Origin of the sequence: Actinoplanes sp. DH11 (assembly GCF_020873875.1) — a bacterium.
Classification (GTDB): domain Bacteria; phylum Actinomycetota; class Actinomycetes; order Mycobacteriales; family Micromonosporaceae; genus Actinoplanes.
In genome coordinates this window covers 1-327,993 of the sequence record NZ_JAHWGU010000007.1, presented here as the reverse complement: position 1 = coordinate 327,993, position 327,993 = coordinate 1, and the positions used below count along the sequence as shown (strand labels likewise).

Below are 327,993 nucleotides of genomic sequence, written 5' to 3'. Positions count from 1 at the left end.
GTGGTGGGACGGATGCGTTCTGGGAGGTGCTGGAGCGTGGTGATCTGAGTGCGTTCGGGTTGGGTGGTGAGGAGCGGGTTGATCAGGCGTTGCCGGTGCTGGCGCAGTGGCGTCGCCGGCAACGGACCGAAGCTCTGATCGACTCCTGGCGCTACCGGATCGCCTGGAAACCGGTACCCGACAACCCGGCGCCCGCCCTCACCGGCACCTGGCTGCTCGTGGTCCCCGCCGGTCACCCGGACCGGGACATCTTCGCCGCAGCCACGCTGGTCCTCCAGCAGTACGGCGCCACCGTGCTGACCCTCGCGGTCGACTCCGGCCGCGAGGAGACGCTGGACATCGCCGATCGGATCCAGGACGGTCTCGCCGGCCTGCCTCCGGCGGCCGGGGTGCTCTCCTTCCTCTCCCTCGACGAACAGCCGCACCCGATGCACGTGCAGCTGCCCAACGGGCTGTTCGGCACGCTGAACCTCATCCAGGCGGCCGTCGAGACGGAACTCGTCGCGCCCATCTGGCACGTCACCCGGACCGCGATGGCTGTCCGTGACGGCGAGACACCGCAGCGGCCGCAGCAGGCGCAGACCTGGGGCATGGCGCGAGTCGCCTCCCTGGAACTGCCCGAGCAGTGGGGCGGCCTGATCGATCTGCCCGCCGATGTCGACGACACGGTGCTCCACCGGCTCGCCGGCGCACTCGCCCGCGACGACGACGAGGACCAGCTGGCCCTGCGTGACACCGGCGTGCTGGCCAGCCGGCTGCTGCCGGCACCGCGGGACACGACGGCACCCGACCGGTCCTGGCGGCCCGAGGGGACAGTCGTGGTCACCGGTGGCACCGGCGCTTTGGGCAGCCACGTCGCCCGCTGGCTCGCCGGCCTCGGTGCCGAGCACCTGGTTCTGGTCAGCCGCAGTGGTGACCAGGCGCCGGGCGCCGCCGAGCTGGTCGCCGAACTGAGTGGGATGGGCAGCCGGGTCACCGTCGCCGCCTGCGAGGTCGCCGACCGGACGGCCGTCGCCGCGCTGGTCCGGCAACTTGCCGAGGCCGGCGACCCGATCCGCGCCGTGATGCACACCGCGGGCATCGGCGGGCTCGCCCCGGTGGCCGGCACCAACGTCCCCGAGTTCGGTTACATCGCCACTGGCAAGGTCGCCGGCGCGCGCCACTTCCTCGATCTGATCGAGCCCGAGCAGCTCGACATCATGGTCTTCTTCTCCTCCATCGCGGGCGTCTGGGGAGTCGGCGACCACGGTTCCTACGCGGCCGCCAACGCCTACCTCGACGCACTCGCCCAGGCCGACCACAACCACCGGATCCTCTCCGTGGCCTGGGGGCCGTGGGCGGCCGGTGGCATGGTCAAGGAAGGCACCGAGGAGAAGCTGCGCCGGCAGGGCGTGCCGCTGCTGGAACCGGAGACGGCGCTCGCCGCCCTGCAACGCGCGCTCGACAACGGGGACACCTTCGTCGCTGTCGCGGACGTGGACTGGGAGCGCTTCGGCCCGGTCTTCACCTCCGCCCGCAACCGGCCGCTCATCGGCGACCTGCCGCAGACGGCGCGGGCCGCGGCACACGAGGACGAGCAGCCGGACGCGGAGCCGTCCACGCTGCGCGCCGAACTCGCCTTGCTCAGCGCCGCCGAACGCGACCAGGCCGTGCTGGACCTGGTGCTGGCCCACTCGGCGGCGGTGCTCGGACACCGGTCTGCGGACGGGGTGGAAGCCGGCCGCGCGTTCCGCGAGGTCGGGCTCGACTCGGTCACCGCGGTCGAGCTGCGTAACCGGCTGAACAAGGCGACCGGACTCAAACTCCCGGCCACCCTCGTCTTCGACCACCCCAGCCCGATCGAGCTGGCCGCTTTCCTCACCGGCGAGATCCTGCCCAGCGCGGCCGAGATCCCGCTGCCGGAGTTGAGCGAGCTGGAACAGATCGAAGCGGCGCTCAGCGCCCGGGCCCACGACGACATTGAGCGGGTCCGCACCGTCATGCGGCTGGAAGCGATCCTCTCCAAGCTCGGCCGCACCCACGAACAGGCCGGCAACGGCGCCTCCCTCGACATCGGGTCCGCGACCAACGAGGAACTGTTCGACCTGATCGACAAGGACCTCGGACTCTCATGACCCGGCACCTGAACCCGGCCCCCGGACTGGAGCGGCATCGCGATGGCGGATGAACAGAAACTTCGTGACTACCTGACCCGCGTCGTCGCTGAGCTGCAGCAGACCCGTCAGCGCCTGCGCAGCGCGGAGTCAGCGGCCGCCGAACCGATCGCGATTGTCGGGATGAGTTGCCGATTCCCCGGCGGCGTGCGGTCACCCGAGGACCTCTGGCGACTGGTTGCCGACGGTGTCGACGCCGTCGGCGCCTTCCCGGCGGACCGTGGCTGGCCGGTCGACGACATGTACGACCCGGAACCCGGCAGGCCCGGCAAGTCGTACGCCCGGGAGGGCGCATTCCTCTACGACGCGCCGGACTTCGACGCCGGTTTCTTCAGCGTCAGCCCCCGCGAGGCCGTTGCGATGGACCCGCAGCAGCGGTTGCTCCTCGAGACGGCCTGGGAGGTCTTCGAGCGCGCCGGCATACCGCAGGAGAAGGTTCGTGGCTCCGCCACCGGCGTCTTCGTGGGCTCGTCCTCGCAGGGCTACGGGATACCGGAGGGCGCCGAGGGATCCGACGGGTCGCAGGGGCACGTCCTCACCGGAGGGCTCACCTCGGTGCTGTCCGGCCGGATCTCGTACACCTTCGGCCTGGAAGGTCCCGCCGTCACGCTGGACACCGCGTGCTCGTCGTCGCTTGTCGCCCTGCACCTCGCCTGCCAAGCATTGCGTGGCCGGGAGTGCGACCTGGCGCTGGCCGCCGGCGTCACCGTGATGGCCGGGCCCGGCGGCGTCCTGGAGTTCTCGATGCAGCGGGCGCTCGCCGCGGACGGGCGCTGCAAGGCGTACGCGGACTCCGCCGACGGCATGGGGATGGGCGAGGGCATCGGCATGCTGCTCGTCGAACGGCTCTCCGACGCCCAGGCGAACGGCCATCAGATCCTTGCGGTGGTACGCGGCAGCGCGGTCAACCAGGACGGGGCCTCGAACGGCCTCACCGCGCCGAACGGACCCTCCCAGGAACGTGTCATCCGGCACGCGCTGGTCAACGCCGGGCTCTCCGCCGACGACGTCGAGGTGCTCGAGGGACACGGCACCGGAACATCCCTCGGTGACCCGATCGAGGTGCAGTCGCTGCTCGCCACCTACGGCCGGGGCCGCCCGGCCGAACGGCCGCTGCTGCTCGGCTCGGTGAAGTCGAACATCGGGCACACCCAGGCCGCGGCGGGCGCGGCCGGTGTGATCAAGATGGTGCAGGCCATGCGGCACGGCACGGTGCCCAAGACCCTGCACGTCGATCAGCCCACCACCCATGTCGACTGGTCGTCCGGCGCCCTGTCGCTGGTCACCGAGCCGGTCACGTGGCCCGGCTCGGACGGGCCGCGGCGGGCGGCCGTCTCCTCCTTCGGAATCAGCGGCACCAACGCGCACGTGATCTTGGAACAGGCGCCGCAGGTCGCTGAGGCGCCGCCGGCTGAACGGACGGTCCCGCCGGTGGTGCCGTGGATCCTGTCGGCCCGCTCGGCCGACGCGCTCGCGGGCCAGGTCGACATGCTGCGGGCCGTGTCCGGTGAGACGGACCCGGTGGATCTCGCGTACTCGCTGGCCACCACACGGTCCCGGTTGCCGTACCGGACCGTGGTCCTCGGGCCCGAGCAACTGGCTCCTGGCCGATACCCGGTGATCCACGCGGCCGGCGGCAAGCTCGGACTGCTGCTGCCCGGCCAGGGTGCGCAGTTCGCCGGTATGGGTCGCGGGCTGTACCGGACCTACCCGATCTATCGCGACGCGTACGACGAGATTCTCGCCGGCTTCGGATTCCCGGTCGACGACGACCGGCTCGACGAGACGCAGCACACCCAGGCGGCGCTGTTCGCCGTGGAGGTGGCCACGTACCGGCTGCTGGAGTCGTGGGGTGTCCGGCCCGACCTGCTGCTCGGCCACTCCATCGGCGAGCTGGCCGCCGCCCACCTCGCCGGCCTGTGGTCCCTCGCCGACGCCACCCGCATCGTGGCCGCTCGAGGCAGCCTCATGCAGGCGCTGTCGGCGGGCGGCGCAATGATCGCGATCCAGGCGGCCGAGGAGGAGGTGCTCGCGCAGCTCATTCCCGGCGTCGAGATCGCCGCCGTCAACGGGCCGCACGCGGTGGTCGTCTCGGGTGACGAGGACGCGGTCACCGCCCTGGCCGCCCGCTTCGCGAAGACCCGGCGGCTGCGGGTGAGTCACGCCTTCCACTCGGCGCGGATGGAGCCGATGCTCGCCGAGTTCGAGGCGGTCCTCGCTGAGGCCACCTTCCACACCCCACACCTCGCCTGGATCTCCAACGTCACCGGCCGGGTCGCCGGGGACGAGGCGCAGGAGCCCGCCTACTGGCTGCGGCAGGTCCGCCAGCCGGTGCGGTTCGCCGACGGGCTCGTCACGATGCGCAACGCCGGTGTCCGTACCCTCGTCGAGGTCGGCCCCTCGGGAACGCTGAGCGCACTCGCCGCCGATGCGGAGGCCACCGTCCTGCCGACGTTGCGCAAGGACCGCGACGAGCCCGAGTCGGTGGCGACGGTGCTGGCCGTCACCGGCGCCGACTGGGACACCTACTTTCCCGGCGCCCGCGCCGTCGACCTGCCCACGTACGCGTTCCAGCGGCAGCGGTACTGGCCGGTCGTCCTCGCACCCGCCACCCCGGAGCCGGGCGCCGCCGAACTGTCGCCCGACGACGCCCGGTTCTGGGGTGCGGTGGACAGCCTGGACCTGTCCGGCCTCGCCGAGGAACTGCGGCTCGAGGCGGATCAGCCACTCAGCGCCGCCCTGCCGCTGCTCTCGTCCTGGCGCCGCCGCAACCGGATCCGTTCCACCGTCGACCGCTGGCGTTACTCGGTCACCTGGCGGCCGGTGACGGAGAGCGCCGGCTCCCCGGACATGCCCGGCGCCTGGATTGTCGTGGCGACCGAAGACCGGCTCGAGCACCCGGTCCTGACCGCACTCACCGAGCGCGGCGCCGAGCTGATCCACCTGCCCGTCGGCCCGGCCGGGCTGAGCCGTACCGAGTTCGCCGCCGAGTTGCGGCGGCTGCACGCCGAGCACCCCCACGCCACCGGACTGCTCTCCCTGCTCGGCCTCGCCGAGGAACCCCTACCCGGGGTTCCCGCCGTCACCGGTGGACTCGCCGCCACCCTGGCGCTCACCCAGGCGATGCACGAGGCCGACCTGCCGCTGCGCCTGTGGTGCCTGACCCGTGGTGCGGTCTCGATCGGCCGCTCCGATCCATTGGACAGCCCGGTTCAGGCACAGATCTGGGGTATCGGCCGGGTGGTCGGCCTCGACGACCCCGCTCACTGGGGCGGCCTGCTCGACCTGCCGGAAACCGTGGACGAACGCGCCCTGGACCGGGTCATCGCCGTACTGGCCGGCACCGGCGGCGAGGACCAGGTGGCCGTGCGGGCGTCCGGCACCTACCTGCGTCGCGTTGTCGAGTCCCCACCCGGCGTCACCGGCCGCCGCCTGCAACTGCGCGGCACCGTCCTGATCACCGGCGGCACCGGCGCCCTCGGCGGACACGTCGCCCGGTGGGCCGCCGCGCACGGAGCGGAGACCGTGGTGCTCACCAGTCGCCGCGGCGCGGAGGCACCGGGGGCGGCGGAGCTCTGCGCCGAGATCGAGGCCGGTGGCACCACCTGCCGGGCGGTGCGCTGCGACGTCACCGACCGCGACGCCCTGCGACAGCTGATCGACGAGCTTGCCGCCGACGGGCAGCCGGTGCGCTCGGTCGTGCACACCGCCGGTGTCGGCCAGCTCACCCGGTTGCCCGAGATCGAGGATCGCGAGCTGGTCGGCGTCATGCACGCCAAGGTGCTCGGGGCGGCCAACCTGGACGCCCTGTTCCGTGAGCGGAATCTGGACGCCTTCATCCTCTTCTCCTCGATCTCCAGTATCTGGGGCAGCGGCGCCCAGGCGATCTACGGCGCGGCCAACGCCTACCTCGACGCCCTGGCCGAGCAGCGTCGCGCCGCGGGGCTGCCGGCTACCGCCGTGGCCTGGGGCCCGTGGGCCGACGGTGGCATGGCCGAGGGGGCCGCCGGCGAGCACCTGCTGCGTCACGGCCTGCCCGCCATGCCGGTCGACCTGGCGATCGCGGGCATGCACCAGGCGGTTCTCGACGAGGTCGCCGTGGTGGCCGTCGCCGATGTCGACTGGGAACGCTTCGCCCCCGGGTTCACCGCGGCACGCCGCCGGCCGCTGTTCGACGACCTGGCGCCCGCCCAGCGCGCGCTGCGCGCCGTGGCGGGCCAGGAGGACGCCGACGACCGGAACGTGGCAGTGCTGCGCGGGCAACTCGCCCCGCTCAGCGCGGAGGAACGCGAACAGCACCTGCTCGACCTGGTGCGCGCCGAGGCCTCGGCCGTCCTCGGTCATGCCGGCACCGACGCCGTCGAACCCGCCAAGGCCTTCCGCGAACTGGGATTCGACTCGCTCACCGCGGTCGAGCTGCGCGGCCGCCTCGGCAGCGCCACCGGGCTCGCCCTGCCGGCCACCCTGGTCTTCGACTATCCGACACCACTCGTCCTGGCCCGGCACCTGCGGTCGCTCATCTTCGGCGCCGACGACGCCCGGCCGATCGCACCGGTCGGCGCGGCCACCGACGAGCCAATCGCGATCGTCGGCATGAGCTGCCGTTACCCGGGCGGCGTTGCCGGGCCGGACGACCTGTGGCAACTGGTGCTCGACGGGCGCGACGCGGTCGGCGAGTTCCCCGCCGACCGCGGCTGGGACGTGGAACGGCTCTACCACGACGATCCGGATCAGCCGGGCACGTCGTACGCCCGGGAGGGGGGTTTCCTGGCCGGGGCCGCCGAGTTCGACGCCGGCTTCTTCGGCATCAGCCCGCGCGAGGCGCTGGCCATGGACCCGCAGCAGCGGCTCCTGCTGGAGAGCGCCTGGGAGCTCTTCGAACAGGCCGGCATCGACCCGGACACCCTGCACGGCAGCCCCACTGGCGTCTTCATCGGCACCAACGGTCAGGACTACCCGAACCTGCTCGCGATGGCGGCCGACGGCCTGGAGGGGTACCTGGGCACCGGCAACGCGGCGAGCGTCGTCTCCGGCCGGGTCTCGTACACCTTCGGGCTGGAAGGTCCCGCGGTCACGGTGGACACCGCGTGCTCCTCGTCACTCGTCGCGTTGCACCTGGCGGCGCGGGCCTTGCGTGCGGGGGAATGCGGCATGGCGCTGGTCGGCGGCGTCACCGTAATGGCCACGCCATCGACCTTCATCGACTTCAGCCGCCAGCGCGGGCTCGCCGCCGACGGCAGGTGCAAGTCGTTCGCCGCCGCTGCCGACGGCACCGGCTGGTCCGAAGGTGTCGGCATGCTGCTCGTCGAGCGGCTCTCCGACGCGCAGGCCAACGGCCACCGCGTCCTCGCCGTGGTCCGTGGCTCGGCGATCAACCAGGACGGCGCGTCCAACGGACTGACCGCGCCGAACGGGCCGTCGCAGCAGCGAGTCATCCGGCAGGCGCTGGCCGACGCCGGCATCCCGGCCGACGGCGTGGACGTGGTCGAGGCACACGGCACTGGCACCACCCTCGGCGACCCGATCGAGGCGCAGGCGGTTCTCGCCACCTACGGCCAGGACCGGCAGACGCCGCTGTACCTCGGTTCGCTCAAGTCCAACATCGGGCACGCGCAGGCCGCCTCCGGTGTAGGCGGCGTCATCAAGATGGTGCAGGCGATGCGGCACGGCATCCTGCCGCAGACCCTGCACGTGGACGAGCCCACCCCACACGTCGACTGGACCGCCGGCGCTGTCGAACTGCTCACCACCGCGCAGCCGTGGCCCGCCCGGGAACGGCCGCGCCGGGCCGCGGTGTCCTCGTTCGGGGTGAGCGGGACGAACGCGCACGTCATCCTCGAACAGCCGCCGGCCGGCGCCGACGAGCCCGCCGAGCGGCGTACCCCCGCCGTCGTGCCGTGGGTGTTCTCCGCCCGATCGCCGGAGGCGCTGCATGATCTGGCCGCCCGCGTCGCCGCTGTCGACGGCGACCCGCTGGACCTGGCCTTCTCCCTGGCCACCGGCCGGGCCATGCTGCCCTACCGGGCGGTCGTGACGGACCGCGCCGCGCTCACCGACGGCATCGCCGACATCGTGGCGCCCGGCGGCAAACTCGGCTTCCTACTGCCGGGGCAGGGCGCTCAGTTCGAGGGCATGGGCAGCGGGTTGTATGCGGCCTACCCCGCCTACGCGGACGCCTACGACGCGGTCTGCGCCGAACTGGACCGTCACCTGCCACGGCCGATGCGCGAGATCGCCGGCGCCGACCTGGATCAGACCCGGTACACGCAGGCGGCGCTCTTCGCCGTCGAGGTCGCGACGTACCGGTTGCTGGAGTCCTGGGGCGTGCGCCCCGCTCTTCTGCTCGGCCACTCGATCGGCGAACTGGCGGCGGCCCACCTGGCCGGTCTGTGGAGCCTGGCGGACGCCGCCCACGTCGTCGCGGCCCGCGGCGCCCTGATGCAGGAACTACCGCCCGGCGGTGCGATGGTGGCGATCCCGGCGTCCGAGTCGGAGGTCGCGCCGCTGCTGACCGACGGGGTGTCGATCGCGGCGGTCAACGGCCCGGAAGCGGTCGTGGTCAGCGGCGACGAGGACGCGGTGCTCGCCCTGGCCGGCCGTTTCGACCGGGCCAAGCGGCTGCCGGTCAGTCATGCCTTTCACTCGGCGCGGATGGAGCCGATGCTGGCCCGGTTCGCCGAGGCGCTGGCGAGCGTGCGGTTCGAGACGCCGCGTCTGAGCTGGATCTCCAACGTGACCGGCGAACCGGCCGGCGCCGAGGTGATGGAACCGGCGTACTGGGTCCGGCAGGTCCGTGGCACGGTGCGCTTCGCCGAGGGCCTGGCCGCCCTGCGCCGGGCAGGCGTGACCGACCTGCTCGAGGTCGGCCCGTCCGGCGGCCTCGCCGTGCATGCCGGCGACCGGTGCCGGCCCACCCTGCGCAAGGACCGCGACGAGGCCCGGACCGTGGTCGCTGCGCTCGTCGCGGCTCCCCGGGTGGACTGGGCGGCGCTTTTCGCCGGCACCGGAGCCCGCCGTGTCGACCTGCCGACCTACCCGTTCCGCCCGGAACGCTTCTGGCCGGCCGGCGCCGGTACGTGGACCGGTGACGCCTCCGCCTTCGGTCTGCGCCCCGCCGGACATCCGCTGCTCGGCGCCGCGATCACGGTAGCCGGGCAGGACTCGCTGATGCTCTCCGGGCGGCTCTCCGTGCCGAGCCGGCCGTGGCTCGCCGACCATGCCGTGATGGGCGGCGTGGTGCTGCCCGGAACCGCCTATGTGGATCTGCTGCTGCACGCCGGTGACCAGCTCGGCTGCGCCACCCTGGACGAGCTCACGCTCCAGTCGCCGCTCACCTTGCCGGCCACCGGCGGCGTTGCGGTCCAGATCAATGTCGGCCCGGCCGACGCCGACGGCCGGCGCCCGATCACGATGCACTCCGCTGCCGGTGACGGGGACGAGGACTGGCAGCCGCACGCCGTCGGCACCCTCGCGCCCGCGCCCACCACCCCGGTGGCGGGTCCGCTCGATGTCTGGCCGCCGGCCGGCGCCGAACGCCTGGACATCGACGGCTTCTACGAGAGCTCGGCCGCCGCCGGGTACGGCTACGGACCGGCCTTTCGGGGCCTGACCGCGGTCTGGCGGCGCGGCGCCGAGGTCTACGCCGAGGTCGCCCTCCCCGAGGACGTCGACGTCGACGGGTACGGGGTTCATCCCGCGTTGCTCGACGCCGCCCTGCACGCGATCGCCCCGGCCGGCGTGTCCGGCGTGGACGGCCCGGCACTACCGTTCGCCTGGTCCGGTGTGTCGATCACCGCCGTCGGCGCGCGGGCCGCCCGGGTCCGTATCGCCCCGTCCGGCGCGTCCGGCTCGGCGCTGTCGGTGCTTCTCGCCGACGCGACAGGCGCGCCGGTCGCCACGGTCGGTGCACTCACCCTGCGACCGCTGCGGGCCCCCGCGCCCGTACCGGCGGAGGACGACGCGATGTTCCACGTCGGGTGGCAACCCGCGCCCACTGCCGAGACCGGTGACGTTGCGCCGCCCACGCTTGCCGACATCGAGGCCGACCCCGGCGCCGCAGTGCCGTCCCGGGTGCTTCATCCGGTTCCCACCGGCGACGTCCACGAGATCACACGTGCCGTCCTCGGGACTGTGCAGAACTGGCTGGCCGCGGAACGGTACGCCGGGTCCGCCCTCGTGGTGACGACCCGGGGCGCCGTCGCGGCCGGGGACGCCGAGCGGGTCACCGACCTCTCCGGCGCCGCCGTGTGGGGCCTGGTGCGGTCCGCGCAGTCGGAGAACCCCGGACGCCTGATCCTGCTGGACACCGACGACGACCCGCGCTCGGCCGCCGCCGTGCCGTCCGCCCTGGCCTGCGGTGAGCCACAGCTCGCCCTGCGCGGCGGCGCCACCTCGGCTCCCCGGCTGGTGCGGGGCCGGACCGCCGCCGGGCTAGCGGTTCCCAGCGGCGAGACCGCCTGGCGGCTCGACGTCACGGTCCGGGGCACCCTGGAGAACCTCGCGCTGCTCCCGTGCCCGGAGGTCACCGCGCCGCTCGCCGAGGGTCAGGTGCGCGTCGGCGTGCGCGCGAGTGGCCTGAATTTCCGGGACGTGCTGATCGGGCTCGGCATGTACCCCGGCGATGCCGGCATGGGTGTCGAAGGCGCCGGCGTGGTCCTGGAGACCGGCCCGGGTGTCACCGGCCTGGCCGCCGGTGACCGGGTCGCGGGCCTGCTCACCGGGTCGTTCGGCCCGATCGCGCTGACCGACTACCGGATGCTCGCCCGGATACCCGGCGGCTGGACCTTCCCGGAGGCGGCCGCCGTCCCGGTGGCCTGGATGACCGCCTACTACGCCTTGGTCGACCTGGCCGGCGTGCGCCCCGGTCAGAAGGTTCTCGTGCACGCCGCCGCCGGCGGTGTCGGCCAGGCCGCGGTGCGCCTGGCCCGGCACCTCGGCGCCGAGGTGTACGGCACCGCCAGCCCGTGGAAGTGGCCGGCGGTCCAGGCACTGGGCGTGCCGGCCGACCACCTGGCTTCGTCGCGGACCCTGGAGTTCGCGGAGACGTTCGGCGGCGAATTCGACGTGGTGCTCAACTCCCTCACCGGCGACTTCGTCGACGCCACCGCCGGCCTGCTCAAGCCCGGCGGGCACTTCATCGAGCTCGGCAAGACCGACGTTCGTGACCCGGCCGGACTGCCCGGGATCGACTACCGGTCGATCGACCTGCTCGACGCGGGGCCGCAGCGTGTCGGCGAGCTGATGACCGAGGTCTTCGCGCTGCTCGACGGTGCCGACATGCGACCGGGTCGGCCGCGGGTCTGGGACGTGCGGCGGGCGGGCGAGGCGTTGCGCTTGCTCTCCCAGGCGCGCAACGTGGGCAAGATCGTGCTCACCGTCCCGGAGCCCGCGCCGCGACACGGCACCGTGCTGGTCACCGGAGCCACCGGCGCGCTCGGCGGTCTGGTCGCCCGCCACCTGGTCACCACCCACGGCGTACGCCGGCTGGTGCTGGCCAGCCGGCGCGGCCCCGCCGCACCCGGCGCCGCCGACCTGCGCGACGAGCTCACCGCGATCGGGGCCACCGTCGACGTCGTCGCCTGCGACATCGCGGACCGGGCCGCCGTGGCCGCGCTGATCGACGGCCTGCCCGGCCTGACCGGCGTCGTGCACGCGGCAGGCGTCCTGGACGACGGCGTCGTGTCGGCTCTCACCCCGGAGCGGCTCGCGGCCGTGCTGCGGCCGAAGGTGGACGCTGCCGGTCACCTGCACGAGCTGACCCGACACCTCGACCTGTCGATGTTCGTGCTCTTCTCCTCGGTAGCCGCCACGCTCGGCGCGCCCGGACAGGCCAACTACGCGGCCGCGAACGCCTACCTGGACGCTCTGGCCCAGCAGCGTGCCGCCGACGGGCTGGTCGCCACCGCACTGGGCTGGGGCCCGTGGGACGCGGCCGCCGGCGGCATGCTCGCCACCATGACCGGCGGTGACGCCGGCCGCGTCTCCCGTTCGGGAGTCCGTTCCCTCGATCCTCAACGTGGCCTCGCGCTGTTCGACGCGGCGATCGCGGGCAGCCGCGCCGCGGTCGTGCCGATCGGACTCGACCTGACCACCCTCCGCGGGATCGCCGCGGCTGGTGGGATCCAACCCGTGCTGCGCGGCCTGGTCCGCGGGCAGAGCCGCAGGCAGGCCGACGCGGGGACCGAGGGGTCGCTGGTGCGGCAGCTCGCCGGCCTGCCGGCCGAGGACCGTGCCCGTGTCGTCGTCGAAGTGGTCCGCAGCCAGGTCGCCGTCGTGCTCGGGCACGCCGCCGCCGAGGCGATCGACGTCACCCGTCCTTTCCAGGACCTCGGCTTCGACTCGCTGACCGCGGTCGAGCTGCGCAACCGGCTGGCCGCCGTCACCGCGCTGCGGCTGCCCGCCACCCTGATCTTCGATTACCCGACCCCGGACGAGCTGGCCACGTTCGTTCTCGGCGAGCTGCTCGGTGAGCAGGCCGAGGCCGGATCCGTGGCGCCGGCCGTCGCCGGCACCGACGAGCCGATCGCGATCATCGGGATGGCCTGCCGGTTCCCCGGCGGGGTGGGGTCACCGGACGAGCTCTGGGAGCTGGTCGCCGAGGGCCGGGACGCCATCGCCGCGTTCCCCACCGACCGTGGCTGGAATCTGCGGCTGCCCGACGACATCGACCCGGACACGGTGCCCGGCGGTGGCTTCGTGGGCGGTGCCGCCGACTTCGACGCCAGCTTCTTCGGCATCTCGCCGCGCGAGGCGCTGGCGATGGATCCCCAGCAGCGTCTGATCCTGGAGACGGCCTGGGAGGCGTTCGAACACGCCCGGGTCGACCCGCACAGCGCCCGTGGGAGCCGCACCGGCGTCTTCATCGGCGCCGCGTTCTCGTCCTACGGCACCGGCCCCGGCACCGCCGAGGAGTTCCAGGGCCACCTGCTCACAGGCACCGCCACCAGCGTCGCCTCCGGCCGAGTCTCGTACACGTTCGGATTCGACGGCCCGGCCGTCTCGGTCGACACCGCCTGCTCGTCGTCGCTCGTCGCACTGCACCTCGCCGGGCAGGCGCTGCGCTCCGGCGAGTGCACCATGGCCCTGGCCGGCGGCGTCACCGTCATGGTGAGCCCGGCGATCTTCGGGGAGTTCAGCAAGCAGCAGGGGCTGGCCTTCGACGGGCGGTGCAAGTCGTTCGACTCATCCGCGGACGGTACCGGCTGGTCCGAGGGCGTCGGGATGCTGCTTGTGGAGCGTCTCTCCGACGCCCGGGCCAACAACCACCGTGTCCTCGCGGTGGTCCGGGGCAGCGCGGTCAACTCGGACGGCGCGTCCAACGGCCTCACCGCACCCAACGGACCCTCGCAACAGCGGGTGATCCGGCAGGCACTGGCCAACGCGGGTGTGCCGGCGGCCGGGGTGGACGTCGTGGAGGCGCACGGCACCGGCACGGCGCTGGGCGACCCGATCGAGGCGCAGGCGCTGCTCGCCGCGTACGGGCAGGACCGGGAGACGCCGCTGTACCTGGGCTCGATCAAGTCGAACATCGGGCACGCCCAGGCGGCCGCGGGGGTCGCCGGGATCATCAAGATGGTGCAGGCGCTGCGGCACGACACCCTGCCGCAGACCCTGCACGTGACCGAGCCGACGACCGAGGTGGACTGGAGCAGCGGGGCGGTTCAGCTGCTCACGGCGCCGGTCGAGTGGCCGCGCGTGAACCGGCCGCGGCGGGCGGCGGTCTCGTCCTTCGGTATCAGCGGCACCAATGCGCACGTGATCCTGGAACAGGCAGCCGACGACACGCCGGCGCTTACCCCAGCCACAACCCCTGCTTCCGGCCCATACCCGTGGCTGATTTCCGGCCGCTCGCCGGAGGCGGTCGTCGCCCAGGCGGCCCGGCTGACGGCTCTGGACGCCGGCCCGGCGGACATCGGTCTCTCGCTCGGGACCACGCGGGCGTTGCTGCCGTACCGCGCCGTGCTCACCGATCCGGCGCGCCCGCTGGAGGTGCTGCATGTGCCCGGCGGCAAGCTGGGCCTGCTCTTTCCCGGACAGGGCGCGCAGTTCGCCGGCATGGGTGACGGGCTGTACGAGACCTATCCTGTGTTCCGGGACGCCTACGACGCCGTGGTCGCCGAACTTGGCCACCCGCTCGATGACGACCGGCTCGACGAGACCCAGTACACCCAGGCGGCGCTCTTCGCGGTGGAGGTCGCCACCTACCGGCTGCTGGAGAACTGGGGTGTACGACCGGATCTCCTCTTGGGACATTCGGTCGGTGAGCTGGCCGCCGCGCACGTCGCCGGACTGTGGTCCCTACCGGACGCAGCCCGGGTGGTCGCCGCGCGGGGACGGCTCATGCAGCAGCTCCCGTCCGGTGGCGCGATGGTGGCGATCCAGGCCGGTGAGGACGAGGTGAGCCCCCTACTCACGGCAGGGGTCTCGCTCGCCGCCGTCAACGGGCCGCAAGCCGTGGTGATCTCCGGCGACGAGGAGGCCGTGCTGGCCGTCGCGGCCCGCTTCGAGCGGAGCCGGCGGCTGCGGGTCAGTCACGCCTTCCACTCGGCCCGGATGGACCCGATGCTGCCGGCCTTCGCCGAGGTGCTGGCGGACGTCCAGTTCCGCACTCCCGAGCTGGGCTGGATCTCGAACCTCACCGGGGAGCCGGCCGACGTCGAGGTGATGGAGGCCGGCTACTGGGTGCGGCAGGTCCGCGGCACGGTGCGCTTCGCCGACGGGATTGCCGCGATGCGCCGCGCCGGCGTCGGCCGCTTCGCCGAGGTCGGGCCGTCGGGGTCACTGGCCACGCACGTGGGCGACGAGTGCCGGCCCACGCTCCGCCGCGGCCACGACGAGCCGGCCACGGTGACCGGTGCCCTCGCCGTCACCGGCGCCGACTGGACCCGCGTGCACCCCGGCGCACACGTCGTTGACCTGCCCACCTACGCCTTCCAGCACGAGAGGTACTGGCCCACCGGCACCACCGCCGGCCCCGTCGACGTCACCGCGGCCGGGCTCGGCACCGGCGGGCACCCGCTGCTCGGTGCGGCAGTGCCCCTCGCCGGCGGCGACGGCTTCCTCTGGACCGGTCGGCTCTCCGCGGACACCCATTCCTGGCTCGCCGACCACCTGGTCCTCGGCACCGTGACCGTGCCCGCCACCCTCCTCGCCGACCTGGTGCTGCACGTCGCCGACCAGCTCGGGCACCCGACGGTCCGCGAACTCACCGTCACCGCACCGATGGTGCTGCCGGATCGTGGCGCGCTCACCCTGCAGGTCGCGGTCGACGGCGACCGGACGGTCACGGTCTATTCCCGGCCGGCCGGGACCGACCTCCCCTGGCGCACCCATGCCCGGGCCAGGCTCGCCCCGGGGGGACCGGTTGCCGGGGACGCCGCCGAGGCCTGGCCCCCGGCCGGCGCCGAACCGGTCGACCTGCGTGACGCCTACCCGGAGTTCGAGGAGGCGGGCCTGACCTACGGGCCGGCGTTCCGCGGCCTGACCGCGGCTTGGCGGCGGGACGGCACAATCTTCGCGGCGGTCACCCTGCCGGAGGACCTGCGGACCGACGGGTACGGGCTGCATCCGGCCCTGTTCGACGCCGCCCTGCAGGCCGCGCGGCTCGGCGGCGCCGGCATGCCGCACACCTGGACGGATCTGTCGCTGGCCGCGACCGGAGCGCGGAGTCTGCGTGCCTGCCTGTCCCCCGCAGACGGCGGCCTCGAGGTCCGGCTCTCCGACGCGGACGGCGCACCGGTCGCGACCGTCGGCCGGCTCACCGTGCGCGAGATCGCCGCCGAGGAGCTGCGCGACGCCGAGGACGTCGACGCCGCGCTGTTCGGCGTGGCCTGGACCCATCGTGAGGCCTCGGGGCCCGCGACCGCCGGCAACTGCGTCGTCCTCGGTGACGACGCGCCGCGGATCCCCGGAGTCCGGCACGCCGACGACCTGGTCGCGCTGATGACAACCGTCACCGACGAGGACGTTCCCGACCTCGTGGTCGCCGCCGTCGCGACGGTCCACGACGCGCTGGGCCTGTTGCAGGGCTGGGTCCTGGACGAGCGGTTCATCGGGAGCCGCCTGGTGGTGGCCACCCGCGGCGCCGTACCCGCGACTCCGGGCCAGGACGTCGACCCGGCCGCCGCTGCTGTCTGGGGGCTGGTTCGCTCGGCCCAGTCCGAGCATCCCGGCCGGTTCGTCCTCGCCGATTTGGACGGCGACGACTTGCCGCCGGCCGCGATGGGTAGCGGCGAACCGCAGTTCGCGATCCGTGCCAGCGAGATGCTGGTGCCGCGTCTGCGGCGGACGGACGAGGCGCCCGAGGCCGCGGCCTGGGACCCGGACGGCACGATCCTGATCACCGGTGCCACCGGCGCCATCGGCTCGGCCGTGGCCCGGCACCTGGCCCGGCGTGGGGCCCGGCACCTGCTGCTGGTCAGCCGCCGTGGCGAGGCCGCACCGGGCGCCGCCGACCTGGTCGCTGACCTGGCCGAGCACGGCACGACGGCCACCGTGGCAGCGTGCGACGTGGCCGACCGTGCCGCTCTCGCCGCGCTGCTGGACGGTGTGCCGGAGACCGCGCCACTGACCGGCGTGGTGCACGCCGCCGGTGTGGTCGACGACGGTGTGCTGGCCTCGCTCACGACGGAACGGCTGGACACGGTGCTGCGGCCCAAGGCGGAGGCAGCTACCCACCTGCACGAGCTCACCGCCCACCTCGACCTGCCGATGTTCGTGCTGTTCTCTTCGGCGTCCGGTCTGCTCGGCGCGCTCGGCCAGGGGAACTACGCGGCCGCCAACGCCTACCTGGACGCGCTGGCCCAGCATCGGCGGGCCGGCGGTCTGGCCGCTCAGTCACTGGCGTGGGGCCCGTGGGCACCGACCGGCAGCGCGCAGGGCGGCATGGCCGCGGCACTGGGCGAGGCGGACGGCCGCCGGATGGCCCGGGCCGGTCTTCCCCCGCTCGCGGTCGAGCCCGCCCTGGCGCTGTTCGACGCGGCCGGCACCCGCGACGTGGCGTTGCTGGCCCCGATGCGGCTCGACCTTCCGGTACTGCGGCAGCGCGCCCGTACCGAAACCCTGTCGCCGCTCCTCGGCGACCTGGTGCGGGTCTCCGCGCGCCGGATCGCCGGCGCCGGCGACACCTCCTCCTTCGCCCGCCGGATCGCCGCGTTGTCACCGCAGGACCGGACCCGCACGCTCGTCGAGCTGATCCGCGGCCAGGTCGCCGCGGTGCTCGGCCACGAGACACCGGAAGGCGTGCCGGTCGGTGCGCCCTTCACCGACCTGGGGCTGGACTCGCTGGCGGCGATCGAGCTGCGCAACCGGCTCAGTGCCGTCACCGGGTTGCGGATCCCGGCCACGCTGGTGTTCGACCACCCCACCACGACCGCGGTCGCCGATCACGTCCTCGGCGGGTTGCTCGGCTCGCAACCGGTGCTCGCCGACGTGACGCCCGAGGTGACCGGGCTGCACGAGCCGATCGCCGTCGTCGCGATGAGCTGCCGCTTCCCCGGCGGGGTGCAGACCCCCGAGCAGCTCTGGGACCTCGTCGCCGACGGCGTCGACGCGATCGGCGACTTCCCGGCCGATCGGGGCTGGGACCCCGACGGGACGCCGATCCGGGGCGGCGGCTTCCTCTACGACGCCGGTGACTTCGACGCCGGGTTCTTCGGCATCTCCCCGCGCGAGGCGCTGTCCATGGACCCGCAGCAACGCCTGCTGCTGGAGACCAGCTGGGAGGCGGTGGAACGGGCCGGCATCGACCCGCGGACGTTGCGCGGCTCGCGCACCGGCGTGTTCGTCGGCACCAACGGCCAGGACTATGTCGGGCTGCTGATGGGCTCCGAGGAGAACGCCGAGGGCCGGCTCGCCACCGGCAACAACGCCTCGGTCGTCTCCGGCCGCGTCGCCTATGCCCTCGGGCTCGAGGGGCCGGCGGTGTCCGTGGACACCGCCTGCTCGTCGTCCTTGGTGACGCTGCACCTCGCCGCGCAGGCCCTGCGATCCGGTGAGTGTTCGCTCGCGCTCGCCGCCGGGGTCACCGTGATGTCCACGCCGGGCGCCTTCCTCGAACTCGGCGCACAGGGCGCGCTCGCGCCGGACGGCCGGTCGAAGGCGTTCGGCGAGGGCGCCGACGGAGCCGGCTGGGCCGAGGGCGTCGGTGTCCTGCTGGTCGAGAAACTGTCCGACGCCCGTCGGCACGGCCACCCGGTGCTCGCGCTTCTCCGCGGCTCGGCGGTCAACCAGGACGGCGCCTCCAATGGTCTCACCGCCCCGAACGGGCCGGCCCAGCAGCGGGTCATCCGGCAGGCTCTGTCCAACGCCGGCGTGGCCGCCACCGAGGTTCAGGCCGTGGAGGCGCACGGCACCGGGACCGCCCTGGGCGATCCGATCGAGGCGCAGGCGCTGCTCGCCACGTACGGGCAGGGCCGCACCGGTGAACCGGTCTGGCTCGGTTCCGTCAAGTCCAACATCGGGCACACGCAGGCCGCGGCCGGCGCGGCCGGAGTGATCAAGATGGTGCTCGCCCTGCGCCACGGCCACCTGCCCCGAACCCTGCACGCCGACCGGCCCACATCCCACGTGGACTGGGAGTCCGGCGCGGTGGCCCCGCTCACCGAGGCGCGACCGTGGCCGCAGGTCAGCGGCCCGCGCCGGGCGGCGGTATCGGCCTTCGGCATCAGCGGCACCAACGCGCACGCCATCCTCGAGCAGGCGCCCGCGGAGGAGCCGGCGGCCGTGTCGCGGGCCACGCCGGTCATCGACGGGGACACGGCGCCGCTGCTGCTCTCCGGCCGCAGCCCGGAGGCCGTCGGGGCGCAGGCCGCCCGCCTCGGCGAGCACCTGGCCGATCACCCGGACCTGCCGAGAACCGGTGTCGCCTGGTCGCTCGCGACCGCGCGGACCGCCTTCGAACACCGCGCCGTGGTGCTCGGTGACGGACTCGCCGCCCTGGCCGCCGGGCGCGCCGCCGGCGATGTCGTGACGGGCGTCGCCGAGTCCGTCCAGCGACCCGTCTTCGTCTTCCCCGGCCAGGGCGGTCAGTGGGCGGACATGGGCGCCACCCTGCTGGAGACCTCACTGGTGTTCCGCGACGAGGTGCGGGCCTGCTCCGAGGCGCTCGCCGCCCACCTCGACTTCTCCGTGCTCGACGTGCTGGCCGGCGGTGACATGGACACCGGGCGGGTCGACGTGGTGCAGCCGGTCCTGTTCGCTGTGATGGCCGGCCTGACCCGGCTGTGGCAGGCGCACGGGGTGACCCCGGCTGCCGTCATCGGCCACTCACAGGGCGAGATCGCTGCGGCGTACGTCTCCGGTGCGCTCACGCTGCCCGATGCGGCCCGGGTCGTCGCGTTGCGCAGCCGGGCGCTGCGGGTCCTCTCCGGACGCGGCGGGATGGTCTCGGTCGGCGCCAGCGCCGAGCTGGTCCGGAAGCGGATCGACGCGTACGGCGACCGGGTGGCGCTGGCCGCCGTCAACGGGCCGCACTCGGTGGTCGTCTCCGGTGACCCGGACGCGTTGGACGAGATCTTCGCGGGTTGCGTGGCGGACGGCGTACGGGCCAAGCGGGTCGCCGTCGACTACGCCTCGCACTCCGCGCACGTCGACCTGATCGAGGACGAGCTCGGCGAGTTGCTGGCCGCTGTCGACCCGCGGCCGGGAACGGTGCCGCTCTACTCGACGCTGAGCGGCGGCCGCGTCGACCAGACCGGCCTTGACGCCGGCTACTGGTTCCGTAACCTGCGTTCCACCGTGCTTCTCACCGACGCCGTGCGAGCCGCCCTGGCCGACGGGCACCGGGTGTTCATCGAGGTGAGCCCGCACCCCATGCTCACCCTCGGTCTCCAGGAGACTTTCCAGGCCGGACAGCCGGAGGCGGTTGCTCTCGGGACGCTGCACCGCGACCAGGGTGACCGCCGGCGGTTCCTCGCCGCGCTCGCCGCGGCCTGGGTCAACGGGGTCGACGTCGACTGGACCGCTGCGTTCGCCGGCGCCGACCGGCGCCGGACCGACCTGCCGACGTACGCCTTCCAGCGCCGCCGTTACTGGCCGACCCGGGCGGCGGGCGCCTCGATCGCCGGCGCCGACCCCGCCGACCGTGCCTTCTGGGACGCTGTCGAGCGGGCTGACCTGGACAGCGTCGCCGGGGTCCTGCGCCCGCACGACGCGGACGCCCGGGCATCCCTGGACGCGGTCCTGCCACTCTTCTCCGACTGGCACCGGCGCCGCCGGGAACGGTCCGCCGCCGACGGCTGGCGCTACACCACCGGGTGGGTGCCGGTCACCGTGCCCGGCGGCGCCGGTCCGGGCGGACGCTGGCTCGTGGTGCTCCCCGCCACCCGGACCGACGACGAACCGGCCCGAGCCGCCACCGACGGGTTGCGGGCCCGTGGCGCCGACGTCCTCGAGATCGTCCTCAACGGCGACGGCCTGGAGCGGGCCCAGCTGGCCGAGCGGCTGCGGGCGGCCGGTGCGGACACTGCCGCCGGTGTCGTCTCGCTGCTGGCACTGGACACCGACCCGGCTCCGTGTGACCCGGGCACCACGGTCGGCCTGGCCGCCACCATGACCCTGATCCAGGCCCTCGGCGACGCCGGCGCGACCGGGCGTCTGTGGGCGCTGACCCGCGGCGCTGTCGCCGACGTGCCGGACCCGGCCCAGGCGATGGTGTGGGGGCTCGGCCGGACCGCCGCGCTGGAACATCCGGAACGCTGGGGCGGGCTGATCGACCTGCCGGCCGGGATCGACCCGGTCGCCGTGGACCGGCTCTGCGCGGTGCTGACCGGCCGGCACGGTGAGGACCAACTGGCCGTACGCCCGTCCGGTGTCCTCGCCCGGCGCCTGCGCCGAGTGCCGGCGGGCGCCGACGACGGCCGCCGCTGGATCCCGTCCGGGACTGTCCTGGTGACCGGTGGCACCGGCCGGCTCGGTGCGCACCTGGCACGGTGGCTGGTCTCGGCCGGCGCCCAGCGGGTCGTTCTGACCAGCCGGTCCGGTGATGCGCGGCCGGAATTGCCCGAGGTCGTCGTCGAGGCGTGCGATGTCACCGACCGGGAGGCCACCGGAGCGCTCGTCGCGCGGCTCGCCGCCGGCGAAATCCCGCTGCGAGCCGTGGTGCATGCGGCCGGCGCACCGGCGAACGGCGTCCTCGACACACTCGACCCGGACGGACTTGCCGACGCGCTGCGGGCCAAGGTGATCGGCGCCCGCAACCTGGAGATCGCCACGGACGGGATCGACCTCGACGCTTTCGTGCTCTTCTCGGCGTCCGCCGGGACGATCGGCGGCACCGGGCAGGGCGCCAACGCCGCGGCTGCCGCCTACCTGGACGGCCTTGCCGTCCGCCGCCGGGCCACGGGTCGTCCAGCCACCGCAGTCGCCTGGGGCCCCTGGGCCGACGGGGTCACCGACCCCGAGTTCCTCGTGCGGCGCGGCCTCACTCCGTTGCCGTCCGCGGCGGCGTTCGACGCGCTGGCCCGGATCGTGGCTCAGGACGGCCCGGCGCTGATGGTGGCCGACATCGATTGGTCGGCGTTCGCTCCCGCGTTCACGGCGGCCCGGCCCAGCCCGCTGGTGGCCGAGGTGCCGGAGGCACGGACGGCGATCGAGGCGGCCGGCGGCAGCGGCGGCGGTGACGCCGACATCACGGCGGCGTTCCGCGGCTCCCTCGCTGACCTGTCCTCGGTCGACAGGGATCGCGCCCTTCTGGACCTGGTCCGCTCGGAGGCGGCCGCAGTGCTCGGGCACGAGACCCCCGACGAGGTGGGGAGCGGCCGGCCGTTCCGCGACCTCGGGTTCGAGTCGCTGTCGGCGGTGGAGCTGCGCAACCGGCTCAGCGCCCGCACCGGGCTCCCGCTCTCCGTGACCGTGGTCTTCGATCAGCCCACTCCGGTGGCGCTCGCCGCCCACCTGCACGAGCAGGTGTTCGCCGCGGATACGGCCGCACCGGTCTCGGTGCTCGACGAACTGGATCGCCTCGAGGCCGGGCTCGCCGTGTTCGCCGAGGACAAGACGGCCCGGCAGCACATCACCGCCCGGCTACGCGGGATCTTGACGGCGTGGGACGGCGAACGAGCCGAGGACGGCGAGCTCGCCGGCCGGCTCGAGACAGCGACGGCCGACGAAGTGCTGGCCTTCATCGACAACGAGCTCGGAGGGTCCTGATGGCGGACGAGCAGAAGTTGCTGGACTATCTCAAGCGCGTCACCGCCGACCTCCATCAGACCCGCCAGCGACTGCGCGACGCCGAGTCGGGCGAGCACGAGCCGATCGCGATCGTATCGATGAGCTGCCGGTTCCCTGGCGGAGTCGAGTCGCCGGAGGCGCTGTGGGAGCTGCTCGCCGACGGTGGTGACGCAATCGCCCCGATCCCGGACGACCGGGGCTGGGACATGGAACGGTTCTTCGGCGCGGACACCGGGCAGTCCGGCACCTCGTACGCCCGGCTTGGCGGCTTCGTCGACGCCGCAGGTGATTTCGACGCGGCGCTGTTCGGCATCAGTCCTCGCGAGGCGGTGTCGATGGACCCGCAGCAGCGGCTGCTGCTGCAGACCTCGTGGGAGGCGTTCGAACGAGCCGGCGTCGACCCGACGTCGCTGCGTGGCCAGCGGGTCGGCGTCTTCGCCGGGTGCAGCGGCCAGGACTACTCGATGCTGCTCCAGCAGGCACAGGAGGACATCGAGGGGTACACCGTCACCGGTACCTCGGCCAGTGTGATCTCCGGGCGGGTGGCGTATGCCTTCGGCCTGGAGGGCCCAGCGGTGACCATCGACACCGCCTGTTCCTCGGCGCTCGTCGCGGTACACCTCGCCGCGCACGCCCTCCGTCAGCGCGAGTGCACTCTGGCGCTGGCCGGCGGGGTCACCGTGATGGCGACACCCACCATCTTCATCGATTTCAGCAAGCAGAAGGGCCTCTCCTTCGACGGGCGCTGCAAGTCGTTCGCCGCGGCCGCGGACGGCACCGGATGGTCCGAGGGCGTCGGTGTGCTGCTGCTCGAACGGCTCTCCGACGCGGTACGCAACGGACACGAGGTGCTTGCCGTGCTGCGCGGCTCGGCGGTCAACTCCGACGGCGCCTCCAACGGACTGACCGCTCCGAACGGCGGCTCCCAGCAGCAGGTCATCCGTCAGGCCCTCGCCAACGGCGGTCTGACCGGGGCGCAGGTGGACGCCGTCGAGGCACACGGCACCGGAACCACGCTGGGTGATCCGATCGAGGCTCAGGCGCTGCTCGCCACGTACGGCCAGGACCGCGAGCGTCCCCTCTACCTCGGCTCGGTGAAGTCGAACGTCGGACACACCCAGGCCGCGGCCGGAGTTGCCGGGATCATCAAGATGGTCCAGGCCATGCGGCACGGGGTGCTCCCGCGGACCTTGCACGTCGACCGGCCGACGCCGCACGTGGACTGGTCGGCGGGCGCGGTGTCGCTGCTGACCGAGCCCGTGGCGTGGCCGGAGACCGGGCAGCCGCGCCGGGCGGGCATCTCGTCCTTCGGTGTCAGCGGCACCAACGCCCACCTCGTGATCGAGCAAGCGCCGGCACCGGCCGACGAGGTCGTGCCAGTCGTGCCGGCGAGCCTCCCGGTGGTGCCGTGGGCGCTGTCCGGCAGGAGCACCGATGCGCTCGCCGCGCAGGCCCGCCGTCTCCTGGAGCACCTCGATGATGACGCCGACCCGGTCGACGTGGGTTCGTCGCTGGTACGCACCAGGGCCGCGCTGGACCGGCGCGCGGTGGTCGTCGGCCGGGACGTCGCCGAGTTGCGCGCGGGTCTGAGCGCCGTGGCTGCCGGCGCCGACGCCCCAGGCGTGTTGCGGGGTGTCGCTCGCGACGGCGGCCGGCTCGCCGTTCTGCTGCCCGGCCAGGGCGCACAGTTCGCCGGTATGGGACGCGGCCTGCACGCCGCCTTCCCGGTGTTCGCGGAGGCCTTCGACGCGGTCTGTGCCGCGCTCGACGAACACCTGCCCCGGCCGCTCGGTGAGGTGGTGTTCGGGGGCGAGGCGCTGGACGAGACGCTCTGGACGCAGACCGGCCTGTTCGCCGTCGAGGTCGCCACCTACCGGCTGCTGGAGAGCTGGGGGGTACGCCCGGACCTTCTTCTCGGGCACTCCATCGGTGAATTGGCCGCCGCGCACCTGGCTGGCCTGTGGTCGCTGCCCGACGCGGCAGCCGTGGTGGCCGCCCGCGCCGATCTCATGCAGGCGCTGCCCGCCGGCGGCGCGATGGTGGCCGTGCAGGCCACCGAGGCGGAGGTGGCCCCGCTGCTCACCGCAGGGGTCGCCATCGCGGCGGTCAACGGGCCGGACGCGGTCGTGGTCTCCGGCGACGAGGAGGCGGTGGCCGCACTGGTGGACCACTTCGACGGCCGCAAGACCCGGCGGCTGCGGGTCAGCCACGCCTTCCACTCGGCGCGGATGGAACCGATGCTTGCCGCGTACGCGGAGGTCCTGGCCTCTGTCCGGTACGAGACGCCGGTGCTGGGATGGATCTCCAACGTCACCGGCCGCCCGGTCGGGGTCGAGGTGATGGAGCCGGCCTACTGGGCCAGTCAGGTGCGCGAGCCGGTCCGTTTCGCGGACGCGGTGTCCGCGCTGCGCGACGCCGGTGCCACCACGTTCATCGAGGCCGGGCCGTCCGGAACCTTGACCGCCCTCGCACAACAGAGCGCACCCGATGCCACCTTCCTGCCCACCCTCCGCAAAGACCGGGACGAGGCAGCCGCGCTGATCACCACACTGGCCGGCGCACACGTCACCGGGGTGACGGTGAACTGGGCGGCGGTGTTCGGCCCGGCCCGGCGGATCGCGCTGCCCACCTACGCCTTCCAGACCGAGCGTTACTGGCCGACCGGCGCGGCTGACTGGACCGGCGACGTCACCGCGGCCGGGCTGCGCCCCGCCGAGCACCCCCTGCTCGGCGCCGCGGTCACGCTGGCCGACACCGACGGGCTGCTGCTCACCGGGCGGCTGTCCCGGCAGACCCACCCCTGGCTGGTCGATCACGCCGTCATGGGCCAGGTGCTGGTGCCCGGTACCGCCTTCGTGGAGCTGGCGGTCTCGGCGGGCGACCGGATCGGCTGCCCGGCCCTCACCGAGCTGGTCCTGGAGACCCCGCTGATCCTGCCCGAGCGGGGTGGCGTGGACCTGCAACTCACCGTCGGCGCCGCCGACGAGGCCGGCAACCGGACGCTGAATCTGCACTCGCGCACCGACGGGCCGGACGAGGCCTGGACCCGCAACGCCAGCGGCACCCTGACCCCGGTCGCGCCCGCCGCACCCGACTTCACCGACTTCACCGCCTGGCCGCCCCCGGGCGCGACACCGGTGCCCACCGACGGGCTCTACGCCGACCTGGCCCGATTCCAGTACGGCTACGGCCCTGCCTTCCAGGGTCTGCGTGCCGCGTGGCGCCGCGGTGACGAGGTGTTCGCCGAGGTGACCCTGCCCGAGGCGATGCACGCGGACGCAGCCGCCTTCGGCCTGCACCCGGCACTGTTCGACGCCGCCATGCACGCCAACGCGGTGCGCGACTTCGACACCGAACGAGACTTCGCCGGCGCGCCGCTGCCGTTCAGCTGGAACGACGTCACGCTCTACGCCTCGGGGGCGGTACAGCTGCGGGTCCGGATCTCGCCCGCGGCGGGTGACGGCGTCCGCGTTGCGCTCGCCGACGGCACCGGCGCCCCGGTCGCCGCGGTCGGCACCCTGGTCCGCCGCGCGGTCACGGCCGGTCAGTTCACCACCCGCCACGCCGACGACCTCTACCGCATCGGCTGGCCGTCGGCGCCCCTGCCCGACGCGGTAGCGGCGGATACCTGGGTCCAGCTCGGCGACAGTTCGCTCGGACTGCCGGTGACCGGCGTACACCCCGATCCGGCGGCCCTGTCGGCGAGCCTGCCCGAGGACGCCCCGGCGCCGGGCGTCCTGATCGCCGACCTCACCCGGCCCGCCGCCCTCGACCTGGCCGCGGCCGTGCACGACAGCACCGCGGTCGCGCTGCGGCTGGTACAGGCCTTCCTGGCCGAGGACCGGCTCGCGTCGTCGCGGCTCGTCGTGCTCACCCGGGGCGTGCATGTCACCGACGACGGTGACGAGCCCGGCGACCCGGCCCGCGCCGCCGTCTGGGGCCTTCTCCGCTCGGCGCAGTCGGAGAGCCCGGACCGCTTGCTCCTGGCCGACCTGGACGACGACCCCGCCTCGCTCGCCGCGCTGCCGGCCGCGGTGGCGGCCGGCGAGCCGCAGTTCGCCCTGCGCCGCGGCGGCCTGCGGGTGCCCCGGCTGGACCGGGTCGCCGTTGATCCGGGCTCACCCGGGCTGGACCTCGGCGGCGGTACCGTCCTGATGACCGGCGGCACCGGCGCGCTCGGCCGGATCTTCGCCCGGCATCTGGTGCTCCGGCACGGCGTACGGCAGCTGGCCTTGGTCAGCCGCGGTGGACCGGCCGCCGAGGGCGCCGCCGAGCTGCGTGCCGAACTCGCCGGGCTGGGCGCCACCGTGGCGATCCACGCGTGCGACGCCGCTGACCGTGACCAGCTCGCCTCGGTACTCGCCACCATCCAGGCCGAACACCCGCTCACCGCGGTGGTGCACGCCGCCAGCGTCTCCGACGACGGCGTGCTCGAGGCTCTCACCGCGGAACGGCTGGACCGGGTGCTGCGGCCCAAGGTGGATGCCGCGGTGGCGCTGCACGAGCTGACCCGGGACCTGAGGCTCAGCGCGTTCGTGCTGTTCTCCTCGGTCGCCGGCGTGTTCGGCGGTCCCGGCCAGGGCAACTACGCCGCAGCCAACCTCTTCCTCGACGCGCTCGCCGAGCACCGCCGCGCGGCCGGGCTTCCCGCGCTCTCCCTCGCCTGGGGCATGTGGGCGGAGCGCAGTGGCATGGCCGGTCAGTTGCACGACCATCACGTCGGCCGGATCGGTCGCGGTGGCCTGGCCGCGATGACGGCGGACGAGGGGCTGACCCTGTTCGACACCGCCCTGGCCGCGGGCGGCACGCTGTTGATGCCGGCCCGCCTCGACATGGCGGCGCTGCGCCAGACCGCCGCCACCGCAGGTGTCACGCCGGTCCTGCGCGGGCTGGTGCGGGCACCGGCGCGCCGGACGGCCGGCGTGGCGTCGCTCGCCGATCAGCTGGCCGGTCTCAGCCCGGCCGACCAAGGCGTTGTCATGCTGGAGCTGGTCCGGGGCCAGACCGCGCTGGTGCTCGGCCACCCGTCCGCCGACCGGGTGGAGTCACAGCAAGCCTTCAGCGACCTCGGTTTCGACTCGCTCACCGCGATCGAGCTGCGCAACCGGATGCAGGGCGCGACCGGGCTGCGGCTCTCCGCCACCCTGATCTTCGACTATCCGACCCCGGGGGCGCTCGCCGAACATCTGCACGCGCAGGTGCTCGGCCGCCGTGCCGCCGCCCCTACGGTAGTCACCGCGGCCTCCGACGAACCGATCGCCATCGTCGGCATGAGCTGCCGGCTGCCCGGCGGCGTCCGGTCCCCGGAGGACCTGTGGCAGCTCGTCATGGAGGGGCACGACGCGATCAGCGCGGCCCCGGCCGACCGCGGCTGGGGCATCGACGGCCTGTACGGCGGCTTCGTCGACGACCCCGGCGACTTCGACCCCGGCTTCTTCGGCATCTCTCCACGGGAGGCCACCGCGATGGACCCGCAGCAGCGGCTGCTGCTGGAGACCAGCTGGGAGGCGGTGGAGCGGGCCGGGATCGACCCCACCACGTTGCGCGGCACCCGTACCGGCGTGTTCGCGGGCTCCAGCGGCCTCGACTACGCCGGCCTGCTGCAACAGGGCGAGGGCACCGAGGGCTACTACCTGACCGGCGCGACCGGCAGCGTCATCTCGGGCCGGGTGTCCTACACCCTCGGCCTGGAAGGCCCGGCGCTGACCGTGGACACCGCCTGCTCCTCGTCGCTCGTTGCGCTGCACCTGGCCGTACAGGCGCTGCGTAGGGGCGAGTGCTCCATGGCGCTCGCCGGCGGCGTGCTGGTGATGGCCACGCCCACGGGCTTCGCCGGTCTGTCCGGGCAGGGCGGCTTCGCGGCGGACGGCCGGTGCAAGTCGTTCTCGGCCGCGGCCGACGGCACCGGGTGGTCCGAGGGGGTCGGGATGCTGCTGGTGGAGCGGCTCTCCGACGCGGAGCGCAACGGCCACCGGGTGCTGGCCCTCGTTCGCGGGACCGCTGTCAACCAGGATGGCGCGTCCAACGGGCTGACCGCGCCCAACGGGCCGTCCCAGCAGCGGGTGATCCGGTCGGCACTGGCCGACGCCGGGCTGCGTGCCGATCAGGTCGACGCGGTCGAGGCACACGGCACCGGCACCGTGCTGGGTGACCCGATCGAGGCACAGGCGCTGCTGGCCACGTATGGACAGGACCGGCCCGGCGACCGCCCGCTCTACCTCGGCTCGATCAAGTCGAACATCGGTCACGCTCAGGCCGCGGCGGGTGTGGCCGGCGTGATCAAGACAGTGCTCGCCCTCCAGCACGGAACCCTGCCGCGCAGCCTGCACCTGGACGAGCCGACCGGCGAGGTCGACTGGGGCTCGGGCGCCGTGACGCTGCTCGACGCGGATCGTGCGTGGCCGGAGACAGGCGAGCCCCGCCGGGCCGCGGTCTCGTCCTTCGGCATCAGCGGCACGAATGCCCACGCCGTCCTGGAGCAGGCGCCGCCGGCTGCCGCGGCGCCACCGCGGCCCACCGAGGACCGGCCGGTACCGCTGGTGTTGTCCGGCCGCAGCCCGCAGGCGCTGCGGGACCAGGCGCTGCGCCTGCACGCCCACCTGAGCGAGCACCCCGGCCTGCGCCCGGCGGACGTCGGTCACTCGCTCGCCACCACCCGGGCCACCTTCGAGCACCGCGGCGTCGTGGTCGGCGCGGACCGGCAGCAGCTGCTGGACGGGCTCACCGAGCTGTCCCGGGAACCGGACGGCCCTCCGGTCAAGCCGGTCCGCCCGGTCTTCGTCTTCCCGGGCCAGGGTTCCCAGTGGGCCGGGATGGCACTGGCCCTGCTGGATGCCGATCCGGTCTTCCGGGAGCAAGCCCAGGCGTGCTCGGACGCGTTCGGCGAACACCTCGATCACTGCTTGATGGACGTGCTGCGCTGTGCCGACGGCGCACCGCCGCTGGAGCGCATCGACGTCGTGCAACCGGCCCTGTTCACGGTGATGGTGTCGCTGGCGGCGATGTGGCGCGCCCACGGGGTGGAGCCGGCCGCGGTGGTCGGCACCAGCCAGGGCGAGATCGCCGCGGCGTATTTCGCCGGTGCGCTCACTCTGGACCAGGCCGTCCGGGTGGTCGCCGTCCGCAGCCGCCTGGTCGCCGACCGGCTGGCGCACCGGGGCGCGCTCGCCTCACTGTCGATGCCTCGGGACCAGGCCGACCAGCTGCTCGCCGACATCGGCGGGGACCTGGTGATCTGCGGTTTCAACGGTCCGGGGCTGATGACCGTCGCCGGCGGCCACGAGTCGCTGCGTGAGCTGGTGCGCCGCGCCGAAGAGCGCGGCGACCGGGCCAAGCTGCTGCCGGCCACCGGACCTACCCACAGCGCCGCGGTCGGCGAGCTCCAGGAGGAGATGTTCGGTCTGCTCGGCTCGGTCGACCCGGCTCCGGCGGCGGTACCGCTGCTCTCCACGGTCACCGGCGAGCCGATCGACGGCACCGAACTGGACGGCCGGTACTGGTACGACAACCTCCGTGCGCCGGTGCTCTTCGAGCAGGCCACCCGGCGTCTGCTCGACCAGGGGCACACCGTCTTCCTGGAGATCAGCCCGCATCCGGTCCTCACCATCGCGGTCGAGCAGATCATCGGTGATGGTGCGGGGGCGGTCACCGCGACCCTGCGGCGCGGGTCCGGCGGCCGGGACCGCTTCCTCACCGCGCTCGGCGCGGCCTGGACGAACGGCGTGCCAGTCGACTGGACCGCCGCGTTCACCGGCCTCGACGCCCGGCCCGCCGCGCTGCCGACCTATGCGTTCCAGCGCCGGCGGTACTGGATCGAGCGGCCCCGGCAACTCGGCGACCTGGCCTCGGCCGGGGTGGACGGCACCGAGCATCCGATGCTGGCCGCCGGCGTGGAACTGGCCGGCGAGGCGGGTCACGTGTTCACCGGGCAGCTGTCCGCACGTAGCCATCCGTGGATCGCCGAGCACGGCGTCTCGGGCACGATCGTGGTGCCCGGTACGGCGTACGTCGAGATGGCCGCCCGCGCCGGCCGCGAGGTCGGCTGTGACGTGCTGGAGGAACTGACGCTGGAGGCGCCCCTGACGCTGCCGCAGCAGGGCGAGATCCAGATCCAGCTCACCGTCGGCGCACCGGACGCGACCGGCCGCCGCGAACTGGCCCTGCATTCGCGACCCGCCGACGGCAACGGCAGCCGGGTCTGGACCCGGCACGCCGGGGGAGTGGTGCGTGTCGCCGAGATCGTGGAATCGGCTGGGGATGCGGGCCTGACGGCGTGGCCGCCACCCGGTGCCACCCGGATCGACCTCTCCGGCGCCTACGACAACGCGCAGAAGCTCGGGTACGACTACGGGCCCCGGTTCCGTGGCCTGCACGCCGTCTGGCAGCGCGGCGACGAGTATTTCGCCGAGGTGAAGCTACCCGCCGAGGCGGACTCCGAGGCCGCGGAGTTCGGACTCCACCCAGCCTTGTTCGACAGCGCCCTGCAGATCACCGGCCTGCGGGCACGCCCGGAGGGCGACGACGCCGGCCGTCCGCACATGCCGTTCGCCTGGCGCGGCGTCCGGATTCACGCCACCGGGGCCACCAGCCTGCGGGTGCGGCTGGCACCGTCCGGTCCCAGCGGCGTCTCACTGCACCTGGCCGACGCCTCCGGTGGGGTGGTGGCCACCGTGGACTCCCTGGTGCTGCGCCCGATCGACCCGGAACAGCTGCGCGCGGCAGGCAAGGCGCAGAACGACGCACTGTTCCACGTCGCCTGGACGCCGGTCGCCCTCTCCACCGAAGGGTTGTCCGGCCGGCGCTGGGTAGTGCTCGGCGCCGACCCGGACGTCCTGGCCGGTGGCGGCGCCAACGTGGCTGGCATGCATGTCAGCGGCTACCCCGACCTGGCCGCGCTGGGCGCCGCGATCGACGCCGGCGTGCCGGCGCCGGATGTGGTCCTCGCCGCCTTCGGCGGCTCGGGCGTCGACGTGGCGGAGACCGCCCATCGGCTCACCCGGGACGCGCTCACCCTGCTCCAGCAGTGGACGACTGATGACCGTCCGGGTGACGCCCGGCTCGTGGTGCTGACCAGCGGTGCTCTCGCCACCCGCCCGTTCGAGGACACCCCGGACCTGGCTGCGGCGGCGCTCTGGGGCCTGGTCCGCACGGCGCAGTCCGAGGACCCCGGCCGGATAGTGCTCGTCGACGTGGACGACACCGAGGCGTCCTGGGCACTGCTCCCGGCCGCGGCCGGCGGGTTCGAGCCCCAGGTGGCGCTCCGCTCCGGCATGTCGCTGGCCCCGCGGCTGGTCGGGGCTCCTGCGCCGGCGGGCGACCCGGACCGTGCGGGTCTGGACCCGGCCGGCACCGTGCTGATCACCGGCGGAACGGGCATGCTCGGCGCTCTGTTCGCCCGTTACCTGGCGGAGCGGCACGGCGTGCGGCATCTGCTGCTCGTCGGACGGCAGGGCCTGGCGGCGCCCGGCGCCGCCGAGCTGGTGGCCGACCTGGCCGGACACGGCTGCCAGGCCGAGGTCGTGGCCTGTGACGTCGCGGACCGTGACGCGCTGGCGGCCGTCCTGGCGGCGATCCCGGTCGAGCGGCCGCTCACCGCGGTGCTGCACATGGCCGGCGTGCTGGACGACGGGCTGATCGGTTCGCTCACCGCGGAACGCGCCGACGCCGTGCTTCGGCCCAAGGTGGACGCCGCGCTGCACCTGCATGAACTTACCAAGGAGGCCAACCTCGCTGCCTTCGTGCTCTTCTCCTCGGCAGCCGGCACGTTCGGCAGTTCCGGGCAGGCCGCCTACGCCGCGGCGAACACGGTGCTGGACGCGCTGGCGCAGCACCGCGCGGCGAACAACCTGCCCGCCACGTCGCTCGCCTGGGGCATGTGGGAGCAGCTCAGCGCGATGACCGGCCATCTCGGCGAGGACGACCTCCGCCGGATGCGCGGCACCGGGGTCGCGGGGCTCACCCCGGAACAGGGTCTCGCCCTGTTCGATCTGGCCGGCGCCGTCGCCGAGCCCGTGCTGCTGCCGGTCCGGCTGGACTTCGCCACGTTGCGCGAGCAGGCGGCTGCCGGGCAGATCGCGCCCCTGATGCGCAAGCTGGTCCGGGTTGCGGTGCCCCGTGCGGTGGGTGACGCGACAGCCGGCGACGGCAACGCCCTCGCCCAGCGGCTCGGTGGCCTTTCCGAGGCGGAACGGGAACGGGTGCTGCTCGACCTGGTGCGGACGCTGGCGGCCTCCGTGCTCGGACACGCCACCCCTGAGGCGGTACGCCCGGACGAGTCCTTCAAGACCCTCGGGTTCGACTCGCTGCTCGCCGTCGACCTGCGTAACCGGCTCAACGGCGCGACCGGCCTGCGGCTCGCCCCCACCACGGTCTTCGACTATCCCAGCCCCACCGAACTGGCCCGCCACCTGCTCGGCGAGATCGTGCCGCAGGAGCCGGCGGCGAACGCGGCGCCGGTGTTCGCGGGCATCGACCGGCTGGAGACCCTGCTCGCCTCCATCGGTTCGGACGAGACGCAACGGATCCGGATCACCATGCGCCTGCACGACGTGCTCTCCCGATGGGGGGACCGGAACACCCTGGATCCCGGCGAGGAGACCGGCATCAGCCCGGATCTCGACGCTGCGAGCGACGACGAGATGTTCGATCTGATCGGCAAGGAGTTCGGTATCTCATGACCGACGAAGAGAAACTCCGTTACTTCCTCAAGCGGGTGACCGCCGACCTCCAGGAGACCAAGGGTCGACTGCGGGCGGCCGGCGCGCGGGACCGGGAGCCGATCGCGATCACCGCCGTGGCCTGCCGTTTCCCAGGCGGGGTGAGCACTCCCGAGCAGCTCTGGGATCTGGTGCTGAACGGCACCGACGCGCTGTCGCCGTTCCCCACCGACCGTGGCTGGAGCCTCGACGGGGTGTTCGCCCGCGACCCGAAGGACGAGGCTCGCGGCAACACCCTCGAGGGCGGGTTCATCTACGACATCCCGCAGTTCGACCCCGAGTTCTTCGGCATCAGCCCACGCGAGGCGCTGGCGATGGACCCGCAGCAGCGGCTGCTGCTGGAGGGCGCCTGGGAGGCGGTGGAGCGCGCCGGCATCGACATGGCCACGCTGCGTGGCACCCGTACCGGAGTGTTCGTCGGCATCGCCGGGCAGGGGTACGGCGGCAACATGTACCCGCCGGAAGGTACCGAGATCTACATCGGCACGGGTACGACCCCGAGTGTCGCGTCGGGCCGGATCGCCTACACGTTCGGGCTGAACGGACCGGCCGTCACCATCGACACCGCCTGTTCCTCCTCGCTTGTCGCATTGCACCTGGCCTGCCAGTCGCTGCGCTGGGAGGAATGCTCGATGGCGCTGGTCGGCGCCGCCACCCTGATGGCCGCGCCGAACACCTTCACCGAGTTCAGCCGGCAGGGCGGGCTCTCCTCGAGCGGCCGGTGCAAGGCCTTCTCCGCCGATGCCGACGGCACCGGCTGGGGCGAAGGACTCGGCGTGCTGCTGGTCGAGCGGCTCTCCGACGCCCGGCGCAACGGCCGGCCGATCCTCGCGGTGGTGCGCGGGTCGGCGATGAACCAGGACGGCGCCTCGAACGGGCTGACCGCTCCGAGCGGCCGCGCCCAGCGGGACGTGATCCGGCACGCCCTGATCAACGCCCAGCTGTCCCCGGCGCAGATCGACGCGGTCGAGGCGCACGGAACGGGCACCGTGCTCGGCGACCCGATCGAGGCACAGGCGCTGGTGGCCGAGTACGGCGGGGATCGCCCGGACGGGCGGCCCCTGTGGCTGGGATCGGTCAAGTCGAACATCGGTCACACCCAGTCCGCGGCGGGCATGGCCGGCCTGGTCAAAATGATCATGGCGTTGGGGCACGGCACCCTGCCGGCCACCCTGCACGTCGAGAACCCCTCCGAGTACGTCGACTGGAACGCCGGCTCGCTGGCACTGCTGCACCGTCCTCAGCCGTGGCCGCAGACCGGTCAGCCGCGCCGGGCCGGTGTCTCCTCGTTCGGGGTCAGCGGAACCAACGCGCACGTCATCCTGGAGCAGGCCCCGGAGAGCGAGCCGGTCGAGGCCGAGTGGGCCGAGCCCACGCCGCTGACCGGGCCGACAGTGCCCGTGCCGGTCTCTGGAGCGTCCGCGGAGGCCCTGCGGGCGCAGGCGGCCCGGCTGCGCGGCCACCTGGCCGAGCATCCCGACATCAGCCCGGCCGACCTGGCCTTCAGCCTGGCCACGACGCGGGCCGCGCTGAGCCACCGCGCGGTGGTCCTGGCCACCGACCGGGAGTCGCTCATCGATGGGATCGGCGCGCTGGCGCAGGGCGCCGAGCGGTCACACCTGCGGACCGGCGTCACGGACCGCAGGACCCGGCCGGTCTTCGTCTTCCCCGGCCAGGGCGCGCAGTGGGCCGGCATGGCCAAAGGACTGTGGGCGTCGTCGGAGGTCTTCGCCGCCGCCATGGAGCAGTGCGCCGAGGCGCTCGCCGGGCACGTCGACTGGTCGCTGCGGGACGTGGTGGACCGTGGCGACTACGACCGGGTGGACGTCGTGCAGCCTGTGTCCTGGGCGGTGATGGTGTCTCTCGCCCGGCTCTGGGAGTCGTGCGGCGTACGCCCCGCCGCCGTGATCGGGCACTCGCAGGGCGAGATAGCAGCGGCAGTCGTGGCGGGCGCTCTCGGCCTCGCCGACGGCGCCCGGGTCGTCGCGCTGCGCAGCCGGGCCATCCGGAGGCTCGCCGGCGACGGCGGCATGGTCTCGGTGTCCGCGCCGGTGGACGACATCGAACTCGGCGACGGACTGTCGGTCGCCGCCGTCAACGGACCCCGGTCGGTGATCGTCTCGGGTAGGCCCGCGGCCCTGGAAGCGCTGCTCGCAGCGTGCGAGGCGCGGGGCGTGCGGGCAAAACGGATCGCCGTGGACTATGCCTCACACTCGCCGCAGGTGGACCGCATCCGTGACGACATCGGCACCGCTCTGGCCGGGCTGAGCCCGCGCACCGGCGACGTGCCGTTCTTCTCCACCCTGACCGGCGATGAACTCGACACCGCGGGCCTGGACGCCGGGTACTGGTTCCGCAACCTCCGCTCCACGGTCGCCTTCGAAACCGCCGTGCGGGCTGCCCTGCGCGCCGGCCATCGAGTGTTCATCGAGGTCAGTTCGCACCCGGTGCTCGGCATCGGGCTGCAGGAGACGGTCGAGGCAGCGGTCGGTGACGCCGTCCTGGTGAGCACCCTGCGCCGTGACGAGGACGAGGCGGCGCGCTTCGCCGCTGCGCTGGCCGACGCGCACCTTGGCGGTGTCCGGCTGGACTGGCCCGCCGTGCTGGCCTCGCACCGGCCGCGCCGGGTCCGGCTGCCCACCTACGCCTTCCAGCGCCGCCGCTTCTGGATCCACGACGACGCGCCCCTGCCGCCGCCGCTGCCCGCCGCCGGTACGGCGGTGCCGGACGACCCGTTCTGGGCCGCCGTGGACAATGACGATCTGGACGCCCTGACCGGACTGGTGCAGGCCACCGACGACCCCGGAGCCCGGGCCGTCCTCGGTGACGTGCTGCCGTTGCTGTCCGGATGGCGCCGGCGGATCCGCGAGCAGGGCACCTCCGACGACTGGCGCTACGAGGTGACCTGGCGCCCGTCGCGGGCGTCGGCCCCGATGCCACGGGGCACCTGGCTAGTGGTCGTCCCGGAGAGCCATGCCGGAGACGGCACGGCGGGTCACTGCGCCGAGGCGCTGGCCGCCTGCGGCGCCGAGGCGATCTCCCTGGTCGTCGCGGCCGGCGAACTGGACCGGGCCGAACTGACCGCACGGCTTCGCGGGACGCCCGCCGTCGCCGGGGTGCTGTCGCTGCTGGCCCTGGACGACCGGCCCCACCCGGACGAGCCCGCCGTGCCGCGTAGCCTGGCCGGCACTGTCGCGCTGGTGCAGGCACTCGGCGCGGCAGGGATCGACGCGCCGCTGTGGTGCCTGACCCGCGGTGCCGTCTCGACCGGCCCCAACGACCCCCTGACCGCGCCGGCGCAGGCAACCGTCTGGGGACTGGGCCGGGTCGCCGCGCTCGAGCACCCGGACCGGTGGGGTGGGCTGATCGACCTGCCGGCCATACTCGACAGCCGCGCCGCGGCCCTGGTCGTGGAGGCGCTCAGTGGCGCCGGCGGCGAGGATCAGCTGGCGGTGCGGCCGGGCGGTGTCTTCGTGCGCCGGCTGGACCGCCGCCCGCTCGGCGGACGTCCGCCCGCGCGTTCCTGGAAACCGCGTGGAACCGTCCTGGTCACCGGCGGCACCGGTGCGCTGGGCGGGCAGGTGGCCCGCTGGCTGGCGTACGGCGGCGCCGAGCACCTCCTGCTGGTCAGCCGCAGCGGCGAGCGGGCGCCGAACGCCGATGCCCTGCGGGCCGAGCTGACGGCGCTCGGCCCGGCGGTCACCATCGCCGCCTGTGACGTCGGCGACCGGGAGGCCTTGCGGGCCGTGCTCGACGCCGTGCCGGCCGATCTACCGCTGACCGCTCTGGTGCACACTGCCGCAGCGCTCGACGACAGTCTCATCGACGGCCTGGACGTGCCCCGGCTCGGCCGGGCGCTGCACGCCAAGGCAGCCGCCGCCTGGAACCTGCACGAGCTCACGGCGGACCGGGAACTGGACGCCTTCGTCCTGTTCTCCTCGTTCGGCGGCATCGTCGGCACGCCCGGCCAGGGCAACTACGCTCCGGGCAACGCCTACCTCGACGCGCTGGCGCTGCACCGCCGAGCGCTCGGCTTGACCGCGACCTCGGTGGCCTGGGGTGCCTGGGGTGGCGGCGGCATGGCCGAGGGCGACTTCGGCGCGACGCTGAACCGGCACGGCCTGCGGGAGATGGACCCGGCGCCGGCCACAGCCGCGCTGCACCGGGCGATCGAGCAGGACGAGGCCTGTGTGCTTATTGCCGACATCATCTGGGAGCGGTTCGCGGTGGCGTTCACCGCCACCCGGCCGAGCCCACTGCTCGCCGACCTGCCGGACGTGCGGGAGCTGGCCGGGGCGGACGGGGCGGCCGGGCCACCCGGTGCCGAACCGAGCCGGCTGCTCCAGGAACTGGCCGGTCGTACGGAGGCCGAGCAGCGCGGTGTGCTGCTCGAGATGGTTCGCGGGCAGGCGGCCCAGGTGCTCGGCTTCGGCGGACCCGAGGCGGTCAGCGCGAAACGGGCTTTCCAGGAGCTGGGCCTCGACTCGGTCACCGCTGTCGAGCTGCGCAACCGGCTGAGCGCGAAGACCGGGCTGCGGCTGCCGGTCACCCTTGCCTTCGACTACCCGGCTCCGGAGCGGCTCGCCGCCTTCCTGCGCGAGCAACTTGTCCAGGACGGCGAGACGGCGGTGGTGACCGCGCTCGCCGAACTCGACCGGGTCGGGACGGTGCTGGGTGGTGTGACATTCGACGACACCGGCCGGGAGCGGCTCGCGCAGCGGCTCACTCAGATGATCACTGAGCTGAGGGGCGACGGCGACGAGGCCCCGGCGGTCGGCGCGACCATCGAGGGTGCCTCGGACGAGGAGATGTTCGAACTTCTCGGCAAGCGCTTCGGCATTTCCTGATCGACCGACCGAGGGAACCGGGATGACCAACGAAGAGAAGCTCCGCTACTTCCTGAAGCGCGTCAGCACCGACCTCGACGCCGCCCAGGCGAAGCTGCGGCAGCTCGAGGCGCAGGCCACCGAGCCCATCGCCATCGTGGGGATGAGCTGCCGGTTCCCGGGAGGCGTCCGATCGGCCGACGACCTGTGGCACCTGGTCGACTCGGGTACCGACGCGGTCGCGGCCTTCCCGGGCGACCGGGGCTGGCCGGACCTGGTGTTCGGTGCCGCCACGTCGTACCGGCCGGAGGGCGGGTTCCTCTACGACGCCGGTGACTTCGACGCGGACTTCTTCGGCATCTCACCCCGCGAGGCGCTCGCCACCGATCCGCAGCAGCGCATCCTGCTGGAGGTGGCGTGGGAGTCGATCGAGCACGCCGGCATCGACCCCGAGTCGCTGTGGGGCACCCGGACGGGTGTGTTCACCGGTACCAACGGGCAGGACTACGCCGCGCTCCTGATCGGCACGGAAGGACTGGAGGGCTACTTCGGCATCGGCAGCGCCGCGGCGGTGATCTCCGGCCGGGTCGCGTACTCGTTCGGCCTGGAGGGCCCGGCCATCACGGTCGACACCGCGTGCTCCTCCTCGCTCGTCGCGCTGCACCTCGCCGGACAGGCGCTGCGCCAGGGCGAGTGCACGCTGGCCCTGGTCGGCGGCGTGACGGTGATGGGCACCCCGAGCATGTTCGCCGGCATGGGGGCGCAGAACGGTGTGCTGGCCGCCGACGGCCGGTGCAAGTCCTTCGCCGACGAGGCCGACGGCGCCGGGTTCGCCGAAGGCGCCGGCATGCTGGTCGTCGAGCGACTCACCGACGCGCGGCGGCACGGGCACCGCGTGCTGGCCGTGGTCAGCGGCTCCGCGGTGAACCAGGACGGCGCCTCCAACGGGCTGACCGCGCCGAACGGACCCGCACAGCGCCGCGTCATCCGAGCCGCGCTGGACGCCGCCGGGCTCACCCCGGCGCAGGTCGACGTGGTCGAGGCGCACGGTACCGGCACCACGCTCGGCGACCCGATCGAGGCGCAGGCGCTGCTGTCCACGTACGGCCAGGACCGGGACCGGCCGCTATACCTCGGCTCGGTGAAGTCGAACATCGGGCACACCCAGGCCGCCGCCGGCGTCGCCGGGATCATCAAGATGGTGCAGGCCATGCGGCACGACACGTTGCCCGCCACCCTGCACGCCGACCGGCCGTCGTCCCGGGTGGACTGGTCGTCCGGAGCGGTCGAGGTGCTCGCCACCAGGCGGGACTGGCCGGCCTCGGGCGTGCCGCGCCGGGCCGGCGTCTCGTCGTTCGGCATCAGCGGCACCAACGCCCACATCATCCTCGAGGAGGCGCCGGCCACCGAACCGGCCGTCGAGCGGCCCCCGCCGCCGGTCGTGCCGTGGCTGCTGTCGGCGAAGTCGCCGGCTGCTCTGACCGCGCAGGCCCGTCGACTGCGGGAGTACGTGGATGACACCGCGCCGGACCGGCGGGATGTCGGCGCCACCTTGGCGTCGCGGTCCGCGATGGAACACCGCGCGGTCGTCGTCGACGACGACGGGTTGTCCCGGCTCGCCGCCGGCGAGCCCGGCCTCACGCTGGTGCGCGGGACCGCCCGCGCGGACCTGAGGCCGGTGTTCGTCTTCCCCGGGCAGGGCTCCCACTGGCCGGGAATGGCGGCTGGGCTGCTTGACACGTCAGCGGTCTTCACGGCGGCGCTGGCCGAATGCTCGGACGCGCTGGAGCCGTACCTGGACTGGTCCGTGGCCGACGTGCTGCGGCAGGCGCCGGGCGCGCCCACCCTGGACCGGGCGGACGTGGTGCAGCCTGCCCTGTGGGCGGTAATGGTCTCGCTGGCCGGCCTCTGGCGTTCGTACGGCGTCGAGCCGGCTGCGGTGGTGGGCCACTCCCAGGGCGAGGTCGCCGCCGCGTGCGTCGCCGGTGTGCTGTCGCTGGCGGACGGCGCCGCGGTGGTAGCCCTGCGCAGCCGGGCGCTGCGGGCGATAGCCGGGCTCGGCGGCATGCTGTCGGTGGTGGACACCGAGCCGGGCGTCCGGGAACGGCTGGCGGGGTACGGCCGGCGGCTCGCGGTCGCCGCGGTGAACGGCCCGCGCTCCGTCGTCGTCTCGGGGGACGTGGACGCGCTGGCGGAGTTCGAGCGTGAGCTGTCCCGAGCACGGGTGATGCGGTGGCGGGTGCCCGGCACCGACTTCGCCGCGCACTCCCCGCACATCGAACGGCTCGAGGACGAACTCGCCGTGACACTGGCCGGGATCACCCCGCGTCCGCCGCGGATCCCCATCTACTCGACCGTCGAGGGGCAGCCGGCGTTCGACGGCGACTACTGGTTCCGCAACCTGCGCTCGACAGTGCTGTTCCAGGAGGCCATCCAGGCGACGATCGCGGACGGCCATACCGTCTTCGTCGAGGTCAGCGCCCAGCCGGTGCTGACCTCCAGCGTCCAGGACACACTGGCGGAGCAGGACGTGACCGGGCATGCCTTCGGGACGCTGCGGCGCGACGAGGACGACACCGGCCGCTTCACCGCCGCCCTCGGCACCGCCTGGGCGCACGGCGCCGCGGTGGACTGGTCGTCGACGTTCGCCGGCGGCCGGACGGTGGACGTGCCCACGTACGCCTTCCAGCGTCGCCGGTACTGGCCCGAGCCCGGCGGCATGATGGCGCCCCGGCCGGCCACCTTCGACGAGGCGTTCTGGAACGCTGTCGACAGCCAGGACCTGGACGTCTTCGGTCTCGCAGGCGACGTACCGGTGAGTGACGCGCTGCCCGTGCTGGCCGCCTGGCGGCGGCAGCGGGAGGAACGGTCGGTCCTCGACTCCTGGTTCTACCGGCTCGACTGGCGCCCGGTCGCGGTGCCCGAGGCCCCGGCGCGCTCCGGGACCTGGTTGGTGGTCGTTCCGGCCACCCGCGTCGACCACCCGCTGGTCGGCGCGGTCGCGGCGGCTCTGGGCGACGCCCGGCTGCTCACTGTGAACGGCGACGGCCTGGACCGTGATGAACTGCTGAGCAGGGTCTCCGCCGCCATCGCCGAGATACCCGCCCTCGGTGGCGTGCTGTCCCTGCTGGCCCTGGACACCGACCCGGTTCCGGACTCGCCGTCGGTCCCGATCGGGCTGGCCGCCACCGTGACCCTGGTGCGGGCGCTGGGCGACGCCGGCGTCGCCGCGCCGCTCTGGCTGGCAACCCGAGGTGCCGTGGCGGTCCGCGCCACGGAACAGGTCGCCAGCCCGGCGCAGGCGGCCGGCTGGGGGCTCGGCCAGGTGGTCGCCCGCGAGCGGCCGGACCGCTGGGGCGGCCTCATCGACCTCCCTGCGGAACTCGACGACCGCGCTGCCGCGCGCCTGCGGGCGCTGCTCGGCGGCGGCACCGGGGAGGACCAGTTGGCCCTGCGCCCGGGCGGCGCCTTCGCCCGGCGGCTGATCAGGACGGCGGCGCCGGCGGCGGACCGCTGGGAGCCGCGTGGCACGGTGCTGGTCACCGGCGGCACCGGTGCACTCGGCGGCCACGTGGCGCGCCGGCTGGCCGCCCGCGGCGCGGAGCACCTGTTGTTGGTGAGCCGCAGCGGGCCGGCCGCGCCGGGCGCGGACACGCTGGCGGACGAACTTCGCCGGACAGGTGTCCGGGTCACCGTCGCGGCCTGCGACGTGGCGGACGCCGGCGCCCTCGCCGAGTTGCTCGCCACGGTGCCGGAGGACCTCCCGCTGACTGCCGTGGTGCACACCGCCGGTGTCCTCGACGACGGTGTCCTCGACGCGATGGACGCCACTCGTCTGGACCGGGTCTGGCGGCCCAAGGTGCAGGCCACGATGAACCTGCACGAACAGACCCGTGACCTGGACGCGTTCGTGCTCTTCTCCTCGCTCGCCGGCACCATCGGCAACGCGGGCCAGGCCAACTACGCTGCCGCGAGCGCCTGGCTGGATGCCTTCGCCCAGCGCCGCCGGGCCGACGGCCTGCCCGCGACCTCGATCGCCTGGGGACTCTGGGGCGGCGCCGGACTCGCCGCCGACCCGGTCGTCGCGGCCCGGATGCGACGCGGTGGCACACCTCCGATGGAGCCGGAGCGCGCCGCCGAGGCCCTCGGTGCCGCGGTCGACCGGCCCGGCGCCGGTGGCTCTGACGCCCATCTCGTGGTGGCCGCCCTGGACTGGGATCTCTTCGCCCCCGGAATGCTGGCTGGCGGGCTCGGGTCGCTGATCGCCGATCTGCCCGAGGTACGTGCCCTCGGTGAACGCGCCGGCCGGCCGGCGGTGACCGACCCGGAACCGGACTCGGCGCGGGACCGGCTCGCCGGACTGCCGGCTGCCGACCGGCGGCGGGAACTGCTGCGGCTCGTCCAGGAGCGTGCCGCGCTGGTCCTGGGACACGAGTCGGCCGACGCGCTGCCGTCAGATCAGCCCTTCCGTGACCTCGGCTTCGATTCCCTCACGGCAGTGGAGCTGCGTAACCTGCTCGCCGCCGACACCGGGCTGATGTTGGCCACCACCGTGGCGTTCGACCGGCCCACCCCCGAGGACCTGGCGGCACACCTGTGCGACGAGCTCTTCGGTGCCGACGCCCAGGACGACGGGCTACCGCCGGTGACCGCGGGCGACGCCACCGAGCCGATCGCGATCATCGGGATGAGTTGCCGCTTCCCCGGCGGCGTCCGGACGCCCGAGGAGTTCTGGGAGCTGCTGTCCGCCGGAACCGACGCGATCACTCCGCTCCCCGCCGACCGTGGCTGGGCCGACCTGGGCATGCCGGTGCAGGCGCCCCCCGGCTCGCCCACTCCGGCCGGCGGCTTCCTCGCCGGCGTGGATCTGTTCGACGCCGGCTTCTTCGCCATCTCACCCCGCGAGGCGCTGGCGATGGACCCGCAGCAACGGCTGCTGCTGGAAACTTCCTGGGAGGCGTTCGAGCGGGCCGGCATCGATCCCGAGACGGTGCGCGGCGAGCGGGTGGGCGTGTTCGCCGGAACCAACGGCCAGGACTACGTCGGCCTGATGATGCGGGCCGAGGAGAACGTCCAGGGTTACGTCGCCACCGGCAGCGGCGCCAGCGTGGTGTCGGGCCGCATCGCCTACACCTTCGGGCTGGAGGGCCCGACGGTCACGGTGGACACCTCCTGCTCGTCGTCCCTGGTGGCGCTGCACCTGGCGGCGCAGGCACTGCGACAGGACGAGTGCACCATGGCGCTTGCCGGGGGTGTCACGGTGATGTCCACCCCCGGTGTCTTCCTGGAGTTCGGCCAGAAGGGCGTGCAGTCGGCGGACGGGCGCTGCAAGGCGTTCTCCGACGAGGCGGACGGTACCGGCTGGGCCGAGGGCGTGGGGATGCTGCTCGTGGAGCGGTTGTCCGACGCGCGCCGGCTCGGGCACCCGGTGCTCGCCGTGGTACGCGGTTCCGCGGTCAACTCCGACGGTGCCAGCAACGGCCTCACCGCACCGAACGGCCGTGCGCAGCAACGGGTCATCCGGCGCGCGCTTGCCGTCGCCGGGCTCACCGGTGCCGACGTGGACGCCGTGGAGGCGCACGGTACCGGCACCCGGCTGGGCGACCCGATCGAGGCGCAGGCATTGCTCGCCACGTATGGCCAGGACCGCGACCGGCCGCTGCACCTGGGGTCGGTGAAGTCGAACATCGGGCATACCCAGGCCGCGGCCGGGGTGGCCGGTGTGATGAAGATGGTGCTCGCCCTGCGGCACCGTGAGCTGCCGCCGACGCTGCACGCGGAAACACCGTCGACGCACGTGGACTGGTCGGCGGGGTCGGTCCGGCTGACCAACCGGCGCATGCCGTGGCCGGATTCCGGACGGCCGCGCCGGGCCGGTGTCTCGTCGTTCGGCATCAGCGGCACCAACGCCCACGTCGTCATCGAGGAGGCGCCGGCACCGGATCGGGCCCAGCCGGCTCCGGCCGGCGCCCTCCCGATGGTGCCGTTGATGCTGTCGGCCCGGTCGGGGCCCGCGCTCGCCGCTCAGGCCGGTCGCCTGCGCGATCATCTGCGTGAGCATCCGTCGCTGAGGATCGCGGACGTCGGGATGTCGCTGGCGGTGTCCCGGGCAGCCCTGCCGCACCGGGCCGCGGTGCTCGGCACCGGCACCCCGGAGTTGCTCGCCGGGCTGGACGCCCTGGCCGGCGGCCGGTCCGCGCCCGGCGTGCTGCTCGGCACAGCGGACTCGGGCCGTACCGCCGTGCTCTTTTCCGGCCAGGGTTCGCAGCGCGCCGGCGCGGGCACCGGGCTGTATGACGCCTACCCCGTGTTCGCCGACGCCTTCGATCTGATCTGCGCCGAGTTCGACAGGCACCTGGACGTGTCCGTCCGCGACGTCGCCCGTACCGACCAGGACGCGTTGGACCAGACCCGGTACGCCCAGGCCGGGCTCTTCACCCTCGAAGTAGCGATCTTCCGGCTCCTGCAGTCGTGGGGTGTGCGGCCCGACTACCTGCTCGGCCACTCCATCGGTGAGCTGGCCGCGGCACACGTCGCCGGAGTGCTCGACCTGCCGGACGCCGTACGCCTGGTCGCTGCCCGCGGCGAGCTGATGCAGGCGCTCGCGCCGGGCGGTGCGATGGTGGCGGTGGAGGCGGCCGAGGATGAAGTGGTCCCGCTGCTGACCGACCGGGTGTCGATCGCGGCGGTCAACGGCCCACGCGCCGTGGTGGTCTCCGGTGACGAGGACGCGGTGGCCGCGCTCGTCACGCAGCTCGGCGACCGGCGGACGAAGCGGCTGCGGGTCAGTCATGCGTTCCACTCGCCGCGGATGGACCCGATGCTTGACGCCTTCCGCGCGGTCGCCGCCGAGCTCACCTTCCGGCCGGCGGCGATACCGGTCGTCTCGGGTGTGACCGGCCGGCCGGTTCCGGCCGAGGAGTACGCCGACCCTGGCTACTGGGTGCGGCAGGTGCGGCAGGCGGTGCGGTTCGCCGACGGTGTCCGCTGGCTGGACGGGCAGGGCGTCACCGCGTACGTCGAGGTGGGACCGGAGGGACTGCTGGCCGCGATGGCACGGGAGTGCCTGACCGGGATCGGCGCGACCACCCCGCCCGCCGTCCTGCCCACGCTGCGCCGCAACGCCGCCGAACCGTGGACGGCCGGTGCGGCGCTCGGCGAGCTGTCCGCCCGGGGCCGGCCGGTGGACTGGCCCGCCTTCTACCGACACTCGGGCGCCTCGACCGTGGACCTGCCCACCTACGCGTTCCAACGGGAGTCGTTCTGGCCGAACCTCAGAGGCGCGGCGCCGGTCGCGCCCGGACCCGGCGACGGCGACGACCTGTTCTGGTCGGCGGTCGAGCGCGGCGACCTCGCCGGTCTCGGCGAGGACCTCGACCTCGACCTGGACCAGCCGCTCGGCACGGCGTTGAGCACGCTGTCCGGCTGGCGCCGCGGCAACCGTGACCAGGCCCGCATCGACTCCTGGCGGTACGGCGTCACCTGGCGGCCGGTCCGGGTACCCGAGGCGGAACTCGACGGCACCTGGCTCGTCGTCACGCCGCCCGGCCACGATCCGCTGCCCGGTCTGGACGACGCGCTGGCCCGGGCGGGGGCGACAGCGGTGCGGGTGCGCGCCGGTGACGATCTCGGCCGTCTACCGGCGCCCCGGGGGGTGATCTCGTTGCTCGCACTCGCCGCACCCGGCGCCGACCCGGTCGTTCCGCCCGGTCTGGCGGCCACGCCGGCGCTGCTGCGCGCCCTGACCGCTCTGCCCGCGGCCGCGCCGCTCTGGCTGCTCACCTCCGCGGCGGTGAGCACGGGCCCTGGCGACCCGCCGGTGGACCCGGCCGCCGCGCAGCAGTGGGCCGCCGGTATGGCGATCGCACTGGAGCACCCGGATCTCTGGGGCGGCCTGGCTGACCTGCCGGCCGATCCCACGGACACCGACCACGACCGGCTCTGCCGCCTGCTGTCCGGAGGGACCGGCGAGGACCAGGTCGCGATCCGCTCCGCAGGCGTGCTGGCCCGGCGGCTGAGCCGGCGCCCGGCTGGCCGGCCGCAGCGAACCTGGCGACCGACCGGCGCCGCCCTGGTGACCGGAGGCACCGGCGCGCTCGGCGCACACGTGGCACGCTGGCTGGCCGACAACGGCGCCGAGCACCTGATCCTCACCAGCCGGCGCGGCGCGGCCGCCGCCGGCGCGCCGGAGCTCGCCGACGACCTTCAGGCCCGTGGCGCACGGGTGACCATCGCGGCCTGCGACGTCGCCGATCACGCCGCGCTGGACGCGCTCGTCCGGGAGGTGCGTGCCACCGGCGAGCACATCACCACGGTGGTACACACGGCCGGCGTGCCCGGCCACGACCCGCTGATCACTTCCGAGCCCGAGGATCTGGCCGCCGTGATGACGGCCAAGGTGGCGGGCGCGGCGAACCTGGACCGTGTCCTCGGCTCCACCGACCTGGACGCGTTCATTCTGTTCTCCTCGGCGGCAGGGGTCTGGGGCGGTGCCGGGCAGTCGGCGTATGGCGCGGCCAACGCCTACCTGGACGGGCTCGCAGAGCGCCGCCGCGCCGCCGGTCAGCCGGCCACCTCCGTCGCCTGGGGCGGCTGGGCCGGCGACGGCATGGGCGCCGGGGCCGCCGTCGAGGTGCTGAACCGCCGCGGCCTGCCGCCGATGGATCCGCGGCTGGCCGTCGAGGCGCTGGTGCAAGCGGTCGGGCACGGCGAGACCACGGTGGTGGTCGCCGACGTGGACTGGGACCGGTTCGCGCCGGCGTTTGCCTTCGCCGGCCCGAGGCCGCTGATCGGCGACATTCCGGAGGCGACGGCCGCGCTCTCCGCCGCCGCGCCCGCCACGGGCGGCACCTCGGCGCTGCGGGACCGGCTGGCGTCGTCGTCCGAGGCGGAACGTCGGCGAGTGATTCTCGACATCGTCCGCACCGAGGCCGCGACAGTGCTGGGGCATCCGTCGGCGGCCACCGTCGAGGCCGACCGTGCCTTCCGCGAACTGGGTTTCGACTCGGTGATGGCGATCGAGTTCCGTAATCGGCTGACGGAGGAGACGGGGCTGACGCTTGAAGCCACGATCATCTTCGACGAGCCGTCCCCTGCCGAACTGGCGGCCCGTCTGCTCCGGGAACTCTTCCCGGACGTCGCGGACGACCCGGGCGGCGGCGAGGAGGAACGAATCCGTGCCCTCCTGAGCACGGTGCCGATCGGCCGCTTGCGGCAGGCCGGTCTGCTGGACGCGCTGCTGGAGCTCGACGGCGCCGGCCTGGTGCGGGATGGCGCGGAACCCGCCGGCCAGGCCGACGACATCCGCGCGATGGACGTGCAGGACCTGGTACGCATGGCGATGAACAGGGGGACGACCGGTGAGTGAGGCGCGGGTGCACGAGGTCGTCGAGGCGCTGCGGAGTTCTTTGCTGGAGAACGACCGGCTGCGCCGGCAGAACCAGCGGCTCGTCGACGCCGCCACCGAGGCGGTCGCCGTGGTCGGCATGAGCTGCCGGTTCCCGGGCGGCGTCGAATCGCCCGAGGACCTGTGGCGGCTGGTAGCCGACGGCGCCGACGCGATCGGCGGCTTCCCCGAGGACCGCGGCTGGTCTTCCTGGTTGCCGCCGGGCAGCGCCGCCGTGGCGGGTCCGGTGCCGCAGGGCGGGTTCGTGCACGACGCGGTCGCCTTCGATCCGGCGGTCTTCGGCATTTCGCCGCGCGAGGCGCTGGCGATGGACCCACAGCAGCGGCTGCTGCTGGAGGCCACCTGGGAAGTCCTGGAACGAGCCGGTCTCGACCCGTACGGCCTGCGCGGCAGCGCGACCGGGGTGTTCGTGGGCGCGTCGCCGTCCGGCTACGACTCCGGGATGTTCGGCGACGACCCGGGTGGCGCGGACAGCTTCCGGATGACCGGCACCGCCACCAGCGTGCTCTCCGGCCGGCTGTCCTATGTGTTCGGATTCGAGGGGCCGAGTGTGGTGATCGACACGGCGTGTTCCTCGTCCCTGGTCGCACTGCATCTGGCCGCCCAGGCGCTGCGCCGCGGTGAGTGCTCGCTGGCCCTGGCCGGTGGAGTCACGGTGATGGCCAGCCCGGCCGCCTTCGTCGAGTTCGGCAAGCAGGGCGGCGTCGCCGGTGACGGCCGGTGCAAGTCGTTCGCCGACGCGGCCGACGGCACCGGCTGGTCGGAAGGCGTCGGGATGCTGCTGGTGGAGCGACTGGCCGACGCCCGTCGCCACGGGCACCGGGTACTCGCTCTGGTCAAGGGCTCGGCGGTCAACTCCGACGGCGCCTCGAACGGCCTGACCGCGCCGAACGGCCCGTCACAGCGGCGCGTCATCCGGGCGGCCCTGGCCGACGCGGGACTGACGGCGGGTGAGGTGGACGCGGTCGAGGCACACGGCACGGGTACGCCTCTCGGCGACCCGATCGAGGCGCAGGCGCTGCTCGCCACGTACGGCCAGGACCGTGACCGGCCGCTGTATCTGGGTTCGGTCAAGTCAAACCTCGGGCACGCGCAGGCCGCCGCCGGCGTCGCCGGGATTATCAAGATGGCCATGGCGATCCGGCACGGCATGCTCCCGCGCACCCTGCACGCCGACCCGCCGTCCTCCCACGTCGACTGGTCCTCGGGCCGGGTGTCCCTGCTCACCGAGCCGATCGGCTGGCCGGTCGCCGACCGTCCGCGGCGCGCCGCGGTCTCCTCCTTCGGAATGAGCGGCACCAACGCGCACGTGATCTTGGAGGAGGCGCCGCCCGTTCCGGAGCCGCCGGCGGGCGTTCCGGCCCTGACCGGCGCAGGGATCCCTTGGCCGCTGTCCGGGCGCACCCCGCAGGCCCTGCGCGCGCAGGCCCGGCGACTGCGCGACCATCTGGCGGCGAACCCGGCGGACGCCCGCGACGTCGGGTTTTCGCTCGCCACCCGGCGCGCCGCGCTCGAACACCGGGCGGTCGTGCTCGGCGAGGGCCTGTCCGAGCTGGCCGGCGACGAGCCGGCGGCCACCGTGTTGCGGGGTACAGCGGCCGCCGCGCGTCAGCCGGTGTTCGTCTTCCCCGGCCAGGGCGCGCAGTGGGCCGGGATGGCACAGCGGCTGTCGTCGGCGTCCCCAGTTTTCGCCGCCGCGATGGCGGAGTGCGAGAAAGCGCTGTCGCCCTACGTGGACTGGTCGTTGCAGGAGATGGTCGACGAGCCTGACTTCGAGCGGGTCGATGTCGTACAACCGGTCTCCTGGGCCGTCATGGTCTCCCTCGCGCGGCTGTGGCAGGCCTTCGGCGTCGAACCGGCCGCTGTCATCGGACACTCGCAGGGTGAGATCGCGGCGGCCTGCGTGGCGGGCGTGCTCACGCTGGACGACGCCGCCCGGGTCGTCGCGGTACGCAGCCGGGCCTTGACCGCGCTGGCCGGGCACGGGGGCATGCTCTCGGTCGCCGCGCCTGAGGACGAGGTACGGGCATGGCTGCCCGTCGACCTCTCGATGGCGGCCGTCAACGGGCCGTACGCCGTCGTCGTCTCCGGCCCGGCGACGTCGCTCGCGGCGCTGGAGTCGGACTGCGCGCGCCGTGCGGTGCGGACCCGGCGGGTGCCGGTGGACTACGCCTCGCACTCCGAGCACGTCGAGTCGCTGCGGGCGGAGCTCGCGGCCGGTCTCGCCGGCCTGCCGGCGATGCCGGGTGAGGTGCCGGTCTATTCGACGGTCGAGGCGGACCCCTCGTTCGACGGCGAGTACTGGTATCGCAATCTGCGGTCCACGGTGCGGTTCCACGACGCCACCCGGGCGGCGATCGCCGACGGGCACACCGTCTTCCTCGAAGTCAGCGCGCATCCCGTGCTGTCGGCCGGCGTCCAGGACACCCTTGACGCTGCGGGTGTAGCCGGGCACGCGTCCGGGACGCTGCGCCGGGACGAGGACGACGCCGTACGCTTCGTCACCGCGCTGTCCACCGCCTGGGTGCACGGCGTAGCGGTGAACTGGGCGCCGCTGTTCGCCGGGGCGCGGCCGGTCGAGCTGCCCACCTACGCCTTCCAGCGAAGCCGTTTCTGGCCGGACGCGCCGGCGGCGCCAGGGCCGGTGGCCGCCGGCGACCCGTTCTGGGCGGCGGTCGGTTCCGGTTCGGCAGAAGCCGTCGCGCGGACTCTGCGACTGCCGCCAACGGACGAGCCCGCTCTGCATCAGTTGTTGCCCAGCCTGCTGAACTTCGCCCGGGAGACCCGGGTCCGCACCGACGTCGAGCCTTGGCGCCACCGCGTCGAGTGGCACCCGCTGGACCTTCCCGCGGCGGACACCGCCCCGGACGGAACCTGGTGGGTGGTCCGGCCGGCGGACGGTGACGACGTGCTCGGGGACGCGGCCGAGATGCCCGCGACGATGGTGCCGGTGCGCTGGGGGAGTGCGCTGCCGGACACTCCGCCGTCCGGGGTGCTGTCGCTGCTCGCCTCGGTGTCCGAGACGGTGGCGCTGCTGACGGCGCTGGGCGAACGCGGTGTCGGGGCGCCCCTGTGGTGCGTGACCCGCGGTGCCGTCCAGGCCGGGCCGCACGACGCCGCGCCTGATCCGGACGCCGCCGCCCTCTGGGGGCTCGGCCTGGTCGCGGCACTGGAACATCCCGACCGCTGGGGTGGTCTGCTGGACTTGGCCGGTTCCCCGGACTGGCACCGCATCGCCGCTGTCCTCTCTGCCGGTGACGGCGAGGACCAGATCGCACTCCGCCCGGCGGGGACTTTCGCTCGCCGGCTGGTGCCGGCCCCGGACCGGGCCGACGAGCCAGGCACGTGGCGCCCGACCGGCACGGTGGTGCTCAGCGGCGCCATGGTGAGCCGCTGGGCGCCGATGGTGCGGTGGCTCACTGATGGCGGTGCCGAACATGTGGTGGTGATGGCGGCCGACGACCACGCCGTCGAACTGCCGGCCGATCTGCGGGCACCGGCGGCCCCCGTCACCGTCGTGGCAGGCGAGACCCCGCCGGCGCTCGCCGCCCGGCTCGCCGGGGAGGGGCACCGGATCACCACGGTCATCCACGACTCCGCCGCACCCAGCGCGGCCGCCGCACTCTCCGGTGCCGACCCGGCCGGTCTTGCCGAGGCCGTCCGGGCCGAGGTCGCGCCGGTCGCCGAGTGGGACCGGGTGTTCGCCGACGCCCCGGTCTCGTTGGTCGTGCTCACCTCGACCGCCACCACCTGGGGCAGCGGCGGCTTCGCGGCCCGGGCCGCCGCGGGTGCGGCGGCCGAGGCGCTGGTGCGGCGGCGCCGGGAACGCGGCCGTCCGGCTGCGGTGATCGCCTGGCTGCCGTGGGCCGGGGACACCGCCGCCGACGAGGCGCTCCGGCGGCGCGGGCTGCGCCCGCCGACCGCCGAACCGGCCCTGGCCGCCCTGGAGTGGGCGCTGCACAACGACGACGTGGCCGTGACGATCGCCGATGTGGACTGGGAACGGTTCGCGGCGACCTTCACGGTTGCCCGTCCCAGCGCCCTGCTCTCCGCGCTGCCGGCGGTCCGTGCGGCCGGCGACGCGGCGGCCGGTCCTGGCGCCGGGGACACCGAGCTGCGGCAACGCATTCTGGCCGCGGCGCCGGCGGAGCGGCGCGCCCTGCTCACCGACACCGTGTGTACCCATGTCGCAGCGGTCCTCGGACATCCGTCGGCCGACGCGGTGTCCGCGGAGGCGCCGTTCCTGGCGCAAGGTCTGGACTCGGTCACCGCCGTGGAACTGCGCAACGCGTTGCGGGAGGCACTCGGCCTCGCCCTGTCGCCGACGCTGATGTTCGACCACCCCACGCCGGAGGCGCTCGCCCGGCACGTCGGCGAGCTGCTGACCGGTGCGGCGGACGGCGAGGGCGGCGCCATGGCCCCACCCGGGGGCGGCGGCATTCTGGGCGAACTCTTCCAGTCGACGATGAACGCGGGCCTGCCTGCGGAGTACTCCCAGCAGTTGCTCGCCCTGGCCGCGTTCCGGCCCGCCTTCGACGAGCCGGAGAAGCGGACCGGCGCACCCGGCATCATGCGGCTCGCGGCGGGTGGCGACGCACCTGCGCTGATCTGCTGCTGCACGGTCGCGATGGGCTCGGGTTTCCACGAGTACGCCCGCCTCGCCGCCGGATTCCGCGGCATCCGGGACGTCTACGCCCTGACTCACCCCGGGTTTGCGCCGGGTGAACTCATGCCGGCGAGCCTGGACGTGCTGATCCGCTCGCACGTACGCACCGTCCTGGACGTCGTCGGGGACGGCCCGATCGTGGTCAGCGGGCACTCGGCGGGGGCCATGTTCGCCAACTCGCTGGCCGCCGGGCTCGCGCGAGCCGGCCGTCCGCCGGTCGCTCAGGTGTTGCTGGACAGCTATCCGGTCGGCAGCGAGGTCCTGGCACGGTGGTTGCCGGAGATGTTCAAGGGGATGTCCGAGCCGGACGGCCAGTACACCCCGATGGACGATCACCGGATCACCGCCTGGGCCGGCTACGTGCCCCTGCTCGACACCTGGCAGGCCGCCGACGTGCCGGTTCCCACCCTGCTCGCCCGCGCCGACACGCCGCTGGGGGAGTGGCCGGACGAGCACGGGTGGCGCTCGCTGTGGCCGTACGCCCACGAGGAGGTCGACGTGCCCGGTGATCACTTCACGATGCTTGGCGACGGCGCTCCCGAGGTCGCGCGCAAGGTCCAGGAGTGGCTCTCCGAACGGGGCTGCTGAGTCACGCTCGATCCCCTATCGTGGCGTGCGCCGAGATCAACAACTTTCGTTGCCGACCGGTGCCGATCTAGTGAGGAGTCCGCAGTGCGACAGGCGAATGCCGCGGAGGACGTCCGTCATCGAGGGGACGGGGGCCCGCCGGCCTTGGAGATCGTCGGCCTGCGTAAACGGTTCGGCGAGAAGGTGGCTGTGGACGACGTCGCGCTCACCGTGCCGGCGGGGAGTTTCTTCGGGGTGGTGGGGCCGAACGGGGCCGGCAAGACCACCAGCCTGATGATGGCGGTCGGACTGCTGCGGCCGGACGCGGGAACCGTGCGCGTCTTCGGCGTGGACGTGTGGGCGGATCCGGTACGGGCCAAGACGATGCTCGGGGTGCTGCCCGATTCGCTGGCGCTCCCGGAACGGCTCACCGGTCCGGAGCTGCTGCGGTTCGCCGGTCGGATCCGGGGGATGGACCACGCCACGATCGAGTCGCGGGCGACCGAGTTGCTCGCCGTTCTGGAACTCGACGACGCCGGTGGCACGCTGGTGATCGATTATTCGACCGGCATGCGCAAGAAGATCGGTCTGGCCGCCGCGCTGCTGCACCGGCCGCAGCTGCTGGTTCTGGACGAGCCGCTGGAAGCGGTCGACCCGATCTCGGCCGCGACCATCAAGACGATCCTGCGCCGGTTCGTCGAGGCCGGCGGCTCGGTCGTCTTCTCCAGTCATGTGATGCCGGTGGTGGAGCAGACCTGCGACCATGTCGCCGTGGTCTCCGGCGGGCGGGTGCTGGCCTCCGGGCCGACCGCCGAGGTGACTGGCGGGGAGACGCTCGAGGAACGGTTCGTCGGCCTGGTCGGTGGCGGCGGCTCCGGCGGCCGGGAGGGCCTGTCGTGGTTGGCGAACTGATCCGGCTGAAGCTGACCCTGCTCCGGCGTTCGATGTCGGGCCAGTGGGCGGTGCAACTCTTCCTGGGCGGCGTCATCGGGCTGCTTGCCGCCGCCGGCACGGTTTACCTGGCCACCCTCGACTTCGGCGTCCCCGAGGTGCGCGGCGACCTGCTGGCGATGGCCATGCTGGTCTGGCTCGCCGGCTGGGCGCTGGGCCCGATCCTGTTCGGTGCCGGGCAGAACGACCTGCGCGCCGACCAGCTGGTGCTGTTCCCGATCGGGGCGCGCACGCTGACGCTCGGCCTGCTGGCCGCTGCCGGGCTCGGCGTGGGACCGGCGGTGACGCTTGTCGCGCTGACCGGGCTGCTGGTCTACGCGGCACCGTTCGGGCTTCTCGCCACGCTTGCCGGGCTGATTGCGCTTCCGCTCACGCTGGCCCTGTTCGTGCTGCTGTCCAAGGTGATCACGGCGGTCCGCGGGCAGGTGGTGCGCAGCCAGCCGGGTGCGGCGCTGTCCGGGCTGTTCACCGCGGCCCTGCTGGCGGCGGCGAACTCCGTCTGGGCGCTCGCGCCGGCCCTCGGCGTGGCGCTGGCGACCGGCTTCCCGGACACGTTGTCGGCCACGATGCGCGCGCTGCCGTCCGGCTGGGCACTGACATCGATCGATGCCGTGGGTCGGCGCGATTGGCTGCTCGCCATCGGTGCACTCGGCGGCCTGCTGGTCCTTGACCTGCTGCTGGCGGGCGTCTGGGCGACTGTGCTGCGGCGGCAGCTGACCGCGGGCCGCGGCAACGGGCGGCGTCCGCGTGCGGTCCGGCTGGCCGGGGTGGACGACGGTGTCACGGGCAAGGAGTTGCGTACCTGGCTACGCGATGTGACCCGTACCCATTTCGTGTTCTTCGCCGTCTTCTACGGCCTGTTGCAGGCCGTGATCCCGTTGGTGAACGGTGCCACGATCTTCCTGCCCTGGACCGGCCTGATGGTGGTGGTGTGGACGGCCGCGGTGACCGCGAACCTGTACGGCACGGACGGCACCGCTCTGTGGCTGACTCTCGTCACGCCGGGCGGGGAGCGTGCCGACGTACGAGGCCGGCAATATGCCTGGCTGCTCGTGGTGGCGCCGATCGCGATAGTGCTGACTGTCGTCTTCGCCGCCGTGGCCGGGCTCGGGTGGGCGTGGCCGTGGGCGATCGCCTTGACCGCGGCGGCGCTGGGCGCGGGCTCCGGCGCCGTCGTGCTGGTCGCGGTGCACGCCATGGTGCCGCTGACCGACCCGCGCAACCGGGGCAGCGGCGCTTGGGAGAACCGGATCGACGTGGTCCAGGTGATCGGTGTTCTGGCCGTCGTGGTCCCCTCCCTGGCACCCACGTTCGGCGTGCTGTGGCTCAGCGGCACCCTGGACGTCCCCGCGCTGGCCTGGGTGGCCGTCGTGCTGGGTGTTGCCAGCGGCGTCGCGTACGCCTGGGGGTTCGGTCTGCTCGCGGCCCGCCGTCTCGCCGCGCAGGGGCCCGAGCTGTTGTCCCGGATGCGTTCGGGTCCGGCGCCTGTCGCCGTCGGACGGCCGCCCGCTCTCGCCGGGGGTACGGGGCAGGCGCCGCCCTGGGCCGTCGCCGTGGTGCTCAGCTGTTTCGTCGCGTGCTGGGTTCCGCTTGTCGCTCAGGGCCTGGTCCCGATGATCCTGAAGCTCGCCGGCTCCGGCATCACCTCCTGGTTCCTGGCGCTGCACATGCCGCAGGCGTACCAGTGGTGGGTCATCGGCGGCATGATGCTGCTCGGTCTGGTGCTGATCGGAATCGGTCTGGCCGTGGCCCGCAACTTCGACATCCGGCCCGGTGCCGGGTTCGGCGGTGTGCCGGCGCGCAGTTCCGCGATGGATTCGCCGGAGCCGGAGCGCCGCGACATCGCCGACGAGGTGCGCAAGGCGATCAGCGGCCGCCGGACTGACTGACCCCTACCGATCCCCTGTTCCGCCGGCGACGCGCGGGCGCGGCCCGCTCGTGCGTCTAGCGTCAGTGCCGTGGCCAGTCAGATCGAAGTGACCCCAGAGCTTTCCGACTACCTGCGTGCGGTCTCCTTGCGGGAGGACCCGATCCTGCGTGAGCTTCGTGTGGAGACCGCCGCGTACCCGGCCGGCACGGCGATGCAGGTGCAGGCCGAGGAGGGTCAGCTGCTGGCCTTCCTGATCACCCTGTGCGGCGCCCGGAACGTGCTGGAGATCGGCACCTTCACCGGGTACAGCACCCTCTGCATGGCCCGCGCGGCAGGTCCGGACGGACGCGTCGTCACGTGCGACGTCACCGACAAGTGGGCGGGCGTCGGAGCGCCGTTCTGGAAGCGGGCCGAGGTGGCCGACCGCATCGAGCTGCGGGTCGGCCGGGCCGTCGAGACATTGCCCGCGTTGCGCGCCGAGCGCGGCGCGGACAGCTTCGACTTCGCGTTCATCGACGCGGACAAGGTCAACTATCCGCGTTATTACCAGGAGGCGCTGTGGCTGGTCCGGCCTGGCGGCCTGATCGTCGTCGACAACACCCTGCTCGGCGGCCAGGTCACCGATGAGACGCGGCACGACCCGGACACCGTCGCGATCCGGGAGCTGAACGAGATGGTGCGCGACGACGACCGGGTCGACCTGTCGATGTTGATGATCGCGGACGGAGTCACCCTCGTCCGTAAGCGTCCGCGCTGACCGGCCCCGCGCCGGCGAGCCCGGGCGCGGTCAGCGCGACCAGCTCCGGCGCCGGCCGGGGCGTGGGCACCAGGTGCAGGCGTTCGACAGCAGGTTCGGCGGCGGCCGGCGGCAGGGTGGCGCGACACGCGCAGTCCTGCTCGTCGAAGCCGGCGAAGCGGTAGGCGATGTCCATCATGCGGTTCCGCGCGGTGCGCCGGAAGTCGGCGATCAGGTGTACGCCGGCCCGCGCGGCCTCGTCGGTCAGCCAGTTCAGGATGACCGTGCCGGCGCCGAAGGAGACGACCCGGCACGATGTGGCCAGCAGCTTCAGGTGCCACACCCGCTCGGACTTCGCCAGCAGCGTCACACCGACCGCACCGTGCGATCCAAATCGGTCACCCATGCTTGTTACCAGCACCTCGTGACGCGGGTCGTCGAGCAGGGCGCGCAGCTCCGCGTCGGCGTAGGGGACACCCGTCGCGTTCATCTGGCTGGTGCGCAGGGTCAGTTCGTGCACCCGGGAGAGGTCGTCGCCGCTCGCCCGCTGGATCCGCATCCACAGCTCCAGGGAGCGCAGGAATTCCTCGGTGGGCCCGGTGAACGCAGCCTGTTCCGCCTCCCGCCGGAACCGTGCCTGGTACATCTCCCGGCGTCCGCGGGCATCGGAGGTGACCGTGCCCGGATCGAACTCGGGACGGTCCACCAGCGAGATCACCTCCTCCGCGGTGTAGCAGCGGACCTCCGGCAGGTGGAAGGTGACCTCGGCCCGTTCGGCGGGCTGGTCGTCGACGAAGGCGATGGCGCCGAGGGCGAAGTCGAGCGTCTTGGCAACCGTGCGCACCGAATCGGACTTGGGTCCCCAGCCGATCGCCGGGCACACGAAGTACTCGGCGACGCCGAGCTCCTCGAGCCGCGCCCAGGCATGGTCGTGATCATTCTTGCTGGCGATCGAGTTGAGGATGCCGCGGCTGTCCAGGGTTGCCAGGGTGGCACGGACGGCGTCCGGCAGCCGGATCTCACCGTCCTCCAACAGGGTGCCTTGCCACAGCGTGTTGTCGAGGTCCCAGACAAGGCACTTCACCAGCGCCGGCCCGTCCGTCATGTTGCCTCCAGGATCAGACCGAGCTCGCCACGGCGTGCTCGGCGATGAGCAGCTGGCAGATCTCCGAGCTGCCTTCGATGATTTCCATGAGCTTCGCGTCCCGGTAGGCCCGGGCGACCACGTGCGAGTTGCCGGCGCCCGCCGACGCGAGTACCTGAACGGCGCTCGCCGCGCTGCTGGCCGCGAGGCCGGAGGCGACATATTTGGCCATCACGGTGGCCGTGGTGACCTCCGGTGACCGCGCGTCCCAGCATGCGCTGGCGTGCGCGCAGGAGCTGGTGCTGACGGACTCGGCGACCTTCAGATCGGCCAGATGGCGGGCGACCAGCTGGTGCCCGGCGAGCGGACCGCCGCCCTGCACCCGGTCTCTGGCGTGTCCGACCGCGGCACGCAGGCAGCTCCGGATGATCCCGGTGCTGCCCCAGGCCACCGACATCCGGCCGTACGCGAGAGCGGTCGTCACCACGAGCGGCAGCGGCTGCCCGCCACCGCCGAGCACCGCGGAGGCCGGCAGCCGGACGTCGTCGAAGCGGACGTTGGCGTGCCCGGCGGCACGGCACCCGAGTGGGTCCGGGACGCGTTCCACGACGACACCGGGCGTGTCGGCGGGCACCGCCACCGCGGCCGCGCAGTCGCCGTCACGGGCCACGACGATCAACAGGTCGGCGTAGCAGGCCGCCGTCATCCAGACCTTTCGCCCGTTCAGCACCACCTGGTCACCGTCGCGCCGCAGCCGGGTCGCGATGGCGTTCAGGTCACTGCCGGCGTCCGGCTCGCTGAAGCCGACCGCGGCGAGCCGGCCGGCCGCGAGCCCGGTGAGCAGCTCGCGGTGCTGCGGCCGGTCGCCGAGCCGCTGCACGGTCCAGGCGGCCATCCCCACCGACGTCATGATGCTGCGCAGCGAGCTGTCGAGGCTGCCGACGTGCGCGGTCAGCTCGCCGTTCTGTGCGCTTGTCAGGCCCAGGCCGCCGTACGCCGCCGGCACCTGCGCGCAGAGCAGACCGCGCTCGCCCATCTCGCGCAGGACGCCCCCGGGAATCTCACCGGCGGCGTCCCACCGGGCCGCGTTGTCGCCGACGAGCTCCTCGACGAGCGTGGCCGCCGTGCTGACCCGCTCAGGCATCGCCGGCGCGCAGCCGGAGGACCAGCTCGGTCATCCGGCGGACCGAGCGGAAGTTGTCCTGCTTGAGGTCTGAGCCGACGATGGAGACGTCGTAGGTGCTTTCCAGATGCACGACGAGTTCCATCGCGAACAGCGAGGAGACCACGCCGGTGGCGAAGAGGTCCTGCTCGGGCGCCACCACGGTCCGGGTCCGCTCCTCCAGGTGCGCCAGCAGCTGGGACTCCACGGAGTCCGCGGACGGTACGGCGCCGGTGACGGGTTGTGTCGTCACGACAATGCTCCTCTGTAGTCGTAGAAGCCACGGCCGCTCTTGCGGCCCAGGTGGCCGGCCCGGACGAGGTCGACGAGTTGCGGACACGGGCGGCAGCTGTCGTCCCCGGTGCGCGCGTGCAGCACCTCCAGGGAGTCGACGAGGTTGTCCAGGCCGATCAGGTCGGCGGTGCGCAGCGGGCCGGTGGGATGGCCCAGGCAGCCACGCATCAGCGTGTCGACCGCCTCGGCGTCGGCCACGCCGTCGCCGACCAGGCGCGCCGCCGTGTTGATCATCGGATGGAGCAGCCGGCTGGTCACGAAGCCGGGGGAGTCCCGCACGACGATCGCGGTCCGGTCCATGGCCGTCAGCATGTCCCGGGCGGCCGCCATGGCGGCCTCGCCGGTGCGTGGCCCGCGAACCACCTCGACCATGCGAATCAGGTAGGCCGGGTTCATGAAATGAGTGCCCAGCAGGTCCTCCGGGCGCTGCACCGAACCGGCCAGCTCGTCGATCGGGATGCCGGAGGTGTTCGAGATCATCGGGGTGCCGGGGCGGATCGTCGCGGAAGCCGTGCCCAGCACCTTGGCCTTGAGGTCCGGCTCCTCGGTGATCGCCTCGATCACCGCGGTGCTGCCGGCGACGTCCCGGACCGAGTCGCTCAGCGTCAGCTCGCCATGATCCCGCCCGTCCGGCAACGAGCCCAGCAGACCCGCGTGTCGGATTTTCCCCGCGATCTCCGCCCGGGCGCGGTCGAGCTTGTCGCCGTCGATGTCTATCAGCGACACCGCGACGCCGTGCCCGACCGCCATGGCGGCGATGCCCGTGCCCATCACGCCGGCGCCGAGCACCGCGACGTGATGCGAATAGTGGTCAGTCGACACCGGACCTCCACACACACACAGAACCGGCATCGCGTTTCGCGTGCCGGGGATCCAGGATATTAATTGTCGGAAACAAATTGCGTTAATCGAAGGATTGTCTTTGTCGGGACGTTAGGCGTTGCGCCGGGAAAGGGTCAACCCCTACCGCGGCGGGGCCGGTGCCTCAGAAAGGACAGGGGTTTTGCGCATGCCCACCGACGGTAGCCTCCTTCTATGCGCGAAGCTGTGACGGTGGAAAAGCTGGTCAAGAAGTACCACCCCAATATGCCGGCCGCTCTCAGTGAGCTGGACTTCTCGGTTCGAAGCGGCGAAGTCTTCGGCCTGCTCGGCCCGAACGGTGCGGGAAAGACCACCGCGATCGGCGTTCTCACCACGCGCATTGTGGCCACCTCCGGCAGGGCCACGGTGGCCGGAGTGGACGTGACCCAGGATGCGAAGACGGCCAGGCGCGTCCTGGCCGTGGTGCCGCAGCGCAACAACCTGGACCGGGCGCTGAACGTCCGGCAGAACCTGCTTTACCACGCCGCCTATCACGGTGTCGGCCGTGCCGAACGTGGCCGGCGCGCCGACGCGATGCTCGAGCGCACCGGCCTGTCGGACAAGGCCGCGGCGAACGTGGACACGCTCTCCGGTGGACAGGCCCAGCGCGTGATGATCGCACGCGCCCTAATGCACAAACCCGCCGTGCTCTTCCTCGACGAGCCCACGGTCGGTCTGGACCCGCAGGCGCGGATCTTCGTGCACGACAGTGTGTGGGCGTTGCGGGACGAGGGCGTCACGGTCGTGCTCACCACGCATGACATGGAGGAGGCGGCCAAGCTGTGCGACCGGGTCGGCATCGTCGATCACGGGAAGTTGCTGCAACTGGACTCCCCGGCCGCGATGACCGGTCTGCTGCCGGGAAGCACCACGCTCACCGTCACGGTCCAGGCGGACGACGACCGGGCGGACGCCATCCAGGCGGCGCTCGAGGACCTGGAGAAGGTGGAGCGGGTGGAGCGTACCGGCGGCGGCGCGCCCGCGTTGCCGCCCGGGATGCCACCGCCGCCGCCGTGGATGCCGGCGCCGCCCGCCGCCGATGAGGACGGTCTCCAGTTCCGGCTCTACACCAGCGCCGAGTCTTCCGCGGTGGTCCCGCCGATGCTGCGCGCGCTCACCGATATCGACGCACAGGTCTCCGGGCTGAACGTCGGCAAGCCGAGCCTGGAGGACGTGTTCCTTCACCTGACCGGACGGGAGCTCCGATGACCGCGACCACTGAGGCGCCGACCGAGGCGACAGCCGGGCATCCACTGACGCCTCCATCGGGCGGGATCGGCTTCGGCGCCACGATGCGAGTCTTCGGCGCGCTGCTCAGCCGCGACATCGTGGTGACCGGCAGGGAAGTGCCGTCCTTCCTGGTGAAGACGTTGGTCCAGCCATTCCTGATGCTGTTCATCTTCGGCAAGGTGCTGCCCGATCTCGGCTTCATCGACGGCAACTTCGCTCAGCTGCTCTTCCCCGGCGTCATCGCGCTCAACGCCTTCCTCGGCGGGCTTCAGGCCACCGCGATGCCGATGATCCTGGACTTCTCGTTCACCCGGGAGATCGAGGACCGGCTGCTGGCGCCGGTGTCGATGGCGGTCGTCGCCGCCGAGAAGGTGATCTTCGGAGCGCTGCGCGGCCTGCTCTCCGGCGTCGTGATGATCCCGATCGGCTTCCTCATCCTCGAGGGCGTGCACTGGCAGACCTCCGGCCTGCTGCCCGCGTTCGGCCTGCTGGTGCTCTGCTCTCTCGCGGCGGCGGCGATGGGCATGGTGATGGGTACATTCGTGCCGCCGAACCGGATCGACCTCGTCTTCACCGCCGTCCTGACGCCGCTCATGTTCACCGGCGCCACTCAGTTCCCGTGGTCCGGTCTGAGCAACCTGCCGTGGTTCCAGGTCGTCTGCGCGCTGAACCCGCTGACGTATGCCAGTGAGGGCCTGCGCAACGTGCTGCTGGGTTCGGAGGTGCCGTCGATGGACCTGTGGATCACCCTCGTGGCGCTAACCGGCATGACCGTCGCCATGCTGGTGGCAGGCGTGATCGGATTCAAACGCCGCGCCGTCGACTGACCGGTGCGCCAGCTGGGCCGGCCGGCGCGAGAGCCCCGCCGGCCCACTCGCGGTGACTCAGCCGCCCAAGCCCCTGCGCGCCGTCTCGCACACCTCCGGCCCGTCGCGCTGTGTGGCCTGTCGTCGCACCTGCCGTCCGCCGGCTGATCATCGTCCGCGTTGCCGTCCGGCCGTCTTGCCTTTCGCTGCCCGCCCGCCGCCGATCGAGGCATGCCGTGAGGTTCCCGGACCCGGCTGCTGCCGACTCTGGGCCCCGCCGCTCCAGGCCCCCGCCGCTCCAGGCCCCCGCCGTTCCGGGCCCCGCCGCTCCAGACCCCCGCCGTTCCGGACCCCGCCACTTCCTGAGGGGCGCCCCCGGAGCCCCGACGCCGTTTGGCCTCCGCCTCCACCCCGCGTCTGCTCGTGGTGCCGATACCACCTCCGCCGGTGCGCGAACATCGGGTGAATGGTCGGCGACACCCAGGTGGTGTCGGACGCGCTGGAAGAGCCGTACGACCACGGCTGCCCCCCGAGATTCGCGCCGGGGACCCGTCGCCCGGTACCACGCGGCCGATACGCGCCGTACAGCCGACCCATGACGTCCGCCCTGTCAAGAGACTTTTATGCGATCTTTGTCGCCTTCGGCGCGAGTTGCGCAACGATAGAACTATTCACCCTTCCTCCTTTTGTGCACTCATCGGCGATTTCTGGCGGCACGGGGAGTCCGATGATCGGACGAGGGAGGAAATCCGGCTACACACCGTGAGAATGCGCGCCGCTATTTGGTACGCATCTCATGGAAAATCCGGTACGGCCGATGAGCCGTTCTCCGCCGGTTAAGGCAGGAACCATGCGGTTCGGTCTCTTCCACCCGATATTGCGGTGCAGTCATTGTTACCGTCCAGTACTGCGGGAACCGGTCCGCTGTCGCCGGCGGCGCCGATAGGGGAAGCGCCGCCGGATCCACCCTCGAAGAGTGTTCCGCGTTGAACCTCGACCGCGCGGGGTTCGACGCCGGGCATGCGAGTTTCGATGCGGGGGTGCGTGGCCGGCCGGGCTGCCGATCTGTCAACTAGGGGTTGTCAGTCGCCGCGAACCCATGCTATTGATCTGTAATCTCGGTCGAGCCGATATGCGACAGTCCAGTTCGGATAGTTATCACGTTGTGTGAGGCGCCGACTAATGATCATGGTGGGCGGGGTCTTGTGCTTGATCCCTTGGCGGCGGCTAGGATGGCGTATCGAGGACGGTCATTAATCCGAGGGTTCTCGGGAGAATTGCTGAGAGATTCCTGTGTGGTCGGGGCCTTCCTTACTCACGATTAGTGCTTTGGGGCGTTGACCAAGGATCACGTTGAGGCATTCATTCGGAGACTCGAAATCGGAACCGAATCAGGCCGATCGCTATGGTTCGAAAGTCCTACTCGGGGGAGGGACGTTGCTGGTCCGGCGTATCGCTGAATCCGCAGTCGTTGAAGAAGCATTGACAAATTGTTTCCAGGGAAGAGGAGGCATCGTCGCGGTCCGGGGACCGGTCGGTTCCGGAAAGACGGATCTGCTCCGAGCGGCAGCGGCCGCGACCACGGAACCCGGCGCCCGCTTCGAGGGCGTCGACGCCTTGCAGGCCGATCGGCAGGCCCCGCTGAGCGCGTTCAACCGGTTGCTCAGCTCCGCACGCCTCACCGCCGACCAGGCTCTGCTCGCCACCCGGCTGCTCGATGACGTGCTGCTCGGTGTCGCCGTGCATCAGGACGAGTCCATCGCGGAGCGCGCCATCTCCCCGCTCCTGCACCGGCTGACCTCGATCCTGCTGGAGATCGCCCATGAGGCGCCTCTGGTGTTGAGCATCGACGACGCCCATCTGCTGGACCAGACTTCGATGCTGGCCCTGCTGCACCTGGCCCGCAGGATCCGTACCGAACCGGTGCTTGTGCTGCTGACCGAGTGCAGCAGCGTTCAGCGCACGCATTCCAAGCTCTGGGCGGAACTGCTCAGTCAACCGCACTGCCGTTTCCTGCGCCTCAATCTGCTGTCGAACAACGACGTCGCCGAGATGCTCGTCGACGCTCCCGAGCTCGCCGGGTTGTGCACTGCCGCCGTCTGCCACGAGCTCAGCGGTGGCAATCCCCGGCTGTTGAACGCGCTGTTCGACGATTACCGGCTGGATCGGGTTCCCGGAAAGGTGGCCGCGGCCGCCACCTCGTACGGACAGAGCGTCGTCACCTCGATGCTGCGCGGCGATGCCGTGATGATGCCGATGGCCCGGGCCCTGGCGGTGCTGGGCTGCTCCGCCACGCCGGCGCAGCTGGCCGAGATGCTGGACACCGACGTCGCCTCGATGACGTGGGCCATGGAGGCGGCCGCGGAGGCGGGTCTGCTGAACGGCGGCCTGTTCACCCACGAGTGTGCCCGTCAGGCCGTCTTCGAGCTGACCAGCCCGCAGGAGCGGATGGAACTTCACCGCCGTGCGGCCACCCTGCTCTACCAGGGAGGGGCGCCGGCCGGCACCGTGGCTCGGCACAAGATCGCCGCACACTTCGCGGACGCCGAGTGGTCGGTGCCGGTGCTGCGCGAGGCGTCCGAACAGGCGCTGGAGGAGGGCGACACCTGCGTGGCGCTCAGCTGCCTGCAACTGGCGGAGCGCGGCGCGCGGAAGGCCGACCGGCCGGAGATACGGGCGGCGATCGTGCGGGCCAAGTGGCGGGTGGAGCCGGCCGCGGCCGAGCGCGACGTCCACGAGCTGCTGAACGCCGAGCGGGCCGGGCAGCTCGGGGGGCACGACACCATGACGCTGGTCCGGCATCTCTCCTGGAGCGGCCGGCCGAAGGAGGCCGCCGAACTGCTGGACCGGGCGCGAGCCTCGGACACGGGCCGGGACGCCGACGTCGCGGTCTCGCTGGATGTCGCGGCCACCTGCCTGGCGTACGCCTACCCCGAGCACTTCGACGGTCCGGCGGCGGAGGGATCCGTGTCGTCGTCGCCGCCGATCGTCACGACCATGACCGGCAAGCTGCGGCAACGCGCTGCCGGCGTCCGGGAGACGGTGATGCGGGAGGGCTTCAACCGCAACAGCGTGGAGGACGCCCAGGTCGTGCTGCAGCAGTCACGGCTGGACGAGGCCATGTACGACCACATCCTCGCCTCGCTCGACACCCTGGCGCAGGCCGACTGCCTGGACAAGGCCGCCTACTGGTGCGACGCGCTGCTGGCCGAGGCCGAGCAGCGCAACTTCCCCACCTGGACGGCTCACCTGCTGGCGATGCGCGCATTGATCAGCTTCCGGCAGGGCAACCTGAGTGATGCCGAGCGGCACGGTCGTACCGCCCTGGGCATGATCTCGCCGCGTGGCTTCGGGGTCTTCATCGGCCTGCCGCTGTCCGTCCTGATGCTTGTCGACAGCCGGTCCGGTCAGTACGAGGCCGCGCAGAACCACCTCAACGTCCGCGTCCCCGACGCCATGTTCCAGACTCCGGTGGGCCTGCATTACCTGCGTGCCCGTGGCCGCTACTACCTGGCCCGGGGATATCACCGCTCGGCCATCGAGGACTTCAAGGCGTGCGGCGAACTGATGGTGAAGTGGAGCCTCGACCTGCCCGGCATCGTGCCCTGGCGCACCGACCTGGCCGAGGCCTACCTGAGCCTGGGGCAGCCTGCCCAGCACCTCGCCCTCGACCAGCTCGCCAAGCTCGGTTCCTACAACCGGCGCACTCGCGGGATCTCGCTGCGTGTGCTGGCCGCCGCGACCGAGCTGCGACGGCGGGTGCCGATCCTGCGCGAGGCGGTGGAGATGCTGCAGCACAGCGGTGACCGGCTGGAGCTCTGTGACGCCCTGACCGATCTCAGCCGAGCCCAGTACGCCCTCGGTGAGTACACGAAGGCACGGCTCACCATACAGCGGGTTCAGCAACTCCAGATCCACCGCCCGGTCGCCGCCGTGAAGCCGCACCCGGCACCGGTCGTCGCCGGACCGGTCGCGGCGCCCCGGCAACCGAGCACGTTCAGCGACGACCCGGATGTCGTCAAGCTCAGCGACGCGGAGCGCCGGGTGGCGCTGCTGGCCGCGCAGGGACAGACCAACCGGCAGATCGCCAGCACACTGTTCATCACCGTCAGCACCGTCGAGCAGCACTTGACGCGGGTGTACCGCAAGCTCGAGGTGAAGCGCCGCGCCGATCTGCCCTACGGGTTGCTCGGCGAAGCCGTCGCGATCTGAGCGGGTACGTCGCGATCCACGGGGCGTACTGGGGTGGGCTACGGGTTACCGCCGTGCCGCCGTCCTGCCAACGTTCATTGCGGGCCTGTCCGATCCATCGTTTCCCCGTTGCGGAGGCACCATGACGATCAGCTTGACGCCCGCGCCGGTCGACGAGCCGGAGATCGATCGGCGTGCGCCGGTGGTCCGGCTCGGGCAGTTGTTCGATCCCGGGTCGTACACGCTGCTGCACGCCTCCGACCAGAGCGGAGTACAGGCCGCCGCAGGGCGGATCGGCTCCCTGGAAGTGATCGCGTACTGCACCGACGCCACCCGGATGGGTGGCGCGCTCGGCGCCGAGGGCGCCGACCACATCATCGACGCCATCGAGATCGCGATGGCCAAGGGCCGCCCGGTCGTCGGCATCTGGCACTCCGGCGGCGCCAAACTCGCCGACGGCGTGGAGTCGATGGACGGCGTCGGCCGGATGTTCCTCGCGATGACCCGCGCCTCCGGTTTGATCCCGCAGGTGTCCGTCGTTCTGGGCCCCGCCGCAGGCGCCGCCTCCTACGGGCCGGCGCTGACCGACGTAGTGATCATGTCCGGGGCCGCCCGGATGTTCGTCACCGGCCCGGACATCGTCCGGTCGGTCACCGGCGAGGTCATCGACATGGAGTCCCTCGGCGGGCCGGTCGCGCACGCCAAGTCCGGTGTCGCGCACCTGACCGCGACCACCGAGGAGGAGGCGTTCGAGACCGCCCGGCGCATCACCGACCTGCTGAGCCGTCCCGGTCACAACACCGACCGGGCCGCCGGGGCGGAGGATCTGAGCGCTCTGCTGCCCGCGGGCGCACGCCGGGCGTACGATGTCCGCCCGCTGATCCGCCGCACCCTGGACCCGGCTGCGGACGGCGCCGGCTTCGACGAGTTCCAGCCGAAGTGGGCCCCGAACATGGTGATCGGCCTCGGTCGTCTCGCCGGCCGGGCGATCGGCGTCGTCGCCAACAACCCGATCCGCAAGGGCGGCTGCCTCGACTCGCTCTCGGCGGAGAAGGCGTCCCGGTTCGTCCGGATGTGCGATTCGCTCGGGGTGCCGCTGCTCGTGATCGTGGACGTGCCCGGTTATCTGCCGGGCGTCGGCCAGGAATGGGGCGGCGTGATCCGGCGCGGCGCCAAACTGCTGCACGCGTTCGCCGAGGCGGTGGTTCCCCGAGTCACCCTGGTCACCCGCAAGTCGTACGGCGGCGCCTACATCGCGATGAACTCCCGATCCCTGGGCGCCACCGCGGTGTTCGCCTGGCCGCAGGCCGAGGTCGCCGTGATGGGTGCCGAGTCGGCGGTCGGGGTGCTGCACCGCAGGCGGCTCGCGGCTGCGCACGAGGACGACCGCGAGGCGCTGAAAGCCCAGCTGATCGAGCAACACCACCGGGAATCCGGCGGCGTCGGCCGGGCACTGGCGTTGGGCGTGGTGGACGAGCTGATCGATCCGGTCGACACCCGGCGCCGGATCGCCGAGGTCATCGCCCGGGAACCCCTGCGACGCGGCCGGCACGGCAACGTGCCGTTGTGACGCCGCCGATGACCGCCCAGCAGGTGGTGGCGCCGGTCGCCGTCGAACGCCCCGCGGCGTCCGACCGGGCGTCCGGCGCACGCGGTGCACTGGGCACGGCTCTGCCCCTGGTCACCCACGGCGAGATCGACCGCCTGCGGCAGCGGCTCCGGGACGTCTCCCGTGGGCGGGCGGCCCTGGTCCAGGTGACCGGGTGCGGCAGCGGCGAGGCGGAGCTGCGGTCCCGCGTCCGGGTCCTGACCGCGCTGGCCGTCGCGATCGAGTTCTTCGGCGGTCGCGCGGTGGTCGCGGTGTCCGGAAGCGCACCGGCGGACCGGCGGTCCGCCGGCCTGGATTCCGTGGGGCTGCTGGGCACATACGCGTCGGCGGCGGCGGCGATGAACGTGATCCGCACGCTGCCGGGCGGTGAACCGGATCTCCGGGACGAACTGGCCGACCTGATCTCGTACGGCGCGTCCGGTGACCGGTTCGCGGGGCTGGTGCGGGATCTGGGACGAGGGCTGGCCTTCGGGATTTCCTCCTCCGGTCCGGGCGCCCGGCCGGCGATCTACTCGAGCCGGGAAAGCTGGAGCACGGCTTTCGACGGTGGGCTGCTGCGCCACTACCAGGCGGGTGACGGACCCCGGGCGTACGCGTGCTCGACGCATCTGGTGTGGACGCCGTTGCCCGGTCGCGTACCGGAGGCTGTCACCGCCGGCATCCTCGAGCAGGTCGTGAACCCGGTCGGCCTGCGCGTCGGTGCTTTCGCGGCAGTCGACGCCGTGGTCCGGCACGTCGAGAGGCTCGACGGCGAGCGGGAGCCCGGGAAGGTGGTGGTCCGGCTCGGCGCCGGCCACGAGCGGGTCGCCGATCTGCTGCCTGCCCTGATCGAGGCGGTACACCGCAACGGCCACCAGGTCGTCTGGCAGTGCGACCCCGCGGTGTCGAACGTCGGTGTCGGTGCCGCGGTCGTCGAGGTTGCCGGATTCCTGCGGGTGCACCGTGAGCTGGGCACGGTCGCCGGCGGCGTGCACCTCGATCTCACCCGGTTCGCCCACGGCGGCGTGCCGGAGATCTGCCTCGGGATCGCCGAGGCGTTCCGTGGCTGACACCCGTACCGGCCCGCGCATCACCGGTGCCACCGGCCTCTACGTGCTGATCGGCGACCCGATCGCGCAGGTGCGCGCGCCTGCCCTGGTGAATCCGCTGCTCGCCGCCCGAGGTGTTGACGCTGTTCTGGTACCGGCCCGGGTGTCCCAGGGCGACCTGACCGTCGTGGCGGGCGCCCTCCAGCGCGTACCCACCGTGCGCGGCCTCCTCGTCACGGTGCCGCACAAACGGGACGTCCTGAGCCTCGCCGACACGGTCAGCCCGCGCGCCGTCCTGTCCGGAAGCGCGAACGCGCTGCGCCGGGACCCGGACGGCCGCTGGCACGCCGACAACTTCGACGGCACCGGCTTCACCGCGGGCCTCGGCCGAGCCGGCTGCCACCTCCGCGGCCGTCGCGTCTGCCTGGTCGGCGCGGGCGGTGCCGGCAGTGCCATCGCCGTGGCGTTGCTGGAGGCGGGCGTCGCGCGCCTGCGGATCGCCGACCCCGGCACGGACCGTCTGGGCGCGTTGCGCGGCCGGCTCACCGAGCGCTTCCCCGGCCGTACCGAATGGTCCGCGCGGCCCCGGCTCGACGACGTGGAGCTGGCCGTCAACGCCACCCCGCTGGGCCTGCGTCCCGGCGATCCGCTGCCCTTCGACCCGGCCGGGCTGCCGGCCGGTGGCACGGTCGCCGACATCGTGATGGATCCCGCGGAGACCGCGCTGCTGGCCGCGGCTCGCCGTGCCGGCCACCGGGTCCACGCCGGCCGGCACACGCTGGAAAGTCAGCTCGACTCGTATGCGACCTTCTTCGGGTGGTGAGTCATGATCACTGTGACAGTGGAGTTGGGTGAGCGGGCCTATCCGGTGCACATCGGCGCCGGCGCCCGCCATCTGCTCGCCGGTGTGCTGCGCGACATCGGCGCCCGGCGGGTAGCGGTCGTCTCCGCTCGTCCCCGCGACGCCGTGCCGGATCCCGGCCTGCCCGCGCTGCACCTGGCCGCCGAGGACGGCGAGGACAACAAGCGACTCGCCACCGTCGAGCGGATGTGTGAGCGCTTTGCGGAGTTCGGGCTCTCCCGGCACGATGCGGTGGTGTCCTGTGGCGGCGGCACCACCACTGACACCGTCGGCCTGGCCGCCGCGCTGTACCACCGAGGTGTCGCCGTCGTTCACCTGCCCACCTCGCTGCTCGCCCAGGTGGACGCCAGCGTGGGCGGCAAGACAGCGGTGAACCTCTCGCTCGGCAAGAACCTGGTCGGCGCGTTCTGGCAGCCGCGCGCGGTGCTCTGCGACACCGGTTTCCTGGATACGCTCCCCAGGCGTCAATGGCTGTCCGGCTACGGCGAGATCGCACGCTGCCATTTCATCGGGGCCGGCGACCTGCGCGGGCTGCCGGTCGAGGAGCAGATCGCGGCAAGCGTCCGCCTCAAGGCGCGGATCGTCGCCCGGGACGAACGCGACGGCGGTCTGCGTCATCTGCTCAACTACGGGCACACGCTGGGGCACGCGCTGGAGATCGCCTCCGGCGCGGCGGTGCAGCACGGTGAGGGAGTCGCGATCGGCACCGTCTTCGCCGGCCGGCTGGCGTACGCCCTGGGCCGGATCGGTGCCGCACGCGCCGAGGAACACCACGAGATCGTCGCCTCCTACGGGCTGCGGACCGGGATGCCCGCCGGGATGTCCGCCGACGAGCTCGTCACGCTCATGCGCCGGGACAAGAAGGCCGGTGCCGGTCTCACCTTCGTTCTGGATGGACCCCGCGGGCCGGAGCTGGTGCGGAGTCCGGAGGAGACGGTCCGGGAGGTCCTCGCGGCGATGCCCGCCGAGCGTTAGGGGGCGGCAGCGGCGAGTAAGGGTTCTCGGCCGAAGTGTGACGTAGAAGACTCGATGGCAGATCCGGAACTGACCATTCGACAGGACGGACGGACAGCGCCATGAGTTTCCTCGCAAACACCTCCCCGCCTGCTGCCGGCGACGAGCCGGCCGGAATCATCGAGATCACTCTGCACGGCGGTCCGGCCGACATGCCGGTCGAACTGCGCACCCATTCCGTCACGCCGGACCAGGAGAAGGTGAAGGTGTCGTACTACGGCGGCTACGAGCACTTCGAGCGCCGGATCACCGTCGTGGAGGGCACGGACCCGGTGACGTCGTACCACTGGATCGGACGTACCCGGGTAGCCGAATGAGGATGTGCTCTGCGGGTCAGCGACCGGCCCGGAGACGGTCGATCCAGCGGCGACCGCCGAGGACGAGCGCGGCGATCGCTGTCATCGAGGCCGCGCCCCCGATCAGCAGTGCGCCGTCCACGTCGTCCTCGAACCACACCGGGTAGGCGACGACCGTGACGGCAGTGACCACCAGGACACCGGGCAGCGCGGCCACGGCCTGCCGCCGGCGGGCCGGGCGCATCAGACTGGCGGTCACGTCGGCGAACACCAGCAGCGCGACGACCACGCACATTCCGAAGGTGAACGCCCGGACGTCAGGGTCGACGTCGTCGCGGCCGAGCCGAAACACGACGACCAGTAGCGCGGCGCCGAGCACGAGCGCGAGCACGGCGGCGGACGCGACCTCCCATCGCTGCGGCAGCGGCCGGTCGCGGTCCTGCCTGTTGCGCGGGATGTAATCCCAGGCGCGGTCGCTGAGCCACCGGCCGGCCAGGGCGCCGGTCACGACGAGGACCACCAGGACGACGGCCGGGACGACGAAGTTACGGCCGGCATAACCGATCAGGGCGGCCGTCAGGAGCGCGGCGGGTGGACTTGTGAGCGCGGCGACCACCCGGCTCCAGCGGAAGAGGCGGCGGGCCTCGGGCAGGTCGAGCGGGTGCACCAGGGGCTGCACCGCCGGGTCGGGCAGAACGACGGTCTCTTGCATCGGGTTCACGGGAGCCTCCCGGGCGCGCGTCGGATGAACTCACCGGTGGAGTGGGCGCGAGCGATCTCGTACACCTTCTGCCGCGAGACGCCGAGCCGGCCCGCCACGGCGACGGCGCTGTAGTCGCCGAGCAAGGTGTCCACGGCCAGGCCGCGCACCCGCGAACTCCGCGACGTCAGGTGTGCGGTGAGCGCGCCGACCTCGGCGGCCAGCAGGGCCACGGCGAGCGGTCCACCGTAGGGCGCCGCCCAGTCGGCGGCGCCGCTGAGGGCCGCGCCGTAGAGCTCGTCGCCGCTGTCGGCCAGGGCGGCCCCGACCTGCTCGGCGGTCACACCGGCCGACTCGAACCGCTCCCGGACGGCCTGCCGCGTCTCGGCGGGCCGGTGTTCGAGCACGGTTTCCCAGCTCGTGCCGGCCCGGGAGTCGCTTCTCACCGGCACAGCATCTGTCACCCCAGGGATGACTGTCAACCACCGCGTGGCCGGTGAGGCGGGGCCGCGAGGGCGGCCTCCAACCGCGCCACGTCCTCAGCGTCCTTCGGTCGCCTCGGCAACCCGGCCCAGGCCGGCATCATGCGCTTGATCTCGATCTGGGCGTACGGGCTGACGATCGCGCACCGCAACTCCCCGATCCGGCCCGCCGGCCAGTCCAGCATCCCCGCCGGCCAGGCACTGCCCGCCCATGGCCCGCCCGCGACCACGACCGTACCGTCGTCGCCGGCCGTGGTGACCAGCGCGAGACTGAGGTCCACGCCGTCCCGCACGAAGTCCAGCTGCCGGTCGTGCGGCGGTTCGGGCAGCAGTTGCCAGCCCCGCCCGGTGAGTGCGGCGGTGATCCCCGGCGCGTCGGTGGCCCAGGCGAACCAGTCCACGTCCCGATGCGCGCGCGTCACCTCGCCGAGGAAGAAGTCCATCGCCCAGCCGCCGCGCAGCCACACCGGGATCCCGATCGCGGCGACCTCCGCGATCGCGGCGAGCTGGCGCTGGGTGGTGCCATCGATCCGGTCCGTGTTCATTCAACAATCCTTACCGGGCCGCCACGCGAATGTGCTCGGCGTCACTGACCGCGCGTTCGTGCTGCCTGCCCGGTCCTGCGGAGGTCCTACTGCAGCGCGATGGTCCTTTCCGGACATGTGCGTACGTCAAGATACGGCGCTGCGGCGGTGGGCCGCGCAGACGGGAACGACACGGGGTGAGACAAGAGTGAACGGCATCGGCGACGCACCGAACGGTGGCGCGGCGGGCGGCGGCGCGGCGGGCGGCGGTGGCGGCGTGTCCGGTGGCGGCGTGTCCGGCGGCGGCGCGGCGAGGGAGGGGCGGTCGTCCCGGGCGGAAAGGTTGCGGCTCACCCGCATGCCGGCCCGACCGCCGGTGCGGACCGGCGGCGTGCTGCCCGCGCCCGTGCCGGCGCAACCGGCCGCCGGTCGGCCACTGCAGCCGGGCCACGAGCGACCGGCCGCCGCCCGGCCACTGCGGCCCGGACACGAGCAACCGGCCGCGGAACGGTCACTGCGGCCGGACACAGGCCGATCGTCTGCGGACCGGTCGTCGCCGCCCGGCCGGGAGCAAGCGGCAGTGCCGGTCGAGGAACGGGCAGTGGGCGGTCGTTCCCGGAAGTGGGGGCGACCGGCCGTGGCGGCCGTCGCGGTGGTGGCTGTGGTGGCGGGGTGTGCTGTTTGGGCGTACACCTCGGGGTGGGCCGGAACGGGCAATGAGCCCGCGCCGTCGCCGCCTGCCTCGCCGGGCGCGGGACCGGCGCTCGAACCGGACGGCTCCGCGTCCGGCTGGACCCGTGCGGCCGCACCCGCCGGTGAAGCCTCCGTCGACCCGGTCCACGCGTCCGCCGGTGTGATCAACCCGTCCGCCGGCGCCGCCGGCGTCTCTGCCGGCGTCTCCGCCGGCCCGAACCACGGACCATCCGGGCCCGGCTCCGCGTCGCCCGGCCCGTCCGCACCCGGTCCTGGTGGCGCCTCGAAGACGGCCGCCTCGAAGACTGCTGCCGCCAAGGGCAACCCGGGCGGCGCCAACCTCGCGCTCGCCGGCGTGGCCACCGCGTCGGAAAGTGAGGGCGACGCGTGGGCGCCCAGGCACGCGATCGACGGCGACCCGTCGACGCGCTGGTCGAGCGGTTTCGCCGACCGGCAGTGGCTGCGGGTCGACCTGAAACAGCTGTGGCAGATCTCGGAGGTGGCGCTGGTGTGGGAGGCGGCGTACGGCGTCGGCTACCGCGTCGAAAGCTCGGCCGACGGCAAGAAGTGGACGACACTGTACGAGACGTCGGCCGGCAAGGGTGGCACCGTGCGGGTGGACGTGGGCGGCCAGGTCGCCCGGCACATCCGGATGAACGGCACGAAGCGCAGCGGGTCCTACGGCTACTCCCTGCTGGAGGTCGAGATCCGCTGACGTCTCGCTCCGGCCCCGCACGAACCGGGCGCTAGCCGTACGTGACGCCGTCATCGCGGCCGGTCGATGCGAAAGACCCACGTCACATCCGGTGCGCCCCGTCGTGCCCGGGACGAGGCGAATCCGTACCCTTGCCCGTCATGCGAGGAACCAGCGCAGTGATCGCCACAAGCGCGCTGCTGGCTCTGGCCCTATCCGGCTGTGCCAGCAACGACGAACCCACCACCGCACCCGGCGCCGCCACCGTGGCGTCCGCGGTGGACCTGACCGGCCTGGACGAGGGCTCCGCGACCGCCTGCACGCTGGCGGAGAACGCGGTCCTCGGCAAGGCGGGCCACGACCTGGACCTGGAGTCCGCCAACGAGATCATCACCGCGGGCAAGACGTCGAAGAGTTCGGTGATCACCATCGCGTCGAGCGTGCTGGAGTTCAGCGTCCGCAAGGCCGAGGCCGCCGCCGGCAACCCGGACGAGCAGACGCTCACCGCCGCGGTGAGCACCGAGATCCTCAAGTTCCGCACGGTCTGCCAGGACCCCAAGACCGTGAAGGCGGGCATCGCGTCGCCGTCGACCGGCGGTTCGGGCGCCAGCTCGAACCCGGACGAGCCGGTGGACCGCAGCGTAAACTGACCGATTCCGAACGGCGGCAACGACGCAATCTAGAGTTGCCGCCGTGAAACCCTTCCAGTTCCGGCACGGCACCCAGGCCTGGCCCGCCGGGGAGACGCTGCTGCACGTCTACGCCATCCCCGACCTCGACCGCGACCAGGAACTGGCCGAACTGGCCGCCGGTTGCCGCTCGGCGCTGGCCGGTCACCCGCTGACCTTCGTCCAGGACCGCTGGCTGCACATCACCATCATGCAGATCGCCGACCGGTACGGCGCCCAGGTCCCACCCGCCGAACGCGCCCACCTGGCCGCCGCACTCACCCGCCGGCTCGCCACCGTGCCACCGTTCACCCTCACCGTCGGCAGCTGCCTGGCGCAGACGTCGGTAGTGATGTTCGACGTGCACCCCGACGACGAGATCGGGCGGCTCGGCGCGGCGGTGCACGAGGCGGTCGGCGCGGTGCGCGGCCCGGAGGCGCTGCGGTACCACGCCGGCATCCCGCACATGACCATCGGGTACGCGAACGGCGAGGCCGACAACGCCGACATCCAGCGCGATCTGCGCCGGGTACGCCCCAGCCACGCCCCGATGACGATCGACCGGGTGCACCTGGTCGACGTCGCGGTCGACGCCACCGCGAAGACGGTGACCTGGTCACCGATCGCCGAGATCCCGCTGGGCGGTTAGCCGGCCGCGCGTTGGCGGCGGGGCGGTCTGCGGGCTGATCGGTCAGTGGGCTGGGCGGTCTGCGGGCTGGTCGGTCTGCGGGCTGGTCGGTCTGCGGGCGGGGCGGTCAGCGGCGGGGCGGTCAGCGGCGGGGCGGTCAGTGGCTGCGCGGTTGGCCGGCCGCGTGGTCAGCCGGGTGGGCGGCCACGCAGAAGCGGTTGCCCTCGGTGTCGGCCAGCACCACGTACGGCAGCTCCGCCGGGTGCCGCTCCCCGGGCTTCGGATAGTGCGGCCAGTCCACCCGGCCGGCACCCAGCTTGACCAGCCGGTCCACCTCGGCGTCCAGCCCCGCCTCACCGGCGAGCAGATCCAGGTGGATCCGGGGCTCGTCCTCCACCCGGCTCGTACTGACGTCCAGCGCGATCGCCACCCCGCTGTCACCCGGCGGCGGCACGATCACCACCCAGTCGTCGCCCTGCCATCGGGGTGCCTGCCGGACATAGCCCAGTGTTTGTGCCCAGAAGTTTCCGGCCCGCTCCGCGTCCGCAACTCCCAGCGAGATCTGCGCGATCACAGCCATCGCCTGATGCTAACCGCAGCGCCCCCGCCGCCGGCGCTCAAGGGCTCCGCTCCGGCACTCGGGGGTGCTGTTGCTCGCTCCCGGCTCTGTTGCGGTCCCCCGGAACAGGTGGCCGCGGTCGACCGCGTTGGGGTCCGCCCGGCCCGTTGGGTCCGCCCGGCCCGTTGGGTCCGCGCGGCCCGTTGGGGTTCGCGCGGCGTGTCGGGGTTCGCGCGGCGCGTTGGGGTCCGTCCGGCGGTGTTGATCTGCTAGCGATGCGAAATCGCGGTTTTGACCCCTTGATCACAGCGATTTCGTAGCGCTAGCAGATCAACATCTCGCCAGGGAAGCGCCAGCGGGGGTCAGGCGCGGGCGGCATGGGCCGGACGGTGATCAGGGTGGCGCGGGCATGGGCCGGACGGTGATCAGGGTGGCGCGGGCATGGGCCGGACGGTGATCAGGGTGGCGCGGGCATGGGCCGGACGGTGATCAGGGTGGCGCGGGCATGGGCCGGACGGTGATCAGCGCGGCGCGGGTGGTGTGGGCCGGACGGGGATCAGGGGTATGGCGACCGAAGGGAGCCGGGGCGCAAAGCTGGGCGGGCGGCGCACGTCGCACAGGAAGCGCACAGATCGCTCACGGGTCAGAGCCAAGAGCGCGACGGACAGTGATCGTCATGACCGACATGGCGATCCGCTTCCCGCTCACCCAGTCCACTTCTGCCGCCCCGGCAGCCGAGGCCCGGCTGCGCCGGCGTCTGCGTGGCGCCGCGACGGTCGCGGCGCTGGTCGTCGGCGCCGCCGGCAGCACGGCCGCCACCCGCCAGGCCGACCACGGCGCCGCCGTGACACCGTTCGCCGGCCGCATCATCCCGGCGGCTTTCCCGGGTGCCACCCTGGCGCTCGCAAGCACTGTCACCGCGCCGACCGTTGCGCGCGCCGGCTTGGTGACGGCCACCGCGTCCACCGGCACCACCCGGTTCGCAGCGGCCGAAGGCACCGCGCAGGCCGCCGCGTCCACCGGCACCACCCGGGTCCCCGCGTCCGAAGGTACCGCGCAGGCTGCAGCGTCCGCCGGCACCGCGCAGGCTGCAGCGTCCGCCGGCACCGCGCAGGCCGCCGCGTCCGAGGTCATCGCGCAAGGCGCCGTACTCGAGGGCAGCGCGCCCGCCGCCGCGTCCGAAGGCACCGCGCAGGTCGCCGCGTCCCGGAGGTGTTCGGCGACGAGCACCGCGGTGATTCCGGCGGGACTCGCGACCGGTGGGACCGGCGCGGGCGCGGTGGTGATCCGGTGGGTGGGATGACCGATAAGGGTCAGCTGGTCAGGGGTGGGCGGGTGTGCCAGGCGGCGAGGCCGGCGGTCGCGAAGCCCAGCGATTCGTACAGGGGTTGCCCGGCCTCCGTCGCCACCAGGGTGAAGTGCCGGTCCGGCCGGGCGGCGAGTGCCGTGGTCAGCAGGGTGCGGCCGGCGCCGCGTGATCGGTGCCGGGGCAGCGTGGCGAGCCAGTAGACGCCCACCGCCGTGCCGTCGTCGTAGGTGCAGCCCGCCGCGGCCGGTTCGCCGTCGCACGAGGCCAGCCACACCCGCCAGCCGGGTTCCGTGAGCAGGGCCGGCGGCAGGGCCTGCCCCGCTGACCAGGGTTGATAGGCGGGCAGCGGGAAACCGTCGACCATCACCCGCTCCGCCACGGCGAGTTGTGCGGGGTCGGTCACCGCGGTGACGCGTACGCCCTGGGCCGGAACCGCAGGCATCCGCCCGGGCTGCCGGATCATCACCGGCATGTGCAGCGTCCCGGCGTGCGGGTCGATGACGCCGTAGGCGTCCTCCACCACCAGCGTGCGTCGCGGCGCGAGAGCGAGCACGTGCTCCGGCCGCGCCCCGGCGGTCAGCAGGACGACGCGTGCCCCGGCGGGGTGCTCGGCGAGCAGGTAGTCGCCGGAGCGTTCGGCGCCGGGCGCCCGGGAGGCCCACATGGCTGCGGCGTTGGCGAGATGCATCGCGATCACGGCCGCATCGTAGACACGGCGCACCGGCCCGGTGTCAGGCCGGGCCGGTGGGTGTCCGCGTCGGTCTCCGCGTCAGGAGGACGGCTCGGGCATCGGCGGCGGCGTGCCGGGGTCGTTGTCGTCCTGGTCGCCGGTCACGCCGTCGGGGCGCTGCTGTTCCCGCTTCTGCTTCTGGTCGCGGAAGTCGTTGAGGTCGATCGGGCGCTCGAGGTCGGGCTGCCCGGTCGGTTCGGCCACGGTCATGGAGACTCCTCCTACGGAACGAACCCGGGATGGTCCGCGCAAGGAGTACCCACCGGGGACCGGCTATCACTTCTTCTGGTTGATGCGGACCATGTTGCCGGCCGGGTCGCGGAACGCGCAGTCGCGGACGCCGTAGGGCTGGTCGATGGGTTCCTGCAGGACCTCGCCGCCGGCGGCCCGGATTTTCTCGAACGTGCCGTCGACGTCGTCGGTGGTGAAGATGACGCTGCGCAGCAGGCCCTTGGCCAGCAGTTCGGCCATCGTGTCGCGGTCGGCGGGGGAGGCGTTGGGATCGGTCAGCGGCGGTTCGAGGACGATGTCGACGTCTGGCTGGTCGGGGGAGCCGAGGGTGATCCAGCGCATTCCCTCGAAGCCCACGTCGTTGCGGACCTGGAGGCCGAGGGCGTCGCGGTAGAAGGCGAGGGCCTTGTCGTGGTCGTCGGTGGCGATGAATGTCTGTGCGACCTTGAATGTCATGGCGACCACGCTACGGACGCGGGGCGTGGCGCGCTTCTCCGTTCCTGACCGGTCTGGTGTAGATCTTGGCGTAGCAGGCCGGGATGGCGGCGCCGGCCTGGTGGTCGCGGTCCCGGTACGCGCTCGGGCTCACCCCCACCAGCTCGGTGAAGCGGGTGCTGAAGGAGCCGAGCGAGGTACAGCCGACGGCGAAGCAAACCTCGGTCACCGACAGGTCGCCGCGCCGCAGCAACGCCTTGGCGCGTTCGATGCGGCGGGTCATCAGATAGCTGTACGGCGTCTCGCCGAACGCGGCCCGGAAGCTGCGCGAGAAGTGCCCGGCCGACATGCACGCCTGCCGGGCCAGTGCCGGCACGTCGAGCGGCTCCGCGTAGTCACGGTCCATCCGGTCCCGGGCGCGGCGCAACCGGACCAGGTCGTCGAGCGTCACCGGACCACCATGCCACAGGCCCGCGGGACGCGGCTTCGCCCGTACCGCCGGAATCAGCCCGCCCGGTCGAAAGCCTCCGGCCGCACCGCCGCCAGGCCTGGCGTGTAGCTGCGCCAGCAGCCTTTGCCGGCGCGTTTCGCGGCGTACATCGCCACGTCCGCGTCCCGCAGCAGCGACTCGATGTCGGTGCCGGGGCCTGCGGTGGCGGTGCCGATGCTCGCGTTGGCGGTGGTCCGCACGTCGCCGCCGACCGGCAGCGGCGTCTCCAGGGCGCGCAGGATGCGCCGGGCGGTGTGCTCGGCGGAGTTCTCGTCGCAGTCGCGCAGCAGGACCGCGAACTCGTCGCCGCCGAGCCGGGCGACCAGGTCGCCGGCGCGCACCGACTCGGTGAGCTTGCGGGCCACGCCGATCAGCAGGGCGTCGCCGGCGGGGTGGCCGAGCGTGTCGTTGACCGCCTTGAACCCGTCCAGGTCGATCAGCAGCAGCGAGATCGTGCCGGGCTCGGCGCCGGCCAGGGCCTCGGCCATCTCGTCGTTGAGGTGGGTACGGTTCGCCAGCCCGGTGAGTCCGTCGGTGTTCGCCTGGTGCCGCAACCGGATCTCGTGCTCGCGCAGTTCGGCGAGGGTGTGGTCGAGTTCGGTGATCAGCCGGGTGTTGTCGTGGAAGGCGACCAGCTGACGCCCGGCGACCAGCGCGATGATCACACCGAGGCCGGCGATCACGCCCCAGAGCTGGTTCTCGTCGCTGCCGTCGAAGGTGCTGCTGCGCGCGACGATGAAGACGAGCGCCCCGAAGACGACAGCGATCGAGCCGTAGGGCAGCAGGCTGTACGGCTTGCGGCGCTTGGAGCCGAACGCGCTCTGGTCGAAGCGGGCGATGATGTCCTGGACGCGCGGGCCGGTGGCGATCAGCAGCGACGGCACGAACCGGACCGCGAGGACGTAGGCGGGCAGCGCCGCCGCGCCGTCGGGGGCGAGGAAGAATCCGACGCTGTTCACTCCGGCCGAGAGGATCATCGGGAAGACCGCGGCCTTGTGCATCGGCGCGTTGCCGCTGAGGCTCATCTTGACCGCGGCGAAGGCGGAGGTCAGCACGACCGCGCCGGCGACGAGGGTGGCGATCAGGTCGCCGGTGGAGCCTTCGGTGTTCGCGGCGAAGCACCAGGTGACGACGGCGCCGCCGACGAGCACGGTGGCCGAGTCGAGCCAGAACGCGAGCCGTTCCCGGCCGGAGCGGTGCGGGTGCGGATGGGCCAGCATGGCCAGGATCAGCATGCCCAGGCCGACCGCGAAGCAGGTGCTCTGCACGGTGCCGCCGCTGGTCAGGCCACTGGTGTCGCCGAGGAGCACGGTGACGGTCTGTGTCGTGTCACCGATGACGAACAGGATGCCGCAGGCGGTCAGCACCCGCCAGAACCGGCGGATGGGACCTGTCGCGACGCGGGAGACGCGCCACGAGGAGTACGCGAGGAGCAGGTCCAGCGGCACCTGGAAGGCCCAGTAGATCCGGATCTGCGCGTCGACGTGCCCGGCCAGCAGGAAGAACAGGAGCACCGCGAGGATGGTCCACCAGCCGGCCGCGGTCAGCAGCGGGTCGTGGCGGATCGCGGGCGCGATGATCTCCTGCCGCGGTTCGGCCGACTTCGACGAGCTGTGCACTTATGCGTTATCGGCCGCGAGCCCGGCCCCATGAGGAAAGCGCGGATGTGTACAGGCGTACATAGCGTATGTACGATCGTACGCATGTCCACCGCCCTCCGCAGCGCGCCCACCCGGGAAGCTCGCCTGGCCCGCCTCGCCGTCGCCCTGGTGTTCCTCACCAACGGCGCACTCTACGCCAACGTCGTACCTCGATTTCCCCAGCTCAAAGCGGACCTGGGACTGACCAACGCGGCACTCGGGTCGGCGATCGCGGCGATGCCCGCGGGCGCGCTGATCGCCGGGCTGTTCGCCGCCGCCCTGATCCGCCGGTTCCGGTCCGCCCGGGTCGCCTCCCTCGGCATCGTGCTGCTGGCCGTCCTCGTCCTGGCCGTCGCGTTCGCGCCGAACGTCTGGTTCCTCGCGGCCGTCTTCTTCGCCGCCGGTGCCCTCGACGCCGTGATCGACGTGGCGCAGAACGCGCACGGGTTGCGGGTGCAGCGCCTCTACGGCCGGTCGATCCTGAACTCGCTGCACGGCCTGTGGAGTGTCGGCGCCGTCGTCGGCGGCCTGATGGGCTCGGCCGCGGCCGGCCTGTCGCTCGCGCTCCCCATGCACCTGACGATCTCCGCCGTGCTGTTCAGCCTGGTCGCGCTCGTGGCGCTCCGGTTCATGCTGCCCGGACCGGACGGCGCGGCGGCCCCGGCCCCGGCGGCCTCGCCTGCCCCCGGCTCGCCGTCGCCCGCGCCTGCCCCCGGCTCGCCGTCGCCCGCGCCTGCCGCACCGCGCCGGGCCGCCTGGTCGGCGCACGCCGTCCGGATGCTCGCCGTGCTCGGTCTGCTGGCCGCCTGCGGCGCGCTGGTGGAGGACGCCGGCGCCTCGTGGGGTGCCATCTACCTGCGCAACGAGCTGTTCACCAGCGCCGCCGTGGCCGGTCTGGCGTTCGTCGCGCTCCAGGTCGCGATGACCGTCGGCCGGCTGACCGGCGACCGGGTCGTCGACCGGTTCGGCCAGCGGGCGGTGGTGCGTGCCGGCGGTGCGATCGCCGCCCTCGGGATGGGGCTGGCCCTGGCCGTACCGTCGGTGGTCACCACGCTCCTCGGGTTCGCGCTCGCCGGGCTCGGCACGGCCACCCTGGTCCCGGCGGCCATGCACAGCGCCGACGAACTGCCGGGGCTGCCGGACGGGGTCGGGCTCACCGTGTCGAGCTGGCTGCTGCGGGTCGGTTTCCTGCTGTCGGCGCCGCTCGTCGGGTTCATCGCCGACCTGTCGAGCCTGCGGATCGGCCTGCTCACCGTCGTCGCCGCCGGCCTGCTCACCGTCGTCTGCTCGCGGGTCCTGGTGAACCGGGTCGAGCACGCCCACTAAGACCTTCGATTGACGGCGGCCCGAGACCGGCCTAACTTACGAGTCAGTCTCGGAAGTTTCGACGACCGTCCATGCCGCTTCCCGATCGAAGGAGCCGCCTTGAGAAAGGCATTGCGCGCCGCCGTGGCCGTCCTCGCCACGGCGGCCCTCGTCGCCACCGCAGCACCCCCCGCCAGCGCGGGCGGCAAGTCGCTCCGCGACGCCGCACCCCGATACCTGAAGATCGGCACCGCGGTCGCCGGGGGCGGGCACCACGTCGACCAGCCCTACCCGGACCCGTTCCCCAACGACCGGAAGTACCGGCAGGTGCTGGCCCGCGAATTCTCCTCCGCCTCGCCGGAGAACCAGATGAAGTGGGAGTTCATCCACCCCGAACGCCACCGCTACAACTTCGGCCCGGCCGACGCGATCGTCGCGTTCGCCCGCCGGCACGGCCAGGTCGTGCGCGGGCACACCCTGCTCTGGCACAGCCAGAACCCGGCCTGGCTCGAAGAGGGCACCTTCACCAAGGCCGAGCTGCGCCGCATCCTCAAGGAACACATCTTCACCGTGGTCGGCCGCTACCGCGGCAAGATCCAGCAGTGGGACGTCGCCAACGAGATCTTCAACGAGAACGGGGAGTACCGGCAGGAGAACATCTTCATCCGCGAACTCGGCCCCGGCATCGTGGCCGACGCGTTCCGCTGGGCACACCAGGCCGACCCGCGGGCCCAGCTGTTCCTCAACGACTACGGCGTGGAATGGCCCGGCGTGAAGGTCGACGCCTACCACGCCCTCGCCTCGGAACTCCTCGCCGCACGGGTGCCACTGCACGGCTTCGCCTCGCAGGCACATCTGAGCATGCGGTACGGGGCCCCCGACCAGCTCGCCGCGGTGCTTCAGCGCTTCGACGACCTCGGGCTGCACACGGCGATCACCGAGCTCGACGTCCGGATGGACCTGCCGGTCACCGACGAGAAGCTGGCGACGCAGGCCGTCTACTACCGGACGGCGCTGGACGCGTGCCTGGCCGTCGACGGGTGCAACTCGTTCACGATCTGGGGCTTCACCGACAAGTACTCCTGGGTCCCGGTCTTCTTCCCGGCCGAGGGCGCGGCCACGGTCATGTGGGACGACTTCAGCCGCAAACCCGCGTACCACACGCTGCGCGACACCCTGGCCGCCGCGCCGCGCCGGCACCACTGACCGACCTCGGCCGGCCCGCGTCGCGTCACCCCACCGTCCGGGGCCGCGACCGGGCCGGCCGGCTCTCTCCTCACCGTCCGGGCCGGCTCTCTCCGCACCGTCCGGGCCGGGACCGGGCCGGCTCTCTCCCGGGGCTGCCGGGATGTCCGCCCGGCTCGGTCGCTAACCAGGCGTCGGCTCCTGGCCGGCGTGCAGTGCTGCGACGACCGTGAGCAGGTGGCGGATGCCGGCGGGCACGGCGAGCCGGTCGGACGGGGCGAAGCGCGGTGAGTGGTTGGTCGCCACCTCCGCCGGCAGCGCGCCCCGCAGCACGCCGGCCAAGGCGTCCGGGCTGAACGCCGCCGGGTCGGCGCCGCCGAAGTGGAAGAAGACCGACGAGCAGCCCGCGGCCGTGCCGAAGGCGCCGAAGTCCTCGCTGGCGGCGAGCGGTGCGGGCAGCGGCTGCGCGTTCAGGGCGGCGGCCACCCGGGCGGTCGCGGCCGGCGTGTTGACGGTCAGCGGGAACGAGTCGTAGACCTCGAGGCCCGGCTCCCGCGTCGCCCCCTGGGCCTGCGCCTCGGCCCGGACGATCCGGCGGATCTCGGCGAGCGCCTTCTCCCGCGCGCCGGTGTCGAAGGTGCGCAGGCTGGCGAGCAGTTCGGCGGTGTGCGGGATGACGTTCGGGACGGTGCCCGCATGGATCGCGCCGACGGTCAGGACGGTGGCCGGGCTGACCGGTGCCTGCCGGGCCGAGAACGTCTGCAACCGCAGCACCAGCGCGGCCGCCGCGACGATCGGGTCGACCGCGAACTGCGGGGTGGAGGCGTGCGCGCCGGCGCCGTACAGCGTGATCCGCAGGCTGTCGGCCGCCGCCATCAGCGGACCGGGCCGGGTCGCGGTCAGGCCGGCCGGGAACGGGCCGACGTGCTGGCCGAGCACCAGGTCCGGCCGGGGGAACCGCTCCAGGACACCGTCGGCGAGCATGGCCCGGGCGCCCTGGCCGATCTCCTCGGCCGGTTGGAAGATCGCGACGAGCGTGCCCGCCCAGGCGCCCGGGTGCGCGGCGAACTGCCGGCACGCGCCGAGCAGCGCGCTCACGTGCACGTCGTGGCCGCAGGCGTGCATCCGGCCGGGCTCCGCGGACGCGTACGCCAAGCCGGTCTCCTCGGTGACCGGCAGCGCGTCCATGTCGGCGCGCAGCCAGGTCGTCGGACCGGGGCCGTTGCGGAGCACGGCCACCACCCCGGTGCCGCCGACCCGTCCGGTGACCTCCCAGCCGCCCGTCGCGGTGAGCTCCCGGACGATCGTGGCGGCGGTACGGTGTTCGGCGAAGCCCAGTTCGGGATGGGCGTGCAGGTCGCGGTAGACGTCCGTCCAGTGCGGCAGGTGATCGGTCAGGTCCGCGGCGAGGTCGGTCATCCCCCCACTGTGTACTCACTCCTCGACGCGCAACAGGTCCGAGCACTCGGTGAAGGCGATGCCGTCCCGGGTCAGCGCCGGTTCCGAGCACGTCTCCCGGCTGATGGTCTGCTCGCCGAAGTTGTCCGCGCGGGAATCGGTCGTCACATCGACCCGGCCGTCCGGGCGGGCCGCGTAGGTGACCGGGATCGGGTCGCCCTCCACGGTCGGGCTGGTCACCTTCAGGGTGGTCACGCGGCCCGCCTTCGCCGCGTCGATCAGGCAGGTCGCGGCGTCGGCGGGCACCTTCTCGCCCTGCCCCAGCAGGAACGTGCCGCAGTCCGGGACCGGGGAGGCGGCGGGTTCGGTGCGCCGGTCGGGCGCCGGCTGCCCGCAGGCGGCCAGAGTGGCTCCGGCCAGCATCATCGTCACGATCCGCTTCATTGCGCCTCCCGTTGTCCGCCGGTAGGGGTTCGACGCGCCCGGCGGGCCGGGGGTTCCTACCGCACGCCCGGCGCCAGGTTCGCGGGTGCGGTGAGGACGCCGTCGCCGGCCGGTGGCGTACCCGACACGACGAAGTCGGCGCGCTCCCAGGGCCGGTCCGCGCTGAGGAACGGGATCTCCTCGGCCATCCATTCGTCCCACTCGCGCCGCGCGCTCGCCGGATCGAGGCCGTGGTCGGTGATGTCCCGCGCCAGGCCCCGGCGCTCGGCCTCGGCGAAGTCGGACTGCACCCAGACACACACGTCCAGCAGGTGGGTCACCTCGCGGCGGGACGCACCGACGCCCTCCACGAAGACGGCCGGGCAGCCCGCCGGCACCTCGATGCGGCCGTCCCGGCCCCGGCGCTCCCACGCGGGCGGCCGGAAACTGACGGCCTCCCCGGCGTGCAGCGGGGCCAGCACACCGGACTCCATCAGATCGGCCCAGCCGAACCGGGAGTGCCACCAGGCCACGTCGTCGGTGTGCACGACCGCCGAACCGGGGACGACGCGGGCCAGGTTCGCCGCCAGGGTCGACTTGCCGCCACCACCCCGGCCGTCGATCGCGATCAGGCGCGGTCGGCCGGCCGGTTCACCGGCGGCGGCCAGGATCGCGGCGGCGACATCCGGCCAGCTCCGCCGCTGCCACGGGCCCGCGGGGGGTTCGTCCGGTCCGAGCGTCATTCCGGCACGGTAACCCGGTCGGTCGTCGCGCGCCGGTTACGGGGCCGCAGGGGAGGCGGAAGGGCTCTAGGGTCGGTGCATGACGGAGACGCGCACGCTCGCACTGCCCGGCGTAGATCTCGTGTACGACGTCCGGGGCCCGCTGCCACCGGCCGACGGACGGCCGGTGCTGCTGATGATCGGTCAGCCGATGTCCGCGGAGGGGTTCACCGCGCTCGCCGAGCACTTCCCGGACCGGACCGTCGTCACCTATGACCCGCGCGGACTGGGGCGCAGTGTCCGCTCCGACGGGCGGGACGACTTCACCCCGCAGGACCAGGCCGACGACCTGCACCAGCTGATCGGTGCGCTCGGCGCCGGGCCGGTCGAGGTGTTCGGCAGCAGCGGTGGCGCGGTGACCGGCCTGGAACTCGTGACCCGCTACCCGGCGGACGTCGTCACGCTCGTCGCGCACGAACCGCCGATCAGCGCGGTGCTGCCGGACTCGGCCGGCGCCGACCGGGCACGGGCGGGATTCCACGAGGCGTACCAGCAGCGGGGCCCCGGCGCCGGGATGGCCGCGTTCGTGGTGATGACGTCGTGGCAGGGCGAGTTCACCGACGAGTACTTCGCCCAGCCGGCACCCGACCCGGCAGCCTTCGGGATGTCGGCCGACGACGACGGCACCCGCGACGACCCGCTGCTGTCGAAACGGTCGTGGGCGGTCAGCGACTACCGGCCGGACGTGGCCGCGCTGACCTCCGCGCCCGGCCGTGTGATCGTCGCGGTGGGGGAGGAGTCGGCGGGGACGTACACCGCACGCACCGCGGTCGGCCTGGCCGCGCTGCTCGGCCAGGAACCTGCCGTCTTCCCCAGCCACCACGGCGGGTTCCTCGGCGGCGAGTTCGGGTACGCGGGGAAGCCGCCGGAGTTCGCAGCCCGGCTGCGCGAGGTCCTGGCCACCTGATCCGGGCGCCTGCTTCCGGGCGCCTGCTTCCGGGCACGGCGATGCCCCAGCCGCAGGGGGATCGGCTGGGGCATCGCTGGTCTGTGTCAGTAACCGAAGTCCTGGGTGTAGTACGGGGCGCCGCTGGCGCTGAAGACGACGCCGACGCCGACGGTCTTGGACTTGCAGTTGAGGATGTTGGTGCGGTGGCCCGGGCTGTTCATCCAGCCGTTGACGACCTGCGCGGCGCTGCGGTAGCCCCAGGCGATGTTCTCCGCGGACGGCTTGGTGTAGCCGGCGGCCTTGGACCGGGCCACGAAGTTGGAGTTCGAGCGGCCGGTGTGGGAGAACTTCCCGGTCTGGGCCATCCACGCGGAGTGGCCGCGGGCGGCGGCGGTGAGTGCGGCGTTGACCTTCAGTGCCGAGCAGCCGTGCTGGGTGCGTTCGGTGTTGATGAGCTGGTTGATCTGGTTCTGCAGGGCGGTCTCGCTGGCCTTCGCGGGGGCGGCCTGGGCGGGGGTCGTGGTCAGCAGGGCGGCGCTGATGGCGGCCGGGGTGAGGACGACGGCCAGGGCGAAGCGGCGAAGAGCGTTGCGCAAGAGCGGTCCCTTTCGTAGGTGTTTCGCGGTTGCACTGTTCTCTTCGGCGCCGCACCGGGCGGTTGGATCACCGGCACGGTGCGCCTGCGTCGCCGTACGGTTGCCGGGAATCTCAGGCCGCCCGCGCCCCGGCGCCCTCGTCCATCGACTCCTGCCAGACCGCCCAGCGGGTCGCCGGACCCTGCCCTTTGGCCTTGTACATCGCCTGGTCCGCCCGGTGCGCCAGCACGTCGTGGCGGAGTTCGCCCGGCCCGGACACGGCCACGCCGACGCTGGCGGCCAGCGTTACCAGGCGGCCGTCGACGGCGACCGGACCGAGGGCGGCGGCGATCCGCCCGGCCACGTCGTACGCCTGCCGCGGTGAATCCAGATCCGTCAGCACCACCGCGAACTCGTCACCACCGAGCCGGGCCGGCAGGCCCGGCGCCGTCACGCAGTGGCGCAGCACCTCGGCGAACTCGACAAGCACCAGGTCACCGGCCTGGTGGCCGAGGGTGTCGTTGATGCCCTTGAAGCCGTTCATGTCGATCAGCAGGATCGCGGTGTGCCGCCCGGTCCGGGCGCCCCGGGCCAGACCCCGCAACGACGTCTCCCGGAACCGTGTCCGGTTCGCCAGCCCGGTCAGGCCGTCGGTGAGTGCCTGCTCGTCCGACTCCCGCTGCACCAGCGTCTGCCGGGACAGCACCAGCGCACTGAGCAGCGCACCGCCGAGCGCGAGCCCGCCCCACGGCGCGAAGTTCCCGGACTTCACGGCGGCGTCGAGCATCAGCGCGTGCGCCACCACGATCGCAAGGAACGGCAGGCCCTGCCCCGGCCGCAACCGCCGGCGGGCCGTGGCACCGGCCGGCGCCTGCGGGCGGGACTGCACCACCGCGGCCGCCGCCAGCAGCGCGTCCGTGGTGAGCCAGCAGAAGTACTGCCAGGACACGTGCGAGCCCGGGTGGTGCGCGTGCAGGTAACCGGTCACGGCGTCACCGAGGAACAACACCAGGGCGGCGGCGGTGAGCAGCCGCAGCGGGCGCCGGGCCGACGCGTCGGCGCCCCGCAACAGCGCCAGGGAGGCACTGAACAGCAGGGCCAGGCCGCAGACCGGGTAGAGCACCGCGCTGACCCGCACATCGGCGGTTAGGTGGCTGCTCTGCGCCAGCGGGTCGAACGGGGTGTACCAGAGCACCATCGAACCGCCGACCAGCACGGTCAGCGCGTCCAAGGCGGTCTTGCAGCGGTCCCGGCGGTTCATCGGCGCGAGCGGGAACCGTTGCAGCGCGATCAGCAGCGCCACCACGAACAGGACGTGGGTGACGTCGTCGGCGGTGTCGCCGCCGACGCCGCGGTCCAGCAGCAGCACGGCGGGCACGCTGACGACCAGGACGGCGAAACAGGCGGCGACCGCGCCCCACGCCTGACGCAGCCGCGGCGGCAGATGCGGCAGCCGGGACGCGCGGATCGCGGCCAGCAGGCCGAGCAGCCCGAACCCGAACCGGGCACCCTCGGCGAGCAGGGCGCCCGCGTCGCTCGCCAGCCCGACCATCGCGACGGCGTAGAGCACGCCGAGAGCGACGAAGACGGCCGTCGTCCAGCGAGGTGGTGGCACCCGAGGGGTCCAGGTGTGCAAAGCTCCTCCTTCACCGGTTCCGACCCGCTGCTGATCGGTACCGGTCACCGGGCACATGAGCAGGCGCCCGGGGGCAGGTCGGTTGCCGCATAGGATCGGCGGATGTTCACCCACGACGATGCGGTCGCCGCCGCACACCGCCTCGCGGCCGTCCTCGAACCCGGCGCGATCCGGCGCGACCGCGACGGCGCCACAGTGGTCCCGCACGACGCCCTGGCCGCGCTCGACGCCTCCGGCCTGCTCGGGATCACGATCCCGGCCGCGGACGGCGGTCCGGGCCTCGGGCCGCGTACCCTCGCCGAGGTGGTCCGGGTCCTCGCCGCCGCCGACCCGGCGATCGCCCAGGTGCCGCAGGGCCACTACCTCATGATCGACATCCTGGCCGTGCACGCCGGACCGGACGCCCGCAAACGGCTCTTCGGCGACGTCCTGGCCGGCCGGCGGCTCGGCAACGCCCTGGCCGAACGCGGCGGCAAACACGCGCAGGACCTGCGCACCCGGATCGCTGACGGCCGGCTGAACGGCACCAAGTACTACACGACCGGCGCCCTGACCAGCGCCTGGATCGCGGTGAGCGCCCTCGACGCGGACGGCCGGCTGGTGCTCGCGTTCGTGCCCCGCGACGCCGGCGGGGTGCGGGTGGACACCGACTGGGACGTGATCGGGCAACGCGCCACGATCAGCGGGACGGCTACTTTCAGTGATGTACCGGTGGCGCTGTCGATCGATTACGCGTCGGCCTACGAGGTGCCGCAGCAGCTGGGCGCCCGGGCGCAACTCGTGCACACGGCCATCGAAGCGGGCATCGCGGGCGCGGCGCTGCGGGACGCGCGAGCCTATCTGCGCTCCACCGCGCGACCGTCGAGCGAGGCCATCCGCGCCGGTCACGGCTCTGCCACCGAGGACCCGCACGTGCGGCACCGCTACGGGCGCCTGGCCAGCCGGGTCCGGGCCGCCGAGGCGCTCCTGGAGTCCGCCGCCCGTACCCTCGAAGAGATCGGCCTGGTACCCACCTCCGCCGACTCGGCCGCGCGGGGGTCACTCACCGTGGCCGCCGCGAAGGCTTTCGCCAGCGAGGTCGCCGTCGACGCCGGCTCCGAACTGTTCGCCATGTGCGGCACCAGCGCGGCCGCCGCGAAATGGGACCTGGACCGGCACTGGCGCAACGCGCGCACGCACAGCATCCACGATCCGCTCGACTGGAAATATGCGCACATCGGCGCTTACGAGCTGTCCGACGTGCTCCCGCCCAACCACGGACAGCTCTGAAGGGGTACGCGGCCGGCCGTCCCGCCACACTCCCTCATGTCCCGCACACCCCGAACACCTGACGGTCCACACCCCGGCGCTTCCCGCCCGCCAGCTCCGGCGGTTCTCGCTGCCCGCTCCGGCGGTTCTCGCTGCCGGTCCTGCGGCGGCGGCCTGTGGGCACGCCTCTCCGGCGGCAGCGTTATCTCGCGGTCGCGGCGGCCCGATCGACCCGCCGGCGCGCGCCGACGTCCGATACCCACCGCTCCGACCCGCCCACGCGCGATCTTGGCGGGTTTCGCGGGCGTTCGACCTCGGGCGTTGGACCTCGGGCGTTCGACTTGGGACGCCGGGTCGGACCCGGCTGTCAGTGAGGGCTGTTGGAGAGCGGTTTCAGCGACCGTCAGTGACAGCCGGTCTGCTCGTGCTTGTGCCGGCTGTCAGTGAGGGCTGTTGGAGAGCGGTTTCAGCGACCGTCAGTGACAGCCGGTCTGCTCGTGCTTGTGCCGGCTGTCACTGAGGGCTGTTGAAGGGCGGTTTCAGCGACCACCAGTGACAGCCCGTTCGGTTTGCTTGTGGTCGTGTCAGTAGCAAGACGCTCATTCGTGGCTAAAGGGACATTCGGGCCGCCGCCGAGGCCCGGTCGGCGCTCATAGCCGCAACGAAGTGCTTCCGGCGGCCGTGAGTGCGAGCTGGGCGCGGGGGAGGGGGAGTGCGGTCTTCGTCAGCCGTCGAACGTCAGGCGAGCCGGCTGTCACTGGTGGCTGTTGGAGAGCGGTTTCAGCAACCACCGGTGACAGCTGGTTCGGTCTGTTCGTGCTCGTGGCGGTGGCACGCCGTCCGATCGTGAACGTAGGGACAATTCGGGCCTGTTGCTGGGTCGCGGACCGCGCTTGTGACCGCGGCAGAGTGCTCTCGATGGCCGTGAGCCCGGGCTGGGCGCGGGGCTTGACGGCTGATTGCGGGGCCCTTCTCGGCAGCCGCGAACGTAATCCGAGCCGGCTGTCACGGGCGGCTGTCCGAGAGCGATTTCAGCAACCGTGAGCGTCAGCCGGCCCGGCCCGGGCCCCGGCCCCGGCCCCGGCCCCGGCCCGGGCCCCCAGCCGCGGTCGTGGAGGCGGCGCAACCCCGGCCAGGCGTGAGTTCGCCCAGCTCCGGCGTCACGAGGCGGAATTGTCGTAGGGCGGCGGCAAGATGCCGGGCATGGCGTTGCGGATGGATCTGACGTTCGACTGTGCGGATGCGGAGCGGCTGGCGGAGTTCTGGAAACAGGCGCTCGGCTATGCGGATGAGCCACCCCCGGCGCCGTTCGCGACACGGGACGAGTGGGTGGCGTCGTTCGGGCCGCCGGAGGAGGACGAGGGCGGCGGCGCGTGGCTGCACGACCCGGCCGGTGGTGGGCCGCGGCTTTCGTTCCTGGAGGTGCCGGAGCGGAAAACCGCGAAGAACCGGCTGCACATCGACGTGCGCGTGGGCAGGTCGGAGGACGCGTGGGCCCGCGTCCTGACGAAAGCCGAGGAGTTGGAGGCGGCGGGCGGCCGCATCGACACGATCGTCGACGGGCATCACGTGGTGATGGCCGACCCGGAGGGCAACGAGTTCTGTGTCGCCCCCTGACCGGGTCACGGCTCGCGGAGGGAGGTGAGGGCCACGCTGCCGGGGTTCACGGCCTGGGCTGGGAAGTAAGGGCCGCGCTGCCGGCGGGCTTCGGCCTGGGTCGGGAGGTGAGGGCCGGGCTGCGCTGCCGGGCGGCTCCGGCTTGCGGAGGGAGTGAGGGCCGGGCTGCGCTGCCGGGCGGCTCCGGCTCGCGGAAGGAGTGAGGGCCGGGCTGCGCTGCCGGGCGGCTACGGCTTGCGGAAGGACGTGAAGACGACCTCGCCGCTGTGTTCGAAGCCGAGCCGTTCGTAAAGGCGGATCGCGTTTTCGTTGTCCTGCAGTACGTGCAGGAACGGCAGTTCGCCGCGCGCGAGGATGCCGGCGGCCACGGCCAGGGTGAGCCGGGCGCCGAGGCCTTGGCCACGGAACTCGGGGTCGGTGCAGACGGCGCTCACCTCGGTCCAGCCGGGCATCCGGAAGCGTTCGCCGGCCATCGCGACGAGGCGGCCGTTGTTGTCGCGGATGCCCAGGTGGCGGCCCATGTCGACGGTGCGCTTGCGGAACGGGCCGGGCTGGGCGCGGGCGACCAGGTCGAGCATCTCGGGGACGTCGGCCTCGGTGAGGGCCACCGCGTCGGGGTCCTCGACGCCGGTCATGCTCTGGCCGATCATCTGGACGCCGGGCAGCACCTGTTCGGTCTGCCAGCCGGCTTGCGGGGCGATGGCGCGGCCGACGAGCACCGCGACGTCGGTGATCGTGGCCAGGTCGCGCCAGGCGGCCGGGTCGGCGTTGTCGCGCAGCGCGCCGAACGGCGCGATGTCGGGGTGGTATCGGGCGGCGTCTCCGGCGGCCTCGGCGAAACAGGCCTGTGGCCCGTCGAGGGCGGCCCATACGGGATTGTTCAGCACAACTGCGACCTTGCCCTTCACCGGTCCTCCGCGCCAGTGCATATCCGGGTCACCACCCGCGCGGGAACGCTCGATTGTCTGCCGGAAGTGTCAACGATCCGGCTGACAAACGGGCTACGGCCCCACTCGGAGCAGCGAAGGCCGGCGATGGGCGGCAGCGGGCTTCAGCTCAGGGCGGCCAGGCTTCTGGAGGCCTCGGTCAGGGGCGGGATGTCCGCCGGCCACTGCGGTTTGGCGAACAGGTAGCCCTGGCCGTACCGGCAACCCATGCTGTCCAGGGCCGCGTGCTGCCCGGCCTCCTCGATGCCTTCGGCCACGACGGCGAGGTCCAGGTTGCCGGCGAGCGTCACGATCGCCTCGACCAGGGCGTGCTGCTGCCGACTGTGCAAAACGTCGTCAATGAACGACTTGTCCAGCTTCAGCACATCTACCGGCATCTGCCGCAAGTAACTCAGCGACGAGTACCCGGTACCGAAGTCGTCGATCGCCACCCGTACCCCGATGGCGCGCAGAGCCTTCAGGTCGGCGACCACCTTGTCGGCGTCCCGCAGCACCAGGCTTTCGGTGATCTCCAGGAGCAACCATTCGGGCCGGGCGCCCGCGTCGGCCACGGCGGTGCGGACCACGTCGACGAAGTCGGCGGTCCGGAACTGGCGGGCCGACACGTTGACGCTGACGTAGCGCAGCGTGCTCGACGGGTTGTCGGCCCGCCACGCGGCGAACTGACGCAGCGCCTCCCGCAGCACCCAGGTGCCGATGCCGACGATCGCGCCGCTCTCCTCGGCGGCCTCGACGAAGTGGTACGGCCCGAGCAGCCCGCGCGCCGGGTGCTGCCAGCGGACCAGCGCCTCGACGCCGGTGATCCGCTGGTCGGCCAGTTCGACGATCGGCTGGTACTGGAGCACGAACTGCTCGCCCTCGATCGCCTCGAGCAGCTGGGTGCGCATCTCCAGGCGCTGCACCATCGCGGTGTGCAGGTCGCTCTGGTACCGCTGCCAGCCGCCCTTGCCCAGACCTTTGGCCAGGTAGAGCGCAAGGTCGGCGTGGCGCAGCATCTCGGTGGCGTTTTCGGCGTCCTGGTTGGTGGCGACGCCGACGCTCGCGGCGCCGCTGACCAGGTGGGTGCCGCCTTCGCCGTCGGCCAGTTCGATCGGCGCGGCCAGCGCGGCGACCAGGCGTGCGGCGACGTCCTCGGGGTTCTCGGTGGGGGAGACAAGCACGGCGAACTCGTCGCCGCCCATCCGGGCCGCGGTCCCGGACCCGATGGTCGCCGAGATCCGCTGCGCCACGGTGATCAGCAGCTGGTCGCCGACGGCGTGCCCGAGGGTGTCGTTGACCTCCTTGAAGTCGTCGAGGTCGACGAAGAGCACGCCGAGGGAGGCGCCGCCGCGCTCGGCGACGCCGAACGCCTGCTCGAGGCGGTTGCGGAACAGCACGCGGTTGGCGAGGCCGGTCAGCGAGTCGTGGTACGCCTGGTGGGTGAGGTCGTCCTCGAGTCGCCGGCGCTCGGTCACGTCCCGCATGGTGAGGACGAGTCCCCGTACGGTGGGATCCGCTCGAAGATCGCGCACGTCGCACTCGATCTCCACCCGCCGGTCGCCGCGGTGGGCGGCGAGCGCCAGCCCGTCCAGCTCGCCGGCGCCGCGGTCCATCCGGTCCCGCATGTCGGCAAGTGCCGGCTGCGCGTCCGCGGCGATGAGCTCGGCGAACGTGCCGCCGGTCGGGTCGCCGCAGCCGAACAGGGCGTCGGCGGACGGGCTGGCGTAGCGGATGCTGCCGTCCCCGTCGAGAATCAGGATGACGTCGGCGGTGCTCTGGATGAGGGTACGGAAGTACGCCTCACCCTCCCGGCGGCTCACCTCGGCGGTCAGCCCGATGCGTTCCAGCACCACCGCGATCTGCGCGATCAGGGCTTCCAGCGACGGGCGGACGGCGCGCAGCACGGTGTCCGGGGCGCCGAGGATGAACATGCCGTGCCGCTCGCCGGCCATCGGGATCGTCGCGAACAGCACGTTCGGGAAGCGGCCGCTGGTGAACGGGTCGGGCAGGTCGGCCGCCGGCATCCAGCGCAGGTCCACCTCGGCGGCGCCCGAGCGGGGCGGGATGACCTGCAGGTGGTACGGCTCCCCGGCCGGCATCAGGCGCAGTACGGCCCGGCGCAGCCCGCCCGCGACCTCGGACTCGGTGGTGGCGGCGAAGAGTTCGGTGCCGGCCTCGCGCAGCACCCGTTCCCGGTTGCCGGCCTGGCGCTGGGCCTGGGCCAGGTCGCCGACGCGGGCCAGGACCAGCAGGAACATGACGGCCGCAGCCGCCGCGATGATCGGCGCGTCGACGACCCCGTCGCGGGCGATCTCCACCTCGCGGCCCTGCGCGTACTCGAAGGCGAGCACGGCCGGCGCGATGAGCGCGGCGGCGCTGAGCCAGAACAGCCGGTGGCGGCCCATGCCGACCTCGGCGGTGGACGGCTGCACCTGCTGGGTGAGTGTGGCCATCGACGGCGACAGGGCGGCGAAGCCCATCAGCGAGTAGAAGACGATCCAGCCGAAGTCGACCGGCCCGCCCAGTTCCCAGGCGCTGTTGAGCTGCGACTGGCCGTAGAACACGTCAGAGACGAGCAGGCCGATCATGGCGACGCCGATCGTGCTGACCGCGGCCGGGCGCTTGCCGGCGGCGGTGAGCATCCGCAGGATCATCGCGAGGACCAGCACGTCGCCGAGCGGGTAGCCGATGGAGACGACCTTCTCCAGCAGTGTCAGCTCGGCCGAGCGGGTGAACGGCGCGATCCAGTAGACCCAGGCGAGCAGGCCGAGCCCGACGGTCGGCACCAGCGCGTCCAGCAGCGCCGCCTTGTCACCGCCACCGGACCGGGCCCGCACGAAGATCAGCAGACCGGCCGTCAGGAGCGGGTAGACAAGCACGAAGAACAGGTCGGCCAGACCGGGGAAGCCCGGCGTCCGGCCGAGCGCGAGGACCAGGTTGTACCAGCTGTCACCGGTGGTGAAGGACACCAGGGCGACGCTGATCAGATACCACGGCAGGCGGCGGGACGGCCGGTGCAGCCGGACGCCGACCAGCACCATGGCGGCGCAGGAGTAGCCCAGCGCCGCCCAGGTGTAGAGGTGCGCGTCCGGAAGTGCGTAGTACAGCCCGGTGAGCGCCACGATCCACGCGGCGAAGCACGCGCGAACAGCCCGCGTCGACAATGCGTACTCCGATCCGATGACGGGGTGACCGTCAGGCGTATCGGAGGATTGGCCCGCTGACTTAAGGAAATCAGCCCGCCAGTGCGTCGACCAGCCGCCGCGCCGAACCGGCCAGATTCCACCGCTCGGCGAGCGTGAGCAGGGCTTCCTCGTCGCGGGGCGCCTTCGGCAGGACCGGGTCGAAGGCGGGCAGCGGTACGTCCAGGGCGACCTTGCAGACCGGCAGCGCCCGCGCCAGGTAGTCGCGGGCGGCGTCCAGCTTGAGCCGGACACCGGGGGCGAAACCGGACGCCGGGTCGTCGAGCGCCGCCAGGATCTGCTCGACACCGCCGTAGCGCTCGATCAGCCGGGCCGCCGTCTTCTCGCCCACCCCGGCCACCCCGGGCAGGCCGTCGCTCGGGTCGCCGCGCATGGCCGCGAAGTCCGCGTACCAGCGGGCCTCCACGCCGTACTTCGCCAGGACGAGGGCCTCGTCGGCGTCCTCCAGCTTGGCCACGCCGCGGCCGCAGTAGAGCAGCCGGGTGCCGCGGGCGTCGTCGACGAGCTGGAACAGGTCACGGTCACCGGAGACCACCTCGACCGGGGCCGGCTGTGTCGCGGCGAGGGTGCCGAGCACGTCGTCGGCCTCGTAACCGGGTACGCCGTACGCCGGGATGCCGACCGCGGCGAGCACCTCCAGCAGCACCGGGACCTGCCGTTCCAGCGAGGCCGGCACCTCTTCGACCGCGCCGTGCGCGACCCGGTGCTTCTTGTACGACGGGACCAGCTCCACGCGCCAGGCCGGTCGCCAGTCCGCGTCGAGTGCGCAGACGAGGCGATCCGGCCGGCGGGTGCGGATCAGCTGGGCGAGCATGTCGAGGAAGCCGCGGATCGCGTTGACCGGCTCACCGGCCGGCGTCTGTGCCGCCTTCTCGGGGATGCCGTGGAAGGCCCGGAAATACAGGCTGGGGGCGTCGACGGCCAGCAGTGGTCGAGTCACGCCGACCACCCTATTCGTTGTGCAACACCTGCGCGATCGTGAGGCGGGCGGCGCGGCGGGCCGGCAGCAGTGCGCCGACGACCGCGATCGCCACCCCGCTGAACACCAGCAGGACCAGCGTCGCCGGGTCCCAGACCTGCATCACGTACTCCGGCAGGCGGATCTTCGCGGCGTCCGCGGAGAGCGGCAGGACCAGCCGGTGCGCGCCCAGGCCGAGCGGGATGCCGATCGCCGCCGCGGCCAGGCCGAGCGCCGCCATCGAGGTGATCATCATGGTCACCACCTGCCGCGGCGTCATCCCGATCGACTTGAGCATGCCCAGGTCGCGGCGGCGGTCGCTGACGTCGAGCGCGACCGTGTTGAGCACGCCCAGGGCGGCGACCGTGGCGAGCAGCAGCGCGAGCAGGGCGGAGAACGCGGCCACCATGGTGCCGAACGCGTCGCCGCCGGTGTTGTCCCAGGCGTCCAGCCCCGGGTCGGCGGCGCGCACCGCGGCCACGTACCCGGCCAGGTCGGTGCCCTCGGCGGTCTGCACCTGGTAGAAGTAGGCCTGCGGGCCGAGCTGCGGGAAGTCGCGCCAGGTGGCGAACGCGCCCTCCGGGCCGGGCAGGCCGCGGATCGTCTCGCCGACGACGGTGAACGTGGTCCACCGGCCGTCCAGCGACGCGGTCACCCGGTCGCCGATCCGCAGGCCCCGCTCGTTGAGCAGCTGGGTGGGCAGGACCAGCTGGTCGTCGGAGGTCATCCAGTGGCCCTCGTACAGCTGGTCCTCGTACCCCATCTCCGGGATGTCGCCCCGCACGAAGTTGATCTGCATGGGTTCGCTCTGCCCGGCGACGGACAGTTCGCGCGCCACCCCGACGCCGACCCGCGCGGCGCCGGGCAGGTCACGCAGCATCCGCTCGATCTCGGTGTCGGAACGCCCGGTGACCGGATGCTGGTCGCCCTGGTAGGGGCGGACGCCGATCTCGCCGGACGAGCGGGAGCCGACCTCGTCGATCCGGGTGACCGAGTCGGACAACCCCAGCGCGAACGTCACCGTGACGACGCCGAGCAGCAGCGACGCCATGGTCAGGGCGGTCCGGGCCGGCCGGGCGAACGGGATGCCCAGACCGAGACTGACGGCGCGTGGCAGCCGGGACCCGCTCAGCGCCCGCTGCACCCGCAGCGCCCGGCCCCGCCGCGGCGCACTTCCGGCGCTTATCGCCTGCGCGGCGGGCAGGCGGTGGGCACGCCGGGCGGGCAGCAGCGCCGCGATCAGGACCAGGGCGGGTACGCCCACCAGCACGCTCACGATCACCCAGGCGCGGACACCGGACTGCTCCCCGAAGCCCAGCCCGCGGAAGGTGTCGCTGAGCACCGGCCGCACCGCCAGCAGGCCGAGCCCGGTGCCGAGGACCGTACCGGCGACCGCGGGCACCGACACCATGGTCAGGTAGACGGCGACCACCTGACGCGGGGTGAAGCCGAGCGCCTTGAGCACCCCGATGTGCCGGTACCCGGAGATCACCGCGCCGCCCACCACGTTGCCCACGATGATCACGGTGACCAGCAGGCCGAGCAGCCCGAAGGTGCCGAGGAACGGCAGGTAGACGCCGGGCGTCGCGGCCGCCTTCTCCTTCATCACCAGGTACGGCTGGGCGGCGAGCAGCGCGTCGCCGGGGAGCCCCGTGGTCACCCCGGCAAGGCGGGCGTCGAGCGCCGCGCGGGTGGAGACGTCCCCGGTGAACCGGTAGAGCATCTGGGTGCCGGTCGGCTTCAGGGCCGCCACCTGCTCCGGCGTCACCCAGCCGTCCGCCGAGCCGCTGACCGTGAACGCGTGCCCGACCACCCGCAGCGCGCCGTCCGGGGTGACCAGTTCGGTGGCCCGGCCGAGCGGACCCAGCCGGAACTCCGCCGCGGGCTGCGGCGGCACGTTGAGCACGATCTCGCCACGGGTCTGCGGCCAGCGGCCGCTCCACAGGTCCACCCGGTCCACCGGTCCGCCCGGGTCCGCGCGGCCGACCACTGTCATCGGCCGGCTGAAGAACGGGCCGGTGCCCTTCTCCGGCTCCACGATCACCTGGCCGAACGGCCCGGCCGCCGCCTGCACGCCAGAGCCGGCCGCGACCAGTTGCGCGCCGGTGACCCGGGCCGGGTCGTAGGTGACGACGGCGTGCGCCCCGCGCTGGCCCTCGAACGCCCGCTGGAACGGTGACCGCGAGGCGTCCAGCAGGGCCAGCGAGAGCAGGGCGGTGACCGTGCAGACCAGCACGACCAGGAAGATCACGAAGGTCTGCAGCCGGCGGCGCCGCACCGCGTTGCGGGAGGCCGTCCAGACGGCGCTCACAGCCGCTCCAGGGCGGACTCGCGGGCGATCCGGCCGTCGGCCAGTTCGATCAGCCGGCTCGCGCATCGGTGGGCCAGCCGCTCGTCGTGGGTGACGATCAGCAGCGTCTGCCCGATCTGGTTGAGGTCGAGCAGCAGGTCCATCACCTGCTCACCGGCCCGGCTGTCCAGCGCGCCGGTCGGCTCGTCGGCGAGCAGCAGCGCCGGCCGGTTCATCAGCGCCCGGGCCACTGCGACCCGCTGCCGCTCGCCGCCGCTGAGCGCGGCCGGGTGGGCGTCGCGCCGATCGGTGATGCCCAGTTCGCCGAAGAGTTCCAGCGCGCGGCGCCGGGCAGTGCCCGCCGAGCTGCCGGTGAGCTGCGCGGCAAGCGCCACGTTGTCCAGCGCCGACAGGTCGTCGAGCAGGTTGAAGAACTGGAAGATCATGCCGAGGTGGTGCCGGCGGAACAGCGCCAGCCGGGTCTCGTTCATGGTGTCCAGCCGCTGGCCGTGCACGGTGATCTCCCCGGCGGTCGGCCGGTCCAGCCCGGCGATCATGTTGAGCAGGGTCGACTTGCCGCAGCCGGACGGGCCCATCACGGCCACCGCCTCGCCGGCCCGGATCTCCAGCGTGACGTCGTCGAGCGCCACCGTGTCGCCGTACTCCTTGCGGACGCCGTCGAGGCGCACCACCGTCGATTTCTCGGTCATGCCGGGAACGGTAGTTACGCCGTACCCGGCAGGCATCCGCCGGTGGATGCAACCTGGCGGCGGCGTACGCCCCGGGATGTAGGCGCCGGGGATGATGTGCCGCTGGCGCCGTTCTGACAGGGTGGCGGCATGGGGACGGCGGTGGCGGTGGCGATCACTGCGGTGGTGGCGGCGCTCGCTGTCGCGGTGCCGTTCGGTGTCGCGCTGCGCCGGGCCCGGCGCCGGCACGAGCGGGCGATGGGGGAGCGGGGCTGGCTGCTGGAGCGCGAGCGGGAGAGCGCCGCCCGCGCCGCCGTGGAGGCCGAGCGCGCCCGGATCGCCCGCGAGCTGCACGACATCGTCAGTCACAACGTCAGCGTCATGATCGTGCAGACGTCGGCGGCGCGCGAGGTGCTGCGCACCCTGCCGGACGAGGCGCTCACCGCGCTGGCCGCCGTGGAGAAGGCCGGTCGCGACACGATGACCGAGCTGCGCCATCTGCTCGGCGTGCTCAACCCCGACGGGGACGACGAGCTGGTGCCGCAGCCCGCCCTCGACGCGCTCGGGCCGCTCGTCGACCGGGTCGCGTTCGCCGGGCTGCCGGTCGAGGTGCGGGTCTCCGGGGAGGCGCGGCCGTTGCCGGCGGGCATCAGCACGACCGCCTACCGGATCGTGCAGGAAGCCCTGACCAACGCGCTCAAGCACGGCAGCGGGGGCAAGGCCGAGGTCACCATCCGCTACGCGCCCCGGGCCCTGCGCGTCGAGGTGCTGACCACCGGCCCGAGCGTGCTGACCGGTTCCGCGCCGGCCGCCGGCGGCGACGGCGCCGGCCGTGGCCTGCTGGGCCTGCGCGAGCGGGTCGCGGTCTACGGCGGCGACCTGGACGCCCGGCGCCGGCTCGGCGGTGGTTACCGGGTGCGGGCGAGGATTCCGCATGAGTGAGCCGCGCGTGCTGATCGTCGACGACCAGGAGCTGATCCGCACCGGGTTCCGGCTGATCCTGACCGCGCGCGGCGTGACGGTGGCGGGGGAGGCCGCGGACGGCGTCGAGGCCGTCGAGGCGGTGCGGCGCCTGCGGCCCGACGTGGTGCTGATGGACATCCGGATGCCCGGCATGGACGGCCTCGAGGCGACCCGGCAGATCCTGGCCCGCGACCCGGGCTGCCGGGTGCTGATGCTCACCACCTTCGACCTCGACAAGTACGTCTACACGGCGCTGGCGATCGGGGCCAGCGGCTTCCTGCTCAAGGACGTGACGGCCGACCACCTGGCCGGGGCGGTGCGCCTGGTCGGCACCGGTGACGCGCTGCTCGCGCCGTCGATCACCCGCCGGCTCGTGCAGCGGTTCGCCGGCAGCGGCGACCCGCCGGTGGTGCACCGCGACCTCACCGCCCTGACGCCCCGCGAGCGCGAGGTGCTGACCCTGCTGGGGCGTGGCCTGTCGAACACCGAGCTCGCCGCGGAACTCGTGCTGAGCGAAGCGACGGTCAAGACCCACGTCGCCCGGATCTTCGCCAAACTGGACCTGCGGGACCGGGCGCAGGCCGTCGTCCTGGCGTACGAGACCGGCCTGGTGACTCCCGGCGACCGCTGAACGTTCGTTAAGCTCAGCGCATGACCGTGGATCGACTGCTTCCCACCCCCGAGGCCCACGACCTTCTCGACCTCACCCACGAGCTCGTCACCCGCGAACTCGCCGGCAAGGTCGACGACTTCGAGGCACGCGGCGAGTTCCCCCGCGAGGTCCTGCGCACGCTCGGCCGGTCCGGGCTGCTCGGGCTGCCCTATCCGGAGGCCGACGGTGGCGCGGGTCAGCCGTACGAGGTCTATGTGCAGGTCCTCGAAGTTCTCGCGAGCACCTGGCTGGGCATCGCCGAAGCGGTGAGCGTGCACACCCTGTCCTGCCTGCCGGTCGCCCACTTCGGCACCGACGAGCAGCGCAAAACGCTGCCCGACATGCTCGGCGGTGAACTGCTGGGCGCGTTCGCCCTCTCCGAGCCGCAGGGCGGTTCCGACGCGGCCGCGCTCACCACCCGCGCCACCGCCGACGGCGACGCCTGGGTCGTCACCGGCACCAAGGCTTGGATCACCCACGGCGGCCAGGCCGATTTCTACAACCTTTTCTGCCGTACGGGTGGGCCCGGCCCCAAAGGCATTTCCTGCCTGCTCGCCGACGCCACCACCCCCGGCCTGCTGCCGCAGCAGCCGGAACGCCTGATGGGTCTGCGCTCGTCGGCGCCCGCGCAGATCGTGCTCGACGGCGCCCGGGTCCCCCGCGAACGACTCGTCGGTGCGGACGGCGGCGGCTTCGCCATCGCCATGCAGGCCCTCGACGCCGGGCGCCTGGGCATCGCGGCCTGCGCGGTCGGGCTCGCGCAGGGAGCCTTGGACTACGCCACCGGGTACGCCCGGGAACGCACCCAGTTCGGCCAGCCCATCGGCCGTTTCCAAGGCCTCGGCTTCATGCTCGCCGACATGGCCACGCAGATCTCCGCCGCCCGCGCGCTGCTGCTCGCCGCCGCCCGGCTCAAGGACGCCGGCCGTCCCTTCTCGATGGAGGCGGCCAAGGCGAAACTGTTCGCCACCGACATGGCCATGCGGGTCACCACCGACGCCGTCCAGGTCCTCGGCGGCGCCGGATACGTCAGCGACCACCCGGCCGAGCGCTGGTTCCGGGAAGCCAAAGTGCTCCAGATCGTCGAAGGCACCAACCAGATCCAGCGCATGGTGATCGCCCGCTCTCTTCTGGGGTGACGACCCTCCCGTAGGGTTGTCACCGTGGAAGAGATCGACCAGGCGATCGTGTCGGCGCTCACCGTGGACGGCCGGCTGTCGTACACCGACCTGGCCGAACGGGTGGGCCTCAGCGTCTCCGCCGTGCACCAGCGGGTCCGGCGCCTCGAACAGCGCGGCGTCATCGCCGGTTACACCGCGCGAGTCTCCTACGAGGCGCTCGACCTGCCACTGACCGCCTTCGTCGCGATCCGCCCCTTCGACCCCTCCCAGCCCGACGACGCCCCGGACCGGCTCGCCCACCTCGCCGAGATCGACTCCTGCTACTCGGTGGCCGGCGAGGACTTCTACATGCTCCTGGTCCGCGTCAAGAGCCCTGCCGACCTGGAACGCCTGCTGCAGGACATCCGGACAGCGGCCAACGTGACGACGCGGACGACGGTGGTCCTCTCCACGCCGTACGAGAACCGCCCACCCCGGATCGCCCCGCCGCCGCCCCCGCCGCAGGCTTCGTAGCGCGGCGGCGGCTTCGTCGCCGGCGGGGCTTTCGCCGGCCTGTCCATCGGCGCGCGCCGCAGGCTTGCGTTCTTCACTGCGCGCCGTGCACGAGCTGGCTTGCGTTCTTCACTGCGCGCCGTGCATGAGCCAGCATGCGTTCATAGCTGCGCGTCGTGTACGGGCTGGCTTGGGTCCATCGCTGCGCCTCGTGTGCAGGCCGGCATGCCTCCATCGCTGCCGGGCCGCGCGCTGTCGGCCGCGCGCGGCCCGGTCTGCCCGCCCGGCGACGTCGCTGCGGCTCCTCGGCCAGGCCCGCCGATGCCATGACCCCAACCTAGCCTCCTAGGATGCCGAAAGGCGGTGTGCTGGGCGGCGCTCGACTGGCAGGCTGACGGGTATGGATGCGGACTACGTCGAACAAGCCGTCGCCGAGCTGCAACGGACCCTGGTGCCGCACCAAGCTGCCGACTGGGAGGTACCCGCCGGTGGCCTCGACTGGAGCTGCCGGGAAACGGCCGGACACATCGGGCACGACCTCATCGCGTACGCCACGCAGCTCGCCGCCCGCGCCCCCGACTCCTACCTGCCGCTCGACCTGGTGATCCGCCCCGAAGCCACGCCGGAGGACACTCTCCGGATCGTCGGAGCGTGTGCCGCCCTCCTCACCGTGACGCTGCGCGCGGCCGCCCCCGACGCGCGCGCCTGGCATTGGGGGCCGACCGACCCGTCCGGTTTCGCGGCGCTCGGGGTGAACGAGATTCTCGTGCACACCTACGACATCGCGTCGGGCTTGGGCCTCGACTGGCGCCCACCGGCCGATCTGAGTGCCGCCGTCCTGCGCCGGCTCTTCCCTGGCACCCCGTCCGGCGACCCTGGCGAGGTCCTTTTGTGGGCGACCGGCCGGACAGCCCTCCCCGGCTACCCGCGCCGCACGTCCTGGTCCCTCCGCGCCGCCGTCGGCTGACGCATTCGCTGCACCCGACGCCTGGCCGCGCCCTTACCGCGAGGCCGCCCACCCGCGCCGCACGTCCTGCGGTCTCCCCGGCAGGCGGTCTTTGCAACAGCGAGCGTGAGCTTTTCTACCTGTTTGTGCTGGTAGGGCATGGGGCCTTGGGCAGGATGCCGATGCGGCGGCGGCGCGGCAAAGGAGTGCGGCGTGGTGTTTCTCGCCTTCGGCTCACTCGCGGTCGCCGCGGTCCGCTGCGTTCGGTCCGCGTGACGGTGTTGATCTGCTAGCGATGCGAAATCGCTGTGATCATGGGGCTATGACCGCGATTTTGCATCGCTAGCAGATCAACATCTCGCCATGGACGGCCGCGGCCGATGCCATCGGGGCCATCAAGGGCCCGGGGTGGTGCGCGGGCGGTGTCGGCTGGGCGGCGGCCGGAGGGGACCTGCCGGCCAGGTTGATGGGGGACCGGTCGGGTCAGGGTGAACGGGGGATGACCTGCTGGGCCAGGGTGACCAGGGTGGGGACGGCGGGGTGGCTGGGTGGGTCGGTCCAGGCCAGGTGGACGGTGACGGCGGGCGCGTCGGGCATGGGGATGTACGTGATGGCGGGGTGGGCGTACATCAGCGGGGTGGCGGTGGAGGTGACGCCTACGGCGCGGCCGGCGATGACGGCGGCCTGCCAGTCGTCGGTGTTGGTGACTTCTACCGTGCCGGCCGGTGCCGCGCCCGGGGGCCACAGGGAGAGGTCGGTGATGCCGGCGACGGTGTTCACGGCGATCAGCTCGCCGAGCAGGTCGGCGAGGGTGAGGCGGGTGCGGGTGGCGAGTGGGCTGTCCGACGGCACGGCGGCGATCCGGGCTTCAGTGGTCAGAGCCAGGGTCCGGACACGGCCGGCGGCACCGGAAGCGACGGCACCAGAAGGGACGGCACCGGAAGCGACGGCATCAGAAGCGGCGGCGCCGGGAGCTGCGGCACCGGAAACGGCGGCGTGCAGGGCTGCGGTGGAGGCTGGGCCTCGGATGATGGCCACGTCGACGGCGCCGCGGGTCAGGCCGGCGTCGCGTTCGTCGATGCGGAGCAGGTCGAGCGGGGTGTGCGGGTGGTCCTGTTTCCAGCGGCGCAGCAGGGTGGTGGTGTGTTCGCCGAGCGCGCACCAGGCGTGGCCCAGCCGCAGTGGCCAGGTGCCGGCGCGGGACGGGTCGAGGGCCTCGTCGACGGCGGCGACGGCGGCTGCGGCGCGCGGGCGGTAGGCCTGGCCGGCGGCGGTGAGTCGCAGGTGGTGGGTGGAGCGGTCGATCAGGCGTACGCCCAGATGGTTCTCCAGTTGGCGCAGCGTGCGGGAGAGGGCCGGCTGGGTGACGTGCAGTGTCGCGGCGGCACGGGTGATGCCGCCGGTGGTGGCGATGGCGAGGAAGGCGCGCAGGTGCCGTACGTCCACCGTCATAACCTGGGAGCATAACCGCGGCCGAAGCGGCATTTCCGTGCCGGCCGCAGGGGCGCGACGGTGGAGTCGTGCAGACGATGATGGTTCTCGGTGCCGTGCTGTCCCTGCAGTTCGGCGGTGCGGTCGCGGCCCGGCTGTTCCCGGTGGCCGGCGTGCCGGGGGTGGTCGCGTTGCGGCTGGCGATCGCGGCGCTGGTGCTGCTGGCGGTGAGCCGGCCGCGGCTGCGCCGGTACGACCGGGGTGACTGGTTGTCGATCGGCGCGTTCGGGCTGGCGCTGGCCGGGCTGAACTCGCTGTTCTACCTGGCGATCGACCGGATTCCGATGGGTACGGCGGTGACACTGGAAGTCCTCGGCCCGCTCACGTTGTCGGTGCTGACGGCACGCCGGCGCAGCAGCTGGTTCTGGGCCGGTCTGGCGCTGGCCGGGGTGGTGTTGCTGGGTCGTGCCGGGCTGGGCCGCCTCGATCCGGCCGGTGTCGCGTTCGCACTGGGGGCGGCGGTGATGTGGGCGGCGTACATCGTGCTCAGTGCCCGGGTCGGGCACCGCTTCCACAAGACCGACGGCCTGGCGTTGTCCCTGGTCGCCGCCGCGGTGATCACGCTGCCGTCCGGGGTGGCGGGCGCGGGCAGGGTGCTGCTGGAGCCGCGTGTGCTGGCGATGGGCGCGGTGGTGGCGGTGCTGGCGTCGGTCCTGCCGTACACCCTGGAGATGCTGGCGTTGCGCCGGATGCCGACGACCACGTTCGCGGTGCTGATGAGCCTGGGTCCGGCGGTGGCGGCGCTCGCCGGTTTCCTGCTGCTCGATCAGCCGCTGACCGCGCTGGAGGGTTTGGCGATCGCGCTGGTCATCACGGCCGGCATCGGCGCGGTGAGAACAGCGCCGCCGAAGCGGGCGACGAGAGGGCTGGTAACGACAGGGCCGGCCACGACAGAGCGGGCGCGGCAGAAGACCGGGGCGGAAGGGCTCAGAGCGACGGCAGCAGCGACGCCTGCGCGCACTGCGTCAGGTACGGCAACTCGTAGGACGACCGTCCCACCAGCGCCGGGTGTGTAGCGGTCAGCTGCCGGACCTGCGCGAGCACCGCGGCGCGTTCGTCGGCCGGCATCAGGATGATCCGGCTGCGGGACGCGACGAGGTCGCGCAGTTCGCCGGCCTTGATGCGATGGGTCCAGCCGAACGTCGCGGTCGCGACCGGGCCGAACGGTGCCTCGATCCGGGGCGACCGGTCCATTTCCGCGTTGCCGATGATCGCGCCGAGCCGGCGTACCCATGCGGTTCGCTCGTCGCGGACGTTCCAGATCAGGCCGAGGCGGCCGCCGGGCGCGAGCACCCGGGCGATCTCGGGCAGCGCCCGCGTGGTGTCCACCCAGTGCCAGGCCTGCGCGCACAGCACGACGTCGACGGACTGGTCGGGCAGCGGGATGTCCTCGGCGCTGCCCCGGTGTGCGGGCACGCCGGGCAGGGCGCGTCCGAGTTCGGCCAGCATGCCGTCGGACGGGTCGACGGCGACGACGTCGAGCCCGCGGTCGCGGAGGTGGCGGGTGAGTTTGCCGGTGCCGGCGCCGAGGTCCAGGACCCGCGGCTTGCCGCCGGGCAGGAGCCAGTCCAGCGCCTCCTGAGGGTACGGGGGACGACCGCGCTCGTAGGCGGCCGCGGCCGCCCCGAACGATCCGGCGTGGGAGTTCGTCACGTCGATGGATCTTAGCTACCTGCCGGTGCGGCGAGGGCGTACCGCGAGTGCGTTCCGTTTCAAATCGGGCGTGATCGGGCACTGGATCGGGTTGACGGCACGACCGAGGAGGGTTCTGATGAGCTTCACCGACAAGGTCAAGAACAAGGCCGAGGAACTGACCGGTAAGGCCAAGCAGGGCGCCGGCGAGGTGACGGGCAACCAGCGCCTCTACGCCGAGGGCGAGGCGCAGGCGGGCCGGGCGCATGCGAAGCAGGCCGGTGAGCACGTCAAGGACGCCGGTCGCGACGTCCGGGACGCCTTCAGCTGAGCGGCGTGGAACAGGGCCCCACAGCGGGGCCCTGTTCTCAGGCGCCGGCCTGTTTGCGCCACCAGTCCTGCCCGGAGCGCGGCAGGGTGTCGATCGGGTCGTAGTAGGCGTACTGCTTGGACAGGGCCTCGTCGTCCTGTGCCTCGATCGAGGTGCGGTAGTTCTTGGTCCAGTACGAGATGCCGTGCTCCCGGTCGTAGTCGGCGACCATGTGCACCCAGCGTTTGCCGACGAACGGCACGTCGCAGACGATCCGCGGGGTCGCGTACCCGGGGAGGTAGCCCATCAGGTCGTGCTGGAGTTGCTGGGCGTGCCAGACCGGCACCCGCCAGTGCTCCGCGTTCGGGATCATGTCGCACATGTAGAAGTAGTACGGCAGGATGCCGGCCTCGCCCTGCATCGCGAAACAGAGGTCGAGCAGGTCGCCGGTGGTGGCGTTGACGCCGCGCATGAGCACGCCCTGGTTGCGCACGTCGCGGACGCCGACCTCGAGCAGGGTGCGCACCGCTCGCGCGACGAGCGGCGTCAGCGAGTTCACGTGGTTGACGTGGGTGTGCACGGCCAGGTTGACGCCGCGCCGTTCGGCGGTGACGGCGACCCGGTGCATGCCCTCGACCACGTCGTCCTGCAGCCAGTGCTGCGGCAGGCCCATCAGCGCCTTGGTGGCGAGCCGGATGTCGCGCACGGTCGGCACGGACAGCAGCCCCATCAGGTAGGCCTCGAGTTGTTTCCACGGCACGTTCGCCACGTCGCCGCCGGAGACCACGACGTCGCGGACGCCGGGGTGCGCCTTGAGGTAGTCGAGGTGGGCGGCGTACCTGTCGACGGGCTTCTCCAGCAGCCGCAGTTTCGACACCGTCGGGGTGCTGTTGCCGACCAGGTCCATCCGGGTGCAGTGCCCGCAGTACTGCGGGCAGGTGCTGAGCAGTTCGGCGAGGACCTTGGTGGGGTAGCGGTGGGTGAGTCCCTCGGCGACCCACATGTCGTGCTCGTGCAGGGAGTCGCGGCTGGCGTGCGGGTGTGACGGCCAGTCGAGCTGGCGGTCGGTGGCGACCGGCAGCATGTAGCGGCGCACCGGGTCGGCGTAGAAGCCGGCGGTGTCGGGTGCGCGGTCCGGGACCATCGTGTTGAGCATCTGCGGCGGCAGCAGCATCGACATGGTGGCGAGGCGCTGCTGGTCGGTGTCGAGGTCGGCGTAGAACGTCTCGTCGAGCAGGTCACCCATGACGGCGCGCAGCTGCTTGGCGTTCTTCACGCAGTTGACCCGCTGCCACTGCGCGGACCGCCACTGTTCGGCGGTGACGTCCTTCCACCCCGGGAACCGGGTCCAGTCCGGCTCGACGAGTTCTCGGCGCCGGTACTCGTACGGCTGTCCCACAGAAAGCACGGCTCCTCCAGGCTTCGTCGGCTGGCCACCCACGCTAACGGATATTCTGCGGTCTAGTCACCATGTTGACGGAGGATTTACGGTAAGACTGCGGTCCGGGACGATTGTTTTACGTGAGGAGGGGGTCGCATGACGGATTCCACAGGGCTGAGCCGGGTGCTGGAACCGGCCGGCGTGCTGCCGCAGGCGGCCTGGCGCCTCGACGCCTCACCCGAGATCGGGCCGGACGAGGTGCGGATCCGGGTGCGGCGGCTCAACCTGGACGCGGCGAGTTACCGGCAGCTGTCGCAGAAACACGGCGGGGACGGCGCGGCGATCCGGGCCGAGGTGCTCGGCATCGTCGCGACCCGCGGCAAGATGCACAACCCGGTCACCGGGTCCGGCGGCATGCTGATCGGCGTGGTCGACGAGGTCGGTCCCCGGTCGCCGCTGCCGGTCGAACCGGGCGACGCGGTCGCCACCCTGGTCTCGCTGACGCTGACCCCGTTGCGGATCACCGACGGGCTGGCCGGCTGGGACGGGCTGAGCGAGCAGGTGCCGGCCGAGGGCACCGCGATCCTGTTCGGCCGCTCGATCGTCGGGGTGCTGCCCGACGACCTGGCGCCGGAACTGGCCCTGGCCGTCTACGACGTGTGCGGCGCTCCGGCGCTGGTGGACCGCGTGGTGCGGGGCTACCGGTCGCCGACCGTGGCGGTGTTCGGCGGCGCCGGCAAGAGCGGGTCGCTGTCCCTGGCGGCGGCGCGACGGGCCGGTGCCCGTACGCTCGCCGTGGTCGTCTCCGACGCCGAGCGTGACGCGCTGGCGGCGACCGGGCTGGCCGACCGGATCGCGGTCGCCGACGCCCGGGACGCGGTCGCCGTGGCCGCGGCGCTGGGTGAGGCCGCCGACGTGACGGTGGTCTGCGTGGACGTGCCCGGCTGCGAGCACGGCGCGATCCTGTCGACCGCGCCCGGCGGCACGGTGATCTTCTTCTCGATGGCGACCAGTTTCGCCGCGGCCGCGCTCGGTGCCGAAGGCCTCGCCGCCGACGTGACGATGCTGGTCGGCAACGGTTACGTGCCCGGGCACGCCGAGTTCGCGGTCGGGCTGCTGCGCGAGACACCCGCGGTGCGTGCCCTCTTCGAGGCCCGTCTGGCGGCAGACTGACGCCATGACGGAACTTCCCTCGGTTCGCTACCTCAACGGACGCTTCTACTCCGCCGCCGACCCGCGCGCCACCGCGATGCTGGTCCGCGACGGCCGGATCGCGTGGCTCGGCCAGAGCGCCGACGCGCCCGCCGCCGACCGCACCGTCGACCTGGACGGCGCCCTCGTCACGCCGGCCTTCGTCGACGCGCACCTGCACGCCACCGACACCGGCCTGGCCTTCGACGGCCTCGACCTGTCCGGGGTGCGCTCGGCGGGTGAACTGCTCGACGCGGTCGCCGCGTTCGCGGCCACCCGCCCGGCCGACGGCGTGGTGCACGGGCACGGCTGGGACGAGTCGACCTGGGCCGAGCAGACGCCGCCGGTCGCGGCCGAGCTGGACCGGGCCGCCGGTGGCCGGCGCGTCTACCTGTCGCAGGCGTCGGTGCACTCGGCGCTGGCCTCGTCGGCGCTGCTGCCGGCCGCGGCCGGGGTGGCCGGGTACGACGCGTCGGGCTGGGTGCGCGAGCAGGCGCACCACGCCGTCCGGGCGGTCGCGCTCGGCTCGCTGACGGCCGCGCAGCGCACGGCGGCGCAGACGACGGCGCTGCGCCGGGCTGCCGCGGCGGGCATCGCCGCGGTGCACGAGTGCGGCGGGCCGGGCACCTCCAGCGAGGCCGACTTCGCGTCGGTGCTGGCGCTGTCCGGGCAGGGCCTGCCGCAGGTGTTCGGCTACTGGGGGGAGCTCGGTGGCGCCGAGCGGGCCCGGGACCTGCACGCGCACGGCGCGGCCGGCGACCTCTACGCCGACGGGGCTCTCGGGTCGCGTACGGCGTCGGTGCGGCAGCCCTACCTCGACGGCGACCACGGCTGCGGCGAGGCGTTCCTCACCGCCGAGCAGGTCGGCGAGCACCTGCTGGACTGCGTGCGGATCGGGTTCCAGGGCGGCTTCCACGCGATCGGCGACGCCGCCATCGAGACCGTGCTGGAGGGCTTCGCGATCGCGGCGAAGCAGGTCGGCGTGGACCGGTTGCGCGACGGCAGCCACCGCATCGAGCACGTCGAGCTGATCGACAAGGCGATGATCGCGCGGATGGTCGAATTCGGGGTGATCGCCTCGGTGCAGCCGGTCTTCGACGCGCTGTGGGGCGGCACCGACCGGATGTACGCGCAGCGCCTCGGCGTCGAGCGGGCCCTGGCCACCAACCCGATCGGGGCGATGCACGCGACAGGGGTGGCCCTGGCGTTCGGCTCGGACTCGCCGGTCACCGCGCTGGACCCGTGGGCGGTGGTGCTGGCCGCGGCGGCGCCGCGCAACCCGGTCTACCGGATGAGCGTGCGGGCGGCGTTCGCGGCGAGCAGCCGGGGCGGCTGGCGGGCCGCGGCGGTCGGTGACGCGGGGGTGCTGGCGCCGGGCGCGCAGGCCACGTTCGCGACCTGGGACACCCCGGGCGGGGTGCAGGACGGTCTGCCGGCGCTGCTGCCGGACGTCGACGGCGCGGTGCCGCAGCGGCCGGTCTGCCGGCGCACCGTGCTGCGCGGCGAGACGATTTTCGAGGAGTAGGGAGCAGGGACTGTGGCCGGGAAGCTGGATCTGGATCCGCGCGTCGTGGCGCGGGCACGGGCGCTCGCCGCGCGAGCCGGGCAGCCCGTCGTCGACCTGGCGCGGTCGCACACGACCGTGTCGGTGGAGCGGGCGGTGCTGCGGCTGGCCGGGGTGACGGGCGCCGACCCGGACGGCATCCCGTGGGTGAACCGCCTGGTCGACGCGGTGCGCGCCGATGTCGGCCTGGAGCACGGGGTGGCGATCCCGGCCTTCCACGCCCTCACCGAGGCCGGCGTGGAGGATCTGACCACCCTGGCGCAGAAGGCGGCCGCCGGTTCGGTGCGGTTCACCCTTCCCGAGCGCCGGGCGCCCCTGGCGGCGGCCCGGCGCGCGGCGACGCGGGCGGCGCGTGCGGGCCTGAAGGCCGTCGATCGGCGGCGGGCCGAGCGAGATCGGATGATCAAGAGGTACGGGGATCCGAAGCAGCGCCCGTGGATCTACCTGATCGTCGCGACCGGGGACATCTACGAGGACATCCCGCAGGCGCAGGCCGCGGCCCGGGCCGGGGCGGACATCATCGCGGTGATCCGCTCCACCGGGCAGTCGCTGCTGGACTACGTGCCCGAGGGCGCCACCCGCGAGGGGTTCGCCGGCACCTACGCCACGCAGGAGAACTTCCGGCTGATGCGGGCCGCCCTCGACGAGACGTCCAAGGAGCTGGGCCGCTACATCCGGCTGACCAACTACGCCTCCGGGCTGTGCATGCCGGAGATGGCGGCGATGGCCGGGCTGGAACGGCTCGACATGATGCTCAACGACTCGATGTACGGCATCCTGTTCCGCGACATCAACCCGATCCGCACCTTCGTCGACCAGCGGTTCTCCCGGCAGGTGCACGCCCGCGCCGGGATCATCATCAACACCGGCGAGGACAACTACCTGACCACCGCCGACGCCGTCGAGGCCGCGCACACCGTCACGGTGTCGCAGCTGCTCAACGAGTTCTTCGCCCACGAGGCCGGCCTGCGCGACTGGCAGCTCGGGCTCGGGCACGCCTTCGAGATCAACCCGGATCTGCCGGACTCGTTCCGGCTGGAGCTCGCGCACGCGCTGCTGGCCCGGGAGTTGTTCCCGGACGCGCCGCTGAAATGGATGCCGCCGACCAAGCACATGACCGGTGACGTGTTCCGCGGCAACCTGCTCGACGGGTTCTTCAACCTGGCCGGCGCGCTGACCGGCCAGGGCATCCTGCTGGTCGGCATGATGACCGAGGCCGTGGTCACGCCGTGGCTGTCCGACCGGGACATCGCCCTGCAGAACGTGCGGTACGTGCTCGGCGGCGCCGGCAACCTGCACGAGGACTTCCAGCCCGGCCCGTTCATCCGCGAGCGCGCCGCCCGGGTTCTCGGCGAGGCCGTCGGCCTGCTGGAACGCATCGTCGACGAAACCCTGCTCGACGCCATCGCCGACGGCACGTTCGGCATCATGAAACGCCCCGCCGACCGCGGCAAAGGCCTCGACGGCGTCGCCCGGCACGCCGACGGCTACTTCAACCCGGTCACCGAGCTGCTGGAGGCGGAAGCATGAGCGAGCTTGCGAGCGAATCGGTCAGCTCAGTGGTGGACTCATGTCGGCGCCGGAGCGCAGCGGAGGTGACGGCATGAGCGAGCTTGCGAGCGAATCGGTCAGCTCAGTGGTGGACTCATGTCGGCGCCGGAGCGCAGCGGAGGTGACGGCATGAGCGTTGTGCGCCCTTATGGGGACACCACGGGTGACGGCATGGTGCAGCTGTCGTTCACGCTGCCGCTGCCGCACGACAAACGCGCCGAGGGTGCCGCGCTGCAACTGGCCGGCAAGATGGGCATGGACCCGGCGATGCTGGTGCACGCCAAGCAGATGGGCGACGGGTACACGTTCTTCGTCGTCTACGGCAAGGTCACGCATCTCGTCGACACCGGCACGGTGCAGGTCGTCGAACGCGACTATCCGCTGCTGAGCGCCAAGGAGATCAACGCGGCGATCAAGCGGGGGCTGCGGCGGCGGCTCACCGTGGTCGGCGCCTGCATCGGCACCGACGCGCACACCGTGGGCATCGACGCCATCCTCAACCTCAAGGGCATCGCCGGTGAGAAGGGCCTGGAGTACTACTCCGAGCTGTCGGTCACCAACATGGGCGCCCAGGTGTCGGTGCCCGACCTGGTCGAGACCGCCCGGGAACGCCGCGCCGACGCCGTGCTGGTGTCCCAGGTCGTCACCCAGCGCGACGCGCACCTGCAGAACACCCGGGCCATGTCGGCCGCGTTCCGGGAGGCGCTGCCCGCCGACCGGCGGCCGCTGCTGATCGTCGGCGGCCCGCGGTTCGACGAACTGATGACCGCCGAACTCGGCGTCGACCGCATCTTCGGCCGCGGCACCACCCCGCGCGAGGTGGCGTCCTACCTCGTGCACGCCCTCGTCGGGAGCCCTTCATGATCACTGTCACGCACCGGCGGTACGTGCCGTACGCGCACGCCCACTACGCCGGGAACCTGGTCGACGGGGCGTACTCGCTCGGCCTGTTCGGCGACGTCGCCACGGAGGTGTGCATCCGGCTCGACGGCGACGAAGGCCTGTTCGCGTCCTACTCCGACGTGCAGTTCAAGGCGCCCGTGCAAGCCGGCGACGTGCTCGAGGTGACCGCCACGGTGGTGCACATGGGCACCCGGTCGCGGCGCATCGAGTTCACGTCCACAGTCGTCTGCCGGGGCACCGGCGGGTCGTCGGCGCGGGTCCTGGACGAGCCGATCGTGGCGGTCACGGCGGTCGGCACGGTGGTCGTCCCGGCCGGGCCGGTCGGCCCGGCCGGGCAGTGACGTGCCGTCCGTGGTCTGTGTGGACGTCGGGTCCACGTACACCAAAGCCGCCAAGATCGACCTGGCCGGCGCGCGCCTGATCCGCCGGGCCGAGGTCCGCACCACCGCGGCCAGTGACGTGCTTGCCGGCCTGGACGCCGCCGTCGACGCCGTGGGCGGCGGCGACGACCTGCTCGTGTGCTCCTCGGCCGGTGGCGGGCTGCGGCTGGCGGTCATCGGGTACGAGCAACTGGTCACCGCCGAGGCCGGCCACCGCGTCGGGTTGTCCGCCGGCGCCCAGGTCGTGCACGTCGCCGCGGGCCGGCTCGACGGCGCCGCGGTGGCAGCGGTCCGCGCCGCCCGCCCCGACGTGCTGCTGCTGGTCGGCGGCACCGACGGCGGCGACGGCGACACCCTGCTGCACAACGCCCAGCGCCTGGCCGCCGCCCGCCTGCGCGTCCCCGTCGTCGTGGCCGGCAACGCCGACGCCCGCCCCGACGCCGTCGCCGCCCTCACCGCCCGCGGCGTCCCGGTCACCGCCACCGGCAACGTGCTGCCCCGCATCGGCGTCCTCGACCCGCTGCCCGCCCGCGCCGCGATCCGCGAAGTGTTCCTGCGTCACGTGATCGGCGGCAAGCGGCTGTCGCGGGGTCCCCGGTTCGGTTGCCTGGTGCGGGCCGCCACCCCGGACGCGGTCCTGGCCGGCGTGGAGGCACTCGCCGACCTGACCGGCTACGGCGTGCTGGTCGTGGACGTGGGCGGGGCCACCACCGACGTGTACTCGGCGCTCGTCCCCGATGCGGAAGCCTCCGCCGGGCCGCGGCGTGACGTGGCGGGGACGTTGTGGCGCTCCCGCACGGTGGAGGGCGATCTGGGGGTGGCGGTGGGCGCGGCCGGAACGCGGGCGGCGGCGGCCGCCGAGAAGCTGGACGCCCTGCTGCCGCCGCCGGCTTCCGGGCCGGCTGCAGGGCCGGCTTCCGTGCCGGATGATCGTGGGCTGGCGGCCGCGGCGGCGGTGATCGCGTTGCGGCGGCACGCGCGGGGTCATGCGGCCGGTCCCGGGCAGCCGCGCACCGGGGGGCGCGACCTGCGCGACGTACGCCTGGTGATCGGTTCCGGCGGTGTGCTGCGGCACGGCGGCGGCCACCACGTGCTGAGCGCAGTGCTCGGCGACCTGGCCGGCGGGTGGAAGCTGCCCGAGCGGGCCCGGACGGTGGTGGACGAGGAGTACGTCCTGGCGGCAGCCGGCCTGCTGGCCGCCGATCATCCGGAGGCGGCGGCGGGGTTGCTCGCGGGTCTGCTGTAGATCCGGGCCGAGCACAGCGACGCCCGGGTGAGGGATCGACCGGGATGCTTGCCGGAGCCTGCGACCCGGCGGAGGGACAACAGCCCGCTCTCCGCCGTAACTAACATATAACACAGTAGGGGCCTTGCCGCAAGACCCCATATCTGGCGCAAAATGGCTGCTCAAGCCATGTTGCCGCAGGTGTGGGGGTCATCGCTGATGCCGTTGTCGACCGACCGAATCATGGGGAACGGCGCCGAAGCCGGCCACCGGGGGAGTGGGAGCCTGTTCGCCCTGCCGGCGAAGCTGGCGGCCAAGGCGGACCCCGCGCTGATCGCCGGGGACGAGAAGCACTTCACCGCGATCGCGGAGAGCCTGGACCGGTCGGCCGCGGACCTCACCGGGCGCCTCGAGGCGGTGCGCCGGGCGCCCGCCGGCAAGGGGCGCCAGGCGGTGGACCGCGACGACGAGGTGCGCCGGCTGACCGGGCGGCTGCGGATGCTGGAGCGGTTCGGGGTGGACCTGTGCCTGGGGCAGGTGGTGCTCGCCGACGAGCCGGAGCCGGTCTTCATCGGCCGGCGTGGGCTCACCGACGGTGACGGGCGCCGGTTGCTGCTGGACTGGCGGTCACCGGCGGCGGAACCGTTCTTCGGCGCCACCCACGCCAACCCGATGGGGGTGGTGTTCCGGCGGCGCTACCGGTGGACGGGTGGCCGGGTCACCGACTACTGGGACGAGGTGTTCGACGCGGACAACTTCGCCGGGCACGCGGCGGCGCTGGACGACCAGTCGGCGTTCGTCGCCAGCCTCGGTGGGGTCCGGTCGGGGCGGATGCGTGACGTGCTCGGCACCATCCAGGCCGACCAGGACGCGATCATCCGGGCCGGGTCCCGGGGCACGCTTGTCGTGGACGGCGGGCCGGGCACCGGTAAGACGGTGGTGGCGCTGCACCGTACGGCGTACCTGCTCTACTCCGATCCGCGGCTGGGCGCACGGCGCGGTGGCGTGCTGTTCGTCGGGCCGCACGAGCCCTACCTGGCGTACGTGCAGGATGTCCTGCCCAGCCTCGGCGAGGACGACGTGCAGACGTGCACGCTGCGGGATCTCGTACCCGAAGGTGCTCGTGCCCTGGAGGAGCCCGACCCGGCCGTGGCCGCGCTGAAGTCGTCGGCGGCGATGGCCGGGGCCGTCGAGGCGGCGGTCCGGTTCCACGAGGAGCCGCCGCAGCCGATGACGGTGGCCGGGGTGCGCGTCGGTGCCGCCGACTGGGCCGAGGCCTTCGACGCGGCGTCCGGCATCCCGCACAACGAGGCCCGGGAGCCGATCTTCGAAGAGCTGGTGGCGATCCTGGCCGAGAAGCACGGCACCGACCTGAGCCGCAGCCGCGAGTTGCGGGCGGCGCTGAACCGGGCGTGGCCGATGCTGTCCGCCGCCGACGTGGTCGGTGACCTGTGGTCGGTGCCGGCCTATCTGCGGCGGTGCGCGCCCTGGCTGTCCGCCGACGAGGTCGGGCTGTTGCGCCGCGCCGATGCCCAGGCGTGGACGGTGGCGGACCTGCCGCTGCTGGACGCCGCCCGGCACCGGCTCGGCGACGCCGGGGCGGAGCAGCGTGACCGGCAGCGCGGTGCCGCCGTGGCGGCGCAGCGGGCGCGGATGGAGACGGTCATCGACGACCTGCTCGAGTCGCGGGTGCACGACGACGGTGAGGGGCTGATGGCGATGCTGGTGCAGAACGACCTGCGTGACGTACTGGTCGACGACGCGGGTCTGCCGGCGGCCGACCCGGACGCGCTGGCCGGTCCGTTCGCGCACGTCGTCGTCGACGAGGCGCAGGAACTCACCGACGCGCAGTGGCAGATGCTGCTGCGGCGCTGCCCGTCGCGCAGTTTCACCGTTGTGGGGGACCGGGCGCAGGCCCGGCACGGGTTCACCGAGTCGTGGGAGCAGCGGCTGGGCCGGGCCGGGCTGGACCGGATCGAGCTGGCGTCGCTGACCGTCAACTACCGCACGCCGCGGGAGGTGATGGCGGAGGCGGAACCGGTGATCCGGGCGGTGCTGCCGGACGCGAACGTGCCCACCTCGATCCGGGCCGGTGGGGTGCCGGTGCGGCACGGCCGGGCCGGCGATCTGGAGGCGGTGCTGGCGAGTTTCGGCGACGGCGTCGCCTGCGTCATCGGGGATCCGGGCTTCGCGGAGCGGCCAGGCGTACGGTCGCTGACGCCTGCCCTCGCCAAGGGGCTGGAGTTCGATCTCGTGATTTTGATCAACCCGCAGCGGTTCGGTGACGGTATCGAAGGGGCGGTCGACCGGTACGTCGCGATGACCCGCGCGACCCGCGAGCTGGTGGTCCTGACCAGCTGATTCAGGCGAACGGAAGATGACACGCCGAGGAACGCGACACGCCGGGACGCGGGCGACCCGGTTGACACGCCACGGGTGTCCGGACGTACCGTCTTCAGGTCTTTGTTCACGGCGAGCGGTCATGATTCGTTTCGTTCTCTCCACCCACTGGCCGCAGTCCTCGCTGGGGTCGCGCGTTCAGCCAGGTCCAGGGGGTGGAGGTGCGCGGGACGGGGCGGGCCCGATCGCGTTCAGGTGGCCACTCCGGCGGCTGAGCGATGGCCAGTAGACAACGGCACGACGCGGGCATCCGGCTCGTGGCGCGTCGGTCCGAAGGTCACCGCACGCCCACCGGAACCACCGGCCGGGAACAGCGACACCAGATGTATCGCGCGAGGGGCGCAGCCGTAGCCGGGCTGCGCCCCTCCGTCGTCGCAGGTGACGGCCGTCTGCGGGTAACCTGCCCAGCGTGGAAATGACTCTGCCGCCGCCCGCCCTCGCCGTGCCGGACCGCTCCGGGCCCGGTGCGCCGCGCCCGCTGCGCCTGCCGGTCGCCGCGGCCCTGGCGGTGGCCGCGGGTGTCGCGCTGCTGCTGGCGCTGCCGCCGTACGACGTGTGGTGGCTCGCGCCGGTCGGAGTGGCGCTGCTGGCCGCCGCGGTGCACCGGCGGCGGCTGCGGGCCGGTTTCGGTCTCGGTGTGCTCGCCGGGGCGGCACTGTTCTATCCGCTGCTGTGGTGGACCAGTTTCCAGGCGGGCTGGCTGCCGTGGGTGTTCCTGTCCACCGCGCAGGCCGTCGTGCTGGGTCTGGTCGCCGGGACCGCCGGTGCCTGGCTGTCGCCGCTGGTGGACCGCTGGCGGTGGACGTGGCCGCTGCTGACCGGCCTGATCTGGACCGGTCAGGAGGCGCTGCGCGACCGGGCGCCGTTCGGCGGCTTCCCCTGGGGACGGCTCGCGTTCAGTCAGGGTGACGCACCCACGTTGCGGCTGGCCGCGTACGGCGGGGCGCCACTTGTCACCCTCGTGGTCGCCGCCGCCGGTGGGGCCCTCGTCGCGCTGGCCTGGCGGCGCCGGCCCCGCGCCGCGTCGTCCTGGGTGGGTGCGGCCGGGTTCGCCGCCACCGCCGCGGTGCTACTGGCCGGACCGGCCGCCCTGCCGCTCACCCAGCCCGGCGGCCCGATGACCACGGTCGCGATCGTGCAGGGCAACGTGCCGCGGCTCGGCCTCGACTTCAACGCCCAGCGCCGCGCCGTGCTCGACAACCACGTCAACGGCACCCGGCAACTCGCCGCCGACGTCGCCGCCGGCCGGCAGAAACAGCCCGCCCTGGTGGTGTGGCCGGAGAACTCCAGCGACATCGACCCACTGCGCAACGACGACGCCGCCGACGCGATCTCCGCGGCCGCCGACCTGATCAAGGCGCCGATCCTGGTCGGCACGCTGCAGCGCACCGACGACCCGGAGGACATCTACAACGTCGGCATCCTGTGGCTGCCCGGCACCGGGCCCGACCTGTCCCAGCAGTACGAGAAACGCCACCCGGTGCCGTTCGCCGAGTACATGCCGCTGCGCCCGATCGCCCGGCTGGTCACCGAGAAGGTCGACCTGGTGCGCAACATGCTGCCCGGCGACGCGCCCGGCGTGATCGACACCGGAGCCGTGGTGGTGGGCGACGTGATCTGCTTCGAGGTGGCGTACGACGACATCGTCCGCGACACCGTCACCGGCGGCGCGCAACTGCTCGCCGTGCAGACCAACAACGCCACCTTCAACGAGGCGGAGGCGTTGCAGCAGATGGCCATGGTGCGGCTCCGGGCCGTCGAGCACGGCCGTGAGGCGTTGATGGTCTCCACGGTCGGGGTGTCCGGATTCGTCGACGGCGCGGGGGGCGTACACGGCGCCACCGGCTTCAACACGGCCGCCGTGGTGGTGCGTGACATAGCCACCGAGGGACCGCGTACGCTGGCGACTCGTTCGGGCAACTGGCCCGAGGTGGTGGCCGTCGCTCTGATGGTCGCCGCCCTCGCCGGCGTGCTGCCCTTGCGCCGACGGCGTGCGAACATCGGCAATGACGGCGACAAGGACTCGGAGGAACGGTGAGCGAGGCGGAAGGCTACCCCGGCATCGGGCGTACCCTCGTGATCATCCCAACGTACAACGAGGCGGACAACGTACGGGTGATTACCGAAAGGGTACGGAAAGCTGTACCCGAGGTGGACATCCTGGTCGCCGACGACAACTCACCGGACGGCACCGGGGCCATCGCCGACGAGCTCGCTCTCGCCGACGACCACATCTTCGTCCTGCACCGCGCCGGCAAGGAAGGCCTCGGCGCGGCGTACAAGGCCGGTTTCGCCTGGGCCAAGAACAAGGGGTACGACGCCGTCGTCGAGATGGACGCGGACGGCTCGCACGCCCCCGAGGAGCTGCACAAGCTGCTCGACGCGCTCGGAGATCACGATGTCGTGCTGGGCACCCGCTACATCCCCGGTGGCAGCGTGCACAACTGGCCGATGCACCGGCTGCTGCTGTCGCGCGGCGGCAACATCTACATCCGGATGGCCCTCGGCATGCCGTTCAAGGACGCGACCGGCGGCTACCGCGCCTACCGGATCGGCGTCCTCGACAAGATCGACGTCGAGACCATCGCCTCCACCGGGTACTCGTTCCAGGTGGAGATGGCGTGGCGCTCGTACCGCCAGGGCTACCGCATGATCGAAGTGCCGATCACGTTCACCGAGCGCGAGCACGGCGTCAGCAAGATGAGCGGCAACATCTTCAAGGAGCAGCTGCTCCGCGTCACCATCTGGGGCGCGCAGGCGCGAACTGAGAGTTTGCGTAAAGTCCTCAATCGCAAGCCGCGACAGGGCTCTACCTGGCCGTGAGGTGTCATGCTTGACCCGGGCCCGCACACCCCACACGGGCCCGGTGACACCGGAGGTCTGAAAATGCGCCGCAACAGGCTGGCTTACGTTCCACTGGCGATGCCGCTCTGGGCGCTGGCCGAGTTCTTCGTGTTCCTGGCGGTCTCCCAAGCCATCGGAGCCGGCTGGGCCATCCTGCTGCTGGCCGCCTCCACCCTCGCCGGCATCGCCCTGCTGCGCCGCGAAGGCATCAAGGGCTGGCGCGCCTTCCAGCACGCCGCCCAGGAGAACCGCCCACCCGGCGCCGAGGTCACCAGCTCCCTGGTCGGCCTGGGCGGCGCCCTGCTGCTCACCCTGCCCGGCTTCATCACCGGCGTGCTCGGCCTGCTCCTGCTGCTGCCGCCGGGCCGAGGCCTCGCCCGCCGCGGCATCGAACGCTTCGCCGAACGCAGCCTGGGCGGCGCCGCCACCGGCAACCTGTTCGGCCCCCGCAAGGTCCGCGTCCACTCCGGCGCCCCGGTCACCGTCGTCGTCGACGACACCCCGCCGGCGGGCGCCCACACCCAGCCCTCACCCGCCATCGAGGGCGAAATCGTCCGCTGACCCTCCCCACCCGGCAGACCTCACCCGCTTCTGCGCCGCGCGGTCAGTCCGCCGCCTGAGCTGTCATCGGGGGCGCGGTCAGTCCGCCGCCTGAGCTGTCACCGGGGGCGCGGCCAGCCCGCCGCCTGAGCTGTCATCAGGGGCGCGGCCAGCTCGCGGCCTGACTGTCATCGGGGCGGGGCCATCGTGCTTCCGGCCGGTCTGAGTCGTCGCACCTGGTGTGGCCCCGCTTCTGGTCGGCCTGGGGGCGGCTACCGGGCTCCTTGTCAGCCTGAGCCGTCACTGTTGGTGTGGCGGCCGCGCTTGCCGTCGACCTGAGCCGTCGTCGGCGACGCGGTGGTCACCCCGTTTCCGCCGGTTCCTGACCTGTTCCCGGGGCGCCGCCATTCCGCTCCCGTCGACTCGCGGTGGCCCCGTGCGTGCGGCGTCTCCCCAACGCGCGGTCGTCGACTGTCGCTGGCTCCCCTAGCTCCGCTGCCTCCCAAGGTCCGCGCGACCATCAATGTGCGTCGGCCTGTACGGCGCGGCCATCTGGTGCGCAGCCGGTTGCGCCCTCTGGGTTTGCGATTCCGCCATGGTCGCGGTCGGGTGGCGAATATCGCCCGTCCCTGTCCCGTCGCTGTCCCGTTGTCGCCGCTGTCCCGTCGCGTGTGAGGCGGCGGGATTGCCCTATTTATTGCGTTATGGGGATAGTGACCGCGTGACGTGAAGGGTTGGAAGCCATGCGACCGGGCCTCCACGAGTCTTCCGATCAACGCCTCGGGCATCGGGTCGGCAGGTAGTCGGGTGCAACCTCGTCCATGTCGTGGGCCAACGTGCGGAGCGCCCAGCTTGCGCTCGCGGTCACGGTCGTGGTCGTGGTCGCGGTCGCGGTCGCTGGACAGCATCTCGCGTGATCATGGCCAGGAGCCGACGTCGCGGTCGGCGCTCACGCTGGTTGGGGCTGCGCGCGCGACCATGAGCACGGGCCGATCGGGTCCGGCTGACGCCCAGGGTCGTTGTGCAGCGCTTCAGGCGACCGTGACTGACAGCTGGCGGGTCGGCTGTCACTCGGGGTCGTTGGGGAGCGCTTCGGGCAGCCCTCACTGACAGCCGGCTAGGTCGGCTGTCACTCAGGGTCGTTGGGGAGCGCTTCGGGCAACCCTCACTGACAGCTGGCGGGTCGGCTGTCAGCCAGGGCTGTCTTGGAGTGCTGTGGGCGGCCGTGTCTGTCAGTCCGCGGTCGGCTGTCACCCAGGGTTGTTGGGGAGCGCTTCGGGCAGCCGTGACTGACAGCTGGCTGGGTCGGCTGTCAGCCAGGGTTGTTGGGGAGCGCGTTGGGCAGCCGTGGCTGACAGCTGGCTGGGTCGGCTGTCAGCCAGGGTTGTTGGGGAGCGCGTTGGGCAGCCGTGGCTGACAGCTGGCGGGTCGGCTGTCACCCAGGGTTGTTGGGGAGCCTCTTGGGCGACCGTGGCTGACAGCCGGATGGCGTGGCTGTCGCTCAGGGCTGTTGGCGAGCGTTGTGGACGACCGTGACTGACAGCGGGCTGGGGTGGCTGTCGCTCCGGGTTGTTGGGGAGCTACTTGGGCTATCGTCACTGACGGCCGGCTGGGGCGCTGGTGCCTACTGTTGCCGAGGGCTTCGGCCGCGACCACGAGCTGACCGGACTGGCTCACTTCGCTGGTCGGTGATGACGTTCCCGGACCGCAGGGGGCGCGAGCCGGCGCTGACCGCCCGCTCCGGTGGCGAAGGTCGAGCCGGCGGAAGCGAGCGAAACTGCTGGGTCCGCTCATTCGGATCGGGCAGCGAAAAGGCCACCCCGGTGGTGGCCGGGGTGGCCTTTTCGGCGTTCGTTCGGCTGCGGGTCAGCGGCCGCGGCGGGTGCGGACTTCCTGGAGCCGCTCGTTGAGGATGTCCTCGAGCTCGGCGATGGAGCGCCGCTCGAGCAGCATGTCCCAGTGGGTGCGCGGCGGCTTCGCCTTCTTCTGCTCCGGCTCGTTGCCGTCGACCAGGCGGGCCACGCTGCCGTCGAACTTGCACTCCCAGGTGGTGGGCACCTCGGCGTCGACGGCGAACGGGACCTCGAACTGGTGACCCTTGACGCACAGGTACTCACGGGTCTGTCGGGGCGCCAGCTCGGTGTTACGGTCGGACTCGTAGCTGACTGCGCCAAGACGGCTGCCGCGCAGCATGCGTTCGCCCATGATCGGCTATCCCCTCGCTCGTGGTGCTGCTCTCGTTCGTGTAACGAAAGCGACGGCCCCGGGATTCCTCCATGCGGGCATGAAGGAACATCGGCTGCCGCCGACCACCGCCTGTATCGGCGGTGTTAACGCTATGAGCGTAACCGCCCACAGGCCTTACCCGGCAAATCGAACCTGCGTTCCAGTGGACCTTGGTCCACTTTGTGGGACTTTGCTACTTGTGCGGGTGGTGCGATGTCGGTCACTTCATGCGGTTCACCAGCAATTTACTCACGCGTCGGTCACTGCTGGGTGCCACCACGGTAGCGGCGTGGTAGCAGTTTCCGTCCGATTTCCACCGCTGCCTACCGGTTGGTAGCCGCTTGATCGTGAGAAATATCGCTCAGCTCTTCTGCGGCGGAACGACAGGCGGAGCGGCTGGCGCAACGGCCGGCGCAGCGACTGGCGAAACGCCTGGCGGAAGGGCCGGCGCGGCGACCGTCGGAACGGCTGCGGGCACCGCCGCCGGACGTGCCGCCCCGAGCGCCGCCAGCGCCGACGCCAAGTCACTGACCTGCGACGTCAGCTGCGCCACCCGCTCCTGTGCGGCGTCCGCGTCGGCCCGGGCGGACGCCAGGCGGCGCTCCAGCTCGGCGCGTTCCCGCGACGCGCGCTCCGCGGTGCGTTCCAGGTCTTCGGTGGTACGCGCGAGACGGTCCCGTTCGGCCACCACTCCCGCAAGCTCGGCCTGCACGGCCGTCGCGCGTGCAACGGCATCGCGGGAAGCCGCCTGCGCGTCGTCCCGGGACCGTTCCGCGGCCACCGCCCGCGCGACCGCCTGCTCGGCGTCGGCGCGGGCCGCGACGGCCTGTTCCTGGGCCTGCGCCGCCGAGGACCGGGCCGCGGTCAGTTCCTCCTCCGTGCGGTGTTGCGCCGCTTCGGCCGTACGACGGAAATCCGACGCGTCCTTGAGCGCCGCGGCCAGATCCCGCTCCGCCGTGTCGCGGTGGCTCTTGACCTCCGCGAGTTCCCGCACAGCGGTGTCGCGCTCGGCCTCGGCCCGCTCGCGCAGCGCGGCGGCCCCGGTCGCCGCGCGCACCGCCTCGTCCCGCGCCGTGGCCGCTTCCTCGGCGCGCCGCCCCGCCTCCTCGGCGGAGCGTTGCGCCTCGGCGGCCCGGTGCCGCGCCTCGTCGCGTTCGGCGGTCGCCGCCGCCGCGATCTGCTGGGCCGCCGCCGTCGCGTCGGCGGCCTGTTCCGCGTCGCGCCGCGCGTCGTCGCGTTCCGCGTGGGCCGCCGCCACCTGCCGGGACGTCTCCGCGCGGACTTCGGCGACCTGCCGTTCCACGCCGGCCGGCGACATCTCCGAGTGCAACGCCTCGGTCAGGGTGCCGACCAGCGTGTCCAGGCGGTCCACCACCTCCCAGGTGCGCGCCACCGACCCGGCCAGGCCGGGGGAGGAGCGGTGCCGCATCCGCACGTTGCGCGAGGCCCGCTGGCACTCGCCGTCGTTGTCGCGGCAGTAGCGGAACGGGCGCCCGGCGGAGGCGCGTTGCGGCACGGGTCGTCCGCAGTGGGCGCAGGGGCGGGTCTCGGATTCGGTGTCAGGCGCAGTCATAGCGCCCATAACCCTAGAAGGGCCCGGGCGTACGCCCCGCTAGCCGCGCCGACGCGGTGATCTCGCCAGGTAGCCGTGCGGGTACGGCGGCGGCGTGTCACCGGCCGCGGTGAGCCGTGCGGCGCTCTTGTCGTCCAGGGTCCAGCCGGCCGCACCCAGGTTGTCGTCGAGCTGCGCGAGCGAGCGCGCCCCGATGATCGGCGCGGTCACGCCGGGCCGCTGCGACAGCCACCGCAGCGCCACCTGGGCGGGGGAGTGCCCGACCTCGTCGGCGACCGAGAGCAGCGTGTCCGTGACCGACCAGGTGCGTTCGTCGACACTGTTCTCCCAGTCACCGAGCCACGGCTGCTGGTCGCCGTCCCAGCGCGTGTCGGCCGGGGCCTGCGTCATGCCACGGCGGTACTTGCCGGTCAGCCAGCCACCCCGCAGCGGCGACCACGGGATGATGCCGACGCCCTCGTTGCGGCAGACCGGCACCAGTTCGAGCTCGACCTCCCGGTCGATCAGGTTGTAGAGCGGCTGCGCCGCCACGAACGGCTCCCAGCCCCGGAACCGCGCCACGTCGATCGACTTCTGCAGCTGCCAGGCCGCGTAGTTGCTGACGCCCAGGTGCCGGATCGTGCCGGCCCGGACCAGGCCGTCGAGCGTCGACAGCGTCTCCTCGATCGGGGTGGACTCGTCGAAGCAGTGCAGCTGGTAGAGGTCGAGGTAGTCGGTACCGAGCCGGCGCAGACTGGCCCGGACCGCCGCGAGCAGGTGCTTACGGCCCGCACCGTGATCGTTCGACGCGTCGCCGGTCGCCCAGAAACCCTTCGTGGCGATCACCAGGTCGTCGCGGTCACGCCCGGCCAGCCACCGTCCGATGATCTCCTCGGAGGCGCCGCCGCCGTACACGTCCGCGGTGTCGACGAAGTTGCCGCCCGCCTCGACGTAGCGGTCGAGCAGCCGGTGCGAGGTCTGCTCGTCGGCCTCCTTGCCGAACGTCATCGTGCCGAGGCAGAGTTCGCTCACCAGCAGGCCGCTGTTGCCGAGATACCTGAGATCCATGACGGTGATTCTGGCAACTCCGGCCTGCTCGTGCCGCCCCGTGCCGGGTCAGACGTTCTGCGTCTCGGTCGTCGCCGGGTGCAGCTCCGCGGTCGTGTCCGTCACGAACCGGCCGGTCTTCGCGCTGCGGTTCACCTCGCGGTCACCGTGCTCCTTGCCGCCCACGTGCTCGGTCGTGGTGGTCGCCGGGGACCGCTCGGCGGTGCTCTCCTTGACGAACCGGCCGGTCTTGGTGCTGCGGTTGACGTCGTGCTCGTTGCCTGCCATGGGGGATCTCCTTGTTCGTGGTGCGTGGAGGGATGTGGTGTTTCTGCCCGGCGACCCGATCCGCAAAACCCGTGCCATCCCGTCGTGGCCGGCCGCCTGTGACCGCCGACACCAAACGGCCCTGGCCGGAAGAACCTGGGCGGGGCGCAACTTGTCGCAGTCGTGAGTGAGACACGTACCCTGACCCCACCCGACGACGACCTCTCTCCCGGTGAGAGGCTCCCGCTCGGGCGCCGCTTCCGGATCGTGCTCGTGCTCGGCCTGCTCACCGCACTCGGGCCGCTCACCATCGACATGTACCTGCCGGCCCTGCCGACGATCACCGACAACCTGCAGACCACCGCCGCCGCCGTGCAGCTCACGCTGACCGGCACGCTCGTCGGCCTGGCGTTCGGGCAGTTGCTGGTCGGGCCGCTGTCGGACGCGTACGGCCGGCGCATCCCGCTCCTCGCCGGCATCGCCGTGCACGTGCTCGCCTCGGTGCTGTGCGTGGTCGCGCCCAACGTGGCCGTACTCGGTGGTCTCCGGGTTCTGCAGGGCCTGGGCGCCGCGGCAGCCGCCGTGGTGGCGATGGCGATGGTGCGTGACCTCTTCTCCGACCTGGCCGCGGCCCGGCTCTTCTCCCGGCTGATGCTGGTCGTCGGGGTGGCCCCGATCCTGGCGCCGACCATCGGCGGCGTGGTGCTGAACTGGACGTCGTGGCGCGGCGTGTTCGTGGCGCTCACCGTCATCGGCGTGACCATCATGGGCGTGTCCGCGCTGGTGCTGCCGGAGACGTTGCCGGTCACCCGGCGCCGCAACGGTGGCGTGCTGGGCTCGGTGCGCGACTACGGCAGGCTGCTCACCGACCGGGTGTACGTGGGCCTGATCCTGGTCGCCGGTCTGGCCATGGCGGCGTTGTTCGCCTACGTGAGCGGATCCTCCTACGTCTTCCAGGACGGGTACGGGATGAGCGAGCAGCAGTTCGCCCTCGTCTTCGCCGGTGGTGCGGTCGGTCTGATCGGCGCCACCCAGTTCAACGTGCGCCTGCTCCGCCGCTGGTCGCCGCAGCAGATCCTCGGCGGTTCCCTGCTCGCCGGCCTCGGCTTCGGCCTGATCTTCCTGGTCCTGGCGATCACCGAGGTCGGCGGCCTGGCCGGCATCCTGATCCCGCTCTGGCTGGTCCTCGCCATGGTCGGCCTGGCCATGCCGAACGCGCCCGCGCTGGCTCTCTCCCGCCACGGCGAGGCGGCCGGCACCGCGGCGGCCCTGCTCGGTGCCGTCCAGTTCGGCGTCGGCGCGCTTGCCGCACCCCTGGTCGGCGTCCTCGGCGTCGGCGCGGTAGCGATGGCGATCGTCGTCTTCGGCGGGATGCTGGCCGCCACACTGGTCTGCTTCCTGGTGGTTCGCCCGCACCGCCTGCCGGCCCACCAGCCGGGTCCGGCCGTGGTCGCTGTCCACTAGGCGGCCGATAGTGTCGGGCCCATGTCCGCACCCGGAGATGTGCCCGCGGAAATTCTCGACCGGCTGCGGTCGATCTGTGGCCGGCTCCCCGAGACGTACGAGGAGCCGGCCTGGATCGGCGTCCGCTGGCGGATCCGTACGCGGACCGTCGCGCACGTCTACACCCCGGACCCGGTCCGCAACCCGATGTATGCCCGGTACGTGACCGCGGGCGTCGCGCCGGTCGTGCTGACGTTCCGCGTCCCCGCCGACGACCTGCTCGGTCTCACCGCCGCCGGCTACCCGTTCTTCCGCGCCGGATGGGGCGGGAACGTCGCCGCGGCCGTGTTCGGCGACGACACCGACTGGGTGGAGATCGCGGAGTTGCTGACGGACAGCTACTGCCTGATGGCTCCGAAGTTTCTCGCCGCCCGGGTGGGGCTGCCCGCGGGGTAGGCCCAGACGTGGGTGGGCGGCATACGTGACGCGGTACGCGATGATCGTGTCATGCGCCTTCGGATGGAGCTGTTCGTCGATGACCTGGACGTCAGCATCGCGTTCTACACCGGTCTGCTGGGCTTCCGGGTCGTTCGGCGTTCGGCGGACTATGCCGTGCTCGTACGGGGGCATGTCGTGCTCGGTCTGGGGCTGATGGCGAACCTGTCGGCGGGACCAGGGGCCGCCTGGCAGCCGGCCGGCGGTGCCCGGGGTGCCGGCGGTGCTCGGGGTGACGGCGGGTCCTGGGGTGCCGGGGCGAGCGGTGCCGGGGCTCGGGGTGCCGGCGTGGAGATCGTGCTGGAGCTCGACGACGTGGACGAGGTGTCCGCCCTGTACGAGCACTGCGCCGCCCGTGTCGCCGCGGTCGAACCGCTCCGGCTGCGGCCGTGGGGCCTGCACGATTTCCGGCTCACCGACCCCGACGGGTACTACCTGCGCGTGACGCACGGCAACGCCGAGGCGTCGGAGGCCGCCGCGGTGTGACCGTTTGCGGCCGGACGCTCGCCGGCAGCCGCCGGGGCGCCCGCTTCCGGGAAGTTGATCTGCTAGCGATGCGAAATCGCGGTGATGACCCCATGATCACAGCGATTTCGTAGCGCCAGCAGATCAACACCGCTGTGTGGGTCGACGCCGCGCGCGGGATCGCCGTGCGGGCACTGCCGCGCGGGCAGGAGACGATGGCGCGGGCGGAGGGCACTGCCGCACGGGCGGAAGCGATGGAGGGCGGGGAGGTCATGGTGGCGGTGGGGGAGCGGCCGATGGAGATCACTGCCGAGCTGGTGCGTGGGCTGCTGCGGGACCAGCACCCCGATCTCGCTGAACTGCCGGTGCGGCTGGGGGCGCGAGGCTGGGACAACCAGTTGTGGCGGCTCGGGGAGGACCTGGCGGTACGGCTTCCGTGGGCCACCGGTGATGCGGACGAGTTGTTGCGCAAGGAGTACGCGTGGATGCCTGCGCTCGGGCCTCGTCTGCCGCTGCCGGTGCCGGTCCCGCAGCGGTGGGGGTACGCCGTCGGAGCGGTTCCCGCGGCCGTGGGTGGTGACGACGTGGGTGCCGGGTACGCCCGCCGATCAGGCGCCCGTCACCTGTGGGGCGGCCGCCTTGGCCCGGTTCCTGACCGCGCTTCACCGGCCCGCGCCGAGTGGTGCGCCGGCGGGCCGGGGACGGGGTGGGCCGCTGGCCGAGCGGGCCGGCCAGTTCGCTGAGGGGCTTGCCGCGGTCGCCGGGCGAGGGCTGATCCGGGACCCGGACGCGGTGCGTGCCGTCTGGGACGACGCGGTCGCTGCGCCGGTGTGGACGGGTCCGGCCGTGTGGCTGCACGCCGACCTGCACCCGGCCAACGTTCTCACCGCGGACGGCAGGCTCTGCGGGGTGATCGACTTCGGTGACCTGTGCGCGGGCGACCCGGCCTACGACCTGTCCGCGGCCTGGCTGCTGCTGGACGGGAGCGGGGCGCGCGGCGAGGGGACGTGGGGGAGCGGGGCGGGCAGCGAAAGGCCGGGCGGGAGCGGAGCGCCGGGCGGGAGCGGGGCGCCGGGCGGGAGTGGGGCGCCGTGTGGGAGCGGGGCGCGCGGTGAGGGGCCGGGTGCTGGTGGCCGGGACGGGACTGTTGAGGAGGTCTGGGCCGGCTATGGGCCTGGCGTGGACGCGGCCATGATGCGGCGGGCTCGGGGCTGGGCGATGGCTCGTGCGCTCAGCGGCATCCTCATCGGGGACGCCGGGGTGCACGGGCGTCCGGGTGGCAAGCCGACGTGGGGGCCGCCGGCGCTGGCGGCGCTGGAACGGCTGACGGCGACGGCCACCTGACACGGTCGTCGGTGTTGGTTGCGGTGCCGATGGGGGCGGGACTGCCGGGGAAACCGGTGGGTGTGGGGGTGGTGGCCGGTGGGTGCGCGTGGCCGTACTCCTGTGGGGGTGTGATCGGGATCAGGGAAATCGCGGCTGCCGGGGATGTTGACAGGAGGTGTCGTAGGTTTGACGACGGTATGCGTAGACACCGATCGAATCTGGGCACCCTGCTGCAGCATGTGCACGTGAGCGGGCCGCTGTCGCGCGCCGCGCTGGCGGAGCGGATGGGTGTCAACCGCAGCACGATTCTTGCGCTCACCGCGGAGCTTGCGGGTGCGGGGCTGGTGCGCGAGGAGGCCCCGACGGGTACGACCGGAGCGGGCCGCCCGTCCTTCGTGGTGCGACCGGAGTCGGAGCGGTTCTTCGTGCTCGCGTTCGACGTGGCGGTGGATCGGCTGGTCGCGGCCCGGGTGGGGCTGGGCGGGCCGATCCTGGACCGGCGTTCGGTGGCGCGGTCGCGGGTCGGCGCCGACCTGGACACCGTGGTGCGGGAGCTGGCGGCGATGGGTCGTGAGCTGCTCGACGCGGCGCCGCCGGGGGCGGTCGTGGCGGGGGTGGGCGCGTCCTACTGCGGGATGATCCGGCCGGGTGACGGGATGGTGCGCTACGGGCCGGAGATGGGCTGGGTGGATCAGGCGTTCGGCACCGAGCTGGAGCGGGCGCTGGGGATCGGCCTGCCGGTCGCGGTCGGTAACGAGGCGCATCTGGGTGCGCTCGCCGAGTTCGCCCGGGGTGCCGGGGTCGGGCATCCGGATCTGATCTACCTGCACGGTGACGTCGGGGTGGGCGGCGGCATCCTGGTGGGCGGGAAGCTGCTCGGCGGCGAGGGCGGGTACGGCTGCGAGGTCGGCCACATGCTGGTGAACCCGGTCGGCGGGCGGCCGTGCCTGTGCGGTTCGGCGGGGTGCCTGGAGGCGGAGACCGGGGAGCACGCGATCCTGGCGGCGGCCGGCCGGCCGGAGTTGTTCGGCCGGGACGCGGTCCGTCAGGTGGTGTGTGACGCGGAGGCCGGGCAGTTGCGGGCGGCCGGGGCGATGGCCGAGATCGGTGACTGGCTGGGCATCGGCGTCGCCAACCTGATCAACCTGTTCAACCCCGGTGTGGTGATCTTCGGCGGGATGCTCCGCGAGGTGTACGCGGTGGCCGCGCCGGAGGTGGCCGCGCGGATCGCCCAGCACGCCATGCCGGTGTCCCGGGAGCGTACGGAGTTGCGGCTTTCCGGGCTGCGTGACGACGCCACGTTGCTGGGCGCGGCGGATCGGGGCTTCGGCGCCCTGCTGGCCGATCCACTGGTCAGCCTGAAATAGTTCGAAAAGGTGTAAAAGCGGTCGAGTGAGCCGTTACCGTCCCGGCATATCCCACGGGACAGGAGACATCGATGAGACGCCTCGCCGGATCAGCCGTCCTGATACTGGCCCTGACCACCGGCTGCGGCGACGCCGACGACGAGGACACCACGACCGGGGCGACACCGAACGCCGCCGTCGTCTCCGCCGCCGCTTCCGCCGCCGCGGGCAATGTCACCGGCGGGACCCGGGACGTCATGAACGCGGCGAACGCCTTCCTCGCGTCGCTCGGCGACACCGAGCGGGCCGGCGTCCTGGGTGAGCGGACCACCGCCAACCTGTCCCAGTGGTCCAACCTGCCCGACCAGCTCTTCAAACGTGCCGGCCTGCGGATGGACGCGCTCTCCGCCGAGCAGCAGGGCGCGGTGCGCAAGATCCTCCAGGCGGCGCTGAGCTCCGACGGGTACGCGCAGCTCACCGGCATCACCACCGGCGACGGGGTGCTCAAGGACTCCGGCGGGATGGACCTCGGGTTCGGTGCCGACCACTACTGGATCCGGATCCTCGGCACACCGTCCGAATCGGAGATCTGGACCATCCAGTACGGCGGGCACCACCTCGCCGTCAACCTCACGATCAAGGGTGACGTGATGACGATGGCGCCGACGCTGTGGGGGGCGCAGCCGGCCTCGTACACCACCGGCGGCACCACCGTCGCACCCCTGCGGGGGGAGACGGACGCCGCGTTCGCCGTGATGGACGCGCTCGACGACAAGCAGCGGGACGCCGCCGTGCTGGACACCGCGATCACCGAGATCGTGCTCGGCGCGCAGCAGGACGGCAAGACGCTCGCCGACGAGGGCGTGCCGGTCTCGACGTTCACCGAGAAGCAGAAAGAGCTGCTGATGGCGCTGATCACCGAATGGATCAGCCCGCTCACCCCGACCCAGGCACAGTCCCGGATCGAACTCGCCGAGGACAACCTGGACAAGACCTGGTTCGCCTGGTCCGGCGATACGACCGAGGGGCGGCCCGTCTACTACCGGGTGCAGGGCCCGTCGCTGATCATCGAGTTCGCCCACCAGCAGGGGCAGGGCGCGAATGCCGGCGGCGTCACCCACATCCATTCCATCTACCGCGAGCCGGGCAACGACTACGGGGCCGAACTCAGTTGATCAAGCAACTTGGCGTTGTCGCCCTCTCGGCGGCACTCTGCGTGCTGTCCGCTCCGGCCCAGTCACCGGCGTCGGCGCACCCGCTCGACGAGGTCCTGCAGCAGGTCTACCTCACCCCGGCCGCGACGACCCTGGACGTGCAGGTCGACGTGGTGGCGGGCGCGATGGTCGCGCCCGGCTTCGCCCGGTCGCTGGACACCGACGGTGACCGCCGGCTGAGTGCTGCCGAGACCACGGCCCACGACGCACGCGTACGGGCTGCGCTCGCCGTCGCCACCGACGGTGCACCCGCGGAACTGGTCGTGACCGGGTCGGTGTACCCGCCCTACGACCTGCTCGCGGCCGGCGGCGGCGTGATCACCGTCCGGGCCGGCGCGCCGCTGTCCGCCTCCGCAGGAGCGTTCGCGGTCACCGACGGTTACGTCGCCGACCAGAAGACCCGGATCCAGATGAGCGTGCTCGTCGCCGCGGACGCCGGCCGGTCCGCGAGCTCCGTCCGGCGCGGACACGAAGGCCGCGCGATTGCCGTCGGGCTCGCCCGCGACGCGGCACCCGCCGCAGCCGGCACCGAGGCCACACCCGGCGAGGGTACGGGCACCGCGATGCTCGAAGCCCTGCGCGAACCCCTCGGCTCGCCCTGGGCCCTGGTCGCGCTGATCGGCGTGTGTGCGCTGCTCGGCGCCCTGCACGCGCTGACGCCGGGGCACGGCAAGGCGATGCTGGCCGCCTACCTGGTGGGTTCGCGGGGCACGCCGCGGCAGGCCGTCGCGCTGGGCGCGGTGGTGACCGTGACCCACACCGGGTCGGTGCTGCTGCTCGGGGCGGCGGTGCTGGCGGCCGGGCACTACGTAATGCCGAGCGTGCTGGTGCCGGGACTGAAAGTGGTCACCGGGGTGGTGGTGCTCGTCCTCGGGGTGCGGATCCTGCGGCGGCGGCTGGCGGGGGCGGGGCGGCGGTCCTACGGAGACGGCCGGGGGCACGCGCACGAGCGGTTCGACGCCGACGAGCGCTTCGGCGTCGACGAGGCCGGTGTGGACGATCGGCGGTCGCGCGGGGAGATCCCGTCGCGGCCGGACGAACTCGTCGTGGCGCACCGGGCGGGTGGCCCGTACCTGCTCCAGGAGCGCACCCGGCCCGCCCCCGTCCCCGCCGGCGGCGGGCGGCGGGAGCTCGCGGCGATGGGCGCCGCCGGCGGGCTGATCCCGTGCCCGGAGGCGCTGGGCGTGCTGATCCTCGCGGCCGGGCTGAACCGGACCGCCCTCGGGCTGGCGATGATTGTCGCGTTCAGTGCCGGGCTCGGTGCGGTGCTCATCGGTCTGGGGCTGATTCTGGTCACCGCCCGCGACAGGTTCACCGACGTCCGGCCGGGCCCGCTGCTGTGGCGTCTGCCGATCTTCTCGGCCGCGCTCGTCGTCGTGCTCGGCGTCGTCATGACGGTGAGCGGCGCCCTCGGCATGACCGGCGCCTGACCATCACCCCGCGGTCCGGCCGTAGTGGACCGCCCGACACTCAGTAGGGTCCTGGCATGAAGCTGCATGAGGAAGAGTTCCGTGTCCCGGCGCCCGGCGGCCAGATCCGCACGGCGGTGATCACGCCGGTCGGTGACGGGCCGTGGCCTGGGCTGTTGCTGTACACCGACATCTTCCAGCTGACCGAGTCGACGCTGCGGACCGCGCGGCGGCTGGCGGCGGCCGGGTTCGTGGTGTGCGTTCCGGAGATCTACCCGCACGGTCCGCTCGCCGGGGTGGCCCTGGAGTTCGACGACGCCGGCAAGAAGGCCGGGCTGGACGCGGCGGCCGCGACGACCACGGCGAGCTTCGATGCCGACCGGGTGGCGCTGCTCGACTGGATGGCCGGGCGGACGGACATCTCGGACCTGTTCGCGACCGGCTTCTGTCTCGGCGGACACCTCGCGTTCCGGGCCGCTTTCGATCAGCGGGTGGCGGCTACCGTCTGCTTCTACCCGACGGGGCTGCAGAACGGCTCCCTCGGCGCCGACGTGGCCGACTCGCTCGGCCGGGCCGCGGACATCCGGGGCCGGTTGCTGATCGTCTTCGGGTCACAGGACCCGCATGTGCCGGCGGACGCACGGCTGCGGATCGTGTCCGAGCTGTACGGTGCCGGGCTCGACGACGTGGAACTGCACGTGTACCGGGGCGGGGAGCACGCGTTCATGCGCGACGTGGGTGCCCGGCACGACCCCGAGCTGACCGATCTGGCCCTCGCCTCGGCGGTGTCCTTCTTCCGCGGCCGGTCCTGAACCGCACCCCACCCGGCGCCGGACCGAGCCGCGCCGACCGCGCCCGCGTCGACCGAGCCGCGCCGCGCCGACCGAGCCGCGCCCGGCAGCGCGGGACCGAGCCGCGCCGGACCGAGCCGCGCCGGACCGAGCCGCGCCCGGCCGCGCCGCCGCGCGGTGCCCGGCTCAGCTTCCGGCTTTGCTCTCGCCGGGACCGGGGATCTCGCAGATGCGGCGCAGCATCGTGTCCAGGGCCGCCCGGTCGTCCTCGTCCACCGGTAGCGGCGTCGCCAGGGCCTCGCCGTCGCCGAGCGCCACGTGCACCGGGAACTCGAACGGCTTCTTCACCTCGGCGAACGCGTGCGCGTCGCAGCGCAGCGGGGTGACCACGAGCGGGGCCTGCGCGCGCGGGTTCGCCGCCGTCACCTCGCGCCGGATGCCGTCCGGGAAGGCCAGCCGGTAGAGCACGTTGCCGTCCAACTCGGTCACCGTGACCGGGCCGGTGGCCGCCGCGGTGCGTTCGACGACAAGGCTGCCGCGGACGCCGCCGGCCCCGAGGTCCTGCCACGGGCCGAAGCTGAGCGTGACGCTCTGTTCGATCCGTTCGGTGGCGCAGTCGAGGGCGAGCAGCTTGTCGAGCAGCGGGGCGGGGTGCGGCAGGTCGAGGGCGACGCGTTGCCAATCCGCCGCGCCCTCCGGCCGGGCGGTGACGATCACCTGCGAGGGTGCGGCCCGGGTGGGGGTGCAGCCGCCGGTGCCGAAGAGTACGGGCACGTCCACCCGCAGCCCGCCCACCGGCAGCACGGCGTCGGTGTCGGCCGGGGTCTCGCCGTCGAAGGAGGGCAGGACCGGTTCGACGCGGGACACCCGCACCGGGGTGTCGCCGTCGTTGTGCAGCGCGATCGCGAGCTGGCGGTTGACCTCGTGGACGCGCCACTGCTCGGCGGTGGCCCGGATCGCGATCGGCTGCCCGGCGTCGTCGTCCGGGGTGTCGCTGCACGCGGCGAGCAGGACCAGGGCGACCGCCGCGACGAGTGCCCGGCGCATCACCGGCATCTCGTGCGGTGCCACCCGCAGGAGTCAGACCGGAATCTCATGCGGGACCGGTAGTCGCCGGGCCGGGATCTCATGCGGGACCGGCGGGCGGCGTGCCCGCGTCGAGGCGCAGTTCGAACAGGGCACCCAGGTCGGCGTCCTCGACCGGCCGCAGCGTCACCTCGGTCACCAGCACCCCCACGTGGTCGGGACGATCGCCCGAACATACCAGCGGCGTCCGGCCACGACTGTCCCGCGGAAATGCGGCCCGGCCGGTGATAACCCGGCGTCAACGGCGAGCACCGGCCGGATCAGCGGGGGTCCGCGCCAGGACGCCCGGTCGGCCCGCCCGCACCTCCGGCCGACCCGCCGCCGACCGGGTCGGGTGGTGGTGGCTCGGGCGCCCGGCGCAGGCCCCGGACGGCCGGGATGGCCAGCAGGGTCACGCAGCCGAGCACGCCCACCACGACCGAGGTCCCCAGGACCCGTTCGGCGCCGACCACGCCGGCGACCGGACCGGCCAGGGCCTGACCGATCGGCAGGCTGCCGTTGGAGCCGAGGACCTCGTACGACGTCATCCGGTTGAGCATGTCCGGCGGCACCAGGGTCTGCACGCTTGTCTGCCACTGGATGGACCAGAACGCCCAGGCCGCGCCGTTCACCGCGGCCGCGCCCATCAGCGGGCCGAGGTCGGCGTGCAGCGCGATCGCCAGGGGCAGCAGCATGAAGCCGAACAGCGCCACCGCGCCGGCGGCGAGCGGGCGCGCCGGCCGGTAGCGCAGGCAGAGCAGACCGCCGGCGATGGTTCCCACGCCGATCGCCGACTGCATCCAGCCGTACGCCGGTGCGCCGAGGTCGCCGCCGACCAGAACCGCGCCGAGCGGGATGAGCGGACCGAACAGGAAGATGCCGTAGACGATCCAGACCAGGATGACGCTCCAGATCCAGGTACGAGCGCGGAACTCCTGCCAGCCGTCGCGCAGGTCACGTAGGGTGTTGCCGGACCGGCTGACCTTGGCGACGCGCAGCCGGGCCAGGCACAGGGCGCTGATGGCGAACGTGGCGGCGTCGACGGCGTACACCGGGCCGGCGCCGAAGAAGCTGAAGATCACGCCGGCGGCGGCCGGGCCGAGCAGTTCGGCCAGGGCGCTCGCCATCCGGATGGTGGCGTTCGCGCGGTGCGGGTCGCTGGCGACCTGCGGCACGATGCCGTTGACGCCGGGCTGGAACATCGCCGCCGCGACGCCGCTCACCGCGGAACAGCTGATCAGCAGCCAGAGCGACGGTGTGCCGGTGAAGAACGCGACGGCGACGACGCCCTGCGCGATGACGCGGACGAGGTCGGCGCCGAGCATCAGCGGGCGGGCGCCCATCCGGTCGGCGAAGACTCCGCCGAACAGGATGAACCCGAGGAACGGGACCATCCACGCGGCGAGCACCACGCCGACCCCGGTTGCGCCGTAGAGCTGTCCGACGGCGAGGGCGGCCGCCACGGTCAGCATCGCGTCGCCGAACACCGAGACCGCGCGGGAGACGAAGTACCGGGTGAAGTCGGCCGTCCACAACATGACTCGATCTTTGCTTATCGGAAGGTCTCTTTACCATTCGTTTGGGGCGCGCGTCCGGCGTACCGCTAGGGTCTCGCAGTGATCATTTTGGCGAACGTGCTGGTGGCGCTGGTTGCGCTGATCCATGTCTACATCCTGGTGCTGGAGATGTTCCTCTGGACCAAGCCGCGAGGGCGCAAGGCGTTCGGGCTCAGTCCGGAGTTCGCGCAGCAGACCAAGACGCTCGGGGCGAACCAGGGCCTCTACAACGGGTTCCTCGCGGCGGGCCTGGTGTGTGGGCTGGTCGCGGGCGGCGAGACCGGGTACGCGGCGAAACTGTTCTTCCTGATCTGCGTCGCGGTGGCCGGACTGTACGGTGCCGCGACCGCCAGCCGCCGCATCCTTTTCGTCCAGACCGTCCCGGCCGCGCTGGCCTTGATCGCGGTGGTCGTCGCGGGCTGAAATGTCCCGCCCCGAACGGGCCTACGACGCGAGTCGGGAATGCCCGTCTTTTCCGTTCGCTAGCAAGATCAAATCGGGCAAATACTGAGAAGAACGTCACTATAGAGGGGTCTGAGCTTGGCCCTTGCCGCTGGGCCGTGGTTACCGTCGGCCGGTCCCGCGACAGCGGGCACCGCGGGCGGTCCGCCGAATCCTGCCGCCGGCCGCGGACACGAACCCACGGCAGGAGCGGGGGACCCAGGTAACACGGCGCGCGGTGACAGAGCGCGCCTCGGGGTGAAGCCGTACGACACGGCCGGGCACCTCAGCCCGAACCCGACAGCTCACCTCGTAGGCGTGGAGGATCTCCATGTCTCAGATCGGACGACGAACGCGCCTTGCCCTGGTCCTGGTGACCGCGGGTGTCACCGGAGCCGGCGTGCTGCTCGCCCCGGCGAGCCCGGCGGAGGCGGCACGACAGGTGAACTGGGATGTGCTCGCGAAGTGCGAGTCCGGCGGCCGGTGGCACATCAACACCGGCAACGGCTACTACGGCGGCCTGCAGTTCAGCCGCAGCACGTGGAAGGCGAACGGCGGGGCGAAGTACGCCCGTACCGCCGACAAGGCCACCAAGGGTGAGCAGATCCGCATCGCGGAGAAGCTCTACAAGAAGCGCGGGCTGAAGCCCTGGCCGGTGTGCGGCAAGAAGGCCGGCATCTACAAGGCGACCAAGAAGGCGGCGAAGAAGAAGTCGTCGAAGACGGTCACGGTCAAGGGTTCCTACGTCGTGCGCTCCGGCGACACGCTCGCCGCGATCGCGAAGAAGTACAAGGTCAAGGGCGGGTGGCGTACGCTCTACCGCCTGAACGACGACCGTCTGTCCAGCCCCGGCAAGATCTTCGTGGGGCAGCGCCTGCGCCTGCGCTGAGTGGCTCGGCGTCGATGTCGATGCCGATCGGCGTACGCTGACGTGCCGTGAACGCCGACCACGCCGCGCTGCTCCTGGCCGGCGGGGTCGGCGCCGGCCTGACCGGTTCGATGGGCGGGCTGGCGTCGCTTGTCAGCTATCCCGCGCTGCTGGCCGTCGGCCTGCCGCCGGTGGCCGCCAACGTCACCAACACGGTGGCGTTGCTGTCCACCGCGGCCGGTGCGGCGGCCGGGTCGCGGACCGAACTGCGCGGGCAGGGCCGCCGGATCGCCCGGCACGGTGTGGCCGGCGTGCTCGGTGGCACCGCGGGCGCGGTGCTGCTGCTGAACACCCCGGCGTCGGCGTTCGAGCGGGTCGTGCCCGCCCTGATCGCTCTCGGCGGGTTCGCGCTGCTGTTCCGGGACCCGGTGCGGGCCTGGTACGCCCGTCCCGGACGCCGTCCGCCGCCGTCGGTCGCGGTGTTGCTGATCGCGGTCTACAGCGGTTACTTCGGCGCCGGTGCCGGTGTGCTGCTGCTGGCCGCGTTGTCGTTGACCACCGTCGAACCGCTGGCGATCACCAACGCGGTCAAGACGGTCGTGCTCGGCTTCTCCACCGTGGCCGCCGCCCTGATCTACGCGGTCCTCGCCCCGGTGCACTGGACCGCCGCCGTGGTGCTGGCGGCCGGGTGCCTGGTCGGCAGCTGGATCGGCCCGGCACTGGTGCGGCGCACGCCGGAACGGCCGCTACGGGTGGTGATCGCGATCGCCGCGCTGGCGCTGGCCGTCTTTCTGTGGCACGGCGGGAGCAGCACCGCCACGGCGACGTAAGGTCTGGCGCATGCGTGAACTGATCGTCGCCCCGATGGCCGGTGGACCGTCCACCCCGGCCCTGGTCGATGCCGCTGCCCGGGCCGGTGCGCTCGGTTTCCTCGCGGCCGGGTACAAGGCGCCCGGCGAGGTCGAGGCGGAACTGCGCGAGGTCGGCTCGATCGCGCACGGACTCAACATCTTCGTCCCGGTGCCGCCGCCGGCCGACCCCGGGCCGCTGGAGGAGTACCGGCGGGCACTCGCGCCGGAGGCCGCACGCTACGAGGTCGAGCTGCCGGCGCTGCGGCTCGGCGACGACGACCATTTCGCGGCGAAGGTGGAGCTGGCGGTGGCGTACCGGGTGCCGGTGGTGAGCTTCACCTTCGGCGTGCCGGACCCGGCGGTGATCCGGGCGCTGCACGACGCCGGGTCCACCGTCCTGATCACGGTGACCTCCGCGTCGGAGGCGCAGGCGGCCGTCGCCGCGGGCCCGGACGCGCTGATCGCCCAGGCCGGTGCGGCCGGGGGGCACGCCGCCACCACGTCACCCGCGGGGTACACGGGACAGACCGACGCCGTGCAGATCCTCGGGCAGGTCCGGGCGGTGACCGATCTGCCGGTCGTCGCGGCGGGCGGGGCCACCACCGCCGAGCAGGTGCGCGCGGTGCTGGCGGCCGGTGCGGCCGCGGTGCAGTGCGGCACCGCGTTCCTGCTCGCCGACGAGGCCGGCACCCGGCCGGCGCAGCGGGCCGCGATACTCTCCGGCGAGTTCACCGAGACCGTGGTGACCCGGGCGTTCACCGGGCAACCGGCGCGCGGCCTGCGCAACCGGTTCATCGACGCGTACTCGGCGATCGCCCCGATCGGCTACCCGGCGGTGCACCACCTGACCGCGCCGATCCGGGCCGCCGCGGCGCGGCGGGGTGACGCCGGTGCGCTGAACCTGTGGGCCGGCACCGGGTTCCGCGACGTGACGGCCGGGCCGGCCGCGGAACTGATCGGCCGCCTGACCGGCTGAACGGGCCGGGCCGATTGGCGTGGCGGGCGCGGTTCGGCGGGGGAGGGGTTAACTTCGGTACCCATGACCGCGACCGGGACTGTTCTTGGCTATGCGATGAAGGTGCTCGGCACGCTGCCCCGGCCGGTACGGCGGGCGGTGCTGGCGCGGGCGGCCGGCGGGGATCTACCGGCGGTGCCCGACTACGTGCGGATGCTGGAGGTCGCCGGGGACCTGCCGGAGACCGGGCCCACCGACGAGGAGCTGTTCCAGCGGTTCCCGCAGCTGGCCGGCGTGCGGGTGAGCGACGTACCGGCCGGGGTGCCGGCGCGGCTCTACCGCGGGCCCGGCGAGCCGGTGGCCGGGCTGGTCTGGGTGCACGGCGGCGCGTTCGTCAGCGGGTCGCTGCGGATGGCCGAGGCGCACTTCGTGGGGCTGGCGCTGGCCGCCCGGGGAATCTCGGTGCTGTCCCTGGACTACCGCAAGGCGCTGCACGGGGTGCGGTACCCGGCCGGTTCCGACGACGTGCTCACCGGCTGGACCTGGGCGGTGGCCACCGCCGACCGGCTCGGCGTGCCGGTCGAGCGGCTGCACCTGGGCGGGGCCAGCGCGGGCGCCAACCTGGCGGCGGGCGTGGCGAAACGGCTGCGCGACGGCGCCGGTCAGCCGCCGGCGTCGCTGCTGCTGATCTATCCGTGTGTGCACGCCGAGCTGCCGCCGTGGACGCCGGAGCAGCTGGCCGCGGTGCGAGGCAACCGGTCGGCGGTATACTTCGCGCCGGACTGGGTGGCCGCGATGAGCCGGCACTACGCGGGCGGCGCCGGGCTCGACGACCCGTGTGCGTTCCCGGCCAACGGTGACCTGACCCGGCTGCCGCGCACGCTGGTGCTCAACTGCGAGTACGACACCCTGCGCAGCTCCGGTGAGGCGTTCACGGTGGCGTTGCGCGACGCCGGCGTGGACGTCACCGAGCACCTGCAACCGGGCGCGGTGCACGGCTGCCTCGGCGAGCCGTTCACGGTGGCGGCCGCCGACGTGCTGGACCGGATGGACGGCTGGCTGCGCACCTGACCTGAGGCGCCGCGCGGGTCTCAGCGGCAGCGCGGTCGCAGCGCCGCCAGGTCTCAGCGGCAGCGCGGTCGCAGCGCCGCCAGGTCTCAGCAGCAGCGCGGTCGCAGCGGCAACGCGGTCTCAGCGGCGCGGGTCGACCAGGAACTTGGGGCCCGTGCCGGCGCCCGGTGGGCGGTTGCCGGCGAGGACGCCTGCCACGTCGGCCAGCGCGGTCACCGCGGCGACGAGCGGCCGCGGGTCCACGAGCCCGTCGGCGTACGCCCGGACGACCGGCGCCAGCCCCGCGGAGGCGCCCAGGATGCCGACCGCGGTGACGTCCTTGAGTACGATGTCCCGGCTGTCCACGGTGCTGGGGGTGCCGGACAGGCCGATGTAGACGACGCGGCGGCCCGGCTCGACGAGCCGGACGGCGAGGTCCGGGACGGCCGGGCCGTTGGTGGCGTCGATGACGGCGTCCCACGGCAGTTCCGGCAGGGTGCCGAGCGGGTGGGCGTCGGCGAAACCGAGCGACCGGGCGAACTCCAGGTGCTCGCCGAGCAGATGCACCTCGATGCTGCGGGACCGGGCGATCATCGCGGCCAGCAGCCCGATCGTGCCGGTGCCGGCGATCAGGAGCCGCTCGCCGGGGCGCAGACCGGCGGCGTCCACGGCGCGCTGGGCGTTGCCGCCGGGTTCGACCAGGGCGCCGAGGGTGGCGTCCACCGGGTCGGGCAGCGCGTGCAGGTAGGCGGCCGGGAACGCCAGCTGCTCGGCGAGCGCGCCGGGCCGGCCGTCGGCGATGCCGAGTTCGCGCATCCCGGCGCAGACGTGGTGCCGCCCGCCCCGGCAGCGCCGGCAGTCACCGCAGGCGATCATCGTGTCGCCGGTCACGCGGCGGCCCAGCCAGGACTCGTCCACGCCGCGGCCGGTCGCGGTGACGATGCCGGACCACTCGTGCCCGGGGCGCAGCGGGTAGGTCGACCGGCCGCTGTGCAGGTAGCTCATCTCCCCGGTGAACAGCTCGACGTCGGTGCCGCAAACCCCGGCCAGCTCGACGTCCACGACGACCTCGCCGGCACCGGCCACCGGCGCGGGCACCTCCCGCACCTCGGCCCGGCCGGGCCCGGTGAACACCAGCGCACGCATGATCATCAGTCAAGTAGAGCACGCGGCACGGCTCGGTCCGCGGTCTCCGGGCGGACCGGGAACGGGGTCTCGCGATCGGCGGGCGTCACTTAGGATCTTGCGATGCTCCGGTTCTATCGCTTCATGGTCCACGCGCTGTTCCGCGGCCCGATCCCGGATTTCCCGGAGTTCACCGAGGATCCCGCGGTGCACGACGAGGACGGCCGGCGGGCGCGCACCGCGGCCGCGCAAGGCAACTGGCACGCCGCCGCGGAGCTGCTGGCGCGGACCGGCGGCGACTGGGAGCAGCGGGGCAACCGGGTGGAGATCCTGGCCGACGCGGCGGCGACCGGCGGGATCTGGTTGCAGACGTGGCTGGAGTCGCGGCCGGACGACCCGGACGCGGTGCTCGTCGAGTCGGCGATGCTGCACCACCGGGCCTTCCGGGCGCGCGGCAGCGCGTCGGCGTCGAAGACGTCGGGGGAGCAGTTCCGCGGCTTCCATCAGCTTTCCGCGCGGGCGGCGGCGGCCGCCGACCGGGCGATGGCACTGGCCGGGCCGTACGACCCGGTGCCGTGGGTCCGCAAGATGGACACGATGTTCGGCAATCATCGTTCGCGCGCGTCGTTCGACGAGGTCTACGCCGAGGGCCGGCGCCGGGACCCGCACCACTTCGCCCTGCACCTGGTCGCGGTCATGCTGTCCACGCAGAAGTGGGGCGGCTCGCACGAGCAGATGTTCGCCACCGCGCGGCAGGCGTCCGCCGCGGCGCCGCCGGGGTCGGGCACCGTACTGCTGCCGTTGTTCGCGCACTACGAGTACGTACTGCGCGAATTCACCTGGGGCGACAACAGGGACAAGGGCCGGCGTGCCGCCAAGGCCTACATCCGCGGGCCCGAGGTCCGGCAGGAGGTGGACGCCCTGCTCGTGAAGTGGCGTGCGGGGGCGCCGGCCGGTGCCCGCAACGACCTGTGCCGGCAGTGGGCGGCGCTCTACCACTGCCAGCTCAAGCAGCGGGCCGAGGCGAAGGCCGAGTTCGACGCGATCGGGCCGGCGGTGTCGGCGGCCTCGCCGTGGGCCTGGTTCTACGGCGGCAGCGAATGGGGCTATCTGCAGGGCTGGCTCTGGGCGAACCATCTCTGATCCACGGGCTGTGGCCGGGCGTACCCCTGGAAAAGGTTTCAAAGGTGCGCATCGCGGTGACCGTGAGCGAGCAGCGGGGGGTCCCCGCCGGCGGCGGTGCGAGTCCTCCTATCGTGCGTGCGTCGGCGCATGTCCCGTCGGCTACTTTGATTTCCGGTGGCGCGATGCGGGGAGAACGTGGGCAGATGAGCGGTACGGCAGCGGCGGACGTCTTCGCCGCAGGTGGCGACGTCGGCCGGGACCTGTCCGTCGTGGAGTGGCAGGGCACCCCGCTCGGACCGCCCGATCAGTGGCCGCAGAGTCTGCGCACCGCGGTGAGCATCCTGCTCGCGTCCCGGTTCCCGATGTGGATGGCCTGGGGCCCGGAGCTCACCTTCTTCTGCAACGCCGCCTACCGGCGCGACACGCTGGGCAGCAAGTACCCGTGGGCGCTGGGCCGCTCGGCCAGCGAGGTGTGGAAGGAGATCTGGGGCGACATCGGGCCCCGGATCGAGAACGTGCTGAGCACCGGCGACGCCACCTGGGACGAGGGGCTGCTGCTGTTCCTGGAGCGGTCCGGCTACTCCGAGGAGACCTACCACACGTTCTCCTACAGTCCGCTTCGCGACGACGAGGGTGCCCTGGTCGGGATGCTCTGCGTGGTCAGCGAGGACACCGAACGGGTGATCGGTGAGCGGCGGATGTCCACGCTGCGTGACCTCGGTTCGGACCCGAGCGTGGTGCGCACCGAGCAGGAGATGCTGACCTTCGCCGCTCAGCAGTTGAGCCGGAACCCGAAGGATCTGCCGTTCACCCTGACATATCTGTACGAACCGGACGGCCGGCTGCGGCTCGCGGCGTCGACCGGCATCGACACCGGGCACCCGATCTGCGACCCGCGGCGGTGGCCGGAGTCCGGGCTGGTGGCGTTGACCGAGGAGGGGCTGCCGACCGGCGGCTGGCCGGAGCCGCCCACCCAGGCGCTGGTGCTGCCGATGCCGCAGCACGGTTTCGTGGTGGCCGGCCTGAACCGCTACCGGGCGCTCGACGACAACTACCGCGGCTTCCTGGAACTCACCGCCGGGCACGTGACCGCCGGGCTGAGCAGCGCCCGCAGCTACCAGGCGCAGCAGCGGCGGGCCGAGGAGCTGGCCGAGCTGGACCGGGCCAAGACCACGTTCTTCTCCAACATCAGCCACGAGTTCCGTACCCCGCTGACGTTGATCATGGGTCCGCTGGAGGAGCTCCGGACCCGCCTCGCCGACGCCGACGACAGTGTCCGCGCGGAGCTGGAGGTGATGCGGCGCAACGGGTTGCGTCTGGGCAAACTGGTCAACGCCCTGCTCGACTTCTCCCGCCTCGAAGCCGGCCGGATGCAGGCCCGTTACGAACCGGTCGACCTGGCCGCCACCACCGCCGAACTGGCAAGCGTCTTCCGATCCGCGGTGGAGCGCGCCGGGCTGACCTTCGAGGTGGACTGCCCGACGCTGCCGCGAGACGTCTACGTCGATCGGAGCATGTGGGAGAAGGTCGTCCTCAACCTGCTCAGCAACGCACTCAAGTTCACCTTCCACGGCAGCGTCCGGGTCACCGTGCGCGCCGAGGACGACACGGCCGTGGTCACCGTCGCCGACACCGGCGTCGGAGTGCCCGACGACGAGATGCCGCGGCTCTTCGAGCGCTTCCACCGCATCGAGAACGCCCGGTCCCGGTCGAACGAGGGCAGCGGCATCGGCCTGGCCCTGGTCAAGGAGCTGGTGGCGCTGCACGGCGGCACCGTCGACGCGCACAGCGAGTTCGGCAAGGGCACCACGTTCACGGTCCGGCTGCCGTTCGGCCCGGCCCACCTGCCGGCGGAGGCGGTGGCGCCGGTGGCCGGCACGGCGACGGTCTCGGCCACCGCCGACCCGTTCGTGCAGGAGGCCCTGCGCTGGCTGCCGTCCGCGCCGGAGTTCTCGATCGACGCGGCCGCGCCGGTGCCCGGACTGGCGGCGCAGGTGCTGGTCGCCGACGACAACACCGACATGCGCGACTACCTGACCCGGCTGCTGCGCTCGGCCGGGCACCAGGTCACCGCGGTCGGCGACGGGCGCCAGGCGCTGGAAGCGGCCCGCGCGGACGTGCCGGACCTGGTGGTCAGTGACGTGATGATGCCCGAGCTGGACGGGTTGCAGCTGGTCGCGGCGCTGCGGGCGGAACCGCGGACGGCCGGGGTGCCGGTGCTGCTGCTCTCCGCGCGCGCCGGGCAGGAGGCCTCGATCGAGGGCCTGGAGGCGGGCGCCGACGACTACCTGGTGAAGCCGTTCTCGGCGGCCGAGCTGCTGGCCCGGGTGCGGGCCAACGTCGAACTGGCCCGGCTGCGCAACCACCACGCGCGCTGGCGGACCGCGCTCGTCGAGTCCCTGCAGGAGGCCTTCTTCGTCTGCGACGAACAAGGCGCGGTCATCGAGATCAACGCGGCCTTCACCCAGATTCTGGGGTACGGGCCCGAGCAGCTGCCCTACCCGCCGGTGCACCCGTGGTGGCCGGACCCGGTGGCGGACGCGGACGCCTACGCGCAGGTGTCCGCCGCGTTCGACATGCTGATGGGCGTCCAGCACGGCACCTACACCATCCCGGTCACCCACGCCGACGGGCACCGGCTCTGGGTCGCGGCCGCGTTCGCCCAGGTCCGTGACCCGGAGAGCGGCCGCAACGTGGTCGTCGGCACGTTCCGCGACGTCACCGCCGACCACTACGCGATCCAGCGGGAGAGTGCGGTGGCCGCGCTGACCCTGCGGCTGTCACAGGCGGACGACCTGACCGGCGCGCTGGACGGCGCACTCGACGAGTTGCGCGGGTTCTGGCAAGCGTCGTACGCGCTGTCGGCCGTCTTCGACGGCTCGCCCGTTCCGCAGATCCGCGCCACCGATCCGGAGCTGACCTGGGAGGGCCTGCCGGACGAGCGGCGCGCCACGATCACCGCCCTGCGGGACGCCGCGCCACTGACCCCGGTCACCGAACTCACCGCCGGCGCCGGCATCCCGCTCGGCCACCCGGACGGCACCATGGTCGTCTGGCTGGAACTCGGCGACCGGCGCCCGTTCACCGAGCAGGACCAGACACTGCTCGCGCTGCTCGCCGGCCACCTCGGTCAAGGGCTGCGCCGGGTGCACCAGATCGACCAGCAGCGGGAGACCGCGCTGGCCCTGCAGCGGGCCATCCTCGGCCCGGCGCAGCTGCCGCTCGGGTTCGCCGTCCGTTACGAGCCGGCGACCCGGCCGCTGAAGGTGGGCGGCGACTGGTACGACACGGTCACCCTGCCGGACGGCCGGATCGGCATCGTCGTCGGTGACTGCGTCGGCCACGGGCTGCCGGCGGCGACCGTGATGGGTCAGCTCCGCAGCGCCTGCCGCGCGCTGCTGCTCCAGGACTCCGGCCCGGCGCGCACCCTGATGGCCCTGGACCGGTTCGCGGCCCTGCTGCCCGGTGCCGCGTGCGCCACCGTGTTCTGCGGCGTGCTCGACCCGGCCACCGGTCTGCTGCGCTACTCCAGCGCCGGGCATCCGCCGCCGATCGCCGCGCACGCCGACGGCACCATCGAGCTGCTCGACCAGGGCCGGTCCCGCCCGCTGGCAATCCGGCCGTCGCTGGACCGGGTGGAGGCGGAGTACCGGATGCCGGCCCGGGCCACCCTGATGCTCTACACCGACGGCCTGGTGGAACGGCGGCGGCAGCCGCTCACCACCGGCATCGCCGCGGCCACCGACGCGGTCCGGCTGGGCCGCAGCACCCCGATCGACGAGCTGGCCAGCGAGGTGATGGACCGGCTCGCGCCGGACGGCGGATACGACGACGACGTCGCGTTGCTGCTCTACCGCCAGCCCGGCCCCCTGGAACTGGAGTTCCCGGCCGAGGCGTCCCGGCTGGCCACCGTGCGCACGGCGCTGCGCGGCTGGCTGGAGCGCTGCGGCATAGACCCGGTGACCACACAGAACGTCCTGGTCGCGGCGGGTGAGGCGTGTGCCAACGCGATCGAGCACGGCCACCGGGACCGGGGTGGTCAGATCCGGCTGCGGGCCACCGCGACGGCCGAGGATCTGCGGCTCACGGTCGTGGACAACGGGGAATGGCGGGCACCGCGGCCGGCGGAGAACCCGTACCGTGGTCGGGGCCTGATGCTGATGAAGGCGTTCATGCATCATGTCACCGTCACCTCCGGCCTCACCGGCACCACCATCGACATGCAGGCGAGGATCACCCCATGACGACCGCGCTCACGCTGACCAGCGGGCACCGGCCCGACGGCGCCCGCGTCCTGGCCGCCGCCGGTGAGATCGACATGAGCAACGCCGAGGCGTTCGCGGCCGCGCTGGCCGACGCGGTGGGTTCCGCCGGGCAGTTGCTGGTGGACCTGACCGCCGTCGAGTACCTGGACAGCGCCGGCCTGTCCACGCTGTTCCGGCACGCCGAACACATCGAGGTGGTCACCGGCCCGATCCTGGCGCCGCTGCTGGAGATCTCCGGGCTCTCCGAGCTGACCACCGTCCGGGGCCTCTGAGTCGTCGCCGGCGCTGGCCGTGCTGGAGCAGGTCGCGAGCTGACTCAGGTTTGCCGGTCCGGTGCCGAACGGACCGTCGATGAGTGGCGTGTCTGTTCACCCGGGCCCGGTGCAGGGGGCGGTGGCCGACCCTGTGCGCCTGGCGGCTGTCACGGCGACCGGTCTGATCGAGCGCCCCGAGTCGCCGGTGCTCGACCGAATCACCGCGCTGGCCGCCCGCCTGATCGGCGCCCGCACGCTCGTCACGCTGGTCCAAGAGGAGCGGCAGTGCTTCGTGAGCCGGGGCGGCCCGGGCGCGGCGCCGGCGTTCCGGGAGACACCGCTGTCGCACTCCTACTGCCAGTACGTGGTGGAGAGCGGCGAACCGATGGTGGTGCCGGATGCCCGGCTGCACCCGCTGCTGCACGACAACCCGGCGATCAGCGAGCACCGCGCGATCGGGTACCTGGGTGTGCCGTTGCGTTCGCCGGACGGGCACGTGCTGGGCACGTTGTGCGCGGTCGACCGGGAACCGCGGGACTGGACCGGCGACGACGTCAGGATGATGGAGGACCTGGCCTGCGCGGCGACCGCGGAGATCGCCGCGCGGATGGCCCACCACGAGGCGGCCCAGGCCACCGAGCGGACCCAGCGCATCCTCGGCAGCACCCTCGACGCGTTCGTCGCGACCGACCCGGCCGGCCGGATCACCGGCTGGAACCACGCGGCCGAGCGAATGTTCGGCTGGGACGAGCCGGAGGTGCTCGGCCGCACCATGAACGAGCTGATCATCGCGCCGGCGGACCGGCGCGAGCACAGCGCGTGGATGATGGCCGCCTCGTTCGAGACCGAGGTGGAGGGCCGCCGGGTCGAGCTGCAGGGCGTGCAGCGGGGCGGCCGGCAGTTCCCGATCGAGTTGTCGCTGACCGCGGTGGACCGGCCGGGCGGCATGGCGGCGTACATGTTCGTCCGCGACCTCACCGCGCTGCGGCGCGGCGAGCTGTTGCGCAACCTGGAGTACTCGGTGGCCGGCGCGCTGGCCGCGGCGGAGGGCGTCGAGCAGGCCACCGACGCGGTGGTGGCGCGGGTCGCGGAGAGCTTGGGCTGGCCCTACATCGAGTACTGGCACCTGGATTCCGACGAGACCCGGATGATTCGGCTGGCCGTCGCGGCCCGGGACCGCGCGGTGACCGCCCCGATGGAGGAGTACACCTCGTTCGCCCGGGGCGTCGGGGTGGTCGGCGAGGTGTGGGCGGCGGCGTCCGCACGCTGGATCCGCGACCTGCCCGCCCTGGACATGCCGCGGGCCGCGGCCGCCGCGCGGGCCGGGCTGACCACGGCGGTCGCGGTGCCGGTCCGCAACGGCACCCACGTGGTCGGGGTGCTCGCCGCCTTCGAGCGCCGCCGCACCGAGCCCGACGCGGAGCTGATGGCGGCCCTGGACACGATCGCCACGCACATCGGCCAGTACGTGCACCGCCGCCGCGCCGAGGAGCTGGAACTCGAGCTGAGCCGGGCGCGCAGCGAGTTCGACCGGGTCGTGTCGAACCTGAGCGACTTCCTCTGGACGGTCCGGATCGACGGCCCCGGCGACGTCGAGATGATCTACGCCAGCCACGACCGGACCAGCATCTTCGGCGGGATGGTGCCCAGCAACGACACCCTGTCCGAGGTCACCACCTCGATGGTGCACCCGGAGGACCAGGGGCTGTTCGAGGCCTTCGGCGCGGAGATGATGACCGGGCGTCCCGCCCAGATCACCTGCCGGGTGATCGGCGCGGACGGGGTGACGCGCTGGATCTGGGGCCGGGCGATCCCGCGGTTCGAGGGTGAGGTGCTCTACGTCGACGGCGTGTGCAGCGACGTCACCGAACGCCAGCACGACCAGGAACAGCTGCGCCAGCAGGCCGAACTGCTGGATCTGGCGCCGATCGCGGTGATCGTCAAGGACCTGGAGGACCGGGTCACCTACTGGAACAAGGGCGCCGAGTCCACGTACGGCTGGGACGCCGACGCCGCCCTCGGCTGTCCCACGCACCGGCTGCTCGACACCCGGTTCCCGGTCCTGCACACCCTCGTCGACAGCGAGCTGGCCCGCACCGGCGAGTGGCACGGCGAACTCGACCACCTGCGCAGCGACGGCACCCGGATCACCGTGCTGTCGCACATGGCGATGCAGTACGACGACGCCGGTCACCCGGTCGCGATTCTCGAGGTCAACATCGACGTCACCGCCCGCAAGCTCGCCGAGCGGCGGATGGCGGACAGCGAGAAGCGGCTGCGCACCCAGTTCTCGCTGGCCACCGTCGGTCAGGCCACGATCGCCCTGAACGGCTCGTTCCAGCAGGTCAACCCGGCCCTGGCGGCGATGCTGGGCCGGTCGGTGCCGGTGGTGGAGTCGATGACCCTCGACGACATCACCCATCCGGACGAGCGCGCCGACAACCACCGGGCGGCGGCCCGGCTGTTCACCCAGGACCTGCCGCTCGACCGGCACCTGCGGATGCTGCACGCCGACGGGCACATCGTCGACGCGGCGATGGGCATGTCCCTGGTCCGGGACAGCGACGGGCAGCCGGTCAGCTTCATCGCCGTGCTGCAGGACGTGACGGCCCGGCTGGCGGCCGAACGGGACCGGGACGCCGCCGCGGCGCAGCTGGCCGAGCGCAACGGCGAGCTGCAGGACAGCAACACCCAGCTCGCCGCGGCGAACGCCCTGAAACTGGACCTGATGGGGATGCTGTCGCACGAGATCGGCACGCCGCTGAACACCATCAGCGCGTACGCCGAACTGCTGCTGGGCAACCTCGACGACATCAAGCCGGCGCATCGCAAGGCGGTCGAGGTGATCGCCCGGTCGGCGCGCCGCCTGGAGGTCCTGCGCGCCGAGGTCCTGACCATGTGCACGCTCGACGCGGGCGAGATCAACGCCACCCCGGAGCCGGTGCGGCTGGGCCCGGCGCTCGGCGACGTCCTCGCCGGCCTGGAGGTGAGCCCGCCGGTCAGCTGCGAGGGTGACCTCACCGTGCTGGTGCACCCCAGCCATCTGCAGCAGATCGTGACGAACTACTGCACGAACGCGGCCAAGTACGGCGGCGGTGTCAGCGCGATCGTCGTGGAGCGGCGCGGGGGCAACGCGGTGATCGCGGTGGAGGACCGGGGCGAGGGGATCCCGGAGGACCTGCGGCCGCACCTGTTCGACCGCTACACCCGCGCGGCCGGGCTGAGCTCGTCGATCAAGGGGCACGGGCTGGGCCTGTACATCGTGAAGGGCCTGGCCGAGGCGAACCACGGTGCCGCCGGCTACGAACCGAACCCGGAGGGCGGCAGCCGGTTCACGCTCACCCTGCCGATCGCTCAGCCGGCGATCCGGTAGGAGCCCTTGCCGCTGGTCTTCGCCTGGTACATGGCCTGGTCGGCGAGGTTGAGCAGGTCCTCGGCGCGGCCGCCGGTGGCGAGCCCGACACTGGCCGGGGTGACCACCCAGTCCTGCGGGGTGACCTGGCACGGCTCGGTCAGGGCTCGCACGATCCGGTCCGCCACGGCCGGGTAGCCGCCCGGCGGCTCGCCCTCGAGCAGCACCGCGAACTCGTCGCCGCCGAGCCGGGCCACCAGGTCGGTGTCGCGGACGGCGGCCCGCAGCCGGCGGGCCGTCTCGACCAGCACGGCATCACCGGCGGCGTGCCCGAATCGGTCGTTGACCGGCTTGAAGTCGTCGAGATCGACGAGCAGGACCGCCGGCCCGGCGCCGGCCGTCGCGAGCCGGTCCAGGAACGAGGCCCGGTTGGCCAGGCCGGTCAGGCTGTCGGTGAACGCCATGGCGTGCAGCCGCTCGGTCAGCGCGTCGCGTTCGGCCAGCAGCCGGGTGTTGTCGATGAACGCGGTCAGCTGCCGGGCCACCACGATGCCGCCGCACGCCAGCGCTCCCAGCAGGGCGACCCAGGCCCGCAGGTCCAGGCCGTTGACCGCCAGGGTGGTGACCAGCAGGGCGTAGACGGCGGCGAGGGCGCCGTAGGGCAGCAGGCTGTACGGCCGGCGCCGGGCCCGGGCCTCGACCGCACGTGGCTGCCGGTACTGCAACCAGGCGGCGATCATGAGCAGCGCGTGCGACAGGACGCTCATCGCGAAGATCGGGCCGGGCCGGCTCTCCCGGGCCAGTTCCGGGCCCAGCGCCCGGGCCAGCCCTTCGGCGACCGCCGCGACCGGCCCCAGCACCCCGACGTACCAGCGGAACGGTGAGACACCGCTGAGGTAGAGCCGGCCGGTGGCGAACGCGGCGAGCATCGCGACCACCGGCCCGGCGGCGGCACCGAGCACGTCGCGGGTGAAGTAGAGGCCGTAGGCGCCGGCCGCGGTCAGCACGGTGGCCAGGTCCAGCTGGTAGCAGAGGCGGTCGTGCGGCGAACGGTGCGGCAGCGGATAGGTGAACAGCACGATCACGATGGCCAGGCCGCCGCAGCCGAGCGCGACGGTCCGGGCCAGGCCGGTGCCGGTCATCGCCACCATCGACGTGGGTGCGGCGACGGTCTGTGCCAGCTGCGCGGCCTCGCCGAGGCTGAAGACCACGCCGGAGCCGCCGAAGACGAGCCAGAACCGGCGCTGCGGGTCACCGCGGGGCAGCGGCCGGGCGGCCTGGAACGCGAACCAGGTCATCGCCGAGGCGAACACCGCCACGACCAGCCAGCAGGTGATCGCCTGGGTGCCCAGGTCGCCGATCCGCAGCAGGTAGAGGGCGGAGAGGCACGCGGCCAGCACGAGGGCGCCGATCGGCACCGCCCGTCCCCGCATCGCCCACACCCCTTCACCTCAGCCTCCTTCAGATCGGCAGGAGTCGCAGGTCGGTGAGCACTTGACGTGATCATCATGGCCGGATAACTTGCAGCCACAACTGAACAAGCCGCATCATCCGCAGCGGGAGAGTTCCGGGTTCGCCGGGCGCCGAAGGAGCAACTTCTCCCTCAGAATCTCTCAGGCCCACGTACCGCTGCGGTCAGGCGACTCTGGAAAGCCGGGACGCACCACGATCCCGCGCCCACGGTGCAAACCGCCCCCACCGGCGGTGAAGCTCTCAGGCACCATGACAGAGCGAGGGAGGCCCACCCGAAACCTAGGAGCCTCCTCTGCGACGCACCGCGCTCTTCGACGTCCACGCGCGCCTCGGCGCGAACCTCACCACTTTCGCCGGCTGGACCATGCCGCTGCGGTACGGCAGCGACATCGCCGAGCACCACGCCGTGCGCACCGGCGCCGGCCTGTTCGACCTCAGCCACATGGGCCGGATCGAGGTGACCGGCCCGAACGCCGCCGAGTTCCTCGACTACGCCCTGGTCGGCCGGCCCTCGCGGATCGTGCCCGGCCGGGCCCGCTACACCATGCTCTGCCACACCACCGGCGGCGTCCTGGACGACCTGGTCGTCTACCGGCTCACCGAGCAGCGATTCCTGGTGGTCGCGAACGCCGCGAACGCGATGGTGGTCCGCGCCATGCTGGGCGAGCACAGCAACGGGTACGCCGTGACGATCACCGACGCCGGCGGATCACTTATCGCCGTGCAGGGTCCGCGCGCGGCGGCGATCCTCGGCGACGGTGACGACCTGCCCTACTACGGCATCCGGGCGGCCCGGGTGGCCGGCGCCGACGTGCTGCTGGCCCGCACCGGGTACACCGGCGAGGACGGCTTCGAGATCTACAGCGCCGACGCCGACGCCGCCACGATCTGGTCGGCGCTCGCCGGGGCCGGTGCCACCCCCGCCGGGCTGGCCTGCCGGGACACGCTGCGGCTGGAGGCGGGGATGCCGCTGTACGGCCAGGAGCTCACCGTGCGCACCACCCCGTTCCACGCCGGCCTGGGCCGGGTCGTCGCCCTGGACAAGGCCGACTTCGTGGGCGCGGACGCGCTGCGCCGGGTCGCCGCCGAGGGCACCGCGACCGTGCTGACCGGCCTGATCACCAACGGCCGCCGGGCACCGCGGCGCGGGCACCCGGTGCTCGACCCGGTCAGCGGCGAGCGCCTCGGCGAGGTCACCAGCGGCGCGCCGTCGCCGACGCTGGGCCACCCGATCGCGATGGCCTACGTACCGCCGGTCTTCGCCAAACCCGGCACCCGGCTGGTTGTCGACGTCCGCGGCACGCACGAGGACGCCGAGGTCGTCGCGCTGCCCTTCTACCGCAGGAGCCCCCAGTGATCCCCCTGAACCTTCGCTACAGCCGCGACCACGAGTGGCTCACCGACGACGAGGTCGCGACGGTCGGCATCACCGCGTTCGCCGCCGACGCGCTCGGCGACGTGGTCTTCGTCGACCTGCCGGAACCCGGCACGATCACCACGGCCGGAGCCGTGTGCGGCGAGATCGAGTCGACGAAATCGGTCAGCGAGGTGTATGCGCCGGCCGATGGAGAGATCGTGGAGATCAATCAGGCGCTGACCGACGACCCGGGACTGATCAACTCGGATCCGTACGGGGCCGGCTGGCTCTACCGGGTGCGGGTCACCCGTACCCCCGAGGTTCTCGACGCCGCGGCCTATGCCGCGCTGATCTCACCGGAGTCGTGACCGTGGCCGTCTCCGTGTTCGACCTCTTCTCGATCGGCATCGGCCCGTCCAGCTCGCACACCGTCGGCCCGATGCGCGCGGCCGCCCGCTTCGCGCACCTGCTGGCCGAAACCGATCAGGTGGCCTCGGTGCGCGCGGAACTGTTCGGCTCACTGGGCGCGACCGGCCACGGCCACGGCACCCCCAAGGCGGTGCTCCTGGGGCTGGAGGGTTCGGACCCGGAGACGGTCGACGTGCGCACCGCCGACGAGCGGGCCGCGCGGATCAACGATGCCGGTCGGCTGCGGCTGCCCACCGGCCGGCCGGCCGGGGTCGACGTGGTGCTGCACCGCCGGCGGACGCTGCCCGGTCACCCCAACGGGATGACCTTCACGGCGCTGCGCACCGACGGCACGGAGGTGCTGCGGCGGTCCTACTACTCGGTCGGCGGCGGCTTCGTCGTGGACGCGGAGAACACCGGGGTACGGGCCACCCAGCCGACCGTCGAGCACCCGTTCTCGACCGGCGCCGAACTGCTGTCCCTGGCGAACACGACCGGCCTGTCGATCCCGGCGCTGATGCTGGCCAACGAGTCCGCGTCCCGGCCGGCCGGCGACGTCCGCTCCGGTCTGCTGCACATCTGGTCGGTGATGTCCTCCTGCATCGACGCCGGGCTGTCCGCCGAGGGCATCCTGCCGGGCGGGCTGAAGGTCCGGCGTCGTGCGGCCTCCTTCGCGCGGCAGCTGCGGGCGGCCGGCGATCCCGCGCCGCACGCGATGGAATGGCTCACCGCGTACGCCATGGCGGTCAACGAGGAGAACGCCGCCGGCGGTCGCGTGGTGACCGCGCCCACCAACGGCGCCGCCGGGATCCTGCCCGCGGTGCTGCGCTACTACACCGAGTTCGTGCCCGGCGCCGGACCCGACGGCGTGGTCCGGTTCCTGCTGACCGCCGGCGCGATCGGGCTGCTGTTCAAGGAGAACGCCTCCATCTCCGGCGCCGAGGTGGGCTGCCAGGGCGAGGTCGGCTCGGCGTGCGCGATGGCCGCGGCCGGGCTGGCCGAGGTGCTCGGTGGCACGCCGGAACAGGTGGAGAACGCCGCCGAGATCGGCATGGAGCACAATCTCGGCCTCACCTGCGACCCGGTCGGCGGGCTGGTGCAGATCCCGTGCATCGAACGCAACGGGATGGCCGCGGTCAAGGCCGTCACGGCGGCGAAGATGGCGTTGCGCGGCGACGGCCGGCATCACGTCTCCCTCGACAAGGTCATCAAGACCATGAAGGAGACGGGCGCCGACATGAAGGTCAAGTACAAGGAGACGGCCCGCGGGGGACTGGCGGTCAACGTCATCGAGTGCTGAGCGGTTGACTCTCCTGTCAGGGGAGCGTCCAGCATCGGCAGGGAAGGGAGGAACCGCATGTCCAACCTGATCCCGATCGGCCGTTTCGCACGGATGGCCCGGCTCTCGATCAAGGCGCTGCGCTTCTACGACGAGCAGGGCCTGCTGCCGCCGGCGTGGGTGGACCCGTCGTCGGGTTATCGGTACTACACGATCGCGCAGGCCGCCCGCGCCGAGACGATCCGGGTGCTGCGAGCCTTGGAGATGCCGATCAGTCAGATCCGCGAACTGCTGGACCTGTCCGATCCTGATCTGATCACCAAGGGCCTGTCGGATCATCGGGAGCGGCTGCGTGAACGCGTCGCCGAGCAGGAGCGGATGCTGCGGTTCCTCGAACGACTCATCGAACGAGGAGCAGTCATGCCGTACGAGGTGACCGTCAAGACCGTACCGCCGCAGTTCGTCGCCGCCCTGACCGTGCCGACCAGCCTGAGCCGGATCGGCAGTGATCTCGGCCAGGGCTTCGGAACCCTGGTCTCGGCGATCGGGGTGGCCGGTGCCCAGCCGGCCGGGGCGCCGTTCGTCGTCTACCACGACATCATCGACGAGAAGACCGACGGCCGGATCGAGATCTGCATCCCGGTGCCGCCGGGCCTGTCGCTGCCGCCCGGCCCGTCCGTGACCAGGGAGGTTCCCGGCGGTCTGGTCGCCTACGTGGTGCACCGCGGACCGTACTCGGAGATCTCACCCGCCTACCACGTGGTGACCGGCTGGATGGAGCAGCAGGGCCGGTCCGGCGCCGGTGCGCCCCGCGAGGTCTACCTCAACGATCCGCAGACCGCCGCACCGGACGAGCTGCTGACCGAGGTGCAGTTCCCACTGGCCGCGTGATTCGGGCGTGGCTCCCTGCGCCCTGATCCGGACGCGGCTCCGGGCCGCCTGACCCGGGCGCGGGCTCATTGCGTCGTGATCCGGGCGCGGCTCCTTGCGTCCCGATCCGGGCGTAGCTCCGGGTTGTCTGATCGCGGGCACGGCGATGCCCCAGCCGCAGGGGGATCGGCTGGGGCATCGCTTGCTCGGGTGTTCCGATGGTGTGGTCAAGCGGCGGGCGTGACCTGGCTGCGGTGGGTCCGCGTGGCGTTGTTGATCTGCTAGCGATGCGAAATCGCGGTTTCAGGTCCATGATCACAGCGTTTTCGTAGCGCTAGCAGATCAACATCCCGGCATGGGCGGTGTGTCCGGCGCCGCCGGGGCTAGTAAGGGGCTCGCGATGGCTGGTGGCCGGTTCAGATCGGCCGCCGGTTCGAGCGACCGTGACGGCAGCGCACCGATCGAGGGCGGGCCGGTCAGAGAGGTGGCGGGCTCAGTAGCCGAAGTCCTGGGTGTAGTACGGGGCGCCGTTGGCGCTGAAGACGACGCCGACGCCGACGGTCTTGGACTTGCAGTTGAGGATGTTGGTGCGGTGGCCGGGGCTGTTCATCCAGCCGTTGACGACCTGCGTGGCGCTGCGGTAGCCCCAGGCGATGTTCTCCGCGGACGGCTTGGTGTAGCCGGCGGCCTTGGACCGGGCCACGAAGTTGGAGTTCGAGCGGCCGGTGTGGGAGAACTTCCCGGTCTGGGCCATCCACGCGGAGTGGCCGCGGGCGGCGGCGGTGAGCGCCGCGTTGACCTTCAGCGCCGAGCAGCCGCGCTGGGTGCGTTCGGTGTTGATGAGCTGGTTGATCTGGTTCTGCAGGGCGGTCTCGCTGGCCTTCGCGGGGGCGGCCTGGGCGGGCGTCGCGATCATGGTGGCCACACCGACGGCGGCCGGGGTGAGGACGACGGCCAGGGCGAAGCGGCGAAGAACGTTGCGCAAGAGCGGTCCCTTTCGTAGGTGTTTCGCGGTTGCACTGTTCTCTTCGGCGCCGCTCCGGGCGGTTGGATCACCGGCACGGTGCGCCTGCGTCACCGTCCGGTTGCCGGGATTCCGGCACGGCGAGGATCCGCCCGGTCGGCGGGATTCCGGCACGGCGACATCTCGGCCGGCCGCCGCGCCGCCAGAATCGGGGCATGAAGGAACCGACGGTCTGGTCCGAGGCGAAGCGGTGGCGAACCTTCCTCGACGAGCGCAACGGCACCTCCGATCTGGAGATGACCCTGCGCATCCTGAAACTCACCGAGGAGTCCGGTGAGGCGGCGCAGGCCTGGATCGGGCGGCTGGGGCAGAACCCGCGCAAAGGCGTGACACACACCCACGAGCAGGTGGTCGGCGAGCTGGCTGACGTGGTGTTCACCGCGCTGGTGGCCCTGGAGAGCATCGGCGCGGACGCGCACGAGGCGGTGCGGGCGTGCGCGGCGAAGGCGTCCGGGTACCTGCCGCCGGCGTGACGGCCGTGCTTCACTGAGCCGTGTGGACTGGGTGACGGGCTTCTATTCGCGGACCGGCCGGTGGTGGGGTCCGGGGGCGCGCGTCGACGACCGGGACCGGGAACGGGTGGCGCTGCTGCACGAACACGCCGGCGCCGGCCCCGGGTCGGTGCTGGAGCTGGGCTCCGGGTACGGCACCACGGCCGTCGCCACGGCCCTTGCCGGGCACACCGTGACAGCCGTGGAGATCAGCGACCGGGTCGCCTTCGGCGCGGAACTCGCCGCCGGGCTGCCGCCGGGCAGGCTCACGGTCCACAACGAGAGCTTCTACACGGTGCGGCTCGGGGAGCAGTACGACGCGGTGACGTACTGGAACGGGTTCGGGGTCGGCTCGGACGCCGACCAGCGCCGGCTGCTCACCCTGGTGGCGGGCTGGCTGCGGCCGGGCGCGACGGCGCTCATCGACGTGTTCAACCCCCTGGTGTGGGCGTCCTGGCACGGGCAGCACGACCAGCGGCTGCCCGATCCGGCGCGGGGCTACCACTTCGAGGTGCGGCAGCTGACCGTCTTCGACCCGGTGACGAGCACGGCCACCGACACGTGGTGGCAGGCCGACCGGCCGGACGAGCGGATCAGCCAGGTGCTGCGCTGCTACAGCCCCGCCGACCTGGAACTGCTGCTGGAAGGCACCGGCCTGCGGCTGGCGGCGATCGACGACCGGGGCCGGGACATGCGCACCCAGGCGTACGAGTACCTGGCCGTCCTACGCCACACGCCCGGCTGAGGCGCGGTCAGCGGAAGCGGGCCCGCAGTTCGCCGCCCGGGAGGTCCCAGACCCGTACCGTGCCGTCCTCGGAGGCGCTGACCAGCAGCGACCCGGCGACGGCGACCGCGCTGATCCGCCCGGCGTGCCCGGTCAGCGGCTCGCCGATGGCCTCGCCGGCCATCACGTCCCAGACCCGCAGCGTGCCGTCCTCGCCGCCGGTGACCACGATCGGCCGTTCGTCGCCGGTGGTGGCGGCCACCGCGGTCAGCTGGCCGTCGTGCCCGGCGAGCGGTTCGGTGAGCGGCGTGCCGGCGGTCAGGTCCCAGGCCCGCAGCCGGCCGTCGGCGCCGGCCCCGGACACCACGATCGGACGCTCACCGGACTCGACCACCGTCACCGGCGGCCACGTCACGGTGCCACCGACACCGCCACCGGGCATCGGCGTGCCGATGGCGTTGCCCTCCGCCAGGTCCCACGCCCGCAACGCGATCTCGCTGCGGTCGTAGTCACCGGACTCCTCGTCGTACGGGTGGTCCTCGGTCACCGCGTAGATCACCCCACCGGCCTGCGCGAACGCCCGGGCCCCCGACCACTCGTCAAGCGGACCGGCGGCAAGCTCACCGGTGGCGAGATCCCAGGCACGGGTACGCCCGTCGCCGTGCAGCGCCACCGCGATCGTCAAGCCGTTCCACGACGCGGTGGTCAGCACGGTGGCCGGGTACCGCGTGTCGATCGGCTCGCCGACCGGCGCGCCGGTGGCCAGGTCCCACACCCGGATCGTGCGGTCGGCGGCGGTCACGGCCACGGTCCGCCCGTGGAGTTCGGCGGTCGCGACGGCACGCACCCAGGAGGCGTGCGCCTCGATCCGGTCGCCGAGCGGGGTGAGGGTGCTCAGGTCGAACCGGCGCAGCGCACCGTCACCGTCGCCGCTGATCGCTGTCGGTCGCCCGTCGACGGACCCGACCGCCACCGCGGTGATCGAGACGGTCTCGTCGGCCCACGGTGGCCCGGCCGGTTCGCCGCCGGGCAGGAACCAGGTGCGCACCGACTCGTCGAGGCCGGACGTGACGAGAACCGGCCGCCCGTCGAGGACGGCCGTGGCGACCGCGTCGACGTCGGTGAGCGCGGGTTCCGGCACGGTGGAGCCGTCACCGGTGATGATCGACAGCTTGCCGTCGACCTCGGCGGCGGCGAGGGTGACGACCGAACCGGCGGGCCGGACGACCGGGTCGCCGGCCTCCTCACCGGAGGCGAGGTCGGACAGGTAGATCACGCCGGTGCTGTCCGCGCTGATCACGACCGGGCGGCCGGCGTGGGTGGTGAGCGCGAGGGCGCGTACATCCGCGCGGTGAACCGCGAGGGGACCGCCCACCTCGGCGCCCGTGGCCAGGTCCCAGCGCCGCAGCTCGTTGCCTGTCGCGCCGATCAGAACCGGATGCCCGGCGAGCACCCCGGCAGTGATGATCTCCGGTGCCGGCCCGGCGAACAGGATGTCCAGGCGTACACCGGAGGCCAGGTCGAAAGCGTGCAGCCGGCCGCTCGCCACGCAGAACCCGACCGGGCGCCCGTCGAAGTCGGCGGCCGCGACCGCCTCGATGGTGGCCAGCCCGGTCGGTACGGTGCCTGCCGAGAGGCCGGAGGTCAGGTCGATGATTTCCAGCGCCGGACCGCGCACGATGATCGCATGCGGCCCGCCGGCCTCAAGAACGGTCAGGCAAGCCATGGCCGCCACTCTAGGTTGCGCCTGCCGGTCGGGACGAGAGCGGATCGTTGACCATGGCCGGGTCTCCTCGGTCACTGGGGGAGGACGGCCAGGCCGGCCCGGGCGACGATCTCCTGCAGGGCGGCCACGTGTCCGGTGAACGCCGTGTGGCCCTGCGGCGTCAGGCGGGCCGAGGTGCGCGGCCGCTTGCCGACGAAACTCTTGCGGATCTCCACGTAGCCCGCCTCCTCGAGGGTGGTGAGCTGCTTGGAGAGCGCGGAGTCGGAGAGTCCGACGCTGTCGCGCAGGAACTTGAAGTCGGCCCAGTCGGTGGCGGCGAGCAGGCTGACCAGGGACAGCCGGGTCGGTGCGTGGATGAGGTCGTCGAAGCGGCTCACCGGGCGCCGGCCAGTGGCCGGGCCAGCATGATGCGGCGCAGGCGGGCCATCAGCCTGGGGCCGCCGAGGGCGAGGCCGAGGCAGACCGGCACGCAGCCGAGCGTGGCCGGGAACGGCGCGCCGGCGGCCTCGAGGGCGAAGCCGAGGCCGATCCCGGCGGCGACCAGGACCAGGGTGAACCCGGCGATGGCGAGGGCGCCGCGCAGGCCGATCAGCTCGGGGCGCACCTGCACCCGGGCGTGCCGGACCATGGCGAGGATCAGGGCGGACAGGCCGAGGGCGTAGACGACCGAGCCGGTGGCGAGGACCCAGGCGGCGCCGGTCTCCACCGCGGCGACGAACAGCAGCATGAGTGCGGCGATGGAGACCCAGAACCAGCGGGGTACGAGGTTGGTGTCGACGACCTGCTGACGGCGGGCGTGGATCTCGGCCAGGGCGAGTTCCGCGTCGACGGGCGGGATGCTCATGACTTCCTCCTCGGGAACGTACTTTCCTACTAGGAAAGTAGCAGTCATCCTCCACCGGGGACAGCGCCGATTTCGCGGCATGCGCGGAAACCTGATTGAAACCAACTGATGACCTGCCGGTCGTGTTGTCATCCCTTCCTCGCTGCGAAGCGGCAGCAGCCTCGGGGGAGGGAAAAGGCCGGTGCCTGTTCGGCGCATTGTGTCCACATTGGTCGTCACCCTGCTGGTCGCCACACTTCTGGGCGTGGTCGGCGGTGCTCCGGCGCAGGCGGCGGTGCTGCCCGCCGGCTTCCGCGAGCAGACCGTCCTGTCCGGCCTGGACCAGCCGATGAACATCGAGTTCGCCCCGGACGGGCGGATCTTCGTGGCCGAGAAAGCCGGCCGGATCAAGGTGTTCGACTCGATCGCCGACACCACCGCGACCCTCTTCGCCGACCTGACCGCCAACGTGCACAACCAGAACGACCGCGGCCTGCTCGGCCTCGCCCTGCACCCGTCGTTCCCCACCGTGCCGTACGTCTATGTGCTCTACACCTACGACGCGCCGCCCGGGCAGACCGCACCGGTCTGGAACGACAACTGCGGCGCCGTCGGCGGCACCAACGGCGGCCGTTGCATCGTCACCGGCCGCCTCTCCCGGCTCCAGGCCGAAGGCAGCGTCGCCACCGGCGGCGAGACCGTCCTGCTGCACGACTGGTGCCAGCAGTTCTCCTCGCACTCCATCGGGGACCTGCACTTCGGCGCCGACCGCATGCTCTACGTCAGCTCCGGTGACGGCGCCAGCTTCAACACCGTCGACTACGGGCAGCTCGGCAGCCCGGTCAACCCGTGCGCCGACCCGCCGGGTGGCACCATGACGCCGCCGGGCGCGCAGGGCGGCGCGCTGCGCTCCCAGGACGTGCGCACCACCGGCGACCCGGCCGGCCTGGACGGCACCATCCTGCGCCTCGACCCGCTCACCGGCGCCGCCGCGTCCGGCAACCCCGGCATCGCCTCACCCGACGCCAACACCCAGCGGATCATCGCGTACGGGCTGCGCAACCCCTACCGGTTCGCGATGCGCCCGGGCACCAGCGAGATCTGGGTCGGTGACGTCGGCTGGAACAACTGGGAGGAGATCAACCGGGTGCCGGACGCGTCGGCGGTCCGCAACCTGGGCTGGCCGTGTTTCGAGGGCACCGGGCGCCAGGGCGGCTACGACGGCGCGAACCTCGACATGTGCGAGAGCCAGTACACCTCGGGCGGGCAGACGGCGCCGCACTACACGTACGCGCACACCGGTCAGGTCGTGTCCGGCGAACCCTGCCCGACCGGCGGATCCAGCACCTCGGGCGTGGCGTTCTCCCCGCCCACCGGGGGCGACTACCCGGCGCAGTACGCGGGCGCCCTGTTCTTCGCCGACTACACGCGCGACTGCATCTGGGCGATGCTGCCACCGGCCGCGGGTGGCGTGCCGGCGGCCGGCAACCGGCTCACCTTCGTCTCCGGTGCGGCGAACCCGGTGGACCTGGCGATCGGGCCCGGCGGGGAGCTGTACTACGCGGACGCGGGCGGCACGGTCCGCCGCATCCGGTACTTCGCCGGCAACCAGCCGCCGAACGCGGTGCTCGAGGCCGCGCCCACCACGGGTGAGGCGCCGCTGACTGTCACCTTCGACGCCCGGCAGTCCAACGACCCGGACCCGGCCGACGCCGGGCTGCTGCGCTACGAATGGGACTTCACCAACGACGGTACGGTGGACGCGCGCACCGCCACCGCCACGCACACCTACGACACCGACGGCGGCCCGTTCACGGCGCGGCTGCGGGTCCTCGACTCGCTGGACGCGGCGGACGAGCAGACCGTGCAGATCCAGTCCGGCAACAGCCCGCCCGCCGCGACCATCAGCACCCCGGCCGCCGGCACCACCTTCGCGGTCGGGCAGAACCTGAGTTTCAGCGGCGGTGCCACCGACCCGAACGAGGGCACGCTGCCGGCGTCGGCGCTGCGCTGGCGACTGCTGCAATACCACTGCTACACCCCGGACAACTGCCACACCCACACCGTGCAGGAGTGGACCGGGGTGGCGTCGGCGTCGTTCCCGGCACCCGACCACGAATACCCGTCCTACCTGGAACTCGTGCTGACGGCCACCGACGCGGGCGGGCTGTCGACCACGACGACGCGGCGCCTCGATCCGCGTACCGTTGATCTGACCTTCGTCGGCAACCCGCCCGGCGCCCAGGTCGCCATCGGTGGCGCCGCCCTCGCCACCCCGTTCACCAAACGGGTCGTGCAGGGCTCGGCGAACACGGTCAGCGGTGTCACCCCGCAGGTCCTCGGCGGCGTACCCCAGGTCTTCGCCGCCTGGTCCGACGGCGGCTCGCAGACGCACACCCTCACCGCGCCCACCACGAACACCACCTACACGGCCACGTTCGTGCCGCAGCGCCGCCCGCAGTCGGCGATGGTCGTGCGCCGGGTCGACTCGCAGGAGTCCGGCTCGCCCGGCACCAACGTCCTCGACGGCAACCCGAACACGTTCTGGCACACCCAGTGGTCGGCCGCCGACCCGCCGCACCCGCACGAGATCCAGCTCGACCTGGGCGGCATCTACGACGTGAACGGCCTGTTCTATCAGGGCCGGCCGGGCAGCGCGAACGGGCGCATCGGCCGCTACGAGGTCCACGTGTCCGTCGACGGCACCAACTGGGGTACAGCCTCGGCCACCGGCACCTTCGCCAACAACGCCACCGAGCAGGCGGTCAGCTTCGCCCCGAAGAGTGCCCGCTACGTCCGGTTGCGCGCACTCTCCGAGGTCAACGCCCAGCCGTGGACGTCGATCGCCGAGCTGAACGTGTCGCTCTACGCCCGGCTGCCGCGGATCGCCTACACGGTCCGTTCCGTGGACAGCCAGGAGACCGCCGCGCAGGACGGCCGCGGCGTCAACGTGCTGGACAACGACCTCGCCACGTTCTGGCACACCGAATGGTCCGCCGCCGACCCGCCGCACCCGCACGAGATCCAGCTCGACCTGGGCCGCACCATGTCGGTGAGCTGCGTCTACCAGCGGCCCCGGCAGAACTCGGCGAACGGCCGGATCGGCCGCTACGAGGTCTACACCTCGACGGACGGCACGACGTGGGGGACACCCGCGGCCACCGGCACCTGGCCGGACGTGATCGACGAGCAGAACGTCTGCTTCCCGGCGCGCAGCGCACGCTACGTCCGGCTGGTGGCATTGTCGGAGACCACCGGCAAGCCCTGGACCACCGTCTCCGAGATGCGCCTGGCGGCGCGCTGACGACCCGACCAGCGGCGCGCCGACGGCTTCGTCCCGCGGTGCGCCGCGGAGCCGAGCAGCGGATGCGCGGCAAATCATCGGCGAAGATCGATACTGTCACGGCATGACAACGGGATCCCGTCTTGCGGTGGTGTCAGGTGGCGGAACCGGCATCGGTAAACAGATAGCTCGTATGTTCGCCGGCCAGGGCGACCGGGTGGTCATCATCGGCCGGCGGAAAGAGCTGCTGGCTCAGGCCCGGACCGAGATCCACGAGGCCACCGGGGCGGATCGCGTGATTCCGGTCAGTGCGGACCTGACGGATCCGACGCAGGTTCGTCGTGCCGCGGCACTCATCGGCCGGCTGGGCCCCGTTGACGTACTGGTCAACAACGCGGGCGCCATCATCACACCTCCGGCGGACGAAAGCCTCGAAGCGCTCGCCATTTCCTGGCAGCGTGACCTCAACACCAATCTGCTGACCGCGGTGCTGCTGACCCACGCGCTCCGGCAGCAGCTGAGCCGGCCCGGCGGACGTCTCATCATGGTCAGTTCCGCTGCCGCACAACGGGGAGGCGCCGGGCAGCATTCAGCCGGCTCCTATGCCGCGGCGAAGGCGGCCATGCACGGATGGGCCTTGGGCCTGGCCCGCGAGCTGGGCACGGACGGCATCACCGTCAACGTGCTCGCGCCCGGCTATGTGCGGGACACCGACATCTTCCACGGTCAGGACACCGCGGACTTCGTGGCCACGAAGGTGGCCGACACTCTCGTCGGACGGGCCGGAACACCCGCCGATGTCGCAGCGGCCATCCGGTACATCGCCTCACCCGACGCCGGTTACCTGACCGGCCAGATCATCGGTCTCAACGGCGGTGCCGTACTCGGCCGCTGACAGCAACGGACCGGTACCGAACCGCCTATATCCGGAACGCGCCTCCCGACGGCAGCGTTGTCACTGGTCAGGTGTGGGGAGCAGCGGGCACGTAGTGGGCCAGGTAGGTCAGCGCCTCCGGGGTCAGTTCCGTGGCCGGCCGCCGGTCCCGGATCGCCTGGATGAGCGTTCCTTCGATCAGGAACCGGTAGGCGAAGCTCTCCACGCCCGGCGCGCACCAGTACAGCTCGTCGACAGGCTCAGCGATCTCGCCGTCCTGCCGGTACCTGAGCCCCCACTCGGTGGTGTAGTCCCGGCCCGAGCAGACGACCGCATAGTGTCCGTCGCGGTGCAGGTAGAGGTACCAGACGAGGCAACTCTGCTGGTCACGGAAGAACAGCACCATGCGGTCGTCCGGGTGAGCCGGGCTGGGCACCGGGCCGGCCACGTCGGTCCAGGAGCAGTCGCCGGCCCGGTCCAGGCAGCGGTGCAGGTGCGCCCGGGTGATCAGCGCGACGAAGTCGGCAGGCAGGGTGAGCCCGTCCTCGGCCAGTTTCGCGGCGATCGGGTCGGTCACCGCGGTGCGGTGGTCGAGCGGTTCCCCGATGTCGCCGAACCAGGCGAAGTCACCGGTGAACGATGCGTCGTCCAGCGCCGGGACGCTTTCCAGCGGGTAGGCCTGGAACCAGGCGAAATGCCGTTCCCGTTGGTCGAACGGCCGGTACTGCCCGAGGCCTCCGCCGGCCCAGAACGCCGGTAGGCGCACCGCGTCGGGGCCGTCGCCGATCGTCCGGAAGCCGGTTTCCGGATGCGCCGGGGCGGGCTCGGGAAGCAGCCGGCCGGCCGGCCCCACCGGCAGGTCCGGCAGCAGCACGTCCGCCCGGCCCAGTTCGTCGGCGGGCCGGACGGAGCCGGTTTCCGCCGGGCGGGACGCGGCGGGCACGCAGACCCGGAACCCGCCGGCGCGCCGGTCCTCGGGCCACCGGGCGTCGATCGCCTGTGCCGCAGCCGTGCAGTCGGGGCAGTCGTCGTCGCGGCCGCCCCACATGCCGAACTGAGAGCCCTCCATGTCGGATTTCTCGATGCCGCACAGCGTGGCGTTGCGCAGGCCGTACGCATGCCGGCTCGCGTCGGCCAGCATGTCCGACCAGGCCGCCTCCCAGCGCAGGTTCCACCGCTCGTACGGAAACCGCAGCACCTCGTAGTCGCCGGCGCCGACCTGGGTCACCGCGTGGCACCACGTGCAGGTCCAGATCTCCCGGCACCACGGGGACGGTGGCAGATCCCATCGGTCCATCGGCGACTCGCAGACGTCACAACGCATGCCGGGAGCCTGCCACGGGGGTGTGACACGCCGGGACCGCCTGGCGGCGGCCCCGGCAGCTGTCGGTGTCGGTCAGGGGCTGATCCGGCCGGCGCCCGCGCCGGCGGTGACGAGAGACTTCACGTCGGCCGCGTTGTCCGGCTGGTACGCGTAGGGGATGGGGGCGACGTCCCCGGCGCTCTCCGGGGCGCCGGAGTTGACGAAGACGTTGTTGCGCTGGACCAGGTCGCCCGGATCCGACTCGGCGTAGCCGACCGCGGTCGGCCGGGTGACGTTCTCGAAGTAGTTGCCCTCGACCAGCACGCCGGCCCCCATGGTGGAGGCGACGCCGTAGTCACTGCCGTTGTAGTAGTTGTTGTAGACGTGCACCGGGTCACCGAACCGGACCCGCGGGTGCCGTTCGCCGGTGTTGTCGAACCAGTTGTGGTGGTACGTCACGCGCAGGTGCCCGACGTCCTGGCTCGCGTTGCCGTCGTCGTGGCCCAGCAGCATGGTCTTGACGTGGTTGCTGGCCCGGTTCCAGGAGACCGTCACGAAGTCCGATCCCCGTTTGATGTCCAGGGCGCCGTCGTAGCCGGGCCCGTCGAACGTGTTGTGGTCGAGCCAGACGTTGCGGGACTGCTGCACGTTTATCGCGTCGTCGTCCCAGCCGCGGAAGGTGAGGTTGCGGATGATGACGTTCGTCGCGCTGCTCACGTTGAGGCCGTTGTCGAGCACGGCCGTCGAGCCGACCCCGAGAACGGTCTTGTTGGACCGGACGTCGTTCATCTTGTCCGGCATGGTGACCGAACCCTGCACCCGGATGATCAGCGGGCTCGACGACTCCAGGGCGTCGGCGAGCGCCTGCCCGTCGGTCACGGTGACGGTCTGGCCGCCGGCGCCGCCGGTGGTGCCGCCGTTCTGGGTGGCCCAGCCGATCAGACCCGGGTCGCCGACCGGCGGGGTGCTGGTGGACGGTGTCGGGCTGGCACTGCTCGGGCTGGGGCTGGCCGAGGTGGACGTGCTCGGTGACGGGTTGCCGGTGGGACCGCCGGGCAGACCGACCTTGCCGGTTCCGGCGGCCGCGGTGACCGCGGCCTTCACCTGGGCGCAGGGCAGCAAGGTGTACGCGTACGGCACGGCCGGGACGCTCCCGCCGGCCTGACCGGCACCGGAGTTGACGAAGCAGTTGTCCCGGGCCACGAGCCGGCCCGGCCCCGATGACGCCTCGCCCAGGTGGTACGGGTCGTCGACGTTCTCGAAGCTGTTGCCCTCGACGATCACGCCGGCGTCCTCGGCGGAGGCGATGCCGTAGTCGCCGGTGTCGTTGTAGTGGTTGTTGTAGACGTGCACCTGGTCGCCGAAGCGGACCCGCGGGTTGCGCTGGCGGGTGGCGTCGAACCAGTTGTGGTGGTAGCTGACCTTGAGCCGGCCGACGTCCTGGGCGGCGTTGTTGTCATCGTGGCCGAGCAGCATGTTCTTGTCGGTGCCGTCGGCGTGGTTGTACGAGATGGTGACGTACGAGGAGCCGCGTTTGACGTCGACGCCGCCGTCGGACCCGGTGGTCCAGGTGTTGTGGTCGATCCAGATGTGGTGCGAGAACATCTGCACGTTTATCGCGTCGTCGGCCCAGTTCCGGAAGTTCAGATTCCGTACGATGATGTTGTTGATCGCGTTGGCGGGCGGCGCGGTGATCGCGTTGTCGATCGGCAGGCCGATGTTGAGGCCGCCGCCGGTGAACCCGGAGCCGGCGCCGATCCCGACGATGGTCTTGTCGGAGGTGACGTCGTGCATCGGCCCGGGCAGCGCGATCAGGCCCTGCACCTGGATGATGCGCGGTCCGGCGGCCGCGGCCTCGGCGATGAACTCGGCCGCGGTGTCGACCGTGACGGTCGGTCCGCCCGCGCCACCGGTGGTGCCGTTCTGACCCCATGCGTTGACGCCGGCCCAGCCGTCGGCGACGTTCGAGCCCGGGTCGGTCGGCTCACTGCTGCTGGGGGAGGGTGACACCGAGGACGGCGTCGGTGACGACGGGTCGCCGCCGCCGATCGTGTCGGCCCGCACGTCGTCGAAGTTGGCACTGGCGTTGAAGGTGGCCACGCCGATGCGGCCGGAGCTGAACTGGCTGTCGGTCGCGTCGACCAGGGCGGCGCCGTTGACGTACCCGCGCAGCGAGGTTCCGCTCACGTCCAGCCGCAGCGTGTACGCGGTGCCCACGCTGACGCCGACGGAAGCGGTGTCCAGGGTGGTCGACGAGCCGCCGACCAGCTTCTTGAGTTCCACCGTGTTGTTGCTGCGCAGCGCCAGGTAGTAGTAGCTGGTGTTGCTCTGCGCCCGGGCCAGCAGGGCCACGAAGCGGTTGGTGCCGTTGAACGCGGTCGGTTTGACGACGGCCTGAGCCGAGTAGTTTGTCCAGGCGGCGTTGCCGGCCAGGGAGCGGGCGTCGGAGCTGGTGCCGGACTGGCGGTAGACGCGGTCGCCGTCGGTGGCGACCGCCCAGCTGCCGCCGGAGCCGGTCCAGCCGGTGGCGTTGCCGTCCTCGAAGTCGTCGGTGAACAGGGTGTCGGCGTAGGCGATCGAGCCCATGCCGAGGATGAGCACGACGACGCCGAGGACGGCGCCGAAGGCGGCGAGCAGGCCCCGGCGGGGGACGCGCCGAGCGGTTGTGGGATGCACTGATCCTCCTGATCAGTAGGGAACGGGTGCGCACGGATCGGTTCCCGGCCGCAGGCGCCCGGTGACGGCGCGGCAGACGGGAATGCTGGCGCAGATCATTTCCGGGCACGCCGGATCGCTGGCTCTATGTCCAGGTGTTTGCGGAAATCTTTGGCGTGCGTGCGGATATCGCAGAAAACACGCGAGGAATCGGGCCGAAAAGGGCCGATCGAAGTGTGCCGGTGGAGCAACTCGCGAGGTCAGACGAGGTGACTGCCATGGGCCGGTGGTGGGGCGCGGGCCGGGTTCCGGGTTTGCATACGCGCTCCTCGATCAATCGAGATCCAATTCAGCAAACGTTTGCATCAAATTGAATCTAGATAGGGATCATGAAATGCGTCAATGCTTTTGGTTTGCAGGTAAGTTGCAGGAATAATTCCGCGAACAGGTGATCCGGGTGTCCGGCCTGGGCCCGGTCCGGCAGCTCGTCGCCTGCCTTGCGGCGCTCCGGCGGATCAGCGGCGCAGGCCCAGGGCGCCGAGCATGTCGCGGGTCGCCTGCGCCGCCGGGCGCAGGACCTGCGTGTGCAGCCAGCGCACGGCGGGGGTCACGGTCATCCGCCAGGCGTACGCGAGACCGCGGAACAGCGCCCCGAAGGTGTACCGCCACAGCCAGGCCAGCGCGACCCCGATCGGCCGCAGCACGTAGCGGTAGAACCGGACACCGAGCCACGTCGTGCCGTCCCATCCGGTGCGCACGAACCAGATGATCGCCCGGCCCACCGGCGCCAGGAGCCACACCCAGAGGAACTCGGCGACCGGCACGACCACCCAGCGCATCACCGCGTGCAGGGCCGGGAGGATCGCGGCGCCCCACAGCCACACGAACGGCCAGGCCAGCCACCGGCCCAGCGTGACGATCCCGCGCCACAGCCAGCGCGCCGGGACGACGATCAGATACCGCCACAGCCACGATGCCGGGATGACCACCAGGTGCCGCCAGAGCCACGCCAGCGGGATGACGACGGCGTGTTCCCAGAGCCAGGCCAGCGGCCGCAGGACGTACCGCAGAAGGAACCGCCCGCTGATCCGCAGGCCTTCCCAGAGCAGGCGGAACGGGAGCACCACGACGAACGCGAGCGCCTTGACCGGCCACACGATCCAGGCGGGCACGGCGTCGGATCGGTCGTCGACGTACGGGTTCGGCACGGCTGCCCACGGTAGCCGACCCGCGCATGCCCGCTCCGCGGCCGTACCCGCCCGCCCGCGCATCGAACGACCCGTGCCCGGCCGCGCATCGGGCGGTCAGACCTCGACCGGGCTCAGATCGGGAAGGACTTCCGGCTTCGGTGCCACGACGCGGCGGGTGACCGGGGCCAGCAGCGACACCAGGAAGGCGGCGGCGCTGGCGCCGGCCAGCAGCAGGAAAGCCTGGGTGTACCCGGCTTCGGCGGGCAGGCCGTCGGCGCCGACGTGACCGGTCACGACCGTACTCACGATGGCCGTGCCGAGGGACGCGCCGATGGTGCGGATGTTGGTGTTCATGCCGCTCGCGGCGCCGGTCTGGTGCGGCGGGACGGCCTGCACGATCAGGTTGATCATTGAGGAATAGACCAGGCCGAGGCCGATACCGAACACGCCGGCGGCCACCGCGACGGTCCACTTCTCGGTGTGTGCCAGGGCCAGCGAGACGCAGGCGGCCGTACCCATCGCTGATCCCCACAGCAACTGGGCCTTGTTGCTCACCCACCGCGTCAGGGGGCCGCTGAGGGAACCGAAGACGGCCATGGCGACCAGCAGCGGCAGCATCAGCAGGCCGGCGCCGGTGACGCTGGCGCCGAACCCGTACCCGGTGGATGCCGGCACCTGCAGCAGTTGCGGCAGGAAGGCGAAGACGCCGAACATCGCGGCGCCGAACAGCATGGCGGCCAGGTTGGTGGTCCAGACGGCGGGCAGGCGCATCATCCGCATGTCGATGAGCGGCTCGGCGGCGCGCAACTCGGCGATCAGCCAGCCGGCGGCGAGGAGCGCGGCGAGGGCGAAGAGCACGAGAGTACGGGTGGACGACCATCCCCACGACCGCCCCATGCTCAGTGGCAGCAGCAGGGCGACCAGCCAGCCGGCGAGCAGCGTGGCGGACAGCCAGTTGATCCGGCCCGGGGTGCGCACCGGCGAGGCCGGGACGACACGGTGGGCGACCAGGCCGACCGCCGCCACGATGATCATCGGGATCCAGAACAGCCAGCGCCAGTCGAGCACGCCGACGATCGGACCGGCCAGGACGATGCCGACGCCGCTGCCGGTCGCGATGACCGCGGAGAGCACGCCGAGCGCGGAGGCGAGCCGGTCCGGCGGGAACTCGTCGCGCAGGATGCCGAACGAGATCGGGAAAACCGCGCCACCGAGCCCCTGGACGACGCGGGCGGCGATCAGCACGCCGATGTTCGGTGCGACCGCGGCGAGCAGGCAGCCGGCGGCGATGGCGGCGAGCGCGATCAGCAGGGCGCGTTCCTTGCCGATGCCGTCCGCGATGCGGCCCATCAGCGGGGTGGCGATGGACGCGGCGAGCAGCCAGGCGGTGAGCACCCAGGTGACCGTGCCGGTGGTGGTGTGCAGGTCCTGCTGGATGGTCGGCAGCACCGGGGTGACCAGTGACTGCATGAGGGAGAACGCGGCGGCCGCCGCGGCGAGCACCGCGAAGGTGGCGCGGGGCGAGCCCTGGTAAAGTCGAGGCATGCCTCCACCTTAGCGGAGGCGAGCCTCCGGTTCGCAACCGGTTTCCACCACGGCGGATGTGAGGAGCCTCTCCATGGCCGACGGCCCGATCGCGGTACGCCGCCCGCAGCGCGCGGACGCCCGGCGCAACTTCGACGCGCTGCTCGCCGCCGCCCGCGACACCTTCGCCGAGAAGGGCGCCGACGCGTCCCTCGAGGAGATCGCGAAACGGGCCGGTGTCGGCATCGGCACGCTGTACCGCAACTTCCCGACCCGGCAGGACCTCTTCGAGGCGGTCTACGTCGAGGAGATCAACCAGCTGAGCGCGGCAGCCGAGGCAGCCGCGAGCCTCCCGCCATGGGAGGCCTTGCAGGCCTGGTTGCGGCGCTTCGTGGCGTACGCGGTGACCAAGCGCGCCATCATCGACGTCCTCAACCGGGACTCCGAGATGTTCCGCTCCTGCCGCGCCACGATGATCGCCGCCGGTGAACCGCTGATGACCCGGGCCCAGCAGGCCGGCGACGTACGCGCCGAGGCCAGCTTCGACGACGTCCTGCGCCTGGTCTCCGGCCTGACCTCGGCCGCGTTCGTCGACGACGAACAGCGCGACCGCGTCCTGCGCTTCGCCCTGGACGGCATCCGCGCCCGCCCCTGACCGCCGCCGCGCGTGCTGGCCGCCGCCCGCGTCATGGCCGGCCCCGCTTGAGCGCCAACCGCGTGAGCCGACGTTGTCCCCGCAATCGCCCGCCGCGCCGGGCTGTGCTTGCGCCGGGTGGGCTTGCGCCGCGCCGGGTTGGGCTTGCGTCGCGCCGGGCTGTGCTTGCGCCGGGTGGGCTTGTGCTGCGCCGGGTTGGGCTTGCGTCGCGCCGGGTTGGGCTGTGCTTGCGCCGGTGGGCTTGCACCGCGCCGGGTTGGGCTTGCGCCGCGCCGGGTGGGCTTGCGCCGCGCCCGGCCGGGTGGAACAGCGGGAAGGGGCCCTACTGGCCTGCGGTCTGTTGATCCGTGGCTTGCTGCTGCCGCCCGCTGTCAGCGATCTGCCGATCGATCTCCGCCTGGTCGCGGTCGGTGCGCAGGGCGTCGTCCGCAGCGCGGCCTCGGTGCGGTCCAGCCGGACCCGTGTGCGGTTCAGCGCCGGCCGCGTCCGGTTTATCGCGTGCAGGCTCGTGTCCAGTTGGTCGCCGAACTGCGCGCGCAACTGCCGGGCCCGCTCGCCGAGCGCCGTCTGCCGGGCGTCGAGGTGCCCCTCACGTTCGTCGCTGGACAACTCCCGACTCTGCAATCAACCCGTGCTGAGCCGCCACCGGCCGCCGGGCCATGGCGGGCGCCCCCAGGTCTTCACCGCCCCCGGCCGCGGCACCTCGGATCGTCGCCCGGCCGATACCGCCGGTCGGTCCATCGCCGCGTACAGCCCCGGTGGTGCCGAACGCGCCCTCCACGTCGAGATGTTGATCTGCTGGCGCTACGAAATCGCTGTGATCATGGGGTCGAACCCGCGATTTCGCATCGCTAGCAGATCAACAACGCCACGGGGGCGCACCACGGGGATCGCGGACTGATCGCAGGATCGCACTCATGCGCGCGGGTCGGCACCCGACTCATCGAACCCGCGCCACGCGCCTGACCAGCATGAACCGGCATAAGGCTCGCACTCGCTCCCTGACCGAAACAAGGGGCAGTCCTGGTGCCGAGGCCCCGCGGGCCCGCAGCCGGGGAACGGCGCGGAAACCGGCCGCCGGGCGCACCGGCAGGGATGAGGTCGCCGGACGCCCGCAGTCGCCGGACGTCCGCGGCCGCCGGATGGAACCTCGACCAGAAACGGCCGTCGGGTGCAGCGGCCGGCGCCGAGCTCGCGGGCAGGCCGGCCCACGCCCTTCTGATCAGCTGCGGTCGACGGCCGGGCCTGGTGCGGGGGAGCGGCCGGCGAACGCGGCGAGCAGCAAGGCGGCCAGCCAGAGGAACAAGCCGGCGCCGGTGCAGCCGTAGCCGTAGGTGGCGGAGAAGCCCCAGAACGGCTGGAACGGGGTCTGCTCGACGGCGGACAGGTAGGTGAAGGCGAACACCCCGTACAGGCTCAGGGGTAGCAGCATGGCCAGCGCCACCGTGACCGCGCCGCTGGCCAGCACCCGGACCGTGGAGCCGGCGGCCTCGGTGCGCCGGCACGCCCAGCCGAACACCAGCCAGCCCAGCAGGGCGCCGGCGAACCAGCCGGCCAGGCCGGCCGTGGTGACGAACCACGGTGGCAGCCGTTTCACCTCGGCGATCACGTCGAAGCTGCCGGGCGGGGTGCCCACCACCGTCGTCTCAGTCTCCAGTTCCAGGGTCAGGCCCTCCCGCGAGGCCCACAGCGAGCGGCCGGACTCCTCCAGCGCGCCGGTGGCGATGTCGGTGGCGCCGATCGGTACGATCTCGCGCACCTGCCAGCCGGCCGCGGACAGCCGGCCCGCTGCGGCGCTCGTCCATTCCCGGTAGTCGCCTTTGACGAAGCCACCGTCCGGGCTGAACCCGTACCCCGCGAATTCGAAATCCTCGTCGTGCCCGCCCAGCCCGCCCCGGTCCATGACGTCGTGGAACAGGCCGTCGCCGTAACGCTCACCGGCCACCGGCAGGCCCGGGAAGACCGTGCCGGTGATCTCGTCCAGTTCCGCGCCGGTCGGCAGCTCGGGCACCGCCTCCCAGGCGAGCCGGTCCGCGCCGGCGGCGGCGAAATAGCCGCTGGTCAGCGCGACGAGCAGCGCCGCCACCACGACCGCTGTGCCGCCGGGGCGGCCCAGCCGGGCGCGCAGGCCGTGCCGCAGCAGGTTGGGCACCTCACGCCAGGACGGCACGGTGCGGCCGGTGGCGGTCACCGTGTCGAGCAGTTCGTCGCGGCGGTCGCCGGCCGGGTACGCCAGGAGCAGCACCCGGTATCCCCACGGCCCGGTCACGCCGGACTCCCGCCGGGCTCGAAGGTGGGGGCGCTCCGCCCGTACAGCTGCTGTCTCGCCGTCTGTGCATTGCGCTGCAAGCGCTCGCTCTCGCTCGCCAACGCGGCAGTGCCGCAGACGCTGAGCCGGTAGTAGCGCCGGGTGCGCCCGTCGACGACCTCCTCCCGGTCGACCTCGACCAGGCCCTCGGCGTGCAGGCGGTCCAGTGCGGTGTAGAGCGTGCCCGCGAGCAGCGTGACCTGGCCGCCGGAGAGGCGGCTGACCTCGCGCATCACGCCGTAGCCGTGCTGGGGGCCACCGGCCAGGGCGGTGAGCGTCCAGAACGTCGGCTCGCGCATCGGTTTCGGCATGCGGCCAATATAAAGATGATCTGAATATAGGTCAACGGTCGTGCCGAGACCGGCCGAAACGCTGAGTCGTGTCGATGTGACGCGGTGCCGTGCTCCGGAAGCATGCAGGCAATCACCGAGCCACGAGGAGACAGCACTTCATGCGCAGACTGTTCGGAACCGTCGCCGCGATCGCCGTCGCCGTCGGCGGTACCCTCGCCGCCGCCAGCCCCGCCCAGGCCGCACCGGCGCTGCGGTTCCACACCGCCCAGTACGACTCGCCGGGCAAGGACAACCGCAGCAACAAGTCCCGCAACGCCGAATGGATCTCGCTGGTCAACACCGGTAAGAAGGCCGTGAACCTGAAGGGCTGGTCGGTCAAGGAGAAGGGCGGCCGGGTCTACACCTTCGGCAGCGTGAGCATCCCCGGCAAGGGCGGCAAGATCTACCTGCACACCGGCAACGGCAAGAACGCCAAGGCCCACATCTACTGGAACAGCGGCAACTACATCTGGAACAACACCGGCGACAAGGCGACCCTGCGCAAGCCCAGCAAGAAGACCCACGACACCTGTTCGTGGAACAACAAGAAGGGCCGCACCAAGATCGCCTGCTGAACCTTTCTCCCACCGTGCGGTGTACACCCGGACAACCGCACGGTGGGAGGAATGATCATGGCCGATCGACTGACTGTCGACCTGGTACTTCTCGAGTCGATCTCGGATCGGCTCCGGCGCTCCGGCGAGGCGCTGCGAGCCACCGGCACACGAACGCCACGCACCCCGGACGCCGGCGAAGCAACACCGATCTTCGCCGAACTCCTCGCCCAGCTCTCCGAGAGTTCCGCCGGCCTCGCCGCCGGCTTACGGGACGCCGGCACGCGGGTCAGCGAGGCCGGGCAGGCGTACGCCACCGAGGACACCGCCTCCGGGCAAAGGATCAGCGGGGTGTTGTGATGCCACTCGACACCCGCCTCGACGGCGACCCCGGCCAGATCTTCGGCACCGCCGGCTGGCTGCGCTCCGAACTGGCCTTCGACGTCGAATCCGGCGCCGCCACCCTGCGTGCCACCGGCGCCGACGCCACGGCAGGCTGGCTCGGGTCGGCCGGGACCGCCTTCAGCAACCGGATGACCTCCGCCGGCAGCCTCGCCACCGCGCTGCACACCGAGATCACGTCCACGGCGTCCACGTTCGACGACTACGGCAGCCGGCTGGCGTCGGCGCAGAGCCGGATGGCGGCGGCGCGCGAGGTGGCGGCCGCGAACGGGGTACCGGTCTCCGGCACGACAATTCTCGAACCCGCGGACCCGGCTTCGCCGGACTATCCGCGGCAGATGGCGGCCTATCAGACGGCGGCGGCGGAGGTGGCGGGTGCGCGGGCGGAGATGACGGCGGCGGTGCAGGGCGTACGGGCACGCGCGGCATCCGTGGCCGGGCGTCCCCTGATCCGGGCTGGCGATGTGGCGAAAGGTGCCGCTGTCGGGGGTGCTGCGGGCGGGCTGGCGGCGGGGATCGGTGGTGCTGGCGATGGGAGTGCTGGGCTGGGGGCTGCCTCCGGTGGGGTTGCTGCCGGGGTGGCGGGTGCCGCTTCTGCTGCCGGATCCGGGGATGGCGCTGGCGCTGCTGGTGCTGGTGCTGGCTCGGGTGTCGGGGCTGGTGCGGGGGCTGCTGCCGGCGGGTTGGCTGGTGGGCTCGGCGGTGCGGAGGCTCGCGCGGAGTTGCGTGAGGGGAACGGCGAGGCTCGCGGCGAGTTGCGTGACGCGAACGGGGAGGCTCGCGCGGAGTTGCGTGATGCGAACGGTGAGGCGCGCGGCGAATTGCGTGAGGAGAATACGGGGGCTCGCGGCGAGCTGCGTGAGGGGAACGGTGAAGCTGGCGGCGAGTTGCGTGACGCGAACGCCTCCTTGGGGGACGGACCGGACGAGTCGGCGGATGCCGCGAAGCCTGCGGAGAGTGATTCTGCCGGTGACCGGTCGGATGCTCCCGAGCAGGCGACCGAACCGGCGGAGGGCAGTGCTGCGGGTGCGGCGAATGGTTCGCTCAGTGACGGGTCGGATGCTGCTGCGGAGGCCACCAAGCCTGCCGAAGGCGATGCCACGGGTGCGGCCAACGGGTCGATCAGCGACCGGTCGGTGGCGCCGGGGAATGCTGACAAGCCTGCTGAGAATGGGTCCGGCGGCGAGGCGGATGGCGCTGAACGGGATGCGGCTGCGAACCGGAACGAAGCGGGTGAGGGTGCACCTGGCGGTGACTCGAACGGTGCGATCAAGGACGGTACGGGCGCCGGCGCGGAGAAGCCGGCGGAGGATTCGAAGGCCACGCTCGGCGAGCGGTGAAGCGGTGGCGCGAGGGTCGACGGCGGTCAGTGAGTGAGTAGCCGCGACCCGCTGCGGTGGGTCCGCGTGGCGTTGTTGATCTGCTAGCGATGCGAAATTGCGGTTTCAGGTCCATGATCACCGCGATTGCGTAGCGCTAGCAGATCAACATCTCTGCGTGGGCTGCGTGGGCTGCGTGGGCTGCGTGGGCTGCGTGGGCTGCTTGGGCCGCAGAGACGGCCAGGTGTCGGGTGTCCCGGACCGGGCGGCAGCGCATCGGGCGGCGGGGGCGGTTGGGGCGGTTGGGGCCGCGGGGACGGCGGTTTCGTTGATCACGGCGGGCCTATGATCGAGCGATGCTGCAGCGGTACGACGAGCGCAACGCGGACATCCGGTACTGGGTTGACGGCACGCTGCGGCACCGCAGCGAGCCCGGTCTGTCACCGTTCGACTCGGTGGTGCAGGGCGGGGACGCCGTCTGGGAGGGGCTGCGGCTCTACCAGGGCGCGATCTTCGGGCTGTACGAGCATCTGGACCGGCTGCGACGTTCGGCGCGGGCTCTGGGGTTCGCGGAGGTCCCGGACGACGCGGCGATCGTCGCGGCGGTGACGGAGACGCTGCGGGCCAACGAGATGTACGACGGCGTCCACGTGCGCCTGACCCTGACCCGGGGCGTCAAGGTGACGAGTGGCATGGACGTGCGGCTCAACCAGTCGGGTCCGACCCTGATCGTGCTCGCCGAGTTCAAGGCGCCGGTCTACGACACCGGGGGCCTGCGACTGGCCACGTCGAGCATCCGGCGACCGGGTCCGGACGTGCTGGACCCGAAGATTCATCACGCGAACCTGCTGAACTCGATCCTCGCCAAGATCGAGGCGACGGCCGCGGGTGCCGACGACGCGCTGATGCTCGACGGTCGGGGCTTCGTGGCGGAGACCAACGCCACCCATCTGTTCGCGGTCACCGGTGGGTCGCTTGTCACCCCGACGACTGCCGCGTGCCCGGAAGGGATCACTCGGCAGACGGTGCTGGCCCTGGCTGCGGCGCACGACATCCCGGCGGTGGTGCGGGACGTGTCGCTGACCGAGATGTACACGGCCGACGAGGTGTTCTGCACCGGCACGATGGGGGAGATCGCCGGCGTCACGGTGATCGACGGCCGGCCGATCGGCGCCGGCGCGGTGGGGCCGGTGACCACCCGGATCGCCCGGCTCTACCGGGAGCACGCCACCGCGAACGGCGTACGCCTGCTCGACTGATCCCCGCTCAGATCCGGTGGGCCGCCATCTCGTCGTAGTAGGGCCGGGCCGCCGAGACCAGCGGCCGCAGCCGGTCCGGGACCTGGGCCGGCGACGGATCCCAGGGCGCGAAGCCGGTGGACCGTTCGACGGCCGCGTACCAGTGCGGCGCCCACACGCCGTCCGCCTCGCGCGGCCCGGGCGGCCAGGACAGCATCGCCTCGTCGAAGCCGATGCCCAGCGCCGCGCACAGCCGGGACAGGGTCCGGCGCGGGTCACGCAGCACGTCGGCGGCGTCGACCACCGGGCCGCCGAAGGCCCGGAAGATTTCCAGCTGCTGCGGGTAGCCGAGGTCGTCGAGGGTGGGTTCGCCGCGCACCTTCGCGTAGGAGGCGATCACGTGCGCCGGATCCCGGATCAGGTACGCGTGGGTCAGCGCGCCCAGCCACTCCCGGCCGATCCCGGGCAGCAGGTGATGGGTCATGTGCTTCTGGTAGAACACCGCCGGGTCGCCGGGGAGCGGGCCGGTGAGCTGGGCGGCCACGTCCGGCCAGCGCTGCGGCTGGGCGGCCAGGATCGCCTCCCGGCCGGGATGGTCGATACCGGTCACGGCGAGGTAGTGGGCGTACAGCGGCTCGTCCACGACGACGGTGTCCGGCCGGGAGCCGAAGCTGCGCATCATGGCGGTCGAGATGTTCCGGGGCCCGGACCACATGGCTACACGCGTCGTCATCGGGTGATCGTCACACGCGTACGCCGTCGTTGGCGATCAGCCGATGCGCTCCCAGGCCGACCATTCCCGGGGCTCTGACCGGTAGACGTGCTGCCAGAGCACGCCGTTCTCGTCCACGGCCGTCACATGCAGCCGCCCCTGGCTGGTCGAGGCGGCCGCGATGTCGACCGCCTTCTCCGGCGGGGAGTCGACGTGCCAGGGGTCGGCCCAGCCGGTTGCCTGCCAGTGCCAGCGGTGGGCGACGTCGCCCTCGGTCCCCGCTACGAAGAGTTCCTGATGTTCCCGCTGGAAGCCGGTCGCGGCGATGGAGCGGGCGGGCGACCCGTCCGCGGGCCGGCCGAGCGACTCCCAGTCCGACCAGTTCTGCTCCACGTACCACCGGTGCCAGATCTCGCCGTCGCGGTTGACCACGAAGGATTCGAGCGTGTGCGGCACCGGTGAGGTGATCGCGACGTCCCGCGCACCCTGGTGGTGGCCCGGATGCCACGCGGACCACGGCTTGTCGTCAGCCGCCCAGCGGTGGGCGACCTGACCGCTGGAGCCGACGGCGTAGAGCTCCCGCCAGCCCGGGGAGCCGGAGATCGCGGCCACCGCCACGACGTCGCCGAACCAGCTCGACGAGCTCAGTTTCTCCCAGCGTGACCAGGAGCCGTCGTGGTCGAGGCGCCGGGTCCGCACGGAACCGTCGCGGCACACGACGTAGAGCTCGAGGGCGTCGCGCGTCCCGGCCATGGCGGCGACGTCGCGGGCCTTGACGCCGGGCAGCGACTCGGTCGTCCACGCCGACCAGGTCCGGCCCTCCCGGTACTGGCGGCTCAGCAGGTCGCCCTCCGCGGTCACCCCGAACAGGTAGAGCTTGCCGCTGCCGGGGGAGCAGGCGGCGATGCGGGCGACGTTCCGGGCCCGGCGCCAGAAGCGGAGACCGAGGACCGGGAGGAAGGCCAGGAGCAGCAGCAGTACGGTGAGCAGCCACCACCACCGCTTGGCCCACTCCGCGTCCACGGTGGAGGCCACCACGTTGCCGAGAACGGCGACGCCGAGCCCGATCGCGGTGCCGTACACCCTGGGGTTACCGAGAAAACGCACAGGCGTTCAACCTTCCGGCGGGGACGCGGATGGAACAGGCGATCACCGTATCCATCGTCGGCGATGCCCGGAAGGGACCGACCGGACATGTCGCACCGCACGCCCGGGGCATGACATCTGTCATCGCAAGTCATGATGCGGCGCACTGCCGCGGCCGGCCCGGCGCGCCGAGACTCAATGGCATGACGACAACGACATCGGCCGCCGTCGAGGTCAGCGGGGTGCGGCGGCGCTATCAGGAGTTCGAGGCGGTGCGCGGCGTCTCCTTCGAGGTGCGGCGCGGGGAGCTGTTCGCGCTGCTCGGGACGAACGGCGCCGGCAAGACCACCACGATGGATCTGGTCGCCGGGTTCGGCCGGCCCGATGCCGGGAGCGTGCGGGTGCTGGGCCTGGACCCGTACTCCGATCGCCGCAAGGTCCGCGCCCACCTGGGCATCATGTTGCAGGAGGGCGGCCTGCCGCCCGATCTGACCGTGGCCGAGTCGGCCGCGATGTGGGCCGGCACGCTCACCGATCCGCGGCCGGTCGGCGAAGCCCTCGAACTGGTCGATCTCGGTCACCGGGCGCAGGTCCGGGTGCGTCAGCTCTCCGGCGGGGAGCGGCGCCGGCTCGACCTGGCGCTGGCGATCATGGGGCGGCCGTCGGTCCTGCTGCTCGACGAGCCGACGACGGGCCTCGACCCGGAGAGCCGGCGCAACGCCTGGCGGATGGTGCGGTCGCTGCTCGCCGACGGCGTGACGGTGCTGCTGACCACGCACTACCTCAACGAGGCGCAGGAGCTGGCCGACCGGCTGGCGATCATGCACCGGGGCGAGGTGGTGACGGCCGGGTCGACCGCCGAGGTGGTCGCCGAGCACCCGGCGCGAATCACGTTCCGCCTGCCCGCCGGGATGGTCGAGGGCCAGCTGCCGGCGCTGCCGGGCACCCGGGACGAGCCTGCGGGGGTACGGGCGGAGCCGCACGAGCCGATCACCCTGCGCACCGACACGTTGCAGGACACCCTCACCGAGTTGCTGGCCTGGGCCCGCACCCACCGGATCGACCTGGCCGGGCTCGAAGCCCGGCCGGCCTCCCTGGAGGAGGCGTTCATGGCCGTCGCGCAGAACGAGGAGACTTACGCATGAACACCCGGGTCCGTGCCGTCGGCGTCGCCGAACTGAGACTGTTCGGCCGCAACCGCAGCGCCATGTTCAGCGCGTTCGCGATGCCCCTGCTCATCGCGGCCGCGGTGGCCTCGTCCGGCATCACCGACGAGAGCGGGACCACGGCCACGGCGCTGCTGCTGACGTCGCTGCTGGGGTACGTGCTGCTCGCCGCCGTCTACTACAACCTGGTCACCACGTACGTGTCGCGCCGCGAGGAACTGGTGCTGAAACGGCTGCGTGCCGGTGAGCTGAGCGACGGTGCGATCCTGACCGGCATCGCCGCACCGATGGTCGTGGTCGCGGCGGCACAGATGGTGGTCTTCACAGCGGCCGGCGCGATCCTGCTCGGGGTCCCGGTGCCGGTGAACGCACCCCTGATGCTGGCCGGCGTCGCCGGTGGTGCGGTGCTGTTCGTGCTGCTCGCCGCGGCTTCCACCCCCTTCACCCGGACCGCGGAGTCGGCGCAGGTCACCACGCTGCCGGTGCTGCTGGGCTGCCTGCTCGGCTCGATGCTCTATCCGGTGCTCGACGACGCGCCGGCCGTGGTCAGCGGGATGCTGCGGGCGCTGCCGCTGAGCCCGGTCGTCGACCTGATGCGGCTCGGCTGGCTCGGCACCACCGGCGACGCGCCACCGGCCGGGTTCGTCGAGGTGCTCGGTGACGCGCTGCTGCCCGCCGGGATCATGGCCGCCTGGATCGTCGCGGGACTGCTGGTGGTCCGGCGTTCGTTCCGCTGGGAACCGCGTCGATAGGTTGTCAGCCATGTCGCAGACGTCCCGTGCCGCTCGAGTCGCCCTGACCCTGCGAGGTTCGCAGTATGTGCTCTACGCCGCCGTGCCGATGGCCGTCGTCGGTGCGGTCGACGCGTCGGCCACCGTGCTCGCGCCCCTGGCGGCCGGGCTGTCCGCGGTGCAGGCCCTGGCCGCCGCGATCCTGCTGCACCGGACCATCGACTACCGCCTCGGCCGGGCCACCCGGCCGGGGCCGGTGGCCGTCTCGCCGGTGGTGGCGCTGACCGTGGCGTCGATCGTGGCGTTCTGGCCGGTCACCGACCCCGGCGACGGCTCGTTCGCGTTCGCCGTCACGGCCGTGCTCACCGCGCTGGTCACCGCGCTCGAACCGATGCTGTCCGCGCCGGCCACGCTCGCGATCGTGCTGGGCGGCTGGCTCGTCGCGGCGGGCCCGGCGATCCACGCCGACGGCAGCCGGTTCGGGCCGCACCTGGGGCTGCTCGTGATCCCGGTGGTGGCGATCCTGACGGAGCGCTGCACGGTGTGGATGGTGGACGTGCTGCGGCAGCTGGAGGACGCCCAGCACGTGCGGGCCGAACTGGCCGTCGCCGAGGAACGCCTGCGGTTCGCCCGCGACCTGCACGACGTCGCCGGGCGTACCCTCTCGGTCGTCGCCCTCAAGGCCGAACTCGCCGCCCAGCTCGGCAAACGCGGACGCCCCGAAGCCGTCACCGAGATGCTCGAGGTCCGGCGCATCGCGCAGGACTCGCTCGCCGAGCTGCGCGCCGTGGTCACCGGCCTGCGCACCGCCCGGCTCGACGAGGAACTCGCCGGCGCCCGGTCGTTGCTCGACGCCGCCGGCATCGCCTGCCGGGTGATCGGGGACGGCGGCGGGCTCGGACCGCGCACCCGCACCACGCTGGGCTGGGCGATCCGCGAGGCCACCACCAACGTGCTGCGGCACAGCCGGGCCGGTGAATGCCTGATCGAGCTGGACCGGGCCGCCGACGGCACGGTCACCCTGACCATGACCAACGACGGCGCCGCGGAAGCCCGGGCCGCGCACGGCAACGGATTGACCGGGCTGACCGAGCGGGTCACTGAGGCCGGGGGTACGGTCGACGCCGGCCCCGTGCCGCCCGATCGGTTCCGGGTCGTGGTGTGCCTGCCCGCGACGGCCGACACGAAGGAGCCCGCGTGATCCGGATCCTGCTCGCCGACGACGAGCACCTGATCCGTGGTGCCCTAGCCGCGCTGCTGGCCCTCGAGGACGACCTGGTCGTGGTCGGTCAGGCCGCCACCGGCGCCGAGGCGATCGCGGCGGCCCGGGCCCTGCAACCGGACGTGGCAGTCGTCGACCTGCAGATGCCCGACCTCGACGGCGTCGCCGTGGCGGACCGGCTGCGCACCGAGGTGCCGACCTGCCGGACGATGATCGTGACCAGCCACGGGCGCCCCGGGCACCTGAAGCAGGCGCTGGCCGCCGGGGTGCGCGGCTTCCTGCCGAAAACGGTGTCCGCGGAGAACCTGGCCATGGTGGTACGAACCGTCCACGGCGGCGGCCGCTACGTGGACCCGCAACTGGCGGCCGAGGCGATCAGCGCCGGCGACAGCCCGCTCACCGCCCGGGAGGCCGACGTCCTCCAGCTGGCGGCGACCGGGGCGCCGGTGGAGGAGATCGCCCGGCGGGCGTCGCTGTCACCGGGCACGGTCCGCAACTACCTGTCCGCGGCGGCCGGCAAGCTCGGCGCGGCGAATCGGCACGAGGCCGCCCGCACGGCCCGCAAGAACGGCTGGATCTGATCAGCGGCGGCCGTTGCGGCGCCGGAGCAGGACGACGGTGCCGGCGACCACCAGCAGCAGGGAGGCCGAGCACGGCCAGCCATTGGTTGCCGGACCGCGAGGTGGTGTCGAGCAGTCGTTGCAGCATGCCGAGTTCCACGGCGGCTCAGGTCAGGGTCCGCCGGGTGGAGGTTGCCGACCGAACGGTTGTTGAGCCGGTGAACGGCGAGTGGTGATGTGGGTCGATGGGATGCGCGCGCGGTCACGGGCTCGAACAGGCACGCCAGATCCTGCCGGGGTATTTCGTCTGCGACGGGCCGGTGATGCGGTACGTTCCCGGGCCGGCGGGCATGCATCCGGAGCCGACGCCGTGCGGGGAGCGGTTCCACGACGGCTCGGCCGGGCCGGTCGCGATGTGCGCCTGCGGTGAGCCGGCGGTCGACGCGTGCCCGATGTGCCGGTCCTGGGTGGGGCAGCACTGCCTGGCCGTGGGGATCGGGCGGCGGTGCGCGATCTGCACCGGGCGGGAACGGGAGCGGTTGCGGGAGTCGGCGGCGTACGCGGCCGGGGTGCACGATCGGCGTCTCACCGAGCTGAGCGGGGTCACCGACCCGGTGGAGCGGCTGCTGCGGGCGGCGGCGTACCTGCACGGGCCGCCGGTGCACGGTGCCGCCGCGGACCGGGTGGCGGAGCTGCGGCGGGTCTGCCCGTTCCTGGACGTCCGGGCCGGCGCCGACCTCGACGGTACGGGGCCGTTCCCGTGGGACTCGGCCGAGGTGGGGCGGTGGTTCGTCAGGTGGGCGGGGCGCCACGGGGTACGCCCCGATCAGGAACTGCTGCAGGGTCGGTGGCTGCGGCGGCGTACGCCTGCCTGGGTGATCGGGGTGGGCGCGACGCGGACCTGTCTCGTGCCCAGCGGCGAGGTGGTGCGGGTGACCCGGGAGCGCACCGTGCACCGGGTGGTTCGCGGTGATCCGCGGATGTACCGGGTGGCGCTGCGGGTGGAGAGGGCCGAGCTCCCGATGGCCGGGCTGGCACGTCTGGGGTTGCTGGTGGAGCGGCGGTGAGGCCGGTTCATCCCTGCGGGAGGACGCCCGCCGGGCCGGGGATGCTGAACCTGACGGCATGAGCGCAAGCGAGAACGCCGAGCAGAGGCGCCTTCGGGACGCCGACACCGCCGCCGTGGACTGGCGGCGCTGGGGGCCGTACCTCAGTGAACGGCAGTGGGGGACGGTCCGGGAGGACTACAGCGAAGGCGGGGACGCCTGGGATTATCTGACCCACGACCAGGCGCGGTCCCGGGCGTACCGGTGGGGTGAGGACGGCATCGCCGGGTTCAGCGACGACCGCCAGCGGCTGTGCCTGGCGGTGGCGATGTGGAACGGGCGGGACCCGATCCTCAAGGAACGGTTCTTCGGGCTGACCAACTCCGAGGGCAACCACGGTGAGGACGTCAAGGAGTACTGGTTCTACGTCGACGGGACACCGACCCACTCGTACATGCGGATGGTCTACAAGTATCCGCAGCGGGAGTTCCCGTACTACGACCTGGTCGCCACCAACCGGGAACGGGGGTACGGCGAGTTCGAGTACGAGCTGGTGGACACCGGGATTTTCGCGGAGGACCGGTATTTCGACGTCGAGGTCGAATACGCGAAGGCCGGCCCGGAGGACGTGCTGACCCGGATCACGGTGCACAACCGCGGCCCCGAGGAAGCCACCGTGCACCTGCTGCCCACGGTCTGGTTCCGCGCCACCGGCGAGCCGGCCCGGCTGCGGGCCACCGGCACCACCACGGTCCAGGCCGAGCACGACGGGCTCGGCACGCGCTGGTGGAGGTGTCTCGGTGAGCACCAGCTGTTGTTCACCGAGAACGCGGACGGGCGCAAGGACGCGTTCGGCCGCTACCTGATCGAGGGGGAGAAGGAGGCCGTCAACGCCGACGCGACCGGGACCAAGGCCGCCGCGGTGGTCACCCTGACGTTGCCGGCGGGCGGGTCCTCTGTCGTACGCGTCAAGCTCGGTGACCGGCCGCCCACCGAGGCCGACCAGGACGTGCGGGCCTTCGACGAGATCGTCGAGGCGCGCCGCGCCGAGGCGGACGAGTTCTACGGCGCCCTGTTCGCCCCGGCGCTGAGCGGGGCGGAACGGCAGGTGGCCCGGCAGGCCCTGGCCGGGATGCTGTGGAGCAAGCAGTACTTCGGCTACGACGTCCAGCGCTGGCTGCGCGAACACGGCCGCAACCCGCTGGACGCGCAAGGGATCCGCAACGGCGAATGGTTCCACCTGGACGCGCACGACATCATCTCGATGCCGGACACCTGGGAGTACCCCTGGTTCGCGGCCTGGGACCTGGCGTACCACGCCGTCGCCTTCAGCGTCGTCGACGTGGCGTTCGCCAAGTCGCAGCTGGAGCTGCTGCTCACCCGGCGGTACCTGCACCCCAACGGGCAGATCCCGGCGTACGAGTGGAACTTCAGCGACGTCAACCCGCCCGTGCACGCCTGGGCCGCCTACCTGGTCTACGAACTCGACAAGGCCCGGACCGGCAAGGGTGACCAGGCGTTCCTGGAGCGCGTGTTCCACAAGCTGTCGAAGAACTTCACCTGGTGGGTGAACCGCAAGGACGTGGACGGGCGCAACATCTTCCAGGGCGGCTTCCTGGGGCTGGACAACATCGGCGTGTTCGACCGCAGTGCGCCGCTGCCCACCGGCGGGCACCTGGACCAGGCCGACGGGACCGCGTGGATGGCGCTGTACTGCCAGAACATGCTGCAGATCGCCCTGGAACTGGGCGACCGGGATCCGGTCTACCTGGAGGAGGCGCAGACCTACCTGGAACACTTCGCCTGGATCGCGGCCGCGGTGAACGACACCGGTGGTGGCGCGACGATGTGGGACGAGCAGGACGGCTTCTTCTACGATCTGCTGCGCGCCCCCGACGGGTCGGCGCAGCCGCTGCGGGTCCGTTCCATGGTCGGCCTGCTGCCACTGGCCGCCGCCACCGTCTACGACAAGACCCTGATCGAGAAGTATCCGCAGGTCATCACGGAGGCGAAAGCGTTCCTGGACCGGCACGAGGACATCGACATGGGCGGCCGGCAGGGTCGTCTGCTCGCGCTCTTCGACGAGCGGCGGCTGCGGCGGATCCTGAGCCGGATGCTGGACGAGGACGAGTTCCTCAGCCCGTACGGCATCCGGGCCCTTTCCCGCCACCACGCCGACCACCCGTTCGAGTTCACCGTCGGCGACCAGGTGCACAGCGTCTCCTACCAGCCCGCCGAGTCGGCGAGCGGCATGTTCGGCGGCAACTCCAACTGGCGCGGCCCCATCTGGTTCCCGGTCAACGCCCTGATGATCCGGGCCCTGCTCAACCTGTACGTGGGGTACGGCGACGACTTCACCGTGGAGTGCCCGACCGGCTCCGGTCAGCAGATGACGCTGTTCGAGGTGGCCCGGGAGATCTCCGGCCGGCTCACCGGCATCTTCGTGCCCGACGAGTACGGGCACCGGCCGTGCTACGGGGGCAACCAGACCTTCGCCGGCGAGCACTGGCGGGACCTGATGCTGTTCTCCGAGTACTTCCACGGCGACAACGGCGCCGGGATCGGGGCCGCCCACCAGACCGGCTGGACGGGGTTGGTCGCGGTCTTCCCCAACCTGTTCGCCGGGCTGACCGGCCAGGACCTGATCGACAACGGGATGTCCGGGGTCTTCCACAAGGCATCGGTGCGCAAGCCCGAACAGTGACCGGCCGGCCGGCGGTGGAGGCCTGAGCTCCACCGCCGGCCGCCACGGCTGTATGCGGTGCTGTCTACGGCACCCGCACCAGTTGCCATTGCTGGTCGAGTGCTCCGGTGTCGGCCCACTGGACGGCTTGTCCACCGTCGGCCGTGGTTCCGCCGAGAACGCCCAGTACCTTCCCGCTGCGCCGGTTCACGATCTTGTAATAGGCCCCCACCTGGGCAAGCTGCCACTGCTGGTCGGGGTTGTTGTTCTCCACCCACTGCACCGCGGTTGCGCCGTCGGCGGTACTGCCTTCCAGCACCCCCAGAGCTCGGCCGCTGTTGCGGTTGAAGAAGGTGCGGTATCCACCGCCGATGTCGGTCACGTGCCAGTGCTGGTTCGCCCCGCCGTTGTCGGCCCACTGCACGACGTCGCCCCCGTCCCGCAGGTTTGCCTGACTGACGTCGAGGACTTTGCCGCTGTGCCTGTTGACGAGCTTGTAGTAGGCGCCGGCGGAATGGCCGAGGTCGACGTCGCCGTAGTGCACGGGGTTGGGCCGGTTGGTCCAGAAACCGTCCGCGGCCAGGATAAGCATTCGTCCGGTGCCCCGCACGTACTGCAGTTGCCGGCTGTATCCCCACGGCACCAGCGTCTTCACCGGTGTCCACGGCCCGGCGCCGTTGCCGGTGTTGATCCGGATGTCCGTCGAATCACCGGAGTTGTAGGCGAGCCGCCCGTTCGGCATCGTGGTGATGTAGGGGCTGCCGCCGTGATCGATCGTGGTGCCGGGGTCGGCGGGATTCCAGGACTCGGGGTCGGACGAGACCTTGAAGTTGTTCGGAGTGCCGGCCTGCCCGACCATCTCGTACACCATGATGTATTGACCGTTCGCCATCCTCGTGACCACCGGCATGCCGGGGCGCAGGTTGCGGTCCGCGAGCGCGACGTCCTCAACGACCGGGCCCCAGTTGACGCCGTTCGTTGACGTCTGGTGGACAAGTTTCTGGTCGTGGCGGGATTTGTCGCGCTCGTCGGAGTAGTAGACGATCAGTTTGTTGTTGGCGACGAGCAGGTACGGCTCCCACACCGGGGTCGGGTTGGCGCTTCCCCACTGGCCGCCACCGAGGGTGATCTCGCTGACCCAGCTCCAGGTGGCGCCTTCGTCGTTGCTGCGGAAGAGCTGAATGGCGATCTGGGAACGGTCGGGTGGCGAGTTGAGGCCGGCCATCAACAGAGTCCCGGCCGGCATGTCACCGATCTGCTGCGGCAGGACGTACAGGAACGGATTACCCCAGTTTCCCCAGCGGCGCGGGGACGTGTCCGGCACCGACGACGTCCTTGACCATGACGCGCCGTTGTTGGTGCTGGTCCAGATCGGGAACCGCATGTTGTTGTCCAGCGGCTGATTGTTGTCCTCGTAGCTGGCAACGATTGTGCCGCTCGGCAGCTGAGCCGACTTGACGTAGGTGATGCAGTACGGACGGCTGCAGTAGCCCGAAGGCGTGACCATCGTCGACGGGCCGTACGCAGCGGCGGGGGCGGGGAGAGTCGCGCCGACCATCGCCAGGGCTGCGGCCAGCACCCAGGAGGTGCGTCTGTTCAACTTCGTCATCGTGGCTTTTCTCCTCGTTCGCTGAGGTACTGAGGGGATTCCGACACTTCGGTACGTCCGATCGACCGGTCTGACTGCGCAGTCATAGTGATCCGGCGAAGTTATGTTCGTCAAGAGTCAGAAATCATTAAGAAACATCGAGGCGCGCGCCGCCGAGCCTGTGAGCGCGGAGACGGTCCAGTCGTCGAGGGCGTTGCGGATGCCTTACTGCCTCTTGACGAAGTCATATGACTGCGCAAACATGACTGCGCAGTCAGGCGCCGGCGGCATGGTCGTCGGCCAGGCCCGGCTTTCGTTCACGAAGAGGGACAACCATGACTTCTCGCATGCCCGCCGATGTCGCGCTGCGGGTGCCCGGCATCGTCTACGGCGCCGACTACAACCCTGAGCAATGGCCGGAAGGCGTCTGGGCGGAGGACATGCGCCTGATGCGGGTGGCCGGAGTCAACATGCTCAGTGTCGGCGTCTTCTCATGGGCACTGCTCGAGCCGGCGGAAGGTCGCTACGACTTCTCCCGGATGGACCGGATCCTCGACATGCTCCACGGCAATGGCATCGCCGCGAATCTCGCCACACCCACGGCGGCGCCGCCCGCATGGTTCTTCCGTGCCTACCCCGATGCGCTCCCCGTCGACCGCGACGGCCGAACGCTGTCCTTCGGCAGCCGGCAGACGTTCTGTCCCAGCAGTCCCGCCTACCGACAGGCCGCACTGCGCATCGTCGAAACAGTGGCCGACCGGTACGCCACGCACCCCGCTCTGGTCATGTGGCACGTGCACAACGAATACGGTTGTCACAACGCCGCCTGTTACTGCGACACCAGTGCTGCCGCCTTCCGTACCTGGCTACGCGTGCGTTACGACAATGACCTGGATCGCTTCAACGAGGCCTGGGGCACCAGCGTCTGGAGTCAGCGGTACTACTCCTGGGACGAGATCCTCCCGCCGCGCGCAACCGGCGCCGATCCCAACCCGATGCACCGGCTCGACTGGAAACGGTTCTGCTCCGACGAACTGCTCTCGCTCTACACCGCCGAACGCGAGGTGCTGCGCCGCGTCGCCCCGGACATCCCGGCTACGACGAACTTCATGGTCATGCGAACGATCGACGCCCTGGACTACTGGCGGTGGGCTCCGCACGTGGACATCGTCTCCAACGACCACTACGTCCTGGCCGACGACCCCGAAGCCGAGGTCGACATCGCACTGTCCGGGGACCTGGTGCGCTCGCTGGGCGGCGGCCGTCCCTGGTTGTTGATGGAACACTCAACCGGCGCCGTCAACTGGCAGCACGTCAACCGGGCCAAACGGCCGGGAGAGATGTACCGCAACGCACTGGCGCACGTCGCGCACGGCGCCGACGGCATCGCCTTCTTTCAATGGCGGGCGGCCGGTATCGGTGCCGAGCAGTGGCACTCGGCGATGCTGCCGCATGCCGGCACCGACAGCCAGATCTGGCACGACGTGGTCCGCCTGGGCACAGACCTGAGGGCACTGGCCGAGATACGCGGCAGCACCGGTGCCGCCCGGGTGGCCGTCGTCTGGGACTGGGACGCCCGCTGGGCCCTCGAGCTGCCCTCTCAGCCGAGTGGGAAGTTGCGATACCAGGACCTCGTGCGCGACTGGTACGCCCCGCTCTGGCGCGCCGGCATCGCCGTCGACTTCATCCGTGCGGACGACGACCTCAACGACTACCGACTCGTCCTGGTTCCGAGCCTCTACCTGGTCGACGACACGGCGGCGGCAAACCTCACCACGTACGCCGAAGGCGGTGGCACCCTGGCCGTCGGCTTCCACAGCGGCGCCGTCGATGAGAACTGCCACGTCCGTCTCGGCGGCTATCCCGGTGCGTTCCGTGAGGTGCTCGGTGTCCGCACCGACGAGTTGTTCCCGTTGCTTCCCGGCCGGACTGTCGCCCTCGCCGGTGACGTGCCGCAGGGCGCTACGGCGTCGCTGTGGTCCGAGCGGGTGCGGTTGATCCAGGCCGAGGCCGTCGTCACCTTCGCCGACGGAGACCTGGCCGGTGTCCCCGCCGTCACTCGTCGCGGCCATGGCGAGGGGGCGGCGTGGTACCTGGCGACCCGCCCGGAGCCGGCGGCTCTGCGTCATCTTCTCGACCGCATCTGCCGGGAAGCAGGTGTCCACCCGGAACAGCCCGCCGCAGCCGGGATCGAGATGGTCCGGCGACGCGGTGCTGACGCGGATTACCTGTTCCTCATCGACCACGCCGGCGGGGGTGGCGAGGTCGCCGCGAACGGCGTCGAACTGCTGACCGGCAAGCCGATCGAAGGTTTCGTGGTCGTCCCTCCCGGCGGTGCCGCGGTGGTCCGCGAACCACGCTGATGCCCGGCTGATCCGACCGATCCATCATCACCCTCCGAAGGACTGATTTCCTGTGCCGATTTTTCCTGCCCACCTGAGTCGTCGTCGCCTGCTGACCGCGATGGCGGCCGCCACCGTCGCGGCCGCCGGCCTCACCGGCTGCTCGGGCTCCTCCGAACCCGGGTCCGGCCCGGTGAAGGCCGTCAGCCAGGCCGACATCGACAAGGCCATGACGACCCCCACCACCGTGACGTTCTGGACATGGGCGCCGAACATCGAGCAAGAAGTCGCGGTCTTCGAGAAGAAGTACCCGGCCATCAAGGTCGACGTCGTCAACGCGGGCCAGGGCTTGGACGCCTACACCAAGCTGCGGACGGCTCTGAAAGCCGGCACCGGTGCACCCGACCTCGCCCAGATCGAATACCAGTACATCCCCACATTCTCGATCACGAAGAGTCTCGTGGACCTGCGTCCTTACGGCGCTGCCGCCAACCAGGCGAAGTTCGTCGACTGGACGTGGGGGCAGGTCACCGGGCCGGACGGGGAGATCCTGGCCTACCCACAGGACACCGGTCCGATGGGGATGCTGTACCGGGCGGACCTGTTCGAGAAGTACGGCATCGAAGTGCCGGCGACCTGGGACGAGTTCACGGCTGCGGCTCGCAAGCTGCGAGCCGCAGACCCCGACGTCTACCTCACCAACATGGCGGCCAATGAGGCGGCCGGCTGGCACGGCCTGATGTGGCAGGCCGGCTCGAAGGCGTACACCGTCACCGGCAGCACGCTCGGGCTGGCGGTCAACGACGCGGCTTCCAAGAAGGTCGCCGACTACTGGGCCGGATTGGCAAAGGAAGATCTCGTCTCAACGGATCCCGACTTCACCGACACCTGGTACCAGGGCTTCAACAGCGGCAAGTACGCCACCTGGCTGACCGCTGCCTGGGGCCCGTCCTTCCTCAGCGGCAGCGCGAAGCCGACGGCGGGCAAGTGGCGTGCGGCACCACTGCCGCAATGGGATGCCACCAAGCCGGTGGCCGGCAACTGGGGTGGGTCCACGACCGCCGTCATGGCCGGTACTCAGAACCCGATCGCGGCGGCCAAGTTCGCCGAGTTCCTGAACACCGACCCCGAGACCACCAAGATGTTCAACACCGTTCAGAACTTCTTCCCGGCGACCAAGGCGCTGCTGACGGACCCGTCGTTCACCGGCCAGAAGTCGGCCTTCTTCGGCGGCCAGCAGGTCAACGAGGTCTTCGCCGGCATCAGCGGCACCGTCGACGTCGGCTGGCAGTGGCCGCCGTTCCTGGACCAGGCGGTCAAGGACTGGACCGAGACCACCGGCAAGGCCCTGGCGGACAAGGCGGACACCGCCGCGGCCACCGACCAGTGGCAGGAGCGGCTCACGGCGTACGCAAAGGATCAAGGTTTCACCGTCAACGCCGGTTGAGCCGGACGGGCCTGCCGTGCCGATCGCGGCAGGCCCGTCCCTGACGAGTCCATCGTCCGGCCGTGAAAGCGAGCATGTTCATGACCACGAGTACCGCGACCGCGCGGGCCGCTGCCCCGGCGTCGCCACGCCGAGCCGGGCGGTCCACGACCACCGGCCACCACGCCTACCTCTTCGTCGCCCCGTTCCTCGTCTGCTTCGTACTGCTGTTCCTGTTGCCGCTTGCCTATGCCGCCTACCTGAGCCTGTTCAAGGACCAACTGGTCGGCGGAACGGTCTTCGTCGGCCTGGACAACTACACCCGTGCCCTGCAGGACTCCCTACTGCTGCACGGTGTCCTGCGGGTCGGCTTGTTCTTCCTCATCCAGGTCCCGGTCATGATGCTGATCGCACTCGTCGCGGCCCTCGCCATCGACAGCGGACTGCTGCGGGCGAGCAGGGTGTTCCGGCTGGGCCTGTTCGTCCCGTACGCGGTACCGAGTGTCGTCGCCGCGCTGATGTGGGGCTACCTGTACGGACCCGACTTCGGGCCACTCGCCCAGCTCGGTGATCGGCTCGGGTTCACCGCACCGAATCTGCTCGGAGACACCTGGATGCTGGCGTCGCTGGGAAACATCGTCACCTGGGAGTTCGCCGGCTACAACATGATCATTCTGTACGCCGCTCTCCGGTCGGTGCCCGCCGAGCGCTATGAGGCTGCCGCCGTCGACGGCGCCGGCGCCTGGCGGATCGCCTGGCATCTGAAACTTCCCGCCCTGCGGCCGGCGCTGCTGCTCTGCCTCATCTTCTCCGTCATCGGCAGCTTCCAGCTGTTCGCCGAACCCAACCTGGTGCAACGACTGGCGCCGACCGTCGTCAATTCCTCGTACACCCCCAACGTGTACGCCTACAGCCTCGCCTTCACATCCCAGCAGGTGAACTACGCGGCCGCGGTCTCGTTCCTGCTCGGTTTCGTCATCCTGGTCGTCTCCTACGTCATGCTGTTTCTCACGAGCCGGGGTAGCCGTCGATGACCACTATCAGCCGTGGTCCAGCCGCATCCGGGCGGACCGTCTCGCACAGCACCGCCTCCGCACACCAGCCGGTTCGTCGCCGGCCGCGCCGGCCGACGAAGAGCAACCTGCTGACCCTGGCCATGTGTGCGCTGCTGGTGTACTTCCTGTTTCCGCTGTTCTGGCTGACGATCGCCGCCACCAAGAACACCGGCGATCTGTTCTCCACCTTCGGGTTGTGGTTCGGCAACGACTTCTCGTTGTTCACCAATATCGGACAGACCTTCACCCACAACGGGGGCGAGTACACCCGGTGGATGGCCAACACTCTGGTGTACGCGGCAGTAAGTGCTGTCGGGGCCTCGGCTTTGGCCACCTTCGCCGGATACGGGTTCGCGCGCTACACGTTCCGGGGGAGAGGCCCACTGCTGGGTCTGGTGCTGGGCACCATCATGGTTCCCACCACGGCGCTGGCGATCCCCACCTACCTGTTGTTCAGCCAGGCCGGTTTGGTGAACACGCCGTGGGCGATCATCCTGCCGTCGCTGGTGAGCCCGTTCGGGCTGTTCCTGATGTGGGTCTACGCCCGTGACGCCGTCTCCGACAGCGTGCTGGAGGCCGCGCGCATCGACGGCGCCGGAGAACTGGCGATCTTCTTCCGCGTGGTTCTCCGCAGTCTTGCTCCGGGTTTTGTGACAGTGCTGCTGTTCACTCTCGTGGCGACCTGGAACAACTACTTCCTTCCACTGATCATGCTGAACGATCCGAGCTACTACCCGATCACCGTAGGGCTCAGCTCCTGGTCGGCGCAGGCGGTCGGCGGCAACGGCTCGAACGCCGACCTGCTGGCCCTGGTGGTCACCGGATCGCTGTTGTCGGTCCTCCCGCTGATCGCCGCCTTCCTCATGCTGCAGCGGTACTGGCAGTCCGGTCTGTCCGCCGGTGCGGTCAAGGAATGAGAGCGGAGTCACGACGCATGCCCCAGCTACCGAACCATGTCCTCCTCGGGACGGCCTACTACTTCGAGTACCAGCCCACCGATCGCCTGGACACCGACCTGGACCTGATGGCCGACGCCGGCTTCACGGTCATCCGCGTCGGTGAGTCGGTGTGGTCGACCTGGGAACCCGAGGACGGCCGGTTCGACCTCGACTGGTTGCAACCGGTCCTCGACGGCGCCCACCGGCGTGGCATCGGGGTCATCCTCGGCACCCCGACCTACGCGGTCCCGCCGTGGCTGGCCCGCCTGTACCCGGAGATCGCCGGCGAACGCAGCACCGGCAGGCCGATCGGCTGGGGCGCGAGGCAGGAAGTCGACTTCACCCATCCGGCGTTCCGGTTCCATGCGGAACGCATCATCCGCCAGGTCGTCGGCCGCTACGCCCGCCACCCGGCGGTCATCGGCTTCCAGGTCGACAACGAACCCGGTCTGGAACTGTTGCACAACCACGGCATCTTCCAGCGATTCGTCGATCATCTGCGCCATGAGTACGGCACCGTCGACAACCTCAACGAGCAGTGGGGCCTGGTCTACTGGTCACACCGGCTGTCGACATGGGCGGATCTGTGGCGGCCCGACGGCAACGCCCAACCCCAGTACGAACTGGCGTGGCGCAGGTTCCAGGCCCGGCAGACAGCGGAGTTCATCGCCTGGCAGGCCGGCATCGTCCGCGAATACGCCGGCACCGGCCAGTTCGTCACCACGTGCATCGCCTACGACCGGCCGGCTTTCGACGACGCCGCACTGGGCGACTCCCTCGACATCACCGCCGCCAACGCCTACTACGTCATGCAGGACGGCCTCGCCCTGCCCGACCGGCGTACACCCACCCAGACGTGGACAACCGACGGCACCTGGGCGCTGTACTTGAGCGCCGACCGGATGTACTCCGCCAAGCAGGCCCCGTTCCTGATCACCGAGACCAACGCGTCGCACATCGGGTTCTCCTGGGACAGCCGCCCCGCTTACGACGGCCAGTGGCGTCAGGCCGCGTGGGCACTGGTGGCCCGGGGCGCGCGCATGATCGGCTATTGGCACTGGCACACCTTGCACTTCGGCACCGAGACGTACTGGGGCGGCATCCTGCCGCACAGCGGCGAACCGGGCCGCACGTACACCGAACTGGCCCGTCTGGGCGACGAGTTCAAGCAGGCCGGTGACCTGGTCGCCGATCTCACCCCGGACGCCGACGTCGCCCTGCTCTTCGACATGCCGACCCGATGGATCATGCAGAAGTACCCGGCCCTGTCCCATCCCGACGGCACTCCCGACGAACGCGCCTACCAGGGGCTGATCGAGCCGTTCTACCGCGGTGCGTTCGATGCCGGGCTCCAGGTCCGCATCCTCCACGCCACCCGGCTCCCCGCTGTCGACGACGCCGTCCGCCAGTTCCCGGTGCTGATCGCCGCCGGCCTCTACCTCACTGACGACGACACCCTTGATTGGCTGCACGACTACGCCGCGGCCGGCGGTCACCTGATCGTCGGGCCGCGTACCGGCTACGCCGACCAGGAGGCTCGCGCCCGCACCGACCGCATGCCGGCGCGCCTGGCCGAACGCGCCGGTGTCCGGTACGACGAGTTCAGCACCATCCACGCGCCCATTGCCGTGGACGCCGCCGAGCCCGCGACCCTGCCGATTCCGGGCGGGGCCGTGGCCACCCGCTGGGTGGACGGCCTCATCGCCGACGGAGCCACCGTCCTCGCCCACTACAGGCACCCGCACTTCGGTCGCTGGCCTGCGATGACCACCCGCGCCGCCGGCCGAGGCCGGATCACTTACGTCGGCACGGTCCCGAACCTGGATCTGGCCGAGGCTCTGATGCGCTGGGCGGGAACCGCCAGCCGGTCCGCCTGGCGTGACCTACCGACGTCGGTGACCTGCACCGGAGCCGCCGCAGCCGACGGCAGCCGCCTGCGGTTCGTGCACAACTGGTCGTGGGACGCAGTAACCGTCACCGTGCCGGTCGACTCGCGTGACGTGCTCACCGGCAAGCCGTTGCCCGCCGGTCAGAACATCGAACTGGGCGCCTGGGACACCCGGGTTCTGGTCGAGAACCTTGGTGACACCATTGAGCGCTGAGTGAGTCACGGCACCTTGACGGGCATCTCTGACTGCGCAAACATAACATCGCGGCGGACTCGTCTACACCCGCAATTCCGAACACCGGAGAAATCCTTGAGTTCTTTGGAAAGACACGCCGGCAATTCCGCTGCTCCCCGTGGTGCGGATGTGGCCCGCCTGGCCGGCGTCTCGCAGAAGACCGTCTCCCGAGTGTTCAACGACGAGCAGTACGTGTCCGAAGAAGTGCGTCGTCGCGTGCTCGACGCCGCCGGAAAACTCGGCTACCGGCTCAACAACGCGGCCCGGGCCCTCGCATCCGGTCGCAGCCGGACCATCGGCGTCGTCACCATAGGCACCGCGGGGTACGGCCCGGCATCGCTGCTCGTCGGCATTGAGCGAGCCGTCAGAGATGCCGGGTACACCTTACGAATCGTCAGCACGGTGGAAGGCGATCCCGCCGGCATCGCCGGCGCGGTCCATTCGCTGCTCGACCAAGGGGTGGACGGGATCGTGATCTCCGAGCCCGTCGACGAGGGGCAGGCACGCGTCCGCGTCGACGTCCCTGTTCTCTTCCTCGGCGCCCCGCCGGCCTTCCCGGCCACCCGGACGCTCACCGCCGGCGTCGGCTCCAGGCAGCTGGCCTATGCCGCCACCGAACACCTTCTCGACCTCGGGCATGCCACCGTCCATCACGTCGCCGGCCCGCAACGGTGGTATGCGGCCCGGGATCGTCTCGATGGGTGGCGTGCGGCTCTGAACGCGCACAGCAGACTCGCACCACCCGTAATCGAGGGGGACTGGTCGGCCGCGTCCGGCTATGCCGCCGGCCGGCAGATCGCCCGCATCGAGGGGGTGACCGCCGTCTTCGTCGCGGGCGACGAGATGGCCATCGGATTCATCCGCGCGCTGACCGAAGCGGGTTTGCGCGTGCCGGACGACATCAGCGTCGTCGGGTTCGACGACATGCCGGTCGCCGCCTACGTGAGCCCTCCGTTGACCACCGTCCGTCAGCCGTTCGACGCCGCGGCACGAGAAGGACTGCAACTTCTCATGCTCGCCATCGAAAAGCCTGGCGTCGATCTTCCCCCGGCGGTCGACCCGCCGATCGAGATCGTGGTCCGCGAATCCACCGCGCCGCCGAGAGCCCTTTCCCGGCCGTCGTGACTCCGGGGGCGGCGCCTACCAGGCGTGCAACCCTTCCTGTCACCTCACCGTGCGTCGATCAGGCGGATCGCGCGGTTACGCGAGATCCGGGAACAGCCGACAGTTCCGAGTGCACCACTGACGTACCGCTGTTCGGGGGTGACAACCACCCGATGGTGGCTCGAACGAGGGACAAGTGTGCATGAGCGGCGCCCATCGTGGGCACCGGACCGGTCGCTACCGGCACCGCAATCGCACCTACCAGCGCACCGACGAAGGACTGATGATGACCGCCACCGCGCACGAGGTCGCCGAAAAACTCAACCGCGCCTTCGACGAACCGTCCATGACGATGGCGATCCTGCTGGCTGACGTCATTCCCGCGCTCGCGGAGTTCGATCAGGAGGCGACCACCGCCGCGGACCCGGACAGCTTCCGCGACCGGATCGTTCTGCATGACGGCAGCATCATTCTCTACGACAGCCGCACCGAGCGCTGGGCCGTCAGCAGCGCCGAAGAGGTTGCCGCATCCGACCAGCGGCGTATGAGCTCACTCTGAGCCCAGTCCGCCGATCAGACCTGGTACGCACGGGTCCAAAAAATCTGCGTCGAAGGGACTAGACTTTCTCGGCGTACCCGGTTAATGTTTCTGTCGTTGACAGCAAAGATCGTTGAAGACGCAGACGTAGCAGGCCGAGCATCAAAAGCAGGGCCCGGATCGTTCGTGGCTCGCTCGGCACCGCGAAGGTGTGCATGACCGCACGCCAGCAAGACACATGCGGTTGCAGGACAAGACCTTGACGTAATTCCAGGTCAGGGCACATGCAGGTGGGGTCGATGCGGTTTCGGGGCTCTGCCTGGTGCGAGAGACATCTGCCGCACGTGCGCGGGGCCATGAAGTTCGCGTGGGGCTCCGACACCGGCAGACGGAACGACAGCAGTTCAGGTAAGGGAAGCAGAGGAAAGGGAGGGTTCAGCACCGTTGGATCGCCCGCCGTCAGGACGCAGTTCCGGTTCTGGGGTGGACACCGCAGTCTCCATCGAACGTGAGGTGGTCTCCGGTCACGCTTATGCGATCCTCGCACCGCAAGCCGCTGACGTCCGCGGCCGGTGTGGACACGGCAAGCCGACGAACCTGTCGGTAAATGGTGGTAAACCCAAAACCCTGGGCCCCGGCGCTTCGGCGCCGGGGCCCTCGTCATGGAGGTACCTGTATGGCCCAACCGGATGACGTGCTCGATGACGAGCATTTCCCCGCCTACACGATGGGTCGTGCCGCGGAGATCACCGGCGCCTCGCCGGACTTCCTGCGCCGACTCGACGAGGCGAAACTGATCACGCCGTTCCGGTCCGCCGGCGGGCATCGTCGTTACTCCCGCCACCAGTTGCGTCTGGCGGTGCGCGCTCGGGAGATGGTCGACCGTGGCACCGCCCTGGAAGCAGCCTGCCGGATCATCATCCTCGAAGACCAGCTCGAGGACGCTCTCCAGCACCATCAGAGCTACCAGCGTCAACGACACACGAACGCTGCCTGACGTCATCGCCCCACGGTCCTTCTCGTACACGAGAGGGACCGTTGCTTTTCTGATGACTCAGGCGTCGTGGGCGAGGGACGACGACAGTTCCCGGTGGGCGCCGGCCTGCTCGAGCAGCGTCCTCGCCTTCTGCTCCAAGGCTTCGACGGCGTCGGCGCCCGCCACCCACCGCACCGGCGGCTCCTCGGTGCCGGTGAGCTGCACCAGCGCGGCGGCGAGCTTGGCCGGGTCGCCGCCCTGCAGGCCGTTCATGCCGTTCCACGCGTCCACGGTGTGCTTGGTGCGTTCGGCGTAGTCGGCGATACTCGGCTCGGCGTAGCGTACGACCACCCTGTGGTTCACCGGCGAGAACTTCCGGCGCAATCTTGCCATCGTCGACGAGGTTCGCCGCCATCGGCGCCGAGATCGGGGCCACCCCGGCGCAACGCGCACGCCTCGACCCGCCGCGCCCGGCGGCCGGGGCACGCCACGACGACGCGAACATGGCCTCGATCGACCAGTAGGCCTGCGCCAGGCCGGCTGCGTTGCGTCTGCGCGGCGTTGTTGATCTGCTAGCGCTACGAAATTGCGGTTTTGACCCCATGATCACAGCGATTTCGTAGCGCTGGCAGATCAACATCTCGACGGGCCGACGGTTTTCGGTCAGAAGACGGTCAGCCAGTCGTTGCGGATGCTGACGACCGTCCAGTTCTGGCTTTCGGCCTCCTTCAGCGCCTGCTCGGAGCCGGCGACGTAGTCGAACTCGCGCATGGCGTCGTCGTGCTTGACCAGCAGGCGCAGGTACGGTTTGCCGGCGTGCTGGGTGAAGTTGAGCATGTCGATGTCGCCGTTGGAGTTGCCGGCGGCGAGCAGCGGCCGGCGCCCGGTCCGGTTCCAGATCCGGATCGGCTTCTGCGGTCCGTCGTCGAGGTAGTCGAGTTCGGCCCGGTGCACGATGGTGCCGCCCCGGCCGTCGCCACGGTATTCCAGAGCTGCCGCGCTGCCGATCACCCGGGCGCGGGGGATGCCGTACACCTCGTTGCTGATCGGTCGCATGAAGTCGCGGCCGCCGCCGGAGGCGATGTAGTTGGTGAAGCCGTGGGTGGTGAGCAGTTCGAGCAGATCGATCATGGGGGCATACGTGCAGCGCAGGTACGGGCGGCCCAGCGTCGGGTGCTCGACCTGACGCAGGAACCGGTCGGCCTGCGCCTCGAAGTCCTCCACGGTGATCCCGTCGTAGGCGGCGAGGATGCCGGCGGCCAGCACCCGCACGTTGCGGTCGTCGCCGGCGTAGTGCTCGTCGAGGACTGCGGAAAGCCAGGCGTAGTCCTTCTCGTGGGCCGCCCGCCACGGCTGGCGTTCCCGCAGCTGCGGATCGGCCTCGGCCATCGCGGCGAGCCGGCGCAGGATGAAGTCGAGCTGGATCGGCATCGGCTTCTCGCACCACAGCGTCCCGTCGTTGTCGAAGACGGCCACCCGTTCCTCGACCGCAACCTCCGCCGCGACACGCCGGACGAAGTCCAGCACCGCTCGTTTCGCGTTGCCGTCCCGCCAACTCGTCAGCGCCGTCTCCCGCGTAGTCGTCATCCCGCCACGGTGACCGAACCGGCGCGGCGGCGGCTCATCCGTGGCGGGTGAAGCGGCCGTGCCGGATTTGCGGGGAGTATGCCCTCGATTGATGAACCTCGGGCTCTTCTTGGAGGCAACGACATGGCTGAGACACGGCAGCAGGACACGGGGACGTACAGCACCGCGGGAGCGACGCCCCGGGCCACCGGCTGGGTCGGGATGGTGGTCTTCGCCGGGGTGATGCTGATGATGATGGGTGGCTTCCAGGTCATCGAGGGGATCGTCGCGGTGTTCCGCGACGACTACTACGTGGCCACCAGCTCCGGGCTCGTGCTGACCTGGGACTACACCGCCTGGGGTTGGACGCACATGCTGCTCGGCACGGTCGCCGTGCTCACCGGCATCGGCGTCCTGCTCGGGCAGACGTGGGCCCGGGTGGTCGGCATCATCGTGGCGGTGCTGAGCGCGCTGGCGAACCTGTTGTTCCTGCCCGCGTACCCCATCTGGGCGACCATCGTGATCGCCCTCGACGTCCTGGTGATCTACGCGCTGTCCATGCACGGCAAGGAGGTCCGCTATCAGTGATCCGTTGCTTCTGCGGCGAGGAGGAATCCGCGCACGGCGTGATGGCGGTGCGTCCGGGGCCGGGTCCAGAATGGTCTGATGACGTCACCGGCGCGCAGAGCTCTGCTGGTCGGTGTCGGCACGTTCTCGGCCGGGCCCGATCCGGGCGGTGAGGGCCCGGGCGGGTGGCATCCGCTGGAGTACGCGGCACCTCGGGTCCGTGAGGTGGCCGACACCTTGATCGACGTGGGTTATCGGCACGACGACGTCGCCGTCCTGGTCGACCCGCTCTTCCGGGAGTTGCGGGACACCGCAGAATCGCTGACCTACCTGCGTCCCGAGGCGGAACCGGTGCCGGCCGCCGTGCTGATCCACCTGCTCAGCCACGGCTTCCGTGGTGCGGAGGCGGGCGGGCTCTACGTCGCCGCCGCGGACAGTCAGGGTGCCCGGCCCGGTGGCGCCCTCGACGTCGACGCGCTGGTGCGGGCCATCCAGAACGATCCCGACGGCCCGAAGGCCCTGATCGTGCTGGACGTCTGCGACGCCGGGACCGCGGTGCAGGGCCAGTTGCTGGAATGGGGCACCGCCGGCGTACCGGGTGAGCAGCGGGTCTGGGTGATCGGCGCCTGTGCCCCCGGCGAGAAGGCCTTCCAAGGGCGTCTCAGCGTCGCCGTCGCGATGGTGATGCGCCGGCTGCACGACAGGCGGATCGCGGTGGACCCGGCGGTGGAGTACCTGCCGGTGCACGTGCTCAGCAGGGAGGTGCGCCGGGAACTGAACCGGCTCTGCGCGGATCAGGGTGGCTTCCCGCAGGCGCTGCTGACCACCCCGATCCCGGCCGGGAGCCAGGACGTCGTGCTGCCACTGCTGCCCAATCCCCGGTACGAGCCGGGCGCGGCCACCCGCTACCGGCTGGCGGGCGGGCCGCTGCTGGCGTTCCTGGACGACGTCGACCAGCGGCATCCGGCGTTCGACCCGATCCACTACGTGGGCCGCGCCACCGGTCGCGACCTGGTCGCGGAGCCGGGCCGGCAGTCGTACTTCACCGGCCGGGCGCGGGTGCTGGCCGAGCACACGGCCTGGCTCGACGGCGACGACGGCGGGATCCTGCGGGTGGTCACCGGGCGACCCGGTGCGGGCAAGTCCGCGCTGCTCGGGGTGCTTGTCTGCGCCCTGCATCCGGACCTCGCGGAGATCCGTCCCGAGTACACCGGGACGACCGGCCGGCACCTGCCCGCCGAGCGCAGCATGGTCGCGGCCGTGCACGCCCGTGGGCGTACCCTCAGCGAAGTCGTCGCCGCGATCTCCGCGCAGCTGAACCTGCCCGGCCGGCCGGGGAACGCGGCAGATCTGATCGCCGCGCTCGGCGCGCCGGGGGCCCGACCCGCCGGCCCAGCCCCGGTCGTCGTGCTGGACGCGCTCGACGAGGCGCTGAAGCCGGCGGACCTGGTGGACCTGTTGCTGGTCCAGTTGGCCCGGCTCACCGGCGCCGGCGGCCGGCCACGGTGCCGGATCCTGGTCGGCACCCGCCCGTGGGCCGAGTTCGCCACCCTGCTGGACGCCGCCGCGGAGCAGGGCGGCCTGTGCGACCTGGATGCCGAGCCGATCACGCAGGTCACCGAGGACGTGACCCACTACCTCCGGCTGCGCATCGGTGACCTGCCCGGTTGCGGGCCGGACCGGATCCGGACGATGGCCGGGTCCATCGTCGGGGCCGGGGACGGCGCACCCGCCGGTGTCGGGCCGTTCCTGGTCGCCTCGTTGTTCGCCGGTCACCTGCGCGCTCATCCGAACCCCGCCGACGTGCTCGCCCAGGTGCCACGGGACCTGAGCGAGGTGCTCGAACTGGACCTTGCCCAGCGCCGTACCGACTCGTGGCTGCGCCCGGTCCTGGCCGCGCTCGCCCATGCCCGCGAACCCGGTTTGCCGCCCCGGCTCGTCGGCGCGATCGCCCCGCGCTTCCGCCAATGGCGCGACCGGGAGGAGCCGATGGAACTGGAGGACTGGCGCGTCGAGAACGTGCTGGACAAGGTTCGGTTCTACCTGCGGTCCACGCCCGGTTCCGACGGCATCACCCACTACCGGCTCTTCCACCAGGCTCTCGTCGATCACTTGCGCAGCCATCCGTACGATCCGGCGGGGAGGACGCGATGAGTGCGCCCGACGATGTCTGGTTCGCCGGCGAGGTGTTGTCCGGCCTGCTCGACTCGATCACCCCGGCGCCGGGTGCCGGACGCCGGTGGGACGCCGCCGAGCCGTACCTGCTGCGCCGCGCGATCGAGCATGCCCGGGACGCCGGCCGGATCGACGAGTTGCTGCTGGATCCGGAGTTCCTGGTGCACGCGGACCCGGCGACGCTGATTCCGGCTCTCGGCGACGCCGGTTCCCCGGAGGCCCGGCGGCTTGCCGCCATCTACCGCGCTTCGGCGCGGTTCCACCGCGTCGCGGATCCGATGGCGCGGCGTCAGCTGCTGGGTCTTGATTCCTTGCGGTACGGGCTGACCGACGTCGCCACCCGGCTGGCCAACCCGCAACGGATCGCCATGTCGCCCCTGCAGCCGGTGTGGTCCAGTGCCGCACAGGCCGACCCGGCGCTGCTGACCACCGTGCAGCTGGACGGCTGGATCTATGCGCTCGCGGTCGCCGGCGCCGAGGACCGCCCGCTGATCGTCGCGGCCGGCGCCGACCGTGCGGTGCGCTGCTTCGACCTGGCGACAGGGGAGCAGTTCGGGCTGCCGTTGACCGGGCACACCGACGTCGTCCGGGCGGCGGCGGCCGGCACCCTGCGCGGCCGCGCCGTGGTCGCCACCGCGGGGGACGACGGCACCCTGCGGATCTGGGACGTGGCGGCCGGGCAGCCGGTGGCCGTGCTGACCGGCTCGGACCGGGCACTGAACGCCGTCGCGCTCACCGGCGACGTGGCGGTGGCCGCCGGCGAGGACCACGTGATCCGTGCCTGGAACCTCCTCGACGGCGAACTGTTATGGACCGTCGCATGGCACACGAAATCGGTGCAGGCGCTGCTCAGCACGGTGTTCGAGGGGCGGGGGGCGGTGGTCAGTGCCGGCCGGGACGGCCGGGTCGGCGTCTGGTCGGTGGGGGACGGCCGGCCCTGGGGGGAGTTGGAGCACGACGACGATCGGTGGATCCAGGCGCTGGCTGCCACTGACGACATCATCATTCTCGGTGGCACGGTGGAGATCGGCGGCTGGGCTGCGCGGCGCGGCACCTTCGGGCTCGCGGCGACCTCGGCCGGCGCCGTCGCGGTGACCACTGTCGACGGGCGGCGGCTGATCGCTTCCACCGCACATGACGGTGGTGTGCGGTTGTGGCCGTTGATCGAGCCGGAGTTCCGGCCGGGTGCGGGTCCGGCGCCGGAACCGGTCCTGCTGCGGGGACACACCGGGCCGGTGAGCGCGATAGCCGTCGCGGGCTCGGTCGAGCGCCCACTCCTGGTGACGGCGGGAGGCGATGCCACGATCCGGGTGTGGGACGTGTCCGCCGCGGTCGGCACCCAACCCGGCGGTGAGCGGCAGAGCGTGCACCTGGCCGACGTCAACGCGGTAGCAGTCGCCGACGGCACCGTGGTCAGCGGCGCCGACGACGGCAACGTGCTGGTCTGGGACGCGGAGACGGGTGCGTCGGGGCTCGTCGAATCCGGCCCGGACGCCGTGTTCGCGGTGCGGGCCGGGCTCCGGCCCGCACCGTGGACCGCGGTCGCCACGGACACCGGTCTTCTCCGGCTGTCGACCGGCGCCGACGCCCTCTGGGAGGCGGAACCCGGTCCGGTGAACGCGCTGGCCGACGACGGCGAACTCGTCGCGGCCGGTGGTGACGACGGCGTTCTGCGGGTCTGGCGGATCGAGTCGGGCGCCGTGGTCGCCGAACTTGACGGCCACACCGACGCGATAAACGCGGTGGACCTGGCACGCGTGGACCACCAGCCGTTCGCGGCAAGCGGTGCCGACGACGGCACGGTCCGGCTCTGGAGCCTGTGGGACGCGGCGCAGCGCGGCCCGGCCCTGGGCGACGGCACGGATCCGATGAACGCGGTCCGGCTCATCGGCGTCGACGAACAGTTGCTGGTCGCCGCAGCCGGCGACGACACCCGGATCCGGATCTGGGACGCGGCCGACGGCGAGCTGGTGCACACCCTGACCGCTCACGATCAGCCGGTGCTGGCGCTGGCGCGGTGCTCGGCCGGGTCGATTCCGCTCCTGGTCAGCGGCGGGGCCGACGCCGTGCTGCGAGTGTGGAACCCGGCGACCGGCGTGCTGCTCGCCGCGCATCATATGCCGGAGGCCGTGCGGACGCTCGAGGCGGCCGGCGAGGGCCGGGTGGCTGTCGGGTACGGCTGGGAGGTCGCGGTCTTCGACCTGAGCCGCTGCGCCGACCGGGCTGTGCCGGCCCCGCCCCCCGCCTACCACCTGGAGATCGATTACCTGCGCACCCGGCTCGACCAGGCCACGGCAGCCTCGGAGATCACGGCGTTCGCGGTCAAACTGGCCGACCATCTGCGCGATCATGACCGGGACGAGGCGGCCCGGCAGGTGCTGGACGGCACGATCGCGCGGCTGGACATCACCGACCCCGAGCACCAGAGAGCGATCGGCGACCTGCACGCGGCGGCCGGTCGGCCGGACCAGGCGACAGCGTGGTTCGCGCAGGCTGCCGGTGCGGGCGTGCCGGAAGCGTTCGACGCGTGCCTTGACGTGTGGTGGAACCGGAAGCTCCCGCTACCCGCGATCACGGCCCGGGAGGTTCTGCGGCAGCTGCCGTCGCCGCAGCGGGACCTGGTGGCGGCAACGACGTTCATCGGACTGGAGCTGCCGCTGGCCGCGACCCGGCTGGGGATGAGCGCCACCGCCGCGGCCGACGAAGAGATGGACGGACTTCAGACACTGAACACGAACATCGGTGGATACGTCTACAGCGGGAGGTTCGACCCGAACTTCGAGGATCCGTCGAACATGCCGGGCGAGGTGATCGGTGGAACGCTCACCGACGATGAGCGCGCGATGATCCAACTGATGGATGCGAAGGATCGGGCGCGGTACCTCCTCCAGAAACGGATCCAGGAGAAGGCCGAGATGGCGGAGCTGCTGTCGCAGCTCCAGACGATTCGCCACCAGACCGCGATGTCGGTCATCAACAACATTCGCTAGGTACCCCGGTCTGCCAGGTCATAGGCGGGCGAGCCAGCGGTGTCCGGGGTGGACGCGGGCCAGCAGCCCGGTCAGGGTCGCGCGCTGGTCCGGGCTCAGGTGCGGGACGGCCTCGTCGAAGTCCGCCTGGTCCTTCGGGCGCGTGTGCTTGGCCTTGAACAGCAGGACCAGTTCGGGTGCGAGGTAGGGGACGGCGTCGCCGGTGTGGTGGACGATGTCGTCGTACGGGAACCGGATCGTCGCGTCGCGCCGGCAGATCCAGGTGTCGCCGTCGTGCGGTTCCCGGAACACGTCGAGCAGGTAGTTGCCGGTGGCCGGTTCGCGCAGCCAGGTCTGGTGGGTGGCCGCGAGTTCGTCCGGTGTGGCGTCACGCCAGATCCGGCCGTCGCCCACGGCGTCGAAGGCGTACTCGGGGAAGCGGTCGCGGATCCCGGCGAAGTCCGCAGCGGGGATCCCGATCTCGATGTCCCCGTGCGCACGTGTCTGCCGGCCCAGGAAGAGGTCCAACGCCCAGCCCGCGGCCACGTACCACCGGGTTGCCGTGCCGGACAGGCGCTGGGCGACCTGGCTCGGTGTCCAGCAGGACGACCATCTGGCGCCCAAGGCGTCGATCTCGGCCGGGGACAGCCGGTGGCCGCCGGCGGGCAGATGCTCGGTCACCGCAGGAATCTAACAGCGCGGCCGCCCGTCCGATTCGGATGGGTTCGCCGGGCTCCTCGCCGGCTGTCTTATTGGCGGCTCAAACGCGATCTCAGCCACTCGAAATGGCGATGGTCGTGATGAATGGGCTCCATATCGGCGGGTAGCAAACAGGGCGTAGCCGTTGACCCCCCAAGCGAAAGGAGCCCTGCTGTGATCACGCAGGACAAGATTCACTCGCTGTACGGCCTCGACGTCCACGACAACGATGGCGACAAGATCGGCTCGATCGGTGCGGTGTGGAGTGACGCCGCCGGGCAGCCGACCTGGGCCAGCGTCCGCACCGGCCTGTTCGGTCTCAAGGAGTCGCTGTTCCCGCTGCAGAACGCCGACCTCGCCGGCGACCACGTGGTGGTGCCGTTCGACAAGGCGACCGTCAAGGACGCCCCCAACGTCGACGCCGACCACGACGAGCCGCTGACCCAGGACGAGGTGGACCGGCTCTACCAGCACTACGGCGTGAACTGGGACGAGACCTACCACGCCTACCAGTCCGGTGCGAGCGCGGCGAACGCGTCGTACGCCGCCACGGAGAGCACGGAGAGCGTCCGCACCGGGAGCACCGGCACCGGCGCGGGGACGAACGTGGCGACCGGCCACGGCCGCGAGGGCGCGAACCTCAGCGGCGACGACGCGATGACGCGGTCGGAGGAGCGGCTCAACGTCGGCACCGAGCGTGAGCAGGCCGGCAAGGCCCGGCTGCGCAAGTACGTCGTGACCGAGCAGCAGCAGGTGTCGGTCCCGGTCAGCCGCGAAGAGGTGCGCCTGGAGCGCGAGCCGATCACCGACACCAACCGCGACTCGGCGTACGCCGGCCCCGCGCTGACCGAGTCGGAGCACGAGGTCACCCTGCACGCCGAGCGCCCGGTGGTCGACACCGAGGCGGTTCCGGTCGAGCGCGTACGCCTGGGCACCGAGACCGTCACCGAGCAGCAGACCGTCGGTGGCGAGGTCCGCAAGGAGCGCATCGAGGCCGACCTGCCCGACGAGGACGGCCGGCGCACCTTCAGCTGACCGACCCCGCACGTTCCGGCGCCCCGCTGCCTCGACCAGGCAGCGGGGCGCCGGCCTGTCACCGGTCAGCCCATGTGCGGGTACGCGTGCTCGACCGCCGGCACGAACGTCCGTCCGGCGAACACACCCGCCACCACAGCTGAGATCTCGAAACAGGTGGCTACGCCTCCGCACGCAACCTGCCGACGCCGGGATCACCGCAGGCGGCCCGGCGCGGCCGGCGCTACCGGAATGCGGCAAGTGCTCCGGCCTTCAGGCGGGGGTACCTCGGCGCCCACGGCGGCGCCGCCTTCGCAGTCACGGGACCTATCGATCCGAACTTGTGAAGTTGATCTTGGATCTAATACTGTTCCCCGCACCGATCCGGCGTCTGTTGGTCACGCCGGGACACCAAACTCAACAACGGGGGAAGCTTGTCCCGCAAGCTCTACGGCCTGGCTCGACGCTGCGCCGTCATCATGCTCTCTACTCTTACCATCGTGACGGCCGCTCCGGCGGTGGCGCACGCGGCCGATCCCGCCGAGCTGGTCCTGAACGGCACCGTGGACAAGGCCGACGGAACGCCGCTGACCGATGTCGTGGTCACCGTCGGGATTGAGACCGGCGCGGAACCCACCGGTGAGATCATTCCGGTCACCGAGGTCGGTTGGGGCTGGACCTGGGCTGACGGGTCGTTTCAGACCTGGATCGGCAACCCGGACGTCGTGCGGGCCAGCCGGGATGCGAACGGGTTCGTGCCGCTGGTGATCAGCGTGCCCGGCGCGGACGGCAAGCCCGCCTACGTGTATGCCGGCCCGGCACTGATGGGCAGCGACAATGTGCTGCGCCCGTCGGACACCGGCTCGAACGCCGGTGACCTGTTCGAGCTCGCCGTCAGCGCCACCGCGGAGCCGAGCGACGTGATTACCGACGCCGGCGTGACCCCGGTGACCGGCAGGACAGTCACCAGCGAGGCAGACGAGTTCCTGGACTCCGATGCCGTGCAGCAGTCGGGCGGCTACAACGTCATGGCGATGGCGGCAAAGGGCGGCGGTGCGCTCAAGCAGGTCATCGACAACCCGCACCTGTCCACGTGGAACAAGAACAACCCGCCGACCGTTTCGTCGCACGGCTGCTGGAAGAAGGCTGGTGGCGGTGCCACGTGGGCGGTCGTGACGGCTTGGCTGCAGGTCAAGCGCAACGGTAAGTGGGTTCAGCTCGACAAGGACAACAAGACCATCAGGCAGGGTTGTGGAAGCAAGGCCCGGGTGCCGGTCAACGAGCTTTGCAAGGGAATCGTCGCCTGGAGCGATTACCGTGGCATCGTCGATGTGGACATCGTCGGGTACCTCGACCCACCGATCAAGAGCTACTCGCCGACCACCCGCGTGTGGTGCAAGAACTGATCAGGTAAAGGACACCGGTATGCAGGCCGACCAGGACGGCACCATGATGCTCGGCTTGCACGGCACTCTTCGGTTCGCACCCTGGCTCCACGGGATCGAGCTCGAGGACGACGCCTTCAGTCTCGTGGAGAAGCGGTCCGGCGCCTACGGCTTGCTGTCCGCGCCGGGCCAGCGGTGGCACCACCACGAGGCTGGCGGCGACTGGACACCGGACGGCGAGGTGCGGGAACGGTGCTGGCTGCAGGTCGGCGTGCCGGGGGACCGCGGCAAACAGCGCCTGCCCGTCCTGCCGGGGGTCCGGGTGCTCACCGACGTGGTCACCCGGCTCGGTGCCTTCGGCTTCACCGGTCTGCATGCCGTGTTGCCGATGCACCTGACCGAGGACATCGGGATCGACTTGGCCGACGCCGCCGACTGGTTCGCCTTGGCGAACCGGTCGGCGGTCGCGGATCTGGTCGTGTCGGTGTCAGCGGACATGAGTCTTGACCTGCCAGGTCGGGCCGCCGCGCTGGCGGCGGCCGCAGAGGAACGCGGAAACGGGCTGCTCAAGGTGCGACCTACCGGACCGGGCCAGGCGCGGCCCGGCCTTGCCGCGGAGTGCACCGGCGAGGGGTTCCTGCCGGCGGACTGGAACCGCGAGCAGGAGTTCTGGTGTCAGGCCAGCGAGTGGTCGCCCGACCTCGCCGCCTGGGTGATCGAGGTTTTCCTGGACGCCTTGCGGGAGACGGCACCCACCGAGGGGATGGCGCTGCTGACGGTCTCCGCACGCGCCTGAAGCGCAGTGGCGGAGCCGCTCGGCCTTGGGACCGCCGGCAATTCGATCGATGTTCGTGGGAGGCATTCTGATGGTTGCCGGTCTGGCGGTGCCGGCAACGCCGTCGGCGCCGCCCCTTTTTCTGCGGGAGTGGCGGTACGACGACGTGGCGATGCTGACCGGGATGGGCCCCGACGACGGGTTACGTCGGTGGACCAGTCTTCCCGCCGGGGACGCCGAGGAGATGCGGCAATGGGTCGCGACGCAACATGACGGCCGCGAGACCGGGGACCGGATCAGTTACGCCGTACAGGAGGGCGATCCGCGCGAGGCCGGCGAGCCGGTTGCTCATGTCGTCCTCAAGCTTCATCGCGGTGGCGCGGAGCCGGTGGGCGAGGTCGGCTACTGGACGGCGCCCCACGCCCGTGGCCGCAACATCGCCGCCCGGGCGCTCGGCGCGCTGTGCGACTGGGCGTTCGACGAGTACGCCGAGGCTGGTCTCACCCGCCTGGAGTTGATCCACCAGGTCGACAACCACGCCTCCTGCCGGGTCGCCGCGAAAGCCCAGTTTCCCCTGTCCCAGGTCCTCCCGCCGCGGCCGCCATGGCCGATGGAAGGGCATCTGCACGTCCGCTGTCGCAATATTTCAGAGGACCGTTCAACTATTGCGGCCCTGTGACCGCAGCTGTCACGATGACCGTCGATCCCTCATCCCCGTCCCTGATCGGCTGGAGTCCCCATGACAGTCACCCGTCGTACGCTGCTGTCCTCACTCGCCCTCGGCCCGCCGGCCGCTCTGCTCGCGGGCACCGCACCGGCCCGGGCCGCGTCGCCGGTCGGCGACGTGGTCGGCAAGGTCAGCGTCGGTTATCAGGGCTGGTTCTCCTGCCCCGGGGACGGCGCGCCGATCGGCGGATGGTGGCACTGGAGCCGCGACCGCTTCCAGCCGCCGTCACCGGGCAACACCACCATCGTGTCCTGGCCCGACCTGCGCGACTTCACGCGCACGTACCCGACCGCGTACCCGAATCTCGGCAACGGCCGGCCTGCCGCACTGTTCTCGTCCTACGACCAGCAGACGGTGGACACGCATTTCGACTGGATGCGGACCTACGGCATAGACACCGCCGCGTTGCAGCGGTTCAACCCGACAGGCGACGAGGGGCCGACCCGCGACGTGATGGCCCAGAAGGTGCGGGGCGCGGCCGAGCGGACCGGGCGCAAGTTCTACATCATGTACGACGTGACCGGCTGGACCGGCATGCAGACGCAGATCAAGGCCGACTGGACGGCGAAGATGTCGGCGCACACCGCGTCCGGCGCGTACGCCCGGCAGAACGGCAAACCGGTCGTCTGCATCTGGGGGTTCGGCTTCAACGACGACGGACGCCCGTTCACTCCGGCCCAGTGCCTCGACGTGATCACCTGGTTCAGGGCGCAGGGCTGCTACGTGATCGGCGGCGTGCCCACCTACTGGCGGGAGGGAAAGAACGACAGCCGCCCCGGGTTCCTCGGCGTCTACCACGCCTTCGACATGCTGTCGCCGTGGATGGTGGGCCGCACCGGCGACCTCGCCGGGCTCGACTGGTTCGCCGCCAACGTCAACGCCGCCGACCAGGCCGACTGCAACGCGCGCGGCGTCGACTACCAGCCGTGCGTGCTCCCCGGCGACCTGTCGTCCGGCCACCGCCGGCACGGCGACTTCTACTGGCGCAGCGTCTACAACATGGTCCGGCTCGGCGCGCATGGCCTCTACGTGTCCATGTTCGACGAGTTCAACGAAGGCAACCAGATCGCCAAGACCGCCGAGACTGCCGCGTCCGTGCCGGCGGGCAGCGGGATCCGCGCGCTCGACGAGGACGGCACCTTCTGCTCCGCCGACTACTACCTGCGGATCACCACGGACGCCGGACGAATGCTCAAGGGCCAGATCGCGCTGACTGCCGTACGCCCGACGCAGCCGACCACCGCAACCACACCGCCGCAACCCACCGGGGATCTCGCGGCCGGCAAGGCGGCGAGCGCGAGCAGCGTGAACGGGCCGTACGCGGCGGCGAACGCCGTGGACGCGAACACCGGCACCTACTGGGAGTCCAGCGGCGCGCTCCCGCAGTGGTTCCAGGTGGACCTGGGTGCCGCGTACGCCGTGAAAAGCCTTGTCATGCGCCTTCCCGCAGGCTGGGGGAGACGCGCACAGACCGTCACCGTGCAGGGCAGCAGCGACGGCGCCGGCTTCAGCACCCTCGCCGGCTCCGCCGATCACGTCTTCGATCCCGGCTCCGGCAACGCGGTGACGGTCACCCTCTCCGGCGCCACCACCCGCTACGTCCGGCTCGCCTTCGCGGCCAACACCGGCTGGCCGGCGGCTCAGCTCAGCCAGATCCAGGTGTACGGGGACGCGCCCGCCACCCCACCGGCCGGCACCGACCTGGCACGCGGCAGAGCGGCCACCGCGAGCAGCCAGGTCCAGGTGTACGGGCCCGGCACCGTGACCGACGGCGACGCGGGCACCTACTGGGAGAGCGCGAACAACGCCTTCCCGCAGTGGGTCCAGGTGGACCTGGGCGCGGCCGTCACGGTCGGCCGCGCGGTCTTGAAGCTGCCGCCGTCGTGGAGCGCGCGGACGCAGACGCTGGCGATCGCGGGCAGCACGGACGGGTCCGCCTTCACCACGCTGTCCGGGGCCGCCGGCCGGGCGTTCACGCCGGGCTCCGGCAACACGGTGACTGTCGGCCTCGCGGCCACCTCCCTCCGATATCTGCGGGTCACGGCCACCGCGAACACGGAATGGCCGGCCGGGCAGCTGTCGGCGATCGAGGCGTACCCGAGCTGACCGCGCCCGGAAAGCGCCGTCCGATCACCGCCAGACAACCGAACCGACATGGCACAGGCTCGGGGTCATGAACAACGCACTCGATGGCAAGGTGGCCCTGGTCACCGGTGGGGGTCGCGGTATCGGCGCTGCGGTGGCTCTGCGACTGGCCGAGCACGGCGCCGACGTGGCGCTCACCTACCAGCAGAACCGGCAGCGCGCCGACGACGTGGTAAAACAGATCGAGGCCGCCGGCCGGCGCGCGATCGCCGTGCAGGCGGACAGCGCCGACCCGGCCGCGGTGGTCGGCGCGGTCGAACGAGCTGCCGGTGAACTCGGCCGGCTGGACATCCTGGTCAACAACGCCGGTGCTTTCCTGCTCGGCCCGATCGAGCAACTGAGCCTGGCGGAGTTCGAGCAGACCGTCGCGGTGAACGTCCGGGCACCGTTCGTCGCCTCGCAGACCGCGGTGCGCCACATGTCCGCAGGCGGGCGGATCATCAACATCGGAAGCAACATGGCGGAGCGAGTGGTCTTCCCGGGCTTCTCGCTGTACGCGATGAGCAAGACCGCCTTGACCGGTCTGACCAAGGCGCTGGGGCGCGAACTCGGAGGCCGAGGGATCACCGTGAACCTGGTGAACCCGGGGCCCACGGATACCGAACTGAACCCGGCGGCCGGTCCGAACGCTGACACGATCAACGGGTTCACCGCCGTCGGTCACTACGCGGAACCGGCCGACATTGCCGCCGCGGTCGCGTTCCTCGCCGGCCCGGACAGCCGGTACATCACCGGGGCCACGGTCAACGTCGACGGTGGCTTCACCATCTGATCATCGGCCCTGACTGCTTCCGGGTTGCGATCCCCGGTCAGCGGCTTCGATGGCGACGGACGGCGTCCCGGTTCGCGCATCGGGTGGAGCAGTACCGCTGCCTCCCGGTGCGCGACGTGTCAGCGAAGATCAGGATGCAGCCGTCCACCGCGCATCGCCGCAGCCGGTGCATGCCCCGGCCCGCCAGATGCAGGGCGGTGCCGACCGCGACGAGCGACGTGAGCACCGCACCCAGCGGCTGCCCGGCGTCGCGGTAGTGCAGATGCCACCCGCCGGCGTGATCAGTGAGCCGGGGATAGGCGGCCGCGGCGGCCAGCATCGCGTTCAGCAGCCGGGCCCGTGCCGGCTCGTCGTCGGCGTCGACGACCCGCTCCCAGGCGTCGAGCGTGGCGTTCAACTGATCGACATCGGACGCCTCGACAGGTGCTTCGAGGAGCAGGCCAGCGTCCCGGCATCGGTCGGCCAGCTCGTCCGCCGACGTCGGCCGCCGGTTCGCGAGGTCTGCCGCCAGCTCCACGGCATCCGCGCCGTAAGGGTTGAGATGCATAAGACCATTACATCAGGGTGCAGAGATGAGCGTCGTCGCCGCACCGCCGTACCGCTGGGTGATCCTTGCCGTGGCCACATTCACGCAGGCAGCGTCCGCCTTCTTCGTGCAAGGACTCAGCGCGCTCGGCGTACACCTGCAGCACGACCTCGGCGTCGGCGCCGCGCAGCTGGGCCTGCTGGCGTCGGCCGCGCAGGTGGCGCCGATCGCCGGACTGCTCGTGGCGGGGGCGTTGCTGGACCGGTTCGACGAGCGCCGGGTCGTCAGCGCCGGTGCGGCCCTTGTCGGAGTCGCCCTGGTGGCCGGCACGTTCGCGCCCGGCTACCCCGCTCTGCTCGTCGTGCTCCTCGTGGTCGGCGCCGGATACAGCACGGTGCAGCCGGGCGGCAGCAGATCGGTGGCATCGTGGTTCGACGCGTCGCAGCGCGGCCTGGCCATGGGCGTGCGGCAGGCCGGTGTGCCGCTCGGCGCGGTGGTCGCGTCGGCCGTGTTACCTCTGCTCGCCGCCGCTGCCGGGTGGCGGGCCGCGATCCTGGCCGGCGGGGTGGTCGCGCTGCTGGGCGCGGCGGCGTTCGCGCTGCTCCACCGGCGTCCCGCCGTACCCCCGCCTGATCTGTCGTCGGCCGGGCGCCGCACCGACCGGCCTGCTCTGCGCCGCGCGATGATCACCGGGACGTGCCTGGTGTCGGTGCACAGCGGGGTGGGACTCCTGACCGTGCTGCATCTGCACGAGGTGACCGCGCTGAGCCCGGGCGTGGCGGCCGCGACCCTGGTCGTGGTGCAACTGGCCGGTGCGGCGGGTCGTGTCCTGCTCGCGGCGTGGAGTGATCGGTTGCGGTCGCGGGAGAGCGCCGTGACGACAAGTCTGGTGGCCGTGCTGATCGCACTGCTGGCGCTCGTCACGCCGGCCGGCGCGGTACCGGTGATCGCGTGCGTGCTGTTCGGGTGGCTGGGATTCTTCGGCATCGGCTGGTACGGCCCGTGGATCGCCGCGGTGGCCGAGGCGGCGCGGAGCGGCTTCGCGCTCGGTGCGGTCCTGACAGTCAGTCAGGTCGCCGTGGTGCTGTCGCCGCCGGTGCTGGGGTGGCTGCGGGATGTGACCGGCGGGTTCACGGCGTCGTGGCTGCTTCTGGCAGGAGTGACAGCGGTGGCGCTGGCCGCCCGTTGCGCGCCGTCGCGTTCGAGCCTCTCCCGCCACCGATGAGTTTGCGGAGGTTGTTCCGTCTGCCTCGGGAAACCCACCGGGGCCGACCACTGGGTGCCGAGGACGCCGAGCAGTTTCAACGCCTCCGCGGTCGGGCTGCCGGGTGCCGCGCTGTAGACGACGAGACGCTGACCGTGGCCGGCGAGGTCCAGTACCTCGCACTCCAGCGTGAGATCCCCGACCGTCGGATGGTGGATGTGTTTGATTGTCGTCCCGCGCCGGACGCACACCCTCAGTTGCTCCCACTGCTGGACGAAGTCCGGGCTGACCGCGGAAAGCTCGGCGATCAGCTGGCGGATGCCCGGGTCCTGCGGGTATCGGGCGGCGGCGGCGCGCAGTTCGGCGACACATTCGGCGGCGAACGCGGCCGAGTGCGGATCGGCCAGTGCGGCGGGGGAGTGTTCGCCGGTGAACAGGTTCCAGATGATGTTGCGGCGTTTCGCTGGCCACGGTGACGGGTCGCCCATCAGGGCGGCCGCCATCCGGTTCCAGGCCAGGATCTGGTACTTCACGTCGATGACGTACGCCGGGGTGTCGTCGAGCCGGTCGAGCAGATGCAGGACACCGGCGGGCACGTCCGGGCTGGGGCCGTCCGGGGCGGCGGGCACCTCGCCGGCCAGGTGGTACAGGTGCGCGCGTTCGGCGTCGTACAGCCGCAGCGCGCGGGCCAGGGCCGACAACACCTGCCGCGACGGCTGCGGGCCGCGCGCCTGTTCCAGCCGGGCGTAGTAGTCCACCGAGATGCCGGCGAGCCCGGCCACCTCCTCGCGCCGCAGGCCCGGGGTGCGCCGGCGGGTGCCACCGGCAAGGCCCACGTCGCCCGGGCGCACCCGGGATCGGCGGCTGCGCAGGAACTCGGCGAATTGGCGGCGATCCATGCGGCAATCCTGCACCGGCGCACACCCCGGTATCCAGGGACCGCCAGTCCGCGGTTCGGCCGGTCTCTGCACATGGCGGCGGATCGGTTGCAGGCTCAGTGCCATGACTGAGCCGAAGATCGCCCTTGTCACCGGGGCCAACAAAGGGATCGGGTACGAGATCGCGCGGGGTCTCGGTGCCACCGGCGCGACGGTGCTGCTGGGTGTCCGGGACATGGCACGAGGAGCCGGTGCCGCCGAGAAGCTCGCCGCCGAAGGGATCACCGCGGTGCCCGTGGAACTCGACGTGCTGGACCAGGTCTCGGTGTCGGCCGCGGCCGCGCGCGTCGACCGCGAGTACGGCCGGCTCGACATCCTGGTCAACAACGCCGGCGTCCTGCTGGAACGCGGGCAGGCCCCCAGCCACATGCCGGTGGCGCTGCTGGAACGCACCTATGCCACCAACGTGTACGCCGTGGTGACGGTGACCAACACTCTGCTGCCGCTGATCCGCCGATCGGCGGCCGGGCGCATCGTGAACATGTCCAGCGGACTGGGCTCCCTCGGGATCACCAGCGACCCGCGGAGCCCGTACGCGCAGTTCCCGCTGCTGGCGTACAACTCGTCGAAGAGCGCGCTCAACGCGGTGACCGTCTCCTACGCCAACGAGCTGCGCAACACGCCGATCAGGGTGAACGCGGCCGACCCCGGATACTGCGCCACCGACATGAACGGGCACGCCGGACCGCGTACCCCGGAGCAGGGCGCGATCGCCGCGATCCGGCTGGCGACGCTGCTCGCCGACGGCCCGACCGCGGGGTTCTTCAGCGAGGACGGCCCCGAACCCTGGTAAGTGGCCGCGTCCGGCCATCGGGCTCCGTGCCGTGGGCCGGACGCGGTGTGGTTGTCACGGTTCGGGACGGATGCGGCCCAAGCGGTCGGGTAGGCCATGCCCATCCCTCCGCCACCAAGCCGATCCGGGATCGGAAGCGGCGGCGAGCCCGAGGGGCCAACCAAGGAAACGCCCGCCTCGATCGTGGTGCGGAAGAGTGACCTTCGGTGGGTCCTGGTGGCGTATGACCGATTCCGGTGTCATGCTGCGACGGTGCCGGTCGAGACTCATGCCTCTGGCGACGTGGAGCAGTCGCGAGCGTTCCTGAGCCGGTACTACTACTCGAACTTCGTCGATGTGCTCAACTGGAAGCACCGCTGGCGGTCCCGGTTCGATGTCAGTCCGGCGGCTGCTGTCACCGTCGGCGACCTGCAGTTCGGCACCGATGTGAGGATCCGTTTCGGTGAGCTCGGCGCCTATCACGTCAATCTGCCGGTGACGGGTTCGCTGACGTGGCGGCAGGGGCGCGGCGCGCCCCGGCAGGCCACGGCGAGGACCGCGGCGGTCTTCCGGCCGGTCGGCGAGACCAGCCTGGAACGGTGGGGCGGTGACTGCCGGCTACTGGCCGTGAAGATCGAACGCGCGGCGCTGGAGGACCAGCTCACCCGCCTGATCGACACTCCGGTCCGCGCCCCGATCGAGCTGGCACCGACCATCGACCTCACCCGTGCACCGGGCACCAGCTGGCTGCGACTCGTCCGGCTGATGGCCGCGGACGCCGCCCAGCCGCAAGGGCTGCTCCACAACCCGGTGGTCGGGGCTCAGCTGCAGGAAGCGTTGATCGCGGGGTTGTTGAGCGCCGCGGACCACCCGTACCGGGAGCGGCTGGAGCGCCCGAGCCCGGTCACGGCGGCGCCGGGCGCGATCCGGCGGGTCGTCGACGCCATGCGGGCCCAGCCGGGCCGGCCGTTCACCGCCGCCGACCTCGCCCTTGTCGCCGGCGTCAGCGTCCGCAGCCTGCAGGAGAGTTTCCGGCGATACATCGGGATGTCGCCGATGGCCTACCTGCGACAGGTGCGCCTGGCTCGCGTCCACGAGGATCTCCGGCAAGCCGATCCGGTACTGCACACCGTGACCGGGATCGCCTACCGCTACGGTTTCCTTCATATGGGCCGGTTCGCGGCCGAGTACCGCGCCCAGTACGGAGTTCCGCCCAGCGACACTTTGCGACGCTAGGCTGCTCGTCGCGGGTCGGTGGTCACGCCGAGATCTTTAAGGTCGGCGGCCCGGCTGCCGAAGTGCTCTGCTGTGCGGTACAGGCTGTTGCTCGGGTGGATCGTCGCGGGAACGGCAGCGACGGTCGGCTACTACCTGCTGCCGCGCGACGGTGTCGCCGCAAGCATGCTCTACAACGCGATCGGCTTCTGTTCGGCGCTGATGATCGTGGCGGGCGTGCGCCGTTACCGGCCCCGACGCCCTGCCATGTGGTATCTGTTCGCGGCCGGGCAGATGTCGGCGGTTATCGGTGACCTGATATGGAGCTACTACGTCTTCGTACTGCATCAGGAGCCGTACCCGTCGTTCGCCGACGTCTGGTATCTCGCCGCCTATCCGCCACTGGTCCTCGGGCTTCTCCAGTTCGTCCGCAGCCGCACCCGCAGTGACATGGAAACCCTCGTCGACGCGGGCATGGTCGCGGCCGGCCTCGGACTTGTCTTCTGGATCTTCGTGCTGCAGCCGACCGCCACCACCGCGTCGGCCTCGGTGCTGGAAAAGGTCATCAGCATCGCCTATCCCGCGGCCGACGCCGTACTCCTGGCCCTGCTGACCCGGCTGTTCATCGGCGCCGGCGCCCGCACGCCGAGCGCACGGCTGCTCGGTGCCGGTGCGTTGTTGCTGTTCGCGGCGGACGCCACGTTCTCGGTGCTGTCGCTGCATTCGGGCAGCGACGGTTACGAGTTGTCGGCCGGATGGCTGTTGTCCTACGTCTTCTGGGGCGCCGCGGCGCTGCACCCGAGCATGGCGGCAGAAGGCCCGCCGGCGCCGGCCGCCGATGCCGCTGTCAGCAGGGGCTCGGTCGTTCTGACGGCGGTTTGTTCCCTGCTGGCACCGGCCATGCTGTTCGTGCCGCAGGCCGGTGCGAGCCTGACCGGCCGGTTCGCCATCGCCACCGTGGGCATCGTCCTGTGCGTGCTCGCCTTCGTGCGCACCCACGGCCTGATCCGCAAGGTGCAGCGCAAGACGCATCAGCTGGAACACCTGGCCACGCACGACGACCTGACAGGTACGGCCAATCGGCGGCACTTCGAGAACACGTTGCGCCGGATACCGCTCCACGACTCTCCTCAGGTGGTGTTCCTCGGCCTCACCGGCTTCAAGAGCGTCAATGACGAGCTGGGCCGCCACGTCGGCGACGAGGTCCTCGGCCAGCTGGCCGCCCGGATCCGCGGAGCCGCACCCACCCCCGCGTCGGTGGCTCGGATGGGCGGCGACGAATTCGCCGTGCTGCTGCCCGGCCACACCGACGGTGCCGCCGACCAGGTCGCGGCGCGGCTCGCCGAGGTCATGCGGGAGCCGGTGCTCGCCGGCAGCAACGAACTGCTCGTGGGAGCGGCCATCGGCATCGGGGACAGTGACGGCGCGACCGGTCCGGCAGAGGTTCTGCGCCGGGCCGAGGCGGCCATGTACGCCGCCAAGGACACCGGCGAACCGTACCGCCGATGGTCCCCGGCACTCGACGACCGGGCCGGTGAGCAGGCCCGCCTCGGCGCCGAGATCCGCGCTGCCCTGGACGGCGGCCAGTTCCGGGTGGTCTATCAGCCGATCGTCGCCGCGCCGGACGGCCGGATGGCGGCGGCGGAGGCGCTGGTGCGCTGGGAACATCCCGAGCGCGGCCCGATCAGCCCGGCGTATTTCATCCCGGTCGCCGAGCGCAACGGGCTCATCGTCGAACTCGGCGCCTGGGTGCTACGGACCGCCTGCGAGCAGATGGTCAGCTGGCGTAACGACACGGCGGCAGCGGCACCCGGGTACCTGAGCGTGAACGTGTCGGCGCGCCAGCTCGCCCGGCCCGGGTTCCCGCAGACCGTCGCGGACATCCTCACCGCGACCGGTCTGCCACCCGGCTGCCTCGCCGTCGAAGTCACCGAGACGGCCGTGTTCGGCGGCGGCCAGGCGGTGCAGGCCTTACATCAACTGCGAGCCCTGGGCGTACGCATCGCGCTTGACGACTTCGGCACCGGCCACTCCTCGCTGGGGCTGCTGCGGACAGTTCCGGTCGACATCCTCAAGGTCGACAAGTCGTTCGTCGACGACATCGCCGGCGCCGGCGAACACCGGGTGATCGCCGAGGCCCTGATCCACGTCTGCGAAGGCCTGGGCCTGACCGCGGTGGCCGAGGGCGTGGAGACCGCGGAACAAGCCGACGTCCTGTACGGCCTCGGGTACCGCCTGCTGCAGGGCTACCACTTCGGCCGGCCTGTCGCCGCCGCCGACCTCGACCGGCTGCGGCCGGCCGAATCCGCCGTCACCGCATAGCGGCCGGAGCGCCGGCCCGCATTCCGGTAGCGTGCCGCCATGGATTTGATCGACAGCGACGCCCGAGATCGCGCTCGCACGGTTCCGGTCGTGGCGGGACGCCTCGTGCTGCTTCTCCTGGCCGCCGCTGCCGCCGTGCTGTGGGCTGTCGGCGTCACCGAACTTCAGCCGCTGAGTGAGCCGGCCGGGCCGGACGCGTTCGGGGAGAACAACACCTACTGGGCGCGGGAACTGCGCTGGGGTGCCCTGCTCGCGCTGGTGGTCACGCTGATCGTTCTCGGTCGCGGTGGCCGGTGGGCTTCGCTGGGGGCACTGATCGCGGGCGGCGCCTGGCTGGCCACCGACATCTGGCTGGACCGTGCCGGCTTCACCTCCGGCACCACGGCCTTCTTCATCGGTGCCGCTGTCGTCGCGCTGATCTGCGGCGGCGCCGTGATTCCCATCCCTGCTCGGGCCGCCACCCCGGCCGAACCGAGCAACGACCACCCCGGCCGACCGGCGTCACCTGTTCCCGGGCCGGGCGTCACCTTCGCCGCGGCACTGGTGGCCGCCGTCGCCGCGGGCGTGGTCACCGCCACCGAATCGCCGACCGATGTGGAGACCGGGCTCAACCTGGGCAGCGCCGCCGCCGGCTCGCTGCTGGCACTCGTCGCGGTCGCCGGTGCCGCCGCGACCGGGCGGCCGCGCGCGCGTGCGGCCCTGGTGACGGCGGTGCTCGCCGGCGCCGTGCCGTGGCTTGTGCGACTCGTCCAGCCGATGCCCAGCGGCGGCCGCTGGCTCGGCATCCTCGCGTTCACCGTGCTGCTCGTGGTCGCCGTCGTCGCGCTCGCCGGCGCCCGCCACGACATCGCGTCGCACGCGGCCCGCTACGGCGGTGTGGCGATCCTGGCCGCCACGCTGATGCCGGTGACGTTCATGATCCTCACCGTGGCAGGGACCGTCACGCAGGCCGGTGCGCCGTGGACCGCGCTCGCGGGCAACCCCGCGATCCACGACGCCGACTCCGACATCGTGCTGGTCGCCGGAGCAATCCCGATCGGACTCCTGCTGGCCCTCGTCACGTGGGGAGTCCGCCACGACCCGGACCGCTGACGAAAGCCGTCACCCGGACGGTGGGTAAGCAGCAGTGTCCGCACCCGTCACCAACGGCCCGTGCGTGGACGCGTTCCACCAGCGCGAGCCGGTGATCAGCACCGATCTGTGCGGCGCCGCGGAACGCTGGCCGCAGTTCGCACCCCACGCCAGGGCTGCCGGGTTCCGTTCCATGCACGCTCTCCCTCTGCGGCTGCGCCGCCTGGCCCAGCAGCTGCAGTCGGCGCTGACCAGCCGGATCCTGATCGAACAGGCCAAAGGAGCGATCGCCCACGCCCACGACATCAGCGTCGACGAGGCCTTCACCCTGCTGCGCGCCTACGCACGGCACACCAACCAGCGCCCTGCACCACGTCGCCGGCCAAGCCGTCACCGACCCGAACTCCCTGCCCGGACTCCCGTCCCGCGGCGACCCCGCGTAGCGGCGGCTCCACGGCCGCGTACGCCCATGTGTCTTTCGGCAGTGTCCGGCGGTGGCCCGAAGCCCGTAGCGTCGCCCCGGTGAAGCGCGTGATCGTTGACCCGGCAGGTCTTCTGCCGGGTGCCATGGTGATTTTTGCCGGCCTGAGCATGGTGAGCGTGTGGTGGGTGCTGCCGACCGTGGTCGCCGCGTTCCTGGCCGGTCGGCGCCCGGGCCGGACAGGCTCGGCAGTGCTCGCGCTGGTGGCGGTGCTCGCGGCCGGTGTGGTGGTGTTCTCGCTGGTGCCGGGTTGGCTGCCGCTGGCCGACCGGTTCCTGCTCGTGTTCGTCGGCGCCACGATGGTGCCGTGGTTCGCGGGACGGTTCTGGCGCCAGTACCAGGATCTCGCCCGGGCCGGCTGGGAACGGGCCGAGCAGGCGCAGCGGGAACAGCGGCTGGTCGCCGAGCAGGCGCGGCTGCGCGAACGGGCGCGGATCGCCCAGGACATGCACGACCTGCTCGGCCACGACCTCAGCCTGATCGCGCTGTCCGCGGGCGCGTTGAAGCTCGCGCCGGGCCTGGACGAGCATCATCGCGAGGCGGCCGCGGATCTCCGGGCCCGGGCCGGGGCCGCGGTGGAGCGCCTCGGCGAGGTGATCGGTGTGCTGCGCGAGCAGACCGACAGCGCCCCGATGGACGTACACGGTCCCGATCTCGAGGCGCTGACGGCCGCGGCGTCCGCGTCGGGGCTGACCGTCGAGTTGCGCATCGACGGCGCGGCCGAGCTGCCGCCGATGGCCGAGCTGGCCGTGCACCGGGTCGCGCAGGAAGCCCTGACCAACGTGGCCAGACACGCGCCCGGAGCGGCGGCGAGCATTGCTGTGACGCATACGGCGGCCGCGACGACGATCGTGGTGGAGAACGGCCCGCCAGCGTCGGCCGGCGTGCCGGCCCGGTCTCCCGGCGGCGGGCATGGCCTGGTCGGTCTCACCGAACGGGTACGGCTGGCCGGCGGCACCTTCGAGTACGGCCCGCGCCACGGAGGATTCGCCGTCACCGCACGGATCCCGCACACCCCCGCGCCATCGCCGGCGGCGCCCCGGACCCACCGGGCGCTGCCGCACGAACATCGACGTGCCCGGCGGCGCCTGGGCCGGTCCCTGGTCATCGCGGTGATGGTGCCGCTGGTCACCGGTGCGCTGCTGAGCGGGGCCCTGGCGGTCCGGGAGACGCTGTCCGCATCGCAGGCGGTCCTGGATCCGGGTGACTACGCCCGCCTGCGCATCGGGCAGGATCGTTCCGAGGTGGAGCGTGTGCTGCCGCGCCGGCAGACGAACCACCGGCCACTGACCGCCGAGCCGACCGCAGAGGGGTTGACGTGCGAGTACTACGCGATGACGGCCGACCGCTTCGACGACCGTTCCGGAGACGTCTACCGGCTCTGCTTCCGCGGCGACGTGCTGGTGTCCCGGGACACCGTCACCCCGTGAGCCGCCGATGATCCGCGTCCTGATCGCCGACGACGAGCCGATGATCCGCGCCGGGCTGCGCGCGATTCTCGCCACCGCCGCGGACATCGACGTCATCGGCGAGGCCGGCGACGGACACGACGCCGTCGAGCTGGCGCGCCGGCACCGGCCCGAGGTGGCCGTCCTCGACATCCGGATGCCCGGTCTGAACGGCATCGACGCGATGGCGGAGCTTCGCCGGACCGTGCCGGCCACCCGCGTGCTCATCCTGACGACGTTCGGGGAGGACGACTACATCCTGCGGGCGCTCGGCGGCGGCGCCGCCGGCTTCCTGATCAAGTCCGGCGAACCCGAAGAACTGATCATGGGGGTACGCGCGGTGGCCGACGGCGCCGCCTACCTGTCACCGAAAGTCGCGGCCCGCGTCGTGGCGCACCTCGCCGCGACCGGCGCGGACACCGTGGCCGCGCGGCGTACCAGCGCCCGTGACCGGGTCGACGCCCTCAGCCCCCGGGAACGCGACGTGCTGGCCTTCCTCGGCAGCGGACTGTCCAACGCGCAGATCGCCCGGCGGCTGACCGTGGTCGAAGGAACGGTCAAGGCGCACGTGAGCTCCATCCTGGCCAGGCTGGGCGTGGACAACCGGGCCGCGGCCGCGGTGGTCGCCCATGAAGCGGGGCTGACCGGTCCACCACCGGCGCAGCAGTGACGACACCACCCGCCCGGCCGGCGGCAGGAACGCCAGCAGGACAGCGGCCACCACCGCGGCGCCGAGCATCGCCCCGGCCAGGACGTCGTGCGGATAGTGAACGCCCACCAGCACCCGCAGCACCGCGGCAGCCCCGGCGAGGGACAACGTGAGCACGGCAAGGCGCGGCCACAGCACCGCCAGCCCGACGGCCAGTCCGGCGGCCAAAGTGGCGTGGTTGCTCGGGAAGGACCAGTCACCGGTTTCCGGGCAGTCGGCGATCACCTCGAGCCCCGTGCGCAGCGCGCGGCACGGCCGTTCCTCGTCCACCACCAGCTTGAGTGCCTCACTGACCGCGTACGCCACCACGGTGCCGCAACCGATCAGCACGGTCCCGGCGATTCCTCGTACGTCCCGGCGACGCATCGCCGTCCACCACATCCCGGCCAGCAGCACGCCCAGGAGCACCAGGGTGCCCTCGGTGGCCACCTCCAGCACCGGACCGAGCCACGACGGCGCGCCGGCCGCCGTCCCGGTGACCGCTCGGTACCCGGACACCGAAACGCCATCGGTGACCCGCACCGCCCCGGCCCGGCCCAACCCGCCCGGAGCAAGCCAGGCGACCGCCGCCGCCGTCGACACCAGGACTGCGGCGGCAGCCAGCAGACGGCCGGCCCCGCTCGTTGCTCGTGTTCCTCGTTTCATGGTGACCGACCGTAGAAGCGAGAACAGCCGGAAACCCGAGCCGAACGGCAACCCCGCACCCCCGACGATCGTCAGGGTTGACCACTGCGTGGCGAGCCCGCCGGCGGTTCGGAAAGTCCTGAATTCGTCGTCCTGAGCTCAGCCGCCGGCGAGGTGGATGCCGAGGTCGGTGCGGCCGGGCAGTACATCCTCGGCCAGGGCCCGCGACGTGCGGTAGTCGCCGTCGCGCAGACGCCGGAACGGCCGCGTCGGTTCGGTGCCGACGGTGCGCAGCCTCTCCCGAAGGCGTGCGGCCTCGCGCTCGACCCCGGCGGCGTCCAGGGCGTCGGCGTCGTGGACGACGTGCAGGTCGAGGACGTCGATGCCGACGTACCACAGCACGCCGTGGGTGATCGGGAACAGCAGCGAGTCGACGTCGCCGCTGATGCCGCGCGGGCCGATCGAGCCGGCGTCCTCGCCGGCGGTCACCACGATCAGGGCCCGGCGCCCGGCGAGGCCGCCGTCGCCGTACCGCCGGGGGACGCCGAGCTCCTCGTCGATGTCACCGTAGGCGAACCCGCTGGTGAGCACCCGGTCGAACCAGCCCTTGAGGATCGCCGGTGGCCCGTACCACCAGAGCGGAAACTGAAGGACGAGCAACTCCGCGGCGGCCAGCTTCGCCTGTTCGTCGCGCACATCGGCGGGCAACTCGCCCCGGGTGTACGCCTCCCCGCCCAGCACGCCGATGTTCCCGGGCTTGGCGGCCAGGTCACCGAGGTCGCGGTCACCGAGCACCGGGTCGAAGCCCTGCCCGTACAGGTCGGAGGTCGTCGTCCGGTAGTGCTCGGACAACGCCTCGGTGCCGTCCCGGAAGAGACGGTCGTTGAAGGATTCGCGGCGGGGGTGCGCGTACACCCAGAGGGCGGTGCCCGGCTGCGGGGTGTGTGTGATGGTCATGAGGTCTCCTCGCGCGTGGTGTGGCGCTTCTCGGTGGCGACGGCGGTGATCACGCGGGTGAGCACGTCACGGGCGCGGGTGGCGCTGATCCGGTCGTCCAGGGCGCTGCGGGCCAGCGCGTCACCGGCACCGACGATCGCCCGCAGACCGGCCGTGTCGATCGGGCCGGCGAGGGGCGCCAGCGCCTCGCGGCACATGGTGAGGTAGGCGTCCTCGGCCTCCTGGCGCAGCCGGTTGAGGGTGGCCGAGCCGGTCAGCGCGGCGACGACATCGGCCAGTTCGCGGCCCTCGGCAAGGCAGCAGTCGATGTACGCGCCCGCGACGAGACCCGCCACCGTCGGCAGGTCGGGTTCCGTCTCGTCGAGGGCCGCCCGGAGCGTGTCCCGCTGACGGGACTCGAACTCCCGGTACAGCTCGGCGAGGACACCGGCACGGTCGCCGAAGTGGTCGTACACCAGGGGTTTGGTCACTCCGGCGCGCTCGGCGAGCCGGGCCAGGGTGAACTCGCCGGTGCCCGAGTCGCGGATCAGTTCGCGGGCGACCCGGAGCAGCTGGGTGTGACGTTCCTGCTTGGACAGCCGCCGCCGGGTGCCCGGGGTGGGGCGGTCGCTCACGCCGGCTCCTTCCGTTTCCGGTGAAGGGCAGAACAACTTACTTTCAGTAAGTTACCACAAGTAAGTTGTCGGCCGTCGCGCGTGCCTCGGCCACGGCCACCCGGTGTTGTCGCCGACACCTCAACGATCCGCGCCGGGAACGGGGAGCCCGGCCCGGAGAAGTGAGCGCCACGGTGCGGTGGTCCGGTGAGCGTCAGGTCGAGGAAGATCAGTGAGCCTTGCACACCACCACAGTGGTCGCGCTGCGTGGCCGCTCACAGCGGCAAGGCATGCCTGTCCGAGCACCGGACAGGCATGCCGGGCCGAGCACCGTACGCTCGGCGAGCCGGGTCATGACGGTCCCGGAGGAGGACGCCCTCGGCGCGCAGGATCCGCAGATCCGGGCATGTCCCGACGAAGACGTGGCAGCCGGTTTCCCGGAGACGAGCGACCGCGTCACCGAGTTCCCGGGCGGACTGGTCCAGAGGTGCGAACCGGGTGACGTCGTTGCCCCCGATGTAGATGACAGCGACCTCCGGGGCGTACCGCAGGGCGCCGTCCACCTGGTGTGCCAGATGCGAGGACATGGCGCCGACGACTGCCGCCCGATGCAGGTGCACCTGACGCCGGGCGTGCCGGGACAGGGCGGTGGCCAGCAGGACGCCGAGGGTCTCGCGGGGTTTCGTCGCGCCGTACCCGGCCGCGAACGAGTCACCGAGCACCGTCAGGCGCAAGGGACGGCCGGGGAACCGCGGGCCGAGCAGCCCTTCACCGCGCGGCGGCTGCACGACCAGAGGCACGGTGCGGTGGACGGTACGGATCTGGGCCACGAACACCCCGAACACCGCCACTGGTACGGCCACGATCATGGCGAGAAGGAAGCCGAAGAGGCCGATCATGCGGGCACGTTATGGCCGCGCGGACACCGGCCGACAGGTCGGCAACCGCTCAGGTGGTGTCCACATCATCATTCAGCCCGCCCGGCATAGGCATGCATTGCCGATGTGCCGTATCGCCGAACGCCGGACAATGGGCGGTCCCGCTACGGTCAGTCCGCCACCACTACCCTCTGGAGGACCGCTTTTTCGAGCGGTGCATCAGCCTGGCCTGGTGTGCCGACTGCCGCGAGTACTCGGGGAACCAGGTTCACGTCCCCGCGCGCCGGGAGCTACCGGATCCGCTGGACACGCTGCCGAAGTTGGAGCGTGCGGAGTTGCGACGCAGTGAGGTGCGGCTTATCGAATGGCTCGACCGGCGCTGGTGACGTCGACAACGCGGTCGATCGCCGGGGCCACTGCCGGAGGTAGCGGCCAGCGAGCTGACTTTCGACTTTGTCCGCGCGGATAAGGTCGACGTGTGAAGATCGGCTTCCGTAACTACTCGCAGGGCATGGGCCGCTGGTTGGCGGTCGCCGGAGGCCTGGTCGTCGTGGCCTTGCTCGCGGCTCCGCTCCAGGCTCCGGAGCCGGGCGGCGACCACCCGAAGGACATGGACTGCGGCAACGTGTTCTGGTTGACCCCGCCAGCACCGGACTCCGCCGACCCGGACTACGAGTTCTACCGTAAGAAAATGGACCGAGGGTGCCGGGAGGCTCGTGTCACCAGAGGCGTCACAGCGGCCATGGCTTCCGGGATCACGGTATTCGGCGTGGTCCTACTCGCTCGCCGCCAGAAGAGGTTTTTGCCATAGAGCCAGTGCGTTGACGTGAGCGCACTCGTCAGCCGTGGTGTACGACGCCGGCCGCGTTTTGCGCTACGACCCAAGCAGCCAGGAGGACCGCCACAGCGGTCTCGGCAAAGCGAGCCCTTACGACTTCGACGACAAGTGGAGCGACTTCAAGATCACGAAAGCCGAGTTCGAGAGCGTGTGGGCGCGCACGCTGTCCAGCAGTGTCTTGGACTGCGGCATATGAGTGCACCGAACCTTTATTTTACGGCTGTACGGTCGCGGCGATGTCGGCCGCGCCGACAAGCCTCCCAGTGCAGTCGTAGCCGACTCCTCAGACGGGAGCCGGCGGTCATCGAGGCCACACGGTGACCGAGGAAGCCGTGGCCTGCACACGGACACGGTCTTTGAGCGAACCGCAGCCGGCCGCCGCAACGACGTGAAGGCGCGTGGCCTTGGCACTCGGTCGGTTCGGCCAGCCAGGCGAGCTTTGAGTCGTCGGGCAACCGACCCGATTCGTCAGGCCGGGTTTGGGGGCGTGCGCCGTGTCAGCCTGCCAAACGCACCGCTTACTGAGCGTCGCGCAGACTGCGCGGGCGCCTCAACGGCAGGCGTTGGGCCATCGTCTTCGATCGCGGCGTCATCCGCCTTCTCCCGCTCCTCCTGAATGTCGTGAATGTGCTTCTGAAGCTTCTGAATAATCGCAGGCAGGGAGTCGTCAGGCTTGTCCGACAAGAACTTTGCCTCCTCGGACCCGCCCGCCGGAGCTTCTTCCGGCGTGTCGCTCGTGCGCGCACTGCGCTCGAGGCTAGCGACAGCCAGTTGCCAAGCAGCGCGTAATCGCACCTCGTGGTCGAAGATCGAGTCACTCAGTGGAGCGTAGGGGGACACGAAGTCGGTCGGCTCGACGACCCACATCGCGTCATCATTGCTGGCCGATGTTCTTCTTCCCGCCATCACCCCTCCATCCTTAAGCGATCTTCATAGTTGATCCATGACCTTGCTTCCGACGCATAAGATCACGGTAATGGATCAATTTGAGAACGAACCTGTAGTAAATATATACGAAGTTGACAAGTGACAAGAGGGATAACGCGATCCACGCCTTATGGGTGACGCCAAGTAGGCTGACCTGCGGAGGTGGCGGGGAACTCCCGGCCTCCGTAGGCGCAGTCATCAGGTATGTCACGATCGAGGCGATCGACAGCACGCCGCTCACTATGAGGGAGAGCCTGGCCAACAGGGAACCCCCTACCAAGGCATTTCTCTCGGAAGCGATGCCAAACCACGACGCAACCACTGCCGGTAGCGCCAGGATTACGGCGGGATAGTCACTCTCAGGGGCGACTCGATGATTGGACACCATGTAACCCACCACGATCACCAGGACAGTCGTGGCGAAAGCTGTAACTGCGGCCTGCAGTCTTGACCCGGGTGGAACCTCCTTGAAGCGGGCGACCACCTGGAGGTCATGCATTTTCGGTTTGGCAGCGCCGAAACCTCGCATGTACAGATGTACGAAGTTCTGACCGTGGCGCCGCTGCAACCTAAAGTAATGGCGATCGTCGAAGCGATGCGCTGACGGTTCAACGCCAGCCTTGTGAGTACATTTGGCAGTACCCACAGGTCCCCTCTTGACTCCAGGGCGAGATCCGACCCACGAAGGAGTCACTAGTTGGTCGCAATGGCTACAGGTCAGGTGCTGCTCGAAAACATACTTACTCTCCGGAGCATTAAGCCGCAAATGGTAAGACGACGCAGTAAGAGCGAGGCTGATTGGTACGGCGACTTGAGCCGGACGAAGCCCCATCCCAATCCTCATAAGCCCTCGCCAGCGCTTAACACCAAACTTGGCACGCCTACTCCGTGCTGGAGGCCCCTCGCTCGAACCTGCCGCGGCAGTAACTGAGGCCGGCATGAGCGTGCGCTCGTACTTGATCAAGACACGTCCGCCGGCGACGATCTGGGGATCCACGACTGCAACTATCGGGTATGCGCCGCATAGTTCAAGGACGTACCTGCGTAAGTAGCCCTTCGTGAGATCGTCCACCTCGAACGTCTCGAGAATCTCATTGATGGTGCGCTGCATGGGCTCGATGTCGACCGGCCCTCGCATCGCCAGCAGCGTCAGCAAATCTTTTTCCTTGGCCACCATCGCGGCGTCCGGCCACTCCGTCGAGGCCTCGGCAGCGACAGGTGGCACAACCGATTCTGACTCTGCTGCAATTACCGCCTTGTCTCCGAAAGCCATAAGGAGACGCAAGCCGGCGGCAGCTAAACGTGTAGTTTCCTCGTAAGTAAGGTCAGTCAATGAGCTGTCTTGAGCATCTCTCAGGTGGAAATTATCAACGAGCTCACCCTTGACCGGGTGAAGAACCGGGAGATAGAGAAATTTGGCCTGTTCCCATCCCCGCGGAAGGTCAAATTCAACGATTACTCGCTGAACCATCATGTGACCCTCGACATCAACAGTCTCGGCGACTCGTACACGGTGTTTAGACACGTTCATGATCAACTCGGTGAAAATCGCTATTGGCCGTAAGTAGTCACTTTCACCAGTACCCTTAGAATCTACCGGTTTCTTACCGTTACTCGCGTTGTCTTCCACCGACTCGGATGTAATTCGTCGAGCGCCTTCTGTCCATAGCGAGTCGAGAAACTTGGGAAACGGATATGCCGCTTGAGTGGGAGCAGCTTCCTCCCTTGCAAGTTTCCCGCGCCGCTTCAAAAAGAGATATGCGGCAAGTACTAAAGCCAACAGGCCAAATAGAATCCTGGCCGAGAGTTCCCACCACTCCCAATTCGGCAACCGGCGAAGGTAGCCACTAGATAAAGAAGCGATAAAAAAGGAGAGCCCCAGAAGGGCGACGAAAAACTTCCAGAGCCGCGTCCACCATCGTTCAGGGTCGAGCCGGGGCTCTTGCGCCGACATGCACCATGCCTTCCTGCCGGTCGTTCACTAAGCGATTACCTCGGCTCCGACACCCTTCTACGGTCCAACTCGACGGCGGGGCTCGCCCCGAGCCTAGCCTGAAGTTGATCGTTATGAATGTCAATACTTCAGCATGAATCGATCGACGATCGCTCGGCGGCCTCGGCCGAAAGTCGTGTAGCTGTCGGCCGTTTCGGCAAGATGCCTTGGACTGATCATGCTTCTTACCCCTGAGGTAGGTGCCCTCGGGCAAGTGCTCTGAAGCTGACGTCGGCCAGACCTGGGATCCAATTTAGGGCGCCCTGCGTGTAGACCCGGCCCAGCTGACCGACTCCGGATTTCAGTTTTTGAGGCCGAACGTGTTAAACGTAGTTTGCCGGGCCGTGCAGCAGGCCATATGCTGCGCACCTCGTGGGCTAGCGATCAAATTTGCTGATCTGGCAGCCGATGAGAGCTACCTCGCCGGTCACCTCGACCAGCCCAGCCGGGCTGCGGTCGTACCACCAGTGAGCTATCGGGTGAACCGCTGGGCAGGGGTGCCCCAACCGAGGACCTTGCGCGGACGTTGTCGAGTTCGGCGGCCACCGCGGCCAGGTCCTCGGCGGTGTAAACGCCGAGATCACTGCTCCTCGGGAAGTACTGACGGAGCAGACCATGTGTGTCTCCTTGGCGCCGCGCTGCCACGGGCTGGCCGGGTTGCAGAAGTAGGTCGGCGACCTGCGCGACAGTTGAAAGCGGTGGCCTTCCCGTAGGGCCTAGCAGGCGGCGGCCTGACGCGCCCGACCGCGCTTGGGCGCCGGCCGCCGGCCGCCCGGTCGCGGCCCGGCGGCCCTGCGGTCGTCGGGTCAGTTCGTCGCTGTGATGACGGTGACGGCGACCGTGGCGGTGGAGGCGGCGATCGCCGCGGCGGTGCGGGCCACGGCCGTGTTCACCGCGGACGCTCCCCAGTTGCCCTGCTCCAGCTCCTTGGCCCGCTTGATCACCGGGGTCGACCAGGCCAGTTGCGGACGTAGGGACGGCAGGGCACCGCTCGCGGAGAGCAACGCGATCAGCGCCGCGGTGCGGGTGTCGGGTTCCGCGCCGTCGACCAGCACGGCTCGGATTCGGTCGCGTATCTCCTGCTCACGCTGGCCGTCGCCGGCCGGCAGCCGGGTCATGTTGAAAAGGCCGAGCACCTTGCGGCTCTCGCGGCGCACCAGGCCCCGCTCGACCAGCCGGTCGACGACCTCGTTCCACAGGTTGCCACCGATCTGCAGCAGCAGCGTCTGCACGCCGCGCGGTTTCTCGGCGACCTTTTCCCACGCCTGCTGTAGCAGCGGGTCCGCCGGCGGCTCTCCGTCGACGGCGACCACCTTCTCGCCGCTGAGTCCGCCCGATCCGGTGGTGTCCACGCGCCCCAGCAGGGCCAGGTCGACGAGCACGGCGCCGCCCAGCGCGTAGGGCAGGGTGCCGGCGCTGGCCGGCGTGCCGGTCTCGTCGTCCATCAGCAGAAGCAGCAGGTCTTCGACGAGCAGCATGGTCGTGTTCATGCCACCAGTATTCGAGGGCGCCGCCCGACCGGACAGTGACACCACGTCACATGTCGTTGTGACATCGCGGCACTGACAAAGCGGAGGGATCGCTGGTGTCATCGAGTCATGACGACACCAGCCCGCTGTTGCGGCGCACGGAACATCCAGGCTCACCGGCAGGTTCGTTGTGCCAGGGGAGGTCCGGCGCTGATTCGCCTCGACCACCGAGGAGATCAGGGCGACAGCCAGGACCGTACGGTCAGCACCGCGTCGGCGAAGGGTACGGGTGCTTCCTGCGGCAGGTTGTGGCCGGCGTCGACCACTCGGTGCTCGTGCCGTGCGTGGAAGAAGCTTGCCTGGTGCGCCGTGCCGCCGGGCTTGAGGGGATCGGCGGCGCCGTCCAACGTCACGGCCGGCACGGTGATCGGGGGCTTCGCGGCGAGACGCTTCTCGTCGTCGCGAAAGAACGGATCGCCCGCTTCCTGGCCGAGCCCGTGGCGGTAATGATGCAGGACCACGTCGACGAAGTCCGGGTTGTCGAACGCCACGGCCGTGCGTTCGAAGGTCGCGTCGTCGAAAGGCCACCCCGGCGACCACTGACGCCACAGCAGGCGGCAGAGCTCCCGGCGCCGGAGGTCGAGGCATTCGCGGCCACGTTCGGACTGGAACAGATGCTGGTACCAGACGGCGGCTTCCAGCGCCGGATCGAAGGCGTGTCGTTGCCGCTCAAGGTCGATGATGTCGTAGCCGGCCATCGACACGAGGCCGCCGACACGCTCAGGCCGGAGCGCGGTGGCGACACAGGAGGCCAGGCCGCCCCAGTCGTACCCGGCCAGGATCGGAGCTTGCAGATCGAGAGCGTCCAGAAGCGCGACCAGGTCGGCACCGAGGGCCGTTTGCTGACCGCTGCGAGGCGTCTCGTCCGAGCGGAACCGGGTCGGACCGAAGCCGCGTTGATAGGGGCGGATCACTCGCGCGCCGTGCGCCGTCAGCAGCGGAACGACGTCGTCGAACGCATGCACGTCGTAGGGGAACCCGTGTGACAGCACGACCGGCCACCCGTCGCCGGGACCGTCCTGAAGACAGCCGACCTTGAGGAGGCTCGTTTCGACTGTGCCGACGTCCATCTCAGAACCGGACCAGTGGCTTCGGCGGCAGGTCGAGCTGGGCCTCCGGCAGCTCGGGCGTGGTGCACTCCCGCCGATCCAGATGCTGCTCACCGACGAACTCCAACGCTCGCACAAGTCCTCCTGCTGTCGAAACGCCCGGTGGGTGGATCCGCCGGGCCGCTTGGTAACGGCGCCCGGGTGGTGCCACGGGCACGGAGCCGGTGGGCGCGCTGTGACTGCCGCCGCGGACTGCGCGGTTGATGAGCCGGCGGCCGGCAACGAACCTGGGTGCCCGTTCGATCGTGCCAGGCCGTTCTCCGGTTCGCCGGGCAAGGTCAGCGTTGTGTGCCGCCGGGAGTCGACGGAGGCGTCCGCGCCTGAGCACACCAGTTCGCTCTGTCGCGGCGTACGGAACACGGCTGATGTGCCGGCAGACCGGATCAGGGGTGCGGTTCGCCGACATCGTGCGTTCCGACCACGGCTACGGCATGGCTTGCGGCTATGGCACAGCTTTCGACGGCCGGTTGCCTGCCAGCACGCGGATGAGTGTTACCAGGGCGACGGCCTGCACGAGCGCCACGGCGACGACCAGGCTCGTCACCGACCGTTCGTAGAGCAGGCCCGCCGCGGCGCCGCCGGCGATCGCGCCGATGCCCTGCACCGCGGCGAAAATGCCGTACGCGGTGGCTCGGCTGTTCCGGGGCACCAAGTCGGCGACCAGGGCCTTGACGGTCGAGTCCTGGACCCCGACGGCGGCGCCCCACACCAGGATTCCGGCTACTGCGGCGGGCAGGCCGCCGGTGAAGACCAGCGCGGGGACGGCGGCGATCATCGCGGGTAGAACTATCAGAACCCATGGACCGGCCCGGTCGTACGACAGGCCGGTCACCAACGCCGCGAGCGCTCCGGCGGCCATCGCGGCCGCGTAGGTCAGCGGCACCGCGGCGGTGGCGACCACTCCTGCGCGTACGAGGTGGAAGCCGATCAGCCCGAAGGTCACCAGGCCCGCGGTGCACAACGCCATCGCTGCCGCGAACCAGTGGAAGCGGGCAGGCAGCGACTTCAGCCCGGTCGCCGACGTCACCCGCGCGGCGAGAGTGCCGGGGACTGCGGGAGTGCGGGGGACTGAGGGAGTGCGGGGGACTGAGGGAGTGCCGGCCGCGGCCGGAGTACTGGTGGCCGGAGCGCTGGCGGCGGCGGGAATGCTCGCGGCCGGGGTGCTGGCGGTGGTGGGAGTGTTGGCGGCCGGGATGCTGGTGGCTGCGGGGCTGCCGGTGGTGCGGATGCCGGCGGCTGTGGGGGACGGCTGTGCTCGGTTTCGGAGGGTGAACAGCAGCAGCATCGCTACTGCTGCCGGCACGGCGAGCGCGGCCAGTGCGGGCCACAGCAGCCCGGCCGCTGTCGCGATGATCGCGGCGACGATCAGTGGCCCCGCGAAGGCGCCGATCTGGTCGAGGGCCTTGTGCACGCCGAGGCCGCGGCCCATGCCGACCCTGCTTGCGGCGTCGGCGAGCAGGGCTGACTTGGCCGGGCTGCGGACGGCCTTGCCCAGCCGTTCCAGAAGGATCAGTGCGGCGGCGACCGCCAGGCCGGCGCCGCCCAGCGCCGGTGTCACGGCGAGTAGCGGCACGCACACCGCGGTCAGTCCGTAGCCGACGATCGTCAAGGTCCAGTACCGGCGGGTGCGGTCCGCCAGCGGCCCGGACACCAGTCGAAGCAGCAGGGCCGCCGCCTCACCGGCACCCGTGATCAGACCGACGACGACCGCGGAGGCACCCAGCGAGGCCAGCAGCGGTCCGTACACCGATCGGGCGCCCTCGTAAACCATGTCCGCGGCCAGGCTGACCACGCCGAAACCGACGACCACGCGCCAGGCTTGCCTGCTGCCGCCGGCGGCACTCACGGTGCTGGCGGTGGCAGTTGCGCTGCCGGTGGGTGGCGACGGCGGGCCGGCCGGGGCATCGGCTGGTCGTCCGGTCTCGGCAGCGTCGTCAACACGTTCCACACCGGCAGGCATGCGGAAAATTATCGTGGCCGGCTCCGGGCCGCCGGTCATCGCCCCCGCAGGGTCCGGTATCCGGTCAGCACCGGTAGCGAGGCAGCTTCCCAGCAGCCGGAACTGGGACAAGCGCGTATCAGATTGATTGATCTCGGACGATGGCGGGAACGGTGGCCGTCATGGGAACGGGGAAGAAGCCACCACCGGCGTGGCTGATGCTGATCATGTCCGTGGCGGTGTCCGGACTTTTTGGGTACGCGACCGTCACCTTGTGGAACAACGACCGGGCCCTGCGCGATCGCGGTGTCGAGACGACCGCTCAGGTCACGAAGATCGGCGGCAAGGGCCGGATCACCGTCGCCTACACCACCGCCGACGGCCGGCGCGCCGAGGCACTGATCGGCCAGAAGGACTCGGCCGACGGCACCAAGGTCGGGGACACCGTGCCCATCGTGTACGACCCGGAGCACCCGGCCGACGACGTCCGCGACACGCGGGTCCCGGACAACAACATCGTCACGTACTTGACGCTTACCGCCGCCGTGGCGTCCGCGGTTGGCGTACCCCTGGCGATGGTGCGGATGAGACGCGCCAAGCAGCACCAGAACGCCTGATGATCAGCCGTGGGCGGCGGGCCGCAGCCCGCGACGGCAGCGGTCCGTCGATCACACCACCTTGCCGGGATTGAGAATCTGGTACGGGTCGAAGAGCGCTCTGAGTTGTCGATGAAGGTTCAGCGAGCCGGGGCCAACCCGGACCGGTCGAGGCGCGGGCCCGGGTCGGCGGTCCGCGTGGCGCCGGTGGTGAACAGTTGGTGCGTCACGGCTGGTCGCCGGTCGCGACCGGCCGGTCCGGGTCGGCGGACCACGCGGACCACGATCCGGGGTAGAGGGCCGCGTCGATCCCGGCGACGGCCAGCGCCGCGATCTCGTGCGCCGCGGTGACGCCGGATCCGCAGTAGACGCCGACCGGCCCGGTGAGCCCGGCGAACCGTTCGCGCAACTGTTCCGCGGTCCGGAACAGCGGCACGCCGTCCTGCAGGTTCGCCGCGGTGGGGGCGCTGACCGCGCCGGGGATGTGCCCGGCGCGCGGGTCGACCGGCTCGACGTCGCCGCGGTAGCGCTCGGCGGCCCGCGCGTCCAGCAGGGTGCCGGTCCTGGACAGGGCCGCGGCCTCGTCGGCGGTCAGGGTCGGCAGGTGTCCGCCGGTGAGCACCACGTCACCGGCCGGTCGGGGCCGGGCGTCGCCTGTCGCCTGGGCGTATCCGGCCGCCTGCCAGGCGGCCAGGCCGCCGTCGAGGATGCGGACGTCAGTCACGCCCGCCCAGCGCAGGAGCCACCAGGCCCGGGCGGCGGCCAGGCCGCCGGTGTTGTCGTAGACCACGACCGCGCGCTGCCGGGTGAGACCCCAGCGCCGGGCCGCGGCCTGCAGCCGGTCGACCGGGGGGAGCGGGTGACGCCCGGCCCCGGGCTCGTGCGGCCCGGACAGCTCGGTGTCGAGGTCGACGTAGACCGCGCTGGGCAGGTGGCCGGCCCGGTAGTGCTCCTCGCCGTGCGGGTCGCCGAGCGCCCAGCGCACGTCCAGCAGCAACGGCGGTTCGGGTCGCGCCACCCGGTCGTAGAGCTCCTCGGCGCTGATCAGCACCGGCCAGCGGCCGCCGGTCAGGCCGGGCACGGTCGCGGCGAGGTCGGCGTCGTCGAGCGAGGCGGCCGCGGTGCCCTCGCGGAGCGCCCGGTGGATGCGCGCCTGGACCGCCGCCACGGCCGGCGTCGGCACCCCGTGCAGGCGGCCCAGCAGCACGATCTCGCCGTCGAGGTAGTCGGTCTCGGGGACGGTCGCGCGGACCAGGCTCTGGCGCGTCGAGTTGCCGGCCCGCGACCGGCCGGGTACGTCGGCGACCCGGAAGCCGTTCGGGGACGGCGTGGCGGGCACGATCCCGGCTGCCGCGTAGACCGCCCGGGCCTCGTCCTTGAGCCGGGCCAGGGCGGCGTCGCGCAACCGGCTCGGCGGGTAGAGGGCGTCAAGGGTGTTGACCAGGTTGCCGAGCAGCTTGTGTGCCTTGTGGCCGACGATGTCCGTGACCACGTGCACGGCGAACCCGCCGCGGCGCAGATCCGCGGCGATCGGCTCGATGGCGGGGTCGTCCCCGCCGGGGTAACGCCCGAGCCACAGCACGGCCGGCACCGGGTCGGCGTGGTTGACCACCTCGCCGGGCACCACGAAGGTCGCGGGGATCCACACCACCCCGCCGATCACCCGGGCGAACGAGCGCAGCGCGATCCGTTCGTTGGCGAGCCCGTTCTGCAGGGTGACGACGGGCAGGTCGGTGGCGGCGAGGCCGGTGCCGCCGTCGGAGCGTTTGACCGGCTGCCAGGCCCACTGGCGTACGGCACTCTCGGTGTCGGTGCTCTTGGTCGCGAACACCAGGACGTCGCCGGACGTGAGGCCGACCTCGTCGGGGCCAGCGGCGACCGGGATGCGCAGCCGATGTTCGCCGTCCGGCCGCAGGTAGGTCAGGCCGTGCTCGCGCAGCGCCGTGAGCTGCGCGCCCCGGGCGATCAGCAGTGTCTCCACTCCGGCCCGGTGCAGCTCGGCCGCGATCGACGCGCCGACCGCTCCGGCGCCGACCACCACGTAGCGGCTCATCACAGTGCCTCTTTACCTATGTAGCGAATAGGAGATCCCTTGATCAGCATGGCGGGTGACGGGTGCGATGTCCAACGCCGGATGCCGATCGTCATCGAACACAACTTCTTGTCAGTCGGTTGTCAGTGGTCCGCGGCAGCGGACCGATCCTCGACATTCTCGCGCTTCGCCGCCTCGTGGCGGTGGGCGGCTATGGCTCCGGGACGTGTGCGGCGGCGATGGGTGACCGCACGCCCCAGCCGAGCGACCGGTACAGGTCGCGGCCTTCCGTGGTGGCGACCAGCACGCCGGTGTGCACGCCGTGGCGGGCGGCGCGGGTGGCGAGAGCTGTCATGACGGTGCTGCCGAGGCCGCGCCGACGGTACGCGGGTGCGGTCTCGACCTGGTCGACGATGCCGTAGCCGTTCCAGGCGGCCAGGCGTCCCGTCGCGGCCGTGGTCCCGGCGGGGTCGAGGACGGCGGCCACGGTTACCCCGGCCGAGGCGGTGACCCGCAGGGTGTACGGCTCGGCCGCGCGGTTGACGGGGGCGTCCGCCAGCGAGGTGGTCATCAGGAAACCGGTGTCGGCCATGGTCCACGCCGGCCCGAGCGTGGCGCGCAGCCGCGCCGGCTCGGTGGCGGCTTTGATCCACGTGCCGGGTTTCGCCCGGTGCCGCCCGAGTTCGGTGAGCAGGCCTTCGTCGTGGCCGTACGCCACGTAGCGGACCCGGTGGCCCGGCAGGCCGACTTCGAGGCGTGCCGCGCCGGCCATGGCTTGCGGCGGGGGCACACCGCGGGAGAGGGCCCAGCCGTACGTCCACGCCGTAACGACGCCGGCCAGATCAACGTGGGTGTCGTCCGGCATCGTGGCCTGGTCGGTCATCTCTCCTCCGCAACAGCAGCCGTCGGCGGCGGCTCAACCCGGACCATACTTTCGTAGTTGCACATCTGTTGCAATAGTGCGTCAAGGGGCGTCGAGCAGAGCTGCCTGATTCGTGAGCGCAGTGAGGCGCTGGCCCGCGCCGAATGCGACGTACTCGGGTATCGAAGCCGCACTGTGACGGGGATGTGGCCGTAATCTTGGTTCGCGGCTGCCGCTATGGGTTATCGGTAAGGCAGGGAATGCGGGTTGCTGATCTGTGCAGGCGTTTCGGTTCTCGGAGGCGGTTGTGGATCTGCAGTTGTCGGCTCGGGTCGGCAGGGCTTGCGCTGTGGTGAGGGTTGGCGGTCAGCTGGACATGGACACCGCTGCTGAACTCGACGGCTTTCTTCAGCAGGTCGCTGACGGTGGCGCGCTGCGGGTGGTCCTGGATTTCGCCGACGTGTCGTTCCTGGATTCCAGTGGCCTCGGCGTGCTGATGGTGTGGTTCAAGGAGCTGCGCGCCAGGGACGGCCGGTTGTGCGTCGCTGCGGTACAGAAGATGGTCGCGTACGTGCTGCAGGTGTCAGCGGTGGACCGGGTGCTCGACGTGTACGACACGGTGGAGGCGGCCGAGGCGGGCATGCCGCCGGTCGCCTGACTGCCGTAACACAGGTCAGCGGCCGTCGGCTGAGGTGGCGGCGGAGATGTCGGCGCCCGCGTTGGCGCGGCGTGGCCGGTCGTGGAAGCCGTGCCAGTCGATGATCAGGAGCGTGGCGTCGTCCTGCAGGGCGGGGCCGGCCACGGCGAGGACCCCGTCGGCCAGGGCGCGGGCGGCCTCGCGGGGGTGCAGGGCGGTGAGCGAACGGAGCCGGGCCGGGAGGTCGAGGGCAGCGGCTCGGCGTTCCCGCATGCCGTCGGTGACGATCACCAGACGATCGCGCGGGCGCAGCGTGACCTGACCGGCGTTGAACGGTGTTTCAGGGAACATGCCCAGTGCGAAGTTGCGCGGCAGCCGCAGTTCCTGCGGGTCGCCGTCACGGATCAGGATCGGCGGCACGTGTCCGGCATTGATCAGATCGCACGTCCCGCTGCCCAGGTCCAGGCGTCCGAGGATCGCGGTGATGAAGGCGCCGCGGGCGGGGGCGTGCTGAGCGATCGCGGCACCGGCCCGGTCGGCCTGCTCGGTCAGGCTGTGCCCGGCCCGGCGGGAGTTGCGCAGACTTCCCACGCCGAGGGTGGCGATCAGTGCGCTCGTCACGCCGTGACCCATGGCGTCGGTGATGCTGAAGTGCAGGGTGTCCCGGGCCAGGCTGTAGTCGAAGGTGTCCCCGCCGATGTCCGCCGCCGGCTCCAGCCAGCCGGACACGGTGAACGAGCCGCCCTCGCAGGTGAAGGCCGCGGGCAGTAACCGGCGCTGGATCTCCGCGGAAAGGCTGAACGGCGTGGTCCGCTGACCCCACTCGAACAGGTCGGTGTGCCGGCGGTTGGCGATCACCACGAACGCCAGCGCATGCGCGGTCCGGGCGATCTCCGCGATCGACTGCGGGGCCGGCTCGGTGTCGAGGCCGATCTCCAGCAGGCCGATCGCCTCACCGCGTTCGGTGACCGGCGCCAGGACCGTCCATCCCGTGTCGTCGCGCACCACCTGCACCGCCTGGGTCCGTAACGCCTCTTCGTGAGGACCGCCGTCGAAGGGCAGCAGGGTCGCGACATCCGTGCCGGCGCGGCGGCCGTCCACCGCCGTTGCGAGGGGGGCGTGCGTCAGCCGTACCAGGTCCCGGCCGCTGAGGTCGGCGATCAGGAAGGAGACTGTGCGGGCGTGCAGTGCCGTCCCGAGCTCCCGGGTGACGGCCTCGACGGCTTGCACCGGAGTGGCGTCCTCCGCAGCCGCAAGCATCCCGGACAGCGCCGCCTCGACCGACGGATCCATGACCGCAGCATACTCACCGCGCACCGCACACCCGGTCACCGTGCCGAGGCAGGCCGCAAACCCCTCGGAGGAGGCGCCCGACGCCGGTGGTGCCGGCCGGGAATGAGGCAGCGGAATTGGGGGATTCACGTGACCGGAACCGGGTCGCCGATGGACGCGGCCGCATCATCAGGGCGCCCGGTGGAGGAGTCGACGCCCGTGTCCCCATCGATGACGTGCCGGGTCGAATCGCGGGACGGCCTGACCGTCGTCACGGTGAACGGTACGGTCGACGCACGCTCCGGTCCCGCCCTGCATCGCACCCTCAGCCAGTGTCTGACACGGGACCCCGGCGCCGTAGTGGTCGACCTGTCCGGGGCCATCGTGACGGACCCGCAGGCAGCCGGAACACTCGCCACGATCCTCGACGAGGCACAATTCTGGCTCGGCACACCGGTACTGCTCTGCACGCCGGAGGCGGCCACCGCCGACGTGATCGTGGCGGTAGCCGCAGAGCCGCCACCGCTGTATCCCACCGTCGCTGATGCGCTGTCCGCGCTGACCCAGTACGGCGGCCCTGTCAGCGAACTCCTGCTCCCGATCTCGGGTGCCGCCCGCCGGGCTCGGGACGTCGTCACCGAGGCATGCGTGCGATGGAACATCCCGCATCTGATCGCCCCCGCCACCCTCGTCGCGAGCGAACTGGTCTCCAACGCGGTGATGCACGCCCGCACCATGATGACGTTGCAGGTGACGTTGCGCCCCCGGTACCTGTGTGTGGCCGTGAACGACGGCTCCTGCGCCGAACCAATCCCCCGCGGCGAACACCACGCGGACGCCACGGGGGGACGAGGCCTGCACCTGGTCGACATGGCCGCCGACCGATGGGGTTGTCAGCAGCACCAGGACGGCAAGGTGGTCTGGGCCCGCATCGCGCGCTCGCCCACGGATCCCACCTGAGCGATCCACCAGCCACTGCCGCGCGCCGCGCCGGGGGCGGACCGCGCGACTAGGCGGCCTCGATCAGCCGCTCGGCTCGTACCTGTTCCAGGACTGACACCGCCATCCGCCGGCCCCAGCCGCCGCTCACATGATCGCGCAGAACCGCCTGCGGGTGAGTCCGGAGCCGGTCGGCGATGGCGTCGATGCGCTCGCCGATCTCCTCTTCCACGGCTTGCCGATCGATCATCACGCCGTGGTGGGACATCGTCGCGACGAACTCCTCCACCAGGTGAGCGAGTGTGGTTCCAGCTGGCACCGATGTCTCCTCGGTCTCGTCGTCAACCGCCCGGGTCCGTCCTGCGGGGGCGGCCGTCCGACTAACTCACCGCGGGCCGAAAAGTCACGCTTGCGTGTTTCGTCAGCGAGCCACGGATTCGCGGACTTCGTCGGCGTCGCGGCCGACCGCGGCGGCACCGTTGGCGAGGTCGGGATCGGTGGCGGGTTGCGGTACGCACAACAGCAGCGACTGGGGCCGGACGGTGACGATCAGATCCTTGCCGGGGTCGATCAGGTCGCCGTCGAGTTGGCGGGGCTGGGCGCGTCGGCTGTGGATGTGCACGCGCGTGGCGGTGTAGGTCTCCATGCGCGGCACCTGGTGTTTACGGCGCAGCACCGCCCAGCCGAGGGCGGCCCAGTGGCGCAGAGTCCGAGGGCTGAGGATGGCGACGTCGAGCAGTCCGTCGTCGGGCTGGGCGTCGGTGAGCAGCCGCATGCCGCCCTGCAGCCGGCCGACGTTGCCGACGATGACGGTGCGCGGCCGGCGGGTGAAGGACGGCTTGTCGTCGAGGGTGATGCGCAGGTGCATCGGGCGATCACGCAGGTGCTGGACGGCGCCGGCGGCGTACGCGAGCCAGCCGATGTGCTTCTTGGCGGTGTCGTTTGTGGCATCCAGCATGTGGGCGTCGAAGCCCATGCCGGCCATCACCGCGAAGTTCTGCTCACCGACCGCGCCGACGTCGATGCGCCGGCGTCCGCCTTGCAGAACCACTTCGAGCCCGGTGGCGAGGTCGCCGGAGAGCCCGAGGTTGGCGGCCAGCAGGTTGCCGGTGCCGGCGGGCAGCACGGCCAGGGCGACGTCGGTGCCGGCCAGGGCGGTCACGCAGGCCATCACGGTGCCGTCACCGCCGCAGGCGAAGACCAGTTCGGCGCCGTCACGCACGGCTTGGCCGGCTTGACCAGCGCCGGGGTCGTCCACGGTGGTTTCCAGCCACATCGGCTCCGGCCAGCCCTCAGCGGTCAGGGCGTCGGTGACGGTGCGACGCAGTTCGTCGAGGTCGGGCACCTTCACCGGATTGACGACGACGGCTGATCGCAGGGGGCCTGGGGTGGTCGTGACGTCCACGGGAGTCCTTCGCAGTGGGGGGAAGCGACCAGGCGCCACCGGCGCTGTTGACCACCAGGCAACGATTCGTTGCCGTCAATGAGAAGATGCCCGCGAAGAAATTTCTCAAACAGGACGTATGTCACTCGGCCCGGTCGCCGGCGGAGTGGCTCCAGCGGCGACCGGGCGAGCGCGGGTAACGACTCGTCACCTTGGTGGAAGCCGGTCCCAGAAGGCGGCCAAGGTGGCCGCGCCGGAGAGCAGCACGTCGATCGAGACCCGTTCGTTGCTGTCGTGCCAGTGGTCTTCGGGCAGGCCGGTGCCGAAGTACACCACCGGCGCGCCGACCCTCTCGGTGAGCCACACCGCCGGGCCGCCACCGGCGTTGCCCATCCGGCCGGCGGGACGCCCGAAACCCTCCTGCATGGCCTCCGCCAGCGCGGCGACGGCGGGCAGGTCCTCCGGTGTCCGGTACGGATCCTGCGCCGTCTCCGGGGACACGCTGACCTGGTGCTCGAACCGGTCGCTGACGTTGTCGGCGACCCACTGCCGCAGCTGCTCGGCGATCTCGGCGCCGGTCTGGTCGCAGACGTACCGGATGCTCAGATCGGCGGTGGCGACCGACGGCACCGCTGCCCGCGACGGCCCGATCGGGTCACCGGCGATGACGCTTGTCACCTCGATGGCCGGGCGCGTCCACAGGCGTTCCAGCACCGTGTACCCGGCCTCGCCGCCCACGCTGCGGGTCTTGGACCGTTCCAGCCAGTCGGCGTCGCTGTACGGCAGCGCCGCCAACTCCTCGCGGAACCGCTGCGACGGCTCCACCACACTGTCGTAGAAACCGGGCATGGTGATCCGCCCCTTGTCGTCGTGCAGCTGCGCGAGCAGCCGGCTCAGCTCCAGGACCGGGTTGGGTGCCGGCCCGGACACCGCTCCGCTGTGCACGTCCTGCAGCGGCCCGAGGATCTCGAGCTTCGCCAGCATGGTGCCGCGCATGCTCACGCACACCGCCGGATGGTCCGCACGCCACAGCAGCGTGTCGGAGAAGACGATCAGATCGGCGCCGACCTGGTCGCGGTTGTCCTCCAGCAGCTGCCGCAGATGCGCCGACCCGGTCTCCTCCTCGCCCTCCACCAGCACCTTCAGATTCACCGCGGGGTGCTTGCGGCCGGTGGCGGCCAGGTGGGCCCGGACAGCCCACACGTGGGCCAGAGCCTGCCCTTTGGCGTCGGACGCGCCACGGCCGTAGAGGTACCCGTCACGGACCTTCGGCTCGAACGGCGCGGTCTCGTCCCACTCCTCGTCCTTCGCTGCCCGGACGTCGTGATGGCTGTAGATGAAAACCGTGGGAGCGTCCGGTTCCGCGCACCATTCGGCGTACACCGCCGGACCGTCCTCGGTCTCCCACAGCTCCACCGACGGGAAGCCGGTCTCCCGCAACGCCCCCGCCAGCCAGTTCGCCGACCGCCGCAGATCGACCAGATGCTCCGGCACTCCGCCGATCGACGGGATGCCCACCCACTCCGCCAGCTCGGCGACCATGGCATCCCGATGCTTGTCCAGATAATCCCGCACACTCGTGTTCACTGGTGAACCCCTTGTCCGCCCCGCCGGGGCCACTGCGCCTGCAGGCCGACGATCGCCTGCCGTCCGGAGCCGGGCTACCCGCGAACAGGGTCGCTATTCCTGTCCGGATCCGGCCAGTGCCGCGACTGCGCGGTGCTAGCGGCCTGCTCTCCAGGCCTGAACAGCCGGTGCTTTGGGCGGCACGGCGGCATCGCGTACCCCTAAGTTGCGGTATTAAACCGAAATGTCCCTTGCTGATCCCCGCTGAATGGCAGCGTGACCTGAGGGGAGGTGCTCACCCCCCTCCACAGCTGGTCGGTGAGGCGGAAACATGACGATGGCACCGGCGGCTGATGTGCACGGGCCGGTCCGGCGGACCGTGGCTTTCGTTGCTGCGACAGCCTTGCTGCTCGGATCCGCGCGCTCCGGGGCGACCGCGGTCACCGTTTGGGTGGTGTTCGCGGTCTTCATCAGCGTGGCGACGATCTGGATCCGCGGGCAGTACGCCGACAGCCTCGACGGCTGCCAATGGGTGGTCCCCCTCCGGGCGGGCGTGGCGGTCGCCCTGCTGACGTTCCTCCTCGTCGTGCTCCTGGTGGTGCTTCCCACCAAGGCCTGGTTCGGCGACAGCTTCCTCGGCGTCAGCGGCGCGGTTCTGCTGTACCTGCTGATCGGTTCCCTGCTCACCTATGTCCGGCAGTGCGAGTGCGTCTCGGTGGGTCGGTGGCGGATGCGGTTGCCGACGGGCCGCCTCGGTGTCTGGCTGACCGGCGGCGGTGTCCTGGTGGTGGTCGCGGGCGCCTGGCTGCTCGGCTCCGACGTCCCGGTCCTGCTCGGCACGGTGACTCTCGCGTTCGGTGGGCTTCTACTGCTGCCGGTCGGGTTGGCCCTCTCCGCCGAAGGTGCGCTTCGCGCGCTGTGCAAGCGCGACAAAGCCGGCGCTGTGCTGTGGAAACTCGGTGCGGGCGGCCTCGTGCTCTTCGCCGGTGCCACCTACTGTGCCGTCGACGTGAGCGCGTCGCGGTGGCTGACGGTCGTCCTCGTGGTGCTCGGGTTGCTCGTCTTCGCGCTGGTGTCGACGACGCAGGCGGACGTCGTCGCGGCGCTCGCGGTCGTCGCGTTGATGGGCGTGACCCCGTCGCAGGAGTCGAAGGAGAACACTCCCGATCCGACCGGCGGTAAGCGGGTGCTTGTCGCTCTCGGCGACTCGTACATGTCGGGGGAGGGGGCGTCGGTCTACTACGACGGCACGGACAACGGCGGTGTCAACGAGTGCCGCCGGGCGCCGACGGCGTGGGCGGTCATGGCGGCTCGTACCATTCCGGCCTTCGACGGGATCCAATTCCTGGCCTGTTCCGGCGCCCGTACCAGGCACGTCATGATGGAGAAGCCTCCATCAAGCACCGCTCTGGTGGAGAAGGTCCGGATCGGGATGAGCGAGAAACCGGGCAGACAGTATGTGTCCGAGGAACACACGCAGCTCGACGCCTACCGCACCGCCAAAGGCTTCAAGCCGGCGATGGTGGTCCTGAGCATCGGCGGCAACGACGCGGGCTTCTCCTCGATCGGGCAGATGTGCCTTGCACCCGGGGAATGCCAGACCAGGAAGAAGCTCTGGAACGACACAGTTCCCCAATTGCGCAATCAGCTGCGGGCGACCTATTTCGAGATCAGTACGATGTTCCCTGACACTCCCGTCGTGGTGATCCCGTACCCCGACCCCATCCGGCCGAGGGGAAAGGACTGCACCAACGTCGGGCTCTCCGCCGGCGAGCAGACATTCATCCGCGAGTACGTCACCCGCACGTTGAACGCGGTGATCCGGGACACCGCCCGCGAATACGCCTTCCACTACCTCGATGACATGCAGGATGCGCTCGCCAATTCCCGGCTGCAACTCTGTGACGAGATCAACGGCAGCCGGCCCGGCATCAACTTCATCGGCCTGCGATCGGTGCACGGCTTCGCCCACCACCGCTTCAACCCGGCCAAGTGGGTGCACGGCAGTCTGCACCCGAACGAACGCGGTCATGCCGCGATGCTGAAGGTCTTCCAATCCTGGCTCGCGGACCAGCCGCACCCGATCAGCCCTCGGACGTCGGCCGAGGTGCGGGTACGGTCGCACACCGTACGGGAACTGGCCGAACTCGCGCAGTTCAGCGAGGCCGAAGCCAAATTGAAGGCCAAAGCGGAAAGCCCGCCGTGCGACCTCCTCGCCGCCACCGAGCACAGCTGCCGCCGGCAGGCGCAGACGTGGGCCTACCGGCAGATCGGCGACCGGCTGGTGAAAGACGGTCTCTGCCTGTGGATCGCGGCCGCCGCCGGCGGCGCCTGGTGTGCCGGAGTCGCGTTCTTCGGCTGGCGCCGCCGGGCCTGGGCCAGTGAGTGCGGTTGATCGCGGCAGGACGCCGGCGGGTCGGCGGCGTCGCCTCTGGCAGACTTGCCGAAGCCGAGGCAGGGGAGAGGCGTACGGTGACCGAGCCGGACACACCCGAGAGGCGCAAGAAATCCGCGGCCGTGCCGCTCGAGGCCGGTCCCGGTCCTGCTCGTGGTGCCCTGGACCAGCAGCGCATCATCGAGGCGGCGGTGCGCTACATCGATGAGCACGGCCTGCGCATGCTCACCATGCAACGGCTCGGCGCCTACCTCGGAGTGGAGGGCATGGCCCTCTACCGGCACGTGCCCGGCCGGGAGGCCCTGCTCGACGGGGTGGTCGAGGCGGTCGTCGACGAGTTGTTCGCCGACCCGGACGTGCACCTGCAGGCGCACGCCGGCTGGGTGGACTACCTGCAGCGCCTCGCGCACGGGTTGCGTCGCATCGCGCTAGCCCATCCGGAAGTCTTTCCGCTGGTGGCGACACGTCCACCCGCGGCGCCGTGGGTCAGGCCCCCGCTGCGGAGTCTGCGGTGGATCGAGTCGCTGCTCGAAGTGATGATCGAGGCCGGCTTCTCGGACGAGAACGCCGCCGCTGTCTACCGGGCGTTCAGCAGCTTCCTGCTCGGCTATCTGCTCCTGGAGGTCTCCGCGCACGGCGTGGAGACGGGGCCGGTCGAGGAACCCGACGTCGCGCCGCTGGAAGATCTCTCCGCCTACCCGCTCCTGCAACGCCTGGAGCCGCACCTGTCGGTCGACGTGGCGGCACAGGACTTCGAGGAGGCCCTGGAGGCCCTGCTCGACCGGGTCGCGCTGCTGCTGCCCCGCCGGCGACGCCCGCCACGGCTGACCCAGGAGAAGTGACGCGAATCAGCGGCGAGGGGAAAACCTTCCGCGCGCTGTTTATCGCGTAAACACCGGGGCACGTTCCGAGGGTCGGAGCACGGTGCCGCTGACGATCGAGCGATTTCCCCGCTCGTTTTCGCGGCGGGCGCCGTCTCCTTTGTGGACGAAAAGAATCTCCCCTCGGAAAGGATCCATCGTGCTCACACAAAACGATCTCAACCGGCTCAACGGCGCCGATGTGTACGGTTCCGACGGTGACAAGATCGGCTCTGTCGGTCAGGTCTACCTCGACACCGACACCGGCAACCCCGAGTGGGTGGCGGTCAAGACCGGCCTGTTCGGCACCAAGGAGACGTTCATCCCGCTGCAGCGGGCCAGCGTCTCGGACGACCGGATCACGGTCGCCTACGACAAGGCGACGGTCAAGGACGCTCCGCGGATCGAACCGGACGGCGACCTGAGCTACACCGAGGAGAACGAGCTCTACACCTACTACCAGGTGACCTCTCCCGGCGCCGAGTCGGGCAGCGCCGTGTCGGGCGGCACGAGCCACGGCACCACCGACGCCGGCCGCGGCACCGCCGACACCGGCCGCACCCGGCAGGACGGCCAGCACCGCGCCGGGACAACCGCCGGCGACGACGCCATGACGCGGTCGGAGGAGCGCCTGGTCGCCGACACCCGTAACGAGCAGACCGGCAAGGCCCGGCTGCGCAAGTACGTCGTCACCGAGCAGCAGCAGGTCCGGGTGCCGGTGGAGCGCGAAGAGGTGCGCCTGGAGCGCGAGCCGATCACCGACGCGAACCGCGGCGACGCCTTCGCCGGTCCCGCCATCACCGAGTCCGAGCACGAGGTGACCCTGCACGCCGATCGGCCCGTGGTCGAGACCGAGGCGGTGCCGGTCGAGCGTGTCCGGCTGGGCAAGGAGACCGTCCGCGACGAGGAGACGGTCAGCGGCGAGGTCCGCAAGGAGCAGATCGAGTTCGACGGTCCCGAGGGCCGGCGCTGACCTGCCGCTTCATCCACCCGGTGCCGCGCCGTCGTGCGGTGCGGCACCGGTATCGGCTTCGCCGAACACGCCGGTATCGGCTTCGCCGGACACATCGGTATCGGCTTCGTCGAACATCCTGAATCGGCTTCGCCGAACAGCAGACCTGTGGAGGCGACATGAACCCGACAGAGCCCCACGTGCCCCACACGGCGACCGGCGGCGACGACGCGATGACCCGGTCCGAGCAGCGCCTGGTCGCCGGCACCGAAGTGTACGAGGTCGGCCGGGCACGGCTGCGCAAACACGTGGTGACCGAGAACGTGCAGATCACCGTGCAGGTCCGCCGCGAGGAGCTGCGACTGGAGCGCGAGCCGATCGCCGAGGGCGAGCGAGCGCCGGTGGCTGATCCCGATGTCTTCGGCTCCGCCGAGGAGTTCGGTGGTCCCGACGGTGGCGTGATCTTCGAGGTCGTCCTGCACGAGGAACGTCCCGTCGTCACCAGCGAGATCGTGCCGGTGGAGCGGGTCCGGCTGAGCAAGCAGGTGCAGACCGAGCAGCACCTCCTCACCGGCGACGTGCTCAAGGAGCGCATCGAGGTCGACGTGCCCGGCCGGCCGCCGACCACGATCGGCTGACCAGCCATACCCGAAGGCCGCGGCGATGCGTCGCCGCGGCCTTTCTGCGATCCCGTACGGAACGATTTTTCAGTGTTCGCGCTCCGGCAGGCCGGGGGCTATGTCGCCTTGCGGGCGTACTTGGCGCGGAACTTCTCGACCCGCCCGGCGGTGTCGAGCAGACGCTGCTTGCCGGTCCAGAACGGGTGGCTGGCCGAGGAGATCTCGACGTCGAGCACCGGGTAGGTGTTGCCGTCCTCCCATGCGACGGTTTTGTCGCTGGTGGCGGTGGAGCGGGTGAGGAAGGCGAAGCCGGCGCTGCGGTCGCGGTAGACGACGGCCCGGTACTCGGGGTGGATTCCTGGTTTCACGGTTGGTTCTCCTCGGTGGTGATCTCGTCGGTCAGGGGGAAGCATCCGGCGAACGGGTCGGGCAGGGTGCGCCAGCCGGCGGGGCCGTCGGCCAGTTCGGCGTCGGTGAGAAGGCAGGAGCGCAACAGTCCGGTGACAGCGGTGGGATCCAGGTGCAGGCCGATCAGGGCGAGCACGGTGCGCCGGTCGCCGTAGTAGGGGTCCCAGTCCAGATCGGCGGCGAGGCGTCGCTCGTCGCTGGTCTCCATCCAGCGTTCGACCGGCAGGGCGGCCAGCCAATAGCCGAGGCTGCCCAGCTCCAGGGTGCCGCCGGCGAACTCGAACGCGAGCGCGGTGTCCGGCTGGCTGGCGATCCAGAGTTGGCCGCGTCCGCGCAGCGCCTCGCCGGTCAGTTCCTCGAGGGCGTCGTGCAGCCGTTCGGGGTGGAACGGCCGCCGGGTCTCGAACAGGACGGAGCTGACGCCGGCGGTGTCCGGGTCGTGCACGGCGATCGGGCGGCCTTCCAGCGCCAGGCCGAGCATGCCGGGCCGGTGCGGGTCGTGGCGGCCGGTGCGCAGCACGAGCGCGGCGAGTTCGGTGCCGTCGATGGCGTCGGTCGTGCGCGCGCCGCGCCCGGTCGTGGCTGCCGGCAAGCTGCCGAGCGGGACGGGGAAAGCCCAGGGCGCGAGGCGGTGGACGAGGATGCCGGCCCGGTCGAGCTCGTGGCTGTCGGTGCCGGGCCGGCTCCACAGGACGACGGTGTCGCTGAACTCGATCTGGTGCACGACCACCCCGGCGACCGTGCGGTGATCGTCGTCGGCGGCGTGCAGATCCCGGTCCCGCAGGTCGTCATCGCCGGCCAGGTCGTCGAGGAGGGTGCCGGTGTCGACCACGGTGACGTACGAGTCGAACCGGACGCTGTCGGTGACCGGCGCCCCGTCGACCAGGCAGTGCGAGCAGGCGGCCGCGACCGCCTCGGGCTCCACCGCGGGCGGCAGGACGAGCAGCAGGTCGCACTCCGGGCGGGTGCGGGCGAGGCGGACCAGGGTGGGCAGGACGTCCTCGCGCAGGGTGCACGACACGCAGCCGTGGACGAGCTCGACGACGCGTTGCTCGACCACTTCGGAGGCGGAACGCACGGTGCGCCCGACGAGGCCGTCGCGGATGCCGGTGAGGTCGTGGCTGACTGCCAGCAGCCTCTCGTCGGCGATCAGCAGGGCCCGGCTGACCTCGTCGACGGCACTGCGGGAGAAGCCGGACAGCACGGTGACAGCCGATCGCCGGTCGACCGGGAGGGGCAGGGCGGAGGTGGTCGTGTCGGTGCTCACCCCCTGAATCTAGATGGAAACGGTTTTCATTGTAAAGTGACGGCCATGTCCAACGTCTGTGACGTGACCGGCGCCAAGCCGAGCTTCGGCAACGCCGTGTCACACTCCCACCGCCGCACCCGCCGCCGCTGGAATCCCAACGTCCAGCGGCGTCGCTTCCGCCTCGCCGACGGCACCACGGTGCGACTGAACGTCAGCACCACCGGCATCAAGATCATCGACCGGGACGGCATCGACTCCGTCGTGCTCCGCCTGCGCGCCAAGGGGGTCAAGATCTGATGGCCAGGAGCACCGACGTCCGCCCGGTCATCAAGCTGCGCAGCACCGCCGGCACCGGCTACACCTATGTCACCCGCAAGAACCGCCGCACCAACCCCGACCGGCTGGTCCTGCGCAAGTACGACCCGGTGGTGCGCCACCACGTCGACTTCCGGGAGGACCGCTGATGGCGCGCCGCAGCCTCACCGAGCGCGAGAAGCGCCGTGCCGAGCTCTCCGCACGCCATTTCGACCGTCGCACCGAGTTGAAGAAGCAGGTGCTCGACCCGGACACGCGGGCCGACGCGCTGCGCGCCTTGGCCAGGCTCCCGCGCGACTCCAGCCCGTCGCGCCGCCGCAGCCGGGACATGATCGACGGCCGGCCGCGCGGCGTCCTCAGCCACTTCGGGCTGTCCCGCGTGCGGTTCCGGGAGATGGCCCGGCGCGGTGAGCTGCCGGGAATCCGCAAGGCCTCCTGGTGACCGCCCCGCTCCACCTGCTGGTTACCGCCCGCTCGACCTGCTGGTTACCGCCCCGCTCGACCTGCTGGTGACGGCCCGCTTGACCTGACCCGCCCCGCGCCGGCTCGCGGCAGCCTCCGAAGCGAGCGAGCCGGCGTCCGGGGCCTGCGGCGAACACCGATCGTCACAGCCGTGACCGCGGCCGCCGGCCGGATCTCCCGCGCTGGTGGGGAACGGGCCGAGGAACACCGTGAGTCCGGAAAGGGGCGCGGCGAGCCGTCAGCCGGCGGCGGTCAGATATTCCAGCACGAGGTCACCGATCATGGTCCGGTAGTGGTCCCGGCGGGCGGGGTCGAGCATGTCCCGCTGGAAGATGGCGTTGAAGGTGTACCGGTTGGCGGTCCGGAAGACGCAGAACGCGCTGATCATCATGTGGACGTCGATCGGGTCGACGTCGTCGCGGAACCGGCCGGCCGCACGACCGCGTACGAGGATCCGGGTCAGCGCGTCCAGCGCCGGGTTGGCCAGGCCGGCCAGGATCTCGGACCGCACGAGATGCCGGGCACGGTGGATGTTCTCGATGCTGACCAGCCGGATGAACTCCGGATGCGACTCGTGGTGGTCGAACGTGAGAGCGGTGAGCTGCCGGATCGCCTCGGCCGGGTCGAGGTGTTCGACGTCGACCTGTTGTTCGAGGGCGCGGATCCCGGTGTAGGCCTGCTCGAGCGCCGAGACGTACAGGCGCTCCTTGCCGCCGAAGTAGTAATAGATCATCCGCTTGGTGGTGCGGGTCTTCGCCGCGATCTCGTCCACCCGGGCGCCGGCGAAGCCCTTGTCGGCGAACTCGCGGGTCGCGACGGCGAGGATCTCTGCCCGGGTCCGCTCGGCGTCGCGCGCGGCGGGTGCCGCTGCCGGCGAGTCCGGGGTCTGCGTGGCCACGTGGCCTCCTTCGATCGAAGATTCGCCTGGGTCGAGGGTTCGCGGCCCTTCCTCCTCCGGCGCTCGGCGCGTATAACTAACTAACTAGTACATACATTGCCGCCGATGGCAACGCCTGTGGTGCGGGGCCGTCGGCGGCGTACACCTTCCGTCGTCCCGTCGGCGCATCGCTGAGCCCGGCCTCGCAGCCGGGCGCAGCCATCGAGGAAGGCAGTGCACCATGCTCATCGCTGATCATGATGCTGCTCGACGGCGGGCCGTCACACCGTCCGCCGCACCACACCTGACGATCGCCACCGCCTGCCTGTCCGGAACGCTGGAGGACAAGCTCGCGGCCGCCGCGGCAGCCGGCTTCCACGGGGTCGAGATCTTCGAGAGTGACCTCATCGCGTCGGCGTGGTCACCGGCGCGGGTCGGCCAGGAATGCGTACGCCGTGGCCTGAGCATCGACCTCTACCAGCCGTTCCGCGACTTCGAGGCGGTCGCCCCGGACACGTTCCGGGCGAACCTGCGCCGCGCGGACCACAAACTCGGCATCCTGGAACAACTCGGTGCCGCCACGATGCTCGTCGCGTCGTCGGAGTCGGCCGAGGCAGTCGACGACGACGAACTCGCCGCCGAGCAGTTGCGGGAGCTGGCCGAGCGGGCCGCCGCCCGCGGGCTGCGCATCGCGTACGAGCCACTGGTCTGGGGCCGTTTCGTGAACACGTACGCCCACGCGTGGCGGATCGTGCGCCGCGCCGACCACCCCGCCCTCGGCCTGTGCCTGGACAGTTTCCACGTGCTGTCCCGGGGCGACGACCCGGCCGGGATCCGGGTGGTGCCCGGCGCGAAGGTGTTCCACCTGCAACTGGCCGACGCACCCCGGTTGAAGATGGACACCGTGGAGTGGAGCCGGCACCACCGGCTCTTTCCCGGCCTGGGTTCGTTCGACCTGACCGGCTTCGTGAGTCACGTACTGGCCACCGGCTATGCCGGCCCGCTCTCGCTCGAGGTGTTCAACGACGTCTACCGCCAGGCCGACCCCCGGCACGCCGCCATCGACGGGATGCGTTCGCTGCTCGCCCTGCAGGAGTCGGTGAGCGCCGGCGGCCCACCCGTCGCGCGGCGGCGGCTGCGGGCACCGGGTCTGCCCCCGGCACCGCGTCTCGGCGGTCACATGTTCACCGAGCTGGCGGTCGACGAGGTGTCCGGCCCGGTCGTCGCCGGGACCCTGACCGCGCTCGGCTTCACCCGCACCGGGCAGCACCGCTCCAAGCCGGTGCAGTTGTGGCAGCAGGGCGACGCCCGGATCCTGCTCAACTTCGCGTCGCAGCGGACGGTGCCGCCGGGCACGGCGGCGATCTGCGCGCTCGGGCTGGAGAGCAGCGATCCCGCGAGCTCGGCCGAACGTGCCGACCGGCTGCTCGCCCCGGTCCTGCCCCGGGTGCGTCAACCGGAGGAGGCCGAGCTCAGTTCGGTTGCCGCCCCGGACGGGACGGCGGTCTTCTTCTGCCGCGCCGGCGCCGGCGGCAACGGCTGGCTGGCCGACTTCGAGACCACCGGCGGGGAGACACGCACCGAGGGTCTGGTGACCGGAACCGATCACATCGCGCTCACCGAGCCGGTGGACGACTTCGACCAGGTAGCGCTCTTCTACCGCACGGTGCTGGGCCTGCACGCCGGCCCGACCACGGAACTCGCCGCACCCTTCGGCCTGCTCCGCAGCCGGTCCGCCGTCGACACCTGGCGCACCGTGCGGATCACTCTCAACACGGCACCGCTGCGCCGCGGCTCCTGGGCGCCGGCGGTGCCGAGCCCGCAGCACATCGCGTTCGCCAGCGGTGACGTGATCGCCGCCGCCAAGGCCATGCGCGAGCTCGGCGCACCGGTGCTGCGCATCCCGCAGAACTATTACGACGACCTCGACGCCCGGCTCGCCCCGGAGCCGGAGCTGCTGGCGACGCTGCGCGAGCACTCCATCCTCTACGACTGCGACGAGGGCGGGGAGTACCTGCACTTCTACACCGAGATGCTGGGCTCGCGGCTCTTCTTCGAGGTGGTGCAGCGCATCGGCGACTACGCCGGCTACGGCGCGGCGAGCAGCGCACCGGTGCGGATGGCCGCGCACCGGCAACGCCGCCTGCGGCGACTCAGGGACACCCCCGAGCGGGCGTACGGTCGTGAGCACGACTACTCACTCGCGCACCTGACGGCGTTGAGCCTGTCCCCACCGGAACTGGTCGAGGCCGCCGCCGACGCCGGTTACCGGTACGTGGGCCTGCGTCTGACCCGGGTGACGCCGGTCGAGCCGCACTATCCGCTGGCCACCGATCCCGCGCTGATGCGCACGACGAAGGTGCGCCTGGCGGCCACCGGGGTCGAGGTGCTGGACATCGAACTGGCCAGGATCGGCCCCGACCAGGACCCGCGCGACTTCGAGCGTTTCCTGGAGGCGGGCGCGGAGCTCGGCGCGCGCCACGTCATCGTCCAGCTGCCCGACCCGGACCGCAACCGCAAGATCGACCGGTACGCGCAACTGTGCCAGCTGGCCCGTCCGCTCGGCCTCACCATGGATCTGGAGTTCCCCTCGTGGACCGAGACACCGGATCTCACCGAGGCGACCCGGGTTCTGCGGTCGGCGGATCAGCCCAACGCCGGCATCCTGATCGACCTGCTGCACTTCGCCCGCTCCGGCTCCAGCGTGGCCGATCTGCGGGAGCTGCCGGCCGAGTGGTTCCACTTCGCCCACGTCTGTGACGCGCCGCCGGGTGTGCCGCCCACCAGGGAGGAGCTCATCCACACGGCGCGGTTCGAGCGGCTCTACCCGGGCGACGGCGGCATCGACGTCGACGGGATCCTGGCCGCTCTGCCGCCCGGTGTCCCGTACGCCTTGGAGATCCCCCGGGCGCAGCTGGTGGCGCAGATCGGGGCGAAGGAGCATGCCCGGCTGGCGGTCGCGGCGGCGCGCCGCCGCCTCGACGGCGTGCCGGCGAGCGGCGAACCGGCCGATGCGGCGTGACCGGGCAAGCGGCGTCGCGCCATGACCGGGCCGGCCGTGATGCGCCGTGACGGGGCCGGCCGTGATGCGCCGTGACGGGGCCGGCCGCGATGCGCTGTGACTGGGCCGGCCGCGATGCGCCGGGTGCGTGGGCCGGGTCAGGCGCCGTCGGTGAAGGTGGGCAGGATGGACGGCGGCATCGGGCCCTTGTTGCGGCGGCCCTGCCCGGTCTCCTCCCAGGCGTGGGCGAGGATGCCGACGCTGCGGCTCAGGACGAACAGCCCCCGGGCCAGTGGCGGCGGGAAGCCCAGCTCGGCGTAGACGACGGCGGTGCAGCCGTCGATGTTGATCGGCACGGGCCGGGTGCGGCCGGCCGCGAGAACCTGCTCGACGGCGTGGGCGGCGCGCAGGTAGGAGCCGTCGACGACGCCGTCGGCGACGGCCTGCCGCACCTGGGCGAGCAGCGGGTCGCGGCGGGGGTCCACGGTGTGGAACCGGTGCCCGAAGCCGGGCAGGTATTTCGAGCGGGCCCGCCAGGAGTCCACGGTCGCCGCCGCGGCCGCGGGGAGGTCGGTGCCGTCCTGGTGCAGGCGTCGTACGTCGTCCAGCAGTGCCATGCACTGTTCGCCGGCGCCGCCGTGCACGTCACCGAGCAGGTTGACGCCCGTCGCCACGGCGTTGTTGAGGCCGATGCCGCAGGTCGCGGCCATCCGGGCCACCGCGATGGACGGCGCGTGCGGGCCGTGGTCCACGGAGGAGACGAGGGCCGCTTCGAGCAGCCGCTCCTGGCCCGGTGTGGCGGTCTCGCCGCGCAGCATGAGCCAGATGATCCCGGGGAAGCTGATCGAGCCGATCAGGTCCTGGACCGGGTGCCCGCGCAGTTCGATGCGGTTGGGTTCGATGCGGGAGACGCTCGTCGCCCACCAGTCGGACACGTCCCGGACGGTCGGTTCGGGCCGGTCCTGGCTCATGGCGCCGTCACCTCGTCCGCAGTGGTCTTGAACTCGTCGTTGTGCTGGCCGAGCAGTGGTGGCGGTGTCCGGGGGCGCAGGGCCTCGCCGTTGACCAGCACCCCGTTGCCGGTCACCCGCAACGTCCGGTCCGGGTCGCCGGGAAACTCCAGGTCGGTGAGGAAGCCGCGGGCTTTCAGCTGGTCGAGTTCCATCGCCTGCGGGACGGTGAGTATGCGGGCCGCCGGCACGCCGGCTGCCGACAGGGTGCGTTCCCACTCGACGGCGCGCCGGCCGCGCAGCGCTGTGTTGATCTCGTCGTTGAGTGCCGCGCGGTGCTGTTTGCGCGCCTCCCGGTCGGCGAATCGCCTGTCGCCGATCAGGTCAGGGCGCTCGATGAGCCGGCAGAGAGTCTCGAACTGTTCCTGCCGGTTGGCGGCGATGTTGAGCGGTCCGTCGGCGGCGTGGAAGGTGCCCGAGGGCGCGGCGGTGGCGTTCTGGTCGCCCATCGGCTCCGGCGGGACGCCGCTGACCAGGAAGTTCGATGCGGCCCATCCCATCGCGGACAGCGAGGTCTCCAGCATGGAGACGTCCAGGCACACGCCGGTGCCGGTCCTCGACCGCCCGGCCAGTGCCGCCGCGATCGTCATGGCGGCGACCAGACCGCCGATGGTGTCGGAGACCGGGAATCCGACCCGCAGGGGGGCGGTCTCCGGTGTGCCGGTGACGCTCATCATCCCGGACAGGCCTTGAATGATCTGGTCGTACGCGGGCGCCTCGCGCATCGGCCCGGTCTGCCCGAAACCGGAGATGGCGCAGTACACCAGGCGCGGGTTGATCCGGTGCAGCACTTCCCAGCCGTATCCGATCCGGCTCAGGACACCGGCCCGGAAGTTCTCCAGCAGGACATCGGCGTCGTCGAGCAGCGTCTCGAAGGTCGCGCGGTCGGCGGTGTCCTTGAGGTCGAGTTCGACGGACTTCTTCCCCGCGTTCTGGGCGAGGAAGGAGGCGCCGACGGCCGCCCGGTTCAGCCCTGGCTCCGGACCCAGCCTGCGGGCCAGATCGCCGTCACCGGGCCTTTCGATCTTGACGACCTCCGCGCCGAGAAGCATCAGGTGATAGCTGCAGTACGGGCCGGCCAGGACATTTGTCAGGTCCAGCACCCGGACGCCGTGCAACGGTCGGTCGTCATCCATGAGACGTGCCCCTCGGTCGTCATCGGGCGAGCAGCCCGGCATGGCGGTCAGGCGGCGGATCAGTGCGTTTTTCACTTCCCCGAAACAACCGCGGAGCCAGCCATTGCCAGGGGTCTCCGCGGCCCGTACGTTACACCTAGTCCACAGAGTGGTCCATATGAACTACCAGGCGGATTGACCACCATGCTCGGAGGGGTGCCGATGACTGACAGTCCTGGCCGTGCCGTCCCGGAGGACGCGTCGACAGCGGTCGGATGCCTGATCGCCGGCGAGTGGGTGAGCGACGGGCGGCAGGCGGACCGCGTCGGCCCGTGGACCCGGTCCGTCGTCAGCACCGCCCGGCAGGCCGACGAGCGCGACGTCGAGACCGCGCTGGGCTATGCGCGCCGAGGCGCCAAGGCGGTCGCCCGGATGTCGCCCGCGGCCCGCGCCGGCGTGCTGGAACGTGCCGCCGCCGAGGCGCTGGCCCGCCGCGACGAGCTGGCCCGGCTGCTCGCGCTGGAACTGGGCAAGCCGGTCAAGGACGGCCGCGGTGAGATCGACCGGGTCGCCGACACCTTCGCGGTCTCCGCCGCCGAGGCCCGCCGTGTCGGCGGGGAGGTCCTGCCGGTCGCGGGCTGGGCCCGCGGCGTCGGCAACACCGCCCTCACCTACCGCGCCCCGGTCGGTGTCGCTCTCGCGATCACCCCGTTCAACGCGCCGGCCAACCTGCTCGCCCACAAACTCGCCGCGTCGTTCGCGGCCGGCAACACGACGATCGTGAAACCGCCGCCGCAGGCTCCGGCGTCGTCCGCGGCGGTGGTGCGGCTGCTGCTCGACGCCGGGATGCCGCCGGAGGCAGTCCAGGTCCTGCACGGTGGCGGCCCGGTCGGCGCGGCGCTGAGCGCCGCACCCGAGGTCGGCGTCATCAGCTTCACCGGCAGCCCCGGGACCGGTGCGGCGGTGGCCCGCGCGGCCGGAGCCAAACGCCTGGTGCTGGAGCTCGGCGGCAACGCCGCCACCATCGTCTGCGAGGACGCCGACATCGCCGCCGCCGCCCGCATCTGCGCCGCCACCGGTTACAGCAACTCCGGGCAGAGCTGCATCTCGGTGCAGCGCGTCTACGTGCACCGCAGCCGCTACCAGGAGTTCCTCGACGCGTTCACCCTCGCGGTCGAGAAACTGAACGTCGGCGACCCCCTCGACGCGGCCACCGACGTCGGCTCGATGGTCGACGACGACGCGGCCGAACGTGTCGTCTCGTGGGCGCACGAGGCGGCGGACGCCGGCGCGACCATCACCACCGGCGGCCGCCGCGACGGCGCCACCGTCATCCCGACGGTCGTCGCCTCCCCGCCGCCGGACGCCCGTCTCGTCCGCGAGGAGGTGTTCGGCGCCGCCGTCGCGGTCCGGCCCTTCGACGACTTCGACGACGTGCTGACCACGTGCAACGACAGCCGCTACGGCTTGCAGGCCGGGCTGTTCACGCACGACATGCGCCGCATCGTCACCGCCTGGCGCGAGCTCGAGGTGGGCGGGCTGATCGTGAACGGGTCCTCGAACTACCGGCTCGACCACGTCCCGTTCGGCGGGGTCAAGGACTCCGGATTCGGCCGCGAAGCCCCGCGCTGGATGATCGACGATTACACCGTCGTCAAGACCTTGATGCTGCGCGGCATCTCCCTCTTCGGCGACCAGGAGGACGCCCGATGACCGTCGGATCGGACGAGAAGACCGTGACCGCCGCCGAGGCGATGGTCAGCCAGCTCGAGTCGTACGGTGTCGAGTACATCTTCGGCACCTGTGGGCACACCAACATCGCGCTGCTCGACGCGATCCGGCGCAGCAGCATCCGGTTCGTCATCGCCCGCCACGAGCAGGCCGCCGCGCACGCCGCCGACGGGTACGCCCGGGCCAGCGGCCGCACCGGCGTGGTGCTCATGCATGTCGGTCCGGGCCTGACCAACGGGGTCACCGGGGTACTCACCGCGGCCCTCGACTCGGTGCCGCTGGTGGCCATCGCCGGCGACATCCCGTCCTACTACCACGGCCGGCACCCGCATCAGGAGGTGAACCTGCACGCCGACGCCGACCAGACCGCCATCTACCGGCCGTTCGTCAAGCGCGCCTGGCAGGTGCACCGGGCCGCCGACCTGGCCCGGTTCACCGAACGCGCCTTCTGGACCGCGGCGTCCGGGCGGCCGGGGGCGGTGCTGCTCAGCGTGCCGATGGACCACTTCTCCCGTCCCGTGCCCGCCGAGACCGGCAGCGCGTACCCGCTGGCCGTACCGCAACGCCCCGGTCTGCCCGCCGACGTCGCGGACCGCATCGCCGAGACGCTGCTCGCCGCCCGCAAACCCCTCGTCTACCTCGGCGGCGGACTGCGCCGCGGCACCGGCCTGGACGCGTTGCGGTCGTTGGTCGAGCACCTCGACATCCCGGTGGTCCACTCGCTGATGGCCAAGGGCACCCTGCCGGACAGTCACCCCCTGCTGCTCGGCATGCCGGGTTTCTGGGGTCTGGAGCTGACGAACGCGTACACCCGCGAGGCCGACGTGGTCCTCGCCCTGGCCACCCGCTTCGCCGAGACCGACGCCAGCTCCTGGGACTCGCGCTACACCTGGCAGTTCCCGCCCGGCAAGCTGATCCAGATCGACATCGACCCCGCCGAGATCGGCCGCAACTACCCGGTCGACCTCGGCGCGGTCGCCGACATCACCCACGCCGTCCAGGCGATCGACACCGCCGTGCGCGCCCGGCACCCGCAGCCCCGGCATTCCCCGGAGCTGCGCGAGACCATCACCGCCACCCGTCGCACCCTGTTCACCGACAGCCGCGAACGGGGCACCAGTGACAATTTCCCGCTGCGCCCGGAACGCATCCTCACCGACCTGCGGGCGATCCTGCCCACCGACGCGGTCCTGGTCACCGACGTGGGCTGGAACAAGAACGGTGTCGCGCAGTGCTACGAACTGCCGGACGAGGGGCGGTTCATCACGCCGGGTGGCGCCTCGACGATGGGCTTCGGCCCGGCGGCGGCCGTCGGTGTCCAGATCGCCCAGCCCGACCGTACCGTGGTCGCCCTGATCGGCGACGGCGGCATGAGCGCCCAGCTCCCGGCCCTGCCGATGGCCGTCGAGCAGGGTGCCCCGGTCATCTTCGTGGTGATGAACAACGGGTCCCACGGCACCATCAGCGACCTGCAGGCCGCCAACTTCGGGCAGAGCTACGGCTGCGACTTCACCGGTCCGGACGGCGAACCGTACAGCCCGGACTTCGCCGCACTGGGCCGGGCCTGCGGCGCCGACGGCTATGCCCTGTCCAGCGCCGGCGACTTCGGCGACGCCCTGCGTGCCGCCCTCGCCGCGCGCCGACCGGCGGTCATCGACGTGCCGATGGTCAACGAACCGGTGCCGACGCCGGGGCACTGGAACATCAAGGACATCTACCAGGGCATCTTCGAGTGACCCCCGAGGCGCCGGCTCCCGTCGCCGGCGCCGGAAGGCGAGGCCGTCCGTGGCGGAGCGGTTGTTCATCCTCAACGGTCCCAATCTCAACATGCTCGGCCGGCGCGAACCGCAGCTGTACGGCCGGGTGACGCTGCCCGCCATCGAGAAGCGATGCCGGGTGCTCGCCGAGGAACTCGGCTTCGACCTGTTCTTCGCCCAGTCCAACGCCGAAGGCCAGCTCGTCGACTGGGTTCACCGGGCCTACGACGAAGGGGCCGCGGTCGTCGTCAACCCGGCCGGCCTGTCCACCCGCTCCGTCGCCCTCTACGACGCGTTGCGGATGCTCGACAGGCCGGTCGTCGAGGTGCACCTCACCAACGTGTTCGCCCGGGAACCGCTCTACCGTGACCTGCTGACCGCGGCCGCCGCGTGGGGTTTCCTGGCGGGCTTCGGCGCGGAGGTCTACGAGATCGCGATGCGCGGGCTCGCCACCCACCTCGCCGCGGGTGGCCGGCCGTGCGGATAGGGATCGCCGGCTGCGGCCGGATCGCGCGGAACCACGTGACCGCCCTGCGCGGTGTCGAGGGCGTCCAGGTGGCCGCGGTGGCCGACGTCGACATCGGACGGGCCCGGGCGTTCGCGGCCGAACACGGCGTCGACCGGTTCTTCGGTGACCTGGACCGGATGCTCGCGAGCGGCCTCGACGCGGTCACGATCTGCACCCCGCACGCCGAACACGAGGCCGGGGTGCTCGCCGCGGCCCGGCACGGCACCCACGTGCTCTGCGAGAAACCGATAGCGCTGCGGGTCGAGCAGGGCGAGCGGATGATCGCCGCCACCGCTGCCGCCGGGGTGCGGTTCGGGGTCCTGTTCCAGCGCCGGTTCTGGCCGGCGGCGGCGCGCATCCGGGCGGCGATCGACGACGGGCGACTCGGCCCGCCGATCTGCGGTGGCGTCGTGGCCCGCCTCAACCGGGGAACTGACTACTACCGGGCCGAGCCGTGGCGCGGTCGCCGGGCGACGGAGGGTGGCGGGGTCCTGATGACCCAGGTGATCCACCACATCGACCTGCTCCAGTGGTTCATGGGCCCGGCGAGGCGGGTGACCGGCCGGTGCGCCACCCTCGCCCGGCAGGACGTCATCGAGGTGGAGGACACCGCTGCCGCGATCGTCGAGTTCGCCTCCGGTGCGGTCGCCACGGTCCAGGCCGGCACCACGTTCCAGCCCGGCCTCGGCGCGCAGGTGTGGGTGAGCGACGCCCGCGGCCGGACGGCGAGCGTGATGGAGTTCCCCGAGGGGGTCGGCTTCACCGACCTGTGGACCCTGCCCGGTGAGGAGACGTTCAGCGAGGCGTACGCCGCCGGCGGGACCTTCGACATCGGGCTGGCGGAGATCCACGACCACCTCGCGCCGTACCACGCCCAGCAGATCGCCGACTTCGTCGCGGCGCTGCGCGAGGACCGGGAACCGGCGGTGACCGGTCGCGACGCGCTGCGATCGCTGGCGATCGTGGAGGCGGTCTACGCGTCGTCGCGCACCGGTGCGGCCGTGGAGCTGGCATCGTGACGGGGGACGGGTCAGCCGCCGCTGCCGAAGGGGCTGTCGAACCCCCGGTCGGCCATCTGCGAGGCCATCTGCCGCAGGTCGGCGGCGAACGCGGCGACCTGGTCGGGGGTGAAGCGGACGGTGGGCCCGCTCAGCGCCAGCGCGGCCACGACACTGCCGGACCGGCCAAGAATGGGAACGGCCACGGCGGACAGCCCGGCCTCGCGCTCACCGTGGCTCTCGCCGTACCCCTTGGTGGCCGTCTCGTCGATCCACTCGCGCATCGTCGCCGCGTGCTCCGGGCCGTGCGGCGACTGCTTGGCGATGCGCTCCAGAAGCCCATCGGCGGCGTCGCGCAACAGGACCTTCGAGGAGGCGCCCGCCCACATCGGCAGCTCGTCGCCGACCTGGACGACGTGCCGCAGCGGCTGCGGACTCTCCTGCTGGGCGACGCAGACCCGGTAGATGTCGCGGACCACGTACATGTTCACGGTCTCGCGCCGGCGCGCGGCCAGCTCACGCATCTCGCGCTGCGTCTCGGGCGGCAGCTCCCAGCTGCGCCGGGCCAGATGCGCCCACCGCCAGAGGCCCGGTCCCGCCATGTACCCGTTGCCGGTGGCCCAGAGCAGGCCGCTCTGCTCCAGGGTCGACACCAGCCGCAGCACCGTGGTCTTGGCCAGGCCGGTCTCCTCCACGATGGTGCGGACGGAGACGGTGGGCCGGTCATCGGTCAGCAGGCCGAGGATGCCCAGCGCCCGCTGGACGCTTCGCACCCCCTGCTGATCGACGGCCTCCGCCGCGGACGGCTTGGCCGCGGAATTGCGGGTGGGGGGCGCGTCCACGGTTGTGCACTCTCCTCGGGTCCCGGGAATGGTCCGCCGACCATCCTTCCTGCCTCGCCACCATTCTCGCTCGCGGGGCTCGCCTTTCACCTGTGCGTAACGGTCCGGGCTCGATCCCTTGCCAGGAGCGGGGGCCGCCCGTACTTTACAGCTAGTCCGCACAGTGGTCTATCAGGTCCGGCTGGCGGATAGTCGTAGAGCGTCGAGATCGCACATCCCGTGGCACCTCGTGTCGCGACAGACATCCACCTGAGAGCGAGGGCGCATTGTTGACCACCCGTCCCGAGCCGGATCGGCAGTGGCGTGAGCCGAGAGTCCTGCGCGTCTGGGCGGCGGGCGAGCTGTGGATCGCCTGCCTCGCGCTGACGACGATCTTCGTCAGCGTGCTCTGGCAAGTGATCAGCCGGTACGTGCCGGCGCTCAACTGGCCCGGCGTCAGTGAGCTCGCCAACTATTCGCTGATCGTGCTGACCTTCATCATGGTGGGCTACCTGATCGGCAACAACGGCCACATCACCATCCAGGTCATCGACTACCTGGTCAAAGGGCGGGCCTTCGTCGTGGTCAAAGCCGTGTCCGCCGCGGTGACCGGCCTGATCTGCGCGGTGCTCGTCTGGGAGGCCTGGAAGCTGATCCAGGCCTACCCCACGCGGACGACCGCCGCACTGGGCATCCCGATCTGGACGCTCTACGCAATCCCGATGCTCGGCTTCGCCTCCGGCACCGTGCGGGCCTTCGTGCGGGTCTTCACCGCCAACCGTGACGACGTGCCTTTCGACGCGGCGGAGGCGAGATGATCCTCGAACTGTGGATGGTCGGCGCGATCATCGCTCTGCTGCTGTTCATCCGGGTGCCGGTCGGCCTCGCCTTCATCGGCCCCAGCCTGTGGTACGCGCTCGCCGACGGCCGCTCCGCAGGTTTCGCCCTGAAGACCACCTTCGACGGTCTCAACAGCTTCCCGCTGCTGGCCGTCCCCCTGTTCATCCTGGTCGGCGTGCTGGCGAACCGGCTCGGCATCGCCGACCGGCTCTACGAGTTCTGCCTCGCCGCTCTCGGTCGGCTGCGCGGCAACCTGGCGTACGTCAACGTCGGTTCCGCGGTCGGTTTCTCCTGGATGAGCGGCTCCGCGCTCGCCGACGTGGCCGGCCTGGGCAAGATGCAGATCCCGGCGATGGTCAAAGCCGGCTATCCCGCCGGATTCGCTGCCGGGCTCACCGCCTCGTCGTCGCTCATCAGCCCGGTGATGCCGCCGAGCATCCCCGCGGTCATCTACGCCGCGACCGCGACCGTGTCCACCGGTGCCCTGTTCGCCGCGTCCGTCCTTCCGGCGTTCGCCATGGCTGCCGGCCTGTGCGTCTACATCCTGCTCTGGACGATGCGACGGCCGCAGTTCGGCTCGGTGCCGTTCGACCGCGGCCGGTTCACCCGTGCCGCAGTGGGCGCCGTCGGCCCGTTGCTGACGCCGGTGATCCTGCTGGGTGGCATCCTGTCCGGCACCTTCACACCCACCGAGGCGGCCGCCGTCGCGGTTCTCTACATGCTCGTGCTCGGCCTGATCTATCGTTCCGCGACACCGCGGCTGCTGCTGCAGGCACTGCGTGAGACCGCGGTCATCACCGCCGGCATCACCCTGATCCTCGGTGCGGCCGCGCTGCTGGGCCTGATCCTCACCCGGGCCCACGTCTCCCGGAACATCGCCGAGTACCTCACGGCCGTCACGGAGAGCCCGTGGGTCTTCATGATCCTGGTCAACATCATCCTGCTGATCCTCGGCGCACTGATCGACGCCACCGCGATCATCCTAGTGACGGTGCCGGTCTTGCTGCCGATCGCCCTCGACCTCGGCGTCGATCCCATCTACTTCGGCGTCGTCATGATCATCAATCTGATGATCGGCCTGCTGACCCCACCCGTGGGAAGCGTCCTGTACATCACCAGCTCCGTCATCGGCAAACCGGTCGACGTCGTGTTCCGCGGCGTCGCCCCGTTCCTCATACCCCTGGTCGCCGTGCTGATCCTGGTCACCGCGCTGCCCGGCCTCGTGCTCTGGCTACCCGGCCTCCTCGGCTTCTGACCCACCGGCCCGCCATCCCACACCGGGAGGAGAAACGCCATGCACCAACGTCCCGCAGGGTGGCGCCGCATCACCGCGGCGCTCACCCTTCCGATAGCACTCGTTCTCGCCGCAGGGTGCTCCACCTCGAGCAACACCCCCGCCGCCGAAGGCGAGAACCCCACCCTGACCATCAAGATCGGCAGCTCTCAGCCGGAGAGCCAGCCGAACTACTACTGCGGCATGAAACTGCTCAAGGAACGGGTCGAGGCGCAGAACCTCGGCCTCACCATCGACATGTTCCCGAACAGCCAGCTCGGCCCGGACGCCGAACGCTACGCCGGCGTGCAGAGCGGCGACATCGACATCGACCTGCAGGGCGGCTCGGCGATGTCCACCGCCTTCCCGCAGATCGGCGTGCTCGACGCGGCCTACGCGTTCAACGACGTCGACCACTTCTTCAAGTGGGTCGACCAGAACGGCAAGGACTTCTTCACCGAGTTCAACACCGCGACCGGCACCACCATCGTCGACGCCTGGTACTTCGGGATGCGGACGTTCACCGCCACCGAGCCGATCCGCAAACCGGCGGATCTCGCCGGCAAGAAGATCCGCTTCCCGAACACGCCGCAGTTCCTCGCCAACGCCAAGGCGCTCGGTGCCGACGCCGTCGCGATCGCCGTCGAGGAGCTCTACCTGGCACTGCAGCAGGGCGTGGCCCAGGGCCAGGAGAACCCGGTCGTGGCCACCCACGCGCAGAAGTTCGACGAGATCCTCAAGGTCGCCAGCCTCACCAACCACCAGGTCGGCACCCACTACGTCGTGATGTCCGACAAGACCCTCGAGAAGATGAGCCAGCCGCAGAAGGACGCGCTCTTCAAGGCCGTCCACGACATCCGCGCCGAGAACCGCAAGTGCGTCGACGACGAGACCGAGAAGGTCCTCGACGGCTGGCGTGGCGACTCCACCCGCACCGTGGTGGAGATCGACCAGGTTGATCGGGAGGCGTTCATCAGCAAGGCGGAAGCGTACTTCAACACCCACTTCACCGGCGAGAACCTGGAGCTCTACAAGAGCATCCGCGCCTCGGCCTGACCGCGCGGAAAGGGGCCGGCGGACCGCCGGCCCCACCACCGCGGCGGATCAGAGCCGCTTGCGGTCCCGGGGGTTCCGGAACGCGGAGCGGCTGTAGTACCGGACGACGGTGCCGTCACGGTCGGCCTCACTGCTGTAGTGCTTGAGGAAGTCCCACAACAGCGGTGACTCCTCGGGCATGGTGTTGTGCGAGCGGTACAGGTTCTTGGACAACTTCAGGACCGGGGCCGCGGTGTCGCCGTCGCGCCACGTCCAGGTCTGGAAGCGGTCGTGCCAGCCGTGACGCCGGCCCGCGACGGTGTCCACGCCGGCGAGTGTCAGCCCGTTGGTACGCAGGTGGTACTGCGCCCAGCTGTCGAGCGAGTTCTGCGTGTCGTCCCAGAGGTCACCGGCGAGGAAGCCGAGGTCGCCGTACCCGTAGATCTGGTAGTTGGGGATCGGCCGGCCGCTGGCCGGGACCTGGACGCCGTCGATGGTCACTGTGCCGGCGGCGTCCGGTGCGGTGGTGAACGACGTCGAGGCCACCGCGGCGAAGTACTCCGGATAGGCGATCGCGAAGTTCTGGGTCACCGCGCTGCCGGCGGACTGCCCGGTGGAGTAGAACCTCGTCGGGTCGACCGCGAACTCGTCGGTGATCACCTCGCGCAGCTGCCGGTAGAAGGTGTGCGAGTCGCGGTGGCTGACCGACACGGAGGTGGCGCTGTACTGCTCACCGATGACCACGAGGACGCAGCCCTCGCGTTCCGCGACCGTCCACCACTGGGCGGCGTCGAAGAACACCTTGGCGGTCTGGCTGTTGCCGGGCCAGACGAACACGACCGGCGCCCGGTCGCCCCACAGGCGGCGGGCGGCGCGGGGGACGTGGACGAGGTACTCACGGACGAAGCCCGCCACCATCATGGTGCGCACCTGGACGCCCAGTCGCGCGTAGTCGGCACGCTGAAAGAGCTGGTTGCCGTAGGCGAAGAAGTTCTCGTACCGGGTGTACCGGGTCAGGAAGTCGACGATGCGACGGGTGTCCGTGGGGTGCTGCCGCACCGCCACCTGGGAGATCGGCCCGGCGTGGGAGGTCATCCACCGACGGGAGTCGCGGCGCTGGCGGTACACGGTGCCGAGAGTCGGGTCCTGCCGGGCGCGGCCTCCGGTGTCGTTGGCCCGCTTCCAGTAGGACAGGCTGGCGCCGATCGTGTGCCGGTCGGGGCGGATGTACCAGGTGGGCAGGACCGTCTCGTCGTACCTGATCAGGTCGAAGCCGTCGGGGAAGTCGACCGGGGTGTAGCTGCCCTCGGTCTCGCCGCCGAACTCTCGACCGGCGTAGGAGGCCAGATGGTCCGCACTCAGGCCCGGCGAGTCGACGTACACCTGGCTGATGACGCGCAAGGGGTGCGCGACCGCCCAGGCCTCCAGAGCCGCGGCGCCGGAGCCGTAGCCGGCGAGGTAGTGCAGGCCGAAGATGGAGAAGTACCTGTTGTTCTGGAAGAAGGCCATCGCGGCTTCGAGGTAGGCGAGCTCCTCCGTGGCGCCGCCCCAGCCGTCCGGGCCGGGTTCCAGGACGAACAGGCCCTCCGCGCGCCGGTCGGCGACGCCGGCCCAGTCGGCGCGCCGGAGGAACTCGCTCGTCGCGACGCCGTCGGGAACGGCGATCACCGTGTAGTAGGAGCGGATGGGTGTCTCGGCCGAGATGTACACCTTCGCCGTCCGGGTCGTCCCCGCGACGTCGAAGGACTTCGTCCAGTAACCGGTCATCTCGCGCGGCAGCTTGCTGGCACGGGACCAGTCGTAGGCAGGGAACGGACGCCCGTCCAGCGATTGCGGTTCGCCGAGCGGGCTCGCGGTCGTCCCGCCCGGGCGCGCACCGGCCGCCGGCCGGGTGGTGGCCTGGCCCGTCAGGGTCGCGGCCGCCGCGAGGGCGGCCGTTCCCCGGAGCAGGCGGCGTCGATCGATCGTACTCATGACGATGGTCCTTTCGCCGGTGCCGTGTGCTACTTGCGGACCCGCACCGTCGCCGTCGAGGTGAGCTGCTTCTGGCCCCCGTCGTGCCGGAAGTTGGCCACCAGCGTCAACGGCACCGCGTCACCCTGCGGGACGTTGTTGTCCAGGTCCGCCTTGTCGAACGTCACGATCAGCGTGCGGCCGATCGCCGTCGCCCGGGTGGCCTTGACGGGGGAGCGCGACAGTGGCGTCCGCAGCTCGACGTCACCGTCGAGCCGGTGTCCGGCCGGAAGGCTCAGGGTCGCCGTCACCACGCCGCGGACCCCGGTGAAGATCCCGGTCCGCGAGCCGAGGTCGAGGGTGGCGGGCACGAACCGCAACGCACCCGGCAGGTCCTGCGGCGCCGGATACACCTCGATCTTGCCGGTCGGCCGCGGGTCCGTGCAGTCGTTGAAGTAGTACTCACCGGCCCGGTCGAAGGTGAACTCGGAGCGCTCGCCCGGGTCGAGCCGGGGGTTGAAGAGCCCTTCGAAGAACTGGGTCGCGCAGTGCGGCAGCTGGTTCGGGAAGTTCGGGAAGGTCTCCGCTCCCGGGTTCAGGAACGTCACGGTGGTCCCGACCGACACCCGCAGGTGAGTCGGGTTCATGCCGGCCTGTGAGGTGCTGTCCCGCGCCGCGGCGGTGTCGGTCGTGCGGTCCGACCGGCCCAGATAGACGGTGTTGTTCACCGTCGCTCCGTCGACCGGGCCGCCCTGGACGGGACGGCGGATCGTCAGCGGAGCGGTGTCCGGCCCCTCCTGGCTGCCCGACCCGGTCGTGTAGGCGCCGCCGAGCTTGAACGCCCACAGCGAGTCGCCCTGTGTCACCGAGCCGCCGTACGGGTTCGTGGACCCGGCGGCGAGGACGGCGACGTACTGTTCGCCGTCGACCAGGTAGGTGATCGGAGCGCCGGCGATGCCGGACCCGGTCTGGAACTCCCACAGGACGTCACCGTCGCGGGCGTCCATCGCCAGGAGGCGGCCGTCGATCTGACCGGCGAACAGCAGATCGCTCGCGGTCGTCAACGGCCCCTGACCGTGCGACATGTCGGTGCCGAGGTGGTTGCGCCACCGGACGGCGCCGGTCGAGGCGTCGTAGGCGAGGAGGCCACCGGTCTGGTACTGGCCGATGGCGCGCTGGCCGTTGGCCGCGGCGCCGTTCCAGTGCGCCACCGGGTTGGTGCCGTACGGGAAATAGACCATGTTCGTGCGGTGACTGTAGGAGTTGTTCGACCAGTCGCCACCGCCGTTCTGGCTGGTGGTCGACAGGATCGGCAGGTTCCACTGCGGGTCGTACATGCAGCCGCGCCGGTGCGTCGCGGTGGAGCCCTGCGGGTACGTCAGGAACGGCTCGTCCGCCTTGACGTAGCTGTCCGGGTTGAAGACCAGGTTGCCGTCGGCGTCCGCCTGGTAGCCGTTGTAGTTGGGCACGGCCCGCCACGGGTCACCCGGGACGGTACGCGGGTCCAGTTTCTGCCAGACGACGCATTCGGGCAGCAGTCGTTTCGCCGGGAAGGGCTGGGTCGCGGCGTTGTGCTGCCGGGAGTCCACGATCATCGGTTTGTCGACGACCGGGAGCACGGGCTTGCCGGTTGTCCGGTCGAGCACGAACTGGTGTCCCGACTTGCTGCCGTAGAACACCACCTTGCGCTTCTGGCCCTTGACGGTGATGTCGGCCAGGGTCGGCGGGTGGACGTTGTCCATGTCCCACACGTCGTGCCGGATCGACTGGTAGTGCCACTTGTAGGCGCCGGTCTTCATGTCGACCGCGACCATGGTGGTGGAGAACAGGTTGTCACCCGGGCGCTGGGAGCCGTCCTGCGAGCTGCGGCAGCTGCGCGGGTTGCCGAAGGTCATGTAGTAGAAGCCGAGGGCGGGGTCGATCGCGCCGTGCATCCACGGCGTCGCGCCGCCCTCGAGGTTGCACTCGGTGCCGTCGGGAAGCACCGGTCCCCAGGTCGCACCGGCGTCGACGGAATTGCCGTTGACGTCGGTGTAGACGGTCCCGCGGTCCGGCCCGCCGAAGACGTGCCACAGGTAACCGCCGTCGCTGGCCCGGACCGCGACGACGGCCGCGCGGTTGCCGTTGGCGGCGTGGGCGTAGACAACGCCGTCGTGGTACACCGTCGCGACCCGGTCGAGGTTGCCCAGGTCGACGCCCGCCTGGACGGCCGGTTGCACGACCCAAACCTGCTCACCGGTGTTCTGGTCGAGGGCCACGATGCGGTCGCCGTCGGCGAGGGTGTAGACCTTGCCCTGACCGACGGAGACGCCGCGTCGCGTGTCAGCCGTCGCGAAGCCCTCCGGTGCCCACTTCCACTTGGGCGCACCGGTCCGGCCGTCGACGGCGATCACCTCACCGCGGGGTGTGTCGAGGTAGATGACCCCGTCGGCGACGATGGGCGTGGTCTGCTGGCCGACGTCGTCGCTGGCCGGCGCGACAGCCGAGACATGGGTGCGCCAGGCCGGGCCGAGTTTGTCGAGGTTGCGCCGGGAGATCTGCGTCAGGCCCGAGTAGTGCTGGTTCGCGAGGTTACCGCCGACGGTCGGCATGTCCGCCCCGGTCGGTTCCAGACCCGGCGGTTCCGCCCACTCGACGCCCTCCCGGGGGCCGTGCGCGACGGCCGCCGACGGCCCGACGACGGCCGACGGTCCGACAGCGACAACGGCGGCGAACAGGATCGGTGCGAGAGTTCCTGGTTTCATGAGTCGCCTCCCGTGACTACTTGCGCCGGGCCGGCGCGCAGAACGGCTCGAGGCCCATGGCGGACTTGATGCCGTGCTTCAGGTGTGCCTGGAACTCGGCCGCGCCGGGGAAGGCGGAGTTCGCCTGGAAGGCGGCCGCCTCGTGCCCGAGGGTGGTGACCCAGGACCGGCCGCCGTCGTAGTACTGGCACCAGGTGACCGGATGGAAGTCGCGGTGCCCGGGGTGCGAGCCTTCCCCGCCCGCGCCGTCGGCGAGCGTCCGCTCGTCCACGGTGGCGAGGAAGTTCACATCGGTCGGGAACGGGACGAGGTTGTACCACTCGTCGGAGAACGCCCAGCGGCGCGGCAGATCCTTGGTCGACACGTCCCGGTTGTTGACGACGACGACGTCACCGGGCTGGCTGCGGCCGTGGTTGTAGTAGTTGGCGTTGCCGAGCAGCCCCTCGTACCACTGCCAGCCGTACTCCGTGCCGAAGGCGTTGTGGACGCCGACGAAGCCGCCACCGCCCTGGATGTACTTGCGCAGCGACTCCCGGGCCCAGTCGAGGCGGGTGCCGCCGGTCGCTCCACGCGCGTGGTTCCACAGCGTGTCGCGGGTGGGACTCATGAAGATCACGGCCCGGTAGGAGGCGTTCAACCGCTCCATGGCCTGCACGTCCTCGGTGACGTGCACCTCGATGCCGTCGGCCTCCAGCATCCTGACCAGCCCGGCCTGCGCCACGTTGGAGCTGTCCAGGGGGCGCGGCCAGGCCGCCGGGTCGCTGTGGTCGTGCGTGATCACATACGGACGGGGGAGCCCCAGACCCTGGACACCCGCGTTGTCGGGGTCGAGGACCCGCCCGAGGTTGCCGTGCCGCGGGCCCGCGGTACGCGAGTACACCAGCACCTTGTTGTCGCGTTCGGTGCCCCAGTCGCTGTAGCACGCCGGATCCACGCCGCGGCACACGCCGTACACCGGGTCGATGCCGGACGGCTTGCCCGGCTGCCCTTTCGACGCGCTCGTGATCGCGAAAGCCGAGGCCGGCGCGAGGATCGCGAGCACCGCGAGGGGTACCACCGTCTTGAGCCAATGACTGTTCACGCTGGCACTCCCGGTCCGCGTAGTGGACTAATGGATCCGCTTGACAGACCATAGTGCGCGGTTAGTCTTCTCACAAGAGATCGAAGGGCGTCGCTGGTGGGGGCGTTCCTATGGCGCCATGTGGGGGACGTTGGCCGCCGTGGCCTGTCACACCGGCCGCCATCCGTCAGTCGACTGACGGATGGCAGAGCCGTGGCGCGGTCGCAGGCTGGGCCCATGCGAGAAACCACCCACGCCGGCGCCTGGGCACCGCTGCGCCGGCCGGTGTTCCGGACGATCTGGCTTGCCGCCTTCGTCGCGAACGTCGGTACCTGGATGCAGACGGTCGCCGGCCAGTGGCTGCTCGTCGAGCACCACAGCTCCAGCCTGCTGATCTCCCTGGTGCAGAGCGCGTCGAGCGTTCCCGTCCTGCTGCTGGTCATCCCGGCCGGCGTGGTCGCCGACTTCCTCGACCGCCGGCGGCTGCTGCTGGCGGTGCAGGGGGTGCAGACGGTCCTCGCCGGCCTGCTCGCGCTGCTGACCGCGGCCGGTCAGACCACTCCGCAGGTCCTGCTGCTGTTCACCTTCCTGCTCGGGTGCGGGGCGGCGGCGCAGCTTCCCGCGTACCAGGCGATGGTCTCCGACCTGCTGCCCCGCGCCGAGTTGCGGCAGGGCGCCGCGCTCAGCTCCCTGGGGGTCAATCTGGCCCGGGCGGTGGGCCCGGCGATCGCCGGGCTCCTTCTCGCACACCTCGGCATCGCCTGGCTCTTCGCGCTGAACGCGATCTCCTTCGCGCTGTTCGGTCTCGCGCTGCTGGCGGCTCCGGCGACCCGGCACACGGCGGGATCGGCGGTACGGCCGGCGTCGTGGTCCAGTCTGGAGGCCGGCGGCCGTTACGTCCGGCACGCTCCCGCGGTCCGCCGGATCCTGCTACGGCTGGTGCTGTTCGCCGTGCCCGCGAACGTCCTGTGGGCGCTGCTGGCGCCCCTGGCGGAACGCCGCCTCGGTCTCGGCGCCACCGGGTACGGGGTCCTGCTCGGCGCGGCGGGTGCCGGCGCGGTCGCCGGTGCCATCCTGCTGCCGATGCTGACCGGCCGGCTCTCCGCGTCGCGTCAGCTGACCATCGCGAGCCTCGGGTACGGGCTGGGCCTCATCGCCCTGGCGTTCACCCGCAACGCCGCCGTGGCCGTGGCGGTGCTGATTCCGGTGGGCGTGGCGTGGATCGCCGTGATCGCCGGCTTGAACGCGACCACCCAGGCCTTCCTGCCCGATTGGGTACGGGCCCGGGCGCTCGCGATCTACCAGATGGTGCTGTTCGGTGTCTTCGCCGGCAGCGCCGCCGCCTGGGGAGCGGTGGCGAGCTGGCTCGGCATCGACCGGGCCTTCGCCGTCGCCGGCCTGCTGCTGCTGGCGACGGCGGTGGCCGGCATGTGGCTGCCGCTGCGCCGCACCGACCTCGGTGACCGGACCGCGGTTCCCGTCGGTGTCCTGCCCGAAGCCACGTTCATCGGCCGGCCCGAGGACCCGATGGAGATCATCGTCCGGTACGACGTCCCGGCCGATCGCCGGGACGCCTTCCTCGACGCGATGACCGACCTGCGGACGAGCCGCCTGCGTACGGGCGCGACGCACTGGGCCCTGCTGCGCGACGCCGCCGACCCGAGCCGGATGATCGAGCAGTACCGGGTGCCGTCCCGGGCCGACTACCTGGACCAGAACGAGCACCGGCAGACCCCGTACGACCACGAGGTGCGGCACCGCGTCGAGGCACTGGCCGACGCCGTCTCGACAGAACCCCTGGTGGCGGTTCAGCAGTAGTAGACCCGGTAGTTGCCCCGGCCCTTGGTCCACTTCCAGCCGTCCGTCTCGCCGGGGTCCACCCAGATGCAGTCCGAGGTCTCGGCGGAGATTTTCGACCAGCTGTAGATCTGGAATCCGTAGGTGCCCGAATCACACTCATTCTTCCCGTAGTGGGTCTGCGTCCTGATCCCGACGGTGTGCCAGAACACGAGGCAGTCCTCGGCATCGCCGGCAGCCCGCGCGGGCGTCGGGAATCCCAGGACACCGAGCACGAGTGCACCGGCCGTGGCCACCGCGGCGGCCGCAACAGTCCGGCGCCGCATGGAAGAACTGGTCCGCATGGCTTCACATCCCCTCGTCGCTGAGTCCGGCTCGGTCGCCGGCCTCGCCCTCCATCACCCCGGCAGGGACCGGCAGGTTCACGGTCGGCGCCGGGTTCCCACCTGCGGGTGACCGAAAAGGTTCAGAGCGACGGCGGATCATCTGACCGTTGCGCTTCTCCGGCGAACCGCTGATCGGGGCCGGTCCCGACAACTACGCTCGGGACTGCGAACGCCTGGCCGAGATGAGGTTGCCGGCTGTCGCCCTTTCTTCACGGCGAGCGCGCCGAACCCTGTGCGGCGCGTTCTCCTTCGGCGCCCACGGACCGTCCGATCCGGTCCGCCGCCATTCCACCCGTATCCGAGCCGAGCGCTCGGCAGGAAGGACGTGGTTGTCATGCAGACGACCCGGGCAGTGCGGAGGAACCGAAAAGTAAGACTCGGTGCGACCGTGACGAGCATGGCACTGGCGACGCTTGCCGCGGTGGTCCTGGACATCTCACCGGCGGCCGCGGCCGCCACCACCGAGCTGGTCAGCATCAGCAGCGGCGGCGCCCAGAGCGACGACCTCAGCACGATGGACGTGCCCAACGGAGTGTCCACCGACAATGGCCGCTTCGTCGTCTTCGATTCCTACGCGACGAATCTGGTCGCCGGCGACACCAACGGCGAGCGGGACATATTCGTCCGCGATCGGCAGGCCGGCACCACCGAACGGGTAAGTGTCTCGTCCGGTGGCGTCCAGGGTGACGGCTCCTCGTTCCTCTCCGCGATCAGCGACAACGGGCGATATGTTGCCTTCGGTTCGGTGGCCGGCAATCTCGTGCCCGGTGACACCAACGGCGTTCAGGACGTGTTCGTGCGTGACCGGCAGGCCGGCACCACCGAGCGGGTGAGTCTCACCGCCGCCGGGGCGCAGCCCAACGAGGAGTCGGCTGTCCCCGCGATGTCCGATGACGGCAACCGGGTGGCGTTCCTGTCGGTGGCCACCGACATGGTGCCCGGCGACACCAACAGCTTCCTCGACGTGTTCGTGCGCGATCGGCAGGCCGGCACGACCGTACGGGTCAGCGTCTCCTCCGCGGCAGCGCAAGGCAACGGGGAGCCGTCGCTTCCGCACATCAGTGGCGCCGGCAACCACGTGTCGTTCGCCTCCACCGCCGACAACCTCGTGCCGGGCGACACCAACGGCGAGGCCGACCTCTTCGTCCATGACCTGCAGACCGCGACGACGCAGCGGGTCAGCGTCGCCACCGGCGGCGGCGAGGCCGACAGCGCCTCGAACAGCAGGTCCTCGATGAGCGACGACGGCCGCTTCGTCGGCTTCGAGTCGCAGGCCGCCAACCTCGTCGCCGCCGACACCAACGGCACCACCGACGCGTTCGTCCACGACCGTCAGAACGCGACGACCGAGCGGGTCAGCGTCTCCACCGGCGGCGTGCAGGGCGACGCCGAAACGGCTGCCCCGACGCTCAGCGACGACGGCCGCCTGGTCGCTTTCCCCTCGGTGGCCACCAACCTGGTCGTCTCGGACACCAACGGCTTCGGTGACATCTTCGTGCGGGACCGGCAGGCGGCCACCACCGAACGCGTGAGCCTCTCCGACGGTGGCGCCCAAGGCAACAGTTACTCCGATCTCGCGTTCGTCAGCGGCGACGGCCGGCATGTGGCGTTCACGTCGGACGCGAGCAACCTGGTGGCGTCGGACACCAACGGCACCGGTGACGTCTTCGTGCGTGACCTGGACGCCGGCGAGGGGTGCACGATCACCGGCACCGGCGGCGACGACAGTCTCACCGGCACTGCGGGTGCTGATGTCATCTGTGGCCTGGGTGGCAACGACACCATCGACGGGGGTGGTGGTGACGACACCGTCAAGGGTGGGCCGGGGAGCGACACCCTCAGTGGTGGCGGTGGTGCCGACGCGGTCGACGGTGGTGGCGGTGCTGATCGTGTCGACGGTGGTGGCGGGGATGACGTCATCGCTGGTGGCGGTGGTGACGACATCATCGACGGCGGTGGTGGTCATGACTCGGTCGGTGGTGGTGACGGGGCGGATCGGGTGGACGGTGGTGGTGGGCACGACACGCTGGGTGGTGGGTCGGGCAACGACAGTCTGGACGGTCAGGGCGGTCACGACACGGTGACCGATCATGACGGTGCTGACACCGCGTTCGGGGACACCGGTAACGATCACCTCGATGTGCGCGACGGTGTCGGCGGGGACACCGCGAACGGCGGGTCGGGTACCGACAACTGCGCCACCGACAGCGGCGACATCGTCAGCAGCTGCTGAGCACCCACCGGCATCCGACTGTCACCGAAGCCGGGTGGTGCGCCCGGCAGGAAGGACGTGGTTGTCATGCAGACGACCCGGGCAAGCAGAGAAGTACGGCTGGGAGCGGCCTTCGCGACGATCACGCTGGCGACCCTGGCCGTGGTGGCCGCGCACGGATCGCCGGCGGCCGCGGCGGTGGGCACCGAGCGGGTCAGTGTCAGCAGCGGCGGCACGCAGGGCGACGCCGACAGCGGGCTCGAGGTCCCCGGTGGTGCCACGAGCGACGACGGCCGGTACGTCGTGTTCGACTCCTACGCCACGAACCTGGTCGCCGGGGACACCAACGACGACCTGGACGTGTTCGTGCGCGATCGGCAGGCCGGCACCACCGAGCGGATGAGCGTCTCGTCCGGCGGCGCCCAGGGCAACGACACGTCGGGCCAGGGGGCGATCAGCGGCAACGGACGCCATGTGGTCTTCACATCCATCGCCGACAACCTCGTCCCCGGTGACACCAACGGCGTCGCCGACATCTTCCTGCGCGACCGGCAGGCCGGCACCACCGAACGGGTGAGCCTGCCCGCCACCGGGACACAGGCCACCGACATCTCGATCCAGGCGTCCGTGTCCGACGACGGTACCCGCGTCGCGTTCGTCTCGATCGCCACCGACATGGTGCCCGGCGACACCAACGAGACATCGGACATCTTCCTGCGTGACCGGCAGGCCGGCACCACCGTACGCGTCAGTGTCTCCTCCGCCGGGACGCAGTCCAACGAGTACTCCTCGCAACCCACCATCAGCGGTGCGGGCGGCCACGTGTCGTTCACTGGCGGCGCCGACAACCTCGTGCCGGGTGACACCAACGAGCTGCCGGACCTCTTCGTCCGGACCCTTCAGACGGGTACGACCGAACGGGTGAACGTCGCCACCGGCGGCGGCCAGGGCACCGGCCAGTCGACCGGCCGCGGCGCGATGAGTGACGACGGCCGCTTCGTCGGCTTCCGGTCGGACGCGCCGGACCTCGTCCCCGGCGACACCAACGGCGTCGCCGACGTGTTCGTGCGCGACCGCCAGGCCGCCACGACCGAGCGCGTGAGCCTGACCAGCGGCGGCGGGGAGAGCAACGCGAACTCGTCCGGCCCGACAATCAGCGACGACGGCAACCGTGTCGCCTTCCGGTCCGAGGCCACCAACCTGGTCGCCCCGGACACCAACGGCTTCGTCGACGTGTTCCTGCGCGACCGGCAGGCGGGCACCACCGAACGGGTCAGCCTGACCAGCGGCGGCGGCGAGGGCAACGGCGACTCCGACGCCGGGGACCTCAGCGGCGACGGCCGGCATGTGGCGTTCCGCTCGCAGGCGACGAACCTGGTGGCGTCCGACACCAACGGCGCCCAGGACGTGTTCGTGCGCGACCTGGCCGTCCCCGACGACGACTGCACCATCACCGGCACCGGCGGCGACGACAACCTCACCGGTACCGCGGCCGATGATGTCATCTGTGGCCTGGGCGGCGACGACACCATCGACGGTGGTAGCGGCGACGACATCGTCAGAGGTGGTCCGGGCGGCGACACCCTGGTCGGTGGCGGTGGTGCGGACACGGTCGACGGTGGTGGCGGTGCTGATCGTGCCGACGGTGGTGGCGGGGATGACGTCATCGCTGGTGGCGGTGGTGACGACATCATCGACGGCGGTGGTGGTCATGACACGGTCGGTGGTGGTGACGGGGCGGACCGGGTGGACGGTGGTGGTGGGCACGACACGCTGGGTGGTGGGTCGGGCAACGACAGTCTGGACGGTCAGGGCGGTCACGACACGGTGACCGATCATGACGGTGCTGATACCGCGTTCGGGGACAGCGGCAACGATCACCTGGATGTGCGGGACGGTGTCGGCGGGGACACCGCGGACGGCGGGTCGGGTACCGACAACTGCGCCACCGACAGCGGCGACATCGTCAGCAGCTGCTGACCACCCCGTACACCTGCTGATCCCCGCCCCGGCTGGGCCTACACCGTCGGCCTCACCCACGCGTACGGGCTCGCCGAACGCGCCATGTTCGGCCTGGATGTCGACGACCTCCAGCACTGGGTCAGCACGCTGGGCTCGTGATCACGCCCGGCCGGGTCACCTTCGCGGAAGGGCCGAACGACCGGGCGTTCTTGGGTCTGCCGGTGCGGCTACGGCAGATGGACCCATCCTGGGCGGAAGCGTTGTTCGGGATGGCGTACCACTTCCACAGGGCCGCATTTCCCGGTGCTGCAGGTCGTGTGGGGTGACCGCGCCGGTCGGTTCCCCTGGGACGACGACGTCGTCGAGCAGTCGCGGGTGGGCCAGCCTCCCGGCTGGCTTCCGGCCGACCGGGCGGGACCCCGGTTGGCGGACCTGCTGGCCGAGTGACCCGCCGGGTCCGCCGAGTGGTCCGTCGGATTCGGTGGTGAGCGCTCGAACGGCGCCTTCGATGTGCCGGACGGAACGGTATGTCCGGCGCAGTGGTTCTGACGGCTGCGGATGGCCTCACTGCGCCGGCGGAGTGGCTCCACCGCGACGGAGCGGATGGTGACGGTGACGGCCTGACTTGGCCCCACCGTCATGATCGGAACCCATAATCAGCGCGACGCGCTGTAGTCGGATGGCATACGCGCCACCATGATCGCGTATCCGCTTCTGCCGAGGAGAGTGCGTTTCCAGATGACGAAGCAGTGTGCCCGACACGCCGTCTGTCCGTGTAGTCGAGTGTTCGCCTATGGTCGGTTCACCGCAAGATCCGCACGGACGAGAGGCAGTGTGAATGGTGTCGCGGCGGGTTTACTTCGTCCTCGCAGCCCTCGGAGCGATCGTGCCTTATACGGCCCTGGCCGTGTTCATCAGCCGGCATGGCCTGGACCTGGCTCAATTAGCGCAACAGGCGTTCGGCTCGCCAGGCGCTGTTTTCTTCGCGCTGGATGTGGTTCTCTGCGGTGTCGCGGTGCTGATCAGCGTGCTGCGTGATCTGCGTGACCCCGGCGCCAAATGGGCTGTGACAGCCGCGACCTTGGTGATTGGACCAAGCTGCGGCCTGCCGCTGTGGCTGGCGCTTCGGCAGGCCGCCGACAAGGCCGAACGCTGAACGGGTCGTTCTGGAACAGCATCCTGATCTGCCGCAGACAAAGCACGGTCGTGGGCTTGTCGCGACCCGCACCGGCTCGATCGCCGGCACTCCCCGTAGTCGCCCTGGATGACGCAGCAGACTGGTCCGCGGGGATCGTCAGGTTGGAGCCGGACGTTAAACGGCAAGCTCAGGCCAGGACGCGGGAAGTGTTCACGCATTCGGCGACGTCCAGCACAAGCAGCAGCCTGCCGTCGGTCTTGTACGCACCGGTGACGAGCGCACGTGACGGGCCGGTCAGTGTTGCCGGCGGCTCCTCGAACAGCTGGGCGTCCATATAGGCGACCTGTCCGATGCGGTCCACCAGGAGGCTCACCGGCTCGCCGGCGTACCGCACGATCACATTCATCACGAGGCCGGACATGTCGCGGCGCGGCAACCCGAACTGAACACGCAGGTCCACCGCGGCGATCACCTGTCCGCGCAGATTGAACAAGCCGCCGACAGCGTTCGGCGCCATCGGCACCGGCGTGTACTCGCTGTACGACAACACCTCCTGCACGGCGTCCACGTCCACGCCGAAAAACTGGTCGGCGACCTCGAAGGTGACGAACTGGCGACTCGACATGCTCAACTCCCGGGATGATCTCCGCTGGAGGCATGCCGCAACGGATCACCAGGAATATCGGACGATCGAGTACCCAAGCCAAGGAATCCGGCGGACCGATCCGCTGGCTGGCACCCGGGGCGCCAGGGGCAGGTTGCGACAGACGCCGGCGATCTCGTGGCCGGAAGAGGTGGCTACCAAGGCAGATCGGACGCACTCATTTGCCGCATTGCGAGCGCCGGCCGTAGATCCGTCCGCACGCTTCGTCGTCGGTGTGGAGGCGTACCTCTTACGGGCTTGGCTGGGGTGCCAACGTGCGGAGCACGCAGAACTCGTTGCCCTCGGGGTCCGCAAGGACCACCCAGCTCACATCGCCCTGGCCGACATCCACGCGACGGGCTCCGAGCGCGATCAGCCGTTCCACCTCCTCGTCACGACTTACATCGATCGGGCTAACGTCGAGGTGCAGGCGATTCTTGACGACCTTGCCCTCCGATTTCTTGGCAAAGATCATGGTTGGCGGTTGGGGAGCCGCTCGTACCGCCTCAGCCGTCGGCTCCCAAGCGGCAATCTCAACCAGATCGGGTCGTTCGTCGATGATCTGGTAGCCCAACACCGCGGACCAGAATCTCGCCAATCCTCGCGGATCATGACAGTCGATCGACAGCTCCGTGAACCTGCTCGCCATACTCGCCCTTCCGTCAGCGGTCACCGGATCATCGTCCGAGCTGCGGCCTTCCGCCAACGATTTCCGGACCTGCCGCAGACAACGCGCGGTCGTGGCTTGCCGCGACCGCACCGGCTCGATCGCCGGCACCCTCCGTAGTCGCCCTGGATGACGCAGCGGGCTGGCCCGCGGGGACGCAGCTTGGAGCCGGAGGTTAAACGGCAAGCTAAACCGCTGGACTTGCTGTTCCACGGCCTGGATCTTCTATACCTCTGCCTTGACCTGCGGGTCGTCCCAGTCGGGATGGACCATGCGGACCCGGGTGTCGATGGAGACGGCCTGGGCGGCGTAGAGCAGCGAGCCCGACCTCGACCGGGGACCACCAAAGCGGCCGTCGGAGGACCGGGTGCGCCGGCTCCGCGAGCTCGCTGCGTGGCATGACGAGTGGGTCGCGAAGTAGGCCGACCGTGCGGGCTTCCATCCGGCGGAGCATCCGAAGCCGGACAGCGATTACAACCTGCATCACGTTGACCTGGACGCCCCGCCGGATGCGCAAGAGGAGTTCTACCGCCGCGCCCGCGAGATCATGGGCCACTAGCTCACCCCGCCCGGGTATGTCGCGTTAAGACTTTTCGCTGGCCGCCATGGCGATGGACACCATACCCTCCCGGGCCTTCTCGCTGGTCTTCTCCTGCTCGCTGTTCCAGGTGAGCACGAACCGGCCGGCCTGGGTCGCCTCGCCCGCCTCACCCATTGTGGTGGCCCACTCCTTGGCGTCGCCCTCGTTCGCGAGCTCGATTACGGTGACAGCGTCGGTGGTGATGCGGGAAACGCAGCCTGTACCTGTGTCGCCCTCCTTCGCGGCGCACCCGGAAGTCGTGTCTCGCGGGTTCGGCGCTGACCACTTCGCGTCGATCGCATCGACGACGGCTTGAGCTTGGCCTACCGCCTTGGCGGCTGCCATTGTCGCGTTGGCCGGAGCCTCAGCCGCCTCGTCGCTGTCACCGGCGCCACCGCTGCCGCATGCGATCACCATGCCCGCCACCGCCACAGCGGCGGCCGTTCCCCATATCTGACGTGCCCGCACGACTCTCCCTCAGCTCGGAGTGATCCGGCGAGCACGGTACGGCCTCCCGGCAAGGCCCGGGACGGAAAACCCCCATCGAGTGGCCAAGGGCCGCACGACACACCAGGAGCGATCCGCACGTACCGCACCAAGCGCCGCAGCATCCTGTCCGGCATCGCTCTTCGGCACCGTTCCACTTCCATAGCTGTGGAACGGCCCGGGAGGGCGCGGCCGGCGCGGACAGCAGGGCGCGAGCGGATGGCTTGGGTCTGAGGGAGCCGGCGCTGCGGGTGGTGTTGCTTCACCCCGTCCGTACGGAGCCGGTGTTCACTCGGCCGCTGTGACGCGCCGTCACCGGCGCCCAACGTCCGGATCTGCCGATGAGAGGGCATCGCAAAAACACCACGTCAGTGGACCGGCGAAATGCAAGATCAAGCAAGCGGGTTCTTTTCCAGTGATTCGTATGACGATCTGAAGCCCGAGATCGCACGGAACGGCATCCCCTCGGGGTAGCCGCCTTCGCCTTGCCGTTTCGTCTTTACGAGCGAATAAAATATCTTGCTCACGTATGGCAACATGAGATGCATCACCCATCTCGGGAAGGCGGCGAGAGATGAAAGGCTTGATCGCGAACCATTCAACCGCGGAACTCGATTTCGCGCAGCAGCGAACAGTTCGTCGCTCGCCCCTTTTTACTCGACTTCCGATCGTTATCATATTCTTGCTCGCCTTGAATGCGATCTGGGAGGTTTACCGCCTGAACGCAACCACGATTCAGTTCTCCGTCATGGAACGATCCACATCGTTTACTCTGATCGGCGTTGGTGCTGGCCTACTGTTGACCCGCCTCCAGTGGGCGAGAGCGATGCGTCCCGCTCTAGGCATCGCTATCGATCCTGAAGACGGTCACACTCGCGAAAGCACAAGCAAGTGGATACTCCGCGCGGTCAACGCAGGACCAGGAGTGCCGGTGATCGAAAAATTCGACTACCATATCTCCTTCGAGGATGCCGATCGACTGCCCACGGATAGCGACTTCGTTGACTTCGTGCGATTGGCTCAGATCTTACGAAAGCGGGGAATGAAAAGCGAAGTCGACTATTATGTCAAGTACTTGACACGCGGAGGTCCTCTCCCGGTCAGCAATTACGCAGCTGGCACGGAAGTCTGCTGGTTCAGTCAGAGCGTCCTTCATGTCATCAAGCGTCTCGACATCCGCGTAAGGGTTGTAGACATCGCCGGCGATACGCATGAAAGAATTTTCCCTTGCAAGTACTTCCTTGAAGGCGTGCTGGCTGATCCAGGCAAGCCGAAGGAAGGGAGAATTTTCAAAAGACGCCGCCCAAGTTAATTCTTATGCCGCGAATCGGGCACTTGCGCCGACTCCTTGGCTGCGGGTCAAGGGGTCGCAGGTTCAAATCCTGTCAGCCCGACTTAACAAAAGGCCAGTTTAGCTGGCCTTTTGCATTCGTCGACATTGATGATTTCGTGGCGACGCGACACGTGTTTTTGCACGTACGTGCGTACGGTTTAGCCCGGCGACTCAGGCCGATCTTCGTGGCCTGCTCGTGCTCGTAGGTCCTTGAACCTTCCGCCTGAATCGGCCTCGCTTTCACCACCCCCGGTTGAGCAGGGCGTTCATGGCCTGAGCAATCCGATCTCGACGTGACAGGCCTCTTCGTCGGCGATGCCGAACGTCGATGCGCAGCTTCCTCCAACATGGACGATCGCGACACCTCGATGACACGAACGCCCGTACGGTGATCTTCGCCTGGTTCGGCGGTCCTGTCCCGGCGGGTAAGTCCATGATCGTGGGTGGTGGCTGGGTGCGGAAGTTGGCTGCGGTTGTCCCGAGTCGTTCGTGGTAGTCCCGGTGGAGCGCGCCGCCGGTGCAGAGGAACTGCTGTCCGTGATGGGCGACGAGCAGGCTCAGGCCTGCGCGTTCTACCTGCTGGCCGAGCTGGCGTGGATCTCGGTCCGCTGGCGGACCGGGCAAGGCATGGACGATCTGGTCCAGGGCGCGGTAGGCCAGGGCGTGCTGGTAGCTGGTGTCCACGAGGGCGCCGTCGGCGATCGCGGTGTCTGCCGTGTCCGCTGACGGCCCCGTCCCGAGGTTTCATGCGGCGGGAGGTGTTCACCCGGTGTGCCGGGTAGGCATGAAGTCGAGGCGATTTCGTATGCGCGGTTCGCGCGTTGACCGCCTACTTTGAGGGAGCACCGCTACCGATGACCGCTGGAGAACCGGATTTCACTCGTCACCAAACGAAACGTCGTGGCGTCGCCGTCACGGTGGATCGGCCACCATTGGCAACGCGCGCGATTTGACGCGTCGGCCATAACCTTCGGGCCGGTGGAGCTGAAACCTCGGGTGCATCCTCAGCAACGGCGGCTGGATCCCATCGCGATTCTGCTCGCCATCTCGCGTGCGCAGCACCGAGCCGTGGGCCTACTCGACCGCGCCATACAGGACCAGCAGGCAGACGAGCATGCTCTGACCCACAGCACTGCCCTGTTGAATGTATGTCGCCAGCGAGAACGCCTCGACCGTGGCGCCCTCAAGGTGCACGGTAGAGCCATGAGCGAGCACGCTCCGGCCGCTGACGTGCAGGCCGAGATCGACGCCGAGATGGCGGGGTCGGCGCGGCTGTCGCGTTGTGAGCGGGAGTCTGACCGCAGCGGCGTGCAGCCGGCGCCGGCCACCGCGACGTCGTAGGTGTGGTGGGTGCTGTTTCGGTGGGATGCCGGCTCTCGTGGTGCCGGCGTCAGAATTAGTGCTGTTGCCCCGGGGCAGGTTCAGAGGTTGCGGTCATGGTGGCCGATCGGTGTGTGCACGTGCGGGCCCGGCCGTGGTCGTGATGGATAGTGATGGCCGGTGGCCTCGGGTGGCTCGGCTGGTGGCCGCACATGGTCCGGACGTGGACGAGTTGTGCCGGGCGTGTGTGGCGCATTCCCAGACCTGCAGGGTGTGGGCGTGGCGGTGATGGCCGGCACGGCGCAGCAGGTGCGCTATGCCAGTGACGCCCCTCAGCCAGGGGGCGGAGCAGTTGCAGCTGCTGCTGGGCGAGGGCCTGTGCCGGGATGCCTTAGGCATAGGTGGCCCGGTTCTGGCCGATGATCTTGAGACTGCGGTGTGGCGGGAGCGGTGGCCGGCGTTCGCTGGGGCGGCGCTGCAGGCCGGGGCGCGGGGCGGTGTTCGCGCTGCCGCTGGGCCCTTCACCTTTCGCCTGGTGTGCTCTGCTGCCTTTCCCATCGGCAGCGGCTTGACGGGGGTGAGCTGCAGGCGCCGGTGCCGGGTGACGTATGTCCTCCGGTTCGGCATGACAGGCCCGCGTGCGACACACTGCCTCTGGCGTCACAGTCAGGAGGGGTGCAGTGAGTGGGATCGAAGCCCTGGGCCGGTTGCTGCGGCAGTCGCACCATGCACGGCCGGACGACCTTCCGCAGATGGCGATGCGGGCGGCCCCGCTCGTCGGCGCTACCGCCATGATCATCTATTTGGTGGATCATCAGCAGCGCGAGCTTCTGCCTTTGGTGGCCGGGGATGCTCCGGCCCGTGACCGGTTCATGATCGACGGCACTTTCGCGGGCCGCGCGTTCACCACGGTCGCCGCGTGCGTGAGCGACGCCGAACCCGACGGCGTCAGGCTGTGGGTGCCGCTGACCAACGGTGCCGAACGCCTCGGCATCCTCGAGGTCGTCCTGGCCGGCCCGGCCGACGAGCCGACCGTGGAGGACTGCGCGACGGTGGCGGCCCTGCTGGCCGAGCTGGTGGTGACCCGTGACCTATACAGCGACACTATCGAACGGCTACGTCGCCGCGAGCCGATGGGCCTGGCCGCGGAGATGCTGCGCGCCCAGTTGCCGCCGCTGACGTTCTCCACCGGCCATCTGATGATCAGTGGAGTGCTGGAGCCGTGCTACGACGTCGGCGGTGACGCGTTCGACTACGCCATCAACGGCGACATCGCCCACCTGGCGCTGTTCGACGCCGTCGGTCACGGCTCCGCGGGCGGCATGCGGGCGGTCATGCTGGCCTCGCTCGCACTGGCGGCCTACCGCAACGCCCGCCGCTCCGGCCTCGACCTGATCGGTACCTACCACCACATCGACCGGGCCGTCCAGGACCATGACCGGTGGGGCCTGATCACCGCGGTGCTCGCCGAACTCGACCAGCGCACCGGAGTCCTGCGCGTCATCTCGGCCGGCCATCCCAGCGGTGTGGTCATCCGCCGGGGCAAAGCGGTCAAGATACTGCCCACGCCGACGGCCCTGCCGGTCTCGCTCGGTCACCACCGGCCGCCGGTCGTCGTCGAGGAGGCCCTGGAACGGGGCGATCACGTGCTGCTCTACACCGACGGCATCATCGAGGCCCGGTCCAGTGACGGCGAGCCGTTCGGTATCGACCGGCTCGTCGACTTCACGGTCAAGGCCATCGCCGACCAGTTGCCGCTGCCGGAGACCAGCCGCCGGCTGGTCCACGCTATCCTCGACCATCAGGACGACTGCCTGCAGGACGACGCCACCGTGCTGCTCGCCCGGTGGATCAGCCCGGCACCGGACAACTCCGACACCGAACTGCCGGAGTCCGACAACCGGGCCCCCCTCAACGCCGTCAGCTGACACGGATCCAGCGGACGGCATGCCACAAGCCGGCGATAGGTCGCCGCCACGAGCCAGAGGGGTACGACCACGCGTGGCGCTGTGAGCCGTTCCGCGGCTCGGGCGCTCCCGTCGAGCAGTGCGACGGTCGATGTCATACGCCCTCCGAGTTACCCGCGCAGCAGTGGTCGGGGTGGTGAGGCGACCGATTCGGTGGGTAAGGCTGGCTCATGGCTTCCGAACCAGTGATCGATTCTCGCAGAACCGCGCAGACGATGCATGACACGGCCGAGGCGCTGGAACGCGCCGAGCAGACTTTGCATCGCAGCGCCGATGCGTCGCCGGATGACGCCACCGCCGAACGGCTGGACCGTCTCGGTGACGCCGTCACCACCGAAGCCAGAGATATCGCCCGGCGCGCCGACAACCTGTCACCACGGCCGAGACAATCCCCCGGTGGACGGTAGGCCTACGTGGGTTCGGGACGTCCGGGCGCCTCCTACTTCGGGTCGCGTCATGCCCATCGGGACACGCTTGCGCCCGACCGGTTATCAATGCCGTTCGGCTGGGTAACGCCGGTGACGTGAGTAGGGACCGTGCCTGGCGAGCGCGGGCAGGCGACCGTCCGGCAGCCGGCCTCGATGCGAGTCTGACTCGACTCGAAGATCGAGTCGAACAGGGGCTTGACCACCTCGGTGGCCTGGTCAAACCCCGGCTTCGCGGGTGGCTGCATGCCGGCACTTTTCCGGTGGCCGTCGCTGCCGGCGCCCTGTTGACCGTGCTGTCGCCGGACGACAGATCCCGGGTGGCCTTAGCGGTGTTCACACTGTCGGCGGCGCTGCTGTTCGGCGTGAGCGCGCTGTATCACCGCGGCCACTGGACCGGGCGAGTGGCGAACGTGCTGCGGCGCTTCGACCACGCCAACATCTTCCTCATCATCGCGGGCACCTACACGCCGTTCTGTGTGCTCGTGCTGCCGCCCGGACAGGCGCGGACGTTGTTGTGGATCGTGTGGTGCGGTGCGCTGGCCGGTGTTGCCTTCCGGGTGCTGTGGGTCGGCGCCCCGCGCTGGCTGTACGTGCCGGTGTACATAGCCCTGGGCTGGGTGGCGGTGATCTACCTGCCCGGGTTCTGGCGTTCCGGCGGTGCGCCGGTCGTCACGTTCCTGTTTCTCGGTGGGGTGCTCTACACCCTCGGTGCTGTGGTCTACGGCCTCAAACGGCCTGACCCGAGCCCGCGCTGGTTCGGGTTCCACGAGGTCTTCCACGCCTTCACGGTCGCGGCGTTCGCCGCCCATTGCATCGGCATCGGCATCGCCTTGCGTGCCGCCGCGGCGTGAGGCTCGGCCGGCCGATCGGTCAGCGAGGCGTAGGAACCGGAGTAGCGGGTGGTGCGGCGTCCATGCTGAAAGCCGCCACGTCGTCTCTGCGCGGCGCCGGCCCGACACCGGCGTTCAGGATGTGATCGATCAGGGCGTGCGGGTCGCCGGCCGGCGCCGACCGCACCGCCGCGCACAGGTCGGCGATCCCCTGATCGATGGTGTACTGCCGGTCCTCGACCAGGCCGTCGGTGTAGAGCACGAGGGCGCTGTGAGGCGGCAGCACCAGAGGGATGTCGTCCAATGCGACGACGCGGGAAACCAGCCGATCCCGGCCACGGCCGGCTACCACCGCCCTCATCCGCTCGCGGCGGTCACCGGTGGCCGTGGTCTGTGGCTGGCCCGTCAACTCGCCGACATGGCCGCGATGTCCTGGGCGCCCGGCCGGACCTCGGTCCGGCTGTACTTTCCGCGACAGCTCATGCAGCCCCAGCCGTAACCAGACAGCACCGTGCCGGCGAGCGACGGACGCGGCCGGCGTCAATCCTGCTCGCGGAGCGCCTCGATCAGCTCGTTCTTGTTCATGTGTGACCGGCCAGGGATGTCGGCCTTCTGCGCCTTGCGGTAGAGCTCGTCGCGGGTCGATTCAGCCAGGTCGTCGGTGCCGGGCGGGATGGATCCGGCTGCCTGGTCGTACCCACTGGCGTTCAGCTCTTCGAGGCGGATCAGCTCGAAGGCCGCGCCGAGTCGTTCGAGGTCCTTCTTGCCGACGCCCTTCTCGATGGCCGGAAGCAGTTCGGACTCCTCCTCTTGCACGTGGTGGGCGACGGCGGCGACGAACTCGTCGAGCGCCTGGCCGAAGTGGGGGGAGCCGATCAGGTTGCGGACTTTGCGCAGCTTGTGTTCGGCTTCGCGGTGTTCGTGGGTGCCGTGCTCTGCTTCGTCCTCTTCCCCGGCTGCCTTGGCGAGGACCGGGTACACCTCGGTCTCCTCGGCGCGGGAGTGCGCGCTGAGCCGGGCGTGGATCTCCTCCACCAGCGCACGGCGGTCCCCGTCACCGGCGGCCTTGAGCTCAGCGAACAGCTTCTCCATCCGGCGGTGGTCGTTCTTGATCAGCGATACGGCATCAGTGGCCATGGCTCACTCCCTCGTCCGAGGTGGTCTCTACCCGGGGAATGAATGGGGAAACCGGGGTTCGGGCGAGTCGCGCGGGGTAGGCAGGGAACGGCCGTTCGGTTCGATCGAGGGAGTGTCGATGTTCAATCCGCTTGATCATAAAGGGATCCCACTGGATCAGCAGATCCGGAACTGGCGCGAATTGAACGTCGAGCCGATCGATCCGGAAGCGGTCGACCCGTACACGCGGTGCCGGATCATCACGATGAACGGTATCGAGGCCGAGGCGATCATGTTCTCGCACCAGTTCGCCCGGGTCTGCCCCGACCCCGACGTCAAGCGGCAGTTGGCCTACACCCGGTTCGTGGAGAGCCAGCAGCAGCGGGTGGTCAACTGGCTGCTGCCTGGGCTGGCGAGCGTGCTCGAGACGACGCTGGGCTACGAGCAGGTGGCGGTCGACCTGACGGCGTGGGTGGCCCGGCACGAACCCGACCCGTACCTGAAGCAGGCGTACGAATTCGGTGTCCTGGAGGACTTCGACCACCTGTACCGTTACGCCAATCTGTACGAGATGGTCGAACGCCGTAAGGCGGAGAAGATCGTCGCCGGGGTCACCGAGGTGATGCCGGGCCGCCCGACGGTCGCCGAGTTCCGGCACCCGTACGACAACGTCAACGACCCGTACGACAAAGATGCCGTCGACCCACGCTCGAAGCTGCACGCGCTGACGATCCTGTCCGCCGAACAGCAGGTGATGCTCTATTACATGAACACCGGCCCGCAGTACATGGAGCCGATCGCCCGCCAGCTGTACCAGGAGATCAGCCTCATCGAGCAGGAGCACGTGACCCATTACGAGTCCCTGGTCGACCCGGGGGAGACGTGGTGGGAGCGGCTGGTCACCCACGAGTACAACGAGTGCTGGCTGTACTGGTCGTTCATGGAGCAGGAGAGCGATCCGCGCATCAAGGCCGTCTGGGAGCTGCACCTGCAGATGGAACTCGCCCACCTGCAGCAGGCCGCCGACCTGCTGCGCCGTCACGACGGCCGGGAGCCCGAGCAGATCGTCGGCGACACCGGCCTGCCGGAGCCGTTGATGTTCGAGCCGAACAAGGAGTACCTGCGCCACCTGCTCGCCACCCAGATCGATCTGACCAAACTCGGCGCCGGCTACGTGCGGGAAGCGCACGAGCGCTTCGAGCAGATGCAGGAGGCCATCCACGGCGCCCAGAAGCCACCGAGTGAGGTCGTCATCGACGCCCATCGCCAGATGTTCGGTGACGAGTACCGGCTGGAAACCGAGGGCCCGCACCCCGTCGAGTCGCTGCGCGCGCAGGAAGGCTCTCGCCGTGCCTGACCCGCGGACTGCCGACACCGCACTGCCCGAAGGCGCCGACGTCGACGTGGTCGACCTGCTACTGACCCAGCACGCCCGTATCGAGGAACAGTTCCTGCTCGTCATCGGCGCCTCGGGCAAGGAAAGACAACAGGCGTTCGACGATCTGGTACGGCTGCTCGCGGTGCACGAGACGGCCGAGGAGGAAGTCGTACACCCGCTGAGCCGGACCCTCGGTGACAGCGACGGCATCGTCGATGACCGGCTCGAAGAGGAACGCCAGGCCAAGGAGATGCTCAGAACGCTGCTCGAGGCCGGCGCCGGCAGTGACGGTTTCGAGGCCTCGCTGCTTCTGCTGCGCAACGCCGTGCTCACCCACGCGCGGTACGAGGAGCGCTACGAGTTCCCGCAGCTGCGCGCGAAAGTGCCGGCGGACCAGTTACGCCGACTCGCTGGAGTGGTACGAGCCGCGGAAGCCGCCGCACCGACACGACCCCACCCGGGGATCGAATCGGCGACAGCGAACATCGTCGCCGGCCCTGAACTCGCTGTCGCGGACCGGGCCCGTGACCTGATTCGGGATGCCGCCCGCCGTGCCGAGGCGAAGTAAGCAAGCCGTGACCACTCCGATGCCTGACGAATGCTGACGGCCGCCGCCGACCCCGGACTGGGCTGGCGGCGGCGGTTTTCTGCACGGAAAGGGACTCTCCCGTGGATGTCATGACCGTTACCGGTCCCTACGATCAGCCGTTGTCGTGAACTCGGTGAAAGTGCCCGACCTCGGCGTGCTGCGCCGTACCGTCACCGATGCCCTCACCGCCAAGGGCTGGCCGGAGCCGATGTGGCTCGAGACGACCGGCGACGCCCCCGGCGCCGGCCAGGCCCGCCAGGCGGTCCGCGACGGCGCCGAACTCGTCCTCGCCTGCGGTGGCGACGGCACCGTGATGGCTGCGTGACCGCCCTCGCTGGCTCCGACGTGGCGCTGGCCAGCTGCCCGCCGGTACCGGCGGGCAGCTGGCCGCCAACCTCGGGCTCTCCGGTGACCTCCCCACCGGCCTCGAGGTCGTCCTGCAGGGCGGGCGCCGCCGCATCGTTTGAAGGTCTTTCCCGTACCCGCCATCACCGTGTCCCTTTCGCCATCGATGCGCTTCCTTGAGCGTGACGGCGTGAGGCCGGGGTTGGGGTTCGCCCGTTCGAGGGACACGGCGAGGTATTAGTGCAGTTGGTGGTGTCGGCGAAGAGCGCTCCGGTGGCACGGATCATCCATCGCGGGCCGGAACGCCCTTCGGTGTCGACGCCCGCACATGCCCTGGTAGGCCGACCGTGTCGAGGGACCGGCCGGTCTACCAGGACCGTTCAAGGCTTCGGGAGATCAGTGGGTGCGGGGGTCGTGGTCGTTGCTGCGGCTGCCGGCCTTGGCCAGGCCCCGGCTGATCATGTAGCCGATGGTGAGCAGGGTGATGTACCACCAGGCCTTGTCGGCGGCGAAGTAGTCGGTGCCGTTGTTGGCGGCGCCGTCGCCGACCATGTTGGAGGCGATCAGCACGCCGATGACGGCGAGCACGTAGACGATGAGCTCGGTGGTCTTGAACGAGGGCTTGGTCTCCTCGCCCCGCGACCGAGTGCGCGCCGCGTGGGCGGTGTCATGGTTCTCGCGGGTGGACGTAGCCATCTGGTCAGCTCCTGAAAGGTCATCGTTGCGGTGGGATGTCGTGGACGTCCCCGTTGACGCCGCGCATGGACTACCCCCTGCCTGTGACCTCACACCTGCGTCGATCTCTGTGCCTGGCGGTCTATGCCAGCCGGTCCGGCCGGGGGCGAGGTTGTGACGGGTGGCCAACGAACCTGCATGCCCGCCAGCCGAGATGGCTCACCGGAATCGGGTGACGGCGGGACGTAGCAGCACTGCCAGTATCAACGCCCCGAGATCGTCGCTGTCGGCCAGGACATCCGACATGCCGGTGCGCTGCAGCACGTGACGTACCCGGCCGTGAGCGCCGACGACGCGATACGACGTACCGTGCTCGACGGCGGCACCGTAGCCCGCCATCAACGCGCTCACCGCTGCCACGTCGAAACCCGACACCGCGTGCAAGCCCACCACCAGCTCATCAAGCAGGCCCGTGCCCACGACCTGGACGAGGATCGACCCCAGTGCGGGCGCCGCCGGGCTGCGCACGTCACCGATCAGATCCACTCGTACGACTCGGTCGCCGGTTTGCATCTTGATCGCTGACCAGCTCATCGCAACCCCCTGAACGCCGTGGCGACACCAGACATGGACTGGCATGTCGACGATGTGCGGGCGGGGTCTGGACCTGTAATCGCACCGACCAATCTATCCCCGCACGAGCCCCGAAGCACTCAGCACCGCAGAGACGCCGGTTGCGCTGCAACATTGGTCGCGGGCCGATAGGTCGTTGCCTCCACGGACATCCTGCGACACCGGATCGGTTGTGGGGCTGAGGACAGCACACAGCTGTTCCAGCCGGTTCGCCGCGGCCAAGCAGCCGAACAACGCGAAGTCCAAGGCGTTGGACTGGGCTTGAGCCTCGTCAAGTCGGTCATCGACGCCCATGACGGAAATGTCACCGTTTGCAGCAGCGCGGGAGCCGGCACCCTTGTGACAATCACCCTCCCTCTGCGGCCAGCCGACAGCATCACGCCGGCCTCCTGAGGGGGCCGGTCCTCAGGCAGCGCCGCCGATGACGGTTGTCGACACCCGGCTGAGTTGCGACTGACCCGCTGAGCCCAAGACTCTCGCGCTGCGTGCTGAGCTGATCGCCACGCCTGGTCGTGCGGGCTCAGCCGGCTTTTCCGGCGCGGCCGGTGCCGACCAGTGCCAGCAGGTCGCTGGAGAGGGCGGCGAGGTGGGCTGCGGTCTGTCTGGTCTGGGTGGCGCTCGTTTCGCCTTCGCGGGATACGCGGGCGGTGTCGGCGGCGGCGACGTTGACCTGTTCGACGGCGGTGGTCTGCTGTTTGGTGGACAGTTCGATCTCGCGGGTGGCGTCGTTGGTGGTGCTGACGAGCTGAGCGATGGTGCGGAAGGCGGTGGTGGCTTCGTCGAAGTTGCGGGTGCCGGCGTCGACTGCCTGTGCGCCGGCTTCGGTGGACACGACGGTGGTGTTGACCGCTGCGCGGATCTCGTCGATGAGGACACGGATCTGTTTGGCGGAGGCGGCGGTGCGGTCGGCGAGTTTGCGGATCTCTTCGGCGACGACGGCGAAGCGGCGGCCTTGTTCGCCGGCGCCGGTGGCCTCGATAGTGGCGTTGATGGCCAGGATGTTGGTCTGCTCGGCGAGTTCGGCGACCAGTTGCACCACCGATCCGATCTGCTGGGACTTCTCGCCGAGAGCGAGCATGTGTTGCACGATCTCGTCGACCTGGGTGCGGATGGCGGCGATGGACGCGCGGGTCTGGCTGATGGTGGCGTCGCCGTGGCGGGCCGCGGTCTCGGTGTCCTCGGCGGTCTTGGAGACGCGGTGGGCGCCGTCGGCGATCTGGCGTGAGGTGATCAGCAACTCGCTGATCGTCGTGGTGATCTCGGCCAGGGCGGCGGCCTGATCACGGCCGCCGGTGGCCTGCTGGGCGGCTGCCGTCTCCAGTTGCGCCGACGAGCTCTGAATGTGCCCGACCGCGGTGCCGACCTGACGGCGCAGGGCCCGGTTGAGGCGCCGGGCGATGACCGCGCCGCTCGCGAGCGCGAGCGCACCGAGGACGGTGACGGCGATGATCGCCTGGTCGGCTTGGGTGGCGGCGTGATCGCGGTCGAGTTCGACCTCGGCGCGTATCCGGTCGACGAGGGTGGCGTTGGCGTCCTGGACGGCCTGGCGGGCGGCGACCAGTTCGGTGGTGAGCAGTTGGTTGACCTGTGTCAGGTCATGCATCGACTGCCGCTTCTCCAGCAGGGGTGCCAGCACCGTGGTGTATCGGGTTTCGGCTGCGGTGACGTCGTTGAGCAGTCGTTCGGCCGAGTGGTCGTCGAGGCTGTCGCGTAGTCGTGCTGCTTGGTCGAGGAAGGTGTCGCGGTCCTGCTGGGCGTGTTGCAGGTCGGTCGGCTTGCCGGTGATCAGGAATCCCCGGGCGCTGGATCCTCGGCCTTCCATCGCGGTGCTCAGCCGTTGTGCCTCGAGCAGGTCGTCGGTCGCCGCGGTGACCGCCGTGTTGTTGCCGCGGACGACCAGGGTGAGCGCGGCGACCGAGGTGACGGCCATGATCGAAGTGAGGGCGAGGGTCAGTGCGAAGCCGCCGGCCAGTTTGTTGCCGAAGGTGAGCCGGCTCATGTCTGGTCTCCTGAGCGGTGCGGATCGAGTGGCAGGGGCGTTGGCTGCTCCGGCGGCCCGTACGACGATCAGCGCTGACAGCAGGGCATGACCGAAAGTCGCATATCCAATTTTATCGGTCAGATGTCGCTTGGGTGGTCTCCTGAACGAGGTGACAACCGCGCAGAAGCGCGAGGTGAGGTGCAGGCCGTGCCGGATGTCAGCTGAGTCATGGTTGTGGGTTCTCGGTGTCGGTGGCGGGTATCAGCGGCGTCGGAGGCCGGTGGCGGCCAGAACTGGGGTCTCGGTGGCAGATGTGCAGAACAGGGTGCCGGACGCCGGTGTGTGGCTGCGTGTCGAAGCGGCTGCCAGCGCGGCTGCCGTACGTCGTACCGCGGAACGCCTCGCCGAACAGGTGGCGCTTCCTGCGACGCGGATCGCTCATCTGGCGATCGTGGCCAGCGAGATCACCAGCAATCTGGTCAAACACGCCGAGCAGGGCATCGTGCTGGTCCGGCCGGTGCGCAACGAGCACTACGCGGGTGTCGAGTTGATCGCTGCGGACCACGGTCCCGGCATGGCTGACGTGCAGCGGTCTTTCGGCGACGGGCATTCCACCGCCGGCACGCTGGGTATCGGGTTGGGTTCGATCGCCCGGCAGTCCGGCTGGTACGACGTGTACTCACTGCCAGGCCGAGGGACGGTGCTGGCCGTTCAGGTGTGGCCGGCCTCGGCCCCTGAACTGTCCTGGGCCTGCGGAGTGGTCCGTCCGATCTCCGGCGGTACCGTCAGCGGTGACGCCTGGGCGGCTCGATGCGTCGACGGCCGTCGGCAGGTGTTGCTGTGCGACGGCCTGGGCCACGGACCACTCGCCGCCGCTGCCGCCCAGCGCGCTGTCGGTGTCTTCCACCAGGCACCCGCCGAGGCACCCGATGACCTGGTACGCCGCCTGCACCGTGAGCTGGAGCAGACCCGCGGGGCAGCGCTGGCCGTTGCCGAACTCGACGCGGCCGCGGCCCTGGTGCGGTATGCCGGGCTGGGCGACATCGCCGGCGTCGTCGTCGGGCCCGACGGCACGCGCCGGAGCATGGTCTCGTTACCCGGCACGGCCGGTGACAACGCACCCCTCATCCGCCAGTACGACTACCCCCTGGCCTGCGGTGCAGCGGTGGTGTTGCATTCCGACGGCGTCACCAGCCGCTGGAGCCCCGCCGACTATCCCGGCCTGTTCGACCACGCCCCGCAGGTCATCGCCGCCACGCTGCTGCGTGACGCCGGCACCCGCCGCGACGACGCCGGCGTCGCCGTCGCGCATACCGCTTGAAGCGTGGCACCCCGGCCGTTCGTCCCGTTCGCGCCTCGAGCCGGGAACGCGATGAACGAGCGGTCGGCGCAGCGGTGTAGTCGCGAGCCGTTAGGGTACCGATGCCGAGTGTCTCTTGGTCGCGCTGTTGCGGTGAGACGCGCCGGAGCCGGAGGCGGCGCACACTTGATCAGGTTGTAGATGTCTGGAGAGGTGCCGACTGATGACTGATGGCGCCGAGAACGCGGTGGCTGCGGCGGTGCCGCGATGACCGTGGACCAGGCGACCGATCCACGCGCGGCGCAGTTCGCCCATACGGCGCTGATCGTCGGAACTGACAGTGACCTGAGCCTGCTGGTGTCGGAACTGCACCGTTCGGTGAAGGTCTACGACGAGATGCTGGTGGTCGTCGGGGACCGTACCCGGGCACTGCTGGACAGCAAGATCGGTGCCCTTCCCGCGGCGGTGAGCTGGGGCGAGCCGGGCGCGTTCTATCAGCGGCTCGGGTTCGCTTACGAGGGGTTCCGGCGCTATCTGGCCGACAAGCACCGGGCAGGCCGCCGGGTGCATGTGATCGCCGAGCCCGATCTGGTCAGCGGCGTGGATGACGGCATGCGCGCTGATCGGGCCGCCGCCTACCTGGCGTACGAGTCGATCTGCAACCACACGTACGCGCTGGGCGGTTCAGCGGTCACCTGCGTCTGGGACAGCAGGCACCATACGGACGCAGTCATGGCCGGGGCCCGCGCGACACACGCCTACGAGCTCACCGCGGCCGGACGCATCCCCTCGAAGTCCTACCTCGCCCCGGAGCGTTACCTGCGTGACCACCAGGACGTGCCGATGCGGCCGCCGCCAGCAGACGTCGATCACGACGTCACCGTCGTTGCGGTCGACGCGCTCAGCCAACTGCGGTCGACCGTGGGTGGCTGGGCGGCCAGCCACCGGTTCGCCGGGGAAGCGCTGGAAGATCTTGTAGTGGCCGTGGTCGAGGTGGCCACCAACGGGCTGCGTTACGGCGGCCCGCCGGTCCGGGTCCGGGCCTGGCATGAGCGCGGCACGCTCATCGTGCAGTGCGACGATGCCGGCGCCGAGACCATTCCCGCGTCGGCGGGCTTTCGTCGCCCCGATCCGCTGGCTCCGGTCGCGGGTGGGCGCGGGTTGTGGCTGGCCCGGCAGTTGGCCGACGTGGTCACGGTCTTCTCCGTACCGGGCCGGTCCTCGGTCCGGCTGCACTTCCCGCATCAGATCATGCTGGCCCCGGCGCCGTAGCGACGGCGACTACTGGGGCCGGGCCGTCTCGGAGTTGCCTGACGCGACCGCGCACGTGACGCCGGCCGGCCGGGTTACCGGTGATACGGCGATCAAAGCAGACGCCCTTCGCGGAGGTCAGGCTAGCGGGTTGGCGGTCGGGGCCGCGGTGGGCCGCCATTCGACCAGTACGGCGGTCGCGTCGTCCTGCAGTTGTTCGTGTTGGTGTTCGAGGATGGCGTGTACGAGCCGGCGCATGGTCTCCGGCGCGGGTAGCCGGTCGGCCAGGGCGCGGGTGAGGAACTCGACGAGCCGGGTGACGCTGAAGAAGTCGCCGTCGGCGGTGCGTGCCTCGATGACGCCGTCGCTGTAGAGCAGGATCTGGTCTCCGGGTTGCAGCGACTCCTGCACCACGGTGGGCTCGCGCCGATATCTGCGGGCCAGTCCCAGCGGGAGTGCGGTGGGGGCGGAAAGTTCCTTGACCAGCTTGCCGTCGCGCAGCAGCAGCTCTGCGGGGTGTCCGGCGGAGATACGCCGTAGTGTGCCGGTGGACGCGTCGAGTTCCAGCAAGGCGGCGGTGACGAACGTGTGCGGGTGCTTGAGCGCGATCCAGTTGTCGATGCTGCGGTAGGTGTCGGCCAGGTCCTGCCCGCAGCGGCGGGCGTTACGGTAGGCGTTGATGGCCAGCGAGGTCACGGTGCTGGCGTCGATGCCGTGACCGGCGGCGTCGAAGATCGCCACATGCAGGACGTCGCCGTTGACGGCGTAGTCGAAGGCGTCTCCGCCGACGTCGTAGCAGGGTTCCAGCACCGCCGCGATGGCGACGTCGCGGCCGATGAAGGTCAGTGGTGGAAGCAGGTTCCACAGCACTTCCGCGGCCAGTTGCATGGGCATGCGGCGGCGGGTCAGCTCGATCGCGTCGCCGTAGGCGCGCCGCGTCATGATCAGCTCGGCCAGCAGGCTCGCCACCGTCGACAGGTGCTGGCGGTACTGCTCGGAACCGGCGTCGGTGACGACTTCCAGCAGGCCGAGACGCTCGGTGCCGTCGAGCAGCGGCACCCACAGCCGGCGCTGAGCGTCGCTGGTCTCATAGGTGTGGGTCAGCGCGAACGCGCGCCCGGGCAGGGTGCCATCGATGGCGATCGGGTCGCGAGCCGGAGCACCGTGGCCGCGCAGCGGCAGCAGCTGCCGCTGGTCGTAGTCGACCAGGTAGACAACCATCTCGCGGGCATCGATCAACGGCGCCAGCTGCATGACCAAGGCCGGCACGTCTTCGGGGCGGGCCTGATGAGCGACGGCCAACAGCCGGCTGAGCAGCCGCAGCAGGTCGGCCACTCTCACCTCCGCCCCAGGGTCGCTGTCGGCCGCAGACGAGCCCGACCGAGCATAACCGGTACGGCCGCCGGCCGAGAGCGGCCGTGCATCGGTCACGGTGGTATTTGCCGATAGGAATACATTCGATAGCAAGCGTCGTGGTTCTCCTGGCCTGTCACGTTCACCAGCCGAAACGCGTTGTCAACCACTCGACGGGGTGGGAGCGATCGTGAATGGGGCGGACGGCGAGGGGTAGCGAGAGGGGCGTAGTCGTTGCCCCCTTCAGAGGAAGTGAGATCCCCCGTGATCGCGCAGGAGAAGATCAATTCGCTGTACGGCCTCGACGTCATCGACAATGACGGTGACAAGATCGGCACCGTGGGTGCGGTGTGGACCGACGCCACCGGCCGCCCGGCGTGGGCGAGTGTCCGGACCGGGCTGTTCGGCATGAACGAGTCGCTGTTCCCCTTGCAGAGCACCGACCTGCGCGGCGATCACCTGGTGGTGCCGTTCGACAAGGCGACGGTCAAGGACGCCCCCAACGTCGACGCCGACCACGACGAGCCGCTGAGCCAGGACGAGGTCGACCGGCTTTACCGGCACTACGACGTCAGCTGGGACGACACCTACCGGACGTACCAGAGCGGCACCGCCATGGCCGACACCTCCTACACCGGCGCCGCCACGACGACGGCCGGTGGGCGGGAGACCACGGGTCTCAGCGACGACGCGATGACCCGTTCGGAGGAGCAGCTCAACGTCGGCACCGAGCGTGAGCAGACCGGCCGGGCCCGGCTGCGTAAGTACGTGGTCACCGAGCAGCAGCAGGTGTCGGTCCCGGTCACCCGCGAAGAGGTACGCCTCGAGCGTGAGCCGATCACCGGCGCCAACCGGGACGCCGCGTACACCGGCCCGGATCTGACCGAGTCGGAGCACGAGGTGACCCTGCACGCCGAGCGGCCGGTGGTCAACACCGAGACCGTCCCGGTGGAGCGGGTCAAGCTCGGCAAGGAGACCGTCACCGAGCAGCAGACCGTCGGCGGGGAGGTCCGCAAGGAGCGCATCGAGGCCGACCTGCCGGACGAGAACGGTCGTCGCACCATCAGCTGACCGCGAGCATCACCTGACACGCCGGTGCCCCGTCCTCTTGCAGGGCGGGGCACCGGCGTATCACCTCGGCCAGACCAGTATCGCCGCGAGGCGACGTCGGCGTCCGAAGTGATCGCCGATCTCGCCACAGCTCGGGCCTCAATGGGCTGCGCACGCGATGAAGGCCCTCGCCGAGGGCTCGGGCCTTCATCGTTCTCGACCGGGCACGGGGATGGCTGCCACGGCGAACCCGGTCGGTGCCGCAAGCGCAGAGATTCGTGTGTCGGCGCTACACCGCGGGATCGGCTGTGGAAAGCGTCGCCGCAGGGCGAGGCGCCGACTTGCGCCGCGCCGGGCCGGGCTTGGGCGAGGTCGTCACCGCCGGTGCTGTGGCCTGCTCGGCTGCTGCGGTGTCGAGCCGGGTGTTCACGGTGTCGACGCTCGTACTGATCAGCGCCTTCGCCTTCTCCTGGGCTTGAACAGCCGTGGGGTGAGCGGCGACCTTACGGGCCGTCACGGCGATCTGTTCGTACTTCTCCTGGCCCGCGCGCGTCCCGAGGACATAGCCAACGGCGAGGCCGGCTGCCAGCTTCATCAATGCCATAACAGTGGTTCCACCTGTCTACAGAGAGGTCCGGCGCCTGCGTGCAGGCGCAGCGGGGGAGTGTCAGCGGCGGCGGCCCAGCCAGGACGCGGGCCGCAACCGGGCGCGGCGCGCAGCCGCCCGCCGCCGGCGGGTCACCACGATCACCGTGCCGAGCACCGCCGCGACGGCGGCGGCGATCGCGGTAGGCGGCGCCGCCCGGCGTACCCGAGGATCCTGACTCGCCCCAGCGACCCGCACCTTCGCCCTCACCTCGTAAGAACCATGCGAAGGCTGTGCCCGCCACGTCACCAGGCGAAACTGCCAACTCCTGAGTACCCGACCCGCAGGGGCAGCCGACACACCGTGCCGGCGGCGAGATGATTGGTGAAGGTCGGCCTTTCAAAGGATGGACAGCACGAACGACAGGGTGAATCCGGCAGTGGTGCTCATCGCCACGGTCGGGCCACCCTTCTCGTACGCCTCCGGCATCAACGTGTCGGCCAGCGACGCCAGTACCGCTCCGGCGGCGAACGCCAACGGTAGCGAGATGGTCTCCGGGGAGGCGTTCGCCAGCGGGCCGGCGCCCAGCACCACCGCGAGGGTGAGCACGGCGGCGCAGGCCAGCCAACAACCGATGATGTAGCGCTGGGACCGTCCCTGTGCGCGCATGGAAGCGCTGCCGACCAGGGCTTCCGGGGAGTTCGACACGAAGATCGCCGCCAGCAGCGCCAGCCCGCCGGAGTCACCGCCGAGGGAGACACCCAGGGCCACGTTCTCCGGCACACCGTCGAGGGTGACCGCGGCGAGCAGGGCCAGCCCGGCGGCTCCGGACGTGGATGCCGCCGACGGGCGCCGCTGCTCAGCGGCGGCGTCCGTGTCGAGTTTCTCGCTGCCGTGCGACTACTCGCGCGGGCCTTGGGCGGCCCGGTCCAGCCAGGCGCTGAGGGCGGTGAAGACACCGGCGCCGACGATCAATCCGACACCGGCCCGCCAGATCCCGCCGTGCTCGTAGGCGTCCTCGAACAACTCGAACGCCAGTGCGGTGATCAACGCGCCCGCCGCGAACGCCAGCATCGCCGCGAGCACGGCCTTCGGTAGCTGGATCCGCGCGCCGACCAGCGCGCCGATGACCAGCGCGCTCGACGCGATCACTCCGAAGATCAGGGCATCCACGGCGTGCTGCTACCCCCACTGCGACGGCGAGCTGCCGGACGGGTCACCAGAGCTCAGGCGGTGGCGTCGATCTGCCGGCGCAGCTTGACCAAGGCCCGGGCGAGCAGCCGGGAGACGTGCATCTGCGAGACGCCGATCTGCTCGGCGATCTCGGTCTGGGTGAGGTTGCCGTAGAACCGCAGACTGATGATCTTCTGCTCACGGTCGTCGAGGCCGGCCAGCGCCGAGCCGAGCGACACCCTCAGCTCGGCGAGCTCGAAGCCGGTGTCCTGCTCACCGAGGGTGTCGGCGAGCGTGGTGCTGCTGCCGGCGTCGCTGCTGGTCGGCGTGGAGAGGCTGGTCGCGTTGTACGCCCGCGCCCCTTCCAAGCCTTCGAGGACCTCTTCCTCGGTGACACCGAGGTGGGTGGCGATGTCCGCGACGGTCGGGGAGCGACCCAGCGTGTGCGCCAGATCGTTGTTGGCGCCGGTGATCGCCAGCCGCAGCTCCTGCAGCCGGCGGGGAACCCGGATCGACCAGGTGCGGTCGCGGAAGTGCCGCTTCAACTCACCGACGATGGTCGGGATCGCGAACCCGGCGAACTCCACACCGCGGTCGGCGTCGAACCGGTCGACCGCCTTGATCAGCCCCATGACGGCGACCTGCTGCAGGTCGTCGAACGGCTCACCACGGCCGGCGTACCGCTGCGCCAGATGCCGCGCCAGCGGCATCCACGCCTCGATCGCCCGATCCCGCAATCCAGGCCGGGACGGATGACCGGCCGGCAGCGCCGCCATCGCCGTGATCAGCTCACCCGCCACGTCAGTGGTGCCAGTCGTGCCGGAGGCGAGCGTAGTGCTGTGAGCAGGCGCGGCGACCACGGTCATGAGACTCCTTGCAGGCGTTCGCTACTGGTCAGCCGCCACTCGGACGGCTACGACACCTTGACTTGCCCCTCCTGCACCAATCGCTAACTCATCCGATCAGGTGGCAAAGACGACGCGAACGAAGGATGCGATGTCTGCCGATTTCTGGGTCAGACGAGGCCGATCATGGCGGGATACCGAGATTGAGGCACCATGTCCGTAGCCCTTTCAAAGCTTGCGGAGGTACGGGTGGAGCAGTCGCCTATCTGGCGTCATCGGCTGACCTATGACGCCGGCGTCTGCACGATCGCGCTCGCCGGCGAGCTGGACCTCGCGTGCGCGGCGACGTTGCAAGGGCTGTTGTTCGAGCAGGCACAGGCCGCCGGGGTCACCGAGGTGCGGGTGAACCTGGCCGACGTCGGTTTCCTGGACTCCACCGCACTGGGCGTGCTCGTCGGTGGCCTGCACTACGCCCAGGAGCAAGGCCGCGGCTTCGCCGTCGTCGAGCCGAGCTCGACGGCCCGGCGCATCCTGGCGATCACCGGCCTGGAAGCGGTGCTGATCCGGACCTGAGCAATGCGCGCCACACCGGCCGCATGTTGCGGTGCACGCGTCAACTCTTGTCGGACACCGGCCCATCGGCAGGCCACCGCAGATAGAGCACGGCGGTGTCGTCGTTGTGGCGGCCGGCGTCGGCGTGCTGGATCTCGGCGAGCAGGGCGTCGACGTACTCATCTGGGTCTTCGATGCTGCTCAGGCGGGCGGCGAGGGTGAGGAAACGGTCCTCGCCGAGACGGGTGCCGTCGTCGCAGAAGCTTTCGATGACGCCGTCGGTGTACAGCAGCAGCCCCGCACCGGCCGGCACAGTGATACGCGATTCACGCCACCGTGCTCGTCCCGGTGCCATCCCCAAACCGGGGCCGTAGGTGGTGGGGGCCGGGTAGGCGCCGCCGCTGGTGATGATCAGCGGTGCGGGGTGCCCGGCGCTGAGCATGATGACCTCGGACGTGGCGAGGTTGATGCCGGCGGTGCAGACGGTGGCGAACATGCCGTCATGCGGTCGTTCGGCGACCAGGACCTGTTCGAGCAGCCGCATCCGGTCGGCCTTGCGTAGCCCGGCCAGGGTCAGGGTGCGCCAGCCGAACCGCAGACCGACGCCGAGGGCGGCTTCGTCGGGTCCGTTGCCGCAGACGTCACCGATGAGCGCGTGCACGACCCCGTCGTCGGTTTGCACGACGTCGTAGAAGTCGCCGCCGAGCAGCGAGCGTTGCTGGCCGGGTAGATACCGGCTGACCACCTGCACGGTCGTGTCGTTCAGCAACGGTGTGGGCAGCAGGCCGCGCTGCAGGCGGGTGTTCTCGTCGGTCTGCAGCTGCCCGTCACGCAGCCGGCGTTCGGCGGTCTGCACGCGTTTACGCTGTACCGCGTAGCGGATGGTGCGATCCAGGACCGCCGCGTCGACCTGGTCCTTGACGAGATAGTCCTGGGCTCCGGCCGCGACCGCGGCCGAGCCGGTCGCCGCGTCGTTGAGGCCGGTGAGCACCACCACGGCGACGTGCGGCCACCGTCGCAACACCCGGCGCAGGGCATCGAGGCCGGAGCCGTCGGGCAGGTGCAGGTCCAGCAGGACGCACTCCGGCTCGTGGCCGCCGTCTATGGCGTGGGTGAGGGTGCTGACGTGGTGCAGGCGGGCGTCGAGGTCGCTGTCGGACAGGTATTCCTGGACCAGGACCGCGTCGCCGAGGTCGTCCTCGATCAGCAGGATCACGATGCCGGCGACGGACGCGTCGGCCTGCGAGCCGCCGTGAGCGACACTGTTGCCAGGCAGCGACGTGACGGTTCTGCGTCCGTCAGCGACCACGCTTTACCTCTTCTTCGCTGGTTACCGGCCGGCGCCAGCCGTGGACGGCAACCGGTCGCCGTCAGTATGACCGAGCGACTTCACATTCGGGATAACGGCGCTTGGCAGGCATCATGACTCGCCCCGCGGACGCTTCGCCGTAGCCGGAACGCGGGTAGGGCGGCGGCCTCATGCTGCCGTGATGAGCGCTCAGTCTCTGCGAATGAAGACGAGCGCGCCCGATATGGTTCAAACCCGCCGGGAAGGGTCGTACACGAGGTGAAAGTCCCATGATCGGGTGATTCCGCTATCGGCTGCTGGTACCGGCAGGGGGAGTAGCGTGTCCCGAGTAGGCCACAGCTCCTTTGACCGGAAGCATCCTTACGCTCGCGGCAGGATCGGTATGGACCCCACGGCGGCACACCAGAGCGGCAGTGACCCTACTGCTGACGGCGGGAGCGGCAGCGACTGGCTACGCGTCGACGTCATCACGTCGACCGCAACGGGGATGGTCCGCCTGATCCTCACTGGAGAACTTGACCGCACGACAGCCGAGCATCTCCACCACCAGGTCGTCCTGGCCTTGCGTGGCGCGGCTCCCGCGACACTCGACATCGATGCCGGCGGCCTGAGCTTTCTCGACTCGTCCGGCATCCGATCGCTGCTGCTCTGCCGCAACGACGCCGAAGCGGCCGGCAGCCGGCTCGTGGTGACCAACCCGGCCCGCATCCCTTATCAGGTCTTGGAGATCAGCGGACTGCTCGAGCTGTTCGCGTCACCCCGAACCCCGCCCTGGCCATCACCACCGGGCGGCGGCGCACCCCCGGACGGCAGGCGCCGAACCCGCCGCCAACCCCGCAACAAGTGGTCGAACAGGCACAACAGCTGCGCCAGACCGCCCGGGAAACATGCGAGCGAGCCCGAGCGATCTCCAGCAGCTACCCGTGGCGCCCGCCGACACCCAGCGCGAGGCCGCACCGATGAGCGTGATGTCCGCCGAAACCTAGCTGTCGGCCTCGGCCTCGGCCTCACGCCGAGCGCGCACCGCCTCGGCGTGATGCCGCCGCGCCTGATGCCGATGTTCGCCGGCGTGGGCCGGTTCGTGTGTGGCGGCGCGGTCGTGCGCCCGCTCGGCGAGTTCGTGACCGCGCGCGGCGTCCAGGTGCGCGCCGGCGGGCCGTTCCCGGCTCTCGGCGGCAAGGTCAGCGGCTCGTTCCGCGGTCTGCGGGGTCGACACGGCCACCGCATCACCGGTGCGGGCGAAGGCGCGTAGTCCGTCGTCGATCTCGGCCGCCCGCTCGCGTGCTTCACGAGCGCGGCGGGCTGCCCGCTCACCACGCTGGCGCGCTTCGGCTGCCAGGTCGTTCCATGTCCGGTTGTCCGATTCCACCCGCCCGCTCCTCCCCGCGTCTCACCACATCTACTCCTGGTTACCCCGAAGGATCGGAAAGCAGCTGTACCGAACTTGCACCGGTGGGCGGGTTCACGCCGCCTGAGCCCCGATGTTCAGTGCCGACCACATCGTCTTTCCGCCGGTGATCCGGCGACAGCCCCATCGGTCCGCTGTCGCGTCGACGAGGATCAGTCCGATGGCGCGATCAGGGTCAAGGCGCGCCGTGGTCGCCGCTCGCGATGGTGGGGCCGGGACGGCGGTACTGCCGTCGCTGACCAGGATGAGCAACTGACCGTCGTTGTTGATGATCTGCAGGTCGATGAGGGTGTCCGCGTGCCTGACGGCGTTGGTGACCAGCTCGGTCACGATCAGGCTGGCCGGCTCGACCAAGTGCGGTAGTTCCCACTGCATGCACGCGCCGGTGATGAGATCGCGCGCGTGACGCGCTGACCCGGCGGTGGGCAGCAGCAGGTCGGATACCGGCGACAGGTGCTGATCTGGTTGGTCGTTCATACTCGTGCCCCTTGCCTCTCGTGAGGGGCTGCGCCGGATACCGGTCGCCGGCAATCTCCGGGATGAGCGGGCGAGCGGGAGGTACGGCGCCGCTTCGCGAGTCGGTGCTGTGATGACCGACCGCGGATACCCGCCGCAGAGCCGGACATTCGAAATGCTCCGACAGTTGCCGCAGCGTAACGCACATCGACCCCGATCTTGCCCATGCCGGTAGGCCGCCGTCCGACAAGATCACGGCAGCCCGGCGAAGCTTGTCGAGGACCCGCGCCGGGCGCGACAGCCGGCGGACGGTGTTCGCCGCGAAGCCCCTCGGGGCGAGAATGGGCGAGTGGTGGCGCGATATGGAGTGGACAGCCCGGACGACCGAGACCGCGCCGGGCAAGCGCGCGATGATGCCGCTGAGGTCCGGGACACGACGGCGCACGATCGTGACCACGACGCCCGAGCCCGTGACCGGGCGGCGACCACCCGCGACCAGGCCGGGCAGGACACGCAGCAGGTGGTACGGCATTGCCTGCGAGCGGCCGAGCTTCGCGACCGGCAGGCGGCCGAGCGAGCGCAAGCGGCCCACCTACGTGAGCAGTCGGCAGCCGAACACCCGGCCGACCAGGAACAACTCCTTATCGTGTGGGAGCAGGCCGCGTCCGACCGCGACGCCGCAGCCGCCGATCGAGAGCAGGCGGCCGTCGACCGGGTCGCCTTCCGCGACTACCTGGATCACGTTCGAGGAGAACGATGGGCTGCGGCCGGCGATCGGGTCGCCGCCGATCGTGACCGGGTGGCAGCCGGTGCTGACCGCGACTCCGCAGCAATCGACCGCGCCGCCAACGACGCCGCGCGTCAGCAAGGCGCTCTTGAACGCGCCATCGACGTGAACACCGGTCCACTGGATGACCGTTAGTCCGCGAGATCCGGGTCGTGGGTCTTCGGCCATCCACACTTGCCGTCAGCAAGCGACTTCTTGAGGGCGTGCCGGTGGTTACGGTGAGGCGGGTGATCGACGTGACCGGGCTGCGGTCCGATGATCTGGAGCCGGTGCAGGGCACGCGGACGGTGCGCCGGCAGCTCGTGGTGGAAGATCCGGGCAGCCGTATCCGGGTGAAGCCGCCCAAGTCGCATAACGGCAAGCGCTTCATGAGGTCGCCGAACGCCGCGGCCGTCGACGATCACCGCCGACACCGGACCGGCAACACACGCCCACAGAGTGGCACACCTGACGGCCGAGTGCCGGCATCGCCGCACTCGGCGCGTACGGCTTCGTCGCCACCCTGCAAGCGGAAGCGAACTCCGGTCGCATCCTCGCCGCGTACGGCTGGATCTTCGTTGCCGGATCGCTGGCCTGGGCGATGGTCGCCGACAACTTCCACCCCGAACGCTACGACCTTACCGGCGCCGCCATCTGCCTGATCGGCGTCGCTGTCACTATGTACGCCCCGCGCTCCTGAGCCCGGTGGCGTACCCGCCCGAGAGGCCACAACCTACCGGCCTGTCGATCTTGGCGGAGCGGCCTGGTCAGGTGGCGTACCACCACGAAGAGAGTTGTCAGCAGCCCGGGACCAGGTGTGGTCCGAAGCTCAGCGCAGCTCGCGGGGCCTGACCGTGTCCTCAGTCTTGTAGAGGAAGTAGTACGGCTGCTTCTCGATGTCGCGCATCGCCTTGCGCCGTTCCTGGATCGCCTTCACCGCTGGTGCCGCCGCGGCAGCGCCGATCACGGCGGCAGCGCCCATCCAGGTATCAACTCCGGCGGCGAAACTCAGGCTGCCAAGTCCAGCGGCTGGTAACGCGGACTTGAGCGGGTCAACGACGCCGGCGGTGAACTTTCCGGTGAGCGCACGTAAGGACGCATCCTGCTGGATGCGCTCTTCGATTTCGTCGAGTGCGGGTTGCACTTCTTGAATCCAGCGGGCATTCAATACGGCGCTGAACTCGGCGTCTTCGGGAGAGACGTCGACCCCTAAGGACAGACCGGACACTGCCTTTCGGAATCTACCCAGCGGTGCACGCAACTCCTGCCGGATATCCAGAACCTCGGACACGTCCGCAAACGGGAAGCTGGGGAGCCGGTCGATGAAACCGGTTCCAGCCGCGGCGTTCTTGCTGCGGGCCAATGTGGCTTCCGACCTCGTGAAATATCCTGCATCGATGCCCAGGCGTGCGAGGTCTCCGGTGCTGGCGTCGAACAACGGGTACTTGTGCCCGCCCGCCAGCGACCGGCGGACAATGTCGACGTATCTACCGAGTAGGACGTCCGTGGGAAGGTCGTCGAATTCCTCCTCGGTGTGGACCAGAGGTTCGAGTGTCAGAACGCCCTCCTGGATCGCGAGGATCAGTTCATCGCCACCGAGCTCTGAAATGCTTCTGCGAGCTGTCCTACGGAGGCCGTCAAGGTCTTGGTCGAACCGCCGCAGAAGCGATGCCTTCTCGCGTCGCTGGGCAGGGATCAGCTCATGGCGGCTGGGGAAGGCGTCGAGGGCTTCACCGAGTTGGCGTGTGGATTCTGCGGCCTCCCGCATCGCGTCACCGCCGTCGCGAAGGGCGCGGTTCATCACTTCGTGAAATGTCTGCGGCGTCACCGAAACGATGCCCATCGCCGCCACCAGTGCGAACAGCCGCGGGCTCGCCAGAGTCACATGGTCCGCGTACAGCAACGCCGATCGGCAGATGGCCAGTTCCTGATCGAGCTGGGCACCGCCGTGCCCGACGCCGAGTACGGCGACGATCTCCAGCTGGGGCGTCTTTGCCGCCGACGAGATCGGCCTACGATTGGCGCGTTTACCCACCCGCGTTGCCCTCCACCCGGCGGCCCGGTAAGCCCACCGCCTTAGGTTCCGACATCCGCGGCGATCGTATCGGGTGCATGCTCTCGTAGTTGTGCGCTGTTCCCACGGCGCCCATGTCCTAGGCTGACCGGGCATTCCGATCCCGCTCATCGACGGATTCACCGGGTTGAGCGGTTCTTCCTTCTTCGTAACGGTGGTGAACCTGTGGCAACGGTGGAGCGTCCCGATGCGCCGCGGCTGACGGTGGTAGGCGCGGGCGAGCAGCCTGCCGGGGCGCAAGGGCTTTGGTCCATGGCGACCGACGGGTCAGCCGCCATCGCCATTGGGGGCTTGTTCGCTGGGACCTTCTTGACAGAGATGGGCAAGTCGGTGATGACCGGCGAGAAACCCGGTCGTTTCTGGTTTGTAGTGGCCGTCGTGGGTGGTCTGGCTGTCATGGGGCTCGGCTTTTGGTTGCGGCATCGGGCCCGGATGGGGCTACGAGTGGGGATCATCGTTAATGCCGTAGATGCCCACCGTGGGTACGCGCGCGCTGAACAGCGAAATCAGCATGCGGAGCGGTTCAGCCATGGTTCGGCGGCGGTGACGCTGAAGGCGCAGATCGAGCTTTCGACAGACCCCACACGTAATCGTGAGCTGGTTGACCTACTTGCGGAGGAGACGCTTCGCGCAACGATGATCGCCGAACGGCTCGCCCCCGAAGCGGCGCATGTCAACCTCATCCCCACCATGCCTCTGCACGTGGCGTTCTGGCTAGGCGCTCGGCTCGGACACACACACGCCCAGCATGTCGCCGTGCACGAGCTTCGCCAGGACACCGGATCGCCGGCGTTCTTCGCCGCGACATTGCTTCGGACGCTGGATGGGACTGCCGCTCCGCTCACGGTGAAACGCCCGGAGGTGTTCGATGACGGTGACGCGACGAAGGTCGCGATCGCCTTGGACCTGCAGAACCGTGGCGACCAGTTCCGCGACGCGGTCGTGAAAGCCTGCCGAGAACACGGCATCGGCTGGCTGCTGTTGCTCCGTAACGAGAATCGGCTGCTCAAGCAGGATTTGAAGACCTTCAACGGAGTGGTGTCCCAAACATGCAACGTGTGGGACACTGCGGCGTTGCCCGCGGCGGCGAGGACCGGTCAGCATGCAATCTTCCTGAGCGGGCCGGTGGCGATTGCGGTGGCCCTCGGTGCCCGGCTCGCGGCGCCGGCTCCAGGGCAGTGGACGGCTTACACCTTCAATCCCATTGCGAGCGTGTACGAGGCGTTTCCAGTTCACCCGAACGGCTGACTCGGCATTCCACCGGTGCGTCCGAGGTCAACGACTCGCCCTACCGACGCGGCAAAGTTGTCGTACCCCTGCCGTACCGTCTCACCGGCGCTCGACGACAACGGATCGAGACCACCTACAGCGTCGTAGGAACTGGCCGTGACCACCCCTCGGCGGCCGTACCAGGCGCACTCGCCCGCCCATGAAAACGGAGAACACATGGCCACGTTGGCCACCCACTTCAAGACGGCACTGAGCAACATCGAGCCGAGCGATGACGCCGAGAACGCCCAGGCAGCGCACGCCGAGGTCACCAAGGTGTTGGAAGCTGACGATCTGCTTGTGAAGCTCGGGGTCGATCCTATTTTGATCGGCTCCTACGGTCGCCAGGTGTCGATCCGCCGAGTCAAGGACGTCGACGTCTTCGTCCGGCTGAGCAAGGCCGGCAAAGACCTCCGTCCCGGGAGAATCCTCGACCACGTCGCAGCTGTCCTTGAAGAATCCTTCCCCGGCCGCGTCACACGACAGCACCGGTCCGTGATGATCGACTTCCCCGACGACGACCTGTCCGTCGATGTCGTCATCGCCCGGCCCTGCGGGGATCACTGGGAAATCCCGCAGAAGATCGAGGATGACGGGAACGCTCGGTGGGTCGAGACGAACCCCACCAAGATGGCCGAGCTGACGACTCAGGCCAACAAGGACTACCTGCTCTACGACGGTGATCCCGGTAGCGGGGTCTATGTGCCCATGGTCAAGCTGATCCGCCAGATCCGCCGAACCTGGGTGGACGACCAGCCCGGCGGCTACTTCTTCGAGGTCCTCGCCTACCACGCTTTCAGCAACCTGGAGCCGAACGAGACGTCGTACGCCAAGTACCTGACCGTCGTCCTCCGTGAGATCGCCGACCTGCTCATCGACGTCGCAGATGAGGGTCTCGACGACCCGACGCTTGATGGGAAGACAATCAAGACCAAAGCCACCCCGGAGCAGTTGGCCGCCGCCGCGGCCCGCATTGACGAGGCAGCGACGTTGGCCGAGGCGGCCCTGGGAGCCAACGACTGCCTGGCAGCGGTGAAATGGCGTGAGCTGCTCGGCACCACCAAGAACACCACGACCGAGGAGCAGGTGTTTCCGCTCCCGGAGTACTGCAATGCCGACGGCACCAAGAAGAAGACGACCGCGGTGACGCAAGGGGCTTCCACCGTGCCGGCGGGGAGCGGCCGCTACGCATGACCAGCTCCTGGCAGAGTGACTTCGTCGCTGAAGCCGACTCCTGGCGTGCCCGCCTCGGCGAACTCGGTTTCAGCGACGACGGTGATCGGCTTCGTGGCGATCTGCCGTGGCGACACCCCGTACGCGGCCTCGTCCATGCCCGCATCGAGGTGGAGCTAACCGCGAGATTCCCCTTCACCGCACCAGACGTGCGGGTCCTCGATTCCGGCACATCGATGCAGCTGACGTTTCACATCGACCGGCCCGCCTCACTCGGCGTGGACGGCAACCTGTGCCTCTGGGATGCCGCCACACAGCCAGTGGAATTCGCACCGTGGCGTGAGCCGCAGGCCTTCCTGGACCGGGTGCGGGGCTGGCTCGAACAGACGGCCGTGCGATGGCCGGACGACGATGTCTGCGACCTCGAGCGGTACCTGCTCAGGGACGTCAATACTCTCGTGCTGTACGACGCTGATCGGCTCGCCGGAAAGGCGGGGCTGTTCAAGACGGCACCTGGCCCTACACCACGAACGATCGAAGTGACCGAGAAACGCCGACCGGGCGTCATCGCGCCACGAGGGCCTCAGCAGCTACATTCCAAAGATCGCGGACTGGCGTGGGTCGACGATCTCGGTGAGGTCCAGTCGCCGCCGCGGGAATGGGCCGACGTTGAGCATGCCCTGAAGCGAACCGGTGAGGTGGCTCGCCTGATTGCGCTCGGTGCCGTCGGCTATCTGCTGCTGCGGTACTCCCGCAACGGCCATGCCGCGGTCCTGGCCGTAGCCGTGCAGCGAGGAGTGCCGACCCCGACGATCAGAGCCTGCGAAAGCGCCGACACGAGCATGGCCACCCGCTCTATGCGCGCAGGCGAGACCGCCGCGGAACTGGCCGATGTCCGGATCGCCGTCGTCGGTGTCGGCGCGCTGGGGTCTTTCGCTGCCGACATCCTGTTCCGCTCTGGGGTTCGTCGCTTGACACTGATTGACGGCGAGCGGCTGCGTCCTGGCAACGTGGTGCGCCATCTCGCCGGCAGTGACGATGTCGGGAATTACAAGGTCATGGCGGTCATGAGCCGTCTCGCAGCGACAGGATTCGACGTCGGGAAAGTGAAACTGCAGAATCAGGACCTCGCCGATCTCGGAGAGGCCGTCGAACTCGTCAAGACGAACAACGTCGTTCTCGACGCCACCGCCCACGCCCGGGCCAGCAGCCTGCTGGCAACCGCCGCCAACATCACCGGGGCAGGCACCGGGCACACGGTCATCTCAGCCTGCGTACAACGCGAAGGCGACATCATCAGAGCCGACCGCTTCCCGCTGCGCCACGGCGAACAGCACCTACCGGCGCTCATCAGCGATCCCATTGGCGCCGGAATGCGGGAGGCCGGGTGCGGCGAACCCGTCTCGCGGACCCCGCCAGCAGCGGTCATCGCCGCAGCCGACCTAGCCTGCCGGATGGTCATCGACCAGGCGACCCGCCAGTGCACATTGCCGGCAAGCATGGCCGACATCCGCCAGCCCCAGACTGAACCGCCTTTCGACCAGCTCGGCCTTCTGACACCAACTCCGGTCGCCTATCGGACGGATCGGTGAGAGCCCCGAACCCTGATGTTGTCCGAGTGCTGATCCACTCCGATGCGCGGCAGACGATCAAGACCGCAGCCGCACGTGCCTTCCCCTTGGAAGCGGGCGGGTTACTCCTCGGCTGGTGGGACAACGACATGGTCGTGGTACGCGCCGCCATCGAGGTCGTAGATCCGGCTGCCACCGGCACATCATGGATACGGCATGAAGGCCTCGCCCAGCGGGCTCTCGATCAGGCCGTAGCCAAGTTCGGCCACCCCTGGCTGGGTTACATCGGAGACTGGCACAGCCATCCAGCGGCGTGTGACGCAAGCCAGCAGGACCGCCAGTCCATACGCATCGCCTCACTGGCCTATGCACAACCGCTGGTGCTCATCGTGCACCGCCGCGACGGCATCATCGACATTCATGCGGCTCGTCACGGACGGCCCCAAACTGTTTCCGCCGAGTCCATCTGAGGCTCGAGCGAGGTCGAAGGGACTTCGATGATTCATTGGGCGTCCGCAACACAGGACCCTACTTAGCCACGCCGAGTGAGTTTCCGGAGGCGTGGAGGTCCCATCCCAGGGTGAGGCGTAGCGCGGCGGCGGTCGCGAAGTCTCCTCCGGATTCGAGGGCGGCACACTGGCAGGTCCGAAGGAGCATCGCGTGCCGGGCGAACGGCGAGGCTTCGAGCTTGGAGGCGACCTCGCCGAACAAGGCGGCCGCCTCGAGGGGAGACTCAGCCAGTCGCTCTTCCGCCTGCTGGAGCCGTTCGGTCTCGCCCAAGTGGGCAATCGGGCCTCGAAGCACAGCATCCGGGGCGACCGGCGGAATGCCGTTGAGCCGCCGCTCGATCGCCGCGAGCTCCGTCGTCGGCATATGCCGGGTCGTGGCGCGGCCCCTCGGACGACTCGGACCGGATGTGCGCGATTTGCACCGCCGGGGTCAGCAGGCCTCGGTCCTCGAAGAGGATCGGGCTCGCACACCCGGGATGCGCGCAGTGAGCCGCCGTGCCAAAGAGGAGCTTCAGCGTTCGCTGGGTGTAACTGGGTGAAACCGGCCGATTCTAGCGGGTAAACGCACCGTTCGCGCAGTTGGAGTGGAGCGCCCTTCGGTGGGAGTGCCGTGTGTCAACCGGCGGGTTGGTGTTGGGTGCATAGGGCCTGTCCCGCTGTGAGGAGTGCGTCCACGTGTCGATGACTGCGGCGGTGACCTCTACCGAAGTTTGCGCCCGCTCGTGGGGCTTTAATCGACCAGTGGTCGACAGTCGAGGGCTCCCGATCTGCGGCGCTGGCGGTGGATCAGTGCTGCTGTTGACGATGATCGACCTAGGTCATGTACGGGTGATACGTACAGTTTGTCTTGTTCGCTGGATCATCCGAGGTTTTCATGACTACGTAGAGGAACTAGTCGATTACTGATTAGCCTGTCCGGCATGGTTCTGGCGCGAATGGCTCTGACCAACTATCGGGGCTTCGCCAGCAGGCAGTCCATCGAACTGCGGCCGATCACCGTGGTCCTCGGTCGCAACAACGCAGGCAAGAGCGCCCTCGTGCGTGCTCCCGTCATCCTTGCCGGGGGTATCAGCACGGATTCGCAGGAACCGGTGGACATCGACATGATCAATGAGGATCTGCTCGAGTCTTTCGCAGATCTGATCCACGGTGGGCCGGTCGGTGATCCTCATATCGGCGTTGATGTCGCGGTTCAGGCGAATGGACTGGTTCGGCTGGTGGCTACCGTCCGCCACCTACCGCAGCAGCATCGCGAGGTCGTCGAGTCGCTGGAGCTGTTCGATGCCGGGACGTCCCGGGGCCGGCTGGAACGGATCTCCGGCATTCCGGAGACCGGCCGCTTCCCGGTTTACCAGGTACAACTCGACGAGCAGATTCTGCAGTCGGCCGTGGAGTTCCACGGACTGCTTCCGCACCTCCTCATCAACGCGCCGGATGCGGGTAAAGCCCTGATGGATGTGGGTCGGCGTCTCCGTGGGAATTACCCGGTCATTCGCTATCTAGGCCCCTTCCGTGACCGTCCGCACCGCCGTTATCGCCTTCCGGGCCGGACTCGGACCGAGGTCGGCGCCACCGGCGAGTACGCCGCCTCAATCTTGGCCGGTGACCGGGCCTGGGACAGTGGACGACTGATCCGTCAGGTGAACGAAGCACTGGCCGGACACCTGCCGGGATGGCGGGTCGACGCCGTGGACCGGCTCGGTACGTGGGCAATCGTGCTCACCTCCACGACCGACCCGTCGGTTCGGGTCAACCTGGCCGACACTGGCACCGGCGTCGCCCAGATGTTGCCAATCTTCGTGCAGCGCGCGATCGACCGGGTGCGACCGGGGCAGCGTCCGGTGCTGGAGATCGTCGAACAGCCCGAGCTCCACCTGCATCCCGCCGCGCACGCAATGCTCGCCGACATGTACATGGCGGCCGTCCGGGACACCTCGACCCGGTTTCTGATCGAGACGCACAGCGAAACCTTCCTCCTGCGGCTGCGCCGACGGATCGCTGAGGGCAGATTCGGTGCGGATCCGACGACCGTGGCGGTCTACTTCGTTGATCGCGCGGACGGTAGCTCGGTCGTCCGGCAGATCCACGTCGATGCTGACGGCAACGTCGACTACTGGCCCGAAGGCGTGTTCACCGAGGACTACGACGAGACGCGAGCCCTTGTGCGGGCGCAGCGGGAAAGGAGGGCAGACGATGCGGGTAGAGATTGATCCTGAAGTCTTCCGCGCGCACGACATCCGTAAGCCGGAGGTTCAGGCGGTATTTCGGCTGCTCGAGACTTTCGACGTCGGCCGCCACGACTGGGTCATCGATCCTTTTGACGTCGATGACTTCGCTGCCTTCTTGCCATCGCATTTCCCCTCCCTGGCGGAGAGCTATGCGGCGATGGCGCGGCTGGCTTCGAAGCGTGAGGCGGCGTGGACCGGTAACGACCAGCATGTGTCGATCGTGGTGGACACCGACAACCTGGTGGATCTCGCCGCCGATCTGAGCCAGTCGGCCGTCGTGGTCGTAGAGGACCTGCCCTCCGATGGCGATCGTTTCCTCGGGACCCTGATCGAGGTCTTCGGTCCGGAGCGGCTGCGTCAGGCGTACCGCGAGGGATGGTTTGAAGTAGTGCACAGCGGCGGTACGGGCCGCATGCCGGATGTCGCGGCTGCGGCGGTTAGGCGTTTCCTAAGACTGATTCGGGTCGTGGCGTTTCTGGACAGCGACCGGCTGACGATGGACGCCCCCGGCAACGCCGACAAGGTGGAGAAGCTCGCCGGGTATGGCGCGCATGTGCACCTGTTGGCTTGGCGGGAGGCAGAGAACTACGTCCCCGATGCGGTGCTGCGTAAATGTGTCAGTCGTGCGGCTGCCGCACGGACGCTGCATGCTCTCCACCAGCTCCGCCCCCATCAGCGCGCCGTCTACGACATGAAGCACGGTTTTCGCGAGGGCGTGCCACCAGCTCAGCGCGACGTGTTTGCAGACCTGGACGAGGCGGTGTTGGAAGTCCTGCGTGACGGGTTCGGCCGCAACGTCCTCGTCAGGCTCTCGGATCTGCGCAGCGAGCTGGCGGCGGCGGACTTCGAGGCGGTTGACAGGGGCGCCGCTGCCGACCTGCGGGCTCTCCTGGAAGCCATCGACCGACTCGTCTGACCCATCCTCGGAAGGGACTTCGTCATGCCGAACAAGCCGCTGTCCGCCCGCGCACGCCGCGCGCTGGTCGCCCTTGTGCTTCACCCCGATGCCACCACCAACCGCCTTGTGCACGACCAGTTCGGTTTCAAGATCGAGTCGGCGGAGCGCGGCGAGCTGGAGAATCGGGAACTGATCACGTGCAGTCGCGGGGCTCATAACGCCTTCGTCCACCAACTGACCGATGCTGGTCTGCGGCAGTGCCGTTCGGAGCTGACAGCGGCGCCACCCGAAGGCACCAAACCGGCCGACCGCCTGTTATTCGTCACGTGGCAGCTTCTCGCCCCGACATTACCTGACTCACTACCCCGGCTCCGGTCCTTCTTGGGCATCGCGCCGCCTCCCCTGTCGGAACGGATCCTCGCCGTGTATGAGCAGTTGGTGAACCGGCCGGGTGGGCCTGTCGGACTCGAGAAGCTCCGCGAACACCTCGATGCCGACCGCGAGGAGGTCGATTCCACACTCCTCGAGATGGACGGGCGCAGGGAGATCCACCTCGAGCCCGATCCCGACCGCGGCGGATTGACGGCCGCGGCGCGGCATGCAGCGGTTGACCTGGCCGGCCGACCGATGCACCTGCTGCGGGTGCACGTCCGATGAGGGCTGACGAGCGGCACGCGCTGGAAGCGGTCTCCTTCAACTGGGCCCCGACGCCAGCCCGCGTGTGGCAACCACCCGAGGCGCATGTCCACGGACTCAACGAGCACGTGTACCGGCTCATCAGCGGCGCTTTCCGCGAGGCTGGCAAGGTGAACGAGGAGAACCCTCTGGGCATAGTCGTCGAGGGGGAACCCGGCTCCGGAAAGACCCATCTATTGTCCTGGACCCGCCAGCATGTCCAAGAGCAGGGCGGATACTTTTTGCTCGCCGGCCTGACGCGTGACCGGGAGTTCTGGCCGGACATCGTGCACACGTTCATCCAGGACCTGACTCGCAGCAACGAGCCCGGATCTGCCACCCAGCTGCGTCTGATGCTGGACCGCCTGGCCGACCTGGCCGGCATCGACGTGGAGACCCGCAACCGGGCGACCGGCCGAATCCCGCTCACCCCACTGGCGGTAAACAAGTTCGAGCAGGCCGTCCGGAGACTGCTGCCCGGATCAGGCCGAGCCCTCGCGACCGTTCTGCGGGCAATGACGATGTTGGCATCCGACGACGCCGACCTGCGCGACATCGGTGAGGGATACCTGCGGTCTCGCCTCGACGACGCCACCGAGGATTGGAAGACCTGGCGACTACCGGTCCGAACCGTGGAACCGCGCGAGACCGCGGAACTGATGTCTCAGGTTCTCGCGCTAACCGGTCCGGCAGTCCTCGCTTTCGATCAGATTGACACAATTTTTGCGCAGTCCCGCCTGTCCGCCGGCGACGACACCGTGCTGACGTCGCTGGCCGACTCGCTGGGCTCCGGGCTGATGGATGTCCGGCAGGTGTTGCGACGTACCGTCCTGCTTGTCGCTTGCCTGGGCCGCTCTTGGGATCTAATTCAAGAGAATGCCGTGGGCTCGGTGCCCGATAGATTCCGGCGTGAAATCCAACTCGACAGGCTGCCCACCGCCGACGTCGCCCGACGTCTGGTCGCACGCCGTCTCGAGGCGGTCTACACGCGCACTGGCTTCAGCCCCGACCATGCCACCTGGCCGGTGCCAAAGACGGCCTTCGTCGGCGCGCCGGATCTCACCCCACGGATGCTGTTGCAAAGGGTCGACTGGTACATCCGGGCCTGTCTGCGAGCCGGTGCCATCCTTCCCGTGGCCGACCTGCGGGACGTCACCGAGGATGCTCGGACCGTGGCGGCTCCGATATCTAATTCCGAGATGAGTGCTTTCGACGAGCGCTTGGCGGTGTTAGTCAGTGAGTTGTCGGTTGAGTCCGCACTTTCTCCCGACACCGAAGACGTCGAGATGCCGCCCCTGCTAACAGCGGGTCTGCAGGCCTGGGTGTTCGAAACGGGCACCCAGAACGAATACGTAGTCCAGTCCGGTGCTGGCAACACCCCCGTCTTCCACGCGATGCTGCGGCACTTCCTCGACGCCGATACCGACGACCAGGAACACTGGTCTATCCGGAGCATCGCGAAGGAGCACCACCGTGCGGTGATCGCCCGGATTGAACGCCTGAAGCAGGCCGCCGCTCTAGACCCTCGGGTGGCGAAGCGGTCCGCTGTCATCCTCCGCCCGGCTAACAGGCGCTGGTCGACCGGCCCAGTCACGACACAGGCTTGGCAGGGATTCGAGGCTGCGGGTGGCCGGATCATCACGCCGTCTCGCGAAGAGCTCACCATATTCGCGGCCTTACGGGTCATGCTCGAGACTCCCAGCAGCGCACTGACGGCTTGGCTCATGGCGCGGCGCCCGGTCGGCGGCACGACGCTTATGGGCCAGATCCTGGGCGAGGCGCCGGTCGATCGCGGCGGCCCACGGCCACAGGATGGCCCAGACCCGCCCGGCGACGAGCCGACCCTCGAAGGCAGCGCCGTACCTCTGGGCATCGCGGAAGACGGATCACCGGTAAGCGTGAGTCTGGAGTCGCTGCGCAAGCACGTTGCGATCTTCGCCGGTTCGGGATCGGGCAAGACGGTGCTGCTTCGGCGGCTGATCGAGCAGTGTGCCCTACGGGGCGTATCGAGCATTGTTCTTGATCCGAACAACGACCTCGCCCGGCTTGGCGACCCGTGGCCGCAGCCGCCCGTGGGGTGGGGGCCAGGTGACGCCAAGCTTGCCTCGGCGTATCTGAATCACACCGAAGTCGTCGTGTGGACACCGCGCCGCCAGGCGGGTCGGCCACTCGTCCTGCAGCCACTGCCCGACCTAACCACGGTCCTCGACGATCCGGACGACTTCGCCATCGGCCTCGACATAGCAGTCGCCGCCCTGGCGCCCAGAGCGCGACTCACCGGTAACACCCCCCGCACTGACCGCGGACGGGCCATTCTGCGCGAGGCGCTATCGTATTTCGCACACTGCGGCGGTGGCTCGCTGGCCGAATTCATCGACATGCTGGCTGATCTGCCCGACGACGTGGCCTCGCTGGACCGTTCGGTCGACATCGCCGGCGACATGGCGCAGACGCTCACTGCCGCTCGAATCAACGATCCGCTCTTCGGCGGGGCGGGCACACCGCTCGACCCGGGCGTGCTTCTGACCGCGTCACCCGGCCGCCGTGCCCGGATTTCGGTTATCAGTCTGATTGGCCTAAGCACCGAGGAACAACGGCAGAGTTTCGTGAATCAGCTTCAGATGGGATTATTGACCTGGATCAAGGCTCATCCGGCGAACGGCCGTCCACTCAGCGGGCTGCTGGTGATGGATGAGGCACAAACGATCGCGCCCTCCGGAGCCACCACGGCGGCCACCGAGAGCACCCTCGCGCTTGCTAGTCAGGCGCGCAAGTACGGCCTTGGGCTGGTCTTCGCCACCCAAGCGCCACGGGGAATTCACAACCGGATCGTCGGCAACGCGGCAACCCAGTTCTACGGTCTGATCAAGGCAACGGCGCAAATCGCCGCGGTGCGACAGCTCGCCCCAAGGCCGTTCCAGTGAGCCGATTGACGTGTCCGGCCTGGCGCCCGGAGCCTTCTACCTGTCCGATGAGAACGCCGCATTCCGCAGGATCTCCGTACCGATGAGTCTCAGTCACCATCCGCCGAGCGCGCTGAGCGCAGAGGAGGTGCTTGCCCGCGCCCGTCGCTGATCAGTCCTGCGGCTCCGAGACTTTCTCGGCTCGCCGAGATCCGAGATCACACCTCCCTGGCCTACGAATTATGCAGGGAATACCGGCGTCGCTGCTCCTGGCGGCCGCGCGCTAAGTAAGTGTTGTAAGGCTGCTGGTAGGGCGTCGAGGATAGCGACCTGGTCGCAGGCGATGTTGGCGCGCGTGCCGCGTATGGAGATCGCCTCGATCGATGTGCCGGCGTCGAGGAGTTTCGTGAGCGTGCGGGCTTTCTGCTCGTTGACGTATGCGGCGAGGTGAGGTTCGGTCGCGTCGTACACCGCTACCGCTTTGGGGTCGTGCGTGTTGTCCGGCTCCCGGATGAGGCGTACCGGCTCACCGGGGTGGAAGTTGCCTGCGCGGCAGGCTTCTTGGTGGTATGCCTCGCCCCGGAGCTGTGAAATGTAGATGCCTGCCCGTGGGAGTCGACGGTCTGATGGGCCGACGAGCAGCCCCGTGGCGTTCTTGCACAGCCGCATAACGTACTCGCTCCCGGTGTCCCGGTATCGGATAAGCCGCAGCGGTGGCAGGCTGTCGGGGCTGACGAACCGGTCGGCGTCACCGTCGCGCGGTACGTACCAGCCTTCTGTCGATACATCGCCGTCAGCTGCCGGAGCCGCGATGGCTTCGGGAATGGGGCGCACCGTCTTCGTGGTGGTCGCGGTACCGGTTTAGGGAGCGCCTCGTCCGAGGAGCCTGTCGATGAGACCCATCGGCACAGACTGCCAGTGATGAGGGTCGGGCTCCAGGGGAAGACCCCTACTCTGCTGTCCAACCCGATCGAGTGATATCGACGCTCGTCGGTTGCCGTGCGTTGATCGTCTCGTTGTGCAAGGTGAAGGCTTCTCTGATCTGGAGGGCCCTTACCGAGAGCCGAGGTGCGGATCATGTCCGATACCGATGCGATCGTTCAAGACCAGGTGACGGGGCTGTACGGGTTCCGGCTGGAGATGGGCCGGGGTCGTGACGGGACCCGGATGCAGGTCCGCAGGAACGGGTTCGCTACCGAGAAGTTGGCGTTGACCGAGTATCGCCGGTTGTGCCGGCAGCGGGACGCCCGCCATCCGGTGCCGCGACTGACCGACACGGTGCAAAGTATCTGTGACGGTTGGGTGCTGGCCCGGGAGCAGGAGCTCGAGCCCAATACCGTCTACAACTACCGGTGGCTGCTGGGCCTGATCTACCCGCACGTCGGTGGTGTGCGGGCCTCGCGGCTGAGTGCCCGGATGGTCGAGCGTGCCTACCGTGACCTGGAGACTGCCGGCTACTCTCGGACCACCTTGCGGACGCTGAACCCGGTGCTGGTGAAGGCGTTCGTCGAGCAGACCGGCCGCAACCTCAACGTGCGCAAGCCCCGCGAAAGCGACGAGGAGCGGCGGGTGTGGACGCTCGCCGAAGCGCGCCGGTTCTCCGCCTACGTCAGCGAGGACCGGTTGTACCCGATGTGGCGGCTGCTGCTCGTGACCGGCCTACGCCGCGGCGAACTCTGCGGGTTGCGGTGTGGTGATCTCGAGCTGGAGCGCGGGACGCTGACCGTGCGCAGGCAGATCGTGGTCGAGGATCCGGGCAGCCGGCTGCGGGTGAAGCCACCGAAATCGCACAACGGCCTGCGTGCGTTGAGGCTGGACCCGGTCACCAGCGAGCGGCTCGCCGAATGGGCGGCGGGGCCGACGTCGCGGTACCTGTTCACCGGCCGGACCCGTGAGCCGATGCGGCCGGACAACCTCACCGACCGGTTCAACGACCTCGCCGTCGCCGCCGGCGTCCGCCCACTCGGGCCGCACCAGGTCCGGCATCTGATCGCGTCGAACCTGCTCGACGCCGGGTACGGCATCCACGAGGTCGCCGAACGACTCGGCCACGACGCCGCGACCCTCATGCGCTACTACACCCGCGTCAACGCGACCCGACGCGTGCAAGCCGCCCATGAGATCGCCGATCTGGTGGCACCACCGCCCCCACTCCTCGCCGCCTGAACGAATGCGACACGGTGCCATCGGTTTTCGTATGGCGAGATATTCACGGCGTGTACGGAAATCGAGGGTGCGGCCCGGAAGCAACTCTTTGATAAGTAGGATCGTTGCCCGCCGGTGCATTCCGAGTCGAGAGAGGGAGGGGATCTGCCGTGGAAGGGCGAGGCCGAGTAAAGGGGTCTAGTGGTCAACTATTTAGCACGCCGCTCGGCGGCCCGAACCAGATGACAGCAGGGCATCGGGGCGCACCGTAAATCCGTAAGAAATCGCCGCTCAGTGAAGCTTCTCTGCATAACCGCAGGTAGGCTAGCTGGTGTGGAGCCCAGTAGGGGCTTCTGGTGGCGACACCTTAACTCGCCCTGGTATGCTTATCGGCGACCTGGGAAAACGTTATCGAGCACGTCGCTGGGCCTTTCCTGGGGGTCAAGGGGTCGCAGGTTCAAATCCTGTCAGCCCGACCGATCTGACCAGGGGATATGCCGATAGTGGCATATCCCCTGCGATCATTCGAGGGCAATGTTGTCGCCTCGCTGTCGCAGACCTGCACGGATCTTACACCGGCTCAGGCCGCGCGGGCGTCGGCGGCGTCCAGGGCCGCGCAGGTGGCATTCACTCCGTCGTCGGCGGCGTCCCGGGTGAGATGGCCGTACAGATCCACCGTGGTGGCCACGTTCTTGTGCCGCAGGTCGTGCACCCGGACGGCCGGCAGCCCGGCGTCGGCGGTGAGCCGGCGCAGATGGTCGAGCACGTACTGCGGGCGTAGGGGTTGCCCGTCGGGCCGGGCGAACACCAGGTCGAGGTCGTCGTAGTCGCGGGCAGCGAGTTGCTGGCGGCGCTGGCGGCGGCGTTGCCGTTGCAGTGCCGCGAAGGCCCGGTCGGACAACGCGACCCAGGCCTGACTGCCCTTGGTCTTGGGCGCGTTGAACATGCTGCGGCTGTTGTCGACGCTGACCAGCGTCCATCGCACGAACAGCGCCCGCGCCTCCAGGTCCACATCGGCCCAGTGCAGGCCGAGGGTCTCGCCTTTGCGCATCCCGGTGCAGATCATCAGCTCGAACAGATCCGCCAGCGGGTCGTCGACGGTGCGGCACTGCCGCAGGAACGCACTGGCCTGGTTGGTGCTCCAGCAGGTGAGCTCGGGCCGCGGCGGTCGGGGGATCTTGGCGAAGCGGGCGGCGTTGTGGGGGAGCCGGTGGTTGCGGCGGGCGTCGTTGAGCGCGCTCGACAGGGCCGTGATGCAGCGGCGCAGGGTGACCGGGCCGCGGCCGGCGGTGAGTTCGCGGGCGATGAATTGGGCGACGTGTTCGTGGGTGAGCCGTTCCAGGGCTATGGCGCCGAACGCGGGGATGAGGTCGTTGTGGAGGTAGGCGGTGTAGCGGTTGATGGTGTTCGGTTTGAGGGTCGGGGACTTGGTCTCGAGCCAGCGGGTGAGGTAGTCGGCCACTGTTTCGCTGTCGTCGAGGCTTACGCCGGCGCGTTCGCACTCGAGCACGTGGGCGCGGGCTTGCGAGGCTGCTGCCTTGGTGGCGAAGCCGGTACGGCGCATGGTGCGGCGTTTGTCCAGGCTGGGCAGGTCGACGGCGAAACCCCAGCCGCCGTGCCGGGCCTTGGAAAGCTTCGGGCAGCGGGGGCCGAACAGCTTGTCGGAACTGTCGCGGCAGGCGCAGCAGCGGTAGACCCGGCCCCGGTTCGGATTCTGTCGCATGACGTCCTCCTGAAGTAGAGGTGAGCTTCTGTCACCTCTACCGGTGCCCGTTCGGTTGCGACAACATCGCGACAGCCCTGTATGTCATCCCAGCGTGTGACGCTGATACTTGTCGCTCCATCAAGGGAGGTGGACCTCCAATGCCATATCACCTCGGCAGGTGGGCCGCGCGAATGCTCGTAACGGCGCGGCTGCGTGGTCGACCGATGCCTGCTGAGCATGCGGTTTGTCGCCTACGCCGTTGATTGGAAGGGTGCGACGTGAAGTCGAGCCGACAAGTGATCATCGGGCTCCCTGGCCGATCGCCGTGTTCCAGGATCGGCGCCCCCACCATCGTCCTGCAGATTGTTGGCTGACATGGCCGGTAGACGCCAACAATTGGCCTGTCTGTTCAGCGCCGGAATGGCCAAATCGAACGTGTGCGGTTCCTGCCCAACACCTGTCGAACAAGTGCTTTGGGGATGTCGTGGCGGTTACGACCATAATGGATCTCGGCGTATACCTCTTCTGGCGTGTACCTCGGGAACTCGGCGGCAACTTGACGGATGTATCGGACTTTAGGGTCTTCGTCATTGCCAGGATCCGGTTGCGGGCGGCGCCGCACTGATCGTCGAATACGTCGTCCGGATCTGTCGGAGTAGACCACGCGAGACCTCCTGGCTCCGTCGATGGTTCGACGCTAGAAAACTCAGAGTCGCGGGTCCATGACTGATAGTGCGCATTCGTGACCGTCGAATGGCAGGTTCATGCCTCGCCCTACGCTATCGGCTGCCGTCTGATCGTCTGCGGTGCAACTCCAAGGGAGGTGCGGGGTAACAGTGACCGTTCATGTCGCGGTCCTGGACCCCCTGCCGGCGTACCGGCACGGGGTTGCGGCGATACTGTCGGGCATCGGCCTGATGGTTGAGCAGCCGACTGACGCGATCGAATGGGTGAACATCCGTCCGGACGGGATGATTCTGCTCACGCTGCATTCGGCTGAAGATTTAGATCTTCTTACCTTGCTTTGCCGGATAAGGCCGCGGCCGCTTGTAATCGCACTGCCATCCGAGGAATTACCCTCGACGGGAGTGCAAGCGGTACGCGCTGGCGCGCGTTCGGTGGTGGCGCGTGCCGCGACAGTGCCGGTTCTGCAACGCGCAGTGTCCGCGACTCTCAACGGCGAGGCGATCATGCCGGCCGTCGTGGCCGATCTGTTAGTGGGCGGCCGAGGCGACCGGCCACCGCGCCGCTCCGCCCCTTCGGACCGACAGATTTCCTGGCTACGCCGACTCTCCGCCGGTTGGACTGTAGTCCGTCTAGCCTCCGAGGCCGGATACTCCGAGCGGGCGATGTACCGGTTGCTTCAAACGCTGTACCAGCAGCTCGGAGTCCGTACCCGCCTGGAGGCAATCATGGTCGCGCAGGAGGAGGGCTGGTTCGAGGGCACATCTAGCGGACACGATCCAGTCAGCGCGATCTAGTACGGCAGCCGCCGTTCGTGAGGTGACCTCGGATCCCGCGGGAACGAGGACGGCCACCGCATGATCGTCTGTGCGTTGTGGACACAACATCAGACCTTGCGGTGGCCGAGAGCCACAGCGTAG

Annotated in this window: 252 protein-coding genes, 8 pseudogenes and 2 riboswitches; of the genes and pseudogenes, 159 read left to right on the top strand and 101 right to left on the bottom strand. The window is 71.0% G+C overall.

Going from position 1 to position 327,993, the window contains the following annotated elements; translation table 11 throughout:
* The 9 genes from LPA41_RS13205 to LPA41_RS13165 all read left to right on the top strand — a co-directional run.
* On the top strand, positions 1-2,114 hold a 2,114-nt coding region (locus tag LPA41_RS13205; protein WP_229070447.1), incomplete at its 5' end, for an SDR family NAD(P)-dependent oxidoreductase.
* A 42-nt stretch (positions 2,115-2,156) separates the two neighbouring features.
* Complete coding sequence (locus LPA41_RS13200) at positions 2,157-22,301, top strand: type I polyketide synthase (protein WP_229070446.1); 20,145 nt, start codon at positions 2,157-2,159, stop codon at positions 22,299-22,301.
* On the top strand, positions 22,301-32,998 hold the full coding sequence (locus tag LPA41_RS13195; protein ID WP_229070445.1) for a type I polyketide synthase: 10,698 nt from the start codon (positions 22,301-22,303) through the stop codon (positions 32,996-32,998). Before LPA41_RS13200 ends, LPA41_RS13195 begins: the two co-directional genes overlap by 1 nt.
* Positions 32,995-37,884, top strand: a complete 4,890-nt coding sequence (locus LPA41_RS13190) for a type I polyketide synthase (RefSeq protein ID WP_229070443.1) — start codon at positions 32,995-32,997, stop codon at positions 37,882-37,884. Before LPA41_RS13195 ends, LPA41_RS13190 begins: the two co-directional genes overlap by 4 nt.
* Positions 37,829-47,230: a type I polyketide synthase gene (locus LPA41_RS13185; protein ID WP_374238155.1), complete on the top strand. Its 9,402-nt coding sequence runs from the start codon at positions 37,829-37,831 to the stop codon at positions 47,228-47,230. The genes LPA41_RS13190 and LPA41_RS13185 overlap by 56 nt, the downstream gene beginning before the upstream one ends.
* Positions 47,223-52,523 carry a type I polyketide synthase gene (locus LPA41_RS13180; RefSeq protein ID WP_229070440.1) on the top strand — a complete coding sequence of 1,767 codons (5,301 nt, stop codon included), beginning with the start codon at positions 47,223-47,225 and terminating at the stop codon, positions 52,521-52,523. Before LPA41_RS13185 ends, LPA41_RS13180 begins: the two co-directional genes overlap by 8 nt.
* Positions 52,524-52,607: 84 nt before the next feature.
* Positions 52,608-53,414 (top strand): ABC transporter ATP-binding protein, encoded by an 807-nt coding sequence (locus tag LPA41_RS13175; RefSeq protein ID WP_229070439.1) that lies wholly within the window; start codon positions 52,608-52,610, stop codon positions 53,412-53,414.
* Positions 53,399-55,342: a hypothetical protein gene (locus LPA41_RS13170; protein WP_229070438.1), complete on the top strand. Its 1,944-nt coding sequence runs from the start codon at positions 53,399-53,401 to the stop codon at positions 55,340-55,342. The genes LPA41_RS13175 and LPA41_RS13170 overlap by 16 nt, the downstream gene beginning before the upstream one ends.
* A gap of 69 nt (positions 55,343-55,411) precedes the next feature.
* The gene (locus tag LPA41_RS13165; protein WP_229070436.1) at positions 55,412-56,080 is read left to right on the top strand and encodes a class I SAM-dependent methyltransferase; all 669 of its coding nucleotides are present in this window, start codon (positions 55,412-55,414) and stop codon (positions 56,078-56,080) included.
* On the opposite strand, the gene LPA41_RS13160 is transcribed toward LPA41_RS13165, so the two are convergent.
* From LPA41_RS13160 to LPA41_RS13145, 4 genes are read right to left on the bottom strand one after another with little or no spacing between them, the layout of a single operon-like run.
* Positions 56,052-57,164 (bottom strand): HAD family hydrolase, encoded by a 1,113-nt coding sequence (locus tag LPA41_RS13160; protein WP_229070434.1) that lies wholly within the window; start codon positions 57,162-57,164, stop codon positions 56,052-56,054. The genes LPA41_RS13165 and LPA41_RS13160 overlap by 29 nt on opposite strands.
* 13 nt (positions 57,165-57,177) lie before the next feature.
* Positions 57,178-58,287: an acyl-CoA dehydrogenase family protein gene (locus LPA41_RS13155; protein ID WP_229070433.1), complete on the bottom strand. Its 1,110-nt coding sequence runs from the start codon at positions 58,285-58,287 to the stop codon at positions 57,178-57,180.
* Entirely contained in the window at positions 58,280-58,558 is a 279-nt protein-coding gene (locus LPA41_RS13150) for an acyl carrier protein (RefSeq protein WP_229070431.1), read from the bottom strand. Before LPA41_RS13150 ends, LPA41_RS13155 begins: the two co-directional genes overlap by 8 nt.
* The gene (locus LPA41_RS13145; RefSeq protein WP_229070429.1) at positions 58,555-59,421 is read right to left on the bottom strand and encodes a 3-hydroxyacyl-CoA dehydrogenase family protein; all 867 of its coding nucleotides are present in this window, start codon (positions 59,419-59,421) and stop codon (positions 58,555-58,557) included. Before LPA41_RS13145 ends, LPA41_RS13150 begins: the two co-directional genes overlap by 4 nt.
* A 213-nt stretch (positions 59,422-59,634) precedes the next feature.
* On the opposite strand from LPA41_RS13145, the gene LPA41_RS13140 reads away from it, so the two are divergent.
* From LPA41_RS13140 to LPA41_RS13105, 8 genes are all read left to right on the top strand, one after another.
* Entirely contained in the window at positions 59,635-60,669 is a 1,035-nt protein-coding gene (locus LPA41_RS13140) for an ABC transporter ATP-binding protein (protein ID WP_229070427.1), read from the top strand.
* On the top strand, positions 60,666-61,517 hold the full coding sequence (locus tag LPA41_RS13135) for an ABC transporter permease (RefSeq protein ID WP_229070425.1): 852 nt from the start codon (positions 60,666-60,668) through the stop codon (positions 61,515-61,517). The genes LPA41_RS13140 and LPA41_RS13135 overlap by 4 nt, the downstream gene beginning before the upstream one ends.
* 1,332 nt (positions 61,518-62,849) lie before the next feature.
* Entirely contained in the window at positions 62,850-65,708 is a 2,859-nt protein-coding gene (locus LPA41_RS13130) for a LuxR family transcriptional regulator (protein WP_306469504.1), read from the top strand.
* Positions 65,709-65,829: 121 nt separating this feature from the next.
* Complete coding sequence (locus LPA41_RS13125) at positions 65,830-67,257, top strand: acyl-CoA carboxylase subunit beta (RefSeq protein WP_229070423.1); 1,428 nt, start codon at positions 65,830-65,832, stop codon at positions 67,255-67,257.
* Entirely contained in the window at positions 67,254-68,345 is a 1,092-nt protein-coding gene (locus LPA41_RS13120; protein ID WP_229070421.1) for a 3-deoxy-7-phosphoheptulonate synthase, read from the top strand. The genes LPA41_RS13125 and LPA41_RS13120 overlap by 4 nt, the downstream gene beginning before the upstream one ends.
* Positions 68,338-69,147: a shikimate dehydrogenase gene (locus LPA41_RS13115; protein ID WP_229070419.1), complete on the top strand. Its 810-nt coding sequence runs from the start codon at positions 68,338-68,340 to the stop codon at positions 69,145-69,147. The genes LPA41_RS13120 and LPA41_RS13115 overlap by 8 nt, the downstream gene beginning before the upstream one ends.
* Positions 69,148-69,150: 3 nt before the next feature.
* The gene (locus LPA41_RS13110) at positions 69,151-70,161 is read left to right on the top strand and encodes a 3-dehydroquinate synthase (RefSeq protein ID WP_229070418.1); all 1,011 of its coding nucleotides are present in this window, start codon (positions 69,151-69,153) and stop codon (positions 70,159-70,161) included.
* 101 nt (positions 70,162-70,262) lie between these two features.
* Positions 70,263-70,517 carry a DUF5988 family protein gene (locus LPA41_RS13105; protein ID WP_229070417.1) on the top strand — a complete coding sequence of 85 codons (255 nt, stop codon included), beginning with the start codon at positions 70,263-70,265 and terminating at the stop codon, positions 70,515-70,517.
* A gap of 16 nt (positions 70,518-70,533) precedes the next feature.
* Here LPA41_RS13105 and LPA41_RS13100 read toward each other — a convergent pair whose 3' ends face one another.
* Genes LPA41_RS13100 through LPA41_RS13090 form a run of 3 tightly spaced genes read right to left on the bottom strand, consistent with a single transcriptional unit; the run spans position 70,534 to position 72,223 of the window.
* Positions 70,534-71,217, bottom strand: a complete 684-nt coding sequence (locus LPA41_RS13100; RefSeq protein WP_229070416.1) for a hypothetical protein — start codon at positions 71,215-71,217, stop codon at positions 70,534-70,536.
* Entirely contained in the window at positions 71,214-71,642 is a 429-nt protein-coding gene (locus tag LPA41_RS13095) for a hypothetical protein (RefSeq protein WP_229070415.1), read from the bottom strand. Before LPA41_RS13095 ends, LPA41_RS13100 begins: the two co-directional genes overlap by 4 nt.
* 32 nt (positions 71,643-71,674) lie before the next feature.
* On the bottom strand, positions 71,675-72,223 hold the full coding sequence (locus LPA41_RS13090) for a nucleotidyltransferase domain-containing protein (protein ID WP_229070413.1): 549 nt from the start codon (positions 72,221-72,223) through the stop codon (positions 71,675-71,677).
* Between the two features lie 187 nt (positions 72,224-72,410).
* On the opposite strand from LPA41_RS13090, the gene LPA41_RS13085 reads away from it, so the two are divergent.
* From LPA41_RS13085 to LPA41_RS13075, 3 genes are all read left to right on the top strand, one after another.
* On the top strand, positions 72,411-73,610 hold the full coding sequence (locus LPA41_RS13085) for a discoidin domain-containing protein (RefSeq protein ID WP_229070411.1): 1,200 nt from the start codon (positions 72,411-72,413) through the stop codon (positions 73,608-73,610).
* A gap of 140 nt (positions 73,611-73,750) precedes the next feature.
* Entirely contained in the window at positions 73,751-74,239 is a 489-nt protein-coding gene (locus LPA41_RS13080; RefSeq protein ID WP_229070409.1) for a hypothetical protein, read from the top strand.
* Positions 74,240-74,282: 43 nt separating this feature from the next.
* Positions 74,283-74,906: a 2'-5' RNA ligase family protein gene (locus LPA41_RS13075; RefSeq protein WP_229070408.1), complete on the top strand. Its 624-nt coding sequence runs from the start codon at positions 74,283-74,285 to the stop codon at positions 74,904-74,906.
* 136 nt (positions 74,907-75,042) lie between these two features.
* Here LPA41_RS13075 and LPA41_RS13070 read toward each other — a convergent pair whose 3' ends face one another.
* Complete coding sequence (locus tag LPA41_RS13070) at positions 75,043-75,465, bottom strand: VOC family protein (protein ID WP_229070407.1); 423 nt, start codon at positions 75,463-75,465, stop codon at positions 75,043-75,045.
* Between the two features lie 655 nt (positions 75,466-76,120).
* Between LPA41_RS13070 and LPA41_RS13065 the strand changes: the two genes are divergently transcribed.
* Positions 76,121-76,747: a hypothetical protein gene (locus tag LPA41_RS13065; protein WP_229070406.1), complete on the top strand. Its 627-nt coding sequence runs from the start codon at positions 76,121-76,123 to the stop codon at positions 76,745-76,747.
* A gap of 10 nt (positions 76,748-76,757) precedes the next feature.
* On the opposite strand, the gene LPA41_RS13060 is transcribed toward LPA41_RS13065, so the two are convergent.
* The 5 genes from LPA41_RS13060 to LPA41_RS13040 form a co-directional block, all read right to left on the bottom strand.
* Positions 76,758-77,441 carry a GNAT family N-acetyltransferase gene (locus tag LPA41_RS13060; RefSeq protein WP_229070470.1) on the bottom strand — a complete coding sequence of 228 codons (684 nt, stop codon included), beginning with the start codon at positions 77,439-77,441 and terminating at the stop codon, positions 76,758-76,760.
* 81 nt (positions 77,442-77,522) lie between these two features.
* A complete protein-coding gene (locus tag LPA41_RS13055; RefSeq protein ID WP_229070405.1) occupies positions 77,523-77,693 on the bottom strand; it encodes a hypothetical protein in 171 nt (56 codons plus the stop codon).
* A 66-nt stretch (positions 77,694-77,759) separates the two neighbouring features.
* Complete coding sequence (locus LPA41_RS13050; RefSeq protein WP_229070403.1) at positions 77,760-78,170, bottom strand: VOC family protein; 411 nt, start codon at positions 78,168-78,170, stop codon at positions 77,760-77,762.
* A gap of 10 nt (positions 78,171-78,180) precedes the next feature.
* Entirely contained in the window at positions 78,181-78,555 is a 375-nt protein-coding gene (locus LPA41_RS13045) for a helix-turn-helix transcriptional regulator (RefSeq protein ID WP_229070468.1), read from the bottom strand.
* 98 nt (positions 78,556-78,653) lie between these two features.
* Entirely contained in the window at positions 78,654-80,258 is a 1,605-nt protein-coding gene (locus LPA41_RS13040; RefSeq protein ID WP_229070401.1) for a GGDEF domain-containing protein, read from the bottom strand.
* A gap of 84 nt (positions 80,259-80,342) precedes the next feature.
* Between LPA41_RS13040 and LPA41_RS13035 the strand changes: the two genes are divergently transcribed.
* Together LPA41_RS13035 and LPA41_RS13030 are read left to right on the top strand one after the other, a co-directional pair.
* Positions 80,343-81,605 carry an MFS transporter gene (locus tag LPA41_RS13035; protein ID WP_229070400.1) on the top strand — a complete coding sequence of 421 codons (1,263 nt, stop codon included), beginning with the start codon at positions 80,343-80,345 and terminating at the stop codon, positions 81,603-81,605.
* 99 nt (positions 81,606-81,704) lie between these two features.
* Positions 81,705-82,790, top strand: a complete 1,086-nt coding sequence (locus tag LPA41_RS13030) for an endo-1,4-beta-xylanase (protein WP_229070397.1) — start codon at positions 81,705-81,707, stop codon at positions 82,788-82,790.
* Positions 82,791-82,952: 162 nt separating this feature from the next.
* On the opposite strand, the gene LPA41_RS13025 is transcribed toward LPA41_RS13030, so the two are convergent.
* From LPA41_RS13025 to LPA41_RS13015, 3 genes are read right to left on the bottom strand one after another with little or no spacing between them, the layout of a single operon-like run.
* Positions 82,953-84,188: an amidohydrolase gene (locus LPA41_RS13025; RefSeq protein ID WP_229070396.1), complete on the bottom strand. Its 1,236-nt coding sequence runs from the start codon at positions 84,186-84,188 to the stop codon at positions 82,953-82,955.
* Between the two features lie 15 nt (positions 84,189-84,203).
* A complete protein-coding gene (locus tag LPA41_RS13020) occupies positions 84,204-84,611 on the bottom strand; it encodes a DUF4362 domain-containing protein (protein WP_229070395.1) in 408 nt (135 codons plus the stop codon).
* Between the two features lie 56 nt (positions 84,612-84,667).
* Positions 84,668-85,333, bottom strand: a complete 666-nt coding sequence (locus tag LPA41_RS13015; RefSeq protein ID WP_229070394.1) for a uridine kinase — start codon at positions 85,331-85,333, stop codon at positions 84,668-84,670.
* Between the two features lie 79 nt (positions 85,334-85,412).
* Between LPA41_RS13015 and LPA41_RS13010 the strand changes: the two genes are divergently transcribed.
* Positions 85,413-86,279, top strand: coding sequence for an alpha/beta fold hydrolase (locus LPA41_RS13010; protein ID WP_229070393.1), 867 nt, complete (start codon positions 85,413-85,415; stop codon positions 86,277-86,279).
* An 86-nt stretch (positions 86,280-86,365) separates the two neighbouring features.
* On the opposite strand, the gene LPA41_RS13005 is transcribed toward LPA41_RS13010, so the two are convergent.
* Both LPA41_RS13005 and LPA41_RS13000 read right to left on the bottom strand, forming a co-directional pair.
* Positions 86,366-86,857, bottom strand: a complete 492-nt coding sequence (locus tag LPA41_RS13005) for a CAP domain-containing protein (protein ID WP_229070392.1) — start codon at positions 86,855-86,857, stop codon at positions 86,366-86,368.
* Between the two features lie 112 nt (positions 86,858-86,969).
* A complete protein-coding gene (locus LPA41_RS13000; protein WP_229070391.1) occupies positions 86,970-88,472 on the bottom strand; it encodes a GGDEF domain-containing protein in 1,503 nt (500 codons plus the stop codon).
* A gap of 102 nt (positions 88,473-88,574) precedes the next feature.
* Here LPA41_RS13000 and LPA41_RS12995 point away from each other — a divergent pair, with 102 nt between their 5' ends.
* Both LPA41_RS12995 and LPA41_RS12990 read left to right on the top strand, forming a co-directional pair.
* On the top strand, positions 88,575-89,741 hold the full coding sequence (locus LPA41_RS12995; RefSeq protein ID WP_229070389.1) for an acyl-CoA dehydrogenase family protein: 1,167 nt from the start codon (positions 88,575-88,577) through the stop codon (positions 89,739-89,741).
* Positions 89,742-90,923: 1,182 nt separating this feature from the next.
* Positions 90,924-91,337 (top strand): VOC family protein, encoded by a 414-nt coding sequence (locus tag LPA41_RS12990; protein ID WP_229070388.1) that lies wholly within the window; start codon positions 90,924-90,926, stop codon positions 91,335-91,337.
* 227 nt (positions 91,338-91,564) lie between these two features.
* On the opposite strand, the gene LPA41_RS12985 is transcribed toward LPA41_RS12990, so the two are convergent.
* The 5 genes from LPA41_RS12985 to LPA41_RS12965 form a co-directional block, all read right to left on the bottom strand.
* Positions 91,565-92,224 carry a GNAT family N-acetyltransferase gene (locus tag LPA41_RS12985; protein WP_229070386.1) on the bottom strand — a complete coding sequence of 220 codons (660 nt, stop codon included), beginning with the start codon at positions 92,222-92,224 and terminating at the stop codon, positions 91,565-91,567.
* Between the two features lie 164 nt (positions 92,225-92,388).
* A complete protein-coding gene (locus tag LPA41_RS12980) occupies positions 92,389-95,427 on the bottom strand; it encodes a bifunctional diguanylate cyclase/phosphodiesterase (RefSeq protein WP_229070384.1) in 3,039 nt (1,012 codons plus the stop codon).
* A 70-nt stretch (positions 95,428-95,497) separates the two neighbouring features.
* Positions 95,498-96,406: a 5'-3' exonuclease H3TH domain-containing protein gene (locus tag LPA41_RS12975; RefSeq protein WP_374238154.1), complete on the bottom strand. Its 909-nt coding sequence runs from the start codon at positions 96,404-96,406 to the stop codon at positions 95,498-95,500.
* A gap of 10 nt (positions 96,407-96,416) precedes the next feature.
* A complete protein-coding gene (locus LPA41_RS12970) occupies positions 96,417-98,735 on the bottom strand; it encodes an FtsX-like permease family protein (protein ID WP_229070381.1) in 2,319 nt (772 codons plus the stop codon).
* On the bottom strand, positions 98,732-99,424 hold the full coding sequence (locus tag LPA41_RS12965; protein WP_229070379.1) for an ABC transporter ATP-binding protein: 693 nt from the start codon (positions 99,422-99,424) through the stop codon (positions 98,732-98,734). Before LPA41_RS12965 ends, LPA41_RS12970 begins: the two co-directional genes overlap by 4 nt.
* Positions 99,425-99,553: 129 nt before the next feature.
* Between LPA41_RS12965 and LPA41_RS12960 the strand changes: the two genes are divergently transcribed.
* From LPA41_RS12960 to LPA41_RS12940, 5 genes are all read left to right on the top strand, one after another.
* Positions 99,554-100,345 (top strand): sensor histidine kinase, encoded by a 792-nt coding sequence (locus LPA41_RS12960; protein ID WP_229070377.1) that lies wholly within the window; start codon positions 99,554-99,556, stop codon positions 100,343-100,345.
* Positions 100,338-100,997: a response regulator transcription factor gene (locus tag LPA41_RS12955; protein ID WP_229070376.1), complete on the top strand. Its 660-nt coding sequence runs from the start codon at positions 100,338-100,340 to the stop codon at positions 100,995-100,997. Before LPA41_RS12960 ends, LPA41_RS12955 begins: the two co-directional genes overlap by 8 nt.
* Positions 100,998-101,017: 20 nt before the next feature.
* A complete protein-coding gene (locus LPA41_RS12950; RefSeq protein ID WP_229070375.1) occupies positions 101,018-102,157 on the top strand; it encodes an acyl-CoA dehydrogenase family protein in 1,140 nt (379 codons plus the stop codon).
* A 24-nt stretch (positions 102,158-102,181) separates the two neighbouring features.
* On the top strand, positions 102,182-102,652 hold the full coding sequence (locus tag LPA41_RS12945) for an Lrp/AsnC family transcriptional regulator (RefSeq protein WP_229070372.1): 471 nt from the start codon (positions 102,182-102,184) through the stop codon (positions 102,650-102,652).
* A 379-nt stretch (positions 102,653-103,031) separates the two neighbouring features.
* Positions 103,032-103,598, top strand: a complete 567-nt coding sequence (locus tag LPA41_RS12940; RefSeq protein ID WP_229070371.1) for a maleylpyruvate isomerase N-terminal domain-containing protein — start codon at positions 103,032-103,034, stop codon at positions 103,596-103,598.
* A 462-nt stretch (positions 103,599-104,060) separates the two neighbouring features.
* On the opposite strand, the gene LPA41_RS12935 is transcribed toward LPA41_RS12940, so the two are convergent.
* Positions 104,061-105,029 carry a LysR family transcriptional regulator gene (locus LPA41_RS12935; RefSeq protein ID WP_229070370.1) on the bottom strand — a complete coding sequence of 323 codons (969 nt, stop codon included), beginning with the start codon at positions 105,027-105,029 and terminating at the stop codon, positions 104,061-104,063.
* A 77-nt stretch (positions 105,030-105,106) separates the two neighbouring features.
* Here LPA41_RS12935 and LPA41_RS12930 point away from each other — a divergent pair, with 77 nt between their 5' ends.
* Positions 105,107-106,084, top strand: coding sequence for a DMT family transporter (locus LPA41_RS12930; RefSeq protein WP_229070467.1), 978 nt, complete (start codon positions 105,107-105,109; stop codon positions 106,082-106,084).
* On the opposite strand, the gene LPA41_RS12925 is transcribed toward LPA41_RS12930, so the two are convergent.
* Positions 105,996-106,721 carry a class I SAM-dependent methyltransferase gene (locus LPA41_RS12925; RefSeq protein ID WP_229070369.1) on the bottom strand — a complete coding sequence of 242 codons (726 nt, stop codon included), beginning with the start codon at positions 106,719-106,721 and terminating at the stop codon, positions 105,996-105,998. The genes LPA41_RS12930 and LPA41_RS12925 overlap by 89 nt on opposite strands.
* 118 nt (positions 106,722-106,839) lie before the next feature.
* Between LPA41_RS12925 and LPA41_RS12920 the strand changes: the two genes are divergently transcribed.
* Entirely contained in the window at positions 106,840-107,031 is a 192-nt protein-coding gene (locus LPA41_RS12920) for a CsbD family protein (RefSeq protein WP_229070368.1), read from the top strand.
* A 37-nt stretch (positions 107,032-107,068) separates the two neighbouring features.
* Here the strand turns inward: LPA41_RS12920 and LPA41_RS12915 are convergent, their stop codons facing one another.
* Positions 107,069-108,463 (bottom strand): KamA family radical SAM protein, encoded by a 1,395-nt coding sequence (locus LPA41_RS12915; protein WP_229070466.1) that lies wholly within the window; start codon positions 108,461-108,463, stop codon positions 107,069-107,071.
* 84 nt (positions 108,464-108,547) lie between these two features.
* Here LPA41_RS12915 and LPA41_RS12910 point away from each other — a divergent pair, with 84 nt between their 5' ends.
* The 10 genes from LPA41_RS12910 (at position 108,548) to LPA41_RS12865 (ending at position 121,010) form a co-directional block, all read left to right on the top strand.
* Positions 108,548-109,564 carry an L-erythro-3,5-diaminohexanoate dehydrogenase gene (locus tag LPA41_RS12910; protein WP_229070367.1) on the top strand — a complete coding sequence of 339 codons (1,017 nt, stop codon included), beginning with the start codon at positions 108,548-108,550 and terminating at the stop codon, positions 109,562-109,564.
* A gap of 4 nt (positions 109,565-109,568) precedes the next feature.
* Positions 109,569-111,107 (top strand): amidohydrolase, encoded by a 1,539-nt coding sequence (locus LPA41_RS12905; protein ID WP_229070366.1) that lies wholly within the window; start codon positions 109,569-109,571, stop codon positions 111,105-111,107.
* A 12-nt stretch (positions 111,108-111,119) separates the two neighbouring features.
* Positions 111,120-112,676 (top strand): lysine 5,6-aminomutase subunit alpha, encoded by a 1,557-nt coding sequence (locus LPA41_RS12900; RefSeq protein WP_229070365.1) that lies wholly within the window; start codon positions 111,120-111,122, stop codon positions 112,674-112,676.
* Between the two features lie 150 nt (positions 112,677-112,826).
* Positions 112,827-113,561 (top strand): OAM dimerization domain-containing protein, encoded by a 735-nt coding sequence (locus LPA41_RS12895; RefSeq protein WP_229070364.1) that lies wholly within the window; start codon positions 112,827-112,829, stop codon positions 113,559-113,561.
* A complete protein-coding gene (locus LPA41_RS12890) occupies positions 113,558-113,941 on the top strand; it encodes a hotdog domain-containing protein (RefSeq protein WP_229070363.1) in 384 nt (127 codons plus the stop codon). The genes LPA41_RS12895 and LPA41_RS12890 overlap by 4 nt, the downstream gene beginning before the upstream one ends.
* Position 113,942: 1 nt before the next feature.
* Complete coding sequence (locus LPA41_RS12885) at positions 113,943-115,226, top strand: glutamate mutase L (RefSeq protein WP_229070362.1); 1,284 nt, start codon at positions 113,943-113,945, stop codon at positions 115,224-115,226.
* Positions 115,227-115,448: 222 nt separating this feature from the next.
* On the top strand, positions 115,449-117,566 hold the full coding sequence (gene helR, locus LPA41_RS12880) for an RNA polymerase recycling motor ATPase HelR (RefSeq protein ID WP_374238157.1): 2,118 nt from the start codon (positions 115,449-115,451) through the stop codon (positions 117,564-117,566).
* Positions 117,567-118,020: 454 nt separating this feature from the next.
* A complete protein-coding gene (gene lnt, locus LPA41_RS12875; RefSeq protein WP_229070464.1) occupies positions 118,021-119,643 on the top strand; it encodes an apolipoprotein N-acyltransferase in 1,623 nt (540 codons plus the stop codon).
* A complete protein-coding gene (locus tag LPA41_RS12870) occupies positions 119,640-120,428 on the top strand; it encodes a polyprenol monophosphomannose synthase (protein WP_229070360.1) in 789 nt (262 codons plus the stop codon). The genes lnt and LPA41_RS12870 overlap by 4 nt, the downstream gene beginning before the upstream one ends.
* Positions 120,429-120,491: 63 nt before the next feature.
* Positions 120,492-121,010: an FxsA family protein gene (locus LPA41_RS12865; RefSeq protein ID WP_229070359.1), complete on the top strand. Its 519-nt coding sequence runs from the start codon at positions 120,492-120,494 to the stop codon at positions 121,008-121,010.
* A gap of 1,845 nt (positions 121,011-122,855) precedes the next feature.
* Here the strand turns inward: LPA41_RS12865 and LPA41_RS12860 are convergent.
* The 4 genes from LPA41_RS12860 to LPA41_RS12845 form a co-directional block, all read right to left on the bottom strand.
* Positions 122,856-123,194, bottom strand: coding sequence for an RNA polymerase-binding protein RbpA (locus tag LPA41_RS12860; RefSeq protein ID WP_127552714.1), 339 nt, complete (start codon positions 123,192-123,194; stop codon positions 122,856-122,858).
* A gap of 382 nt (positions 123,195-123,576) precedes the next feature.
* The gene (locus LPA41_RS12855; RefSeq protein ID WP_229070358.1) at positions 123,577-124,788 is read right to left on the bottom strand and encodes a serine/threonine protein kinase; all 1,212 of its coding nucleotides are present in this window, start codon (positions 124,786-124,788) and stop codon (positions 123,577-123,579) included.
* Between the two features lie 39 nt (positions 124,789-124,827).
* Complete coding sequence (locus LPA41_RS12850) at positions 124,828-125,835, bottom strand: aldo/keto reductase (protein WP_229070357.1); 1,008 nt, start codon at positions 125,833-125,835, stop codon at positions 124,828-124,830.
* Positions 125,836-125,883: 48 nt separating this feature from the next.
* Positions 125,884-126,102 (bottom strand): hypothetical protein, encoded by a 219-nt coding sequence (locus LPA41_RS12845; RefSeq protein ID WP_229070356.1) that lies wholly within the window; start codon positions 126,100-126,102, stop codon positions 125,884-125,886.
* A 162-nt stretch (positions 126,103-126,264) separates the two neighbouring features.
* Here LPA41_RS12845 and LPA41_RS12840 point away from each other — a divergent pair, with 162 nt between their 5' ends.
* The 8 genes and pseudogenes from LPA41_RS12840 (at position 126,265) to LPA41_RS12805 (ending at position 134,591) form a co-directional block, all read left to right on the top strand.
* The gene (locus tag LPA41_RS12840) at positions 126,265-127,545 is read left to right on the top strand and encodes a multidrug effflux MFS transporter (protein WP_229070355.1); all 1,281 of its coding nucleotides are present in this window, start codon (positions 126,265-126,267) and stop codon (positions 127,543-127,545) included.
* Positions 127,546-127,566: 21 nt separating this feature from the next.
* A complete protein-coding gene (locus LPA41_RS12835; RefSeq protein ID WP_229070354.1) occupies positions 127,567-127,980 on the top strand; it encodes an MmcQ/YjbR family DNA-binding protein in 414 nt (137 codons plus the stop codon).
* 51 nt (positions 127,981-128,031) lie between these two features.
* Positions 128,032-128,505, top strand: a complete 474-nt coding sequence (locus LPA41_RS12830; protein ID WP_229070353.1) for a VOC family protein — start codon at positions 128,032-128,034, stop codon at positions 128,503-128,505.
* Between the two features lie 275 nt (positions 128,506-128,780).
* Positions 128,781-129,828: pseudogene (locus tag LPA41_RS12825) on the top strand (phosphotransferase).
* Between the two features lie 179 nt (positions 129,829-130,007).
* On the top strand, positions 130,008-131,177 hold the full coding sequence (locus tag LPA41_RS12820; RefSeq protein WP_229070352.1) for an ROK family transcriptional regulator: 1,170 nt from the start codon (positions 130,008-130,010) through the stop codon (positions 131,175-131,177).
* A 71-nt stretch (positions 131,178-131,248) separates the two neighbouring features.
* Positions 131,249-132,331 (top strand): DUF3500 domain-containing protein, encoded by a 1,083-nt coding sequence (locus LPA41_RS12815; RefSeq protein WP_229070351.1) that lies wholly within the window; start codon positions 131,249-131,251, stop codon positions 132,329-132,331.
* Complete coding sequence (locus LPA41_RS12810) at positions 132,328-133,800, top strand: hypothetical protein (protein ID WP_229070350.1); 1,473 nt, start codon at positions 132,328-132,330, stop codon at positions 133,798-133,800. Before LPA41_RS12815 ends, LPA41_RS12810 begins: the two co-directional genes overlap by 4 nt.
* A gap of 56 nt (positions 133,801-133,856) precedes the next feature.
* Positions 133,857-134,591: a dienelactone hydrolase family protein gene (locus LPA41_RS12805; RefSeq protein ID WP_229070349.1), complete on the top strand. Its 735-nt coding sequence runs from the start codon at positions 133,857-133,859 to the stop codon at positions 134,589-134,591.
* Between the two features lie 165 nt (positions 134,592-134,756).
* Here LPA41_RS12805 and LPA41_RS12800 read toward each other — a convergent pair whose 3' ends face one another.
* On the bottom strand, positions 134,757-135,641 hold the full coding sequence (locus LPA41_RS12800) for a hypothetical protein (RefSeq protein WP_229070348.1): 885 nt from the start codon (positions 135,639-135,641) through the stop codon (positions 134,757-134,759).
* A 275-nt stretch (positions 135,642-135,916) separates the two neighbouring features.
* Positions 135,917-137,173 (bottom strand): MFS transporter, encoded by a 1,257-nt coding sequence (locus tag LPA41_RS12795; protein WP_229070347.1) that lies wholly within the window; start codon positions 137,171-137,173, stop codon positions 135,917-135,919.
* Between the two features lie 78 nt (positions 137,174-137,251).
* On the opposite strand from LPA41_RS12795, the gene LPA41_RS12790 reads away from it, so the two are divergent.
* The 5 genes from LPA41_RS12790 to LPA41_RS12770 all read left to right on the top strand — a co-directional run bounded on the left by LPA41_RS12790 (position 137,252) and on the right by LPA41_RS12770 (position 141,377).
* Positions 137,252-137,614, top strand: coding sequence for a DUF1304 domain-containing protein (locus tag LPA41_RS12790; protein WP_229070346.1), 363 nt, complete (start codon positions 137,252-137,254; stop codon positions 137,612-137,614).
* Between the two features lie 174 nt (positions 137,615-137,788).
* A riboswitch (cyclic di-AMP (ydaO/yuaA leader) is annotated at positions 137,789-137,961 on the top strand.
* A 2-nt stretch (positions 137,962-137,963) separates the two neighbouring features.
* Positions 137,964-138,521 (top strand): transglycosylase family protein, encoded by a 558-nt coding sequence (locus LPA41_RS12785; RefSeq protein ID WP_229070345.1) that lies wholly within the window; start codon positions 137,964-137,966, stop codon positions 138,519-138,521.
* Positions 138,522-138,568: 47 nt separating this feature from the next.
* Positions 138,569-139,330, top strand: coding sequence for a sulfite exporter TauE/SafE family protein (locus LPA41_RS12780; protein WP_229070344.1), 762 nt, complete (start codon positions 138,569-138,571; stop codon positions 139,328-139,330).
* A gap of 10 nt (positions 139,331-139,340) precedes the next feature.
* Positions 139,341-140,327 (top strand): nitronate monooxygenase, encoded by a 987-nt coding sequence (locus LPA41_RS12775; RefSeq protein WP_229070343.1) that lies wholly within the window; start codon positions 139,341-139,343, stop codon positions 140,325-140,327.
* 63 nt (positions 140,328-140,390) lie between these two features.
* Positions 140,391-141,377 (top strand): alpha/beta hydrolase, encoded by a 987-nt coding sequence (locus tag LPA41_RS12770; RefSeq protein WP_229070342.1) that lies wholly within the window; start codon positions 140,391-140,393, stop codon positions 141,375-141,377.
* 120 nt (positions 141,378-141,497) lie between these two features.
* Here LPA41_RS12770 and LPA41_RS12765 read toward each other — a convergent pair whose 3' ends face one another.
* Positions 141,498-142,508, bottom strand: coding sequence for a zinc-binding dehydrogenase (locus LPA41_RS12765; protein ID WP_229070341.1), 1,011 nt, complete (start codon positions 142,506-142,508; stop codon positions 141,498-141,500).
* 96 nt (positions 142,509-142,604) lie between these two features.
* Between LPA41_RS12765 and LPA41_RS12760 the strand changes: the two genes are divergently transcribed.
* From LPA41_RS12760 to LPA41_RS12745, 4 genes are all read left to right on the top strand, one after another.
* Positions 142,605-143,624 carry a DUF4034 domain-containing protein gene (locus LPA41_RS12760; protein ID WP_229070340.1) on the top strand — a complete coding sequence of 340 codons (1,020 nt, stop codon included), beginning with the start codon at positions 142,605-142,607 and terminating at the stop codon, positions 143,622-143,624.
* 185 nt (positions 143,625-143,809) lie between these two features.
* Positions 143,810-147,850, top strand: coding sequence for a SpoIIE family protein phosphatase (locus LPA41_RS12755; RefSeq protein WP_229070339.1), 4,041 nt, complete (start codon positions 143,810-143,812; stop codon positions 147,848-147,850).
* Positions 147,847-148,143, top strand: coding sequence for an STAS domain-containing protein (locus LPA41_RS12750; RefSeq protein WP_229070338.1), 297 nt, complete (start codon positions 147,847-147,849; stop codon positions 148,141-148,143). The genes LPA41_RS12755 and LPA41_RS12750 overlap by 4 nt, the downstream gene beginning before the upstream one ends.
* Before the next feature lie 121 nt (positions 148,144-148,264).
* The gene (locus LPA41_RS12745) at positions 148,265-151,498 is read left to right on the top strand and encodes a PAS domain S-box protein (protein ID WP_229070337.1); all 3,234 of its coding nucleotides are present in this window, start codon (positions 148,265-148,267) and stop codon (positions 151,496-151,498) included.
* Here the strand turns inward: LPA41_RS12745 and LPA41_RS42450 are convergent.
* A complete protein-coding gene (locus LPA41_RS42450) occupies positions 151,480-152,910 on the bottom strand; it encodes a GGDEF domain-containing protein (protein ID WP_304523764.1) in 1,431 nt (476 codons plus the stop codon). The genes LPA41_RS12745 and LPA41_RS42450 overlap by 19 nt on opposite strands.
* Positions 152,911-153,024: 114 nt before the next feature.
* Positions 153,025-153,116: riboswitch (glycine riboswitch) on the top strand.
* A 126-nt stretch (positions 153,117-153,242) separates the two neighbouring features.
* Here LPA41_RS42450 and gcvT point away from each other — a divergent pair.
* From gcvT to LPA41_RS12720, 4 genes are read left to right on the top strand one after another with little or no spacing between them, the layout of a single operon-like run.
* Positions 153,243-154,307, top strand: coding sequence for a glycine cleavage system aminomethyltransferase GcvT (gene gcvT / locus LPA41_RS12735; protein ID WP_229070460.1), 1,065 nt, complete (start codon positions 153,243-153,245; stop codon positions 154,305-154,307).
* The gene (gene gcvH, locus LPA41_RS12730) at positions 154,304-154,675 is read left to right on the top strand and encodes a glycine cleavage system protein GcvH (RefSeq protein WP_229070336.1); all 372 of its coding nucleotides are present in this window, start codon (positions 154,304-154,306) and stop codon (positions 154,673-154,675) included. The genes gcvT and gcvH overlap by 4 nt, the downstream gene beginning before the upstream one ends.
* Before the next feature lie 2 nt (positions 154,676-154,677).
* Positions 154,678-156,015, top strand: coding sequence for an L-serine ammonia-lyase (locus LPA41_RS12725; protein ID WP_229070335.1), 1,338 nt, complete (start codon positions 154,678-154,680; stop codon positions 156,013-156,015).
* Between the two features lie 57 nt (positions 156,016-156,072).
* A complete protein-coding gene (locus LPA41_RS12720) occupies positions 156,073-156,885 on the top strand; it encodes a MerR family transcriptional regulator (RefSeq protein ID WP_229070334.1) in 813 nt (270 codons plus the stop codon).
* Between the two features lie 472 nt (positions 156,886-157,357).
* Here the strand turns inward: LPA41_RS12720 and LPA41_RS12715 are convergent, their stop codons facing one another.
* A complete protein-coding gene (locus tag LPA41_RS12715) occupies positions 157,358-157,849 on the bottom strand; it encodes a CAP domain-containing protein (RefSeq protein ID WP_306469502.1) in 492 nt (163 codons plus the stop codon).
* Between the two features lie 194 nt (positions 157,850-158,043).
* On the opposite strand from LPA41_RS12715, the gene LPA41_RS12710 reads away from it, so the two are divergent.
* Both LPA41_RS12710 and LPA41_RS12705 read left to right on the top strand, forming a co-directional pair.
* On the top strand, positions 158,044-158,361 hold the full coding sequence (locus LPA41_RS12710) for a MazG-like family protein (protein ID WP_229070333.1): 318 nt from the start codon (positions 158,044-158,046) through the stop codon (positions 158,359-158,361).
* 22 nt (positions 158,362-158,383) lie between these two features.
* On the top strand, positions 158,384-159,124 hold the full coding sequence (locus LPA41_RS12705) for a bifunctional 2-polyprenyl-6-hydroxyphenol methylase/3-demethylubiquinol 3-O-methyltransferase UbiG (protein WP_229070332.1): 741 nt from the start codon (positions 158,384-158,386) through the stop codon (positions 159,122-159,124).
* A 7-nt stretch (positions 159,125-159,131) separates the two neighbouring features.
* On the opposite strand, the gene LPA41_RS12700 is transcribed toward LPA41_RS12705, so the two are convergent.
* From LPA41_RS12700 to LPA41_RS12690, 3 genes are all read right to left on the bottom strand, one after another.
* The gene (locus LPA41_RS12700) at positions 159,132-160,829 is read right to left on the bottom strand and encodes a WD40 repeat domain-containing protein (RefSeq protein ID WP_229070331.1); all 1,698 of its coding nucleotides are present in this window, start codon (positions 160,827-160,829) and stop codon (positions 159,132-159,134) included.
* A 71-nt stretch (positions 160,830-160,900) separates the two neighbouring features.
* The gene (locus tag LPA41_RS12695; RefSeq protein WP_229070330.1) at positions 160,901-161,206 is read right to left on the bottom strand and encodes a transcriptional regulator; all 306 of its coding nucleotides are present in this window, start codon (positions 161,204-161,206) and stop codon (positions 160,901-160,903) included.
* Complete coding sequence (locus tag LPA41_RS12690; protein WP_229070329.1) at positions 161,203-161,673, bottom strand: hypothetical protein; 471 nt, start codon at positions 161,671-161,673, stop codon at positions 161,203-161,205. The genes LPA41_RS12695 and LPA41_RS12690 overlap by 4 nt, the downstream gene beginning before the upstream one ends.
* A 208-nt stretch (positions 161,674-161,881) precedes the next feature.
* On the opposite strand from LPA41_RS12690, the gene LPA41_RS12685 reads away from it, so the two are divergent.
* Both LPA41_RS12685 and LPA41_RS12680 read left to right on the top strand, forming a co-directional pair.
* Entirely contained in the window at positions 161,882-164,956 is a 3,075-nt protein-coding gene (locus tag LPA41_RS12685) for a discoidin domain-containing protein (RefSeq protein ID WP_229070328.1), read from the top strand.
* A 103-nt stretch (positions 164,957-165,059) separates the two neighbouring features.
* Entirely contained in the window at positions 165,060-165,830 is a 771-nt protein-coding gene (locus LPA41_RS12680) for an SDR family NAD(P)-dependent oxidoreductase (RefSeq protein ID WP_255689611.1), read from the top strand.
* Positions 165,831-165,897: 67 nt separating this feature from the next.
* Here the strand turns inward: LPA41_RS12680 and LPA41_RS12675 are convergent, their stop codons facing one another.
* The 4 genes from LPA41_RS12675 to LPA41_RS12660 all read right to left on the bottom strand — a co-directional run bounded on the left by LPA41_RS12675 (position 165,898) and on the right by LPA41_RS12660 (position 172,502).
* On the bottom strand, positions 165,898-167,133 hold the full coding sequence (locus LPA41_RS12675; RefSeq protein WP_229070326.1) for a hypothetical protein: 1,236 nt from the start codon (positions 167,131-167,133) through the stop codon (positions 165,898-165,900).
* 72 nt (positions 167,134-167,205) lie between these two features.
* Positions 167,206-169,788, bottom strand: a complete 2,583-nt coding sequence (locus LPA41_RS12670) for a right-handed parallel beta-helix repeat-containing protein (RefSeq protein WP_308036550.1) — start codon at positions 169,786-169,788, stop codon at positions 167,206-167,208.
* A gap of 494 nt (positions 169,789-170,282) precedes the next feature.
* Positions 170,283-170,975: a hypothetical protein gene (locus tag LPA41_RS12665; protein WP_229070325.1), complete on the bottom strand. Its 693-nt coding sequence runs from the start codon at positions 170,973-170,975 to the stop codon at positions 170,283-170,285.
* 96 nt (positions 170,976-171,071) lie between these two features.
* The gene (locus tag LPA41_RS12660; protein ID WP_229070324.1) at positions 171,072-172,502 is read right to left on the bottom strand and encodes an MFS transporter; all 1,431 of its coding nucleotides are present in this window, start codon (positions 172,500-172,502) and stop codon (positions 171,072-171,074) included.
* Positions 172,503-172,575: 73 nt separating this feature from the next.
* Here LPA41_RS12660 and LPA41_RS12655 point away from each other — a divergent pair, with 73 nt between their 5' ends.
* Complete coding sequence (locus LPA41_RS12655; RefSeq protein ID WP_229070323.1) at positions 172,576-173,136, top strand: TetR/AcrR family transcriptional regulator; 561 nt, start codon at positions 172,576-172,578, stop codon at positions 173,134-173,136.
* A gap of 223 nt (positions 173,137-173,359) precedes the next feature.
* The gene (locus LPA41_RS12650; protein WP_229070322.1) at positions 173,360-174,037 is read left to right on the top strand and encodes a hypothetical protein; all 678 of its coding nucleotides are present in this window, start codon (positions 173,360-173,362) and stop codon (positions 174,035-174,037) included.
* 321 nt (positions 174,038-174,358) lie between these two features.
* On the opposite strand, the gene LPA41_RS12645 is transcribed toward LPA41_RS12650, so the two are convergent.
* Together LPA41_RS12645 and LPA41_RS12640 are read right to left on the bottom strand one after the other, a co-directional pair.
* Positions 174,359-175,405 (bottom strand): hypothetical protein, encoded by a 1,047-nt coding sequence (locus tag LPA41_RS12645; RefSeq protein ID WP_229070321.1) that lies wholly within the window; start codon positions 175,403-175,405, stop codon positions 174,359-174,361.
* Positions 175,402-175,755 carry a PadR family transcriptional regulator gene (locus LPA41_RS12640; protein WP_229070320.1) on the bottom strand — a complete coding sequence of 118 codons (354 nt, stop codon included), beginning with the start codon at positions 175,753-175,755 and terminating at the stop codon, positions 175,402-175,404. The genes LPA41_RS12645 and LPA41_RS12640 overlap by 4 nt, the downstream gene beginning before the upstream one ends.
* 140 nt (positions 175,756-175,895) lie before the next feature.
* On the opposite strand from LPA41_RS12640, the gene LPA41_RS12635 reads away from it, so the two are divergent.
* The 4 genes from LPA41_RS12635 (at position 175,896) to LPA41_RS12620 (ending at position 179,310) form a co-directional block, all read left to right on the top strand.
* Positions 175,896-176,351 (top strand): lamin tail domain-containing protein, encoded by a 456-nt coding sequence (locus LPA41_RS12635; RefSeq protein ID WP_229070319.1) that lies wholly within the window; start codon positions 175,896-175,898, stop codon positions 176,349-176,351.
* Positions 176,352-176,408: 57 nt separating this feature from the next.
* Positions 176,409-176,690 (top strand): hypothetical protein, encoded by a 282-nt coding sequence (locus LPA41_RS12630; RefSeq protein ID WP_229070318.1) that lies wholly within the window; start codon positions 176,409-176,411, stop codon positions 176,688-176,690.
* Entirely contained in the window at positions 176,690-178,072 is a 1,383-nt protein-coding gene (locus LPA41_RS12625; protein WP_229070317.1) for a hypothetical protein, read from the top strand. The genes LPA41_RS12630 and LPA41_RS12625 overlap by 1 nt, the downstream gene beginning before the upstream one ends.
* Positions 178,073-178,407: 335 nt before the next feature.
* On the top strand, positions 178,408-179,310 hold the full coding sequence (locus LPA41_RS12620; protein ID WP_229070316.1) for an aminotransferase class IV: 903 nt from the start codon (positions 178,408-178,410) through the stop codon (positions 179,308-179,310).
* Positions 179,311-179,317: 7 nt separating this feature from the next.
* Here LPA41_RS12620 and LPA41_RS12615 read toward each other — a convergent pair whose 3' ends face one another.
* Both LPA41_RS12615 and LPA41_RS12610 read right to left on the bottom strand, forming a co-directional pair.
* Complete coding sequence (locus LPA41_RS12615) at positions 179,318-180,022, bottom strand: sulfotransferase (protein WP_229070315.1); 705 nt, start codon at positions 180,020-180,022, stop codon at positions 179,318-179,320.
* Positions 180,023-180,058: 36 nt separating this feature from the next.
* Positions 180,059-181,108 (bottom strand): hypothetical protein, encoded by a 1,050-nt coding sequence (locus LPA41_RS12610; protein ID WP_229070314.1) that lies wholly within the window; start codon positions 181,106-181,108, stop codon positions 180,059-180,061.
* 182 nt (positions 181,109-181,290) lie between these two features.
* Here LPA41_RS12610 and LPA41_RS12605 point away from each other — a divergent pair, with 182 nt between their 5' ends.
* The 6 genes from LPA41_RS12605 (at position 181,291) to LPA41_RS12580 (ending at position 188,516) form a co-directional block, all read left to right on the top strand.
* The gene (locus LPA41_RS12605) at positions 181,291-182,232 is read left to right on the top strand and encodes an ABC transporter ATP-binding protein (protein WP_229070313.1); all 942 of its coding nucleotides are present in this window, start codon (positions 181,291-181,293) and stop codon (positions 182,230-182,232) included.
* Positions 182,229-183,005, top strand: coding sequence for an ABC transporter permease (locus LPA41_RS12600; protein ID WP_229070312.1), 777 nt, complete (start codon positions 182,229-182,231; stop codon positions 183,003-183,005). The genes LPA41_RS12605 and LPA41_RS12600 overlap by 4 nt, the downstream gene beginning before the upstream one ends.
* A gap of 10 nt (positions 183,006-183,015) precedes the next feature.
* Positions 183,016-184,185 carry a sensor histidine kinase gene (locus tag LPA41_RS12595; protein WP_229070311.1) on the top strand — a complete coding sequence of 390 codons (1,170 nt, stop codon included), beginning with the start codon at positions 183,016-183,018 and terminating at the stop codon, positions 184,183-184,185.
* Entirely contained in the window at positions 184,182-184,787 is a 606-nt protein-coding gene (locus LPA41_RS12590) for a response regulator transcription factor (RefSeq protein ID WP_229070310.1), read from the top strand. The genes LPA41_RS12595 and LPA41_RS12590 overlap by 4 nt, the downstream gene beginning before the upstream one ends.
* Before the next feature lie 224 nt (positions 184,788-185,011).
* Complete coding sequence (locus tag LPA41_RS12585; protein WP_229070309.1) at positions 185,012-185,833, top strand: hypothetical protein; 822 nt, start codon at positions 185,012-185,014, stop codon at positions 185,831-185,833.
* Positions 185,834-185,891: 58 nt separating this feature from the next.
* Entirely contained in the window at positions 185,892-188,516 is a 2,625-nt protein-coding gene (locus LPA41_RS12580; protein WP_229070308.1) for a glucosidase, read from the top strand.
* 64 nt (positions 188,517-188,580) lie between these two features.
* Here LPA41_RS12580 and LPA41_RS12575 read toward each other — a convergent pair whose 3' ends face one another.
* A complete protein-coding gene (locus tag LPA41_RS12575) occupies positions 188,581-190,104 on the bottom strand; it encodes an RICIN domain-containing protein (protein WP_229070307.1) in 1,524 nt (507 codons plus the stop codon).
* 314 nt (positions 190,105-190,418) lie between these two features.
* Here LPA41_RS12575 and LPA41_RS12570 point away from each other — a divergent pair, with 314 nt between their 5' ends.
* From LPA41_RS12570 to LPA41_RS12535, 8 genes are all read left to right on the top strand, one after another.
* Positions 190,419-192,446, top strand: a complete 2,028-nt coding sequence (locus tag LPA41_RS12570) for a beta-galactosidase (RefSeq protein ID WP_229070306.1) — start codon at positions 190,419-190,421, stop codon at positions 192,444-192,446.
* A 52-nt stretch (positions 192,447-192,498) separates the two neighbouring features.
* Positions 192,499-193,872, top strand: coding sequence for an extracellular solute-binding protein (locus LPA41_RS12565; protein WP_229070305.1), 1,374 nt, complete (start codon positions 192,499-192,501; stop codon positions 193,870-193,872).
* A gap of 80 nt (positions 193,873-193,952) precedes the next feature.
* The gene (locus LPA41_RS12560; RefSeq protein ID WP_229070304.1) at positions 193,953-194,885 is read left to right on the top strand and encodes a carbohydrate ABC transporter permease; all 933 of its coding nucleotides are present in this window, start codon (positions 193,953-193,955) and stop codon (positions 194,883-194,885) included.
* The gene (locus LPA41_RS12555) at positions 194,882-195,823 is read left to right on the top strand and encodes a carbohydrate ABC transporter permease (protein ID WP_229070303.1); all 942 of its coding nucleotides are present in this window, start codon (positions 194,882-194,884) and stop codon (positions 195,821-195,823) included. The genes LPA41_RS12560 and LPA41_RS12555 overlap by 4 nt, the downstream gene beginning before the upstream one ends.
* 17 nt (positions 195,824-195,840) lie before the next feature.
* The gene (locus LPA41_RS12550; RefSeq protein ID WP_229070302.1) at positions 195,841-197,946 is read left to right on the top strand and encodes a beta-galactosidase; all 2,106 of its coding nucleotides are present in this window, start codon (positions 195,841-195,843) and stop codon (positions 197,944-197,946) included.
* 150 nt (positions 197,947-198,096) lie between these two features.
* A complete protein-coding gene (locus tag LPA41_RS12545; RefSeq protein ID WP_308036549.1) occupies positions 198,097-199,092 on the top strand; it encodes a substrate-binding domain-containing protein in 996 nt (331 codons plus the stop codon).
* Between the two features lie 181 nt (positions 199,093-199,273).
* A complete protein-coding gene (locus LPA41_RS12540) occupies positions 199,274-199,630 on the top strand; it encodes a hypothetical protein (protein ID WP_229070300.1) in 357 nt (118 codons plus the stop codon).
* 655 nt (positions 199,631-200,285) lie between these two features.
* Positions 200,286-200,606, top strand: a complete 321-nt coding sequence (locus LPA41_RS12535; RefSeq protein WP_229070299.1) for a MerR family transcriptional regulator — start codon at positions 200,286-200,288, stop codon at positions 200,604-200,606.
* A gap of 57 nt (positions 200,607-200,663) precedes the next feature.
* Here the strand turns inward: LPA41_RS12535 and LPA41_RS12530 are convergent, their stop codons facing one another.
* Entirely contained in the window at positions 200,664-200,948 is a 285-nt protein-coding gene (locus tag LPA41_RS12530) for a hypothetical protein (protein WP_229070298.1), read from the bottom strand.
* Between the two features lie 23 nt (positions 200,949-200,971).
* Between LPA41_RS12530 and LPA41_RS12525 the strand changes: the two genes are divergently transcribed.
* Positions 200,972-201,109: a hypothetical protein gene (locus LPA41_RS12525; protein WP_229070297.1), complete on the top strand. Its 138-nt coding sequence runs from the start codon at positions 200,972-200,974 to the stop codon at positions 201,107-201,109.
* 139 nt (positions 201,110-201,248) lie between these two features.
* On the opposite strand, the gene LPA41_RS12520 is transcribed toward LPA41_RS12525, so the two are convergent.
* Positions 201,249-202,172, bottom strand: a complete 924-nt coding sequence (locus LPA41_RS12520; protein ID WP_229070296.1) for an HAD family phosphatase — start codon at positions 202,170-202,172, stop codon at positions 201,249-201,251.
* Positions 202,173-202,295: 123 nt separating this feature from the next.
* Here LPA41_RS12520 and LPA41_RS12515 point away from each other — a divergent pair, with 123 nt between their 5' ends.
* The 3 genes from LPA41_RS12515 (at position 202,296) to LPA41_RS12505 (ending at position 207,883) form a co-directional block, all read left to right on the top strand.
* The gene (locus LPA41_RS12515; RefSeq protein ID WP_229070295.1) at positions 202,296-202,739 is read left to right on the top strand and encodes a hypothetical protein; all 444 of its coding nucleotides are present in this window, start codon (positions 202,296-202,298) and stop codon (positions 202,737-202,739) included.
* Between the two features lie 78 nt (positions 202,740-202,817).
* Positions 202,818-204,872 carry a caspase family protein gene (locus tag LPA41_RS12510; RefSeq protein ID WP_229070294.1) on the top strand — a complete coding sequence of 685 codons (2,055 nt, stop codon included), beginning with the start codon at positions 202,818-202,820 and terminating at the stop codon, positions 204,870-204,872.
* Positions 204,869-207,883: a WD40 repeat domain-containing protein gene (locus LPA41_RS12505; RefSeq protein WP_229070293.1), complete on the top strand. Its 3,015-nt coding sequence runs from the start codon at positions 204,869-204,871 to the stop codon at positions 207,881-207,883. The genes LPA41_RS12510 and LPA41_RS12505 overlap by 4 nt, the downstream gene beginning before the upstream one ends.
* An 18-nt stretch (positions 207,884-207,901) precedes the next feature.
* Here LPA41_RS12505 and LPA41_RS12500 read toward each other — a convergent pair whose 3' ends face one another.
* Entirely contained in the window at positions 207,902-208,543 is a 642-nt protein-coding gene (locus tag LPA41_RS12500; protein WP_229070292.1) for a nucleotidyltransferase domain-containing protein, read from the bottom strand.
* A gap of 192 nt (positions 208,544-208,735) precedes the next feature.
* Between LPA41_RS12500 and LPA41_RS12495 the strand changes: the two genes are divergently transcribed.
* From LPA41_RS12495 to LPA41_RS12470, 6 genes are all read left to right on the top strand, one after another.
* Entirely contained in the window at positions 208,736-209,596 is an 861-nt protein-coding gene (locus tag LPA41_RS12495) for a DUF2382 domain-containing protein (RefSeq protein WP_229070291.1), read from the top strand.
* A gap of 479 nt (positions 209,597-210,075) precedes the next feature.
* Entirely contained in the window at positions 210,076-210,981 is a 906-nt protein-coding gene (locus LPA41_RS12490) for a hypothetical protein (protein WP_229070290.1), read from the top strand.
* Positions 210,982-211,000: 19 nt separating this feature from the next.
* Positions 211,001-211,756, top strand: a complete 756-nt coding sequence (locus LPA41_RS12485) for a hypothetical protein (RefSeq protein ID WP_229070289.1) — start codon at positions 211,001-211,003, stop codon at positions 211,754-211,756.
* Between the two features lie 70 nt (positions 211,757-211,826).
* Positions 211,827-212,414, top strand: coding sequence for a GNAT family N-acetyltransferase (locus LPA41_RS12480; RefSeq protein ID WP_229070288.1), 588 nt, complete (start codon positions 211,827-211,829; stop codon positions 212,412-212,414).
* Between the two features lie 60 nt (positions 212,415-212,474).
* Positions 212,475-214,568, top strand: coding sequence for a discoidin domain-containing protein (locus tag LPA41_RS12475; RefSeq protein WP_229070287.1), 2,094 nt, complete (start codon positions 212,475-212,477; stop codon positions 214,566-214,568).
* Positions 214,569-214,635: 67 nt separating this feature from the next.
* The gene (locus LPA41_RS12470) at positions 214,636-215,379 is read left to right on the top strand and encodes an SDR family NAD(P)-dependent oxidoreductase (RefSeq protein ID WP_229070286.1); all 744 of its coding nucleotides are present in this window, start codon (positions 214,636-214,638) and stop codon (positions 215,377-215,379) included.
* A 37-nt stretch (positions 215,380-215,416) separates the two neighbouring features.
* Here LPA41_RS12470 and LPA41_RS12465 read toward each other — a convergent pair whose 3' ends face one another.
* Complete coding sequence (locus LPA41_RS12465) at positions 215,417-215,926, bottom strand: CGNR zinc finger domain-containing protein (RefSeq protein ID WP_229070285.1); 510 nt, start codon at positions 215,924-215,926, stop codon at positions 215,417-215,419.
* A 25-nt stretch (positions 215,927-215,951) separates the two neighbouring features.
* Between LPA41_RS12465 and LPA41_RS12460 the strand changes: the two are divergent.
* Positions 215,952-216,920: pseudogene (locus tag LPA41_RS12460) on the top strand (MFS transporter); the annotation flags it as partial.
* Positions 216,921-216,973: 53 nt separating this feature from the next.
* Here the strand turns inward: LPA41_RS12460 and LPA41_RS12455 are convergent.
* The gene (locus LPA41_RS12455) at positions 216,974-218,008 is read right to left on the bottom strand and encodes a helix-turn-helix transcriptional regulator (protein WP_229070284.1); all 1,035 of its coding nucleotides are present in this window, start codon (positions 218,006-218,008) and stop codon (positions 216,974-216,976) included.
* A 103-nt stretch (positions 218,009-218,111) separates the two neighbouring features.
* Here LPA41_RS12455 and LPA41_RS12450 point away from each other — a divergent pair, with 103 nt between their 5' ends.
* The 4 genes from LPA41_RS12450 to LPA41_RS12435 all read left to right on the top strand — a co-directional run bounded on the left by LPA41_RS12450 (position 218,112) and on the right by LPA41_RS12435 (position 223,448).
* Complete coding sequence (locus LPA41_RS12450) at positions 218,112-218,840, top strand: SDR family oxidoreductase (protein ID WP_229070283.1); 729 nt, start codon at positions 218,112-218,114, stop codon at positions 218,838-218,840.
* A gap of 252 nt (positions 218,841-219,092) precedes the next feature.
* A complete protein-coding gene (locus tag LPA41_RS12445; RefSeq protein ID WP_229070282.1) occupies positions 219,093-220,055 on the top strand; it encodes an AraC family transcriptional regulator in 963 nt (320 codons plus the stop codon).
* Positions 220,056-220,127: 72 nt separating this feature from the next.
* Positions 220,128-222,356: a bifunctional diguanylate cyclase/phosphodiesterase gene (locus LPA41_RS12440; protein WP_229070281.1), complete on the top strand. Its 2,229-nt coding sequence runs from the start codon at positions 220,128-220,130 to the stop codon at positions 222,354-222,356.
* Positions 222,357-222,395: 39 nt separating this feature from the next.
* Positions 222,396-223,448 carry a hypothetical protein gene (locus tag LPA41_RS12435; RefSeq protein ID WP_229070280.1) on the top strand — a complete coding sequence of 351 codons (1,053 nt, stop codon included), beginning with the start codon at positions 222,396-222,398 and terminating at the stop codon, positions 223,446-223,448.
* Between the two features lie 9 nt (positions 223,449-223,457).
* On the opposite strand, the gene LPA41_RS12430 is transcribed toward LPA41_RS12435, so the two are convergent.
* The gene (locus LPA41_RS12430) at positions 223,458-223,622 is read right to left on the bottom strand and encodes a hypothetical protein (RefSeq protein ID WP_229070471.1); all 165 of its coding nucleotides are present in this window, start codon (positions 223,620-223,622) and stop codon (positions 223,458-223,460) included.
* Here LPA41_RS12430 and LPA41_RS12425 point away from each other — a divergent pair.
* The 3 genes from LPA41_RS12425 to LPA41_RS12415 are packed head-to-tail and all read left to right on the top strand — an operon-like array spanning position 223,621 to position 226,026.
* Positions 223,621-223,953: an ANTAR domain-containing protein gene (locus tag LPA41_RS12425; RefSeq protein WP_229070455.1), complete on the top strand. Its 333-nt coding sequence runs from the start codon at positions 223,621-223,623 to the stop codon at positions 223,951-223,953. The two genes, LPA41_RS12430 and LPA41_RS12425, sit on opposite strands and share 2 nt — an antisense overlap.
* On the top strand, positions 223,950-225,338 hold the full coding sequence (locus tag LPA41_RS12420) for a histidine kinase (protein ID WP_229070279.1): 1,389 nt from the start codon (positions 223,950-223,952) through the stop codon (positions 225,336-225,338). Before LPA41_RS12425 ends, LPA41_RS12420 begins: the two co-directional genes overlap by 4 nt.
* Before the next feature lie 7 nt (positions 225,339-225,345).
* Entirely contained in the window at positions 225,346-226,026 is a 681-nt protein-coding gene (locus tag LPA41_RS12415; RefSeq protein WP_229070278.1) for a response regulator transcription factor, read from the top strand.
* Between the two features lie 45 nt (positions 226,027-226,071).
* Here LPA41_RS12415 and LPA41_RS12410 read toward each other — a convergent pair.
* The 4 genes and pseudogenes from LPA41_RS12410 to LPA41_RS12395 all read right to left on the bottom strand — a co-directional run.
* Positions 226,072-226,431 (bottom strand): annotated as a pseudogene (locus LPA41_RS12410) (phosphatase PAP2 family protein); the annotation flags it as partial.
* 417 nt (positions 226,432-226,848) lie between these two features.
* Positions 226,849-227,646: an NAD(P)H-dependent oxidoreductase gene (locus tag LPA41_RS12405; protein WP_229070277.1), complete on the bottom strand. Its 798-nt coding sequence runs from the start codon at positions 227,644-227,646 to the stop codon at positions 226,849-226,851.
* Positions 227,643-228,260: a TetR/AcrR family transcriptional regulator gene (locus tag LPA41_RS12400; protein ID WP_229070276.1), complete on the bottom strand. Its 618-nt coding sequence runs from the start codon at positions 228,258-228,260 to the stop codon at positions 227,643-227,645. Before LPA41_RS12400 ends, LPA41_RS12405 begins: the two co-directional genes overlap by 4 nt.
* Before the next feature lie 254 nt (positions 228,261-228,514).
* The gene (locus LPA41_RS12395) at positions 228,515-229,138 is read right to left on the bottom strand and encodes an SGNH/GDSL hydrolase family protein (protein WP_229070275.1); all 624 of its coding nucleotides are present in this window, start codon (positions 229,136-229,138) and stop codon (positions 228,515-228,517) included.
* Between the two features lie 457 nt (positions 229,139-229,595).
* Here LPA41_RS12395 and LPA41_RS12390 point away from each other — a divergent pair, with 457 nt between their 5' ends.
* Complete coding sequence (locus LPA41_RS12390; RefSeq protein ID WP_229070274.1) at positions 229,596-229,928, top strand: hypothetical protein; 333 nt, start codon at positions 229,596-229,598, stop codon at positions 229,926-229,928.
* Positions 229,929-229,962: 34 nt separating this feature from the next.
* The gene (locus LPA41_RS12385) at positions 229,963-230,151 is read left to right on the top strand and encodes a hypothetical protein (RefSeq protein ID WP_229070273.1); all 189 of its coding nucleotides are present in this window, start codon (positions 229,963-229,965) and stop codon (positions 230,149-230,151) included.
* A gap of 272 nt (positions 230,152-230,423) precedes the next feature.
* On the opposite strand, the gene LPA41_RS12380 is transcribed toward LPA41_RS12385, so the two are convergent.
* The 6 genes and pseudogenes from LPA41_RS12380 to LPA41_RS12355 all read right to left on the bottom strand — a co-directional run bounded on the left by LPA41_RS12380 (position 230,424) and on the right by LPA41_RS12355 (position 237,473).
* Positions 230,424-230,822 (bottom strand): hypothetical protein, encoded by a 399-nt coding sequence (locus LPA41_RS12380; protein WP_229070272.1) that lies wholly within the window; start codon positions 230,820-230,822, stop codon positions 230,424-230,426.
* Between the two features lie 52 nt (positions 230,823-230,874).
* Positions 230,875-232,713 carry a hypothetical protein gene (locus tag LPA41_RS12375; protein ID WP_229070271.1) on the bottom strand — a complete coding sequence of 613 codons (1,839 nt, stop codon included), beginning with the start codon at positions 232,711-232,713 and terminating at the stop codon, positions 230,875-230,877.
* Positions 232,714-233,347: 634 nt separating this feature from the next.
* Positions 233,348-233,546: pseudogene (locus LPA41_RS12370) on the bottom strand (transposase); the annotation flags it as partial.
* Positions 233,547-233,681: 135 nt separating this feature from the next.
* Entirely contained in the window at positions 233,682-234,365 is a 684-nt protein-coding gene (locus tag LPA41_RS12365; RefSeq protein ID WP_229070270.1) for a GPP34 family phosphoprotein, read from the bottom strand.
* A 215-nt stretch (positions 234,366-234,580) separates the two neighbouring features.
* Positions 234,581-235,474, bottom strand: a complete 894-nt coding sequence (locus LPA41_RS12360; RefSeq protein WP_229070269.1) for an alpha/beta fold hydrolase — start codon at positions 235,472-235,474, stop codon at positions 234,581-234,583.
* Between the two features lie 481 nt (positions 235,475-235,955).
* Complete coding sequence (locus LPA41_RS12355) at positions 235,956-237,473, bottom strand: MFS transporter (protein WP_229070268.1); 1,518 nt, start codon at positions 237,471-237,473, stop codon at positions 235,956-235,958.
* A gap of 161 nt (positions 237,474-237,634) precedes the next feature.
* Between LPA41_RS12355 and LPA41_RS12350 the strand changes: the two genes are divergently transcribed.
* Entirely contained in the window at positions 237,635-238,069 is a 435-nt protein-coding gene (locus tag LPA41_RS12350; RefSeq protein ID WP_229070267.1) for a DUF3592 domain-containing protein, read from the top strand.
* A 51-nt stretch (positions 238,070-238,120) separates the two neighbouring features.
* On the opposite strand, the pseudogene LPA41_RS43255 reads toward LPA41_RS12350, so the two are convergent.
* The 4 genes and pseudogenes from LPA41_RS43255 to LPA41_RS12335 all read right to left on the bottom strand — a co-directional run.
* A pseudogene (locus LPA41_RS43255) lies at positions 238,121-238,195 on the bottom strand (FAD-linked oxidase C-terminal domain-containing protein); the annotation flags it as partial.
* A 79-nt stretch (positions 238,196-238,274) separates the two neighbouring features.
* On the bottom strand, positions 238,275-239,099 hold the full coding sequence (locus tag LPA41_RS12345; RefSeq protein ID WP_229070450.1) for a sulfurtransferase: 825 nt from the start codon (positions 239,097-239,099) through the stop codon (positions 238,275-238,277).
* 102 nt (positions 239,100-239,201) lie between these two features.
* Positions 239,202-240,101: pseudogene (locus LPA41_RS12340) on the bottom strand (ketopantoate reductase family protein); the annotation flags it as partial.
* A 190-nt stretch (positions 240,102-240,291) separates the two neighbouring features.
* Positions 240,292-240,963, bottom strand: a complete 672-nt coding sequence (locus LPA41_RS12335; RefSeq protein WP_229070266.1) for a GNAT family N-acetyltransferase — start codon at positions 240,961-240,963, stop codon at positions 240,292-240,294.
* A 286-nt stretch (positions 240,964-241,249) separates the two neighbouring features.
* On the opposite strand from LPA41_RS12335, the gene LPA41_RS12330 reads away from it, so the two are divergent.
* Positions 241,250-241,600, top strand: a complete 351-nt coding sequence (locus LPA41_RS12330) for an STAS domain-containing protein (RefSeq protein ID WP_229070265.1) — start codon at positions 241,250-241,252, stop codon at positions 241,598-241,600.
* Positions 241,601-241,615: 15 nt separating this feature from the next.
* On the opposite strand, the gene LPA41_RS12325 is transcribed toward LPA41_RS12330, so the two are convergent.
* A complete protein-coding gene (locus LPA41_RS12325; protein WP_229070264.1) occupies positions 241,616-242,872 on the bottom strand; it encodes a PP2C family protein-serine/threonine phosphatase in 1,257 nt (418 codons plus the stop codon).
* 198 nt (positions 242,873-243,070) lie between these two features.
* On the opposite strand from LPA41_RS12325, the gene LPA41_RS12320 reads away from it, so the two are divergent.
* The gene (locus LPA41_RS12320; RefSeq protein ID WP_229070263.1) at positions 243,071-243,811 is read left to right on the top strand and encodes an ATP-binding protein; all 741 of its coding nucleotides are present in this window, start codon (positions 243,071-243,073) and stop codon (positions 243,809-243,811) included.
* 49 nt (positions 243,812-243,860) lie between these two features.
* Here the strand turns inward: LPA41_RS12320 and LPA41_RS12315 are convergent, their stop codons facing one another.
* The 3 genes from LPA41_RS12315 to LPA41_RS12305 form a co-directional block, all read right to left on the bottom strand.
* Positions 243,861-244,079: a hypothetical protein gene (locus tag LPA41_RS12315; protein WP_229070262.1), complete on the bottom strand. Its 219-nt coding sequence runs from the start codon at positions 244,077-244,079 to the stop codon at positions 243,861-243,863.
* 132 nt (positions 244,080-244,211) lie between these two features.
* Positions 244,212-245,195 carry a diacylglycerol kinase family protein gene (locus LPA41_RS12310; protein ID WP_229070261.1) on the bottom strand — a complete coding sequence of 328 codons (984 nt, stop codon included), beginning with the start codon at positions 245,193-245,195 and terminating at the stop codon, positions 244,212-244,214.
* 186 nt (positions 245,196-245,381) lie between these two features.
* Positions 245,382-246,761: a M20/M25/M40 family metallo-hydrolase gene (locus LPA41_RS12305; protein WP_229070260.1), complete on the bottom strand. Its 1,380-nt coding sequence runs from the start codon at positions 246,759-246,761 to the stop codon at positions 245,382-245,384.
* 310 nt (positions 246,762-247,071) lie between these two features.
* Between LPA41_RS12305 and LPA41_RS12300 the strand changes: the two genes are divergently transcribed.
* The 4 genes from LPA41_RS12300 (at position 247,072) to LPA41_RS12285 (ending at position 251,585) form a co-directional block, all read left to right on the top strand.
* Positions 247,072-249,135: an SGNH/GDSL hydrolase family protein gene (locus tag LPA41_RS12300; protein WP_229070259.1), complete on the top strand. Its 2,064-nt coding sequence runs from the start codon at positions 247,072-247,074 to the stop codon at positions 249,133-249,135.
* A 77-nt stretch (positions 249,136-249,212) separates the two neighbouring features.
* Complete coding sequence (locus tag LPA41_RS12295) at positions 249,213-249,977, top strand: TetR/AcrR family transcriptional regulator (protein WP_229070258.1); 765 nt, start codon at positions 249,213-249,215, stop codon at positions 249,975-249,977.
* A gap of 178 nt (positions 249,978-250,155) precedes the next feature.
* On the top strand, positions 250,156-250,968 hold the full coding sequence (locus LPA41_RS12290; protein ID WP_229070257.1) for a DUF2382 domain-containing protein: 813 nt from the start codon (positions 250,156-250,158) through the stop codon (positions 250,966-250,968).
* A gap of 158 nt (positions 250,969-251,126) precedes the next feature.
* Positions 251,127-251,585 (top strand): YsnF/AvaK domain-containing protein, encoded by a 459-nt coding sequence (locus tag LPA41_RS12285; RefSeq protein WP_229070256.1) that lies wholly within the window; start codon positions 251,127-251,129, stop codon positions 251,583-251,585.
* A gap of 98 nt (positions 251,586-251,683) precedes the next feature.
* On the opposite strand, the gene LPA41_RS12280 is transcribed toward LPA41_RS12285, so the two are convergent.
* Positions 251,684-251,935 (bottom strand): type B 50S ribosomal protein L31, encoded by a 252-nt coding sequence (locus tag LPA41_RS12280; RefSeq protein ID WP_229070255.1) that lies wholly within the window; start codon positions 251,933-251,935, stop codon positions 251,684-251,686.
* Positions 251,932-253,242: a GTP-binding protein gene (locus tag LPA41_RS12275; RefSeq protein WP_229070254.1), complete on the bottom strand. Its 1,311-nt coding sequence runs from the start codon at positions 253,240-253,242 to the stop codon at positions 251,932-251,934. Before LPA41_RS12275 ends, LPA41_RS12280 begins: the two co-directional genes overlap by 4 nt.
* A 45-nt stretch (positions 253,243-253,287) precedes the next feature.
* On the opposite strand from LPA41_RS12275, the gene rpmB reads away from it, so the two are divergent.
* Genes rpmB through rpsN form a run of 3 tightly spaced genes read left to right on the top strand, consistent with a single transcriptional unit; the run spans position 253,288 to position 253,981 of the window.
* Complete coding sequence (gene rpmB / locus LPA41_RS12270; protein ID WP_229070253.1) at positions 253,288-253,521, top strand: 50S ribosomal protein L28; 234 nt, start codon at positions 253,288-253,290, stop codon at positions 253,519-253,521.
* Positions 253,521-253,688, top strand: coding sequence for a 50S ribosomal protein L33 (gene rpmG / locus LPA41_RS12265; protein ID WP_229070252.1), 168 nt, complete (start codon positions 253,521-253,523; stop codon positions 253,686-253,688). Before rpmB ends, rpmG begins: the two co-directional genes overlap by 1 nt.
* A complete protein-coding gene (gene rpsN / locus LPA41_RS12260) occupies positions 253,688-253,981 on the top strand; it encodes a 30S ribosomal protein S14 (protein ID WP_229070251.1) in 294 nt (97 codons plus the stop codon). Before rpmG ends, rpsN begins: the two co-directional genes overlap by 1 nt.
* A 258-nt stretch (positions 253,982-254,239) precedes the next feature.
* Here rpsN and LPA41_RS12255 read toward each other — a convergent pair whose 3' ends face one another.
* A complete protein-coding gene (locus LPA41_RS12255; RefSeq protein ID WP_229070250.1) occupies positions 254,240-254,899 on the bottom strand; it encodes a TetR/AcrR family transcriptional regulator in 660 nt (219 codons plus the stop codon).
* A gap of 220 nt (positions 254,900-255,119) precedes the next feature.
* Between LPA41_RS12255 and LPA41_RS12250 the strand changes: the two genes are divergently transcribed.
* A complete protein-coding gene (locus LPA41_RS12250; protein ID WP_229070249.1) occupies positions 255,120-257,900 on the top strand; it encodes a TIM barrel protein in 2,781 nt (926 codons plus the stop codon).
* A 137-nt stretch (positions 257,901-258,037) separates the two neighbouring features.
* Here LPA41_RS12250 and LPA41_RS12245 read toward each other — a convergent pair whose 3' ends face one another.
* Positions 258,038-258,850 (bottom strand): citryl-CoA lyase, encoded by an 813-nt coding sequence (locus LPA41_RS12245; RefSeq protein ID WP_229070248.1) that lies wholly within the window; start codon positions 258,848-258,850, stop codon positions 258,038-258,040.
* The gene (locus LPA41_RS12240) at positions 258,847-260,025 is read right to left on the bottom strand and encodes a CaiB/BaiF CoA-transferase family protein (protein WP_229070247.1); all 1,179 of its coding nucleotides are present in this window, start codon (positions 260,023-260,025) and stop codon (positions 258,847-258,849) included. The genes LPA41_RS12245 and LPA41_RS12240 overlap by 4 nt, the downstream gene beginning before the upstream one ends.
* Before the next feature lie 201 nt (positions 260,026-260,226).
* Between LPA41_RS12240 and LPA41_RS12235 the strand changes: the two genes are divergently transcribed.
* Genes LPA41_RS12235 through LPA41_RS12220 form a run of 4 tightly spaced genes read left to right on the top strand, consistent with a single transcriptional unit; the run spans position 260,227 to position 265,019 of the window.
* A complete protein-coding gene (locus LPA41_RS12235) occupies positions 260,227-261,717 on the top strand; it encodes an aldehyde dehydrogenase family protein (RefSeq protein ID WP_229070246.1) in 1,491 nt (496 codons plus the stop codon).
* Positions 261,714-263,471 carry a thiamine pyrophosphate-binding protein gene (locus LPA41_RS12230; protein ID WP_229070245.1) on the top strand — a complete coding sequence of 586 codons (1,758 nt, stop codon included), beginning with the start codon at positions 261,714-261,716 and terminating at the stop codon, positions 263,469-263,471. The genes LPA41_RS12235 and LPA41_RS12230 overlap by 4 nt, the downstream gene beginning before the upstream one ends.
* Positions 263,472-263,520: 49 nt before the next feature.
* Positions 263,521-263,979: a type II 3-dehydroquinate dehydratase gene (locus tag LPA41_RS12225; RefSeq protein WP_229070244.1), complete on the top strand. Its 459-nt coding sequence runs from the start codon at positions 263,521-263,523 to the stop codon at positions 263,977-263,979.
* On the top strand, positions 263,970-265,019 hold the full coding sequence (locus tag LPA41_RS12220) for a Gfo/Idh/MocA family protein (protein ID WP_229070243.1): 1,050 nt from the start codon (positions 263,970-263,972) through the stop codon (positions 265,017-265,019). The genes LPA41_RS12225 and LPA41_RS12220 overlap by 10 nt, the downstream gene beginning before the upstream one ends.
* An 11-nt stretch (positions 265,020-265,030) precedes the next feature.
* Here the strand turns inward: LPA41_RS12220 and LPA41_RS42950 are convergent, their stop codons facing one another.
* On the bottom strand, positions 265,031-265,840 hold the full coding sequence (locus LPA41_RS42950) for an IclR family transcriptional regulator (RefSeq protein ID WP_229070242.1): 810 nt from the start codon (positions 265,838-265,840) through the stop codon (positions 265,031-265,033).
* 269 nt (positions 265,841-266,109) lie between these two features.
* Here LPA41_RS42950 and LPA41_RS12210 point away from each other — a divergent pair, with 269 nt between their 5' ends.
* Genes LPA41_RS12210 through dctP form a run of 3 tightly spaced genes read left to right on the top strand, consistent with a single transcriptional unit; the run spans position 266,110 to position 268,988 of the window.
* Positions 266,110-266,637: a TRAP transporter small permease gene (locus LPA41_RS12210; RefSeq protein WP_229070241.1), complete on the top strand. Its 528-nt coding sequence runs from the start codon at positions 266,110-266,112 to the stop codon at positions 266,635-266,637.
* A complete protein-coding gene (locus LPA41_RS12205; protein ID WP_229070240.1) occupies positions 266,634-267,914 on the top strand; it encodes a TRAP transporter large permease in 1,281 nt (426 codons plus the stop codon). The genes LPA41_RS12210 and LPA41_RS12205 overlap by 4 nt, the downstream gene beginning before the upstream one ends.
* A 39-nt stretch (positions 267,915-267,953) precedes the next feature.
* On the top strand, positions 267,954-268,988 hold the full coding sequence (gene dctP, locus LPA41_RS12200; protein ID WP_229070239.1) for a TRAP transporter substrate-binding protein DctP: 1,035 nt from the start codon (positions 267,954-267,956) through the stop codon (positions 268,986-268,988).
* Positions 268,989-269,036: 48 nt separating this feature from the next.
* Here the strand turns inward: dctP and LPA41_RS12195 are convergent, their stop codons facing one another.
* The 3 genes from LPA41_RS12195 to LPA41_RS12185 are packed head-to-tail and all read right to left on the bottom strand — an operon-like array spanning position 269,037 to position 274,745.
* The gene (locus tag LPA41_RS12195; RefSeq protein ID WP_229070238.1) at positions 269,037-270,941 is read right to left on the bottom strand and encodes a PHB depolymerase family esterase; all 1,905 of its coding nucleotides are present in this window, start codon (positions 270,939-270,941) and stop codon (positions 269,037-269,039) included.
* Positions 270,942-270,970: 29 nt separating this feature from the next.
* A complete protein-coding gene (locus LPA41_RS12190) occupies positions 270,971-273,664 on the bottom strand; it encodes a PQQ-binding-like beta-propeller repeat protein (protein ID WP_229070237.1) in 2,694 nt (897 codons plus the stop codon).
* Between the two features lie 16 nt (positions 273,665-273,680).
* Positions 273,681-274,745 carry a ThuA domain-containing protein gene (locus LPA41_RS12185; protein ID WP_229070236.1) on the bottom strand — a complete coding sequence of 355 codons (1,065 nt, stop codon included), beginning with the start codon at positions 274,743-274,745 and terminating at the stop codon, positions 273,681-273,683.
* A gap of 216 nt (positions 274,746-274,961) precedes the next feature.
* Here LPA41_RS12185 and LPA41_RS12180 point away from each other — a divergent pair, with 216 nt between their 5' ends.
* On the top strand, positions 274,962-276,542 hold the full coding sequence (locus LPA41_RS12180) for an MFS transporter (RefSeq protein WP_229070235.1): 1,581 nt from the start codon (positions 274,962-274,964) through the stop codon (positions 276,540-276,542).
* Here LPA41_RS12180 and LPA41_RS12175 read toward each other — a convergent pair.
* A complete protein-coding gene (locus tag LPA41_RS12175) occupies positions 276,533-276,865 on the bottom strand; it encodes a hypothetical protein (RefSeq protein WP_229070234.1) in 333 nt (110 codons plus the stop codon). The two genes, LPA41_RS12180 and LPA41_RS12175, sit on opposite strands and share 10 nt — an antisense overlap.
* 439 nt (positions 276,866-277,304) lie before the next feature.
* Here LPA41_RS12175 and LPA41_RS41835 point away from each other — a divergent pair, with 439 nt between their 5' ends.
* From LPA41_RS41835 to LPA41_RS12155, 5 genes and pseudogenes are all read left to right on the top strand, one after another.
* Positions 277,305-279,140: a hypothetical protein gene (locus tag LPA41_RS41835; protein WP_255689627.1), complete on the top strand. Its 1,836-nt coding sequence runs from the start codon at positions 277,305-277,307 to the stop codon at positions 279,138-279,140.
* A gap of 66 nt (positions 279,141-279,206) precedes the next feature.
* Positions 279,207-281,099, top strand: a complete 1,893-nt coding sequence (locus LPA41_RS12165) for a hypothetical protein (RefSeq protein ID WP_229070233.1) — start codon at positions 279,207-279,209, stop codon at positions 281,097-281,099.
* A gap of 27 nt (positions 281,100-281,126) precedes the next feature.
* Positions 281,127-281,240 (top strand): annotated as a pseudogene (locus LPA41_RS43250) (DUF4262 domain-containing protein); the annotation flags it as partial.
* Positions 281,241-281,384: 144 nt separating this feature from the next.
* Positions 281,385-281,528: a DUF4262 domain-containing protein gene (locus LPA41_RS43245; RefSeq protein WP_229070232.1), complete on the top strand. Its 144-nt coding sequence runs from the start codon at positions 281,385-281,387 to the stop codon at positions 281,526-281,528.
* Between the two features lie 391 nt (positions 281,529-281,919).
* On the top strand, positions 281,920-282,237 hold the full coding sequence (locus LPA41_RS12155) for a DUF2834 domain-containing protein (protein ID WP_229070231.1): 318 nt from the start codon (positions 281,920-281,922) through the stop codon (positions 282,235-282,237).
* 169 nt (positions 282,238-282,406) lie between these two features.
* Here the strand turns inward: LPA41_RS12155 and LPA41_RS12150 are convergent, their stop codons facing one another.
* From LPA41_RS12150 to LPA41_RS12140, 3 genes are all read right to left on the bottom strand, one after another.
* Positions 282,407-282,844, bottom strand: coding sequence for a chemotaxis protein CheW (locus tag LPA41_RS12150; RefSeq protein ID WP_255689604.1), 438 nt, complete (start codon positions 282,842-282,844; stop codon positions 282,407-282,409).
* 268 nt (positions 282,845-283,112) lie between these two features.
* A complete protein-coding gene (locus LPA41_RS12145) occupies positions 283,113-283,511 on the bottom strand; it encodes a VOC family protein (RefSeq protein WP_229070448.1) in 399 nt (132 codons plus the stop codon).
* Between the two features lie 601 nt (positions 283,512-284,112).
* The gene (locus LPA41_RS12140; RefSeq protein WP_229070229.1) at positions 284,113-284,526 is read right to left on the bottom strand and encodes a hypothetical protein; all 414 of its coding nucleotides are present in this window, start codon (positions 284,524-284,526) and stop codon (positions 284,113-284,115) included.
* 643 nt (positions 284,527-285,169) lie between these two features.
* On the opposite strand from LPA41_RS12140, the gene LPA41_RS12135 reads away from it, so the two are divergent.
* The 6 genes from LPA41_RS12135 (at position 285,170) to LPA41_RS12110 (ending at position 290,494) form a co-directional block, all read left to right on the top strand.
* Positions 285,170-285,907 carry a hypothetical protein gene (locus LPA41_RS12135; RefSeq protein ID WP_229070228.1) on the top strand — a complete coding sequence of 246 codons (738 nt, stop codon included), beginning with the start codon at positions 285,170-285,172 and terminating at the stop codon, positions 285,905-285,907.
* A gap of 510 nt (positions 285,908-286,417) precedes the next feature.
* Positions 286,418-286,654 (top strand): hypothetical protein, encoded by a 237-nt coding sequence (locus tag LPA41_RS12130; protein ID WP_229070227.1) that lies wholly within the window; start codon positions 286,418-286,420, stop codon positions 286,652-286,654.
* A gap of 252 nt (positions 286,655-286,906) precedes the next feature.
* Positions 286,907-287,269, top strand: a complete 363-nt coding sequence (locus LPA41_RS12125) for a hypothetical protein (RefSeq protein WP_229070226.1) — start codon at positions 286,907-286,909, stop codon at positions 287,267-287,269.
* Positions 287,270-287,928: 659 nt separating this feature from the next.
* Positions 287,929-289,176, top strand: coding sequence for a PP2C family protein-serine/threonine phosphatase (locus LPA41_RS12120; RefSeq protein WP_229070225.1), 1,248 nt, complete (start codon positions 287,929-287,931; stop codon positions 289,174-289,176).
* A gap of 209 nt (positions 289,177-289,385) precedes the next feature.
* Positions 289,386-289,622, top strand: a complete 237-nt coding sequence (locus LPA41_RS12115; protein ID WP_229070224.1) for a hypothetical protein — start codon at positions 289,386-289,388, stop codon at positions 289,620-289,622.
* Between the two features lie 182 nt (positions 289,623-289,804).
* A complete protein-coding gene (locus LPA41_RS12110; protein ID WP_306469506.1) occupies positions 289,805-290,494 on the top strand; it encodes a hemolysin III family protein in 690 nt (229 codons plus the stop codon).
* 19 nt (positions 290,495-290,513) lie between these two features.
* Here LPA41_RS12110 and LPA41_RS12105 read toward each other — a convergent pair whose 3' ends face one another.
* Together LPA41_RS12105 and LPA41_RS12100 are read right to left on the bottom strand one after the other, a co-directional pair.
* Positions 290,514-290,777, bottom strand: a complete 264-nt coding sequence (locus LPA41_RS12105) for a SpoIIE family protein phosphatase (RefSeq protein ID WP_229070222.1) — start codon at positions 290,775-290,777, stop codon at positions 290,514-290,516.
* 236 nt (positions 290,778-291,013) lie between these two features.
* A complete protein-coding gene (locus tag LPA41_RS12100; protein ID WP_229070221.1) occupies positions 291,014-291,610 on the bottom strand; it encodes a hemerythrin domain-containing protein in 597 nt (198 codons plus the stop codon).
* 118 nt (positions 291,611-291,728) lie between these two features.
* Between LPA41_RS12100 and LPA41_RS12095 the strand changes: the two genes are divergently transcribed.
* From LPA41_RS12095 to LPA41_RS42700, 3 genes are all read left to right on the top strand, one after another.
* Positions 291,729-292,946: a hypothetical protein gene (locus LPA41_RS12095; protein ID WP_229070220.1), complete on the top strand. Its 1,218-nt coding sequence runs from the start codon at positions 291,729-291,731 to the stop codon at positions 292,944-292,946.
* A complete protein-coding gene (locus tag LPA41_RS12090) occupies positions 292,939-293,535 on the top strand; it encodes a hemerythrin domain-containing protein (RefSeq protein WP_229070219.1) in 597 nt (198 codons plus the stop codon). Before LPA41_RS12095 ends, LPA41_RS12090 begins: the two co-directional genes overlap by 8 nt.
* Positions 293,536-293,680: 145 nt before the next feature.
* The gene (locus LPA41_RS42700) at positions 293,681-293,881 is read left to right on the top strand and encodes a diacylglycerol kinase family protein (RefSeq protein WP_306469500.1); all 201 of its coding nucleotides are present in this window, start codon (positions 293,681-293,683) and stop codon (positions 293,879-293,881) included.
* Positions 293,882-294,297: 416 nt separating this feature from the next.
* On the opposite strand, the gene LPA41_RS12080 is transcribed toward LPA41_RS42700, so the two are convergent.
* Complete coding sequence (locus LPA41_RS12080) at positions 294,298-294,597, bottom strand: hypothetical protein (RefSeq protein ID WP_229070218.1); 300 nt, start codon at positions 294,595-294,597, stop codon at positions 294,298-294,300.
* A gap of 198 nt (positions 294,598-294,795) precedes the next feature.
* Entirely contained in the window at positions 294,796-295,170 is a 375-nt protein-coding gene (locus tag LPA41_RS12075; RefSeq protein ID WP_229070217.1) for an STAS domain-containing protein, read from the bottom strand.
* Positions 295,171-295,359: 189 nt separating this feature from the next.
* On the opposite strand from LPA41_RS12075, the gene LPA41_RS43240 reads away from it, so the two are divergent.
* Positions 295,360-295,602, top strand: a complete 243-nt coding sequence (locus tag LPA41_RS43240) for an ATP-binding protein (protein ID WP_374238156.1) — start codon at positions 295,360-295,362, stop codon at positions 295,600-295,602.
* A gap of 127 nt (positions 295,603-295,729) precedes the next feature.
* Here LPA41_RS43240 and LPA41_RS12070 read toward each other — a convergent pair whose 3' ends face one another.
* The gene (locus LPA41_RS12070) at positions 295,730-297,208 is read right to left on the bottom strand and encodes a methyl-accepting chemotaxis protein (protein ID WP_229070216.1); all 1,479 of its coding nucleotides are present in this window, start codon (positions 297,206-297,208) and stop codon (positions 295,730-295,732) included.
* Positions 297,209-297,494: 286 nt separating this feature from the next.
* Between LPA41_RS12070 and LPA41_RS12065 the strand changes: the two genes are divergently transcribed.
* Both LPA41_RS12065 and LPA41_RS12060 read left to right on the top strand, forming a co-directional pair.
* The gene (locus LPA41_RS12065) at positions 297,495-298,511 is read left to right on the top strand and encodes a SpoIIE family protein phosphatase (protein ID WP_374238153.1); all 1,017 of its coding nucleotides are present in this window, start codon (positions 297,495-297,497) and stop codon (positions 298,509-298,511) included.
* Between the two features lie 246 nt (positions 298,512-298,757).
* Complete coding sequence (locus tag LPA41_RS12060) at positions 298,758-299,762, top strand: ATP-binding protein (protein ID WP_229070214.1); 1,005 nt, start codon at positions 298,758-298,760, stop codon at positions 299,760-299,762.
* Between the two features lie 117 nt (positions 299,763-299,879).
* Here the strand turns inward: LPA41_RS12060 and LPA41_RS12055 are convergent, their stop codons facing one another.
* The gene (locus LPA41_RS12055) at positions 299,880-301,076 is read right to left on the bottom strand and encodes a PP2C family protein-serine/threonine phosphatase (protein ID WP_229070213.1); all 1,197 of its coding nucleotides are present in this window, start codon (positions 301,074-301,076) and stop codon (positions 299,880-299,882) included.
* 282 nt (positions 301,077-301,358) lie between these two features.
* On the opposite strand from LPA41_RS12055, the gene LPA41_RS12050 reads away from it, so the two are divergent.
* A complete protein-coding gene (locus LPA41_RS12050) occupies positions 301,359-302,165 on the top strand; it encodes a PRC and DUF2382 domain-containing protein (RefSeq protein WP_229070212.1) in 807 nt (268 codons plus the stop codon).
* Between the two features lie 268 nt (positions 302,166-302,433).
* On the opposite strand, the gene LPA41_RS12045 is transcribed toward LPA41_RS12050, so the two are convergent.
* The 5 genes from LPA41_RS12045 to LPA41_RS12025 all read right to left on the bottom strand — a co-directional run bounded on the left by LPA41_RS12045 (position 302,434) and on the right by LPA41_RS12025 (position 304,769).
* Positions 302,434-302,748 carry a hypothetical protein gene (locus tag LPA41_RS12045; protein ID WP_229070211.1) on the bottom strand — a complete coding sequence of 105 codons (315 nt, stop codon included), beginning with the start codon at positions 302,746-302,748 and terminating at the stop codon, positions 302,434-302,436.
* Positions 302,749-302,811: 63 nt separating this feature from the next.
* Positions 302,812-303,000: a hypothetical protein gene (locus LPA41_RS12040; RefSeq protein WP_229070210.1), complete on the bottom strand. Its 189-nt coding sequence runs from the start codon at positions 302,998-303,000 to the stop codon at positions 302,812-302,814.
* A gap of 129 nt (positions 303,001-303,129) precedes the next feature.
* A complete protein-coding gene (locus LPA41_RS12035) occupies positions 303,130-303,513 on the bottom strand; it encodes a ZIP family metal transporter (RefSeq protein ID WP_229070209.1) in 384 nt (127 codons plus the stop codon).
* Positions 303,514-303,630: 117 nt separating this feature from the next.
* Positions 303,631-303,903, bottom strand: coding sequence for a hypothetical protein (locus LPA41_RS12030; RefSeq protein WP_229070208.1), 273 nt, complete (start codon positions 303,901-303,903; stop codon positions 303,631-303,633).
* 53 nt (positions 303,904-303,956) lie between these two features.
* Positions 303,957-304,769, bottom strand: a complete 813-nt coding sequence (locus LPA41_RS12025; protein ID WP_229070207.1) for an RNA polymerase sigma factor SigF — start codon at positions 304,767-304,769, stop codon at positions 303,957-303,959.
* Between the two features lie 228 nt (positions 304,770-304,997).
* On the opposite strand from LPA41_RS12025, the gene LPA41_RS12020 reads away from it, so the two are divergent.
* On the top strand, positions 304,998-305,321 hold the full coding sequence (locus LPA41_RS12020; RefSeq protein ID WP_229070206.1) for an STAS domain-containing protein: 324 nt from the start codon (positions 304,998-305,000) through the stop codon (positions 305,319-305,321).
* Between the two features lie 40 nt (positions 305,322-305,361).
* On the opposite strand, the gene LPA41_RS12015 is transcribed toward LPA41_RS12020, so the two are convergent.
* Positions 305,362-306,609 (bottom strand): PP2C family protein-serine/threonine phosphatase, encoded by a 1,248-nt coding sequence (locus LPA41_RS12015; protein WP_229070205.1) that lies wholly within the window; start codon positions 306,607-306,609, stop codon positions 305,362-305,364.
* Between the two features lie 382 nt (positions 306,610-306,991).
* On the opposite strand from LPA41_RS12015, the gene LPA41_RS12010 reads away from it, so the two are divergent.
* Positions 306,992-307,861 carry an STAS domain-containing protein gene (locus tag LPA41_RS12010; RefSeq protein ID WP_229070204.1) on the top strand — a complete coding sequence of 290 codons (870 nt, stop codon included), beginning with the start codon at positions 306,992-306,994 and terminating at the stop codon, positions 307,859-307,861.
* 210 nt (positions 307,862-308,071) lie between these two features.
* Here the strand turns inward: LPA41_RS12010 and LPA41_RS12005 are convergent, their stop codons facing one another.
* Positions 308,072-308,347: an ATP-binding protein gene (locus LPA41_RS12005; protein ID WP_229070203.1), complete on the bottom strand. Its 276-nt coding sequence runs from the start codon at positions 308,345-308,347 to the stop codon at positions 308,072-308,074.
* Positions 308,348-308,840: 493 nt separating this feature from the next.
* Between LPA41_RS12005 and LPA41_RS12000 the strand changes: the two genes are divergently transcribed.
* A complete protein-coding gene (locus LPA41_RS12000; protein ID WP_229070202.1) occupies positions 308,841-309,395 on the top strand; it encodes a hypothetical protein in 555 nt (184 codons plus the stop codon).
* 322 nt (positions 309,396-309,717) lie between these two features.
* Positions 309,718-309,939, top strand: a pseudogene (locus tag LPA41_RS11995) (hypothetical protein); the annotation flags it as partial.
* A 129-nt stretch (positions 309,940-310,068) separates the two neighbouring features.
* On the opposite strand, the gene LPA41_RS11990 reads toward LPA41_RS11995, so the two are convergent.
* Positions 310,069-311,274 (bottom strand): hypothetical protein, encoded by a 1,206-nt coding sequence (locus LPA41_RS11990; RefSeq protein ID WP_229070201.1) that lies wholly within the window; start codon positions 311,272-311,274, stop codon positions 310,069-310,071.
* Between the two features lie 204 nt (positions 311,275-311,478).
* Between LPA41_RS11990 and LPA41_RS11985 the strand changes: the two genes are divergently transcribed.
* The 4 genes from LPA41_RS11985 (at position 311,479) to LPA41_RS11970 (ending at position 315,796) form a co-directional block, all read left to right on the top strand.
* Positions 311,479-312,561: an SAVED domain-containing protein gene (locus LPA41_RS11985; RefSeq protein ID WP_229070200.1), complete on the top strand. Its 1,083-nt coding sequence runs from the start codon at positions 311,479-311,481 to the stop codon at positions 312,559-312,561.
* A gap of 198 nt (positions 312,562-312,759) precedes the next feature.
* A complete protein-coding gene (locus tag LPA41_RS11980; protein ID WP_229070199.1) occupies positions 312,760-313,776 on the top strand; it encodes a nucleotidyltransferase in 1,017 nt (338 codons plus the stop codon).
* On the top strand, positions 313,773-315,347 hold the full coding sequence (locus tag LPA41_RS11975; protein ID WP_229070198.1) for a ThiF family adenylyltransferase: 1,575 nt from the start codon (positions 313,773-313,775) through the stop codon (positions 315,345-315,347). Before LPA41_RS11980 ends, LPA41_RS11975 begins: the two co-directional genes overlap by 4 nt.
* A gap of 26 nt (positions 315,348-315,373) precedes the next feature.
* On the top strand, positions 315,374-315,796 hold the full coding sequence (locus LPA41_RS11970) for a Mov34/MPN/PAD-1 family protein (protein ID WP_229070197.1): 423 nt from the start codon (positions 315,374-315,376) through the stop codon (positions 315,794-315,796).
* A 58-nt stretch (positions 315,797-315,854) separates the two neighbouring features.
* Here the strand turns inward: LPA41_RS11970 and LPA41_RS11965 are convergent, their stop codons facing one another.
* Positions 315,855-316,199, bottom strand: coding sequence for a hypothetical protein (locus tag LPA41_RS11965; protein WP_229070196.1), 345 nt, complete (start codon positions 316,197-316,199; stop codon positions 315,855-315,857).
* A gap of 556 nt (positions 316,200-316,755) precedes the next feature.
* On the opposite strand from LPA41_RS11965, the gene LPA41_RS11960 reads away from it, so the two are divergent.
* From LPA41_RS11960 to LPA41_RS11945, 4 genes are read left to right on the top strand one after another with little or no spacing between them, the layout of a single operon-like run.
* Complete coding sequence (locus LPA41_RS11960; RefSeq protein ID WP_229070195.1) at positions 316,756-318,045, top strand: DUF3696 domain-containing protein; 1,290 nt, start codon at positions 316,756-316,758, stop codon at positions 318,043-318,045.
* Entirely contained in the window at positions 318,029-318,979 is a 951-nt protein-coding gene (locus LPA41_RS11955) for a hypothetical protein (protein WP_229070194.1), read from the top strand. Before LPA41_RS11960 ends, LPA41_RS11955 begins: the two co-directional genes overlap by 17 nt.
* Positions 318,980-319,003: 24 nt before the next feature.
* Complete coding sequence (locus LPA41_RS11950; RefSeq protein WP_229070193.1) at positions 319,004-319,618, top strand: hypothetical protein; 615 nt, start codon at positions 319,004-319,006, stop codon at positions 319,616-319,618.
* A complete protein-coding gene (locus LPA41_RS11945; protein WP_229070192.1) occupies positions 319,615-322,560 on the top strand; it encodes a helicase HerA domain-containing protein in 2,946 nt (981 codons plus the stop codon). Before LPA41_RS11950 ends, LPA41_RS11945 begins: the two co-directional genes overlap by 4 nt.
* A gap of 219 nt (positions 322,561-322,779) precedes the next feature.
* Here the strand turns inward: LPA41_RS11945 and LPA41_RS11940 are convergent, their stop codons facing one another.
* On the bottom strand, positions 322,780-323,373 hold the full coding sequence (locus LPA41_RS11940; RefSeq protein ID WP_229070191.1) for an HIRAN domain-containing protein: 594 nt from the start codon (positions 323,371-323,373) through the stop codon (positions 322,780-322,782).
* A 243-nt stretch (positions 323,374-323,616) separates the two neighbouring features.
* Here LPA41_RS11940 and LPA41_RS11935 point away from each other — a divergent pair, with 243 nt between their 5' ends.
* Positions 323,617-324,705 carry a site-specific integrase gene (locus LPA41_RS11935; protein WP_229070190.1) on the top strand — a complete coding sequence of 363 codons (1,089 nt, stop codon included), beginning with the start codon at positions 323,617-323,619 and terminating at the stop codon, positions 324,703-324,705.
* A gap of 559 nt (positions 324,706-325,264) precedes the next feature.
* On the opposite strand, the gene xerC is transcribed toward LPA41_RS11935, so the two are convergent.
* Positions 325,265-326,407 carry a tyrosine recombinase XerC gene (xerC, locus tag LPA41_RS11930; RefSeq protein WP_229070189.1) on the bottom strand — a complete coding sequence of 381 codons (1,143 nt, stop codon included), beginning with the start codon at positions 326,405-326,407 and terminating at the stop codon, positions 325,265-325,267.
* An 818-nt stretch (positions 326,408-327,225) separates the two neighbouring features.
* On the opposite strand from xerC, the gene LPA41_RS11925 reads away from it, so the two are divergent.
* Positions 327,226-327,870: a DNA-binding response regulator gene (locus LPA41_RS11925; RefSeq protein WP_229070188.1), complete on the top strand. Its 645-nt coding sequence runs from the start codon at positions 327,226-327,228 to the stop codon at positions 327,868-327,870.
* The last annotated feature ends 123 nt before the right edge of the window (positions 327,871-327,993 follow it).

What these genes read in the sequence shown, in the direction of transcription:
- LPA41_RS13200 (WP_229070446.1), top strand. Translation starts at nt 2,157, where the DNA reads ATGGCGGATGAACAGAAACTTCGTGACTACCTGACCCGCGTCGTCGCT.
- LPA41_RS13195 (WP_229070445.1), top strand. Translation starts at nt 22,301, where the DNA reads ATGGCGGACGAGCAGAAGTTGCTGGACTATCTCAAGCGCGTCACCGCC.
- LPA41_RS13190 (WP_229070443.1), top strand. Translation starts at nt 32,995, where the DNA reads ATGACCGACGAAGAGAAACTCCGTTACTTCCTCAAGCGGGTGACCGCC.
- LPA41_RS13160 (WP_229070434.1), bottom strand. Translation starts at nt 57,164, where the DNA reads ATGACGGACGGGCCGGCGCTGGTGAAGTGCCTTGTCTGGGACCTCGAC.
- LPA41_RS13155 (WP_229070433.1), bottom strand. Translation starts at nt 58,287, where the DNA reads ATGCCTGAGCGGGTCAGCACGGCGGCCACGCTCGTCGAGGAGCTCGTC.
- LPA41_RS13140 (WP_229070427.1), top strand. Translation starts at nt 59,635, where the DNA reads ATGCGCGAAGCTGTGACGGTGGAAAAGCTGGTCAAGAAGTACCACCCC.
- LPA41_RS13135 (WP_229070425.1), top strand. Translation starts at nt 60,666, where the DNA reads ATGACCGCGACCACTGAGGCGCCGACCGAGGCGACAGCCGGGCATCCA.
- LPA41_RS13125 (WP_229070423.1), top strand. Translation starts at nt 65,830, where the DNA reads ATGACGATCAGCTTGACGCCCGCGCCGGTCGACGAGCCGGAGATCGAT.
- LPA41_RS13110 (WP_229070418.1), top strand. Translation starts at nt 69,151, where the DNA reads ATGATCACTGTGACAGTGGAGTTGGGTGAGCGGGCCTATCCGGTGCAC.
- LPA41_RS13105 (WP_229070417.1), top strand. Translation starts at nt 70,263, where the DNA reads ATGAGTTTCCTCGCAAACACCTCCCCGCCTGCTGCCGGCGACGAGCCG.
- LPA41_RS13090 (WP_229070413.1), bottom strand. Translation starts at nt 72,223, where the DNA reads ATGAACACGGACCGGATCGATGGCACCACCCAGCGCCAGCTCGCCGCG.
- LPA41_RS13080 (WP_229070409.1), top strand. Translation starts at nt 73,751, where the DNA reads ATGCGAGGAACCAGCGCAGTGATCGCCACAAGCGCGCTGCTGGCTCTG.
- LPA41_RS13070 (WP_229070407.1), bottom strand. Translation starts at nt 75,465, where the DNA reads ATGGCTGTGATCGCGCAGATCTCGCTGGGAGTTGCGGACGCGGAGCGG.
- LPA41_RS13065 (WP_229070406.1), top strand. Translation starts at nt 76,121, where the DNA reads ATGACCGACATGGCGATCCGCTTCCCGCTCACCCAGTCCACTTCTGCC.
- LPA41_RS13060 (WP_229070470.1), bottom strand. Translation starts at nt 77,441, where the DNA reads ATGCATCTCGCCAACGCCGCAGCCATGTGGGCCTCCCGGGCGCCCGGC.
- LPA41_RS13055 (WP_229070405.1), bottom strand. Translation starts at nt 77,693, where the DNA reads ATGACCGTGGCCGAACCGACCGGGCAGCCCGACCTCGAGCGCCCGATC.
- LPA41_RS13050 (WP_229070403.1), bottom strand. Translation starts at nt 78,170, where the DNA reads ATGACATTCAAGGTCGCACAGACATTCATCGCCACCGACGACCACGAC.
- LPA41_RS13045 (WP_229070468.1), bottom strand. Translation starts at nt 78,555, where the DNA reads ATGGACCGTGACTACGCGGAGCCGCTCGACGTGCCGGCACTGGCCCGG.
- LPA41_RS13035 (WP_229070400.1), top strand. Translation starts at nt 80,343, where the DNA reads ATGTCCACCGCCCTCCGCAGCGCGCCCACCCGGGAAGCTCGCCTGGCC.
- LPA41_RS13025 (WP_229070396.1), bottom strand. Translation starts at nt 84,188, where the DNA reads ATGACCGACCTCGCCGCGGACCTGACCGATCACCTGCCGCACTGGACG.
- LPA41_RS13020 (WP_229070395.1), bottom strand. Translation starts at nt 84,611, where the DNA reads ATGAAGCGGATCGTGACGATGATGCTGGCCGGAGCCACTCTGGCCGCC.
- LPA41_RS13015 (WP_229070394.1), bottom strand. Translation starts at nt 85,333, where the DNA reads ATGACGCTCGGACCGGACGAACCCCCCGCGGGCCCGTGGCAGCGGCGG.
- LPA41_RS13010 (WP_229070393.1), top strand. Translation starts at nt 85,413, where the DNA reads ATGACGGAGACGCGCACGCTCGCACTGCCCGGCGTAGATCTCGTGTAC.
- LPA41_RS12995 (WP_229070389.1), top strand. Translation starts at nt 88,575, where the DNA reads ATGTTCACCCACGACGATGCGGTCGCCGCCGCACACCGCCTCGCGGCC.
- LPA41_RS12990 (WP_229070388.1), top strand. Translation starts at nt 90,924, where the DNA reads ATGGCGTTGCGGATGGATCTGACGTTCGACTGTGCGGATGCGGAGCGG.
- LPA41_RS12965 (WP_229070379.1), bottom strand. Translation starts at nt 99,424, where the DNA reads ATGACCGAGAAATCGACGGTGGTGCGCCTCGACGGCGTCCGCAAGGAG.
- LPA41_RS12960 (WP_229070377.1), top strand. Translation starts at nt 99,554, where the DNA reads ATGGGGACGGCGGTGGCGGTGGCGATCACTGCGGTGGTGGCGGCGCTC.
- LPA41_RS12955 (WP_229070376.1), top strand. Translation starts at nt 100,338, where the DNA reads ATGAGTGAGCCGCGCGTGCTGATCGTCGACGACCAGGAGCTGATCCGC.
- LPA41_RS12950 (WP_229070375.1), top strand. Translation starts at nt 101,018, where the DNA reads ATGACCGTGGATCGACTGCTTCCCACCCCCGAGGCCCACGACCTTCTC.
- LPA41_RS12940 (WP_229070371.1), top strand. Translation starts at nt 103,032, where the DNA reads ATGGATGCGGACTACGTCGAACAAGCCGTCGCCGAGCTGCAACGGACC.
- LPA41_RS12935 (WP_229070370.1), bottom strand. Translation starts at nt 105,029, where the DNA reads ATGACGGTGGACGTACGGCACCTGCGCGCCTTCCTCGCCATCGCCACC.
- LPA41_RS12930 (WP_229070467.1), top strand. Translation starts at nt 105,107, where the DNA reads ATGATGGTTCTCGGTGCCGTGCTGTCCCTGCAGTTCGGCGGTGCGGTC.
- LPA41_RS12920 (WP_229070368.1), top strand. Translation starts at nt 106,840, where the DNA reads ATGAGCTTCACCGACAAGGTCAAGAACAAGGCCGAGGAACTGACCGGT.
- LPA41_RS12910 (WP_229070367.1), top strand. Translation starts at nt 108,548, where the DNA reads ATGACGGATTCCACAGGGCTGAGCCGGGTGCTGGAACCGGCCGGCGTG.
- LPA41_RS12905 (WP_229070366.1), top strand. Translation starts at nt 109,569, where the DNA reads ATGACGGAACTTCCCTCGGTTCGCTACCTCAACGGACGCTTCTACTCC.
- LPA41_RS12895 (WP_229070364.1), top strand. Translation starts at nt 112,827, where the DNA reads ATGAGCGTTGTGCGCCCTTATGGGGACACCACGGGTGACGGCATGGTG.
- LPA41_RS12890 (WP_229070363.1), top strand. Translation starts at nt 113,558, where the DNA reads ATGATCACTGTCACGCACCGGCGGTACGTGCCGTACGCGCACGCCCAC.
- helR (WP_374238157.1), top strand. Translation starts at nt 115,449, where the DNA reads ATGGGGAACGGCGCCGAAGCCGGCCACCGGGGGAGTGGGAGCCTGTTC.
- lnt (WP_229070464.1), top strand. Translation starts at nt 118,021, where the DNA reads ATGACTCTGCCGCCGCCCGCCCTCGCCGTGCCGGACCGCTCCGGGCCC.
- LPA41_RS12865 (WP_229070359.1), top strand. Translation starts at nt 120,492, where the DNA reads ATGCGCCGCAACAGGCTGGCTTACGTTCCACTGGCGATGCCGCTCTGG.
- LPA41_RS12860 (WP_127552714.1), bottom strand. Translation starts at nt 123,194, where the DNA reads ATGGGCGAACGCATGCTGCGCGGCAGCCGTCTTGGCGCAGTCAGCTAC.
- LPA41_RS12855 (WP_229070358.1), bottom strand. Translation starts at nt 124,788, where the DNA reads ATGACTGCGCCTGACACCGAATCCGAGACCCGCCCCTGCGCCCACTGC.
- LPA41_RS12850 (WP_229070357.1), bottom strand. Translation starts at nt 125,835, where the DNA reads ATGGATCTCAGGTATCTCGGCAACAGCGGCCTGCTGGTGAGCGAACTC.
- LPA41_RS12845 (WP_229070356.1), bottom strand. Translation starts at nt 126,102, where the DNA reads ATGGCAGGCAACGAGCACGACGTCAACCGCAGCACCAAGACCGGCCGG.
- LPA41_RS12835 (WP_229070354.1), top strand. Translation starts at nt 127,567, where the DNA reads ATGTCCGCACCCGGAGATGTGCCCGCGGAAATTCTCGACCGGCTGCGG.
- LPA41_RS12830 (WP_229070353.1), top strand. Translation starts at nt 128,032, where the DNA reads ATGCGCCTTCGGATGGAGCTGTTCGTCGATGACCTGGACGTCAGCATC.
- LPA41_RS12820 (WP_229070352.1), top strand. Translation starts at nt 130,008, where the DNA reads ATGCGTAGACACCGATCGAATCTGGGCACCCTGCTGCAGCATGTGCAC.
- LPA41_RS12815 (WP_229070351.1), top strand. Translation starts at nt 131,249, where the DNA reads ATGAGACGCCTCGCCGGATCAGCCGTCCTGATACTGGCCCTGACCACC.
- LPA41_RS12805 (WP_229070349.1), top strand. Translation starts at nt 133,857, where the DNA reads ATGAAGCTGCATGAGGAAGAGTTCCGTGTCCCGGCGCCCGGCGGCCAG.
- LPA41_RS12795 (WP_229070347.1), bottom strand. Translation starts at nt 137,173, where the DNA reads ATGTTGTGGACGGCCGACTTCACCCGGTACTTCGTCTCCCGCGCGGTC.
- LPA41_RS12785 (WP_229070345.1), top strand. Translation starts at nt 137,964, where the DNA reads ATGTCTCAGATCGGACGACGAACGCGCCTTGCCCTGGTCCTGGTGACC.
- LPA41_RS12775 (WP_229070343.1), top strand. Translation starts at nt 139,341, where the DNA reads ATGCGTGAACTGATCGTCGCCCCGATGGCCGGTGGACCGTCCACCCCG.
- LPA41_RS12770 (WP_229070342.1), top strand. Translation starts at nt 140,391, where the DNA reads ATGACCGCGACCGGGACTGTTCTTGGCTATGCGATGAAGGTGCTCGGC.
- LPA41_RS12765 (WP_229070341.1), bottom strand. Translation starts at nt 142,508, where the DNA reads ATGATCATGCGTGCGCTGGTGTTCACCGGGCCCGGCCGGGCCGAGGTG.
- LPA41_RS12760 (WP_229070340.1), top strand. Translation starts at nt 142,605, where the DNA reads ATGCTCCGGTTCTATCGCTTCATGGTCCACGCGCTGTTCCGCGGCCCG.
- LPA41_RS12755 (WP_229070339.1), top strand. Translation starts at nt 143,810, where the DNA reads ATGAGCGGTACGGCAGCGGCGGACGTCTTCGCCGCAGGTGGCGACGTC.
- LPA41_RS12750 (WP_229070338.1), top strand. Translation starts at nt 147,847, where the DNA reads ATGACGACCGCGCTCACGCTGACCAGCGGGCACCGGCCCGACGGCGCC.
- LPA41_RS42450 (WP_304523764.1), bottom strand. Translation starts at nt 152,910, where the DNA reads ATGCGGGGACGGGCGGTGCCGATCGGCGCCCTCGTGCTGGCCGCGTGC.
- LPA41_RS12720 (WP_229070334.1), top strand. Translation starts at nt 156,073, where the DNA reads ATGTCCAACCTGATCCCGATCGGCCGTTTCGCACGGATGGCCCGGCTC.
- LPA41_RS12710 (WP_229070333.1), top strand. Translation starts at nt 158,044, where the DNA reads ATGAAGGAACCGACGGTCTGGTCCGAGGCGAAGCGGTGGCGAACCTTC.
- LPA41_RS12700 (WP_229070331.1), bottom strand. Translation starts at nt 160,829, where the DNA reads ATGGCTTGCCTGACCGTTCTTGAGGCCGGCGGGCCGCATGCGATCATC.
- LPA41_RS12690 (WP_229070329.1), bottom strand. Translation starts at nt 161,673, where the DNA reads ATGAGCATCCCGCCCGTCGACGCGGAACTCGCCCTGGCCGAGATCCAC.
- LPA41_RS12680 (WP_255689611.1), top strand. Translation starts at nt 165,060, where the DNA reads ATGACAACGGGATCCCGTCTTGCGGTGGTGTCAGGTGGCGGAACCGGC.
- LPA41_RS12675 (WP_229070326.1), bottom strand. Translation starts at nt 167,133, where the DNA reads ATGCGTTGTGACGTCTGCGAGTCGCCGATGGACCGATGGGATCTGCCA.
- LPA41_RS12660 (WP_229070324.1), bottom strand. Translation starts at nt 172,502, where the DNA reads ATGCCTCGACTTTACCAGGGCTCGCCCCGCGCCACCTTCGCGGTGCTC.
- LPA41_RS12655 (WP_229070323.1), top strand. Translation starts at nt 172,576, where the DNA reads ATGGCCGACGGCCCGATCGCGGTACGCCGCCCGCAGCGCGCGGACGCC.
- LPA41_RS12640 (WP_229070320.1), bottom strand. Translation starts at nt 175,755, where the DNA reads ATGCCGAAACCGATGCGCGAGCCGACGTTCTGGACGCTCACCGCCCTG.
- LPA41_RS12635 (WP_229070319.1), top strand. Translation starts at nt 175,896, where the DNA reads ATGCGCAGACTGTTCGGAACCGTCGCCGCGATCGCCGTCGCCGTCGGC.
- LPA41_RS12630 (WP_229070318.1), top strand. Translation starts at nt 176,409, where the DNA reads ATGGCCGATCGACTGACTGTCGACCTGGTACTTCTCGAGTCGATCTCG.
- LPA41_RS12625 (WP_229070317.1), top strand. Translation starts at nt 176,690, where the DNA reads ATGCCACTCGACACCCGCCTCGACGGCGACCCCGGCCAGATCTTCGGC.
- LPA41_RS12620 (WP_229070316.1), top strand. Translation starts at nt 178,408, where the DNA reads ATGCTGCAGCGGTACGACGAGCGCAACGCGGACATCCGGTACTGGGTT.
- LPA41_RS12615 (WP_229070315.1), bottom strand. Translation starts at nt 180,022, where the DNA reads ATGACGACGCGTGTAGCCATGTGGTCCGGGCCCCGGAACATCTCGACC.
- LPA41_RS12605 (WP_229070313.1), top strand. Translation starts at nt 181,291, where the DNA reads ATGACGACAACGACATCGGCCGCCGTCGAGGTCAGCGGGGTGCGGCGG.
- LPA41_RS12600 (WP_229070312.1), top strand. Translation starts at nt 182,229, where the DNA reads ATGAACACCCGGGTCCGTGCCGTCGGCGTCGCCGAACTGAGACTGTTC.
- LPA41_RS12595 (WP_229070311.1), top strand. Translation starts at nt 183,016, where the DNA reads ATGTCGCAGACGTCCCGTGCCGCTCGAGTCGCCCTGACCCTGCGAGGT.
- LPA41_RS12585 (WP_229070309.1), top strand. Translation starts at nt 185,012, where the DNA reads ATGGGATGCGCGCGCGGTCACGGGCTCGAACAGGCACGCCAGATCCTG.
- LPA41_RS12580 (WP_229070308.1), top strand. Translation starts at nt 185,892, where the DNA reads ATGAGCGCAAGCGAGAACGCCGAGCAGAGGCGCCTTCGGGACGCCGAC.
- LPA41_RS12575 (WP_229070307.1), bottom strand. Translation starts at nt 190,104, where the DNA reads ATGACGAAGTTGAACAGACGCACCTCCTGGGTGCTGGCCGCAGCCCTG.
- LPA41_RS12570 (WP_229070306.1), top strand. Translation starts at nt 190,419, where the DNA reads ATGACTTCTCGCATGCCCGCCGATGTCGCGCTGCGGGTGCCCGGCATC.
- LPA41_RS12560 (WP_229070304.1), top strand. Translation starts at nt 193,953, where the DNA reads ATGACCACGAGTACCGCGACCGCGCGGGCCGCTGCCCCGGCGTCGCCA.
- LPA41_RS12555 (WP_229070303.1), top strand. Translation starts at nt 194,882, where the DNA reads ATGACCACTATCAGCCGTGGTCCAGCCGCATCCGGGCGGACCGTCTCG.
- LPA41_RS12550 (WP_229070302.1), top strand. Translation starts at nt 195,841, where the DNA reads ATGCCCCAGCTACCGAACCATGTCCTCCTCGGGACGGCCTACTACTTC.
- LPA41_RS12540 (WP_229070300.1), top strand. Translation starts at nt 199,274, where the DNA reads ATGAGCGGCGCCCATCGTGGGCACCGGACCGGTCGCTACCGGCACCGC.
- LPA41_RS12535 (WP_229070299.1), top strand. Translation starts at nt 200,286, where the DNA reads ATGGCCCAACCGGATGACGTGCTCGATGACGAGCATTTCCCCGCCTAC.
- LPA41_RS12520 (WP_229070296.1), bottom strand. Translation starts at nt 202,172, where the DNA reads ATGACGACTACGCGGGAGACGGCGCTGACGAGTTGGCGGGACGGCAAC.
- LPA41_RS12515 (WP_229070295.1), top strand. Translation starts at nt 202,296, where the DNA reads ATGGCTGAGACACGGCAGCAGGACACGGGGACGTACAGCACCGCGGGA.
- LPA41_RS12510 (WP_229070294.1), top strand. Translation starts at nt 202,818, where the DNA reads ATGACGTCACCGGCGCGCAGAGCTCTGCTGGTCGGTGTCGGCACGTTC.
- LPA41_RS12505 (WP_229070293.1), top strand. Translation starts at nt 204,869, where the DNA reads ATGAGTGCGCCCGACGATGTCTGGTTCGCCGGCGAGGTGTTGTCCGGC.
- LPA41_RS12485 (WP_229070289.1), top strand. Translation starts at nt 211,001, where the DNA reads ATGCAGGCCGACCAGGACGGCACCATGATGCTCGGCTTGCACGGCACT.
- LPA41_RS12480 (WP_229070288.1), top strand. Translation starts at nt 211,827, where the DNA reads ATGGTTGCCGGTCTGGCGGTGCCGGCAACGCCGTCGGCGCCGCCCCTT.
- LPA41_RS12475 (WP_229070287.1), top strand. Translation starts at nt 212,475, where the DNA reads ATGACAGTCACCCGTCGTACGCTGCTGTCCTCACTCGCCCTCGGCCCG.
- LPA41_RS12470 (WP_229070286.1), top strand. Translation starts at nt 214,636, where the DNA reads ATGAACAACGCACTCGATGGCAAGGTGGCCCTGGTCACCGGTGGGGGT.
- LPA41_RS12465 (WP_229070285.1), bottom strand. Translation starts at nt 215,926, where the DNA reads ATGCATCTCAACCCTTACGGCGCGGATGCCGTGGAGCTGGCGGCAGAC.
- LPA41_RS12455 (WP_229070284.1), bottom strand. Translation starts at nt 218,008, where the DNA reads ATGGATCGCCGCCAATTCGCCGAGTTCCTGCGCAGCCGCCGATCCCGG.
- LPA41_RS12450 (WP_229070283.1), top strand. Translation starts at nt 218,112, where the DNA reads ATGACTGAGCCGAAGATCGCCCTTGTCACCGGGGCCAACAAAGGGATC.
- LPA41_RS12435 (WP_229070280.1), top strand. Translation starts at nt 222,396, where the DNA reads ATGGATTTGATCGACAGCGACGCCCGAGATCGCGCTCGCACGGTTCCG.
- LPA41_RS12425 (WP_229070455.1), top strand. Translation starts at nt 223,621, where the DNA reads ATGCACGCTCTCCCTCTGCGGCTGCGCCGCCTGGCCCAGCAGCTGCAG.
- LPA41_RS12430 (WP_229070471.1), bottom strand. Translation starts at nt 223,622, where the DNA reads ATGGAACGGAACCCGGCAGCCCTGGCGTGGGGTGCGAACTGCGGCCAG.
- LPA41_RS12415 (WP_229070278.1), top strand. Translation starts at nt 225,346, where the DNA reads ATGATCCGCGTCCTGATCGCCGACGACGAGCCGATGATCCGCGCCGGG.
- LPA41_RS12405 (WP_229070277.1), bottom strand. Translation starts at nt 227,646, where the DNA reads ATGACCATCACACACACCCCGCAGCCGGGCACCGCCCTCTGGGTGTAC.
- LPA41_RS12395 (WP_229070275.1), bottom strand. Translation starts at nt 229,138, where the DNA reads ATGATCGGCCTCTTCGGCTTCCTTCTCGCCATGATCGTGGCCGTACCA.
- LPA41_RS12380 (WP_229070272.1), bottom strand. Translation starts at nt 230,822, where the DNA reads ATGTGGGTCGTCGAGCCGACCGACTTCGTGTCCCCCTACGCTCCACTG.
- LPA41_RS12365 (WP_229070270.1), bottom strand. Translation starts at nt 234,365, where the DNA reads ATGAACACGACCATGCTGCTCGTCGAAGACCTGCTGCTTCTGCTGATG.
- LPA41_RS12360 (WP_229070269.1), bottom strand. Translation starts at nt 235,474, where the DNA reads ATGGACGTCGGCACAGTCGAAACGAGCCTCCTCAAGGTCGGCTGTCTT.
- LPA41_RS12355 (WP_229070268.1), bottom strand. Translation starts at nt 237,473, where the DNA reads ATGCCTGCCGGTGTGGAACGTGTTGACGACGCTGCCGAGACCGGACGA.
- LPA41_RS12350 (WP_229070267.1), top strand. Translation starts at nt 237,635, where the DNA reads ATGGGAACGGGGAAGAAGCCACCACCGGCGTGGCTGATGCTGATCATG.
- LPA41_RS12335 (WP_229070266.1), bottom strand. Translation starts at nt 240,963, where the DNA reads ATGACCGACCAGGCCACGATGCCGGACGACACCCACGTTGATCTGGCC.
- LPA41_RS12325 (WP_229070264.1), bottom strand. Translation starts at nt 242,872, where the DNA reads ATGGATCCGTCGGTCGAGGCGGCGCTGTCCGGGATGCTTGCGGCTGCG.
- LPA41_RS12300 (WP_229070259.1), top strand. Translation starts at nt 247,072, where the DNA reads ATGACGATGGCACCGGCGGCTGATGTGCACGGGCCGGTCCGGCGGACC.
- LPA41_RS12285 (WP_229070256.1), top strand. Translation starts at nt 251,127, where the DNA reads ATGAACCCGACAGAGCCCCACGTGCCCCACACGGCGACCGGCGGCGAC.
- rpmB (WP_229070253.1), top strand. Translation starts at nt 253,288, where the DNA reads ATGTCCAACGTCTGTGACGTGACCGGCGCCAAGCCGAGCTTCGGCAAC.
- rpmG (WP_229070252.1), top strand. Translation starts at nt 253,521, where the DNA reads ATGGCCAGGAGCACCGACGTCCGCCCGGTCATCAAGCTGCGCAGCACC.
- rpsN (WP_229070251.1), top strand. Translation starts at nt 253,688, where the DNA reads ATGGCGCGCCGCAGCCTCACCGAGCGCGAGAAGCGCCGTGCCGAGCTC.
- LPA41_RS12250 (WP_229070249.1), top strand. Translation starts at nt 255,120, where the DNA reads ATGCTCATCGCTGATCATGATGCTGCTCGACGGCGGGCCGTCACACCG.
- LPA41_RS12245 (WP_229070248.1), bottom strand. Translation starts at nt 258,850, where the DNA reads ATGAGCCAGGACCGGCCCGAACCGACCGTCCGGGACGTGTCCGACTGG.
- LPA41_RS12240 (WP_229070247.1), bottom strand. Translation starts at nt 260,025, where the DNA reads ATGGATGACGACCGACCGTTGCACGGCGTCCGGGTGCTGGACCTGACA.
- LPA41_RS12235 (WP_229070246.1), top strand. Translation starts at nt 260,227, where the DNA reads ATGACTGACAGTCCTGGCCGTGCCGTCCCGGAGGACGCGTCGACAGCG.
- LPA41_RS12230 (WP_229070245.1), top strand. Translation starts at nt 261,714, where the DNA reads ATGACCGTCGGATCGGACGAGAAGACCGTGACCGCCGCCGAGGCGATG.
- LPA41_RS12205 (WP_229070240.1), top strand. Translation starts at nt 266,634, where the DNA reads ATGATCCTCGAACTGTGGATGGTCGGCGCGATCATCGCTCTGCTGCTG.
- dctP (WP_229070239.1), top strand. Translation starts at nt 267,954, where the DNA reads ATGCACCAACGTCCCGCAGGGTGGCGCCGCATCACCGCGGCGCTCACC.
- LPA41_RS12195 (WP_229070238.1), bottom strand. Translation starts at nt 270,941, where the DNA reads ATGAGTACGATCGATCGACGCCGCCTGCTCCGGGGAACGGCCGCCCTC.
- LPA41_RS12190 (WP_229070237.1), bottom strand. Translation starts at nt 273,664, where the DNA reads ATGAAACCAGGAACTCTCGCACCGATCCTGTTCGCCGCCGTTGTCGCT.
- LPA41_RS12180 (WP_229070235.1), top strand. Translation starts at nt 274,962, where the DNA reads ATGCGAGAAACCACCCACGCCGGCGCCTGGGCACCGCTGCGCCGGCCG.
- LPA41_RS12175 (WP_229070234.1), bottom strand. Translation starts at nt 276,865, where the DNA reads ATGCGGACCAGTTCTTCCATGCGGCGCCGGACTGTTGCGGCCGCCGCG.
- LPA41_RS41835 (WP_255689627.1), top strand. Translation starts at nt 277,305, where the DNA reads ATGGCACTGGCGACGCTTGCCGCGGTGGTCCTGGACATCTCACCGGCG.
- LPA41_RS12165 (WP_229070233.1), top strand. Translation starts at nt 279,207, where the DNA reads ATGCAGACGACCCGGGCAAGCAGAGAAGTACGGCTGGGAGCGGCCTTC.
- LPA41_RS12155 (WP_229070231.1), top strand. Translation starts at nt 281,920, where the DNA reads ATGGTGTCGCGGCGGGTTTACTTCGTCCTCGCAGCCCTCGGAGCGATC.
- LPA41_RS12150 (WP_255689604.1), bottom strand. Translation starts at nt 282,844, where the DNA reads ATGTCGAGTCGCCAGTTCGTCACCTTCGAGGTCGCCGACCAGTTTTTC.
- LPA41_RS12145 (WP_229070448.1), bottom strand. Translation starts at nt 283,511, where the DNA reads ATGGCGAGCAGGTTCACGGAGCTGTCGATCGACTGTCATGATCCGCGA.
- LPA41_RS12140 (WP_229070229.1), bottom strand. Translation starts at nt 284,526, where the DNA reads ATGGTGATCGCATGCGGCAGCGGTGGCGCCGGTGACAGCGACGAGGCG.
- LPA41_RS12135 (WP_229070228.1), top strand. Translation starts at nt 285,170, where the DNA reads ATGAAAGGCTTGATCGCGAACCATTCAACCGCGGAACTCGATTTCGCG.
- LPA41_RS12115 (WP_229070224.1), top strand. Translation starts at nt 289,386, where the DNA reads ATGGCTTCCGAACCAGTGATCGATTCTCGCAGAACCGCGCAGACGATG.
- LPA41_RS12100 (WP_229070221.1), bottom strand. Translation starts at nt 291,610, where the DNA reads ATGGCCACTGATGCCGTATCGCTGATCAAGAACGACCACCGCCGGATG.
- LPA41_RS12095 (WP_229070220.1), top strand. Translation starts at nt 291,729, where the DNA reads ATGTTCAATCCGCTTGATCATAAAGGGATCCCACTGGATCAGCAGATC.
- LPA41_RS12080 (WP_229070218.1), bottom strand. Translation starts at nt 294,597, where the DNA reads ATGGCTACGTCCACCCGCGAGAACCATGACACCGCCCACGCGGCGCGC.
- LPA41_RS12075 (WP_229070217.1), bottom strand. Translation starts at nt 295,170, where the DNA reads ATGAGCTGGTCAGCGATCAAGATGCAAACCGGCGACCGAGTCGTACGA.
- LPA41_RS12070 (WP_229070216.1), bottom strand. Translation starts at nt 297,208, where the DNA reads ATGAGCCGGCTCACCTTCGGCAACAAACTGGCCGGCGGCTTCGCACTG.
- LPA41_RS12060 (WP_229070214.1), top strand. Translation starts at nt 298,758, where the DNA reads ATGACCGTGGACCAGGCGACCGATCCACGCGCGGCGCAGTTCGCCCAT.
- LPA41_RS12045 (WP_229070211.1), bottom strand. Translation starts at nt 302,748, where the DNA reads ATGGCATTGATGAAGCTGGCAGCCGGCCTCGCCGTTGGCTATGTCCTC.
- LPA41_RS12025 (WP_229070207.1), bottom strand. Translation starts at nt 304,769, where the DNA reads ATGACCGTGGTCGCCGCGCCTGCTCACAGCACTACGCTCGCCTCCGGC.
- LPA41_RS12010 (WP_229070204.1), top strand. Translation starts at nt 306,992, where the DNA reads ATGGACCCCACGGCGGCACACCAGAGCGGCAGTGACCCTACTGCTGAC.
- LPA41_RS11980 (WP_229070199.1), top strand. Translation starts at nt 312,760, where the DNA reads ATGGCCACGTTGGCCACCCACTTCAAGACGGCACTGAGCAACATCGAG.
- LPA41_RS11975 (WP_229070198.1), top strand. Translation starts at nt 313,773, where the DNA reads ATGACCAGCTCCTGGCAGAGTGACTTCGTCGCTGAAGCCGACTCCTGG.
- LPA41_RS11965 (WP_229070196.1), bottom strand. Translation starts at nt 316,199, where the DNA reads ATGCCGACGACGGAGCTCGCGGCGATCGAGCGGCGGCTCAACGGCATT.
- LPA41_RS11960 (WP_229070195.1), top strand. Translation starts at nt 316,756, where the DNA reads ATGGTTCTGGCGCGAATGGCTCTGACCAACTATCGGGGCTTCGCCAGC.
- LPA41_RS11955 (WP_229070194.1), top strand. Translation starts at nt 318,029, where the DNA reads ATGCGGGTAGAGATTGATCCTGAAGTCTTCCGCGCGCACGACATCCGT.
- LPA41_RS11950 (WP_229070193.1), top strand. Translation starts at nt 319,004, where the DNA reads ATGCCGAACAAGCCGCTGTCCGCCCGCGCACGCCGCGCGCTGGTCGCC.
- LPA41_RS11945 (WP_229070192.1), top strand. Translation starts at nt 319,615, where the DNA reads ATGAGGGCTGACGAGCGGCACGCGCTGGAAGCGGTCTCCTTCAACTGG.
- LPA41_RS11935 (WP_229070190.1), top strand. Translation starts at nt 323,617, where the DNA reads ATGTCCGATACCGATGCGATCGTTCAAGACCAGGTGACGGGGCTGTAC.
- xerC (WP_229070189.1), bottom strand. Translation starts at nt 326,407, where the DNA reads ATGCGACAGAATCCGAACCGGGGCCGGGTCTACCGCTGCTGCGCCTGC.